Annotated in this window: 479 protein-coding genes, 9 tRNA genes, 1 other RNA gene, 7 pseudogenes, 2 riboswitches and 1 other annotated feature (2 of these 499 only partly in view); of the genes and pseudogenes, 185 read left to right on the top strand and 311 right to left on the bottom strand. The window is 29.3% G+C overall.

The window, feature by feature from the left end; genetic code table 11:
• The 4 genes and pseudogenes from ACTQYZ_RS03295 to ACTQYZ_RS03280 form a co-directional block, all read left to right on the top strand.
• Positions 1–168, top strand: the final stretch of a protein-coding gene (locus tag ACTQYZ_RS03295) for a hypothetical protein (RefSeq protein ID WP_441416012.1). Its footprint begins 321 nt before the window's first position; 168 of the gene's 489 nt are visible here — the last part of the coding sequence; its start codon lies beyond the left edge, outside the window; its stop codon occupies positions 166–168.
• Positions 141–710: pseudogene (locus ACTQYZ_RS03290) on the top strand (NAD(P)-dependent oxidoreductase). The gene ACTQYZ_RS03295 and the pseudogene ACTQYZ_RS03290 overlap by 28 nt, the downstream one beginning before the upstream one ends.
• A 9-nt stretch (positions 711–719) precedes the next feature.
• Positions 720–1,382, top strand: a complete 663-nt coding sequence (locus ACTQYZ_RS03285) for a class II fructose-bisphosphate aldolase (protein WP_441416011.1) — start codon at positions 720–722, stop codon at positions 1,380–1,382.
• Positions 1,383–1,613 (top strand): hypothetical protein, encoded by a 231-nt coding sequence (locus ACTQYZ_RS03280; RefSeq protein ID WP_441020604.1) that lies wholly within the window; start codon positions 1,383–1,385, stop codon positions 1,611–1,613.
• 60 nt (positions 1,614–1,673) lie between these two features.
• Here the strand turns inward: ACTQYZ_RS03280 and rpoN are convergent, their stop codons facing one another.
• The 9 genes from rpoN to ACTQYZ_RS03235 all read right to left on the bottom strand — a co-directional run bounded on the left by rpoN (position 1,674) and on the right by ACTQYZ_RS03235 (position 11,982).
• Positions 1,674–3,038 carry an RNA polymerase factor sigma-54 gene (gene rpoN, locus ACTQYZ_RS03275; protein WP_441416010.1) on the bottom strand — a complete coding sequence of 455 codons (1,365 nt, stop codon included), beginning with the start codon at positions 3,036–3,038 and terminating at the stop codon, positions 1,674–1,676.
• 182 nt (positions 3,039–3,220) lie between these two features.
• Positions 3,221–4,273 (bottom strand): zinc-dependent alcohol dehydrogenase, encoded by a 1,053-nt coding sequence (locus ACTQYZ_RS03270; protein ID WP_329383214.1) that lies wholly within the window; start codon positions 4,271–4,273, stop codon positions 3,221–3,223.
• A gap of 28 nt (positions 4,274–4,301) precedes the next feature.
• Positions 4,302–5,465 carry an iron-containing alcohol dehydrogenase gene (locus ACTQYZ_RS03265; RefSeq protein ID WP_441020606.1) on the bottom strand — a complete coding sequence of 388 codons (1,164 nt, stop codon included), beginning with the start codon at positions 5,463–5,465 and terminating at the stop codon, positions 4,302–4,304.
• Positions 5,466–5,507: 42 nt separating this feature from the next.
• Positions 5,508–6,386 carry a class II fructose-bisphosphate aldolase gene (locus ACTQYZ_RS03260; protein WP_441020607.1) on the bottom strand — a complete coding sequence of 293 codons (879 nt, stop codon included), beginning with the start codon at positions 6,384–6,386 and terminating at the stop codon, positions 5,508–5,510.
• Positions 6,387–6,446: 60 nt separating this feature from the next.
• Positions 6,447–7,328, bottom strand: coding sequence for a PTS system mannose/fructose/sorbose family transporter subunit IID (locus ACTQYZ_RS03255; RefSeq protein ID WP_441020608.1), 882 nt, complete (start codon positions 7,326–7,328; stop codon positions 6,447–6,449).
• 12 nt (positions 7,329–7,340) lie between these two features.
• Entirely contained in the window at positions 7,341–8,090 is a 750-nt protein-coding gene (locus tag ACTQYZ_RS03250) for a PTS mannose/fructose/sorbose/N-acetylgalactosamine transporter subunit IIC (protein WP_441416009.1), read from the bottom strand.
• 23 nt (positions 8,091–8,113) lie between these two features.
• A complete protein-coding gene (locus ACTQYZ_RS03245; protein ID WP_441020610.1) occupies positions 8,114–8,611 on the bottom strand; it encodes a PTS system mannose/fructose/N-acetylgalactosamine-transporter subunit IIB in 498 nt (165 codons plus the stop codon).
• Positions 8,612–8,658: 47 nt separating this feature from the next.
• On the bottom strand, positions 8,659–9,060 hold the full coding sequence (locus tag ACTQYZ_RS03240) for a PTS sugar transporter subunit IIA (protein WP_441020611.1): 402 nt from the start codon (positions 9,058–9,060) through the stop codon (positions 8,659–8,661).
• A gap of 189 nt (positions 9,061–9,249) precedes the next feature.
• Entirely contained in the window at positions 9,250–11,982 is a 2,733-nt protein-coding gene (locus tag ACTQYZ_RS03235; protein ID WP_441416008.1) for a sigma 54-interacting transcriptional regulator, read from the bottom strand.
• A gap of 202 nt (positions 11,983–12,184) precedes the next feature.
• On the opposite strand from ACTQYZ_RS03235, the gene ACTQYZ_RS03230 reads away from it, so the two are divergent.
• The 9 genes from ACTQYZ_RS03230 (at position 12,185) to ACTQYZ_RS03190 (ending at position 19,124) form a co-directional block, all read left to right on the top strand.
• Positions 12,185–12,718 (top strand): DJ-1/PfpI family protein, encoded by a 534-nt coding sequence (locus tag ACTQYZ_RS03230; RefSeq protein WP_441020613.1) that lies wholly within the window; start codon positions 12,185–12,187, stop codon positions 12,716–12,718.
• A gap of 45 nt (positions 12,719–12,763) precedes the next feature.
• Complete coding sequence (locus ACTQYZ_RS03225; RefSeq protein WP_441020614.1) at positions 12,764–13,633, top strand: B12-binding domain-containing radical SAM protein; 870 nt, start codon at positions 12,764–12,766, stop codon at positions 13,631–13,633.
• Between the two features lie 64 nt (positions 13,634–13,697).
• Entirely contained in the window at positions 13,698–15,599 is a 1,902-nt protein-coding gene (locus tag ACTQYZ_RS03220; RefSeq protein WP_441416007.1) for a GH25 family lysozyme, read from the top strand.
• An 80-nt stretch (positions 15,600–15,679) separates the two neighbouring features.
• Positions 15,680–16,411: an amidohydrolase family protein gene (locus ACTQYZ_RS03215; protein ID WP_441416006.1), complete on the top strand. Its 732-nt coding sequence runs from the start codon at positions 15,680–15,682 to the stop codon at positions 16,409–16,411.
• The gene (locus ACTQYZ_RS03210; protein ID WP_441416005.1) at positions 16,404–17,252 is read left to right on the top strand and encodes an amidohydrolase; all 849 of its coding nucleotides are present in this window, start codon (positions 16,404–16,406) and stop codon (positions 17,250–17,252) included. The genes ACTQYZ_RS03215 and ACTQYZ_RS03210 overlap by 8 nt, the downstream gene beginning before the upstream one ends.
• Before the next feature lie 246 nt (positions 17,253–17,498).
• Positions 17,499–17,855 carry a DUF308 domain-containing protein gene (locus tag ACTQYZ_RS03205; RefSeq protein WP_441416033.1) on the top strand — a complete coding sequence of 119 codons (357 nt, stop codon included), beginning with the start codon at positions 17,499–17,501 and terminating at the stop codon, positions 17,853–17,855.
• Positions 17,856–18,045: 190 nt separating this feature from the next.
• Positions 18,046–18,264 (top strand): hypothetical protein, encoded by a 219-nt coding sequence (locus ACTQYZ_RS03200; protein ID WP_441020617.1) that lies wholly within the window; start codon positions 18,046–18,048, stop codon positions 18,262–18,264.
• Positions 18,245–18,598, top strand: a complete 354-nt coding sequence (locus ACTQYZ_RS03195) for a hypothetical protein (RefSeq protein WP_441020618.1) — start codon at positions 18,245–18,247, stop codon at positions 18,596–18,598. The genes ACTQYZ_RS03200 and ACTQYZ_RS03195 overlap by 20 nt, the downstream gene beginning before the upstream one ends.
• Before the next feature lie 61 nt (positions 18,599–18,659).
• Entirely contained in the window at positions 18,660–19,124 is a 465-nt protein-coding gene (locus ACTQYZ_RS03190) for a hypothetical protein (RefSeq protein WP_441416004.1), read from the top strand.
• A gap of 35 nt (positions 19,125–19,159) precedes the next feature.
• On the opposite strand, the gene ACTQYZ_RS03185 is transcribed toward ACTQYZ_RS03190, so the two are convergent.
• From ACTQYZ_RS03185 to ACTQYZ_RS03175, 3 genes and pseudogenes are all read right to left on the bottom strand, one after another.
• A complete protein-coding gene (locus ACTQYZ_RS03185; protein ID WP_441020620.1) occupies positions 19,160–20,530 on the bottom strand; it encodes a TrpB-like pyridoxal phosphate-dependent enzyme in 1,371 nt (456 codons plus the stop codon).
• A gap of 46 nt (positions 20,531–20,576) precedes the next feature.
• Positions 20,577–20,829 (bottom strand) — a binding site (T-box leader).
• A gap of 242 nt (positions 20,830–21,071) precedes the next feature.
• Positions 21,072–21,895: pseudogene (locus tag ACTQYZ_RS03180) on the bottom strand (aldo/keto reductase).
• 72 nt (positions 21,896–21,967) lie between these two features.
• Positions 21,968–22,108, bottom strand: a complete 141-nt coding sequence (locus tag ACTQYZ_RS03175) for a hypothetical protein (protein ID WP_441020621.1) — start codon at positions 22,106–22,108, stop codon at positions 21,968–21,970.
• Between the two features lie 407 nt (positions 22,109–22,515).
• Here ACTQYZ_RS03175 and ACTQYZ_RS03170 point away from each other — a divergent pair, with 407 nt between their 5' ends.
• Genes ACTQYZ_RS03170 through ACTQYZ_RS03160 form a run of 3 tightly spaced genes read left to right on the top strand, consistent with a single transcriptional unit; the run spans position 22,516 to position 24,969 of the window.
• Positions 22,516–22,875: an ArsR/SmtB family transcription factor gene (locus ACTQYZ_RS03170; protein ID WP_329383168.1), complete on the top strand. Its 360-nt coding sequence runs from the start codon at positions 22,516–22,518 to the stop codon at positions 22,873–22,875.
• Positions 22,876–22,893: 18 nt separating this feature from the next.
• The gene (locus ACTQYZ_RS03165) at positions 22,894–23,109 is read left to right on the top strand and encodes a cation transporter (RefSeq protein ID WP_441020622.1); all 216 of its coding nucleotides are present in this window, start codon (positions 22,894–22,896) and stop codon (positions 23,107–23,109) included.
• Between the two features lie 21 nt (positions 23,110–23,130).
• Positions 23,131–24,969 (top strand): heavy metal translocating P-type ATPase, encoded by a 1,839-nt coding sequence (locus tag ACTQYZ_RS03160; protein ID WP_441416003.1) that lies wholly within the window; start codon positions 23,131–23,133, stop codon positions 24,967–24,969.
• Between the two features lie 26 nt (positions 24,970–24,995).
• On the opposite strand, the gene secF is transcribed toward ACTQYZ_RS03160, so the two are convergent.
• From secF to rpsU, 24 genes are all read right to left on the bottom strand, one after another.
• Positions 24,996–26,105, bottom strand: a complete 1,110-nt coding sequence (gene secF, locus ACTQYZ_RS03155; RefSeq protein ID WP_441416002.1) for a protein translocase subunit SecF — start codon at positions 26,103–26,105, stop codon at positions 24,996–24,998.
• Entirely contained in the window at positions 26,095–27,387 is a 1,293-nt protein-coding gene (gene secD / locus ACTQYZ_RS03150; RefSeq protein WP_441416001.1) for a protein translocase subunit SecD, read from the bottom strand. The genes secF and secD overlap by 11 nt, the downstream gene beginning before the upstream one ends.
• Before the next feature lie 54 nt (positions 27,388–27,441).
• The gene (gene scfB, locus ACTQYZ_RS03145) at positions 27,442–28,806 is read right to left on the bottom strand and encodes a thioether cross-link-forming SCIFF peptide maturase (RefSeq protein ID WP_441020626.1); all 1,365 of its coding nucleotides are present in this window, start codon (positions 28,804–28,806) and stop codon (positions 27,442–27,444) included.
• A 61-nt stretch (positions 28,807–28,867) separates the two neighbouring features.
• Positions 28,868–29,002 (bottom strand): six-cysteine ranthipeptide SCIFF, encoded by a 135-nt coding sequence (scfA, locus tag ACTQYZ_RS03140; protein WP_138268137.1) that lies wholly within the window; start codon positions 29,000–29,002, stop codon positions 28,868–28,870.
• Between the two features lie 69 nt (positions 29,003–29,071).
• Positions 29,072–29,449 carry an iron-sulfur cluster assembly scaffold protein gene (locus ACTQYZ_RS03135; RefSeq protein WP_138268136.1) on the bottom strand — a complete coding sequence of 126 codons (378 nt, stop codon included), beginning with the start codon at positions 29,447–29,449 and terminating at the stop codon, positions 29,072–29,074.
• Between the two features lie 12 nt (positions 29,450–29,461).
• A complete protein-coding gene (locus tag ACTQYZ_RS03130) occupies positions 29,462–30,616 on the bottom strand; it encodes a cysteine desulfurase family protein (protein ID WP_441020627.1) in 1,155 nt (384 codons plus the stop codon).
• A gap of 166 nt (positions 30,617–30,782) precedes the next feature.
• Positions 30,783–31,022 (bottom strand): glutaredoxin domain-containing protein, encoded by a 240-nt coding sequence (locus ACTQYZ_RS03125; protein ID WP_138268134.1) that lies wholly within the window; start codon positions 31,020–31,022, stop codon positions 30,783–30,785.
• A 14-nt stretch (positions 31,023–31,036) separates the two neighbouring features.
• Positions 31,037–32,218, bottom strand: coding sequence for an iron-containing alcohol dehydrogenase (locus ACTQYZ_RS03120; RefSeq protein ID WP_441416000.1), 1,182 nt, complete (start codon positions 32,216–32,218; stop codon positions 31,037–31,039).
• A 213-nt stretch (positions 32,219–32,431) separates the two neighbouring features.
• Entirely contained in the window at positions 32,432–33,193 is a 762-nt protein-coding gene (gene srtB, locus ACTQYZ_RS03115; RefSeq protein WP_441415999.1) for a class B sortase, read from the bottom strand.
• Positions 33,194–33,266: 73 nt separating this feature from the next.
• Complete coding sequence (gene fabZ / locus ACTQYZ_RS03110) at positions 33,267–33,695, bottom strand: 3-hydroxyacyl-ACP dehydratase FabZ (protein WP_256476280.1); 429 nt, start codon at positions 33,693–33,695, stop codon at positions 33,267–33,269.
• A complete protein-coding gene (fabF, locus tag ACTQYZ_RS03105; RefSeq protein WP_441020630.1) occupies positions 33,695–34,936 on the bottom strand; it encodes a beta-ketoacyl-ACP synthase II in 1,242 nt (413 codons plus the stop codon). Before fabF ends, fabZ begins: the two co-directional genes overlap by 1 nt.
• An 11-nt stretch (positions 34,937–34,947) precedes the next feature.
• Complete coding sequence (gene fabG / locus ACTQYZ_RS03100; RefSeq protein ID WP_441416032.1) at positions 34,948–35,688, bottom strand: 3-oxoacyl-[acyl-carrier-protein] reductase; 741 nt, start codon at positions 35,686–35,688, stop codon at positions 34,948–34,950.
• A complete protein-coding gene (gene fabD / locus ACTQYZ_RS03095) occupies positions 35,685–36,602 on the bottom strand; it encodes an ACP S-malonyltransferase (protein ID WP_441020631.1) in 918 nt (305 codons plus the stop codon). The genes fabG and fabD overlap by 4 nt, the downstream gene beginning before the upstream one ends.
• Entirely contained in the window at positions 36,602–37,690 is a 1,089-nt protein-coding gene (locus ACTQYZ_RS03090) for an NAD(P)H-dependent flavin oxidoreductase (protein ID WP_441020632.1), read from the bottom strand. Before ACTQYZ_RS03090 ends, fabD begins: the two co-directional genes overlap by 1 nt.
• Positions 37,690–38,634 carry a DUF561 domain-containing protein gene (locus tag ACTQYZ_RS03085; protein ID WP_441415998.1) on the bottom strand — a complete coding sequence of 315 codons (945 nt, stop codon included), beginning with the start codon at positions 38,632–38,634 and terminating at the stop codon, positions 37,690–37,692. The genes ACTQYZ_RS03090 and ACTQYZ_RS03085 overlap by 1 nt, the downstream gene beginning before the upstream one ends.
• 9 nt (positions 38,635–38,643) lie before the next feature.
• The gene (locus tag ACTQYZ_RS03080) at positions 38,644–39,612 is read right to left on the bottom strand and encodes a beta-ketoacyl-ACP synthase III (protein WP_441415997.1); all 969 of its coding nucleotides are present in this window, start codon (positions 39,610–39,612) and stop codon (positions 38,644–38,646) included.
• 1 nt (position 39,613) lies between these two features.
• Positions 39,614–40,537: an acetyl-CoA carboxylase carboxyltransferase subunit alpha gene (locus ACTQYZ_RS03075; RefSeq protein ID WP_441415996.1), complete on the bottom strand. Its 924-nt coding sequence runs from the start codon at positions 40,535–40,537 to the stop codon at positions 39,614–39,616.
• Positions 40,534–41,409 (bottom strand): acetyl-CoA carboxylase, carboxyltransferase subunit beta, encoded by an 876-nt coding sequence (gene accD / locus ACTQYZ_RS03070; RefSeq protein ID WP_441415995.1) that lies wholly within the window; start codon positions 41,407–41,409, stop codon positions 40,534–40,536. The genes ACTQYZ_RS03075 and accD overlap by 4 nt, the downstream gene beginning before the upstream one ends.
• Positions 41,393–42,763 carry an acetyl-CoA carboxylase biotin carboxylase subunit gene (gene accC / locus ACTQYZ_RS03065; protein ID WP_441415994.1) on the bottom strand — a complete coding sequence of 457 codons (1,371 nt, stop codon included), beginning with the start codon at positions 42,761–42,763 and terminating at the stop codon, positions 41,393–41,395. Before accC ends, accD begins: the two co-directional genes overlap by 17 nt.
• Positions 42,764–43,210 (bottom strand): acetyl-CoA carboxylase biotin carboxyl carrier protein, encoded by a 447-nt coding sequence (gene accB / locus ACTQYZ_RS03060; protein WP_441020638.1) that lies wholly within the window; start codon positions 43,208–43,210, stop codon positions 42,764–42,766.
• A gap of 164 nt (positions 43,211–43,374) precedes the next feature.
• Complete coding sequence (locus ACTQYZ_RS03055; protein ID WP_441020639.1) at positions 43,375–43,599, bottom strand: acyl carrier protein; 225 nt, start codon at positions 43,597–43,599, stop codon at positions 43,375–43,377.
• Positions 43,600–43,768: 169 nt separating this feature from the next.
• Positions 43,769–44,212 carry a DUF523 domain-containing protein gene (locus ACTQYZ_RS03050; protein ID WP_441415993.1) on the bottom strand — a complete coding sequence of 148 codons (444 nt, stop codon included), beginning with the start codon at positions 44,210–44,212 and terminating at the stop codon, positions 43,769–43,771.
• A 46-nt stretch (positions 44,213–44,258) separates the two neighbouring features.
• A complete protein-coding gene (locus ACTQYZ_RS03045) occupies positions 44,259–44,702 on the bottom strand; it encodes a GatB/YqeY domain-containing protein (RefSeq protein ID WP_138268118.1) in 444 nt (147 codons plus the stop codon).
• A 16-nt stretch (positions 44,703–44,718) separates the two neighbouring features.
• Positions 44,719–44,898 (bottom strand): 30S ribosomal protein S21, encoded by a 180-nt coding sequence (gene rpsU / locus ACTQYZ_RS03040; RefSeq protein ID WP_138268117.1) that lies wholly within the window; start codon positions 44,896–44,898, stop codon positions 44,719–44,721.
• A gap of 258 nt (positions 44,899–45,156) precedes the next feature.
• Between rpsU and rbr the strand changes: the two genes are divergently transcribed.
• Positions 45,157–45,696 (top strand): rubrerythrin, encoded by a 540-nt coding sequence (rbr, locus tag ACTQYZ_RS03035; RefSeq protein ID WP_441020641.1) that lies wholly within the window; start codon positions 45,157–45,159, stop codon positions 45,694–45,696.
• Between the two features lie 33 nt (positions 45,697–45,729).
• Here rbr and ACTQYZ_RS03030 read toward each other — a convergent pair whose 3' ends face one another.
• From ACTQYZ_RS03030 to ACTQYZ_RS02995, 8 genes are all read right to left on the bottom strand, one after another.
• The gene (locus ACTQYZ_RS03030; protein ID WP_441415992.1) at positions 45,730–46,929 is read right to left on the bottom strand and encodes a MalY/PatB family protein; all 1,200 of its coding nucleotides are present in this window, start codon (positions 46,927–46,929) and stop codon (positions 45,730–45,732) included.
• A 101-nt stretch (positions 46,930–47,030) separates the two neighbouring features.
• A complete protein-coding gene (locus ACTQYZ_RS03025; RefSeq protein WP_441415991.1) occupies positions 47,031–47,546 on the bottom strand; it encodes an SLOG family protein in 516 nt (171 codons plus the stop codon).
• A gap of 75 nt (positions 47,547–47,621) precedes the next feature.
• On the bottom strand, positions 47,622–47,879 hold the full coding sequence (locus ACTQYZ_RS03020; protein ID WP_253229863.1) for a DUF6809 family protein: 258 nt from the start codon (positions 47,877–47,879) through the stop codon (positions 47,622–47,624).
• A gap of 4 nt (positions 47,880–47,883) precedes the next feature.
• Complete coding sequence (locus ACTQYZ_RS03015) at positions 47,884–48,210, bottom strand: helix-turn-helix domain-containing protein (protein WP_441416031.1); 327 nt, start codon at positions 48,208–48,210, stop codon at positions 47,884–47,886.
• A 324-nt stretch (positions 48,211–48,534) separates the two neighbouring features.
• Positions 48,535–51,633 carry an isoleucine--tRNA ligase gene (ileS, locus tag ACTQYZ_RS03010; RefSeq protein WP_441415990.1) on the bottom strand — a complete coding sequence of 1,033 codons (3,099 nt, stop codon included), beginning with the start codon at positions 51,631–51,633 and terminating at the stop codon, positions 48,535–48,537.
• 116 nt (positions 51,634–51,749) lie between these two features.
• Positions 51,750–52,394: an HAD hydrolase-like protein gene (locus ACTQYZ_RS03005; protein WP_441020647.1), complete on the bottom strand. Its 645-nt coding sequence runs from the start codon at positions 52,392–52,394 to the stop codon at positions 51,750–51,752.
• A 98-nt stretch (positions 52,395–52,492) separates the two neighbouring features.
• A complete protein-coding gene (locus ACTQYZ_RS03000; RefSeq protein WP_138268109.1) occupies positions 52,493–53,047 on the bottom strand; it encodes a Fe-S-containing hydro-lyase in 555 nt (184 codons plus the stop codon).
• A 1-nt stretch (position 53,048) separates the two neighbouring features.
• Complete coding sequence (locus ACTQYZ_RS02995) at positions 53,049–53,891, bottom strand: fumarate hydratase (protein ID WP_441020648.1); 843 nt, start codon at positions 53,889–53,891, stop codon at positions 53,049–53,051.
• A gap of 173 nt (positions 53,892–54,064) precedes the next feature.
• Between ACTQYZ_RS02995 and ACTQYZ_RS02990 the strand changes: the two genes are divergently transcribed.
• Positions 54,065–54,769, top strand: coding sequence for an ABC transporter ATP-binding protein (locus tag ACTQYZ_RS02990; RefSeq protein WP_329383263.1), 705 nt, complete (start codon positions 54,065–54,067; stop codon positions 54,767–54,769).
• A gap of 33 nt (positions 54,770–54,802) precedes the next feature.
• The gene (locus ACTQYZ_RS02985) at positions 54,803–57,913 is read left to right on the top strand and encodes an FtsX-like permease family protein (RefSeq protein ID WP_441415989.1); all 3,111 of its coding nucleotides are present in this window, start codon (positions 54,803–54,805) and stop codon (positions 57,911–57,913) included.
• A gap of 104 nt (positions 57,914–58,017) precedes the next feature.
• Here the strand turns inward: ACTQYZ_RS02985 and ACTQYZ_RS02980 are convergent, their stop codons facing one another.
• The 9 genes from ACTQYZ_RS02980 to ACTQYZ_RS02940 form a co-directional block, all read right to left on the bottom strand.
• Positions 58,018–58,470, bottom strand: a complete 453-nt coding sequence (locus ACTQYZ_RS02980; RefSeq protein WP_441020650.1) for a GNAT family N-acetyltransferase — start codon at positions 58,468–58,470, stop codon at positions 58,018–58,020.
• 58 nt (positions 58,471–58,528) lie between these two features.
• On the bottom strand, positions 58,529–58,942 hold the full coding sequence (locus ACTQYZ_RS02975; RefSeq protein WP_441020651.1) for a DUF3788 domain-containing protein: 414 nt from the start codon (positions 58,940–58,942) through the stop codon (positions 58,529–58,531).
• Positions 58,943–59,006: 64 nt separating this feature from the next.
• A complete protein-coding gene (gene dnaJ, locus ACTQYZ_RS02970; protein ID WP_441020652.1) occupies positions 59,007–60,146 on the bottom strand; it encodes a molecular chaperone DnaJ in 1,140 nt (379 codons plus the stop codon).
• Positions 60,147–60,218: 72 nt separating this feature from the next.
• Positions 60,219–62,066 (bottom strand): molecular chaperone DnaK, encoded by a 1,848-nt coding sequence (dnaK, locus tag ACTQYZ_RS02965; protein WP_441020653.1) that lies wholly within the window; start codon positions 62,064–62,066, stop codon positions 60,219–60,221.
• A gap of 25 nt (positions 62,067–62,091) precedes the next feature.
• Positions 62,092–62,703: a nucleotide exchange factor GrpE gene (gene grpE, locus ACTQYZ_RS02960; protein WP_441020654.1), complete on the bottom strand. Its 612-nt coding sequence runs from the start codon at positions 62,701–62,703 to the stop codon at positions 62,092–62,094.
• Positions 62,704–62,712: 9 nt separating this feature from the next.
• Positions 62,713–63,753: a heat-inducible transcriptional repressor HrcA gene (gene hrcA / locus ACTQYZ_RS02955; protein ID WP_441020656.1), complete on the bottom strand. Its 1,041-nt coding sequence runs from the start codon at positions 63,751–63,753 to the stop codon at positions 62,713–62,715.
• A gap of 196 nt (positions 63,754–63,949) precedes the next feature.
• The gene (locus tag ACTQYZ_RS02950) at positions 63,950–64,711 is read right to left on the bottom strand and encodes an SDR family NAD(P)-dependent oxidoreductase (RefSeq protein ID WP_441020657.1); all 762 of its coding nucleotides are present in this window, start codon (positions 64,709–64,711) and stop codon (positions 63,950–63,952) included.
• A 31-nt stretch (positions 64,712–64,742) separates the two neighbouring features.
• The gene (locus ACTQYZ_RS02945; protein WP_441415988.1) at positions 64,743–65,420 is read right to left on the bottom strand and encodes a Crp/Fnr family transcriptional regulator; all 678 of its coding nucleotides are present in this window, start codon (positions 65,418–65,420) and stop codon (positions 64,743–64,745) included.
• 228 nt (positions 65,421–65,648) lie between these two features.
• A complete protein-coding gene (locus ACTQYZ_RS02940) occupies positions 65,649–65,774 on the bottom strand; it encodes a hypothetical protein (RefSeq protein ID WP_441020659.1) in 126 nt (41 codons plus the stop codon).
• Positions 65,775–65,901: 127 nt separating this feature from the next.
• On the opposite strand from ACTQYZ_RS02940, the gene trxA reads away from it, so the two are divergent.
• A complete protein-coding gene (gene trxA, locus ACTQYZ_RS02935; RefSeq protein WP_441416030.1) occupies positions 65,902–66,237 on the top strand; it encodes a thioredoxin in 336 nt (111 codons plus the stop codon).
• Between the two features lie 68 nt (positions 66,238–66,305).
• Here the strand turns inward: trxA and ACTQYZ_RS02930 are convergent, their stop codons facing one another.
• The 3 genes from ACTQYZ_RS02930 to ACTQYZ_RS02920 form a co-directional block, all read right to left on the bottom strand.
• A complete protein-coding gene (locus ACTQYZ_RS02930; protein ID WP_441020660.1) occupies positions 66,306–66,794 on the bottom strand; it encodes a M23 family metallopeptidase in 489 nt (162 codons plus the stop codon).
• A gap of 179 nt (positions 66,795–66,973) precedes the next feature.
• Entirely contained in the window at positions 66,974–67,402 is a 429-nt protein-coding gene (locus ACTQYZ_RS02925; RefSeq protein WP_441415987.1) for a hypothetical protein, read from the bottom strand.
• 44 nt (positions 67,403–67,446) lie between these two features.
• Positions 67,447–68,049 carry an N-acetylmuramoyl-L-alanine amidase family protein gene (locus tag ACTQYZ_RS02920; RefSeq protein ID WP_441020662.1) on the bottom strand — a complete coding sequence of 201 codons (603 nt, stop codon included), beginning with the start codon at positions 68,047–68,049 and terminating at the stop codon, positions 67,447–67,449.
• A gap of 116 nt (positions 68,050–68,165) precedes the next feature.
• Here ACTQYZ_RS02920 and ACTQYZ_RS02915 point away from each other — a divergent pair, with 116 nt between their 5' ends.
• The 4 genes from ACTQYZ_RS02915 to ACTQYZ_RS02900 all read left to right on the top strand — a co-directional run bounded on the left by ACTQYZ_RS02915 (position 68,166) and on the right by ACTQYZ_RS02900 (position 70,352).
• Positions 68,166–68,678 carry a putative ABC transporter permease gene (locus tag ACTQYZ_RS02915; protein ID WP_441415986.1) on the top strand — a complete coding sequence of 171 codons (513 nt, stop codon included), beginning with the start codon at positions 68,166–68,168 and terminating at the stop codon, positions 68,676–68,678.
• A 74-nt stretch (positions 68,679–68,752) separates the two neighbouring features.
• Positions 68,753–69,361, top strand: coding sequence for a GNAT family N-acetyltransferase (locus ACTQYZ_RS02910; protein ID WP_441415985.1), 609 nt, complete (start codon positions 68,753–68,755; stop codon positions 69,359–69,361).
• 90 nt (positions 69,362–69,451) lie between these two features.
• Entirely contained in the window at positions 69,452–69,736 is a 285-nt protein-coding gene (locus ACTQYZ_RS02905; protein WP_138268092.1) for an autorepressor SdpR family transcription factor, read from the top strand.
• Positions 69,717–70,352: an SdpI family protein gene (locus ACTQYZ_RS02900; protein WP_441415984.1), complete on the top strand. Its 636-nt coding sequence runs from the start codon at positions 69,717–69,719 to the stop codon at positions 70,350–70,352. The genes ACTQYZ_RS02905 and ACTQYZ_RS02900 overlap by 20 nt, the downstream gene beginning before the upstream one ends.
• 25 nt (positions 70,353–70,377) lie before the next feature.
• On the opposite strand, the gene ACTQYZ_RS02895 is transcribed toward ACTQYZ_RS02900, so the two are convergent.
• The 5 genes from ACTQYZ_RS02895 to ACTQYZ_RS02875 form a co-directional block, all read right to left on the bottom strand.
• The gene (locus tag ACTQYZ_RS02895; protein WP_441020666.1) at positions 70,378–71,190 is read right to left on the bottom strand and encodes an HAD-IIB family hydrolase; all 813 of its coding nucleotides are present in this window, start codon (positions 71,188–71,190) and stop codon (positions 70,378–70,380) included.
• A gap of 74 nt (positions 71,191–71,264) precedes the next feature.
• Positions 71,265–72,068, bottom strand: a complete 804-nt coding sequence (locus tag ACTQYZ_RS02890) for an HAD family hydrolase (RefSeq protein ID WP_441020667.1) — start codon at positions 72,066–72,068, stop codon at positions 71,265–71,267.
• Between the two features lie 2 nt (positions 72,069–72,070).
• Positions 72,071–72,862 (bottom strand): HAD-IIB family hydrolase, encoded by a 792-nt coding sequence (locus ACTQYZ_RS02885; protein WP_441415983.1) that lies wholly within the window; start codon positions 72,860–72,862, stop codon positions 72,071–72,073.
• 3 nt (positions 72,863–72,865) lie between these two features.
• Entirely contained in the window at positions 72,866–73,663 is a 798-nt protein-coding gene (locus ACTQYZ_RS02880; RefSeq protein ID WP_441020669.1) for a Cof-type HAD-IIB family hydrolase, read from the bottom strand.
• A gap of 51 nt (positions 73,664–73,714) precedes the next feature.
• Complete coding sequence (locus tag ACTQYZ_RS02875) at positions 73,715–74,515, bottom strand: HAD-IIB family hydrolase (RefSeq protein WP_441020670.1); 801 nt, start codon at positions 74,513–74,515, stop codon at positions 73,715–73,717.
• 202 nt (positions 74,516–74,717) lie between these two features.
• Here ACTQYZ_RS02875 and ACTQYZ_RS02870 point away from each other — a divergent pair, with 202 nt between their 5' ends.
• The gene (locus ACTQYZ_RS02870) at positions 74,718–75,710 is read left to right on the top strand and encodes an isocitrate/isopropylmalate dehydrogenase family protein (protein WP_441415982.1); all 993 of its coding nucleotides are present in this window, start codon (positions 74,718–74,720) and stop codon (positions 75,708–75,710) included.
• Between the two features lie 24 nt (positions 75,711–75,734).
• On the opposite strand, the gene ACTQYZ_RS02865 is transcribed toward ACTQYZ_RS02870, so the two are convergent.
• The 3 genes from ACTQYZ_RS02865 to ACTQYZ_RS02855 all read right to left on the bottom strand — a co-directional run bounded on the left by ACTQYZ_RS02865 (position 75,735) and on the right by ACTQYZ_RS02855 (position 79,403).
• Positions 75,735–76,325, bottom strand: a complete 591-nt coding sequence (locus ACTQYZ_RS02865) for a hypothetical protein (protein WP_441020672.1) — start codon at positions 76,323–76,325, stop codon at positions 75,735–75,737.
• A gap of 62 nt (positions 76,326–76,387) precedes the next feature.
• Positions 76,388–78,298: a ribosomal protection-like ABC-F family protein gene (gene abc-f, locus ACTQYZ_RS02860; RefSeq protein WP_441415981.1), complete on the bottom strand. Its 1,911-nt coding sequence runs from the start codon at positions 78,296–78,298 to the stop codon at positions 76,388–76,390.
• Between the two features lie 4 nt (positions 78,299–78,302).
• Positions 78,303–79,403 (bottom strand): LCP family protein, encoded by a 1,101-nt coding sequence (locus ACTQYZ_RS02855; protein WP_441020675.1) that lies wholly within the window; start codon positions 79,401–79,403, stop codon positions 78,303–78,305.
• A gap of 161 nt (positions 79,404–79,564) precedes the next feature.
• Between ACTQYZ_RS02855 and ACTQYZ_RS02850 the strand changes: the two genes are divergently transcribed.
• The 6 genes from ACTQYZ_RS02850 to ACTQYZ_RS02825 are packed head-to-tail and all read left to right on the top strand — an operon-like array spanning position 79,565 to position 84,402.
• A complete protein-coding gene (locus ACTQYZ_RS02850) occupies positions 79,565–80,188 on the top strand; it encodes a sugar transferase (RefSeq protein ID WP_441020676.1) in 624 nt (207 codons plus the stop codon).
• Positions 80,189–80,200: 12 nt separating this feature from the next.
• A complete protein-coding gene (locus ACTQYZ_RS02845; protein ID WP_441415980.1) occupies positions 80,201–81,565 on the top strand; it encodes an HlyD family efflux transporter periplasmic adaptor subunit in 1,365 nt (454 codons plus the stop codon).
• A 10-nt stretch (positions 81,566–81,575) separates the two neighbouring features.
• Positions 81,576–82,277 (top strand): YggS family pyridoxal phosphate-dependent enzyme, encoded by a 702-nt coding sequence (locus ACTQYZ_RS02840; protein WP_441020678.1) that lies wholly within the window; start codon positions 81,576–81,578, stop codon positions 82,275–82,277.
• On the top strand, positions 82,267–82,734 hold the full coding sequence (locus ACTQYZ_RS02835; protein WP_441020679.1) for a cell division protein SepF: 468 nt from the start codon (positions 82,267–82,269) through the stop codon (positions 82,732–82,734). Before ACTQYZ_RS02840 ends, ACTQYZ_RS02835 begins: the two co-directional genes overlap by 11 nt.
• Positions 82,735–82,740: 6 nt before the next feature.
• Entirely contained in the window at positions 82,741–83,484 is a 744-nt protein-coding gene (locus ACTQYZ_RS02830; RefSeq protein ID WP_441020680.1) for an RNA-binding protein, read from the top strand.
• A gap of 6 nt (positions 83,485–83,490) precedes the next feature.
• On the top strand, positions 83,491–84,402 hold the full coding sequence (locus ACTQYZ_RS02825; RefSeq protein WP_441021397.1) for an RluA family pseudouridine synthase: 912 nt from the start codon (positions 83,491–83,493) through the stop codon (positions 84,400–84,402).
• 16 nt (positions 84,403–84,418) lie between these two features.
• Here the strand turns inward: ACTQYZ_RS02825 and ACTQYZ_RS02820 are convergent, their stop codons facing one another.
• From ACTQYZ_RS02820 to ACTQYZ_RS02775, 10 genes are all read right to left on the bottom strand, one after another.
• Complete coding sequence (locus ACTQYZ_RS02820) at positions 84,419–84,592, bottom strand: toxin-antitoxin system protein (RefSeq protein ID WP_441020681.1); 174 nt, start codon at positions 84,590–84,592, stop codon at positions 84,419–84,421.
• A 121-nt stretch (positions 84,593–84,713) separates the two neighbouring features.
• A complete protein-coding gene (locus ACTQYZ_RS02815) occupies positions 84,714–85,337 on the bottom strand; it encodes a SpoIIIAH-like family protein (RefSeq protein WP_441020682.1) in 624 nt (207 codons plus the stop codon).
• Positions 85,338–85,350: 13 nt separating this feature from the next.
• Positions 85,351–85,914 (bottom strand): hypothetical protein, encoded by a 564-nt coding sequence (locus ACTQYZ_RS02810; RefSeq protein WP_441415979.1) that lies wholly within the window; start codon positions 85,912–85,914, stop codon positions 85,351–85,353.
• A complete protein-coding gene (locus ACTQYZ_RS02805) occupies positions 85,907–86,419 on the bottom strand; it encodes a stage III sporulation protein AF (RefSeq protein ID WP_441415978.1) in 513 nt (170 codons plus the stop codon). The genes ACTQYZ_RS02810 and ACTQYZ_RS02805 overlap by 8 nt, the downstream gene beginning before the upstream one ends.
• A gap of 1 nt (position 86,420) precedes the next feature.
• Positions 86,421–87,578 (bottom strand): stage III sporulation protein AE, encoded by a 1,158-nt coding sequence (locus ACTQYZ_RS02800; protein ID WP_441415977.1) that lies wholly within the window; start codon positions 87,576–87,578, stop codon positions 86,421–86,423.
• Complete coding sequence (locus ACTQYZ_RS02795) at positions 87,575–87,973, bottom strand: SpoIIIAC/SpoIIIAD family protein (protein ID WP_441415976.1); 399 nt, start codon at positions 87,971–87,973, stop codon at positions 87,575–87,577. Before ACTQYZ_RS02795 ends, ACTQYZ_RS02800 begins: the two co-directional genes overlap by 4 nt.
• Positions 87,960–88,157: a stage III sporulation protein AC gene (spoIIIAC, locus tag ACTQYZ_RS02790; RefSeq protein ID WP_138268069.1), complete on the bottom strand. Its 198-nt coding sequence runs from the start codon at positions 88,155–88,157 to the stop codon at positions 87,960–87,962. The genes ACTQYZ_RS02795 and spoIIIAC overlap by 14 nt, the downstream gene beginning before the upstream one ends.
• Before the next feature lie 11 nt (positions 88,158–88,168).
• Positions 88,169–88,687: a stage III sporulation protein AB gene (locus ACTQYZ_RS02785; RefSeq protein ID WP_441415975.1), complete on the bottom strand. Its 519-nt coding sequence runs from the start codon at positions 88,685–88,687 to the stop codon at positions 88,169–88,171.
• Positions 88,684–89,598, bottom strand: a complete 915-nt coding sequence (gene spoIIIAA / locus ACTQYZ_RS02780) for a stage III sporulation protein AA (protein ID WP_441415974.1) — start codon at positions 89,596–89,598, stop codon at positions 88,684–88,686. The genes ACTQYZ_RS02785 and spoIIIAA overlap by 4 nt, the downstream gene beginning before the upstream one ends.
• Positions 89,599–89,876: 278 nt before the next feature.
• Positions 89,877–90,698 carry an MBL fold metallo-hydrolase gene (locus ACTQYZ_RS02775; protein ID WP_441415973.1) on the bottom strand — a complete coding sequence of 274 codons (822 nt, stop codon included), beginning with the start codon at positions 90,696–90,698 and terminating at the stop codon, positions 89,877–89,879.
• 194 nt (positions 90,699–90,892) lie between these two features.
• Here ACTQYZ_RS02775 and ACTQYZ_RS02770 point away from each other — a divergent pair, with 194 nt between their 5' ends.
• The 5 genes from ACTQYZ_RS02770 to ACTQYZ_RS02750 all read left to right on the top strand — a co-directional run bounded on the left by ACTQYZ_RS02770 (position 90,893) and on the right by ACTQYZ_RS02750 (position 95,710).
• The gene (locus ACTQYZ_RS02770) at positions 90,893–92,173 is read left to right on the top strand and encodes an adenylosuccinate synthase (RefSeq protein ID WP_441020691.1); all 1,281 of its coding nucleotides are present in this window, start codon (positions 90,893–90,895) and stop codon (positions 92,171–92,173) included.
• A 2-nt stretch (positions 92,174–92,175) separates the two neighbouring features.
• The gene (rsmI, locus tag ACTQYZ_RS02765) at positions 92,176–93,003 is read left to right on the top strand and encodes a 16S rRNA (cytidine(1402)-2'-O)-methyltransferase (protein WP_441020692.1); all 828 of its coding nucleotides are present in this window, start codon (positions 92,176–92,178) and stop codon (positions 93,001–93,003) included.
• A gap of 36 nt (positions 93,004–93,039) precedes the next feature.
• Positions 93,040–93,969: a DMT family transporter gene (locus ACTQYZ_RS02760; protein WP_441415972.1), complete on the top strand. Its 930-nt coding sequence runs from the start codon at positions 93,040–93,042 to the stop codon at positions 93,967–93,969.
• A 99-nt stretch (positions 93,970–94,068) separates the two neighbouring features.
• Positions 94,069–94,800 (top strand): ABC transporter ATP-binding protein, encoded by a 732-nt coding sequence (locus tag ACTQYZ_RS02755; protein WP_441020693.1) that lies wholly within the window; start codon positions 94,069–94,071, stop codon positions 94,798–94,800.
• Positions 94,793–95,710, top strand: a complete 918-nt coding sequence (locus ACTQYZ_RS02750; RefSeq protein WP_441415971.1) for a SufB/SufD family protein — start codon at positions 94,793–94,795, stop codon at positions 95,708–95,710. Before ACTQYZ_RS02755 ends, ACTQYZ_RS02750 begins: the two co-directional genes overlap by 8 nt.
• A 24-nt stretch (positions 95,711–95,734) precedes the next feature.
• On the opposite strand, the gene ACTQYZ_RS02745 is transcribed toward ACTQYZ_RS02750, so the two are convergent.
• The 3 genes from ACTQYZ_RS02745 to uvrC form a co-directional block, all read right to left on the bottom strand.
• Complete coding sequence (locus ACTQYZ_RS02745) at positions 95,735–96,637, bottom strand: helix-turn-helix domain-containing protein (protein WP_441020695.1); 903 nt, start codon at positions 96,635–96,637, stop codon at positions 95,735–95,737.
• Between the two features lie 110 nt (positions 96,638–96,747).
• Positions 96,748–97,257, bottom strand: coding sequence for a phosphatase PAP2 family protein (locus ACTQYZ_RS02740; RefSeq protein WP_441415970.1), 510 nt, complete (start codon positions 97,255–97,257; stop codon positions 96,748–96,750).
• A gap of 9 nt (positions 97,258–97,266) precedes the next feature.
• Positions 97,267–99,135, bottom strand: a complete 1,869-nt coding sequence (gene uvrC / locus ACTQYZ_RS02735) for an excinuclease ABC subunit UvrC (RefSeq protein ID WP_441415969.1) — start codon at positions 99,133–99,135, stop codon at positions 97,267–97,269.
• A 75-nt stretch (positions 99,136–99,210) separates the two neighbouring features.
• On the opposite strand from uvrC, the gene ACTQYZ_RS02730 reads away from it, so the two are divergent.
• Positions 99,211–99,405 (top strand): hypothetical protein, encoded by a 195-nt coding sequence (locus ACTQYZ_RS02730; protein ID WP_441020698.1) that lies wholly within the window; start codon positions 99,211–99,213, stop codon positions 99,403–99,405.
• 57 nt (positions 99,406–99,462) lie between these two features.
• Positions 99,463–100,365: a DMT family transporter gene (locus ACTQYZ_RS02725; protein ID WP_441415968.1), complete on the top strand. Its 903-nt coding sequence runs from the start codon at positions 99,463–99,465 to the stop codon at positions 100,363–100,365.
• An 8-nt stretch (positions 100,366–100,373) separates the two neighbouring features.
• On the opposite strand, the gene ACTQYZ_RS02720 is transcribed toward ACTQYZ_RS02725, so the two are convergent.
• The 13 genes from ACTQYZ_RS02720 to ACTQYZ_RS02660 all read right to left on the bottom strand — a co-directional run bounded on the left by ACTQYZ_RS02720 (position 100,374) and on the right by ACTQYZ_RS02660 (position 111,663).
• Positions 100,374–101,750: a citrate/2-methylcitrate synthase gene (locus tag ACTQYZ_RS02720; RefSeq protein WP_441415967.1), complete on the bottom strand. Its 1,377-nt coding sequence runs from the start codon at positions 101,748–101,750 to the stop codon at positions 100,374–100,376.
• A 30-nt stretch (positions 101,751–101,780) separates the two neighbouring features.
• A complete protein-coding gene (gene hisIE / locus ACTQYZ_RS02715) occupies positions 101,781–102,422 on the bottom strand; it encodes a bifunctional phosphoribosyl-AMP cyclohydrolase/phosphoribosyl-ATP diphosphatase HisIE (protein ID WP_441020702.1) in 642 nt (213 codons plus the stop codon).
• A gap of 1 nt (position 102,423) precedes the next feature.
• Positions 102,424–103,179, bottom strand: coding sequence for an imidazole glycerol phosphate synthase subunit HisF (hisF, locus tag ACTQYZ_RS02710; protein WP_441020703.1), 756 nt, complete (start codon positions 103,177–103,179; stop codon positions 102,424–102,426).
• Entirely contained in the window at positions 103,173–103,877 is a 705-nt protein-coding gene (gene hisA / locus ACTQYZ_RS02705; protein ID WP_441020704.1) for a 1-(5-phosphoribosyl)-5-[(5-phosphoribosylamino)methylideneamino]imidazole-4-carboxamide isomerase, read from the bottom strand. The genes hisF and hisA overlap by 7 nt, the downstream gene beginning before the upstream one ends.
• A 2-nt stretch (positions 103,878–103,879) precedes the next feature.
• A complete protein-coding gene (gene hisH / locus ACTQYZ_RS02700) occupies positions 103,880–104,485 on the bottom strand; it encodes an imidazole glycerol phosphate synthase subunit HisH (RefSeq protein WP_441020705.1) in 606 nt (201 codons plus the stop codon).
• Entirely contained in the window at positions 104,482–105,060 is a 579-nt protein-coding gene (hisB, locus tag ACTQYZ_RS02695) for an imidazoleglycerol-phosphate dehydratase HisB (protein WP_441020706.1), read from the bottom strand. Before hisB ends, hisH begins: the two co-directional genes overlap by 4 nt.
• A complete protein-coding gene (gene hisC, locus ACTQYZ_RS02690) occupies positions 105,061–106,119 on the bottom strand; it encodes a histidinol-phosphate transaminase (protein WP_441020707.1) in 1,059 nt (352 codons plus the stop codon).
• Positions 106,119–107,402 (bottom strand): histidinol dehydrogenase, encoded by a 1,284-nt coding sequence (gene hisD / locus ACTQYZ_RS02685; protein ID WP_138268045.1) that lies wholly within the window; start codon positions 107,400–107,402, stop codon positions 106,119–106,121. Before hisD ends, hisC begins: the two co-directional genes overlap by 1 nt.
• 4 nt (positions 107,403–107,406) lie before the next feature.
• Positions 107,407–108,033, bottom strand: a complete 627-nt coding sequence (gene hisG / locus ACTQYZ_RS02680; protein ID WP_138268044.1) for an ATP phosphoribosyltransferase — start codon at positions 108,031–108,033, stop codon at positions 107,407–107,409.
• Position 108,034: 1 nt separating this feature from the next.
• Positions 108,035–109,171, bottom strand: coding sequence for an ATP phosphoribosyltransferase regulatory subunit (locus ACTQYZ_RS02675; protein ID WP_138268043.1), 1,137 nt, complete (start codon positions 109,169–109,171; stop codon positions 108,035–108,037).
• A gap of 297 nt (positions 109,172–109,468) precedes the next feature.
• Positions 109,469–110,569 carry a hypothetical protein gene (locus tag ACTQYZ_RS02670; protein ID WP_441020708.1) on the bottom strand — a complete coding sequence of 367 codons (1,101 nt, stop codon included), beginning with the start codon at positions 110,567–110,569 and terminating at the stop codon, positions 109,469–109,471.
• A 169-nt stretch (positions 110,570–110,738) separates the two neighbouring features.
• Positions 110,739–111,572 (bottom strand): PIG-L family deacetylase, encoded by an 834-nt coding sequence (locus ACTQYZ_RS02665; protein WP_441020709.1) that lies wholly within the window; start codon positions 111,570–111,572, stop codon positions 110,739–110,741.
• Positions 111,573–111,588: 16 nt separating this feature from the next.
• A tRNA-Arg gene (locus ACTQYZ_RS02660) sits at positions 111,589–111,663 on the bottom strand.
• A 316-nt stretch (positions 111,664–111,979) separates the two neighbouring features.
• On the opposite strand from ACTQYZ_RS02660, the gene ACTQYZ_RS02655 reads away from it, so the two are divergent.
• From ACTQYZ_RS02655 to ACTQYZ_RS02635, 5 genes are all read left to right on the top strand, one after another.
• On the top strand, positions 111,980–112,285 hold the full coding sequence (locus tag ACTQYZ_RS02655; RefSeq protein WP_138268896.1) for a PTS sugar transporter subunit IIB: 306 nt from the start codon (positions 111,980–111,982) through the stop codon (positions 112,283–112,285).
• Between the two features lie 119 nt (positions 112,286–112,404).
• Positions 112,405–112,689 carry a PTS sugar transporter subunit IIB gene (locus tag ACTQYZ_RS02650; RefSeq protein WP_329382915.1) on the top strand — a complete coding sequence of 95 codons (285 nt, stop codon included), beginning with the start codon at positions 112,405–112,407 and terminating at the stop codon, positions 112,687–112,689.
• A 281-nt stretch (positions 112,690–112,970) separates the two neighbouring features.
• On the top strand, positions 112,971–113,723 hold the full coding sequence (locus ACTQYZ_RS02645; RefSeq protein WP_441415966.1) for an SDR family NAD(P)-dependent oxidoreductase: 753 nt from the start codon (positions 112,971–112,973) through the stop codon (positions 113,721–113,723).
• A gap of 12 nt (positions 113,724–113,735) precedes the next feature.
• The gene (locus ACTQYZ_RS02640) at positions 113,736–114,569 is read left to right on the top strand and encodes an SDR family NAD(P)-dependent oxidoreductase (protein WP_441020711.1); all 834 of its coding nucleotides are present in this window, start codon (positions 113,736–113,738) and stop codon (positions 114,567–114,569) included.
• Positions 114,570–114,643: 74 nt separating this feature from the next.
• Positions 114,644–114,919: a hypothetical protein gene (locus tag ACTQYZ_RS02635; RefSeq protein ID WP_441020712.1), complete on the top strand. Its 276-nt coding sequence runs from the start codon at positions 114,644–114,646 to the stop codon at positions 114,917–114,919.
• A gap of 93 nt (positions 114,920–115,012) precedes the next feature.
• On the opposite strand, the gene ACTQYZ_RS02630 is transcribed toward ACTQYZ_RS02635, so the two are convergent.
• The 12 genes from ACTQYZ_RS02630 to rpe (ACTQYZ_RS02575) all read right to left on the bottom strand — a co-directional run bounded on the left by ACTQYZ_RS02630 (position 115,013) and on the right by rpe (ACTQYZ_RS02575) (position 124,697).
• Positions 115,013–116,200, bottom strand: coding sequence for a CHAP domain-containing protein (locus ACTQYZ_RS02630; RefSeq protein WP_441415965.1), 1,188 nt, complete (start codon positions 116,198–116,200; stop codon positions 115,013–115,015).
• A gap of 174 nt (positions 116,201–116,374) precedes the next feature.
• Positions 116,375–116,451, bottom strand: a tRNA-Arg gene (locus ACTQYZ_RS02625).
• Positions 116,452–116,619: 168 nt separating this feature from the next.
• Complete coding sequence (locus tag ACTQYZ_RS02620; protein WP_441020714.1) at positions 116,620–117,924, bottom strand: PTS galactitol transporter subunit IIC; 1,305 nt, start codon at positions 117,922–117,924, stop codon at positions 116,620–116,622.
• An 86-nt stretch (positions 117,925–118,010) separates the two neighbouring features.
• The gene (locus ACTQYZ_RS02615; RefSeq protein ID WP_441415964.1) at positions 118,011–118,295 is read right to left on the bottom strand and encodes a PTS sugar transporter subunit IIB; all 285 of its coding nucleotides are present in this window, start codon (positions 118,293–118,295) and stop codon (positions 118,011–118,013) included.
• A 276-nt stretch (positions 118,296–118,571) separates the two neighbouring features.
• Positions 118,572–118,952 carry a hypothetical protein gene (locus tag ACTQYZ_RS02610; RefSeq protein ID WP_441415963.1) on the bottom strand — a complete coding sequence of 127 codons (381 nt, stop codon included), beginning with the start codon at positions 118,950–118,952 and terminating at the stop codon, positions 118,572–118,574.
• 1 nt (position 118,953) lies between these two features.
• A complete protein-coding gene (locus ACTQYZ_RS02605; protein WP_441020717.1) occupies positions 118,954–119,715 on the bottom strand; it encodes an SDR family NAD(P)-dependent oxidoreductase in 762 nt (253 codons plus the stop codon).
• 177 nt (positions 119,716–119,892) lie between these two features.
• On the bottom strand, positions 119,893–120,945 hold the full coding sequence (locus ACTQYZ_RS02600) for a zinc-dependent alcohol dehydrogenase (protein WP_441020718.1): 1,053 nt from the start codon (positions 120,943–120,945) through the stop codon (positions 119,893–119,895).
• Between the two features lie 20 nt (positions 120,946–120,965).
• Entirely contained in the window at positions 120,966–121,640 is a 675-nt protein-coding gene (gene rpe / locus ACTQYZ_RS02595) for a ribulose-phosphate 3-epimerase (protein ID WP_441020719.1), read from the bottom strand.
• A 1-nt stretch (position 121,641) separates the two neighbouring features.
• Positions 121,642–122,325, bottom strand: a complete 684-nt coding sequence (gene rpe / locus ACTQYZ_RS02590; RefSeq protein WP_441020720.1) for a ribulose-phosphate 3-epimerase — start codon at positions 122,323–122,325, stop codon at positions 121,642–121,644.
• A 140-nt stretch (positions 122,326–122,465) separates the two neighbouring features.
• Positions 122,466–122,945 (bottom strand): RpiB/LacA/LacB family sugar-phosphate isomerase, encoded by a 480-nt coding sequence (locus tag ACTQYZ_RS02585; RefSeq protein WP_138268910.1) that lies wholly within the window; start codon positions 122,943–122,945, stop codon positions 122,466–122,468.
• A complete protein-coding gene (locus tag ACTQYZ_RS02580; protein ID WP_441020721.1) occupies positions 122,945–124,018 on the bottom strand; it encodes a galactitol-1-phosphate 5-dehydrogenase in 1,074 nt (357 codons plus the stop codon). Before ACTQYZ_RS02580 ends, ACTQYZ_RS02585 begins: the two co-directional genes overlap by 1 nt.
• A 31-nt stretch (positions 124,019–124,049) precedes the next feature.
• Positions 124,050–124,697, bottom strand: coding sequence for a ribulose-phosphate 3-epimerase (rpe, locus tag ACTQYZ_RS02575; protein ID WP_441020722.1), 648 nt, complete (start codon positions 124,695–124,697; stop codon positions 124,050–124,052).
• Between the two features lie 246 nt (positions 124,698–124,943).
• Here rpe (ACTQYZ_RS02575) and ACTQYZ_RS02570 point away from each other — a divergent pair, with 246 nt between their 5' ends.
• A complete protein-coding gene (locus ACTQYZ_RS02570; protein ID WP_441415962.1) occupies positions 124,944–125,888 on the top strand; it encodes a TIGR01212 family radical SAM protein in 945 nt (314 codons plus the stop codon).
• A gap of 120 nt (positions 125,889–126,008) precedes the next feature.
• Here ACTQYZ_RS02570 and ACTQYZ_RS02565 read toward each other — a convergent pair whose 3' ends face one another.
• Positions 126,009–126,620, bottom strand: a complete 612-nt coding sequence (locus ACTQYZ_RS02565; protein WP_138268914.1) for a KpsF/GutQ family sugar-phosphate isomerase — start codon at positions 126,618–126,620, stop codon at positions 126,009–126,011.
• A 559-nt stretch (positions 126,621–127,179) separates the two neighbouring features.
• On the opposite strand from ACTQYZ_RS02565, the gene ACTQYZ_RS02560 reads away from it, so the two are divergent.
• The 10 genes and pseudogenes from ACTQYZ_RS02560 to ACTQYZ_RS02515 all read left to right on the top strand — a co-directional run bounded on the left by ACTQYZ_RS02560 (position 127,180) and on the right by ACTQYZ_RS02515 (position 133,192).
• A complete protein-coding gene (locus ACTQYZ_RS02560; RefSeq protein WP_441416029.1) occupies positions 127,180–127,353 on the top strand; it encodes a hypothetical protein in 174 nt (57 codons plus the stop codon).
• A gap of 41 nt (positions 127,354–127,394) precedes the next feature.
• A complete protein-coding gene (locus ACTQYZ_RS02555; RefSeq protein WP_441415961.1) occupies positions 127,395–128,084 on the top strand; it encodes a PRD domain-containing protein in 690 nt (229 codons plus the stop codon).
• Positions 127,990–129,039, top strand: a complete 1,050-nt coding sequence (locus ACTQYZ_RS02550) for a PTS sugar transporter subunit IIA (RefSeq protein ID WP_441415960.1) — start codon at positions 127,990–127,992, stop codon at positions 129,037–129,039. Before ACTQYZ_RS02555 ends, ACTQYZ_RS02550 begins: the two co-directional genes overlap by 95 nt.
• An 18-nt stretch (positions 129,040–129,057) precedes the next feature.
• A complete protein-coding gene (locus tag ACTQYZ_RS02545) occupies positions 129,058–129,210 on the top strand; it encodes a hypothetical protein (RefSeq protein WP_441415959.1) in 153 nt (50 codons plus the stop codon).
• The gene (locus tag ACTQYZ_RS02540) at positions 129,206–130,105 is read left to right on the top strand and encodes a zinc-dependent alcohol dehydrogenase (RefSeq protein WP_441416028.1); all 900 of its coding nucleotides are present in this window, start codon (positions 129,206–129,208) and stop codon (positions 130,103–130,105) included. The genes ACTQYZ_RS02545 and ACTQYZ_RS02540 overlap by 5 nt, the downstream gene beginning before the upstream one ends.
• 16 nt (positions 130,106–130,121) lie before the next feature.
• Entirely contained in the window at positions 130,122–130,436 is a 315-nt protein-coding gene (locus ACTQYZ_RS02535; protein WP_441020727.1) for a PTS sugar transporter subunit IIB, read from the top strand.
• Between the two features lie 23 nt (positions 130,437–130,459).
• Positions 130,460–131,752: pseudogene (locus ACTQYZ_RS02530) on the top strand (PTS transporter subunit IIC).
• Between the two features lie 45 nt (positions 131,753–131,797).
• On the top strand, positions 131,798–132,412 hold the full coding sequence (locus tag ACTQYZ_RS02525; RefSeq protein ID WP_441416027.1) for a class II aldolase/adducin family protein: 615 nt from the start codon (positions 131,798–131,800) through the stop codon (positions 132,410–132,412).
• Positions 132,413–132,436: 24 nt separating this feature from the next.
• Entirely contained in the window at positions 132,437–132,889 is a 453-nt protein-coding gene (locus tag ACTQYZ_RS02520; protein WP_441020731.1) for a PTS sugar transporter subunit IIA, read from the top strand.
• Positions 132,890–132,910: 21 nt separating this feature from the next.
• On the top strand, positions 132,911–133,192 hold the full coding sequence (locus ACTQYZ_RS02515; RefSeq protein ID WP_441415958.1) for a cupin domain-containing protein: 282 nt from the start codon (positions 132,911–132,913) through the stop codon (positions 133,190–133,192).
• Between the two features lie 79 nt (positions 133,193–133,271).
• On the opposite strand, the gene ACTQYZ_RS02510 is transcribed toward ACTQYZ_RS02515, so the two are convergent.
• The 3 genes from ACTQYZ_RS02510 to ACTQYZ_RS02500 all read right to left on the bottom strand — a co-directional run bounded on the left by ACTQYZ_RS02510 (position 133,272) and on the right by ACTQYZ_RS02500 (position 142,929).
• Complete coding sequence (locus tag ACTQYZ_RS02510; RefSeq protein WP_441415957.1) at positions 133,272–141,260, bottom strand: Cna B-type domain-containing protein; 7,989 nt, start codon at positions 141,258–141,260, stop codon at positions 133,272–133,274.
• Positions 141,261–141,963: 703 nt separating this feature from the next.
• Positions 141,964–142,404: a hypothetical protein gene (locus ACTQYZ_RS02505; RefSeq protein ID WP_441020735.1), complete on the bottom strand. Its 441-nt coding sequence runs from the start codon at positions 142,402–142,404 to the stop codon at positions 141,964–141,966.
• 45 nt (positions 142,405–142,449) lie between these two features.
• Entirely contained in the window at positions 142,450–142,929 is a 480-nt protein-coding gene (locus ACTQYZ_RS02500; RefSeq protein WP_138268917.1) for a PTS sugar transporter subunit IIA, read from the bottom strand.
• A 312-nt stretch (positions 142,930–143,241) separates the two neighbouring features.
• Between ACTQYZ_RS02500 and ACTQYZ_RS02495 the strand changes: the two genes are divergently transcribed.
• The 3 genes from ACTQYZ_RS02495 (at position 143,242) to ACTQYZ_RS02485 (ending at position 146,823) form a co-directional block, all read left to right on the top strand.
• Positions 143,242–143,940 (top strand): class II aldolase/adducin family protein, encoded by a 699-nt coding sequence (locus ACTQYZ_RS02495; protein WP_329382862.1) that lies wholly within the window; start codon positions 143,242–143,244, stop codon positions 143,938–143,940.
• Positions 143,941–144,035: 95 nt separating this feature from the next.
• Positions 144,036–144,917: an MBL fold metallo-hydrolase gene (locus ACTQYZ_RS02490; RefSeq protein ID WP_441020736.1), complete on the top strand. Its 882-nt coding sequence runs from the start codon at positions 144,036–144,038 to the stop codon at positions 144,915–144,917.
• A 1-nt stretch (position 144,918) separates the two neighbouring features.
• A complete protein-coding gene (locus ACTQYZ_RS02485; RefSeq protein ID WP_441020737.1) occupies positions 144,919–146,823 on the top strand; it encodes a YgiQ family radical SAM protein in 1,905 nt (634 codons plus the stop codon).
• Between the two features lie 29 nt (positions 146,824–146,852).
• Here the strand turns inward: ACTQYZ_RS02485 and rsmA are convergent, their stop codons facing one another.
• From rsmA to ACTQYZ_RS02460, 5 genes are all read right to left on the bottom strand, one after another.
• Positions 146,853–147,719, bottom strand: coding sequence for a 16S rRNA (adenine(1518)-N(6)/adenine(1519)-N(6))-dimethyltransferase RsmA (gene rsmA, locus ACTQYZ_RS02480; protein ID WP_329382854.1), 867 nt, complete (start codon positions 147,717–147,719; stop codon positions 146,853–146,855).
• Between the two features lie 3 nt (positions 147,720–147,722).
• Positions 147,723–149,288, bottom strand: coding sequence for a putative polysaccharide biosynthesis protein (locus ACTQYZ_RS02475; protein WP_441020738.1), 1,566 nt, complete (start codon positions 149,286–149,288; stop codon positions 147,723–147,725).
• 65 nt (positions 149,289–149,353) lie between these two features.
• Complete coding sequence (locus tag ACTQYZ_RS02470; protein ID WP_441416026.1) at positions 149,354–150,268, bottom strand: RluA family pseudouridine synthase; 915 nt, start codon at positions 150,266–150,268, stop codon at positions 149,354–149,356.
• Entirely contained in the window at positions 150,255–151,694 is a 1,440-nt protein-coding gene (locus ACTQYZ_RS02465) for a M15 family metallopeptidase (RefSeq protein ID WP_441415956.1), read from the bottom strand. Before ACTQYZ_RS02465 ends, ACTQYZ_RS02470 begins: the two co-directional genes overlap by 14 nt.
• On the bottom strand, positions 151,687–152,934 hold the full coding sequence (locus ACTQYZ_RS02460; RefSeq protein WP_441020740.1) for a pyridoxal phosphate-dependent aminotransferase: 1,248 nt from the start codon (positions 152,932–152,934) through the stop codon (positions 151,687–151,689). Before ACTQYZ_RS02460 ends, ACTQYZ_RS02465 begins: the two co-directional genes overlap by 8 nt.
• A gap of 108 nt (positions 152,935–153,042) precedes the next feature.
• On the opposite strand from ACTQYZ_RS02460, the gene ACTQYZ_RS02455 reads away from it, so the two are divergent.
• The 5 genes from ACTQYZ_RS02455 (at position 153,043) to ACTQYZ_RS02435 (ending at position 156,312) form a co-directional block, all read left to right on the top strand.
• Positions 153,043–153,378, top strand: coding sequence for a hypothetical protein (locus ACTQYZ_RS02455; RefSeq protein ID WP_329382841.1), 336 nt, complete (start codon positions 153,043–153,045; stop codon positions 153,376–153,378).
• Between the two features lie 86 nt (positions 153,379–153,464).
• Positions 153,465–154,355 carry an SPL family radical SAM protein gene (locus tag ACTQYZ_RS02450; protein ID WP_441415955.1) on the top strand — a complete coding sequence of 297 codons (891 nt, stop codon included), beginning with the start codon at positions 153,465–153,467 and terminating at the stop codon, positions 154,353–154,355.
• Positions 154,356–154,372: 17 nt separating this feature from the next.
• Entirely contained in the window at positions 154,373–155,020 is a 648-nt protein-coding gene (locus tag ACTQYZ_RS02445) for a pentapeptide repeat-containing protein (protein ID WP_441415954.1), read from the top strand.
• Positions 155,021–155,033: 13 nt separating this feature from the next.
• Positions 155,034–155,480 carry a GNAT family N-acetyltransferase gene (locus ACTQYZ_RS02440; protein ID WP_441415953.1) on the top strand — a complete coding sequence of 149 codons (447 nt, stop codon included), beginning with the start codon at positions 155,034–155,036 and terminating at the stop codon, positions 155,478–155,480.
• Positions 155,481–155,490: 10 nt separating this feature from the next.
• Complete coding sequence (locus ACTQYZ_RS02435; RefSeq protein ID WP_441020744.1) at positions 155,491–156,312, top strand: EFR1 family ferrodoxin; 822 nt, start codon at positions 155,491–155,493, stop codon at positions 156,310–156,312.
• A gap of 24 nt (positions 156,313–156,336) precedes the next feature.
• Here ACTQYZ_RS02435 and trmD read toward each other — a convergent pair whose 3' ends face one another.
• Together trmD and rimM are read right to left on the bottom strand one after the other, a co-directional pair.
• Entirely contained in the window at positions 156,337–157,005 is a 669-nt protein-coding gene (trmD, locus tag ACTQYZ_RS02430) for a tRNA (guanosine(37)-N1)-methyltransferase TrmD (RefSeq protein ID WP_441020745.1), read from the bottom strand.
• Between the two features lie 9 nt (positions 157,006–157,014).
• On the bottom strand, positions 157,015–157,503 hold the full coding sequence (gene rimM, locus ACTQYZ_RS02425; protein ID WP_441020746.1) for a ribosome maturation factor RimM: 489 nt from the start codon (positions 157,501–157,503) through the stop codon (positions 157,015–157,017).
• A 132-nt stretch (positions 157,504–157,635) separates the two neighbouring features.
• Between rimM and ACTQYZ_RS02420 the strand changes: the two genes are divergently transcribed.
• Positions 157,636–158,751, top strand: a complete 1,116-nt coding sequence (locus ACTQYZ_RS02420; RefSeq protein WP_441021399.1) for an aminopeptidase — start codon at positions 157,636–157,638, stop codon at positions 158,749–158,751.
• Between the two features lie 24 nt (positions 158,752–158,775).
• On the top strand, positions 158,776–159,219 hold the full coding sequence (locus tag ACTQYZ_RS02415; protein ID WP_441020747.1) for a hypothetical protein: 444 nt from the start codon (positions 158,776–158,778) through the stop codon (positions 159,217–159,219).
• A gap of 43 nt (positions 159,220–159,262) precedes the next feature.
• On the opposite strand, the gene ACTQYZ_RS02410 is transcribed toward ACTQYZ_RS02415, so the two are convergent.
• Complete coding sequence (locus ACTQYZ_RS02410; RefSeq protein WP_441020748.1) at positions 159,263–159,937, bottom strand: hypothetical protein; 675 nt, start codon at positions 159,935–159,937, stop codon at positions 159,263–159,265.
• 98 nt (positions 159,938–160,035) lie between these two features.
• Between ACTQYZ_RS02410 and ACTQYZ_RS02405 the strand changes: the two genes are divergently transcribed.
• The 3 genes from ACTQYZ_RS02405 (at position 160,036) to rplS (ending at position 163,161) form a co-directional block, all read left to right on the top strand.
• A complete protein-coding gene (locus tag ACTQYZ_RS02405) occupies positions 160,036–162,039 on the top strand; it encodes a UvrD-helicase domain-containing protein (RefSeq protein WP_441020749.1) in 2,004 nt (667 codons plus the stop codon).
• Positions 162,040–162,074: 35 nt separating this feature from the next.
• Positions 162,075–162,575, top strand: a complete 501-nt coding sequence (locus ACTQYZ_RS02400; RefSeq protein ID WP_441020750.1) for a flavin reductase family protein — start codon at positions 162,075–162,077, stop codon at positions 162,573–162,575.
• Between the two features lie 241 nt (positions 162,576–162,816).
• Positions 162,817–163,161 (top strand): 50S ribosomal protein L19, encoded by a 345-nt coding sequence (gene rplS, locus ACTQYZ_RS02395; RefSeq protein ID WP_441020751.1) that lies wholly within the window; start codon positions 162,817–162,819, stop codon positions 163,159–163,161.
• Positions 163,162–163,197: 36 nt separating this feature from the next.
• Here rplS and ACTQYZ_RS02390 read toward each other — a convergent pair whose 3' ends face one another.
• From ACTQYZ_RS02390 to ACTQYZ_RS02355, 8 genes are all read right to left on the bottom strand, one after another.
• Positions 163,198–164,064 (bottom strand): DegV family protein, encoded by an 867-nt coding sequence (locus tag ACTQYZ_RS02390; protein ID WP_441020752.1) that lies wholly within the window; start codon positions 164,062–164,064, stop codon positions 163,198–163,200.
• A gap of 122 nt (positions 164,065–164,186) precedes the next feature.
• Positions 164,187–164,915, bottom strand: coding sequence for an elongation factor P 5-aminopentanone reductase (ymfI, locus tag ACTQYZ_RS02385; RefSeq protein ID WP_441020753.1), 729 nt, complete (start codon positions 164,913–164,915; stop codon positions 164,187–164,189).
• Positions 164,915–166,264: a phosphoglucosamine mutase gene (glmM, locus tag ACTQYZ_RS02380; RefSeq protein ID WP_441020754.1), complete on the bottom strand. Its 1,350-nt coding sequence runs from the start codon at positions 166,262–166,264 to the stop codon at positions 164,915–164,917. Before glmM ends, ymfI begins: the two co-directional genes overlap by 1 nt.
• 10 nt (positions 166,265–166,274) lie before the next feature.
• Positions 166,275–167,846 carry an NAD(P)/FAD-dependent oxidoreductase gene (locus ACTQYZ_RS02375; protein ID WP_441415952.1) on the bottom strand — a complete coding sequence of 524 codons (1,572 nt, stop codon included), beginning with the start codon at positions 167,844–167,846 and terminating at the stop codon, positions 166,275–166,277.
• Positions 167,847–167,853: 7 nt separating this feature from the next.
• Positions 167,854–169,068, bottom strand: a complete 1,215-nt coding sequence (locus ACTQYZ_RS02370) for a CdaR family protein (protein ID WP_441415951.1) — start codon at positions 169,066–169,068, stop codon at positions 167,854–167,856.
• Positions 169,055–169,915 (bottom strand): diadenylate cyclase CdaA, encoded by an 861-nt coding sequence (gene cdaA / locus ACTQYZ_RS02365; RefSeq protein ID WP_441415950.1) that lies wholly within the window; start codon positions 169,913–169,915, stop codon positions 169,055–169,057. Before cdaA ends, ACTQYZ_RS02370 begins: the two co-directional genes overlap by 14 nt.
• Before the next feature lie 251 nt (positions 169,916–170,166).
• Positions 170,167–170,790 carry a hypothetical protein gene (locus tag ACTQYZ_RS02360; RefSeq protein WP_441415949.1) on the bottom strand — a complete coding sequence of 208 codons (624 nt, stop codon included), beginning with the start codon at positions 170,788–170,790 and terminating at the stop codon, positions 170,167–170,169.
• 83 nt (positions 170,791–170,873) lie between these two features.
• On the bottom strand, positions 170,874–171,938 hold the full coding sequence (locus ACTQYZ_RS02355) for a hypothetical protein (protein ID WP_441415948.1): 1,065 nt from the start codon (positions 171,936–171,938) through the stop codon (positions 170,874–170,876).
• A gap of 113 nt (positions 171,939–172,051) precedes the next feature.
• Between ACTQYZ_RS02355 and ACTQYZ_RS02350 the strand changes: the two genes are divergently transcribed.
• Both ACTQYZ_RS02350 and ACTQYZ_RS02345 read left to right on the top strand, forming a co-directional pair.
• Complete coding sequence (locus ACTQYZ_RS02350; RefSeq protein WP_441415947.1) at positions 172,052–172,753, top strand: glycerophosphodiester phosphodiesterase family protein; 702 nt, start codon at positions 172,052–172,054, stop codon at positions 172,751–172,753.
• The gene (locus ACTQYZ_RS02345; protein WP_441020762.1) at positions 172,750–173,256 is read left to right on the top strand and encodes a DUF4358 domain-containing protein; all 507 of its coding nucleotides are present in this window, start codon (positions 172,750–172,752) and stop codon (positions 173,254–173,256) included. The genes ACTQYZ_RS02350 and ACTQYZ_RS02345 overlap by 4 nt, the downstream gene beginning before the upstream one ends.
• 26 nt (positions 173,257–173,282) lie before the next feature.
• Here ACTQYZ_RS02345 and ACTQYZ_RS02340 read toward each other — a convergent pair whose 3' ends face one another.
• From ACTQYZ_RS02340 to ACTQYZ_RS02330, 3 genes are all read right to left on the bottom strand, one after another.
• Positions 173,283–175,028, bottom strand: a complete 1,746-nt coding sequence (locus tag ACTQYZ_RS02340) for an NADH-dependent [FeFe] hydrogenase, group A6 (protein WP_138269290.1) — start codon at positions 175,026–175,028, stop codon at positions 173,283–173,285.
• Between the two features lie 19 nt (positions 175,029–175,047).
• On the bottom strand, positions 175,048–176,115 hold the full coding sequence (locus tag ACTQYZ_RS02335; RefSeq protein WP_441020763.1) for an NADH-ubiquinone oxidoreductase-F iron-sulfur binding region domain-containing protein: 1,068 nt from the start codon (positions 176,113–176,115) through the stop codon (positions 175,048–175,050).
• Positions 176,116–176,269: 154 nt separating this feature from the next.
• Entirely contained in the window at positions 176,270–176,437 is a 168-nt protein-coding gene (locus tag ACTQYZ_RS02330; protein WP_441415946.1) for a hypothetical protein, read from the bottom strand.
• Positions 176,438–176,527: 90 nt separating this feature from the next.
• Between ACTQYZ_RS02330 and ACTQYZ_RS02325 the strand changes: the two genes are divergently transcribed.
• On the top strand, positions 176,528–177,499 hold the full coding sequence (locus ACTQYZ_RS02325) for an AIR synthase family protein (RefSeq protein WP_441020764.1): 972 nt from the start codon (positions 176,528–176,530) through the stop codon (positions 177,497–177,499).
• Between the two features lie 23 nt (positions 177,500–177,522).
• On the opposite strand, the gene ACTQYZ_RS02320 is transcribed toward ACTQYZ_RS02325, so the two are convergent.
• The 9 genes from ACTQYZ_RS02320 to ACTQYZ_RS02280 all read right to left on the bottom strand — a co-directional run bounded on the left by ACTQYZ_RS02320 (position 177,523) and on the right by ACTQYZ_RS02280 (position 185,688).
• Positions 177,523–177,711, bottom strand: coding sequence for a ferredoxin (locus ACTQYZ_RS02320; protein WP_441415945.1), 189 nt, complete (start codon positions 177,709–177,711; stop codon positions 177,523–177,525).
• 148 nt (positions 177,712–177,859) lie between these two features.
• Entirely contained in the window at positions 177,860–179,740 is a 1,881-nt protein-coding gene (locus ACTQYZ_RS02315) for an ABC transporter ATP-binding protein (protein ID WP_441415944.1), read from the bottom strand.
• A complete protein-coding gene (locus ACTQYZ_RS02310; RefSeq protein WP_441020767.1) occupies positions 179,740–181,476 on the bottom strand; it encodes an ABC transporter ATP-binding protein in 1,737 nt (578 codons plus the stop codon). The genes ACTQYZ_RS02315 and ACTQYZ_RS02310 overlap by 1 nt, the downstream gene beginning before the upstream one ends.
• Positions 181,477–181,522: 46 nt before the next feature.
• On the bottom strand, positions 181,523–181,945 hold the full coding sequence (locus ACTQYZ_RS02305) for a MarR family winged helix-turn-helix transcriptional regulator (protein ID WP_441415943.1): 423 nt from the start codon (positions 181,943–181,945) through the stop codon (positions 181,523–181,525).
• 141 nt (positions 181,946–182,086) lie between these two features.
• Positions 182,087–182,893, bottom strand: coding sequence for a CPBP family intramembrane glutamic endopeptidase (locus ACTQYZ_RS02300; RefSeq protein ID WP_441415942.1), 807 nt, complete (start codon positions 182,891–182,893; stop codon positions 182,087–182,089).
• Between the two features lie 8 nt (positions 182,894–182,901).
• The gene (locus ACTQYZ_RS02295; RefSeq protein ID WP_441415941.1) at positions 182,902–183,378 is read right to left on the bottom strand and encodes a YfcE family phosphodiesterase; all 477 of its coding nucleotides are present in this window, start codon (positions 183,376–183,378) and stop codon (positions 182,902–182,904) included.
• A gap of 13 nt (positions 183,379–183,391) precedes the next feature.
• The gene (locus tag ACTQYZ_RS02290) at positions 183,392–183,982 is read right to left on the bottom strand and encodes an XTP/dITP diphosphatase (RefSeq protein WP_138269280.1); all 591 of its coding nucleotides are present in this window, start codon (positions 183,980–183,982) and stop codon (positions 183,392–183,394) included.
• An 8-nt stretch (positions 183,983–183,990) separates the two neighbouring features.
• Positions 183,991–184,716: a ribonuclease PH gene (gene rph, locus ACTQYZ_RS02285; protein WP_138269279.1), complete on the bottom strand. Its 726-nt coding sequence runs from the start codon at positions 184,714–184,716 to the stop codon at positions 183,991–183,993.
• Positions 184,717–184,728: 12 nt separating this feature from the next.
• Positions 184,729–185,688: a GerMN domain-containing protein gene (locus ACTQYZ_RS02280; protein ID WP_441415940.1), complete on the bottom strand. Its 960-nt coding sequence runs from the start codon at positions 185,686–185,688 to the stop codon at positions 184,729–184,731.
• A 207-nt stretch (positions 185,689–185,895) separates the two neighbouring features.
• Here ACTQYZ_RS02280 and ACTQYZ_RS02275 point away from each other — a divergent pair, with 207 nt between their 5' ends.
• Complete coding sequence (locus ACTQYZ_RS02275; RefSeq protein ID WP_441415939.1) at positions 185,896–186,726, top strand: GH25 family lysozyme; 831 nt, start codon at positions 185,896–185,898, stop codon at positions 186,724–186,726.
• Positions 186,727–186,824: 98 nt separating this feature from the next.
• On the opposite strand, the gene ACTQYZ_RS02270 is transcribed toward ACTQYZ_RS02275, so the two are convergent.
• Positions 186,825–186,907 (bottom strand) — tRNA-Leu (locus ACTQYZ_RS02270).
• A 170-nt stretch (positions 186,908–187,077) separates the two neighbouring features.
• On the opposite strand from ACTQYZ_RS02270, the gene ACTQYZ_RS02265 reads away from it, so the two are divergent.
• From ACTQYZ_RS02265 to ACTQYZ_RS02255, 3 genes are read left to right on the top strand one after another with little or no spacing between them, the layout of a single operon-like run.
• Positions 187,078–187,581: an HD domain-containing protein gene (locus ACTQYZ_RS02265; protein WP_441020780.1), complete on the top strand. Its 504-nt coding sequence runs from the start codon at positions 187,078–187,080 to the stop codon at positions 187,579–187,581.
• A 59-nt stretch (positions 187,582–187,640) separates the two neighbouring features.
• Positions 187,641–188,702 carry an endonuclease gene (locus ACTQYZ_RS02260; protein ID WP_441415938.1) on the top strand — a complete coding sequence of 354 codons (1,062 nt, stop codon included), beginning with the start codon at positions 187,641–187,643 and terminating at the stop codon, positions 188,700–188,702.
• A 3-nt stretch (positions 188,703–188,705) separates the two neighbouring features.
• On the top strand, positions 188,706–189,227 hold the full coding sequence (locus ACTQYZ_RS02255) for a hypothetical protein (protein ID WP_441415937.1): 522 nt from the start codon (positions 188,706–188,708) through the stop codon (positions 189,225–189,227).
• Between the two features lie 11 nt (positions 189,228–189,238).
• On the opposite strand, the gene ACTQYZ_RS02250 is transcribed toward ACTQYZ_RS02255, so the two are convergent.
• The gene (locus tag ACTQYZ_RS02250; RefSeq protein ID WP_441020784.1) at positions 189,239–189,589 is read right to left on the bottom strand and encodes a cupin domain-containing protein; all 351 of its coding nucleotides are present in this window, start codon (positions 189,587–189,589) and stop codon (positions 189,239–189,241) included.
• A gap of 220 nt (positions 189,590–189,809) precedes the next feature.
• Between ACTQYZ_RS02250 and ACTQYZ_RS02245 the strand changes: the two genes are divergently transcribed.
• Genes ACTQYZ_RS02245 through ACTQYZ_RS02235 form a run of 3 tightly spaced genes read left to right on the top strand, consistent with a single transcriptional unit; the run spans position 189,810 to position 191,078 of the window.
• The gene (locus ACTQYZ_RS02245) at positions 189,810–190,550 is read left to right on the top strand and encodes a tyrosine-protein phosphatase (RefSeq protein ID WP_441020786.1); all 741 of its coding nucleotides are present in this window, start codon (positions 189,810–189,812) and stop codon (positions 190,548–190,550) included.
• 8 nt (positions 190,551–190,558) lie between these two features.
• Positions 190,559–190,786, top strand: a complete 228-nt coding sequence (locus ACTQYZ_RS02240) for a hypothetical protein (protein WP_441020788.1) — start codon at positions 190,559–190,561, stop codon at positions 190,784–190,786.
• Positions 190,767–191,078: a YbjQ family protein gene (locus ACTQYZ_RS02235; RefSeq protein ID WP_441020790.1), complete on the top strand. Its 312-nt coding sequence runs from the start codon at positions 190,767–190,769 to the stop codon at positions 191,076–191,078. The genes ACTQYZ_RS02240 and ACTQYZ_RS02235 overlap by 20 nt, the downstream gene beginning before the upstream one ends.
• A 23-nt stretch (positions 191,079–191,101) precedes the next feature.
• On the opposite strand, the gene ACTQYZ_RS02230 is transcribed toward ACTQYZ_RS02235, so the two are convergent.
• Genes ACTQYZ_RS02230 through ACTQYZ_RS02220 form a run of 3 tightly spaced genes read right to left on the bottom strand, consistent with a single transcriptional unit; the run spans position 191,102 to position 193,406 of the window.
• Positions 191,102–191,575: a hypothetical protein gene (locus tag ACTQYZ_RS02230; protein WP_441020792.1), complete on the bottom strand. Its 474-nt coding sequence runs from the start codon at positions 191,573–191,575 to the stop codon at positions 191,102–191,104.
• 10 nt (positions 191,576–191,585) lie between these two features.
• Positions 191,586–192,494 carry a UDP-N-acetylmuramate dehydrogenase gene (gene murB, locus ACTQYZ_RS02225; RefSeq protein WP_441020794.1) on the bottom strand — a complete coding sequence of 303 codons (909 nt, stop codon included), beginning with the start codon at positions 192,492–192,494 and terminating at the stop codon, positions 191,586–191,588.
• A 15-nt stretch (positions 192,495–192,509) separates the two neighbouring features.
• Positions 192,510–193,406 (bottom strand): DMT family transporter, encoded by an 897-nt coding sequence (locus ACTQYZ_RS02220; protein ID WP_441020796.1) that lies wholly within the window; start codon positions 193,404–193,406, stop codon positions 192,510–192,512.
• Between the two features lie 252 nt (positions 193,407–193,658).
• Here ACTQYZ_RS02220 and ACTQYZ_RS02215 point away from each other — a divergent pair, with 252 nt between their 5' ends.
• The 6 genes from ACTQYZ_RS02215 to ACTQYZ_RS02190 all read left to right on the top strand — a co-directional run bounded on the left by ACTQYZ_RS02215 (position 193,659) and on the right by ACTQYZ_RS02190 (position 199,686).
• Positions 193,659–195,326 carry a CoA-disulfide reductase gene (locus tag ACTQYZ_RS02215; RefSeq protein WP_441020798.1) on the top strand — a complete coding sequence of 556 codons (1,668 nt, stop codon included), beginning with the start codon at positions 193,659–193,661 and terminating at the stop codon, positions 195,324–195,326.
• Between the two features lie 200 nt (positions 195,327–195,526).
• Positions 195,527–196,897 (top strand): MATE family efflux transporter, encoded by a 1,371-nt coding sequence (locus ACTQYZ_RS02210; protein ID WP_441415936.1) that lies wholly within the window; start codon positions 195,527–195,529, stop codon positions 196,895–196,897.
• A 167-nt stretch (positions 196,898–197,064) separates the two neighbouring features.
• An RNA gene (gene ffs / locus ACTQYZ_RS02205) (signal recognition particle sRNA large type) lies at positions 197,065–197,330 on the top strand.
• A gap of 26 nt (positions 197,331–197,356) precedes the next feature.
• Positions 197,357–198,262, top strand: coding sequence for a DMT family transporter (locus ACTQYZ_RS02200; protein ID WP_441020802.1), 906 nt, complete (start codon positions 197,357–197,359; stop codon positions 198,260–198,262).
• 174 nt (positions 198,263–198,436) lie between these two features.
• Complete coding sequence (locus ACTQYZ_RS02195; RefSeq protein WP_441415935.1) at positions 198,437–199,087, top strand: YczE/YyaS/YitT family protein; 651 nt, start codon at positions 198,437–198,439, stop codon at positions 199,085–199,087.
• An 86-nt stretch (positions 199,088–199,173) separates the two neighbouring features.
• Positions 199,174–199,686 carry a VanZ family protein gene (locus tag ACTQYZ_RS02190; protein WP_441415934.1) on the top strand — a complete coding sequence of 171 codons (513 nt, stop codon included), beginning with the start codon at positions 199,174–199,176 and terminating at the stop codon, positions 199,684–199,686.
• 28 nt (positions 199,687–199,714) lie between these two features.
• On the opposite strand, the gene ACTQYZ_RS02185 is transcribed toward ACTQYZ_RS02190, so the two are convergent.
• Together ACTQYZ_RS02185 and ACTQYZ_RS02180 are read right to left on the bottom strand one after the other, a co-directional pair.
• On the bottom strand, positions 199,715–199,891 hold the full coding sequence (locus tag ACTQYZ_RS02185; protein WP_329385614.1) for a DUF4250 domain-containing protein: 177 nt from the start codon (positions 199,889–199,891) through the stop codon (positions 199,715–199,717).
• A gap of 1 nt (position 199,892) precedes the next feature.
• A complete protein-coding gene (locus ACTQYZ_RS02180; protein WP_441020807.1) occupies positions 199,893–200,801 on the bottom strand; it encodes a DMT family transporter in 909 nt (302 codons plus the stop codon).
• Positions 200,802–200,903: 102 nt separating this feature from the next.
• Here ACTQYZ_RS02180 and ACTQYZ_RS02175 point away from each other — a divergent pair, with 102 nt between their 5' ends.
• Positions 200,904–201,587 (top strand): metallophosphoesterase family protein, encoded by a 684-nt coding sequence (locus tag ACTQYZ_RS02175; protein ID WP_441020809.1) that lies wholly within the window; start codon positions 200,904–200,906, stop codon positions 201,585–201,587.
• A 58-nt stretch (positions 201,588–201,645) separates the two neighbouring features.
• On the opposite strand, the gene ACTQYZ_RS02170 is transcribed toward ACTQYZ_RS02175, so the two are convergent.
• The 3 genes from ACTQYZ_RS02170 to ACTQYZ_RS02160 are packed head-to-tail and all read right to left on the bottom strand — an operon-like array spanning position 201,646 to position 205,185.
• The gene (locus tag ACTQYZ_RS02170; protein WP_441020811.1) at positions 201,646–203,526 is read right to left on the bottom strand and encodes a PTS fructose transporter subunit IIABC; all 1,881 of its coding nucleotides are present in this window, start codon (positions 203,524–203,526) and stop codon (positions 201,646–201,648) included.
• A gap of 7 nt (positions 203,527–203,533) precedes the next feature.
• The gene (gene pfkB, locus ACTQYZ_RS02165) at positions 203,534–204,436 is read right to left on the bottom strand and encodes a 1-phosphofructokinase (protein ID WP_441020813.1); all 903 of its coding nucleotides are present in this window, start codon (positions 204,434–204,436) and stop codon (positions 203,534–203,536) included.
• Entirely contained in the window at positions 204,436–205,185 is a 750-nt protein-coding gene (locus tag ACTQYZ_RS02160; RefSeq protein ID WP_441415933.1) for a DeoR/GlpR family DNA-binding transcription regulator, read from the bottom strand. Before ACTQYZ_RS02160 ends, pfkB begins: the two co-directional genes overlap by 1 nt.
• A gap of 348 nt (positions 205,186–205,533) precedes the next feature.
• Between ACTQYZ_RS02160 and ACTQYZ_RS02155 the strand changes: the two genes are divergently transcribed.
• Complete coding sequence (locus ACTQYZ_RS02155) at positions 205,534–207,285, top strand: 3D domain-containing protein (RefSeq protein ID WP_441415932.1); 1,752 nt, start codon at positions 205,534–205,536, stop codon at positions 207,283–207,285.
• 27 nt (positions 207,286–207,312) lie between these two features.
• On the opposite strand, the gene ACTQYZ_RS02150 is transcribed toward ACTQYZ_RS02155, so the two are convergent.
• From ACTQYZ_RS02150 to rpoB, 4 genes are all read right to left on the bottom strand, one after another.
• Positions 207,313–207,792, bottom strand: coding sequence for an ACT domain-containing protein (locus ACTQYZ_RS02150; protein ID WP_138269356.1), 480 nt, complete (start codon positions 207,790–207,792; stop codon positions 207,313–207,315).
• 13 nt (positions 207,793–207,805) lie between these two features.
• Entirely contained in the window at positions 207,806–209,047 is a 1,242-nt protein-coding gene (locus ACTQYZ_RS02145; protein ID WP_441415931.1) for a homoserine dehydrogenase, read from the bottom strand.
• Between the two features lie 121 nt (positions 209,048–209,168).
• Positions 209,169–212,795, bottom strand: coding sequence for a DNA-directed RNA polymerase subunit beta' (gene rpoC / locus ACTQYZ_RS02140; RefSeq protein ID WP_441416025.1), 3,627 nt, complete (start codon positions 212,793–212,795; stop codon positions 209,169–209,171).
• A 91-nt stretch (positions 212,796–212,886) separates the two neighbouring features.
• Positions 212,887–216,639, bottom strand: a complete 3,753-nt coding sequence (gene rpoB, locus ACTQYZ_RS02135; RefSeq protein WP_441020821.1) for a DNA-directed RNA polymerase subunit beta — start codon at positions 216,637–216,639, stop codon at positions 212,887–212,889.
• 404 nt (positions 216,640–217,043) lie between these two features.
• Here rpoB and radA point away from each other — a divergent pair, with 404 nt between their 5' ends.
• The 6 genes from radA (at position 217,044) to ACTQYZ_RS02105 (ending at position 222,246) form a co-directional block, all read left to right on the top strand.
• A complete protein-coding gene (gene radA / locus ACTQYZ_RS02130) occupies positions 217,044–218,411 on the top strand; it encodes a DNA repair protein RadA (protein WP_441415930.1) in 1,368 nt (455 codons plus the stop codon).
• 118 nt (positions 218,412–218,529) lie between these two features.
• Positions 218,530–219,063, top strand: a complete 534-nt coding sequence (locus ACTQYZ_RS02125; RefSeq protein ID WP_441020826.1) for a biotin transporter BioY — start codon at positions 218,530–218,532, stop codon at positions 219,061–219,063.
• Positions 219,056–219,445: a DUF1284 domain-containing protein gene (locus ACTQYZ_RS02120; RefSeq protein WP_441020828.1), complete on the top strand. Its 390-nt coding sequence runs from the start codon at positions 219,056–219,058 to the stop codon at positions 219,443–219,445. Before ACTQYZ_RS02125 ends, ACTQYZ_RS02120 begins: the two co-directional genes overlap by 8 nt.
• Before the next feature lie 184 nt (positions 219,446–219,629).
• Positions 219,630–220,742 (top strand): PIN/TRAM domain-containing protein, encoded by a 1,113-nt coding sequence (locus ACTQYZ_RS02115; protein ID WP_441020830.1) that lies wholly within the window; start codon positions 219,630–219,632, stop codon positions 220,740–220,742.
• A 9-nt stretch (positions 220,743–220,751) separates the two neighbouring features.
• Complete coding sequence (rnhC, locus tag ACTQYZ_RS02110) at positions 220,752–221,666, top strand: ribonuclease HIII (RefSeq protein ID WP_441020832.1); 915 nt, start codon at positions 220,752–220,754, stop codon at positions 221,664–221,666.
• Between the two features lie 13 nt (positions 221,667–221,679).
• Complete coding sequence (locus tag ACTQYZ_RS02105) at positions 221,680–222,246, top strand: sugar O-acetyltransferase (protein ID WP_441020833.1); 567 nt, start codon at positions 221,680–221,682, stop codon at positions 222,244–222,246.
• A 22-nt stretch (positions 222,247–222,268) separates the two neighbouring features.
• Here ACTQYZ_RS02105 and ACTQYZ_RS02100 read toward each other — a convergent pair whose 3' ends face one another.
• The 3 genes from ACTQYZ_RS02100 to ACTQYZ_RS02090 all read right to left on the bottom strand — a co-directional run bounded on the left by ACTQYZ_RS02100 (position 222,269) and on the right by ACTQYZ_RS02090 (position 224,724).
• Complete coding sequence (locus ACTQYZ_RS02100) at positions 222,269–222,718, bottom strand: hypothetical protein (RefSeq protein WP_441415929.1); 450 nt, start codon at positions 222,716–222,718, stop codon at positions 222,269–222,271.
• 28 nt (positions 222,719–222,746) lie between these two features.
• Positions 222,747–223,337, bottom strand: a complete 591-nt coding sequence (locus ACTQYZ_RS02095; protein ID WP_441415928.1) for a zinc-ribbon domain-containing protein — start codon at positions 223,335–223,337, stop codon at positions 222,747–222,749.
• A 244-nt stretch (positions 223,338–223,581) separates the two neighbouring features.
• On the bottom strand, positions 223,582–224,724 hold the full coding sequence (locus tag ACTQYZ_RS02090; RefSeq protein ID WP_329385563.1) for an immunoglobulin-like domain-containing protein: 1,143 nt from the start codon (positions 224,722–224,724) through the stop codon (positions 223,582–223,584).
• A gap of 131 nt (positions 224,725–224,855) precedes the next feature.
• Here ACTQYZ_RS02090 and ACTQYZ_RS02085 point away from each other — a divergent pair, with 131 nt between their 5' ends.
• A complete protein-coding gene (locus tag ACTQYZ_RS02085) occupies positions 224,856–225,188 on the top strand; it encodes a helix-turn-helix domain-containing protein (protein ID WP_253229782.1) in 333 nt (110 codons plus the stop codon).
• Between the two features lie 40 nt (positions 225,189–225,228).
• Here ACTQYZ_RS02085 and ACTQYZ_RS02080 read toward each other — a convergent pair whose 3' ends face one another.
• The 4 genes from ACTQYZ_RS02080 to ACTQYZ_RS02065 all read right to left on the bottom strand — a co-directional run bounded on the left by ACTQYZ_RS02080 (position 225,229) and on the right by ACTQYZ_RS02065 (position 229,071).
• Positions 225,229–225,612: a DUF5301 domain-containing protein gene (locus tag ACTQYZ_RS02080; protein WP_441020835.1), complete on the bottom strand. Its 384-nt coding sequence runs from the start codon at positions 225,610–225,612 to the stop codon at positions 225,229–225,231.
• 15 nt (positions 225,613–225,627) lie between these two features.
• Positions 225,628–227,109, bottom strand: coding sequence for a Mur ligase family protein (locus ACTQYZ_RS02075; protein ID WP_441415927.1), 1,482 nt, complete (start codon positions 227,107–227,109; stop codon positions 225,628–225,630).
• A gap of 167 nt (positions 227,110–227,276) precedes the next feature.
• On the bottom strand, positions 227,277–228,152 hold the full coding sequence (locus tag ACTQYZ_RS02070) for a PHP domain-containing protein (RefSeq protein ID WP_441020839.1): 876 nt from the start codon (positions 228,150–228,152) through the stop codon (positions 227,277–227,279).
• A 13-nt stretch (positions 228,153–228,165) separates the two neighbouring features.
• Complete coding sequence (locus ACTQYZ_RS02065) at positions 228,166–229,071, bottom strand: PHP domain-containing protein (protein WP_441020841.1); 906 nt, start codon at positions 229,069–229,071, stop codon at positions 228,166–228,168.
• Between the two features lie 184 nt (positions 229,072–229,255).
• Between ACTQYZ_RS02065 and ACTQYZ_RS02060 the strand changes: the two genes are divergently transcribed.
• The gene (locus ACTQYZ_RS02060; protein WP_441020843.1) at positions 229,256–229,813 is read left to right on the top strand and encodes a GNAT family N-acetyltransferase; all 558 of its coding nucleotides are present in this window, start codon (positions 229,256–229,258) and stop codon (positions 229,811–229,813) included.
• An 8-nt stretch (positions 229,814–229,821) separates the two neighbouring features.
• On the opposite strand, the gene nrdG is transcribed toward ACTQYZ_RS02060, so the two are convergent.
• The 6 genes from nrdG to ACTQYZ_RS02030 form a co-directional block, all read right to left on the bottom strand.
• Positions 229,822–230,343, bottom strand: a complete 522-nt coding sequence (nrdG, locus tag ACTQYZ_RS02055; RefSeq protein WP_441020845.1) for an anaerobic ribonucleoside-triphosphate reductase activating protein — start codon at positions 230,341–230,343, stop codon at positions 229,822–229,824.
• On the bottom strand, positions 230,343–230,678 hold the full coding sequence (nrdD, locus tag ACTQYZ_RS02050) for an anaerobic ribonucleoside-triphosphate reductase (protein WP_441020847.1): 336 nt from the start codon (positions 230,676–230,678) through the stop codon (positions 230,343–230,345). The genes nrdG and nrdD overlap by 1 nt, the downstream gene beginning before the upstream one ends.
• A 10-nt stretch (positions 230,679–230,688) precedes the next feature.
• Positions 230,689–233,022: an anaerobic ribonucleoside triphosphate reductase gene (locus ACTQYZ_RS02045; protein WP_441020849.1), complete on the bottom strand. Its 2,334-nt coding sequence runs from the start codon at positions 233,020–233,022 to the stop codon at positions 230,689–230,691.
• A gap of 263 nt (positions 233,023–233,285) precedes the next feature.
• Complete coding sequence (locus ACTQYZ_RS02040; protein ID WP_441020851.1) at positions 233,286–234,038, bottom strand: YwaF family protein; 753 nt, start codon at positions 234,036–234,038, stop codon at positions 233,286–233,288.
• A 111-nt stretch (positions 234,039–234,149) separates the two neighbouring features.
• On the bottom strand, positions 234,150–236,126 hold the full coding sequence (gene ligA / locus ACTQYZ_RS02035) for an NAD-dependent DNA ligase LigA (protein WP_441021402.1): 1,977 nt from the start codon (positions 236,124–236,126) through the stop codon (positions 234,150–234,152).
• 13 nt (positions 236,127–236,139) lie between these two features.
• Complete coding sequence (locus ACTQYZ_RS02030) at positions 236,140–238,332, bottom strand: transglycosylase domain-containing protein (protein ID WP_441020852.1); 2,193 nt, start codon at positions 238,330–238,332, stop codon at positions 236,140–236,142.
• A gap of 211 nt (positions 238,333–238,543) precedes the next feature.
• Here ACTQYZ_RS02030 and ACTQYZ_RS02025 point away from each other — a divergent pair, with 211 nt between their 5' ends.
• The 3 genes from ACTQYZ_RS02025 to ACTQYZ_RS02015 all read left to right on the top strand — a co-directional run bounded on the left by ACTQYZ_RS02025 (position 238,544) and on the right by ACTQYZ_RS02015 (position 240,870).
• Positions 238,544–239,275, top strand: a complete 732-nt coding sequence (locus ACTQYZ_RS02025; RefSeq protein WP_441020854.1) for a glucosaminidase domain-containing protein — start codon at positions 238,544–238,546, stop codon at positions 239,273–239,275.
• 157 nt (positions 239,276–239,432) lie between these two features.
• On the top strand, positions 239,433–240,083 hold the full coding sequence (locus ACTQYZ_RS02020) for an HAD family hydrolase (RefSeq protein ID WP_441415926.1): 651 nt from the start codon (positions 239,433–239,435) through the stop codon (positions 240,081–240,083).
• A 1-nt stretch (position 240,084) separates the two neighbouring features.
• Positions 240,085–240,870, top strand: coding sequence for an HAD-IIB family hydrolase (locus tag ACTQYZ_RS02015; protein ID WP_441415925.1), 786 nt, complete (start codon positions 240,085–240,087; stop codon positions 240,868–240,870).
• A gap of 10 nt (positions 240,871–240,880) precedes the next feature.
• Here ACTQYZ_RS02015 and ACTQYZ_RS02010 read toward each other — a convergent pair whose 3' ends face one another.
• From ACTQYZ_RS02010 to rplI, 4 genes are all read right to left on the bottom strand, one after another.
• Positions 240,881–241,366 (bottom strand): hypothetical protein, encoded by a 486-nt coding sequence (locus ACTQYZ_RS02010; protein ID WP_441020860.1) that lies wholly within the window; start codon positions 241,364–241,366, stop codon positions 240,881–240,883.
• 115 nt (positions 241,367–241,481) lie between these two features.
• Entirely contained in the window at positions 241,482–242,084 is a 603-nt protein-coding gene (locus ACTQYZ_RS02005; protein ID WP_441020862.1) for a hypothetical protein, read from the bottom strand.
• Positions 242,085–242,099: 15 nt separating this feature from the next.
• On the bottom strand, positions 242,100–243,473 hold the full coding sequence (gene dnaB, locus ACTQYZ_RS02000) for a replicative DNA helicase (protein ID WP_441020864.1): 1,374 nt from the start codon (positions 243,471–243,473) through the stop codon (positions 242,100–242,102).
• A 34-nt stretch (positions 243,474–243,507) separates the two neighbouring features.
• Positions 243,508–243,951 carry a 50S ribosomal protein L9 gene (gene rplI / locus ACTQYZ_RS01995; RefSeq protein ID WP_441415924.1) on the bottom strand — a complete coding sequence of 148 codons (444 nt, stop codon included), beginning with the start codon at positions 243,949–243,951 and terminating at the stop codon, positions 243,508–243,510.
• Positions 243,952–244,128: 177 nt separating this feature from the next.
• Between rplI and gatC the strand changes: the two genes are divergently transcribed.
• Entirely contained in the window at positions 244,129–244,413 is a 285-nt protein-coding gene (gatC, locus tag ACTQYZ_RS01990; RefSeq protein WP_138269163.1) for an Asp-tRNA(Asn)/Glu-tRNA(Gln) amidotransferase subunit GatC, read from the top strand.
• A gap of 14 nt (positions 244,414–244,427) precedes the next feature.
• Positions 244,428–245,312, top strand: a complete 885-nt coding sequence (ispE, locus tag ACTQYZ_RS01985) for a 4-(cytidine 5'-diphospho)-2-C-methyl-D-erythritol kinase (RefSeq protein ID WP_441415923.1) — start codon at positions 244,428–244,430, stop codon at positions 245,310–245,312.
• Between the two features lie 239 nt (positions 245,313–245,551).
• Here ispE and ACTQYZ_RS01980 read toward each other — a convergent pair whose 3' ends face one another.
• From ACTQYZ_RS01980 to ACTQYZ_RS01970, 3 genes are all read right to left on the bottom strand, one after another.
• A complete protein-coding gene (locus ACTQYZ_RS01980; RefSeq protein WP_441415922.1) occupies positions 245,552–246,397 on the bottom strand; it encodes a DegV family protein in 846 nt (281 codons plus the stop codon).
• The gene (locus ACTQYZ_RS01975; protein WP_441415921.1) at positions 246,388–246,843 is read right to left on the bottom strand and encodes a MarR family winged helix-turn-helix transcriptional regulator; all 456 of its coding nucleotides are present in this window, start codon (positions 246,841–246,843) and stop codon (positions 246,388–246,390) included. The genes ACTQYZ_RS01980 and ACTQYZ_RS01975 overlap by 10 nt, the downstream gene beginning before the upstream one ends.
• Before the next feature lie 98 nt (positions 246,844–246,941).
• Positions 246,942–247,421 carry a sigma factor-like helix-turn-helix DNA-binding protein gene (locus ACTQYZ_RS01970; protein WP_441020874.1) on the bottom strand — a complete coding sequence of 160 codons (480 nt, stop codon included), beginning with the start codon at positions 247,419–247,421 and terminating at the stop codon, positions 246,942–246,944.
• A 204-nt stretch (positions 247,422–247,625) separates the two neighbouring features.
• Between ACTQYZ_RS01970 and ACTQYZ_RS01965 the strand changes: the two genes are divergently transcribed.
• Positions 247,626–248,006: a helix-turn-helix domain-containing protein gene (locus tag ACTQYZ_RS01965; RefSeq protein ID WP_441020876.1), complete on the top strand. Its 381-nt coding sequence runs from the start codon at positions 247,626–247,628 to the stop codon at positions 248,004–248,006.
• A 35-nt stretch (positions 248,007–248,041) separates the two neighbouring features.
• Here the strand turns inward: ACTQYZ_RS01965 and recR are convergent, their stop codons facing one another.
• From recR to ACTQYZ_RS01910, 11 genes are all read right to left on the bottom strand, one after another.
• Positions 248,042–248,647, bottom strand: coding sequence for a recombination mediator RecR (gene recR, locus ACTQYZ_RS01960; RefSeq protein ID WP_138269157.1), 606 nt, complete (start codon positions 248,645–248,647; stop codon positions 248,042–248,044).
• Between the two features lies 1 nt (position 248,648).
• Positions 248,649–248,999 (bottom strand): YbaB/EbfC family nucleoid-associated protein, encoded by a 351-nt coding sequence (locus ACTQYZ_RS01955; RefSeq protein WP_441020878.1) that lies wholly within the window; start codon positions 248,997–248,999, stop codon positions 248,649–248,651.
• A 15-nt stretch (positions 249,000–249,014) separates the two neighbouring features.
• Complete coding sequence (dnaX, locus tag ACTQYZ_RS01950) at positions 249,015–251,033, bottom strand: DNA polymerase III subunit gamma/tau (RefSeq protein ID WP_441415920.1); 2,019 nt, start codon at positions 251,031–251,033, stop codon at positions 249,015–249,017.
• Positions 251,033–251,443 (bottom strand): Mini-ribonuclease 3, encoded by a 411-nt coding sequence (locus tag ACTQYZ_RS01945; RefSeq protein ID WP_441020882.1) that lies wholly within the window; start codon positions 251,441–251,443, stop codon positions 251,033–251,035. The genes dnaX and ACTQYZ_RS01945 overlap by 1 nt, the downstream gene beginning before the upstream one ends.
• Positions 251,425–252,831 carry a cysteine--tRNA ligase gene (cysS, locus tag ACTQYZ_RS01940; RefSeq protein WP_329381632.1) on the bottom strand — a complete coding sequence of 469 codons (1,407 nt, stop codon included), beginning with the start codon at positions 252,829–252,831 and terminating at the stop codon, positions 251,425–251,427. The genes ACTQYZ_RS01945 and cysS overlap by 19 nt, the downstream gene beginning before the upstream one ends.
• Positions 252,832–253,308 (bottom strand): 2-C-methyl-D-erythritol 2,4-cyclodiphosphate synthase, encoded by a 477-nt coding sequence (gene ispF, locus ACTQYZ_RS01935; protein ID WP_441020884.1) that lies wholly within the window; start codon positions 253,306–253,308, stop codon positions 252,832–252,834.
• A gap of 25 nt (positions 253,309–253,333) precedes the next feature.
• Positions 253,334–253,546, bottom strand: coding sequence for a hypothetical protein (locus ACTQYZ_RS01930; protein WP_138269151.1), 213 nt, complete (start codon positions 253,544–253,546; stop codon positions 253,334–253,336).
• Between the two features lie 63 nt (positions 253,547–253,609).
• Positions 253,610–254,683 (bottom strand): hypothetical protein, encoded by a 1,074-nt coding sequence (locus ACTQYZ_RS01925; RefSeq protein WP_441020887.1) that lies wholly within the window; start codon positions 254,681–254,683, stop codon positions 253,610–253,612.
• A 91-nt stretch (positions 254,684–254,774) separates the two neighbouring features.
• Complete coding sequence (locus ACTQYZ_RS01920; protein WP_441415919.1) at positions 254,775–255,668, bottom strand: DUF5655 domain-containing protein; 894 nt, start codon at positions 255,666–255,668, stop codon at positions 254,775–254,777.
• Positions 255,669–255,755: 87 nt separating this feature from the next.
• Positions 255,756–256,565: a putative ABC transporter permease gene (locus tag ACTQYZ_RS01915; protein ID WP_441021403.1), complete on the bottom strand. Its 810-nt coding sequence runs from the start codon at positions 256,563–256,565 to the stop codon at positions 255,756–255,758.
• 73 nt (positions 256,566–256,638) lie between these two features.
• On the bottom strand, positions 256,639–258,153 hold the full coding sequence (locus ACTQYZ_RS01910; RefSeq protein ID WP_441020889.1) for a DUF3794 domain-containing protein: 1,515 nt from the start codon (positions 258,151–258,153) through the stop codon (positions 256,639–256,641).
• 200 nt (positions 258,154–258,353) lie between these two features.
• Between ACTQYZ_RS01910 and ACTQYZ_RS01905 the strand changes: the two genes are divergently transcribed.
• The gene (locus tag ACTQYZ_RS01905; protein ID WP_441020890.1) at positions 258,354–258,701 is read left to right on the top strand and encodes a type II toxin-antitoxin system PemK/MazF family toxin; all 348 of its coding nucleotides are present in this window, start codon (positions 258,354–258,356) and stop codon (positions 258,699–258,701) included.
• 121 nt (positions 258,702–258,822) lie between these two features.
• Here ACTQYZ_RS01905 and ACTQYZ_RS01900 read toward each other — a convergent pair whose 3' ends face one another.
• The 9 genes from ACTQYZ_RS01900 to ACTQYZ_RS01860 form a co-directional block, all read right to left on the bottom strand.
• Positions 258,823–259,782 (bottom strand): DUF6560 family protein, encoded by a 960-nt coding sequence (locus ACTQYZ_RS01900; RefSeq protein ID WP_441415918.1) that lies wholly within the window; start codon positions 259,780–259,782, stop codon positions 258,823–258,825.
• A gap of 45 nt (positions 259,783–259,827) precedes the next feature.
• Entirely contained in the window at positions 259,828–260,346 is a 519-nt protein-coding gene (locus ACTQYZ_RS01895; RefSeq protein ID WP_441415917.1) for a hypothetical protein, read from the bottom strand.
• A gap of 291 nt (positions 260,347–260,637) precedes the next feature.
• The gene (locus ACTQYZ_RS01890) at positions 260,638–261,006 is read right to left on the bottom strand and encodes a DUF5412 family protein (RefSeq protein ID WP_441416024.1); all 369 of its coding nucleotides are present in this window, start codon (positions 261,004–261,006) and stop codon (positions 260,638–260,640) included.
• Between the two features lie 66 nt (positions 261,007–261,072).
• Positions 261,073–261,702 (bottom strand): hypothetical protein, encoded by a 630-nt coding sequence (locus ACTQYZ_RS01885; RefSeq protein WP_441415916.1) that lies wholly within the window; start codon positions 261,700–261,702, stop codon positions 261,073–261,075.
• 187 nt (positions 261,703–261,889) lie between these two features.
• On the bottom strand, positions 261,890–263,086 hold the full coding sequence (locus ACTQYZ_RS01880; protein ID WP_441415915.1) for a hypothetical protein: 1,197 nt from the start codon (positions 263,084–263,086) through the stop codon (positions 261,890–261,892).
• Positions 263,087–263,151: 65 nt separating this feature from the next.
• Positions 263,152–263,568 (bottom strand): hypothetical protein, encoded by a 417-nt coding sequence (locus ACTQYZ_RS01875; protein WP_441415914.1) that lies wholly within the window; start codon positions 263,566–263,568, stop codon positions 263,152–263,154.
• A 100-nt stretch (positions 263,569–263,668) separates the two neighbouring features.
• The gene (locus ACTQYZ_RS01870) at positions 263,669–264,337 is read right to left on the bottom strand and encodes a hypothetical protein (RefSeq protein ID WP_441415913.1); all 669 of its coding nucleotides are present in this window, start codon (positions 264,335–264,337) and stop codon (positions 263,669–263,671) included.
• 98 nt (positions 264,338–264,435) lie between these two features.
• On the bottom strand, positions 264,436–264,927 hold the full coding sequence (locus ACTQYZ_RS01865) for a hypothetical protein (RefSeq protein WP_441415912.1): 492 nt from the start codon (positions 264,925–264,927) through the stop codon (positions 264,436–264,438).
• 15 nt (positions 264,928–264,942) lie between these two features.
• Positions 264,943–274,308, bottom strand: a complete 9,366-nt coding sequence (locus tag ACTQYZ_RS01860) for a DNRLRE domain-containing protein (RefSeq protein ID WP_441415911.1) — start codon at positions 274,306–274,308, stop codon at positions 264,943–264,945.
• Between the two features lie 232 nt (positions 274,309–274,540).
• On the opposite strand from ACTQYZ_RS01860, the gene ACTQYZ_RS01855 reads away from it, so the two are divergent.
• Positions 274,541–275,260, top strand: a complete 720-nt coding sequence (locus ACTQYZ_RS01855; protein WP_441020938.1) for a MerR family transcriptional regulator — start codon at positions 274,541–274,543, stop codon at positions 275,258–275,260.
• A 29-nt stretch (positions 275,261–275,289) separates the two neighbouring features.
• Here ACTQYZ_RS01855 and ACTQYZ_RS01850 read toward each other — a convergent pair whose 3' ends face one another.
• Positions 275,290–275,712 (bottom strand): PPC domain-containing DNA-binding protein, encoded by a 423-nt coding sequence (locus tag ACTQYZ_RS01850; protein ID WP_138268445.1) that lies wholly within the window; start codon positions 275,710–275,712, stop codon positions 275,290–275,292.
• A 286-nt stretch (positions 275,713–275,998) separates the two neighbouring features.
• Between ACTQYZ_RS01850 and ACTQYZ_RS01845 the strand changes: the two genes are divergently transcribed.
• The gene (locus ACTQYZ_RS01845) at positions 275,999–277,363 is read left to right on the top strand and encodes a PTS galactitol transporter subunit IIC (protein ID WP_441415910.1); all 1,365 of its coding nucleotides are present in this window, start codon (positions 275,999–276,001) and stop codon (positions 277,361–277,363) included.
• A gap of 278 nt (positions 277,364–277,641) precedes the next feature.
• On the opposite strand, the gene ACTQYZ_RS01840 is transcribed toward ACTQYZ_RS01845, so the two are convergent.
• The 5 genes from ACTQYZ_RS01840 to ACTQYZ_RS01820 form a co-directional block, all read right to left on the bottom strand.
• Positions 277,642–277,716, bottom strand: a tRNA-Glu gene (locus ACTQYZ_RS01840).
• 7 nt (positions 277,717–277,723) lie between these two features.
• A tRNA-Met gene (locus ACTQYZ_RS01835) sits at positions 277,724–277,800 on the bottom strand.
• A gap of 12 nt (positions 277,801–277,812) precedes the next feature.
• Positions 277,813–277,888 (bottom strand) — tRNA-Met (locus tag ACTQYZ_RS01830).
• An 82-nt stretch (positions 277,889–277,970) separates the two neighbouring features.
• Complete coding sequence (locus ACTQYZ_RS01825) at positions 277,971–278,546, bottom strand: hypothetical protein (protein WP_329381693.1); 576 nt, start codon at positions 278,544–278,546, stop codon at positions 277,971–277,973.
• 126 nt (positions 278,547–278,672) lie between these two features.
• Positions 278,673–279,779, bottom strand: coding sequence for an SLC13 family permease (locus ACTQYZ_RS01820; protein ID WP_441415909.1), 1,107 nt, complete (start codon positions 279,777–279,779; stop codon positions 278,673–278,675).
• Between the two features lie 201 nt (positions 279,780–279,980).
• Here ACTQYZ_RS01820 and ACTQYZ_RS01815 point away from each other — a divergent pair, with 201 nt between their 5' ends.
• On the top strand, positions 279,981–280,442 hold the full coding sequence (locus ACTQYZ_RS01815; RefSeq protein WP_441415908.1) for a MarR family winged helix-turn-helix transcriptional regulator: 462 nt from the start codon (positions 279,981–279,983) through the stop codon (positions 280,440–280,442).
• Entirely contained in the window at positions 280,429–281,808 is a 1,380-nt protein-coding gene (locus tag ACTQYZ_RS01810) for an MATE family efflux transporter (protein WP_441021405.1), read from the top strand. Before ACTQYZ_RS01815 ends, ACTQYZ_RS01810 begins: the two co-directional genes overlap by 14 nt.
• A gap of 68 nt (positions 281,809–281,876) precedes the next feature.
• Here the strand turns inward: ACTQYZ_RS01810 and ACTQYZ_RS01805 are convergent, their stop codons facing one another.
• On the bottom strand, positions 281,877–283,469 hold the full coding sequence (locus ACTQYZ_RS01805; RefSeq protein WP_441020947.1) for a Na/Pi cotransporter family protein: 1,593 nt from the start codon (positions 283,467–283,469) through the stop codon (positions 281,877–281,879).
• Between the two features lie 333 nt (positions 283,470–283,802).
• On the opposite strand from ACTQYZ_RS01805, the gene ACTQYZ_RS01800 reads away from it, so the two are divergent.
• The 3 genes and pseudogenes from ACTQYZ_RS01800 to ACTQYZ_RS01790 all read left to right on the top strand — a co-directional run bounded on the left by ACTQYZ_RS01800 (position 283,803) and on the right by ACTQYZ_RS01790 (position 285,751).
• Positions 283,803–284,996 (top strand): hypothetical protein, encoded by a 1,194-nt coding sequence (locus tag ACTQYZ_RS01800; RefSeq protein WP_441020949.1) that lies wholly within the window; start codon positions 283,803–283,805, stop codon positions 284,994–284,996.
• A 131-nt stretch (positions 284,997–285,127) separates the two neighbouring features.
• Positions 285,128–285,442: pseudogene (locus ACTQYZ_RS01795) on the top strand (DUF6442 family protein).
• Positions 285,443–285,541: 99 nt separating this feature from the next.
• Positions 285,542–285,751 carry a helix-turn-helix transcriptional regulator gene (locus tag ACTQYZ_RS01790; protein WP_138268457.1) on the top strand — a complete coding sequence of 70 codons (210 nt, stop codon included), beginning with the start codon at positions 285,542–285,544 and terminating at the stop codon, positions 285,749–285,751.
• 43 nt (positions 285,752–285,794) lie between these two features.
• Here the strand turns inward: ACTQYZ_RS01790 and ACTQYZ_RS01785 are convergent, their stop codons facing one another.
• The 8 genes from ACTQYZ_RS01785 to ACTQYZ_RS01750 form a co-directional block, all read right to left on the bottom strand.
• Positions 285,795–288,398, bottom strand: a complete 2,604-nt coding sequence (locus tag ACTQYZ_RS01785) for a calcium-translocating P-type ATPase, PMCA-type (protein ID WP_441021406.1) — start codon at positions 288,396–288,398, stop codon at positions 285,795–285,797.
• Between the two features lie 296 nt (positions 288,399–288,694).
• Positions 288,695–289,711 carry an ATP-binding protein gene (locus ACTQYZ_RS01780; RefSeq protein ID WP_441415907.1) on the bottom strand — a complete coding sequence of 339 codons (1,017 nt, stop codon included), beginning with the start codon at positions 289,709–289,711 and terminating at the stop codon, positions 288,695–288,697.
• A complete protein-coding gene (locus ACTQYZ_RS01775; protein WP_138268435.1) occupies positions 289,708–290,373 on the bottom strand; it encodes a response regulator transcription factor in 666 nt (221 codons plus the stop codon). The genes ACTQYZ_RS01780 and ACTQYZ_RS01775 overlap by 4 nt, the downstream gene beginning before the upstream one ends.
• A 106-nt stretch (positions 290,374–290,479) precedes the next feature.
• Entirely contained in the window at positions 290,480–291,616 is a 1,137-nt protein-coding gene (locus ACTQYZ_RS01770) for an amidohydrolase family protein (protein WP_441020955.1), read from the bottom strand.
• Positions 291,613–291,933, bottom strand: coding sequence for a hypothetical protein (locus ACTQYZ_RS01765; protein ID WP_441020957.1), 321 nt, complete (start codon positions 291,931–291,933; stop codon positions 291,613–291,615). The genes ACTQYZ_RS01770 and ACTQYZ_RS01765 overlap by 4 nt, the downstream gene beginning before the upstream one ends.
• Before the next feature lie 11 nt (positions 291,934–291,944).
• A complete protein-coding gene (locus ACTQYZ_RS01760; protein ID WP_441020959.1) occupies positions 291,945–293,213 on the bottom strand; it encodes a PTS galactitol transporter subunit IIC in 1,269 nt (422 codons plus the stop codon).
• A 31-nt stretch (positions 293,214–293,244) separates the two neighbouring features.
• A complete protein-coding gene (locus ACTQYZ_RS01755; protein ID WP_138268431.1) occupies positions 293,245–293,532 on the bottom strand; it encodes a PTS galactitol transporter subunit IIB in 288 nt (95 codons plus the stop codon).
• Between the two features lie 22 nt (positions 293,533–293,554).
• Complete coding sequence (locus ACTQYZ_RS01750; RefSeq protein ID WP_441415906.1) at positions 293,555–294,295, bottom strand: DeoR/GlpR family DNA-binding transcription regulator; 741 nt, start codon at positions 294,293–294,295, stop codon at positions 293,555–293,557.
• A gap of 300 nt (positions 294,296–294,595) precedes the next feature.
• Here ACTQYZ_RS01750 and ACTQYZ_RS01745 point away from each other — a divergent pair, with 300 nt between their 5' ends.
• The 3 genes from ACTQYZ_RS01745 (at position 294,596) to ACTQYZ_RS01735 (ending at position 296,524) form a co-directional block, all read left to right on the top strand.
• Positions 294,596–295,051: a hypothetical protein gene (locus tag ACTQYZ_RS01745; RefSeq protein ID WP_441020963.1), complete on the top strand. Its 456-nt coding sequence runs from the start codon at positions 294,596–294,598 to the stop codon at positions 295,049–295,051.
• 132 nt (positions 295,052–295,183) lie between these two features.
• Positions 295,184–296,017 (top strand): pyridoxamine kinase, encoded by an 834-nt coding sequence (locus ACTQYZ_RS01740; RefSeq protein ID WP_441020964.1) that lies wholly within the window; start codon positions 295,184–295,186, stop codon positions 296,015–296,017.
• Between the two features lie 12 nt (positions 296,018–296,029).
• Positions 296,030–296,524: a pyridoxamine 5'-phosphate oxidase family protein gene (locus ACTQYZ_RS01735; RefSeq protein WP_441415905.1), complete on the top strand. Its 495-nt coding sequence runs from the start codon at positions 296,030–296,032 to the stop codon at positions 296,522–296,524.
• A 23-nt stretch (positions 296,525–296,547) separates the two neighbouring features.
• Here the strand turns inward: ACTQYZ_RS01735 and upp are convergent, their stop codons facing one another.
• The 5 genes from upp to ptsP form a co-directional block, all read right to left on the bottom strand.
• Positions 296,548–297,177 (bottom strand): uracil phosphoribosyltransferase, encoded by a 630-nt coding sequence (gene upp, locus ACTQYZ_RS01730; protein WP_138268426.1) that lies wholly within the window; start codon positions 297,175–297,177, stop codon positions 296,548–296,550.
• A gap of 183 nt (positions 297,178–297,360) precedes the next feature.
• Positions 297,361–297,897, bottom strand: coding sequence for a hypothetical protein (locus tag ACTQYZ_RS01725; protein ID WP_441415904.1), 537 nt, complete (start codon positions 297,895–297,897; stop codon positions 297,361–297,363).
• A gap of 170 nt (positions 297,898–298,067) precedes the next feature.
• Positions 298,068–298,229, bottom strand: a complete 162-nt coding sequence (locus ACTQYZ_RS01720; protein ID WP_441020970.1) for a hypothetical protein — start codon at positions 298,227–298,229, stop codon at positions 298,068–298,070.
• A gap of 78 nt (positions 298,230–298,307) precedes the next feature.
• Complete coding sequence (locus ACTQYZ_RS01715) at positions 298,308–299,897, bottom strand: chloride channel protein (RefSeq protein WP_441020972.1); 1,590 nt, start codon at positions 299,895–299,897, stop codon at positions 298,308–298,310.
• 292 nt (positions 299,898–300,189) lie between these two features.
• Positions 300,190–301,905, bottom strand: coding sequence for a phosphoenolpyruvate--protein phosphotransferase (gene ptsP / locus ACTQYZ_RS01710; protein ID WP_441021408.1), 1,716 nt, complete (start codon positions 301,903–301,905; stop codon positions 300,190–300,192).
• 188 nt (positions 301,906–302,093) lie between these two features.
• Between ptsP and ACTQYZ_RS01705 the strand changes: the two genes are divergently transcribed.
• Positions 302,094–302,168 (top strand) — tRNA-Arg (locus ACTQYZ_RS01705).
• A 68-nt stretch (positions 302,169–302,236) separates the two neighbouring features.
• On the opposite strand, the gene ACTQYZ_RS01700 is transcribed toward ACTQYZ_RS01705, so the two are convergent.
• The 4 genes from ACTQYZ_RS01700 to ACTQYZ_RS01685 all read right to left on the bottom strand — a co-directional run bounded on the left by ACTQYZ_RS01700 (position 302,237) and on the right by ACTQYZ_RS01685 (position 304,887).
• Entirely contained in the window at positions 302,237–302,512 is a 276-nt protein-coding gene (locus ACTQYZ_RS01700) for a hypothetical protein (protein ID WP_441415903.1), read from the bottom strand.
• Between the two features lie 199 nt (positions 302,513–302,711).
• Complete coding sequence (hcp, locus tag ACTQYZ_RS01695) at positions 302,712–304,343, bottom strand: hydroxylamine reductase (protein WP_441415902.1); 1,632 nt, start codon at positions 304,341–304,343, stop codon at positions 302,712–302,714.
• A gap of 5 nt (positions 304,344–304,348) precedes the next feature.
• Positions 304,349–304,537 carry a ferredoxin gene (locus tag ACTQYZ_RS01690; protein WP_441020976.1) on the bottom strand — a complete coding sequence of 63 codons (189 nt, stop codon included), beginning with the start codon at positions 304,535–304,537 and terminating at the stop codon, positions 304,349–304,351.
• A 17-nt stretch (positions 304,538–304,554) separates the two neighbouring features.
• Positions 304,555–304,887 (bottom strand): cupin domain-containing protein, encoded by a 333-nt coding sequence (locus ACTQYZ_RS01685; protein WP_441020978.1) that lies wholly within the window; start codon positions 304,885–304,887, stop codon positions 304,555–304,557.
• 137 nt (positions 304,888–305,024) lie between these two features.
• On the opposite strand from ACTQYZ_RS01685, the gene ACTQYZ_RS01680 reads away from it, so the two are divergent.
• A complete protein-coding gene (locus tag ACTQYZ_RS01680; protein WP_441020980.1) occupies positions 305,025–305,702 on the top strand; it encodes a Crp/Fnr family transcriptional regulator in 678 nt (225 codons plus the stop codon).
• 128 nt (positions 305,703–305,830) lie between these two features.
• On the opposite strand, the gene ACTQYZ_RS01675 is transcribed toward ACTQYZ_RS01680, so the two are convergent.
• Positions 305,831–306,253, bottom strand: coding sequence for a hypothetical protein (locus ACTQYZ_RS01675; RefSeq protein WP_441020983.1), 423 nt, complete (start codon positions 306,251–306,253; stop codon positions 305,831–305,833).
• Positions 306,254–306,368: 115 nt separating this feature from the next.
• The gene (locus ACTQYZ_RS01670) at positions 306,369–306,917 is read right to left on the bottom strand and encodes a sugar O-acetyltransferase (protein ID WP_441415901.1); all 549 of its coding nucleotides are present in this window, start codon (positions 306,915–306,917) and stop codon (positions 306,369–306,371) included.
• Between the two features lie 182 nt (positions 306,918–307,099).
• On the opposite strand from ACTQYZ_RS01670, the gene ACTQYZ_RS01665 reads away from it, so the two are divergent.
• From ACTQYZ_RS01665 to ACTQYZ_RS01655, 3 genes are read left to right on the top strand one after another with little or no spacing between them, the layout of a single operon-like run.
• The gene (locus ACTQYZ_RS01665; RefSeq protein WP_441415900.1) at positions 307,100–308,662 is read left to right on the top strand and encodes a type I restriction-modification system subunit M; all 1,563 of its coding nucleotides are present in this window, start codon (positions 307,100–307,102) and stop codon (positions 308,660–308,662) included.
• Between the two features lies 1 nt (position 308,663).
• Positions 308,664–309,899, top strand: a complete 1,236-nt coding sequence (locus ACTQYZ_RS01660) for a restriction endonuclease subunit S (protein WP_441415899.1) — start codon at positions 308,664–308,666, stop codon at positions 309,897–309,899.
• 15 nt (positions 309,900–309,914) lie between these two features.
• On the top strand, positions 309,915–313,028 hold the full coding sequence (locus ACTQYZ_RS01655) for a type I restriction endonuclease subunit R (protein WP_441415898.1): 3,114 nt from the start codon (positions 309,915–309,917) through the stop codon (positions 313,026–313,028).
• A 35-nt stretch (positions 313,029–313,063) separates the two neighbouring features.
• Here ACTQYZ_RS01655 and ACTQYZ_RS01650 read toward each other — a convergent pair whose 3' ends face one another.
• From ACTQYZ_RS01650 to ACTQYZ_RS01620, 7 genes are all read right to left on the bottom strand, one after another.
• Positions 313,064–313,255, bottom strand: a complete 192-nt coding sequence (locus tag ACTQYZ_RS01650) for a hypothetical protein (protein WP_441020993.1) — start codon at positions 313,253–313,255, stop codon at positions 313,064–313,066.
• Positions 313,256–313,300: 45 nt separating this feature from the next.
• The gene (locus tag ACTQYZ_RS01645; protein WP_441416023.1) at positions 313,301–313,552 is read right to left on the bottom strand and encodes a helix-turn-helix domain-containing protein; all 252 of its coding nucleotides are present in this window, start codon (positions 313,550–313,552) and stop codon (positions 313,301–313,303) included.
• Between the two features lie 113 nt (positions 313,553–313,665).
• Positions 313,666–314,460 (bottom strand): hypothetical protein, encoded by a 795-nt coding sequence (locus tag ACTQYZ_RS01640; protein ID WP_441415897.1) that lies wholly within the window; start codon positions 314,458–314,460, stop codon positions 313,666–313,668.
• 117 nt (positions 314,461–314,577) lie between these two features.
• Positions 314,578–317,166, bottom strand: a complete 2,589-nt coding sequence (gene clpB / locus ACTQYZ_RS01635; protein ID WP_441021001.1) for an ATP-dependent chaperone ClpB — start codon at positions 317,164–317,166, stop codon at positions 314,578–314,580.
• A 30-nt stretch (positions 317,167–317,196) separates the two neighbouring features.
• Positions 317,197–317,859 (bottom strand): CopG family transcriptional regulator, encoded by a 663-nt coding sequence (locus ACTQYZ_RS01630; protein ID WP_329381925.1) that lies wholly within the window; start codon positions 317,857–317,859, stop codon positions 317,197–317,199.
• 310 nt (positions 317,860–318,169) lie between these two features.
• Entirely contained in the window at positions 318,170–319,132 is a 963-nt protein-coding gene (locus tag ACTQYZ_RS01625; RefSeq protein ID WP_441415896.1) for an acetylxylan esterase, read from the bottom strand.
• 11 nt (positions 319,133–319,143) lie between these two features.
• On the bottom strand, positions 319,144–320,682 hold the full coding sequence (locus ACTQYZ_RS01620; protein WP_441415895.1) for an FGGY-family carbohydrate kinase: 1,539 nt from the start codon (positions 320,680–320,682) through the stop codon (positions 319,144–319,146).
• Between the two features lie 331 nt (positions 320,683–321,013).
• Here ACTQYZ_RS01620 and ACTQYZ_RS01615 point away from each other — a divergent pair, with 331 nt between their 5' ends.
• The 3 genes from ACTQYZ_RS01615 to ACTQYZ_RS01605 are packed head-to-tail and all read left to right on the top strand — an operon-like array spanning position 321,014 to position 324,324.
• Positions 321,014–321,490: a hypothetical protein gene (locus ACTQYZ_RS01615; protein ID WP_441021010.1), complete on the top strand. Its 477-nt coding sequence runs from the start codon at positions 321,014–321,016 to the stop codon at positions 321,488–321,490.
• A 10-nt stretch (positions 321,491–321,500) separates the two neighbouring features.
• Positions 321,501–322,268, top strand: a complete 768-nt coding sequence (locus ACTQYZ_RS01610) for an ABC transporter ATP-binding protein (RefSeq protein ID WP_441415894.1) — start codon at positions 321,501–321,503, stop codon at positions 322,266–322,268.
• Complete coding sequence (locus tag ACTQYZ_RS01605; protein WP_441415893.1) at positions 322,258–324,324, top strand: ABC transporter permease; 2,067 nt, start codon at positions 322,258–322,260, stop codon at positions 324,322–324,324. The genes ACTQYZ_RS01610 and ACTQYZ_RS01605 overlap by 11 nt, the downstream gene beginning before the upstream one ends.
• Before the next feature lie 26 nt (positions 324,325–324,350).
• Here ACTQYZ_RS01605 and ACTQYZ_RS01600 read toward each other — a convergent pair whose 3' ends face one another.
• Both ACTQYZ_RS01600 and ACTQYZ_RS01595 read right to left on the bottom strand, forming a co-directional pair.
• On the bottom strand, positions 324,351–324,938 hold the full coding sequence (locus ACTQYZ_RS01600) for a hypothetical protein (protein WP_441415892.1): 588 nt from the start codon (positions 324,936–324,938) through the stop codon (positions 324,351–324,353).
• A gap of 172 nt (positions 324,939–325,110) precedes the next feature.
• Positions 325,111–325,680 carry a DUF5105 domain-containing protein gene (locus tag ACTQYZ_RS01595; RefSeq protein WP_441415891.1) on the bottom strand — a complete coding sequence of 190 codons (570 nt, stop codon included), beginning with the start codon at positions 325,678–325,680 and terminating at the stop codon, positions 325,111–325,113.
• Positions 325,681–325,810: 130 nt separating this feature from the next.
• Here ACTQYZ_RS01595 and ACTQYZ_RS01590 point away from each other — a divergent pair, with 130 nt between their 5' ends.
• Positions 325,811–326,332, top strand: a complete 522-nt coding sequence (locus ACTQYZ_RS01590) for a methylated-DNA--[protein]-cysteine S-methyltransferase (RefSeq protein ID WP_441415890.1) — start codon at positions 325,811–325,813, stop codon at positions 326,330–326,332.
• Between the two features lie 24 nt (positions 326,333–326,356).
• On the opposite strand, the gene ACTQYZ_RS01585 is transcribed toward ACTQYZ_RS01590, so the two are convergent.
• Positions 326,357–326,491, bottom strand: a complete 135-nt coding sequence (locus ACTQYZ_RS01585) for a hypothetical protein (protein ID WP_441021026.1) — start codon at positions 326,489–326,491, stop codon at positions 326,357–326,359.
• A 273-nt stretch (positions 326,492–326,764) separates the two neighbouring features.
• Between ACTQYZ_RS01585 and ACTQYZ_RS01580 the strand changes: the two genes are divergently transcribed.
• Together ACTQYZ_RS01580 and metA are read left to right on the top strand one after the other, a co-directional pair.
• The gene (locus ACTQYZ_RS01580; RefSeq protein ID WP_441021028.1) at positions 326,765–328,051 is read left to right on the top strand and encodes an O-acetylhomoserine aminocarboxypropyltransferase/cysteine synthase family protein; all 1,287 of its coding nucleotides are present in this window, start codon (positions 326,765–326,767) and stop codon (positions 328,049–328,051) included.
• A 66-nt stretch (positions 328,052–328,117) separates the two neighbouring features.
• The gene (gene metA / locus ACTQYZ_RS01575; protein ID WP_441021030.1) at positions 328,118–329,062 is read left to right on the top strand and encodes a homoserine O-acetyltransferase MetA; all 945 of its coding nucleotides are present in this window, start codon (positions 328,118–328,120) and stop codon (positions 329,060–329,062) included.
• Positions 329,063–329,165: 103 nt separating this feature from the next.
• On the opposite strand, the gene ACTQYZ_RS01570 is transcribed toward metA, so the two are convergent.
• Complete coding sequence (locus ACTQYZ_RS01570; RefSeq protein WP_171020566.1) at positions 329,166–329,336, bottom strand: hypothetical protein; 171 nt, start codon at positions 329,334–329,336, stop codon at positions 329,166–329,168.
• Between the two features lie 142 nt (positions 329,337–329,478).
• On the opposite strand from ACTQYZ_RS01570, the gene ACTQYZ_RS01565 reads away from it, so the two are divergent.
• The 6 genes from ACTQYZ_RS01565 to ilvC all read left to right on the top strand — a co-directional run bounded on the left by ACTQYZ_RS01565 (position 329,479) and on the right by ilvC (position 336,727).
• On the top strand, positions 329,479–330,162 hold the full coding sequence (locus ACTQYZ_RS01565; protein ID WP_441021032.1) for a response regulator transcription factor: 684 nt from the start codon (positions 329,479–329,481) through the stop codon (positions 330,160–330,162).
• Entirely contained in the window at positions 330,152–331,504 is a 1,353-nt protein-coding gene (locus tag ACTQYZ_RS01560; protein WP_441415889.1) for a sensor histidine kinase, read from the top strand. The genes ACTQYZ_RS01565 and ACTQYZ_RS01560 overlap by 11 nt, the downstream gene beginning before the upstream one ends.
• Positions 331,491–333,710: a DNA helicase PcrA gene (gene pcrA / locus ACTQYZ_RS01555; RefSeq protein ID WP_441415888.1), complete on the top strand. Its 2,220-nt coding sequence runs from the start codon at positions 331,491–331,493 to the stop codon at positions 333,708–333,710. The genes ACTQYZ_RS01560 and pcrA overlap by 14 nt, the downstream gene beginning before the upstream one ends.
• 101 nt (positions 333,711–333,811) lie before the next feature.
• A complete protein-coding gene (locus tag ACTQYZ_RS01550; protein ID WP_441021038.1) occupies positions 333,812–334,744 on the top strand; it encodes an AEC family transporter in 933 nt (310 codons plus the stop codon).
• Between the two features lie 80 nt (positions 334,745–334,824).
• Positions 334,825–335,517, top strand: a complete 693-nt coding sequence (locus ACTQYZ_RS01545) for a FadR/GntR family transcriptional regulator (RefSeq protein ID WP_138268393.1) — start codon at positions 334,825–334,827, stop codon at positions 335,515–335,517.
• Between the two features lie 184 nt (positions 335,518–335,701).
• Complete coding sequence (ilvC, locus tag ACTQYZ_RS01540; RefSeq protein WP_441415887.1) at positions 335,702–336,727, top strand: ketol-acid reductoisomerase; 1,026 nt, start codon at positions 335,702–335,704, stop codon at positions 336,725–336,727.
• Positions 336,728–336,758: 31 nt separating this feature from the next.
• On the opposite strand, the gene ACTQYZ_RS01535 is transcribed toward ilvC, so the two are convergent.
• Both ACTQYZ_RS01535 and ACTQYZ_RS01530 read right to left on the bottom strand, forming a co-directional pair.
• Positions 336,759–337,241, bottom strand: coding sequence for an HD domain-containing protein (locus tag ACTQYZ_RS01535; protein ID WP_441415886.1), 483 nt, complete (start codon positions 337,239–337,241; stop codon positions 336,759–336,761).
• A gap of 9 nt (positions 337,242–337,250) precedes the next feature.
• Positions 337,251–338,732, bottom strand: a complete 1,482-nt coding sequence (locus ACTQYZ_RS01530; RefSeq protein WP_441415885.1) for a replication initiation protein — start codon at positions 338,730–338,732, stop codon at positions 337,251–337,253.
• A gap of 1,149 nt (positions 338,733–339,881) precedes the next feature.
• Here ACTQYZ_RS01530 and plsX point away from each other — a divergent pair.
• The 5 genes from plsX (at position 339,882) to ftsY (ending at position 346,405) form a co-directional block, all read left to right on the top strand.
• On the top strand, positions 339,882–340,868 hold the full coding sequence (plsX, locus tag ACTQYZ_RS01525; RefSeq protein WP_441021046.1) for a phosphate acyltransferase PlsX: 987 nt from the start codon (positions 339,882–339,884) through the stop codon (positions 340,866–340,868).
• A 59-nt stretch (positions 340,869–340,927) separates the two neighbouring features.
• The gene (acpP, locus tag ACTQYZ_RS01520; protein ID WP_138269261.1) at positions 340,928–341,152 is read left to right on the top strand and encodes an acyl carrier protein; all 225 of its coding nucleotides are present in this window, start codon (positions 340,928–340,930) and stop codon (positions 341,150–341,152) included.
• Between the two features lie 91 nt (positions 341,153–341,243).
• Positions 341,244–341,933: a ribonuclease III gene (gene rnc, locus ACTQYZ_RS01515; RefSeq protein ID WP_441415884.1), complete on the top strand. Its 690-nt coding sequence runs from the start codon at positions 341,244–341,246 to the stop codon at positions 341,931–341,933.
• Positions 341,934–341,943: 10 nt separating this feature from the next.
• On the top strand, positions 341,944–345,522 hold the full coding sequence (gene smc / locus ACTQYZ_RS01510) for a chromosome segregation protein SMC (protein WP_441415883.1): 3,579 nt from the start codon (positions 341,944–341,946) through the stop codon (positions 345,520–345,522).
• Positions 345,509–346,405, top strand: coding sequence for a signal recognition particle-docking protein FtsY (gene ftsY, locus ACTQYZ_RS01505; protein WP_441415882.1), 897 nt, complete (start codon positions 345,509–345,511; stop codon positions 346,403–346,405). The genes smc and ftsY overlap by 14 nt, the downstream gene beginning before the upstream one ends.
• Positions 346,406–346,435: 30 nt before the next feature.
• On the opposite strand, the gene ACTQYZ_RS01500 is transcribed toward ftsY, so the two are convergent.
• The 7 genes and pseudogenes from ACTQYZ_RS01500 to ACTQYZ_RS01470 form a co-directional block, all read right to left on the bottom strand.
• Positions 346,436–346,600, bottom strand: a complete 165-nt coding sequence (locus ACTQYZ_RS01500) for a response regulator transcription factor (protein WP_441415881.1) — start codon at positions 346,598–346,600, stop codon at positions 346,436–346,438.
• Between the two features lie 86 nt (positions 346,601–346,686).
• On the bottom strand, positions 346,687–347,040 hold the full coding sequence (locus ACTQYZ_RS01495; protein WP_441415880.1) for a hypothetical protein: 354 nt from the start codon (positions 347,038–347,040) through the stop codon (positions 346,687–346,689).
• Between the two features lie 9 nt (positions 347,041–347,049).
• Positions 347,050–347,604 (bottom strand): helix-turn-helix domain-containing protein, encoded by a 555-nt coding sequence (locus tag ACTQYZ_RS01490; protein ID WP_441415879.1) that lies wholly within the window; start codon positions 347,602–347,604, stop codon positions 347,050–347,052.
• A 182-nt stretch (positions 347,605–347,786) separates the two neighbouring features.
• Complete coding sequence (locus tag ACTQYZ_RS01485) at positions 347,787–348,545, bottom strand: hypothetical protein (protein WP_441021060.1); 759 nt, start codon at positions 348,543–348,545, stop codon at positions 347,787–347,789.
• Positions 348,546–348,626: 81 nt separating this feature from the next.
• A complete protein-coding gene (locus ACTQYZ_RS01480; RefSeq protein WP_441021062.1) occupies positions 348,627–349,958 on the bottom strand; it encodes a sensor histidine kinase in 1,332 nt (443 codons plus the stop codon).
• A complete protein-coding gene (locus tag ACTQYZ_RS01475) occupies positions 349,958–350,629 on the bottom strand; it encodes a response regulator transcription factor (RefSeq protein WP_441021064.1) in 672 nt (223 codons plus the stop codon). Before ACTQYZ_RS01475 ends, ACTQYZ_RS01480 begins: the two co-directional genes overlap by 1 nt.
• 61 nt (positions 350,630–350,690) lie before the next feature.
• Positions 350,691–351,271 (bottom strand): annotated as a pseudogene (locus tag ACTQYZ_RS01470) (DNA alkylation repair protein).
• Between the two features lie 203 nt (positions 351,272–351,474).
• On the opposite strand from ACTQYZ_RS01470, the gene ACTQYZ_RS01465 reads away from it, so the two are divergent.
• From ACTQYZ_RS01465 to ACTQYZ_RS01445, 5 genes are all read left to right on the top strand, one after another.
• Positions 351,475–352,347, top strand: a complete 873-nt coding sequence (locus ACTQYZ_RS01465; protein WP_441021066.1) for a DMT family transporter — start codon at positions 351,475–351,477, stop codon at positions 352,345–352,347.
• 226 nt (positions 352,348–352,573) lie between these two features.
• Positions 352,574–352,759: a hypothetical protein gene (locus ACTQYZ_RS01460; protein WP_441415878.1), complete on the top strand. Its 186-nt coding sequence runs from the start codon at positions 352,574–352,576 to the stop codon at positions 352,757–352,759.
• Entirely contained in the window at positions 352,722–353,117 is a 396-nt protein-coding gene (locus tag ACTQYZ_RS01455; RefSeq protein ID WP_441415877.1) for a hypothetical protein, read from the top strand. The genes ACTQYZ_RS01460 and ACTQYZ_RS01455 overlap by 38 nt, the downstream gene beginning before the upstream one ends.
• 228 nt (positions 353,118–353,345) lie before the next feature.
• Positions 353,346–354,221 carry a hypothetical protein gene (locus ACTQYZ_RS01450; RefSeq protein ID WP_441415876.1) on the top strand — a complete coding sequence of 292 codons (876 nt, stop codon included), beginning with the start codon at positions 353,346–353,348 and terminating at the stop codon, positions 354,219–354,221.
• A 444-nt stretch (positions 354,222–354,665) separates the two neighbouring features.
• A complete protein-coding gene (locus ACTQYZ_RS01445; protein WP_441415875.1) occupies positions 354,666–355,157 on the top strand; it encodes a hypothetical protein in 492 nt (163 codons plus the stop codon).
• Between the two features lie 24 nt (positions 355,158–355,181).
• On the opposite strand, the gene ACTQYZ_RS01440 is transcribed toward ACTQYZ_RS01445, so the two are convergent.
• Positions 355,182–355,718, bottom strand: coding sequence for a stage V sporulation T C-terminal domain-containing protein (locus ACTQYZ_RS01440; protein ID WP_441021073.1), 537 nt, complete (start codon positions 355,716–355,718; stop codon positions 355,182–355,184).
• A 182-nt stretch (positions 355,719–355,900) separates the two neighbouring features.
• Here ACTQYZ_RS01440 and ACTQYZ_RS01435 point away from each other — a divergent pair, with 182 nt between their 5' ends.
• The 3 genes from ACTQYZ_RS01435 (at position 355,901) to ACTQYZ_RS01425 (ending at position 357,622) form a co-directional block, all read left to right on the top strand.
• Positions 355,901–356,203, top strand: a complete 303-nt coding sequence (locus ACTQYZ_RS01435) for an ArsR/SmtB family transcription factor (protein WP_441021075.1) — start codon at positions 355,901–355,903, stop codon at positions 356,201–356,203.
• A gap of 75 nt (positions 356,204–356,278) precedes the next feature.
• Complete coding sequence (locus ACTQYZ_RS01430; RefSeq protein ID WP_441021076.1) at positions 356,279–357,286, top strand: permease; 1,008 nt, start codon at positions 356,279–356,281, stop codon at positions 357,284–357,286.
• An 18-nt stretch (positions 357,287–357,304) separates the two neighbouring features.
• Positions 357,305–357,622 (top strand): thioredoxin family protein, encoded by a 318-nt coding sequence (locus tag ACTQYZ_RS01425; RefSeq protein ID WP_441415874.1) that lies wholly within the window; start codon positions 357,305–357,307, stop codon positions 357,620–357,622.
• 95 nt (positions 357,623–357,717) lie between these two features.
• Here the strand turns inward: ACTQYZ_RS01425 and ACTQYZ_RS01420 are convergent, their stop codons facing one another.
• Positions 357,718–359,103 (bottom strand): MATE family efflux transporter, encoded by a 1,386-nt coding sequence (locus ACTQYZ_RS01420; protein WP_441021078.1) that lies wholly within the window; start codon positions 359,101–359,103, stop codon positions 357,718–357,720.
• A 356-nt stretch (positions 359,104–359,459) separates the two neighbouring features.
• Between ACTQYZ_RS01420 and ACTQYZ_RS01415 the strand changes: the two genes are divergently transcribed.
• Complete coding sequence (locus ACTQYZ_RS01415; protein WP_441021080.1) at positions 359,460–360,101, top strand: GNAT family N-acetyltransferase; 642 nt, start codon at positions 359,460–359,462, stop codon at positions 360,099–360,101.
• 15 nt (positions 360,102–360,116) lie between these two features.
• A complete protein-coding gene (locus ACTQYZ_RS01410; protein ID WP_441021082.1) occupies positions 360,117–361,037 on the top strand; it encodes an AEC family transporter in 921 nt (306 codons plus the stop codon).
• Between the two features lie 25 nt (positions 361,038–361,062).
• On the opposite strand, the gene murC is transcribed toward ACTQYZ_RS01410, so the two are convergent.
• Positions 361,063–362,463 carry a UDP-N-acetylmuramate--L-alanine ligase gene (gene murC / locus ACTQYZ_RS01405; RefSeq protein WP_138269244.1) on the bottom strand — a complete coding sequence of 467 codons (1,401 nt, stop codon included), beginning with the start codon at positions 362,461–362,463 and terminating at the stop codon, positions 361,063–361,065.
• 272 nt (positions 362,464–362,735) lie between these two features.
• Between murC and spoVG the strand changes: the two genes are divergently transcribed.
• The gene (gene spoVG / locus ACTQYZ_RS01400; RefSeq protein WP_138269243.1) at positions 362,736–363,014 is read left to right on the top strand and encodes a septation regulator SpoVG; all 279 of its coding nucleotides are present in this window, start codon (positions 362,736–362,738) and stop codon (positions 363,012–363,014) included.
• Positions 363,015–363,123: 109 nt separating this feature from the next.
• Here the strand turns inward: spoVG and ACTQYZ_RS01395 are convergent, their stop codons facing one another.
• The gene (locus tag ACTQYZ_RS01395; protein ID WP_441021084.1) at positions 363,124–363,690 is read right to left on the bottom strand and encodes an ECF transporter S component; all 567 of its coding nucleotides are present in this window, start codon (positions 363,688–363,690) and stop codon (positions 363,124–363,126) included.
• 81 nt (positions 363,691–363,771) lie between these two features.
• Positions 363,772–363,884: riboswitch (FMN riboswitch) on the bottom strand.
• Between the two features lie 152 nt (positions 363,885–364,036).
• Between ACTQYZ_RS01395 and ACTQYZ_RS01390 the strand changes: the two genes are divergently transcribed.
• The gene (locus ACTQYZ_RS01390) at positions 364,037–364,279 is read left to right on the top strand and encodes a helix-turn-helix domain-containing protein (protein ID WP_441021086.1); all 243 of its coding nucleotides are present in this window, start codon (positions 364,037–364,039) and stop codon (positions 364,277–364,279) included.
• A 79-nt stretch (positions 364,280–364,358) separates the two neighbouring features.
• Here the strand turns inward: ACTQYZ_RS01390 and deoC are convergent, their stop codons facing one another.
• Together deoC and ACTQYZ_RS01380 are read right to left on the bottom strand one after the other, a co-directional pair.
• Positions 364,359–365,030: a deoxyribose-phosphate aldolase gene (deoC, locus tag ACTQYZ_RS01385; protein ID WP_329382028.1), complete on the bottom strand. Its 672-nt coding sequence runs from the start codon at positions 365,028–365,030 to the stop codon at positions 364,359–364,361.
• 47 nt (positions 365,031–365,077) lie between these two features.
• On the bottom strand, positions 365,078–366,175 hold the full coding sequence (locus ACTQYZ_RS01380; protein ID WP_441021089.1) for a galactitol-1-phosphate 5-dehydrogenase: 1,098 nt from the start codon (positions 366,173–366,175) through the stop codon (positions 365,078–365,080).
• Between the two features lie 176 nt (positions 366,176–366,351).
• Here ACTQYZ_RS01380 and ACTQYZ_RS01375 point away from each other — a divergent pair, with 176 nt between their 5' ends.
• Positions 366,352–367,284, top strand: coding sequence for a sugar-binding transcriptional regulator (locus tag ACTQYZ_RS01375; RefSeq protein ID WP_441021091.1), 933 nt, complete (start codon positions 366,352–366,354; stop codon positions 367,282–367,284).
• Positions 367,285–367,292: 8 nt separating this feature from the next.
• Here the strand turns inward: ACTQYZ_RS01375 and ACTQYZ_RS01370 are convergent, their stop codons facing one another.
• Entirely contained in the window at positions 367,293–368,078 is a 786-nt protein-coding gene (locus ACTQYZ_RS01370; RefSeq protein ID WP_441415873.1) for a MerR family transcriptional regulator, read from the bottom strand.
• A 100-nt stretch (positions 368,079–368,178) separates the two neighbouring features.
• Positions 368,179–368,304, bottom strand: coding sequence for a hypothetical protein (locus ACTQYZ_RS01365; RefSeq protein WP_441415872.1), 126 nt, complete (start codon positions 368,302–368,304; stop codon positions 368,179–368,181).
• Between ACTQYZ_RS01365 and ACTQYZ_RS01360 the strand changes: the two are divergent.
• Both ACTQYZ_RS01360 and ACTQYZ_RS01355 read left to right on the top strand, forming a co-directional pair.
• Positions 368,255–368,628 (top strand): annotated as a pseudogene (locus ACTQYZ_RS01360) (MATE family efflux transporter); the annotation flags it as partial. The gene ACTQYZ_RS01365 and the pseudogene ACTQYZ_RS01360 sit on opposite strands and share 50 nt — an antisense overlap.
• 72 nt (positions 368,629–368,700) lie before the next feature.
• Positions 368,701–369,474, top strand: a complete 774-nt coding sequence (locus ACTQYZ_RS01355; RefSeq protein ID WP_441416022.1) for an MATE family efflux transporter — start codon at positions 368,701–368,703, stop codon at positions 369,472–369,474.
• A 26-nt stretch (positions 369,475–369,500) separates the two neighbouring features.
• Here ACTQYZ_RS01355 and ACTQYZ_RS01350 read toward each other — a convergent pair whose 3' ends face one another.
• From ACTQYZ_RS01350 to ACTQYZ_RS01340, 3 genes are all read right to left on the bottom strand, one after another.
• The gene (locus ACTQYZ_RS01350) at positions 369,501–369,947 is read right to left on the bottom strand and encodes a threonine/serine exporter family protein (protein ID WP_329382046.1); all 447 of its coding nucleotides are present in this window, start codon (positions 369,945–369,947) and stop codon (positions 369,501–369,503) included.
• A 1-nt stretch (position 369,948) separates the two neighbouring features.
• Positions 369,949–370,701, bottom strand: coding sequence for a threonine/serine ThrE exporter family protein (locus tag ACTQYZ_RS01345; RefSeq protein ID WP_441415871.1), 753 nt, complete (start codon positions 370,699–370,701; stop codon positions 369,949–369,951).
• 190 nt (positions 370,702–370,891) lie between these two features.
• On the bottom strand, positions 370,892–372,076 hold the full coding sequence (locus ACTQYZ_RS01340; protein WP_441415870.1) for a cation:proton antiporter: 1,185 nt from the start codon (positions 372,074–372,076) through the stop codon (positions 370,892–370,894).
• Positions 372,077–372,138: 62 nt separating this feature from the next.
• Positions 372,139–372,213: riboswitch (Fluoride riboswitch) on the bottom strand.
• 168 nt (positions 372,214–372,381) lie between these two features.
• Here ACTQYZ_RS01340 and ACTQYZ_RS01335 point away from each other — a divergent pair.
• Complete coding sequence (locus ACTQYZ_RS01335; RefSeq protein WP_441021103.1) at positions 372,382–372,549, top strand: hypothetical protein; 168 nt, start codon at positions 372,382–372,384, stop codon at positions 372,547–372,549.
• A gap of 407 nt (positions 372,550–372,956) precedes the next feature.
• The gene (locus ACTQYZ_RS01330; RefSeq protein WP_441021105.1) at positions 372,957–374,426 is read left to right on the top strand and encodes an FAD-dependent oxidoreductase; all 1,470 of its coding nucleotides are present in this window, start codon (positions 372,957–372,959) and stop codon (positions 374,424–374,426) included.
• Between the two features lie 5 nt (positions 374,427–374,431).
• On the opposite strand, the gene ACTQYZ_RS01325 is transcribed toward ACTQYZ_RS01330, so the two are convergent.
• From ACTQYZ_RS01325 to ACTQYZ_RS01305, 5 genes are all read right to left on the bottom strand, one after another.
• On the bottom strand, positions 374,432–374,989 hold the full coding sequence (locus ACTQYZ_RS01325) for a DNA-3-methyladenine glycosylase I (RefSeq protein ID WP_441021107.1): 558 nt from the start codon (positions 374,987–374,989) through the stop codon (positions 374,432–374,434).
• 2 nt (positions 374,990–374,991) lie between these two features.
• The gene (locus ACTQYZ_RS01320; RefSeq protein WP_441021109.1) at positions 374,992–375,414 is read right to left on the bottom strand and encodes a DUF362 domain-containing protein; all 423 of its coding nucleotides are present in this window, start codon (positions 375,412–375,414) and stop codon (positions 374,992–374,994) included.
• Between the two features lie 312 nt (positions 375,415–375,726).
• The gene (locus tag ACTQYZ_RS01315) at positions 375,727–376,101 is read right to left on the bottom strand and encodes a tyrosine-type recombinase/integrase (RefSeq protein WP_441415869.1); all 375 of its coding nucleotides are present in this window, start codon (positions 376,099–376,101) and stop codon (positions 375,727–375,729) included.
• Positions 376,102–376,144: 43 nt separating this feature from the next.
• Positions 376,145–376,933, bottom strand: coding sequence for a tyrosine-type recombinase/integrase (locus ACTQYZ_RS01310; protein WP_441415868.1), 789 nt, complete (start codon positions 376,931–376,933; stop codon positions 376,145–376,147).
• 179 nt (positions 376,934–377,112) lie between these two features.
• Positions 377,113–377,808, bottom strand: coding sequence for a helix-turn-helix domain-containing protein (locus ACTQYZ_RS01305; protein WP_441415867.1), 696 nt, complete (start codon positions 377,806–377,808; stop codon positions 377,113–377,115).
• A gap of 171 nt (positions 377,809–377,979) precedes the next feature.
• On the opposite strand from ACTQYZ_RS01305, the gene ACTQYZ_RS01300 reads away from it, so the two are divergent.
• The 4 genes from ACTQYZ_RS01300 (at position 377,980) to ACTQYZ_RS01285 (ending at position 379,877) form a co-directional block, all read left to right on the top strand.
• Positions 377,980–378,183 carry a helix-turn-helix domain-containing protein gene (locus ACTQYZ_RS01300; protein ID WP_441415866.1) on the top strand — a complete coding sequence of 68 codons (204 nt, stop codon included), beginning with the start codon at positions 377,980–377,982 and terminating at the stop codon, positions 378,181–378,183.
• A 258-nt stretch (positions 378,184–378,441) separates the two neighbouring features.
• Positions 378,442–379,239, top strand: a complete 798-nt coding sequence (locus ACTQYZ_RS01295) for a MobA/MobL family protein (RefSeq protein WP_441415865.1) — start codon at positions 378,442–378,444, stop codon at positions 379,237–379,239.
• Complete coding sequence (locus ACTQYZ_RS01290) at positions 379,182–379,541, top strand: hypothetical protein (protein WP_441415864.1); 360 nt, start codon at positions 379,182–379,184, stop codon at positions 379,539–379,541. Before ACTQYZ_RS01295 ends, ACTQYZ_RS01290 begins: the two co-directional genes overlap by 58 nt.
• Before the next feature lie 9 nt (positions 379,542–379,550).
• On the top strand, positions 379,551–379,877 hold the full coding sequence (locus tag ACTQYZ_RS01285) for a hypothetical protein (RefSeq protein WP_441021122.1): 327 nt from the start codon (positions 379,551–379,553) through the stop codon (positions 379,875–379,877).
• 68 nt (positions 379,878–379,945) lie between these two features.
• Here the strand turns inward: ACTQYZ_RS01285 and ACTQYZ_RS01280 are convergent, their stop codons facing one another.
• The 9 genes from ACTQYZ_RS01280 to ACTQYZ_RS01240 form a co-directional block, all read right to left on the bottom strand.
• Positions 379,946–380,842: an ABC transporter permease gene (locus ACTQYZ_RS01280; protein WP_441415863.1), complete on the bottom strand. Its 897-nt coding sequence runs from the start codon at positions 380,840–380,842 to the stop codon at positions 379,946–379,948.
• Positions 380,839–381,753 (bottom strand): ABC transporter ATP-binding protein, encoded by a 915-nt coding sequence (locus ACTQYZ_RS01275; RefSeq protein WP_441415862.1) that lies wholly within the window; start codon positions 381,751–381,753, stop codon positions 380,839–380,841. Before ACTQYZ_RS01275 ends, ACTQYZ_RS01280 begins: the two co-directional genes overlap by 4 nt.
• Before the next feature lie 237 nt (positions 381,754–381,990).
• Positions 381,991–382,371 (bottom strand): TnpV protein, encoded by a 381-nt coding sequence (locus tag ACTQYZ_RS01270; RefSeq protein WP_441415861.1) that lies wholly within the window; start codon positions 382,369–382,371, stop codon positions 381,991–381,993.
• 254 nt (positions 382,372–382,625) lie between these two features.
• Positions 382,626–382,784: a hypothetical protein gene (locus ACTQYZ_RS01265; RefSeq protein WP_441021129.1), complete on the bottom strand. Its 159-nt coding sequence runs from the start codon at positions 382,782–382,784 to the stop codon at positions 382,626–382,628.
• An 11-nt stretch (positions 382,785–382,795) separates the two neighbouring features.
• Positions 382,796–383,095: an ArsR/SmtB family transcription factor gene (locus tag ACTQYZ_RS01260; RefSeq protein ID WP_441416021.1), complete on the bottom strand. Its 300-nt coding sequence runs from the start codon at positions 383,093–383,095 to the stop codon at positions 382,796–382,798.
• Positions 383,096–383,220: 125 nt separating this feature from the next.
• Positions 383,221–383,769 carry a ferredoxin domain-containing protein gene (locus tag ACTQYZ_RS01255; protein ID WP_441021131.1) on the bottom strand — a complete coding sequence of 183 codons (549 nt, stop codon included), beginning with the start codon at positions 383,767–383,769 and terminating at the stop codon, positions 383,221–383,223.
• 25 nt (positions 383,770–383,794) lie between these two features.
• Positions 383,795–384,205 carry a MarR family winged helix-turn-helix transcriptional regulator gene (locus tag ACTQYZ_RS01250; RefSeq protein WP_441021133.1) on the bottom strand — a complete coding sequence of 137 codons (411 nt, stop codon included), beginning with the start codon at positions 384,203–384,205 and terminating at the stop codon, positions 383,795–383,797.
• Between the two features lie 230 nt (positions 384,206–384,435).
• Entirely contained in the window at positions 384,436–384,984 is a 549-nt protein-coding gene (locus ACTQYZ_RS01245) for a hypothetical protein (RefSeq protein ID WP_441415860.1), read from the bottom strand.
• Between the two features lie 39 nt (positions 384,985–385,023).
• A complete protein-coding gene (locus tag ACTQYZ_RS01240) occupies positions 385,024–385,443 on the bottom strand; it encodes a hypothetical protein (protein WP_441415859.1) in 420 nt (139 codons plus the stop codon).
• A 586-nt stretch (positions 385,444–386,029) separates the two neighbouring features.
• Between ACTQYZ_RS01240 and ybaK the strand changes: the two genes are divergently transcribed.
• Positions 386,030–386,497 (top strand): Cys-tRNA(Pro) deacylase, encoded by a 468-nt coding sequence (ybaK, locus tag ACTQYZ_RS01235; protein ID WP_441021137.1) that lies wholly within the window; start codon positions 386,030–386,032, stop codon positions 386,495–386,497.
• A 27-nt stretch (positions 386,498–386,524) separates the two neighbouring features.
• On the opposite strand, the gene ACTQYZ_RS01230 is transcribed toward ybaK, so the two are convergent.
• The 3 genes from ACTQYZ_RS01230 to ACTQYZ_RS01220 form a co-directional block, all read right to left on the bottom strand.
• A complete protein-coding gene (locus ACTQYZ_RS01230; RefSeq protein WP_441415858.1) occupies positions 386,525–387,241 on the bottom strand; it encodes an ABC transporter permease in 717 nt (238 codons plus the stop codon).
• Positions 387,241–388,101, bottom strand: coding sequence for an ABC transporter ATP-binding protein (locus ACTQYZ_RS01225; protein WP_441415857.1), 861 nt, complete (start codon positions 388,099–388,101; stop codon positions 387,241–387,243). Before ACTQYZ_RS01225 ends, ACTQYZ_RS01230 begins: the two co-directional genes overlap by 1 nt.
• 113 nt (positions 388,102–388,214) lie before the next feature.
• Complete coding sequence (locus ACTQYZ_RS01220; RefSeq protein ID WP_441021142.1) at positions 388,215–388,820, bottom strand: TetR/AcrR family transcriptional regulator; 606 nt, start codon at positions 388,818–388,820, stop codon at positions 388,215–388,217.
• Positions 388,821–389,005: 185 nt separating this feature from the next.
• On the opposite strand from ACTQYZ_RS01220, the gene ACTQYZ_RS01215 reads away from it, so the two are divergent.
• The gene (locus ACTQYZ_RS01215; protein ID WP_441415856.1) at positions 389,006–391,078 is read left to right on the top strand and encodes an efflux RND transporter permease subunit; all 2,073 of its coding nucleotides are present in this window, start codon (positions 389,006–389,008) and stop codon (positions 391,076–391,078) included.
• A 3-nt stretch (positions 391,079–391,081) separates the two neighbouring features.
• Positions 391,082–392,740: a hypothetical protein gene (locus ACTQYZ_RS01210; RefSeq protein ID WP_441021146.1), complete on the top strand. Its 1,659-nt coding sequence runs from the start codon at positions 391,082–391,084 to the stop codon at positions 392,738–392,740.
• Between the two features lie 35 nt (positions 392,741–392,775).
• Here the strand turns inward: ACTQYZ_RS01210 and bilS are convergent, their stop codons facing one another.
• From bilS to dnaA, 3 genes are all read right to left on the bottom strand, one after another.
• Entirely contained in the window at positions 392,776–393,279 is a 504-nt protein-coding gene (bilS, locus tag ACTQYZ_RS01205) for a flavodoxin family protein BilS (protein WP_441021148.1), read from the bottom strand.
• Between the two features lie 89 nt (positions 393,280–393,368).
• Complete coding sequence (gene dnaN / locus ACTQYZ_RS01200) at positions 393,369–394,472, bottom strand: DNA polymerase III subunit beta (protein WP_138269669.1); 1,104 nt, start codon at positions 394,470–394,472, stop codon at positions 393,369–393,371.
• 184 nt (positions 394,473–394,656) lie between these two features.
• Positions 394,657–396,030 (bottom strand): chromosomal replication initiator protein DnaA, encoded by a 1,374-nt coding sequence (gene dnaA, locus ACTQYZ_RS01195; RefSeq protein WP_441021150.1) that lies wholly within the window; start codon positions 396,028–396,030, stop codon positions 394,657–394,659.
• A gap of 1,373 nt (positions 396,031–397,403) precedes the next feature.
• Between dnaA and ACTQYZ_RS01190 the strand changes: the two genes are divergently transcribed.
• On the top strand, positions 397,404–397,640 hold the full coding sequence (locus ACTQYZ_RS01190; protein ID WP_441415855.1) for a hypothetical protein: 237 nt from the start codon (positions 397,404–397,406) through the stop codon (positions 397,638–397,640).
• Positions 397,641–398,413: 773 nt separating this feature from the next.
• Positions 398,414–398,701 carry a GtrA family protein gene (locus ACTQYZ_RS01185; protein ID WP_441415854.1) on the top strand — a complete coding sequence of 96 codons (288 nt, stop codon included), beginning with the start codon at positions 398,414–398,416 and terminating at the stop codon, positions 398,699–398,701.
• A 575-nt stretch (positions 398,702–399,276) separates the two neighbouring features.
• Here the strand turns inward: ACTQYZ_RS01185 and dcd are convergent.
• Complete coding sequence (gene dcd, locus ACTQYZ_RS01180) at positions 399,277–399,798, bottom strand: dCTP deaminase (protein ID WP_441021156.1); 522 nt, start codon at positions 399,796–399,798, stop codon at positions 399,277–399,279.
• A gap of 220 nt (positions 399,799–400,018) precedes the next feature.
• On the opposite strand from dcd, the gene secA reads away from it, so the two are divergent.
• Positions 400,019–402,514 carry a preprotein translocase subunit SecA gene (gene secA, locus ACTQYZ_RS01175; protein WP_441021157.1) on the top strand — a complete coding sequence of 832 codons (2,496 nt, stop codon included), beginning with the start codon at positions 400,019–400,021 and terminating at the stop codon, positions 402,512–402,514.
• A 23-nt stretch (positions 402,515–402,537) separates the two neighbouring features.
• Here the strand turns inward: secA and ACTQYZ_RS01170 are convergent, their stop codons facing one another.
• The 3 genes and pseudogenes from ACTQYZ_RS01170 to ACTQYZ_RS01160 all read right to left on the bottom strand — a co-directional run bounded on the left by ACTQYZ_RS01170 (position 402,538) and on the right by ACTQYZ_RS01160 (position 404,759).
• Positions 402,538–402,996, bottom strand: coding sequence for an S-ribosylhomocysteine lyase (locus ACTQYZ_RS01170; protein ID WP_441415853.1), 459 nt, complete (start codon positions 402,994–402,996; stop codon positions 402,538–402,540).
• 60 nt (positions 402,997–403,056) lie between these two features.
• A pseudogene (locus tag ACTQYZ_RS01165) lies at positions 403,057–403,466 on the bottom strand (arsenate reductase ArsC).
• Positions 403,467–403,478: 12 nt separating this feature from the next.
• Positions 403,479–404,759: an L-cysteine desulfidase family protein gene (locus ACTQYZ_RS01160; RefSeq protein ID WP_441415852.1), complete on the bottom strand. Its 1,281-nt coding sequence runs from the start codon at positions 404,757–404,759 to the stop codon at positions 403,479–403,481.
• A 168-nt stretch (positions 404,760–404,927) separates the two neighbouring features.
• On the opposite strand from ACTQYZ_RS01160, the gene ACTQYZ_RS01155 reads away from it, so the two are divergent.
• Positions 404,928–405,464 (top strand): TIGR00730 family Rossman fold protein, encoded by a 537-nt coding sequence (locus ACTQYZ_RS01155; protein WP_441415851.1) that lies wholly within the window; start codon positions 404,928–404,930, stop codon positions 405,462–405,464.
• 20 nt (positions 405,465–405,484) lie between these two features.
• Positions 405,485–406,258, top strand: coding sequence for a uridine phosphorylase (gene udp / locus ACTQYZ_RS01150; RefSeq protein ID WP_441021414.1), 774 nt, complete (start codon positions 405,485–405,487; stop codon positions 406,256–406,258).
• 21 nt (positions 406,259–406,279) lie between these two features.
• Here udp and ACTQYZ_RS01145 read toward each other — a convergent pair whose 3' ends face one another.
• The 8 genes from ACTQYZ_RS01145 to ACTQYZ_RS01110 form a co-directional block, all read right to left on the bottom strand.
• Positions 406,280–407,473: a hypothetical protein gene (locus tag ACTQYZ_RS01145; RefSeq protein ID WP_441415850.1), complete on the bottom strand. Its 1,194-nt coding sequence runs from the start codon at positions 407,471–407,473 to the stop codon at positions 406,280–406,282.
• Between the two features lie 101 nt (positions 407,474–407,574).
• Positions 407,575–408,768 carry a deoxyguanosinetriphosphate triphosphohydrolase family protein gene (locus tag ACTQYZ_RS01140; protein WP_441415849.1) on the bottom strand — a complete coding sequence of 398 codons (1,194 nt, stop codon included), beginning with the start codon at positions 408,766–408,768 and terminating at the stop codon, positions 407,575–407,577.
• Positions 408,769–408,822: 54 nt separating this feature from the next.
• Positions 408,823–409,992 (bottom strand): cation diffusion facilitator family transporter, encoded by a 1,170-nt coding sequence (locus ACTQYZ_RS01135; RefSeq protein WP_441415848.1) that lies wholly within the window; start codon positions 409,990–409,992, stop codon positions 408,823–408,825.
• A 662-nt stretch (positions 409,993–410,654) separates the two neighbouring features.
• Entirely contained in the window at positions 410,655–411,200 is a 546-nt protein-coding gene (locus ACTQYZ_RS01130) for a PDDEXK nuclease domain-containing protein (RefSeq protein ID WP_441415847.1), read from the bottom strand.
• Positions 411,201–411,284: 84 nt separating this feature from the next.
• Complete coding sequence (locus tag ACTQYZ_RS01125; RefSeq protein ID WP_441415846.1) at positions 411,285–411,641, bottom strand: DUF1016 N-terminal domain-containing protein; 357 nt, start codon at positions 411,639–411,641, stop codon at positions 411,285–411,287.
• Positions 411,642–411,751: 110 nt separating this feature from the next.
• Positions 411,752–412,540, bottom strand: a complete 789-nt coding sequence (locus tag ACTQYZ_RS01120) for a hypothetical protein (RefSeq protein WP_441415845.1) — start codon at positions 412,538–412,540, stop codon at positions 411,752–411,754.
• Positions 412,527–412,988: a TFIIB-type zinc ribbon-containing protein gene (locus ACTQYZ_RS01115; RefSeq protein WP_441415844.1), complete on the bottom strand. Its 462-nt coding sequence runs from the start codon at positions 412,986–412,988 to the stop codon at positions 412,527–412,529. The genes ACTQYZ_RS01120 and ACTQYZ_RS01115 overlap by 14 nt, the downstream gene beginning before the upstream one ends.
• Before the next feature lie 189 nt (positions 412,989–413,177).
• Positions 413,178–414,509, bottom strand: a complete 1,332-nt coding sequence (locus ACTQYZ_RS01110) for a M48 family metallopeptidase (protein ID WP_441415843.1) — start codon at positions 414,507–414,509, stop codon at positions 413,178–413,180.
• Positions 414,510–414,728: 219 nt separating this feature from the next.
• Between ACTQYZ_RS01110 and ACTQYZ_RS01105 the strand changes: the two genes are divergently transcribed.
• Both ACTQYZ_RS01105 and ACTQYZ_RS01100 read left to right on the top strand, forming a co-directional pair.
• A complete protein-coding gene (locus ACTQYZ_RS01105; protein ID WP_441415842.1) occupies positions 414,729–415,127 on the top strand; it encodes a hypothetical protein in 399 nt (132 codons plus the stop codon).
• A 47-nt stretch (positions 415,128–415,174) separates the two neighbouring features.
• The gene (locus ACTQYZ_RS01100; protein ID WP_441415841.1) at positions 415,175–415,321 is read left to right on the top strand and encodes a hypothetical protein; all 147 of its coding nucleotides are present in this window, start codon (positions 415,175–415,177) and stop codon (positions 415,319–415,321) included.
• A gap of 80 nt (positions 415,322–415,401) precedes the next feature.
• Here the strand turns inward: ACTQYZ_RS01100 and guaA are convergent, their stop codons facing one another.
• A complete protein-coding gene (guaA, locus tag ACTQYZ_RS01095; protein WP_441415840.1) occupies positions 415,402–416,949 on the bottom strand; it encodes a glutamine-hydrolyzing GMP synthase in 1,548 nt (515 codons plus the stop codon).
• A gap of 12 nt (positions 416,950–416,961) precedes the next feature.
• Entirely contained in the window at positions 416,962–418,425 is a 1,464-nt protein-coding gene (gene guaB, locus ACTQYZ_RS01090) for an IMP dehydrogenase (protein WP_441021176.1), read from the bottom strand.
• 646 nt (positions 418,426–419,071) lie between these two features.
• On the opposite strand from guaB, the gene ACTQYZ_RS01085 reads away from it, so the two are divergent.
• Genes ACTQYZ_RS01085 through ACTQYZ_RS01065 form a run of 5 tightly spaced genes read left to right on the top strand, consistent with a single transcriptional unit; the run spans position 419,072 to position 422,506 of the window.
• A complete protein-coding gene (locus ACTQYZ_RS01085) occupies positions 419,072–419,836 on the top strand; it encodes a ParA family protein (RefSeq protein ID WP_441021178.1) in 765 nt (254 codons plus the stop codon).
• 5 nt (positions 419,837–419,841) lie between these two features.
• Entirely contained in the window at positions 419,842–420,726 is an 885-nt protein-coding gene (locus ACTQYZ_RS01080) for a ParB/RepB/Spo0J family partition protein (RefSeq protein ID WP_441021180.1), read from the top strand.
• A gap of 3 nt (positions 420,727–420,729) precedes the next feature.
• Positions 420,730–421,611, top strand: coding sequence for a hypothetical protein (locus ACTQYZ_RS01075; RefSeq protein WP_441021182.1), 882 nt, complete (start codon positions 420,730–420,732; stop codon positions 421,609–421,611).
• Between the two features lie 25 nt (positions 421,612–421,636).
• Positions 421,637–422,317 (top strand): CvpA family protein, encoded by a 681-nt coding sequence (locus ACTQYZ_RS01070; protein WP_441415839.1) that lies wholly within the window; start codon positions 421,637–421,639, stop codon positions 422,315–422,317.
• 9 nt (positions 422,318–422,326) lie between these two features.
• Positions 422,327–422,506 (top strand): DUF951 domain-containing protein, encoded by a 180-nt coding sequence (locus ACTQYZ_RS01065; protein ID WP_441021186.1) that lies wholly within the window; start codon positions 422,327–422,329, stop codon positions 422,504–422,506.
• 28 nt (positions 422,507–422,534) lie between these two features.
• Here the strand turns inward: ACTQYZ_RS01065 and ACTQYZ_RS01060 are convergent, their stop codons facing one another.
• Positions 422,535–423,203: a hypothetical protein gene (locus ACTQYZ_RS01060; protein ID WP_441415838.1), complete on the bottom strand. Its 669-nt coding sequence runs from the start codon at positions 423,201–423,203 to the stop codon at positions 422,535–422,537.
• 82 nt (positions 423,204–423,285) lie between these two features.
• Between ACTQYZ_RS01060 and ACTQYZ_RS01055 the strand changes: the two genes are divergently transcribed.
• The gene (locus tag ACTQYZ_RS01055) at positions 423,286–423,435 is read left to right on the top strand and encodes a hypothetical protein (RefSeq protein WP_441021190.1); all 150 of its coding nucleotides are present in this window, start codon (positions 423,286–423,288) and stop codon (positions 423,433–423,435) included.
• Between the two features lie 125 nt (positions 423,436–423,560).
• On the opposite strand, the gene ACTQYZ_RS01050 is transcribed toward ACTQYZ_RS01055, so the two are convergent.
• The 6 genes from ACTQYZ_RS01050 to ACTQYZ_RS01025 all read right to left on the bottom strand — a co-directional run bounded on the left by ACTQYZ_RS01050 (position 423,561) and on the right by ACTQYZ_RS01025 (position 427,712).
• On the bottom strand, positions 423,561–423,830 hold the full coding sequence (locus tag ACTQYZ_RS01050; protein ID WP_441415837.1) for a hypothetical protein: 270 nt from the start codon (positions 423,828–423,830) through the stop codon (positions 423,561–423,563).
• A 134-nt stretch (positions 423,831–423,964) separates the two neighbouring features.
• Complete coding sequence (locus tag ACTQYZ_RS01045) at positions 423,965–424,909, bottom strand: AEC family transporter (RefSeq protein ID WP_441021194.1); 945 nt, start codon at positions 424,907–424,909, stop codon at positions 423,965–423,967.
• 267 nt (positions 424,910–425,176) lie between these two features.
• Positions 425,177–425,701, bottom strand: a complete 525-nt coding sequence (locus ACTQYZ_RS01040; protein ID WP_441021196.1) for a nitroreductase family protein — start codon at positions 425,699–425,701, stop codon at positions 425,177–425,179.
• 96 nt (positions 425,702–425,797) lie between these two features.
• Entirely contained in the window at positions 425,798–426,472 is a 675-nt protein-coding gene (locus ACTQYZ_RS01035; protein ID WP_138267895.1) for a YoaK family protein, read from the bottom strand.
• 18 nt (positions 426,473–426,490) lie between these two features.
• Entirely contained in the window at positions 426,491–426,964 is a 474-nt protein-coding gene (gene rlmH / locus ACTQYZ_RS01030) for a 23S rRNA (pseudouridine(1915)-N(3))-methyltransferase RlmH (protein ID WP_441021198.1), read from the bottom strand.
• Positions 426,954–427,712: an acyl-[acyl-carrier-protein] thioesterase gene (locus ACTQYZ_RS01025; protein WP_138267897.1), complete on the bottom strand. Its 759-nt coding sequence runs from the start codon at positions 427,710–427,712 to the stop codon at positions 426,954–426,956. The genes rlmH and ACTQYZ_RS01025 overlap by 11 nt, the downstream gene beginning before the upstream one ends.
• Before the next feature lie 186 nt (positions 427,713–427,898).
• Between ACTQYZ_RS01025 and ACTQYZ_RS01020 the strand changes: the two genes are divergently transcribed.
• The 7 genes from ACTQYZ_RS01020 to ACTQYZ_RS00990 are packed head-to-tail and all read left to right on the top strand — an operon-like array spanning position 427,899 to position 433,052.
• Positions 427,899–428,501, top strand: a complete 603-nt coding sequence (locus ACTQYZ_RS01020) for an ECF transporter S component (RefSeq protein ID WP_441021201.1) — start codon at positions 427,899–427,901, stop codon at positions 428,499–428,501.
• A 42-nt stretch (positions 428,502–428,543) separates the two neighbouring features.
• Positions 428,544–429,134, top strand: a complete 591-nt coding sequence (locus tag ACTQYZ_RS01015; protein WP_441021203.1) for an ECF transporter S component — start codon at positions 428,544–428,546, stop codon at positions 429,132–429,134.
• A gap of 9 nt (positions 429,135–429,143) precedes the next feature.
• On the top strand, positions 429,144–429,914 hold the full coding sequence (locus ACTQYZ_RS01010; protein ID WP_138267900.1) for a type III pantothenate kinase: 771 nt from the start codon (positions 429,144–429,146) through the stop codon (positions 429,912–429,914).
• Positions 429,895–430,890, top strand: a complete 996-nt coding sequence (locus ACTQYZ_RS01005) for a tRNA dihydrouridine synthase (RefSeq protein ID WP_441415836.1) — start codon at positions 429,895–429,897, stop codon at positions 430,888–430,890. Before ACTQYZ_RS01010 ends, ACTQYZ_RS01005 begins: the two co-directional genes overlap by 20 nt.
• A gap of 4 nt (positions 430,891–430,894) precedes the next feature.
• Positions 430,895–431,770 (top strand): YicC/YloC family endoribonuclease, encoded by an 876-nt coding sequence (locus ACTQYZ_RS01000; RefSeq protein ID WP_441021207.1) that lies wholly within the window; start codon positions 430,895–430,897, stop codon positions 431,768–431,770.
• Between the two features lie 12 nt (positions 431,771–431,782).
• Complete coding sequence (gmk, locus tag ACTQYZ_RS00995) at positions 431,783–432,328, top strand: guanylate kinase (protein ID WP_138267903.1); 546 nt, start codon at positions 431,783–431,785, stop codon at positions 432,326–432,328.
• A gap of 55 nt (positions 432,329–432,383) precedes the next feature.
• Positions 432,384–433,052 carry an allulose-6-phosphate 3-epimerase gene (locus ACTQYZ_RS00990; protein ID WP_441021209.1) on the top strand — a complete coding sequence of 223 codons (669 nt, stop codon included), beginning with the start codon at positions 432,384–432,386 and terminating at the stop codon, positions 433,050–433,052.
• 23 nt (positions 433,053–433,075) lie between these two features.
• On the opposite strand, the gene ACTQYZ_RS00985 is transcribed toward ACTQYZ_RS00990, so the two are convergent.
• The 8 genes from ACTQYZ_RS00985 to ACTQYZ_RS00950 form a co-directional block, all read right to left on the bottom strand.
• Entirely contained in the window at positions 433,076–433,795 is a 720-nt protein-coding gene (locus tag ACTQYZ_RS00985) for a YoaK family protein (RefSeq protein ID WP_441415835.1), read from the bottom strand.
• Between the two features lie 174 nt (positions 433,796–433,969).
• On the bottom strand, positions 433,970–434,539 hold the full coding sequence (locus ACTQYZ_RS00980; protein WP_441415834.1) for an ANTAR domain-containing response regulator: 570 nt from the start codon (positions 434,537–434,539) through the stop codon (positions 433,970–433,972).
• A 30-nt stretch (positions 434,540–434,569) separates the two neighbouring features.
• The gene (locus ACTQYZ_RS00975; RefSeq protein ID WP_441021214.1) at positions 434,570–435,865 is read right to left on the bottom strand and encodes a glutamine synthetase family protein; all 1,296 of its coding nucleotides are present in this window, start codon (positions 435,863–435,865) and stop codon (positions 434,570–434,572) included.
• 8 nt (positions 435,866–435,873) lie between these two features.
• Positions 435,874–436,605, bottom strand: a complete 732-nt coding sequence (locus ACTQYZ_RS00970) for a glutamate synthase (protein ID WP_441021216.1) — start codon at positions 436,603–436,605, stop codon at positions 435,874–435,876.
• Positions 436,602–437,837: an NAD(P)/FAD-dependent oxidoreductase gene (locus ACTQYZ_RS00965; protein ID WP_441415833.1), complete on the bottom strand. Its 1,236-nt coding sequence runs from the start codon at positions 437,835–437,837 to the stop codon at positions 436,602–436,604. Before ACTQYZ_RS00965 ends, ACTQYZ_RS00970 begins: the two co-directional genes overlap by 4 nt.
• A 2-nt stretch (positions 437,838–437,839) precedes the next feature.
• A complete protein-coding gene (locus ACTQYZ_RS00960; protein WP_441021220.1) occupies positions 437,840–438,274 on the bottom strand; it encodes a 4Fe-4S dicluster domain-containing protein in 435 nt (144 codons plus the stop codon).
• A 3-nt stretch (positions 438,275–438,277) separates the two neighbouring features.
• A complete protein-coding gene (locus ACTQYZ_RS00955) occupies positions 438,278–439,783 on the bottom strand; it encodes a glutamate synthase-related protein (RefSeq protein WP_329382423.1) in 1,506 nt (501 codons plus the stop codon).
• Between the two features lies 1 nt (position 439,784).
• Positions 439,785–440,891: a class II glutamine amidotransferase gene (locus tag ACTQYZ_RS00950; RefSeq protein ID WP_441021224.1), complete on the bottom strand. Its 1,107-nt coding sequence runs from the start codon at positions 440,889–440,891 to the stop codon at positions 439,785–439,787.
• 399 nt (positions 440,892–441,290) lie between these two features.
• Here ACTQYZ_RS00950 and ACTQYZ_RS00945 point away from each other — a divergent pair, with 399 nt between their 5' ends.
• The 4 genes from ACTQYZ_RS00945 to ACTQYZ_RS00930 all read left to right on the top strand — a co-directional run bounded on the left by ACTQYZ_RS00945 (position 441,291) and on the right by ACTQYZ_RS00930 (position 446,633).
• Positions 441,291–443,375: a glutamine synthetase III family protein gene (locus ACTQYZ_RS00945; protein WP_441021226.1), complete on the top strand. Its 2,085-nt coding sequence runs from the start codon at positions 441,291–441,293 to the stop codon at positions 443,373–443,375.
• 92 nt (positions 443,376–443,467) lie between these two features.
• On the top strand, positions 443,468–445,198 hold the full coding sequence (locus tag ACTQYZ_RS00940) for an ammonium transporter (protein ID WP_441415832.1): 1,731 nt from the start codon (positions 443,468–443,470) through the stop codon (positions 445,196–445,198).
• A 166-nt stretch (positions 445,199–445,364) separates the two neighbouring features.
• Entirely contained in the window at positions 445,365–446,414 is a 1,050-nt protein-coding gene (locus tag ACTQYZ_RS00935; RefSeq protein WP_441415831.1) for an alcohol dehydrogenase catalytic domain-containing protein, read from the top strand.
• 134 nt (positions 446,415–446,548) lie between these two features.
• Positions 446,549–446,633: transfer RNA gene (locus ACTQYZ_RS00930), tRNA-Tyr, on the top strand.
• A gap of 32 nt (positions 446,634–446,665) precedes the next feature.
• On the opposite strand, the gene ACTQYZ_RS00925 is transcribed toward ACTQYZ_RS00930, so the two are convergent.
• The 4 genes from ACTQYZ_RS00925 to ACTQYZ_RS00910 all read right to left on the bottom strand — a co-directional run bounded on the left by ACTQYZ_RS00925 (position 446,666) and on the right by ACTQYZ_RS00910 (position 448,387).
• Positions 446,666–447,211 (bottom strand): flavodoxin family protein, encoded by a 546-nt coding sequence (locus tag ACTQYZ_RS00925; RefSeq protein ID WP_441415830.1) that lies wholly within the window; start codon positions 447,209–447,211, stop codon positions 446,666–446,668.
• Between the two features lie 4 nt (positions 447,212–447,215).
• Positions 447,216–447,707, bottom strand: a complete 492-nt coding sequence (locus ACTQYZ_RS00920) for a cyclophilin-like fold protein (RefSeq protein ID WP_441415829.1) — start codon at positions 447,705–447,707, stop codon at positions 447,216–447,218.
• Positions 447,708–447,797: 90 nt separating this feature from the next.
• The gene (locus ACTQYZ_RS00915) at positions 447,798–447,971 is read right to left on the bottom strand and encodes a hypothetical protein (protein ID WP_441021236.1); all 174 of its coding nucleotides are present in this window, start codon (positions 447,969–447,971) and stop codon (positions 447,798–447,800) included.
• A 20-nt stretch (positions 447,972–447,991) separates the two neighbouring features.
• Positions 447,992–448,387, bottom strand: coding sequence for a rhodanese-like domain-containing protein (locus ACTQYZ_RS00910; RefSeq protein WP_441021238.1), 396 nt, complete (start codon positions 448,385–448,387; stop codon positions 447,992–447,994).
• A 165-nt stretch (positions 448,388–448,552) separates the two neighbouring features.
• Between ACTQYZ_RS00910 and ACTQYZ_RS00905 the strand changes: the two genes are divergently transcribed.
• Both ACTQYZ_RS00905 and ACTQYZ_RS00900 read left to right on the top strand, forming a co-directional pair.
• On the top strand, positions 448,553–449,827 hold the full coding sequence (locus tag ACTQYZ_RS00905; protein ID WP_441415828.1) for a Y-family DNA polymerase: 1,275 nt from the start codon (positions 448,553–448,555) through the stop codon (positions 449,825–449,827).
• Positions 449,811–450,167 (top strand): YolD-like family protein, encoded by a 357-nt coding sequence (locus ACTQYZ_RS00900; RefSeq protein WP_441415827.1) that lies wholly within the window; start codon positions 449,811–449,813, stop codon positions 450,165–450,167. The genes ACTQYZ_RS00905 and ACTQYZ_RS00900 overlap by 17 nt, the downstream gene beginning before the upstream one ends.
• A gap of 19 nt (positions 450,168–450,186) precedes the next feature.
• On the opposite strand, the gene ACTQYZ_RS00895 is transcribed toward ACTQYZ_RS00900, so the two are convergent.
• The 4 genes from ACTQYZ_RS00895 to ACTQYZ_RS00880 form a co-directional block, all read right to left on the bottom strand.
• Positions 450,187–450,262: transfer RNA gene (locus ACTQYZ_RS00895), tRNA-Thr, on the bottom strand.
• Between the two features lie 43 nt (positions 450,263–450,305).
• Positions 450,306–451,229, bottom strand: coding sequence for an alpha/beta fold hydrolase (locus ACTQYZ_RS00890; RefSeq protein WP_441415826.1), 924 nt, complete (start codon positions 451,227–451,229; stop codon positions 450,306–450,308).
• A 151-nt stretch (positions 451,230–451,380) separates the two neighbouring features.
• Entirely contained in the window at positions 451,381–451,941 is a 561-nt protein-coding gene (gene pth, locus ACTQYZ_RS00885) for an aminoacyl-tRNA hydrolase (protein ID WP_138267927.1), read from the bottom strand.
• 66 nt (positions 451,942–452,007) lie between these two features.
• Complete coding sequence (locus ACTQYZ_RS00880) at positions 452,008–452,205, bottom strand: hypothetical protein (protein ID WP_441021247.1); 198 nt, start codon at positions 452,203–452,205, stop codon at positions 452,008–452,010.
• Between the two features lie 79 nt (positions 452,206–452,284).
• Here ACTQYZ_RS00880 and ACTQYZ_RS00875 point away from each other — a divergent pair, with 79 nt between their 5' ends.
• Entirely contained in the window at positions 452,285–453,217 is a 933-nt protein-coding gene (locus tag ACTQYZ_RS00875; protein WP_441415825.1) for a M28 family peptidase, read from the top strand.
• Between the two features lie 14 nt (positions 453,218–453,231).
• Here the strand turns inward: ACTQYZ_RS00875 and ACTQYZ_RS00870 are convergent, their stop codons facing one another.
• The 8 genes from ACTQYZ_RS00870 to rplU form a co-directional block, all read right to left on the bottom strand.
• Positions 453,232–453,726, bottom strand: coding sequence for a YcxB family protein (locus ACTQYZ_RS00870; RefSeq protein WP_441415824.1), 495 nt, complete (start codon positions 453,724–453,726; stop codon positions 453,232–453,234).
• A gap of 83 nt (positions 453,727–453,809) precedes the next feature.
• Complete coding sequence (gene yqeK / locus ACTQYZ_RS00865; RefSeq protein WP_138267931.1) at positions 453,810–454,391, bottom strand: bis(5'-nucleosyl)-tetraphosphatase (symmetrical) YqeK; 582 nt, start codon at positions 454,389–454,391, stop codon at positions 453,810–453,812.
• Between the two features lie 12 nt (positions 454,392–454,403).
• Positions 454,404–455,000, bottom strand: a complete 597-nt coding sequence (nadD, locus tag ACTQYZ_RS00860; RefSeq protein WP_441021253.1) for a nicotinate (nicotinamide) nucleotide adenylyltransferase — start codon at positions 454,998–455,000, stop codon at positions 454,404–454,406.
• 3 nt (positions 455,001–455,003) lie between these two features.
• Positions 455,004–455,291, bottom strand: a complete 288-nt coding sequence (yhbY, locus tag ACTQYZ_RS00855; protein WP_138267933.1) for a ribosome assembly RNA-binding protein YhbY — start codon at positions 455,289–455,291, stop codon at positions 455,004–455,006.
• Between the two features lie 10 nt (positions 455,292–455,301).
• Entirely contained in the window at positions 455,302–456,585 is a 1,284-nt protein-coding gene (gene obgE / locus ACTQYZ_RS00850; protein WP_138267934.1) for a GTPase ObgE, read from the bottom strand.
• 66 nt (positions 456,586–456,651) lie between these two features.
• A complete protein-coding gene (rpmA, locus tag ACTQYZ_RS00845) occupies positions 456,652–456,945 on the bottom strand; it encodes a 50S ribosomal protein L27 (protein WP_138267935.1) in 294 nt (97 codons plus the stop codon).
• Between the two features lies 1 nt (position 456,946).
• Entirely contained in the window at positions 456,947–457,273 is a 327-nt protein-coding gene (locus tag ACTQYZ_RS00840; RefSeq protein ID WP_441021256.1) for a ribosomal-processing cysteine protease Prp, read from the bottom strand.
• Positions 457,273–457,608, bottom strand: a complete 336-nt coding sequence (rplU, locus tag ACTQYZ_RS00835; protein WP_329382475.1) for a 50S ribosomal protein L21 — start codon at positions 457,606–457,608, stop codon at positions 457,273–457,275. Before rplU ends, ACTQYZ_RS00840 begins: the two co-directional genes overlap by 1 nt.
• Before the next feature lie 251 nt (positions 457,609–457,859).
• On the opposite strand from rplU, the gene ACTQYZ_RS00830 reads away from it, so the two are divergent.
• The gene (locus tag ACTQYZ_RS00830) at positions 457,860–458,573 is read left to right on the top strand and encodes an N-acetylmuramoyl-L-alanine amidase family protein (RefSeq protein ID WP_441021258.1); all 714 of its coding nucleotides are present in this window, start codon (positions 457,860–457,862) and stop codon (positions 458,571–458,573) included.
• A 22-nt stretch (positions 458,574–458,595) separates the two neighbouring features.
• Here the strand turns inward: ACTQYZ_RS00830 and ACTQYZ_RS00825 are convergent, their stop codons facing one another.
• The gene (locus tag ACTQYZ_RS00825; protein WP_441415823.1) at positions 458,596–460,560 is read right to left on the bottom strand and encodes a fructose-1,6-bisphosphatase; all 1,965 of its coding nucleotides are present in this window, start codon (positions 460,558–460,560) and stop codon (positions 458,596–458,598) included.
• Positions 460,561–460,799: 239 nt separating this feature from the next.
• On the opposite strand from ACTQYZ_RS00825, the gene mfd reads away from it, so the two are divergent.
• Positions 460,800–461,373, top strand: partial view of a transcription-repair coupling factor gene (gene mfd / locus ACTQYZ_RS00820; RefSeq protein WP_441021262.1) — the 5' end (the start) only. Its footprint extends 2,873 nt past the window's final position; the window shows 574 of its 3,447 coding nt (coding positions 1–574); the start codon lies at positions 460,800–460,802; its stop codon lies beyond the right edge, outside the window.

Below are 461,373 nucleotides of genomic sequence, written 5' to 3'. Positions count from 1 at the left end.
GAACTTTTAAAGGAAAAAGGAATACCAACAATACATTCTCCATGGAGAAGCTCTTATGCAGTAGCAGACTTTACGGTAGGAATGATGATTAGCGAAGTTAAAAATATAGCTAAAAGCCATCATCTTTTAATGGAAGGGAAATGGCAAAAGATTATCCAAATGATATAAATTATATAGATATTAGAAACATAACAATAGGCCTAATCGGCTTTGGATACATAGGACAAGGAGTAGCACAAAACTTAAGTGGCTTTGGGTGTAAAATTCTTGTTCATGATCCATTTTTAAGCGATGAAAAAGTAAAAGATTTAGGAGGAAATCCTGTCAATCTTGATGAACTATTAGAAAAATGCGATATCATATCTCTTCACTTAAGATACTCAGAAAAAACAAAAAATTTTATAGGCAAAGACGAATTTAACAAAATGAATAAAATGACAACATTAATTAATACGGCAAGAGCCGGTCTTGTTGACCAAGAAGCAATGATTGATGCATAAAAAAATAAAAAAATTCTAGGAGCTGCAGTAGATGTGTTCGATGAAGAACCTCTAAGCGAAGATAATCCATATATTAAGCTTGATAATATAACCCTTACTCCTCATTTAGCTGGAACTTCAAAAAATACTTTATCTAACGCAGTAGAAATTGTTGCTGAAGATTTAAAAAGATATTTTAACAATGAAGATATGAAATGCATAGTAAGGTAGGTAGACATTATGTTAGTAACAATGAAAGAAATCCTTGATAATGCAAATAAAGAAAATTATGCTGTTGCCGCACCAAACGTAATAACAGAACTAGATACAAGAGCATTTATAGAAGCTGCAGAAGAACTAAAAGCCCCATTAATTTTAGATTACGCATACGGAATGCACCCTGACACATATTTTATAGGCAAAATATGCACAATACTTGCAAAAGAATCTAATGTTCCCATAGCGGTTAATTTTGACCATGGAGGAGATAAAAAATATATTCTCGAAGCTATAAGAGCAGGATTTACTTCAGTGATGGTAGACAGATCAGCTCTTCCTTTTGAAGACAACATAAGAGAAGTAAAGGAAATAGTTGATTTAACCCATAGTCTTGGAGTAAGCGTAGAAGCAGAACTTGGACACGTTGGACAAGCGTCAAATTATGGAATTGACAGGAATTCAGCTCTTACAAGTGTTGAGGAAGCTGTTGAATACGTAAAAAGAACAAACGTAGACTGTTTGGCAGTTGCAATCGGAACTGCTCACGGGGCTTATCCAAAAGGATTTAAACCTGAAATTGATTTTAAAAGACTAGAAGAAATAAAAAAAACATTACCTGATTTACCTTTAGTACTTCATGGCTCATCAGGAACGGATTTAGAATCTTTAAGAAAAGTATGCTAAATGGGTATAAATAAAGTAAATATAGCAAATGATGTATGTAGAGGTGCTGTTGATGCCTTAAAAGATGCAGACCTTGAAGGTTCGGGAGCATACGATGTATATAGAGTTGCCAGAGAAGGAGTTAAGAAAGTTCTTATGGATATGATGGATATATACGGATGTATAGGTAAAGCTTTTAAAGTAAAAAACCCTGGACTTAATACAGGAATGACATCTATGGAAGAAAAATAGTAAAAATTTATGATATAATACTCCTTTAAAATTAAAAAAGCAGAAGTAAAACTTCTGCTTTTAATCTTTTCTTCTTATTGTTGTTGAAGGAATACCCATTTGTCCCCTATATTTATTAACGGTTCTTCTTGAAATTGCATACCCTTTTTCCTTTAACATTTTAGATATTTTTTCATCACTAAAAGGCTTCTTCTTATCTTCGTTTTCGATAATGATTTTTATTTGATTTTTTATTTCATCATCAGTGCATTCATTTGAATTTAATTCACTGTTACCACCAACTGTCTGTTTGAAAAAGGACTTAAGAGGAAATACACCTCTTTTTGTTTCTACATATTTTTCATTTACTATCCTGCTTACGGTAGAAACATTTATATCACACTCATTTGCTATATCAGACATTTTTAGAGGTTTTAAATTACCACTTTTTAGAAATTCACTTTGAACCTTAAATATCTCTTCGGTAACCTTAAGCATATTTTCTTTTCGTTTTTTTACTGCACTTATTATAAACAAGGCCTTATCATAATGCTCTTTATAAAAACTCGATAAATCCTTGTCATTTGCAAAACGACTCATTTCTATTAAAGAACTTTTATCCATTTGTATTGAAGGAGTGTTATCTTCAATTAAAGATACTATAATTTTCCCATTCTTTTCAACGACCCTAAGCTCAGGATATATGTATAAATTATTCTCATCTTCAATAAACTCACTAGCTATATTCAAGTTACAAGACTTTATATCTTCTATCAAATCATTAATATAATCTATGTCAAAACCTGTTTTTAAATGTATTGAATTTATTTTACTATAAGCAATATTTTCCATATAGCTGTTTAATAATATAGAATGTTCTTCTTTATAAATTCCTTTTTCTTTAAGTTGTATTTCGATTCTCTCAATTGGGCTTTTAGCACAGACACCACAAGGAGAAAAAGACTGTAAAATATTTATATATCTAATAATACTTTCTTCTTTTAAAGATAAAACAGAACTTACTGTTTTAGTATCTATATTCAAGTATCCTTTTGAGTCAACATCATTTATTAAATATTCCAAATAAAACTTATCGTCTTTATTTATATCTAAAAGCCCTACTTGAAATAATAAATTTTCTTTTAAAGTCTGTCCTGATAAATCCTTTGCAATACTTTCGTTAAATCCGCTGTTAGAAGTGAAAACATAAGAGTTCCCATCATCTTCCTCGCTTTCAGTTATTATAGATTCTTCCCTTTCCATAGATCCTGTAATATCTTTTTTTATGGGATTTTCATATTCAATAAAAATATTCAAATCAGCCTCATTTTCTATAAAAGAACTGAGTTCAAAGACATTAAAATGTAAAAGTTGTATAGCCTGTTTCATTTCATGTGTCATTACTAGCTGCTGCTTTTGTTTTTGAGATTGCTCTAACTTTATCATAAACCTTTCCTCCTGATACCATATATAACATATATTAAAATTTATTGCTACAAAATTAATTATAAAAACACACCAATTATTTACATAAGTTTATAACAGCACCAAAAGGAACTATATTACATAGTTCCTTTGACAATTTTAATTTTAAAGTATTTATTATTTTTATTCGAACATTTTTATAATTAATCTTGAAGTAGTACGCTTACTCTATACATACCAGGTTTTGAAGCCATTTCAAATGCTTTTTGTACATCATCAAGTTTAAATTTAGTTGGCTCAATAATTTTTGAAACATCTACGCTTCTATCACTTAACATTCTTCCAGCTGTGAAGAAGTCAATTGAATCTGCTGCAAATGTACCGATTAGTTCAAGTCTCTTATAATGAACTAAGTTTGAATCAAACTCAAGCTGTGGAGCAGGATATCCGGCAGCAAAGAATAATACTCTTCCGTCTGTTGGTTTTAACATTTCAATAGCTTGATTATTTGCAAGTGTTAAACCTACAGCAACAATAACTGCATCGGCGCCTACACCGCCTGTAAGTTTTTTAACTTCTTCAACTGGGTCACAGTTACCTGCATCGATAACTTCAAAGCCCATAGCTTTAGCAGTTTCAAGTTTCTTTTCCATTACTTCTGAAACAATAACTCTACATCCGTTTGCTTTTGCAGCTTGTGCATTAACAAGCCCCATTGTACCTGCACCTATGATTACTACATTTTCCATAGGTTTTACTCTTAATTTTTTAAGTCCTTTTACAACAGTTGCCAATGGTTCAAGGAAAGCAGCTTCGCTAGGAGATAAATCTTTACTTACTTTGATAACGCTTCTTGCATTTCTAACAGCATAATTTGCAAAACCAAAAGCACCTAAATAACCATCTTCTGTTCTTCCTGTTATAGAAGTATCGGTACAATGTAAAACATCACCTTTTCTACAAGATTCACATTCTCCGCATCCATCATAAGCCATTGCAACTCTGTCTCCGATTTCAAAATCCATTACTTTTTTGCCTTTTGCTACGATTGTACCAGAGCCTTCATGACCGCCTGCCATAGGATAGCCTTGATGTTCTCTAAGTCCTAACCATTGACCATAGTCTGTTGTACATATATTACAAGCTTCTTGTTTAATTAAAACTTGTCTGTCTCCAAGTTCAGGTAAAGGTCTTGTTCTAACTTCTGCATGTCCTTTTTCTGTTAAAACTGAAAATTTCATTTCTTTTATGTCCATTTTTATTTCTCCTTTTTACCATATAATTTTATTCTAAAGCACTTTTATAAATATTGATTACATCTTCTTTGCTTAGTGAAACGAATCCTCCTACATTACCGTTCTTTGTGCATTTTTCTGCCATTTCAACGATTTTTTCATCCCCTACGTTTACGTCTTTTAGAGATGTAGGTTGACCAACTGATTCAAAGAATTCTTTTGTTTTTGCAATACCTGCAAGAGCTGTTTCTTCAGGATCATCATAATTTTGTCTGATTCCCCAAACCTCTACTGCATATCTTACAAAACGCATTACATCATGTTTATATACATATTTCATCCAATGAGGAAGAATAAGCGCAAGTGTTGTTCCATGAGTAATTTTATATTCACCGCTAAGTTCATGACCTATCATATGAGCGCCCCAGCATTCGTCTCTGCCTACTCCTAAAATTCCGTTATGAGCAATTGTTCCAGCCCACATTATTTCTGCTCTTGCTTCATAATCTTTTGGATCTTTTAAAACTTTATATACATTGTCAATAATTGTTTTAATTGTGCTTTCACATAATCTGTCAGTAAATTCAACATGTTTTGTGTTTGTAAAATATCTTTCAAATACATGAGATATAATATCTACACAACCTGCTGTTGTTTGGAATGGAGGAAGAGAATATGTAAGTTCAGGATTCATAACTGCAAATACAGGTCTGATTCTTACATCGTCAATAGCTCTTTTTGAGTTGCCGTTTGTTAAAATTGCAGATATACTCGCTTCACTTCCTGTTGCAGGAATTGTAAGAACAACACCTACTGGCAAAGTATCGTTTATTGTTCCAACTCCTTCATAAATATCCCATACATCACCGTCGTAATAAACACCTACACCGATTGATTTTGCAGTGTCAATAACGCTTCCGCCGCCTACTGCTAAAATAAAATCAATGTTTTCTTTTTTACAAATTTCAATACCTTCTCTTACAAGTTCAACTTCGGGATTTGCTTTAACACCGCTTAATTCTATAAATTCTAAATTTTCTTCATTTAAAGAATTTACAACAGAATCATATAAACCAGTTGTTTTTAAATAATCCCCGCCGTCATTTACAAATAATACTTTTTTACCATATTGTTTTATTTCACTGCCTACAGTTTTTTCGGTTTCTTTACCGAAAATAAACTTAGTATCACATAAAAAATTAAAGTTGTTCATAATATCTCCTTATACAGTTTATTTTAATTAATTTTTTATAAATTAAGCTTTTCCGTTTGAACCAAAAAGTTTAATGTAATGTTCTAAAGATTCAACAAAACCGTCTTTTGCGGCAATTGAAATATCGCATAAATTAGCTTTTAAGTTACCAAATTCACCTTTTGAACCGTCTTGTTTCATACCGTCCCAGTCAAAGTCAAGATATTTAACCATTGCATTTAATGCTGCTGTACTTAAGTCTGTAAATAAGTTAACTTTTTGAATACCTGTTTGTACTGCTTTTTGTAAGTTATCATCTCCTGTACCTGAACCACCATGTAATACAAGAGGAATATCAATTGATTTACTTAAATCATCTAATAATTCAAACTCTAAATGTGGAGTTCCCTTATATGTACCATGTGATGTTCCAACTGCAACAGCAAGACAATCAACACCTGTTAAATCAATATATCTTAAAGCATCTTCTTTTTTTGTAAGACCAGCATCTCTTGTTTGTTCATATTCAAAGCCTTGTCCTACATGTCCAAGTTCAGCTTCAACAGAAACATCAGCGCCATGGGCAATTTTTACAACTTCTTTTACTTCTCTTACATTTTCATCAAATTCAAGAGTTGATCTATCTATCATTACAGATGTAAAACCATATTTAATCGCATGAACAATCTCTTCAAAAGGACCGCCATGGTCTAAGTTTAATGCTGCCACAACATGTGGGTATTTTCTTTCATAAAATCTTACGATATCCGCAGTTTCTTCAAGGAAAGGAAGTCCGGCACAATCTAAAATAATTGGAGAGTTTAATTTATCAGCAGCCTCGTAACAAGCTTTTACACTAATATCGTTATAAACATTTGGCGCCGCAACCCCATACTTTCCTTCTTTAGCTTTCTTTAAAATGTCATCCATTCTGACTAACATATCCGTCTAAATCCTCCTAAAAATTCATCTAATTTATCTATTATTTATATATGTATCCTATTAGAATAATCCTATCATTGCACCTAAAATTGATATTGCAACTATACCGATTGAAATAAGTCCATATTTTTGTGTTTTATTTTTAAGAATGTAATAAATACCAAATACAACACCAAGAGGTAATAATCCAGGAGCAATACTATCCAAGATACCTTGAATTGTCATTTCTGCACCACCAACTGTAAAGGCTATTGGAATAGTTAATTTAACATAACTTGATGCTAAAGCACCCATCATGAATAACCCTAAAATAGCTGTACCTGAAATAAGTTCATTAATCCAACCAGATTGAAGAATATTCTTAACTGATTCTTTTCCAAGTTTGTATCCCATATTCCATAAATATTTACCAATTAAGAATGTAATGATTGTGAATACAAATGGAATAATCGCACCTAATACACTACCTGTTATACCAAAAGTAACCGCAATACCTGCAATAATTGTTTTTAAAGTACCCCAGTCAATGGTGTCTCCAATACCTGCAAGAGGTCCCATTAAACCTGTCTTAATACCTGTAATTGCATTTTCTCTCATTTCTCTATCGCCGTCATGAAGTTCTTCTTCCATGGCAATAACCATACCGTGAATAGGTGTTCCCCATGTACCTTGAGTATTAAAGAAGTTTAAGTGATTTTTCAAAGCGTAACTTAAATCTTCTTTTTTCTTATATAACTTTTTAAGAATTGGTATCATTGAATAACAAAATGGAATACCTTGCATTCTTTCATATGAGCTTGCAACTTCTACATCAACCCACCATCTGAAAAATGCTTTATTAATATCTTTTTGTGTTATTTTTTCTGATTGTTCTTCTTTATTTTCAACAACTTCATTAACTTCTTCGTTAACTAAATTTTTTTCCATATTTTCTTGTTTCATTTTAATCTCCTTTTAGGTTGTAGTATTTTGATTTTCTCTTCTTAAGAAGATGATAAGTAATGCCATACATGTTCCGAATATTGCAGCTGCCATTACACTAATTTGTAAGTATTGAACCATAAAGAATCCTAAAATAAAGAATGGTAAATATGTTTTCTTTCCAATAATAAATACTGTAATAGCAAAACCAAGTGCAGGTAATACTCCGCCTGTAACTTCTAAACCATGAGTTAACCAAACAGGTATAGCCGCTAAAATATTTTCAACAACACCTGCTCCAAAGTAATTAGCTAAAAATACAGGTGGGAATCTTAAGAAAAATCCTAAAATTAAAGGAAATAATATCGCACATTTTTCTATTCCTTTAATATTACATTCTTCTGCATATTTATCTGCTTTGTGAGCAAAACTTGCTTGAATTGTTCTTCTAATTTGATCTTGTAATACACCAAGTAAACCAAAAGGAATTGCAAGTGTAACTGCTGTTGCAGCAGGAATATTTGAAACTAAAGCTATTGGAATAGCAATAACGCCTGCTAAACTTTCATCTGCTGGAATATTTGCTCCGGCAACAACCATACCAAGATATACCATTTCTAGAGATGCACCTATAATCATTGCTTTTGCAACATCTCCATATACTAAACCAAAAGGCAGTGCCATAACGATTGGTTGGCAAATCGCCCAGTGGAATGTATAACCTAATTTACTTTGACTAATCCAGTACCAAAGACCGGCCATAAGCGATAATGTTAATAACATAATTTTTTCTCCTTAATTGCTTCTTATTTTTTTTCTTCAAATTTTTTAATCATATTTTCATAGTTCATTTTTGGTTCTTCAGGAATAATATGTATATTTATTTCAACTCCTGCATCATGAAGTTCTTTTAATTTTGAAACGTCATCTTCATCAAATGATACTGCTCTTAAAATAACAGTTCTACCCGGAGCACTTGGAAGTCCTCCAATTTGAATATTTTCAATATTAACTCCCTCATTTTTAAGTCTGTAACATGTTTTAATATCTTTAAATAAAATTAATAAACTTCCGTTTCCAAGTTCATTTTCCATCCAGCCCTTTTTAGCATCTTCAACGCTAAGTATTTCTACGCTAACGTCTTTTGGAGCTGCCGTTGTATAGATAATAGACATAAAGTCATCTTTTGCAAGTTCATCATCAACGATGATTATTCTGTTCGCACCTGACATTTTTAACCATTTTGTTATTACCTGCCCGTGAATAAGTCTGCTGTCGATTCTAACAAGATTAATTTTTGCCATTTTTACCTCCTCCTTTTATTTTTTACGAATAATGACAATATAAAAAATTAATTAAACATAAGATTTCTTAAATCTTTAATTCCTTGAAGAGATGAATCTTTTGCAATATTTACCAAATCTTTTAAGGAATTATTTTCTCTTGAAGCAATTGCTTCGATTAGCATAGGTAAGTTTACACCGGTCAAGCATTCGATATTGTCAGAACCTTTTATATTCTTACCTGTTACGTTGCAAGGACTTCCGCCAAGCAAATCAACCATTACAAGAACTCCGCTTCCATCATCAAGCTCGGCTGATTTTTTTGCCACCTTTTGTTCAAGTTCATTAATATCATCCCCATGATTTAAAGATAACGCATCTATTTTTTCTTGATGCCCGATAATTAACTCGCTGCTTTTTACTAATTCTATTCCGGCATTTCCATGTGTTACTACTAATATCCCAATCATGAATTTACCCCCTTTCATTTTTCTTTTATTATTTGCCATATATAATGCAAAAAGCGTGCCAACTTTTGTGTGTAATTAGAATTTATAAAAAAATAAGCCAAATAACAGGTATTTGACTTAAAAAAAATTTTAAAAAATTTTTTATAATTATACTGTGTAAGTTTTACTGTAAAATAATTTTACTGTGTATTAATGTAAAAGCTCTATTATATAAGAAATTTCATCCTTTGGTATAAAAATATTAAAATCTTCTTCGCATTTAAAGAACGCTTCTTTTATTATTTTATACTCTTCCTTATGTTCTTCTATAAATTCGACTGCATTAAGATGTGGAATAGATTCGTTTTTTATAACTCTTTCAAGCATACATCCGGTATGCATAATAAATCTTAAAAATACATCTTTCCCTACAGGAAGTGCCAATTTTGAAAATATATCATTAAAAGCATCAACTAGAAGTACACTTGCTTTTTCATAATTTAAAAATGTAAGTATATTTTTTAAGGTTTCTTTAACAACCGTTTTATTAATAATTGTATCCTCTTGTTTTTGAATATACTTCTGTCCATTTAACAACTGATGTAGAATACTTATTCCGTTTCCTACAATAAGCTCATTTATAGGAATAAATGGAACATTATTAATTTTTAAATCCACTGTTCCAACAACAGCTATAACATCGCTTATTCCTTTTTCTTCTAAAGCCTTGTCAATATTGTCTGCACTTAATATATCCAAATGTTTTATTACTACATTATATTTATTTACATCAATGGATTCTTTTATTATATTTTCAATTTTTACTGCAACACCTTTTCCTGAAATACAGGTTGTTATAATTGTTTTTTGTTTTTCATAAGGTGCAGGTAAAACACTTATTTTACTGTGTAAATTTTGATAAATATTTTCTAAATCATTTTTTAAGGAAATTAGATCCGTATCTCTTAGGCTTGCCTTTCTGACTGCCTCTATAACAAGTAAAGTAGACACCATTTCTACAGTACAAATATTCTTTCCTGTTTTTTTCATGGCCATTTCTCCCATCATATTAAGAGAACCCATATCTACAAGAAGAAGTACCCCTCTGCCCTCATCGGTATCATTTATCATATCGCAAAGGTTATTTAATGCAGTGCTTGTACTCATATCCATAGGCATATCCAAAGCTCTGCAATGGTGCGTATTTAATAAATTATTTACAAAATCAGCCATACTGCTTGCTGTAGAGTTTCCGTGAGCCATTACAATAACGCCTATATTACTTTTGTTTTCTATTTCTTCCGGCGCACATAAAAACATAGTTAAAAATCCAATTTCATGTTTTGGAATTTTTATACTCAAATCCTCTTCCAATAAAGCAAAAATAAATTTGGCAATCTTTAGTTCCTTTGGATTATTTAGTACAATTTCATTTATCTTATCATTTTTTATGTATGTTCCGTTTGAAACTCTTGTAACCATTGAATTAATATGCATTATCATTCCTATTTTTATTCTGTCAGAAAGCTTTCTCCCAAGCTTCATTTCCGCAAATTGAATTGCATCTTCACAAGTTTCCAATACCTTAATATCAACGATTTTTAATAAACTTTCTTTGTGAATATCTCTTTCATCTATTTTGTATTTTTCAAAAATTTGATTGAAATATTCGTCTAAATCAGAATTTATTATATTGCTTATCTCCATGCTACTTCTTCCCATTTTGATAAAATCGTTATATTTATCATTGATATGAGCAACAAGGTTGGAATCACTATTTTGTTCTACTGCAAATTCTTTATTATTAAAATAATGATATTCTTCCGAATTTTTGATAAAGTCAATCAAATCATTTTTATTTTTTGAATATAAAAGACCTTCTTGTATATGTTCAGGAAGTATTGATGTACAAATTTCCACGTATTTTTTATTGTGCACTTTATAATCCAAAAAGCCTCTTGCACACAAAAGTTGAATATCAGCTTTAAGCTGTCCGACATTACCCTTACACTCATATAATAAAAGAGCAATCAAAGCATCTTTATTAACTCTTATGGAAACATCCATATTTGTCTGCTCACTTGACAATATGCTTTCTATAAGCTGCAATCTTTCAGATAAATGCCTTTCTTTTAACGAAGGAAGATTAATTGTAACAGGCATTCTTCTTAAAAAAGTTTGAAGCAAAGAAGCATTTATATCTTCGGTGGTTGCACCAATAATAAGAACATCTGCTTTTCTTTGTCCTCCTGTTTCTCCAAGTCTTCTAAATACATGCTTATCCATTAACATAAACAGTAATTCTTGACACTCGGGAGAAAGTCTATGAATTTCATCTAGGAAAAGAACTCCGCCGTTCGCTTCATCAATAAGTCCGATTTTCTCTTTATCTGCACCCGTAAAAGCTCCTTTAATATGACCAAAAAGCTGAGACATTACAAGTTGAGGATTTTCTGCATATTCAGCGCAGTTAAAAACAACAAATTTTGCATCGCTATCTATTGTTTTCATTTCCATGGCATATTCATATATTTTTTCCGCAAAAGTACTTTTTCCTGTACCTGTGGGACCTGTAATTAAAGTATGAAGCCCTCTTGGCGGATATAATACTGCTGACTTTGCCTGCTCAATATGAGATTTTAAAGATGAGTTAAAACCAATTAGATTTTTAAAAGGATCCATATCTTCTATATCATTATTTTTTTCGTTTATAAAATTATTGTATATTTCTTTTTCAACAAACTTTACGGGTCTTCCATCTAATTTTATAATTTTTTCTTCTTTCACAAGTTCGTTAAGATACCTACTTGTATTACTTCTATCAGCATTAATTAGCTCAGATATTTCACTGGCATCAAGACCAATATCTTCTACATTTTTTACATTTTCTCGTTTATATTGATATTTTCTTAAAATATCATATACTAACTCCTTTCTGTTCATAAGTTCACCTCTCCATTTTACACACTCGATATTCTATATATAATATAATACACACTATCTATATATAAATCAACAAATATATTTTATTCGTTTACACATATTAAATAAATATTATATACATAAAACCTATCCCCTATTATCAAGAATAAGTGATATAATATAATTATTAATATGATAATAATGATAAAGGAGATATATAAATATGAAAGTATGTATGGTAATAACAGACGGATTTGAAGAAGTTGAAGCAATCGGAACATATGCAATTTTAAGAAGAGGCGGAGTTGAAGTTGATATTTATTCACTACTTGATAAAGATGCAACAGGAAGATTCGGGCTTACATGCACAAATTTAAAACCTTTCTCAAAACTAAACGGTGATGATTACAGTGCTTTAATATTACCTGGCGGTCCGGAATATGTTGCAATAGAAGCAAGTAAAGAAGTACAAGCCTTAATAAAAGAATTTAATGATAAAAATAAATTAATATGTGCAATTTGTGCTGGTCCTACTATTTTAGGTAGAGGTGGATACTTAAAAAACAAAAATTACACATGTTTTACATCAATGAATGAAGATTTTGGTGGAACATATGTAGATAAATATGTTGTAAAAGATAAAAACTTTATAACAGGAAGATCTGCAGCAGCCAGTATTGATTTTGGATTTAAAATTCTAAAAGCATTAGAAGGCGAAGAAAAAGAAAAGGAAATAAAAGAAGAAATATACTATTAAGAAGCTTCATAATGAAGCTTCTTATTTTAACAAGAAGGAGATAATATGAGATACGAAGGAATTGTATACAGACCACCAAGCGAAGCATATAGCCTTATTGTTCAAGTAACAATAGGATGTTCACAAAACAGCTGTACTTTTTGCAGTATGTATAAAGATAAAAAATTCAGAATAAGAAATTTAAATTATATACTTGCAGATTTAAGCGAAGCAAGAAGGACATATGATAATGTAGAAAAAATATTTTTAGCTGACGGTGATGCATTATTTAGCGACATGGAAACTTTAAACGAAGTTCTAGATTATATAAAAGAAACTTTTCCGGAATGCAAGCAAGTATCATGTTATGCAACAGCAAAAAGTATTTTATTTAAAAAGCCAAGAGATTTAAGAGTATTAAAAGAAAAAGGATTAAAACTTTTATATATAGGACTTGAATCAGGAAGTGACACAATACTAAAGAAAGTTAAAAAAAGAACGTCTGCAAAAGAAATGATAAAAGCAGCAAAACAAGCTAAAGATGCAGGACTAAAAATATCTGTGACTGTTATATCTGGTCTTGGAGGATGTGAATTATGGGAAGAACATGCCATTAAAACTGCAGAAGTTTTATCTGAAATGGATCCTGAATATATAGGACTATTAACCCTTATGGTTGAAGATGATACAGTATTAAAACAACAAATTGAAAATGGCGAATTTAATTTATTGGAACCTAAGGATATTTTAAAAGAGACAAAATTGTTAATTGAAAATCTACACTGCTCAAATGCAGTATTTCGTTCAAATCATGCCTCAAACTATTTAAACTTAAGAGGTACTTTAAATAAAGATAAAGAAGAATTATTAAAAACAGTTGATCAAGCAATAAATGGAGAAATGACTTTAAAACCAGAATATTTAAGAGGGTTATAAAAAGCTTTACTTTAAGATTATTTATGTTATACTAAATCAAAATGTTTAAAAGGAATGGGAAATAATGAAGAAAATTTTAACTTTAATTTTAACAATATTTTTTACTCTGAATATTTTTATTGTGCCTATTTCAGCACAAACACAAAATACTTCAACTACAACAAATCAAGAATTTGATCAAGAAATTGATAATGAAGTCGAAAACAATATAACAAATAAAGAAAATCAAACTTCAGTAAAGGAAGATGAAAAAAAAGAAGATTCAGATACAACCAAAGAAACTGAAAAACAATCTAATCAAGAAACACAAGGTGTCGAAAAAACACAACCTCAAAATGACACTACATCTTCTCAAAACAGCTTATCAGAAGAAAAAAATATTACTAATGATGACCCTCAACAATTTAGGGCAAACGGAGATATTTCTGATGAATTTTATTTAACAGGTCCAATGGCAAGAAGTGCTAATAACGGTTTTAGTTTAAAAAATCCATATGACAATAAAACATATATTCATAACAATAAATTTAAAGATTATAATGTAACTTATGGTATTGATGTTTCTTATTGGAACGGAACAATTAACTGGCAGAAAGTAAAAAATGACGGAATTAAATATGCGTTTATAAGAGTTGGTTATAGAGGATATGGAAAATCAGGAACAATTGATAATGATTCAACATTCAAAAGAAATATCACAGAAGCCCAAAAATATGGTATAAAAGTAGGCGTGTATTTCTTTTCTCAAGCAATAACAACAGCGGAAGCAAGAGAAGAAGCTAATTATACATTGAACAAAATAAAAGGTTATAAAATAGATATGCCGGTTGTAATTGACTATGAATACGCAGGCGGAAATGATGGAAGACTAACAAATGCAAACTTATCAAAAACCGCAGCAACGAATATTGTAATGGAATTCTGTAAAACAGTTAAAAATGCAGGATATACACCAATGGTATACGCAAATTATAGTATGCTTAATTATGATTTAAATAAATCAACAATAGATTCAACATATAAAGTTTGGCTTGCTCATTACACAACATCAACATCATACAGCGGTAAATATGAGTTCTGGCAAAATACAAGCAGCGGCAGTGTCGATGGAATTTCTGGAAAAGTAGATATAGATGTTTGGTATACACAAAAATCAGTTACTCCTTCAATATCTACACCAAAGCTAACTTTCTATTCAAGCAGTGATAATGCAATAAAAGTAACTTGGAATAAAGTAAGCAATGCAACCGGTTATAGAGTTTACAGATATAATTCTAAAACTAAAAAATATGATATATTAAAAGATATAACTTCAGGAAGCACGACAAGTTACACAGATTCAAAACTAAGCAGCGGCACAACATACATTTATAAGATAAGAAGTTTTTATACTGATAAGTCCGGTTCTAGAGTATACAGTAACGCATCTTCCGCAACATATGCAACAACAGATCCAAAAAAAGTTACAGGACTAAAAGTAACTACAACATATACAAATAAAATAAATCTTAAATGGTCAAAAGCATCCGGGGCAAGCGGATACAAAATATACAAATATAATTCTAAATCAAAAAGTTATGTATATCTTGCAACAGTGAAAGGAAATACTTACCAAGATAAAAAAGTATCAAAAAATAAGACTTATTATTACAAGGTAAGAGCCTATAGAACATTAAATAGTAAAAATTACTATGGTTCATATTCATCTTCACTTAAAGCAAAGGCAGTATTAAAAACATACTTATCAATGACCAAAAAAACTGCAAAAGTAAAAGCTTTAGTTTTAAATGTACGAAGTAATGCCGGAACAAACTCCAAAAGAATAACAACTATAACATATAATAAAAAAGTTACGGCTTATGGATATAAAAATGACAGCAAAGGTAAAAGATGGTATAAAGTTACCTTTAAAAAAGGCAAAAAAACATATTATGGATATGTACACAGCAAATATATTAAATTTTAAGAGAGAACAAAATGTTCTCTCTTTTTTTATAAAAAAAAAATAAGATATAATAACATTACAGAGAGAAAAGATTTAAAGAAATGAAAACAATATTTTTATCAAATAATATTATTACAATGGAAGATAATATACATTGTAATGCAATTCTCACAGAAAACGGAATAATAAAAAAAGTAGGAACAAAAGAAGATATTTTAAAATTAAAGGATGAAAATACACAAATAAAAGACTATGAAGATAAATGCATAATGCCTTCTTTCATAGATGCTCACAGTCATATTACGGCACTTGCCAAATCACTTCTTATAGCAAACTTATCAAATGCAAAAAATTTTGATGATATTATTAATTTTTTAAATGAATATAAAGAGAATAATAAAATCAAAGAAGGAGAATTCTTAATAGGGTTTGGATATGATCATAACTTCTTAAAAGAAAAAAAACATCCTACAAGAGATATTCTTGACAAAGTAAGTAAAGAAATTCCTATTTTAATTACTCATTCTTCCGGTCATATGGGTATTGTTAACACTAAAGCACTCGAAATACTAAATATAAATAAAGATACAAAAGATCCTATTGGAGGAAAAATAGGAAGAGAAAATGGTATTCCAAACGGATATCTTGAAGAAAGTGCTTTTATAGATAACACAAAAAAATGCATGAATATTTCAATAAAAAAATTAATGGAAGCAATAAAAAAAGCAGAAAGAATCTATTTACAATATGGTATAACAACAGCTCAAGACGGACTTACAAAATATGAAGAATTTAATATTTTAAAAGAAATGTCTAAAAAAAAATATGCTTGATATTGATGTTGTAAGTTATGTAGACATAAAAAATTGTAAAGAAATAATAGATGAAAATAAAGAATATTTAAAATATCATAACCGCTATAAAATAGGAGGATATAAATTATTTTTAGACGGTTCGCCACAAGGTAAAACTGCGTGGATGTCAAAACCATATGAAAACGAGAAAGAATACAGAGGATATCCTATTTATAAAGACAGTGAAGTAGAACATTTTGTAGACACAGCCATAAAGGAAAATATACAAATTATTACCCATTGCAATGGTGACAGCGCTGCAGATCAATTAATAAGTGCATTTAAAAATAAAAAAACAAATATCAGACCTATAATGATTCATGCACAAACAGTAAGAAAAGACCAGCTGAAAGAAATGTCTAAAATCGGAATTATAGCATCTTTCTTTGCAGATCATATATATTTTTTCGGAGATATTCATTTGAAAAATTTAGGAAAACGTGCATTTAATATCTCCCCTATTAAATCTGCTATAAAAAATAATGTAATATACACGATTCACGAAGATACACCTGTTGTTGAACCTAATATATTAAGAAGTATATGGATAACTTTAAAAAGAGAGACAAAAAATGGAGTTATTTTAGGAGAAGAAGAAAAAATATCAATAGAAGAAGCATTAAAAGCTGCAACAATAAATGCCGCATATTCTTATTTTGAAGAAAATGAAAAAGTAAGCATTAAAGAAGAAAAAAATGCCGACTTTATAATTTTGGATAAAAATCCTTTAAAAGTAAAAAATATTGACGAAATACAAAATATAAATGTTCTTGAAACAATAAAGAACAGTAAAAGCATATATAAAAAAATTAATAATTAATATAAAATCCCGGTAAATAAAATGATATAATACAAAAAAGAGGGAGAAAATTATGAATTACAAGAAAAATATTTCAGCATTTAACCTGCTTATTTCATCTATATCATTAATATTACTGGGATTATTTATTTTATTTTATACAAGGAATTTTTTAAATTGGTTTCCTTACATCACCGGAATAATCCTTATCTATACAGCTCTATCAAAATTTTATTCTTTTTATATAAAAAAATTAAATGAAAAAATATATTAATATTAATTACTGATACTGCTATTTTAATTCAAGGTATCATTGCTTTTATAAGTCCCAAAATTATTTTATTTATTTTCCCGGGCTTTGTGTTATTTTATTCAACAGTTCTTGGAATAATATATTTAATATCTTATTTCCAAAATAAAAAAACACATACACCACATTCAACAATATTATTAATAAAATCAATATTCTTTTTTGTAATATCTATACTCGTCATTACAATGAATTTTTATTATAAGACGTTTATAATAACAAAATTAGTAGGCTTATATTTGATATTTTACGGCATAACCATATTTACGGATTTTATCGATGAGGAAATACCAAATCATATGCAAATAAAATGATTAGGAAAATATCAATAAGACTTCCTGTTTTATTTACAATGGGTATTCTAAAAAAACACTTACAAAAATCACAAATTATTTAAACAGTGAAGAAAACAAAAACAATTCAATTTATAAAAAAACAGATTTAAAACCTAACTTAGAAGTCTTAATTCATGTAAAAGAAACTGGGGCAGGTATATTCGGCCACATGGATATATACTATAAGGGATTTGTCATATCATATGGCAACTACGATTATGCTACATACAGACTATTTGATTCAATGGGAGAAGGTGTAATATTTTTTATAAAAGGAAAAGAAGACTATATAAAATTTTGTAATAAATATCATGAAAAAACTATATTTGATTTTGGACTTAACTTAACAGATGAACAAATGAAAAAAGTTGAAGAAAAAAATCAATGAGCATATCAGGAATTCATATCCATGGCTATCTCCAAAAGATTTTTACAAAAATTCAAATAAAAAATTTGATGATTATGCAAGCCAACTAGCAAGGGAAACAAACATTAAATTTAGAAAAATTAAAAGAGGTAGATTTAAAAATTATTTTACTTTTTATACTAATTGTGTAAAATTCGCAGATACTATTTTAGGACAAACAGGAATTGATATTTTGAATTTAAACGGAATTTTATCTCCGGGATCATATTATAACTATTTTGAAAGAGAATATAAAAGAAATAATAGTATTGTAATAACCAAAACAGCATATTACCCAAAAGGAATTGTAAAATAAACCAAACATATTTTAATCCTTTTTACAAAAAATAAAAATATAGAAATTGTAAGGAGGACAAATGAAAAAATATATAAGTTTTTTTATAATGATTTTGATTGTTCCTATATTTTTCAGCTGCTCAAATCCTGTAAAACAATATGAAACAAACGAAAAAAGTAACTATTTAACAAATGAAACTTTTAAAGGTGGAAAAAACACAAAAAATACATCAATACAAAAAATATGGATTAATGATTTAATCGGCGATACTAAAGTTATTATTGATTTTGAACAAACTAATACAATACCTACACATATAATTAATTATTCAAAAGATAAAAAAGAAATTATAATAACATTTGATAATGTCGATGCAGAAACAGCAAAAATATCAGACTATAAATATAATAAAATAATAAAAGAAATAACGACAGAAAATAAAGAAGGAAATAAAAGCCAAATAAAAATTTCTTTAAATAAGATAATAAAATACAGAACAGACGAAACAATAGACTCTAGCCAACTTGTTCTTAATTTAAGATAAAAGAAACGTAAAACGTTTCTTTTATCTTTTTTTAATTATTTAATTTTTGGAAGAGTATCAAAACCCTTTTGTAAAATATCATCTGTAATTTCAGGATCTATTATTGTTCCTTCGTTGTATTGCATATATGCACTCATATCAAAGTATCCTGTACCTGTTAAACCAAATACAATATTTTTTGCTTCCCCTGTTTCCTTACATTTTATAGCTTCATCCATTGCAACCTTAATAGCATGTGAAGATTCAGGTGCTGGAAGAATTCCTTCAACTCTGGCAAATTCAGTTGCTGCTTTAAATACTTCACTTTGAGCAACAGTTCTCGCTTCATCAAGTATTCCATCATTATAAAGTTTTGAAACAATAGGACTCATTCCGTGATATCTTAGTCCTCCCGCATGGTTTGGAGATGGAATAAAACCGCTGCCTAATGTATACATTTTTGCAAGAGGTGTTGTTTTACCTGTATCGCAGAAATCATAAGCATATTTTCCTCTTGTCATTGATGGACATGACTGTGGCTCAACAGCGATAAAGTGAATATTATTTTTACCTTGAATTTTTTCTCCGGCAAAAATACCAATAAGCCCGCCAAGATTTGAACCGCCTCCGGCACAACCTATAACAATATCAGGAGTTATATCATATTTTTCTAAAGCTTTTTTGGTTTCAAGTCCTATAATACTTTGATGTAAAACAACATGGTCAAGAACAGAACCTAAAACATACTTATAATCATTTTTAACAGCTTCTTCAATAGCTTCAGAAATAGCACATCCAAGACTTCCACCTGTTCCAGGATTTTCTTCTAAGATTTTTCTTCCTATTTCAGTTGTGTCTGATGGAGAAGGAATAACTTCTCCTCCGTAAGTTTGAATAACAGCCTTTCTATATGGTTTTTGCTCAGCAGAAACTTTTACCATAAACACTTTTAATGGAAGATTAAAATATGCACAAGCCATTGACATTGCAGTCCCCCATTGTCCTGCTCCCGTTTCGGTTGTAAGACCTTTTACACCTTGTTTTTTTGCATAATATGTTTGAGCAATAGCTGTATTTAATTTATGTGAACCTGATGTATTTGTTCCTTCATATTTATAATAAATATGAGCAGGAGTATCTAAGTATTTTTCTAAGAAATACGCTCTTACCAATGGGGAAGGTCTATACATTTTATAAAAATCTTGTATTTCTTTAGGTATATCAAAAAATCTTGTGGTTGTATCAAGTTCTTGATCTATTAATTCATCACAGAAGATTGGTCTTAAATCATCTTTTGTTATAGCTTCACCTGTTGCAGGGTTTAAGAAAGGTTCATGTTGTTCTTTCATATCTGCTTTTACGTTATACCACTTCTTAGGCATCTCTTCTTCACTTAAATATATTTTATAAGGTATTTGTTCTTTCATAGTTTTTCTCCTTTTCTTTATTTATAAAAAAACTCTTATCCCAAACATAAGGGACAAGAGTCAAATAACTAAATTCCTGCGGTACCACCCAAATTGCTAAAAAGCCGCTTTATCATATACTATCATATATGCTTCCTTTATAACGGGTGAAGATCCCGTCAGCGAATACTCTCATAAATGATTTGTTCACTGCCCAAGACAAGTCCATTCATTAAATACATATTTATCGGTTTACACCAACCACCGACTCTCTGTAAAATAAAATTATTTAACTACTTACTCTTATCTATATGGTTTATAATTAATTTAATTTTATTTATAGTAAAACATATAATTTTAAAAGTCAAGAATATTTTGAAAATTTATCAATATTTATTATTATTCATAAATTTATCACATTAAATATTTTTATAAAAATTAATTTATCTATCAATAAGAGCCTCTTGATCTTTTGGATACCTTGCTCCGATAATTTCTATTTTATTTAAGTTGTTTTCTATTTCTTTCATTTCTTCATCTGAAAAAATCATATCAACTCCTTTTATATTTTCTTCAATTCTTGATATTTTTTTGTTCCTGGTATTGGAACAATAAAGTCCTCTTTTGATAATAACCAGCCCAAAGCAATTTGTGCAGGAGTAGCTCCTTTTTTTCTGCAACTTCTTTTACATAATCAACTAAAACAATATTCTTTGGTAAGTTATCTTTATTAAATCTTGGTATTTGACTTCTATAATCATTTTTTTCAAAGCGTGTATTTTTATTAAATCTTCCGGTTAATACAGCTTTACCGAGAGGAGAAAAAGGAACAAATCCTATACCTAATTCTTTTAAAGTTGGAATTAATTCTTTCTCTGGTTCTCTATACCACATAGAATATTCACTTTGTACTGCTGTTAACGAACATACTTTATTTGCCCTTTTTATATTGTTAACGCTTGCTTCTGAAAGTCCCCAGTTTAAAATTTTTCCTTCTTTAATAAGCTCTTTAATAGTATACGCAACTTCCTCAATTTCAACATTAGGATCTACCCTATGTTGATAATATAAATCTATATAATCGGTATTAAGTCTTTTTAGAGAACCTTCAACTGCTTTTTTAATTGAATTTGGACTACTTGACAACAAAACAGGTCTTCCAGTTTCATCAACTCGATTATTTTCTATATCAAATCCAAATTTTGTTGCAATTTTAATCTTATCTCTATATGGTTTTAATGCTTTACCAAGTAAACGTTCATTTTCATAAGGGCCGTAAACTTCTGCTGTATCAAAAAACGTAACACCAAGTCCAATGGCTTTTCTTATCACTTCAATGGCTTCTTCATCTGAAATATATGGAGGGTAACTTTGAGTAAATCCCATACAACCAAGACCAATTGAAGAAACTTCAAGTTTATTTTTTCCTAAATATCTTTTTTTCATTTCTTTTCTCCCTTAATTATCCTTAATTTCATTCATTATTTTTTCTGTTTCAGGGTTACAAAGATCATCGTAATTTTTTATTTTATACTTTACGATATTTAAACAATCCTGTAAATATTCTATTTGTATTTCAAGTTCATTTTCTACATTCAAAAGAATACTCCTTCTTTTCTCTTTTGTGTCCTCATTTAAATATGCAAGATGCATATATTCTTTTATATACTCAAGTTTTGCCCCTGTTTTTTTTAATTATAATATAAATTTTATCCATCTTATATCTTCTTCACTATAATCTCTTACACCTGATACGTCCTTTTGTATTTTAGGAATAAGCCCTATTTTTTTCGTAATATCTTAAATTATTCTCAGAAATACCTGTTATTATTGCTGCTTTTTTTATTTTCAAAGATTAACTCCTCCTTTCTACATTCTAATATACGACTTAAAGTCAAACTCTAAGTCAAGCATAAATTTAAAATTTTTATTGACTTTTTTTAATTCATATATATAATTAAATATATGAACAAGTATTCATATATTCATATGTAAGGGAGGATACTATGGCCGCAGCAAAAATAGAAATGTGTGAATTAAAACACATTCATAAAGATATTGTTGATAAAGTGCATGAAAAGATGCCAAACGAAGAAGAACTTTATAACCTTGCAGAACTTTTTAAAGTTTTTGGAGACAGTACAAGAATTAAGATATTAAATGCTCTTCTTGTTAGTGAAATGTGTGTTTGTGATATTGCAAATATTTTAAACATGACCCAATCAGCAGTATCACATCAATTAAAAAATTTAAAACAAGCAAAACTTATAAAAAACAGAAAAGAAGGAAAAACTGTTTTTTATTCCTTGGCAGATGAACATGTTATGACTATATTAAACCAAGGAATTGATCACATAGAAGAATAAATATAAGGAGAAAGAAAAATGAAAAAGAAATTTAAAATGGATAATATTGACTGTGCAAATTGTGCAATAAAAATGGAAGAAGCTATAAGAAAAATAGATGGAGTACAAAGTGCCAATATAAACTTTATGCTTCAAAAATTAACATTAGAAGCAAATGAGGAAGATTTTGAAGAAATAATAAAAAAAGCAAGAGTTGCTATTAAAGATATAGATGATGAAGCTATTATTTTATAGCTAAAATTAAGGAGAAAGAAAATGAAAAAACAACAAAAGCAGCTATACAAAATTATCCTTGCTTTATTGCTTTTTGTTTTAGGTTTTATATTTAAAAATACAAGTTTTTCACCTATTCTGTTTTTACTAGCATATATTTTATCCGGGTATGATATTATTTTAAAAGCAATAAAAAACATATTAAAAGGGAAAGTGTTTGATGAAAACTTTTTGATGGCAATTGCGTCAATAGGCTCTATAATTTTAAGTGACTATGCAGAAGGCGCTGCCGTTATGATTTTCTATCAAGTCGGGGAATGGTTCCAAAGTTATGCAGTAAATAAATCTAGAAAATCCATAGGAGAACTTATGGATATATGCCCTGATTATGCTAACATAGAAAAAGACGGTGAATTAATAAAAGTTGATCCTGATGATTTAGATATTGGAGCTGAAATCATTGTAAAACCAGGAGAAAAAATACCCCTTGACGGTATTATAATCAGCGGTAAATCAACCCTTGATACTTCAGCGCTTACGGGTGAATCTTTACCAAGAGATGTAAAGGAAAACGATGAAGTTTTAAGTGGATGTATTAACTTAAACGGGATACTTAAAATAAAAGTTACAAAAGAATTTGAAGAATCTACAGCCACAAAGATTCTCGAACTCATAGAAAATGCAAGCAGCGAGAAATCTCACACGGAAAATTTCATCTCTGTTTTTGCTAAATACTATACTCCAATAGTCGTTTCATGTGCGTTAGTACTTGCTTTATTACCCCCAATAATAACATCTACACCATTTGCAGATTGGATATACAGAGCTCTTATATTTCTTGTAATATCCTGTCCTTGTGCTCTTGTTATTTCAATTCCTCTTGGATTTTTTGGAGGAATTGGTGCTGCAAGCAGTAATGGTGTTTTGGTAAAAGGAAGTAACTATTTAGAAGCATTGTCAAAAGCTGAAATTATGGTTTTTGATAAAACAGGAACCCTTACAAAAGGACATTTTAAAGTAGAAGAAATTTATACAAAAGATATTAAAAAAGAAGAATTGCTTGAACTTACAGCTTATGCAGAAGCATATTCAAACCACCCTTTGGCAGTATCCGTTAAACAAACATATAATAAACATATTGACTCAAGTAGGATAGAAAACATAGAAGAACTGTCAGGATTTGGAATAAAAGCTATTATTGATGGAAGTGAAGTTTTAGTTGGTAACTTCGATTTAATGAAACAAAATGGTATTGAGATAGAAGAAACCCAAAATATAGGAACTGTACTATATGTAAGTAAAGAAAAACAATATTTAGGTTATATTCTACTTTTAGATAAAATAAAAGAAGACTCAAAAGAAACCATAAAATCTCTAAAAAAATTAGGTATTAAAAAGACAGTAATGCTTACTGGAGATAAAAAAGAAATTGGAGAATATGTTGCAAATCAAATAGGCATTGATAATGTTTATACAAACTTACTTCCAATTGATAAAGTAAATAAAGTTAAAGAACTAATGAAAACAAAATCCGAAAAAGGGAAACTTGTATTTGTAGGAGATGGCTTAAATGATGCTCCGGTTCTTACAATGGCAGATATAGGAATTGCAATGGGTGGACTTGGAAGTGATGCAGCAATTGAAGCCAGCGATATTGTTATAATGACCGATGAACCAAGTAAAATTATTACAGGTTACAGAATATCAAAAAACACACTTTCAATTGTAAAACAAAATATTATTATAGCTTTAACAATAAAAATAGGAGTAATGATTTTAGGAGCATTGGGAATGGCAAATATGTGGGAAGCAATTTTTGCAGATGTCGGAGTTGCGATAATCGCTATTTTAAATTCCATTAGAGCATTAAAATATAAATAAAGATAAAAGACCACATATGTGGTCTTTTATCTTTGTCCTTTTTTTCTTTTCTTCTTTTTTTCTTTTCTAGCTTTTCTTTTGGCTTTTCTTTCTTCTTTTTCCTTTAAAAGTTCTTCTTCGCTTTTTTCCATTACAAAATCTTTTTCATAATCAGCATTGTAACTATATTCACTTGAACCTTTAAAATTAGGATCTAATAAATCTTGATTTATTGGTTTACTTGCTTTTTTAGAAGACATATTTACACTCTTTGGATTTTTCTTCTTTTGATATTCTTTTATCAAATACCACATAGGAACAGCAACACAAATTGAAGAAAATACCCCCGAAATAAAACCAATCATCATAGGGAATACAAATTCTCTTATTGATGTCGTACCAAATATTAAAAGAGGAGTAACTGCAAGAAGTGTTGTAAGTGTAGTATTGATCGAACGCCTCATTGTCTGATTAATACTGATATTTGTTAAATTATAAAAATCACCTTTTGCAACTTTTATTACATTTTCTCTAACTCTATCAAAGGTTATGATTGTATCATTTATTGAATAACCTAAAATTGTAAGTGTTGCAGCAATAAATGTTGAATTTACTTGTATATCAAATATTGAGAAAACACCAACAACCATACATAAGTCAAATATTAACGCAAATACTGCACATAAACCTTGTAAAAACTCAAATCTAAAAGTAATGTAAATAAGCATACATATAACAGCAATAATACAAGCTTTTACTGCCATTGATTTTAGCTCATTACCGATTGTACCTGAAACATTATCAATAGATAATAAGTCTTTATTATCTAATTTATACTCAGCTTTAAAATCATTAAACAAAGCTTTTCTTTCAGAATCACTTAAATCTTTACTTGTACTTATTACAACTTGAGTTGCATTATCTCCTGAAGATGTAATCTCCGCTTTAGGATCATATTTATCAGTTATATTTTTTATTTCATCAGTGGTAAATTTTTTATTAAGTTCAATTGTTACAATTGTACCACCCTTAAAGTCAATACCAAAATCCAAGCCTTTAAATATTAAAGAAGATATTGATACTAACATTAAAACAATTGCAATAATAAGGAATCTCTTTGCGTGTTTGGCAAAATTAATTTTATAATTATAGTTCATTTTCGCTACCTCCCACACTCTTTATTCCAAAAAATTTAAAATCATCAAATTTACCTGATTCGGTAATTAATATCATTAATCTCTTTGTTACAAATACAGCCGTAAACATACTTACAACAACCCCAACCATTAAAGTAAGAGCAAAACCTTTAATTGTTCCGGCACCAAGGAAAAATAGAACCAATCCGGCTATTACAGTTGTAATGTTTGCATCTATAATAGAAGTAAGAGCTCTTGAAAAACCTACATCAATAGCACCTCTTACACTTCTTCCTGCTCTTAATTCTTCTTTCATTCTTTCAAATATAATAACGTTACTGTCAACAGCCATACCTATTGAAAGAATAATACCTGCAATACCAGGAAGCGTTAAAGTAACTCCAAGCCCTGCCATTAAAATCAAATATACAATAATATAAATTGCAAGAGATATATCTGCAACAACACCAGGAATTAAATACATTAATATCATAAATAAGAATACCAATGCTACACCAATAACTCCAGCAGTTAAACTTTTTGTCAAAGAATCTTGACCAAGTGTAGGTCCTACTGTTCTTATTTCAACAGCTTCCAAATCAACAGGAAGAGAACCGGCTGTTATTAAAGTTGCAAGCTCTGTAGCTTCCTCAGAATCTTTCATACCTGTTATTACACACTTACCATCTGTAATTGCATTTTGAACTGTTGGCGCAGAAATAACTTCATCATCTAATTTGATTGAAATTACATTACCAATATTTTTTTCTGTAGCCTCTGCAAAAGCCTTTGCACCTTCATTATCCAATTCTAAAGCAACAACAGGTTGTTCTACATAACCATCACTTTTCTGAATTTCATATTTAGCACTTTTTACATTTGAACCATCAAGAATAACATTTCCGTCAGGATCAACAAATTCCAATTTAGCTGTTTTACCAATTAATGCTAAGGCTTCTTCTTGATCTTCAACATCAGGAATTGATACTCTGATCTTATCAGTTCCTTGTTTTGAAATAGTAGGTTCTTTTACACCTAATGAATCTATACGTGTTCTGATTGTTTCAATCGCCTTATCTAAAGTTTCGTCTGTTACTTCATTGCCATTACTTTCTTTGGCTTGTAAAACAACGTTAACTCCCCCTGTTAAGTCAAGTCCATAATTTATGGTATCTTTTAAAGGTTCTATGTCATAAATACCTATTACTTTACTTAAAGGAAGCCCGAACATAAAGAGACAATAGCAAAAAGCAACTATGACTAAAATAATAAACATCTTTAGCCCGTTTTTCTTTTTTTTCATATATGATCTTCTCCTATATATTAATATTTGTATATTCTACAACGTTATTACAACCTAGTCAATAAGTTCTTTCTCTTTACACTTAATATAAATGGCACATTCTATTCTTTTTCTTAAAATATCACACCCAACTTCATAAATACCATTTATTCTGCCATTAAAGTTATAGCTGTTTGCGTGACAACCTCCGCCACAGAAATATTTACAGAAACAGTTTTCACACTCTTTTTTGTCAAGAACACTGTTTGAATCATAAAATTCAGTTCTTAATTTATCGTTTGTAATTCCTTCATCTAAATTACCCATTATAAAATCAGTGTTACCTACAAATTGATGACAAGGATAAATATCTCCAAAAGGAGTAACAGCAACATATTCACATCCTGCACCACAACCTGAAACTCTCTTATATTCACATTTTCCACCATCTAAATCTACATTAAAGTGGAAAAATCTAAATTCTTTATCAGTTCCAAGTCTTTCAAGATAGATATCTGTTAGTTTATCATAGCTTTCCATAATTTCAGGTAAATCTTCTTTTGTTATTGCATAATCTTCTTTTTCATCGGCAACAACACTTTCAACAGAAAGTTGTTTTAAACCAAGATCAGAAAAATGTTCAACATCTTTATAGAAGTCTAAATTATGTTTTGTATAAGTACCTCTTATGTAATAATCAAGACCAAGTTCATCTCTTGATTTAGCAACCTTTTTAATATTTTCTATTATTAAATCATAACTTCCTTTACCATTCGCAGTAGGTCTTGTAAAGTCATTGATTTCTTTTCTTCCGTCAATTGATAAAACAACATTATACATTTCTTTATTTAAATAATCTATAATTTCATCATTTAAAAGAACGCAGTTTGTTGTTAATGTAAATCTAAATATCTTACCGTATTTTTTAGCTTCTTCTTTTGCATATTCAACTGTCTTTTTAACAACATCAAAGTTTAAAAGAGGTTCTCCACCAAAAAAGTCAACTTCAAGATGAACTTTATTTCCTGAATTGTTAATAATAAAATCAATTGCTTTTTTTGCAGTTTCAAAGCTCATTACTTCCTTTTTCATATTGAAATTTCCACCGGAAGCAAAACAGTAACGACAAGCTAAATTACAATCGTGAGAAACATGAAGACACATTGCTTTTACAATGCCTTTTTCAAATAATTTTCTGTTAACTTTCTTTTCTGGTGTATAAAGTCTGTTTTCTTCTTCAAGTTCTTTTAATTCACCTATTACTTCTTTTATTTCATTTTCATCGTATTTATCTTTTAAGATAGCAACAATTTCTTCTTCATTTTTATCTTTATAATAATCTAAAACATCATAAGTCATTTCATCTACATCATAAACAAGAGATGAATTAACATCTAAAACAATATATTTATCTTTAAATTTATATTTATATATACCCATATCTTCCTCTAACTTAAAAAAAGGCAACCTTTAGGTTGCTTTTTTTATTCTATTTATTTTTTTATTTATTTTCACAAGGTTGGTTACCAACAGTACAAGAAGTCTTGCATGCTGATTGACAAGATGTAGCACATTCTCCGCAGCCTTTATTTTTGCTTGCTTCTCTAACTTCGTTCACTTTTTTAATATGTTTCATATCTATCCTCCGAAAAATATTTTTTCTTCTTAAAATTATATCATAAATAAATTATATTTACAATAAAGTTTATTTGTTCTTTTTCATTTCTTCATATTCATCCAAAGCTTTATTTATAACACCTTCTGCTAAAACAGAACAATGAACTTTTGCAGGAGGAAGTCCCCCAAGTTCTTCAACAACTTTCTTATTTGTTATTTCTCTTGCTTCTTTTACTGTTTTGCCTTTTAAAAGCTCTGTTGACATACTTGCACTTGCTATTGCTGCAGCACATCCGAAAGTTCTAAATTTGATATCTGTTATAACATCATTTTCATCTATTTTTAAATAAAATTCTGTTGTATCCCCACAAGATGGGCTTGCTTCTTTTGCTACTACAGTAGCGTCTTCTATTACTCCTACATTTCTTGGATTTTGGAAATGATCTAATACCTTATCATTATACATTTTCTTTACCTCCTAATAAAATGGACTTAATTTTCTTAATTTTTTTATTGTATCTTTTAAAACTGCAATTGTGTAATTTACTTCTTCTTTTGTATTAAATTCACTTAAAGAAAATCTTACACTTGCACCTATTTCAAACTTATTATTATCACCTAAAGCATCTATAACATGAGATTCACTTCCAGAATCAGCCGTACAAGCAGATCCTGTTGAACAAGCTATACCCTTTAAATCAAGGGCATATAACAATGCCTCCCCTTCAATTCCTTTGAAAGTAAAATTAATATTGTTACATAATCTTTTTTCTCTGCTTCCGTTTAATATTGTATCAGGTACATCTTTTAATATTTCATCTATAAAATAATCTCTAAGTTCTTTCATATATGGAATATTTTTTTCCATGTTTGCTTTTGTTATTTCAACTGCTTTACCCATTCCTGCAATGCAAGGTGCATTATAAGTTCCTGCTCTTAAAGCTCTTTCTTGACCTCCTCCTTGCATAAAAACATCTATTCTTACTTTTTTATTTATATACAAGAATCCTATTCCTTTAGGACCATGTATTTTATGGGCAGACATTGAAAGCATATCAATATTCATCTTTTCAACATCTATATCCATCTTCCCTATAGCTTGAACTGCATCTGTATGGAAAAGTATACCTTTTTTTCTTGCAATTTCTCCTATTTCCTTAATAGGTTCAATTGTGCCTATTTCATTATTTGCAGCCATAATGCTTATTAGTATTGTATCTTCTCTTATTGCATCTTTTAAATCTCTTAAATTGATGTTTCCTTCACTGTCGACAGGAAGATAAGTTACTTCAAAACCTTCTTTTTCAAGTTGTTTACAAGTATGAAGAACAGCATGGTGCTCAATTGCAGAAGTTATTATATGTTTTCCTTTTTCTATATTGTGATAAGCCGCTCCTCTTATAGCCCAGTTATCACTTTCAGTAGCACCGCTTGTAAATAAAATTTCTCTTGCTGATGCATTAATCAAATTTGCAATTTCTTCTCTTGCCCATTCAATTCCTTTTCTTGCTTCTCTTCCAAATGAATGAAGAGAAGAAGCATTGCCATAATGCTCAGTATTATATTCGTTAATTATATCTATAACCTCATTATAAGGTCTTGTTGTCGCCGCATTATCTAAATATACCCTCATATATTTTCTCCTTTCAAACACGTCTGTTTATAGCATGACTATAATAAGGAAAAAATATAATATTTGCAAGAATAAAAACATATTTTCTTTTTATTTATTTAATTTTGAAAAAGAAAACGATTGCAATTTTCTGTCAATTACAAAGAAGGCATCAGCCTTCTTTGTTTTAAATAAATTCTTTTGTAGTTAAGTATTTTTGTAAATCATCATAACCGCCTATAAATTCTTCTCCAAAGAAAATTTGAGGCACAGTTCTATGATGTGTTTTATTTACAAGTTCTATAAGTTCATCACTTCCGAACTCTAACATTCTTTCTTCAAAATCAATACCTTTTTGTTTTAAAAGTTCCTTAGCCATTTTGCAGTAAGGACATGTTTTGGTTGTATAAATAGTTACTCTTGCCATAATAATCTTCCTTTCTAATAACTAATATCCAAAATTTGTTCCATTTCACTATCAGATAATTTAACCGGATTATATCTTTGTTTCGCTTCATCTAAAATCTTCCAGAAATCATCTTTATCAATTCCAAAATCAGAAAGTCTAGGAATATTCATTTTTTCATTCCATTCCTTTAATGTATCAACAACAGCTCTGAAAAATACTTCGTGTCTGTCTGGAGAATATGTTGCATGCATTAAGTAAGCTCCAAGTTTAGCATATTTATATGCAGAAGGATTGTTAGGCTCAAAATCTTTTATCTTTTGAATATTAACAACAGTAGCTCCATGAAGTAAGCTTGCACATATTGCACCGTGAGGAATGCCGTCATACAAACCACCAATTACAGATGCAAAACCATGTATTGTAGTAAGTCCTGCATTTGCCATACATATACCTGATAATAAAGCTGCATAAGATACATCATTTCTTGCATCAAGATCTTCACCGTTATTATATGCACTTAACAAACTTTCACTCATTCTTCTAAGACCTTTTTCAGCAAGCATATCCGTAAAAGCATTAGAGTTCGTACAAATATATGCTTCTAGAAGCTGACAAAAAGCATCTAGACCGCTTTGCATTGTTACCTTTTTAGAACAATTTAAAGTTAAAACAGGATCAACCAAAGCTACGTTTGGAACAAGATTATCGTGTCTGATTGATTTTTTAAATTTCACATCCCCGATTTGTCCTTTTATAACAGCATTTTTAGTAGCTTCACTACCTGTACCACTTGTTGTAGGCACAGCAATAAAAGGAACTTTTTTCCCGCTTGGGACTTTATCTCCAACACCTTCAAGATAATCTATTATACTTCCTTCTTCTTTTAACATTGCACTCAAAGCTTTACCTGTATCAATAACGCTTCCACCACCTATACTTACGATTAGATCAACAGGTTTATTTCTGTATTCATTTGCAAGATTATCTATTGTTTCAACATCCGGTTCATCGGTTATTGTATGTATTTCATAACTTATATTGTCTGTTTCAAAATGACCAATTATTTTATCAAACATCCCTGAGTTTTTTAATGAAGCTTTTCCGCATAACAATAAAACCTTATCACCATATTCCAATATGTATTTATCTAATGTATGAATCTTCCCTTCACCAAAAATTATTTTACTCGGAACAACTAAATTAAAACCACTCATGACAAACCTCCTAATTTTGAATATATTTTACCACATAAATATACTTTTTCCAATATTATAAATTGCTACACAAAATGTTTTATCATAAAACAGACAAAGTTTATGTAGAATGATGTAAAATATCATATTTAACTATAATATAAATATAATACCTTTTTATTAATTTAATCTTTATTTTTTATTAAAATAAAAAAAGGTAAGAAATCTTACCTTTTATTTTTCAACTAATTTTCCTATTAATACATATCTTCCTTCTTCTATTTCATATGAACAAGTAGAAAGTGTTATTATCTTATCATCAGAAGATATGGTCTTACCACTATCAAATGTTGTATTTGATTTTGCATGAAGAAGCAAATCTTCAACATTATCATCCGAAGCAAATCCATTATCATCCCATTTGTATGCATCAATAACAAATCCATAAACTACTTCTATTTCATAATTTTTATCCGGTGTATATAAATCTATAGTTTGATGAGAATCATAATATTCTTGATCTTTATATTCCATTAAACTTGCAAACATACTTCCGTTTTTCATGTTATGAGCATATAAAATAGAGTTTTTCGATGTAAAATCTTTATTCTTTGTATAATCAAGGAATACAGTACCGCTTGAATTTGATGTACCGTCAAATAAATGATGTAAATAATAATCATTATCACTACCTTGAACAACAGGATAATCAATAACAGTACCTTCAGAATATATCCAACCTATAACATCAGGATTTATAGATTTTAAAGCATCAAAATCAATTTCCTTACCTGTTTTAACTTCACTTGTTAAATTATTATAGGTTGAAGTTCCTTTATTATACTCAGACATAATTGAATATATTTTATATGCCGAAAATAAAAGAGTAATACTAAATACCGCTATTAACAAATACAAAACAATACTTTTTTTATCTTTTTTTATAGGTTCAGTTGATTTTCTTTTTTTAATTACTTTTACTTTTCTCTTTTTCATGTTTTATATTATATATCCTAAATAAGTTTAATTCAACAAGATAATCAATAAAAAAAGAGAGTAAACTCTCTTTTTATTTATCAATAGCAAACATTATCTCACCTTTTGCTGCAACTTCATCCCCAACTAAAGCTATTGCACTTGCAAACCCTATACCTGCTTTCATTCTTGTTAGCTCAACCTTTAAAGTAAGCGTATCCCCAGGTATAACCTGTCTTTTAAAACGCATCTTGTTTACACCGGCTAAAACCGCAATTTTACCTTTATTTTCTTCTTTTGAAAGAAGTAAAACAGCACCTGTCTGTGCTAAAGCTTCAACAATTAAAACACCGGGCATAACGTGTTTTTGAGGAAAATGTCCCATAAAATGCATTTCATTTGCAGTTACGTTTTTCTTGCCTATTATACAAGTTTCGTCTATTATTTCTTCTATTGTATCAACAAGCAAAAATGGATATCTATGTGGTATTATATTTTGTATATCATTAGAATTATATATCATTATTTTTCTTCCGCCTTTTTAAATATTAAAGAAACATTGTGACCGCCAAAACCTAAAGAGTTGCTCATGGCATAATTAATATCTTCATTTATTCCTTCATTTGGAACAATGTTTAAGTCACAATCTTCATCTTTATTTTTATAATTTATTGTTGCAGGAATATATCCATCTTCTAAAGCCTTTACTGAAATAATTGCCTCTATTGCACCTGATGCACCAAGAAGATGTCCCGTATTTGATTTTGTAGAAGATATTTTAAGTTCCTTTGCATGATCTTTAAAAGCTGTTTTTACAGCCATAGTTTCTGTTTTATCATTTAGAGGTGTGCTTGTTCCATGGGCATTAATATAATCAATATCTTTATAGCTTATACCTGCATCGTTAATAGCATTTACCATAGCACCTGCTCCACCGCTTCCGTCTGAAATAGGAGCTGTTACATGGAATGCATCACAAGTTGCACCATAACCTACGATTTCAGCATATATTTTTGCTCCTCTTTTCTTTGCATGCTCATATTCTTCAAGAAGTAATATACCTGAACCTTCACCCATAACAAAACCGCTTCTGTCTTTATCAAAAGGAATACTTGCTCTTTCCTTATCGTCTCCTTCATGTAAAGCTCTCATTGACATAAAACCTGCCATTGCAAGAGGTGTAATAGAAGCTTCACTTCCTCCCGCAAGCATTAAATCTTCATATCCGTCTCTTATTTTATGGAATGCTTCGCCTATTGCATTACTTGCTGCTGCACAAGCTGTAACAGTAGAAGAACAATGACCTTTCAAACCAAAATCAATTGCAACATTGCCCGCAGCTAAGTTAATTAAGCACATCGGAATAAAATATGGAGAAACCTTTGAAGGTCCTCTCTTTTCCATATTTTTTTGAGCATTTTCAATAGTTTCAATTCCACCAATACCGCTGGCAATTATAACGCCAAAACGATTTTTATCAACATTTTCCAAATCAATATTGCTATCTTCCATAGCTTGCATTGAAGCAATTCTTGCAAAAGAAGTAAATCTATCATTAAATTTAATTTCTCTTCTTTTTAGATATTTTTCCATATCCAAATCTTTTACTTCTGCAGCCAATTTTACTTTATAATCACTTGTATCAAAATGAGTTATTTTATCAATACCGCATTTACCTTCCTTGATTGAGTTCCACATTGTTTCAACATCATTTCCGATAGGTGAAACCGCACCAAGCCCGCTTATTACTACTCTTCTATTCATTTTGCCTCCTACTACATTAACATTCCACCATCTACGTGGATTACTTGACCTGTTATATATCTGCTTTTTTCAGATGCTAAAAAAGCAACTAAATTTGCAACATCTTCACTTTTTCCCGTATCATTTAAAGGAATTGTCTTTAAAATTTCCTCTTTTGCCTTATCATTTAACTCATCTGTCATATCTGTTTCAATAAATCCAGGAGCAACAGCATTTGCTCTTATTCCTCTTGAAGCAAGTTCTCTTGCTACGGATTTTGTAAGACCTATTACACCTGCTTTGCTTGCTGCGTAATTAATCTGTCCTGCATTTCCTGATATCCCTACAACACTTGACATATTTATAATGCTGCCACTTCTTTGTTTCATCATTTGTCTTGCTGCGTGTTTTATAGTATTAAATGTTCCTTTTAAGTTAACATCAATTACACTGTCAAAATCTTCTTCTTTCATTCTTATAAGTAATGTATCTTTTGTTATACCTGAATTATTTACTAAAACATCAATACTTCCAAATGTAGAAACTGCTTCTTTTATTAAATTTTCGCTTTCAGTAAAATTAGCAACATTTGCTTTAACTGTTATTGCATTAACTCCAAAATCTTCACATTTTTTTTTTACTTGTTCTGCCTTTTCTTTGTTTCCGTTATAATTAATAACTACATTAAAACCGTCTTTTGCAAGAGCCAAAGCAATGGCTTTACCAATTCCTCTGCTTGCACCTGTTACAACTGCTGTTTTTCTTTTCATTATTTCAATGCTCCTAACATTTCTTCAAGTGATTTATTATCTTCCACGCTATATACCGGAATATTTTTATTGATTTTTCTTACAAATCCTTTTAATACTTTTCCCGGTCCTATTTCAACAAAAGCCTCTACTCCGTTATTTATCATGTATTCAACCATTTGCATAAAATATACGCTTGATTTGATTTGTTTTGTTAAAATTTCTCTTATATCACCATCGTATTCTTTTCCTGTAACGTTATAAACAACAGGAATTTCAGGAGTTTTTATTTCATATTCACCTAAAACTTTATTTAATTTTACCGAAGCATCTTCAAGCAAAGATGAATGAAAAGCTCCGCTTACATTAAGAGGAATAAGTCTTCTTGCGCCTTTTTCCTTTAATATTTCACAAGCCTTGTCAACTGCTTTTACTTCCCCCGTTATAACTATTTGAGCAGGAGAGTTATAATTTGCAATTTCACATACTCCATCACATTTAACTTCTTCACAAGTTTCTTTTATTATGTCTTTATCAAAGTTCATTACTGCAACCATTTTTGATGTTCCCTTAGGAAGAGCATTTACCATTATTTCTCCTCTTTTTCTAACTATGTTTGCAGCATCGTTAACACTAAAAGCACCGCTAAAACAAAGAGCAGAATATTCTCCAAGAGAAAGTCCGCATACATAATCAGGGTTTATTCCTTTTGATTTTACAACATTTGCTATTGCCATAGAAGTTGTAAGAATAGCACTTTGAGAATATGCAGTATCATCAAGCTGTTCTTTTGGTCCGTTAAAACATAAATCTTTTACATCATAATCAAGGCTAACACTATTATAAACTTCTCTTGCTTCTTCATATGTATCATATAATTCTTTTCCCATTCCCACACTTTGACTGCCTTGTCCGGCAAACAAAAATCCTATTTTCATTAATCATTCTCCTTTAACTTTTCATTTGCTTCACTTACAAGCTCATTTATCAAATCATGCACCGTAGTCATTTTATTTACTCTATACGCATTACTGCCTACAAACATAAGCCCGTTATCTACATTACCTTTTACAGCTTCAATAAGAGCACCTGATATACAGTACGGGGTATCAGAAGGATTACATAGTGACAAACAGTTGAAACAAGAAGACATAGATATATTTCCTCTTTCTTCTGTTTTTTTCATAAAAGAGTTCATTATTCCCCTTCCAGGAAAACCTGTAGGACTTTTTACAATTGCAATGTCTTCTTTTTTACAATTTATTATCATATCCTTAAACTCTTTAGCCGCATCACATTCTTCTGTTGCAATAAACCTTGTTCCCATTTGTACACCGTCAGCTCCTTTTTTTACAAAATGAGCAATATCGCTTCCGGTAAATATTCCTCCTGCAACAAAAACAGGTATTTTCTTATTATAAGCTTCTTCAAAAGGTTTAAGCTCTTTTTTTACATCATCAAAGATTTTATCTAAGCTTTCACATGTGCCATTTAAAAGTTCTTCCTTCTTAAATCCAAGATGTCCACCAGCTTCACTTCCTTCAATAACAACAAAATCAGGAACCGTATTATGTCTTTTATCCCATCTTTTAAGTATAAGTCTTATAGCTCTTCCACTTGAAACGATAGGAGCTAACAAAATACTCTTATCATCTACAAGTTTGGGAAGTTCAAGAGGTAAACCCGCTCCCGATATTATCGCATCAACCTTTGCTTTTACAGCCGCTTTAACATATTCTGCATAATCTTTGCTTGCAACCATGATGTTTACCCCGAGAAGTCCTTTTCCCTTGCTTATTTCTCTTGCTTTTTTTACTTCTTCAAGGATTGCTTCCACATTGCATTTTAAAGAATTTTTATTAAATCCTTCTTTTTTATATCCGGGATGAGCAGCACTTATTACCCCCATAGCCCCCTCTTTCATTACACTACCTGCCAAAGAAGACAGAGAAACACCTACCCCCATTCCACCTTGAATGATTGGTACTTGTAAAATTTTATCTTTGATTTTTACTTCTTTTAACATTATAACTCCTTGTGTTTTTCAATAAGTTTTTCTAGCTCTTCTTTTGATTCGTCAATAATATTTTGTAATATTTTTTCTAAAGGTAAAATCTCTTTTACCATTCCTGCAATTTGTCCCATCATTACCGAACCTGTTACCATATCACCTTCAAAAACAGCTCTTCTAAGCCCGCCTAAAGTAAGTTTTTCAAGTTCTTCCCTGCTTCCTGCATGGGCTTCAAGCTTAACATACTCTCTGCTAATTTTATTCTTCATAACTCTTACAGGAGCATTGAGGCTTTTTCCCGTAACGATTGTTTCTGTATCTTTTGCCTTTAAAACTGCATTTTTATAGTTTTCATGAATAGGACACTCTTCGCTTACAAGAAGACAAGTTCCTATTTGAACACCTATTGCACCTAATGATAATGCAGCGTTAAAACCTCTTCCATCAGCAATACCACCTGCTGCAATAACAGGAATATTAACTGCATCTACAACTTGAGGAACAAGGCTCATAGTCGTTTGTTCTCCAACATGACCGCCGGATTCTCCCCCTTCTACAATTAGAGCATCAACTCCGCTTCTTTCAAGCCTTTTTGCTAAAGCAACACTCGGTGTAATAGGAAATACTTTAGTTCCGCTTTTCTTTAATTTTTCAACGTATTTCCCTGGGTTTCCTGCTCCCGTTGTAACAACATCAACCTTTTCTTCACATATCATATTCATGATTTCTTCTGTTTGAGGGTTCATCATCATTACATTTACCCCGAAAGGTTTATCTGTTAATTTCTTACATTTTCTTATTTCTTCTCTTGTCTGTTCGCAAGTCATTGCCCCTGTGGCAATTATTCCAAGCCCACCTGCATTACTAACGCTTGCCGCAAATTCTGCGGTTGCTATATTTGCCATGGCTCCTTGGATAATAGGATATTTAATACCTAAAATTTTATTTAACATTGTCATAACTTTTTACTATATTTCAATATACCCTGAAGCGTATGTAAATCCGGCTCCAAAGCCTATCAAAACAATTTTTGCTCCTTCTTTTATTAATCCTTTTTCCTTTGCCTCTGCAAGTGCAATTGCAACACTTGCAGCTGAGGTATTACCATATTTATTTAGGTTAATATATACTTTATCTTCATCTATCTTAAGTTTTTTTATAACGTGTTTTATAATCCTGTAATTAGCCTGATGAGGAATTACTAAATCAATATCATCTATTGTTTTACCTGCTTTATTTAAAGCTTCTGTTAAAGCATCACTCATTGCTCTTACTGCAAACCTAAAAACATCGTTACCAGCCATTTCAATATGACCTACTTTTCTTTCTTCATTTTGAAGTGGTTGTTTTAAACTTAAGCCTTGTATTCTTAATTTCCCTTGATTATCCCCTTCTGCGTTAGAATAAAAGTACATATTATTATCGGTTGGTTCTCTTTTCATTATCGCAGCACCTGCTCCGTCTCCAAAAAGAACACAGGTACTTCTGTCTGTCCAGTCAATTACCTTGCTTAATGTTTCAGCTCCGATAACTAATGCACATTTATATTCACTTAACATAAACGATGCAACCTGCATTGAATATAAAAAACCGCTACAAGCAGCATTCAAATCAAAAGCCATTACATGGGAATTATTTAATTCAAGCTTTTCTTGAACTAAACAAGCAGTAGATGGAGTCATATTGTCCGGAGTACATGTTGCACATATAATTAGGTCTATATCTTCTTTAGCAATTTTTGCATCTTCAATAGCCTTTATTGCAGCATTATAAGCAATATCGCTTGTATTTTCATCACAGCTTATATACCTTGTTTCTATTCCAGATCTGCTTTTAATCCATTCGTCATTTGTATCTACGATTTTCTCAAGGTCTTGATTTGTTATTAAATTTTTGGGTATGTAATAACCGTATCCAATAATTTTTCTATTTTTCATCTTAAATCATTCCTATTTTTCGATATTTTAAATATCTTTCCTTGATTAGTTGTCTGTCTTTTTTATTTGATAATTCCATAAGCTCATTTTGAATATAAACGGATATTTGAGCAACTACATACTCAAGACCGTTTTGAGCCCCTCCCTCAGGTTCTTTAATTATGTGGTCAACAATTCCTTTTTCATACAAATCAAAAGAAGTAAGCTTCATATATTTACTTGCTTCTTCAGCTCTGCTTTCGTCTTTCCACAAAATACTCGCAAATCCTTCAGGAGAAAGTACGGAATATATTGCATTTTCAAGCATTATTATTTTATCGGCAACGCTTAAAGCCAAAGCCCCACCACTTCCTCCTTCGGAAATAACAACGCTTATAACAGGAGTTTTCAAATTTGAAAACTCATAAAGACATTTTGCAATAGCTTCAGCCTGTCCTCTTTCCTCAGCACCTTTTCCGGGATACGCACCTGCTGTATCAACTATTGTAATAATAGGTCTATGGAATTTTTCTGCTTCTTTTGCCAGTCTTAAAGCCTTTCTGTAACCTTCGGGATTCATCATTCCAAAGTTTCTCTTTAAATTTTCTTCTAAAGTTTTTCCTTTTGCCTGTGCCAAAACGGTTACCGAAATATCATTAAACGTTCCAATACCACCAATTAACGCACTATCATCTCCAAAACATCTATCTCCATGAAGCTCATAAAAATTATCAAAAAGAAGTGATATATAATCGCTTGCTTTTGGTCTGTCTTGATGTCTTGCAAGATATACTCTATCCCAAGGTTCTAATTTTGCATATGCATTTTTCTTTAGCTGTCTTATTTCTTTATTTATTTTGTCAAATTCTTCATTGTCCGTTAAAGAAAGAGAAGCTTTTTTTGCTTCTAATTCTCTTATTTTTATTTCACATTCTTTTATGCTCATTGTTTTACTCCTTTATGAAGTACTATAAGATCATAAATGGTTTTCTTCATGTTAGTTCTTTTTACAATCATATCTATAAAACCTTTTTCAAGTAAAAACTCAGCTCTTTGGAATTCTTTTGGAAGAGTTTCATTGATTGTATTTTCAATAACTCTTTTTCCGGCAAAGCCTACAAGAGCATTCGGTTCAGCAATTATTATATCTCCTAGCATCGCAAATGATGCACTTACGCCACCTGTAGTTGGATGAGTAAGTAAAGATATATAAAAGCCTCCCTCATCAGAAAATCTCTTTAGTGCAGCGCTTGTCTTTGCCATTTGCATCAAAGACATAATCCCTTCTTGCATTCTTGCTCCTCCACTGGTACAGCTTATAAGAAGAGGAAGTTTTCTTTTTGTTGCAAGCTCTATTATTCTAGTAATTTTATCTCCAACAACTTGCCCCATACTTCCCATCATAAAATTACTATCCATAACGGCAATGGCAATTTTTTGACCGTTTATTTTTCCAACTCCGGTAACAACTGCTTCATGAAGTCCTGTTGCTCTTTTTAACTTATCAAGTTTATTAGAATAACCTGGGAAATCATCTTCATTTTTACTTTCAATATTTTTATCCATTTCCCTAAAACTTCGTTTATCCATAAGCTGTCTTATTCTTTCTCTGGCACTTATCTTTAAGTGATAACCGCAATTTGGACATACATAAAGATTTTCCATCATTTCATCATATGGAGTATTTTTATGGCATACTTCACAGTTTTTTATTAAATTTTCAGGAACTTCTCTTTTTGTAACCTCTTTTGAAGAAGTTATTCTTCTGGACTTAAAAAGTTCAAGTCTTTCCTTTCTTTTCCTAAATAAGTTCTCCACTTTGTTCTTCCAACTCCTTTATAAACTCTTCAAAAAATCCCGTATCGTATTTTCCTTCAATAAAAGTTTTATTGTGAAGCACCAAATAATGAAATTCTATATTTGTTTTTACTCCGTCTATAATTAACTCTTCCAATGCAACTCTCATTTTCTTTATGCATTCTAACCTTGTAGGTGCAAAAGCAATGAGTTTTAAAATCATAGAATCATAAAACGGAGGTATTTTATATCCTGTATACACAGCACTGTCAACTCTTATTCCTCTTCCTCCGGGAATATGTAAAAAGTTTATCTTTCCTCCGGAAGGTGCAAAATTTCTTTCTACATCTTCCGCATTGATTCTGCATTCTATTGCATAACCGTTTTGTTTTATATCCTCTTGTTTTAAAGTAAGTTTTTGTCCGTCGGCAACTTTAATTTGTTGTTTTACTATATCAACTCCGCTTATCATTTCTGATATTGGATGTTCAACCTGAATTCTCGTATTCATTTCCATAAAATAATATTTGCCGCTTTTATCAAGCAAGAATTCAATTGTTCCTACACTGTCATATCCAACATATTTACATGCTTTTATTGCATCATTTATCATAGGCTGTCTTATTTCATCTTTAAGCATATGACATGGTGCTTCTTCTATAAGCTTTTGGTTTCTTCTTTGAAAAGAACAGTCTCTTTCAAATAAATGTATAACATTACCATGCTTATCAGCTATAAGTTGAATTTCAATGTGTTTTGGCTTTTCTATGTATTTTTCTATATATACATCACTATCCCCAAAACAAGCCTTTGCCTCACTTGTAGCAGCATTAAAAGCATCTTCAAATTCTTCTTCTTTTCTTACAATTCTCATGCCTCTTCCGCCGCCGCCATTACTGGCTTTAATAATTACGGGATATGTTATGTCATTTACAAGCTTTTTACCTTCATCTACATCTTCTATAATTTCTTTAGAACCAGGAACAACAGGCACCCCAGCTTCTATCATTATTTTTCTTGCTTCACTCTTGTTCCCGAGTTTTTCTATTGTTTCAGGGTTTGGACCAATAAAGATTAATCCACATCCAATAACAAGTCTTGCAAATCTTGGATTTTCACTTAAAAAACCAAATCCGGGATGTATGGCATCACATCCCGTCTGACAAGCAGCTTCTATGATATTACTCATATTAAGATAACTATCCATTGCTTTAGGCGAACCTATACAAACAGCTTCATCTGCTATTTGAACATGTAAGGCATCTTTATCCGCAGTTGAATATACACTTACGGTTTTAATTCCCATTTCCTTACAAGTTCTTATTATTCTTACTGCTATTTCTCCTCTGTTTGCAATTAAAATTTTCTTTATCATTTAATCACCTATACATATTAGATTTTCATCAAACTGAACCATTTCACCGTCTTGTTTTGCAACACTTATGATTTTTCCGCTGCAAGGTGCTTTTATTTCGTTCATTACTTTCATTGCTTCAATGATACAAACGATATCTCCCTTGTTTACACTGTCTCCCTCGTTTACATAAGCAAGTGAACTTTCATTTGGTTTTGAATAAAATGTTCCTACAATAGGACTTTTTACCCAATTTCCTTTTGGTTCTTCTTTTATAACTTCTTCAGTATCTTCTTTTATAACTGGTTGTGATTCCACAATATATTCTTGTGGTTTAACATAATTTACAACACTTTTGCTATCTTCTTTTTCAAGTTTAATCTTCATTTCTCCGGCTTCAATTTCCATTTTATGAACATTTGAGCCTTCAAAAATATCTATAACTTGTTTTATTGCTTTAGTATCCAAAATTTTCTCCTTTTGAATTAATTTTAAAGAAATCAATAAATAATACTTTGATATTCAAACTATAATATCCTATAAAACCGAATAAATAAAAAATATAACATAATGAATAAATGTAATATAAAAGGGCCCGTAAGCCCAAATATTATACTGAATAAAAAGTGATATTATTGTTTTTCTTTAATAATGTCGATGATATCTTGTACATTAACAAGTTTTTCTAATTCTTCATCTTCGATTTGAACATCGAATTCTGTTTCAAGTTCAAGTGATAATTCAACAGCAGCTAAAGAATCGATATCTAAATCTTCTTTTAATCTTGCTTCTGGTGTGATAAGACTTTCATCAATATCTAATGCATCTACTAATACCTTTTTAATATCTTCTAACATAATTATATTCCTCCTAAGTTCTTTGATATTCAAAGTATTTTTGTATTATAAACTGTTAAAGTTATAAAGTAAATAGTTTTTTGTTCATTTTATTAACTTTTTATTATATTTATATACTTTTTTTACTCTTAATAATACTCAGTATCATTAAAAACATTTTCATACAAATTTAGAATAACTTTTCAAGTTCTTTCTCACTTATTACTTCAATTCCATTTTCTTCAAAAAGCTTTGCAGTTATTCCCTTACCATCAATCAAAACATATGAAAAACTTCCGTCGTATATTTTTTTATTTCCGCAAGACGGAGAATTGGCTTTCATTAATGCTAATTTTACATTGTTTTCTTTTGCAATATTAAGGCAAATCATTGCTCCTTTTTTATATTCATCAGTAACGTCTTTTCCGCTTTTTGAAAATACTTTTCCTTTTCTTATCTCGCTTGGCTCTCTTGGAGTAGATAGTCCTCCAAGACATTCTGGACAGCATAGTATAACATTATATTTTTTTTCTATTTTCTTTATAATTTCTTTTTCTATTTCATTATTACCACCGCTGTATTTACAGTTCTCTCCAAACAAACATGCCGATACAATTATATTTTCCTTACTCATATATACCTCACAGTAAAAAAATAAGGAGTGTAATACACTCCTTAAATTAGCCTAATAATTCTCTGGCAACTTCATTAACGATTTTACCGTCAGCCTTACCTTTTACTTTAGGCATAACTTCGCCCATGATTTTGCCCATATCTTTTACCGTTTCAGCTCCGGTTTTTTCAATAGCTTCTTTTACTATTTCTTTAACCTCATCTTTTGTTAGCTGTTTTGGTAAATATCTCATTAGAACTTCAAGTTCTGCTTTTGCTTCAGCTATAAGATCTTCTCTTCCTGCTTTCTCAAATTCAGCAAGAGAATCTTTTCTTTGTTTTACTTGTTTAGCAACTACATCTACAATTTCTTCATCGCCAAGTTCAACTTTATTGTCTTTTTCAACTTGTAAGATTGCAGCTCTAACCATAGTAACAGTAGATTTTGTTATATTGTCTTTTTCTTTCATGGCTTTTTTTAAATCGCCAAGTAAAGTTTCTTTAAGTGACATATAAAACACTTCCTAATTATCTTTTATTTTTTTTCTTTCTTGCTGCTTCAGCTTTTTTCTTTCTTCTTACACTAGGTTTTTCATAGTGTTCTCTTTTTCTGATTTCAGACATAACACCAGCCATAGCAGTCTTTTTCTTAAATCTTTTTAAAGCGCTTTCTAGTGATTCGCCTTCTCTTAATCTTACTTCTGACATCTCTCAACCCTCCCCTCTACCGTGGGTTATCACGTTTATAGTCAACATAAATTATTATAAAAAAATATACAAGATATGTCAATAAAAAATATTCGTTTTTTTGATTATTAAAATTCTTTAATTTACAAATAATTATAAAAATTTTTAGCAATAATAAATATATTAAATTTAACTAAACTTTTCTTTATTTTCTACACTAAAAATTTTTTTTGTGATATAATGACCTTAACAAGAAAAGCATATAGGAGGGTAAATTATATGGCTAATAAATTAGACGGAACAAAAACACTTGAAAACTTAAAAACTGCATTTGCAGGAGAAAGCGAAGCAAGAAACAAATACACTTACTACGCAAGCAAAGCAAAAAAAGACGGTTACAATCAAATTGCTGCATTGTTTGAAGATACAGCAAACAATGAAAAAGAACACGCTAAACTTTGGTTTAAATTAATTCATGGAATCGGAACAACAGAAGAAAATCTTCTTGACGCAGCAGCAGGCGAAAATTATGAATGGACAGACATGTATGCTACATTCGCAAAAGAAGCAAGAGAAGAAGGCTTTGATGATATAGCTGAAACTTTTGAAGGTGTTGCAAAAATCGAAAAAGCTCATGAAGAAAGATACAGAGCTTTATGCGAAAACATCCAAAAAGGAAGAGTATTTAAAAGAGAAGAAGAAGTTGTTTGGGAATGCGGAAACTGCGGACACTTAGTAGTTGCAAAAGAAGCTCCTGCAGTTTGCCCTGTTTGTGACCACCCAAGAGCTCATTTCTTTATTAAAGCTAAAAACTACTAAAAATAAAAAAGAACATCTTATGATGTTCTTTTTTTATTTAACAGGTATATCTTTTAATACTTCTTTCATTCCATTCATTGCTTTTTCGATATTTTTTCTGCTTGTTGCAACGTTTATCCTAAAATAGCCAACTCCCTCATCTCCAAACTGTTTACCATGCTGCACTGCAAAACCGCCTTTTGTAACAAATAAATCCGATAATTTACTATAATCTATATCGTACTTATTCATATCAAGCCATCCAAGAAATGTCGCCTGAGGGATTTCAAAACCTACATTTTCTAAATTTTCATCAACGAATCTTTTTATGTATTTAAAATTTTCTTCCACATATTCAAGCATATAATTATACCAATCATCACTTTCTTTATATGCTGCTTTAACAAGCCCCGGAACAAAAACGTTAGGGTCTGCAGTATGTAATCTTTTTTGTGTATATAATTTCCACTTGTTTTTATATTCTTCATTTTTGATAATTATATTACTTACCTTCATACCCGGAATATTAAATGTCTTACTCGGTGCAGTTCCTGTTATAAATATATCGTCATTTTCAAATAAAGATGCAATAGGAATATGTTTTATTCCCTTTCTTACAATATCGCAGTGTATCTCATCACTAAAAACTATAACATTATATTTTTTACATATTTCACCTATTTTTAAAAGCTCATCTTTTGTCCAGACTTTCCCTATTGGATTATGAGGTGAACAGAACAGGAACATTTTTACGTTATTGTCTTTTATCTTTTTTTCAAAGTCTTCAAAATCAAGAGTATAATCTCCATTTTCATCTTTAACAAGAGGAGAATTAACAAGATTTCTGTTATTATCCTTTACTATATTCATAAAAGGAGTATAAACAGGTTGGTTTACAATAATATTGTCCCCTTCATTTGTAAGAGAATTTATTAATACACACATAGCAGGAACAATCCCGCCGGAATAATATATATCTTTCTTATCAATTATAAAATCGTGTTTATCCCTCATCCAATTGTAAACAGCACTTTTATATTCATCATCAGCATACACGAAAGTATATCCAAGAACAGGATTTAAAAGTCTTTCTTTTATGCTTTCGATTATCGCATCACTGCAAGGGAAATCCATATCAGCAACCCATAAAGGTATGGTATTTTCATCTGAAAGAGGGTATGCCCTTTTTAAACTATCATATTTTTCACAGTTAGTATTTCTTCTGTCAATTATTTTATCAAAATCGTATTTCATATTTTACCTCGTAAAAAACAAATTAAGTTGTATTTATTCATTTCTATATTTTTATATATAGTATCACTTTGGTAAAATATTTTCCATATAAAACCTTAAGCCTAATAAAAATTTTTAAATAGCTTAAAAGTTTTTGTGTCTACAAAAATTATCTTCTTTTCTTTTTTTATTGCATAATCAAGAGTATATCTCGTTCCTCCGCTGTCTCTTCCATCATAAACAGCAAATAAAAACTCACTGTTATCTACCATATATCTATTTCTTTCAAGCATACAAGTTCTTGTATATTTTTCATTTAGAATTATTGCATCTAAAGAGTTATTTAATATGTAATTATAGTTTTTAATATCTTCTTGTTTCCATAATTTAGTTTGATTTTTACAAGGAATAACGGGAATAATTTTAATATTTGTATTAAATCTGTCATTATAATCTAAAATAGCTCCGGCACATAACAAATCCGCACCAAGAGCCATTCCACAATAAAATGTATTTATTTCATATTTCACGTGTAGTAATCCTATTATATTTTTTATCTTTTCAAACAATATTGTCTTTTTCTCTTCATCAAAATTTTTCACATCCCTTATTCCCGTTATGGCACACTTTTTATCCATTATCTTATCCCCTTAATATTTTTTTACAAGATAAAAGATACATTTATTAAAGTGCGAAATTTGCCAAAATATGTATTATGTAAAACTAAACATCTCTATAACTATTCTCATACAAATATTAAATCCCATTTTAAAACAATATTCATTTTCTTTTTGATTATATCTAAGCATCTTTTCAAAGATCTCTTCAAAACTTTCACTGTATGTTTTATCAATGTTCTTATTTAGTTTTTCAAACAAATCAATAATTTCATTTAGCATTTTTTGATTATCATCACATTTATTATTTTCAAGATAAAAATATAGAATTTCATTTAAAATACTTTCGCTCATTTTATTAAATATATTCACTCTCTTTTAAATTTTCTTTTTTTAAAAAATTTAGATTCTCAAATAAAAGCTTTTTCTCTTCTTTACTGCAATTTTTTAAAAACTCATTAATATCCTTAATATTTTCGCTTATAAAATTATTACCAAGATCAATACTAAAAAGCTCATCTAAACTTAAATTTAATATACTATCAATATTAACTATTGCATGCAGTGAAACTTTCGCACTTCCATTTTCTATGTGGCTTAAATGACTTACAGACAAATCGATTTTTTCTGATAAACTTTCTTGTGTATACCCTAATTTTTTTTCTTTTTTTCTTTTATCTTTAATCCCAATTTTTTATAATTTATTTCCATACCAAAGCCACACTTTTTTGTTTCATTTTACAAAAATCATAAAATGATTAGAATGTCGTAAAAAACATTATAAAAACTAATAAAAATGCTATATAAAACAATATACTTATTAAAGAACTACTAAACACAACAAATTTTTATATCTATAAAAAACAACCTTTTTTATAAAATTATATATAAATTTTGTTTTTATATGACATTCACAAAATGTCAAAATAAAAAAAGACCTAAAAGTCTTTAATGATAAAATATAATTTTTTTTAAATAGAAAAAAAGACTCCAAAAGGAGTCTTTTTTTCTATTTTCTTTCAAGTTTTATTACGGCTTCTTGATCGTTTAATTTAACATTAGCACCGTCATTTTCTGCATAGATAATTTCATCGCAAAGAGTTTCTTTTGTAAGATAAGCTTTGAATTCTTCAATAGAATTTTTGATTACATCGCTACAATCAATTGTTATGTTAATTCTGTCTGATACTTCATAATCATTATTTTTTCTCATTTGTTGAACTTTTGAAATAACTTCTCTTACATACCCTTCTTTGATTAAATCTTCATCAAGATTTGTATCTAATATTACGAATAAATTATCTTGTTTTTGAACATTGAAGCCTTCTTTTGCTTCTGTTCTTATTTCAACCCATTCTTTCTTAAGCATTAATGGACCTTCAGGTGTATCAAGTGTTACTTCACCATTTTTATCAAGTTCGTCAATTACTGCTTTTGCATCACAGCTATTTAATGCAGCAACAGCTCTCTTAACATCTTTACCTAAAATCTTACCAGCAACTTTAAAGTCAAGTTTTAAAATAAAGTTCATGTATTCTTCAAGGTTTTCAGGGAATGTAACTTCTTTTACGTTAAGTTCTTCTTTAATTAAACCAACAAGTCCTGAGATAACTTCTTTATCAGCACCATAAACAAGAATGTCTTTTACAGGTTGTCTAACTTTGATATTTGCTTCTTCTCTGGCACTTCTTCCAAGAGAAACAAGAGTTCTGACTAAATCCATTTTAAATTCATTCTTTTCGTCGATTAAATCTTCATTTGCGACAGGATATCTTTCAATATGAACTGATTCTTTACCTGTTAATTTTCTGTAAATTTCTTCAGAAATAAATGGAGCAAATGGAGCAATAAGTTTGCTTAAGCCTGTTAATACTTCGTAAGTTGTATTGTATACGGCTTTTTTGTCATTATCAAGTTCGCTTGCCCAGAATCTTCTTCTACATCTTCTGATATACCAGTTAGATAAATCTTCATTTACAAAATCTTGTATTTTCTTAACTGCTTTTGTATGTTCATTAATTTCCATATCAGCAGTTACGGCTTTAACAAGGTTATTGTATTTAGATAATATCCATAAATCTATTTCATCTCTGTCTTTATATTCAACAAAGAATTCTCTTGGGTCTACATTATCTGTATTTGCATACATTACAAAGAATGTATAAACATTTTTTAATGTATTGAAGAATTTAGAAATTACTTCTTTTAATCCTTCTTCATCAAATTTAGTTGGAGTCCATGCAGGTGATACATATAGTAAATACCATCTAAGTGCATCGGCACCGTATCTGTCAAATAAATCAAATGGGTCAACTGTGTTTCCTTTTGATTTACTCATTTTTTGACCGTTAGCATCAAGAATTAAGTCATTTACAAGAACACTCTTATAAGGAGCTTTTTTCATTAGGAATGTTGATATTGCAAGAAGTGAATAGAACCATCCTCTTGTTTGGTCAATACCTTCACAAATGAAGTTTGCAGGGAATTGTTCTTCAAACTCTTCTTTATTTTCAAATGGATAATGTTGTTGAGCAAAAGGCATTGAACCTGAGTCAAACCAACAGTCAATAACGTCTGTTACTCTAGTCATTGTCTTACCGCATTTATCACATTTAATATGAACATCATCAACATATGGTCTATGAAGTTCGATACTTTCATCTATATCTTCAATTGCTTCTTCAACAAGTTGTTTTCTTGAACCTACACTGTGAATATTTCCACATTCACATCTCCAAATATTAAGAGGAGTACCCCAGTATCTGCTTCTTGAAATTGCCCAGTCTTTTACATTTTCAATCCAGTTACCAAATCTCTTTTCACCAACAAATTCAGGATACCATTTTACAGTATTATTTGCTGCAACAAGGTCATCTCTAAGTTTTGTCATTTCAATATACCAACTTGGTTTTCCATAGTATAACAATGGAGTTTTACATCTCCAGCAATGTGGATAGTTATGTTCAATTTTTTGTTTCTTAAATAACATATCATGCTCTTTTAGATATTTAATAATATCTAAATCTGCATCTATAACAAAAGTACCCTTCCATGGAGTTTCAAGGAATTTACCGTCTTCACCAACAGGATTTAATACAGGTAAATTGTATTTTCTTGATACATTGTAGTCGTCTTCCCCAAAAGCAGGAGCGATATGAACGATTCCTGTACCATCTTCAGTAGAAACGAAATCACCAAGGATTACATAATGCGCTTTCTTGCCGTTTGGAACTTTTACGAAATCAAGAAGTTGTTCATATTCGATATATTCAAGGTCTTTACCTTTCATTTCTTCGATTACTTCATACTCGTCACCAAGAACAGTATTAGCAAGTGATTTTGCAAGAATGAAAGTTACTCCTTTAGATTCTACTTTTACATAATCAATATCAGCACCAACACAAAGGGCAACGTTTGAAGGAAGTGTCCAAGGAGTAGTTGTCCAAACTAAGAAATATTCATCTTTATCTTTTATTTTAAATGCAACATAAACAGAATTTGTTTTAATGTTTTTATATCCTTGAGCTACTTCGTGAGAAGCAAGACCAGTACCACATCTTGGACAGTAAGGAACGATTTTATGACCTTCATAAATTAGTCCTGCATCAAAGAATTCTTTTAAAATCCACCAAACTGTTTCAATGTAATTATTGTCAAGTGTAATATATGGGTTATCAAGGTCTACAAAATATCCCATTCTCTTTGTCATTTCTCTCCAAAGAGCTTCATAAGTAAATACACTTTCTTTACATTTTTTATTAAATTCTGCAATACCGTATTTTTCGATATCACCTTTTCCGTTCATATTTAAAGTTTTTTCAACTTCAATTTCAACAGGAAGTCCGTGTGTATCCCATCCTGCTTTTCTTTTAACTCTGTAACCTTGCATGTTTCTGAATTTGCACACGCTGTCTTTTAATGTTCTTGCAATAACATGGTGAATTCCAGGTCTACCGTTAGCTGTAGGAGGACCTTCAAAGAATACAAAGTTTTCACATCCTTCTCTGGTTTCAAGAGACCTTTTAAGAATATCAATATCTTCCCAATAATTTGATATTTCTTTTTCCATGTCTTTAACACTGTTTTTATTCAAATCTTCAAAAACCATATCTTACTCCATTCCTAAATTTATATTAAAAAGCTTGTAATATTGCTATTTTTCGCTTTCCCTTAAAATATAATTTTAATATATTGTAATTATTACTGTCAAGAAAAATAGTAAATCTATTTCAAAATAATATCAGCAATTTCCAAAGGATTTTTTGCAATATGTATAGGTTCACTGTCTTGAATTTCTTCTAGATTTCCATAACCATATAATACACCGATTGTATCTATGCCATTTTCTCGTCCGCCAACAATATCAGGTTTTTTATCCCCTATCATTACGGCTTCGTTTTTATGGGTGACATTCATATTTTCTATACACATTCCAACAAAATCACTTTTACTTCCTCTTGTTTGATATAGATTATTTGCAATAAAATGATCAAAATAATCAAAAATATCAACGTGTTTTGCTTCAATGAATGCAGATTCTTCGGGCTGACTTGTGGCAACTGACATCTTTATGTCCTTTGATTTTAATTTTTCCAAAGTTTCTCTCATTCCATCAAAAAGTTTACATTCATAAACTCCTTTGTCAAACATGTATTCGTTACTTACATCTATGGCTTTTTTTGCTTTTTCTTCGCTTAGCCCGTATTTTGTTACAAGAGTTCTTGCAAACGGAGGTCCTATTAAAGATTTTACTGTTGCATCATCTTCAATGATTCCCGCATATCTTAGCCCCTCTTGAAACATTTTTACCGTCCCTTCAGCAGTATCAATAAGAGTTCCATCTAAATCAAAAACAATATACTTATACATATCCATTCTCCAAAATTTAATTACCTTTCAATTATATAATAAAAACGCCTTAAAATAAAGGGGTAAGAGTATCAGAAGATTAATAAAAAAAGACCTTTTTAGAAAGGTCTTTTATATTTTTCTTTTTCTGTTTTATATAAATTATTTCCTTTTGAATCTATTGCCACAATAACAGGAAAATCCTCTACATATAATTTTCTAACGGCTTCGGATAATAACTCCGGATAAGCTATAAGCTCAGCTTCTTTTATACATTTTTTTATTAATGCTCCACATCCTCCAACTGCCGCAAGATATAAAGCATTATTATCTTTAAGGCTTTTTTCTACTTCATCGTTTCGCTCGCCTTTTCCTATAATAAGCTTTAATCCTCTTTCAAGTAAAAACGGAGTGTATTTATCCATTCTTGCAGATGTTGTAGGTCCGCATGAACCTATTACTTCCCCCGGTTTTTCGGGACATGGACCTGCATAATATATACACTCTCCTTTTATATTAAAAGGAAGCTTATCGCCATTTTCCATTGTTTCCACCATTTTTTTATGAGCAGCATCTCTTGCAGTATAAATATATCCCGTTAAATATAATTTATCCCCTGCATTTATATCCATGATTTCATCATCACTAAGTGGTAATTTTACTTTCTTTTCCATATTAAATCTCCGTTTCCTTATGTCTTGATACATGGCAACCTATATTAACACTTACAGGTAGTCCTGCAATATGAGTAGGATAAGTTAGAATATTTACTCCAAGAGCTGTAGTGCTTCCGCCAAGTCCTCCGGGACCTATTCCAAGTTTATTGATTTTATCAATAAGCTCTTCTTCCATATTTCTATAAAACTCATCTTCATTTTTATGATTAATATCAAGAAGTAAAGCTTCTTTTGCCATTAATGCAGCCTTTTCCATTGTCCCTCCTATTCCAACTCCAACAATCATAGGAGGACAAGGTTTACTTCCGGCCTTTTCAACTGTTTGTAATATAAAATCAACAACGCCTTCATATCCATCTGCTGGTTTTAACATCTTTGTATCACCGCAGTTTTCACTGCCAAAACCTTTTGGCATAACTTTTATTTTAACCTTGTCACCTTTTACTACGTTATAATATATTATCCCAGGTGTATTATCTTTGGTATTTTCTCTTCTTAAAGGACAACCTACAACACTTTTTCTAAAATACCCTTCATCGTAAGCTTCTCTTATAGCATCGTTTATTTCATCATAAATGTAATTACCAGTAAAGAAAACTTCATGACCTACCTCCAAAAACACAAGACACATACCCGTATCTTGACATATAGGGCAGTTTTCTTTCGCTGCAATATGTATATTATCGTTTATAACACTTAAAAGTCCTCTTCCAATCTCTGACTTTTCTTCTTTCTCACTTTCTATCAAAGCATTTTTAATATCATCCCCAAGAAAAACATTTGCTTCAAGGATAAGTTTTTTTACTTCTTCTTTTATAATTTTAGTATCTATTTGTCTCATAATAACCTCTAAAAAATTTATATATTAGAGTATAGCACAGGTATATTTTATTTTCTACTTTTCATCACAAAGTTATTTCAAATATTATTATGTTAAAACATAAAAATATAGTATAATAATATAATTGAAAAGGTTTAATTGAAAACGTAGAATAAATGAAAGCGAGAAAAGATATGGCTGATAATATTATTATTCAAAACGTCAGTAAAATTTACGGCAGCAAAGAAAACGAAGTAAAAGCTTTGGATAATGTTAGCTTTGAAATCGAAAAAGGCAAATTTACGATTATAGTAGGACAAAGCGGTGCAGGAAAAACAACACTTCTTAATCTCCTTGGAGGAATGGATACAATCACAAAAGGAAGTATAATCGTAGACGGCAAAGACTTAAGCAAATTAAGCGAAAAAGAACTTACCTCATACAGAAGATACGATGTAGGCTTTGTTTTTCAGTTTTATAACCTTGTTCAAAACCTTACTGCAAAAGAAAATATAGAACTTGCAACTGAAATATCAAAATCTAGCATATCTGCAATGGATGCTCTAAGAGATGTAGGGCTAGAAAAAAGAGCTGACAATTTCCCGTCTCAATTATCCGGCGGAGAACAACAAAGAGTATCAATAGCAAGAGCTCTTGCAAAAAATCCTAAACTATTATTATGTGATGAACCAACGGGAGCACTTGACTATAAAACAGGAAAATCAATATTAAAACTACTTCAAGACATTTGCTTTATGAACAATATTCCCGTAATAGTGGTAACCCACAACCTTGCATTAACGGAAATGGCAAATAAAATCATAAAGGTAAAAAACGGACAAATTGAAGATATTATAATTAACGAAAATGTTAAAAACGTCGAAGACATAGAATGGTAGAATTTTAAATAACAACATATGAAGGTGCCTTAAATGAAGACATTAATAAAAGACTTATTAAGAGAAATCAGACTTACAAAAAACAGATTTATATCCATTTTATTAATCACTCTTCTTGGAGTGTGCTTTTTTGTCGGGCTAAGAGTAATAGGACCTCAAATGGAGTATACGGCAAATAAATATTTTGAAGACACCAACTTGTACGATATAAGTTTTATGTCCACATATGGTTTTAGTAATAAAGACATAGAAGCGATAAAAAACGATAAAGACACAAAAGATATTTTTGCCACATATTCAACAGATCTTCTTTTAGGTCATAACGACAAAAGTATTGTAGCTAAGGCTTATGGTATACCAAACAAAGAAGATATTGTAATGATGGATTATGAACTTATAAGCGGAAGTTACCCAAAAGAATCAAATGAATGTGTAATATCAGATAATTATTTAAAAGCAAACAATTTAAAACTCGGAGACACTTTAAAAGTAGAAGATTATGACAGCGTAAAAATAAAAGAAAAAGAACTAAAAATAGTAGGAACAGCAAGCTGGTCATATTACATTACTGATGATGATTACGGCTCTTCAAAACTTGGAGACGGAACAATAAACACATTCTTAATATTAAGTATGGATGCTTTTGGCAGCGATTACTACACTGACTTATACGTAAGTTTAAAATCAACAGAAAATGTAAACTGCTTTAGTGAAGAATATGAACAAATAATCACTGATTACAAAGATAGAATAGAAGAAACAACATCATTAAGAGAAACTCAAAGGTTACAAGAAGAAAAAGACAAAGCATATAAAGAAATAGAAGATTCACAAAAAGAGCTGGACGAAAAGAAAAAAGATGCTTACAATGAACTATCCAGTGCCGAAAAGAAACTTAAAGACAGCACTTCTAAACTTTCTGATTCAAAAAATGAACTTGAAAATCAAAAGTCCATCTTAAAAAATGAAATTGCAAATGCAAAAGCTGAACTAAAGAAAAGCGAAAAAGAACTTGAAACTAAAGAAAAACAAATAAATTCCGCAAAAGCAGAATTAAAAACAGCAAAGGAGGAATTAGAAAAACAAGAAGAAGAATTTTATAACTATGTAGATTCATTAACAGAAGAGGAAAAAGAAGCATTAAAAGATATTCTTTCTGAACAAGAACAAGAATTAAAAAATGCAAAAACGGAATTAGAGACAAAAGAAAAAGAACTAAGCATCGCACAAACGCAAATCACAAACGCAAAAAAAGAAATTAAAAGCGGATACAGCGAAATAGAAAAACAAGAAAATACAGCAAACAAAGAATTTGCAAACGCATCTTACCAAATAACATCAGCACAAAAAGAAATTGACAGCGGATACAGCGAATACAACAAAAACAAAGAAAAAGCAGATGAAGAATTTGCAAATGCACAAAAGAAAATAGATGATGCAAAAGCAGAAGTTGAAGATATGGAAGAAGTTAAGTGGTATACACTTGACAGAAACACAAACGAAAGTTATTTTAGCTACGCAGAAAATTCAAAAAAAATAACATCAGTCGCAAAAGTATTTCCTTTAATATTCTTCCTCGTTGCAGCACTTGTATGCTTAACAACCATGACAAGAATGGTTGAAGAAAAAAGAACAGAACTTGGAATATTAAAAGCTTTGGGATTTGGCAAATTTGCCGTAAGCATGAAATTTATTGTTTATGCATTCCTTGCAAGTTTTATCGGCAGCATCATAGGACTTATCATAGGATTTACATTTGTTCCAAACATGATTTATGAAGCATATAGAATTTTATATAAAACACCTGAACTTATCCCTGTAATTTATCCTAACTACATCGTTATTTCTCTTGTAGTAGGTGTGATGTGTACGGTTCTCAGTGCTTATGTAGCTTGCAACTCAGACTTAAGAGAAGTTGCAGCAAGTCTTCTTAGACCAAAAGTAATGAAAAGCGGAAGAAAAGCATTACTTGAAAGAATTCCTTTTATTTGGAACCGATTAAGCTTTAAATGGAAAATAACAATAAGAAATCTTATGAGATATAAGAAAAGACTTATAATGAGCGTTGTAGGGATCGGTGCATGCTGCGGACTTTTAATCGCAGGATTTGGGCTTAGATATTCAGTATCATCAATGATAGATTTACAATATACTCATGTAAGAAATTACAACATGGAAACATCTTTGGACAGCGATGTATCTACAAAAGAAATAAAAGAAATTGAACAGGAATTTAATAATAACAGCGAAATAAAAGAAAGCAAACTGTTCTATCAAGACACCTATGAAGTGGAAGGAGATAAAAAAAGTTATAATTTCTCTTTAATGGTTCCGATAGATACTGATGCAATGAATAACTATATTTACTTAACCGACTACGAAACGGAACAAACCTTAACTCTTCCTGATAATGGCATTATAATAACCAGCAGATTAAGTGAAATAGCAGGAATAAAAAAAGGCGATAAAATTAAAATAAAAGATATGGACGGAAAAGAATATCAAGTTTCTGTAGCAGGAGTAGTAAATAATTATATTTACCACTATGCATTCATCAGTAAAGATTATTATGAACAATTAACAAATGAAGATGTAAATGCAAATCTTATTTTATCAAGACTTACAAATAATGATGAAGAAACTTATGATAATCTAAATAAAGAAATTCTAAAAAATAAAAATATATTAAGCGTTGAATTTAATCAAAGAACGGCAGAAGGATTTTCTCAACAACTCGACAGTTTGGATTTTGTCATTGTTGTAATAATTATCGCAGCAGGGATGTTAGCATTTATAGTAATGTTTAACCTTGATAATATTAATGTAAGTGAGAGATTTAGAGAAATTGCAACCATAAAAGTTTTAGGATTTTATAATAATGAAGTAAACTTATATATTGTAAGAGAAAATATTATACTTAATATAATCGGTATAATAGTAGGATGCTTAATAGGAAAATTCTTCCATCAATACCTTATGAACACAGTTGCTGTTGACTTCGTACAATTTTATAATGATATTTTAATATCAAGTTATATATATGGCGTAGTTCTTACGATTGTATTTGCGGTAATAGTAAATATTTTCTTAAACAGAACACTGAAAAAAATTAACATGGTAGAATCACTAAAAAGCGTAGAATAAAAAAGAGAAGTTTAAAACTTCTCTTTTTTTATTAACAAATTAATTTATAAAATGACTAATAATAAAAAACATTAATAGATTCAATACTTTATTTAAAAATTTATTCAGTCAGTCATTTTCATAAAAAGTAAAGGATAAGGATTGCCCTGTTCATCTAGCTCCATTCTTTTATAAACTTTAAAGCCCATATACTCATAAAACTTTTTTGCAAGGGGATTTTGTTCATTTACTGTAAGTTCATTTATATTATAATTTTTTATTCCATATTGTAACAACATCTTTCCTATTCCCTGCCATCTATATTTATCTGAAATAAATAACATTTCAAGCATCTTATCTTTAGTCCCCATAAATCCAGTTATGTTTTTATCTACATTTTTAGCTATCACTAAAACAGGTACTTCTTTTATAGCAAGTGGAACATACTTCTTAATATTATTTATTTCTTCTTTAGATAAAAATAAATGAGTAGCTTTAACCGAACTTTCCCATACTTCTAATAAATTCTGTATTAAAATAGAATCTCTGTCTTTTATTTCAATTATTTCTAATTCCACTTTATTTTCACCTTGCAAATTTTAATTAAATTCATCTAAAATATATAACTTAAAAATATTATTTTCTATTTGGTTTTCTCTTTATAGTAAGTAACTTAATATAATCATCAAATTGCTCGGTATTTGTTGGATCAAACATTATCCATTTACCATCACGATATGTTTTCGCTTCATCATAAACTTTTTGAACTTCTTTAGAATAACTGTTTCGCCCTTCTTCAAACTTTGCTCTTTCTTCTTTTCCAAGTATAACCATAAATCCTATACAATTTTCTTTAGCATATAATGCACAAAGTGTTTTACCACCTCTTAGATATTTATATTCATAAGTCCATTTCTTACCGCCGGTATTCCATAACCTATCCATTTCATATCTTTCATCAATTAAATTACACAACTTTTCCCAAACATCATATAAAGATTGTCCTACCAAAACAGTCATATCCTCTTTACTTGGGATTCTATCAAGCATAACTTTATTTCCTCCAAAATTTATATTTATAATATAACAAAAAAAGACTTCATAAGAAGTCTTTTTATTTAAAGTTATCTTTTACCTTATCCCAGAAACTTTTATTTTGTTCATTGTTTTTATCACTTGAAAGTTCCCCGAATTCTCTTAACTTAGACTTTTGTTTTTCTGTTAAGTTCTTAGGAACTTCAACTTTTATTTCAACATATTGGTTACCTTTGCCAAAACCGTTGGCATTTTGAATACCTTTATTTTTAAGTTTAAATACTTGACCTGATTGTGTTCCTTCAGGAATTTTAAGTTTAACCTGTCCATCAACCGTAGGCACCATTATATGATCCCCTAAAGCTGCTTGAACAAAAGTTATCGGTATTTTGCAATAAATATCGCTACCGTCTCTTGTAAATATTTGATGAGGTTTTACAGTTATGTAAATATATACATCTCCGTTAGGACCTCCGTTTTTACCAGCTTCACCTTCTCCTCTTAAAGGAAGAACGCTTCCGGTATCAACACCTACAGGAATTCTAATTGAAATAACTCTTTCTTTTCTTACAGTACCACTACCGGAACATGTAGGACAAGGTTTAATAATTTTCTTACCTGTACCATTACATTCACTACAAGTTTTTACTGTTTGAACAGTTCCAAACAAGCTTTGTTGAGTTACTCTTACTTGACCTGTACCATGACAAGTTTCACATGTTTTAATGTCAGCATCATTTACAGCCCCCCTGCCTGCACAGGTTTCACAAGTTTCTGTTCTTTTTAATTTAATTTCTTTTTTACATCCAAAAATTGCGTCATTAAAAGATATTGAAAGATTAACTCTTAAATCTCTACCTTTTTGACGAGCATTTTGTCTATTTGCACCTGAAGAAAATCCGCCGCCAAACATTGAACCGAAGATATCACCAAACATATCTTCAAATCCACCAAATCCGGCACCGCCAAAACCGGCTCCACCACCCATGTTTGGATCAAAAGCAGCATGACCAAATTGATCGTATTTGGCTTTTTTATCAGCATCAGATAAAACTTCATAAGCTTCGTTTATTTCTTTAAACTTTTCTTCTGCTTCTTTATCACCAGGATTTCTGTCAGGATGATATTTCATAGCAAGTTTTCTATATGCTTTCTTTATATCAGCTTCGCTGGCACTTTTATCTACGCCCAAAACCTCGTAATAATCCCTTTTTGCCATTATTATCTACTCCCTTTTAAATTTGAAAAGCACCCTGCAAAGTATTTACTTAGCAGGGTGAAGTTGTTTTATTTATTTATCGTCATCATCTACTACTTCATAATCTGCATCAACAACATTATCATCTTGTTCTCCAGCACCGCTTGTACCTTGAGCATTTGCACCTGCGTTTTGTTGGTTAGCTTGATCAGCATATAATTTTTCTGCTATTGGATATAAAGCTTCACTTAATTTTTCTGTTGCTTTTTTAATTGCTTCTGTATCAGAACCTTCTAATTTTTCTTTTAAGGCTTTAATTGCATCTTCAACAGGAGCTTTTTCTGTATCTGTTACTTTATCGCCAAGATCTTTTAATGTCTTTTCAGCATTGTAAACTGCTGCATCGGCATTATTTTTTGTATTAATTTCTTCTTCTTTTGCTTTATCTTCGTTAGCATATTGTTCAGCTTCTTTTACAGCTTTATCAATTTCTTCTTTAGACATGTTAGAAGAAGATTGGATTACAACGTTTTGTTCTTTTCCTGTACCTAAATCTTTTGCTGTAACATTAACGATACCATTAGCATCAATATCAAATGTTACTTCGATTTGTGGCACTCCTCTTGGAGCTGCAGGAATTCCTGTAAGTTGGAATCTACCTAATGTTTTATTATCGGCAGCCATTCCTCTTTCACCTTGAAGAACATGAATATCTACTGCTGTTTGACCATCTGCAGCTGTTGAGAATACTTGGCTTTTCTTTGTTGGAATAGTTGTGTTTCTGTCGATTAATTTAGTGAATACTCCACCAAGAGTTTCAATACCAAGTGATAATGGAGTTACATCAAGAAGTAATACGTCTTGAACATCCCCTGCAAGTACACCACCTTGAATAGCAGCACCGATTGCTACACATTCATCAGGGTTGATACCTTTATCAGCTTCTTTTCCTGTGATTCTTTTAACAGCTTCTTGAACTGCTGGAATTCTTGTTGAACCACCAACAAGTACTACTTTATGAATATCGCTTGCTGATAAACCAGAGTCAGCGATTGCTTTTCTTACTGGTTCCATTGTTGCTTCAACAAGGTCTGCTGTAAGTTCATCAAACTTAGCTCTTGTTAAAGTTACGTCTAAATGTTTAGGACCAGCTGCGTCCATTGTAATGAATGGAATATTGATTTGGGCTGTTGTTTTACTTGAAAGTTCAATCTTAGCTTTTTCAGCACTTTCTTTAAGTCTTTGCATTGCCATTTTATCGCCGCTTAAATCAATACCGTTAGCTTTTTTGAATTCAGAAATTAGATATTCAATGATTTTATTATCAAAGTCATCCCCACCTAAGTGGTTATTACCGTTTGTTGCTTTAACTTCAAATACGCCATCAGCAAGTTCCAAGATAGATACATCGAATGTACCACCACCAAGGTCGAAAATCATAACTGTTTGATTTTCTTCTTTATCAAGACCATAAGCAAGAGCTGCTGCTGTTGGTTCGTTGATAATTCTTAAAACTTCAAGACCTGCGATTTTACCAGCGTCTTTTGTTGCTTGTCTTTGAGCATCTGTAAAGTAAGCAGGAACTGTAATAACTGCTTTAGAAACAGTTTGTCCTAAATAACTTTCAGCATCTTTTTTCAATTTTTGTAATACAAAAGCTGAAATTTCTTGTGGTGTATATTTTTTACCATCAATATCAACTTTATAATCGCTTCCCATATGTCTTTTAATTGAAGCAACTGTTTTTTCTGGGTTTGTAACTGCTTGGTTTTTAGCTACTTGACCAATTAATCTTTCTCCGTCATTTGTAAATGCTACTACTGATGGAGTAGTTCTTGCGCCTTCTGCATTAGCTATAACAACAGCTTCCCCACCTTCTAATACTGCTACACATGAATTTGTTGTACCTAAATCGATACCTATAATTTTTTCTTTACTCATTTTAAATCTCTCCTTTTTATAAAATCTATTTTAACTTATTAACTTTGACCATAGCTGGTCTTAAGACTTTTTCTTTATAAACATATCCATCTTGAAAAACTTCAAGAACAATATTATCTTCTTTATCTTCAACCTTGTCAACTGCTACCGCATTGTGTTTGTTTGGATCAAATGCGGTATCAATAGCTTCGATTGTTTCAATTCCTTCACTTTTTAACAGTTCACTTAATTGAGAGAATATCATGTTAACACCTGCATAAAAACCGCTTTCTTTATCCTCCTCACTTTCAAGAGCTCTTTTGAAGTTGTCAATTATAGGAAATAAGCCTTCTGCAAATTTAGATGTTGAATAAATAATCATTGCTTCTCTATCTTTTGCTGCTCTTTTCTTATAATTATCAAAATCGGCTAAAATTCTAAGATAGCTTTCATTTAATTTATTATATTTTTCTTCAAAGCTCTCTTCTTTCTTTTCTTCTTTTTCTTCTATTGTTTCATTTACATTTTCTTCTTTTATCTGTTCTTTGTTTTCTTCTTTCTTCACTTCTTTTTCTTCATCTTTCATATTTTTTTGTTTTTCTTTTTCTTCTTTTTCTTTTCTAAGCTCATTTATATCTTTAATATTACCATTATCCATTTAGCTACCTCACTTTTCAAATATTTTTGAAATATGCTTTGTCAGTTCATCACTTAAAACATCAAGTGTTGAAATAGCATAATCGTAATTCATCCTTGTAGGACCAATAACACCAATTGTTCCTATTGTTTTGCCGTTTAATTTATAATCTGCAGTTATAATTGAACAATCACTAAAGTCCTCAACTTTGTTTTCATTACCTATAACTATATGAATATCTTTATCATCATCAACAGCAGATAATATTGCATTTTCCAATTTATCTTTACTGTTTACCGAATCAATAAAGTGTTTAGCTTTTTCCAAATCCTCAAATTCCGGATAGTTTAATATTTTGCTTACTCCTTTAGAATAAATCTTTGAAGAATGCGCCTTTTCAACTAAACTTCTAAATACAGGCATTATTTCCGATAAAATTCTGTTTTCATCTTCACTTAAACTGTCAATTGCTTTACCTAGAAGTTCAATTACTTCATTTGCAGGTCTGTTTCTTATTATTGAAATAAGGAAATTATTTATTTTTTCTAGCTGCTCTAAAGTAACGCTGTCTTTTAACCTTATCTCTGCATTTTTGATAAGACCTTCTTTTGTTACAACGATAATCATGACTCTTTTTTCTTCAATGTAAACAAGTTTTACGTCTTTTACATTTAAAGATGAAAGTCTTGGAGCCATAACAAGAGAAGTATAATTCGTCATTTTAGTAAGAATATTAAGTGTTTGTTCTATTGTTTTATTAAGTTCAAACATATAATTTTCATACTCAGCTTTAACAACATCTCTTATTTTTTCATCTAAAGCATTTTTCTTCATAAAGTTATCGACATATAATCTATATGCCGTAGTAGAAGGAATTCTCCCCGCAGAAGTATGAGGTTTTATTAATAAGCCCATATCTTCCAAATCGGACATTTCATTTCTGATAGTTGCAGAAGATACACCAAGCTTATATTTTTTTTCAAGAGTTCTTGAACCAACAGGTTCTGCTGTTTTAATATAATCATGTATTATTGCATTTAAAATAATAAACTTTCTATCTTCCCAGTTCATTTTCCTTTCTCCTTCTTATTAGCACTCTTTGAACATGAGTGCTAACACTGTCATAAATATACCACCACGACTATACTTTGTCAATAGATTATTTAAATTTATTTTCTATTTTTAATGAAATTTTAATATTACAAAATGATTTATTTAAAACTTATATAATTCATTTATAAAAACAAAAAAACTCCCATAAGGAGTTTTATTTTGCATATGTTCTTGCACCATCCATAAGGATAATTTCGCCGCTTACATAAGTTGCCATATCACTTGATAAGAATGCTACCATATAAGCTACATCTTCAGGAGTACCAAGTCTTCCAACAGGAACAGTAGCGATTTTTTTCTTTGTCATTTCTTCATCAAACTTATTTAACTGTTCTGTTTTTATAAGAGAAATTGCAAGAGTATTACATCTTATATTTTCACTGCCATATTGAACAGCCATATATCTTGTAAGCCCCATAAGTCCTGCCTTAGCAGAAGAATATTGAGGACCTCCACCCATTCCTGAATACATTGCAGAAGAACCTATATTTATTATACTTCCTCCACCGGCTTCTCTTAATAAATCCAAACCGCCTGCCATTATAGAATAAAAAGAACCGTATAAGTTTGATTTTAATACACTGTCAAGATATTCAGGGGTAAGCTCATCAATTTCAAATACCTTAGATCCACCTGCATTATTTATAATAATATCAAGTTTACTAAACTTATTTTTAACATCCGATAGAACTTCTTTCATCTGCTCAAAATTACCAACATCACATTTATAGCATAAAGCTTTTCTTCCCATATCCTCAATTTCTCTTACTACTTCCATTGCTGCTTCATCTCTTGAAAGATAAGTAAAAGCTACATCTGCTCCACAATCTGCTAATGTAAGACAAATAGCTTTTCCAACGCCTCTGCTTCCTCCTGTAATAAAAGCTTTTTTTCCTGTTAAATCAATTTGCAACATATCTTTTCTCCTATGTATTTATATATTATTATTAATTTCCCTCACTAATACCGTAAAGACCTTTTTCATCAACTACCTCAATACCACCTCTATATAACTTTATGTACCCACAAGAAACAAAATGTTTAAGCATTCTGCTTACAACTTCCCTGGCACTTCCTAGGTGATTTGCAATTTGTTCATGAGTCATATTTAGTTTTTTATCATCGTTCATATGATAAAGAACAAACTCAGCAAGCCTTTGGTCAAACTTCTTAAACATAACTTGTTCTAAAAGCCACATCACATCAGAAAATCTTGAAGCCATTATTTCATTTATATAATTTGAGAAAACTAAAGACTCTTTTGAAATCCTATTATATATAATTGTAGGAATTATTATGACTTCGCTTTCTTCCATCGCATCTATAAACACATCAATTGAGATATCTTTCATGGCACAAGATGCAGACATTAAACAAATATCCATATCATTTAGATAATAAAGGCTTATTTCTCTTCCACTCTCAGAAACCATATATGCTCTAAGCTTACCTTTTTTTATAAGTACCAAACCAAGACAGCTTACATCATTGTCATGAACAGCATCATTTTGTTTAAATGTTTTATATTCAATATTATTTAAAATAAGATTTTTATGTTTTTCTTCCATTTTGTCCCATACGGGAATTAAATCAGAAAAAGTTTCTTCTATATTATTTGTTTCCATTTTCTTTCCCTTTTTATTTTTCTTCTTTTAATTTTTTACGACTTCCATATTTTCACTATCTTTTATATTAACACTCTTCTTTACTACACCTTCATAATTTCCTTTAAAAGTTATATAAAAATCTATACTTTTATCTGTTATCTCTTTTTTAATAACATAATCAATATCTTTTGTAAGAGTAAGTTGTTTACATTTATTATGTAGATATAAAAATCTACATTCTCAGCGCTATTCCATTTGAAGTAACAACAGAATCTTTTTCATCTCTATTTTGATTTTCATTTGCAAAATATATACAACACCTACATTTAATATTAAAAATAAAGTTAAAAGTGTTACTAATAATCTTTTCATATCTTTCTTTGCCAATTATTATTATTTTATTTTATAAAACATTATTATGTCAAGAAATTTATAAATTTCATCTCTATGTGACTTAGTCACTGTATTATATTTTTATTTATTTATAATATAATCAAAGATAAGAAAAGAGGTAAATAAAATGAGTGTAATGAATTTAACAAATAAAACATTTAAAAGTGAAATTAATGATGACAAATTGGTAGTAGTAGATTTCTGGGCTCCATGGTGCGGACCTTGCCAAGCTTTTTCACCTATAATTGATGAAGTAAGCGAAGAAATGGATGATGTAAAAATATGCAAGGTAAACGTTGATGAAGAAAGAATGCTTGCAATGAAAAATAGAGTAATGTCAATTCCTACATTATTAATTTACAAAAATGGAAAACAAGTAGAAAGATCTCAAGGCAGACTTTCAAAAAATGAATTTGTAGAACTAATTAACTCATTAAAATAATAAAAAAATAATATATATTCCCCTAAAAAATAAAATTGTTTGTAAAAAAAAGAGCTTATGCTCTTTTTTTATTCATAATCAACAAATATAAGAGGATTAATACAATCTTTAACATCTGAAGATGTCCTTATTTCAAAATGCAGATGATGCCCCGTAGACGAACCAGGGTTTTTATCTTTCTTGGGATCTCCGCCTTCTTTTCCTATCACATCTCCCTGCTTTACTTTCTGCCCTTTTTTTACACTTATTTTTGATAGATGAGCATAAAAAGAATATATGTCATACTCATGTTTTATTTTTATGTAATTCCCATATCCACCTTTATCACACCCTACTTCAACAACTTCTCCGTCTGCCGTTGCTTTTATGTCATCATGCCACTTTGCTCCAATATCAATACCGTTATGTTTTGTTTTTTTACCTGTTATTGGATGAACTCTATAAGAACATTCGCTTGTAATAACTCCCTCCACAGGTTTAATAAAATCAGATTTTTCTGCCTTATATTCTATAAGTTTTGCTTCGTTTTTGCTTATAATATAATTTTTATTAAACAAATAAAATATTGTATCGATATCATTTAATAAAGGATATAAAATAATAAAAGTAAAAAATAAATTTAAAATAAAATATAATACTTTTTTATAAAAGTTTCTTTTAATGCTTAATTTTCTTTTCATCAATTAAATATATGAAATAAAAATTTAATTATACTAAAAAACAGGCATAGCCTGTTTTATAAATACTTTTTAAGTTCATAAAAATTCTGTTCTTCTATTTCAAGAAGTTCTTTTGCTAAATTAACAACTCTTTTATCGCTGTCTTTATAATCTCTTATTTTCTTTGTTATTTGAACTATACCCATTGTACTACCTTGCATCATCATTCCGGCAAGATGTTCAACAGATTTATCCTTTATTGTTTCCATTTTTATCATTAAATAACTTTGAAGTTCTGAAAAATAAGATAAATCTTTTACTTCCTTGCCCTTATCATTAATTACTTTTATTACTTTTTTAACAAAAGCATCATAAGTTTCTTTCTCATGAACAAGTTCGTCTCTAAATCTTAAATCTTCGTTAATATCTATTAAGTCTTCAATAGATGTTGAACCCATTTTTGCATTTTTATAAATAAATTCCAATAATCTAATACTGTTATCCATGCTAACTTCCTTTTTTATTTTATTATTAAAAAAGAAAGCACTTTTTATTCATAATATTTTCCGTTATATTTATTTTTTAAAAAATCAATATTTTCTTTACTGTCTTCAACATAAGGTATATTAAAATAATCAAGTATACCTTTTGCAATTGCAACTCCGTATTCATATATGTTATTTATGATAAAATCGCTGTCTTCTGGATTATCGTGAAAAGCTACTTCCATAAGAACCGCAGGAGATACTGTTTTTCTAAGTTCATACATTCCTTTTCCGTTAAAAGTAGAATATCCCTCTTTCACACCAAAATCGTCCGTTGGTGTTAACATTTCAAGATAAGGATAAATATCCCTTGCAAATTTTTCACCTTCACCGCCAAACCTGTGAGCATAGATTTCAGCACCTCTGGCTTCTCCATTTGAAGCATTAGAATGTATTGCAACATGAATCCTCGGTTTAATGCTGTTTGAATCCTCAACAACTTGTGCAAGAGTCATATTAGGAGAATTCCTCGCCGTTACAAGCCCATGCCTATTAAGTTCGTATTCAACAATATCCGCAATCTCATTCATCCTTTCTTCTTCACTTCCAAACCCGTCATAACCTAAATTAAAATGTTGCACTGACGGAGAAATATATACATCTACCATATTTACCTCCATAATAATATCCTTCAAAATATACTATGAAAAAAATTTCTTTTTGTTTATTCTTTTTCGTATTTTTTATTTAGTTTTACACATTATAAAAAATAAAAGGTATTTTTATGAATTTCTTTACAACCATTCTTTTTATATTTATATATAGTTTTCTTGGATATATTTATGAAACATTAATTAATTTAAAAAACAAAGTTCCAATTAACTCAAGGGGATTTCTTTACGGTCCTTTAAGACCCATTTACGGACTTGGATGTATCCTTCTTATTTTTGTTTTTTATAATTTCCATATAGATACTCTTCCATTATTTTTTCTTGTTGGATTTTTTTCCTGCACCATAGAATATCTTAGCTCTTACATTTTAGAAAAAAAATTTGATAAAAAATACTGGGATTATTCAAATAACCTATTTAACTTAGACGGCAGAGTCTGTGCTCTTGGGTTTATAGTATTTGGAGTTTTTGGGCTTTTTCTGCTTAACTTTCTTCATCCAATTTTACTGGATATTGTAAAAGAGACTTTATCACAAAGAGCCATAACATACTCTGTATTTACTCTCTTATTTTTTACTACAATTGATTTGATATTAAGTCTATATAACATTAAACATTCAAATTAAGTTAATTTAAAATTGACTATATTATTTATTTAATTTAAAATAGATAATTATTATAAACTAAGAAGGTATTATAAATGGATAAATTAAACATAAGACAAGTTACAATAGAAGATACAAAAGTCATTCTTAAAATATACGAACCTTATATATTAAATACTCCCATTACTTTTGAATATGACGTACCAAGTATTAAGGAATTTGAAGAAAGAATAAGAAAAATAACAAGTAAATATCCTTATTTGGTATGTGAAGAAAATAATGAAATTATAGGATATGCTTATGCAAGTGAATACAAAGGAAGAAAAGCGTATGACTACACGGTAGAACTGTCTATATATATAAAAGAGGGATATAATAAAAAAGGCATAGGAAAAAATTTATACATGGCATTAATAGAAATACTAAAAAAACAAAACTTTAAAATAGTATATGCCTGTATAACCGTACATAAAACACTGGGAAGTAATAAATTCCATGAAAAATTAGGATTTAAAGAAATAGGATTTTTTGAAAAAAGTGGTTATAAAGATAATAACTGGTATGACACAGCATGGTATAGCTTAGAAATTGGCAAATTTGAAAAACATCCTAAAGATATTACACCTATAAATGAATTAGACAATAAAGAAAAAGATAAAATAATACAAAAATACAATAATATTTTAAACAAGAGAACTATTTAGAAAATTTTCTAAATAGTTCTTGACTTTTTTATAGGAAAGATATAATATCTATTTAGAAAAATATCTAAATAGAAAAAAGGAGATAACAAAGTGAGTTTTGCAAATACACTAAAGGCACTGTCTGATCCGGTTAGAAGAGATATTCTTGTAATGCTTAAAGACGGCAGAATGTCGGCAGGAGAAATTGCTTCAAAATTCGATATGACTGCAGCAACGGTATCCTATCATTTATCAAAATTAAAACAAGCGGATTTAATATTCGAAACAAAATATAAAAACTTTATTTACTACGATATAAACACATCTGTATTTGAAGAATTAATGTTGTGGTTATCTCAGTTCAGCGGAGGAAAAGATGAAAATAAAAATAAATAAAGAAATAATCCTTTCAACAATATGTTGTTTTATACCTACAATTTTATGTATTTTTGTATACGACCAACTTCCTGGAAGCCTGCCAATACATTTTGACGCATCAGGAAATCCCGACGGATATGTATCAAAAGAAATATTTATCTTTGTAATGCCTTTCGTTTATGCTGCTTTAAACTTACTGGTAAATGTATTTATAAATAATGACCCAAAAAGAAAAAATGCTTCAAAAGTTATATTTACATTAAGTAAATGGATAATACCGATACTAACAATACTATTTTGTTTCATATCTATATTATCTGCTCTTTATGAAAATATAAATACATCAACTTTTGTTCTCGCATTAATGGGTCTAGTGTTTATCATTATCGGAAACTACCTTCCAAAATGTAAACAAAATTACACAATGGGAGTAAAACTACCATGGACATTAAACAGTGAAGAAAACTGGAATAAAACTCATAGGCTATCTGGCTTCATATGGGTTATAGCGGGAATAATTCAAATTGCATCGGCATTCTTCAGATTACCTCAAGCTGTTTTCTTAACTAGTGTTGCCGTAATGGTAATAATACCAATTGCATACTCATTTATTTTATATAAAAAAGGAATATAAAAAAGAACGCATATGCGTTCTTTTTTTAAACTAATTTAAGTTTATCTTCATCTTTTAAAATATACTTATAAACAGCATAAGCAAATGCATTTTCATTATTTGTTCTAGGCAACACTATATTTGCTCTCTGTTTTGTTTTTTCATCACTGTTTTTTACTGCAAATGCATATTTTGATATATCAAACATATATGTATCTACTTCTTGATCTCCAATACTTGCAACTTCTTCACTAGTTATTCCATATTCATCCATTAAGACTTTTAAGCCGTTTGCTTTGTTAAGTCCGTCCGGCATATAACTTACACAAGAACCAAAAGGTCTTGCAGTTGTATAAACTCCTTTAGGTGCAAGGCTTCTTAGATAAGGAACATCCTCTTCATTGTTTCTTACAACCGCTACTCTGCAGCATTTATCAAGAGAAAGAGTATCTCCTTCACTAGCCATTTTCAAAGTATGGAATCTTTTTATGTGATTCATAAGTTTTTCATCTGCATTCTCATACATTATTCCGTCTTTATGGAAACAGAAAAAACCTCTGTTTTCCCTTCTTAAAATCTTTATAAAGTTATCATAATCGTCTTTATTAAAATAAGAAATAAGTTCATTTTCTCCTTTTACATCAAGAATTAAAGCACCATTTACAGCAACGTGTTTAACGTCTTCAAGCCCTAAATCATGAATATGTTCTCTCATTAAAACTTCTGTTCTACCTGAATTTATAACTACCTTAACTCCTGCATCTACAAGGTCTCTTACTGCCTGTATGTTTTCTTTTGACATATTATCATTCTTATCCAAGAAAGTATCGTCCATATCTACTGCGAATAATTTTATCATTTTTTCCTCCATAAAATTAATAGCCATAACATTAAGCCATGGCTATTATACCGAATTTATTTATTTTTTTCTACTTAAATCTTCGATAATTTATCTTTGTCTTTTAATAAATATTTATAAATCGCATATGCAACACCATTTTCGTTATGACTTCTTGGAAGAACTATATCAGCAGCTTCTCTTGCAAAATCATCGCAATTACTTACTGCAAAAGAATATCCACAGTTATTGAACATATCAAGATCACTTTCTTGATCCCCTATACATGCAACATCCTTTTTATCTATTCCATATTCCTTTAATACAAGTTCTAACCCTGAAAATTTATTTAATCCTATTGGCATATAATCCAAAATACCGCTGTTTGCAGTTGAATACAAACCTTCAGGACATATACTTCTTACATATGCAAGCTCTTTTTCATCACCATAATATGTATTTACTCTAGGACACTGAGGTATACTCATAACATCCCCCTTAATAAGAGCCTTTGCAGAATGGAAATACTCAACTTGAGGTCTAAGTTTATCCACATGTTCATACATAAGCCCTCCATCACAGTAACAGAAAAATTCTCTGTTTTCACTTCTTAATCTTTCTATAAGGTTTACATATGTATCCCTGTCAATGTATTTAGAAAATTCATTTTTTCCATTTAAATCGAGAACTAATGCACCATTTACTCCTACATGTTTATTTTTTTCAAGTCCAAGTTCTAATATTACATCTTTAAGAGTAGGTTCACTTCTTCCTGAAGCAATAACAACCTTAACACCACTTTCCTCTAAATCTCTTATAGCCTGTTTGTCTTCTTTTGAAATTATATTACCGTCCCTGAGTAAAGTATCATCTAAATCCACCGCAAATAATTTAATCATGTTTATTCTCCTAAAAAGTATTTTTCTATTACATAACTTATTGCATCTTCTTCATTTGTTTTATCAATAACTACTTTTGCAGCTTCTTTTGCTTCATCTACTGCATTTTTAACTGCTATTCCAAGAGGTGCATCTCTAAGCATTTGAAGGTCATTTCCCCCGTCTCCCACACATACTATTTTTTCTTCATCAATCCCAAACTCTTTTGCAAGTCTTTTTGCCCCTTGAAACTTACCTTCTCCCCTTACAAAGAATATTACAAAACCATTTCCCTCTCCCGTTTCTATAACATCATTCCCCCATGAACGCATCATCTTCCTTTGTTCTTCATTATTAATAAGACCATACATTAAGAATATATTTTCTACATCATAAGGTATATAATCAACATCAATTACAGGATATCCATGTTCATACTTATCCATAACATCAACAAGTTTATAACTGTGATTATGAAATATTCCATCTAAACTAAGTACATTTGATTCTATATTATTTACCTTTAATAAATCTAAAATCCTTTTAACTTCATCTTTGGGAATAAAATTGTACACTTTTCTGTACCCGTCTAAATTAAAAACACTAAGTCCATTATGAGCAAGATGTTTTTGATCACTAAGCCCTACCATTTTTATAACATTTTCCATTGTTGGCTCTGCTCTCCCACTGGCAAGAGCAACTTTACCGCCACTATTTATAAGTTTTCTAAGTGCATCTTTATTCTTTTTAGAAATCGTTCCGTCATCTTTTAATAGTGTATCGTCAAGATCTGTAATAAGCAATTCGTACTTCAATGTCTACTCTCCTAAAATATATTTATCTATTACATAAGCCACAGCATCTTCATCACAGCTTTGTTCTAAAACTACATCTGCAACCTCTTTTAAATCATCTGTTGCATTTGCCACAGCAACTCCAAGACCTGCATATTTTACATTTGTATAATCATTACCCTGGTCTCCCATTACTATAACTTCATCCATAGAAATTCCAAGTTTTTCTGCTATTGCTCTTGTACCTTCAATTTTTGTAACATTATAAGGCATCATATCAAAAAAGTTAGGATCAGGTACTACACCTTGCATTTCACCTTCTTTTTCAAGTCCTTTTACAAATTCATATTCTTCATCATTATGAAAATATGTACTTACTTTATATACACCTTTTATATCTCTGATATTACCTATCCTTGATTTTGTAACAGGGAAGTATATTTTTATTCCTTTTGCGATTATATCATCTCCCTCTTCATAAACAAAATCAAAGTTTTCACTTGAAAAAACTCCACATTCTATATTGTTAGATTTAAGTTTATCTATTAAATCAATATAAAAATCTCTGTTAAATTCCTTTATTATTTTTCTATCATTGCCTCTAAAAATTCCTGCGCCATTATCAGAAACATGATAATTATCTTCTATACCGATTTGTTTTGCGTAATATAAAACATCAAGTGCAGGTCTTCCACTTGCAAGAGAAACCATTACACCTTTATCCATACACTTTTTTATGGCTTCAAGATTCTTTTTTGATACACTTTTATCTGTACATAAAAGTGTATTATCAACATCCATTACAATAAGTTTATATTTCATAAAATCCTCCCTAACATTTTAGCAAATACCAATTATTATTCATTAATTAATTTAAAGCATATATTTTTCTATTAAATAAGCAACTCCGTCTTCATCATTGGTATAAGGAAGAACAACATCTGATACTTTCTTTAAACTGTCCACAGCATTTTTCATTGCAACACCAAGCCCTACATTTGCAACAATCTGCATATCATTTTCCTGATCTCCAACTGCTATTATCTCTTTTGTAGATATTCCCATTTCTTTTGCAAGTCTTATTGCACCTGTCCATTTTGAAATACCTCTTGGAGATAAATCTATAAAATATTCTCCCGATATATCTGCCCTTATTTGACGGTTTAATCTTTCAACTTCTCTATGAAGAAAAATATCATCAACGTTTCTGTAAGAAGAACTTATTTTATATACGTTTTTTAAATCTCTTACATCAGCTTCAATAAAATCAATGAGCGTTCCTTGATTTAACTCTCTACACCTGTGGACAAATTCTTCACTTGTTTCATCATAAAAAGAACCTTCATAGTCACTTGTCATTACAACAAAAGGAATATGATTGTATCTTAAAATATCAACTATTCTTTTATAATATCCTTCTTCAAAATGAGCAACATATTCTTCTTCACCCTCTTTAAATATCGTAAGACCTGCATTTGCAATATTGTAATTATATTGACAACCAAGTTGTCTTGCATATTTTATTGCATCAACATAAAGCCTACCGCTTCCGACACTTATAAATTTCCCCCTTCTTTGAAGCTCGTGAACTGCTTTTAAATTCCTTTCGCTAATTTCACTTTTGGCGTTAAGCATAGTTCCGTCCAAATCGGTGATAAGTAATTTATAGTCCATAACTCCTCCTTAAAATAATATATAAAAATCATTAAATTCAAACTTAATTATCTTTTATAATTTTACTATAAAAAACACGGTTATGTCAAATAATACCAGTTAATACGAGTGCCTAATATTTTGAATATTTAGACATTTTACTATTGTTAAATGTCTTTAAGTAAAGTATAATAACAGTTAAGCTTAAAAAAGGAGAATATTAATGAAAAACGTAACATTAATTTATGGTGATGGTATAGGAAAAGAAGTAATGGCAAGTGCCGTTGAAGTAATCAAAGCAACAGGCGCAGAAATTAATTTTGAAGAAGAAATAGCAGGACTTGAAGCCGTTGAAAAATACGGTGAGCCACTTCCTAAAAAAGTAATTGATAGTATAAAGAAAAACAAAGTAGCTCTAAAAGGACCTGTAACAACTCCTGTAGGTAAAGGATTTAGAAGTGTAAATGTAACTTTAAGAAAAGAACTTAACCTTTATGCTAACGTGAGACCTGTAAAAACATATGAAGGACTAAAAAATAGATATGAAGATATTGACCTTGTAATAATCAGAGAAAACACTGAAGGACTATATGCAGGAATTGAAAAAGAAATTGAAGGCGGAGCAGAAACAACAAGACTTATCACAAAAAAAGCCAGTGAAAGAATTGCAAAATATGCTTTTGAACTTGCAAGAAGAGAAAACAGAAAAATGGTAACAGCTCTTCATAAAGCAAATATTTGTAAACTTACAGACAGAGTATTTTTAGATGCAGTAAATGAAGTTCATAAGGATTATCCTGAAATTGAATTAAATGATTTAATTATAGATGCAGCTTGTATGAACCTTGTTATGCACCCAGAAAAATATGATGTATTACTTGCAACAAACTTATTTGGAGATATTGTAAGCGACCTTTGCGCAGGATTAATAGGCGGTCTTGGTCTTACAACAGGTTCAAATATCGGTGAAGACGGTGCAATTTTTGAAGCGGTACACGGTTCAGCCCCTGATATTGCAGGAAAAAATATAGCAAACCCTACAGCATGTATTCTTGCAGGTGCAAAAATGCTTAATTACATAGGTTACACAAAAGAAGGTGCTAGAATAGAAAAAACAATTGAAGAATTAATTAAAGAAGGGAAATACCTAACAAAAGATTTAGGCGGAGATCTTGGAACAAAAGAATTTACAAAGAAAGTAATTGAAAGATTATAAAAAAGACACTTTTAAGTGTCTTTTTTATTCTTTAATTAATTCATAAAGATATATTCCGCCTTTTAATTTTCTTTTATATAAATATTTCATACCTATATGCACGTATTTATCTTTCTTAAGTTCGCTATCAGTTGACAATATAACAGGAAGAGAATACTCATCTGCAAATTTAAAAATTTCATTCATAATTTTATGCATATATCCTTTATTTTGAAATTCTGTTTCAATAAGAAACATTTCCAATTGTATAAAATCCTTATTTTCCATTCTTAACTTATCTAATAAAGAAGAGTTATCACTTTTCATTGATTCTAAAAATTCAAAAGATCCCCTCAAACCAAAAATTCTTATAAAATTTAAAAACATATATATTTTTGCACTTGACCTTAAAGGATTTAGAGTACTGTTTAATATAACAAACCCCTCTTTATTTTCACTTAAAGAATATAACATATTATTTTTAATACTTGCTTTTATTACCACTTTTAAATATTTTCTAAATGTATTTTCATCTTTAAATAAGGAAATTGTACCCTCTTCATTCAAATTTGACTCAATATAAGTTTTAACGATACCATCTATTTCTTTTTTCGATAAAGATTTTACCTTTTGCATAACAATACCTTCATTTTATTTATTAAAAAAGCTATATATTAAAAAATATATAGCTAAAAATATTAATCATTTTCTAAAATCTCACTGACTTCAAGCCATCTTGATTCTTTTTCTTCAAGTAACAATTCTATCTCATTTAATCTTATGGAAACACTTTGTGCCTTACTTGCATCATTAAAGTATTCTGGATCATTCATCTTATTTGCAAATTCAGTTTTTTCTTCTTCCAAATTTTCCATATCCTGTTCTATAGTTTTAAGCTCTTCTTCATATGCTTTCCTCTTATTGTTACTTAAAGATGAATTTTTCTTTTCTTTCTTTTCGCTCTTTACTTCTTTTTTTGTTTCTTGTATTTTTTCTGTATTTAAAAGAGCCTCTCTTTCCATTGTATAATCATAATTACCGTCATATACTTTTATATCGCTACCGGTCAAATACATTATTCTGTTGCATATTTTATTTAAATAATATCTATCATGGCTTACACTTATGACTGCTCCGTCATATTTTAATAAAGCCTCTTCAAGTACTTCTTTTGTTTCAATATCTAAATGATTGGTAGGTTCATCAAGAATAAGTACGTTGGATTCTTTCATCATAAGTTTTGCAATGGCAACACGGCTCTTCTCTCCTCCGGAAAGCATAGAAATCTTTTTATTTATATCATCGCCACTAAAAAGCATACATCCCAAAATATTTCTTATTTCGCCATCATCAGCATTTGTGGATTTTCTAAGTTCTTCTAAAATAGTAAGAGAATCATCAAGATCGTTATGTTCTTGTTCAAAGTATAAAATCTGACACTTAGGATTTTTCTTTATAAGTCCCTTATCTTCTTTTAAAATACCGGTAATAAGTTTTAAAAAAGTAGATTTTCCGGTTGCGTTCCTTCCGCAAATACCAAGCCTGTCACTGCTTGAAATGGTAATGTTAAAGTCTTTAAATAATCTCTTTTCTTTTGTATATCCAAAGTCAAGACCTTCAACTGTTATTGCTTTTTTACTTATCATTGGAATATATCCAAATTTTATATAAGAATTCTTAGCATAATAAGGACTATCTACTCTTTCTATTTTTTCAAGCATTTTTTCTCTACTTCTTGCTCTTTTAATGCTTTTTTCTCTATTAAATTGTTTTAGAGTCTTTATTACTTCTTCTTGTCTTTTTATTTCTGCTTGTTGTTTATTGTAAGCACTCTTTTCAATATCAACTCTTTGTTTTTTCTTTATTACATAGTCAGAATAATTTCCGCTATATACATAGCATTTCTTATTTTCTATTTCTATTATTTTATTTGTGAATTTATCCAAGAAATATCTATCATGACTTACAACAATAACAGTTGATTTCAAAGAATACAAGAAATTTTCCAACCAGGAAATACTATCCGTATCCAAATAGTTCGTAGGTTCATCAAGTATTAAAACTTCAGGAGAAGAAACAAGTAGCTTTGCTAGAGCAACTCTCATTTTCTGTCCACCTGATAAAGTAGATATTTTTTTAGAAAAATCTGCTTCTTTATAGCCAAGACCTTTTATAATCCCAACCAACAAACTTTTATATTTATATCCATCCATATCCTCGAACTCGCTTACAAGTTCATGATATTTTTCATTTAATTCTATAAGCTTTTGTTTATCCGATTCAAACTCAAGCATCATAGATAGCTCTTCTATTTCTTCTTCTTTTTTTGTGTATTTTTCTGCGCCCAGCAAAACTTCAGAATAAATATCATTATCTAAATTCAAATTAAGATTTTGTCTTAAAAATCCTATTTTATTCCTATCTATTTTTGAAAAGCTACCACTATAATCCTCATCTATTCCCATTATAATATTAAGCAAGGTGGACTTGCCGGCTCCGTTTCTGCCGACAATGCCCACCTTATCTTTATCACTTATAACAAGAGAATCAATAGTAAATAAATGTTCGCTTCCAAAACTTTTACTTAAACTATTTATGTTAATTTGCATATTTTTAATCACTCCTTGGATCCTGAGGTAACTGCTCAGCATCTATGTTAAATAACTCTTTAATAAATGTTACTCTTTCAGCTTGATCTACAATCCAATATGAAACTCCACCTAAATTACCAAAATCTCCAGGTAATGTATAGGTTTGTAAATCATCTATGTTGAAATCTTTAAATGAAAGCCCCAAGCTTGCTATTTGAGCAAATTGTAAATCTGTTTCTACCATATCTTGAACAAGATTGTAAATTTGAGGAATTTGAGAAAAAGTTCCTTTATTTTTAAACTCTGTAAATATAGCTTTCATTATTTTTTGTTGAATTTGAACTCTTCCTATATCTCCGTCAACATATGCTCTATAACGACTGTAATATAAAAGCTGATCTCCGTTTAGAACTTGGGTTCCTTTTTTTATTACAACTTCAGAAGTATCATGTCCGTTTTTTGCATATAAATCTTGATGTACATTTATGGTTACTCCGCCCATAACATCTGCAATTTGAGGAAGCGCATCCATATCTATTCCCAAATAATAATCGATTTTAATACCACCAAGAACATCACTTACTGTGTTTTTTAAATATGTAACCCCTGTATTAAATAATTTATCTTGATCTGCAAAATCTGCTTCTGACATTCCCAAACTTGCATAATAAAAACAAGAATTTACTTTATCTCTTCCTCCTCTATTATATATGTCTACTCTACTATCACGAGGAATGGACACAAGCTTAATTGTCTTTTCTTTTGTATTTATATTTGCAAGCATTATGGTATCAGGTCTAAAGATAGTTGCAGATTCACTTCTTTTTTCATTTTTATCTATACCGAATATAAGAATATTCATTGTATCTTCTAAAGTCGCAGAATTATTAAGAGTTGTCTTATCACTTAATCTGCTATATTTTTCACTTTTAAACGGATCATCATTTAAAACATCATATCCAAGAGCCTTAGCAAATCCAAGTCCACTTGATGAAAATATAATAAATAATGCAACTAATATTACACAAATTTTTTTCCTTTTTTGTGATTTTGTTTCTAATATTTTTTTCCCAGAACGTTTTTTTAAGGATTTTTTCGGTTTAATGACTTTATTTTTCCTCATATATTTCTCCATCGGTTTTATAATTTTTAATTATACCATAAAAATTCTTTATTATATTAGTTTTTTAAATTTTTTATACCAATTAAAGAAATATTTGTAAAAATTACTATAAAATGATATAATATATAATCAGCAAATTATTACTTATATAAGGAAAAATTATGAAAGAAATAAGTAAAGAAAAAATAAGGAAATATAATAGCACTATCATTGTAAAGAGACTGGTTGATATTATATGCGCTCTTTTACTTTGCATAGCTTTTATAATTCCAGGAGTAGTAATAGCAATTATAATAAAACTTTCCGACGGTGGAAAAATATTTTTTGTTCAAGAAAGAATTGGCAGATACGGAAAAAGCTTTAATATAATAAAATTTAGAACAATGAAAGAAGGAAGCGAAAAGGAAGAGAAAAAGCTATTAAAGAAATCAAGAAACGGATTTGTTCAAATAAAACAAGATCCAAGAGTTACTGAATTCGGAAGATTTTTAAGAAAAACAAGCTTTGATGAAATACCACAACTCATCAATGTATTAAAAGGTGATATGAGCCTTATCGGTCCAAGACCTTTTATCCCTATAGAAACAGATTTGCTTAACGAATATGAACTACAAAGAAATATTGCATACCCGGGCCTTACGGGACTTGCACAATTAAAGGGAAGATCGAAATTAAATATTCATGAAGTTGTAAAAATAGATCTTGAATACTTAAATGATTATTCCTTACTTTTAGACCTTAAAATATTTTTCTCTACAATTTTTGTTGTGTTAAAAGGTATATAAGAGGTATATAAAATGAAAAAAAAGAACAAAGACTTAAATAATAATCCAATCATGACATCAAAAAATGCACCAATAAAAAGGAAAAGACATAGAAAAACTTTTTTTCAAAAAAGATATAAAGAAATAATTATTTTGGGTTCTATTTTAGTCTTTTTTTTATTTTCGATATTACATTCAGAAAATACAATAATTCTTAATGCAGAAAAAGATATAACTACCGAAACAGCTGATAGTTATATTTTTACAAATTCAGAATATGTAGATTTAAACGAAACAACACCAATAAAATATACTGTAAAAGAAGGACAAAAAGTAGGAGCAAATACAATTCTCTCAAAAACATATAAAATAAAAACCAATAAATACATAGATGATGCAATTAGTGTAATTGATTGGAGACTTCAAAATAACTCCTACGAAAACCGTGATGTTTTTTTCAAAGACTTAAATGAGCTTGAAGAGGAAATAAAAAATGTAGAAAATGAATATAATCAGGCAAAATCAACAAATAACACAACTAAAATGAATGAATACAGCACGGAACTTACAAAGTTAAAAAGTCAAAAAGAAATGATGCAAAAATCAATGAAATATATTTTTGCAGATGATGAAACATTAAAAAAACTTAAGGAAGAATTAAAAAGTAAAAGGAGTTCTGAAGAAAAAGATCTTACAATATCTAACTTAAACTTTTCTTTTACCGGAAATATATATTTTTCAAGAACAGGTTATGAGGAAGTATTAAACACAAACGTAATGGCAGCCTTAGATGGTGACTATGTCGATTATTTAAAAAATTTCAAACCTGAAAGCACAAGCGAAGATAAATCAATAATTAAAATAGTAAATAATCAATGCGCTTATGTTTGTGCTGTTGTCAATAAAAACACATATGTAGACGGCGAAGAAGATGCAAAAGAATACAATGTATTGGTAAAGAAAAATCATGATTTAAAAACAGACGGAGAATATTACGATTATCTACTTACAAGAGTTGATATATTAATAACTTATCCTACAATCAAATTTGAGGACAACGAAGGAAAAATAGATGAAGGCTATTTAATTAATTCACTAGATTATGGTGAAGATAAAAAAACCCTTGTTATATGCCTAAAAGATGAATTTAGTCATTTAATTAATGTAGATAAAACAAAACTTGATATTCATACAAATGAAGTAACGGTATATAAAATACCTAAAAAAGCTATTATAGAAAAAAATGGTAAAACTTATGTATATGCTGTTACAGACGGAAATCTAAAAGAACTTGTTGAAGTTAAAATATATAGTGAAGAGTTTAGAACCGTACTCCTTAAACCAAGTGAAAATCCTGATTTAACGGAAAATATGGAAATAATATCAAATCCAACATAGGAGGTTTAAAATGAGTATTAAAGATAATTTAACACAAATTCTACAAAACATTGAAAACAGCAAAAAAAAGAGCAAATTTGATGAAGATGTCACTCTACTTGCAGTAACAAAATTTAGATCTGTAGATGAAATAAAAGAAGTTTTAGATTTTGGAATAAATAATCTTGGAGAAAACAAAGTAAAAGAATTTGAGTCAAAATATGAATTCTTTAAAGGAAAAGATATAAACTGGCATTTTATTGGTCATCTTCAAAGAAACAAAGTTAAAAATTTAATAGGAAAAACTGCTTTAATACATTCTGTAGATTCCATAAGACTAATGGAAGAAATAAACAAGCAATCTGAAAAAAAAGAAGTCATAACAAATATCTTAATAGAATTTAATATTGCAAAAGAAGAAAATAAATATGGATTTAACGAAAATGAAGTTGATTTTATATTTGAAAATGCAATTAAATTTAAAAATATAAAAGTAAAAGGTGTAATGTGTATGGCACCATTTACAGACGATAAAGAAATTATCGTGAATGTTTTTAGAAAGTTAAGAAAAATTTATGATAATTGTAGAAAAACATACAATAAATATGATAATATAGACTTAACTATAATATCTATGGGAATGTCAAATGATTATGAAATTGCCATAGAACAAGGAAGTAATATTGTCCGTGTTGGGACAAGTATATTTAAAGGAGAGAAAAATGGGATTTAATGATTTTATAGGTGAATTAGGCGAAAAAATTGTTGGCAAAGATGAATATTACGAAGATGAATACTATGATGATGAATATTATGAAGATGAACCAAAAAGAGGAGGTTTATTTGGTAAAAAAACAAGCTCAAGAAATGAAAATGCACCAGTAGCAACACATGCTGCATCTACTGTAATGCTTATTGAACCAAGAAACTTTAATGATGCGCCTTTAGTTTGTGACAAACTAAAAGGAGGAATTACAGTTGTTGTAAATATGGATAAAGTTGAAAATGATGATGCTAAAAAAATCTTCGATTTCTTAAGCGGTGCTGTTTATGTACTTGCTGCAAGTATGAAAAGAATTGCTCAAAACGTATTTATTTTAGCACCATATGGTGTTGAAGTTGAAACTCAAGAAAGACCTAACGATGCTTACACAACAACAAGCAAAGATACTTGGGAATACGAAGGATAAAACACAATGAATGAATATGATATTTTCATATCCAGAATAGAAGATATGGCACTTTTATCTGATAAAAAAGATGGAAGTGTCTTTTCTGATTTCTTGGATCCTACAAACCAAATGTTGGCAGGAAGAGAAATAGGAAGATATAAAAATAAGGATTGTGCTTTCTTCGGTGGTCATGTATATACAGAAAGAAAAGTAATGAGTATTTTCCCTACTAATAAAGAACCAGAAAATTTAGAATACCCTATTAAGGTATTAAAATCTGAAGAAGCACTTGATGTAAGACATCAAGACGTTTTGGGCTCAATTTTATCTTTAAGCATAGAAAGATCAAAAATCGGAGATATTAATATACTTGAAGACCATATTCAAATATTTGTTTATGATACAATAAGTGAATTCCTAACAAAAGAACTAACTAAAATTGGCGGATATAGTGTAACATTTAAAAAATATGACATTTCACAAGCAACAATTGTAGAGCCAAAATTTAAAGAACAAAACATTATTGTTCCTTCAATGAGACTTGATGCAGTTATAGGAAATATTTTTAAACTTTCAAGGAATGAAGCAAATATGTTTGTAAAAGGTGGTAAAGTAAAAGTAAACCATACCCCTGTTTCTAAACCTGCAATGAATGTCAAAGCAGGAGATATGATATCCGTAAGAACAAAAGGCAGAGCAATTATAGACAGCGAAAACGGACAAACCAAAAAAGGAAACACAAAACTTTTAGTTAAAAAATTTATTTAAGCAGGTATAATTTTGGATAAAAAGAATTTTATTATTTCAAAAGAAGATATAAATAAAAGATGTGACAAATTTTTAGCAGAACAATTAGAAGACTTTTCCAGAGAAAAAATAAAAAAACTCTTTAAAGACGGAAAAGTCTTTATTAATGAGGAAACTGTAAAACCTTCAAAAAAAATAGAAGAAAATGATAGTATTTCTGTTATACTGCCAGAAATAGAAACTCTTAACGTAGAAGCAGAAAATATTCCAATAAACATCGTTTATGAAGATAACGATGTTGTTATTGTGGATAAACCACAAGGAATGGTCGTTCATCCGGCCAATGGGAATTATACTGGTACACTTGTAAATGCATTAATGTACCATATAAAAGACTTATCCACAATTAACGGAGTTATTAGACCTGGGATAGTTCATAGAATCGATAAAGATACTTCTGGTCTTTTAATAATAGCAAAAAATAACCATGCACATAATCATTTAGCTGCACAATTTAAAGAACATTCCATAAACAGAAGATATAAAACCATATGCCATGGAGTAATAAACGAAAATCAAGGAACAATAGATGCCCCTATTGGAAGAGATAAAATAAAAAGAAAAGAAATGTGTGTAACCCAAACAAATTCCAAAAGAGCAGTAACACATTTTGATGTATTAAAAAGATATGAAGACCATACTTTTTTAGATGTACATCTTGAAACAGGAAGAACACACCAAATAAGAGTACATCTAAAATACATCTCTCATCCTGTTGTTGGAGATAAAGTATATGGATATAATAAAAAAATAGACAAGATGTTTACTGGACAACTATTGCATGCATATAAACTTGGATTTATTCATCCAACCACTGAAAAATACATGGAATTTAACAGCGAACTTCCTGATTATTTCTATAAGTTAATTGATAAATAAAAAAGAATAGTGTTAACTATTCTTTTTTATTATCATTTTTCTTTATTTCCATAAGATGCTTATTTAATACAACATTAATATATTGAGAGAATGATCTATCATCTTGTTCTGCTAACTTTTTTACATCTTTTATCAACTCTTCATCCAAGGTAATACTAACTTTTGCTTTTAATGGCCTCAATTTATTCATCCTCCCATATTACTTAATCATATTTTATTATATAGTATACTACCAAAATTTTACATTATTTTAAAATATGATAAAGTAATATATAATCATATTTTGTCATATTTTGTCAAAATATTTAATTTTATGAATTATTTTGACTGTTTTCAGTATTATTTGTATTTTCCCCATCTTCATTTTTTTCTTCTGTGTCTTGTTTTTCACTATTATTGCTTGTAGCGATTGTTACTTTGGAAATTGCAATATTACATTCTTTATTTACAATATTTTGTATTTGAGCAGCATCTGAAGGTGATAGAGACGCCGCATCTACAATAACATTTGCATAACCTGCATGTATTATTACAATTGCATCATCAAAACCCTTTGCTTTTATGAGATTTTCTACAACAAGTTCAGTTTCAGATAATTTAGAAATACTAACGCTTTCTTCAACAGCTTCTTTTATTATTTCTTTATCTAGAGAAGTATCCTTTGTAATATTCTGAAGAGCTTCTAAATTTTGACTTCTAACTTTATCTCTATTTAATCTATATTCGCTGAAAAACTCAGAGGAAAGTTCAGCATTCCCGCTTAATATGTCTTCTTCCGTAACGTTTGAAACCAACGTAGCATTACTTGGTCCATCTTCTACATTTGATACGCTGGTATCATCATTATAAAATACCGTATAATTTGCAATGCTTATGGCAAGCATACAAGCAACAAGCCCCAATAATACTGCATTTTTTTTCTTTACATTTTTCATATAATCATTCTCCTTATTTTTTATTACTTGGTAAAACTACCACTTTATAACTAGGCAAATCCAATAAAGCCTCTACACTTTTTGTAATATAATACTCTACCGTTTTATCATTTGCCCCTTGTGCCACAACAACAACTCCCACAACAGCAGGATATGTATCTTTTGTTGTAAAAGGTGTCTCACTTGAACCTTCCCTCACCATTACCGCATCTTTTGAAAAAGTAGTATTATCTGATGAATTTGTATCATCATTAGATGAAGTTGAAGATGAATTATTCTCGTTATAAGCGATATTTTTTTCAACCTCACCATCAAGTGTAATTGTTACACTTACATCACCTACCCCGCTTACATCTTTTAAGGTATCTTCAATACTTTTCTCTAAACTTTTCTTATATTCATTTGCCGATATGTCTTCACTGTTTTTTTTAGTATCTTCGGTCGAAGAAGATGAAAAGAAAGAAGAAAAAAATATCAAACATAACCCTATTATTAAAAGTAAAACAAGCAATGATTTGTTATTATCTTTATCTTTAAAAAATTTGTTAAACATATCACAAATCTTCTTATTATCCATTTGATACACTTCCTATCTTTATATTTATATTCTTTATATCAAGCATATATGTTTTATTTATGTAACTTTTTATTTTGTCTTTTTTCTTTATATCTTCCTCGTTTAAAGTAACTGTTACGTTTTTTATATCCCCATAATACGCAGAATTTTCATCTTCATTTATTACTACCAAAACATCAGCATTAACATAATATTGTTTTTTTAGTGTACTTTTAATGTTATTTTCAAGTTTCTTTTTATATTCATCTTTTACAAGGGTGTTAATGTCAATACTTCCATTATTGATATTAGCCTTAAACTCATCCATAATTACATAATTTTTATTTAAAAAAGAAGAAAAGTCTCCCTTTTTTACCACAGATATAATAGGCGATAAAATTGATACCACAAATAGTAATGAAACAAAAAATTTTATGTATTTATCGTATTCTTTAGAAGGAGACAACATTCTTAAAATACTTATAACAAGCATTAAATATATAAAACTTTTTAAATACTCATTCATCCTACCCTCCTATCATTGAGATGATACCAATAAGCATAATAAATAATATAGAAACAACCATAAAGCAAGCAAAAATCAAACTTAAAAATCCTGCCGTATCATTAAGAGCCTTACTTATTCTTGCATCTGTTATTGGCTGCGACAAAAAAGCGGATATTTTAAAAGTTACAACCAAACAAAGCATATTAATAAGCGGAATAATAAGCAAAGATATAAAAATAAGTATACCTACAATTCCTACAGAACTTTTTATAACCTTTATAAATCCAATCACCGTGTCCGTACTATCAGAAATTAAAGAACCAAGAACAGGGACGAGATTACTTACCGCAAACTTTGCTGTCTTTAATGAAAGACTGTCAATAGATGAAAACAAACTTCCTTGAAGACCTAAGATACCTAAAAACAAACATGAAAATATCCCCATTAAAAACAACACCATCTGTTTTATAAAAGATACCAAATAAGAAATATTTATATCTATTAAAATGTTATCTATTATGCTTAATATAAAACCAAAACTTAAAACTGGAATAATAAAATATGTCATAGATGATGCAAAGAAATTTATTATAAATACTAAACTTACGCTTATTATATTTCCGGAAAAAACATTCCCGCTTAAATTAAGTAAAACTATTATTATTGGAAGAAGCACATTCATAAAACCTGTTATTGCTTTAACAAGAGAATAAGCTGTGCTTACAATATCAAAAAAACATTTTACAACAACCATAATAAGAACCAGATACACTCCAAAGAAAGCAACATCGCTTATCTCTTTGTTCATAAATGAAGAATTTAATAAATTAATAAGACTTAAACATATAGAAAGTGCAATAAAAGTTAAAAGTATAGAAGAGCTTTCTTTAAAGGTATAAAAAAACATATCTTTTATGGTATTTATAAACCTGTCATAATCAAAAGAATAATTTCCGCTTAAAACATCTTTTATGAAAGTTTGTATATTATTAAAATTAAAAAGTTCATAGAAACTATTATCGTTAGTATACATATCAAGTTTATAAATTTGTCCTTGCTCATATATTCCATCTATTAAAGAGCTGTAATCTTCACTATTTCCCTCTTCCCCAGCAATAACTATTCCAGGGCAGGCAATAATAAAAAAACATATAAACAAAAAACATATTTTTTTCATAATACTTCCTCAATATAAGAAAACAAACTTATTAATAGCGGAAGAGAAAAATACAATATAAGTATTTTTGTAAAAAAGCTTACCTTTGTTCCAAGCATTTTATTACCACTGTCAATACACAATTCCGACGCAAACTGCCCTATATACGATATACCTATTATTTTAAATATTGCTTTTATGTTAAGCATGTCCAAATTTGCTTTAACGGAATAAGTATTTATTACATCTATAACACCATATAAATATTTAACGGCAAAACCTAATATAATTATTCCTGCAATAACAGAAACAAACAACGCATATTCTTTAAAATCTTTTATAAAAAACAAACTTATGATACTGCCAAGAATTCCAACCATAGCAATTTTTACAATATCCATTTTAATATAATCCAAACATAGTCTTTACCGTAGAGAAGAACTCATTTACCATATTTACAATAAGCATTAAAACCACGATTATTCCCGCTAAAGCGACCATTGTTGCCATATCATCCCTATCGCTTTTTTTCAAAATTATGCTTAAAACAGCAACAATAAAACCTACACCTGCTATTTTAAAAATAATATCTATCTGCATTTATTCTCTCCTTATATAAAAATAATCACTAAAAAACCTCCTACCAAAACTCCAATTTTTTCATATAACGAAACTTTTGTATCTTTATCTTTTCTCGCCTTTTGTATCTGATTTTCAATGGAAGCCTGAAGCAAAGTAAGCTGCTTTATCATTCTGTTTTTATCATTAAAGGAAAGACTTGCACCGATATTTTCAAGAAGTATCTTTTCTTCCAATGTAATATCAAAGTGATAATGCTTCAAACAATCAAACCAAATCTTTGAAAAATTATTTGAAGATTTTTTATCAAGATTATCTTTTACTTCACATAAAAAATCATGGTATTTTGTCTTTGTTCTTTTTATAGCTTCTGAAAGTAAAAAACTAACATCGTAAAGTCCAACATTTATACTTACAATAAAATCATTTAAAATATTATCTATTTCTTCAAGTTCATAAACTCTCTTTTTTATTTTTGATGTAATCTGTTTTGAACAAAACACGCTGGATAAAAACAAAAAAAACATTCCGGTAATTTTAAAAACAATCATACTAACCTCACCAAACTCCTGTTATATATTTCTTTTATTTTTCTTATTCCATTTTTATTTTCAAGAAAAATATATCTATCAAAAATACCTTTTTTAATAATGGAGACAAACTCTTTTCTATTTAATATATCTTGCATACTTTCACCATGAGCAGAAGAAATCACATTAACCCCACTTAAAACGCAATTTTCCAAAGAAGAAATATCCTCAATCTTCCCTACTTCATCTGTTATTATCACTTGTGGTGACATTGCTCTTATAAGCATATTCATTCCATAAGCTTTATCGATTCCTTCCAAAACATCACTCTTCTGCCCTACATTTAACCGGCTTATACCGTTATGTAGTGCTGCAATCTCTTTTCTTTCATCGACAATACATACTCTTTTACCTATATATCCTTTTTTATTCGTGGATATTTCCCTGGAAATATCACGAAGCAATGTCGTTTTCCCTACTTTTGGAGGAGAAACAATAAGAGTATTTAGTATTTTGTCTTTATTTAATATATATGGCATTACAATGTTACCTACTCCAACAATCTCTCTTGCAATCCTAATATTCAAGGAATTAATATTTCTTATAGAAATTATTTTGTCATTTTCTTTTATTACACTTCCGCTAAAGCCTATTCTATGTCCGCCTTTTAATGTAATAAACCCTTTTAATAAACTTTCTTCATTTGCGTAAAAGGAATAATCCGTTGCAAGATTTAATATTCCTTCTATATCGCTTTTTGTAACTTTATATAAAATTAAAAAATCCTCATTTGAACATACTATATGTATATTTTTATCAAGCCTGATTCTTATTTCTTCAACTTGATTTTTTGTTTCAACCTTTTCAATTACTTGAAGCATTTTTTCTGGCAATATATCAGTTACTTCCTTTGGTATTTCATTTAAATTCATATAACTTGTCCTTTAACTTTAATTTAGTATTAATATACTTATTTGTAGTGTCGTTTTTGAGAAAAGAGAGGAATGAACTTTAACTTTTTATAAATAAAATTAAAGTTTAAAAATAATATTAGAACTTTAAAAAGTTTAACTATGTTAAAATAATTTTCTAATAGAAAAAACTAAATATTTGATACTTAAAATAATTAAAACATATATATAATTTGAAATTTTACATTTAAACTAATTAATATTAAAGTAAAAAAACACAAAAAAAACAGCTATAAATTTTATAGCTGTATTATTTTGCCACACTGCACTTCAATGAAATTCTTTTCGCATTCATCGGCTATTTTGGAAACAACTCTATATCCGCTGCAGTGACAAGGCATAATATATTGTATATTATTATTTTTTATATATTCTATTGTTTTATTTACTCTTAAACTATCGGCATTTATAAGATGCATACCGGCAAATAAAGAATATATTTTTTCTCCCTTAAACAATTTCTTTATATATTCTATTGCATTTACTACCCCCATATGAGCACACCCCATAAAAACACAAAGCCCGTTTTTTGTACTAATTACAAAAACCTGCTCGTCTCTCATTGTATCCATTATCATTTTGTCATTCTTTTTTAAATAAAATTTACTTGGTTTATTTTCAAAACTATTAACATAAGGTATATTACTTATTAAATAAAAATTATTAAAGATTTCTTCCTTTTCATCTGTAAAATATAATTTATCATTAAATAAATTCAAATCACTTTCATTTATCCCGTTAAAATAATATTTATTTGTCTTTTTATTTATGCTGTATTTAGGAATAAGAGCATTCTTTGTTATATAAATACTAGGAATATTACTTAAATTTTTAAGATATTTTATTCCTCCTCCATGATCATAATGTCCATGAGATATAATAACTGCGTCTAAATCATTCAAATCTATATTTAAAGCCTGTGCATTTTTTAAAAATACATCACTCTGCCCAACATCCATTAATATTTTTTTATTATCATGCTCGATAAGTACAGAAAGTCCATGTTCGGCTATTATGTTTTTTCTGTAAACCATGTTTTCATTTAGTACTGTAATTTTCATATCACACCTCTTTTTTACTTATAACTCGATTATAACATAAGAATAAAAAAATATTTAAAATCAACTTATAAAATAATTCTGAAAATTCATGAAAGTTATGTAAAAAGTCGATAATTTAAGGATTTTGCTATTGATAAAACAATACAAATAAGGTACAATTAAGTGTCGTGAAAAAGTACTAGGAGGTATTAATGATGGGAAATTTAGTAGTAGTCGGTTCACAATGGGGCGACGAAGGGAAAGGAAAAATAACAGATTATTTTACAGATAGATGCGATATCGTAGTAAGAAGTTCAGGAGGAAACAATGCCGGTCATACGGTTATAGCAAACGGAATTACATATAAATTACACGTTATTCCTTCAGGTGTTATTCAAGACAAACCATCAATTATCGGCGCAGGAATGGTAGTAGACCCTACATGGTTAGTACAAGAAATGAACACATTAAAAGAACAAGGTGTTAAATTTGACAAATTAATTATTGATAAAAGAGCGCAAGTAATTATGCCTTATCACAGAGTACTCGATGAACTTATCGAAAAATCCCTTGGCAAAAATGATATCGGTACTACAAAAAGAGGTATCGGACCTGCTTATACAGATAAAATCAAAAGAAGCGGTATAAGAATTTGTGATTTAATAGATACAAAACTATTTGAAGAAAAATTAAAAATTAATCTTGAAAGCGTAAATAAAGAAATCGTAGAAGTATACGGCGGAGAAGCTTTAAAATTTGAAGATATTTTTGAAGAATACAATAAATGTGCAGATATCATAAGAAAATATGTTGATGATGCAACAGTTATTATCTATGATTACATTAAAAAAGGTAAAAAAGTATTATTTGAAGGTGCTCAAGCAACACTTCTTGATATAGACTTTGGTACATATCCTTATGTTACATCTTCACATCCTACAGCTGCAGGAGCTTGTATCGGTTCAGGTATCGGACCTGCTTATATTGATGACGTATGCGGTATAGCAAAAGCATACACAACAAGAGTAGGAAAAGGACCTTTCCCTACAGAGTTGTTCGATGAAGACGGAAATTTCTTAAGAGAAAAAGGTTACGAATATGGAACAACAACAGGCAGACCAAGAAGATGCGGATGGCTTGATGCTGTAATCTTAAAATATGCAGTAAGAATCAATTCTCTTACAAGCATAGTATTCACAAAACTTGATACATTAACAGGAATGGATAAAATCAAACTTTGTGTAGGATATAAATACAAAGATGAAATTATAACTGACTTCCCAGCAGAACTTAGCGTTCTTTCAGAATGTGAACCTGTTTATGAAGAATTTGAAGGCTGGAATGAAGATATTTCAAAAGTAAGAAAATTTGAAGATCTTCCTGAAAATGCTAAAAAATATGTAAACAGAGTTGAAGAACTTTGCGAAATACCTATCGGAATAGTTTCTGTTGGACCTGACAGAGAAGACACAATAGTAAGAAGACAATATTTTTAATTATGAATGATAAAGTATACATAGTTTCCACCCCAATAGGAAACTTAGAAGATATGACTTTCAGAGCGGTTAAAGTTTTAAAAGAAGTGGATGTAATTCTTTGCGAAGATACAAGGCATTCCATAAAACTTCTTAACCATTTTGAAATAAAAAATAAGTTAATAAGTTACCATAAATTTAATGAAAAGGAAAGAATAGATTATATTCTTTCCTTGATTAATGAAGAAAAGAAAATTGCGCTTATTTCTGACGCAGGAACTCCCCTTATATCAGACCCAGGAAGCATACTCGTAAAAGAGCTTATAGAAAATAATATAAAATTTACGGTTGTTCCGGGAGCAAATGCACTCTTACCCGCTTTGATATTATCGGGATTTAACAGTGAAGAGTTTTTGTTTACAGGATTTCTTCAAAAGAAATATAGTAAAAAAGAGGAAAAACTTAAAACATTAAAAGATTTGGATAAAACGCTTATCTTCTATTCTTCCCCTTATGAATTAAAAGATTTGTTAAAAGCAATAAATAATGTTTTAGGAAACAGAAAGGTTGCCATTTCAAAAGAAATAACAAAAATTCATGAAACAACTTACAGAGACGAAGTTATAAATCTAATTGATATTTTTGAAAATGAAGAAAATATCAAAGGAGAATTTGTTGTTGTTGTTGAAGGCAACAAAGAAGAAAAGAAAAATCTTTCTATGGAAGAAACAAAAGAAATTTTTCAAAAAAGAGTTGAAAGCGGAGAAAATCCCAAAGACATAATAAAAAATCTTGCAAAAGAAAATAATTTAAACAAAAGAGAATTATATAATTTTCTTATGAAAAAATAAAGCCCCAAAGGGCTTTTTTACTTGAAAGGACATAGAATGAAAAAAAACGACCAAACAGTATTAACTAAACCTATAATAATTTGCCTTTTGGCATCAATATGCTGCATCCTTTGGGGAAGCGCATTCCCGGCAATAAAAATCGGATATGCATTATTTAATATAGCAGGAAATGATACTGCAAGCCAAATGCTTTTTGCAGGGCTTAGGTTTACAATGGCTGGAATACTTGCAATAGTTATCGGAAGCATTCTTTCTAAAAAAGTTCTTATACCTAAAAAAAAAGCCTACCCTTCTATTTTAAAATTATCAATGGTACAAACTGCACTGCAATATGTATGTTTTTATGTTGGACTTGCAAACACAACGGGAACAAAAGCATCAATAATAGAAGCATCAAATGTATTTCTTGCAATCCTTATCCCCGCACTTATTTTAAAACATGAAAAACTTACCCCATCAAAAATATTTGGGTGTTTAATAGGCTTTATTGGAGTTGTAATTATAAACTTAAACGGAAGCAGTTTTGACTTTAACATGAAATTAAGTGGAGAAGGTTTAATTTTTCTTTCTGCCGTATTTTATGCATTCTCATCAATCATGATAAAAGAATATTCAAAACATGAAAAACCGGTTATATTAAGCGGTTACCAATTTGTAATTGGCGGTATAATAATGATATTAATCGGTATATTTACAGGCGGAAAAATAAATAATATAACAATAAACGGTATTATTCTATTAATTTATATGGCTTTTATTTCAGCAGTTGCCTATTCATTATGGGCTACACTTCTTAAATATAATCCTGTTGGGAAAGTTGCTGTTTATGGATTTTTAAACCCTGTATGCGGAGTAATTCTTTCTGCGATACTTCTAAAAGAAGGAAGCGTATTTAATATTCTTGGAATTATATCACTGATTTTGGTTTGCATAGGCATATATTTAGTAAACAAAGAAAAAGAATAGTAAATTAGTAGGAAATACTTTCCTTAAATAAAAACTTATGATATACTATCAACGAAATAGAAATAAAATATCTTTTCATATAAAAACGGAGGCAATAAAATGTTAAAACTTGAACATATAAAATGGGATACAGAAGATGGTCAATCTATAATAAAAGATATTAATCTTGATATAGAAGACGGTAAACTTATCGTTGTTACAGGCCCAAACGGAGGCGGTAAAACAAGTCTTGCAAAATTAATTGCAGGAATAAAAAATGTAACAGACGGTAAAATATTCTTAGATAATGAGGATATAACAAACTTAGACATAACAACAAGAGCAAAAAAAGGAATAGCCTATGCTTTCCAACAACCTGTAAAATTTAAAGGATTAACTGTAAGAGATATTCTTAAATTATCTGCAGGAAAAGACCTTGACGAAGGAGAAGCCTGTGCATTACTAAGCAAAGTAGGTTTATGTGCAGAGGAATATATCGACAGAGAACTAAACGATTCTTTATCAGGAGGAGAAAGCAAAAGAATAGAAATTGCAGGAGTTCTTGCAAGAGATGCAAAACTATATATTTTTGACGAACCTGAAGCAGGAATAGACCTTTGGAGTTTTGCAAAACTTGTTGAAACCTTTGAAATTTTAAGAAAACATACAAAAGGAACTCTTCTTATTATTTCTCATCAAGAAAGAATACTTTCAATAGCAGACGAAATAGTAGTAATATCAGACGGAAAAGTAAGAGCTAAAGGAAACAAAAAAGAGATTTTACCAACATTATTTAAGGAAGAAAGAGCAAATATGTGCCCTAAAGAAAAGGAGGCAGCAGTAAATGAATAAAACAACAGAACAACTTTTAAAAGTAGTTTCAGGATTCAGCGGAAAATTTGAAGGTGCTTTTAATATAAGAGAAGACGGCAAATGCGCAGGTAGACAATCAAGCGAAAATATTAAAATAGAATCTAAAAAAGATTCTCCTGGGCTTGAAATTCATATAAAACCAAATACAAAAGGAGAAAATGTATATATTCCAGCCTGTGTAACTCACGGAGACGTAGACGACCTTGTATATAACGACTTTTTTGTTGGTGAAAACGCAGACGTAAAAATCATTGCAGGATGCGGAGTTCATACAGACGACGGACATGACGCAAGACACAACGGAATACATAGATTTTTCCTTGAAGAAAACGCTCATGTAGTATATGAGGAAAAACACGTTGCGACAGGAAAAGGACAAGGAACAAAGAGAATTGATCCTGTTACCGATGTTTACCTTAAGAAAAATTCAGTACTTGAAATGGATACAATACAACTTGAAGGTGTAGACAGCTCAATAAGAAAGACAAGCGGTGTTGTTGAAGAAGGAGCAAAACTTCTTGTAAGAGAAAGAATAATGACAGACGGAGATGAAATTGCCAAAACTGATTTTGATGTAACATTAAAAGGCGAAAACTCATCTGCAGATTTAGTATCACGTTCTGTTGCAAAGGGCAATTCTTATCAAGAATTTACTTCTAAAATGAACGGAGAAGCAAAATGTAATGGGCATTCAGAATGTGATGCAATACTTGTTGGAAACGGAAAAGTTGCCGCAGCTCCAGCCCTTGTAGCTTCTAACTTAGACGCAGAACTTATACACGAAGCAGCTATTGGAAAAATCGCCGGAGACCAAATCTTAAAACTTCAAAGTCTTGGACTTACAAAAGAAGAAGCTGAAGAAAAAATCATATCAGGATTTTTAAAATAAAAAACGAGGTCAAACCTCGTTTTTTTATTTTTCATCAAATATAATTGAAACTATTCCACATAATATTCCACCAATTGGGAAAACGACCCAGCCCGGATGCCATAATCCGAAAATAAAACCAATAAGCAGAAATATTATTGTAGCAATAAGCATTATTATAGCTTGTATTTTATCTGAAAAAATTTCTTTTTTACTTAATTTATAACTTTCATTTTCTTTATTATATTCTTTGTTGTATTCACTTATATTGTACTTTGCTTTTTGCATTCCAAAATAAACAAATATTCCAACGGCAATTGTAACCAAAAGTAAAAATACTGTAATTATAGGAGGATAATCCTCACCTAACTGTAAGACCTCTTCTCCAATTACAACAACAATGATTCCAAGAAGTATTAGAAATACACCAAAGGATATCATGCCTGCAAAAAGTTTATTAAATCTTCTTTTCTCATCTTTTGTATAGAAATCTTCAAAATAAGGATGCTCTTCAGTAAAGTTTCCCCAGCTTATTCCATAATACACAAATAAGAAAACCGAAACTGCAAGAAGAGATAAAAAAACAACAACCGGCAAAGAAGATAAATTGCTAAAAGTAATGCCACCATCAAAGGAAGCCATAAATGTAACCCCAAGAAGAATAAGAACTACTCCAAGAGTAATCATCTTAGTAAACTTATTATACATTTTCTCATATAACTCTCTGCCTTCTTCATTATTTTCAGTATCAAGATTTCCTTTAATAAGCATATCAATATCAATATTAAATAACTCGCTTAACATTATAAGTTTATCCATTTCAGGATAAGAAGAACCATTTTCCCATTTTGAAACAGCCTGCCTTGAAACTTCCAATTTTTCTGCTAATTGCTCTTGGGATAAATTGTGTTTTTTTCTTAAGTTTTGTAAATTCAAACCAAAATTCATTTTGCTTACCTCCTGTTTGCAATAATATTAATAGAGCATTACCGTTTTTTCTACCAACTTTTATTTGCAACTTAAAGTTTTTATGTAAACTTACGGTTGCAACTTTAATATTAATGTAAAAAAGGTATATTTATTGTCATTCCTATTACTCCACATAAGATTCCAAGCCCCATACCGAAAAGAACATCTCTTAAAAAATGGACTCCTCCAACAACTCTTATATACATAAGAAGAACTCCAAGAATTAAAACAAAAATACCATAATAATAGTTAATAAATAAACAAGAGCTGGCTATAAGAAAAGCAGAAAAAACATGCCTGCTTGGAAAAGATTTACCTTTAGTATCCTTATCCAAAACAGGAGTAATATTAAAAACTTCATATGGTCTTTTAAAATTAAATAGTTTTCTAAAAAAACTTAAAAAAACAAAAGGAATAAAAGTAGTAAGAACAAGTCTTAATACAAAATCTTTCCCCATAAGAAATCCTATTATCAAAAAAACAGGAAAAGAAATAAATACAGAATATGTTACTATCTTATCAAGAATATTAAGCCTTCTTTTTTTAGCTAAATCTTTTTTATATGGTTCATAAAGTTTTAAATAAAAATTCTTATCCATTCGCTCTCCCTAATCATTTTTTAGATAATCTTTAACTTTTTTTGCCAAAGCTTCATTCATCCCGTCAACTTTCATAATCTCTGCTAATGAAGCATTCTTTATTTCCTCTAAGTTTTTAAAATGAGTAAGTAAATTTCTACATTTTACTTTTCCTATCCCCTCAATTTCTTCCAATGTAGTTTTTAAGAAACTTTTACTTCTTAAGTTTTTATGATAATCAATAGCATATCTATGAACCTCTTCACTTATATCATTAAGAAGTTTTTTTGCATATTCAAAATCTTTTATGTTTCTTACTTCTTCGTTATCTTTAACAACCTCCTTTAATTTATGTTTGTTGTTTTTTCCAAGCCCTAAAACTTTAATATTAAATCCAAACGTATCTACAACATTTTTTATTGCATTCACATGACCTATTCCACCATCTACAAATATAATATCAGGAAGAGGTAAAAACCTTGCATTTTCATCTTGTTCTTCCATTTCTTTTCTTGCTCTGTTAAGTCTTCTGAATACTACTTCAACCATGCTTCCGTAATCATTTGGACCTTCTACTGATTTTATTCTAAACTTTCTGTAAGCTTTATTATTCCTTTTTGCTCCGTCAAACACTACCATAACACCGACGCTATCAACTCCAGAAGTGTTTGAAATATCATATGCTTCATATCTAAAGTTACCTTCTTTTATTATTCCAGCATAATCATTTATTTCTTCAACAGCTTTCTTTTCCATAAGTATTCTTTGTTTTTCTTTGCCTACAATATTTTCAAGATTTAATTTTGCATTATCAGTAGCAAGTTTTAATAATTTTTTCTTTTCTCCTCTTATAGGAACTTTAATTTGGACTTTTGTAGTTTTTAATTCACTAAGAAGATTTTGTATATTTTCAACATCATCAAACTCCCTTTCTACCAATATAAGAGGAGGAATAAAAGGAGTATTTGTATAAAATTGTTTTACAAAAGCAGACAAAACTTCTCCTGCATCTTTTTCGTTTTGCCCTTTTAAAATATAATTCTCTCTTCCTACAATTTTTTTATCCCTTAAGGCATAAACCTGTACACAAGCCATATCTTCCCCCATTGCAAGACCAAGTATATCCATGTTGTCTGCTGTGGCATTAGAGACATTCTGCTCGCTTTTAAGCCCTTTTATTGCAAAAATCTTATCTCTTACCTTACCGGCATTTTCAAAGTCTAAATTTTCGCTGTAAGCATTCATTTTACTTTCAAGACTTGATATTATTTTACCTGTTTTACCATTTAGAATATCTGTTATTTCTTTTATATATGAATTATATAAGTCTTTATTAACATTTCCCTGACAAACTCCAAGGCATTGTCCGATATGATAATTTAGACATACATTACCCTTTTTAACGCCATACTTTAATTCTTTCTTACACATTGCAATTGGGTACAGTTCATTTATTGTACTTACTGTTTTCTTTGCATATGTTGCATTTGCGTATGGTCCAAAATATTTATTTCCATCATTTACATATTTTCTTGTTATAAATAATTTTGGATATTCATCTTTTGTTGTAAGCTTAATATATGGATATGTTTTATCATCTCGCATTAAAATATTATAATAAGGCCTGTATTTTTTTATTAAGTTACACTCTAAAATCAATGCTTCCATTTCGTTGGAAGTAATAATATATTCAAAATCAGCAATATTCTCAACCATTTTAAGAACTTTAGGTGTATGATTTGAATTTTTTCTAAAATATTGGGTTACCCTATTTTTAAGCACCTTTGCTTTTCCAACGTAAATAATAGTGCCATTCTCATCTTTCATAAGATATACGCCACTATTTTGAGGAAGAAGTTTTATTTTTTTATTTAAATTTTCACTGAAGTTTTCTCTCATAAAAATACCTTTAAATTATTGATTTTTCTACTTGGTTATTATATCATATAATTTAATAAAACATAGGAGTATGACATGAAAAGTAATTTTAATGAATTAAGAGCAAGTAATGACAAGTATGACATATATGTAACAAAAAAAGTTTTTTTAGGATATACTTTAAAAAAATTTTTAAAAGGAACCTTTTATGATTTGGTTCAAAAAATTGATATAAACGAAAATTTAACAAGCGAAGAACTTGATAAAATTGCATACAACATGCTTGACTAAAACAGAGTTATTCTCTGTTTTTTTTATATTTGAAATTTTTTTACATATACTACTATTATGAGTAGCGATAAAAAAGGATATATTGCAACGATAATAATGAGTTTAATAATGGGAATGCAGTATATCTTTATAAAAGATTTAATAAAATTATCCCATAATAATGTTTTTTTAGTTTTAAGCATAAGATTTTTTATTGCATTTATATTTATGCTTTTAATTTTTTATATAAGAAAAATAAAAATTCATCTGTCTTTTAAAAATAAAGATTTATTTAGACTGTCTTTTTATAATCCGGTAATAAATTTTTCTTTTCAAACAATAGGTGTAATGTTATGTCCCGTAACAACCGTAAGTGTTCTTATAGCCCTTATTCCAATTGCAAATGTTATAGTAAGTTATTTTTTATTAAAAGAAAAACCAACCTTAAAAGAAAGTATGTTTATGGGAATATGTGTTTTAGGTACGCTCATTGCAAGTGTTTCATCTTCAAATAGCAATAAAACCGAATTTGCTTTTTTAGGAACCATGCTTATTATTTTATCTATTTTTTCAAGAGCCTACTATCAAGGAAAACTAAAGAAGCTTAAAATTAAAGACATAAATACAGTATCAATTTACCAAATTTTTTATGGATTTATTGCCTTTACAATAATGTTTTTTGTTTTCTTATTTCTAAACCCTACAATAGATATTTTAGAAATAATTTTTCTTAAAGATTTTATCTTTGGAATACTATATCTATCCCTGCTTGCAACAATACTTGTATTTTACTTAAATAATTATGCAGTAAAAAGTATAAGCGTAATAAGTGTTGGGCTTATGAATAATATAACCGTTTTAATATCAACTCTTGCAGGAATAATATTCTTAGGTGAAAAATTCACCATAATTCAAGTTATAGGTTTATTTATGATACTTCTTGGAAGTTTGTTATATTATAAAAACAAAAAAGATGCATAAAGCATCTTTTATCTTTCATCAATAGGAATATACTCTCTTTTTTCTTGAACATTCATATATGCAGGTCTTATAATCTTGCTTGCATTTATAAGTTCTTCAAGTCTATGAGCAGACCAACCGGAAATTCTTGCAATTGCAAATAAAGGAGTAAATAATTCCTTTGGTATACCTAACATTTTATAAACAAATCCACTGTAAAAGTCTATATTAATACAAATGTCTTTATATGTTTTAAATCTTGAAGCTATAATTTCAGGAGCTAATCTTTCTACCAATTCATATAATTCAAATTCTTCTTTAAGCCCCTTTTCTTCTGATAATTTTCCAACAAAATACTTAAATATCAATGCTCTTGGGTCAGAAGAAGAATATATACCATGACCTACACCATAAATTAAACCTTGTTTATCAAAAGCATCTTTATCCAAAATCTTATTTAGATAACGTGAAACCTCTTCTTCGTCTTTCCAGTCTTTAACTGCTCTTTTAAGTTCTTCAAACATATTTACAACTTTCACGTTTGCACCACCGTGTTTTGGACCTTTTAAAGATGCAAGAGAAGCCGCAACGGCAGAATATGTATCCGTACCTGAAGAAGATACTACATGCATTGTAAATGAAGAGTTATTTCCTCCCCCATGTTCTGCATGTAAAACAAGAGCCAGATCAAGAATTCTTGCTTCAAGTTTTGTATATTTGCTGTCCGGACGAAGCATGTGTAAAACATTTTCCGCTGTTGAAAGGTCTGGTTTTGGAGAATGAATGAATAAACTTTCTCCGTTATTATAATGCATACTTGCTTGATATCCGTATACTGCAATCATAGGGAAAATTGATATTAAATGAATACATTGTCTAAGAACATTATCGATTGAAATATCATCAGGATGTTCATCATAAGCATATAGCGTTAATACACTTCTCGCCATAGTGTTCATAACATCAACACTTGGAGATTTCATTATAATATCCCTAACAAAAGAAGGCGGTAAACTTCTATATTTTGCAATTTGAGCCTCAAATGATTTAAGTTCATCTTTTTTAGGCAGCTTTCCAGTAAGAAGCAAATATGTTACTTCTTCAAAACCAAATCTGTTATCTTCAATAAATCCGTCAACCAACGATTCAACAGGAATGCCTCTGTATCTTAAATATCCGTCTATTGATGTTTTTTTACCGTCTACTATTTTACTTCCGCAAACATCAGATATTTCTGTAAGCCCAGTTAAAACACCAACACCGTTTTTATCCCTAAGCCCTCTGTTTACATTATGTATCTTATAAAGTTCTTGATCAATAAAACAGTTATCTTCACATGTCTTACTTAATTTTTTTATTTCAGGCGTAATATCAGAGAAATTTATTTCTGTTCCTTTATGTTTCATTTTAGCCCTCCTTTGTTTGATAAAATTATATTATTTATGTCTTGAATTTAACTTAGCAAATATGTCCTCTATATTTACATCTCTGTCATTTAAAAGTACCAACAAATGATATATAAGGTCGCTTGCTTCCCCTATAATTTCTTCTTTATTATTGTTTTTAGCGGCAACAATAGTTTCCGCACTTTCTTCACCAATTTTTTTACAAATCTTATCTATACCTTCAATTAAAAGATATTGTGTATAAGAACCTTCATATTTTGTAGGCATCTTTTCAAGATTTTTTATTCCTTCTTTTCTTTCATTTATTGTATCTTGAATTGTAAATAAGATTTCTGCACTTTCATCTTTATCAGCTTTTACTATATCATTGAAAAAGCAGCTTTCACTTCCTGTATGACAAGTTGGCCCGTCAGGATTTGCATTTATAAGCAAAGTATCATTATCACAATCACTAGCAATACTTACAACATTTAAATAATTCTTACTGCTTTCTCCTTTTAACCATTGTGTTTTTCTGCTTCTTGAATAAAAATTAACTTTTCCTGTTTTTAATGTATCATTATAAGCCTGTTCGTTCATATAACCAAGCATAAGAACTTTTTTAGTCTTATAATTTTGAACAATAACGGGTAAAAGTCCGCTTTCATCCAATTTAAAATCTTTAAATTCCATTTTATATCCTCATTTCTATATCATTATCTTTTAAATATCTTTTTAAATCCATTATATCTATTTCACCAAAATGGAATACACTGGCAGCAAGAGCCGCATCTGCTCCGCATCTTAAAACTTCCAAGAAATGTTCCATTTTTCCTGCTCCTCCAGATGCAATAATAGGAATAGATAAAACATCATTTAACTTTTCTATTAACTCAAGATCAAACCCGTCTTTTACACCGTCAGTATCAATGGAATTAATACAAATTTCACCGGCTCCAAGGTCTTCACCTTTTTTTGCCCATTCAATTGCATCAATATGAGTATTTTCTCTACCACCTTTTACATAAACATCCCAACTGTTTTTTTCATTTCTCTTTGCGTCAATAGATAAAACAACGCACTGGGAACCAAATTTTTTTGCTCCGTCACTTATTATGCTTGGATTCACAACAGCGCTTGAGTTTACGCTTATCTTATCGGCTCCGGCTAAAAGAACTTTTCTAAAGTCCTCTACCGTTCTTATTCCTCCTCCGATTGTAAAAGGAATAGAAACCTCTTTTGCTATATTTTCAACTGTATGAATAAAGATATCTCTTTCATCGCTTGATGCAGTTATATCATAAAACACAAGCTCATCGGCACCAAGCTTAGAGTAATTTTTCCCAAGTTTAACAGGATCATCAACATCCTTTATATTTGCAAAATTTTTACCCTTAACAACTCTGCCATGATCAACATCAAGACAAGGTATAATTCTTTTTGCTAACATACCAAATCCTCTACTTTAAATTTATTTTCATATAATGCCTTACCTACAATAACAGCATAAGTATCGTTTTCTCTTAATTTATTAATATCCTCAAGAGAAGATATTCCTCCTGAAACGACAATATTATGTTTTGTAGCTTCACTTAATCTTTTGTAAAGCTCAAAGCTTGGACCTGAAAGCATTCCGTCTTTTTTTATGTCCGTAACTACAATGCTTACAAGAGGTAAATCTTTTATTTTTTCAAGGTAATCCCATATTAAAATACCGCTGTTTTCACTCCAGCCTTTTATATATACATATTCATCTTTAACATCTAATGAAAGACTGATTTTATATGGGTATTTATCTGCCATTTCCTTCAAAAAATCAAAATCCTTAACAGCCTTTGTTCCTATGGACACCCTATCAACACCGATATCCACATATTTTTTTATTTGTTCTTCTCCTCTGATTCCTCCGCCTACTTCAACTTTCATGTTTGTATTTTCTATAATGCTTTTTATAACATCATAGTTTTGCATCTGACCAAGTAAAGCAGCATCCAAATCGACTACATGAAGATATTTAACACCTTTTTTTTCAAAATCTTTTGCAACCGACAAAGGGCTGTCAAAGTAAACTGTCTCTTTGTCATAATCTCCTTGTGAAAGTCTTACACATTTACTGTTTCTTATATCTATTGCTGGATAAATTATCATATTTATTCTCCCAAAAAGTTTAAAAGTAATTTTTCTCCTGTCTTATCGCTTTTTTCAGGATGAAATTGCATACCTATAACATTACCATTTCTAACGACTGCAGGAACTTTATAATGATATTCACTGTAAGCAATTAAGTTTTCATCATTCATCTTATCTGCGTGATAAGAATGAACAAAGTAAACATATTCTCCGTTATTTATGCCTTTAACAATGTTATCTTCTCTATTAATAACAAGTTCATTCCATCCCATATGAGGAACTTTATATTCTTTAGGTATATCAAAAGGAACAATTTCTCCTTTTATATAACAAAGACCTTTATGCTCTCCCATTTCATAACTTTTTTCAAATAATAACTGCATTCCAAGACAAATCCCAAGAAGATACTTACCTTCCTCTACCCAGTTATCAATAAAGTCTATCAAGTCATTTTCTACTAAACCTTCCATCCCATCCCCAAAAGCTCCAACGCCTGGAATAATAAGTTTATCGCATTTCGAAAGAACGTCTTTGTCATTTGTAATAACACTGTCAAATCCAAGCCTTAAAAGAGCATTGTATACATTCTTTAAATTTCCTGCACCGTAATCTATAATACCTATCATAATACACCTTTACTTGAAGGAATTTCATCACTTGTAATTGTAACAGCTTCTTTTAAAGCTCTGGCTAAAGCTTTAAAGATAGCTTCACACATATGATGATTATTACCTTTGTCTAATATTTTTATATTAAGATTAAGCCCTCCGTTTATGCAAAATGCATATAAGAAGTCTTCTAATATTTCAGTTTCAAAGTCACCTATTCTTTCAACATTAAAAGGATTTTCATATACAAGATATCCTCTGCCGCTAACATCAACACTTACTCTTGCAAGAACTTCATCCATAGGAACGAAAAAAGTTGAATATCTGTTAATGCCTCTTTTATCTCCTACCGCTTCTTTAAAGCATTTACCTAAAACAATCCCTATATCCTCTACGGTATGATGATTATCAACTTCAAAATCACCTTTTGCCTTAATGTCTATATCAAATTTTGAATGAGATGCAAAAAGAGTAATCATGTGATTAAAAAAACCTACCCCCGTATCAGCATAAACATTACCACTTCCGTCTAAATTCAAATTAATTTCAATGTCGGTTTCTTTTGTTATTCTATGTTCATAACTTGATCTCATTTAGAAAACCTCCTTTATTACTTCAATAAGTTCATCGTTTTCTGCTTTGCTTCCAACTGTTATTCTTACTATATTTTCAAGGCTTTTACCATATGCCCTTATAGATATGCTTTTCTTTTCGCATTCTTCATAAAGTTTATATGCCTTATCACTTCTTATTGTTATAAAGTTTGCGTTTAGTGGAAATATAAATACTCCTTCACACTCTTTTAGTACATCGACTATCCTGTCTCTTTGTTCCTTTATAACTTCTATTTCATCTTCTATGTATTTATGGTTTTCAACCAAAACCTCTCCTGCTGTTTGAGAAGTAACTGATAAATTATATGGAGCTTTTGCGGCATATAAGAAATCAATAACTTCTTTATTTGCAATTATAAACCCAACTCTTAGTCCCGCACCGCTAAATGCTTTGGATAAGGTTCTTAAAATTATTACTCTATTACTGTAATCAAGCAAATCAAGGTTTTCACCTTCTGCAAAATGAATATATGCTTCATCTATTACAACCATAGCACTTGTATTGTCAATAACTTTTTTTATGTCATCCTTTGAATACAAATATCCTGTTGGATTGTTTGGTGTGCATATATAAATTATTTTTGCATTCTCTTCATTTGCTCTTTTTATTAATGTATCAATATCAGGAGTAAAATCTTCTTTATCACTTTCTATTCCAATATATTTACCCTTTGCTAAAATAGCCGCTTGACCATACATTGAAAAAGTAGGATCACAGCTCATTACAACATCATCTTTATCCACAAAGGTAGCACTGATTATAGTAATACCTTCATCTGAGCCTGAAGTTGCAATCAATTTATCCATATCAACATTTATTAAATCTGCATATGCTTTTCTTAATTTTTTTGCATCAGGATCCGGATAACGATTTATATTGATATTTTTCATTTTTTCAATAAAATCATTTTGAAGTTTTGTTCCAAGAAAATTTTCATAATGCTCATTTGCATTTAATATTATTCTGTAATCCTGTCCCGCAGCCTTGTAACATTCATAATCTTTTAAGGCTGGAACAACAAGCTCTCTTATATCCATTATTCAAATCTCCTTTCAACAGCTTTTGCATGGGCCGTAAGCCCCTCTTTGTTTGCAAATGCAATGATTTTATCTTTATGCTTCATAAGTTCTTCTCTTGAATAATAAACTATACTTGTTCTTTTCATAAAATCATAAGTTGATAATGGGGAATAAAACTTTGCTTTACCTGATGTAGGAATTGTATGATTTGAGCCTGCAAAATAATCTCCCACAGGTTCAGGAGTATATTCACCCATGAATACACTTCCTGCATTTTGGACTTTATCTATATAGTCAAAAGGATTTTCAAGAGATATTTCCAAATGTTCCGGTGCTATTTCATTCGCAACATCAAAGGCTTTGTCTATATCTTCAACAAGGAATATCATTCCGTAATTTTCAACAGCTTTTGAAGCTATATCTTCTTTTGTAAGTTCTTTTAATTGTCTGTATACTTCTTTTTCAACTTCTTTTGCCAATTTTTCGCTTGTAGTAACCAAAATACAAGCCGCATTCTCGTCATGTTCTGCTTGAGATAATAAGTCAGCAGCAACATAAACAGGATTTGCATTTTCATCGGCAATCACTAAAACTTCGCTTGGTCCGGCAAGCATATCTATATCTACATCACCATAAACTTTTCTTTTTGCTTCTGCAACAAATAAGTTTCCAGGACCACAAATTTTATATACGGGTTTTATGCTCTCAGTTCCATAAGCAAGAGCCGCTATTGCTCCGGCACCACCTGATAAGTAAATTTCATCAACTCCGCAAACATAAGCCGCAGCAAGAATATTTTGATTTACTTTTCCTTCTTTATCAGGAGGAGTAATAAGGGCAATTTCCTTTACTCCAGCAACTTTTGCAGGTATCGAATTCATAAGAACGGTTGAAGGATAAGGACTTTTCCCTCCTGGAATATATAATCCCACTCTTTCGATAGGAGTAACTTTTTGAGTTAGTCTTTTTGTTCCTTCATCCATATCAAAATGAGAATATTTTTGGTTCTTATGATATTTTTCTATATTTTCTTTACTCTCTTTTAATACTTCAATAAAATATTCATCTGCATTTTCATATGCTTTTTTTATTTCTTCTTTATCAACTCTTAAACTTTTAACTTCAACATGGTCAAAGTCTTTCATCATTCTTTTTAAAGCTTCATCTTTATTTTCTTTTACGTCATTAATTATATTTTCAACAATTTTTTCTACTTCGTTTAACTTATTACCATGTCTTTGTAAAATTTCTTTTAATATATCTAAATAATTTTCTTTATTTTTTAAATCTATTATTTTCATATTTTTACTCCATTCTTTCATTTGCTGCTTTTAAGTTTTCTATAAATGGTTTTAATGAAGAATGTTTCATTTTTAAACTTGCTTTATTTACGATAAAAACAGAATATATATCAAAAATTTCTTCCAATACACAAAGTCCGTTTTCTTTTAAAGTAACCCCGCTTTCAACAATATCAACTATTACATCTGACATTTTAAGAAGGGGTGCAAGCTCAACGGAACCGTTTATTTTTATAATTTTTGCTTTTATTCCAAGTTTGTCAAAATATTCTTTTGCAATATTTACAAATTTTGAAGCAGCAACAATTTGCTTCATATTCTTTACATCTGTGCCTTTAAATCCTGCAACACACATTTTACATTTTCCAATATTTAAAGGGAACAATCTATATACGTCAGGATTATCTTCAAGAAGTATATCCTTACCTACAATACCACAATCACATACTCCGCTTTCTACATATATAGGAGTATCACTTGGTTTTACAAGAACCATTTGTACACTGTTATCATCGCTGTTTAAAATAAGTTTTCTATTCAAATCAAATTCGGAAAAAGTAATACCGAATTCATTAAACAACTTTATGGCTTGTTTTGCTACTCTTCCTTTTGCAACTGCTATTTTTATCATATTACTCTCCTAAAATATCTAATAATTCATTTTCTTTTAAGGTTTTATTATTTTCTTTTGCTACAACCTTAAAGCTCTTATCTGCTACCATTGAAACATTATAGCCTTTTTGTCTTAATTTATTTGAAACTTCAATACCTTTTTTACTATCGCTTTCCAAACAATGAACTATATAATCAACACCAAAGAATTTTGTATCTTCTTTAAGTATTTGAGAAGTTAAATCTAAGTTTTGACTAAACCCACATGCACCTTGTCTACCTGCGAATTTCTTTGCAAGTCTGTCATACCTTCCCCCTGTAATGATTTCTCCTCCGGCATCAATAGAATAAACCTTAAACATTATTCCACTATAATAATGCATTGCGTTTGTAAAACCTAAATCTAAGTAAACAAACTTATCAAGACCATGAATTTTTAAAAGTTCATAAACGCCTTCAATTTTATCAAGAGCATTATTCATTTTATCATTAACGGCTATGTCTCTTGCTTTATTCATTACATCTTCAAAGTCACCAAAAAGCATACATATATCAATAAGTTTATCTAGATATTTTTTATCTATATTTCTTCCGTCCAAAAAGCTTATTAAGTCTGCACTGTTTTTTTGTTCTATGTATTTATGAACAGTTTCTACCTCTTCTTTTTTTATTTCATGTATTTCTTCTATAAGTCCGTAAACAAAATCTGCATGAGATAAATCAAGTCTTATATCTTCAATTCCAAGAGCAAAAACACTATTAAGAGCAAGTGCAATAATGTCACTGTCTACTAAGTCACTTTCTTTTAAGAAACATTCAACTCCTGTTTGGTTAATTTCATCTAAAGTATAATCTTTAAATTTATTTCTAAATACTTTTGATTCGTAAAAATATTTTTCGCTTTCTTTATTTTTCATATTAGCAACAGTTTTTAAAACATGAAAGGTTGCATCAGGTCTTATTACAAGAATATTACCTTCCCCATCAATTAATTTTAATTGTTCATTGCTATGACTGATATCATATTTTTTATATAAATCATAAGGCATAAACATTGGTATTGTTATTTGTTCATAACCATATTTTTTATATAGCATACTTAAAGTATCTTTCATAAACGCATATTTTTTTTGAGTATTGTCTTCTTTTTGTAACATATAAACCTCCCCCAGCTTACAAGTTAAGTATAATTAATTCATTATATCATATTTTATCTATATGGGAAACATGAATAAGTAAAAATTCAGAAAATTTAATCTATTTATATTTATAAAATCAATTTAAATAGTTATATCCTTATAAATCCAAAAAAAAGCTAACAAAACAAATAATTTTTATAAAATTTTATTTATATTTATACATTTATTATTTTACTTTATTAATCTTAAATTATCCTTAAATTTATATGATTATATTTAGATTTTTCATAAAAAAAGAACGATTTCTCGTTCTTTTTACATCTCTTTATTTTCTTGTTGTCTTTTTAGAGCTTCAATATCAAATTCACCTTTTTCAAGACTTGTATCAATATCAATATTATTATTTTTATCTACATCCACTATATTATCTTCAGTTGTTTTGTTTTCAGCAACATTGGTTTCATAGTATACACTATCTTGATTATTTTCATTATAAACATTTGTATCGTTTGTATAATTATTATATTGATTACCATAATTAAAATTGTTATTAGAGTAACTGCCATATTGTTCGTATTTTAAGTATATTTCTTTTTCAATAAATTTCTTACATAATAAAGCAAAAGACATTTCACTCCATACAAAAAATACAAATGCACCAAAGAATAAAGCTAAAATCAGAATAATACCTACAGGCCATAACATATAAGCAATAAAACCTACTATCATATAAAATATGAAGTACAAGATAACAAGCCCAAGTCCCAAAACAAAATAAAACAATAACATTAATATATAATCTTTTATATTACTTAAACCTATTTTAAAAGCATTTGAGAATAAGTTATTTAAAAGTCGTTTATCATCTTTTGCAGCAATTGCATATCCACTTAAAGGAACAACATTTAAAAAAGAAAAGATTATTCCTAATACAATTATAAAAAGGAACATTGTAGGCATCATTGATGCAAGAACATTGTATAACATGTTATCAGATACATATGGATAAGCATACATTAATGAATAAATATCCCCTGCTAGAAATATCATAGCAAAAATAACATATAATATAACACAAAACAATACAAAAATAAGCTCAATTAATGCAGGAATCAAGCATTCTTTAAATCTTGTAAAATATGAGAAAAGATTAGTAATATTAAATTCTTTTCCATCATCTAATTCAAAAATAAGCTTAAACAAACCTATTGTAAATGCTGCAGAAACATATAAATTTATAATAGAAATTACAATACTTAAAAAAAAAGACTCGTCTGCAATGAACCCACCTATGACAGAAAATGCTAATTGAACCAAATAAACAAGGAAAAAAGAACCTACAATATACCAAAATTTTCCTTTAAGTAATTCCTTGGCTCTATCTCTTATTGTTGCACGATTTATAAAATTATTCATAAGATCTCCCCTTTAATAAATAAAATTATTTAAAAAATAAAACCCAAACTGCTAGAGCTGCAACAATCAAACCTTCAACTATAACCATTGCTTTTTTCGCGTTCATATATATCCTCCCAAACAAAAAATAATTTGATATAATTATAACACAAAACTATCTAATTACAAGTTATATACTGCTTTCAAAATCCTTAGCATTTACTATCTTTTCATACTTAATCATCTGTCCATATTTCACAAAAGCTCCGGGTTGAGACTTATATAAATCTAAAAGATCCATCTTTTCCTCAACCTGTTCTTGAGTTAAAGGAGAAAGATAATTATCTACTTTAAAAAGCTCTCCTTTATCATAATATTTTGTAAAGTAAAATAATGTATCTTTATTTATATATTTATTGTATAGTTCAGTAGTAATATTATTAACGTATATATGATGAATATGACCATATTCACCTTCAGGATTATGCGTTACAATCTTATTCCAATTTTTGTATAACATAACAGATTCAATATCCTTTGTTATATAATCCATCATACCGGCTTCTTTCCAATCAACTCTTCTAAATTTATATGCGTCAGGATAAGAAAGTACTATACATTTATCATTTGTTTTTTTCATTACATCATTTAGTTCATTATATCTGATATTCCCTGTTTCTTTACCATTTGTAATGCATAATACCAAATAATCTTCATTAATAAGTTCCATTGCTGACCACAAAGCTTCATCGTCAGGATGAGCTATTATCATTAAATTTTCTACATTTGATAAATCCATTTTATCCAAATCATCTTTTTTTAAAAAAGGTGATTTTATATGTGCATCATAATTATTATGTAAAACCAATTTTTCATAATCAAGTCCGGCAAACAAAGATTTAACGGAGTATCGTATTGTCGGATTATATTTTATATTACCGCCAAGCAAAAGAACAAAAACAAACATCATGAAAATATAAAATAGAATTAAAAATAATATTCTTCTCTTTTTTTCCCTCTCCATATTAACAATCTCCAAATGGTACGCCTGAGAGGAGTCGAACCCCCACTAAGCGGGCCGAAGCCGCTTGCTCTATCCATTAAGCTACAGGCGCACGATAATATAATTTATAATTCTATCATTTATGACTTTCTTCATCAATATTATACACAATTATTAATAAAAATTTAACATTTAAAAAAATATATATTTTTTATAAATTTATTGTATAAATATATTGAAAAAATACAAATAAAACATTAAAATGCTATTTAGAAATATAAAGTTTTATAAAAAAAATTTGTTATTAATTCTAATGCATGACAAATGTAACAGTATCGAACTTTTTTAAAAAAACATAATTTTATTGTTTAAATTATTTATATTTATGTTATAATAGTGTTGTGCAAAAGTAACGTGAAAGGATAATTATGATTACTATACTTGTTATATGTGGAAGTGGTGTCGCAACATCAACTTTAGCAGCAGAAAAGCTTAAATCAATTTGCAAAGAAGAAAATATTGATATTGAAACTTATCAATGTAAAGTCAGCGATGCCAAAGCAAGAGCAAAAATGATTGATCCAGATATAATCGTTACAACCGCTGAATTAAACCAAGAATTTAATATACCTGTCATAAACGGAAAATCATTAATTACAGAAAATGGGATCTCAGAATTTAAAAAAGAATTGTTTTCCGTTATTGTCAAGCTGTTAAGTTCAAATTCAAATTAAGTACAAAACGGAATAACCGTTTGTAATAAAAGTTGCTTTAAATAAATCTTTTTAAAAGTACATATTTTGGTAAATAATAGGATTTTATTATTTATTTAATTAATGGAGGATTTTATTATATGAAAACTATTTTAGTTGCATGTGGAACAGGTATTGCTACATCTACAGTAGCTGCAAAAAAATGTGAAGGAATTTGTAAAGAAGCTGGTATTCAAGTAAAAACAGTTCAATGTAAAGCTGCTGAAGCTGCTTCAAAAGTAAAAGTTATTAAACCAGACGTAATCGTTGGTACAACAGATATTCCTGGAGATATCGGTGATACAGTTCTTTTAAACGGTAGATGCCTACTTACAGGTGTTGGTTTAAATCAATTCAAAGAAGATTTAATTAACGCTGTTAAATAATTAATTTAATTACAATTTATTTTTAAGTATTTATTGTTAAAAGATTTATCTTAAAGAACGAAACACAATTCTATTAGACCGAATGAAATAGTACTTTACATAAAGAACAGATTTTTATCTGTTCTTTTTTGTTTAAAGAGAATTACCATTTAGGATTTTTTACAAAAGATAATTATGTTTATTGACACTTTCATTTATAATGTGATATCATATAATAAAGATTATATTGTTTTAATAGAATTTAAAACAAAAATAAATGCAAATAAAAAAGGAGAATTAAAATGTTAACAAACAAAGTTGCAATAGTGACAGGCGCTGGAACAGGCATTGGAAAAGAAGTTGCAAAATTATTTGGCAAAAACCATGCATCTGTTGTAATAAATTACAGATCAAGCGAAAAAGAAGCCAATGAAGTAAAAAAAGAAATTGAACAAATGGGTTCAAAAGCAATAACTGTAAAAGCAGATATTTCTAATTACGATGATTGCAAAAAAATCATAAAAGAATCTCTTGATGCTTTTGGACATATTGACGTTTTAGTTAATAACTCAGGAATGGGACTTTCAAAAGGTAATATCCTTGATATAACTGATGAAGAATATCATAAAGTAATGAAAACCAATATAGATGGTACATATTATATGACAACACTTACTTTAAAACAAATGGAAGAACAAGGAACAGGAGGAAGTATTGTTAGCATATCATCCTCTGCGGTTGCTCAGCCAAGCAGCGGAAACGGTCCATATGCAATGAGTAAAGCTGCGGTAGAACTGTTAATGCGTTCAATTGCACAAAATCATGGAGTAAACGGCATAAGATGTAATATAGTTGCTCCAGGACCTACAGAAACAAACATGGTAAAAGAATTCTTTGATGAAGAAAAAAGAAATAGAGTAACAAAAGAAATACCACTAAGACGTTTTGGGGATCCTAAAGAAACAGCTCAAGCTGTACTATTTTTCGCAAGTGATATGTCAAGTTATGTAACAGGTCAAAAAATCCACGTAGATGGTGGAAGAACAATAAGATAAAATTATAAAATTATGGAGAAGAATAAAATGGAAGAAAAACTTTTAGGAAAAGTCGCTTTAATTACAGGAGCAGCAAGAGGCATAGGAAGAGAATATGCTCTTAGACTTGCCAGACTTGGTGCAGATGTTGTTATTACAGATTTAGATGTAAAGGCTACAAAATTTAAAGAAAAAGATGTACTTGCACCAACAGTGAAAGAAGAAATTGAAGTTCTCGGAAGAAAATCAATGGCTTTTGAAGGTGATGCAACCGATGATAAATTTGGTAAAATGGTTGTAGACGAAGTAATAAAAAAATTTGGACATATTGATATTTTAATTAATAATGTTGGTGGAACAGGAGGAGCTGGTCCTGCCCTTGCTACTGAAATGGACACTGATAAATTTGTTCATGCTCTACATATAAATTTACTTTCAACATTTATTTTCTGCAAATATGTTGGAAAACAAATGAAAAAACAAAAAAGTGGTAAAATAATTAATATTTCTTCCGTTGGAGGCTCTGTACCTCTATTCATTACGCAAGCACATTACTCTGCAGGTAAAGCAGGCGTTGACGCATTAACAAGAACATTTGCATTAGAACTTGCTCCATATGGAGTAAATGTAAATGCAGTTGCTCCAGGATATATCCACACAGTAAAATGGGATGCTCATTTTGAAGAACAATTTAGTGAACTTACAGAAAAAGTTCCTATGGGAAGACTTGGAAATACAGAAGACTGTGCAAAAGTTATTGAATTTTTAGCAACTGATTTGTCAGATTATCTTACAGGACAAACAATTTATATTGACGGTGGATTAAAGACACTAAATCCTTCTTCTTCAAAACTTAACTTATACTAATTTACATAAGAATACTTGCATTCATTTGTAATATAAATTATAATATTGTAAGTAACAAGAAAAGGAGAATGAGCATGAAAATTATTATTGCAGCAAGTATGAAAGATGCTAAATTTGCTAAATTTGAAGATTTAATTCACACTAACTGTGGAAAAGACGTTGAAGTTGTAAAATGTAATGTTATTACAGATAAGATTGAAGACTTAATGGCTTCAGAAGCTCCTGATGCTATCGTTAAAGTTGGTGTAAAAGTTCCTGATACAGATATTCCTGTAATCGATGGTTTAGCACTAAACTATCCTCAAATGGGTGCAAAAAAACTTTATGATGCAATTAACAAATTAAAATAATTAAAAAAAGAGAAGTTTTACTTCTCTTTTTTTATTACCCTAAAATATATAAAATATGTTCAAAAAAAGCGGTATTTTATACCGCTTTTTATTTTAATAATTTGGAACTCCATAACCCATAATGCTCCAAGAACCTATAGAATAGCCTCTTCTTGCACACATATTAGACGTATTACCTTCAATTGTATGTACAGTTCCTCCACTTACATATTCAACTATACCTACATGATTTCCTACTCCATTACCATCCCAATCAAAGAATATAATATCACCTGGAGATGGTTTATAACTTCTGCCTTTCCATCTTCCTCTTGCCTTAAACCAATTAGCTCCATTATCAACATATGAGAATTTTGGAATTACGCCGGCTTTAATATAACCTGCCTCATTTGCACACCATGAAACAAAGCATGCACACCATGAAACTCTATAATTAAATCCATACCAACTCCAGAATTTTTCTCCATTGTAATTTCCTATTTGAGCTTTTGCAGCATTTACAACAGCTGTACGGCCTCTACCGTAATATGCATTACCATTTGAGTAATTACCATTTTTTATATTTTCTTCATAAAGTTTATCATTTAACTCAATAGCTTCTTTTTCTAGTATATCAAGTTGTTCTTCAATAGCTTCGATACTTTCATTTGCGTCAGTTAACTGATACTTTTTAGCTTCAGTCAAAACATTAAGATCTTCTTTATCTGCTTCTAATCCTGCAATTATAGTATCAAGTTCTTTTTTATCATCTTCTATTTTTTTTGTCTGCGTTGCAATCTCTGCTTCAGCTTGTTGTAAATTATTTATTATACTTTGATCATATGTAACTAACTCTTTATAATTAGATATATTGCTTATTAAATCTGATAATCCAGAAGAAGAAAAGATTACATCTAAATATCCGCTACTTCCATACATATACATAACTTCCATTCTTTCAGCAAATATTTCTTCATATTTTTCTTTCTTCTCTTTTGCTTCATCTAATTTCTTTTGAGCTTCTTCAAGTTGCTTTTCAACTTTATCTCTCTTAGACTCCTGAGTTTTTATTTTTTTGTTTAATTCAGAAATCTTACTTTCATAATCATCTATTTCGCTTTGAAGTTGATCAGCTTCACTTGATGCATCTTTTAAATCAGATTCTTTATTTTCTATTTGTTGTTTTTTCTCTTCTAACTGCTGCTCAGTAGATTTTTTTGCACTAACAGTGGCAAATGGAAAATCCAAAAAAGCAGTAACACAAAAAAGCAGTAAAATAATCGCAATAATTTTTTTCTTCATAGTTTCTCCAAAGTTTACTTATAGTTTTAGTCATTATAATGTTATAATATTTTTCATATTTTGTCAAATATTTACTATATTTTTCATATTTCTTTAAATTATTTTATAATTTATTTACTTCTATAAATAACAACTTTTAATAAAAAAAACACCTCAAGGGTGTTTAATGTCGAATGGCGCGCCCTGGAAGATTCGAACCCCCGGCCTTTTGATCCGTAGTCAAACGCTCTATCCAGCTGAGCTAAGGGCGCATATATTATATAAAAATGAAAAAACAATACATATGTATTACTTACCTATTATACCATAAGTTTTATTTTTTGCAATAATATTTTAATAATAAAAAAGGGTTCTCAATTGAGAACCCTTTGGGTGTGACCAGATTAAATTATTTTACTAAAATTTAATTAATATTTAAATTAAACTAATAATGCTTTAGCAATCATGAATGGGAACCAAGTAATCCATTGAGCACCTAAAGCGATGTTTGAAAGTTGTGTTGCACCTTCAGGAATTGTTAAGTTTGCAGCACCTGCTAAAGATGTCATAACGTCTGCAGCATATGTAGAGAACCATAAGTAAATAGCACACATAATGATTACTTCGATTAAACCTCTGAATAAGTTACCTTTGTTTGGTAATACAGCACAGATTACGTAGAATGGTAAAGCAGCTAAGTCAGCTAATGGTAGTAAAGAGTTGTATGGAAGAACAACAGCTTCTACTAAGATAATAGGAATAGCTAATAGACCTAAAGAAATTACGAATGGATGTCCTGTTGCTACAGCAGCATCAAGACCAATGTAAAGTTCTCTACCAGGGAATTTCTTTTCAAGGAAAGTTTGAGTCATTTCAGAGATTGGCATTAAACCTTCCATAAGTAATGCAACCATTCTAGGGATAAGTACTAATACAGCAGCGATGTTCATACCAACGATAAGAATTTGTTGGATAGCTGCACCTACATTAACTTGTGGAGCTGTAAATTGAGCTAAAGCTGATAAGAATCCACCGATAATGAATCCCATCATCATAGGTTCACCTAATAAACCAAGTTTTTCAGCGATACCTTCACTTGTCCAGCTAATGTCTTTGATTCCAGGGATCATACCTAATAATTTATCTAATGGGTATGTAATAATACAGTTACACATAGATTGGATATGAGGTAATGAAATACCTTCAAGACCAAAGATTTCAGCACAGTCAGCTTGTGTCCAGTCAGCAACGATAAAGATAATACCCATCATTAATACTGCTTGACCGATAGCGAAAGCCCAAGAAAGAGCAGAGTTACCACAGATTAATAGGATAGCTGAAGCTGTAAATAATACATGCCAGTAGTTCCAGATATCAACGTCCATTGTTTTTGTCCAGCCTAACATAATCATAACGATGTTTGTTAAGATTACAGCTAAGAATACGAATGGAACAGCTTCTGTTGACCAAGCGATAGCTGAACCAGCAGCCCAACCAACGTCAACAGCTGTTAATTTGAAGTTTAAGTTTTCAACTAATGCGTTAGCAACTGGTGTAACTGTGCTAGACATAATACCGATAACAGCATTAAGTCCGATGAAACCAACACCGAAAGTCATACCAGCTCTTAAAGCTTCACCAAATTTAGCGCCCATTACAAGACCTAAAATTGTAAAGATAATAGGCATCATTACTGATGCACCCATGTCAATTATATAACTAAATATATTTGTTACGACTTGCATTGTTTTTCTCCTTTAAAATTAAAATTGTTTGTTTTCTATGTTAAATATTCCCGCCTACGTAAATGTTCTTATAATACCTAATGAATTTAACTTTTTAATGTTTCCAATAATTCATCAATACAATCTTGTAACTTAATACCTGTTAAAAAAGCCCTTCCGTTAATTTTTTTGCAAGGGAATGTTCCAGGTAAATCACAAGTTCCTATTACCAAATCAGGTAATATTTCATTTGCTTTAGAAGCAGCATCGGCAGCTTTACACTGAACCGTTTTTACTTCAATATTATTTTGTTCGCAAAGTCTTTTTACTTTTTTTGCAACGACTGTAGAAGTAGCAATTGCTGTTCCACAAGCCACCAAAATTGTTTTCATATCTAATCACCCCCGATTAAATCTGTAAGCGAAAAATATTCTAACCTAATTAATCATTTAATATTAAATTGTCAAGCATCTCGATAATCTATCGAAAGGTTTTCATCATTGTTACAATAAAACAACAATGAAACTTTGTTACAATAATAGTATAATACTTTAACTTTAATTTGTCAATAAAATATAAAAGTAAAACAACAAATTAAATTACATTAATATATATTACTTTAAATTAATAATATTACTATTTACATAAAAATAGGGAGAAAAATCTCCCTATTTTATATAAAGCAATAAAAACATCAATAAAATAGCAACTACACTTACATAAAATGAAAATCGTGCCATAGATAGAGCCTGATCAACCTTTTTTTCTAACATGGCTATTCTTCTTTCCATTAAATCATAAATATCCAATGTTTGATTTTTAGCTTTTTCAGCTTCTTCTTCTTTTAAAAGGTCTATGGGATTAATACCAACGTTACCACCTATTAAAGGAGCAAAAGCTCTTTTTCTTAAACTTTTCTTATAGCTGGCAAGTATTTTTCTTCTATCTTCCCCACTCGTCGCATCTAAATGAAACTCTTTATCTTCGTCTTTATTCTCTTCGTTCAAATGATCTTTTTCTTTAATATCTATATCTTTATTTGTATCCATATTATACACTTAAGCTTCTTCCGCCGTCAGCAATAATAACTTCACCATGGATGAATGAAGGTGTATTTAAGAAGTAAACTATATCAGCAACTTCTGTAACATCCATAAATCTTCCTAGAGGAACTGAATCTTTTCTCTTTTGTAAAGCTTCTGGATCATCTTTGAATCTTTCAGCCATAAGTGGTGTCATAATTAATGTTGGAGCAACTGCATTGATTCTTAAACCTGTATCACCAAAGAATCTTGCAAAACTTCTTGTCATAGAAACTACAGCACCTTTACTTGCAGCGTATACAACGCTTCCGCCACCACCAGTAAATGCAGCTGTTGAAGCAACGTTAACTACTGAAGGAACTTGATCTTGTTCTTTAGCTTTAAGTAATAAGTCAAGTAAAGAAACAATCATATGGAAAGGACCATTTACGTTAATTCCCATTGTTCTTTGGAATAAAACTGGGTCTAAGCTGATTTCTTTTGGATCTCCACTAGGACCGATTGCAGCATTGTTAACTAATGTTGTTAAATAACCGTATTCTTTTTCAACTAATTCAGCAACTTTTTTGCAATCATCTAAATTAGAGATATCGCATTTTATAGCATAAACTGTAGCGCCTTTTTCTTGTAATTCTTTTTGAGTTTCAAGCATACCAGCTTCATCATAGTCTACGATAATAACTTCGTAACCTTCTTTAATAAATTTTTCACAAATAGCTTTACCAATACCTTTGGCTCCGCCTGTAATAACTACATTTTTCTTAGCCATTATTATTTCACTCTCCTAAACATTGTATTTTGTTGTCATTATTATATAACATATGAACATTAATGTCAATTACTATTGTAATTTTTATATTTATCTAATGACAATTGTAACAATTTAAACTTTTTTCATTATTTTGACCACATATAAAAAAAAGGTGCTTAAAGCACCTTTTTTTAACTATTTCATTTCTGGGTCAAATAAAACTTTGAAACCTGTTACGTTAGCAGCTTTGTTGAAAGCTTCTTCCCAATCTTCAAGTTTCATAACGTCAGATACTAAAGGTTTAATATTGATTTTGCCTGCAGCAACTAAATCAATAGCTCTTCTCCAAGCTGTTGGTTTTTGAGAAAGTGTACCTTGGATTCTGATTTCTTTTTCTTGAATTCTACCTAAGTCTAAGTAGTCTGGAGATGGACCATGGAATACGCCCATTTGAGAAATTGTACCAGTTTTCTTAACGATGTCAAGACATGTATTTAATGATGGATAAGCACCTGAAGCTTCAACAACAACATCAGCACCATAGCCATCTGTTAAATCCATAACAAGAGCTTTTAAGTCTTCTTCTTGTTGGTTTACACAGTAATCAATACCTAATGTTTTAGCGATTTCTAATCTGTGTTTATCTTGGTTGATACCTGTTAATACAACTGTTGAGTTGTTTGCTTTAGCAGCTAAAGCAGCAAGTGTACCGATTGGTCCAGGACCACAAACTACAACAACTTCGTCAGCATGTGTAGTAGTTGTTTCTCTAACAGCATGGATACCACAAGCTAATACTTCGATTAAAGCACCTTCTTCAAAGCTCATGTTATCTGGCATTGGGATACAGCTTGTTGAAGGAACTTCTACGTATTCAGCAAAACATCCATTCTTTTTAGAACCGATACCTAATCTTTCGATACATACGTTTGTGTTACCTACTGCACAGTTTTTACATTTACCACATACTTTATATGTAGTCATAACAACAACTCTGTCACCAACTTTAACATCAGTAACATCTTCACCTAATTTATCAACAACACCACAACCTTCATGTCCGATAATTACAGGAAGTTCACCTAATCTATCAGAACCGAATTTCCAGTAAGCTAAGTCTGTAGCACAGATACCGCCTCTTTTTACTTTAACTCTTACATATCCTCTTTTAGGTTCTGGAACAGGGAACTCTCTGAGTTCAAGTTGTCTGTCTTCATTTAGGCATAAGCCTCTCATTGTTTCACTCATTTGAATTGTACCTCTTTCTTTTATTTTACTGAGTCTTTCATTTTTTGAATAAACTCTTTATAATCAGCATCATCACCTTTAAAGATAGATGATGTTCCTGCCACTAAAACATCTGCGCCTGCTTTTACGCAGTTTGGAATTGTATTTTCATTAATATTTCCATCAACGGCTATCATTAAATCCGGATTTCTGTCATTTGCCATTTTTCTTATATTTTCAATTTTACCAAGAGTTTGTTTGATAAATTTTTGACCGGCAAATCCAGGAGAAACCGTCATTGCAAGAACAATGTCGATATCGTCGATTAAATATTCAAGTGCATCTTCATTTGTTGCAGGATTTAATGCAACACCTGCTTTTACACCCATTCTTTTAATATCTCTTAATACTCTGTGTATATGTATAGTACTTTCAGGATGAACGTGAATAAAGTCATTTTCATCTAAAATACTACATAATTTTTCAATATGTTTTTCAGGATGGAACATTGCAAGATGAACATCAAAAGGAATTTTTGTTTTCTTTTTCATATGTTCAAGCATATATATACCCATAGCTATATTTTCAACATAATGTCCGTCCATCATGTCAAAATGAATCATGTCTGCACCGGCTTTTTCAAGCTTTTCAAGTTCCCATCCAAACTTCATAGGGTTACCACACATAATTGACGCTGATACTTTTAAATCATTCATCTTATTTGTCCTCCCCTACTGCTTTATGTATTATATCTTTCATTTCTTTTGTTAAAGGTTTATATAAGTTTCTATCCCCTTTAAAAATAGCACTTGTTCCACAAACATAAACATCAGCACCTGCTTTTGCACATCCAGGGATTGTTTCAGGTCCAATATTACCGTCTACTTCAATCAACAAGTCAGGATTATATTTTTCTTTCATTGCTTTTAGATCAGCAATTTTTTTGTATTGGTTTGGAATGAATTTTTCTCCTGATCCACCAGGATTAACAGTCATAAGACAAACCAAATCAATATCTTTTATAACTTCTTTTAAAACATTTAAGTTAGTAGATGGATTTAAAACAACACCTGCTTTAGAGCCAGCTGCTTTAATAGCCATGATACTTCTGTGTAAATGTTTTACCGCTTCAGCATGAATACAAATATATTCCGCTCCTGTTTTTGCGATTCTTTCATAATATACATCAGGCTCAACAACCATTAAATGAACATCAAATACCATATCAGTATATTCTTTCATTGCTTCAAGCATATAAAGCCCCATGCCTAAGTTATTTACGAACTCGCCATCCATTACATCAAAGTGGATCATATCCACGCCTGCTTCTTTAAGTGCATCTAATTCTTCACCATATTCTAAAGCATTTCCGCACATAATTGAAGCTGCAATTTTATCCATAAATGTTATATCCTTTCATAAAATTTATGCCCTAATTTTCTTACATTATTATATTTTTTTAATATTAGGGTCAATGATAAAAACAAAATCCTAAAGAAAAGGCAATATGTCTTCCTTAGGATTATTGTCTTAAACTAAATTTATTTTGTACGATATTTTGCTTCCATTTCAGCCATTACACCAAGTCTTTCAGTAAATCTTGGTTCTTTTGAATATTCTGTTTCAATCCAAACTTTAGCTATTTCAGCCATCATTCTTGGAGCAATAACTCTAGCGCCCATAGTTAAAATATTTAGTTTTGTATCACTTTTAGCAAATTTAGCTGTAAATAATTCGTTACATACAGCAGCTCTTGCACCTGGAACTTTATTTGCAGCAACAGACATTCCAACTCCGTTACCACACATTAAAATACCACCTGTTTCGCCTGTTTTGTCGTTTACAACTTCAAGAGCAACTTTTTCTGCTATTAAAGAGAATTGAACAGGAGGTTTTGGAGCATCAGGCCCCATATCGATAACCTTGATCCCCCAAGATTCTAATTCTTTTATAAGTAATTTTCTTTCTTCGATTGCTGCATGATCAGAACCAATTGCAATAGTTTTAAATTGACCTTCCATTATTTTTCTACTCCTTCTGGGAAGAACATAATCTTACCAAATAATGTTTTTCTTTCAAAATTAGCTTTAAATACTTCTTCAATATCATCAAGTGGATATCTATGTGTAATGATAGGACTATAATCAATTAATCCTTTTTCAAGTGCCGCTACAGTAGAAGTCCAAGGTTTTCCTGGGAATCCTTGTTGAATAGCATTCCAAGAACCATATACAGTAAGTTCGCTTCTGCCGATTTTTTCAAAGTATTCTCTTGGGATATTAACATCTCCGTAAGGAATACCTAAGTATAATACTTTAGCACCTTTACATCCAAGACCAAGTACTTGAGCAGATGTGATTGGAGTTCCGCCTGATTCAATAACAACATCAGCACCTCTTCCGTTTGTCACTTCAAGTACACCGTTTCTTGCTGAATTATAATCATCTATTTTAGATAATACTACATCTGTAGCACCACATTGTTTAGCCCATTCAAGTTTTTCTTCCATAATATCAATTGCAATAATTCTTTTAGCACCGAATACTTTTGCAACTAAGATTGAAAGTAATCCGATAGGACCACAACCCATAACAGCTACATCATCTCCAGGTTGCATTTGAGTTTTATATAAACCATGATATACAACAGCTGTAGGTTCGATAACAGCAGCTTGTTCATATGTTACATTGTCAGGAATTGGAACAACGTTAACTTCTGGCATTGTAATATATTCAGCATAAGCACCATCTCTTACAGCACCTATAACTTCAAGAGTCATACATCTTGCATATTCGCCTTTTTTACAATATTCACATTCAAAGCAAGGAAGAGCAGGACAAGCAGTTACTCTATCTCCAGCTTTAAATTTAGTAACGCCTTCACCAACAGCTTCGATTTGTCCACTGAATTCATGACCAAAAGTAAAGATTCCTTTTTCTGGGAATTTTGGTCCGTGGCTACGATATCTTGATAAGTCTGAACCGCAAATACCAACAGCTTTAACTTTAATTAAAACTTCACCAGGTTTTGTTTCAGGTTTTGGAACATCTTCTAATCTTAAGTCTTGAACTCCATATAGTCTTGCAGCTTTCATTTTATTTCATCTCCTTATTAATTAAATAACATTATTTGTCAGCAGCTTCTCTTAAAGCTTGTAAATTCTTTTCAACGTCTCCTGTAAATGCAAAAGAACCAGCAACAATTACGTTCGCACCAGCATCTACAAACTCTTTAACATTTTCAGTATTTATACCACCATCGATTTCGATGTCAATATCTCTATCTCCAATCATTTCTTTAAGTTCTCTAACTTTTTCAACCATACCCATGATGCATTTTCCACCGCCGCCACCTGGGTTAACAGTCATTAATAGAACCATATCAATATCATCTAAAACATATTTAAGTACATCAAGTGGAGTTGCAGGATTTAAAACAACACCACATTTAACACCAAAAGATTTAATAAGCATTAAACTTCTGTGTAAATGAGTTGTAGCTTCTGCATGAACAGTAATCATTTGAGCTCCTGCTTTAACAATTCTTTCAATATATCTATCTGGTTCTCTAACCATCATATGTACATCAAAGAATAAGTCTGTATTTGGTCTTAACATAGCGATTTGATCTGGACCAAATGCGATATTTGGAACATAGTTCCCATCCATTACATCAATATGTAACATTTCTACTTTACAGTCTTCAACAGCTTTAATTTGTTCGTTTAATCTACCGAAATCAGCTCCGAAAATTGAAGGTGATAATTTTACCATTTTTCTTTTCTCCTTTATTATTTCTATTTGTTTCTTATCTACAATATATTATAAGCATTAATGTAAAATTTTCAAGCACTTTTCATTATTTTCCAAAAGAAACAAAAAAAAATATTTTTACATTTTCTCTTTATTGAAAAATAGTATTTTACCCTTAGAAAATGACAATTTATATAAAAAATTTAAAGTTTTATTTACATAATCTTTCATATTGTAAATAAAATTTTTTAATGATATTATATTTTTATGAAAGAAAAAAATAATAAAAAATGGGGAGAAAAGCCTTATTTCTCCCTTGATTACATGTTAAAAGAAAAATTTAATAAAAAAGTTTATAAGGTATCAATTAATGCTGGAATGACATGTCCAAACAGAGATGGAAAAATAGATACAAGAGGATGTATATTTTGCAGCAGAGGAGGAAGCGGAGATTTTGCAGGGAAAAGTAAAGAAGATATACAAACTCAAATTAATAATCAAATAGAAATAATGAAAAACAAATCAACTGTATCTGACTTCATAGCATACTTTCAAGCCTACACAAATACTTATGCTCCAATAGATTACCTGGAAAAAGTGTACACAGAAGCAATATTCCACCCCAATATTATTGCACTTTCTATAGCAACAAGACCGGACTGTTTAGATGACGAGATTATCGAGCTTATAAGCAAATTAAACAAAATAAAACCTGTTTGGATAGAACTTGGTCTTCAAACAATACATGAAAAAACTGCAAAATATATAAGAAGAGGATATGATCTCAATTGTTTTGAAAATGCGGTAAACAAATTAAGAAAAGAAAATATAGATGTTATTGTTCATGCTATTTTAGGACTTCCCGGAGAAGATAGGAAAGATATAATAGAAACAATAGAATACTTAAACAAAAGGGATATACAAGGAATAAAACTCCAACTTCTTCATGTTCTAAAAGACACGGATCTTGCAAAAGATTATATAGAAAATAAATTTAAAGTTTATACAATGGAAGAATACATTGATACTGTAATTGACTGTATTGAACATTTAAGAGAAGATATCGTAATTCATAGAATAACAGGAGACGGCCCCAAGAAAATACTTATTGCTCCCATATGGAGCGGAAACAAAAAGAAAGTATTAAATACCCTGCACCATGAATTCAAAATCAGAGAAGCATATCAAGGTAAAAAGTACAATAAAAATTAATTAAGTATTAGGAAAATTTAAAATACTTATTATGTTTTATATAAATATATAGTGAATAATATATACATAATAAATAAAAAAACACACTACTTTTTGTAGTGTGTTTTTTCATTATATTAATTATTTTTCAAATTCTTCTTTTAATTTTTCACCCCAAGCGCCACCTTGATGATAGAAAAGAACTTGCTCTCTTGTAACGCCTCTGATTTCTTCACTTACCATAGCAAGAGCATCACCCATTGCTAAAGTATTTGTTGTTGAAGTTGTCGCATTTACACCGGTTGGACAAGCTTCTTTTTCTACTCCTATATATAATGCAACGTCACATTGTTTTGCAAGTGTAGATTCGGTATTCCCTGTTAAACAAATCGCTTTTGCACCAATTGTTTTTGCTGAAGGAATAACTAATTCTTTTAAAATATTTGTTTCCCCACTATTTGAAATCGCAATAATAAGGTCATTTGGCTGAATAGCACCAATATCTCCGTTTTCACAGTTGTAAGCACTTAAGAAAAATGCAGGTTTACCTGTACAACAAAGAGTTGCAGCAATTTTTCTACTAATTAAACCTGATTTTCCTGTTCCTGTTAAAATTATTTTACCTTTACAATCAGTTATCATTTCTACGGCTTTAACAAAGTTATCATCAAGAGAATCCATCAATCTTCCAAGTTCATATCTCTCCATTTCAATAACTTTTTTACCTTTTGATATTATTTCGTTTTTTTCCATGATAAACCATTCCTTTTCTGTATTTATATAAATACATTATATCAATTTAAATGTTTTTTTCAATATCTTTCGATTAGTTTCAAAACGAAACTAGAAAATATTACCACTTTATAAAAGTTTTATTAAAATCTTATACTTTTTATATTACGAAAGATAAAAGTAATAATTTTAACAATAATATATTTTCGTTAATTTCATTTAACAGAAACTAAAGGAGAGATTCATTGAATAGAAATAATTATTTTGATAATTTTAACTCAAGAGGTGCAGGATGGAATTAAATAATAAATGTTTTGAAATTTTAAAATTACTTTATGAAAAAGATAACTTCATTTCCATTAAAGATTTAAGTAATTAACTTGGATACATTGAAAGAACAATAAGATACAACATAGAAAAAATAGAAGACATTTGTTTACGAAAAAAATATTTTTTTCTAAAAAAAGACTATAAAAAAGGTATTTGCCTAATAAAAAACGAACAATCGAAAAATTTTTTTAATGAATATGTTAAAAACACACCTGCTTACACATATAAATACACAAAATAAGAAAGATTAATTTTTATAGGCGCTTTTTTGTTAAAAAGCAACGTCTATGTTTCAATGGAACATTTATCAAACAAACTATCAACATCTATAAGTACTATAACAAAAGATTTATTAGAAATAGAAAAATGGTTTAAAAACAGAAATGTATCTCTAATAAAAAAAGCAGGAAAAGGAATAAAATAAATATAGATGAAATAACAAGAAGAGCACTATACAAAGAACTCATGGAAAGCACAATCACTCCGTCAAATCTTGTAAATTACATAAGCAATATTTCCACTCCAAATAAAATAACATCAAAATTGCTTGATGACCTTTTCTTAGATATTGATAAAGAATGCATAATTGAACAAATTCAATATATAGAAAATCAACTTGGAGAAATTTTTTCAGATGAAACATTCTCCTCTCTACTTATTTATCTAACTATGATTGTTCATAGAGTTAAAAACAAGTGCTCATTAAATGCAAATAATGGAGAAACAACATTAAACAATACAATTGAATATACTCTCACTTTGCAAATAATCGAAAACATAAATGAACACTTTAAAATTAATATTCCAAAAGAAGAAATATATTATTTTACAGTCCATCTTTTAGGTGCAAAAGTTATAACAAAAGACACAAAATACGCATTTGAAGAAAATGAAACAAAAGAAATAAAAGAAATAGCCATAAAAATGATTGATGAAATAAGCGAGCTTTATTCAGTAAATTTTGCAATAAAAAAAGATGAAGTGATTGATGGATTAGTAACTCATCTTATACCAACAATATACAGAATTAAATATCAAAAAAAAATTATCAATCCTATTTATGAACAAATGGGAAAAAAAATATTCAAATTTATTAAAAAATACTCAAATCGTATGCAGGCACTTAAACGAATATTTGAAAGAAGAAATAAATGAACAGGAAATATCATATATTGCAATGCATTTTCTTGCTGCTATAAATATAAAAGACAAAAAAGAAACAAACGTTCCTCAAATAATAATTGTATGTGGTTCAGGATATGGAACAGCCCAAGTAATAGCAATGCAAATATCATCTTTATTCAATGTAGAAATAAAAGCCGTTTTATCACAAAGAGAAATCCTTAAAAATTTAAAAATAAAAAATGAATGTGATTACATCATAAGTACTGTGACAATAGCAAATCTAAATAATGTTGAATATATAAAAATAAGTCCCATGTTTAACCACAAAGACTTTTTAAAGATAAATAAATACTTATCGGCAAAATTTATTAAAAGCAAAATAAACTATAGCCAAATGCAAACAGCCGAAAATATTTCAAATGTTGTTATGAAATACAAACCCAAAACAAATAAAAGACAACTCCAATATGAAATATTAATGGAACTTATAAAAGAAAATAACAATATTACAAATTATCCAATATCAGAAGATCTAAATTTAAGCGACATAATACCCCCATCATTTATAAGAATGAATGAGTACTGCAAAACATGGCAAGAAGCAATAGAAAAAGGAACCATGATTCTTGAAGATAAAAAATATATAACTGCCGATTATAAAAAAGCAATAATAAAAATTATTGAGGAAATGGGACCACAGATGCTAATTGTTCCAGGAATAGTATTAGCTCACTTAGCTCCTGGAGAATATTGTAAAAAGCTTGGATTTTCAATAACTACATTAAAAAGAGGTGTAATATTCGGCTATCCAAAACATGATCCTGTAAAAATAATAATAACCTTATCTCTAATTGATGAAAATAAATATAAAAAGCCATTATTACAACTATTTAATTTACTTCAAAACCAACAAAGCAGAAATGTTCTAATAAATGCAAAAACAAAAAATGAAATTTTGGACATAATAAAACATTATTCAAAATAAAAAATAAAGGAGGAGAAAATGAAAGCAGCAATATTTTATGGACGTGGCGATATAAGAATAGAAGAAAGGCCCATGCCTAAATGTCCAAAAGGTGGACTAATAATGAAAGTTTGTTATGTCACTACTTGCGGAACAGACGTAAAAAAAATACAAACGTCCCTATGCAATTGATAGAGGAGAAGGTGAAAACCCTATATTTGGTCATGAAGCAAGTGGTATTGTTTACGAAATCGATGATGAATGCAACGATTTTAAGATAGGAGACAGAATAGTTGCTCATGACGCAACAGCATGTAAAACATGTTACTGGTGTAAAAAGGGCATGAGTAATATTTGCCCAAATATGACAAGGCTTGGAGGAACATGGACAGAATACATAGCAATAGAAAAAGAAATCCTATCAACAAACACATTTAAAGTACCTGAAAATGTACCTTTAAAACTTGCTCCGGCAGTTGAGCCTATGGCATGCGCAATGCACTGTGCAGAAGCAGCTAATGTAAGACTTGGAGATTACGTTGTAGTAAATGGCGCAGGACCATTGGGACTTGGAATAATAAGATATGTTTCAGCAATGGGAGCACAAGTTATCGCTTGCGATATGAGTGAATACAGACTTGAAATGGCTAAAAAAATGGGAGCAAAATGGACTGTTCATGTAACAGAAGATATTGACCAAATTGCAGAAGTTAGAAAACTTACTCCTGACGAAAGAGGTTGTGACGTTGCTATAGAAGCAGTAGGTCTTCCTAAAACATGGGAACTTACAATACCTATGGCAAGAAAAGGCGGATTAGTGTTAGAATTTGCAAGATGTGCTCCAGGAACATCGATCACTGTTGATACAGCATTACTTCACTATTCAGAACTAACAATAAAAGGACTGTTCCATACAACCATCCAACAAATACAAATGGCATTTGATTCAATTGTAAATGGATTAATTCCGGAAGATGTAATGATAACAGGAAACTATACTTTAGATAATTGTGTACAAGCATTAAAAGATCATTCAAATCAAATTGGTATTAAAAATTTAATTAAAATTTCTGATGAAACATTATAAAGAAAGGAGAAAAAAAATGAAAACATTAAAAGTATTAGTAGCATGTGGGAGCGGAATTGCAACATCATCTTATGCTGAAGCAGCAGTAAAAGATATTGCAAAAAATGCAGGCGTAAAAATTGATGTATCAAAAAGTACTATCCAAGAATCAGAAACAAAATCTTACGCTTTTGACGTTGTATTATTTACATCAATTAACTGGTCAAATTTTATTTCTCAGGATAATTTAAACTGTCCTGCTATGTCAGTTGCTCCACTTATCACAGGTTTTGGCGATGAAGAAGTAAAAGAAGAACTAACAAAATTATTTCAAAAATTAAGTAGTGAATAAAAAATTTTAATAGGAGGTAAACAATGAATATTATTTTAAACGTAGTCCAATTTTTATTAGATATGGGTGGAAGTATAATTTTACCTTTCTTTGTAACAATTCTAGGATTAATTTTCGGATTAAAGTTCGTAGATTCTTTTAAAAATGGATTAATGATAGGAGTCGGCTTCGCAGGAATTAATCTAATGCTTAGTTTACTTGTATCAACCGTAGAACCTGCAACAGAATATTATACAAAGCTTGGAACAGGTTTCACAACAGTAAACTTAGGCTGGGATAGTATTGCATCAATGGCTTGGTCTACTAGCTTTGCTTTATGGCTTATCCCTCTTGGATTTATTTTAAACTTTATCTTGGTAAGAACAAAATTTGTAAGAACATTAAACGTAGATATATGGAACTATTACAATGCAATATTAACCTCTGCAGTTACATATTATGTTGCTATTTCTCTTAGCGCATCTGTTCTTCTTGCAAACATACTTGGAATTATCATAGGTTTATTCTTAACTGTTGTTGCTTGTAAAATCGGGGATAAGTTGGCAACTTCTTGGCAGGGATATTTCAATATGCCAAAAGGAGTTACATGTTCAACCCTTGACACTCAGTTAACCCATTATCCTGTTTCATGGATTGGTGCAAAAATATATGACTTAATACCAGGATTAAACAAACTATATTTCGATATCAACAATGTAAACGATAAATATACAGCATAGACAGCTCCTTCAATTGTAGGATTCTTCGTTGGGGCATTGCTTGGAATAATTACAAAACAAGACTTCGGAACAATATTATCAATGGCAATAGGCGTAGCAAGTGTTATAGTTCTTATGCCTAAAATGGTTTCATTATTAATGGACGGATTAGTTCCTTTATCAAATGCAGCAAGAACATTTATGAAGAAAAAACTTGGTAATGATGAAGAAATCCTTATTGGTATGGACGTTTCAATAGGTCTTGGAGACAAAACAGGTATGATCGTAACAATGTTTTTAATGCCAATAACAATCCTACTTGCATTTATTCTACCTAACATTACATTCTTCCCTATAGGATTATTTGGTGGAATGATATGGTCAGGACATGCAGCGGCTTTCGTAGCAAAAGGCAATTTACCTAAAGCAATTTTTGCAGGAACATTCTTACTTGCTTGGACAATATTGTGCTTAAACTTTATGGCTCCTATAGCAACGCAGTTAGCATATGACGTTGGAGTTATCGATTCAATGACACCTCTTATAACTGGTGGTGGATTCCAACAAACACAAGTGGTTATTATTGGTCTTTTAGGAAAATTATTTAGTGGATTTTAATAATTTAATTTAAACGAGGTAATAAAATGAACAAAACAAGAACTTATAAGAATTTCAAAATTATTAGAACAAAAAGGTTTTACAAATGCTTTTCAAGGAAATATATCAATCATAGACAGAGATTTAGGGAAACTATACATAACACCTTCAGGAACAAGAAAACTTACTTTAACAGAAGAAGAATTAGCAGTTTTAGATTTAGATGGAAAACAACTTGAAGGATGCGTAAAGAAATCATCAGAACATAAAATGCATCTTGTAGCTTTAAGATATAGACCTGCTTGCAGTGCAGTAATCCATTGTCACAGTGTTTATTTAACTGCATTTTCAATGTTTGGTAAAACAGTTGATCCAAAATGTCACGAAGAATTTTTACTAACAAGAGGAATCCCTTGCCTTCCTTGGGGTAAAGGAGGAACAGAAGATATTTATAAAGACATGGAAAATGAAATCAAAGAACACGACCTTGTGCTTCTTGGAAATCATGGTGCATTATGCGTAGGCTCTGATTTAGAAAAATGTTTTAAAGTATTGGAAGCTGTTGATAATACTCTAAAAGCATGGGTCCTTGCAATGCAAATTGGAAATGGAAAAGTAGTAGACATACCAATATGGGATGAACTTGTAAAACAAAAAGAAAAAGCAATTCATAACCTTTAAAACTTTATTATATAGGATGTCACCATGCTTAACGACGTAATTGTAATAGATGGAAGCGCTAAAGATTGGAAAGAAGCGATTAAACTAACCTCTAAACAGCTTTATGAACAAGGCTACGTTAAAGAATCTTTTTTTGACGCATGCATCGAAAGAGAAGAAAAATTTCCTACTGGGCTTAATAGTTTTATCCCGGTTGCAATCCCACATACGGATGCTATTCATGTTAATAAACAAGCAATATGCGTTTTAAGATTGAAAGAACCAGTATCTTTTTACAGTTTGGAAGATGCAACCAAAACAGTTGAAGCTGAGTTTATATTTAATATTGCTTTAAAAAGAAATGAAGATCAGTTAAAACTATTAACTGCAATAATAAAAATAGTACAAGACAAAGAATTTCTTTTAAAAGCTAAAAAATTAAAACTTGATGAAATAAAAAAAATGTTTCATCAAAAATGGATAACAGAAGTAAAATAAAAAAACAAAAGGAGAAAACTAATGAAGGCAACGATAAGAAAACCAAACAAAGAGGAATTAGAGTTCATGAGAACATGTGAAACATGGGAACATGAAGCAGGTGTTTTTGATTGGGATTACAAAGAAAAACAAGAAGCATGCCTTATCATCAAAGGTGAAGGACTTGTAAGGGATAAAGAAACAAACGAAATATCTTCTTTTAAAGAAGGTGATCTTGTAATATTTCCTACAAATTGGAACTGTGAATGGGAAATAAAAAAAGATATAAAAAAATACCTTGTCTTTGACCACGACTTCAAGTAATTGTTTTTAATAATATATCCTTTAAAATTAAAAGAAAAAAGAGAGGTTAACCTCTCTTTTTTCTTTTGTATTTATACTACTAACTTATTTTTCTTTTTTTGATAAAAAGAGTAATTATAATAATACCAACTATTGAAATTACTCCTAAACCAATATACCTTCCCATATTATTTCTATCAGAAGTATCTACTCCGCTGTCATTAGTATCATCAGTTATAACAACATTTCTATAATTTGTTATAGTATAACCTTCATAACTTACTTCATATCCATTAGGAACGTAAACTTCTTTTAATGTATAAACAATTCTCTTGTTTAATGAATTATATTCAGGTAAATTTTCAAATACATATTCCCATGTATTTCCTTTTCCTTTTAATGTTGTTTCATCAACATTTACATTATCAGCATAAAGTTCAACCTTAATATTCTTAGGACGAACTTTATCATAATTATCCTTATCATCCCAAACCTTTTTAATAGGAATATTTATTGTATCATTTAATGTATTTGTAATATTATATCCGTCATAAGTTACGGCATATTCATCAGGAACAACCTCTTCAACTTCATAAGTGTACTCTCTTCCACTGTCATCAGTCACAAGAAGCCCTTCAAATTTATATTCCCACTCATCGCCATCTTTACTTATCCATACAGGCTTAATGTCAAGTTTAACTTTATCTTTTCCGTCTATACTTCTAAAGATATTAATTTGTATATCTTCAGGTCTTGTATCATAAACATTTGAACTGTCAAGCCATGTTTTGTTGCCGGATATTTCTTTTTTACCTATATTGGTTATTGTTGTTTTACCATTCTCATCATTATTTAATATGCGATAATCATAATTTTCTATACTTATTCCATCTATTGATAACTCTCTTGCATAGTAAATATATTCATTACCATTTTCATCATATTTAGGAAGAGAATTAAAGGTTGCTTTTATGTTAGTCTTTGTAAGAAGTACCGTCATTTGATTTAAAGTACCACTTTGCATTACAGGTTCACTGTTAGCGTCTCCTATTTCTCCTATCGTCCTATAAAGCCCTACTCTTACAATACCTTGTTTTGCTACATCAACCCCATACCAAATTTTTTCAACACTGTAAGAAGTTGATTCAACATTTGCAAATTCAAACTGAGTATAATTACCTATAGAACTTTCTCTTGTACTTTCTTGAACATATCCACTTGGAACTGTTTCAAAAACTTTATACTGCGTATGTCCGTCAGCATCAAGCTTACTTCCACTTACAACAAGAGGTAAATCATTCCATACTGCTTTCCATTCTTCATATTCGTAATAAGGTTTTGTAGGATTACTTACAGGATTACCTGTTAAAGTTACCTTTGCTTGAGTATTGAAAGATCTCCAAGTTCCATTTGAAGCAAGGTATTTTACTTCCAATGTTACATTAGTTTTTCTTGAAGATGGATTCCACTTCTTCAAAGCATAAACTTTTGTGGAATCAAGAGTATTTGTTACTTGAGTATTACTATCATAAGTTGTTGTATAAGTAATGTTATAAGTATTGTTTCCTCCATTTCCAACAATATCTTCATCTTTTACATGACCATCTATTAAAGTATAATCGCTGCCAAGTTCTCTTACCCTATATTCATATTCATTTCCGTTTACATCAGATTTTAAAAGTCCGCTTACAGTTGTTGTAACACGATTATCTTCTTCTTTATCAGTACCATATATTGTAATAACCATATCTTTACTTGTTTGATTATTTGCATGTATTTCAACATTTTCCCAGTCAGATGAAGCTGTTCTTCTTTGAACTATGAAGTTTGCTTGCCATGTATATCCACTTTGAGAGCTTTTAGGTCTTTGAGAATAAATATTATTATTATCGCCTTCCCAAATCTTCGTAAAATCAAAACTTGTTGTTTCTAATCTGTTATACATAGCCCTTGTAGTATTGTTGTTATATGTTGTTGAAGTGTCATTATAAGTCTGATCTCCCGTAGGAGTTCCTCTTCCATTTGCCCAATATGCAGGAGTAAACATTCCTCCGTTTACAAACTCATATGTATATGAGCTATCATTTCTTTCAATAACATTTATTGTTGTTGGACTTGATATACTGTCACTACCGTAGTGAATTGCTGTTTCTACAATTCGGTATTGAAGTCTCGTAACTTCATTATTTTGAGCATCTTTCTTAACAATAATTCTTGGAAGATTTGCATAACTTTTACTTACTCCCCATATTGTAATATCATTTATTCTTCCGGTTAAACTTCTGTTAAATTTATAACCGTTAAATATAATATTATAATCCACTTCAGTTAAATTATCTTTAAAATATTCTTCCGCAGATTTATAAGTTTTATCTGTACTGTCTATTTCACTTACTTGAAGTTCAAAATCCACTGTAAGATCAAATCCCAAATAATCATTTTCTATTATATTTCCGTCATTATCTACCCAGTTTTTACTATATGGAATACTTGTTGTTATATTATTTGACAAATTGTTCATTATTATATCATTATTGTCCTTTTCTCTTCTATCTTCCGTTACTTTTCCTAAGTAACTATTACCACCTGAAGGAGAAACGATATAATTTAAATCAGCAGAAAGAGTTTCTTTCACAACATATTTCCAAACCATACCATTTGGAGCATATTTTTCAAGCTCACCCATAGCATCACCTGTAATTTCATATGTCCAATTATTTTCACCTTTTTGAGTCCAAGTTATTTTATATAGACTCTCATCAACTTTTTCTTCCGGAATTGAATTTCCTTGTCCTGGTTGTTCATTTGCATATTTATAAAGGGTAAGCTCAATATCATCAGGTCTAAATCCAAATATATCTTTATAGTCATTCCAAACTTTCGTACCTGTAATATTTACCGTATCCCTATTTGTATCAGGGGCATTTATAAATGTTGTCATAGGTGTCGGATCAAATATTGAGTTCACAGGATATAAATTTTGTGCCACATTTCCTAAGTATGTGTCGTTTTTTATACTTGAAATATTTTCAACTTCAAGATCACTGTTAACTACCCATGTATTAAATCCACCAAGATAATCTTTTCTTTCTTCAACAGAGTAAACGTACTTTGATCCATTTGGAGCATATATATCCAAATCTTCAAACACAATTTCTTTTTCAAGAGGGTCAGTTTCCGTACCCGCATCAGAATTTAGTCCAAGCATATGTTTTAAATTATATGCATTTTCAACTTCACTTGATGTCCATACTTTATAAGAAACTTCTTCTTTTTCTGATGTAGTACCATCATTTTTTGTATAAGTTCTATATAAAGTAAATCTTACTCCTGGGAAAGCTTCAGGATCACCATTTTCATCCATTGAAAGTTCTAAAAATTTCTTTATTGAAATTTTCCCTTTTTCGCTATTATATATATTATCAATCAAATACGTATTTTCTATCGGATCATCAAATACATCTCTTTTATCCGGATTTGCACCATTAGACCAATGAATTTCAGTTTCTTTTAATTCGTAAGAGTAAAGCTGCCCTTTATCATTATATTTAGGTATTTTTTTTGCTTCACCATTTCCACCATAAGACACAGAACCATCTTCATCAATAATGTTCTCACCTAAATATAATACCTGGAACAAATAAGAACCTTTAGAATAAATATCAACCCAGTCTTTAACGGTTATAGTAGATACAGGAGTTCCTTCACCACTGTCTCCTGATACTTTTTGATACAAGGTAAACGTTATGCTAGGTAAATCTTCATTTGGATAAGAAGAAGGTACTGCAGACCATATTTTCTGACCTTGAATTGTTAAATTAGAATATATTGTATTTTCAAAGATACCACCTTCAATTAAAGCATAGTTTGCATAATCAGATATGTTTGGCTTATCTTGAACATTTGATAAATCAAGTACATAATCTTCATAAGCACTATCTACTTCATCTCTTGTTCCTAAGTATATAGGTTGATTTCCTGTATCTTCATCAACAACATAATAATTTCCTACTTGATAATCAAATTTTCTAAAATCAATATTTGTTCTTTCAACGGCATAGTACATAATTTCATATCCCAACTCATCATATTTTGGAACATTATTAAAAAGTACTTTCCATTGATTAACAGGATCACTTCCTTCAATATCACTATAAATCCATCTATAGTTTGAAACATATAATGAAGTTTTTTCGGTTATATTTCCATTATCATCTTTTTCATGAGTTACTTGGTAAATATCAAGATATAAATCCATTCTATTTCCGTTTTCATATGCATATTCATCTTTCCATAATTTTTCCCATGTTAATGTTTTAGTACCTGTTAAAGAATTTGTAACATTTATATCTTGATTATCACTCGCAAAATGATCCCCTACAACATAATCGCCATATACAATAGAAGTAGAGTATTGACTATATAAATCATATAATTCTGGATATTTATTTTTTATAGTTGACGAAGCTACTTCATTTCCGTTTTTATCAACCCATACTTCACTTATTTTATAATTTGCTACAGAACCTGATCTATCATATTTTGGAAGGTTAAAGAAATAGCATTTATCCTTTTCACCATCTGCCCATAGAATTTTTTGTGTAGAAGAAACGTTATTTCCTTTATCATCTTCTATAGCAACCTTATTATCAGAATTACCAATAGTTACGGTATCAGTTTCATCAACACCATTCCTTGAAATATCATAATATGATGGAATATCTCCTTCTTCAAAATCCAACTTTAATACTAAAGATAATGATACATTATATTCAGTCTCTATATTTTTTAATTCCTTTTGAATTTCATCTCGAAAAGAACCATCTCCATCAGTCCATGTTTTTTCTACAGTTAAATTAACATTTCCAAGTCTTCTGTTAACAGCTTTATATATCTTTTCTCCGCCTATTTCTTCACTTGTATATTTAACATCATATTTATGATACTTTGTTTGATATTGAATTGATGTATAATTACTATCACCTTCACCTTCATATTCATTAGGAGGTATTGGATTATCATAGTTAGGATTATCTCCTTGATCCATAAAATATGTATCTAAAGGAATATCTGTATCCCCTACTTTTGTTTCTAAAATATACACATCATCTTCATCTAAATTACCTATACCAACATATTTAAACCAAACCCCATCCCCTAAAGTAACTTCATTTATTTTTTCATTAGTTTTTCTGTTGTATACTGAAATTGTAACATTTTCTCTATGAGCAATATCACTATCATCTATCCAGCCTTTTGTAACTAAAATATGATTTCCAGGACCAGGTGCATTAATAATCGTAGACTCATATCCTTCAAGAGTTCTTATTGTTTCCATATTAGGTAGATATGTATTTTTTGCTTCCATAAGTACATATTCATACTGCATCCCCTGTTCATTAAATTCTCTTAAAGGAGTAACTCTAACCATCCAAGGAGAAATTTCTTGTGCATAAATGCCAAGCTCTTTATTTACCAATGTTTTTTCATCATCTACAACACCGTCCATATCAAACGTTGCAATTGGATCTTTATATGTATATTCATTATTTAACATTTGATATATTTTAAAAGAAACTGTTGTACCTTCAGGAGGCTCTGCCTTTTCTCCCTCTGCATTAACCCATTGTTTTATTACATCATATTTAATTGTATTTGCAATTGTATTTGTAATAATTGTATTTTGAGAATTATCTTCATCAATAGAAGGTGTAGAAATAAAGTCAATATCTCTTCCATCCAAATTTAATGTAAAAGAACCCGTTCCATCAGTGTTAGGTTTATAAATGTTTTCTCGATTATCTACAAATACACCACTCTCAACCCATCTATACTCAAGTTCTCTACCTAAATTATCATACTTAGACATTTTCTTTGTTTTAGTATCGGTTAAGTTTTCTGCATAAAAGTCACTCATTACCAGAGTTTGTGATGTATTAGTCCATGTTTCTTGACCTTTTACACGTTTTTGTAATGTAAATTCAACGCTCACATTATCAAAGCCTGACTGGAATGAAGAAGCTTCCCAAATTTTTGTAACCTGAGTTGTAATACTGCCTTTTATTCTATTTGTAATTACACCACCATTATATATAAAATCATTATTACCTACTCTATCTGAAGTATTAGTAGTATCTTTTATTTCTCCATTTATATCGACTCTGTCTGTAATATTTCCACTTTGATCAACACGTCCAAATACTTGCTCATAATTTCCGGCATTATCTCCTTCAAGATACTCTCTTAAAACATAAAAATATTCATATCCTTCAGAATCATATTTTGGAAGTTCACGGCTTCCATTCAATTCAAATATTAAAGTTTGTTCATCAGTATTATTATTTAACTCAATTTCAACCATTGATCCATCATTATTTCTTACAACAGAAGCTGTTGAAAAAGATGTACCTTCACGATATCTCCATAATTGGAAAATACCACTTGGTCGATTTTTCTTCGTTTCAGCAGAACCGTCATCAAGCCAAATTTTTGTTGCTTCATATGTTTTTTTACCAGTTAAAGTTAATATTACGGTTCCTTCACTATAAAGTTTATCTATTTTTAATCCATAATTTGGAGAAGAAGAATTATCATAACTTACATCTAAATAATCTCCTTCCTCAAAAACCTCTTCAACATATACTTTATTATCTACATTACCTGAACTGTCAGGAATTTCTTCTATATAGTAAGTAATCAACGAGCCATCAATATTATATTTCCATGCATCGTCAATAGCTAAAGTCATACTATCAGAATCCGGATGTTCCGTAAAATATGTGTTTTTAAATTCAGAAAGAACATATTCTTGAGTGAATCTACCATTTCCAATATCTATCACAAGTTGAAAATCATTTAAAAGAGTATTACTAACTTCTTCCCAACGTTTATTCTCACCCATCCTTACAACGCATGTAAAACGAATATCTCTTTGCAAAATATAATACCATCCAATATTATTTACAGAAGGATATTGGTCATTATTTTCATCTGTTAAATTAACAACAGAATATCCGTCTATATCTTTTGGTGTTATTTCCCAGCTTACATTATAAGAAGTCTTATTCCCATAAATATTTTCATATGTAACTTTTGATGGTAAAGTCTTATTTCCAGTATAAATAGTATATACACCAACACCAGTGCTATCAACAGATAACTTTGGATAGGTTTGTAAACCTATTTCATTCATATTTTCCGCTGTTAATTCTTTATAATTAACACCATCCAAAGAAAATTTTAATGTTGGTTGCAAATATGAAGATGTACTTGGTCTTATTGAAGACTCATTATTGTTATCCACCCAAAAAATTTCTTTAGAAAAATTTGTTAAATAGCTATTTATTGTAACACTGTCTTCTATAGCTTTGTTTTCTAAACTTTCTGTTTCTTTTAAAGCTTTATTTTCTTTAATATCATTATTTAAATCTTCTTTTTGTTCTTCTTTGGTTATTGTAATTTTATTCGTATTTTTTTCTACATTAACACCATCAATTGCCTCACTGCTTTGTCCCATTGCATTTACTACAATATCATTTTCATCAACGTCAATTGTAAAAGGAAGCGTTAAACTACTTGGCACATTAAATTTATATTGATAAGATAAAGAAGAATTTTCCTTATCAAGTCCAATCACCAAATGAACACTTTTATCTTCTTCCATTTTAGGAAGTATATTATTTCCTAAAGAGTCAAGTCCATTTTCGCTATTTTCTACTTCACTTTTAAAAGCATCTTCATTTAATTTCAATCCATCTTCTGATAATATACCTAAAGCAATTGCTTCATCATTTGTCAAAACAATATCAACACTTACAGAATTAATATCTTTGACATTATCAGTATTAAGCTTAGCTTCAATGTTAAGTATCCCTTCTTGCGAAGAAGTAATTTCACTGTTTTCAAATTCCCAATCTACATATACGTCATTAGTGTCAACTTCTTCAATTATGTTAGAATCTTTTTGTCCATTTGTATCAAAAACATCATCTTGAACTTTTGCAAAAATACTCGAGGGCAATGATGTAAAAATAATTAATAAAGACAAAAAAACACAAAACAACCTATCTTTTAATGTTCTTTTTCGCATAACACTCCTCCATTCCCTATTTTTTCACTGATAAAACAAACTAAAATATATAATTATTAAATAAGTTTAAAATAAATAATTTTGGAACAATAATCATGTATAAATCATATGCACTTTAAACTCAAAAAATACAATAAATATTGTTACAAAGTGTATAAATTAAATTTGTCAAAAAACGTATACAAATTGTAACAGATAGATAATAATACATTTATAATTAACAAAGTATTATTATTTATTTTTTTGTCTTTTTTATTTAAAGTAAATTCTTTTATGTAATATATTTTATTTGCTACATTTTATATATATATTTTATCATAAGTTTAAACGTTTAACTATAATACTTTTATGTAAAAAAATGTACTAGCAGCTAATAATATATATAATTTAAAAAATTATTATGTCTTAATCTATAAAGAAAATTTGAAATAAAAAATTTAAACAAAAAACATATGAATACTGTATGATGATAAAATATTAAAGAAATAAAATTAAAAGTAAACATTATTATGGTGATAACACCATTAAAATTATTTTTTGTTTTTAATATACATTAAAAATATAATATTTGATAATTAAAATGATTTTTAAAAATAATAAAGGGGAAATATTTTTATATTTCCCCTTATTTACTTAATTTAAACAAAGCAGCTTAGACACATTTATATAATAGTGTATATCAGAAGTATCTGCTTTTATATATTTAATTTTTCTCAGATGCCATCTCTTCTTTTTTATTATTCTTAAACATAGTTACTATGGATTGTCTGTTTATTTTTAAGTCTTCTTCTAAAGCTTGAACTGTTGGTTTAACAATCCACCAGCCTTTTTTAGAAGGAATTCTGTATTTACTTGGTAAATTAGGAACATGTTCAACCCATTTATCATAAATTTGCTTTGATAAATCATCAATACTTATAGATGAATTAGTTTTAAGTATTTTTGAACTTTCAATAAATACAAAATCATTAAAATCTTTTGGTATCCATTTTTTCGCACAAACAGCACCATAAAACAGAACACAACCATATAAAAAGCCTATACATCCAATAATATATGTATGCTCAACTATCCATTCATAAATAAAATATAGATGTTCGCCAAAAGACATTCGCATCAGAAAATCTACTATTATTAAATACATTATACGTCTAACTCCTTCTTAGAGAAAATATTCTCTTATAACTTATTATGCTTCTTCTACTTGTTTAGCTAATTCGTCTTGAACGATTTTCATTATTAACTCTTTATCTTTAGATTCATAAATTGATTTTAATTTATCTTCTTGTTGAATTAGAGAAATAACTGTTTGTAACATAGCTAATTGTTGATGTGGTTCTTTTAATGCAAGCATGAATAAAATTGAAACTTCACATTTTTCACCAGCACCAGCCATTACTTCAAAAGTAACAGGTTTTTTAAGTGTAGCAACACAAATACTTTGTTTGTTTACATGTTCAACATCTGTATGAGGAACTGCTACTGCAAAATCTTCTACAGGTAGACCTGTTGCGAATACTTTTTCTCTTTCTTTTACAGCTTCGATATAGCTTTCTTTTACATAACCAAGATCAAATAATTTATGTGCAACTTGATCTAATGCATCTAAATTGCTATCAGCCTCCACATCGAAAAATATTAGATCTTTGTTAAATTCTAAATCTGCCATTGGTATCTCCTCCTTAAACTATCTAAATATAAATAGCTCTTTATATAATTATTTTAATTAATTATAAAAAAAAAAATTTTAAATGTCAATAAGTAAACAGTATACCCTTTTGAACATCATCTTTTAAAGTGCATATATAAACGGTTTTAAAGGTTTAAAAATACAAAAAAATAACATTTTTATATTAAAGTCGATATATTTAGTGTAACAAATGTAATGGTAAAAAAAATTTTGAACAAAAGTACTTTACAATTAAAAACAAATGTTATATAATAACGTTAAATTAATAAGAAACATATCCAGGAGGAAAAAATGAGTCAAGATATTCAAAAATTAAGAGAAGCGATTTGTGATGTAGGACGTAAAATGTACGATAGACAACTTTGTTCTACAAATGATGGAAACATCTCAATTAGATTAGAAGATGGTAACTTCCTAATCACACCAACAGGTGTATCAAAAGGTTTCATGACACCTGACATGATGTGTATCGTTGACAAAGACGGTAACTTAGTAGAAGAAAATGGTCCATGGAAAGGAACAAGCGAATTTAAACTTCACTACAAAATTTACCAATTAAGACCAGACGTAAACGCAGTAGTTCATGCTCATCCATTATATGGTACAGTATTTGCAGCTGCAAACATGCCTTTAGATAAACCAATTTGTACAGAAGCTGCACTTAACTTAGGTGAAATTCCTGTAATCAAATATGGTTTACCAGGAACATTCGATATCTGTGGAGACATCGAAGACTACATCGAATACCATGATGCAGTACTTATGAGATACCATGGTGCTGTTACATACGGTCCTGATGTACTTACTGCTTACTACAGAATGGAAAGCTTAGAATTCATTGCTCAACAAGAATTTGCAGCAAGAGCTATGGGAATCGTTGAAAAAGCTACAATTCCTCAAGATGTTATTGATGAATTATATCAATTAAGAAGAGAAAAATATTCAGCTCCAGATTCAATGGGTCCTCACCACATTGCAAATAAAAAATAATTAATTTTGAATTAAAAGAAAGGCTTTTGCCTTTCTTTTTTTATTATTTAAAATTTTATGTTAAAATATCTATAATAAAAGTATAGAGGTTAATTATGTACAAATTAATACAGGTTGGAAAAAACACTTACTATATAAAAAGTGAAAACAACGTAGGAATTTATAAAATAAGTGATAATGAAATATTTTTAATAGACTGTGCAATGAATGGTATACAAGCAAATAAAATCCTTGAAATTATTAATAAAAATAACTGGGTATTAAAGGGGATAATAAATACTCATGCTCATGCAGACCATATAGGGAACAATAAAATTTTACAAGATAAAACAGGTTGTAAAATATATTCAAGTGAATTTGAAAGCCATTTTATAAAATATACAGTACTTGAACCAGCTTTTATTTATGGAGCATATCCACCAAAGAGAATACAAAAAAAATTTTTAATGGCTACCCCTACTGAAAATTTATCATATAACCTAAAGGAAATCCCAAAGGGAATGGAAATAATTAATCTTCCCGGACATAGTTATGACATGATAGGAATAAAAACCGATGATGATATTTATTTTATTGCAGACAGTCTCTTCCCTATAGAAGCTTTAAATACTTACCATATCCCAACAATATATAACATAGAAGAATTTCTATATACTCTTGAATATTTAAAAACACTAAAAGGAAAACTTTTCATTCCAACCCATGAACAAGCATTAACAGACATAACTGAGCTTATACAAATTAATGAAAATAAAATAAAAGAAGAACTTGACTTAATATGTAAGTTTTTAAAAGTTCCTTTAAGCCTTAATATGATAACCAAAAAGATGTTTGATTATTATAATATTGAAATCAACTTTGTTGAATATAATCTTGTTGAGGGAACAATAAAAGCAATGTTATCTTATTTGATAGATAAAAAGAAAATAGATATAACGTTTAAGGATAATTTTTTATTATATAAATTGAGGAAATAAAATGAAAATAAACAATGAATTTTTAATAACAACAAAAAAAGAAATGGAAGAAAGAGGAATATCCGAGCTTGATTTTATTATAGTCACAGGAGATGCCTATATAGATCACCCATCTTTTGGAACTGCAATAATAGGCAGACATCTTGAAAGCATTGGATTTTCCATAGGTGTTATACCTCAACCAAACTGGAAAGAAAAAGAATCCTTTATGGTGCTTGGCAGACCTAAATATGCTTTCCTTGTAAACAGCGGGAATATAGACAGTATGGTAAATCATTATACGGCATCAAAGAAAAAAAGAAACGATGATGTATATACAGAAGGCGGAGTCGCAGGAAAACGTCCTGACAGAGCCGTAATAGTATATTGCAATATGATAAGAATGGCATACAAAAAAGTTAATATAATAATCGGAGGAATAGAAGCAAGCCTTAGAAGATTTGCACATTATGATTATTGGGACAACAAAGTAAGACACTCCATACTTACAGACTCCACAGCCGATATGCTAACATACGGAAGCGGTGAAAAAATACTGGGAGAAATTGCAACAAGACTAAAAAACGGTGAAAACTTAAAAGATATTACTGATGTTAAAGGCTCTTGTTATATGACCAGTGATATAAGTAACATTAAAGATGCAATTATTATCCCTTCTTATAAAGAAGTATGCGAAGATAAAGAAAAATATAATAAAGCTTTTAAAGTACAATATCAAAACCAAGACCCGATAACAGGCAAAACAATAATACAATTTATGGATAAAACTTATCTTGTCCAAAACTCTCCAATGATGCCCCTAAACAGAGAAGAACTGGATAAAGTATACGGACTGTCTTATGCAAGAAAACCTCACCCTATGTACAAAAAAGAAATTCCAGCAATAAAAGAAATAGAATTTTCTGTAACATCAAATAGAGGTTGCTTTGGTAACTGCTCTTTTTGCGCTCTAACATTTCATCAAGGAAGAATGGTACAGTCAAGAAGTAAAAAAAGCATAATCGACGAAGTAAAATTGCTTACAAAAATAGACGGTTTTAAAGGATATATTCATGATATAGGAGGACCAACAGCAAACTTTAAAAATCCTTCATGTCAAAAACAAATGAAATACGGAACATGTGTTGGGATAAACAAAACTTGCCTATCTCCTTCTCCTTGCAAAAATTTAGAAGTTGATCACAGCGAATTTTTAGATGTGTTAAGAGCGGCAAGAAATGTAAAAAATGTAAAAAAGGTTTTTGTTAGAAGCGGCATAAGATATGATTATCTTCTTTTAGAAAAAGACCCTACGGTTTTAAAGGAACTTGTAAAACATCATATAAGCGGACAACTTAAAATAGCTCCAGAGCATATAAACAATAAAACATTAAAACAAATGGGGAAACCGGGAAGAGAAGTTTACGAAAAATTTGTAGATAAATACAACAAAGTAAACAAAGAACTTGGCATGAAACAATACTTAGTTCCATATTTTATTTCATCACATCCGGGATGTACCATACAAGGAGCATTGGAGCTTGCACTGTATATGAAAAAACATAATATACGACCAAGACAGGTACAGGATTTTTATCCAACACCGGGAACTTTATCAACTTGCATGTTTTATACAGGAAAAAATCCTCTGACAAATGAAAAAGTATTCGTTCCAAAAACATATGAAGAAAAACAAACGCAGAGAGCTTTTATGCAATATTACAAACCTGAAAACAAAGAAAGAATAAGAAAAGCTCTTATAAAAATAGGCAGAACAGATTTAATAGGTCCTTATGAAAACTGTTTGATATTTGAAAAGAGAGAATTTAAAAATAATAAAAACAATAAAAGAAAAACATCTTCTAAAAAATTAACAAACAAAAGCGGCAAAGGAAAACCAAACAGCAGAAAAAGAAGATATAAATAAAAAACATTTTGTGTTTTCACAAAATGTTTTTATTTATTCATAAAAGAATTTATTTCATTTGAAAGTTTCGCAAATTGCTCTATTGTTATGTTTTCAGCTCTTACTTTTTCATCTAATCCAGAATTTATCAAAGCTTGTTTTAACAAATCTTTATTTAAAGATAATCCGTTAGCAAGAGAGTTAAAAACCATTTTTCTTCTGTTTAAAAAGGCAGCTTTAACGACTTTAAAAAATACTTTTTCATCATCAAGTTCAATACCTTCTTTTTTTCTCGGTGTAATTCTAAGCACCGTAGAATCAACCTTTGGCATTGGAACAAATACAGTTTTAGGAACATTAAACAATCTTTCAACATCTGCATAATAATCAACAGCAACCGTAAAAGATGAATAATCCTTTGAATTTACTTTTGCGTTAAGCCTTGTTGCAACTTCTTTTTGAAGCATTACAACAATATTATTAAACTCAACTTCATCTTCCAATACTTTCATAAGAATTGGAGATGTGATGTAATAAGGAAGATTTGAAATAAATTTTATTTTTCTTCCTTCTTTTATTTCTTCAGCTAAAATATCTTTTAAATTAGTTTTTAATATATCTTTATTAATAATTTGTATATTTTCATATTCACTTAAAGTTTCTTCAAGCATCTCAACAGCTCTTGAATCTATTTCAACAGCATACACTTTATATGCTCTATCTGCTAACTTTTGAGTAAGACTGCCCATACCGGGACCAACTTCAAGAACAACTTCGTCATTCTTTAATTCTAAGGCATCTACGATTTTTAGCACTATATTTTCATCTGTTAAAAAGTTTTGCCCTAAATCCTTTTTAAATCTAAAATCATATTTTGATGTTATTTCGTTAATTGTATTTTTATTTGTTGCTTTCATATTTTATTTCCCTATAACACTTCTTACTTCTTTTATGTTAAGCACTTTAGTAAAATATATTAATGCAAAGTAAACAATAATTGCAACAATTATAACAATAACCGTTAAAATACTGTTACTCAAAAATCCTGCAAGGAATGTTTTTAATGCGAAACATATAATCCCCATTACAGCAGCACAGAAAAGATTTTTTATAAAAGCCATACCAAGCCCCTTATATGTTGAGCCCAGGAATTTTTTTATAGCCCTATAATCAAGACTTGCTACAACAAAGTCGGCGCCTAACGTTCCAAGAATTGCACCATATATATTTAATGCTGGAATTTGTATTAATATTACATTTAAAATAAGTTTTATAACACAACCCACAGCCAAGTTTTTAACAGGAACTTTCAATAGTCCAACCCCTTGTAATATCCCCTGCATTGTAGTTGATATCATGGTAAACACTATACCTATAGATAACAATCTAAGCATATTTGCTCCGTTCGCATCACCAAATAATAATGTTGTAACTTCACTTGCCATAACAATAAGACCGGCAATACATGGAAGAGCAAGCATTAAAACTACTTTAAAAGTTAAAAATGTTTTTTGTCTTATCTGCTCTGTATCTTTTCTTACAAAAGATTCAGAAATTGTCGGAACCAAGCTGGCAGCAAGAGATGAAGATAATATAAGAGGTATACTTATAATTGTCTGAGCTCTTTGTGATAATTGTCCCCATAAAATTGTTGCTTCTTCAACACTAAAGCCTGCTTTTTGTAAAAATGCAGAAACAGTAAAAGAGTTAATTAAATTCATTGAAGAAGTAACAAGGGAAGCAATCGTAATAGGAATTGCAATTGCAGCTAAAATCTTAAGTATAGTTTTTACATCTTCAGTAGACTTTGTTTTTTGATTTTTTATTTGTCTTTTTATTCTCGGTCTTATCTTTAAAAAACATAAGAATAAGAATAAACTGGCAACCAAAGCACCGGCAGTAGCACCAAAAGTCGCACCGGCAGCCCCAAATGCAACACCAAATTTTTTATATAAAAATACAGCAAGACCAAGTCCAACAACAACCCTTGTTATTGATTCAACTATTTGTGAAATACTTGGAGGTGTCATATTTTGCATACCTTGGAAGAAACCTTTAAATGATGACAAAATACAAACACAAAGAGGTGCAAATGCCAAACCAAGTATTGAATAATACGTATCTGGATGCCACTTAAATACGGATATGAAAAAATGTGCTCCAAATATCATTATTGCAGTACAAACTGCACCTATTAATGCAAGTGTCGTAATTGCAACTTTAAATACTCTATACGCGCCATCGTATTTTCCTAAACTTATTCTTTCAGAAACCATTTTTGAAATAGCAACCGGAAGTCCTATAACAGAAATAGCAAGTAAAAATGTATATACAGGGTATGCGTTTCCGTATAGCCCCATACCAAAATCGCCAAGAATTCTTACCAAAGGAAGTTTTAAAAACATCCCAAGGAATTTAGCAACTATTCCACCAAAAGCAAGAATAGCAGCTCCTTTTAAATAATTTTTCTTTTTACTAGCACTCAAATTACTTTCCTCCTGAAAATAGTACTTCTTCTATTATAAACCCGAATTACTAAAATTCAACCATTTTAACTCTTTTTTAATTTTCCCATCACAAAAACAACATCTTCGGGAAGTTCAGCTTTGAATTCTACCATCTTTTTACTTCTTGGATGAACAAAAGATATTGATTTTGCATGAAGAGCTTGATGAGAAATTAATTCGCTTTTATTTTCGTTATATAGTGTATCTCCCAAAATAGGATGACCTATATGAGCGAAATGAACTCTTAATTGATGAGTTCTTCCGGTTATAAGTTTCGCTTCAACTAAAGAGTGTCCATTAAATTCCTCAATTACTTTATACTTGGTTATGGATTCTTTTCCATCTTCACTAACTATTCTTTTTAAAGCATGCCCCTCTTCTCTTTTTATTGGAGCTGATATGTATCCTTCTTTTTTATCAAGTATTCCTTCAGCTATAAGAAGATATCTTTTATCTATTTCATTTCTTATACTTTGATTTTGTATAAAATGATGAACATACTTATTTTTGGCAATAACAACAAGCCCAGAAGTATCCATATCAAGTCTGTTAACAAACCTTGTTTTAAAATGTTTGCCTTCTTTATCCCACTTATAATAAATGGCATTTTGAAGAGTATCGAGAGGATGTGAACGGGTAACATGAACAACCATACCGCTTTCTTTGTTTATAACCACTATATCATCATCTTCATATATAATATTAATATCGATATTACTTGATGGAGCATCTGCTTTTTCAATAGGAAAAAATATTTTTATATTATCATTTTCTTTTAAAACATCAACAAACAAAGCTTCTTTGTCATTAACAAGAAGCTTTCCCTCTCTTATTATATATCTAAAGGTTCTGGAAGAATAATCATATTCATTTTCCAAAAATGAATATATATTCTCCCCCTCGTATTTTTTCCCTACCGTATATTCGTATACTGTGCTGAATTTATTAGTATTTATCACTTTCAAAATATTCCTCTAAAGTTAAATTATTATCATGCATTATTTTTGCTAAGTCTTTTCCGACGTATCTTATATGCCAAGGTTCATAGCTATAACCTGTTATTTTTTCCTTATTTTCAGGGAATCTTATTATAAAACCATATTTATAACAATTTTCTTCAAGCCATTTCCCCGCAGGAGTATCTCCCAAACTTTCCACAAGCTGGTAATTTACTTCTTTTGTACTTAAATCCATAGAAAGCCCCAATTGATGTTCGCTCTCTCCCGGTTTGGCAGAGTAAAAATTGGCATCTTCTTCATTACCATACTGGGCAATATTATCTTTATAAACATCAACTTGTAAACTATATGACCTAAATCCACTTACACCATAAAACTTATAACCAGAGCTTTGAGCATCTTTACAAAGTTCTTCAAGTGCTTTTGCAGCATCTTTTCTAAGATACATTACAGATTCATTGGACTGCATAAAATCAATATTGGGCTTTACTAAATCCGAAGGCTTGTAACTTGATGACAAGTGCCTTTGTTTATTAACAACAGCATCATATTCGTTAGGGTTAGTTATAATCATATTATTATCAATTTCCTCACTTAAGTTATCTTTTACAATATAACTATATGATTTACTTAATTTTTTATAACTAACAACCATATGTAAGACACTGCCACTTGTAACACTATCATCAATATTAATTACATTTTTATTTACACTAACTTTATTTTTTAAATTTTCACTTGTCACATTAATTGTAATTAAGTTTTTATCTACATTATCAATTACTTTATTATTAAAATGGTCTTCTATGACATTTTGAACATTAAATGCATAATTGGTACCGGTTTTTATAGTATTAGTATCTACACCTATAATTTGAGTCTTATATGTTAAATCACCTCTTAATGTAACATCTCCTACTGCCATAGTTTTAAAAGGCTTGTAATATACAATAAAACTAAAAAGAAAAACAGCTATAAAAACAAAAGCTATAAAAAATATACGTTTTAATTTTACAATAGTACGTCTTCGTCGTCTTGCAATCCTTCTTCTTGTATCAACTGTCGAAGTACGATAACTACCATAAGAAGATCTTCTTTCGTAAGGCTCAACTCTTTTAACCGGTCTTCTTACAGCATTAGAATTTTTACTAATATGTCTTGTATCTTTGTTAGAAGATATATTTTCTCTTCCGGCTATCCTTTGTAAAAAAGTACCTATATTATATTTAACTTGTTTTTTTATTCTTTTTAACTGTCTGCTAAGCCCATCGTTTCTTTTACGAACGCAAACTTTTCTCCTTTTATTAGAATTAATTTGCTCATATCGAAAAGAAGCAGAGCTTAAAGATCTACTTTTATTTTCTAAAGTATCTCTCTTTTTCCCATTAAAAATATCTTTTAATGCTTTTCTTTTCTTTTTATTCATCCCATTTGTTTAAAACTTCTTTTATTATTTTTGGTGCTAAAGCACACTTTTCTTCTCCAACAGCACAAAGAGCAAATCTAAGTCCCGTTTGAAGAGGAATTACAAAAACATTTTCCTCCATTAATAAATCTGCCGCTTTTACCGGATCTTTACAAGGAATACAAACAAAGAAACCATCTTTGTAAGGATACAATTTAAGACCTACTTCCTCACTTTTTTGTAAAAATACATCTGCTCTTCTTCTAAGCATTTTTACATAGTGGTCTCTTTCCTTAATAAAATTATTGCCAAGATTTTCATCATTTATAATATCAGTAAGAACTCTCATGGCTCCTTTTGTTCCGTTTGACCAAGTTCCTCTGTTTGAATGTAAATTTGTATAGAAAAATTCTTTTGCAATTTCTTCTTTTGATGTTACACATAATAAAGCTCCATTTCTAAGTCCATACATTGTATAACCTTTTGAAGCAGAGAACGCAAATAAAATAAGAATATTTTCATCAAGACCCGCAAATTTTTCCATAAATTTACGTCTATTAAATTTTTCATCGCAAAAATCAATATATGCAATATCAACAAGAACAATTATCTTATTGTCTTTATCCTTTGCAGCTTCTTTTAATACTACTAAAATTTCATCCCACTCTTCATCTGAAACAGAATATCCTGTTGGATTATGCGCAGGTGTATTAAATATTGTTAAAAGTCTTTTTTGTTTAGTTAAATAATAATTAAACTTTTCTCTAAAGGCATCAATATCAAGCCCGCCATTTTCTTTAAACATATTATATGTATCAAGTTTTCTTCCGCTTTCAAGACAAATTGTATTATATGGATCCCAATATAAACTTGATGTTATAACTGTATCTCCAATATTTGTATAATTAAATACGCTGTGATGTATTGCTCCTGAACCTCCCGGTGTCGCAACAGCTTCTATATAAGCATTTGGCATATGATCTTTAAAACATGCTTTTTTTACGGCCTTTAAAAAATCTTTATCTCCTTCTATGCTTGCATAAGCAGCAATTTTAGGTGCATCCAAGCTTTCCAAATAATCATAAACACTTTTAAATGCCACAAAATCTCCATTATCTTCCAAAAGCACGCCCATTGAAGAATTTATTACCTTGTCAGGACCGTATTTTTTTACGGCTTCGCTTGCCTTTGCTGAAATTGTAAAAATAGTATCATTTTCTACGGGTCTTATAGCATGATCCGCAACCATATTTTTCGACATATCTTATCCTCCCACTCCATTTAATACCATGATTATATCAAATTTTTTTTTTAAATAGTAGTAATTTAAAAAATTTAAAGTATAATATAATAAAAGGAGTGATTTAATATGAGAATTAACGCAAACAACAGCTATAAACTAGTTAAAGAAGAAGTTAACAACACATACGAAGTATTAAAAGACGGACTTTCTATGGAAGAAATTACAGACATATTACTTCATGATCCCAAAAAACCCGTTATGGGAATGTATAAATTATTCATGACAATTGCAATAGCAAACCTAGAAGCCAGAAATGATATAATGGAAGACAGGGTTTTAACTAAAGCAGCTATTTATATGGATTATTTTGCCAATGGCGGAAAACAAGACGAATTTTTTATGACAAAACAAGATTTATTATATGACGATCTTGAATTCATAAGAAACAAATATTTAAAATAATCTTATAATTTAATATATAAATAATACCCTGCAAGTATACAAAACTATATTTGTGGGTTTTTTATTAATAAAAACAGGTAAATAAAATGATAAAATCAATTTCAGCTAAAACAATTCTTTCTGGATATAATCAATCAGGTTGGTTTTGTTCAAATTATAATATGAATTTATATAGAGGATGTGTGCATGGCTGTATATACTGTGACAGTAGAAGCAACTGCTACAATATCGAAAATTTTGATGAAGTATCATATAAAGAAAATGCTATAAATATACTGCAAAATGAGCTACGAAGTAAAAAGAAAAAAGGCGTTATAATGACAGGAGCAATGAGCGACCCCTATAACCCTTTTGAAAAGGAATTAAATTTAACAAGAAAATCATTAGAGCTTATTAACAGATATGGTTTTGGTGTAAGTATAATAACAAAATCAGATTTAATCACAAGAGATATCCAAATACTAAAAGATATAGCGAAACACTCAATAGTCTGTGTAAATATTACCATAACAACTGCATCAGATAACTTAGCAAAAAAAATAGAACCAAATGCACCATCAAGCACAAAACGCTTTGAAGCAGTAAAAAAGCTTAGGGGCAATAATATTACAACCGGAGTGTTAATGACTCCAATATTACCATTTATAAATGACACAAAAGAAAATATAATCAATATGGTAAAACTTGCAAAAATATATAATGCAAGCTATATTTACGCATATAAAGATTTTTGTGTTTCATTAAGAAATAATCAAAGAATGTATTATTATTCGAAACTTGATGAACTTTTTCCAAAAGTAAAAGACAAATATATTAACACCTTTCAAGATAAATACTGGTGCTGTTCCACAAACAGAGAAAAGCTTTGGGATATATTTGTAAATGAATGCATAAAAAACAATATTGAATATGACCATAAAAAAATAGATGAAATAATTAAAAAAGGCTATAATAAAATACAAATGAGTCTATTCTAAAAATAAAGGAAACATAAATGAGCAATATAGATTTAAATTTACATGACTTTACTCAAATAAACGATATACAAAATATAGTAAATGAAGCAAGAGAAAATGATACTGATATTGAAGAAAAAATCATAAAAAATCAAAACCTTGATAATTATGATTTTTCTAACATAAATTTTAGTGATACTATATTTGAACATTGCAGATTTTTAAATTGTGATTTTGAAAAAGGTGGCTTTGTAAACGTGATTTTCAAAAACTGCGATTTTTCAAACAGCAATTTTAGTGAAGGTTATTTTTCAAAAATACATTTTGAAAGTTCAAAATTTCTGGGCGGAGATTTTAACAAAGCAATTATAAAAGATACAGAAATTATAAACTCAAATTTGCAATATACAGTATTCATGCAGACTTCTTTTAATCATGTAAATTTTAATTTTTCTGATTTTACAAACGCAACTATAAGCGATAGTACTATGAAAAAAATTAAAATAAAAGAATGTAAATTCATTTTAACAAACTTTTTTAATACAAAACTTGCAGGAATTGATTTTTCAACAAGCAATATTGAAGGTATAATTTTATCTAATAATTTTAAAGAATTAAAAGGTATCAAAGTAAATGAAATACAAGCTATAGAGCTTGCAAAACTCCTTGGAATAAAAATAGTTTAAAAAGAGGGAAAATATGAAAATACAAAAAGTAAATTTAAAGAAAGAACAATATCTAGATCTTTTATATTTAGGAGATGAGAATTACGATTTAATTAAAAAATATATTAGTAAAAGTGATATGTATATTGTAAAAGAAAATGAAGATATAATAGGTCAAATATGTATAAAAAGGATATCCGGCAAAATATTTGAAATAAAAAATATTTCCATTTTATCTAAATACCAGCATAAAGGATATGGAGCAAAGCTGATTAAATTTATTTTTGAAATGTATAAGAAAAAAACAAGTATAATGATTGTAGGAACAGGAGAAACGAAAAAGTCACTTGATTTTTATCAAAGCCTTGGATTTAAACCTGTTAAAAGAGTAAAAAATTATTTTTTTAATAATTATGACCATGAAATATACGAAGATAACAAAAAACTTAAAGATATGATTTATCTAAAAAAAATCTTATAAGGAGAAAACCATGAAAATAAATAAAATAACAGCTATGTACTTTAGTGCAACTGATACAACAAAGAAAATATGTGAATATATTGTAGATAAATTAAGTAAAAATTTAGAGGTAGAAACCAATATAATAAACTTTGCAAACAAAAACGAAAGAGAAAAAAATTTTGAATTTGATGGTGATGAACTTGTTATTTTTGGAATACCTACTTATGCAGGAAGAATTCCAAACATACTGCTTCCATTTATAACAAATAATATTAAAGGGAACAATGCTTTATGCGTTCCGATAGTTTTATTTGGAAATAGAAATTATGATGATTCATTAATTGAACTTAGAAACATTTTGGAATTTAACAACTTTCATTCTATTGCAGCTGGAGCATTTGTAGGAGAGCATTCTTTTTCATATACGCTTGCAAAAGGAAGACCCGATAGTGAAGATTTTAAAGAAGTAGATAAATTATGTGATTTAATTTTAAAAAGAATAGAAAAAGAAAAAATAACCGATATTTCACCTGTAAATGTAAAAGGAGAAAACCCTATACGTACATACTACAAACCAAGAGACAGAAAAGGGAATTTTATAGATATAAGAAAAGTACTTCCAAAAGTAAATCATAAATGTGATAATTGTAAGTTATGCGTAGAAGTCTGCCCTATGGGTTCAATAGATAAAGACAACGTAGCAAAGTATAATAATATATGCATAAAATGCGGTGCATGTATAAAAAAATGCCCTATGGATGCAAGGTATTATGATGATGAAGGATATTTATATCATAAATGCGAACTTGAAGAGATGTATCAAAGAAGAGCAGAAAACGAAATATTTTAAAAGCTGTGGAAATCCACAGCTTTTTTAAAGCAAGTCTTCTCTTCTTTTTTTCGTTTCTTTAAATGCTTCTTCATTCATATATTCTTCTATTTTTTTATGATGTCCGCTAAGTAAAACAGGTGGAACTTTAAGCCCCATAAACTCTTCTGGTCTTGTATACTGACTTGCCTCAAGCATTCCATTTTCAAAACTCTCGTTTTTATAACTTTCACTGTTTCCAAGAACTCCGTCAACATATCGGCTTACTGTATCCATAAATACCATTGCCGCAATATGCCCTCCTGTTAAAATATAATCCCCTATACATATTTCTTCGTCTACACAAAGGTCTATGGCTCTCTGGTCAATTCCTTCATAATGTCCGCATAAAAGTATAACTTCATCAAGTTTTGCATATTCTTTCGCAAGAGCACTGTTAAAAACTTTTCCTCTTGGAGAAAAATATATGACGGGAACATTTCTTTGTTTTTTTATGTCAGTTACACAGTCATAAACAGGTTCTGCTTTCATAAGCATTCCTGCTCCTCCCCCGTAAATTTCATCATCTACTCTTCTGTGTTTATCCTTTGAATAATCTCTTATATTTATCGCATTTATTTCAAGTTTGTTGTTTTTTACCCCTCTTCCTATAATGCCCACATCTTTATATGCTTCTATCATTTCAGGATAAAGCGTAAGTACGTTATAAATCATGTTTTCTCCCTAATAAACCAAATTTTTTCTATTTATTTTAATGTATTCATCTTCAACTATTTCAAGTATATTTTCTTCTAAGGCAGGTAACATTTGTTCCTTTCCGTCTATTTTAAATACATATATATCAACTGCGGCAGGAGTTAAAACATCAACCATTACTCCTATTTCTTCCCCGTTTTCATCAAGAACTTTAAGCCCTTTTAAATCTTCAATAAAATATTCACCTTCATCTAAATCTACACTGTCTTCTCTTAATACTTCTATAAAATTATTTTTTAACTTTTCAGCAATATTTCTATCGTCAATTTCTTTAAGCTTTAAAATAATATGATTTTTGTTTATTCTTGCAGATACCGCATTATATTCTTTTCCTTTTATAAAACATCTTTCAAGCTTTTTAAATCTATTCATATCATCAGTTAAAGGAAGAACTTTTAACTCTCCTTTTATACCATGCACATTAAAAATCTTTCCAATTACTATATTTTCTTTCATAATTATCCATTCCTTGTATTTTTTGTATTATTATATTTTATCAAAAATAAAATTTCTTTTCCATATCTATAATAAATATTAATAAAATATGGTAAAATATTATATAACAATATTGCATATGGAGGCATAACAATTATGGACAAAAGAATAGAACAATTAGCACATAATTTAGTCACTTTTTCAACTAACATTCAAAAAGGTGAAAAAGTTTTAATAAATGCAGGCGGAATAGAAGATACAAGAGATCTTGTAAAAGCACTTGTAAGGGAAGTTTACAAAGCAGGAGGTTTCCCTTATCTTAAACTTACTGACTCAAGTGTAAACAGAGAAATATTAATGGGAGTAAGCAAAGAACAATTAGAATTCCAAAATGATTATGAATTATATCAAATGAAAGGAATGGATGCTTATATAGGCGTAGGCTGCAGCGCAAACGCAAGTGAATTAAGCGATGTCCCAAGTGAAAATATTTCTCTTCAATCATCTGTATTAAGACCTGTTTTAAGAGAAAGAGTAGACAACTCAAAATGGGTTATTTTAAGATATCCAAACAATTCAATGGCTCAAAGTGCAAAAATGAGCAAAGAAGCTTTTGAAGATTATTTCTTTGATGTTTGCTGTCTTGATTATTCTAAAATGGCAAAAGCAGTAGAACCATTAAAAGAACTTATGGAAAAAACAGATAAAGTAAGAATAGTAGGACCAGGAACAGATCTTACATTCTCAATAAAAGGAATGCCTGCTGTTCCATGCTGTGGAAATATGAATATTCCTGACGGAGAAATTTATACAGCACCTATAAAAGACAGCGTAAACGGTACTATTTCTTATAACACAAAAAGCGACCATTTAGGTTTTATATATGATAATATTAAACTAACATTTAAAGACGGAAAAATTATTGAAGCAACTTCAAACAATAACGAAAGAATCAATCAAGTTCTTGATATTGACGAAGGGGCAAGATATGTAGGTGAATTTGCTATTGGAATTAACCCATATATAAGCGAACCAATGCTTGATACATTATTCGATGAAAAAATATCAGGAAGTATTCACTTTACACCTGGTTGTTGTTATGAAGATGCCGATAACGGAAATAAATCGTCACTTCACTGGGACCTTGTTTTAATCCAAACAGAAGAAAAAGGTGGCGGAGAAATTTATTTTGACGATGTACTAATCAGAAAAAACGGTTTATTTATACCGGAAGAATTACAAGGACTAAACCCTGAAAATCTAAAATAACCTTTTATATAGGGGGAAATTATTATGAAAAAAATCTTATCAACAATTTTATCAATTTTACTTTTAATAAGTATATATGGATGCAGTTTTACACAAGGCGAAGAAGTAGACATGACTAAATACAGCTCAAACATCGAAAAATCCGATAGAATTGATGTAATGAAAAATGAGGAAAGGTTAGATTTAATTTCGGGACACAATAATATTGAAGATTTTATAACAAGTCTAAAAATAGAAGAATGGAGAATGAAAGATTTACCTAAAGACTCAAAGGTAGATTTAGAATTTATTTTATATTCAACAAAGAATCAAGACGAAGAAGAAAGTGCGGATTATGAATTTGAAGAAAAAGGCCGTATCTTAACTTATGAAGATTCAAGATATTTAACATTCGAAATTAATAAAACGAAGTTCAATTTTAAAGTTCCAAAAGAAGTTATTGAATACTTAAATACATTTAAAAACTAAAAAAGACGAGATAAAATCTTGTCTTTTTTATGTTGGATAAAAATTAGTCGTCACATCCGCAACTATTGCATGAGCCACTTGTTGGGAAAAAGTCCCCAAATGCTGAAATATCTTCATTAAGAAAAGTTTCACAGAAGTTTGGAGCACATTCTTCTTCTCTGCATTCGTCAGGAAGTTCACAGTAACCAAATGTTGGAACTTTAAGACTTACTTTAGATATTGCATTAACTACAATAACAAAACCAAGAGTCATTGAAATTTGATTACCACAAGTTTTATTTACACAATTTGCTTCAACAAAACATTCACTTACTAGAGAGAATCTTCCTTGTCTTACGAATTTTCTGTTTAAATCAAATATTGTGCTTACAGGTATTCTAATTTTATTATCTGATTGAACGGTATTTCCGCACATTGGTTTTGCAGGTACCGTAATAGTACAACAATCACGTTTTCTTCTAAGTACCGCATAAATAGGGATAGCAACAACACATTTTAATCTTGCATGACATTCATCCATTTCTGTAAAGAACGGTTCGCATTCATAATGTTCTATTTCAGAAGCACCAAACTGAGCATAAAGGAACGTATAATCAGATAAATCACCATTTAATTCAAGTTCAAAAGGCATATTTTGCATACATTCTTTTTTTGAACATCCGTCATACACCTTATCAACAATTAGACATTCCACGCCTCTTGTATTTCTTTCTTCCACTTTTTATTCCTCCTAAATTTATGTTCTTATTTGTTTTACACTTTATAATATGAAGATTATCATTTTGTGTTACTTGTAAACGTGATATAATAAATTTTATGATGGGAAATATTAATTTAGTAACACAAATTGAAGATAAAAAACTTGATGAAGCACAAATAGAGTGCGTAAATTCCAAAGAAAGAAATATACTTGCAATTGCGGGAGCAGGATGCGGAAAAACTACAACAATTCTTGCAAGAATAAAATATTTGATTCAGGAAGAAAAAATTCCGCCTGAGCAAATACTCGTACTGAGTTTTACAAATTCTTCAACTGATGAACTTATTGATAGAATTTCAAAAATAACAAAAGAAAAAATAAATGTATGCACTTTCCATAAACTTGGTAAAGATATTATAGATAATGTACACAGTGGCGATATAAGTATATATAAAGATACAATTGCAAAATTCGTAAACGAATATATAGATACAAAATTAAAAACAAACGAATATTTTGAAATGTACGATTTTATAATCAACTATTATCAGGAATATATAGACTTTATACAGTTTGAAAATAAAAAAGACGAACAAGATTACCTTTTTAACAAAGGAATTATAAGCCTTGATAATGAATATAAAACGACATTTGAAGAAAATGTCATTGCAAATTATCTATACTTAAACAAAATTGAATATGAATATTTTAATACAAATATATATGGAAATGAATTTAAAAAACTATGCTCTGGATTTTATCTTACAAAATATGATAAATTCATATTTAATATAAATATAAATTCAAAAGGTGAAAAACCTTTATGGGGATATCCTAAAATACCTAAAATAGCATATAAAAATTACGATGCATACATCGAGTTTTTACATAATTACCCTATATTTAAAAATAAGGCAATATTTACATATTCTTATGATTTTGAAAAAGGAATTTTTAAAGAAGAACTAGAGAAAAAACTTAAAGAAAATAATATAGATATTAAGCTGTCATACTCAAATGTAGGTAAAGAAGTACATAAATTATTTAGATATAACATAAATTTTATAAAAAAATTAACTGCCAATTTTATTACCCTTATGAAAACTACCGCAAGGGATGAAAATGACATTCTTAATATAAATAATTACAGTTCAAAGCAGGAAGAACAAAGAGCAAAGGCATTTTTTAAAGTAGTTCTCCCAATATATAAGGCATATCAGAAAATGCTTAAAGACACAAAACAAATGGATTTTAACGATATGATTTTAACTGCTACGGAATATGTAAAAACATCTTTATATAAAAAAGGATATAAGCATATTTTAATAGATGAATTTCAAGATATATCTTATTCCAGAATGTCACTTATAAACGAAATTTATAAAAAACACAACTCACATATATTTGCAGTAGGAGATGATTATCAAAGTATATTCCGCTTTACGGGAAGTGATATTAATATTTTTTATGACTTTGAAAAAGAATATAATGCAAAAAAATATTTTATAGAAAAAAATTACAGGTTTGATAGAACCATTGCAAATGTAACAAACAAATTTATATTAAAGAATCCATATCAAATTAAAAAAACTCTTAAAAGCAGCAAAATAAACATTCTTCCAATTAATTTTGTTACAGCAAGGAAAAAAAGTGAATTATACAGAGTATTTTTAAAAGAAATATATAAACTGCCTAAAAACAGCGAAGTTATGCTTCTTGGCAGATACAAAAAAGATATAATTCCTTATGCTCAAACAAACGAAGTAAATATAATACTTCATGAAAATAACGAAATATCGGTAATACTTGAAAAAAGAAAAGATTTAAAAATTAAATTTCTAACTGTACATAAAGCGAAAGGTCTGGAATGTGATTATGTATTTATCCTTAATACATTTAACAGCTTAATGGGTTTCCCATGTAATATAACCGATGATAAATTAATAAAAATGCTACTTAAAAATAAGGAAGATTTTCCATATAGCGAAGAAAGAAGATTATTTTACGTAGCACTTACAAGAGCAAAAAAGAAAATATTTTTAATGGTAAATCAAAGCAGTATGTCTGGTTTTGTTAAAGAAATTATGGAATACAAAAAAGATTCAAACATATTCCTATAAAATAGTGATATAATAAATAAAAAAGGAGGAAGAACATGATTTCAAAAGAAGCATTTGAATTATTAGATAATCAGCTACCAAAAGGAGCTTTTCTTACAGTAAGAAATAATGATGAAGTTAATACAATGGTAATAGGCTGGGCAACAGTCGGCAAAGTATGGGGCAAAGACGTAATGACAGTAATGGTAAGATATTCAAGATGTACATATGATTTAATTAAAAATGCAAAAGACTTTACGGTAAGCGTTCCAGCTCTTGATACAATGAAAGAAGAAATTGCTTTTATGGGAACAAAATCAGGTAGAAATTTTGATAAATACAAAGAAACAAATTTACATTTAAAAGACGCAAAGAAAGTTGCATCTCCAATTATTGAAGAAGCAAAATTACATTTTGAATGTAAGATAATTTACAAACAAGCTATGGATCCTATGGGCATTATTGACAAAGAAGGAATAGAAGACAGATTCTATGAAGGAAATAATGATTACCATGTTATTTTCTATGCAAATATAGAAGACTGCTATGAAAACTAAAAGAGCTTACTTTTGTAAGTTCTTTTTATTATTCTACTTATAGTCAAATAATGCTTTATTAAAGCTTTTTATTTAATATATTTTTACAATTTTTATTATAAAAAACAAAAATTTAGTTGAATAAATTTTTCTTATATGATATACTTTTTAGGCTATGAGCTTAAATAGCTTTTTTATTATGGGTGTTCCTCTGCTTAAAGATGTAAGTAAGAATGCTTGAAGATGAAGGGAGGCACAAACAATGGATTTAATTAAATTAGTAGAAAACGAAAACCTTAAATCTGATATCCCTGAATTTAACATTGGTGATACTGTAAAAGTTCACGTTAAAGTAGTAGAAGGAAAAAGAGAAAGAATCCAGGTTTTTGAAGGTATTGTGCTTAAAGAACAACACGGTGGAGTTCAAAAAACATTTACTGTAAGAAAAATTTCTTATGGCGTTGGTGTAGAAAGAACTTTCCCAATACACTCACCTAGAATTGACAAAATTGAAGTTACAAGAAGAGGTAGTGTAAGAAGAGCTAAACTTAACTATCTTAGAGATAGAGTTGGTAAAGCTGCTAAAGTTAAAGAAAAAAGAAACTAAAAAAAGTCCTATAAGGACTTTTTTTGTTGCTCTTTTTTATTTTTCTTTTTTAAAAAATGCTATACCCACACAGTGAGGACCTGCATGAGTTCCCACTACAGCACCAATATTGCTGGCAGGCAAAATATCAATATCTTTAAGTTCATCAAAATTATCCAACATATATTTTTCAAAATGAGAATAAGCTTCATCATCATCTATATGTCCCATAAAAAATGCTTTATCTTTATCTATTCCGTATTCTCTTGCTTTATCTATAATAAATTGATATCCTTTTTTTCTTCCTCTTACTTTCTTTATTGGAACAACTTCTCCACCTGTTATTTCTATTACAGGCATTATATTTAAAGTATTACCAATAAATGCTGCACTCTTTGAAAGCCTTCCGCCAAGAACAAGATACTTATAGTCTTCAATTAATGCAAGTAAAGTACTGTTTCCTTTAATCCTGTTTATTTCATCTTTTATTTCTTGTCCGTTAAGCCCCTTATCTCTTAACTTAGCCGCTTCTAAAACTAAATTACAAAGACTTAAAGTAACACATGTTGAATCAATAACATGAACTCTATTTTTTCTGTCATTATCAAGAGAATCTCTTACAACGACTGCAGAATTATAAGAACCACTTAATTTAGAAGATAAAGTTATTACTACAACTTCTTCTCCGTTTTCAGTAAATTGCAAGAATAAATCTCTTAATTTCCCTACAGGAATTTGACTTGTTGTAGGAAGTTCTTTACATGTTGCAAGTTTATCAAAAAACTCTCGATGATTAATTGTTACGCCATCAATATATTCCTCTTCGCCAAAATAAATATTAAGAGGATACACGTTAATATCGTGCTCTTTCATTTGTTCCTTTGTTAAATCGGCAGTAGAATCCGTTAAAATATTTACTTTCATTACATATTCTCCATATAAGGTATTAATATAAAATATACTATTTTAAACTTTTATTGTCAATAATTATAATTATGTTTTAAAAATATTGTTAATAACGAATTTCAATTCCCATTATTTAAAAATTATAATATAAAACCGCCATCTACACTTATAACTTCTCCGGTAATAAAAGAAGCCTTTTTATCACAAAGAAACAAAACTGCATTTGCAACATCTTCAGGGGTTCCAATTCTGTTTATAGGAGTTTCTTCAATTAAAGACTCCATATCTTCTTTCGACAAATGATTATTCATTTTCGTATCTATAACTCCGGGAGCAACAACATTAACATTTATTCCGCTAGGTCCAACCTCTTTTGCAAGAGCCTTACTCATTCCTATAAGAGCAGCTTTTGAAGCAGAATAACATACTTCCATGCTTGCTCCGCTTATTCCCCACATGGAAGATATGTTTATTATATTTCCGCTTTTTTTATTAATCATATCAGGTAAAAAGGCTTTTGTAAGCATAAAAGCACTTTTTACATTAACATCAAAAACGTTATCCCATTCCTCACAGGTAGTCTCATCAAAAAACTTAACAAGACTTATTCCTGCATTGTTTACTATTATATCAACACTGTTAAAAGAAGAATACACCTCTTCTTTTATCTTTAATACATCGCTTTCTTTCGATAAATCTCCCTTAAGCATCAATACTCTTTTATCGTTTAAAGAAAATTCATCTTCTAAAACCTTTTTATTTCTGTTATATAGCAAAACTATATTATAACCTTCATTATAAAAAACTTTTGAAATTGCAATCCCAATTCCTCCGCTTGCTCCGCTTATAACTACTGTTTTGTTATTCATTACGATAATCTTTCTTCAATAAGCTTTGCAAGAGATGTTGCATCTTCTTTAATTTCATTTTGGTTTTCACCTTCAATCATAACTCTTACCAAAGGTTCTGTACCACTTGTTCTTATTAATACTCTTCCGTTTCCTGCATATTTATCTTCAATTGCTTTTATAGCTTCTAAAATCACACTGTCTTTTTGATAATCATGTTTTTTATCATTATCAACAGTTGCATTTATTAATACTTGAGGATAAATAGAAACATCTTTTGCAAGTTCATCAATATTTTTACCACATTCTTTTACAACTTTACATACAAATAAAGCAGTAGCGATTCCGTCTCCTGTAGAATTAATATCTGAAAGAATAACGTGTCCTGATTGTTCTCCACCTATGTTATATCCTTCATTAAGCATTCTTTCTACAACATATCTGTCCCCTACACCTGTTTCGCTTATTTTAATACCTTTCTTTTCAAGTGCCTTTTTAACTCCAAGGTTACTCATAACAGTTAAAACAAGAGTATCTTTGTTTAGTTTTCCTTTTTCTTTCATATAACAACTTAAAAGATACATTATCTTATCTCCGTCAAAAGCTTGTCCCTTGCTGTCAACCATTATAACTCTATCTCCATCACCATCAAAAGCAATACCAAAATCAGCATTCTTTTCTAAAACAGTTCTTGATAAATTAGCAATATGAGTTGAACCGCATTTATCGTTTATATTAATTCCATTTGGATCATTTGCGATAACTTTAATATTTGCTCCAAGTTTTTCAAATACTTCTTCACCGACTTTATATGTAGCACCATTTGCTAAATCTAGAACAATATTAAGTCCGCTTAAAGATTTTACTCCTATTTTTGATAAAAGATATTTAATGTAAATTTCTCCAGGATAAGCAATTTTTGTTTCCCTACCTATTCTTTCTCCTGAAATGCTTCTATCTCTTACCTTTTCAAAGATATATCTTTCTATTTCATCTTCAACTTCATCAGGAAGTTTATGTCCTGTTTTACTAAAGAATTTTATTCCATTATATTCATATGGATTGTGTGATGCAGAAATAACAATACCACTATCAGCATTAAATTCTTTAACCAATACAGCAACAGCAGGTGTTGGAATAACTTCCGCATTAAGTACGTTTCCTCCTGCAGACATAATCCCACTTACAAGACCTGCATAAATCATATCTCCAGATATTCTTGTATCCATACCTACCACAAATGTAGGAGGATTTCCATTATCCTTTGTAAGTTTCATTGTTGCCGCATATCCTATTTTATGAGCAAGTTTTGATGTAAGCTGAGTATTAGCAACTCCTCTTACTCCGTCTGTTCCAAATAATCTTCCCATATTAACCCCCTTAGTTTTCGTTTATTGCTTGAGCCGCTTTTATGCCGTCGACAGCACTGGAAAGTATACCGCCTGCGTATCCCGCTCCTTCTCCTACAGGATAAAGCCCTTTTATATTTTCACTTTCTAAAGTTATTTTATCTCTTAAAATTCTTATAGGAGATGAAGTTCTTGTTTCAACTCCGGTTATTATACCATTATAGAAGGTGTTAAAAAATCCATGGAAATAACCAAAAGAATCTTTTATTGATGATATTAAATTATCAGGTAGCAGTTCATTTAAGTCACATTCCTTTACTCCTGGTAAATAACTTGGTTTAACATCAACACTGCCTTTTATATTTAAAAAATCAGTTATCTTCATATAAGGCGCTTTATAATCTTTTCCACCCATTTCAAAAGCTTTTCTTTCAAGTTTTTCTTGAAATTCAACTCCGGCAAAAAGTCCTCTTCCATAGTCATTTTCATTTACGTTTACTACTATTGCGGAGTTTGTATTTATCATATTTCTGCTTCGAAAACTCATTCCGTTTGTAACAACTTGCCCCTTTGAACTTGCACCTGCAATTACTACACCGCCAGGACAGTTACAAAATGAATATATTCCTTTTTTTGTATTTTCATCATGGAAGGTAAGATTGTAACTTCCTGCTCCAAGTTCACTATGACCGGCATAAGAAGAATAACAACACTTATCTATATCTTCTCTTAAATGCTCTACTCTAAAACCTACGGCAAAAGGTTTATTTTCAATATTTACTTTATGTTTTTCAAGCATTTTAAAAGTATCTCTTGCCCCATTTCCTATACCAAGAACAACCGTATTTGACAAGTACTCATCTTTATCGTTTATTATAACGCCTTTTACTTCATTTTGCTCTATAATTAAATCCGTAACAGTTGAATTAAAATAAAATTTCCCACCATAGTACTCTATCAAAGCCTTTAAATCATCTACTATTATTCTTAATTTATCTGTACCAAGATGAGGCTTATTAAGATATCTTATGTCTTTAGGCGCACCACATTTTATAAAAGTATCCAAAACTTCATATTTTAAGTTGCCTTTTATTCTAGAGTTAATTTTGCCATCTGAAAAAGTTCCAGCCCCTCCAAGCCCAAATTGAACATTGGAATTTTCATTTAATACTCCATTATCAAAGAAATTTTTTACAGTTTTAACTCTGTTTTTTATATCCTCTCCCCTTTCAAAAACAAGAGGTTCATATCCCATTTTTGCAAGGTATAAAGCGGCAAAAAGACCACTGGGACCACTACCTACAACTATAGGATTAATATTTTTTTTCTTTGTTAAATCTAGTTTAGGAATACTTTTTTCTTTATAAATACTTACTTTATACCCTACATTATGAGGTTTTATTGGATAATCTAATGTAACGCTGTAAACATAATATATTCCATCACTATTTCTTTTTCTTGCATCTAAAGACTTTCTTAAAATTTTAAAGTTTTTTACCTTTTGTTCTGTTAATCTAAGTCTATTTATGATCGCTTCTCTTTCGCCAACTCCCGATAAATTTTCTATGTTTATTTTTATATTTTCAATTAAATATTTTCTCACTTTAATACTATCCCTTTGTTATTTTTACCAAAACACTATTTTGACTTACACTTTTTATACTTACACCTTCAGGTAAACCTTGTGTACTAATCTTTATACCAACATTATATTCGCCTTCTTTTAATCCTGACAAATCAACTACCCCGGTAAGATTTTTTTCCGTTATAGAACCTAAATATTTTTCTTCTCCTGATAATAAAACACTAATGTCGTCATCTAAAACTTCAGCAGAAAGACCACTTCCTAAATTTTCAAATGTAAATGAATTTATATATACTGTTTTTTGATTTTGCTTGTCTATAAATACACTTACATCAATATTATCTCTTGCGTTTACAATATTAACTCCCTGAGGAACAGCTAATTTAACATTTTTATTAAAGGATTCACTGGAATCGTCTAAATAAACACTTTCAGTATTTATTGCATTAATAGTATTCAAAATATCATCTGTTGCAGAAATAGTTACTGTTGATATACTTGGCTTAATAGAAGTAACTTTATACCCATCCATAACACTACCTGATGTTTTTACCTTTATGGGAACATTCTTTACCTTACCTATTGCAACATCTACTTTTGTTGTTGCAGGTGATAAAGTTACATCTGGTATTTTTTTATTGTTTGCATCAACAGCATAAAGTGTAGCTGACGATGAAAAATCAACGCTTTTATTTGTTACATCAACATTTCCCATTATAGCTTCAACCTTTTCAACGCTATCAGACGGACCACTTATATTAACATCTTCTACTTCTGAAGAAAGTGATAACACGCTATACCCTTCCTTTACTTGTCCGGTTGGTTTTATAACAGGTACACTTAAACTTTTATTTCCTATTTTATCAACTGTAACCTTTATTGTATTTGGATTTTGATCAACTATAGTAACATCATTGGGAACACCTTTTATGCTAATATTCAGAGTATAAGTTCCTTCACTGGAAATATCTTTTAAATCCACACTTGCTTGTATATTCTTATTATCAAGGCTTTTTACCAAAGAACCTTTTCCATAAACTTTCATACTGTCTATCTTATCAGTTGAAACTGAAATAATAAAATCATTTTGCTCCAATACAGAAGTATTTGTAAGAACAATAGGTATATCTTCTATCTTGCTGTATACCATGTTGTCGCTATCATTATTTGCATATACCCATAAAAGAAGAGCCAGCAAAAAAGATATCAATAACGTTACCATTTTATTATTCTTTCCCATTGCTACATTTTCTCCTTAAAATTTTTGATTTAGAATTTTTATGAGCAGGTTCTTCCACTAGAATTTCAGTAAGAATTCTTCTAATACCTCTCTCACCCACGAACCTTGATAGTTTCCCATTAATAGCATAAGAAATAACACCTGTTTCTTCGGATACCATTAATGAAACACAGTCTGAATGTTCACTTATTCCAATTCCTGCACGATGTCTTGTTCCTATACTTGTTGAAAGTTGTTTATTTTGAGAAAGAGGAAGCAGACATGCTGCAGCCCTTATTCTTAAAGTTTCTCTATTTATTATTACAGCACCATCATGAAGAGGTGTAGCATATTGAAAAATATTATTGATAAGCTCTGTACTTAATAAACTATCAAGTTTTACCCCAGTTTCTACAACATCATCAAGAGGAACCTGTCTTTCTATAACAACAAGAAGTCCTGTTTTTGTCTTTGATAAATCACTTATGCTTTGAACAATTTGATCCACCGCAACAGAAGGAGAATCTAAATCTTTGTCAACAAAAATATCTTTTATGTTTTTTACATTTGTTTTACCGATTGTTTCAAGCATTTTTCTAAGCTCTGGCTGAAACATAATAAGCAAAGCTAAAAATCCTACGGTTATTATATTTTTAAAAACAAAGTTTACGGTTACAAGCCCTAACCAATCACTGACCTGAGTAATAACCAAAATTATAATTATCCCCTTTGCAACCTGTTCTGCCTGAGTTCCTTTTATAAGTCTTATAATTGCATATATAATAAATGTCATTATAAGAATATCAACGGCAGATAATATGCTAAAGGACACAAAAATTTGAGTAAACAACGATGTTATCTGAGACATTATCATTACCTTCCCTAAGTAAATTTATTTTTTATATTATTGACTTTTATTATTTTTTTAATATTTTCAATAGTGAAAACACAATAATATTATACATTATTTTATTAAAATTGTTTAAATTTAATGAAATATTAATATATAAATTAATTCATATAAAATTTTTTTAAGTACGTTAAACTAAATTTTAAATTAATATTATAATTATGTACTTATAAAAATCAATATAAAAAAGGCACATTAAGTGCCTTTTATTATTTTAATGCAAATAAATTTAATATATTGTCTGTTATATTATCAAGCCCTTGTTTTATTGCATTACTTAAAGAGTTATAGTGTTCCACTTTATCAGAAAAATAAACATTTTTTACTTGAGGATATTTTTCTTTAATTAAAGTGCTAATTTTACCCTTTTTTTCATTTGATAAACTTGAAGAACCTGTTTTTGTCTTTACTGCACAGTATGCTTTTTCACCTATTAATGCAATTTTCACATCTTCAATTCCGGAAATTTTCTTTACTGATGTATAAACGCCGTCCCCTTCTTGTTTATATTTATATGACTCTGAGGATTCATAATATCCGGAATCATTGTTTGTATATTCTCTATACATGCCGTTATAATCAAATTGATAAGGGTTTATGCCATTATTATTTTTCACACTTTCAGAAGAATTATTTCCTGTTAAATCTTCCGTTAAATTTTCAGCACCGTTTTTTACATCATTTCCAATATTTTCTGCGCTATCCTTAACATCATTTGCAGCATTATTCATTTGATTTTTTACAGCATTATCTGTATTTGAATTTCCACATCCTACAAAAGAAGTTAACATAAAAGCAGAAATAATCATAACCATTAAAGTTTTTTTATTCATTAAAATCCTCCTTTCTGTATTAGTATTTAGAAAGAAGAATTTTATATGCTGGTAATAAATTGCTTAAAAAGTATTATTTTCTATCAAAGCAGACAAATTTTTCCCGTACTTACACTTATGTACATAAGCCAGTATCCAAAGCCGTCATAAACCGTTGGTTCATAATAAATAAATCCCGTTGAGCCCATAAAAGGCTGTGTATTATCTTTTTTTGAACCAAGTACACCGTAAATATAATATTTAACTTCTTCATCTTTAAAAAACTTTCCAAAAATCCAGCTTGGAAGAATTGCATTTTCTAAATTTTTATTTTTAAATCCCATATAAGGATAAAGTATTGGCATAACAAAACCATTATAAATAATATTAATATCATTTATATTTTCTTCATATTCATCCATTATGTAGAATTTGTAATTATTATTCAAATCAGAAAAATTTTCTAAAGAAAAATCTTTTAAAACATCATCTATTAATATATTATTTGCATTTATTATTTTTTTTATTTTATTTTTATCTTCTTTGTCCTCTTGTTCTTTAAATTCAAATTCTTGATTTATTTCTTCTTCATCATTCATCTCTTTATTATTTACTTCATCATTTTTATTTGAAAATATATTAAATAAATCTTCTAGAATTTCAAGCTGATCTTTTTTTTCTAAAATAGAATTTTTATCTTCCTTATAATCTTTCTCTTCCTTTTCATCTTCCAATTTTATTTGATTATTTAAATTCAAATCCATTAATTCATTTTCTTCTTTTATAATATTTATATCTTCTTTTAAAATATTCTTTTCCGATTCTTTTCTTTTTTCATCAAAAAAAGGTATATCAAGTTCTTTTTCATTTTCATAATCAAATAAGATTTCACCTGAATATATATCAACTATTTCAATCTTATTAAAACTCTCTACTTTATTTTTTTCTATATTTATTATTTTTTGTAAATTTTTCTCTTTTTCTGTTTTAAATATAGCCGCAGTATATTCTCTATTTCCCATAATAAAAACAATAGCATATTCACTTATTGGAAGATAAGTTATTTTCAAAGTAATAGAAAGAAAATCTTCATTTTCTTTTATATCAAAATGCATTTTTGCATTATCGTTTTTTAAATTAACAAATTCTTCATTATTAATATTTAGCATATTTTCCCTCCTAACTTATTATATTTATATTCCGAGAATTTTAATTTATGATAACTTAACATATTGTATTTATTTTTAAAGTATTATATATTAGACAAAAGAAGGTGAATAAAATGTCAAAAATATGTGCACATAGAGGAATGCTTAATATAAAACCAGAAAATACAATTAGTTCTTTTAAAGAAGCATTAAAATATGATATTGATGGAATTGAACTTGATGTTCATCTTACAAAAGATGAAAAGATAGTTGTATTTCACGATTTCGATTTAAAAAGAATGTGTAATAATGACGCTTATATAAAAAATTTAACTTATGAAGAACTAAAAGAAATAAAAGTAAATGGTATTGAACCTATTCCTCAGCTGTTTGAAGTATTAGAACTTATAAAAAACAAAAATATTATTTTAAATATAGAATTAAAAGCATCAAGTGAAATTTATAGTGGAATAGAAGAAAAGGTTTTAAATTTAATAAACGATTATAACATAAAAGACAAAATCATAATTTCTTCCTTTGACCATAGAGCGTTAAAAATAGTAAAAGATATAGACAAAGAAATAAAAGTCGGAGCATTATATCAAGGATTTTTTGATAATATAGTTAAATATGCAGTAGATAATAAATTTGATGCAATACATCCTCATTTTTTAAATATAGATAAAAAAATAGTCAAGGAAGCAAAAGAAAATAACATAAAAATAAATTGTTATACTATTAACAATATGCTTGCATATAATTATATAAAACATTTGGATGTGGATATGATAATAACAAATATCGCAGACAAAATTTTAAAAAGAGGAAATAAATGAAAAAAAAATGTTTTATAATTTTATTATTTATCTGCCTAATTATTTTTACAGGATGCGGGAATAAAAAAGACTATGTTACAACTTTAAATCTCAATAAAACGGCAATAAAACTTGAAAATTTAACCTATGAAAAAAACGGGAAAAATCTTCCCATATTTTATAATATGACAGTGCCAAGTGATAAAGAAATAAAAAACATATATAAGTTAAATAAAGAAGATTTCAATGAAATTATAATAAAACAATCCGCACTATCTTCTAAGAGCTCTTTATTTATAATTGCAAACGTAAAAGAAGAAAATAAAGAAAAAGTAAAAGAAGCATTAGATAAATACATGATAAATTATGAAAAAATATGGAAAGAACAAGATAAGACAGAATACAATCTTGTCTTAAACAGAACATTCTACGAAAACGGAAATTATTTTATATATGTAATTTCTTATGATAACAATGAGGTAATGGATACAATTTTATCTCTTTTTGAAGAGAAAGAGAAATAATAAAAAAAGACCCTTAAGGGTCTTTTTTATTTTAATATATCTTTACTTCTGTCAACATATGTTGTATGTAAAATTTCATGAGCTTTATGAGAATTTGGCTCACCTAAATATTCTTCATAAACTTTTTTAACCGCTGGATTATCATGAGATTTTCTTGTTGGTCTAACGTTCTTATCTTGGTTATATAATACTTTTGCTCTTTCTTTTGCAAGAGATAAACCTGCATTAATAAGTTGGCTGTTTACGATTGGTTGTCCACCACCGTTTACACATCCACCAGGACATGCCATACATTCGATAAAGTCATAATCAGTTTCACCTTTTTTAACTTTATCCATAAGTTTTCTTATGTTTGCACCACCGTGAACAACAGCAACTTTTATTTCTTTATCACCAGCTTTGATTACAGCTTCTTTAAGTCCTTCAAGACCTCTTACTTCTTCATAATCAATTTTTTCAGATACTTCACCAGTAATAGCTTCAACTGCAGTTCTTGCAGCAGCTTCCATAACCCCACCTGTTGCACCGAATATTACACCGGCACCTGAACTTTCACCATAAATTGGATCAAATTCTTCATCTTCAAGATTTTTAAAGTCAATACCTGCTTCTTTAATCATTCTTGCAAGTTCTCTTGTTGTGATACATACATCGCTGTCATAGTTGTCGCCTTCCATTAATTGTTCTCTTCCAACTTCAAATTTCTTAGCAACACAAGGCATAACACTTACAACATAAATATCATCAGGATTAATATTATTAGTTTCAGCATAATGTGTTTTTATTAAAGCACCTGCCATAGCTTGAGGTGATTTACAAGAAGAAAGGTTTGGAATAAGTTCTGGGAATTCTTGTTCACAGAATTTAACCCATGAAGGACAACAGCTTGTAAGCATTGGAAGAGTTCCTCCGTTTGTAACTCTGTCTACAAGTTCATGAGCTTCTTCCATAATTGTCATATCAGCACCAAAGTCTGTATCAAAAACTTTATCAAAGCCAAGTCTTCTTAGAGCAGCAACCATTTTACCTGTTACATCTGTGCCGATTTCATATCCGAATTCTTCTCCAAGAGCAGCTCTTATTGCAGGAGCAGGTTGAACAACAACATGTTTGTTTTCATCACATAATGCTTCCCATACTTCATCTACATTTACTTTTTCAGTTAAGGCACCTACAGGACAGTTAATAACACATTGTCCACAGTTGATGCAGTTTGTATCAGCTAAATAATCACCTTTAACAGGTCTTGCTTTTGAATCAAATCCGTTATCTTTACCGATTAAAGCACCGATACCTTGAATTTTACTACATGTGTTTATACATCTTTTACAGAAAATACATTTAGATTCATCTCTTACGATTGAAACAGATTTATCATCATATGCATCTGATGAAAAATCTCCGCTGAAAGGAACTGTGCTTACTCCTAAATCATTTGCAAGAGTTTGAAGTTCACAGTTTCCGCTTCTTATACAAGTTGTACAATCTCTGTTATGGTCAGAAAGTGTAAGTTCCATTGTATTTTTTCTTGATTCTCTTACTTTAGGAGAGTTTGTAAATACTTCCATTCCTTCTTTTACAGGGAAGTTACAAGCACTTCTTAAAACATCAGAACCTTTAATTTCAACTACACACATTCTACAAGCACCAATTTTGTTATGTTCTAAAAAACATAATGTAGGAATATTAATTCCGATTTGTCTTGCAGCTTCAAGAACCGTTGTTTTATCTTCAACGCAAACATCAACATTATTTATCTTTAAATTTACCATCTTTTCATTTACTCCTTGACTACTCTTTTATAAAATCAGAACTGAAATTTTCAAGTGCACTTAAAATAGGAGCTGCACCCTTTTGTCCTATAGGGCAAAGAGTTCCAATACTCATATTTTTTGCAATTGCTTTTACTTTGCTGTAATCATCTTTTTCTGAAATATCAGAAACGATTTTCTTAACCATTTCATCCATTCTTTTTACCCCAACCTTACAAGGGAAACATTTACCGCAAGATTGAATTAATAAGAATTGTAAGTAATCTGATATTTCTTTTGCCATATCCGTTATTTCATCGATAACAACAACAAGAGCAGTACCTCTTATTATTCCATTCATCATTAAAGCCATAAAGTTTACAGGTTTAGAAACCTCAGAAGCTGGTAAATATTCACCATAAGGAGCTCCTACTTTGATAGATTTAACATTTCCTGTTGCACCGCCTGCAAGTTCAATAAGTTGTTCATATGTAACGCCGTTTTCAACATTGTAAATTCCAGGATTTTTTACTTTACCACCGATTGCAACACCTTTAAATCCTTTTTCAGGAAGTGTTTTATAGCTATCTTGAACAATCACAAGTAAGTTAGCTAAAATTTCTGCATTTACGTTTAAGCCTTCTTTGCTTTCTTTTACAACACTTATTTCTTTATCTAATAAACCGTAAGCTTTTGCATCGTTAACAGCTTTTGATACTCTTCTAAATGCAAGGTCATCTTTTGCTACGATATAACCTTCTTTTGCACCACTTACTTCCATAACAATAAGCATTGATTCAACAATTACGTGAGGAGCTTCGATTAAAACTTTATTGTCTGCAGCAGCTAAAGCATCTAGTGTTTCACAAACAACAACCTCAGCACCTTTCCAATTATCACAGCAAAGTTCGTCTTGTTTTCTTCTATCAACAAGTAAAGCGTCACTTGCAAGTTTAATTACATCAACTTCGCCTTTTAAAACTTTTTCTTTTGCTTTGTAACCATCAAATGCTATATAATCATCGATACATTCAGGATTTGTTGCACCACAATATTTAATAGCATTTTTCTTTTGATTAACCAAAACTTTTGGATCAACTTTTTCCATAACTTCTTTTATTTACCTCCAAATAGTTTATATATAAGACTTTAAACGAAAAATCTTATTATTCCTTTTTATTACACATTCACAGTTATAATATCAAAATATGTCTAATTTTTCAACTTAATTTAAAATAGAAAAATAAAAAAACTCACTTGTTTTAAGTGAGATTTTCATTATCTTTTATATCTTCATCATTTTTTTCATCTTTAGGAAGATAATACATACATTTTTCGTTTAGTGATGAAATATAAAAAGGTACCGTATTTAATGTACACACTCCTTTTTCTTGAAATTTACAATCTAGGGTACAAATAATATTAATCATGAATCCTCTCCAAATATAAGTAATTACTATGAGTATTGACGTTTTTGTGCTAAAATATAAAAAAATATCTTTTTATTATGAAGGAAAAACATGGAAGAAGGAAAATTAACCAATCATACATTACAAAAAATTTTATTCGATAAAATTAATATAAAAAACAAAGAAGTTTTAATAGGTGCAGGAATAGGAAAAGACACAGCTCTTTTAAATTTTGAAGAAGATTTATTTTCAATATCCACAGACCCTATAACAGGAAGTAAAAACGGTATAGGCCGACTATGCGTAAATATTTCATGCAACGATATTGCAACATCAATGGCAACACCTGTTGCAATGATGGTAACAATACTTATTCCAACCTATGCCAATATAGAAGATGTAGAAGAAATAATAGATGAAATACTTCTAACCTGCGAAGAAAATAATGTTGATTTAATCGGAGGGCATACAGAAGTTACTTCAAGTGTAAATAAATTTATCTTAAGCGGAGTATGTATCGGAAGAAAAGAAAATATTTCTCATCCTACTCCAAAAGCTAATGATAAAATAGTAATGAGTAAATATGCAGGGCTTGAAGGAAGTGCTATTATAAGCCTTGATTTAAAAGAAGAGGTAGAAAAGTTTTTGACAAAAGAAGAAATATCAAAAACATCAAAGCTAATAAAAGATACGTCCGTAATAAAAGAAGGACTAATAGCAAAAAATCTTAATGTGAGTCTTCTTCATGATGCAACAGAAGGCGGAATTTTAGGCGGAGTTTGGGAAATGGCAGAAAATTCAGGACTTGGAGCCATTATAGATATTAATAAAATATTAATTATGGATGAAACAAAAAAAATTGCAAAACATTTTAACATAAACCCATATAAGCTTATATCCAGCGGAGTAATGCTATTCATTACTGATGATGATGAAAAATTAAAAAAAGAGTTAGATAAACAAAACATTCCTTCATCTACAATAGGATATTTAACAAAGGAAAAAGAAATTTATACTTTAAAAAACGGAGTAAAAGAAATATTATCTCCACCATCACAAGATGAATTATATAAAGTAATATAAAAACAAGCATTTAGCTTGTTTTTTTAATACTCACTTATTGCATTTACAGGACAGCTTTCTATTGCTTCCCTTGCAAGTGTTATTTCAGAATCACTCCCAGGATGTCTTATTACTCCTGATTTACCGTCTGATTCTATTTCAAATATATCTTCACAAAGAGAAACACATAATCCACAGGAAATACAACTATCTTTATTTATTCTAAGTTTCATTTTAATCCTCCTTAAATTTAACAATTAATATTATTTACCAGTAATGTTTTTTTATTCTTTATTTTCTTATAAAATAAAAAATTAATAAAAATACAATATAAAGAGAATTACTACCTATAAAAAAAAGAGGCATAAGCCTCTTTTTGTATTATGATAATTCCAAAGCACCGGTATATAGTCTGTAATATGTACCGTGTTTTTTGATAAGTTCTTCATGGTTACCTCTTTCGATTATTGTACCATGTTCCAAAACTATAATTGCGTCTGAATTTCTTATTGTAGAAAGTCTATGAGCAATAACAAATACGGTTCTTCCTTCCATTAATTTATCCATACCGTCTTGAACTATTTTTTCTGTTCTGGTATCAATACTTGATGTTGCTTCATCAAGGATAAGTACAGGAGGGTTATTAAGGGCTGCTCTTGCTATACTAAGTAGCTGTCTTTGTCCTTGAGATAATTCTTCACCTGTACCTGAAATAACTGTATCATATCCTTCAGGTAACATCTTAATAAAGTGGTCGGCATTTACTAGTTTTGCAGCAGCATATACTTCTTCATCTGTTGCATCCAGTTTACCGTATCTAATATTTTCTTTTATTGTTCCTGTAAACAAGTTCGTATCTTGTAAAACTATTCCAAGAGATCTTCTTAAATCTTCTTTCTTTATTTTGTTTACGTTAATTCCATCATATCTGATTTTGCCTTCAGTAACGTCATAGAATCTGTTTATTAAGTTCGTTATTGTTGTTTTACCGGCCCCCGTTGAACCTACAAAAGCTATTTTTTGACCAGGTTTTGCATAAATATTTAATTTATGTAGAACTATTTTTTCAGGATTATACCCAAACGTCATGTCAATAAATCTAACATCACCATTTAACTGAGTATAAGTTACGTTTCCGTCTCCATGAGGATGTTTCCAAGCCCATCTTCCTGTTCTCTTTTCACTTTCGGTAATATTACCATCTTCATCAATATTTGCATTAACTAAAGTAACATATCCGTCATCTTGTTCACCTTCTTCATCCATCATATCAAATATTCTCTCAGCTCCTGCAAGAGCCATGATTATAGGGTTTAACTGACCTGAAATTTGACTGAATGGAAAGTTAAAGTTTCTTGTAAGTTGAAGGAATGAAGCAATACCACCAAGAGTAAGTCCTCCAACGCCTGAAATGGCAAGTGCACCACCTAAAATAGCTGTTAAAACGTATTGTATATATCCAATATTCGCTATTACGGGAATAATAATGTTAGCATATTTATTTGCCTTTGCAGAACTTTCATAAAGCTGATCATTTATTTTATCAAAGTCCACCTTACTTTGTTCTTCGTGACAGAATACTTTTACTACTTTTTGTCCACTTATCATTTCTTCCACATAACCATCTAGGATACCTATGTTTCTTTGTTGCTTTGCAAAGTATTCACCACTTTTTCCACCAATTATTTTGGTTGCAAGTGTCATAATTGCAATCATGCAAATTGCAAGAAGAGATAAAGGAATGCTAATATAAATCATTGCACAGAATACCGCAACAACTGTTACTATTGCAGAAAATACTTGAGGTAAACTTTGACAAATCATCTGTCTTAAAGTATCGGTATCATTTGTGTAAAGACTCATAAGTTCTCCGTGAGGATGAGTATCAAAGTATCTTATTGATAAAGTCTGCATATGTTCAAACATATCATCTCTTACTTTTTTAAGAACACCTTGACCGATATTTACCATTAATCTCATATAAATGAATGTACAAGCTACACCAACATAGTATATACAAGCAAATGTTAAAATCGCTCGTACAACAATTGTAAAATCAGGAGCAACACTATTTATTAAAGGTGTAATACAATCATCTATCAAGTACATCAAAAATACAGAACTTGCCATACTTGCAATAGAACTTATAATAATAGAAACAAATACGAATATAAATTGTATTTTATAACTTTTTAGTGCATATTTTAAAAGTCTAGCAGCTGTTTTCAAATAATGAGGCTTTTTATTTGTTCTTTTATCCATTATTCTTGGCCTCCCTTCATTTGAGAATTATATACATCTTGATATATTGCATTTGTCTTTAGAAGTTCTTCATGAGTACCGATTTGATCTATTCTACCATTATCAAGAACAATTATCTTGTCGGCATCTTCAACTGAAGAAATTCTTTGGGCAATAATAATTTTTGTAGTTCCCGGTATTTTTTCTCTAAAAGCTTGTCTGATTAGAGCATCTGTTTTTGTATCTACAGCACTTGTAGAGTCGTCTAAGATAAGTATCTTAGGTTTTTTAAGAAGTGCTCTTGCAATACATAAACGTTGTTTTTGTCCACCTGAAACATTTGTACCGCCTTGCTCTATTTTTGTATTGTATTTATCTGGGAATTCACTGACAAAACTGTCTGCTTGCGCAAGCATTGATGCTTGAATAATTTCTGCATCTGTTGCATCAGGATCTCCCCATCTTAAGTTTTCTTTTATTGTTCCAGAGAATAGTGTATTTTTTTGAAGAACCATTGCAACTTGGTTTCTTAAAGTTTCCAAATCATAATCCCTTACATCTATACCTCCGACTTTAACCTGACCTTTAGTAACATCGTAAAGTCTTGGAATAAGCTGAACAAGAGAAGATTTTGAACTACCTGTACTACCTATAACTCCGACAGTCTCACCTGAATCAATATGTAAATTTATATCTTTTAGAGGAAAATTGTTTCCGTTTCCTTCATCTTTTCCATATGTAAAATCTACATTTATAAAGTCAATAGAACCGTCTTTAACATCCATAACAGGATTTTCTTTATTTTTCAAAGTACTTTCTTCAACTAATACTTCCACAATTCTTTCTGCTGAAGTTTGTGCCATTAAAACCATAACAAATACCATTGATAAAACCATTAAACTTGATAATATCTGGCTTGCGTATACAACAAGACTTGTTAACTCTCCTGTTGTCATTGTTCCCACAACAATAAACCTTGCAGAAAAATATGAAATAAGAAGAATACATGTATATATTGTAAATTGCATTACCGGAGCATTAAGAGAAACTATTTTTTCGGCTTTTGTAAAGAATTTATAAATAAGTTTAGAAATACCATCAAATTTTTCAATTTCATGATCTTCTCTTACATATGCCTTAACAACTCTTATACCCGTTACGTTTTCTTGAACCACACTGTTTAATCTGTCATATGTATTAAATACTCTTTCAAAATATGGATGAGCTTTAATAGCTATTAAGAAAAGCAATAATGCAAGCACTGGAATTGCTATAAAAAATATAAAAGAAATTTGTAAATTTATTTTTATAGTGAAAAACAATGCAAATATCAACATGATTGGTGCTCTTATAAGAAGTCTTACTATCATTTGATAAACCATTTGAACATTTGTAACATCAGTTGTAAGCCTTGTAACCAAACTTGCAGTAGAAAATTTATCTATGTTTGCAAATGAAAAATCTTGAATTTTATAAAACATATCTTTTCTTAAATTTCTGGCAAATCCCGCAGAAGCTTTTGCGGCATATTTCCCTGCCAAAGTACCTGTTATTAGAGAAATAATTGCTAAAAAGAATAAAAACAACCCTAATTTTATTATGTAATTAAGATTTCCGTTTGCAATACCGATATCAATAATATCAGCCATATAAAAAGGTATTAATACTTCCATTAATACTTCAATAATTACATAAAAAGGTGCAAGAAAAGAATCTTTTTTAAATTCTCTAATGGAACCCATTAATGTTTTTAACATACATATACATCCCAACAAAATTAATTTCATAATAAGAAAATAGTAACTATTTGAAATTATTTAAAATTTTTTCTGTTATCGCAAAAAAAGCATCAATTTCATCTTTAGAAAGCCCGTTTTTTAATGTTCTTTCCATATTTTTTATATCTTGTTCTATTTGTGATTTTATACACAAACCTTTCTTTGTAACAACAATTTTTTTAAGCCTTGCATCATAATCAACGCTTACTCTTTCAATAAGTCCGTTTTCTTCCATGGTATTCAATATTCCTGTAACGGTAGAACGTCTATAAAACAAACATGCTTCAATGTCTTTTTGAAAGACATCTCCTTCTTTTTGCGTAACAAAACGTATTATTCTTCCTTGAACACCTGTGATGCCATAAGCTGCAGATTTTTTATTCATTTCTTTGCTGATTTCATTTGATAATCGTTTTATTATCATTCCAACTTCTTTTTTTGCTTTCATAATTTACCCTCTTATTATGTTAGTTACCTAACTATCATGTTAGCTACCTAACTATTATATAAATATTTTTTTAATTGTCAATAAGAAAATTTTATTTTTCATTTTGTTTTCACAAATTGTTTTCATAAAAAAAAAGATAACCTAAGTTATCTTTTTATTTGCATTTAAAAAATATTTAAATGATATATAAAAAATTAAAACACCTATAATGGTCATAAGTAAACTATAACTCATAATATCCGATAAAATCGGAAGTGAAAAAAGATGATTGCAAATATTAAAGCTTATATGAAAAACACATGACATAACAAGACTTTGTGATTTTTCATAAATATATCCAATTATTATTCCCGCAATAACCGCATATGTACTTTGAATTATATTCATATGCATAAAACCGAAAATCAAAGCCTGTAAAATTATTGCAGTTTTAAAATTAACATATCTTTTTAAATTATTATATACTATTCCCCTTAACATAAATTCTTCGCTTATGGGGGTAATAATGCCAACAGAAATAATATTAATTAATACCCCTCCTGAGGAAAGCAAAGCCATTGTTTCCGTATAACTGGATGAATATTTTGTAAGATCAAAAATATTAATTATCCCCATTGAAAACATAAAAAACGATATTCCAAGCAAAATAATGCTTAGAAAATATTTAATATTTTTTTGATTTTCATATAAATTAAAATGCAATGTCTTATTTCTTAATAAAATAAATCCGAAAAATATAATATTAATCAAAGAAGATATTAATAAAATAAGAACCGTATTTTCATTTATAAATGTTGTTAAATCCACTATGTCATAATTGCCGCTTTTCAGCATTGTTAGAGCATAATAAAACTGAAAAGCAATACTTACACCTATTTGAGAAATTATCCAAAAAATAACAGGATATATACATAATAATATTTTTTTTATTATATTATCTTTCTTCATTAAATCTCCTATATGTATTTATGTGCTAGTTTATAATTTCCCTTTTCATCTATTTCCATTATTCCGTAACTTCTCTTCCCAAAACCCCTCATACTTAATGTTCCGGGATTAAATAAATGCACACCACTCATATTTATATTTAACTTTTCATGAGTATGCCCAAATAAGACAATGTCAGCACCTATTTCACAAGCTTTATAAAATATTGAGCTATATGAATTTTTTACTCCATATAAATGCCCATGAGTCATGAAAATCTTTTTACAGTTAAGTTCAAAAAAGATTTCTTCTGTTTCTTTCATAAAGTCGCAGTTGCCTCTGACTTTTTTTATTTCTACATTTGATAAATCTGCTTTAACATCGTCAATATCGCTGTGATGATCACCAATATGAAAAAGATATGAAATATTTTTTTCTTTTTGTATTACTTTTTCAAGTGTTTCTATATCTCCGTGAGTGTCGCTTACTATAAGTATCTTATCCATATTCTACCTCGATTTATTTCAATTTTTTATCAAGTATTTCCTTAGCTTTTGTAAAAGCTCTTCTTCTATGGCTAACTGAATTTTTTTCATCAAAAGTAAGTTCAGCATAAGTTTTATCAAGACTTTCTATATAAAACAAAGGGTCATATCCAAATCCTCCGTCTCCTACTTCCTTAAAACCTATCTCACCTTCAACTTCACCTCTTACTGTTTCAACACTTCCGTCTTCATAACATATTCCTACACAACATACGAATTTAGCTTTTCTGTCTTCTTTTTTTACACCTTCCAAAGCTTTTAATAATTTTTTATTATTCTTATCATCATCTTTTTCTTCTCCTGCATATCTTGCAGAATATATTCCGGGCTCTCCGTTTAAATAATCTACCATAAGTCCCGAATCATCACCTAAAACAAGCTTACCAGTTTTTTTATTGATGGCTTTAGCTTTTATAAGTGCATTTTCTTCAAAGCTTTTTCCATCTTCAACAATATCATCAACAAAGCCTGCTTCTTCCATACTTATTACTTTATAATCTGTTAATATACTTTTTATCTCTTCTAATTTATGTTTATTTGCAGATGCTATTATTACTTCTTTCATTTTAACCTCTATTTACTAAGACCTAAAACTTCTCTTTGAATGTCTATTAATTCTTTTATTCCTTTTTTTGCAAGAGAAATAAGTTTTGTAAGTTCTTCTTCTTTTACAGGTCTTTCTTCTCCTGTAACACCAAGTTCAATGAATTCACCATATTCGTTCATTACAACATTCATATCCGCAATTGCACTTGAATCTTCTACATAGCATAAATCAAGAAGAGGTTCATTATCTACAATACCAACGCTTATTGCTGCAACAAAAGATGTAAGAGGAAGTCTTTCAATATCTCCCTTTTCAACCATTTTATTTAAAGCATCATATAAAGCAACAAATGCTCCAGTAATACTTGCAACTCTTGTACCTCCGTCAGCTTGGATAACATCGCAGTCTATCATTATTGTCTTTTCTCCAAGAATTGATAAATCAACAACACTTCTTAAACTTCTGCCTATAAGTCTTTGTATTTCTGCACTTCTTCCATCTAATTTAAGTCTGTTTATATCTCTTTTCTTTCTTGTTTGTGTTGAAGAAGGTAACATTGAATATTCACATGTTATCCATCCTGTTCCCTCTCCTCTTAAAAACGGAGGAACTTTATTTTCTATAAAAGCAGAACATATAACTTTTGTGTTCCCAACCTCTATTAAAACGCATCCATCAGGATACATTGTATAATTTCTTGTGATTTTTACTGGTCTTTTTTCATCATAATTTCTTTTATCAATTCTTTCCATCAACTCACTCCTTTATTGTCTTTCTTCGTTTGAATAGTCATTTACAAGTTCAGTTTCAATTATACCATCTTTATTATCATTTTGGTCTATCACAAATCGAACTTTTTTTATATCATCAGAATTTTCTTTTACAGTAAGCGCAACGCTGTTTTTATATAAATTCAGCATTGCCTTGTCCATTAAAGAAAATTCTTTGCTTAAATGTATATATACACTCTCTCCTTTTACTATTACATCTTCTATATTTGCAGTTGTCGCAAATACCATTGAAGAATATTTCTTCATGTTACACATAGTAAAATGGATTATAAGTATATCTTTTAAGCTTAAATCTGATTTATCTGTATACACACTATACGGTATATAATTATATACGTTTTCACATTTTTTAGCAATATACATGGTATGTTTTGATTTTGAATTTTTACTTTTCTCAATTTCATTTATATTTTCACGATAATATAATTTATTCATTTCACTGCCATATGTAAGAGTTTCTTTATCTCCCATTTCGAAACTTACACTATCAACATTTTCAAATTCCGTAAGGACATACACAATGGAAATAATAAATGCTTTTTCATCTTGCTCATCGGCAAATTGAGCCTTTTCACTTAACTCTACCTTTGCTGTATTATCTTCTAATTTTACACTTTTAATACTTCCGGCAATTACAGTTGGAAAAAGTCCATTTTTACTTGCAACTTTTCCATTTTCTTCATTGTCAGTCATAAGGTTTATTACGTTATCAAATTTCGCTTCTTCACTCGAAACTATTCTTGTAAGAGGCACAACATATGAATCTGCCGTTTTATAATAAACGGTTATTTTACTTTTATTAGATTCCACTTCATTTTTTATTGAACCCGCTATTTTATCCTGCATTCTTGAAATCATTGTAGGATTTTTTATTGTTATGTAAGAAAGCCCTATAATAGATAAAAGCAATAAGAATTTAATTAATTTTCTCATAATAAAACCTCTGTTTATAAATTTTTATACTAAAAATACATTTATTTTAATTTCTTAAATTTCCTTTTAAAAACATGTCCATATAAGTTCATTATAACTTTATGAAATAAATAATATGGGGAAATTTCAAAAACGAAATATTTTATATATTCTCTTTTATGTAGCACATTTTTTATAAGCTCATATTATACGTTGAGGAGGAATCTTATGAAAAAAAATAAAAAAGCAGTAATAATACTATGTATTTGTTTTTTAATTTGTATCTGCTCTGTGGGAATAATTAGTGCAAATAGTGAATTTAAGGGTATTGACGTAAGCGTTTGGCAAGGAGATATTAATTTTAAAGAAGTAAAAAAAGATGGCATAGAAGCTGTTTATATAAGGGCAGGACAAGGAAACAATTATACAGACACTAAATTTGAAAGAAACTATAAAGAAGCTAAAAAAGAAGATTTAAAAATTGGATTTTATCATTACGTAACCGCAAGAAATACAAGACAGGCTAGAGAACAGGCTCATTTCTTTTATTCTCTTATAAAAAATAAAGACCAACAACTAAGACCTGCCATGGATTTTGAACAACTTGACGGATTAAGCAAAAAAGAATGTAATGACATTGCTAAAGTATATATGGAAACTTTGGAAAAACTTTTAGGATACAAACCCGCCTTTTACTCAAATGCTTATGACGTAGAAACCGTATGGAAAAAAGATCTTAACAAATACCTTTTATGGATTGCCGATTACGGTGTAAAAAGCCCATATACAACAGGGCATTGGTCAAAATGGTCAGGCTTTCAATATTCCAGCAGAGGTAGTGTAAAAGGAATAAGCGGACATGTTGATATGGATAGATTCAAAGAAGAAATTTTAATAAATAAAGAAGAAAAAAACAAAGAATATATAACTTATACCGTAAAAGATGGTGACACTTTAAAAGAAATTGCAGAAAAATATAATACAACAGAAGAAGTCTTAATTAAATTAAATCACCTTGAATTAATTCATCCGGGAGAAAAGCTTTTAATAAAAAAATAAAAAGGAGCTTATGCTCCTTTTTTGTAAAATTAAAATATATATGATATTTAATATAAAACAAAAAAACCGATTGTAAAACAATCGGTTTAATTTCAAACTGGTGCGGATGAAGGGAGTCGAACCCCCACACCGAAGTACTAGATCCTAAGTCTAGCGCGTCTGCCAATTCCGCCACATCCGCAGATTCATAAAGCTTTATTATTATATATAAAAAAATAAAATCTGTCAATATCTTTTTGAAATTTTTTTATTTATAATTTAAAAAATTTATAATTTTTTCTTAAGAAGTTCATAATATATATGTATTAATATAAAAAATATAATATAATACTTTTAAGGTGGTTTAAAGAAATGACAAGAGAAGAAAAAAGAATTTTCTTTAATGAAATAAAAGAAATAATTTCCCATAAAGAAGTACAAAAAATGCAAGGATATAGACAGCATGGAGGAACAACAACATATGCGCACTCTCTAAATGTTGCTTTATACAGTTATATTTTATCAAAAAAATTCAATTTAAAAATACAGGAAAAACAACTTTTAAGAGGTGCAATGCTACATGATTTCTATCTTTATGACTGGCATGATAAAACAGTAGAAAGAAAAGGAATGCATGGATTTAATCATCCTAAAGCAGCACTTGAAAATGCAAAAAAACATTTTGATTTAACAAAAAAGGAAGAAAATATTATACATTCTCACATGTGGCCCCTAACCTTTAGAGCTATTCCTAAAAGTAAAGAAGCCGTTATAATATGTTTGGTTGATAAGTGGTGTGCAATAATTGAATCAAAAGAACACTACATGGAAAAAATTAAAAGCAAAAAATTAAAAAATATCAATTCATACAAATAAAAGAAGATATATTCTTCTTTTATTTTTTTGTGATATAATTATAAAATGGGAGAGTTAAAATGATATTCATAATAATAACAGCTTTAATTGGATTACTTATAATACTTATTTTGGCATTGCTTTTATATTTAACAATAAATGAATATAAACCTGAAGAAATAGAAGATGCACTTCTTATAAGAAAAGGCGAAGAAAAAGAACTTCATATTAACGATTCTTTAAGTGTTCTTACATATAATATAGGATACTGTAACGACAGTGCCGACAGTGATTTTTTCATGGACGGAGGGAAAAGAACCAGAATCGAATCAAAAAAAATGGTAATAAGAAACCTTAAAGGGATTGAAGAAAATATAAGGGAAACAGGTTCTGACATAATTTTTATACAAGAAATAGACACAAAGTCAAAAAGAGGATATAATACAAACCAAGTAAGATACTTATCAAAAGTATTTAAAAAGACATCTTATTTTGCTAAAAATTTTTCATGTAAATATATCCCATACCCAATAAAAGACACCATTGGAAAAGTTGAAAGCGGAATATTAACTCTAAACCCTTATGAAACAATTTCGGCAAAAAGATATTCTCTTCCTGTTTCTTTTAAATATCCATTAAGATTATGTCAATTAAAACGATGTCTTCTTGTTGAAAGAGTTAAGATAAAAAACTCTAAAAAAGAACTTATTCTGGTAAATCTACATTTAGAAGCATATGATAATGGAGAAGGAAAAGTAAAACAAACAAAGATACTTACGGATATTTTAAAAACAGAGTACGAAAAAGGAAATTACTGTATAGCAGGCGGAGATTTTAATCAAATTTTTCCAAACACTAACATAAATAAATATCCTCTTATAAAAGATGAACACTTTAAACCGGGGAAACTTGATATAGAGGAATTTTTAAAAGGATGGAACATAGTTACCGATGACAAGACTCCTACATCAAGATTATTAAATGAAGAATTTGATGAAAAAAGCCCAAACACGCAGTATCATGTAATTGACGGTTTTATACTTTCTCCAAACATAAAACTTAACAACATAGAAACAATAGATACAAAGTTTAATTTTGCAGACCATAACCCAGTTAAAATAGATATAACACTTAAGGAGTAAAAAATGAGTATTATCGCAACAATAATAGGAATATTTTTAGGAATGTTTTGTTTTTCTTTATGGACAAAATATATGAATAAAACAGTAAATAAAAAGACAGAAACAATAAATAATAAAGACTATTTCATAATGAAAAAACCAAAATCAAAAGTAGTATTTCACACAGTAATATTAATTTTGGTTGTAGCCGGATTTGCATTATACAAACAAGGTCTTATATTTCATGATTCTATAATATGGGATGTACTGTTTATATTTGTAATAATAATGAATCTTTTTTCAGTTCAAAAAGCCATAAACAGAAAAGTAATAGTAGAAGACGAAAGAATAACGGATTCAAAGGGAAACACTTTTTATTTTTATCAATTCACTTCATGCAGAATTATCAACATGGCAACAATTTTATTTATTGATAATAATCCTGTATTAAAAATAGAAAATGATGATATAGGCTACAATATATTTTTAGAAAAATTAAAAAACTACAATATTCAAATAATAGATATGAGAAAAAAGAACATTTAAAATGCTCTTTTTTATAAGTAATTTATATTGAATTCTTTATTTGTTATAAACAAAACTTCAACATCTTCATCTTTACTTCCGTGAAAAGCCTTGCTTCCCTCTTTAAACCAAACAAAACTTCCCGCTTCAAAATCTCCTAAGTTTGTGTATAATGTTCCTTTTATTACATACATGCCATGAGCGCAGTCATGCGTATGCCAAGGTGTAAAAACTCCTTTTGGGTATATCATTATTTTTACCATCATTTTTGTATCTTCATCATCTACAAGATGCATTTCATAAGTGACATTACCCGTATTCTTGCTTACTCTTCTGTGTTCCATCAAATTAATGTCTTCATTTTTAAATACAATATCGCTCATTTTTTCTACCTTCCTTTTATTAGAAAATATAATACTTATATTAATTATACATCCATAAATAAATATTTTAAAACTTTTTTTTAAAGTAGGCTTATACCAGTAAATTAATAATCATTAGGTAAAATACATATTAAATTTTTCTAAATAATAATTAAGAATTAACAAAAGACATATTAAAAAAAAATTTTATGGTACAATAAAACAAAAAGGGAAAATTAAAATGAATATTAAAGAACTACATATTTCCGGAACACTTCCACTAAAAGGAACACAAAACACAAGAGACCTTGGTGGTTATATTACAAAAGATAAAAAAATAACAAAATATAAAGAATTTATACGTTCTTCATCGTTAAGCATTATAACAAATGAAGATATTGATTTTCTGATTAAATACGGTATAAAAACAGTACTAGATTTAAGAAGTGAAGAAGAAGTTAAAGAAAAACCAAGTAAACTAAAAAATATAGACGGCATAAAATATTATAATGTGCCACTAAGTGTAAAAGATATGCAGGCAGACATAACAAAAGAAGATGGCTATTTTGATATGATACAAGGATATATAAAAAGACTGTCTAATAAAAAAGCAATCAAAGAAATATTTGATATAATATCAGAGAACTTAGATGGAGGCCTTATCTTTAACTGTACCGCAGGAAAAGACAGAACTGGAATTGTTTCAATGCTCCTTCTTGGCATTGCAAACGTAAGCTTAAAAGACATAGTTGCAAACTATCAAGTTTCACATACATATATGGGAGAAGATCCTGATTTTGTAAGAGAATATAACATAACAAAATCAAGAGTATTTCTATCAAAACCCGAATTTATAGATGCAACAATAGAATATATAATGGATGAATATTCTTCTTTTGAGAATTATTTATTATCATGTGACGTTACAAATAAACAAATAAACGATATAAGAAACAGATTTCTTGAAGATATAATTTTTTAGGTGAAAAAGTGAAAGATAAAAACAAAGAAAAAATAGCACCTATTATAATTGGAATACTTATTTGTGTTCTTCTTATAATATATATATTATCAATAATATTTTTAAATATTTCTTTAATTTTTAAAGTAATTATAACTTTAATATTGATATTTTTAATAAAAACAATGATTAATGTTGTAATTGAAAGATTAAAGGAAATAGAGGAGGGAGAAGAAGATGATCTTAGTAACTACTGAAAAAATCGAAGGCAGAGAATTTGAAACACTTGGACTTGTAAAAGGTTCATGTATTCAAACAAAAAACTTAGGTAAAGACATTTCTCAAACATTTAAAAATCTTGTTGGAGGAGAACTTAAGTCTTATACCCAAATGATGGACGAATCAAGAGCTATGGCAACAAAAAGAATGATTATGGAAGCAACAAATATGGGAGCAGATGCAATAGTTGCCGTAAGATATGCTTCATCTGCGATAATGCAAGGAGCTGCAGAAGTATTCGCTTATGGAACAGCTGTAAAATTCAAATAAAAAAGAGCATTAATGCTCTTTTTTTATTCGCCATAACCCCAAACTTCTTTTGGTATGCTGTCAAGATGAGTAAGTGTTCTTCTGCCATATACCAAGAAACATAAAAATACAAAATGTATTCCTATTTGAATATAATCGATTGAAAGTATTGCAATAAGAAAATCTATTAGATAGAAGAATATAAGTACCGAATAAGATACTCTCACATTCTTATAACAAAAATATGCACAAGCACCAATTATCAATACACAAATTGCAACTGCACCATAAAACATAACCGATAAAACAATATTATCAACCCCAGCAAAAATGCGGGCATTTGAAAATAATTGATCTACCAAAACAAAGTTAAACCATGTTGCAGCAGTATTTACTTGAACAATCAAAAGTACAATTTGAAATATCATAGCCAAAAATATAAATATAGGAAAAACTGATAATATTTTGGCTCTTCTTTCCAGTTTATCTTTTATAACTTTAAAATCAGCATAATTCATAATATACCTCCTAAGAATCTTTACCTATGATTCTTACTTCTTCTTCAAGCATTACGTTATATTTATTGTATACTTCCTTTTTCACATAATCAATAACTTCAAGAATATCTCTGCTTTTAGCTTTATTTTTGTTAACAATAAAACCTGCGTGTTTTTCGCTTACGTAAGCATCACCTACATGAAAACCCTTAAGTCCTGCATCATCAATAAGTTTTGCTGCAATATATCCTTCAGGGCGTTTAAAGGTACTCCCCGCTGAGGGTTCCATTGGCTGAGCATTTACTCTATACTCTTTATTTTCTGCCATTTTATTTTTAATCTTTTCTGTATCGCCTTTTCCAAGTTTTATTCTTGCAGAAAGAACAACATATCCTTTTTCTTCAACATTACTGTGTCTATAACTCAAATCAAGCTCATCAGGTAAAAGCACTTTTATATCTTTTCCATCAAAAACAGTAACATCAACCAATACATCTTTTAATTCTCCTCCATGAGCACCGGCATTCATAAAAACGCCTCCCCCAAGACTTCCGGGGATACAGCTTGCAAACTCAAAACCTTCAAGTTCGTTTTTTAAAGCCTCGTTTGCAATTAAAGCAAGAGAAACTCCAGCATCTGCTTCTATTATATTATCTTTAACAGATAAATTTTTCATCATAGAAGTACTTATAACAACTGAATCTATTCCTCCATCTTTAACAAGAACATTACTTCCTCTTCCAAGAACAATATATTCTATATTATGTTCTTTAAGATATTTAATAAGTTCAACTAAATTTTCACTGCTTAAAACATTTATGTATAATTCAGCTTCTCCACCACTTCTAAATGTTGTGTGCTTTTTCATCGGCTCGTTTAATAAAACATTTTTTTCACCGACTATTTTTTTTATGTCTTCAATAAAAATTGTATTTATCATAATTCTCCTTTAACATTACTCTTTTAAAGTTTTTTTCTTTAAAAATTCAAATTTTGTTTCCGCTAAAATTAAAGCTGTAAATATTATAACAGCACCTACAAGCATTTGCATAGAAAAAACTTCATTAAGGAAAATAATACCTAATATAGTTCCAAATACACTTTCCATACTCATAAGTATTCCTGCATGTGTAGGAGAAGTATATTTTTGAGCAACATTTTGAATAAGGAAAGTAACAGCCGAAGCAATTACACCTAAATAAAGTAAAGTAGGAATAGTATTTCCTGTTATGTTAAATGTTGATATTTCACCGTTAAAAAGTAAAAGTACAAATGCAAATACTCCCGCAAAAAACATCTGCATCATACAAAGTATAATAGGATCCTCTCCTTTTGAAAAATGCCCAACAAAGAACACATGGAAAGCCCAAAATATAGAACCTATAAGAGTAATGCCGTCATAATAATTTATACTAAATCCTTCTTTTGGATTCATAGTAAGGAAGAATATTCCTATTATCATAAGAAAAGCCGCTAAGAAATTATGTTTTTCAGGTTTATTATCACCTATAAACATAGCTATAAACGGAACTATTGCAACATATACAGCAGTTAAAAATGCACTTTTTCCCGCTGATGTTTCCACAAGTCCATAAGTTTGGAATGCAAATCCAAGAAAAAGAACAAATCCTATAATTATACTTTTATATATTGTAGATTTTTTTATCAAATTAAGTTTTTTAATGTTAAAAATAAAAAGCGTTACAAATGCTATTAAAAATCTAATAAATATTAGTTGAATTCCTGTTAATGAATCCAATGTATTTTTAGTAAATATAAATCCACTTCCCCATATTAATGCCATAATTAAAAGTGAAAAATCGGCAAGCATTGATTTATTTTTTATTTCCATATTTTTACCCCTTTAATAAATAATATCCGCTTAATTATAGCATAAAACTTTAGTTCTAAAAAGTTTATATTTAATTATTTGCTTGTATATTTTAAAGTTTCATTTTTCTTTCATAATTCTATTAAATATATAAATCATTTTATATAAATTTCTTTTATATTTATAAATAACAACTTTTTTATGTGATTAAGTCACCGAAATAATTTTTTTTTCGTATATAATAAATTTATAAAATCAAAGGAGAATATAATCATGAAAAATATTGTTATTATAGGAGGAGTTGCGGGAGGAGCAACTTTAGCTGCAAGATTAAGAAGAAAAGAAGAAAATGCAAATATCATCATATTTGAAAGAGGAGATTATATATCTTTTGCAAACTGTGGACTTCCTTATTATATAGGGGATGTAATAAATCAAAGAGCAAATTTACTTTTGGAAACACCAGAAGCAATGAAAAACAAATTTAACATAGACGTAAAAATTAAAAACGAAGTAATTAAAATAGATAAAGATAACAAACAAGTCAAAGTAAAAGACTTAGTAACAAATGAAGAGTATTATCAAAAATACGATAAACTAATTATTTCAACTGGTTCAAGTCCGCTAAGACCTCCTATTGAGGGAATAGATAATGAAAAAATATTTACTTTATGGAACATAAACGATACTGACAAAATAAAATCTTTTATTACTAACAATAAACCTAAAAAAGCAAGTGTTATAGGCGGAGGTTTTATTGGACTTGAAATGGCAGAGAATCTTGCAAAACAAGGAATTGAAGTTTCAATAATAGAAATGCAAGATCAGGTTATGGCACCTCTTGACATTGAAATGGCAAATCTTCTCCATGAAGAAATAATATCAAAAGGCATAAATTTAATTTTAAAAGATGGAGTAAAAGCTTTTAAGGAAGAAAAAGAGCAATTAAATATTTTACTTCAAAGCGGTAAAACAGTACAAAGTGACATGGTAATACTTTCAATAGGAGTAAAACCTAACAACATTCTTGCAAAAGATGCAGGATTAGAACTTAATCAAAGAGGCGGTATTGTTGTTAATGAACATATGAAAACATCAAAAGAAGATATTTATGCTCTTGGAGATGTTATTGAAGTTACTAATTTTATAACAAAAGATAAAACAATGATTCCTCTTGCAGGACCTGCAAACAAACAAGCAAGAATCCTTGCGGATTATCTAACAGGTGAAGATAAAGAATATAGCGGCAGCATGGGAACTTCCATTGCTCAAATATTCGGTTTAAATGCAGCCGCAACAGGTCTTAACGAAAAACAACTCAAATTAATGGGAAAAGAAAAAAATAAAGATTATCATACAATAATAATCAACCAAAAATCTCATGCAGGATATTATCCAAATGCAACCTTTATTACTTTAAAAATGATTTTTGATAAAAAAGGTAAAATATTCGGAGTACAAATAGTTGGAAAAGAAGGTGTAGACAAGAGAATTGATGTTATGGCTACGGCAATGAAATTAAATGCAACAATTTATGATTTACAAAATCTTGAACTTGCATATGCTCCTCCATTCTCATCAGCAAAAGATCCTGTAAATATGCTTGGATATGTAGCAGAAAATGTTCTAAACAATATGGTAGATTTTATAGAATACGATGAACTTGATGAAATGATTAAAGAAAATAAAGATGATTTTATCATTTTAGATGTTACAGAGGATTTCGAAAAAGAAATGTATAGAATCGAACCTTCTTATCATATACCTCTTGGACAACTAAGAAAAAGATTTTCAGAACTTGATAAAAATAAAACTATAATAACTTATTGTAAAATAGGTGTACGTTCATATAATGCAATGAGAATACTTAAAGCAAAGGGTTTTAAAAACGTAAAAGTATTATCGGCAGGTACTGATTTTTATAAATCAATGCATTATTAATACCACCTACAATTCATGTAAAATATAAATTTGTTTTATAAATTAAAATATCAGAACAATAAAAAACGAAAGTAAAATTTACTTTCGTTTTTTTATATTTAAACTAATAAAAGGAAGAAAATAAATTTTCATTACTCATTTTGTAAAAATTTTGTAAAGGTATATAATAGAATTATAAATAATAAACCAAAGGAGGAACAATGAATAATACAGCAAACTTTGGCGAAGGAAGTGTGTCAAAACATATACTAAAACTTGCAATACCAATGACAATGGCACAATTTATAAACCTTCTTTACAACATGATAGACAGAATTTACATAGGAAGAATACCACAAACAGGAACACTTGCCCTTACTGGACTTGGGCTTTGTTTTCCGATAATCATGATTGTAACGGCATTTACAAACTTATTCAGCATCGGTGGAACTCCTTTGTTTTCTATGGAAAGAGGCAGAGGGAACGATGAAGAAGCAGGTAATATAATGGGAAATGCTTTTGTAATGATGATTATCGTTGCTTTATTTCTTACAGTAATAGGAATCACTTTTCATAAACCTATATTATATTTATTTGGCGCAAGTGACGAAACATATCCCTTTGCAAGTGCATATATAATTATATATCTGCTTGGAAATATTTTCGTAATGACTAGCCTTGGAATGAACAGTTTTATTAATGCACAAGGTTTCGCAAAAATAGGAATGTTAACATCTCTTTTTGGTGCAGGAGTAAATATAATACTTGATCCTTTCTTTATTTTTTATCTAAACATGGGTGTAAAAGGTGCCGCAACTGCAACTATTATATCTCAGTTTTTTTCTAGCATATGGGTACTCCATTTTTTAACAAGCAAAAAAGCTCTCATAAAACTTACAAAAGAAACAATGAAATTAAAATTAAACAGAATAAAAAAAATTATAGGTCTTGGAATGTCGGGATTTATTATGGCCATTACTAACAGCACCGTACAAGTAGTATGCAATGCTACCATACAAGTATACGGAGGAGATTTATATGTTGGAGTAATGACCATACTAAATTCCATCAGAGAAATATTTTCTATGCCCGTTACAGGACTTACCGACGGAGCAGGACCTATATTAAGCTATAACTACGGAGCAAAAAAATACGACCGTTTAAAAAAAGCAATAAAATTCATGTGTATAACATGTATTTTATATACTTTCATAGCATGGTTTGTGGTAATAGAATTTCCGGATATATTTATAAAAATATTCAATCATGACCCAAATTTAATTTCAAAAAGCATACCTGCTATTGAAATTTACTTCTTTGGATTTTTCATGATGGCTCTTCAATTTGCAGGACAAAAAGTCTTTGTATCCCTAGGAAAATCAAAACATGCGGTATTCTTTTCGATATTTAGAAAAGTTATCATTGTTGTACCTTTAACTATTATTTTACCAAAATTCTTTTCTTACCATGTAAACGGAGTATTTTGGGCTGAACCAATATCGAATTTTATCGGAGGAGCGGCCTGTTTCATAACAATGCTTCTAACGATACTGCCTGAAATCAAGAAAAATGAAATAAAAGATATAAATTAAAAAGCAGAGTCAACCTCTGCTTTTTTTATTCAAATAAAACAAATAACAACATAAAATTATAAATATATAAATTTTCAATATTTTATTTATATACCATATTTAATATATAAATATTATTCTTCCCTTTCCCCTTGACTTAACCTTTTAAAAAATTTATAATTAATTAGCCACACTAAGTGGGGAGTTAGCGGTGCCCTGTACTTGCAATCCGCTATAGCAAGACTGAATTCCCGCTTTGAGGCTGATACAATTAAGGTTAGCACTCCTTTATGGATGTTGAGAATTGGGCTTCGTGCAATTATACCTTACAAACTCCATCAGGTGCGAGAGCAAGCAGTGGTAAGTAAGTGCTATGATGTGCCCCGAAATCACCTGATTTGAGTCCATACTCGAGTAAGCACTTGATTCTATCATGTCGATGGTGGGTGTGTGGCTTAAAATTTAATAAGAGTTTAGGCAATGAATAATAGTAAAAAATTTTATATCATATTAATTCTTTCTGTTCTTTTTGCAAATACGGCAGTAATCTTTACAAGAAATGCATTAAGTTATGGAGGTATGCCTATAATAATCGGGTTCTATAGATTGAGCTTTTCTGCTCTTATTATGGTTCCTTTTGTTTTTTATAGACAAAGAAATCATTCTTTAAACCTAAAATGGCATACCCTAAAATACTGCTTGCTTGGCGGTATTTTTATGGCTCTTCATTTTTTTTGTTATTTTTCTTCACTTATGTATACAAATGGTTTTATATCAACTATCACAGGTGCACTACAACCTATAACAATAGCCGTTGCATCATATTTTCTTTTTAAGGAAAAAATAAATAAAAAAGGCATAAATGCAATGATTATTGCTATTTTAGGTCTTGTTTTCATAGGAATATTTACATTACTTAGTTCAAAAGAAGGCGGTTCTTTTATTGGATTTGTCATCTCTTTATTTACTGCATTGTTTTTTTGTGCATATCTTTTATGTTCCAAGAAAGCACTTAAAGATATAGAGGAATATACTTTCCTTTTTATTTTGTTTAGTGTTTGCAGCATAGTATTAGGTTTAATTGCCATAATTACCAAAACTCCTTTTACAGGTTATCCAAAAGAAATGTATTTAAACTGTTTTGGTTTATGTATTTTCTGCACAATGCTTGGACATGCAATATTCAATATTGCTGTTAAATATGTTTCAGCAACAACCGTAAGCGTAATAAATCTTTTAGGACCTATCTTTGCAGCCTTTTATGATTATATTATATTTTCACAAAAAATATTTTATTATCAAATTATCGGAGGAATAATAATTTTCATAGGTGTTTATATATTTTTAAAAAGCAAAGCAGTAAACAGCCAAACACAATCAGAATAAATTAATATTCAATTACAATTAAACGTTTTACATAATTTATCTATACGAGCAAAATTATTGTAAACGATGAAAATATATTAAACTATATTATATTTTATTACTTTTTATTCCATAAACTCATAAATTTTGATATAATTGATTTATAATATATTAAAAAAAGGAGTTGATAATTACATGACAAAAGAAAGTTTATTTAAAAGATATCTTGTTTTCATTATCGGAGTTATTATAAATTCCTTTGGTATTGCTTTTATTACAAAAGCAGCACTTGGAACATCACCTATTTCCAGTCTTCCTTGTGTATTAAGCCTTAAATTTACTCCTACTCTTGGAGAATTTACATTTATAATGAATATGTTATTTATTATCATACAAATTATTCTTCTTCGTAAAAATTTTCAAATCATACAACTTTTACAAATAGTGGTTAATATAGTATTTAGTTTATTTATTGATATAAGTATGAATATGCTTTATTTTTTAAATCCACAAACTTTTATAACAAAAGGAATATTTTTAATTTTAGGATGTGCAATTCTTGCTTTCGGAATTACTCTTGAAGTTTTACCTAAAGTTATTATGGTTCCGGGAGAAGGAATAGTAAGCGCAATATCAACCGTAACTAAAAAAGAATTTGGAACAATTAAAGTAATATTTGATGTAACATTAATGTCAAGTGCTACAATTTTATCTTTTCTATTCTTTAGAGGAATGAACGGTATAGGAATTGGAACTATAATATCAGCTGTATTAGTAGGACTAATCGTTAAATTTTATCATAGATACTTACCTTTCCTAAATAACATCTTCCCTTCTTTAAATTAACTTTACAATTCATACAATTTTAATTTTTTCTAAATATTATCCTAAAAACTTTTTGTTATATTACTAGCAAAAGGAAGGATAATATTATGAAGAAATTATCATTATGGAATATTCTATTATTTTTATTAATAATTTTTTATGTTTATTTTTTATTTTCTCAAATTTTATTTAAGTATGTAACCCCTGTTGAGCTTTTTTCTTATAATAGATATTTTTCAAGAAGCATTAATTTAATACCCTTTAATGACTTGTTTAATGGAATGGTAAACAGACTAGACTTAACGGGAAACATTATTTTATTTTTTCCATTTGGTATTTTATACAATATAAAAAGAAAAAAATCTTATTTTAATAACATTGTTGTATTTTTAATATCGAGCTTTAGTTTTGAGATACTACAATACACCTTAGGAATTGGGGCAAGTGATATTACTGATATTATACTAAATATACTAGGAGGATTACTTGGTGTAGTATTTTATAATATATTTACAAAAATATTAAAAAAAGAAACAGCAGATAAAATAATAATAGTCCTTGCTACCATTTTAATGGTTTTTGTAAGTTCCATTTTATTATTACTTAAATTATATAATTAAAAGCCAAACTAAATAGTTTGGCTTTTAATTATTCAAAACAATTTCTTTCTTTATTATATTCAAATCCTACACTTGAAAGTTTGTTTATTATTTCAGTTTCTTCTACTGATAAATCCATACAAAGCTCATGCAAATTTGGATAAAAATCTCTTAATTTTGTATTTATAAAACTTAAAAGTATTATTGGGTCTTTTGGTAAATCCATTTTATTTCTCCTTTAACATTATTTTATTATTGTTATATAAAAACATTATTATTGATGCAATACATATTATTACATATCCAACTACACTTAACATATCCGGAATTTGTCCTAAAAAAACAAAGGACAAGAACGTAGCAAAAATAATTTGTGAGTAGTCATATATTGAGATTTCTCCCGCAGGTGCATAAGTATATGCTGCCGTTATAAAAAACTGCCCTCCTGAGGCTGCAAGCCCTGTCAATAGTAAAATAAATATTTGATACATACTCATTGGAGTAAATTCAAATATTAAATAAGGAAGAGATACAATGCATGAAAAAGCAGAGAAGAAGAACACTATAAAAGGTCCTTTAACACCTTGAGTTCCAAGCTTTCTTACATATGTATAAGCAATACCTGCACACATTCCTCCCATTGTACCTATTAAAGCAGGGAAAATAGGCATTCCCGTAAATCCGGGTTTAATTACAAAAAGAGCCCCCGCAAATGCAATTAATACACATAAAGCTTGAAATGGCTTTATTCTTTCGTTTAAAATAAAATAAGAAAATATTATTACAAAGAAAGGTGAAAGTTTATTAAGCATTGAAGCATCACTTACAAGCATATGGTCTATTGCATAATAATTGCAAAAAATTCCTATGGTTCCAAATGTTGCTCTTAAGACTAAATCTAACCTAGACCCTTTAGGCATTTCAAATTTTATTCCGTTTTTGCGAAGTAAAAATAATGCTATAAAAAACGCTATAAAATTTCTAAAAAAACTTTTTTGAATGAAAGGAAGATCTCCTGCCATTCTTACAAAAACGTTCATTGCCGCAAAGCAAAAGGAAGATAAAATAATAAACATAACTCCTTTGTTTTTATTAGATAATTTTGATAATATATTCATTAAATATGTCCTTTCCATTAAATACATTTATATCCAATTTGTTATTATAGCATTTATAACAAAAGATAACCATAAATAATTGAAAGGATTTATATATTTACGATTAAATGAGGTAAAAATATGATATACGTTACAGGAGACACCCATATTCCCCTTGATATAAAAAAACTGGAAGAAAAGTATTTCCCAGAACAAAGAAATATGACAAAAAATGATTATTTAATAATATGCGGAGACTTTGGGGGAATTTGGGGAAACGGAAGAGGAGATAATTTTTATCTTAACAAACTTGAAAATAAAAATTTTACTACACTATGGGTAGACGGAAATCATGAAAATTTTGATTTACTGAAAAGATATAAAGTTACAAAATGGATGGGAGGCAATGTTCAATTTATAAAGCCAAGTATAATCCATTTAATGAGAGGACAAGTTTATACAATAGAAGAAAAAAAATTCTTTACTTTTGGAGGAGGAAACTCCATAGATAAATCAATGAGAGAAAGCGGAAGAACCTGGTGGGCTGAAGAAATGCCAAATAAAAAAGAATATGAAGAAGGTTTTAAGAATTTAAAGTTACATGATTATAAAATAGACTACATAATAAGCCATACCGCACCTTACTCTATAAATAAAAATATCTTTAAGAAAGGGTTAAAAGGAGAATATAAATTAAATAAATACCTTGAAAAAATTGAAAAAAACTGTGAATATAAAAAACATTATTTTGGTCATTTTCATGAAGATATGGATATTGATGATAAACGCATTGCTTTATATAAAAGAATTTTACCGATTTTATAATTAACTTTATTATAATAAAAAAGCTCGGCATATGCCGAGCTTTTTACATTTTTAGGTTTTATTTATCATGAACAGGTTTTTTTAGTATAGCAAGTAAAGCCATTCCTACAAAAGACCCTATTGCTAACGCAAGTATATAATATAAAGGATTCCCAATTATAGCAATTACCCAGAATCCACCGTGAGGAGCACGAAGTGTACAGTTAAATAACATTGATAAACCGCCTGCAACACCAGCACCAATAGCACATGATGGAATTACTCTAAGTGGGTCCGCAGCTGCAAATGGTATAGCACCTTCAGTAATAAATGAAAGTCCCATTACATAGTTTGTAAGAGCAGAACTTCTCTGTTCTTTAGGGAATCTATTTTTAAAGAAAGTTGCACAAAGAGCTATTGCAAGAGGAGGTACCATACCACCAATCATAACTGCTGCCATAATATCATAACTTCCTGTTGTAAGAGATGCTGTACCGAATACATATGCAGCCTTATTGAAAGGACCACCCATATCGATTGACATCATTGCACCAAGAATTACACCTAAAATTACTTTTGAAGATTCACCCATTGCATTTAATCCGTTTGTCATTGCTGTATTTAGTAAAGATACAGGAGGATTTACTACAAAAGTAATGATAGCACCGATTAATAATACTCCAAGTAGTGGATAAATAAGTACAGGTTTCATTCCTTCTAAACTATGAGGAAGTTTTGAGAATACTTTTTTAAGGAATATCATTAAATATCCTGCAATAAATCCGGCAAGTAAAGCTCCAAGGAAGCCTGAACCACCAGCATTTGCAAGAGCACCACCAACAAAACCTGTAACAAGTCCAGGTCTATCTGCAATACTCATAGCGATGAAACCTGCTAATATAGGAAGCATGAATCCAAATGCTGTATCACCTATTGTTTTTAAAAATGCTGCAAATGGAGTGTTTGTTCCGAATGTATCAGCACCAAGACTTGCATCATCAAATAAGAATGCAAGAGCAATTAGAATACCACCACCAATAACGAAAGGAAGCATATGAGATACACCATTCATAAGGTGTTTATAAATTTGTCTACCGATACTTTCTTTTTCTTCACTTTCAACTTTTACTTCTCCGCTATGTTCATAAACAGAAGCATTTCCGTTCATAGCATTTGTTAAAAGTTCTTCTGCCTTATTAATTCCGTTTGCAACTTTTGTTTGAATAACTTTTTTACCGTTAAATCTTGCCATTTCAACTTGTTTGTCGGCAGCAACGATAATACATTTTGCATGTTTTATTTCTTCACTTGTAAGTTTATGTTTAACTCCGCCTGAGCCGTTAGTTTCAACTTTTACTTTAATACCCATTTTTTCAGCTTGTTTTTCAAGTGCTTCAGCAGCCATGTAAGTATGAGCAATACCTGTTGGACAAGCTGTTACTGCTAATACATCATAGTAACCATCGTTACTTTGAGCTTCTTCTTCAGCTTCTTCTTTGAATTTTTCTTTTTCAGCTTTATCAATCATTGCTAAGAATTCATCTTTATCTTTTGCATTAATTAAACTTTGTCTGAAATTTTCATCCATTAATAACGTAGAAAGTCTGCTTAATACTTCCAAATGAACGTTAGCATCTGTATCAGGTGCTGCAATCATAAAGAATAAATAAGCATCTTGTCCGTCTAAAGACTCAAAGTTTAAGCCGTCTTTTATTACCATTGCACTTAAGCCTGCTTGTTTTACGGCTCTATTTTTTGAGTGAGGAATTGCTACCCCTTCCCCGATTCCTGTTGTTCCTTGCGCTTCTCTTGCAAGAACACCTTTTTTGTATTCTTCTTTGTCTGATATATTGCCTGTTTTATCCATTAAATCAACAAGAAAATCTATTGCTTCTTGTTTATCTTTAACTTCAGGGTTAAGGGCAATACCTTCTTTTTTTAATAAATCAATAATCTTCATTTTCCCTCTAAAGCTCCTTTAATAATTCTTCTACTTTTTCTTTTGTAGCTATTGATTCTGAAAATGCACTTGCACTTCCTGCTGCACTTCCAAATCTTAAAGCTTCCTTATAATCTTTATTTTTTAAATACCCATAAATAAATCCTGCAACCATGGAATCTCCAGCCCCTACGGAATTTACTACCTTTCCTTTTGGAGTATTTGTTTTGATAACTTCATTTTCCTTGGTAACAAGGATTGCGCCGTCTGCTGCCATTGATACAAGCACATTTTCGGCACCCATTTCTTGAAGTTTCTTTGCATATTCCACAATTTCTTCATCAGAATTTATATTAACATCAAAGAATTCTGCCAATTCATGATGATTAGGTTTAATTAGAAACGGTTTATATTTTAGTACATTTTTAAGTAAATCCTTTGTTGCATCTACAACTACATGAACATTCTTTTCACTTAGTCTTTTCATAATTTGTTCATATATATCATCATCTATAGATGAAGGAATACTTCCAGCCAAAACCAAGATATCGTCATCTTTTAACGTATCTATTTGATTTAAAAGTTTTTGTAAATCCTCTTTATCAATATTAGGACCTTTTGCGTTTATTTCACTTTCAATATTGCCTTTTATTTTTACGTTTATTCTTGTTAACCCTTCTTTTAACTCTATGAAGTTTGTTTTAATATTTCTTTCATTTAATTTATTTACAAGTTCCCTGCCTGTAAATCCTGCAATAAAACCAAGGGCAACATTTTCTTCACCAAGTTCACTTAACATGGTAGAAACATTTATACCTTTTCCCCCAGGATTTAAAAATTCATTTTCACATCTGTTTACATTACCGCTTTTGAATTCGTCTATAATCATTACATAATCAAGCGCAGGATTAAATGTAACTGTATATATCATTATTTTGCCTCCATTATTTTTGTTTTTTCCATAAATAATTCATCAACGGAATTAGAAGTAATAATTGTTGCTTTATCTAAACTTGAAAAAGTAATTGGAGCAATTTTATTAAATTTTGAACTGTCTGTTAAAATAAATGCATCCTTACATTTTTTTATTGCAGCTTCTTTTATAAGCCCTTCACTTTCTTTATATGTTGTATATCCCGCATTTAAGTCAATACCGTTTGTTCCAAAAAAGCCTTTTGTAAAGTTGTATTTTTGTATGCTTTTTACAGCTTCACTCCCAACTACAGAACCTGTCATTTCTCTTGTTTCGCCTGCCAAGATAAAAACTTTGTAACCAAGCTTTGATAAATTTAAAGCATGATAAAGACCGTTTGTAACAAACGTAACGTTTTTTGCACTTATATGCTTAATCATTTCTCCTGTTGAAGTTCCGGCATCAATATATACAAAATCATTTTCTTCAATTAAAGATGCGGCAAATTTACCAACAGTGTCTTTTTCTTCCTTGTTTATGTTTTCCTTTTGACTTATAGGTTCTTCTTCAATAACAAATCTGCTACTTGTTATTTTTGTTGCACCACCATGAACTTTTTTAAGTTTCCCCATTTTATCTAAAGCATTAAAATCTCTTCTTGTTGTTGCATCAGAAGAATTTAATCTTTCAGTAATTTCTTTTACTGTAACAATGCCTTTTTCTTCTAAAATTTCTAAAATTTTTTCATATCTTTTTTCTGTCAGCATATTATCACTTCCTTTTTATAAGCGTATAATATCACCACTTTGGTTTATTGTCAATCATTTTTAATCATTTTTAATCATTTTTAATCAAACATAATCAGCAAAATTTTACTTATATTGATAAATATGGTTTTATATTTTATTTTTTGTTTAGCTACAATATTTATTCATTCAAATATAATTAAATTTTTATAAATAAAAAAATATTTATTTATAAAACCATAAATATATACACCACATAATATAGTGGTGGCATATTTTACATACCTCTAAAGTTCTTTAAAATTTGACAAAAAGCTACAATTAATGTATATTTGATATACAAAAAATCTTTAGAAGGATTGATTACATATGAGTAAATTTAAAAATAATTTTTTGGAAAAGTTTGATAAAATTAAACAACCAAAAAACAAAGTTAAATTGAAAAAAAATAAAATTAAAAATGAGTCTTCCTTAGATAACAAATTGACATTAACGTTAGATGATTTAAACTCTGAAAATAACTACAAAGAAAATATAGACCTTGAAAAAGATGTAAATTTAGCTTTAGAAGATTTTAACGAAGAAGAATTTATTAATGAAGTTTCAAACACATCTTCAAACTTGAAAAATACAAAAGAATATACTTTTAATGAAGAAATCTCTATTTTAGAAGATAATCTTCAAACAAAAGAAGAAAACTTTGAAACGGAAGAATTTAATCTTCAAGATTTAAAAAGTACAATTACATCAAATGATAATATTGTTAGTAAAGTTACAAAGGAAGATAAAACTGAAGAAGTATTAAATGAAGATAAAGAAGAACTTAATTTAATACAAGAAAGTAACAAAGACGATAAAAAACAAATTAACTTAATACAAGAAAATAGTAATGAAGCCGATAAAAATGATTCTACAATAAATTCTGAAGAAACTAAATTAACACAATATGCTCTTCAAGAAATAGACGATGACACACTAAAAGCAAAGAAATTAATTGAAGAAGAAAATATGGATGTCATCGAAGCTTTAGATCATTTAGACAAACTTGATGAACAAAGAGATTTTGTTAAAGAAAGTAAGCACAAAAGAAAAATCAAGGCTTACCTAAACAAGAAACTTATCCCTTTATGTATATGTTTCTTTATTACAGCAATGATGGCTGTAAGTGCAATTCTTATTAGTATGTCTACAATGACTGTTAGTATAATAGTCGATGATGACGATCCCGTTACTGTTAAACAAATTGGATCTCTTACAACTGCAGATGCTTTAAGCATTGCAAAAATAACACCATCAAGTACTGATACAATTTCTAAATCTCTTGATGCTAATTTGAAAGACAATGATGTAATTAAAATTACAACAGCATCAAAAGTTCTCGTAACAGACGGAAGTGAAATTGTTAAAGTCGATACAGGACTTACAAATAAAAATGAAATTGTTGAACAAGCTGGATTTGAAGTTACAGAGGGAAAAAGCATTTCAAGTATTGAACATGATAACACTTCTGTATACGCAGTTTTAGATGAAAATCAAAAACTTGTTAATAAAACAGAAAAAGTTAAATATAAAACAATATATAAAGAAGTAGATACTTTGGATGGCGAAGATGAAAAAGTTGTTCAAAAAGGTCAAAATGGTAAAATCAATTACATAAGTGTTGTTACAACAAATGCTAAAGGAGAAGTTGTAAAAACAAAAAATTTAACTAAAACAGTTGAAACAAAAGTTCAAAATAAAATTGTAGAAGTTGCAAAAGATTCCGATGACATGATACTTATATCAGAAAACGGTGGAAGTGCTCCGGTAAAATACAATCAGAAATTGACAGTTGAAGTTACAGCTTACTGTTCATGTGCAAAATGCTGTGGTGTTTCTACAGGAATTACAGCAAGTGGTACACGTGCAACTGCAGGAAGAACAATTGCTGCTTGGAGTGGATTACCATTTGGAACAAAAGTATATTTCCCTGCACTTTCAGGCAACTCTAACGGAGGAGTATACGTAGTTGAAGACAGAGGTGGAGCAATTAATTCAGGAAGAATTGATATTTATTTCGACTCCCATTCAGCTGCTTTAGCTTTTGGAAGAAGAACAATGGAAGCATACATACTTAAATAAATAAAAAAAGACCTTAAAGGTCTTTTTTTATTCTACTTCAAATTCTTTATAAATTTGTTTTAAAGCTTCTTTTGCTTTATCTTTTTCTATTACACAAGAAATTTTTACTTCACTTGTAGAAATCATTTGAATATTTACGCCTTTTTCATATAAAGCTTTAAAAACTCTGCTGGCTACTTGAGTACTTGCAACCATACCAGAACCTATTACTGATAATTTTGCAACCCCTTTATCATAAAGTACTTTTGTAGCACCAACTTCAATTGCGAAATCACTTGTTATTTTAAATGCTTTTTCAAATTCATCTGTTGGTACAGTAAAAGTAATATCATTTACTTGGCTTCTGTTTACATTTTGAGTAATACTTTCAATTTTAATTCCTTCATTTGCAATATTACTAAATAAATTAAATGCAATACCCGGTTTATCAGGAACTTCCATTACAGAAATTTTTGCAATATCTTCATCAACTGTAATTGCTTTTATAATGCTATCATCTTTTCTCATATTTAATCTCCTCCTATAATATATCATCAATTATTCTAGCATAGAATACATCTTCAGTAACATGAGATAATCTATCACATAACGTACTCATAAATTCTCCTGTTATTTCTTCTGTAACTAAGAATATTTTTCCGTCTTCATAAGATAGATTAATGTTGTTTATATTTCTATAAACTATATCAATAGCTCTTGAAAATTCTGTTTCATTTTCTACTGAAACTCTTAAATAGAATTTATTTTTATATCTTTCTATACCACAGCTATTATATTTATTTTCAAATTTTAGATGTGTATAATCATGAACAGATTTTGTAAGAACTTTTATTACATCAGCAACAACGGCATTAGCAGTTGCTTCTTTACCGGCACCTCTTCCAAGGAAAGAAAGTTGTCCGATTATATTACCGTTTATATTTATAACGTTATATTCATCATTAACATTGCTCGTAACAGAATTCTTACCAATTAATACAGGAGTTACGGTTGCTCCGAATGTATTATCATCATATAATTCACTTTCAGCCATGTATTTAAAAACATATCCTAGTTCATCTGCAGTTTTTATATCTGATAAACTTATATTTCTTACACTTCTTGTACATACATCCTCATTATCTATATATGTACCGTAACATAAAGATGAAAGAATAGTAAGTTTTCTTGAAATATCAAAACCGTCAACATCAGCTGTTGGATCAGCTTCTGCAAATCCCATATCTTGAGCAATTTTTAATACTTCATCAAAGTCCATTTCATCTTTTGTCATTTTAGATAAAATAAAGTTTGTTGTTCCGTTTAATATACCTTGAACTTTATTTATTTTGTTTATTTTAATTGTATCTATTATAGATTCAATAATCGGAATTCCTCCGCCTACACTGGCTTCAAAAAGCAATGTAACACCATTTTCTTTTGCAAGATTTAGAAGCTCTTCCATGTGTTTTGATATAATTTCTTTATTTGCGGTAACAACATCTTTTTTCTTCATTAAAGCTTTTTTAATGGCAGGGTATTCTTGTTCGTAACTACCCATAACCGCTATAATTAATGATATTTCATCATCTTCTAAAATATCATCCGGATTACTTGTCAAAAGCTCACTTGGAATACCTTCTCTTTCTTTAGATGTATCTCTGACTAAAATCTTTTTTATTGTATAGTCGTCTTGTTCGAAGAAGTTCCCTTTTTTTTCATTGATTATTTCATATACACCGGTTCCAACGGTTCCGCATCCTAACAATCCTATTTTAGACATTACTTTTCTCCTCTTCTTAACTGCTTTTATATATGTACTAAAATCTACGACTTAAAAAGCCGTAGATTTTAATTATTTTTTATATTGTATCATTGTTATCTAAATCAAAATCTGAAGTACTCTAAGCATCTAGATTGTCATCTTCATCAATGCTATGAATTGTTAATTCTTCACCGTCAATTGTAGTCAAGTCATTATCAGAATCTTCATTTAATTCATTTAAGATATCTTTTAACAAATCATCATCGTCGTCTTTATTTTTAACAAGTTCAAGATCATATTTTTTAATACCTGTACCGGCAGGGATCAATTTACCAAGGATAATGTTTTCTTTAAGTCCAAGTAATGGATCCACTTTTCCTTGAATAGCTGCATCTGTAAGAACTTTTGTTGTTTCTTGGAATGATGCTGCAGATAAGAATGATGAAGTAGAAAGTGACGCTTTTGTAATACCAAGAAGTTTTCTTCTTCCTGTTGCTTCTTGTTTTCCTTCTTCTCTTGCTTTTTCATTTGCAGAGTCAAATTCAAATAAGTCAACACTTGTTCCAGGAAGCAAGTCTGTTTCTCCAGCATCTTCAACTTCATATTTTCTAAGCATTTGTCTTATTATGATTTCAACGTGCTTATCTGAAATATGAACCCCTTGATATCTATATACTTTTTGTACTTCTGTTAAAATGTATTTTTGTACTCCGTCAATGCCTTTAATTCTTAATAAGTCTTCAGGATAAATACTACCTTCAGTAATTTCATCACCGGCTTCAATTTTATCCCCTTGTCTTACTTTAACTCTTGCACCGTATGGAATATCATATTCGAAAACTTCTCCGTTATCGTTATTCATAACGATAACTTTGCTGTGTCCGTCTTCTTCGGTAATTTCGATAACACCGTCAATATCAGAAATGATAGCTTGACCTTTTGGTCTTCTTGCTTCAAATAATTCTTCAATTCTTGGAAGACCTTGAGTAATATCTTCAGCTGAAGCAACCCCACCTGTATGGAATGTACGCATTGTAAGCTGTGTACCAGGTTCACCGATAGATTGAGCTGCGATTGTACCAACAGCTTCACCTATACTTACAGGTTTCATGCTTGTTAGGTCAACCCCATAACATTTAGCACAAATACCGATTTTACTTCTACAGTTAAATACCGCTCTGATATTTACTTTTTCAATACCACAATCAACGATTTCTTTTGCTTTTGCTGCTGTAATAAGTTCATTCTTAGCAACAATAACTTCTCCTGTTTTTGGATTTACAACATCGTCGAAAGCGTATCTTCCTGTAATTCTTTCTTCTAATTCTTCAATTATATCATTACCTACTTTAATAGCAGTAACTTCATAACCATGTTTTGTTCCACAGTCTTCTTCTTTAATTATTTGATCTTGACTTACATCAACAAGTCTTCTTGTCAAATAACCAGAGTCGGCTGTTCTAAGAGCCGTATCCGCAAGACCTTTTCTCGCACCATGAGAAGAGATAAAGAATTCAAGTACATCAAGACCTTCACGGAAGTTTGAACGTATAGGAAGTTCAATGATATCACCGTTAGGAGATGCCATAAGACCTCTCATTCCGGCAAGCTGTCTAATTTGGTTTCTACTACCTCTGGCACCTGAATCAGCCATCATGTTTATTGGGTTGAATGGGTCAAGGTTATCAAGTAACGCATTTGTTACAAGGTTTGTAGTTTCATTCCAAATATCAATAACTTCTCTTTTTCTTTCGGCTTCGGTAATCATACCTCTCTTATATTGTTTAAGAACTTTTTCTACTTTTTCATCAGCTTGTTCAAGAAGTTCATGTTTAACTTCAGGAACTTCCATATCAGAAATACTTACTGTTACGGCAGCTTTTGTAGAATAAGTGAAACCTATTTTCTTAATGTCATCAAGAACCATTGATGTTTTTGCGGCACCATGTCTTGTAAAACATTTATATACTATTTCAGATAAAACTTTTTTATCTACTACTTTATCAATTTCAAGTTTAAACATATCTGCTGGAGTTTGTCTTGTAACAAATCCCAAATCTTGAGGAATGATTTGGTTAAACAAGAATCTACCAACAGTTGATTCAACTAATTTAACATGTTCTTTCCCGTCAATTACTTTTTTCATTCTTACTTTAACAGGAGCATGAATTTCAACTTCCTTGTTATAGTAAGCCATTTCAAGTTCTGCAATTGAAGCAAAAGCTTTTCCTTCACCTTTTTGGTTATCTTGAGGAATTGTTAAATAATATGAACCAAGAATCATATCCTGTGTAGGAGAAACAACAGGAGAACCATCTTGAGGTTTTAAGATGTTGTAAGCAGCAAGCATTAAGAATCTTGCTTCAGCTTGAGCTTCAACACTTAAAGGAACGTGAACAGCCATTTGGTCACCATCGAAGTCAGCATTGAAAGCTGTACATACAAGAGGATGAAGCTTTATGGCTCTTCCTTCAACTAAAATTGGTTCAAATGCTTGAATACCAAGTCTATGAAGTGTAGGGGCACGGTTTAGTAAAACCGGATGGTCCTTAATTACATCATCAAGAACATCCCAAACTTCAGGGCTTTGTCTTTCAACCATTCTCTTAGCTGATTTAATATTTAAAGAATGTTTTCTCTTTACAAGTTCCCTCATTATAAATGGTTTGAATAATTCAATTGCCATTTCTTTAGGAAGACCACATTGATACATCTTAAGTTCAGGTCCTACTACGATAACAGAACGTCCTGAGTAGTCAACCCTCTTACCAAGTAAGTTTTGTCTAAATCTACCTTGTTTACCCTTAAGCATATCAGAAAGAGAACGAAGTGGTCTGTTTCCAGGACCAGTTACAGGTCTACCTCTTCTGCCGTTATCGATTAATGCATCAACAGCTTCTTGAAGCATTCTCTTTTCATTTTGAACGATAATATCAGGAGCATTAAGTTCAAGAAGTCTTTTAAGTCTGTTATTTCTGTTTATAACTCTTCTGTATAAGTCATTTAAGTCACTTGTAGCATATCTTCCGCCGTCAAGCATAACCATAGGTCTAAGTTCAGGAGGAATAACAGGAATAACTTCAAGTACCATATCTCTAGGATCGTTGTCTGAATTTTTGAAGTCTTCAACGATTTTTAATTTCTTAATCGCTTTGCTTCTTTTTTGTCTTGTTGTTTCTGTTGCGATTATTTGTTTTAATTCTTTACTTTCTTTTTCAAGATCCACTTGTCCTAGCAAATCTTGAATTGCTTCTGCACCAATTTTTGCAGTAAATTCATTTCCGTATATTTCTCTGTATTCTTTATATTCAGTTTCAGTTAAAACTGTTTTTTCATCTAAAGGAGTATTACCCGGATCTGTTACTACATAAGCAGCAAAATAAATAATTCTTTCAAGTTCTTTTGGTGACATTTCAAGAAGTAAACCAATTCTACTTGGAATACCTTTGAAATACCAAATGTGAGTTACAGGGGCAGCTAATGCTATATGCCCCATTCTTTCTCTTCTTACTTTTGATTTTGTAAGTTCAACACCACATCTGTCACAAATAACGCCTTTATATCTTATTTGTTTATATTTACCACAATAACATTCATAATCTTTTGTAGGTCCGAAAATCTTTTCGCAGAAAAGTCCGTCTTTTTCAGGTTTTGATGTTCTGTAGTTGATAGTTTCAGGTTTTTTTACTTCACCATATGACCATTCAAGAATTTTTTCTTTTGATGCTAAACCAATTTGAATTGATTTAAAATCAATTTCACCCATATTTGTATTTTCTTTTTTATCTATATTTACATCATTAAATTCTTTCAAGGAATGTACCTCCATTTATATTTTCCTAAAGTAACCTTAAATTTTATAGAAATTCTTCATCTTCGGCATCATCACCGTCAGAACTTAAAATATTACTTTCAAGGAAATCCAAATCTTCACTTCTTATATCAGAACTATCTGAAAGAAGATCATCACCTTCGTCATCATCAAATACAATTTCATCATCTAAAACTTCCATATCATCAAGTTCGCTTACAGGTTTATCTGCATTTTCTTCTACTTGATCTAAATCTTCAACAACATCACTGTTTGCATCATCTCTGATGTCAATGATTTCGTTTCTTTCTCCAAGAACATTTACATCTAAGCACAAGCTTTGGAACTCTTTGATAAGAACTTTAAATGATTCAGGAACACCTGCTCTTGGGATGTTTTCACCCTTGATAATAGCTTCATAAGTTTTAACTCTACCTGAAACGTCATCACTCTTAACAGTTAAGATTTCTTGTAATGTATGAGCAGCACCGTAAGCTTCAAGTGCCCAAACTTCCATTTCACCAAATCTTTGTCCACCCATTTGAGCTTTACCGCCAAGTGGTTGTTGTGTTACAAGTGAGTAAGGACCTGTTGCTCTGGCGTGCATCTTTTCATCAACGATATGATGTAGTCTTAACATATACATGTAACCAACGGTTACTTTGTTGTCAAAAGGTTCCCCTGTTCTTCCGTCATAAAGTTGAACTTTTCCGTCAGGAGAACATCCAACTTGTTCAAGAAGTTCCATAATGTCTTCTTCTTTTGCACCGTCAAATACAGGAGTTGCAATATCCCATCCAAGCTCTTTACAAGCTCTTCCAAGATGAACTTCAAGTACCTGTCCAATGTTCATACGAGAAGGTACCCCCATTGGAGATAGAAGTATTTCAAGTGGTGTACCGTCTGGTAAGAATGGCATATCTTCTTCAGGAACAACCCTACTGATTACCCCTTTATTACCATGACGTCCGGCCATTTTATCCCCTACTTGGATTTTTCTCTTAATTGCAATATAAACTCTTACAAGTTTATTTACGTTAGGTTTAAGTTCATCACCGTTTTCTTTTGTATAAACTTTAACGTCGATTACTACACCTTTTTCCCCGTGAGGAACTTTTAGTGAAGTATCTCTTACTTCTCTGGCTTTTTCACCAAAGATTGCACGAAGAAGTTTTTCTTCTGCTGTTGGGTCGCTTTCTCCTTTTGGAGTAACTTTACCAACTAAAATATCATCTGATTTAACTTCGGCACCGATTCTTATAACCCCTCTTTCATCAAGGTTTTTAAGAGCTTCTTCGCCTACATTTGGAATATCTCTTGTTATTTCTTCACTTCCAAGTTTTGTTTCTTTTGCTTCACAGTCAAATTCTTCAATATGGATTGAAGTAAGAGCATCTTCCTTAACAAGTTTTTCATTTATTATGATAGCATCTTCATAGTTATAACCTTCCCATGTCATGAATCCAATAAGAATGTTTCTACCAAGAGCTAAATCCCCATTTTCAGTTGCAGGTCCATCAGCAATGATTTCTCCTTTTTCAACTCTGTCCCCAAGTTTTACAATTGGGATTTGATTTATACAGCTGTTTTGGTTTGTTCTTTTATATTTAAGTAATCTATATTTTACGTTTTGTTTTGTTTCATCATCTGTAATGATGATTTCTGTAGCAGTAACTCTTTTTACAACACCGCTAACTTCACTTACTACACATACCCCGCTGTCTTTTGCGGCTCTGTGTTCCATACCTGTTCCAACCATTGGAGCTTGAGGTTTTAATAGAGGCACAGCCTGACGTTGCATGTTGGCACCCATTAAGGCTCTGTTGGCATCGTCATTTTCAAGGAAAGGAATCATACTTGTAGCAACAGAAACGATTTGTTTTGGAGAAATATCCATATAATCAACTTTTTCTTTTTCTACTGTTACGAAATCCCTTTCAACGCCTGCTCTACCTGTTACTTTCTTATGTTCAAAAGTACCATCTTCAAGTAAAGGTTCGTTGGCTTGAGCTATTGTGTATTTACCTTCTTCATCAGCTGGAATATATTCAATATCACCAACAACTCTACCATTTATAACTTTTCTGTATGGAGTTTCGATAAATCCATATTTATTAACTCTTGAATATGTTGCAAGAGAACCGATAAGACCGATGTTTGGACCTTCAGGAGTTTCAATAGGACAAACTCTTCCGTAGTGAGAATGATGAACGTCCCTAACTTCGAATCCGGCTCTATCTCTTGATAAACCGCCAGGACCAAGCGCAGAATATCTTCTCTTATGAGTAAGTTCTCCAAGAGGGTTTGTTTGGTCCATAAATTGTGAAAGCTGAGAAGAACCAAAGAATTCTTTTAACGCAGCATTTACTGGTTTTACGTTAACAAGACTTGATGGTGTTACTTCTTCAGGGTCAAAAGAAATCATTCTTTCTTTAACTGTTCTTTCAAGTCTTGATAAACCAATTCTAAATTGGTTTTGTAATAATTCACCTACTGAACGAATTCTTCTGTTACCTAAGTGGTCAATATCGTCTAATGTCCCAATTCCATGGTCAAGACCTAAGTTATAACTGATTGAAGCATAAATATCTTCAACAGTGATATGTTTTGGTAAAAGTTCATTCTTTCTAAGTTTAATTTGTTCTTTCTTTTCTTCGTTTGAAATATCTTGTTCAAGTATTTCATTTAAGACTTTTAAGTTTACTCTTTCGTCAATACCTAAATCGCTTACGTCAAAAGGTAAACCATATTTATTTATGTCAACAGTACCGTTACCGATAATTTTGAATCCTTTATCATCGCTAACTTTTACTTCAACTGTGTTAATACCGCAGTTTTGGATATCCCATGCAGTTTGTTCGTCTATAATTTCATCTTTGTTTACAAGTATTTCACCTGTCATAGGATTAACTATGTCTTTGAATGCGTATTGTCCAGTAATTCTTGTGGCAAGTGCTAATTTTTTATTTAGCTTAAATCTACCAACCATCATTAAGTCGTATCTTCTTTGATCAAAGAACATCGGAATGAACAGACCTTTTGCTGAGTCTACACTTTCAGGTTCTCCAGGTCTTAATTTTTTGTATATTTCAATAAGACCTTCTTCCACATTTGTAGAAGTATCCTTTTCAAATGTAGTCATAAGTCTTTTTTCTTCACCGAAATAATTTATTATTTCTTCATTGCTTCCAAGTCCAAGAGCTCTAATAAGAACAGTGATAGGAACTTTCTTTGTTCTGTCTACTCTTGCATATAAGCAATCACTTGCATCTGTTTCATACTCTAACCAAGCACCTCTGTTAGGTATAATTTGACCATTATATAATTCTTTACCATACTTATCTCTTTCAATTGAGAAATATGCTCCAGGGGAACGAATAAGTTGGCTTACGATAACTCTTTCGGCACCATTTATAATAAATGTACCTGTTTTTGTCATAAGAGGGAAATCTGCCATGAATACATGCTGTTCTCTTACGTCTTTAATTTCACCGTCTTCTTTAACAACTAATCTTACTTTAACTTTCAAAGAAGCAGAGTAATTTGTTTTTCTTTCTTTACATTCTTCAACATCATATTTTGGATCGTCATCTAAAATATAATCTACAAACTCAAGTATTAAGTTTTCACTTGGATCTGTAATTGGAAAGACATCTAAAAATGCTTCTCTTAAACCTTCTTCTATAAACCATTTATAAGAATCGGTTTGAATAGAAATAAGGTTTGGCATTTCCATTACATCTTTGATTTTAGAAAAACTCATTCTTTCTCTTCTACCAATTTTCTCTGGATGAATCACTGTACCACTCTCCTTATTTTTAAACATGAAAAACACAGCAAAATTATCTTATTTTCAAATAAAAGATTTAATCAATTTGCTGTTATTTCCTCCGTCCTAAACTGCATAAAATCAACACAAATTTTAGGCTTGTTTTGTATTTTCAGTAATTTAATATTTTAGCAAAAGAGTATATATAAGTCAAGGGCAAGTACAAAAAATTATTAAATATTTGCCAATTTTTGCCCTTTTTTATAGCTCTTTTTTGCCAAATTATCTTTTTTTCATTTTATCACAAATAACACTCTTTTTTTACTATAAATTTTATTTTTTAAATATAATATTTTAGTAAACAAATATTTATGAAAACTTAAAGCCATTATGGTATAATTTTATACAAATATTTAAGCAAAGAGGATAGAAATTTGGCTAAAGATAAAAAAATTTTTGTATGTAGCGAATGTGGATACGAAAGTGCTAAATATTGGGGGAAATGCCCTGACTGCGGATCATGGAACACATTCAGCGAATTTTCAAAAAAAGAACTTGAAATAGTAAACCATAAACAAAATATATTTACACCGAAAATCAAAAACTTAAATGATATTGACACAAATGAAGAAATACGTTTTTCTACAAAAATATCAGAACTGGATAGAGTACTTGGAGGAGGAATAGTTCCTTCAAGCATAGTTCTTGTAGGAGGGCAACCCGGAATAGGAAAGTCTACTCTTCTTATGCAGACCGCATATAATGTATCCCTTGAAGACAAAAAAGTTCTTTATGCTTCAAGCGAAGAAAGCTTAACCCAGTTAAAATTAAGACTTGACAGACTCGGACTAAAAGGAGGGAAAATTCTTGTTCTTTCCAATACGAATATAGAGCAGATAATTGAAAGCGCAAAAGAAAACAAAATAGACTTGCTTATAATAGATTCCATACAGACAGTAAAAAGCGAAAACATACCAAGTGCACCGGGAACAATAACACAAGTTAGAGAATGTACAAACACATTAATGAATTTTGCAAAAGCTACAAACACAAGCATATTTCTTGTAGGACATATTACAAAACAAGGAACAATAGCAGGGCCTAAGACAATAGAACATATGGTAGATACTGTAATGTATTTTGAAAATGAAGCAAATAGTGACCTTAGAATATTAAGACTTAGTAAAAACAGATTTGGCTCAAGCGAGGAAATAGGCGTATTTGAGATGACAAATAAAGGTCTTGAATGTATAAATAACCCTTCAAAATTATTATTAAGTCAGATGGAAAGCAGAAGTTACGGAAGTGTGATTTGTGCATTAATGGAAGGAAACAGAAGTATGTTAGTAGAAATACAAGCACTTGCAATGCAGTCTTCTTTTCAAGTTCCAAGAAGAGTTTCAACCGGTTTTGATTACAGTAGGTTTGTACTTATTTTAGCAGTAATAGAAAAAATGACAAACGTAAAACTTTTTCAAACAGATGTTTACTTAAATGTCGTAGGAGGCATAAAAGTAAAGGAAACCGCAAGTGACTTAGCTGTTGCATGCGCAGTAATATCATCAATATTAAAAAAAGAAATTCCAAAAGATACAATAATAATCGGAGAAGTTGGACTTTGTGGAGAAATAAGAAACGTAAATAATATTTATAAAAGAATAAAGGATGCAAAATCCATGGGCTTTACAAAGGCAATTATTCCTAAATACACTTCAGAAAATGAACAAATAGATACTTTAGGAATGAAAATAATAAAAGTAAGCAGTTTAAAACAAACTATTTTCCATTTATTCAATAAATAGAAGAAAGTGTCAACCTATATACAAATATTAGTTGACACTTTCTTTTTTTGTATATTATTATAATTTTGCCTTCATAAATAAGGCATAAATAATATTAGCAAAAGGAGAATATACTATTATGAAGACAAAAGATTTGGTTTTGGCAGCATTATGCTCTGTATTTATTGCAATTTCAGCTTGGATATCAATACCAACGTCCATACCTTTTACCATGCAGACATTTGCCATATATTTTATACTTTTTATTCTTGGAGCAAAAATGTGCATAGTCGCAGTAGGAGTATACATAATGCTTGGAATTATAGGAATTCCTGTTTTTTCAGGGTTTACTGCGGGTATAGGAATATTAATGGGAAACACAGGAGGATATATAATTGGATTTCTTCTTATTCCTATTTTTATGATGTTAACCGAAAAATTACATAATAAAAATACAATGCTATTAATATTATTTTCATTTATCTCTTTAATAATATGTTATGCTCTTGGAACATTATGGTTTTATTTCTTGTACACATCCAGTACAGGAGCAATAACCATACCTGCTATACTTGCAATGTGCGTTGTCCCCTTTGTTATTCCAGATATTATTAAGATTTTTCTTGCTTATGTTGTCAGTAAAATTATTAAACCGAGGATAAAAAATGATTAATTTACGTCCCCACCATTTACTTTGTATCCTTTTCTTTGAAGGAAAAGGATACAATAAAGAGTTTACTCTAAACATGCAAAATATAATTAATAATTTATCTAATAATACTAAAATCAAACTAACACTCTGCACTGATGAAATTTGCAAAAAATGTCCAAACAACAAAAATAATATTTGCTTAGATAACAAAAAAGTTTCAATTTTCGACAAAAAAGTAATATCCTTATGTGAGATAAATAATATAGAATATGAATTTGATTATAAAGATTTAACAAATAAAGTACTTGATAAAATAATATTTCCCGGGAAAAGAAAAGATATATGTGGTTTATGCGTATGGAATGAAATCTGTGAAAACAAATATTACATAAAAAATACATAAATATTACTCTTTTATTTGTTTTTTTTTATATAAACTTTCTTTTACTTACAAAATCACATTTTTTTTATATTTTTAAGATAACTTTAAGAAAATTCATATTTACTTTTACATATATTTCTTATACAATTATATTAAGGTATTGTACCTTGTGATATTTTAAAATTTAATAAGGAGGTGACAACAAATGAAAAAAGCATTATACGCCATTATTTTTATCCTTGGTGCCATTGTAGGTTCACAACTTGCTAACTGGATTATCAACGGCGGACATTTGTATCAAAAGCTTGGAATTAACATAACCTCTGCATTTGGGAAAGGTATGATTTATGTTTTTGCAGCTATTTTATTCGGTTTTATATTTATTATTTTTATTCCTTTTTTCGCAAAACTATTTAAACGTATCTTTGACCAAGTAAGCATAGAACTTAACAATACTACACTTACACAAATAGGTATGTTAATCGGTTCTTTAATTTTGGCCCTTATTCTTGCCGCACTTTTATCTCTTCCATTTCAAAACATGGATCTTCCGGGATGGATTGCAAGCCTTATAACTATAATTATATATGCGATATGTATATATGTATTTATTTCAATAGCTACATACAAAGCTCCGGATGTAGAGAAATTCTTTAAAGGACTTAATCCTTTCTTGAATGAAAATTTGCGTACAAAACAAAGTAAAAAACATCCTAAAATTCCAATAGGAGTAGCCAAAATTTTAGATACAAGCGTAATAATTGACGGAAGAATTTTAGATATTCTAAAAACAGGCTTTATAGACGGTCCTATAATACTTCCAAACTTTGTATTGTATGAACTACAGCAAATTGCCGATTCAGCAGACAGCGTAAAAAGAAGCAGAGGAAGAAGAGGGCTTGATATTCTTAATCAGATACAAAAAGAACTTCCAATAGAAGTCGTAAATCTTGATAAAGATTACCCAGATATAAGCGAAGTTGATACAAAGTTATTAAAACTTGCAATCGACATAGATGCAAAAGTAGTAACAAATGATTACAACTTAAATAAAATCGCAGAATTCCAAGGTGTTGAAGTTTTAAACACCAATGAACTTTCAAATGCAGTAAAAACTGTCGTTTTACCTGGAGAAGAACTTTATGTAAGAGTAATTAAAGAAGGAAAAGAAAATTCTCAAGGCATTGCTTATTTGGAAGACGGAACAATGATAGTGGTAGAAGAAGGAAGAAACAGAATAGGTGAAGAAATTCATACTGTTGTAACAAGTGTACTTCAAACAGCCGCAGGAAGAATGATTTTCGTAAAACCCATATAGGGAGGCATAATGAACAAGACACCTAAAGATTTATACCTTTTAATAAAAGAAATATTAAAAGAGTATAATGTATCTGAAGAAAAAAAGATTGCTTATGGAATACAATTTAGAATAAACGAAAATATTATAAGAATATATTCCAGTAAAAAAAAGGGAATCACTTTAGATACATCTCAAAGCAAAAATGAACAATTAAATATTACACTTAACAATATATACGAGCAATTTAAGGGGAACAATATCAGTTCCCCTAATTTTAATGTGGGAAATATAAAAACTCCATATCCAATACTTGCTCCACCTTTAACAGGAAGCGACGAAGTTGGGAAAGGAGATTTCTATGCACCAATTATTGTAGGAAGCATTTACTTAAATAAAAATCAATACAATATTTTAAAAGAATGTGGAGTAAAAGACTCAAAAGATTTAAGTGATATTCAAATAACAAAACTGGCGAAAGAAATAAAACAAGTTACAAGCAATTATTCCATTTTAAGAATTAAACAAAATAAATATAACGAGTTATATTCAAAAATAGGAAATATAAATGCCATACTTGCATGGGCACATGTAACAAACATAAAAAATGTATATAAAAAACATCCTTTTGAAAAACTTTTAGTTGATAAATTCGGAAGAGAAGAGCAAATAAAAGCAGGACTAAAAGAACTTAATTTGAAAGAAATGATTTTCAAACCAAAAGCAGAGCAGAATATTGCCGTTGCGGCTGCCAGTATCTTAGCAAGAGACGCATTAATAAAAAGCACTGAAAATATGAATAAGCACTATAATTTTGAATTCCCTCTTGGTGCTAATAAAATAGTCATACAAAAAGGAAAAGATTTTGTAAATAAATATGGCAGTGATGAATTAAAGAATGTATGCAAACTTCATTTCAAAACAACAAATGATATTTTATCTTAATATGGGGAAAATAATGAAAAATAATTCTAGCGAATACGAAAAAATGATTAGAGGAGAAGAATATATAGAAGATTCATCTCTTTTTGAAATGTTACTTGAAAATAAAAAACTTATGGATGAATATAATAGATGCGACATAGCTAAAATTGATAAAAGAAAAGAAATATTAAAAAAACTTTTTGGAGAAATAGACAAAAGCGTTGATATACTTCCTCCTTTCACTTGTGATTATGGCAACCATATAAAAATCGGAAAACATTCCTTTATAAACCATAACTGCACAATTCTGGCACAGGCAAAAGTAAATATAGGAAATTATGTAAGAATTGCTCCAAATGTTTCCATATATACCGTAGGTCATAACGAGCATCCTGAAAAAAGAAAAGCTGGATATTGCTATGCAAAGGAAGTGAACATAAAAGATAATGTATGGATAGGAGGAAATGCTATAATTCTTCCTGGTGTAACAATTGGAGAAAATTCTATAATTGGAGCAGGAAGCGTTGTCAATAAAGATATCCCAAGTGATGTTATTGCCGGTGGCAATCCTTGTAAAATAATTAGAGAAATAAAAAAATAAAAGCGGTTATATACCGCTTTTTTTATACTTGTAATATAGTCTGCTGAGCTTTAAAACTTCTTAATATATTTTCTGGAATATTTCTTTCATCAATTTTATTCCAGTTACAGCATACAAAATTTTTTATATCCATATCTTCATAGTAAATATCAGGGTTAGTTTCAAACCATGTTTTTGTAACGATGCATAAATAATACACATTATTTTCTTTGTCTTTAGTCCAAATCATATCTCCAGCATTGATTTTACTTAATATTTTTAATGAATTAAATGGTTTATTTGTATATTTAGAATTGTCACATACTTCTTTCAAAATTGTTTCATCTTTATAATTTTTATGTACCTTTATATCTTCCCAACCGACTCCTATTATACCTTTCTCTTTACAAAATTTTATAACATCATCTTGTCTAAGCTTACAATTAAAGTCTGGATTTAAATGCATTCTATACACTTTGGTTTTATTATTCATATTTTTCCTCCCATTTTTTAACTACGCTTTATTTGATTAACTTAAATGTATATTGTTCTCCATTCATTTCAAGATGCAAGTAAGTTTCTCCATTTTCATTATATATTCTATAATCATATACTACCCCATTTTCTACGTTTTGAACCACATAGTCTCCAAGATAAAGAGCAAACGGCTCAATAACTAAATTACCTTGATTTTCGGATGCTCCGTTGCAATTATATGATGATTCAAAATTATACCTTTTATCTATCAATCCATATTGATAATCAATTTCCGTCAAGCTCATTTCCCACTTTACCTTTTTATCATCAAATTCAAATGTTTCTACCACATCACCTATAACAGTCATTTCCGAATTTTCATATTGTCTCTGCCATACACCTTCCAATTCCCTATATTTATTTGACTGATTTATATACATAAATGACAAAATGAATAAAGAAATTAATGCTGCTGCAATTATAATTCTTTTATTTATTTTAAATTTGTCCTTTTCATTATTATTTTGTACCTGTTGATCTTCTTGTATATTTTCAAATACTTCTACTTTTTCTCCACATTCACTGCATACCAAGCTATCATCATCTATTCTACTTCCACAATGAGTACAATACATATCTAATTCCCCCTTCATTCCTTAATTTAAAAATCCGTATTTAATCTTATATCCAAATATAACTTTTATATTAAATTCCTTGCATGATTCAATAACTAATGGTATATCTACTTGGGAACAATTAAAAATAATTTAATTTCTATATATTGTTAAGATATGTTTACCTTTAAGTTATGCTTATATTATCGACAATTGCACTTCCACATTTATTGCAATATTTCATTTTAAAATTTTCCCTTCAATTTTAATATCCACTACCAACCCATGTATAACTTACACCGTTAATATTAATCATATTATCCCCTGTAAGCCCCATATCAATCGTTACATGAGATGAATAACTATTTATACCTTCAAAACCTGCAAGGTCATATTCTATAATCCTTCCGCCTTCCTGTATACTTTTTATTGTTATTTCAGCAGAACTTTCATAACCTTTTTGATAATACTTTGAACCCTCTTTTACATACAGTATCATTGCATCACCTGTAACACCTGTTTCACTATACATACTCGCATATTCTGTTGGAAGCCATAATCCGAGTAAAGTCTGCATTACATCATCAACACTTATTTCTTCTTTAACAATAAAAGTTACTTCTTTTTTATTTTTATTTCCATTACTATCTGTTACCGATAAAGTTAATGTATATTCACCTTCTTCTTTTGTATTTACATTTCCATTTTCTATATTCAAATTCTTTATATCAATATCCCCATCAAGATTATCCTTTATAGAAACAAATTTTGATATATCAAAATCTGATCCCTTTTTTATTGTTAAATCTTTGCTTGTATTAATTTCGGGAGCAGTTGTATCAACTACATTAAACGTACAATCAACTTCTTTTTCTTCTCCATTATTATCTGTAACTATATATGGAATTGAAATTTCTCCAAGTGTTTTAAAATTATACTTATCTTGTTTTGGCTTTATAGAATAATTATCTTTATATTTATCTTTTATTTCTACAAAATCATTTACCGATATATTTTCTCCTGCCTCAATATTTTCCTTGGTAACCTCAATAAAATTTGAAGGAGATTGTAATTTAAACATTATAAAAAATAAAATTCCCGAAATAATTAAAAGAGCTCCTATTAACACCCCAATCAGCTTCTTTTTCCTTAAAATAAATTCTTTAAAATTCTTTTTAGGAAATTTGTTTTTTTCAATATCATCTTTAAAACTTTTATTATTATTTTTTTCAGAAGTTTTTTTATCACATAAACATTTACAGCCACAATTCATACAAAAAATATCATTCTCACTTATTTCCTGCCCACAGTTTCGACAAAACTTTATTTTTTTGTTTACTTCTTTATTTATATCTTTGTCTTCTTCTTTTTTTAACTCATCATATATTTCTTTTTGATTTTCTGACATATTTACAATTCCCCTATCTTATATTGATATATATATTATTTATATAAATTATAGATATTATATCTATAATAGTCAAGAAATATTGATATCATCTATAAAAAATATATATTATATATTATTTGGGAGAAAAGATGTTAAAAATTAAAGAAATTAGGCAAAAAAGAAATATGAGCCAAATAGAACTTTCTACAAAAATAGAAATAAGTCAGGAAACAATCTCAGCATACGAAAATGGAAAAGCATTTCCAAGTATAAAAACACTTATAAAGATTGCAAAGGCTTTAAATACATCTACAGACTATTTACTAGGCTTATCTAAATTTGACATACCCTCATATTATGCATATACAAATAACGAAATTGAAGAATCAATATTTTTAAATATATATTCTAAACTAACTTACGAAGAAAAAATAAAAGTTCGTGGATATATGGAAGGACTATTATATGAACATAAAAAATAAAAGCGGTTATATACCGCTTTTTTACTTTTATATAATACAATTATTTTTGTTGAAATTTATGATATAGATTATCATCGATTTCATAAATTCCTTGATAAGGCTGCTCAATATAATATTTCTTTTTATTCTCATATGCAAATAATGTGCTTGTGTTACCACTATATTTAATATCAATTTTTATATACTCATCAACTTTAGGCTCATCTTGAACACTCTCCTTACGAGTTGCTTTTGCATGTTTAATTCCTGAAACAACATCATTTATCCATGATTTATCAGTATGATGTATTTTATTTCCTTCAAAGGATATATCAATAGAACTTATTTTTTTTAAATTTGGCAACCTTATTGGTGAAGCGGTTTGTACACATCCTGCTAAAATAAAAATACAAATTAAACATAATATAGTATATTTTCTTTTCATGATTCAAGCTCCTTTTTATGATATTCCTTCATTATATTTATCTACATAATTTCTTGCATTTGTACTGTCGGAAATATAAAATACCTCCTCTCCTTTTATCTTTTGTCTATTTTCAGCTCCCTTACCAAGAATTGATATAACGACATTATCGTCAAGACTATCTTTAATAGCCTCTTCAATAGCCATTGTTCTGTCTTCTATTATCTTAACCTTTGATTTATCTTCTACATATTTTAGAATATCCAAACAGATATCATTAAAGTCTTCATTAGAAGAATCATCAGTAGTCAAAATAAGTTCATCACAATTCATTTCACAAATTTGCCCAATATCTTTTCTCCTGTTTATTGCTTTATCCCCCGTAGAACCTATTACGCAAATATGTTTTCTTCCCGAATATTCTTCGTGTATAAACTCAAAATATTTACTAAGGCTAAGTCCGTTATGAGCATAATCTACAACTATAATTTTTTTACCATCTTTTGTTTTATATATTTCCCCTCTCCCTTTTACTTTTACATTCAATATTCCTTTATATATATACTTATATTCCATTCCCAAAGTATCACATACGGCAATACATGCTACTGCATTTTCTATGTTATATCCGCCTTTTAATTTAATACTGTAATCATATATCTTTCCACCATATTTCACTTTAAAGGCATTACCCATATTATTTGAATTTGAAGATATTATCTGATAATCAGCATTACTGCTTTTTCCATAAGTTATAATCTTATTTTTATCCTTATGTTTTAATGCATTTTGAACCTTATCAAAAGACATCAATTCTTCATTTATAACTATATATTCACTATTTTCTATTAATTTTAATTTTGATGAAAAATAGTCATCGAAGTTTTTATGCTCAACATCTGAAATATGATCATAACCTATATTCAAAAATACTCCTACATCAAAATTAATACCATACACTCTATTATATTTATAAGCAATGGAAGAAACTTCACAAACAAAATATTCCATACCTAAACTGGAAGCATTACTTAAAGTCTTATATACTTCCAAAGATTCGGGAGTTGTTAAAACGGCATCTCTTGTAATGCTGCCATCAAAAGTTTTAATAGATGATATAATGCCGCAAGGAATATCACTTTTACCCAGCAAATACGTATCCAAAACATTTTTTATAAAAAAGGAAGTAGTACTTTTCCCTTTTATTCCGGTAACACCAATCTTTTTTAATTTTTCAACTTCTTTACCATAAAATATTTTAGATAAAACAGCAAGAGCCTTTCTTGCATCAGAAACTATTATGTAAGGAAAATCTTCAAAATGCACTTTTTCACTCACATATATAACAGCGCCTTTTTTTATCGCATCCTTTAGATACAACCTATTAAAATTAAATCCCTTGCATACAAAAATCTTATTTTCGCAGTCCATTGTAGAATTATAACTTATACCATGGATTGCCTCCTTTATATTCAAATTTTTATAACTTACAAGAATTCCTTCCCGCGACAACTCCATTAAAATATCTTTGATGAATTTTTGCATGATTATTTTTCCATAAAAATACGTAATACTTTGTAATCTTTTATATAATATATCATTAAATAATTACAAATTCCTTTTATAAAACCTTAACAATTTATAAACATTATTTTGTATAAAAAAAAAAACGGCAAAATGCCGTTTTAAATTATCTTACTTACCCAATCTTCAATTAAATCATAACTCACATTCAAATCTCCCCTGCCTGTAAGAATCTTTATGTCAGGTTTAGGTGAGCCATGATAGTCACTTCCTCCACTTTTATAAATATTATGTTTATTTGCATAATCGATTAAAAATTCTCTGTCTTTTATAGAATGTTTTGCATGTAAAACTTCTACTCCGTCTAACCCAAAACTTCTTGCATAGTCAAGCATTTTTTCCACGCTATCATGTTCCATATGATGAATACAAGGATGAGCAAAAAATGCCATTCCGTCTGCTTCGTGAATAATATCTATTGTCTGCTTTATTGTTTTAAAAAATCTTGATTCATCAACATAAAAACTACTTTTTTTATTTGCACAATTATCCCAAAAAAACGCTGACGGATTCATAAGAGATGGATATTTTTTTATATTTTCTTCATGTCCTAATGCACTTATAATAGTTCTTTTATATCCCTCATTTTTTTCTCCGTCCTCTATTTTTAAACCATCATCAACTATAATTCCATTTTTCCTAAATACATCAATATACTCTGTTAATAATTCTTTTTCTCTTTTAATATCCTCTTCTTTGGATTCAAGACTTTTTAAAATTTTTCTCATTTTCTCTATATCTATATTATATCCGAGTATATCCCTCATTTCACTTTCATAAGCACAGGAAAGCTCAACTGCAGGAATAATTTTTATTCCCATAGTATCAATGTCTTTTAAATCATCATATGCATTAACGGTATCGTGATCTGTAATAGAGATTAAACTTATATCTAAATCTTTTGCTTTTTGTATAATCTCTTTTGTACTGTCATCACCGTCAGAATTATTAGTATGTAAATGCAAATCTATATTCATAAAAACACCTTCTTTATTTTAATATTATTTTATCTACTTTATCTACCCAATCTTTAATCATATTATATGAAACTATTAAATCGCCTTTTCCTTTAACCATACTTATATCAGGTTTTGTTCCTCCGTGAAAATCACTTCCACCACTTTTATAAAGTTTATACTTTCTTGCAACTTCAGCAAGGAATAACTTATCATCAAAAGTATGCTGAGAATGCAATACTTCTATACCATCAACTCCACATTCCATTGCATGGTTTATAAGTAAAAGAGTTTTTAATTTTCCTATTCTATACATACATGGGTGAGCTAAAAAGGCAAGCCCTCCTGCTTTATGTATAAGGTCTATACCTTCCCTAATCGTAGGATATTCCTTTGATTCATCAACAAAAAACTTACTATCGCTATTTGAACAATAATTCCAAAAAAACATAGTAATTTTAGATATGAAAGGATATTTTTCTACATTTTCAGGATATTTTATAAGACTGTTATACATAACCATAAAAGCTTCACTTTTATTTCCTCTATTTACTTCAAGCCCATCATCAAATACTATACCGTTTTCTCTAAATACTCTTTTATATTCATTTAAAAGTCTTTTTTGTTTTTCAAGTTTTGCTTCTGGAGAATATCTTTCACTTACAAATTCATCTATAACCTTAGTATCAATCCCATATCCAAGGACATCTCTTATAACACCATCAAAAGAGCATCCTAGTTCAGTTGCGGGAATTATAGTTATAGGTTTATTTAAGTCAAATTTAGCATTTCTGATATCTTCATAAGCCTTTATATTATCATGATCCGTTATTGAAGCATAATCCACACCAAGATCGTTCATCATTTTTATCATATCAACAGGAGTAACTGTTCCGTCAGAATAGCTGCTGTGCATATGTAAATCTACTATTTTTTCCATAACAAACCTCATTTAAAATTTCTAAAATTATTATATATCAATATATTTCACTTTTCAATTAAGCAAAATAAATTAATATGCTATAATTATTTTATCACAATATACAATGTTTGGTATTTACAATGTAAAAAAGGAACAAATGTGAGAACACACAAAATTTATCCCAAAAAACAGGAGAAAGAAGATGAAAGAATATATTTGCGAGAGCGAAGACATAAAAATCAGAAAATTACAAGATACCGATGAAGAACTTACAATGCTTGGGAAGTGGAGAGATGACGAAAGAGTAAGCAGATTTTACGGAGGTAGAGACAAAGATAACTCACTTGAAGGACTAAAGAAAAAATATCTTCCACGAATTCATGGTGAGGAAAATATGCAGTGCTGTATAATAGAATATAAAGGACAAGACAGCGGATATATACAGTTCTTCCCTTTAAAAAAGGAAGCATACAAAGAACATAAACTTGAAAATTATAAAAATGCCTATGGAATAGATATATTTATAGCAGGTCACATGGGCCATAGCAAAGGGCTTGGTTCAAAATCTTTAAAAACATTATATACATACCTTTTTAACGAAAAAAATGCCGACATTGTAGAAATATGCCCAAGAACCGTAAATGAAAGAGCCGTTGCCGCATACAAAAAAGCAGGTTTTACTCCTCATTCAAAACTTGAAAAAGGAGAATTCTTTGAAGGTAAATGGTACGAAGAAACAGTAATGATAATCACAAAATAAAAAAGACTTCATAAGAAGTCTTTTTCTATTACATTATAATTATTTTCTATTGTCTTTTTAACATCTATTCTTCTTTGATTTGAACTGCCAACAAAGGTTTTATTATATGTCTTGTTTTCAATTTCAAATTTTCCATCCATAATATAATCATTAAGTTCAATAAGTTTAAGTATATATGGATTTTTTTTATTCATTTCAAGCAGCTCTTCAAATCTAAATCCTGTATATGTTATTAAAGATAAACCTTTTTCCTTAATTTTCTTTCCTAAAAAATATAAACTTTCTGCCTGCATAAAAGGCTCTCCTCCGGAGAATGTAACTCCGCTTAAAAGAGGATTTTGCCCAATTGCATTTAGCACTTTTTCATGAGAAACAATTTGCCCGCCATTAAAATCATGAGTTTGAGGATTATGACATTCAGGACAGTTATGAGGACAGCCTTGAACAAAAAGCGTAAATCTTATTCCGGGACCATCCACAATTGATTCTCTTACTATTCCCGCAATTCTTATTTCTTTTTCTTGATCCATTATAAAGTTTCCATTTCAGAGTTAAGTGAATGTTTTACCCTGTCTGATTCTTCTGCTCTTTTTGCATTGTTAAATCTATCAAGAGTTCCAACAAGGTAACCTGTTATTCTTCTTATTCTATCGAAAGGAATAGGTTTTACTTTTGCACTTCTTCCAATAAAACCATCTTCATCTGCATATAAATTAAGTTCAACAACTTCGCTGTTTTTTTGTTTTTCAACATCTTTAATATATGCTTTAATTTCTTCTTTTGTTAAATCTTTTATTTCTCCGTATACATATACGTTTGTTTCACCTATTTTTGTTTCATATGTTAGTTCTTTTTCTGTATTCATTGTTTGCCTCCTATAAACTTTCCATTTCAGAATTTAATGAATGTTTTACTCTATCTGCTTCTTCTGCTCTTTTACCATTATTAAATCTGTCTAAAGTTCCTACTAAATAACCTGTTATTCTTCTTATTCTTTCAAAAGGAACATCAGTATCATTTTCTTTTCTATGACAACATGGACATTCATCATATATTACACCGTTATATCCACAAACAGGGTCTCTATCAACAGGATGGTTAATAGCACCGTAACCAAGTCCCATTTCTTTCATGCATCTTACTATTTTTTCAAATGCTTCAAGGTTCTTTGTTGTATCCCCGTCAAGCTCAACATATGTAATATGTCCACCATTTGTAAGTGCATGGAAAGGAGCTTCTTTCTTAATTTTTTCAAATGCACTTATTTCATATCCTACAGGAACATGGAATGAGTTTGTGTAATAATCTTTATCTGTTACACCAGGAATAATTCCATATCTCTTCTTATCCATTTTAACAAATCTTCCTGACAAACCTTCCGCAGGAGTTGCTATTAAAGAGAAATTTAAGTGAGTTTTATTTGTAACATCATCAAGTCTTTCTCTCATATGTTTAACAATTTCAAGACCAAGTTTTTCACTTTCTTCGCTTTCTCCGTGATGTTTACCAACTAAAGCTGTAAGTGTTTCTGCAAGTCCGATAAAACCAACTGTTAATGTACCATGTTTTAATACTTCACCTACAGTATCATCCGGTTTAAGGTTTTCTGAATCAAGCCATACACCTTCGCCCATTAAGAAAGGAGAATTTCTTACTGTCTTTGAACATTGTATTTTAAATCTATGTAAAAGTTGATCTACACATAAATCAATTTTTTCATCTAATGTTTGATAGAATTTATCAATGTCTCCCTTTGCATCAATAGCAAGTCTTGGTAAGTTAATTGATGTAAAACTCAAGTTACCTCTTCCTGTAACGATTTCTTTTGTCTTATCAACATTGGCCATAACCCTTGTTCTACATCCCATATATGCAATCTCAGTATCAGGATCTCCTTCTTTATAATATTGAAGATTGAATGGAGAATCTATAAATGAGAAGTTAGGGAATAATCTTTCGCTAGATACTTCCATTGCAAGTTTAAATAAATCATAGTTAGGATCTCCAGGATTATAATTTATTCCTTCTTTTACTTTAAAGATTTGAACAGGGAATATAGGAGTTTCTCCGTTCCCAAGTCCCGCTTTTGTTGCAAGAAGAATATTTTTTATAATCATTCTACCTTCACTTGAAGTATCTGTTCCATAATTAATAGAACTGAAAGGAACTTGCGCACCGGCTCTTGAATGCATTGTATTTAAGTTATGTACCAATGCTTCCATTGCTTGATATGTTGCTTTATCTGTTTCTTTTAGAGAGCTTTTCTTTGTAAATGAAATCAATGTATCAATATCTTTATGATCCAATTTATCTAAAGCTTCTCTTTCAAGCTTCATGAACTCTTCATTATCATCTAATTTTGGATAAAGTCCGCTTTTTTCTTCTATTTCTTTATATAATTCTTTTGCAACTTCTTCGCCGTTTTCCATGCCTGCAAGAAGTTCCAATGCTTTACCCATATTAGTTACATATATTTTCTTATAAGTTTTTTCAACCCCTGCTGCTAAATCATAATCAAATTTTGGAATACTTTGTCCACCATGTTGGTCATTTTGATTTGATTGAATAGCTATACAAGCAAGAGCAGAATAAGTTCTTATATCTTTTGGCTCTCTTATATATCCGTTACCTGTTGAAAATCCGCCTTTAAATAATTTTGTTAAATCGATTTGACAACAAGTTGTAGTTAAAGTATAAAAGTCTAAATCGTGAATATGAATATCACCTTTTGAATGAGCTGCAGCATGTTTTTCATCTAAAATAAACATACCATAGAAGTTTTTTGCACCTTCAGAACCATATTTAAGCATAGTTCCCATTGCAGTATCACCGTTAATATTGGCATTTTCTCTTTTAACATCATTTTCTATTGAGCTTTTGAAAGTTAAATCTTCATAAATTTTCATAAGAGTTGTATTCATTTCTCTTACTTTATTTCTTTCGGCTCTATATAAAATATAATTTTTTGCAGTTTTAGCATGTCCACTTTCAATTAGTGTCTTTTCTACTATATCTTGTATTTGTTCAACAGTTGGAATAATGTCAACATATCTTTCATTTAATATTTTATCAACTTGATCAGAAAGTTCTCTGGCTATTTGATAATCTTGTCCGCCAACAGCTTCCGCAGCCTTATAAATGGCATCTGTTATTTTCCTTTTTTCGTATTTGCTTGTTCTTCCGTCTCTTTTTAAAATCTCCGTTACCATATTTTTTTCTCCAATTATATATTAATAAAATTATATTTCGCTTTGATCGTATTCAATTATATATTGTGTATATAACTTTGTCAAGAAGAAAAAAAACACAAGATATAGTGTTTAGCATAATTCCTAACACAATTCGACATTTTCATGTAATAAAATATTTTTACTGTTATGTTTACTCTTATTTTATACTCAAATTTAATGTTATTTTTATTTTTTAATATCTTTTATCCAATAAAAAAAGACTAATGATTGTACATTAGTCTTTATACAATTTCTTCCATTTTATTTTGTCTTGAATAAGCTATCTGCCATGGGGCATACATAAGTACCCAAACAAATAATACAAGTGACAAAGCTGCAGGAATATAAAAATTTCCAAACACATTATATAGTATCTCAAGAGGAGAGCCTGGTGCAGGAGCACTTAAAAACATAAAATTTGTTCCCCATGCTTTATTCATAAAATATACGGGAACGGCAATTATACCAACTAACAATGCTGTCTTTGGCAAAACTTTATAATTAGGTTTTAGTCTTCCACTATATAAAAGCATAAATACAAATACAACAAGCCATGTATGAATGGTAAAAGAATTTATGCATGAAAAATGAAGCATTGGGTATTCTGTCCAATCAGGGAATAATAATGCTGCCATTGCTCCTGGAAGAGAAAGTGCATATAAATATTCACCGCAAATTTTCCCAGGCTTAAAAGCATACCAAAAAGTAAAAAATATTGATATACCGCACAAATGAAATGGTAAATGCCCAAGATTAAAAGTTCCTGCATAAATATGAATAATATCTTTAATGATTTCTTGCATAACTATAACTATTGCAAAAATTTTTAATATTTTATTTTGTTTTTCATAATCTGCTTTTTTAAACATACGACACATACAAACGATAAATAAAGTTATAGCTAAAAGCCAAGTTAAATGCTCAACTCCATATGTATTCCATGTTAAATTTAAAGGTATGTCTTCTGGTCTTGAAAAAAAATATTTTAATGTCATTTATTCTTGTCCTTATTTTTTATTGTTACAAATACATTATAATACATTTTATTTTAATATTACAAAATTTATCTAATTTTTACATAAAAAAAGAACTTCAAAAGAAGTTCTTTATATCATTTTTTCGAAATCATCTTCAGAAATTATTTTTATTCCAAGAGTCTTTGCTTTTTCTTCTTTACTTCCTGCATTTTCACCAGCAAGAACATAAGTAGTTTTTTTACTTACAGAAGAAGAAACTTTACCTCCGTAGCTTTCAATTATCTTCTTCACATCATTTCTCTTGTATTTGGATAATGTTCCCGTTAAAACGAAAGTCATACCTTCAAACTTCAAATCTTCATTTTCTTCGTTAATATATTCCATATTAACCCCTAAAGATTTCAACTTACTAATCAAAGATATTTTCTTTTCATTACTAAAAAACATTATAATTTCATTTGCCATCTTATCTCCTATTTCATTAATAGATATAAGATCATCATATGTGGCGTTCATTAAATTATCCATACTTTTAAATTCTTTTGCAAGAAGTTTTGCTCCCTGCTTTCCAACTAAATTTATGGACAGCGCAAAAATCAAATCTTCAAGAGAATTTTCTTTTGATTTTTCTATTGCTTCAATCATGTTTAAAACGGATTTTTCACCCATTTTTTCCATTTGTTCTATTTGTTCTTTTTTATCTTTTAATCTGTAAATATCGCTTACATCTTGAATTAAGTCCGCTTCAATTAAGTTTTCCAAAACTCTCTCTCCCAAAGTATCAATATTCATCGCATCCCTTGAAGCAAAATGAATTATTTCTCTGGAAATTTTAGCCGGACAGTCTATATTTACGCATTTTATTGCGCTTATGCCTTCTTCCCTTACAACTTCATGACCACATACAGGACAAGTCTTTGGCATTTCAAAGATTATTTCTTCACCATTTCTTTCTTCTTTTACGGAACTTACAACCTGAGGAATTATTTCTCCTGCTTTTTTTACTATAACTTTATCCCCTATTCTTATGTCATTGTCTTTTATATAATCTTCGTTGTGAAGAGTGGCACGACTTACAAAAGAACCGTCTATATTTACGCCTTCTAAAATTGCAACAGGGGTCAATGTTCCAGTTCTTCCTACATTTACAATAATATCCTTTAGTAAGGTTTTTACTTTTGTTTCACTAAATTTATAAGCAATTGCCCACCTTGGATTTTTATTTGTAGAACCTAAAACTTCTCTATCTCTTAAATTATCAAGTTTTATTACAGCTCCATCTGTTTCATATGGAAGTTTTTTTCTCTCCTCTTCTTTTTCATTTAAAGCCTTAAATATTTCATTTATATTACTAAACTTTTTATATTCACTTACTTTAAATCCAAGAGTTTTTAAATAATCAAGACTTTCACTATGAGAAGAAAGTTCCACCTCGTCTATATGCTCTAAATTAAATATAAAACAATCCAAATCCCTCTTTGCCGCAACTTTTGAATCAAGTTGTCTTATTGAACCTGCTGCCATATTTCTAGGATTTGCAAAAAGACTTTCTCCATCTTTTTCTCTTTGCTTATTAATCTTTTCAAAGTTATCTTTATATATTAAAACTTCGCCCCTTACGGTCAAATTAACATCTTTGTTTAATTTAAGAGGAATTGTTTTTATGGTTTTAACATTTAAAGTAACATCTTCACCAACTTCACCATCGCCTCTTGTTGCTCCTGTTTTTAATATACCATTTTCATAAGTAAGAACTATAGTTAGTCCGTCAAATTTATTTTCCAATGTATATACAGGATTTTCTATTTCTTTTTTAACTCTATTATCAAATTCCAAAAGTTCGTCAAAAGAAAAAGCATTAGCCAAGCTAAGCTGCTTATACTCATGCTTTACTTTTTCAAACCCATCAAGAGCCTTTCCCCCTACCCTGTCGGTAGGGGAATATTCTTTTTTGTACTCAGGATATTCTTCTTCAAGCTTCATAAGCTTTCTAAGAAGCATATCATATTCATAATCAGAAATACTTGGATTATCTTCCTCATAATATTTTCTGTTATGTTCCAATAATTCTTCTGTTAATTGTTCTATTTCTTTTTTTGCATCTATCATATTTTACCTTCTAAAATATATGAAGTTTATTACATTTCTTTCTTGGCTCATTTCCTTTTATATAATACCTAATTTCTTTATTTGCACTGTCACATTTCTCATCATTAAATAAAAGTCCGCTGTCACTATCTACAGTAACCTGAGTAACAATTCTGTTTTTATATTTGTCTACTTCATCTTGTGGAATAGAGATAGTTTCAACTTCGAGTCTTGTAAAGTACTCTCTATCTGTCACATCAATATTATCTTTTACAACTAATAAGCTAGTGTAATTTACTTCTTCGGTATCTGACGAAGAATTTTCACTTACATTTGCAATCTTACCAAAATCATCTATTTCATCTGTGTTATTTACATATCTTGAATAGAAAGATGCAACCCCAGATGAAGAAATACCGTATATAACATCATTTTCAGGTGTTCCAACCCAAATACTTGTTGCTAAATTACCTGTTACGCCACAGAACCAGAAATCTTTATCATCATTTGTAGTACCTGTCTTACCAAATGTTTCATATTGAGTCTGAGACAATGTACCTGTACCCGATGTTACAACACCTTTCATACATTCCACTATTGATTCGTTTGCTTCACTTGTTCTTATACGTTCTGCTTTTGCTTCTTCTCTTTCATAAAGAACGTCACCGTCTTTTGTTGTTATCTTTTCAACAAAATAATAAGGATATTTTTCTCCGTCATTTGCAAATGTTGAATAAGCACTTGCAAGTTCTAAAGGTTTTAAACCATAAGTAAGACCTCCAAGAGCAAATGCATAGTTATTATCATTATAAACAGCATTATCCTCAACATCTACAAGAGTAGTAAATCCAAAATCTTTTACGGCTTCATATCCTACCAAATTACCGTTTTCGTCAGTACCCAGTTCCTCAAAAAGTCTTAAACAAGCAGTATTTAATGAGTTTGTAATAGCCTGTTTAATTGTTACCCTTCCATAATATCTATTTCCAGCATTCTTAGGAGAATATCCATAAAGGTTTATTGGCCCGTCTTGAACTGTTGTATATATAGATTTATCAGGAAGTTCTAAATATTTAGATACATATAAAGGTTTTATTGTACTTCCCGGTTGACGAGGAGTATTGGCCATATCAATGGATGATTCTCCTCCATAATAAGCGAGAACCTTTCCGTTGGAACCATCTACCGTAACAAAAGCCATATCGGCTGTATCAGTAAGACCATATGCAGACATAAATTCTTTTACACTTTTTATACCTGAAGTTTGTAAACTCATATTCATACTGCAATAAATCTTAAGCCCGTCCTGATTAATCATTTGTTCAACTTTGGCTTTAGCAGTTTCTTCACTCATTTGGTCTTTTTCAGTAAAACTTTTTACCAATACATCTTGAGCTTCATCCAAAACTTGTTGAGAATAAGCGCCGCAGCCTTCTCTTGTTCTTCCATTAAATCCTTTTTCAGAATCTCCTTCTTTTATAGAAATCTTTACTGCTTTTGCTTCTTCACATTCTTCTTCAGTTATATATCTGCTTTCTACCATTGCATCCAAAACTTCTTCTTTTCTTATTTTGGATTGTTCATAACCTGAATCAGTAGTTGGGTTGTAAACGGTAGGAGCCTGTGGAATACCTGCAAGCAAAGCACATTCTTCTAAAGTTAAATCCTGTACATGCTTACCAAAAAATCTCTTTGAAGCTTCTTCAACACCATATGTTCCTTGTCCCATAAATACATCGTTAAGATAAATTTCCAAAATTTCTTCTTTTGTAAATTCCTGTTCAAATTTTACTGCAAGTAAAATTTCTTTTATCTTTCTTGTATATGTTCTTTCGTCTGATAAGAATAATCTTCTTACAACCTGCTGCGTTAGTGTTGAAGCACCTTCATGAATACCGTCTCCTTTTAGGTTAACCACTATAGCTCTCAATATTCCCTTTATATCAAATCCATGATGTTGGTAAAATCTTCTATCTTCAACGGCAACGACCGCATTAACAAGATCATCAGGCATATCGTCAATGGAAACAAGGGTTCTGTTTTCATCATAAACTTCACCAACCAATTGATTATCCTCTGTTAAAATTTGAGTTTTAAGTTTAGGAGAATAAGTATATCCCGAAATATCAGGTAAGCTAAGGGAAACAGAAACAAATAAAGTTGCTCCTGCCAAAATAATACCAATTATAAAAATACCAATGATTTTTGTTAATGTTTTTCTCAATTTAGTACCCTTTCATTAAACAAATTATATTTATAATTTAATTATTTATCATTATTAAAAATTACAAAAAAATTATTTTTTTTAATTTATAATAATAATAATATAAAAAATGTAAAAAAAGAGGCTTTTAATGAATTATTCACAAAATTTTAATAAATTTCACATAATTATTTTATTCACCTTGATAACTTTATTAATATTACCACTTTTTATGCCTTTAGTAAATGGAAAGAATGAAAAAAAACTCACTAAAATAATGGGTGAAAACTGCGAGTGTAGCGCAAATCAAATGTATACATATCTAATAAAAAACAACGATAAAAAAGGCAATAATCCCATTACTAAAAAGTATGCTCAAAATTTCGTCAAAACAACCATTAAAGAAGCAAAAAAAGAAGGTGTAAGAGCAGATATAGCATTTGCATTAATGATGCATGAAACAGGATATTTAAATTTTAATGGAGATGTAAAAAAAGAACAAAATAATTTTGCAGGACTTGGAACTACAGGAGGAGGAGTAAAAGGTGCAAGTTTTAAAACAATGGAAATAGGAATAAGAGCCGTTATTCAGCATTTAAAGTGTTATGCATCAAAAGAACCTTTAAATGGCAAATGCGTAGATCCAAGATGGGATGAGTCTCTTAGAGGAAAAGCCATATATGTGGAATATCTTGGATACTCGGATAATCCTTACAAAAAAGGCTGGGCTTATCCGGGCAAAGGATACGGAAATAAAGTCTTATCTCATTTAAACAAAATAAAAAACATAAATAAAACAGAAGAAATGACAGAGGAAAATATTGTTTTACAAAGAAAAGAAGCAATAAACAAAACACTAAGCATATTATTAAACCTATTACTCATATACTTTCTATTCTTATTATTCCGTAAAATTAACAAAAAGGAAAAAACAAACACCAAAAGAAAATATTATCGATACTAAAAATATAAAAATTATATTTCAATTTTAATTTAAATCCTTAAAAAATTATAAATAATATATCTAATTATCCAATTATAAACATTAATAACAATCTAAATACAATTGAAAAAACTACTTTGCTATTATAAAATAATATATAAAGAAAAGAGGAATAATTATGAAATATAACACTGTAATATTTGATTTTGACGGAGTAATAGTAGACTCATGGCTTGGAATAGCAAAAGGATTTGTAAAGGCACTTGGAGCATATGGAATAACGGAAACAATAGAAAACGTAAAAAAAATGATTGGACCTCCTTTTGCAAAACTAATAATTGAAAAGTACGGATTTGACCAAGAAGAAGGCAAAAAAGCCATTATGATACATAGAAAATACGTACAAGAACATGGATGTTTTGAAGCAACGTTGTATGATGGAGTTTATGAAATGCTACAAACTCTTGATAACATGGGAGTACAAATAGCAATAGCCTCAAATAAACCAATAGAAAATGTAAAACTTCAAATAGAATATTTTAAAATAGAACATTTCTTTAAAGAAGTAATTGCACAAGACACTATGCAAACAAGAGGAGAAAAATCAGATTTGGTTAAAGAAGCCATGGATAAATTAAACATTAAAGAGCCTAAAAAGGTTCTAATGATAGGAGATAAACCTACCGATATAATAGGAGGCAAAAAAAATGGCACTGATGCAGTTATGGCAGATTATGGCTATGGCAGTGAAGAAGAAAAAGAAACTTGCAATGCCAATTACCATATAAAGACACCTCTTGAGCTTATAAACATCGTAAAGGGTGAATAAAATGGTAAAGTTGCTTATTTTAGATCTGGATAAAACCTTACTAAGAGATGATGGCACAATTTCAAAAGAAGATAAAAATGCAATACAATTATGTAAAGAAAAAGGAATTAAAATAAGTATTATATCCGGCAGGAACGAAGAATCTATGACAGATATAGTAAGGGAACTTGATTTATTTGAAAATGTGCATATTGGAGTAAATGGTGCAATACTTATAGATTATAAAAAAGGAATAAAAGAACTTGCTACAATAGACAATGATATATATGCATTTTTGGTAAACCAATTTAATAAAGAAAACAGGGCTTTTATGCCACTTAATAAAGATGGATACTTTTATGATAAAAAGGGACCTTTATATGATGATGTAACAACTTGGATAAAAGAAGAAAGTTTAAAAAAAGGAAATTTATACAACCTAAAAAATTGTTATAGGATTTCCGTACGTTTTGAAGACAAAAAAGACCTTGAACATTTAAAAAGTTATTTACCTGACTTAATGTATGGAACGGTTGACAGAAACGTATACGATATAAGGCCTACAAAAGTAAATAAGTTTATGGGTCTTATGGAACTGATGAAATATTATGATGTTACAAAAGACGAAATTGCTACAATAGGAGATCAAGGGAGCGATATAGAACTACTAAAAAATACAAAATATTCTTTTGCGGTAAAGAACGCATCTAAAGATGCAAAAGAAGCTGCTAAATTTATTCTTAATAGGACAAATAACGAAAATGCAGTAAGCGAAATGATAAATATGTTAATAAAACCCCCGACTTAATAAGTCGGGGTTATATTTCTTCTATATTTTCTAAATTCACATTATTAATATTAATGAGTTTCTTATATAAAAAATTACATACTGGAGAAGCAATAAGCATATTTAAGAAAAATGCCATACAGAAGTTCCTAGGCCATATATTAAAGTAATTATTTAATATATCAATAAAGTTTTCTCTTCCTATTATTCCTCCTATTATTGTCATTATCATAGACATAAATATAACTATAAATATAGAATTAAATAACATAAAAGCAAGACTGCTTTTTTCTGTATTTAAAAATGTTTTTATAACATAGTCTTTAGCTTTTCCCACCACTAAATTTTGAATAATATATGCTGCTATAAATACAAAAATAAATGTATTAAAACTCTCAATAAAAACATTAATATTTAATGCGCCTAAATGCAGAGCTGTTTCAAATAAATTCATGCCAAATACCATTATAAAACACATTATAATTCCTCTTACAAATTCTATTTTACGTCTTTCCATATTTACCTCCAAAAAAAATAACGCGCAGTCATAAACTGGATTTACGCCATTTTATGACCACGCGTTTTAATATATTTTATCATATTTTTTTATTTTAAGTAAGAATAAATTTTAATTATTCATCATAAGAACCATATTCAAATTCAAAATCATCATCGTAATTAATTTCTTTTTTTATTGGAACTTCTTTTCTGTTTTTCACACTTTTAATTGATTTTGAAATAACATTACCTGCTTTTTTCTTTGGAGCAGAAACTGCTGTACTTTTTCTTACAGGTTTTTTAAGAGTTGGTTCCGGATAATCCTCATCAACACTTGCTTTAATTTGCTGTGTTAAAGACATATCTGCTTTTTCAAAATGAAGGGCTTCGCCTTCTTCATCTTCTATATCAAGAAAAGATAGATTATCTTCATTAATCATATTATCTTTTAAATAATCGTAACTATTTGCTTTTGAATCATTTGTATAATCTTTTGAAAGATTTAATTCTTCTCTTAATTCTCTTATTGGAGAAGTATCTTCTTCTTCATAATATATCTCTTCTTCAACCAAATCTTTATTATATTTTGTAAAGAAGAAAAGTCCTGCAAAAACAATAACAGCAACCAAAAGAATAAATGCATTTCCTAAAATAAATAAAACTCCCGCAACAAGCATTGTTACCGCTAAAGGTATCAATACCCTAACAATAAAATCTTTTTCAAAAATATCTCTCATTTTAAAATTCATCTCCTATCCTAAATTCTCATCACTATAAGCCTCTGAGCTTGTAGGGTCATCTTCTATTGTAATAAATTTAGTATATTCACCTCTAAATTTAAGTTTTACAGTACCAACACTACCATTTCTATGTTTTGCAATAATTACTTCTGTGGAATCATCTTCGCTTTCAGGATTATAATATTTATCTCTGTAAAGAAGCATTACAAGATCGGCATCCTGTTCTATGGCTCCAGATTCTCTTAAATCCGAAAGCATTGGCCTTTTATTTGTCCTTGCTTCAGGACCACGAGAAAGCTGACTTAATGCAATGATAGGACAATCAAGTTCTTTTGCAATTGATTTTAATGTTCTTGAAATGGTTGAAATTTCTTGTTGTCTGCTTTCGCTTCTTTCATTTATTGTCATAAGCTGCAAATAGTCGATAATTATTAAATCAAGACCTTCTGTTGCTTTTAATTTTCTACATTTTCTTCTAAGTTCCCCTACGGAAATACCCGAAGTATCATTTATAAATAATTTTACTTTTTTCTCTCTTATTTCCCTTACAGTATCATATAAACTTGACCATTCACTTGGGAAAATATTGGCTATTCTAAGTCTTGAAGAATCTACTTCAGCTTCTCCCGACATAATTCTGTTTGCAAGTTGTCTTGTTGGCATTTCAAGAGAAAAAATGGCAACTGATTTTTTATATCTTATAGCGGCATTTTGAGCAATATTTACAGCAAGAGCAGTTTTACCCATACTTGGCCTTGCAGCTATTAAAACCATATCTCCTTTTTGGAAGCCTGATGTTATATCATCAATGGCAGCAAAACCTGAAGGAACGCCGATTACTTTTTCATCCAGCTTTTGTATTCTGTTTAGTTCGTTAACAGCATCACTTACAGCTGATGAAAGAGACGTAAAGTCCGTTGTACTATTATCCATAGATATGTTATAAACGGCTCTTTGAGCAGCTTCTATTATATCAAAAGATTCTATAGAATCTCCATAGCACTGATCAATAACACTTCCAAGCTCTCTTATAAGCCTTCTTCTTATTGACTTTTCTTTAATAATTGTACAATAATCATCAACATGATTTGTGGATAAAACACTGTCTCCTATTTTTATTAAAAACTCATATCCGCCTATTTTGTCAAATACATTATTTTCTTTCAATTCGTTTGAAAGAGTCAATGTGTCTACCGCTTTTCCTCTATCAGCAAGAGAAACAATGGCTTTATATACCCACTTATGTTCTTCGTCGTAAAAGTCGTCTTCACTCAAGACTTCTTTTACAATGTTTATAGTTTCACTGTCTATAAGCATACAACCAAGAACACATCTTTCTGTTTCACTGCTATGCGGCATGACCTTTAAACTTAATTTATCTGCCAATTTTCGCTCCTTGTATTAATTACTTATATTAATATTATTCACTTACAACATTAATTTTTACACTTGCAACAACATTTTCAAATAATTTAACTTTAACTTCGTATTCACCTTGTTTTTTTATGTTATCCATAACAACTTTTCTTTTGTCGATTTTTAATCCGCTTGCTTTTTCTATTGCATCACTTACATCCATTGAAGTAACAGAACCGTAAAGTTTACCGTCAGGACCTGATTTAGCTTTTAAATCAACTTTAATTTTTTCAAGTTGTTCTTTCTTTTCTTTTGCTTCAGCAACATTTTTTGCATGATTTTCTTTTTCAAGTCTTATTTCTTCTTCCATTTTTTCTATATTGGCTTTTGTCGCTTCAACAGCTTTGCCTTGTTTAAATAAAAAGTTATTTGCATAACCTGTTTTTACGTTTTTAATTTCTCTTCTTTTTCCGATACCTTTTATATCTTCAAGTAATATTACCTTCACGCGCTATCCTCCTATTATATTTAATTATTCCTATTATAGCACAAGTTATTAAAATAATAATAAAAAATTATTAGAAGATCATTAATATATTACATTAATGAGTATTGTTTCTTGACTATTGTTTACAAAAAAAGTAAAATAAATTAATAGTTAAATTATGTTTACGAGGAGATTATTATGAAAGTAACAAAAGATGATGTATTATATACTGCTTCACTTGCAAAATTAAAAATAAGCGAAGAAGAAGCAGAAAAATATACAGATACACTTGAAAAACAGCTTGATTATGCAAAAGCACTTGATAATATAGATACAGATGGAATAAAACCTTTAGCCCATGTTTTAAATCTTGAAAATGTAGTAAGAGAAGATGAAGTAAAAGAGGGATTAACAATAGAAGAAGCATTACAAAATGCTCCAAGTAAAGACGAAAGATGTATAAACGTTCCTAAAATGTTATAAACCGAAGGTATAAGATGAATAAAATACAAATAAAAATACCGGCTAAGGTAAATTTAGGACTTGATATTGTAGGAAAGAGAGAAGACAATTATCACAATATCAAAACCGTAATGCATTCCATAAATATTTATGATTATTTAACATTTGAAAAATCCGATAAAATTGTTATTACATGCAATAATACCGAAGTACCAAAGGATGAAAGTAATATAGTTTATAAATGCATAAAAGAAATAAGTAAACTAAATAAAGAAAATAAATTACTGTCTGTTCATATAGAAAAGAAAATTCCAGTTTGTGCGGGACTTGGTGGAGGAAGTGCAAACGGAGCAGCTGCACTAATTGCATATAACAAAATCTATGAACTTAATCTTTCAAGAGATGAGCTTTGTTCAATAGGTGAAAAAATAGGTGCAGATATTCCTTTCTTAATTCATAGCGGCGCAGGCATGTGTGAAGGAATCGGAGAAAAAATCAGACCAATTTATCCATATATTCCTTGCTATGTAGTTTTATGTAAACCTGATTTTGGAGTAAGTACAAAATTTGCATATGACCTTATAGACAATGCAACGGACCTTATAAGACCTGATTTTACAGCTTTAATGACAGGACTTTTAGAAGCAGATAAGAAAAAACTTGAAAAGGGATTAATTAATGTATTTGAACCTTTTGTTTTAGAAAAATATCCTGAAATAAAGTATATAAAAGATAAATTCAAAAAACTTGATGCAATAGGGGTTCAAATGAGCGGATCAGGACCAAGTGTATTTGCCCTTTATGATAGCTTATCAAAGGCACAAAGAGCATATGAAGAATTTATAAAAGAATATGATACAGTATTTTTAACAAATTTTACGGAAAGCGAAAATGCACTTCTTACATATGAATTAAGATAAAGCGACCGAAAAGGTCGTTTTTTTATACAAATTTCACTTATCAAAATATTTAATAATTATTTTATTATAGTATATTCTACCCGCTGATTTATCAAAATTTATTTATAAGATATTAAAATTTACATAGATAAAACAAACGTAAAATTCTTTTCTGTATAGTAATTAAAATTATTTTAAAATTTAGTATTTATCATTATTATTTTAATAAGAAAAAAACGAATTCCAAAAGGAATTCGTTTTTATTTTGAAACCATTGTAAAACCAAAAGTTCCTCTTCCAAGATGAGCGCCTACAGTTGGTCCAATATTATACATATATTTTTCATCCACATCAATATCCATTGCTTTTAATTTCTTTACAAGTTCTTCACAGTTTGATTTCTCGTTTGAATATGTGAAATATACAGGATAGTTCGTATCAATATCAAAACTTTTAAATAATTTAATAATTTTTTTGTACGCTCTTGTTTTGCCCAGTGATTTATCTTTCATATATAATTTACCAAGCTCATCTATACTTATAATAGGTTTCATATTTACAGCTTCTCCTAAAGTCGCTTGAGCTTTTGTGAGTCTTCCGCCTTTATGAAGATATTCAAGTGTATCTACCATAACAACAGAACGAAGTTTTGTTGTTAACACCAATATTTCATTATATATTTCTTTTCCGCTTTTACCTTCATCTCTAAGTTTTATTGCACTATCAACGAGCATTCTTACTCCCGTAACTGCATGCACACTGTCAATGATAAAAATATTATCATATTCACACATATCTTTTGCAATATTTGCACTTTGAACTGTTCCGCTAAGTCCGCTTGAAAGAAGTATTACAACAAGTTCATCGTTATTTTCTTTTGCCTTGTTAAAATACTCTAAAAATTCATTAGGGGTTGGCTGTGCTGTTTTAGGAAATTCAGAAGAGCTTTCTAGTTTTTTATAGAAAGTATCTTTATCCAAATCAACTCCGTCAAGATAATGTTCTTCTCCAAATGATACTGCAATTGGAACAACCTCTATATTTTTTTCTTTAATTTCATAAACTTCATAATCAGAAGATGAATCCGTTAATATTTTTACTGACATGTTTCCCTCCCGTTAAATATTTCTACATTATTTGCTATTAATTCAAAAATATCTGTGGCTGCTTTTGCTTTTTCTTCTCCGATTTTCTTTACAAGTTCATTTACAAGCTTAATGATTCTAGCATACTCATTTTTATATACTTTTTCTCCGTATTCACTTAAACTTACTAAAACCAATCTTTTATCTTTTAGACTTTTATTTCTTCTTATTATGTTTTTACCTTCAAGCTGTTTTATAAGTTTATTTATCTGAGATTTTAAAATATGAGTTTTTGAGCAGATATCTTTAAGCGCGACACCTTTTTCACTGCCTGTTAATGATTCTTTGTAAAGAAGATGACATATTATACCTTCATTAAATGATAAATTAATCATATATCTTTTATTTCTAAGTATAACTGATAGCTTTAGCCATGCATCTAAGAACTCTTCACTGATTTTTCCCATATTAACTCCTAAATTAGTTCACAAAGTAAACAATTTTTTCTATTGTATTAAACAAGAAAGAATTTGTCAATAAAAAACAAGAATATTTCTATTCTTGTTTAAATTGGAAAATTTTTTATTTCTTTTCTCTTTTTTTCCATTTCCTCACTTGTAACACCCCAAAGAACCATACCGATTTTATTTACAGCTCTTTTTCTTACCCTACTGCTATACTCTCTGGAGTATCCAAGTTCATCACTTATTTCCGACATTCTTAACATTTTAAAATATCTCATTATAACAATTTGACGCTCAAGCTCTGTTAAACACTCCAAAGCTTTTTCAATTTCAAAAACTATGTTTTCTTTTTCTTTTAATTCCTGTTGAAGTAATATTCTAAAATCGGAAATATTTGATGCTTCCGCTGCTATAAAATCTTCAAAGCGACTTTGATCAGTGGATAATAAGTAAGTATGACATCCTTTTAAAGATTTCATTTCAAGTTCTTCAAGACGCTTTTTAATCATCTCAATTCTTTTTACCAAAAAAGGATAATCATATAATCTTCTTTCTGTTTGTTTGTATAATTCGCTTTTCATATCCTACCTCCTAAAACGCACAATACCTAAATCGAACATTTTTTCTACAAGAATAGATTATCACACAATACGTGTGATTGTCAAGAAAAAGTAAACAAAATGTGTGTTTTTATTGATATTTCCACTGATAAACGTGAATTTTTATTGAAAAAACCAACATAATGTGATATTCTTTAAATAAGAAATAGTCTTGGAGAAATAAAAATGGAAACAATTGGAGATAGATTAAAAAATTTAAGGAAAGAAAATAAACTTACTCAAAAAGATATGGCTGAAAAACTTGGAATTCATCCAAATACAATAAGTATGTACGAAAAAGGAAACAGAAATATTCCATCAACAATGATAAAAAAAATAAGCGATACTTTTAATGTAAGTACTGATTATCTTTTAAGAGGAGAAGAAAAGAAGGAAAAACAAGAATTTTCTTCTTTGGACGAAACTCTTTTAAACGATGAAAACTATCTAAATTTAACATTAAAAAATATGCTTAAAGATTCTCAAATGGTAGCTTTTCAAGACTATAAAAGCTGGAGCGTTGAAGATAAAAAAGAACTTTTGCTTATTTTATTAAATAAAAAATAAACAAAATAAAAAAAGTACAACCTAGTTGTACTTTTTTAAATTTCATTTCTTCCAATAATTGCGTTTGCCAAAGTTGCACCATCGGTATATTCAAGATCTGCACCTTGAGGAAGTCCTTTTGCAATTCTTGTTACTTTTATATCATCAAAAGGTTTTAACAATTTCTTTATAACCATTGCAGTTGTCTCTCCTTCAACATTAAAACCAGTTGCCAAAATAACTTCCTTAACTTCATCACTTGTTCCGATTCTGCTTATAAGTTCTTTAATTCTTATATCTTCAACCATTATTCCTTCCATTGGAGAAATAACTCCACCAAGAACATGATAAAGACCTTTGTATTCTTTTGTTTTTTCTATGGCAATTAAATCTTTCGATTCACTTACCACAAGTATTGTAGATCTGTCTCTTTTTGAACTTGTGCATATATCACAAGGATCCTTATCTGTTATATTGTAACAAACAGAACAAAATTTAAGTTCTTTTTTTGCGGCTTTTATTGCATCGGATAAACTATCAACATCAGCTTTATCCATATTAACTATATAATAAGCAAGTCTGCTTGCCGTTTTTCTTCCTACTCCCGGAAGTTTTGAAAGTTCATTTATTAAATTTAATATAGGTTTTGAATAAACGCTCATTTTATAGTCCCGGAATATTTAATCCGCCAAGTCCTCCCGCAATAGAACCCATTTTATTATTTGCATCTTCACTTGCTTTATTAATTGCTTCGTTTACTGCAGCAACAACCATATCACATATGATATCAGCATCTTCTTCTTTTAACATATCTGGATCAATTTCAATAGATTCAACAAGTTTTTCCCCTGTTACAACTGCTTTAACAGCGCCGCCGCCACTTGTTGCCTCATAAGTTGATTCTTCAAGTTCCTTTTGCATTTTTTGCATATCAGCTTGCATTTTTTGCATTTGTTTCATCATTCCTGACATTCCTGCGCCACCGCCGAAACCGTTCATTCTTCCTTTTGCCATAATTTTATACCTCCGTTATTCTTCTTTCGCACCGAATATTTCCATGATTGATGCGTCATAATCTTCTCCTAAATCCATAATATCGTCATCATCCAATACTATTTCATTATCTATCGCAGCTAGTTCTTCATCGGAAACAAATTCCTCATCAGCTCCTGAAATAATTTCATTAATGTCATAATCAGGCATTGTACTTTCTAAAGACGCATTGTTGTCATTATTCAAAGAAGTGTCTATAATTTCTTCTTTTTGTTCTTTATAAATTTCATCTGTATTAATTTTTGCTTCTTCTTTGATGTCTTCTTTTGCATCTTCTTTTATTTCCGCTTTAAAATCAGTCTTAAAATCTTTTTTCATATTCAAATCTTTTTTAAGACTTTTTAAACTGTTTTTACTGCTATCATTTTTATATCTTAATTTTATCTTTTTGTCAATATAAGTTACATCTAATTTTTTGCCGGCTTTAAGACTTAGAGCCTCTTTGAATATTTTATCTCCATCGTTATCAAAGAAGAAATCCAGCATATTTAAAGCTTTATCGGGATATATTGTAATAGAATTAAATCCTACTTCAACTACCTTAAATTTATTTACACTCATACCTACAAGAGGATCTTTATTGCTGTTTATAATATAACGCTGAGTAAGAGACAAAACTTTCTCTGCCCAAGCAATCTCTTTTTTATCAACAATATATTCATCTTTTTCAGGTGAAACTTTCTTTGGTTTTTCTTTTAAATGTATAACTTCTTTTTTAGGAGCACTTACACCGTAAAAATCCATATTTTTTATATTTTCAACATCTTCTTTAAGAGCATATAATTTTTTTATTTCTCTTTCCAAAGATTCTATTCTATCGTTTAAAAGCTCAATTTCTTCGCTGTCAGGCATACTATTAATATTTTGAGCATTATCTTTTTCTATAGAAACAAAACTTTCACCATCACCTTCACATAGATTAATTATCTTTGCCGTAAATAAAAATTCCGGCTCAGAGAAAAATCTCATATCATTTTTTAGTTTTGAAAGAGAATATAAAATATCGCTTATTCTCTTACTATCTTCCTTTGAGTTAAACTTTTCTAATAAAGAATCTATATAAGGCTTACTTTTATTTATTATGTTTTCAGGATTTTTTACGTTTATGGCTATTATTTTATTTGAATAATATTCCATAAGCTGAGTTATTATACTTCCTACTTCTCTGCCTTTTTCTAAATATTCATGTACGGAAGAGATACTCTTTTCCACGTCCCCTTCTAAAATGCCGTTTGCAAGATTATATACTTCTTCATCGCTTATAAGCCCCAATATGTCATCAACAATTTCTTTTGTGACCTTATTGTCCGTTAAAACCGAAATAGCTTTATCAAGTAAACTTAAAGCATCTCTCATAGCACCTTCAGTGTTTAAGGCTATTAAAGAAAGCGCTTCTTTTTCATACTCAATTCCTTTTTTATCAAGAATATCAGCCAAGTGTCCTACAACGACATCGCTGTCTATTCTAGAAAAATCAAAGCGTTGACATCTTGAAAGAATTGTAGGTAAAATTTTATTTGGTTCTGTTGTTGCAAATATAAATACTATATGACTTGGTGGTTCTTCTAATGTTTTAAGTAAAGCATTAAAAGCTTCCTGAGTAAGCATATGAACTTCATCTATAATATAAACTTTATATCTTCCGAAGTTTGGCATATAGCTTACCTTTTCCTTAAGGTCTCTTATTTCGTCTATACCTCTGTTTGAAGCTGCATCAATTTCTATAATATCGGCACTGTCCCCCATATTTATATCTTTACATGATGCACATTCATTGCAGGCTTCTCCGTCTTTATTGTTAAGACAACATATGCTTTTTGCAAAAACTTTTGCGGTAGATGTTTTACCTGTTCCTCTTATTCCACTAAAAAGATAGGCATGAGAAATAGAATCATTTTTTATCTGATTCTTAAGAATGTTTATTATATTATCCTGACCGATTATTTCTTCAAAATTTTTAGGTCTGAATTCTCTGTATAAAACGGTATAACTCATTATTCTACCTCTTTAAGTTTGTATTCAAACACCTTGTCCATAAGGAAATCTATTCTTTCTATATCAGAAAGCATATATAAATACCCAAACACACATTCAAGAGCTGTCGCCAAACGATATGTTGCAATACTTACGCTTTTTGATGCGTGTTTTATCTTAGTATTTCTCCCTCTTTTTGCAACTTTTAACTCTTCTTCTGTTAAAAATTCTTTTAAGTAAGAAAAAATATCGGCTTGATACAAAGCCGAAACGTAATTCATACTCATTTTATTAAGATCCTTTACGCCTCTTATACCAAGCCTTATTAGTCTTTTTCTTATATTTACTTCGTAAACACTGTCCCCAAGATACGCAAGCTCTTTGCTTCCTATGGCAAGAATGTCTTTTTTATCTATTTTACTTTCTCCCACTTTACACCTTCTCTTGTATCTTTAAGAACAATTCCTCTTTTTAAAAGATCATCTCTTATTTTATCTGCTAAAGCAAAATCTTTATCTTTTCTTGCTTGTTGTCTTTGTTCGATTAATGCTAAAATTTCATCTTCTAGAATTTCTTCTTCTTTTTCTTTTTGAAGAAGACCTAAAACTGTGTTTAATTCCATATACATATCATATGCAGCTTTAATCATTTCTTTAGATGAATTTTCGTTTACGTTTGAATTGATATCTTTGCTTAGTTCATATATTGTACTTACCGCATTTGCAGTATTGATATCATCTTCCATTGCATCTTTAAATTCTTGTCTATATTTTGGAAGAGAAGAAACAAATTCTTTTTCATCTTCCTTTAACTCTTCTGATTTAGCATTTTTAAGCATATATTCTAAATTTTCTTTAGTATTATATAGTCTTTTTAATCCGCTTTCTGTTTGTTTTAATATATCAAACGAGAAGTTTACAGGTGTTTTATAATGAGCAGATAACATGAAAAGTCTTACAACTTCAAGATCAAAATCCTTTGCGATATCTCTTACCATAAAGAAGTTACCCTTTGATTTTGACATCTTTTCATTATTTATATTAATATATCCGTTATGAACGAAATAGTGAACGAACTCTTTACCGTTTGCTCCTTCTGATTGAGCAATTTCATTTTCATGATGAGGGAATATTAAATCCTCCCCGCCCCCATGTATATCAATAGTATCTCCAAGATATTTTCTGCTCATTGCAGAACATTCTATATGCCATCCCGGTCTACCTTTACCCCATGGAGAATCAAAAGCAATTTCACTTTCTTCTTTTTGTTTTTTCCATAATGCGAAATCAAGAGGTGATTCTTTTTCATCACTTATATCAACTCTTGCTCCCGACATGAGTTCATCTATAGGTTTTTTTGATAATTTTCCGTAATCTTTAAATTTACTTACTCTGTAATAAACATTGCCATCTACGTTATAAGCAAAACCATTTTTTTCAAGATCTTTGATTAAACCTATAATATCATCTATACATTCACTTACTCTTGGATGAACAGTTGCTTTTTTTATTCCAAGTCCTTTTGCATCCTTAAAGTATTCTTCAATGTATTTATCAGATACGGCTTTTGCCGTAGAATGTTCTTCTTTTGCCTTGTTTATTATTTTATCGTCTATATCCGTAAAGTTTTGTACGTAATTAACCTTATATCCAATATATTCAAGGTATCTTCTTAAAGTATCAAATATAATAAAAGGTCTTGCGTTTCCTATATGAAAGAAATTATAAACAGTAGGACCGCAAACGTACATATTTACTTCATTTTCATGTATAGGTACAAATTCTTCTTTCTTACCTGATAAAGTATTAAATAATTTCATCTATTCTTTCTCCTCAAGCAAGCATACACAGTAAGCTTTGATTCCCTCTTTTCTTCCGCTGAAACCAAGCTTTTCTTCCGTGGTTGCTTTTATACTTATATTTTCTATAGGAGTATTCATAATAAAAGAAATATTTTCTCGCATTTTAGGTATATACGGAGCGATTTTTGGTGCTTGCATAACAAGAGTCATATCAGCATTGACAAGCTTATATCCATTTTTATCTATCATCCTGCATACGTCTTTAAGTAAAAGCATACTGCTTATGCCTTTGTATTTATCATCCGTATCCGGGAAATGATTTCCTATATCACCAAGAGCCAAAGCTCCAAGAAGTGCATCCATTAAAGCATGAACTAAAACATCCGCATCAGAGTGCCCTATAAGCCCTTCAGAACAGTCTATTTTTTCGCCCGCTAAAATAAGATCCTTGTTTTTACCAAGTTTATGGACATCATATCCAAATCCTATACGCATTTTTCTACCTCTTCTAATTTAATTTTTATGATTTGAACACAAGAAATTTTGTAAAAAATTTTGAAAAGCCACGTTCTTTCTTTATTCTTGGGGCAGGTCTGTTTAACATGATTTCATTATCGCATTGAAGACATGTTAGTTTAACTATTTCCCCATCTTTATAAAGAGCTCTATGCATCGTATCTTCCAAACAATTTTCACAAAATAAATATGTTTCAACAACAAATTCTTTTGACATACGAATTACCCCATTTCTTATAGTTTATCATATTATGAATTAAAAATAAATTTATTTTTCCCATTAAAGCAATAATTCATCATTTACTATAACAAGCTTTGAAGAAAAGGTTTTGCTTAATTTGTTTTTTGTATCAAAAATGTTATATACGTTCTCTTTTTCATATACATTTTCTTTTTTAAATATAATGTACCTATCTTCAAGAAAGCCCATAAACATAAAGGAACTTAATAAATCATTCTTTTGCCATGAAAAAATTTTATTTATCTTCTCATCATAAATTATTTCATTATCGTAGTTGTTTGTAGCCTTGAAATATATTTTATTTCCACAAAAAATATTATTTAAAAATATATCTTCGCTCTTATATTTTTTTGTTATTTCCATCTTAATTACATCATAAAATAATATTTCATTTTTTAAAAAAGGCTTTGATAAAAACAAAACAACAACATTATTTAATCTATTTAATATAGTTATATAATTCAAACCTTTATTTGACCTTAAAATATCATATAAAAATATTTTTTTATGTATTATAGAGTAAATAAATTCATCAAATGAAATTACATAAATGTTATTCCTGAAATTATTCTCATCTGCAATATCAAAAGATGTAAAAAAGTTTTTTATATAAAATTCTTCAATAACAACCATATGTTTATTTTCAAAGGAAAAAAGAAGAGGAGCGTTTAAAAGATTTTTCAAAACCAAATCTTCAACCAAAATGAACCTACCGTTACAATCATACATATATAAAACCAGTTCATTAAAATCCACTGACCTTAAATAAAAAAACACATACCCTTTTAAGACAAAAAAATCTATTACTTTATCATAAGTTTTTAATTTAAAATTAAAAATATTTACAATTACATTTTTTCTTATTTTATAGCAGGCAAGTTTACTGCCTACTACCCCTAAAACATAAATACTGTTATCATAATCATCCATCTTATAATCAAAATAATTTTCAAAAAGAAGAATATCCCTTGCAGTACTTTTTTCTTTATCATATTTAACAAGAGAATATATACAAGATAGGGGATCTTCACAAAATAAATAATACTCATTTTCAAAATGAGTAATGTATCTATAAGTTTTTCTGTTATTAAAATGCAGACACTGTAACTTCACATCATTCTCCTTAAAAAAGTCTTTACTTAAATGTATTCAAAATGATGTTCTTTTATTAATAAAAAAATAACCTTTATTCAAGGCTATTTTTCTACATTTCATTATATGCTCTTTCAATTAAAGGTTTTGCTTTCTCAAAATCATTATTGTTTTTTATGGTAATTTGTAAATCTCCAGTTCCATAATGACCAACATTTCTCATATCTCTTGTAAATCCATTTTCTAATATAACTGTATCGGGATTAAGTTTTAAATATATTATAATTTGCTTATTATAAACCTCAATACATGCCATGTTTTGAACTTTTTTATATGCTAAATAAAGTTTTAATTGATTAGAAACAATATCGTCCCCTAAAGATTCAATATAATCACAAATTGAATCATATAAAATATGTAAATCTTTTGATAAATTATTTAATTTTTCTAAATGAGTTTTTTGTGATGCATTTTTCTTTTCTTCATTTACTGTACTATCTACACTATTTTTTATAATAGGTGCATTTAAGTGTTCAAATAAAATAAGTTCATCATTATATTTTTTATATTTTACTAACTTTATGTTTCTTTGCATTTGATTAACTGCATGTACATCATATTTTGTAAAATCATTTGCAACACAAATTACACAAGGAGCGGACCAGTCTATTAATTCTGCAGCATCACTTCCTAATTTCTCCATAACAAGAAGTTTAAAGTTCGCTTTATGATCAAGCAACCAATCTAAATAAAACAATCCTTGATTAATAACATTTTCATTACTGCTTCGTTTATATTCAAAAATTACCGGACAGTTATTTTCATCAATCCCAATACTATCCATTCTCCCACTTGGTATACTATATTCGCTATATAAAAAACGAACACCAAAAAACTGTTCCATATTATTTTCAATTAAATTCTGAAGTTCTTTTTCAAGTAAAACTTGTGTAGGAACCAATCGTTCACCTTCATTGTTTATTTTAAATAATTTTATTTCGGACATTTTTTTCTCCTAATTTCCATTTAGCAAATTATATTAATATAATTATATAAAATAAATTTTTTATGTTCAATATAAAAAAAGAAAGCATTAATGCTTTCTCTTTTTTCTTCTTTCAAGGAATTCTTCAAAAACATCATTGTATTTTTGAAATTTAACTTTTGGATGGAATTTAAAATATTCATAATATCTGAATTTCATCAAATGATTTTCGATAATATCCTTTTTCTCATCTTTAAGCTCTTTTATAGCAAGCTTCTCAAGATACATATCTTCTTTTAATTTTTCACCTTTATCCATAAATTCAAGGGTTTCATCTGAAAGTTTCTTACCAATATTATCAGATAACTCCGTAAGCTTTTCTCCAATTTGACTTAGTCTTTCTAATTTTGCCTTGAATTTTAATATTGTATTAACAGTTAAAATACAATCAACGAGCATTATCAATAAAATAAAAGTAATTAAAATAATTCCTGCATTATATGGAATAACATCAACGAACAAGTTTATAAGAGGGTGGATAATATTCACAACGAACACACAAGCAAAAGCCCAAATTAACGAAAAAGATAAACATATATATCCGTTTAAATTAAACTTGTTATTTGAATAGTCCCACCATCTTATTGCAAATAATTTTTCGAGCACGAAACCTGTACATAGTTCAAGTAGTGTAGTAAAAACCAAAGAACCAAAAAACAAAATAACAAAATTTGATTTTAAAGGCTCTAAAAAATATATTACCAATAAAACACCAAAACCGTAAATCGGACAAACAGGTCCATGCAAAAATCCTCTGTTTATAAAACGACCTTCTTTAAAGGTTTGATATATAACCTCAACGCACCAACCTAAAAAAGAATATATTATAAAAAAACTTAAATAATCGTATATTGTCATGTATTCCAAATGTCTTCTCCCTTATATGTAATAAAACATATTATAACAACATAATAAGAGAATGTAAATAAAACTACCTTATAATAAGAGGATAACCGTCTTCTATATCGCTTTCATTTTCAATATCATTCATATCTAAAATATCATCTGCTTTTATAAAGTTTTTCTTTCCTATATCCCATAAACTCTCGTTTCTTTCTTTGTAATATATCTTTACTTTTATATCTTTTTGTTTTTCTTCTACATTTTCTATCTGTTCAACTCCATATAAATTCATAACATTCATACTTCCAAGTACATAAACACATATATTTATATCACCATCAATGCTTATTGTTTGGTTTAAGCTGTTTATGACTAAATTATTTATATCAATATTTATAAATAAGTCATCTCCGCCTGAAAAATCTACTTCTTCTTTCATTTCAAAAGGAAGATTTATGGTATCAACGTAATATTTACTGTCGTTATCTATATATGTAACCATATTTACTTCTATTTCGCCTTTTATGTTTAATATGTTTTCATCTATGGAATACTCGTACCTAATATTTTCACTGTCCCCTATAACAGAACCTATCATATCCATATCCATTAAGGTTTTTGAATTACTTACTTTTATATTTTTTTCCGTTTCACTTTTTAGGGATATTATATTTTGTTCTTTTAAAACCGCCTTTATGGATTTATCCGTACTATAGGCGTCAAGAACAACGTCTATTTCTTTATTTTCACTAAACAAAGTATTTGAAATCATATCCATACTAATTTCTATGAAAGAATCTTCATCTTCCATTACATACCTTGCATTCACGTTTTCAATGCTAGGGATTATATTATAATAATCGCATTTCAATTTAGGGTCTTTTTCAATGAAATGATTTATAGGATAAACCAGTTTTTCTATCGTTACCTCACTGTCTTCTTCAAAACCGTATTTATATATAAGAAGTATTTCAACTTTTGCACTGTATAATACGCCCACCCCCGACGCATTAGTGTTAATATCTCTTAAAGCTGCACTGACAAAAATAATATTTATACTGTCACTTAAAGGTATATCCTTTTTAAAAGTAAATGTTTCTTTTGTAGAGTTGGTATCAAAAATACTTAACGTATCATGACAAGTTTTAACTTCAAGTGCTTTCATTCCCTCTTCGCTTATTGTGTTTATATATTCTCCTGCCATACAAATACCAAATACTCTTACATTAGCGCTAACTTCAATTCTTCTTTTCTTCACCACTCTAAATTCAATATTTTGAATCTGAGTTTTTAGATTATAAAGCTTATCCCATTTTTCTCCTTCTGCAAGGGTAACAAAGAATTCTATGTTTTTATCTATACCGCACAGACTCTCATTTTCCCCAAGATACAAAATATTAACTCTTAAAATTCCCTTTAAAACGAACTTACCGTTCTTTAAGGATATGTTTTTTATCATTGCATCGCTGTTTGTAAGCAAAATTCTTTCTATATTTGACATATTATCAAGAATTTTTACGCTTTCAAAAACTTCTGTAACTATATCAATATTATCTTCCTTACCGGTTAAATTAATTTTTTTTACCATTTGTTCAAATTCCATTTTGTTCCTCCTAAATATACTCCTTTTAAAATATATTTTTTTATATAAAAAATATGACTTTAAATTTTATTTTTAGGTATAAAAAATCTCATTAACGGCAAAGATTTTATTAGTAACATAGTTTGATTCTTTTAAATATTATAAATATGAGGATAAAGAATTAAAATAAAAGAATATATAAATAAACTGGAGTAAAACAAATGAACATAAAAAGAGGAGATATATATTACGCAGATTTAAGCCCTATAGTGGGAAGCGAACAAGGAGGTTTAAGACCTGTTCTTATTATACAAAATGATATGGGAAACAAACACAGCCCTACCGTTATTGTTTCTGCAATTACATCGTCAATGAGCAAAGCAAAACTTCCCACTCATATCTCTCTTTCGGCTAAAAATGATTTACTTAATAAAGACAGCGTAATATTACTTGAGCAAATAAGAACTATAGACAAACAAAGATTAAGAGAAAAAATAGGTCATGTGGATATGGACACAATGAACAAAGTAAACGAAGGTCTTTCCATAAGTTTTGGAATGTTTAATTAAAACACCTCTCCATAAGTAGAGGTGTTTTACATTTATACAAATAAAATTTAATGTAATAAAGAACTAAAAATAATTTTTACCATAAAATTATCTAAATACTTTAAATATTTTAAAATAATACCTATTTAAGCATATTATAAGTATCAAAATCAGAACTTTTTATTAAAACACCGTTTTCTTCCGCCTGTTTTAAAAATATATCAATATTTTCATCTTGCTCTTTGGAAAAAGCAGCAAATTGAGAAGAAGTATCATCTTTCATGTATATTTCTATAATATCAGGATGATTATGTATTTTTTCAATATCACTCATTTTACAATATCTCTTAGTAAACGGAAATTTTATCAATACTATTGTATTTCCTTTAATAATCATTTTGGTCGATACGTATCTTATCCCCCATAATGTCATTATAAGTAAAAAAATAGCAGTTATATTGCACATTGTATTTACTTCATTTTCACTTGCTGTTCCTTTCCACATATACTTAGCGATAAATAAAGGTATATAAATGAATAATATTGCAGCAATAGAATTTGCAATATATTTTTTCTTCTTTTTTATAGCATATTCTTTTACACCTTCTTTATATTTTAACTTTACTTGATTTTTATTCCCCACATCATTTTTTAAATCATCGAACAACCTATTAAAATTATTATCACTTGAATCTATGGAGAATATCTTTTTATCTTCAATAAATACATTTACGTTACTGTTCCATCTTCCGTTCGTAAACTTATAATCTGTTATATCATTAAAATAATATTCTTTTTCCCTAAAGAATATATTTCTTACCTTTAACATATCTCTTTCTACGATTATTTTAAAACTTATCCTGTTCCATAATGTTCCAAAGAATAATATAAATAAGCCTATCCAAATAGCTACATATAATATTTTTTCACCTACTATTCCATTACTTACAACACTATAAATATAATTTCCACCACCGTATAACATAATAAGACTTACCACTAAAAGTATTATTATTAGCACTTTTGATGAAGAGACAATGTATGTATCATCTTTCATTCTTCTTTCAATGTTTGTATTATTCATTTTAATTCCCTCTTTCATAATGGATATTACTTTCATAAAACATTACTTAAATATTTATTATATTTATGGTATATAATAATCGTCATCTGATGTTATAAACATATCTCCTTTTATTCCTTTGCCATGTAAATAATGAAGCAACCTTTCTGTATTCTTTGTTTTTAAATAATATGTAAATAATTTCTTTTTCCTTTTTGTTTTTGGATCTACTTTATAAAATTTTATTTTCTTACTAAAAAATTGACAACATTTAAAATCCGTTATATCACTTTTATAATAAAAAACTTTATCTTTAAGCAGAAATCTTTTATAAATTAGTTTATCTTTATACACATATATTCTATTTACATGGTAATATATTAAATTACAAAAAAGTTTTATAAAGTATATTTCAAGAAGTACAGTTGCTCCCGGACCTTCTTTAAAATCTATAAACGGTAGTAAAACTATCAAAATAAAAAGTCCTATTATTCCTAATAATACAGATATATCTGTTCTTACTACAAAACGTAAATTTTTATTATAGTAACTTTTATTTTCTTCCGCACTAATTTGTTGTATGTTTTTATTGTTATTTTGCAATTATAATCCCTTCTTTTATTTCTATACTAAAACAAGTTTTCTCATAACCTTGATATTATATTTTTTATTGTTTTATTTCTTACAATAAATTTTAAATTTCATTAAACCTAAAAAAGTCTTGAGTGTTCAGATTCACATAAAGTATTTTTCACATAAACTTCATATATAACTTAGCACTTCTTATAAACCTTTACAATAGATTTACATGTTTGTTAAGAAATATTTAATTATTTAAAAAATACTATTAAAACTATAAAACCCAAGACTTATAACATCTTAAAATTTTAATAACTACTTCATAAAATGCTCAATGTTATAATCTTTATCATACCTTTTATCATTTCTAAAATCGTATTTATCCCTATTTATATCATCAATTTTTTTATCATTAACAATAATTGTTTTTTCTCCTATCCACTTAACGTTAACTGTATTTACGTGATAGTCCCAGTAAACATTTCTTTTTTCTTTTGTTTTGTTGTTTACTATCTCTCCTTTTACTGCATAATCTACCGTCGCACCGCTATTTACCAAATATCCGTTAAAGGTATACTCTTTACTATTTGAAGTGCTTGTATAAATAAGCTCCCCTTCAGGTAAATTTGACATGGATATTGTATATTTGTAAATCATTCCCATTACAAAAGCCAATATAATAATGATAAATACAAGAGGTTTAACATATTTTTTTTTTATTCATTTCATATCCCTTTAAAATCTTCATTTTTACACGTTAAATCCAAGCTTTTTTGCTGTATTTAAAATCTCTTTTTCCATGGTCGTTGGTGCTTGTCCGGTTAAAACCAAATTATCTTTTAATAAAACAATGTTAATAATCGGATAATCAACATATAATGAACTTTCATCATCATTTATTTCTCTATCTATATTTTCCTCTTTATCAATATAAACAATAAATTTATTTTGCTCATTAATGCACTTGACCATATTATATAAATCATCATACATACTTTTTTCTGCCTCAAAAAATTTACAAGCTTTTTTTGAGGATTTAAGTATAGTTAGATTAAAATGTATCTCTTTATTAACACTTTCAGCATCAATCTCATCTTGTATATAGTTGTTTTCCTTACAGCGTGACATTATATTATCTAATTTATAAAATATATTCTTGTAATTTATTTCCTTATTTCTATCAAAAACAACATAATCAAGTTTAGTCATGATATTTTTAAAACTGTTTTTTATTTCAAAATTTTTATCATTTTCATCTATTTCTTTTGTATTTTCTATGTAACCAAAATTAGAATAATACTTATCCATATCAAGCCCTCTTTCTTTTCTGTATTGTATTCTATATATTAGCTTAAAATACAAAGTTTTTATTTTTGACATGTATGTTCTCCTTTTTTTATTTATGATATTGTTAATAGCTTACAGGTCTAACATATAATATTTTTCTTTTTTAAACATAAAAGCAGAAGCGTAAACTTTTTATGCTTATGCTTTCGTCATTTATTTAGTACCAATATATTTATTATGATTGTAATATATAAGTAATTGTAACCTTGTTATAATATTTTTACTTAAATATATCTCTATCCTTAACAACATTATCAATCTCATGCTTATTTGTATCTATAAATATAAAACTTTTATTACTTTCCATAAACAAGCATTTATATAAATATTGGTCTATATCAGGGAAATGTAATTCCGTAATAGTATCATCCAGTTTTAGATTTCTTTCATATATAATATCTTCTCTCAAGGTTGCAAAATTAATATATTTGTAATTTAACTCAAAATTACCATTTTTAAATTCTCCATAAGTTATGACAGCTCCCTTTTGCCCTATCGTAACATCTTCTATATCATTATTTAATTTTATACTTTTTATTATTTTAAATTGACTATCAAATTTAATAATTTCTGTATCATTTGATTTTGCAGCCATGCCAATATATTCATCATTTTTTACTAATGGAATATTTTCTTTAATTAAAATAAAATTTTGGTTATTTTTTATTAAATAAACATCTTCGCAGTTTCTTAGATCTAAATCAATCATCTTCTTATCTGTGTCATTGTCAAGATTATATGCATAGATACCATCTAAAGCCGGATAATAATAAATATTATCAACTAAACAGCCTTTAATATTTAAAGAAGATAGTCCGACGATTGGGTGATCAAGTTTTTTATTGTTAATATAGCCTGTGGTTTTACTCCATCTTTCAATTATGTTGTAAAATGGTGTTTTATTTTTCTCAAAAATATTGATGTATTTATTCTTATATATAACTCCATCCAATAAAATTATATCATGTTTATTTTTTATATTTACATCATATATCTTGTTATCAGAAACATTATAATCACATATAATCGGTTTATTTTTATATAAAAACATTCTCATACAATATTTTTTATCTTCATCATAATATATATTTTCATCATCGTTTTTATAATTAAGACCGCTATACATAATATATACATTATCTTTATTTTGTATGATACGTGGACGGGGTCCATAATAAAGATATCTAGGAGCAATGCTTGCTATATTTTTATTTATTTTTAAATCATCACTAACTCCTGCAAGAACAATCTCGCTATAATCATCATTAAAATAGTAGTAATATTTTTCTATATTTGTATTTTTGTTATTTATTTCTACATTGTATCTTAAAAAATTCTCATCAATAAAATTTACAATTAACATAAATACAAATATTAATACACCTAATGACAAAAATACTTTAAATGTTTTTTTCATTTTTTCCCTCTAATAAAAATATGCTAATTATTTAATTATTTTCTTCTTTTAAACTAGGTAATAAATTAATCTTCAAAATCTTCCTCTTCTTGTTTTTGCAATCTTGCTTTATTACTAAAAAATATCAGTAATAAATACAAGAAATTAAGCATATATAGTAATGATAAATCCTGTTCTACACTGCTTGGCAGTAAAAACAACGGATAAAATGTTTCAGATATTAATATCATCATTAATACAATAAAGCAAAGCGCAAAACATACTGTACTAACTATATTAGATGCACATCTATGCCAGCGTGTAATAAGATAACATAAAAACACTGCACAAAATAAATGTAAAACTGCTAAAATAATGTTTGTATCTATATCTCCCAAAACATTTGATGTAGTAAAATATTCCATTATGTTTGGTATTCCAATTATTAAATAAAAAGGAAAAATAATTATACATAACCAATATAAAATATTTCTTTTAATCATATTGCTACCCCCATTTTTTCATATATTGTAATTATTAAATAAATGATACGTTAATGAATTAATATTTTATATAGATATATTTTACTACATTTTACAAACATCAAATATTTTCTTCATCAATTTCTTTTATGACAGCTGATAAATCTTTTAAAATCTTATCCATTTGTTTAAATTCAGGCTTTGAACTATGAGCCTCAATTATAATATTAAGCTTGTTGCTTACTATTAAAATAGCCTGACAATAGTTATCTCCATTATAAATCTCTGTTCCTCTAAAATTAATTAAAGGATATTTATGCATATACATATCGTAAGTTACTATAATAACATCCTTCCCTTTTGTAATATTTATATTTTGAAGGTTTAATTTATAGTCATAATAACTCTCATATATGTTATATATATTTTTGTCTACGTAGTTTTTACATAAATTTTTATAAATATTATTCATATTATATTCTTCATGCAGAATAACACTTATATCACATTCTTCAAAATCATCACCTTTATATATACCTTTTTCGAAATTTATTCTATTATTTTTTATATCATGCTCTGGAGGTTCAAAATAATATGTATCAGTATCACTTTTATATGATTTTGATAATTTTATCAACTTCTCTTTATTATAACTTTGTGTATTCATATCCATCAAACAGCTGTAATCATAAACTGCCCTGTATGATTTATAAGGTTCGTATATAAATAGGAAATATGATAAAAGTACAAGTGAAAAGACTAAGATTATGACTGCTAATTTTTTTTTCATTGTTTTATACTCCTTTTTTCTCCTATAAGTATGAAATCAACAAATCTTTATGTTTAATTATGTAAATTACCGTTAAATAAAATAATATAGCTATAATATTAATATCCTGTATCTTCATAATATATAAAATTAAAAGGAATAAAAGTACCAATAGCAACACCTGTTACATCGCCATTTCCATATATTATATCTTCTTTATTCTTATCTCCTTTTGCATATCCTGTTACATGAAAGTCATAAAAAGATACATATAAAAATATACAATGTATTGTTATAGGAAACGAATGGTCATGTTCAAATCTAACATCAGAAAGACTTTCAACTTTTCCAATTTCATTTACCAAAAATTCATCTGCATTTATTTCTTTTAACATTTCGTCTTCATTATATGGGTCTAGTCCAAAAAACAAACTACCATATGTATAATCCATACTTTGGTAATCTGAATCACTTATCAAAATATATGGGTTATCAGCTCCTTTTGTTTGTAAAGCTGAATTTAAAACAGTGTTAACTTGAATACTGTAAAAAATACTAATACATACATATATTAATACAAATATCAATATTAATTTTTTCTTTTTTTTCATATATATACCTTCCTTTTACTTGGTTATATGTAAAACATATATTGCCCCAAGTTTATTTTCATTTAGATATTTACTTACTGGTTTATCCCATGCTTTTTCTGTATGTCCCGTATAATAAATTTTATCATTTGTTACTTTATTAATCATTGCTGCATGATTTATTTGAGCATATGGGCTTACTTTGAAATTTAATATATCACCAACTTTAGGTTTATTTCTTTTTATAAAAGTTTTAAGGTTTGTTTTTAGTTTTATTCCTCCTTTATATACTGCCATATTTGATTTTCTTAAATAATCACTTTGAGAATTTACTAACCTCCAATTTTGAGAAATTTTCCAATTATATTTTTTTCTCCAGTCAAATATTGCCATATAAGGAAGCTTTCCTCTTTTTTTGCTTCTCGTTGAGCACCAAGTTTTTGATTGTTTTATACCTCCTTTTTCCAAACATTGAGAAACAAAGTTTGCACAATCTGCACTTCTATAAAAGTAATATCCTGTTTTTTCATATTGTTTCCAGTTTAGATAGTAATGATTCTTAGCCCAATTTAAAGCTTTTTGTCTGTCATATTTATGCCCACTAGGATCAGTATAATTAATAGGGTCATTTGCACAATATGCATAAAGATGAAGACTTAAAGGTTCTTCAAACTCTCCTCTATATGTATCCATGGTTATAAATCTACCATTTTGAGGATTATAATATCTGGCATTGTAATAATAATTTCCTGTTTCTTTGTCATAAATTTGTCCGGTATAACATACTTCGTTGTTGAAATTTGTATCTCCTATCATTTCCGTATTGCCAAATTCATCATATTTATATCCACAAATTCCATTATTTTGTTCATTTATTATGGTTGTAACAGAACCTTTATAGTCTGAATTTAGTTTATATGCACTTATACCTCCGTTATTAAATCTTATTGTCATTTCGCTGTCTGAAATATTTTCACTGATTTTATTATTGTTAATATCTGTTGTGTATAAAACACTTCCTCTGTCATAATGATAATTTACCGTACTTTCTTCTTCATTTACCCTAACTTCTTTTCTTATTCTCTGAGAGTTTGCATCATAATCGTTATGTTGTGTCAATACTACATTTCCATTATCTTTTTCTTCATAATCAATAATTTGATTATTGATATCATAAGAATATGTGACGGTTTTATCACCTTGTTTTTCTGTTTTGGTATTTCCGTTTTCGTCATATGTATATTCTCTTAGTGTATTTCCCTGTGCTTTTACATCTAAAAGTTGGTTCAAATTATTATAAGAGTAAGTACTTGTAATACCTTGCTTTGTTTCACTTATTCTATTCCCCACTTTATCATATTCGTATGAAGTGGTTTCTTTATTGTTTTCATTTAATTTATCAATTACTTGAACTTCAATAAGTCTGCCAAGTTCATCATAAGAATATGATTTTAAATTATGTATTTTATTGTCTATAATATAATCATTGTAAATTTCTTCAGTTAAAATATTTCCGTTTTTATCATAAGTAAATTTATATTCTTCTCTGGTTTTTTCTAAATTATCAGAATTAACATATTTTATATTTGTGATTCTATCAAATTTATCATATTCATATGTTGTAAGGATATAATTATCGTTTATAACATCAAAGCCTGTATAATCTTTAACGTTTTTAATTGTTCCTTTTGGATAATAAGTATACTCGCTTACAAGTTTTTCTTTATTATCAGAAGTTGTAACAGCCTTAATTTTTACAACTTGTCCGTATCTGTTATATTCATATATAACTTCTTTTATACCTTTTTCTGCGTTTGGATAAATTATTTTTACTATCTCATCTTTATCGTTATAAGTATATAAAATCTTTTCATTATCCAAAGGATTTTCCTTTTCACCTTCATAACATGATACAAGTCTGTTTCTTTCATCATAACCATTTATAATATATCTTGAAGAAATATTGTTATTATTTAAATCATATTTATTTTGAACTGATTTTATACTATTGCCTGCAAGATCATATTCATAACTTATATCTTCAACTTTATAATTATCTTTTGTGAAATGTTCTTCTTTGATTAGTTTCCCTTCAAAATCATAAATAAAAGTTTTATAATCTCCTTTTTGATATATTTCCTTTACTTTGTTATCGTTTTTATCATATTCGTACTTGGTTACTATTCTTTTTTCATTCAAGCTGCCTTTACCTATATCTCTTATTTCAACGGTATTGCCAAAACTGTCAATAACTTCTTCACTTTTATTTCCAAGTGCGTTTATGGTTACATTCTTTGTATTGTCTCCTTCTTTTATATTTGCTTGTAATTTTGTTTCATTTCCTTCTTGTAATATTACAGAAGATTTTTTATTATCCAAAGAATATGTATATTTTATTGTATTTCCCATAGGGTCGGTTTGACTTATTTTGTTTCCCATATTATCATAAGCCATTTTTGTAACAAGTGAATTTTCACTATCAACTCTATAAGTTCCTTCTTGTTGATTATACAAAGGATTTTCTACAGTACAAATATTATTTCCTTTTTCATCATATAGATTAAACGTAACAATACCATCATTAACTTCTGCATCATCTTGAATTGTAAATGTTTTTATTATTTGACCTTGATCGTTATATTCACTATATGTATTTACTCCTCTTGAATATTCTTTTACAGTTTGTCTGTTTGAATCAAGATAACTTATACTTTCTATTCCATTTTCAGTATTTGTTTCCTTATATAGAAAATCATAAGTCTTACTTTCTTGTCCTATTATAAATTCATTTTCTTTTCCACTTGCATAATCATAAGATGTAGTACTTACATTTTCGACTCCGTTTTTTACGGTGGAAGTTTTTATTAATCTATTCATATTATCATATTCATAAGAAATTTCACTTCCGTCTTCTTTCTTTTCATATATTAAACTTCCATTTTCGTCATATCTATTTTCAGTAATAATCTGTTTATTACCTTCTGGCTCGTTATCTGGCTTTGTATTTTTAATGGTTTTTATAATTCGGTCATATCCATCATATACATACATAGTTGAATAACCTTTTGCATCTGTTTCTTTTATTACTCTTGAAAATTCATCATATACATTTTGGGTATTCCTTGTTTCATTTCCTCCTACTGTTTGCTCGGTTAATATATTACCTTTTTCATCATATGTATAGTGCGTTGAATTAGTATTGTTACCTGATACAATATTGCTTTCATTTATAATTTGACCTGTTTCATCATATTCTCTTATGATTCCATCTTTTGTAACATCATCATATTCTTTTAGTAAATTACCGTTTTTATCATATTCATATTCATTATCGGAAGTAACGATTCCATCAACATATGTGATGTCACTGCTGGCATCAAATTCTTCACTTTCATATTTATAAATCGTAACTGAACCATCGCTGTTTTCTTCTTTTATAATATTTCCTTTTGATGAAGCAATATTCCCAAGTTCGCTGTCATTTGATATATTATCGTATTTTGTTATATTGACCATTTCTTTTTCATTTTTGTTTATTGTTCCATTTTCATCAATATTATAAGTATCTGCATAACTAACTGTTTTTACAGTATTATTTCCTTGATAATATGTGTATGTTTCTTTTCCTAAAGAATCTTTATTATAAATTGTCTTTCCATCTTTATCATATTTAACAACTGTATCTGAAATAATACTGTTATCTTCACTTGTAAAGAAATTATTTATATCCTGCAACATATTATTATTTTTATGTGTATATTCAATAGTTGAATCAAAGTCTTGAACTTCTATATTGTTTTCTTTTGCTTTCATATATTCAAAACTTTTTGCTTCCTTATTTGGATAAGTCACTTTCTTTATCATATCCATATTATCTTCATTGTTATAATATTCTACAAGATATTCATTACCTTTGGCATCAGTAAATTTTGTAAGATTACTTCCATTTGAATAGTCATAATTATAGACAATATTATTATTATCATATGTATAGTTTGTAACTTTACTTAAAACTTTTCTTTTTTTGCCTAATCCAAAGGATACATCTTTATATTCATATAAAGAATACTTACCATGAGGCATATTTATTCTTTCAATTAAATTGTGTTCATTATATTCAAAAGTAATTATTGATCTTTTATTTTTAAACTCTTTTTGTTCTTCTTCTGTTTTATTTTGTAAAGCTTCATACTCTTCGTTAAATTCTTTTTCACTTTTAGAATTTAATATTTCTACTTCGCTTAAGAAACCTTTTTTCCCTTTTTTTCTATAATCAAGATTTGTTTCTTTTGCTTCCTTTACATCTTCATTAAAATATCTATATATAACACTGTTTCCATTTCTATCTGTCATAGAAGTTATTTGGCAATTTCTATCAAAAACACAAGTTAATCCATCTCTGGTTTTAATTATATATGTTTCATCAATTATTTCACTTGTATCATTATCATTGTCTACATCATGTGCATCAATGGTTTCAATTTTTTTGAGTATTATATATTCTCCATAAGGACTCTTGTATGTTGTTTCTTTTTCTATTATATTTCCTGTTTGTTCATCAATCTTTTCTTTAGGCTTAATATTATCTGAACTTAAGAATGTAAATATTGTACCACTACCGTCTTTATATACCATTCCTGTTGCATCATCATACTCGTTATATGTTTCAAGTAAAATGTGATTAAATCCAAAATCCCAGCCTATACCTAAAGTAGAAGATGATGTGCTAAGGCTGTTATAGACTCTTTCCATATTTATATCATTACTTTGACCTGTTACATTTCCATCAGATTGACTGTAAACAAAATTCCCCATACTTTGTTCAACATGTCCGTTACTTATTGGAGTTTCAATATCAAAATATCCCCAATAATCTTTTATTCCTAATCTTTTTGTATACTCATCAAAAGACATAACATGAGAAGCTACATTTCCAATTGTTCCATTACTTCGTTTATATGTGTCTTTAAATGATTTCACTGCAACAACTTTGTATGTAAAATCTTTATCATAATTATTAACAACCGATGATCTTGTAACTACGCCCTCTTCATTATTAGCATTGCTATATTGGTCTATAATAGTGTAATTGTCATACCAAAAATTATCTGTTACGCCTGATTGTATAATATATGCTTGTTTATCGTCATAAACATCTCCCTCACAACGATAAATATCATAAGTGATATCTTTATCTTCAGTTTTTATATCCCAGCTGATTTTTGTACGGTAATTGATACCACTTTGAACAGTAACATAAGTAGGATTAAACTTATTCATCATATCCACTTTTAATATATCGCCACTTGAAGCTTTTACGTTGATACTAATAGAAGATATTTTTACATTGTTTGGTATATTAGATTTTAATACAGCTTTTAATTGGATTTTATTTAACTTTAAGTCATTATTTGATAAATCTTTATCTAAAAGATATTCTTTATCACTTTCAATTTTTATAAAGTCGTTATTATTTATTTTAATATAATATTCTATATTACCCTCATCTATAATCTCTTCATCCGTTAACAATTTCAAAGATAAAATATTTTCATTCAAATTTTCATTTGAATAATTTAATATATAATTTCCTTCATTTTTTCCATTTGCTAATTTGATTTCTCCGTTTTCTTTTATTGTATTTTCGAATACCTCATCCTCAGCTTTTATATTTTTAAATATAGAATATTCATAACTTGAAGAAGAATATTGTACTTTATCTTGTGTATTATCCCTAATCAATAAAGAATGAATACTATCATCAAAATATTTTTCTTCATCAGAAAAATCAATTTTTCCATCTTCATTAGGTTGAATTTTTTTACCATTAATAAAATAATCCAAAGACGTTGGAATATAATCATTATTTGATAAATCTTTCAACTTAAATTCTTCTTTTTCATTCTCAAAAATTACTGCATCATTTTTGCTATTATAATTTCCATTTTTTTCAACTGTAAAATCTGCAGCATGTTCTATAACTTCTCTCTTTTGTACTACAATTTCTTTTTCAGTTATATTTCCACAATCATCTACAGCAGAAATTTTTATTGAATATTTACTTCCTGAAGGATATTTTTCATTATCACTTAAATTGATAACAGCTAAATTACCTTGTATATTATCTTTATTTTTTGAATTTAAAACTTTTTTAACAAGTATATAATCTTCTTTTGTTGGATTTTCTTTATTTGCAACATATATATTATAACTTGTAAGATTATTGTCTGCTATTTCACCTTTAATATATAGCATATTAATAAATTCAAAGTTATTTGATGGAGAAGAAATATTTATTTCAGGGTTTTTCTTATCTAAAACATATTTAAGTTCTCTTATATTTCCTTTTTCTCCATTTTCATCTACAGACACAAAATAGAATGTATGTGTACCTTGTGATAAGTCACTTTCATTTAATAATACACTTTTAATATCATATCTTGTATTTATATCAACATTAGGATTTGAATTTTCTATCTTTTTCCATTGTAAATTTATATCATCTATAACATATTCAATGTGGTCAACGTTAGATATGCTTTCATCACCTTTTATCCAATTATAATTTAATTTTATGTTTGAACCATCATTTGAAAAAGCTTTTTCAAATGATACAATTGGAGTAGGTGGAGGATTTTTGATAAATACAGTTTTTGTATCTTCACTCGTGTTTCCTGCCATATCTTCAACTATAACTTTTATTTTATACTCACCTGCATCATATTCTGTAGTATTTAAATTGAAAATATCAAGTGTTTCAGTTAAAAGGTTTTCTTTTGATGAACTATCAATAAGCAATATTTTCTTTTTATATATTTCTCCACTTCCACTTTTATCATCCTGAGCATCAAAAGAAATCTGAGCCATTTGTTTTAAAATCTCATTTTGAGTAGGTTTTGTAATAGTTACACTTGGAGGTGTTAAATCTTTATTATAAGAAATTACTGCCTCATCATATCCTTTATTATCATTTGCATAAAATTTGAAACTTAATTGATATTTTCCTTCCTTTAATTTATCAAAATCTTTAATAATTTTATTTACATTATAATTTTTAAATTGTTTAGGATATATATTATCTTCAAAAGTTAAATTTGTTTCATCATATCCTTCTATTTTTTGCCCTTTATCATTTAAAAGTTGTACAATAATTTTACCAAGATTAAGTTGCGTATTCCCATCTTTATAGTCAACATCCCAAGAAACGATAACATCTTTCTTATTTGTATTATTGCACCATGGATTATTATCATAATTAGAAATAAAACCGCTATCGTCTTTTATTTGTGGAAGTATCATATCACTAATAATATGTTGTGCACTATTAACACTAACCAAATTACCACTTTTATCAACTGTTGTTATTTTTGCATATACCGTTTGACCTGATGGTACATTAGTTACTGTTGCAATATTAGTTGAAGCCCCTACTGTTATAGGAGAGCCAATAACACCTTCACTATTATATAATTGAATTTGATGTTCTCTAATACCGGAAGGATTAACAGCCGGTTTATCAGTATTTACTTTATATGTTACTTTAACATTTGATGTATCAGAATCCGATGAGCTTCTAGATGAACTAAGTTTAATATCACTTACCGGATTAGGTGGTGTTTTATCTATAAACACAAAGCAGTATGAACCACTTCCTTTATTACCACCCTTATCAATTCCTCTTACACCAATTGCATATCTACCTTCTCCCCATTTGGAGGTAACGCTTTCACCAACAGTAAATGTCCCACTTGACGCAGCAGAACCTACAGAAGAATATGCTTTTAGTTCTGTTGCATTTTCAAATACATTATCTGCACCATATTTTATATATCTTGACTGTACAGCATCAAGACAGTTACTGGTTATTCCACTCCATTTTACAGTTAAATTTGTGCCTTTTTGCAAATATATCGTACTTGCAGAATTAACTGTTACACTTGCTTTTGCAGGAGGTTTAGGAGAAGGAACAGTATATGTTACAGAAAGAGTAGGTCTTTTAGAAGATGTAGAAGACCTTGTTCCATGAAACGAATTATAGTTTTTTGTAGAAGAACTTTCTACACTGGCTTTTAAAAGAATACCATAATTTGCTTGAGTACCTTTTGCCCACTCTTGTACAAGTTTTGTAATATTTAATGAATGTGCGGAACTTGCATTACTTAATTTTTTTGAAGCATAAACAGTAGTCGCATACTTAGGTCTTGTATTCCATGTTACTTCTCCAAGAGCCCAAGATGAAGTATTTTTATGAACTTCTAATGTTGAAAACGGAGATCCATTTGATAGTTCATATAGGTTAAGATTTGCGTTTGTTACATAATTCCCTTTTATTTTTGCTTGTAATTCAGGAAATTTTATAAGAGTTCTACATATTTTATCAGTTGATCCATAACCTATCGGCATTTTTCTTATGGTACTTACATAAAAATTAGATGTAGGATATCCGCTTTCAATATATACATCTTTAACACCGTTTGTAGCTTTTGCTGTATATGTAGGATCAATCATTACAGGATAAACTCTATCCTTACTTTCCAAATAATCTTTTGAAACCGTTAGTGTTAAAATATATGTATCAGTTTCTTCCTCGCTTTTTTCAATAGAATACTTTAGATCCTCACTATATCCACCATTTTCACTGCTGTCTGTCATATAAGGAGTAAGAATTGCACCTACCTCTTCTTTAGGATTATCTTTATCATAGAAAATAACACCACCAACTTCAGGAATTCGAGGAATCATTCCGCTACATTCTATTTTATATGTAAATATATTCTTATCAGTGGGTTTATTTATAATTATATTTTCTTTAATTCCGTTATCTATTGGAATATATTCCATATCAATATTTTCATCATCACTGCCATATACAATTTTTGTATTCTTTTCTTCTTTTTCGTAATATATTCCTTCTACAGTTTCTTTTTTAAGCTCGCCCTTTGTTTCTTCTTTAGAAACTTCTTTTTCAAAAATAGGATAAAATTTTACTTCATTATTGTCCTTATCCTGAATACTTATTGGAACATCAGATGCTAAATCTTCAGGAAGCTTGATATCTACCATACCTTCTTTGTTAGTATATTTATAATTATCCATAACACTTCGTTTTCTTCTTGTAGGCATGGTTACAATAGAATTATCATAATCGATATATTCTCCTTGTTCATTTTTATATCGTACATCAGATGTATACATATCGATCGTCCTTGTTCCATCTTCATTTTCATAAACAGTATAATCTTCGCTTTTTTCAATTACATCACTTTGCCTTGAAGTTTCTTTAGGAGGTTCTGTATTTTCTTTTGCACTGACAACTGGTGCATAACCTAAAAGTACAACTTCAAGAAACATCATAAACGCTAAAGTTGTTGAAATAAGTTTGTTAGATAATTTTGTATTCATCCCTCTTCTCCTTATCATATAATTTTATTATTTTTATCATTTTATTTTTATATTTTTTTCATATAAATTTCATATAATTAAAATATCACTATATTTAAACCTTTACAATAGATTTAAGACTTTCTTAATATTTATTTAATTACTTGAATAAGAAAATAATATAAAATAATATAAAAAACACTTGCTCGTTACTCAAGGTAATATTGTAGTCTTTCACTAAGGAGGTGATACTATGTCATTATATACAACCGGAGAAATAGCAAATTTAGCAAATGTATCAGTAAGAACAATTCAATATTATGATAAAAAAGGCATTTTAAAACCTGTTAAGTTAAGCGAAGGAGGAAGAAGATTATACGATGAAGAAAGTCTTAAAGATTTAAATTTAATATGCCTTTTAAAATCAATCGGACTTTCTCTTACGCAAATCAAAGAAATAATAGAAACAGATATTAAAGACGAACTAATATTAGACATATTGGATGAACAAACAAAAATATTAAAGAAAGAAGAAAAAGATATATTACAAAAACTAAATTCTATAAAATTAATAAAAAACTCTGTTCTAGATAAAAAGAATCTTCCGGTAAATTCACTTAAAGACATAGCAACTATAATGAAAAGAAATAATCAATTAAAAAAGATCCATATTAATATGGTTATAATCGGAATCCTAATGGACATTATAACTATTGGAACGCTTTTATTTTGGATAATAAAAGGGATATGGCTTCCTTTCATTTTTGGAATAATTATTGTAATTATTCTTGGTTTAATATCCTTTAGACTATATTATAATAATATTTTATATATATGCCCTAAGTGTAAAGATTTATTTAAACCAACGATTTTTAAATTTTTATTTTCTTATCATACACCAAAAACAAGAAAACTAACCTGTCCTAAATGTCAATATAAGGGATATATGGTAGAAACATATGACGAAAAATAAAATAAAAAAGGAGTGCATGCACTCCTTTTTTAAAGAAACTTATATAAGTTAAGTCCTGTATCTTCATCATATTCTCTTTCAACTTTTCCTTCAATTATATTTAAAGTAATTTCACTGGTTGCAGAAATATAACATTCATTTAAGTGTCCGCCAAACACCTGCATATCTTTGTTGCAAAGTGTTATATGAACATGAAGATATACTTCATCATCAAAAGTTGAAATATTCCCTATAAGTGAAGTAATTTCCATAGCTTCTTCATATGAAGTCCTATGATAAACTTTTTGTTCCGTATCATAAAGGCCTATACTTACTTTATTTGCCGCCCCAAGACCAACAAAGTTACCAAGTTTGATATTTTCTTTTCTGCATAAATCGGTAATTGAAGATATTACTTCATCTCCTTTGTTAAGTCTTATAATATACTTATCTTTAAATTTTCTAAATTCCATATAATTGCCCCCTCAGACAAAATATTTATTTAAATTCATTATAATCTTTTGACAGATAAATCACAAGCAAAGAGCCTTTTTTTAATATATATTTAATATTTTACAAAGAAATTTTATCCATTTAATGCAACATACAAAAGATTATTTATTCATATAAAAATCATTACTAAAAAAGTAATGACAATTATCAAATAATTATAAATAAAAATCATTATGTTTTCTTTGACTGTATATAAAAAAAGTTATATAATTTATTTAAGTTATTACGTTTTAGGGAGGATACATCATGGATTATATTGTAGGCTTTTTTGATATCTTATCAAGCTTGGGCGCAAGCGTTATGATGCCTATTATCATTTTCGTTATTGCCCTTTGTATCGGCACAGGCTTTGGCAAAGCCTTAAAATCAGGACTTACCATAGGGGTTGCATTTATAGGAATAAACCTTGTAATCAATCTACTTGGTAACACTATAGGTCCGGCAGCACAACAAATGGTTGAAAATCTAAATTTAAATCTAAATATACTTGATGTTGGCTGGCCGACTGCAGCTCAAATTGCATTTTCAACACAGGTAGGAGCGATAATAATACCTGTATGCTTGCTTGTAAATGTTATTATGCTTGTACTTAACTTAACACAAACAGCAGACATTGATATTTGGAATTTCTGGCAGCTTGCTTTTACAGGTTCGTTGGTTGCAATTATTACATCATCAGTTCCTCTAGGACTTCTTGCCGCAGTATGTGAATTTGTAATTGCTTTGGTTCTTGCAGATTTAACGGCAGAGAGAATAGCAAGAGTTACCAAAATGGAAGGAATCAGTTTCCCTCATACAATGACGGTAGTCCTTGCGAGTATTTCTTTTGTAGTTGATAAAATTATTGATAAAATTCCTGGACTTAACAAAATAGACATCAATGCAAAGAAGATGGAAGAAAAACTTGGGGTACTTGGAGATCCTTTAATTGTAGGATTTGTAATCGGACTTATCATAGGTATCCTTGCTTATGGAATAAAAGCATACGATAAATATTTATTAATTGCCATAACTCTTGGAGCTACACTTGTTTTAATTCCTGCAATGGCAAAATACTTTGGTGAAGCATTAACACCAATTTCAGAAAGAGCACAAGTTATAATAAACAAAAAATTCAAAAATAGAAGTAAAATATATATCGGTATGGATGCCGCAGTAGCCCTTGGTAATCCTACAACCATAGCAACAGCACTAATCTTAACTCCTGTAATTATTTTACTTGCATTAATCGTACCTGGGAATCAATTCTTACCATTTACAGACTTAAGTTCTGCACCATACATAATGGCATTAATTGTTCCAATGTGTAACGAAAATGCATTTAGAAGTTTACTTATTGCAATATCAATGATGGCAATTGGTGTACTTCTTTCAACCGCAATTGCACCGGTATTTACACAAGCTGCAATAAGTGCATCTTATCAACTTCCGGAAGGCTTCAGCTTGGTTAGTTGTATTTCAAATGCTTCAACACCTCTTAACTTTATACTTGTTAAAATTTCAGAATGGTTCAGAGGCTTTGGCGCAATAGCAATTTTCTCAGTTGTAAGCTTAGCATGTGCAATCGCAAACGGTATTAGAATTAGAAAACAAGTTAAAAACGAAAAATAATAAAAATTAAAAGCATCCTTAAAGGATGCTTTTTTAATACCAAAGCATTTTATTTAAAACTTTCATATATCTTTACTATTCTTATTTTTTTCTCAAATTTATGATTAAAGTCTATACTATACTTTTTTATTTTAATAGTCATACTTATATAGAATGGAGATTAGAAGAATAAAATTTCTTAATTATAAAATAAAAACTTTTAAACTTTCTATTTACATACACCCTATTATTAAACTATATAAATAAAAAACTACCGTTACGGTAGTTATATCTCAAATTGGTGACCCCTAGGAGAATCGAACTCCTGTTTTCGCCGTGAAAGGGCGACGTCTTAACCGCTTGACCAAGGGGCCATATATATGGTAGCGGGAATAGGATTTGAACCTACGACACCACGGGTATGAACCGTGTGCTCTAGCCAACTGAGCTATCCCGCCATATTTACATTTTGGTTGCGGGGACAGGACTTGAACCTGCGACCTCCGGGTTATGAGCCCGACGAGCTGCCAACTGCTCCACCCCGCGTCAGCACGATATATTATAGTATAACCATATATATCTTGTCAATACTATTTTTATATTTTTTTTAATTTTTATTTTACATAATTTAAAAGTGAAATTTATCACTTAAATCTTCAATTTCTTCATACTCTTTTTTCTTTTTCATTAAGAATAAAACAAGGAATGCTCCTATAATTATTCCAAGCCCAAGACCTATAAAGAAATCAACTGGATAAGTTGTGATTATATAAAGTCTTAAAAATGCAACCAAGCCAGTAATACAAAGTGCATATAAACCAAACTGTTTATTAGTATAATAAATTAAAACGGTACTGCTTGCGCACATCATTATATATCCAGAAGGAAAAGTATATCTTCCAATTTCAGGCAGATATATTCCAACACCGTTTGTGCTTAAGAATTCTCTAAAATGAAATAAAACAGGTTTCATAACTTCATTGCCCACTATAGAGCAAAGGAAAAGCCCGATAATGATTAAAATAGAAACTCTTTTATCTCTTGTATAAAAATATAAGAATATACTTGCTACAATCCATATAAATCCCATAACCAAAACATTACTTATAATAGGTATAATATGATTTGATAATATCGTATTTAAGGATATTGGAAGCGCCAAATTATCTACAAACATTATTATTGAATCAATTATATTATCCATACATGACTCCTATGTAAATTTTTAAATTATTATAAACCAATTTACTAAAAAGTTCCACTTTTTAATAAATAAAAAGAATAAATATAACATTATTTATTCTTTTTTTATATAAGATTAATAATTATATCATAAAACAAGTGCAATTATTGTAAATAAAACAAGTAAAATAACATTAAGAATAGTAAATGTTATAATATATTTCTTTGCTTCTACCTTTTCGGATTTTAAATATATCTTAAAGGAAATCAAACTTGCAAGAGAAGCAATTAATGTTCCAAGTCCTCCAATGTTACAACCTAAAATCAAAGCCTGATAATTGTTTGTAAACACAGAAAGCAAAAGTGCTGAGGGAACATTACTTATTATTTGACTTGTAATTATAGAAGTAACAAGAGCATTTTTTTCCATAAGTAAAGATATAAAATCATTAATTTGAGGAATTCTGCTTATGTTTCCGGCAAATACAAAAAAACATACAAATGTTAAAATCAGTGAATAGTCTGCATATCTTAAAAGTTTTTTATCAAATATCAGTATGGCTAAAACAATAATAACCAAAAGTATCTTATAATCCAATATATTAAAAACTGATAAAAGACATATTAAAAACAACACTATAAAAATAGCAGTCTGCTTTATGTCAAAAGTAAAGTATTTATCAAATTTTACACTTATTACTTCATCTTTTATATATAGACAGCTTAGTAAAAGATATATTAAACTAAGTAACACATAAGGATAAATAATAGAAACAAGCCCTCCAAAACTCAAGGAAAATTTACCGTATAAATATAGATTTTGAGGATTTCCTATAGGAGTTGCCATACTTCCGAGATTAGCTGCAATAGTTTGATTTACTATGGTCCATATTAAATACTCTTGTTTATTTATCATTTTAAGTATTAAAACACAAAAAGGAACAAACGTTATAAGAGCTACATCGTTTGTTATAAACATAGAGCTTATAAATGGAAGCAAAACAAGAATTAAATATAATAATCTAAGACGTTTTTTTCCATATAAAAGTCTTTGAGCAAAGGAAGTAAAAAAACCATGCTTTTGAAGCCCCTCTATTACAATCATTAATGAAAATAAAACCGCAAGCACCTTAAAATCAATATAAGAAACATAATCTTTTGAAATTGGAACAAAAAAAACCGATATTAAAGCAACTATAAAAGATACAAAAAGTATAAATTCACTTTTAATTTTCAATAAAATTTTATTTAACATATAAAACCCTCTCCCCGATTACTATCAAACTATTATAAAATATAAATTCTACTATTTTTCATGAATATTTTACAACAATTAAAAACCTTTTTACAAGCATATATTTACATAATAAAAATGTCTTTTATATTGACAAAAAAAACAATAGTGATAAAATAATAATCAATTAGTTTACAAGTAAACTAATAAGGGGGAATATTTATGTATTTAACGAATATAGAAAAAGTATTAAAGCATTTTGCAAATATAAGAAAAGTTTACGCAAAATCATTCACTAACATGTTAGAGGATGACTCTTTTTCTCCAAATGAAATAAACGTCTTGATTTTTTTAAACAATAATCCTAAAAAAAATACATCAAAAAAATTATGTAAATATCTTGATGTATCAAAAGGTCTTGTTTGCAGAAGCATAAATGCACTTTTAAAAAAGGATTTAATAAAAATTAAACCAGACGATGAGGATAAAAGAATTCAGCGAATAATTCTTTCAAAAAAATCAGATAAAATAATAAAACAAATTTTAGATACAAAAAAAGAAATGGACAAAATTATTTTAAAAGAACTTTCCATTGACGAAATAAATCAAATGGAAAAAACAATAAAAAAAATATTAAATATCTTTGAAGAAAGGGCAAAAAACTATGAAGATAAAAATGTCTAAAGAAGTTGATCTTGGGAAAGAACCCGTTGGCAGATTGCTTATGATTTTGGCTTTACCTGCTATTATATCTCAAATAGTAAATGCTTTGTATAACATGGTAGACAGAATGTACATAGGGCATATCCCAGAGGTTGGAGCAACGGCTCTGACGGGAGTTGGAGTATGTTTTCCTCTTATAATGATAGTTTCCGCTTTTGCTTATTTATTTGGAGTTGGAGGTTCTCCAAGAGCAAGCATATTTATGGGAAGAAAAGACAATGAAACAGCTGAAAAAATATTAGGTAACTGTTTTAGTTCACTAGTAATAGTATCAGTTATTTTATCCCTAATTATGCTTATATTCAAAACCCCACTTCTTTACCTTTTTGGGGCAAGCGAAAATACCATAACATACGCATCAAACTATATAACAATATATGCCATAGGAACAATATTTGTTCAACTTACTCTTGGGCTTAACGCTTTTATATCAGCACAGGGTTTCTCAAAAATAAGCATGCTTACGGTTTTAATCGGCGCAGTAACAAATATTATTCTTGACCCTATTTTTATTTTTGGTTTGAATATGGGTGTAGAAGGTGCTGCAACCGCAACTGTAATATCTCAAGCCTTAAGTGCATTATTTGCATTTAAGTTTATAACGGGAAATAATACAATATTAAAATTAAAAAAGAAAAACTTTAAATTAGATAAAAACATTATACTACCATCTGTTGCACTTGGAGTAGCTCCTTTCATAATGCAAAGCACAGAAAGCGTACTTGTTCTTTGTTTTAATTCTTCACTTCTTAAATACGGAGGGGACTTGGCTGTAGGTGCAATGACAATTTTATCAAGCATAATGCAATTTGCAATGTTACCTCTTCAAGGTATTACCCAGGGAGGACAACCTATAATAAGCTATAACTACGGAGCAAGAAACAAAGAAAGAATAAAGAAAGGATTTAAGTTAATTCTTTTAAGTTGTCTTTGTTATTCGACTTTACTTTGGGCAGTTTCACAATTTTGCCCTAAAATACTTATAAATATTTTTACTTCAGACCCAAATCTTGAACAACTCTCATTATGGGCTATTAAAATATATATGGCGGCTCTTTTATTTATGGGTGCTCAAGTTGCATGTCAGCAGACTTTTATCGCCTTTGGAAAAGCAAAAATATCAACATTCCTTGCAATATTCAGAAAAATTATATTGCTTATCCCGTTAATTTATATATTACCGGCTTTAATGGATAATAAACTTAAAGCAGTATTTTTAGCAGAACCAATAGCAGACATAATTGCAATAGCAACAACTTGCACAATGTTTATGATAAGTCTTAAAAAAATAATAAAAGAAATGGATACTGATAATGTAGCTAATTAGTAAATAAAACTTTTTAGATGCATTTTACAAAATAAAAGACCTGTGAATAACACAGGTCTTTTTATTATTTACGCTTCATGAACTGTTATCATATCATAATCTCTTGCAATTGCAAACATATGTTCATTTATTCTTTCCACATCATTTACAAGTTGAGAGAAAAATAAAGTAAGTTCAAAAGAAATGCTTTTTTCTTTCATTCTCATTATTTGACGTTTCTTTGTTTCTTTACAGAAAGCCTTAATTCTTGCATATTGCGCTTCTTCTTTTTTAAGATCTTTTAAATCTTTTGATGCCATAAAGATAAGGTTTTGAAGTTGCCCGATTCTATCTTTTTCCTCACTGTTTAAATCAACTTTTTCTTTATATTTTTGTATTCTTACAGCATAATTTGAAATTCTTTCAATATCAATTAACAAATGATAATAAACACTCATTTTAAAACTGTTTTCACTATTTTGTTCAATTCCAAGAGCTTCTGTAATATATTCAGATAGTTTTAAATTAAACTCATCTACTTTTTCTTCTCTTTTTAAAAGTTTCTTTTCTCGCTGCTTATCAAATTCAACAAGCTGTGAAAGACTTTCGTTTATATTTTTAAATGCCATTCTTTGAATGTTATTTATTTCGTGTTCTATTTGTTCAACTAAAATTGCAGATGTACCAATTTGATATGAAAGAGTAGGAAGAGGACTTTCCAATAAATCTTCCGGCTCTTCTTCTTCCTTGATAGGAAGTATTTTTTCCGCAAATGTTGCAAGATATGAACCAAAAGGTAACAATAAAAGTGTTGTTATAATGTTAAATAATGTATGCATATTTGCAATTTGTGCCGCAGCATTGTTTGGTGTAAATGAACCAACAAAGCTTGTAAGAGGAGTTAGCATACAAATTACTGTAAATATAACTGTACCTATAATATTAAAAGATAAGTGGATAACAGTTGTTTGTTTTGCTTCTCTGTTTGTTCCTATTGAAGCAAGAACAGCTGTGATACAAGTACCTATATTTTGTCCAAATAATACATAAACTGCTCCATCTAAACCTATAAGCCCGTTTAAAGCAAGTGCTTGAAGAATACCAACTGATGCACTTGATGACTGAATAACTGCAGTAAATACAGCACCTGCCATTATACCAAATATAGGATTAGAGAATTTTGTCATTAAGCTAATGAAAGTTTCAGATTCTCTTAAAGGCATCATTGCACTACTCATCATTTCCATACCGATGAATAAAACACCAAGTCCGGCAATTATTTCACCAATACAGTGTGATTTTGGATTTTTAATGAAAACTATCATTACAACCCCAAGGAAAGCAATAACAGGAGCTATAGCACCTATATCAAGAGCAATTAATTGTCCGGTTATTGTTGTACCGATATTTGCCCCCATAATAATCCATACAGCTTGTCTAAGAGACATCATTCCTGCATTTACAAATCCTACAACCATAACCGTAGTTGCACTTGAAGATTGAATAACTGCAGTAATAAGAGCACCTACTATTACACCGATAATTCTATTTGATGTAAGTTTTTCCAGTATGCTTTTCATTTTATCTCCGGCAGCAGTCTCTAAACCACCACTCATCATTTGCATACCGTAAAGAAACAGAGCAAGTCCTCCAAGTAAACTTATAACATTCGATATTGTCATATACATTCTCCCTTTAATTTTTTTCATGTAAAGTTTTCGTATAAATTACGCATATTTATTGTAAATTTATGTAAATTAAATGTATATAGAGTATTCTCATTTTTTACATTCACTTTACATAAATTTTACGTTTGAGAGCTTATTTATATTTTTGTCAAAAATATGACATATATAACTACACTTAAAACTTACAAAAATAAAATTATATGAACATTTTTTATGTAATCATTACATTATAAACGTACAAAATACGACTTTTTACTCTTTAAAATTACAAAAAAAATGACTTTTTGCTTTTTATGTGGTATAAATATATATATTGGAGGGATAGAATTGAAAAAAGGTATAATTAGAATATTTGTTTTGCTAACTTGTATTTTACTTTGCCTTAATATAACAGGGTGCAAAAATAAAAACTATCAATCATTCAGCAAAACTATAAACTATACAGAACTTGACAATACTGATAAAAAAATGTTAAGTGAATTAAATAAGGTATTATATAAATCAAAAGCTGTTATATGGCAGGACCTTGATTTAAAACAAAGACCTTTACTTCTTGTAAGAAAAGACGAAAGTGATGATAAAGGGAATAAAACAAATAAAGATATTTCCTACTTTGCTATTAATATAGCAGGAATTGAAAATGAAAATGTAAAAAAAGTAAATATGCCAAAAGGATTTTATTTTGACAGTGTTTACAGATTTAATAATGTAGAAGATTATTTATCAGCTCTAAACAATAATTATTCATCAAAAAATGATGAGCTTACTATTGCCAAAAGTCAAAATGTATTTTATTTTAAATATAATTCAAAAAGCTTTAATAACAAAGAATATCCAAACGAAGCTTTTTCAGCAATGTTTACTAAACAGGCATTTAACTACTACATTCAAAAAGACTGGCCTAAATATGATAATCCGGCAAGTGTAGCTCTTACGGCAAAAGAACTTTCTTATATAGGTATTGAATACAAAATAATGGACAATATAAGAAAAGAATGCAACAAAGACGATGTAAATGTAAAAAAACTCAATACTTTAATAAGTGAATATGTTACGGTAGAAAAAGAAAGAGAGAAACTAAACGAAACATACATTAAAGACGAGAGAGAAAAAATAACTTACGAAGGAAGTGCTTTTTACGTTGCCATAAGGGCGGCAAGATTAACCGAAACTCCTTACAACCTTATCTTCTTTGGAGAAGACAACGAAGAAAAAGAAACTGCATTCTATAATACGTTCATAAAAATGAGCAAAGATGAAATACCGGCTACTTACGTAAGTGAACAATCTTTATACTCTATAGGTGCACAACTTTGCATAATGCTAAATAACCTTGATATAAATGGTTGGCAAAAAGAAATAAATGCTTCTTATGAAGATAATGTAGTAACTATTTATGATGTTATACATAAATACTATGAAGATAATAAATTAAAAGAAAAATCTATTGATGATGTAAAAGAAAAATATGATTATGATGAAATATTAAAAGAAGCAAAAAAAATACAAAGATTATTATAAACAGAGGTCAAGCCTCTGTTTTTTATTAAAAGCTTATGACAAGTTTTATAGATATTTTGACAAGTATACTTGATATTATATACATAAAGTGATATATTAAATCCATAATAAATATATTTGAGGGAAATAAAATGGATAAAAATGAAATACTAGAAAAAAGCAGAAAAGAAAATAATGTTAGAGATGAAAGAGAAAAACAAATAAGCTCATATGCATAAAATGCAAATTTATTAATGTTAATGATTGTAGGTGTTATTATAATTATATTTGATACTATTCATGATATAGATATAAGCGGTATCATGTCTATGTTTTGGGCAGGTTGCCTTGGAGAATATATTTATAAATATATAAAAACTAAAGAAAAATCTTCTATTATAATTATGATAATATGTGTTATCTTTCTTATAAAAAATCTTGTTGAGCATTTTACAATGATTATATAAACAAATTAAATATATTATTCATTATAAAAAATAAAAAGCAAATTATTATGAATGATAAAATATGTTATAATTAAGAAAAACTTTATTGGTAAAATTAATATGAACGAAGAATTAGTATTAAAAAACAGATTAAAAATCGCAAGAGCAGAAAAAGGATTATCTCAAAGCGACCTTGCAAAAATGGTAGGAGTATCAAGACAGACAATAAGTTCAATCGAAACCGGACAATTTAATCCTACGGCAAAACTCGCTTTGATTTTAGCAATTGCCCTTGATAAAAAATTTGAAGAATTATTTTATTTTGAATAAAAAAATCCTATGGATAACCATAGGATTTTTTATTATTTATTATTTATTTACAATTTCTTATTCTCTTTAATAACTGAATTATAGGTAAGTTTAATAATGCAAGACCATATACTGTAAATAATTGACTCATATTAAGAGTTTGAACTGAGAATAACCCTTGCATAGCAGGTATTAATAATACTGCATTTAAAAGAACAAAACCTATAAGAAAAGCTCCTTGCATATATTTATTGTTAAAAAATCTCTTGGTAAAAAGTACTGGCTTCATTGCTTTACAGTTATATCCATGAACAAGTCTAGATAAACAAAGTGTTGCAAACGCCATTGTACTTGCAAGAAGTGCATTGCCGTCTTGATATCCGATATAGAATGCTATAACAGTCATAACTCCTATAACAAAACCTTCTGTTCCCACACTTGTTAAGAATTTCTTATTCATAATAGATTCATCTTTTGGTCTTGGAGGCATATTCATAACATCAGGATTATGAGGTTCAAGACCAAGTGCAATTGCAGGTAGAGAATCTGTTAATAGATTTATGAATAGTAGGTGTACCGGAGCAAATGGAACAGGAAGAGCTGCCAAAGAAGCAAAAAGAACAACAAGGATTGCTGCAAAGTTTCCTGAAATAAGGAATTGTATTGCTCTTTTTATATTATTATAAACGTTTCTTCCGTTTTCAACTGCTTTTACGATTGTTGCAAAGTTATCATCTGTTAAAACCATAGATGATGCATCTTTTGATACTTCTGTACCTGTTATACCCATTGCAACCCCTACATCAGCTTGTTTTAATGCTGGTGCGTCATTTACGCCGTCCCCAGTCATAGAAACTATATTGCCTTTTTCCTGCCAAGCTCTAACGATTCTTATTTTATGTTCAGGAGAAACTCTGGCATACACGCTTATGTTTTCTACGAAGTATTTAAGTTCTTCATCGCTCATGTTTTCTATTACACTGCCTTCACAAGCTTCACTTTCATCTTTTAAAATACCAATTCTCTTAGCGATTGCAGAAGCTGTTACTTTATGGTCTCCTGTAATCATAATAGGTTTGATACCTGCTTTGATACATTCTTCAACTGCTGCTTTACTTTCTTCTCTTGGTGGGTCCATCATTGAAATAAGACCAAGGAAAGTAAGCCCGTTTTCATCTTCAAGTTCTAATGTTTTTTCTTCATCAAAGTTTTTATAGCATACACCAAGAACTCTTAAACCGTTTCTTGAGTATTCCATATTTTGTTTTTCTATTTTTTCTTTATCTTCATCAGTAATTTCTACGGTATTACCATCTTTTACTATGTGTGTAGCTCTGTCTAAAATAACATCAATGGCACCTTTTGTTATCATAACGTAAGTATCTTTAATATTATTTAAAGTAGACATAAGTTTACGATCACTATCAAAAGGAATTTCACTTAATCTTTGATATTTATTTCTTAAATTAAGAGCACTATAACCATACTTTTCGCCTAAGTTAATAAGAGCTGTTTCTGTTGGGTCTCCGATTTCATTTCCATCAATATTTGTAGAGTCATTACAAAGAATGCTGTATAAAAGAAGACTTGACTGTGAATTATCATGTATATCTATCTTATCTGAAGTTATATCTTTTTCATTTACATAATAGTTTTCAACAGTCATTTTATTTTGTGTTAAAGTACCTGTTTTATCAGAACAAATTATAGATACACTACCTAAACCTTCAACAGCTTGAAGTTTACGAATAATAGCACCTTCTTTTGCCATTTTTTGTGTACCAAAAGCAAGAACGATAGTTACAATAGAGCTTAATGCTTCAGGAATTGCAGCAACGGCAAGAGCTACCGCAAATAAGAATGCATCTGTAACATTTCCTCCTTGTACTACTTGAAGCCCAAATAAAAGAGCACATAATACAAGAATTGCGATTGAAAGTTTTTGTCCAAATTTATCAAGGTTTACTTGAAGAGGTGTTTTCTTTTCCTGAGTATTTTTAAGCATACTTGCAATTTTACCTACTTCGGTATCCATTGCAATACCCGTTACAACAAAGCTCGCTCTTCCGTAAGTTACAAAACTGCCGGAATAAACCATATTTCTTCTATCTCCCAAAGGAAGTTCACCTTCTAAAGTTTCCTCTGTTTTTTCAACTGCCAAGCTTTCACCTGTTAGAGCACTTTCATCAACTTTCAAACTTGAACATTCGATTATTCTACCGTCAGCCGGTATAAAATCCCCTGCTTCAAGATGAACTTCATCTCCTATGGTAACTTCTCTGCTTGGTATTTCAATTACAATACCATCTCTCATTACCTTTGCATTTGGCGATGAAAGCTGCTTCAAACTGTTTAAAGACTGCTCTGCCTTTATTGTTTGAACAGTTCCTAAAATTGCATTGATTGTAATAACAACCAAAATTACTGCCGCACTTTCAACTTCTCCTAGAAACATCGATATTATTGCAGAAGCAATAAGAATAATAACAAGGAAATCCTTGTATTGTTCAAGGAAAATTTGTAAAACAGTTTTCTTTTTACCTTCGCTTAATTCGTTATAGCCGTATTTTTCTTGATTTTTTTTAGCTTGTTCACTGCTTAAGCCTTCGGTTGTACCATTAATTTCTTTTCTTACATCATTAAAATCCTGATTGTAATAATTACCCATACTTTTCTTTCCTTTCATAATCATACCGTACAATAAAAAAGAGACTTTTATTGTACTTTAATATACAATAAAAGTCTCGCTGTTTCATTATGATACGGATAGATTTAGTATCTATCGAGATTGGCGATATCATACACACTATACGTGCCAGCTACTCCCTTTTATTAGTAAATAATATACATTAAAATACGGAAAAAATCAACAAAAAAATAATTAATTTACAATTATTGTTTGTAAAATTTTTATGTAATATTCCATATGATTAATACATATAAAAAAGGAGTAATTTATTCCTTTTAATCATTCATATTTACATAAGAACTTAGAGGAAAAGTAATAATAACGGCAGTCTTTGCATTTTCCTGTGAAAGAATTTCTATTTTATGATATAAGCTGTCGCATAAGGTTTTGCATATATAAAGCCCCATGCCGGTTGATTTATATACCTTTCTGCCGTTTTCACCTGTAAAACCTTTATCGAATACTTTTGGAAGATCACTTCTCTTTATTCCTATTCCGTTATCCTCTATGTATAATTGTATACAGTCTTTTTTCTTTATGGTGTATATCCATATTTTTGCCTTTTCTTTTTTTGAATATTTTATGCTGTTTAATATAATTTGATTTATTATAAATTCAAGCCATTTACTATCGGAATTTACATATACATTAAGCCCGTTTATTTCAAGACTTATTTTACGTTGTATAAAATCTTTTTTATTTCTTAAAACAGCTGTTTTTACAACATCTTCAAGATTCACTTTCTTTATCACATAATCATTTTCTACGTGTTTACATCTTGCATAATACAAAACCTGTTCCACAAGGTTATCTATCTTACCGATTTCCTCTTCTATACTTTCCGTTACATCATTTCTGTTATTTTCAATTATCATAGAAGATGTTGCGATTGGAGTTTTTATTTCATGACACCAAAGCTCTATATAATCTTCTAAATCTTCGTTTTTTCTTTTAAACTCATTAACATTTTCTGACATGGATTTATCTACAGTATACAAAACATCATTTAATATCTCTCCTTCAAGAAAATCCGCACTGCCAATAAGTTCGTTTATAAGATACTTCTTATCAAGCTTCTTTAAGTTTCTATATAACCTATTATAAAATATTTTCTTTTTTTGATAATCTATCATAAAAGAAATAGAAGGTATAATTATCAAAAATATTAATATATTAATTTTTAGTATTACACTTACTTTAAATATAAAAAGAAAGAAAGCCGTTAAGAAAAATAAAAACACAAATAAACCTATGCTAAATGATCTATCTTTTAAATAATCTCTTAACTTCATGATATTATATAACCCTGCCCCCTTTTAGTTTCTATAAAATGTCCAAGCCCTGCGCTTTCAAGTTTTCTTCTGAGTCTGTTTATATTTACTGTCAATGTATTATCATCGACAAATGCATTATTATCCCAAAGATAATCCATAAGAGAATCTCTGGATACTATTTTAGACTTGTTTTTTATCAAAAAATGTAGAATTTTAAGTTCATTTTTACTTAAATCAAACTCTTTGTCATTATAAGTAAATGTACTTTTTGATAAATTTACCCTAACTCCCATATAAGAAATAGTATCACTTACATTCTTATTTGCTCTTTTTAATAGTGCTTCTATTCTCGCAATTAGTATTCTTGGATTATAGGGTTTTGTAATATAATCATCTGCCCCATAATTTATACATATAAGCTCGTCCATTTCCGATGTTCTGCTCGTAAGCATTATTATTGGAATATCCGATGTTTTCCTTACTTCCTTACAGATATACTCTCCGTCAATCATAGGTAAATTTATATCCAGTAAAACCAAATCAGAGTCACTGTTAATTATTACATCTACACTGTTTTTATAATCAGTTATCTCATCAACGTCATAGCCGTTATTACTTAAATATAAACCAAGTTCATTCCTTAATTTATTATCATCTTCAACTATTAATATTTTAGGCATATCTTTTCTCCTTGTCTTTTTATATTTTAGCACAAGAAATTTTAATCCATGCTTAAAATTTTATTAATGATTGATTAATTTAAAAAAAACGGCAGATACTGCCGTTTTAAAATTCAATATTTCTATAAACAACCTTACCACCTTTTAAAGTAAGCAAAGGAATAATTAATCTGTCTGCGTTAAGCGTACCGCCATATTTATCATTAAACGTAAAGTCTTTTTCTTTTATTTTTATAATGCATATATCTGCTGCAGTATTTTCTTTTAACGTAGATATATCCTCTAAATGCATCATTTTAGCAGGTCTTTCTATACACATCTTAGCAAGCTCCATAAGAGAAAAACCGAGATTTAAATACATTGACATTGTATAAGGAAGAGAGAATATAGGACGTTCATATACGTTATACGTCACAAGATCGGTACCTAATAAGTCCGGTTTAAACCCTTGTTTCAAGCTTTTGTTAATCATATCAAATGAAAAACTTCCTCTTCCGCTTGCAACATCAAATAAAACTCCTCTTTCTTTTGCCTTAAGAATTTCTTTATAAATTTCACCTTTTTCATTAAAAAGAGTCTGACCTTTTTGCTGATATATGTGAATCCATATATCAGCTTTTCTTAAGATATTTGCAATTTCAGTTATGTTAGGTAAATTTTTAACATGCACAGACAAAGGTAATTTTAATTTATCTGCAATTTCAACTGCTTTTTCTAATGGGTTAAGCCCAAGTCCTCTCACCGAATTATGATCCATTCTTATTTTAAGACCGATTATAGTATCTTTATATTTATCTGTATAATATTTTATCATTTCTTCATTAAAATACTTTGGATCTATATTTTCAAAATAATCCTCGGTTATAAGTCCGGTATTTGAAACGTTAAGATAACACTTTATATTCATCATGGAAGTTAATATAACATTTCTATAAAAGGATTCAAACGTAGACCAACCGGAAGATCCTTGATCTATCGCTGAAGTTACCCCGCTTGGAAGCATTATTACATCGGGATTTAAGTTTACATCTCCTCCGCCGTAAAAAATATGAGTATGGTTTTCTACAAGCCCTGGCATAACATAACATCCACTTGCATCTATCTTCTGCTTATATGAGATATTTTCATCTTTACTTGGCTTATTTACGATCTTATCCTTTATTATATAAATATCTTCCTTTTTCTCTATATTTCTCAAAGGATCAATTATCATACCATTTTCTATGATAATATCATATTTCATATTTCATTCCCGCTTTCTCTTAACCTTTTATGAGTTGCTTTTGCTTTTAAAAGTTGGTTTTGTATATCCTTTTTCGTTTTTTCCGCTGATGTATCAAGAATAATTGAAGTAGCATCAATTGTCTTTTTACTTAAATGAATTTTATCATTTAAGGTTACTGCAAAATCATAATCAAAATTGATATTATCAGCATTTTCACTTTCAACCACTGTTACGTTGCTTTCAATAAAAAACTCATTTCCTAAATTATAGATAATATCAATTATTTTATCAACATCATCTTTATTCTTATTAGAAACAAGAAGTACCTCTACCATAATATACCTCCTTAATTAGCAAGTCCAAATAGAGAAAGAACAGGTTTAATGATTAATAATAATGCATGTTCTGGATTTCCACCTGCAACAAGAGAAGCTCCTTCAGGAAGTGCAACACCTGCCCAGTGTACAAGTTCGGTAATTAGCGGACTTATTGCATTTATAACATATATATGCAAAGTATAGAATATTAGCATTGTAATTATTGTTCTGAATAAATTCCCTTTAGAATAAGCCGCAGCAGGAACACAAAAATATGTAAGACCTGTTAAAGAAACTATAGGTAAAAATCCGTTTCCAGGAAGAAGAACTGCAAGTAAAATTGCAAAAGGAATCATAATTGTTGATGCTGCAATAACTGTAGGATCTCCTATACCAAGAGCACAATCCATACCAATTAATAGAGATCTTCCTTTAAATCTTTTCTTTGTAAATGCTGATGCTGCAGAAGATATTGGAGCTAGTCCTTCCATAAGAAGAGATACCATTCTTGGAAGAAGAACCATTGCAGCTGCAATTCCAACACCTGTATTAAGAATTTGAGCAACAGGAAGTCCTCCTATTAAACTTATTACGATACCAATTACAAAACCTAAAAACATAGGATCGCTTATTCCCTTTAATTTATTTATTTTTGCGGGATTAATATCAAAATCTCTTACTTTTGGTATTAAGTCTATAACTTTATTCACAATAAAAGAACAAATTGCACTTGTCATTATTGCAAGAGTAGTACAACTGGTTCCTTCAAGTCCAAAATACTCCTGCCATGTTTTGGAATCCCAATCTGCAAGCAAAAGAGTTATTATAGAGAATATCGCAGAAACTATAAGACCAACAACAACACTGCCTGAAACTAAATATGCGATTCCTCCTGCAAGAATAAAGTGGAACATATTCCATATATCGATATTTAGAGTTTTTGTAAATTTTAAACTAAGCATAATGACATTAATTAAAATTGCAATTGGAATAACAAGAGCAGCTATCGGAGTTGCCCATGCCGCTGTACCAATTGTTGGGAAACCTACGTCAATAATATTAAAATTAAGTCCTACCTTTTCTGCCAAAGCCGTTGCAGCGGGAGATACGGCATTTGAAAGAAGAGTTATTATAAGATTAATACCTTGAAATCCGATACCAACAAGTAAACCTGAACGTAAAGCCTTAGATAATTTCATTCTAAAGGCAAGCCCTAAAAGTATAAGGAATAAAGGCATAACAACCATTGTTCCAAGAGAATCAGTTACATATTTTACTACTACCAATAATGTATCCATTTTTTTCCTCCTTTAATTAATAAAAACGTTACTATAAATTTTTTACTTTATTAACAAATTTTTCCACAAATTCATCTTCGCCTATTCCTGTAAGAAGCGATGTTGCAGAAAGCACTTCAGTTTTTGAATTTTCTATATTAAATTTACTGGTTACTACTGCAAGGTCAAAATCATCTATAATTCCTTCTAAAGAACTTATTGATGTTTTTGTAAAATTAACATCTAGATTATTATCGCTTACAATATCTTTAAGTTTTTGTTCAACAACAGTTGAAGTAGCAATACCGCTTCCACAGGCAACAACTATTTTTACGCTCATGTTTCTTTCCCCTCCTTTCCTTTTATTTTGCTATTAAAACTCTTACACCTTTTTCTTCAAAGCGTCTTTTAAGTTTTATATCCATACTGTCGGTAATTAAAACGTCTATTTTATCTACATCACAAAGTTTTGAAAAAGACTGCTTTCCAATTTTAGAACTGTCACAAAGAACAATTACTTTATTTGAATTTCTAATCATTTGTTTTTTTATTGCGATTGAATCCAAAAAGTTATACGAAAGTCCTGTATTTATATCTAAACTATCAACGGATAAGAAACATATATCTGCCAAAGTATGTTTAAACAAATCTTCTGCCATAGCTCCAAAAACAGCATATCCCGGCGTTTTTATATAACCTCCGCATATTACAATATTCATACTCGGATATCCGCATAATTTATTGGCAATTCTTATATCATTGGTAACAACAACTATTTCTTTATCATTTAAGAAAGATGCAATTTCATTTGTCGTTGAGCCATTGTCTATAATCACAATTTGCTTGTCTTGAATTAATTTTGACGCAAGTTGCCCGATTTTTCTCTTTTCGTTTATTGCCGTCATATTCTTTTTGTAGTAAGGCATTTCATTTAGCATTATATTTTCCGCCGGTATTGCTCCACCATGATTTTTCTTTATCTTTCCTTTTGACTCAAGTTCTATTAAATCTTTTCTTATAGTCACCTTGGAAACATTAAACTTTTTTGAAAGTTCATTAACCGTAGCTTCTTTTTTTTTCGTATATATATTCCAAAATCGCATATTGCCTTTTATTCTTATACATAACTTTTTTAACCTTCTTTATGTTATCTTTAAATAAATTAAAACCAAAACAAAATAAAAAGTAAATTAAAAGCGTTTATTTAGCTTGTTTTTTATGCTATTTACTTTCGTTTTATTTCGTTCGTAAGTTTTTTAGGGATATTTATTTCGCATAGGAAAGTATTATGATACCCAAAAATCTATTAAAATATTTAATATTACAACAATCATAAATCTAATAATTCTCTTTAAGAATTTAAAAATTTATGATATGATAATTACCTAACAGAGGTGAGAAAAATGAATACTTTTAAAATGGAAAAGAAAAACAAAAAAGTTTATGTAACTTTTGGACTTATAATATACGTTCTTGGAATTTTATCTATATTTAATACTTTCAGCATAGCAAAAAAAGCAGGACGAACAGTTGAAGGTCTTGAAATATTCTTTATTGCGTTAGTGTTTGTAATAGGAACAATAAATATTTTAAAAGCCTTTTTAGCAAAAGTATCTATAAGTGAAGACACAATAACATTTTCAAGCGGTGTACTTCCAACAAAAATAGTAAAAAAAGATGAAATTGCAGCTATTTACAGGCCTTATAACAACAAGTTTGTAATATATAAAAAGAACGGAAAGAAAATAACAATAAACTATATTTTTGATAACTTAAGAGAATTTCACAACAAGTTAAAAAAATTAAATGTATATATAACTCCAAACAAACAAAAAGCATTAAATAAAGTAAACAAATAAAAGAGCATATGCTCTTTTTTTATTAAAAAATAAAATACATAATGAATATAATTTATCCTTTAAATTTCTAGTTTTGAGTATTATAATGTTAGTAATATTACTAACATTATTTATATTATCAGGAGAAAGAAAATGGACAAAAACAAAGATATATTACTTATAAACGACCTTCCCGGAGTAGGAAAAGTTGCATTATCCGCAATGATGCCGATAGTTTCTTCCCTTGGCTTTAGAGTGCATAACTTACCAACAGCAATAGTATCAAACACTCTTGATTATGGTTTGTTTGAAATAATGGATATGACAGACTACATGGAAAAGACAATTGATATATGGAATAAATTAAATTTTAAATTCGATTGTATTTGTACAGGATTTATTAACTCAGATCCTCAGGTTGAATTAATAGAAAAAATAATAAAAGACAACAAAGAAAAATCTCCAATAGTAATGGTTGACCCTATTATGGGTGATGACGGCAAGTTATATTTGGGACTTAGCGAAAATGTCGTAAAAAACATGAGAAAAATGTGCTCTATGGCAGATATAGTAACACCAAATTTAACGGAAGCATCTTTTATATTATATGATGAAATGAAAAATACAGCTTTAACCAAAGAAGAAATAAAAGAGTATATAGATGAATTTAGAAAAATAGGTTCAAAATCTGTTGTTATCACAAGTGTACAACATAAAGATGACAATAATTATTATATAGAAGGATACTCACACTTTGAAAACGAGTATTTTTCTATTCCTTATGATTATATAAACGTACGTTTCCCAGGAACTGGAGATGTATTCTCAGCGGTTTTAATCACAAAATTCCTAAAAGGTCTTACACTAAAAGAATCATGCAAAGCTGCTTCGGATTTTGTAAGAAAGGCTATGGAAAAAGACGAAAAAATCGTTGTAGACAAAAGAATGGGAATGAATATAGAAGATAATCTTCAATTTTTAAAATAAAAGAGGTTTAATATGAGAAGAAAAGACAGAGAAATGGATAAAAATTTTGCCCTTGACGTTTTGAAAAAGTCACCATATGTAGTTTTATCATTAACCGATGAAAACAACAATCCATACTGTATACCAATAAGCATTGTACTTGAAGAAAATCATTTATACTTTCACTGTGCAATGGAAGGAAAAAAGATAGACTTACTTAAAAACAACAATCAAATCTGCATATGCGCTGTATCAAGGTGTAAACCAAGACCTGAGGATTTCACAATGGAATTTGAAAGTGTGGTTTTATATGGAAAAGCAGAGGAAGTAAAAGAAAAAGAAGAAAAGATACATGCATTAAAATTAATATGCCTTAGATATGCAAAAAGTAATATGAAAATATTTGATGATGCAATAAACAGAAGTTTGGAAAGAACAAATGTAATAAAAATAAATATAGATGAAATAACAGGAAAAAGAAAAAAATATTCTAAAGAAGGAAAAGAACTTAAATTTGGTGAAAATTAAAAAACGCACAAAAGTGCGTTTTTTTATATCGTACCAAAAATTCTATCTCCTGCATCTCCAAGTCCAGGAAGAATATAACCATGTTCATTTAAACATTCGTCTATTACAGCAGTATATATATCCACATCAGGATGTTCTTTTTGAAGTTTTTCTATTCCCTCCGGAGAAGATATTATACATAAAAATTTAATATGTTTAATTCCTCTTTCTTTTAATTTATCAATGGCATCAACTGCAGAACCGCCAGTTGCAAGCATTGGGTCAACAACATAAGCGTCCATAGTTTCATAATTGTTTGGCATTTTAAAATAATATTCTTCTGCTTTTAGAGTTCTCTCGTTTCTTTCAAGTCCTATATGACCTACTTTAGCATTTGGAAGAAGTTCAAGCATTCCATCCATCATTCCAAGTCCTGCTCTAAGTATTGGTATAACCGTTATATTATCATTTATAATCTTTTCACCTGTTGTTTCACAAAGGGGAGTTTTTATTTTTTCTTTCTTTGTTTCAACGTTTCTTACTGCTTCATAACCAATAAATAAAGATAATTTTTTTACTGTTTCCCTAAAATCTTTTATGTTTGTTTTTTCGTCTCTTAAAGTCGATACATAATCTTTAATAATAGGGTGATCAAGGATAATTACTTGTGACATATCACTACCTCATTTCGATTTATATTACTAAAGTTATTTTATTACAAACAGATTATAAAGGCAATTATTTAATTATTAAAATTTTCTTACAAAACTATGGTAAAATATTATATATATTAAGCATTATATTTATAAATCAAGAATAATTTATTATTAAAAAAAGACAAGGTCTTACCTTATCTTTTATTTTTTTACTATTTTACCGTTCTTAAATTCTCCTTCGTAAACTTTACCGCTTGGATAAATAAGTTTACCATGCCCATTGCATTCATTATCCCTAAACTCACCTTCATATATTGAGCCATCTGTGTAATATACTTTTCCCATTCCTTCACGCATGGTATTTTTAAAATTCCCCTCATATATCATACCGTTTGAATATCTAACTCTTCTAAATTCATCTGTCCATTGTTCTTTTAAAAAAGAGTCTATATATTCTCCCGTTAATTCCTTTGTTTTTTCCATAAAACTCTTTGCAAGAGCTGAAGGTTCATCATGAATACCGGTAACGTATTTTGTAAAATCGTCTATTAAATTATAAGCTGAATTGAACATTATGCTCTCTGGAAACATTTCTTTTGCAATATCAGAAACTTCTTTTGGATAATATAAATCTGCAGCACCGAATAAGTGTAGTATTTCATGAATTAAAGAATTATAATGCTTATAATATATTACAGCATACTCGCAAAAATCATAAAAAGGAATTCGTGCATTCATTGCATAACAATTTGAAGGTCTTTTTGTAAAAAATAAAAACGCAACTTGATCAACATCATATGTAAAACTAATCTTGTCATGTAGCTGTTTTAAACTTGAACAATCAAATCCATTTACAAATTCTTTTAACCACTCATTACTGCTTGCTTTTTCAAAAGGATAGGTTATGTTTAAATAATAGACTTAACATAATATTCAAAAAATACATTTTCTTCTCTCACGCATTGTTTTATATAATCAAAGGATTTTAATATATTATCATTTTCATTTTGAATTTCTAAGTTTGTCCATTTATATTCGTTATCACTTACATAAACATTAACAAAAAGCAATTTTCCTCTTAACTTTTTAACGTTCCTATATTCATTCCTCTTAAAAGACAATGACTATCCATATAATGCTCCTTATATTTATATGTATTTTTTCTCCTTTTCACAACACATTTGTGTTAGAATCTCATTCATATAATTCATTTCGTTTTCATTTATAAGTACTGTTATAAAATCCCCTGCCTTAATAGTATTATACCCTCTTGGAATAAACTCTTTATTTCCTCGTTCTATTGCAACAAGAAGACAATTTTTAGGCCACTCAATTTCATCTAGTCTTCTCCCATCCACTTCACTTTCAAAAGCTATATTATACGTTATTAGCATTGTTTCATTGCTTGGCTCTTTAATTTCTATTTTTTGTTTTTTTAATATATTGTCAAGTAAACTTTCATATATAGGTTCACTTTTAAATATGTAAGCAACCACATAAGATATTATACAAACAAGACTTATTGATATCATATGCGAAAGAGAGCCTGTCATTTCCGTTATTAATATTATACCTGTAAAAGGTGCTCTTACGGTTGCACAGAAAAATCCCGCCATTGCAAGAATTATAAACTTTTGCGTAAAATCCGCAGAAATACCAATTAGATTTGTGCAAATTACAGCAAAAATAGCACCTATAAAAGAGCCTAAAACAAGCAAAGGAAAGAAGATCCCTCCAGGAGCTCCAGAGCCAAAACAAATGGCAGAAAAAATAAATTTTACAATAAGCAAAGTAATAAGTGTAGATAAAATATACTGATTATTTTCAAGTATTTTTACCATTTGATTCCCCCCTGCAAGTACATCTGGAAGAGTAAATGTAAGAATAAATGCAAACACAGTAGGAATTAGTATTTTATATTCGGTTTTTATTTTATTTAGCTTAGCATATATATGCTGAGAATAGACCATAACCTTATTATATATACTACCGCACACACCAAGTATAACCCCTAGAATAATTATAAGACCAAAATATTTTAATGGGATTGTTTGAAGATTTGTGTAGTGAAATACAGGAGAAAGCCCAAAGATACTTTTTGCAAGAAAATCTGCCGTAATAGATGCTGTCATTACGCTTACAATAATTCTTCCGTCAAAATTTTTATGTATTTCTTCCATTGTAAACATAGCCCCTGCCAAAGGAGCATTAAATGCAGCAGCAAGTCCTGCACCTGCACCACATGAAAGATAAACTTTTTCTTTAGTTTTTCCTTTTTTTTGAATTCTTGCAAGAAGTTTTGCAGACATAGCTCCAAGCTGTATGGAAGGACCTTCTCTTCCAAGAGAAAATCCCGATACAATACAAAGAGTTCCGCCTATTATTTTTGCAATTAATACCTTAATTGGATTTTGGGATAAATATCCTTTCATTTCTCCGCTTACTTGAGGAATACCGCTGCCGCTCGCCATTGGTTCAAACTTAATTAACTTACCAATAATTAAAGAAAGTAGTATTATAAATACTCCCCAAAAGAACATATACAAAAAATTACCATTTATTGTTTTTATGGTACCAAACAAAAAAGCTTCGGCTTTTGTTAAAAGAAATCTATAAATTATAGCGCTTATCCCTGCAACTAACCCAATAAGAAGCCCTTCTAATACAAATTTTATTTGTTCGCTCCCTTTTTTGTTTGAAAGTCTGGTTTTTATATTTTTCGCCATTGTATCGTTCAATGTTTTATCCTCTTATTTTCTACTTTATTTGATTATATTTTAACACATAAAAATAACAGATATAAATTTTTATATGGTTAAATACATATAATAAATTATAAAATTACTATAAATATTGCAATCTACAATACATTAAATTCAATACGAAACTTTTTACTAATGATATCATTTATATATAATAAAATTTTTAATATTAATATTTTTTATATTTAGTATGATTTTTATATATTTTAAACATATATTAGACAATAAAAAAACGGTATGGTTTTCCATACCGTTTTAATTTTTTTCATTAGTCTAAGTATTTAGCTAAGATAGCTTTTACTTCGTCTTGAGTTTCAGCATTTTCTAAAACTTCGTTAGCAATTTCTTTAGCTTGTTCATATGTAAAGCTTCTTACAACTTTTTTAGCTCTTAAGATAGAAGGAGCTGACATAGAGAATTCATCAAGTCCAAGACCTAATAGTAATAATGCAGCTGTTGGATCCCCTGCCATTTCACCACACATACCTGTGAAGATACCTTCTTTATGAGAAGCATCAATAACGTTTTTAACAAGTCTGATGATTGCTGGTGAAAGTGGTTGGTTAAGTTCTGATAAGTTTTGATTTTGACGGTCAACAGCTAGTGAGTATTGACATAAGTCATTTGTACCAATTGAGAAGAAGTCAACTTCTTTAGCAATAATATCAGCTGTAACAGCAGCAGAAGGGATTTCGATCATGATACCAACTTTAATGTTTTCATCATATTCGATTCCTTTTTCTTTAAGTTCAGCTTTACATTCTTCTAAGATACCTTTAGCTTTTCTAACTTCTTGTACGTTAGAAATCATAGGGAACATGATATGAGCATTTCCGTATACGCTTGCTCTAAGTAAAGCTCTAAGTTGAGTTTTAAACATATCAACGTTTTGGAAGCAAAGTCTTACAGCTCTAACACCTAAGAATGGGTTCATTTCTTCTTCCATTGGAAGATATGGAAGTTGTTTGTCACCACCGATATCAAGTGTTCTGATGATTACTGGTTTGCCGTTCATTCCTTCTAAAACTTGTTTATAAGCTTCAAATTGAACGTCTTCTGATGGCATTTCTTTTGAATCCATGTATAAGAATTCTGATCTGAATAAACCTACACCGTCAGCACCATATTTGTTTGCACCTTCAAGGTCATTAGGACTACCGATGTTTGCGCAAAGTTCAACTTTGTGTCCGTCACTTGTTTCACTTGGCATATCTTTAAGTTTAGCAAGTTCAGCTTGTTCTTGTTTGTAAGCTTCTTGTTTAGCTTCATATTCTTTAATTTGTTCATCTGTTGGGTTAATGATGATGTTACCGTCTGTACCGTCAACGATAATTTTTTCTCCACCTTTAACTTCACTTGTAATATTACCAAGACCTACAACAGCAGGAACTTCAAGTGATCTTGCCATGATAGCTGAGTGAGAAGTTCTACTTCCTTCATCAATAGCAAAACCGATAACTTTATCTTTATTCATTTGAGCTGTATCTGATGGAGTTAAGTCAACGGCTACGATAATTCCGTTATCTCCAACTTGAGATAAATCAGCACTTTCAAGACCTAATAAGTGTCTTAAAATTCTGTCTGCAACGTCTTGACAGTCTGTTGCTCTTGCTTTCATATATTCATCGTCCATAGCACCAAAGATAGCAACGAAACCTTCTGTTACTTCGTTTAATGCTTGTTCAGCAACGATTAATTCATTTTTAATTTTATTTTGAGCTTCACCAATGTATCCAGGATCATCTAAGAACATCATATGAGCAGTAAATACTTCAGCTTCTTCTTCCCCGATTTCTTTAACTGTTTTTTCTTTTAAAGCTTGTAATTCGTCTCTTGATTTTTCAATAGCGTCATCTAATTTTTTAAGTTCTGCATCAACTGCTGATGCTTCGATTTTGCCCGGTGTTACAACTAAATCTTCCTTTACATATAAGAATACATTACCAATCGCAACTCCAGGCGATGCATTAATTCCTTTCATGATAAAAACCTCTTTTCTTTGTTATAGATAAATATATTATATTATAAAATAAAATAAAATCATAGTGTTTTTTATAAAACTGTTTACATTTAATTTATTTGTATTTTAAAAAGCCTTTAAAAATAAGGATTGTTTTATTTGATAAGTAACTTATAATATGCTATTATATATAATGGTTTTTTACCTAAAGCGCCCCCTTAGTTAAATGGATATAACAAACCCCTCCTAAGGGTTAGTTGTGAGTTCGATTCTCGCAGGGGGTGCCATAATAAAAAAAATTAACCTCTTAGTATTAAATACTAAGAGGTTTTTTATAAATATCTTTAATGATAGATTAAAAATTATCTTTTTTTTCACAGATTCTTCTTATGCTCATTATTCCGCTAAACAATAAAATCGTAGATAATCCAAAAAACATCACCGACTTTACTATATCATTTTTCAAACTAACTATACCTGCCCAAATAAGCACGCCAATAGTAAAAGTATATAATACGGTAATTATACAAGTAAGAGGATATCTAATCCATTTACTTATTTTTCTATCATCAATAACGGATAAAATTACACTTAAAAACAATTCACATATAATTTCAATTATATAGTCCATAAGTACTTTCTCCGTTTTTAAGTACAATCACTAATAATATTTAAGGTATTATAACAAAATAATAATTCATTTTTAGCAATATCATAAATTGTTAATATATTGTTAAGTTTTGATAATTGATAATTAAAAAAAGAGAAAATAATCATTGTATTAATAAATATTTATCAAAATAAAAAACAGCCTTATTAGGCTGTTTTATTTAATTAAAGAATATTTTAATATCATCTTCTACACTGCCAATTCCTGCTATTTTAAATTCATCGACTAAAACTTTAGTAACATTAGGACTAAGGAATGCAGGAAGTGTAGGTCCAAGATGAATATTTTTAACACCTAAAGATAATAAAGCAAGTAAAACGATAACTGCTTTTTGTTCATACCATGCAATATTATAAACAATAGGAAGGTCATTAATATCATCTAAACCAAATATTTCTTTAAGTTTCATTGCAATTACGGCAAGAGAATATGAATCGTTACACTGACCTGCGTCTAACACTCTAGGGATACCGTTAATATCACCTAAATTTAATTTATTATATCTATACTTTGCACATCCGGCAGTAAGAATAACTGTATCTTTAGGAAGAGCTTTCGCAAATTCCGTGTAATATTCACGGCTTTTCATTCTACCGTCACATCCTGCTATTACAACGAATTTTTTAATTGCACCACTTTTTACAGCCTCAACTATCTTATCGGCTAACTTAAATACCTGTTCATGAGCAAAACCTCCTACAATTTCTCCTGTTTCTATTTGTGTCGGAGCACTGCATTTTTTTGCATGTTCAATAATCTGTGAAAAGTCTTTTATCTGTCCTATTTCACCTTTAATATATTTACACCCTGGGTAACCTGCTGCACCTGTAGTATAGACTCTGTCTTTATAACTATCCTTTGGAGGAACAATACAGTTTGTTGTCATTAAAATAGGTCCGTTGAATGATTCAAATTCTTCTTTTTGTTTCCACCATGCATTACCATAGTTTCCTACAAAGTTAGGATATTTTTTTAATTTGGGATAATAGTTTGCAGGTAACATTTCAGAATGGGTATATACATCAACTCCGCTTCCTTGAGTTTGTTGTAGTAACATTTCCATATCTCTTAAATCGTGACCTGAAACTAAAATTCCAGGATTTTTTCTTACCCCTATATTTACCTTTGTAATTTCCGGATTTCCATAAGCAGTGGTATTTGCTTCATCTAAAAGAGCCATACCCTTTACTCCGTATTCCCCAGTTTTTAAAGTTAATTTTACTAAATCCTCAACACTTAAACTATCATCTAAAGTTAGCGATAAAGCTTCTTGAATAAAGCTATCTACCTCTTCATCTGTCTTTAATAGTGCATTTGCATGTTTAGAATATGCACAAAGACCTTTTAATCCATAAGTTATAAGCTCTCTTAAAGAACGAATATCTTCATCTTTTGTAGATAATACACCTACCGTCTTTGCAAGTTCTTCCCAGTCTCCTTCTCCATTCCACAGTGCAGCTTTTGGTAGATTTTCTTTATTATCTAACTTATTTATTAAATCTTCTTTTGTCTTTAATGTTAAAGTAATTCTGTCTTTAATACTATCTATATCAAAATTTGCGTTTGTAATTGTAGTAAATAAATTTATAGATACAAGATAATTTATATCATCTGATACTTTTTTACCTTCTTGTCTAAGACGTGTTGTAACAAAAGATAATCCTTTGGTTACATATATTAATAAGTCTTGCATAATAGCTACATCAGGGTTTTTCCCACACACTCCAACAGCAGTACAGCCTTTGCATCCTGCAGTTTCCTGACATTGATAACAAAACATTTTATTTTCCATATTTTTTATTCCTCCATGCTAATTGCAGATACAGGACAATTATCAATTGCCTCTTGAACCTTACTTAAATTATTTTCGCTTACATCCTTATAAGCTTCTGACTTCCCATCCTCATTTAAACGAAAAACTTCATCACAGTATGTGCAACATAGTCCACATCCAATACAAAGTTCCTTATCTACAAATGCTTTCATATTAAATATTCCTTTCTTTAAAATACAACAACAAGCAACATTTTAAATGCTTCTTCACCATATACCGCATGAGGGTGATTAGCAGGCATTACAATAGATTCACCTTCTTTTAGAATATATTCTTTATCATCAATAGTGATCTTACCTACTCCGTCAAGACAAGTAACAAAAGCATCTCCGCCAGATTTATGTGTACTTATTTCTTCCCCTTTATCGAATGAAAATAATGTAACGCTTAATGCGCTATTTTGGGCAAGAGTTTTACTTACAACCTGACCTTTTTGATAAGATATCTCATCTTTTAATAAAACTACTTGAGCTTGATTTATATTTTTTATTTTTGTATTCATAACTTTCCTCCATATTAGCTTTTCTTAAATATTTTTACTTATTCATGTAGAATATTTATTTTTTATTTGATTTTGTAAATGTATAATACTATAATCAAGCCTAAGAAAATGTTGTATTTCCAACAAAAGGAGTTTTTATGGAAAAATATTTTGATACATTGTTAAAATGCCCTTTATTTAAAGGTGTTCAAGAAAATGAATTAAAATCAATGATAAAATGTCTTAATGGAAAAATTATAAATGTAAAAAAGAATGAAACGATATTCCTTGAAGGAGACCTGGCTCAAAATTTTGGAATCGTACTTATGGGAAAAGTTAAAATTATAAGAGATGACTTTTACGGAAACCGCAGCGTTTTAACAGTATTAAAAGAATCTGAAATGTTTGCGGAAGTATTTTCTTTTGCGGGACTTAATTCTTTTCCCGTAAGCGTGGTAGCCGATAAAGACAGTAAGATAATGTTACTTAATTCATATAAAGTAATGACAATGTGTTCAGCTTCTTGTAATTACCATAATTTAATAATTAAAAATCTACTAAAAGAATTGGCTCAAAAGAATCTATCTTTAAACAAAAAAATAAGATATATGTCCGAAAAAACAACAAAAGACAAATTAATGTCATATCTTTCAGATCAAGCAAAACAAAATAATAATGCTGAATTTGTTATTCCTTTTAACAGACAGACTCTCGCAGATTATTTGGGAGTAGAAAGAAGTGCCATGTCGGCAGAAATTGGTAAATTAAAAAAATTGGGAATAATTGATACAAAAGGCTCTTGGTTTAATGTAAAGAAAATTGATGAAGATATTTAAATAATAAAAAAATTGTATTTTCATATTAAAAAAAATTCAATTATATTATTAAATAATATAAAATTATAATTGCATTAATCATAATATTTAAAATATAAAAATACCCTTTAAATATATTAAAGGGTATTTTATTCTTCTGTTTCATAAATAATATCACCGGTAAAATAAACATATAAATCCATGGCATAAATCTCATCTTTATGTTTACGCCTTAGATAACCTGAATAGAATAATTTATTATATCCATAAAGTTCATCTACAATTTCAAAACTAAAATCATCATATTTTTTGAGAAACTCTGCAATTTCTAATTTTTCACCTTCAAACATTCCATACTCCCCAAGGCTGTTTTGAATAACAACACTTGAAAAATCAAAATCTACATTTTCAATAATAATACTGCCGGATATAATATCATAGGGTTCAATAAGCGATACATAACCATTTTCAAATTCAAGTTTTATGTTACTGTCTGTAATGTTAATATTATTAACATACATATCATGTAAGCCGTATGGTATAGTAGGGTTATATTTATATTTTGTTTTCATATATTTTCCTTAATTTATTGTAATATTTATTTTTAAATATATTTTTTATTATATATTACAATTAAATTTTTCTTAAGAATCTAATAACATATAATAAATTCCCCTAAATAAATCCTTATCTTTTAATCTCTCCTTTACTGCCGTAAACAATGCTGTCTTTTGGGATGTCCTTAGTTACAATGCTTCCCGCTCCAATTATCGCTCCGTCTTCTATGGTAATTCCCGGAAGAATAACGACGTTTGAGCCTATCCAAACATCATTTCCGATTTTTATAGGCTTTGCGAACTCAAGCCCTCTTCTTCTTTCTTCCTTATTTTTAGGATGAGAAGCCGTTGTTATAACACAGTTTGGGCCTATAAACACATTATCTCCTATTGTAACTTTTGCGGCATCAAGAATAGTTAAGTTATGATTTGAATAGAAATTTTCTCCAATAGATATATTAAAACCGTAATCACAATAAAAAGGCTGTGTTACTGTTACTGTCCCTTTTATCTGACCTAAAATATCTTTTAAAAGTTTATTTTGATTTTCTTTATCTGATGGTTTTAGATTGTTAAATTCAAAACATAAATCGGCACACTTATCCCTAAGTTTTAAAATATTCTTATCATAATTTGCATCGTAAAGCATTCCTTTTTGAGCCTTTTCCCATTCGTTCATTTTTATCTCCTGGTTTTTTATTTATTATAATATAAATTAAAAGATTTGATTTATTTATTATAAGTTTTATAAGGAAAAATTTCCCTAATAAAATGCTTATTTATACAAAATATCCAATAAAATTGAAATGGATTTAAAAATTTTGTAAAATAAAATTAAATATATAACAAAGGATGAAAATGATGGCAGACAATAAGAAAGAAATGGAAAGAGATGAACTTCATAGAGCTATATGGGCTATAGCCGATGAATTAAGAGGAGCAGTTGACGGCTGGGATTTTAAAAATTATGTCCTTGGCACAATGTTTTATAGATACATATCAGAAAATATATCAGAATATATAAACAAAGGAGAAAGAGACGCCGGTGACCTTGAATTTGACTATGCTAAATTAGAAGATGAACAAGCAGAAACAATAAGAGAAGATATAGTAAATTCAAAAGGCTTTTTTATTCTTCCAAGCGAACTTTTCTGCAATGTGCAAAATAAGGCAAAAAGCGATGAAAATTTAAACGAAACATTAGAAAAAGTGTTTAGAAATATTGAAAATTCGGCAAAAGGAACCGATTCAGAAAATTCTTTCGCGGGACTATTTGATGATTTTGACGTAAACAGCAACAAGCTTGGTTCAACGGTTAAAAAGAGAAACGAAAGACTTGTTAAACTTTTAGACGGCATAAACAACATGAAACTTGATAATGTTCAAAATCACGATATAGATACCTTTGGTGATGCTTATGAATATCTTATGACAATGTATGCATCAAATGCAGGAAAATCGGGAGGCGAGTTCTTCACACCGGCGGATGTTTCGACTCTTCTTACGCTTCTTGGAACAGTAGGGAAAAAAGAAGTAAACAAAGTATACGACCCTGCCTGCGGTTCAGGTTCTCTTCTTTTAAAATCCGTTAAAGTACTTGGAAAAGAAAATGTAAGAAACGGTTTTTACGGTCAGGAAATAAATATAACAACCTATAACTTATGTCGTATAAATATGTTTCTTCACGATATAGACTATGACAAATTCGATATAGCCTGTGAAGATACTTTAACAAAACCAAAACACTGGGATGATGAACCTTTTGAGCTTATCGTATCAAATCCTCCTTATTCAATAAAATGGGAAGGAGACAGCAACGCAACCTTAATAAACGACCCAAGGTTTTCCCCTGCCGGAGTTTTGGCACCTAAAAGCAAAGCAGACCTTGCTTTTATAATGCATTCATTAAGCTGGCTTGCCACAAACGGAACGGCTGCCATAGTATGCTTCCCGGGGGTAATGTACAGAGGGGGAGCAGAGAAAAAAATAAGAAAATATCTTATTGATAATAACTTTATAGATACTATTATCCAGCTTCCGGAAAACCTATTCTTTGGAACATCAATAGCAACGTGCATTATGGTAATGAAAAAGAACAAAACCGATAACAAGACTTTATTTATTGATGCGAGCAAAGAATGCATAAAGGTAACAAACAACAATAAACTTACAAAAGAAAACATGGATAAAATACTATCAATATTTAAAGAAAGAAAAGAAGAAGAACATTTTTCTTCTCTTGTGGAATATGAAAAGATAAAAGAAGAAGATTACAACTTATCAGTAAATACATATGTTGAACCACAAGATACAAGAGAAGTAATAGATATCGATGTGTTAAACAAAGAAATAAAAGAGATAGTAGAAAAAGAAGAAATTTTAAGAGCCGAAATCGACAAAATAATCAAGGAGATTGAGGGATAACATGAGCAAATTAGAACAACTGATAAATGAACTCTGTCCCGATGGGGTTGAGTATAAATATTTAGATAAAATATTTAATATTAAAAACGGATATACACCGTCAAAAAAGAAGAAAGAATATTGGGAAAACGGAAATATTCCTTGGTTTAGAATGGAAGATATAAGAGAACATGGAAGAATTCTTAATGATTCAATTCAACATGTTACTACTTGTGCTATAAAAGGAGAACTTTTCCCTAAAAATAGTATTATTGTTTCAACTACAGCAACTATAGGTGAACATGCATTAATATTATCTCCATATTTAACAAATCAACAATTAACTAATTTTAATATAAAAAAAGAATATAAGCATTTATTAAATATAAAGTTTGTTTATTATTACTTTTTTGAATTAAAAGAAGAAATGGAAAATCTAGCTAATAGAGGAGGAGGAATATCAATAATTAGTTTAACTAAATTAAAAAAACTCAAAATCCCTCTCCCCCCTCTTCCCGTACAAGAAGAGATCGTGCGTATTTTGGATACCTTTACAGAGCTTACAGCAGAGCTTACAGCAGAGCTTACAGCAGAGCTTACAGCAAGAAAAAAACAGTATGAGTATTATAGGGATGAGTTGTTGAAATTTGGAGATGAAGTTGAAAGAGTTAAACTTGGGGATATTGCTAAAATTGAAAGAGGTGGATCTTTACAAAAAAAAGATTTTATTGAACAAGGATTTCCTTGTATACATTATGGTCAAATATATACTAAATACAGTAAATTCCCGAATAAAACATTTACTTATATATCTAAAGAAAAAGCTTTTAAACAAAAAAAAGCAAACAAAAATGATATTATTATGGCTGTAACAAGTGAAAATATTGAAGATGTATGTAAATGTATTGCATGGTGTGGAGAAAATGAAGTTGCAGTAGGAGGACATACTGCCATTATTTCTCATAATCAAAATCCTAAATATTTAACTTATTATTTTAATACACAAATGTTTTTTAAACAAAAAATAAAACTCGCACATGGAACAAAAGTTATAGAGGTTTCACCAAAAAAACTAAATAATATAATTATTCCCCTCCCTCCGCTATCAGAACAACAAAAAATAGTAGACATACTTGACCGTTTCGATACCCTTTGTAATGATATAACCAATGGTCTTCCTGCTGAAATAGAAAAAAGACAGAAACAATATGAATATTATAGAGATAAACTGCTTGATTTTAAGGAACTTTCAAAATAAAAAAGAGGTGAAAACATGAGCTACTTTAACATAGTTGCATCAACAACCGAAAACACCGTAATAACAGAATATAAACCGGGAATACAAACTGCAAAAGCATATCAAAGCGAAGCAGAACTTGAAAAAGAATTTATAAATCTGCTAATGTCTCAAGGATATGAATATGTAGATATACATACACAAGATGAACTTAAACTTAATTTAAGGAAACAGCTTGAAAAATTAAATAACTATGAATTCAGCGATATGGAATGGGAAAGATTTTATAAAGATTCCATAGCAAATAAAAATGAACATATAGTTGAAAAGACAAGGAAGATACAAGAAGACTATATCCAAGTATTAAAAAGAGACGACAACACATCAAAAAACATCTCTCTTTTAGATAAAAACAATATTCATAACAATCATTTGCAGGTTTTAAATCAATACGAAGTGACAAAAGAAGAAGGGGCAATCTACGATAACAGATACGATGTTACAATTCTCGTAAACGGACTTCCTCTTATTCATATTGAACTAAAAAGAAGGGGAATAAACATAAAAGAAGCCTTTAATCAAATTAACCGCTATCAAAGAGATTCTTTCTTTGCGGGAGACGGTCTTTTTGAATATGTTCAAATATTTGTTATTTCAAACGGAGTAAATACAAAATATTATTCCAACTCCACCAGATATAATGCCATAAAAGAAGCCACAACAAAAAATACAAACAAAAACAAAACCAGCAATAGTTTTGAATTTACCAGCTTTTGGGCTGATGCAAACAATAAAATAATTCCCGATTTAATAGACTTTGCAAAAACATTTTTTGCAAAACATACAATTCTTAATATAATTGCAAAATACTGCATATTTACATCGGAAAATATGCTTATGGTAATGAGACCTTATCAAATAACGGCAACGGAAAGAATAATAAACAGAATACAAATTGCAAACAACTATAAAAAATACGGAAGTATTGCATCAGGCGGATATATTTGGCATACGACAGGAAGCGGGAAAACCCTTACTTCCTTTAAAACTGCGAGAATAGCCTCTAATTTAGATTTTATAGATAAAGTTATATTTGTCGTAGACCGTAAAGATTTAGATTATCAGACAATGAAAGAATACGACAGGTTTGAAAAAGGATGTGCAAACAGCAACACTTCAACTGCCGTATTGACAAAACAGCTTGAAGATGATAATGCAAGAATTATAATAACGACAATACAAAAGCTTTCAACTTTCGTAAAGAAAAATGAAAAACATGATATATATGATAAACAAATTGTATTAATTTTTGATGAGTGCCATAGAAGTCAGTTCGGCGAAATGCACAAAGCAATAGTAAAAAACTTTAAGAAATATTATTTATTCGGTTTTACGGGAACTCCTATTTTTGCCGTAAATGCGAAAGGAATAAATAGTGGTAGCAATTTAACAACAGCTCAAACATTTGGGGATTTACTTCATACATACACAATAGTAGATGCCATAAACGACAGAAATGTTCTACCTTTTAGAGTAGAATACAATAAGACAATGGGCTATGAAGATAATATCAAAGATAAGCAGGTATACGACATAGACAGAGAAAATGTATATATGGCAAAAGAAAGAATCTCACTTATTACAAAATATATCTTAGACCACTTTGACCAAAAAACATATAGGGGAAACAAAACATATGTTTTTAATTCCCTAAAAAATATTGAACAAGTTGCCACAAATAAAGATAAGAAAATTGAAGAAATAAAACAAAAACAAAGATTAAGCGGTTTTAATTCCATTTTTGCAGTAGCAAGCGTTGAAATGGCAAAGGCTTATTACAGCGAGTTTAAAAAACAGATGAACGAAAATAGGAATAAACAATTAAAAATCGCTCTTATTTACAGTTATAGCCAAAATGAAGAAGAAGCAGAAGGAATTTTAGGAGAAGAAAACAGCGAAGATACTTCCGCTTTAGATACAAACAGCAGAGAATTTTTGGAAGACGCAATAAAAGACTATAACAAAATGTTTAACACTTCCTATGACACAACAAGCGATAAATTCCAAAATTATTATAAAGATGTATCCCTTAGAATGAAAAATAAGGAAATTGATTTGCTTATTGTAGTAAATATGTTTTTAACAGGTTTTGACGCAACTACTCTTAATACATTATGGGTAGATAAAAATTTAAAAATGCATGGCTTGATTCAAGCATTCAGCAGAACCAACAGAATTTTAAATTCAATTAAGACATTCGGGAATATAGTTTGTTTTAGAAATCTTCAAAAAGAAGTAGATGATGCTCTTGCATTATTCGGCGATAAAAAAGCAGGAGGAATTGTATTAATAAGAAAATTCAAAGACTATTTTTATGGCTATACAAATGAAAAGGGAGAAAACAAACCCGGTTATATCGACCTTATAAATAAATTAAAAGAGAAATTCCCGTTAAGTGAAGAAAGAATAACAGGGGAGGGAAGACAAAAAGAATTTATAATGCTTTTCGGCTCTATACTTAGAATGAGAAATCTTTTAAACTCCTTTGATGAATTTGAAGAAAATGACATAATATCCATAAGAGACATACAAAACTACACAGGAAGATATCAAGATATTAGAGATGAATGGATAAACAAAAAAGATATGGAAAAAGAAGATATAACCAATGATGTTATATTTGAAATAGAACTTATAAAGCAAGTAGATATAAATATTGATTATATATTAATGCTTGTAAAAAAATATCATGAAAGTCACTGCAAAGACAAAGAAGTATTAATTAATATACAAAACGCAGTTGATGCAAGTTATGAATTAAGAAGTAAAAAAGTTCTAATTGAAAACTTTATTGAAAGAGTAAATGAAACAGACAATATAGACGAAGAGTGGAAAAATTTTATAAAGAAAGAAAAAGAAAAAGAACTTGATAAAATCATTAAAGAAGAAAACTTAAAAGAAGAAGACACTAAAAAGTTTATTCAAAATGCGTTTAGAGACGGATATATAAAAACAACAGGAACGGACATTGACAAAATAATGCCTCCTGTTTCAAGATTTTCTAAAGAAGGAAACAAACGAAAAGAGAAAAAACAAAAGGTTATTGAAAATCTAAAAGAATTTTTTGATAAGTTCTTTGGTATAGGTTAAAACATTGTTTTTATAATACAAAAAGAAGATAAGTCTTACTTATCTTTTTTTAATTCTTTTTTTCTTTCTTTTAAAGATATTCTATTTGAACTGTTATATAAACCCACAAGTTCAAAAGAAATTCCAAGCCCATAAAACACTCCGATTACAAATTGGGCTATGTTTTCCCTAAAAATAAAATCTAAATAAGGAATATAATTATTTAAAATTGCAAGAATAGTAAACAAAATTCCTAAAATTAAAAATCTGTTTACTTTTTTTGCTTTAAATGACTATTCTTCCATAGAATAATTAATAAGCCTTTCCACAGTATCCTTTAACTGCTTTAACTCATCAATATTCATTCTTCTTCCATTTAAAAGCTCACTTATTGTTATATCGAATTCTTCACAAATCATAACAAGTAAAGATAAATCCGGCATTGTTTTTCCGTTTTCCCACCTTGAAACAGATTTGTTGCTTACATTTAACTTCTCGGCAAGCTGCTCTTGAGTTAAATTCTTTTCTTCTCTTAAACTTTTTATAAATTTACCAATCTGAGATTGATTTATATAAGTTCTCCTTTTCCACCCTGTATTCTAACTTAATTATGATATTTTTTATACTTTTTATAAAGGACAGATGGTGAGAATTCATGTTAATTTACAGTTTTTACCCCATCTTTATATTCTGTTTTGTGGTTTTCGTCTATATATATCTCAAATGAAGCATTGTTTCCATACTTTTCAAGCAAATTTTTCTCTATCTTTTCCATGCTGTCAAAAATGTGTCGTTTTTCTTCATCGGTTAATTTATCTAACTTATAATCATAGGAACGTATATAAATAAAAAATTCATGCTTATCATAGTTTAGATAATTTTTAGCACTTACATCTTTTACGTTAAACCATTCCTGTTTTATTAAATCATCATAAAATTCAGCTTCAGGATTACCACCGTTATAAGATATCTCTACGGTTAAAGCTTCCATTTCTTTTTCACTTAAATAAGGTGCTATGCTCTCTTTCATAACTTTATCCTCGCAGATAGAAAAAGAAACACTCATAAATTCTAATGTAAGAGCTTGTTTTTTTGAATATCGTTTTTTACTGAGAAAAGAATATTTATCGTTATTTATTCTAAAGGTATGGTCTGAAATTATTGCCATTTCTCTTTTATTGTCAGCACCCATATAGGTTATACTCCATTCGTTAAATTTTCCCGGTACATTCCCGGATAAATTGGGGGCAGAACGAACAATAATATATTCATCGTATATTATGCTTTCTTTTGTTTCTTTTGATATACTTTCCCAGTTTCCATTTCCAAAAAAAGTGTCAAATTCATCATTAAATTTTACCGGCCAATTCGAATTGACGCTTTTTATAATAAAGTATCCCGCAACAATTAAAATCGGAACAATAATAACAATAAATCTTTTCAATATTTTCATACTTCCCCTCCTTTTTCTTTATATAAAATTTTTCCTTAACTAAAAATATAAATTATTAATTATATTTTACTTTACAATACAAAAAAACAAAAGGACCTGTTAAGGTCCTTTTACAAATTAATATCTTACAACCAATTTATCATTTTCTACATCTACCTTTAATGTAGTTCCGCTTTCAAAGTTATTTGCAAGTATAGCTTTAGCTATTAATGTTTCAACATGACTTTGAATAAATCTCTTAAGAGGTCTTGCACCAAATATTGGGTCATAACCATTGTCGATTATAAATTCTTTGGCTTTATCACTTATAACAAAATGTAAGAATTTATCTTCAAGTCTATTTTTAAGTTCTTCCAACATAAGGTCGACAATCTTGGATATTTCTTCTTTCTTAAGCGGCTTGTAGATAACTATTTCATCTAGTCTGTTTAAAAATTCAGGTCTAAAGTGTGATTTAAGAAGTTTATCTATATTATCTTTTGTTTCTTCTGTAATATCGCCGTATTTTTCTGTACTTTCAAGCAAATATTCACTTCCAAGGTTAGATGTTAAGATAATGATTGTGTTTTTAAAGTCAATAGTTCTTCCTTGTGAGTCTGTAACTCTTCCGTCATCAAGAATTTGAAGCAAGATGTTAAATACATCAGGATGAGCTTTTTCGATTTCATCGAAAAGTACTACACTGTAAGGACTTCTTCTTACTGCTTCCGTAAGTTGTCCCCCTTCATCATATCCTACATATCCCGGAGGTGCACCTATAAGTCTAGACACGCTGAATTTTTCCATGTATTCACTCATATCAATACGTATGATATTTTGTTCATTATCAAATAGTGTATAAGCAAGAGTTTTTGCAAGCTCTGTTTTACCAACCCCTGTCGGACCCAAGAACAAGAATGAACCTATTGGTTTTGATGGGTCTTGAATACCTGCTCTTGACCTGATTATCGCATCGCTTACAAGTCTTACTGCTTCATCTTGTCCGATTACTCTCTTGTGAAGTGTATCTTCTAAGTGAAGAAGTTTTTCTTTTTCGCTTTCAACAAGTTTAGATACCGGAATATGAGTCCATTTTGAAACAATCTTTGCGATTTCTTCTTCCGTAACTTTATCTCTTAAAAGAGTAGAATGTTTTTCTTTTGATTTTTCTTCTTCGGCTTTTAATTCCTTTTGAAGTTCTGGCAATTTACCATATTTAAGTTCGGCTGCTTTATTAAGATTGTTTACTCTTTGAGCTTGTTCTATTTCGCCGTTTACTCTATCTATTTCTTCTCTTAATCTTTGAGCTTTTCCGATTGTGTCTTTTTCTTTCATCCATTTTGCTTTCATGGCATTAAACTTATCAGAAAGTTCAGCGATTTCCTTGTTGATTTCTTCAAGACGTTTCTTTGCAAGTTCGTCTTTTTCTTTTTTAAGAGCTGTTGCTTCAATTTGATATTGCATAATCTTTCTGTTTACTTCATCAAGCTCTGTTGGCATTGAATCCATTTCAGTCTTGATTAAAGCACAGGCTTCATCGATTAAGTCAATTGCTTTATCAGGTAAGAATCTGTCTGTAATATATCTGTTTGATAAAATTGCTGCAGAAACAAGAGCTTGGTCTGTGATTTTTACGCCGTGATATATTTCATATCTTTCCTTAAGACCTCTAAGGATTGCAACTGTATCTTCAACACTTGGTTCTCCTACCATAACAGGTTGAAATCTTCTTTCTAGTGCAGCATCTTTTTCGATGTATTCTCTATATTCATTTAAAGTAGTTGCACCTATACAGTGTAATTCCCCTCTTGCAAGAAGTGGTTTTAATAGGTTGCCGGCATCCATTGCACCGTCAGTCTTACCTGCGCCTACTATTGTGTGAAGTTCATCAATGAATAGAATAATTTTACCTTCGCTTTTCTTGATTTCATCAAGTACGGCTTTGATTCTTTCTTCGAACTCACCTCTGAATTTTGCACCTGCAACAAGAGCACCCATATCAAGAGAGAATATGCTTCTGTCTTTTAGATTGTTTGGAACATCTCCTCTTACAATTCTAAGAGCAAGACCTTCTGCGATTGCTGTTTTACCAACACCAGGTTCACCTATTAAAACAGGGTTATTCTTTGTTTTTCTTGATAGTATTCTTATTACATTTCTTATTTCATCGTCCCTGCCGATTACAGGGTCAAGTTTATTTTGTTTTGCAAGTTCCACCAAGTCGGAACCATATTTTTCAAGTACATTATATGTGTTTTCAGGATTTTGATTGTTCACTGTTCTCCCTCCTCTCACCAAAGACAAGTTCTTTGTGAAGTTATCTTTTGTAACATTATATTTTCTAAATTCATCTTTTATAAAGCTTCCGCCTTCATTAAACATTGCAAGGAATAAATGTTCAACGGAAACATATTCGTCTTTCATATTCTTTGCTATATTTTCTGCAAGACGAATAACTCTATTTAAGTTGTTGCTTGCGTATAAGTTATCTACGCTGCTTGATGAAACTTTAGGAAAAGATTTTATTTTATTTTCTACTTCCGATTTTAATCCAGATACATTAACCTGCATTTTTTCAAGAAGTTCAGGAATAAGCCCTCCTCTGTCATCAAGTAATGCGTATAATAAATGTTCGGCTTCCATAACCGAGTTATTGTTATCTATAGCTAAATTCTGTGCATTTTGAAGTGCAAGAAGTGATTTTTCAGTATAGTCATTTGCATTCATTTTAAAACCCTCCTTTATGTTAAATAATCATTATATAATTGCATGAACCTTTTGCATTAAAGTAACATACTCTTTTTCAGCATCGGAGCATGCGTCATCAATATATGGAAGATCATTTAAAAATACTTTTAACACGCTGTCAAATACCTTTATATATTCTCCGATTAAAACTCCAAGGTCAACTTTGTCAACACCTTGTTCCTTTGGTAAAACAAATTGTCTTGTATATTTCTTTTCTTCTATCTTGTAACATAAATTATCCTCCAGTATTCCTCTAATATATTTTTCTTCAAGCTTTGAATAAAAATTCAAAAATCTGTTCATATCTCTTATTAAAGTCTGATTTGTCGTTCTTAAAGTAACTTTAAGCTCTCCAAATGAATACTTTGAATTGTCATATAACTCTACTCCGTATTTTATGGTTGGTCTGTATTTATATCTAAGAGAGCTGGTTATATTCATAAAATAAGGAGATGGATTAGCTAAAACTTGAAAAGTATTCATTTCCTTAAACATATTTTCAAGGGATGTAAATATTCCTTCAACCTGTTTTTGAGGTGTTGTATATGATACATAATCAGCCAAAATTTGATTTATTAAATTAGACCTGCTTGTACCCATTTTATAAGCCGCTTCATCAACTTTTTCTACGACTTCATCCATTAATACTAAACTATATACACTTTTTCCCATTTTACCTGCACCTTTCCTTTATTTTGGCTAAATTATATACCTGATTATATAATTTGTCAATAGAATTATATAATTTTAATTACAAATTAATAATTGTATAATATTTATTTATATAAAACCTTTCAAACAACCAAAACCCTTTTAAATAAAGGGTTTTAGCCTAATCAAATGTATTTTTTTACCTTTAATTTTAATATTTTATACCTTAAATTTGACAAAAAATATAAAAACTTGTTTGGGAATTTAATAATTTTTTTTAAATTTTAACAAAAATAAAACACCCTGAATCTATAATCAGGGTGCTTATTAATTAAAGTTTTTCTTTAAAGAATTCATATATTATATCGTCTGAATAAGGAAGTCTTTCATGAGTATATTCGCAGTATACTTTTAATTCCTTATTACATTTTAATTTATTGTATATTGAAAATTGTGTTATAGGCGGACAAGTTGTATCAAGAAGCGCCGTAAAGAATAACACATCACATTTTACTTTATCCGCAAAATTTTGAACATCTATGTAAGAAAGTCTTTCAAAAAATTCATCTTCTTTTTCGTGTAATGTATCGTATTTTCTAAACCAATTTTTAAATTCAACATACACATCTTCACACATATTCATTTCAAAAACCTTTTTAAAGTCTGCAAGGAAAGGATAAATAACAGCACTAGCCTTAACATTTTTATTAAATGCCGCAACAACAAGACTTAATGCGCCCCCTTGGCTTTTTCCTGTTGTACCAATTCTGTTTTCGTCTATGAAATCCATATTTTCAAATAGAACAAAAGCTTTTACGGCGTCAAGATAAATATTTCTGAAAAATAATTTTTTCTTGTCTTCATCCATTACGCCTCTTATTATTTGACCATAAAGAGTAGGTCCGTCAGCAGTGTAGTTATCTTCGCTTTTTCCACCTTGTCCAGGAACTTCAAAAGCTAAAAAGGCCATATCATTATATGCATATGGAACTTTTGAATAAATACTGTCTGCATTTGATGTGTAACCATGGAATGACATTACTCCCGGAATTTTTCCTTCAATGTGTTTAGGTTTAACAAGTTCACAGTGAACTCTTTCCCCATTCATTCCTTTAAAATACATATCGTATACTTCGATATCTTTCATTGGGAAATCCCTCTTCTCAAGAGTATAAGAAAAATCAGTTCCCTTCAAATCTTTTACTCCTTCTGCCCAGTATTTATCAAAATCCTCTGCTTTTGGAGATATCCCCATATAATCTTTATAGTTTTCAACTGTACTTTTTAGTGGCATAATTTTCCCCCCTATAAATTAATATTATTCATTTTTGTATATATTTTTTTTACGTTTTTATATATTTTTAAATATACATTATTATAAATATCATTATATTTTTTTGCATTTTCTTCATTTGGAGAAAATGTTTTTGTATGTCTTACCATATTTTCTTTTGCTTCATCAAAATCTTTAAAAACATTAAGTCCTATAAAACCTGCCATAGCAGCTCCTACACCGCTTGCCTCATAGGTTTGAATTTTATAAACCTCTTTATTTAAAATATCACTTATTATCTGGCATATTATGTCGCTTCTTGACCCTCCTCCTGATAATGCTATTTTATCTATATTAACTTTAGATACTTTTTCAATTCTCTCTATTCCTTCTTTTAAGGAATATCCTATTCCCTCAATTATTGCCCTGTAAATATGCATTCTAGTATGTTTATCATTAAAACCAAGTATACTTCCTTTTGCTTCGGGACGAAGAATATCCTGTCCCCAGTAAGGCTGAAGAATAAGACCATCACAACCTATGGGTATTTCTTTTAATTTTTCATCCATTACATCATATATATCTTTACCGGTTTCTTTACATATTTGTTCTTCCTTATAAGCAAATTCTTTTATAAACCATGTAACAAGCCAAAAACCTCTATATAAAATAATTTCAGGGTTATATGTATTTGGAATCACACTGCAAAAAGGTGGAACAAATCTCGTAAGCTCATAGTATCTATTTGTAGAAACTTGAATTGTAACTTGACTTCCAAGAGATATACTTCCTATACCTTCTTCAGTACATCCTACCCCTATGGTTTCACATGCTTTGTCACTTCCGCTTGCAATAAGAACAGTTCCTTTTTTTAGTCCGGCTCTTTCACATACTTCATCTAAAATACTTCCTATTACGTTAGTTGATGGTATTACATTTGCAAGTTTTCTTTGCTCTACATTAAAAAGCTGTCTTTTTATTCCGTAAGATTTATCATACTCCCTTTTTTTATAATCAAAAGGAATATGCCCAACAGTTCCCGCATCACTTTCAATATATTTGCCTGTAAATTTATAATTTAGGAATTGAGGTAAAAGCAAATATTTATATGTTGTATCCCATACATCAGGTTCATTTTCTATAATCCAATTAAACCTTGCTTCACTCATTAAATTTTTAGTCATAGCTCCCATACTAACCAAAGAAAAAAGCATTCTATATAATATATTTGGTTTCTTATAATTTTTAGCTTTTCTTCTATCTAGCCATGAAATAGCATTTCTTAAAGGATTTCCGTTTCTGTCTACCAAAACAAAAGTATCCCTTTGAGTTGTTATGCTTACTCCTTTTATCTTAGAATATAATTTTTCATCTTTACTTTTTAACTTAAGTAAAAGAGAAATTATTTCCTCAAAAAAGTTATTTGCATCAAACTCAATAATACTTCCTTTTTCTTTTGTTATGTATTCGTATTTTTTCTTTTCCTTTATTAAAATTTCACCCTTATCGCTTACAAGCATTGCTCGTATACTTTGGGTTCCGCAGTCTATAATTAAAATGACATTATTCATTATTACACCTATTTTTAATTTTTATGTAAAATTTATCATTATTATATCATATTTAAGAATAATTAAATATATTTAGTAAATATCTCGTTGTTTAAAATAAACTTAAATTTAATATAAAGTAAAAATTTTACTTTATTAATTTTCATATTTATGTAATCAAAATAGCTTAATTATAAAAATACTATTTTATAAAATAAAAAAACGACCCCGATTCGTTTTTTATATTTTTAATATACTTTTCTAACCTTACAAAACTGTAAGGTTATGTAATTTTAATCGATGGATAAAAAATTTAATCCTTTCTATAATCAACTTAAAGAAAGGAGGCAACATGAAGAAGAAAACAGCAATCATACTTTTGTGTTCAATATCGTTAATAATTACAGGATGCGGTATAAACAAAAATCAACTAATAAATAAGTATAATGATATACTAAAATTTGTAGGAAACAAATTATTAACTTCTACTGAAGACTTAATGGGAGAAAGAGTATTTTATTTGGATACCAACACAGGCAAATACGAATGCGAATATAAAAATGCAAATATAAAAGAAGTTATATTTGGTTCAGTGGAAGTAAACAGAAAACATAAAAACATTAATATAAGTTATAATGCAAATATTATAAAAGGAAAAGCAAAAATAATTATAAAAAACGATTCAAAAACTAGAATTATAGCATGCTTTGATATAGAGGGACCGGAAAGCGGCGGAAGAGATTTAAAAATAGCTGATGGAGAATATTACTTAAGCATAATATGTGAAAAGTTCAGCGGTGAATTTGAAATTACCGCAAAGTATATATAAGGAGAAAAAAATGGAAAAAGTATTAAGAGTTGAAAATATAGAAAAATATTATGGCAATAAATCAAATCTTACAAAAGCCATAAAAGATATAAGTTTTGATGTAAATGATGGTGAATTCGTTGCAATAATGGGTTCAAGCGGAAGCGGGAAAACAACATTATTAAATGTTATATCAACAATAGACAAAGTAACAAGCGGCGATATTTTTGTTGGAGATATAAATATAACAAACCTAAAAGGCAAACACCTAAACGAATTTAGAAGAAACAGACTCGGTTTTATATTCCAGGATTTTAATTTACTGGATACTCTTACGGCATATGAAAACATTGCCCTTGCACTGACCATTCAAAAAATGAGAGTAAGCGAAATAGAAAAAAGAGTAAAAAACATATCGAGAGCCCTTGGAATAGAAGATGTGCTTGATAAATATCCTTATGAAATGTCAGGAGGACAAAAACAAAGAGTAGCATGTGCAAGAGCAATTATAACAAATCCTAAACTTATTCTTGCCGATGAACCAACAGGAGCATTAGATTCAAAAAGTGCTAAAATGCTTCTTCAAAGTCTTGAACTTTTAAACAAAAAACTATCTGCCACAATTTTAATGGTTACACATGATGCTTTTACCGCATCAAAAGCACAGAGAGTTTTATTTATAAAAGACGGAAAAATATTTAATGAAATTCTAAAAGGAGACAGCAGCAGAAAAGAATTTTTTAACAGAATAATTGAAGTTGTGACACTTCTTGGAGGTGAACTTAACGATGTTATTTAAGTTATCCATGAAAAACATTAAAAAAAGCATAAAGAATTATGCCATTTATTTCATGACACTTATTTTAGGTATTGCGGTGTTTTATGTATTTAATTCCATGGATGCACAAGAACCAATACAAAACTTTGCAAAATCGACCTATGACGTTGTTGGATTAATGGTAAAAATGCTTTCAGGATTATCTGTTTTTATTTCAATCGTACTCGGATTTTTGATAATGTATGCAAATAATTTTTTGATAAAAAGAAGAAAAAAGGAATTTGGAATATACCTTATTTTAGGAATGGGGAAAGGACAGCTTTCTAAAATATTATTTTTTGAAACTCTTTTTATAGGTATAATATCTCTTTTTGTGGGCTTAATACTTGGCATTTTTGCTTCCCAGTTTATGTCTATAATAGTTGCCAGCATGTTTGAAGCAGATATGAACGAATTTAAGTTTGTTTTTTCCTCTGCGGCACTTTTTAAAACGATACTATACTTTTCTTTAATGTATATATTTGTAATGATATTTAATACTTTTGTGATAAACAAATATAAGTTAATAGACTTAATAACAGGAAGTAAAAAAGTTGAAAAAATAAAAATGAGAAGTCCTTTTCTTTCTGTATTACTATTTATCATTTCAATTATTATGCTTGGATTTGCATATTACAAAGTAACGATTGACACTTTAGATTTATCTCAGGGAGATATAGTAAAATATATAATAATAGGCGCAGCCTCAACATTTTTATTTTTCTTCTCTCTTTCTGGATTTGTTTTAAAGTTAGTAAAATCATGTAAAAGGCTTTACTATAAAAACCTTAATATGTTTGTATTAAAACAAATTAACTCAAAAATAAATACTACTGTTGTTTCAATGAGCATAATATGTTTAATGCTGTTTACAACAATATGTATGCTCTCAGCAGGGCTTGCTATGAATAAGTCTCTTACAAGTGAACTTACAAAATATAACCCTGTGGACATAACCATATCAAAGACAATGATGTTACCGGATAATGGAGAATATTCCTCTTCTGCCGTTGACTTTTCAGAAAAAAGTATAAATGAAGTACTTGAAAATATGGGTTATGATGTAAAAAGCGACTTTAAGGACTACACCGAAGTAAGCACTTATACCGTAGATACAGTTACATTAAAAGATACTTTAAAAAATATTATAGACGAAATAAAAAAAGAAACTCCTACGGCACAATTTGATGCAGCAGAAAGCATAATGAAAGTTTCCGATTATAATAAAATCGCAAGACTATTTGGGAATGAAGAGATAAGTCTTAAAGAAGGAGAGTATACGGTAGTTTGCAACTATGACATGATGACAGGCTATAGAAACAAAGCCTTACAAGCAGGAACAGAAATTACAATAAATGGGAAAACATATAAACCTTCAAATAATGAATGTTATGACGGATTTATAGAAGATTCCATTCAAGCAATAAATATGGGAATAATAATCGTTCCCGACAGTACTAAATTTACAAATGAACAAAAGGAAATAAACTACTTTAATGCAAATTACAATTTAGGTGATGAAGAGCAAAAAGCTGAGTTTGAAAACAAACTTACCGAGAGAATAGATAAAAACAGTGGGTTTAAAGATGTTAAAGACTATAATATAAAAATAGATTCTTCAACAAGAATTTATAACTATGATTCATCAAAAGGGCTTGGAGCTACGGTTACCTTTATCGGCATATATCTTGGAATAATATTCCTTATTACTTCAGCTGCAATACTGGCATTAAAAGAGCTTTCGGAAAGTGCTGACAATATTGAAAGATATAAGATTTTAAGAAAAATCGGAACAAGCGAAAAAATGATAAATAGAGCTTTATTTATGCAAATAGGAATATTCTTTATTCTTCCATTACTACTGGCTATAGTACATTCTGTATTTGGTCTTAAATTTGCAAACTACATCCTATCAACAATAGGCAATATGAATATTCTTCCTTCAATTATAATAACGGCAATAGCAATAATTTTAATATATGGAGGATATTTCCTTATCACGTATTTTTCAAGCAAGAAAATAATAAAAGAAAAATAAAAAAGAGGCTTAGGCCTCTTTTTATTTTAATAGAATGAAGATGATAAATTATTCATACCATCTATCATATTTCCAAAAAGTGCATTCATTAATTCATCGCTTGGCTCATCTAAAACCCAACCATCATCACCTTTTGTAAGAGTAATATCTGCTTCATTTGTTACTGTAGCTTCACCTTTGGCAGATTCATTTATTGCATTTACTAAAAGCTCAACTACTTTCTTATTAACTTCATCTTCTGAAGCATCTAAATTAGACATCGCATATGCCATAACATCTGAAAAATAATTTTCTACTGCTTTTGAATAGTCCTTATTTGTTATTTTTACTTTTACCGTTGCTTTATTTCCATCTTCATTTGTAGAAATCACTTCATAATCCATTGTGCTTACAACTGTTTTTAATGCTTTATCAAGATCTTCTGCTGATGAAGCATCAAATGATTCTTCAAAAGTTTCTATTGAACCTTCAAAAAACGATTCATCGCCAGATTTTAAAGCATCAAGAGCACTGGTTGCAAGTTCTTCAGGAGTAGGACCACCACATGCCGTAAAAGAAACTAACATTACTAAAGAAAATACTAAACTAAGAACTTTTTTTAAATTTTTTTTCATTTTCTTTCCCCTATCATTTTATATTTTATAAGATAATTATAATCGTTTTCATGGTTTTTGTAAATATAAATTTTTTGTCAAAATAAAATTATATTTTATTTTAAATAAATAATTATCATAATAAAAAGGAGACCTAAGCCTCCTTTTAAATATAGTATATTATCGAAATATTTTAGAGTTCTTCCATACCTTTGAATAAATTGCCTGTCATGGCATTTATAACTTCATCACTTAATTCATCTGTATCCCAAAAACCATCTTCATCTTTTATTAAAATAAATTCTACTTGATTTGTAACTGTTTTATCTGACTTTGATGCTTTATTTATTTCTTCCAATATTAATTCTTCTGACTTCTTTTCTAAATTCTCTTTAGAAACCTCAGGATTTTTCATAGCATAGGATTCTAAATTTTTATAAACCTTTTTAGCGACATTTTCATAATCTTTATTTGTTATTTTAATAATAACACTTGCTTTATCTGCATTTTCATTTACAGATACTATCTCATAATCCATATTTGCAAAAATAGTTTTAAAAGCCTCATTATATTCGTTTTCTACATCACTTATGAAATCACTTTTATCAAATATTTGTCCAACAACTTCTTCATCTCCTGATTTGAAGCTATCAAACACATAACTTACAGTTTCTTCTGGTGAATCTTCAAAACAAGAACAAAGCGATACCAACATAACTAAACACAAAATAAAACTTAAAAATTTTTTCAAGTTCTTTTTCATTTTTATTCCCCCTATTTAAAATAATAAATATGTAATGTATAATTATTATAATCGTTTTCATTACATTTTGTAAATAAATTCTTGATTTTGTAATAAAATATTAAGAAATAGAATAACAAGGAGAAAATCAATGCTTTACTATGATACATATTATTCACCTGTGGGAAAGATTACCCTTATAAGCGATAATAAATATTTAATAGGTCTATATATAGAAGGTCAAAAATATTTCATGAATAAAATAAAAGAAACTCCTTTAAAAAATGAAGATATAGAAATTCTAAATAAAACAAAATTGTGGCTTGATGATTATTTCAGTGGAAGAAAACCAAGTATTGTAGATTTAAACATAAAACTAAATGCAAGCGATTTTCAAATGGAAGTATTAAATATACTATGTGAAATACCTTACGGAAAAACTACTACATACAAAGAAATATCTGAAAAGTTAAAAATAAAAATGAACAAAAAAAACATGTCACCTCAGGCTGTTGGAGGAGCCGTTTCTCATAATCCCATAAGCATAATAATTCCTTGTCATAGAGTAGTAGGATCAGACGGCAACTTAACGGGATATGCTGGCGGTATAGATAAAAAAATAAAGCTTTTAGAATTTGAAGGTGTGGATACAAATAAATTTTATATAAAATAAAAAAGAGGTTACCCCTCTTTTTTATTAGTAATTAAAACTATCCATATTGATAAAATCAAGCATTTGTCCGTTAATTATACTATATAATTCAAGGTCGCTTTCAACCATCCATGTTCCGTTTTCTTTTATCATATTAACATCATAGGTAACGGTTATCATTTTGCCTTTTTCATAAATTTTATTTATCTCTTCCTCGTATAATTTTTCTTTTTATACTTTTAAATTTTCTTTTTCATTTTAATTTCCCCTTTTATTATTATATATAAATTATATAGTATCTTAAGCGTACATACAATATATTTTATGACATTTCAGGCTTATAACTGGTTATAGATAAAATCTATTTCTAAATAACAATTTATATATTTACTTATAACAAAATATTTGATAAGATTATTTTTACATTAACTTTTACACAGGAGATGACTAAATATGGACATTACAAATAAAAAACAAGGCACAAAGTGCGTTCAAGGCGGATATCAGCCTAAAACGGGAGAACCAAGAATTCTTCCTATAATACAATCAACAACATTTAAGTATTCAACAAGTGAAGAAATGGGAAAACTTTTCGATCTTGAAGCAGAAGGATATTTTTATACAAGACTTCAAAACCCTACAAATGATATGGTTGCAAAGAAAATATGCGAACTTGAAGGAGGGGTTGCAGCAATGCTTACTTCTTCAGGACAAGCTGCCAACTTTTATGCAATAATGAATATTGCTCAGGCAGGAGATCATATTATTTGTTCAACTGCAGTATACGGAGGTACATATAACCTTTACGCTCATACAATAAAGAAAATGGGAGTTGAATGTACTTTTGTAGATCCAGACATATCAAAAGAAGAACTTGATAAAGTATTCAAAGAAAACACAAAAGCTGTTGTAGGAGAAACAATCGCAAACCCAGCTCTTGTAGTATTAGACATTGAGAAATTTGCTAATGCGGCACATGAACACGGTGTACCTTTAATTATTGATAATACTTTCGCAACACCTATTAACTGCCGTCCTTTTGAATGGGGTGCAGATATTGTTACTCATTCTACAACAAAATACATGGACGGACACGCAACATGTGTAGGAGGTGCAATAGTAGACAGTGGAAACTTCGACTGGGATAAACATAAAGACAAATTCTCTGGACTTACAACTCCTGATCCAACATATCACGGTCTTGTTTATACTGAAAGATTTGGCAAACTTGCTTATATAACAAAAGCAACAGCTCAATTAATGCGTGATTTAGGCTCAATTCAGTCCCCTGAAAATGCTTTCCTTTTAAATTTGGGACTTGAAACACTTCATCTTAGAATGCAAAGACACTGCGAAAATGCTTTGGCAGTTGCAAAATTCTTAGATAATCACGAAAAAGTTGCATGGGTTAATTATCCAGGACTTGAAGGAAACAAATATTATGACCTTGCACAAAAATATATGCCAAATGGTACATGCGGTGTAATTTCATTCGGATTAAAAGGCGGAAGAGAAGCATCAGTAAAAATGATGGATAATTTGGAAATGACAGCAATTGTTACTCATGTTGCAGATGCAAGAACATCAGTACTTCACCCTGCAAGTCATACTCACCGTCAAATGAATGATCAAGAATTAATTGAAGCGGGAGTTCAACCTGATTTAATAAGATTATCAGTTGGTATTGAAGATATTGATGATATTATCGAAGATTTAAATAAAGCTCTTGAACTAGTATAAAAAATTATTATTGCAATCTATCAAAAAATAATAAAGTAATTTTTATAATAGAAAAGAGGTTTAAATATGGCTGTTATAATACCAAAAGATTTACCTGCGGCAAAACAGCTTGACAGGGAAAATATATTCGTCATGCATCAAGAAAGAGCAGAAACACAAGACATTAGACCACTTGAAATTGCTATTGTAAATTTGATGCCTACAAAAATAGTAACAGAAACACAGCTTCTAAGGCTTATAAGTAATACACCTATACAGGTAAAAGTTGACTTAATTAATATGAAAAGCCATGTAAGTAAAAATACGTCTTACAAGCATTTAAAAACATTCTATAAAAATTTTGATGATATAAAACATAAAAAATACGATGGAATGATTATAACGGGAGCCCCTGTGGAAAAACTTGAATTTGATGATGTAAACTACTGGGAAGAACTTCAACAAATTTTTGATTTCGCAGATAAAAATGTTTTCTCGACCATGTTTATATGCTGGGGAGCACAGGCAGCCCTAAATCATTACTACGGAATAGACAAAAAAGATCTTCCGGAAAAAATGTTTGGAGTATTCGAACATAGAGTTTTAAGAAGAAGACCAATAGTAAGAGGATTTGATGATGTTTTCTATGCGCCTCATTCAAGATATACCCAGTGTCTTATTAAGGATATTAAGAAAGAAAAAGACCTTGAAATTGTTGCAAGCAGTAAAGAAGCAGGTGCTTATCTACTTGTAAGCAAAGACCAAAGAAAAATATTTGTATTTGGACATAGCGAATATGATCCAAATACATTAAAAGAAGAATACGAAAGAGACAAGAAAAAAGGTTTAAATCCTAAAGTTCCAAAACATTATTTCCCAGATGATGACGATACTAAAAAACCAATAGTCAGATGGAGAGCACACGGAAATATGCTTTTTTCAAACTGGTTAAATTATCATGTATATCAAACTACACCTTTCGACCTTGAAAAACTTAACCAAATAGATAAAGAGTTTGGTTTTATAGAATAAAAAAATAAAAAGCAGCTTTTAAAAGCTGCTTTTTACTATATAATCTGTAATAGATTTTTAGAAGTATTGAGGGGATTAAGGGGTACTTCTAAATTTATCTATACTAATCAGCTATTGAACAAGTTTTAATAACTTTCGCAATACCTTTTTCATTTAATGAAATTACTTTCATTTTATCAGAATTAACTACTATTTCTGAAAAACAGTTACTGCAAAAATATTTCTTTCTTCCAATTTTACCAATTTCTTTACTAGAACAATAAGGACACTTCATATAAACACTCCCTTTTCTCCTTATATGCCATTATTATATGATTAAAACCTTTAAACTACCTTAAAAAATTAAAAATTGTAAAAAAAATTGTTAAATTTAATTTTATGAATTATAATATTAAAAGCAGAAAGGAAAGATTAATATGAGAGTACTTATTGTAGAAGACGAAGTTACGTTGGCTAAACCTTTGGTTGCTCTTTTAGGGAAAAACCAAATTCTTGCGGATACCGTTGAAGACGGCGAATCTGGTTTAATGCTTGCAAGAAAAATGATATATGACGTTATAGTTTTAGATATAATGCTACCTCAAATGGATGGACTTAGTGTTTTAAAAACTTTAAGAGAAGAAAACAACTATACTCCGATTCTTCTTTTGACGGCTCTTGACAATATAGACGACAGAGTAAAAGGTTTGGACCTTGGGGCTGATGATTACCTTACAAAACCTTTTGACACAAAAGAACTTATAGCAAGAATTAAAGCTTTGTCAAGAAGAGGAAAGGGAAGTATCTCTGACAATATAATAAGCATAGGAAACGTAAGCCTAAACACAAATGATGCATCTCTTACGGTAGGAGAAAGAAAGGAAAACTTAACTAAAAAAGAAGCAAATCTTCTTGAAACCCTAATGAGAAACAAAGACCATGTTTTATCAAAAGATTATATACTTGATAAAGTATGGGGAATTGACAGTTATGCAATAGATAACAGCGTTGAAATATATATACATTACTTAAGGAAAAAATTATCAAGCGACGCAGATGTAAAAATAGTAACAAACAGAGGTCTTGGTTATTCCTTAAAGGAAAAAAACAATGATAAATAAAATAAAAAATAAATTAATTTTTATAAATACTTTTGTTTTACTGGTCATTTTACTTTCAATGACTGCTTTTATTTACCTGCTTTCATCTTATTCCTTTTCTGAGTCTTCCGATAATGAACTTATTAATATGGTATATCAAGCAAAAAGGTATACAAAAAGCAATTTTAAAAATACAAGTGATTTATCTTATAATGAAGAATTAAAATATTTTAAACAACAAATTGATGCAGGTAAATGTAAAATCGTTATTTTTGACGAAAACTTAAATCAAACATATAGCTATGGCAAAATGAACGTTGACGAAAATATTTTTGCGGATATTGCTTACTGCTATTTCTATGATCCAGACGATAAAAACATAGAAATAAAAGAACAAGACGGGAAGTATGTTTTTACAAACTATTCTTATGGCAATGTCTCATTTAGAAGCTGCACAACTCTTGTAATTAACGATAGCGGAAATATGCAGCTTATTTTAATGGCAAAAGATAATACAGAGCAAAACTCAAATCTTAACATAATTCTTTCAGCTTTGATTATTGCAATAATAGTGGGCGTAATTATATCTCTTCTTGGAGGATTTTACACTGCCGACAGAGCTTTGGTTCCAATTAAAGATACAATAGATAATCAAAAACAATTTATCGCTGATGCATCCCATGAGTTAAGAACACCTATTGCGGTAATTAAAACAAATCTTGAACTTATACAAACAAACGAAGACGAAACGGTAAAATCACAGGAAATGTGGTTTGAATATGCAAAAAGTGAAATAAACAGAATGGATAAAATGGTTGGAGATTTGCTTACTCTTTCAAAAGCAGATTTAGGTCAAATCCCATTTAACAATAAAGAATGTGATATAGTACACCTTGTAAAAGACGCAATAGAAAAAATAGAACCTATTGCAATAAAAAAACAAATAAGAGCTTATATGTACTGCTCATATGATAAAGTTATCGCAAATGTTGATGAAGATAAGTTTACACAGCTTATGATGATACTTTTAGACAATGCGGTAAATTATTCATATGAAAATACAAACATTATAGTGGCTTTAAAAGTAGATAAAGCAAAAAATAATATTACAATTAAAGTTAAAGACCAAGGCATTGGAATGAAAAGAGAAGAAATCAAAAAAGTCTTTACAAGATTTTACAGAGTAGACAAAGCCAGAAGCAAAAGAAAAAATGGCAGCGGACTTGGTCTTCCAATAGCTAAATGGATAGTTACAAACTTAAATGGAAATATAAACATTGAAAGCATTGAAAATAAAGGAACTGATGTTATAATAACACTTCCTTTAATATCTTACGAGGAGAATGAAAATGGACTTACTTAGTATGTTAAATGATAAACAACAACAAGCCGTTACCTGTGTTAACGGACCTCTTCTTATTCTTGCGGGAGCAGGAAGCGGAAAAACAAGAACAATAATTCATAGAATTGCTTATATAATAGAAAATGGATATGCAAAACCTTGGGAAATTCTTGCTCTTACATTTACAAATAAAGCAGCAGGAGAAATGAGGGAAAGAATTGACTCAATGGGGATTCCTTTCACTTCTGATATATGGATGGGAACATTCCACTCAATTTGTGCAAGAATTTTAAGAATGGAAGGGGATAATCTAGGGTTTACAAGTAATTTTTCAATATATGACGATGATGATACAAAAAGACTTTTAAAAACAATACTTAAAGAGCTTGATATTTCAGATAAAGAATTTCCGGTAGAAAGCGTTAAAGCTCAAATTTCTTTACTAAAGAACGATCTTGAAACAAGCGACGACTACATGGACGAGCATGGAGATTTTGACGAAGGATATACAGAAGCAAGAATTGCACAAATATACAGTGAATATCAAAAAAGACTTTTAAGTGCAAATGCTATGGACTTTGATGATTTGCTTTTAAATACAAATATTCTTTTTGCGAAATGTCCTGAAGTATTAAATAAATATAGAAATAGATTCAAATATATTCTTGTAGACGAATATCAAGATACAAATATTTCTCAGTATGCAATAATAAGTAAAATGGCTGAAGGTCACAGAAATATATGTGTATGCGGTGATGATGACCAAAGTATTTACGGTTGGAGAGGTGCATCAATAAGAAATATTTTAGAGTTTGAAGATGACTTTGAAGATGCCAAAATAATAAGACTTGAACAAAATTACAGATGTACAAAGAATATTTTAAATGCCGCAAACGGTGTAATCGAGCATAATAAAAAGAGAATGGGTAAAACTTTGTTTACCGATAATGAAGAAGGAGAAATCATAAAATATCTTCATGCAAATTCAGACCTGGAAGAATCTTCAATTATTGCCAGGGAAATATTCTGCTTAAATGAATATCATGACATTCCATATAGTGACATAGCAATTTTATACAGAACAAACGCACAATCCCGTGTACTTGAAGAAGGTCTTATGAGAAGAAATATCCCTTATCAAATTGTTGCGGGAACAAAATTCTATGACCGTATGGAAATTAAAGATATTCTTGCATATCTAAAACTCTTAGTAAATCCAAAAGATGATATTGCATTTATTAGAGTAATCAATACTCCAAAAAGAGGAATAGGTCCTGCAAGCATAGAAAAAATAAGAGATTATGCTTTCATGAAAGGCATATCCATGTATGAAGTTATAAAAGATATAGACACCTGCCCTTTATTTAAAGGAAGCGTAAAAGAAAAACTTACTTTATTTAAAGATACAATGGAAGAACTTGGAAGAATAGCAAAAGAAAATTCTTTAATGGATACTGTAATAAACACAATTCACTTAAGCGGATACGAACAAATGCTTAAAGAAGGAAAAGTTGAAAACGCACAAAACAGACTTGAAAACTTAGACGAACTTGTAAATGCTGCGGGAGATTTTGAAAATAACGAAGAAGATGGTTCTCTTGAAGCTTTCCTTGAAAATGCAGCACTTGTTGCGGGAGTTGATTCTTATGATGAAAACAGCTCTAAGGTACTGCTTATGACTCTTCATAATGCAAAAGGACTTGAATTTAACATTGTGTTTATGCCGGGAATGGAAGAAAATTTATTCCCTACATACAGAGCCGTAAACGAAGAAAGCGAAATGGAAGAAGAAAGAAGACTTTGCTATGTTGGAATAACAAGAGCAAGAAAAAAACTTTATATGTCTTCAGCCGAAACAAGAAGAGTTTACGGAAGAAACGAAATGAGAAATCCTTCAAGATTTTTACTTGAAGTTCCCGATGAACTTATTGAAGGAATCAGTGCAATAAAAGAATCAAATAAGGAAAAAGAAATTATTAATAACAATGTTAAAAAGATGTATGACCCTTATGCAAATACAATAAGACAAACACAAAATCTTTTTAAACAAAACAATACATTTGACGAAAAACTTAGCCCGGGAGACAAAATAGACCATAATGCATGGGGAGAAGGTACTGTTGTAAGCATTGAAGGAAGCGGAGATGACATGAAAATCACAGCAGCATTCCCTGAAACAGGAATAAAAAAATTCATGGCATCAGTTGCAAAATTCAAAAAAATATAAATTAAAGTCTTTACTTAAAGTAAAGACTTTTTATTTTTATCTTTTAAAGATTATTTATTTATACTATACTTTAACTATATTTAATTAAAAAAGGACAGAACATGGATATTAGTTTAATTTTAGCAAAAGAAATTTTAGAACTTTTTATAATAATGTTTTTAGGATATATTATCGTAAAAGCAGGAGTATTAAAATCAGACGATAGCAAGAGTATATCCGCAATACTTGTGTATCTTCTAACTCCCTGTATGATAATAAACTCATTTATGATTGAATATGATGAAAAAATAAAAACAGGTTTAATATTTGCATTTATAATTTCTATATTGGTTCATATTCTTTTTATCATTCTTACATCACTGTTAAATAAAATATTTAATTTTAATGTAGCGGAAAAAGTAAATATAATTTATACAAATGCGGGGATATTGGTTATTCCTCTTATAAGTTCCATTTTAGGAAAAGAATATGTAATATATTCCTGTGCTTTTATTGTTGTTCAACTAATACTTCTTTGGACACATTGTAACAGCCTTCTTAAAGGAATAAAGAAAATTGAAATAAAGAAAATAATTTTAAATGTAAATATTATTTCTATATTTATAGGAATGTTGATATTTATATTTAGAATAAATCTTCCAAGTATTATAACTGATACCGTAGATACGCTAGGCTCTATGATGGGACCTGTTGGAATGTTAATAGCCGGAATGGTAATGGGAGAAGTTTCCATAATAAATCTATTTAAGAAAACAAGATATTATTTTATATGTTTCTTAAGACTTATAATATATCCTTTAATTACATTATTTTTATTATATATAACAAATGCATCGAGTTATATTATAGACGGAAAAAATATCTTAATGATAGTTTATCTTGCATGTGTTACTCCTTCCTGTGCAACGGTTACTTCAATGATACAGCTATACAACTTAGATGCAAAATATTCAAGCAGTCTTTATGTTTTAACGACACTTTTATCTATTATTACAATTCCTATTATGATAGGTATTTATAATGTATTAATATAAATATTTGTATGATAACTCTTGACAAACATCAGACAAGTTACTTATAATCAATATACACTTAATGTTTTCGGAGAAATATCATGCAAGAAGAAAAGAAGAACTTAACACAAATAACTGCTGATAAATTAAGAGATTTAATTACAAAAGAAAAAATATATAAAACAGGAGAAAAACTGCCAAACGAAAATTCCCTTTCAAAAAAACTGGGAGTTAGCCGTTCTACCCTTCGAGAAGCTGTTAAAACTCTTGTTTCAGAAGGTATTTTAGATGTTCAAAGAGGCAGAGGAACATTCGTAAATGATACTTTAAACAGATACGCAAAAAACGATATGGGGATAAATTCGTTTACGGATATGAAGATTACCCTTAGAGACTTATATGAAACAAGAATGATATTCGAACCAAGTGCAGCTGCCCTTGCATGTAAAAGAGCAAGCGACAAAGAAATAGAAGAAATATTAAAACTTGGAGAAAAATGTCAAAATTTAATTTTGCAAAATCCAACGGCAAAAGAAAGAATAAAATCGGAAAATGACTTTCACTGTGCAATAATAAAAGCATCTCACAACGAATTTATAAGTTCATTTATGCCAGTACTTACACAAACAATAGAAAAAACATTTGCCCTAAACTATAATCTTGACATTATTGCAAAAGATGCATACAAAGACCATGCTATGATAATGAATTTCCTAAAAAAAAGAGATTCAGAAGCATTAAAAAGTGCGGTTACCATACATTTGCATCATGCTTTTTGGACAGAAGAACTTTAAAGACTTCAAATATATGAAGTCTTTTTTTATTAAAATAAATTATAATAAAATATACAGTAATAAAGCTTGGAATAAAAATTTTTTAAAATTTTCAGAAAAGTCTTGACAATATTAGGAATACCATTTAAAATAAACATCATACAAGTGATAATACGTTGTCATACAAATATGGAGGTTTTTTAAAATGAGTGATTTTAAAATATTTTATCAAGAAGATTGTAATTTAGGACTATTGGACGGTAAAACAATCGCTATTATCGGTTACGGTAGCCAAGGTCATGCACATGCATTAAACTTAAAAGATTCAGGTTGTGACGTAATTGTTGGTCTTTACAATGGCTCAAAATCTTGGGCAAAAGCAGAACAACAAGGACTTAAAGTATATACAGCTGCAGAAGCTGCAAAAAAAGCTGATATTATCATGATTCTAATCAACGATGAAAAACAAGCTGATATGTATAAAAAAGATATCGAACCAAACTTGGAAGAAGGCAACATGTTAATGTTCGCACATGGTTTCAATATCCACTTCGGATGTATCGTCCCACCTAAAAATGTCGATGTAACAATGATTGCACCAAAAGCTCCAGGTCATACAGTACGTTCTGAATATTTGGAAGGAAAAGGTACTCCTTGCTTAATCGCTGTTGAACAAGATGCAACAGGTAAAGCTCAAGATCTTGCACTTGCATATGCAGCAGGTATCGGTGGAGCAAGAGCAGGTGTTCTTGAAACAACATTCCGTATTGAAACAGAAACTGACTTATTCGGTGAACAAGCAGTACTTTGCGGTGGTTTATGTGAATTAATGCAAGCAGGTTTTGAAACATTGGTTGAAGCTGGATACGACCCAAGAAATGCTTACTTTGAATGTATCCATGAAATGAAATTGATCGTTGACTTAATTTATCAATCAGGTTTCGAAGGAATGAGATATTCTATTTCTAACACTGCTGAATACGGTGATTACATAACAGGAAAGAAAATTATTACAAAAGAAAGCAGAGAAGCTATGAAACAAGTTCTTGCTGATATTCAAGATGGTTCATTCGCAAAAGAATTCTTACTTGATATGTCACCAGCAGGAAGACAAGTTCACTTCAAAGCTATGAGAAAATTAGCTGCTGAACATCCATCAGAATCAGTAGGTAAAGAAATTCGTAAACTATACAGCTGGAATGATGAAGGCGACAAATTAATCAATAACTAATAAATAAAAAAAGCACCATATGGTGCTTTTTTTAATACATATTTTCAATAAAATGTATTCCTGTTTTTGTTTTAAAGATTTTTTTCTTTATATTTTCTATACTTTCTTTGTTTAGATTATCTTCATATATATTAACTAAAAAATCTGCTTCTACTAAAATTTGATAATCAATTCCGTCAATATTATCATAAGTATGATGATTTCCTATTAAATAACATACCCTATCAATTACTTCTCTGTCATATCCAAACTTTTCAAGCATTTTTTCTGCTTCTTTTGGACCTTCTTTTTCTTGCAATTTTCCACTGCATTTTCCATACTTTTCTTCACTTATTTTTATTCCTATATCATGTAAAATTGCAGCAGTTTCAAGAATAAATAAATCTTTTTTATCTATATTTTCTAAAACTCCTATTGTTTTTGAAAGAGAGTGGACTTTTATTAGATGTTGTATTCTTTTAGGGTCATGCTTATTATATTCTATCATTGCTTTTATTAAAATTTCTTCTTTCATTTCTTTCTCCTAAGCTTTTGATATTTTTTTCTTTTTTAGCTTTTTTTCTTTTTCATTTAAAGATACTATTTTAAAATATACATCTTCAAGTGTAGGGTCTAGTATTTCCATACTGATACCATTTAAAAATTCCATTCCCTCTTTTATGTTCATTCCGCTCTTACTAATATAATCTTTTATATAATTAACCTTTGAAGTTATATCAGTATAAACTTCAAAAAATTCATTTGACATAATATCGTTTTGTTTTATTCTGTCTCTTACGTTTAAGATAATATTTTCGTCTTCTTCATCTATGCTAACCATTATGTCATTGCAGAATTTAAGAGCATTATCAAAGGATTTTCTTACATTTTTTCTCCAATTATTATAAATATCTTGTGCGGTATTTTCATTATCTGCAATATATTTATCGAATTTTGAAAGATAATCTATATACATATTATCTCCAAATGACTCTGTTTCGGAATTTGTCATTATATAAGTTTGTTCTTCATGTTTTCCAAATAAACTTTCATATACGTTATATCCTTTTAAGTATGTATTTTTAAGGCTTACGTCTATATAACTGAAAATATTTTTATTTGCAAGTTTCTTTGCTTTTTCGGAAACATAGAAAATCAAATATATATCATAATTTTCCTGCCAGTTTTTAAACATTTCTACTTTATTGTTTATATTTTTATCTTCATCTTTATCATAATTAATAAAATCAAGGAAATTATTGAATGTACTGTCAGTAACAGTATACTTCGCATTTTCAAGTAGTTTTTTACTTACTATGTTAAAAATGATTTTATCAATATTTCTTCCGCTGGTTCTTACCGGTATATACTCAACGTTCAAATCTGTTTTTTCGTTTATCTCTTCAAAAGCAGGTTTTAATACTCTCTCATTAAAATTTCTATAAGAAGAATATTTCCCTCCTTTTATATCATAAAAACTCTTCAGAGTATCAAGAGAAAAACTAACTTCCTGATTTCTTTGACATTTATATAAATTTGACTGACAAAGAAGATAAAGTTTCATTGTATATTTACATTTGAATCTTGAAATATATTCTTTTATAAATTTAAAGTAATAACCGCCCTTAGAATATATATCTAAAAAATACGGCTTCATTTTTTCAGAGAATTCAAAAATAAACTGTCCGTCTTTATAACTGCACTGAGAGAATAAATTCTTTTGGGTGTAGCTGTCAGTATCTAAATCCTTTATCATTATTTGAGCAGTAAGGGTTTTAGATGTAATATTCTCCTTTTCTCTGTAAAGATAATCCTTGTTTACGTTGTTTCTTTTTGCAAATTCACTAAGCCCTATTCTTATAACTGAAAAATCATCACTGTCAATATCGACTCTGGAAAGTGCTTCTATAAATAATTTCTGAGAAACCAAAGGCATATCATATCTTGCCTCGGCAACAACGTTAAGCATTGTAACCTGCGTTACAAAACTGTTTTCCAAATTGATTAAATCATTTTTTTCGCTCATTCTAAATCCTCAATTATATCTTTACTACTTACTTTTTGTATACACTTTTAATACTTTACATTACTTGTCAAAAAATGTCAACAAAAACAACTTACTTTTTGTATACTTTTAACTTACTTTTTGTACCTTTTTTCAAAACGGAAAAAACCCATACTTACTTTTTGTATACACTTATTAAATTATTATCAAAAACAACTTACTTTTTGTACTCTTTTTAAATTTATTATAAAAATAACCTACTTTTTGTATACTTTTAACTTACTTTTTGTATACACTTTAATACTCATGTATAACACAACTTACTTTTTGTACTCTTTAACAAAAATTTTATAAATTATACTTACTTTTTGTATACTTTCTGCTTACTTTTTGTACTTTTTTTAAATTTATTATAAAAAACACTTACTTTTTGTACATTTTTAACTTACTTTTTGTAGTTTTTAATGTTAATTTAAATAAAAATTGCTTACTTTTTGTATACACTTTAAAGATATTTTAAATCCTAAAAATGTAATGTAAATAAAAATACTCTTTTTGCATGTTTATAATTAGGTAAATTATTAAAATTTATTGCTATTAAAATCTATTTTATACGTTTTATCGTTATTTTTCTAATTTGAAAGAGCATATTTCTATGTTTTTCAACTTAACATGGCTTTTTTAAAGGGTTTTTTACGAAAAATGCCTACTTACTTTTTGTATTTAAAAGCCTTACTTTTTGTATCTTTATAGCTTACTTAAAGATTTTTTAAAAAGAATATTTTTATAATAAAAACTTACTTTTTGTAGTTATATAACTGATTTTTTGTAGTCCGATAGCTTACTTTTTGTATTCATTAAATTGTCGAAATACCTATTATAAAAGGATTTTTTGTTCCTTTAAATAATAAATACAGAGGAAGAATATAAATAACTAAGAAGATATTTAATATACCTCATATATATAAAAACCGGTGGTTATATGCTACTTTTTTACAATCTGTTGATAAGTTGTGGAAAACTTGATAACCTTAATAACACCTATAAAACACACTTTATTTTCATTATGCATAAATATACATTATTAATGCATGCTCACAATATAGAAAAGAAAAAAAATTTATGATATAATTTATAGAATATAATTATAAAAAAAAGAGGTATAAAAATATGATATACGTAGATGCTTTTGGTGGGGACTATGCACCGGATGCAATGGTAAAAGGTGCCGTACTTGCCGTAAAAGAATTTGATAGAGAAATAACTTTGGTAGGACACGAAGAAAAAATAAAAAAAGTATTTGAAGACAACAACTTAAGTATGGATAAAATAAGTATTATCCATGCTCCTGAAGAAATTACATGTCATGATGAAAGCGCACTTGCCATAAGAAGGAAAAAGCAATCTTCACTTGTTGTTGCAGCAAACAAGATCAAAGAAGACCGTAACAGTGTTTTGGTTACAGCAGGAAGCACAGGCGCTGTTTTATCTGCGGGAGTTTTAGTAACAGGAAGAATAAAAGGAATAAAAAGACCTGCCCTTGGAGCAGTGTTACCTGCAAGAAAGAAACCTGTACTTTTAATGGACTGCGGTGCAAATGCAGATTGTAACAGCGACTATATAGAACAATTCGCAACAATGTCAAGCATTTATATGGAAAACGTAATGGGAGTTAAAAACCCTAAAGTTGCTCTTGCAAACATAGGCTCAGAAGAAGAAAAAGGCGATAAACTATATAAGGAAATACATCAAATATTAAAAAACAACAAAAAAATTAACTTCGTAGGTAACGTTGAAGGAACTGAAATAATGAACAGCGACAACGACGTTATAGTATGTGATGGTTTTACGGGAAATATTATATTAAAAACAATTGAAGGTATGGGAAATTTAATGAAGGACATACTAAAAGATGTATTTTTAACAAATACAAAAACAAAATTAAGTTATGTTCTTGCAAAAAGCGTTTTAAACGAAGAATTAAGCAAACTTTCATCTAAAAAATACGGTGGTGCTCCCCTTCTTGGAGTAAACGGAGGAATAATAAAAGCTCATGGAAACTCAGATGAAATAGCTTTTAAAAACGCAATTAAACAAGCCATAAAATTTGAAGAAAACGAAGTTTTAGAAAAAATAAAAAATATCTATGCTAAATAGAAAATATATGATATAAGTATATATATAATATTAAGTAAATGTATGGAGGTTTATTGTAAATGATTTTTGAAAAAGTCAGAGACATTATTGTAAAGCAGTTAGAAGTAAGTGAAGAAGCCGTTACAATGGATACTTCTTTTACTGATGATTTGGACGTTGACTCTTTAACATTGATCGAATTAATAGCTGACTTCGAGGATGAATTCGGTATCGAAATAGAAGAAGATAAACTTGAAGATATGAAAACAGTTAAAGATGTTGTTGATTATTTAGAATCACTATAAAAATAAAAAAGGGCTCCGTAAAGGAGCCTTAAACTATTTAAAAAATTAAAGGAAACTTCTGTAATTTTTTACATGGTTTACGAGGGAGAAAATGGAAAATAAAATTTATAAATTGGAACAAAAACTTGGTTATACTTTTAACAATAAAGATTTAATTAAAGTTGCTCTTACACATTCATCAAAAAGCAATGAAAACAAAAATCTCGAAAACAACGAACGACTTGAGTTTTTGGGAGACGCTGTGCTTGATTTATGCGTGGGAGCATATCTTTATAATACACTAAAAAAAGATAAAGAAGGCGTTCTTACAAAACTTAGAGCATTAATCGTTTGTGCGGATTCTTTATATATAGCAAGCGAAAAATTAGACCTTGGAGAATTTATTCTTCTTGGAAAAGGAGAAATGATAAGCGGAGGCAAATATAAGAAAAATATCATTGCAGATTGCTTTGAAGCAGTGCTTGGAGCAATATATTTAGACAGCGACTACGAAACAGTAAGCAAAATTGCTCTTAAACTCCTTTCTGACATAACAAAAAAGGCAATTGACGGAAAACTTACTTATGATTATAAAACATTGCTTCAAGAATATATTCACTCAAAAAACATAAAAGACTTTTCTTATGAATTAGTTCAAATAAAAGGTCCGGAACACGATCAAGTGTTTACTTCAAAAGTTGTAATAAATAACAAAGACATGGGTGAAGGGGACGGAAAAAACAAAAAAGAAAGCGAACAACACGCTGCTTTTGCTACACTAAAAAAATTAAAATTAATTTAGGCGGTAACAAATGTATTTAAAAAAAGTTGAAATATACGGCTTTAAATCCTTTGGACAGAAAGTCGAGATTTTATTTGACAATCCCGTAACGGGAATAGTAGGTCCAAACGGAAGCGGGAAAAGCAATATTGTAGATGCAATAAGATGGGTTTTAGGAGAGCAAAGAGTTAAATCCCTAAGAGGAGGAAAGATGGAAGATGTCATCTTTTCCGGAACTGAAGAAAAAAGAGCTCTTGGTTACGCTTTTGTAAGCATAACAATAGACAACTCTTCGGGGATTTTACCAAGTGAATACAGCGAAGTAAATGTATCAAGAAGACTTTATCGTTCGGGAGAAAGTGAGTATTACATAAATAAAAACTCCGTAAGACTTAAAGACATCCAAGAACTTTTCATGGATACGGGGCTATCTAGAGAAGGATACTCAATAATTTCTCAAGGTAAAATAGAAAGCATTGTAAACAACTCTGCGGTAGAAAGAAAATTAATGATTGAAGAAGCCGTAGGGATAGTTAAATATAAAAGCAGAAAAAACGAAGCAATTAAAAAGCTTGATAAAACACAAAATAATCTATACAGAATTTTAGACATAATTTCAGAACTTGAAAAAAGAATTCCTACTTTAAAAAGAAATTCCAAAAAAGCAAGAGAATATATAAAATTAAGCGATGAACTTAAGGGAATAGAGCTTAATTTATTCGTTCATAAAGCAGACAAATATAAAGAAGAACTTTCAAAAATAGAAGAAGACGAAAAAATAATGAGAGATACTTTAACAAAACAAGAAGAGAGTATCTCTGTTTTGGATGAAAAATACTCTAAATTAAAACTTGAAGTAAATTCTTTTGATGAAGAAATAAACAACGCAAATAAAGAAATACACAACTTCATTTCAAATTACGAAAATTCTAAAGTTGAAGTTGAAGTAAACAAAAATAAAATATTAACTCACACAGAAAATATAAAATCCTTAAAAGACGGAATATTAAAACTAGAAGAAGAAAAAGAACAAGCAGTCTTATCTTTAAATGAAAATAAGGAAAATAAAGAAAAACAAGAAGAATTATTTACAAAATTACAAGAAGAATTTTCTAAGTTAAAACAAGAAGTAGAAAGATTAAAAGGACTTTCAGACGAAACAGAAAGTGCAATTGAAAAAGAAAACATAAATCTTAAAACAAAAGAAAGATTACTAAGAGATAAAGAAAGCCTTCTTGCAGACAGTTTTAACAGAATCGAAAACAATAAATTCATCATCACAAAACTTGAAGAAGAAAACAAAGAATTAAAGGTAGAAATAGAAGAACTTGAAAAACAGAACTTTACTTCAAATAACCTTAAAAACGAAGAAAAACTTGAAAAACTCGACGATGAAAACAACAAGCTTTTAGAAGAAAGATATTTAATAGAAGAAGCAAAAGCTGATTATAAAGAAAATCTTCTTGAAAAATACAACAAAGTAAAACTTCTAAAAGGACAAAGAGACATTTTAACGGGATATGAAGAAAACAAGGAAGGTTATAAATTCGCAATCAAAAAACTTTTTGAATTTGCAAAAAACACAAGCCTTTCTGACGAAGTGTACGGCACTTTAGGGGATCTTATTTCCGTACCCGATAAATATATGGATGCAATACAAAAATCCCTTACATCTACCGTTGAACACGTTGTAGTTAAAGATGAAAGCACAGCTGCAAGAGCAATTAAAGCTTTAAAAGAAAACAAGTGGGGAAGAATAACATTCCTACCTCATAACATAATAAAACCAAGAGAAATATATAACTTAAACTCAGTAATAATAAATGCAAAAGGGTTTGAGGGAGTTGCAAGCGATATTGTAAAATACGATAAGAAGTTTGAAAATATCGTTAAAAATGCTCTTGGAACACTTCTTATATTTGATAATCTAAAAAATGCAAATGTCTTTGCAAAAAAAAGCGCACATAAATATAAAATAGCAACTCTTGACGGAGAAGTTTTATTCCCGGGAGGAGCTTTGGTAGGTGGACAAAATAAAAACAATGACCGTTCACTTTTATCAAGAAAAAACGAAATTGAAAAACTAAACAAACAAATAAAAGAAGCGGTAAAAGATTATAACGAATACTTAAAACAAAGCGGTTCCTTTGATATTAAACTTAAAGAAAAAGACGAACAGTTAAAGTTAAAGGCCGATGAAATAAACGAACTTACTCTTATCATAAGCAAGGAAGAAGACAAGAACAGAGAAGCTGAAGAACATCTTGAAAAGAAAATAAAAACATTTAAAGAAAACAAGAAAAAAATAGAAAACTTAAAGACTTCAGATGAAAAAATCCTTCTTATGAACGAACAATCAAAAGAAGAAATAGAGCAATTAAATAAAGAAATTGAAGAAAAGAAAGACGAAATATCAAAGATAGGTCTTGGTTTATATAAAGATAAATATCTTGATATGGCAACAAAACTAAATAAAGAAGAAATCAATCTTTATAAACAAGAAGAACAGTTAAACAGAATAAGCACAGCTATTTTCGAACTTAACAAAAACATTAAAAATATTGAACTTAGCACATCAGAAAGTTTAAAAGAAATTGAAGAAAACGAAGAAAATATTTCTTTATTAAATGAAGAAATTAAAAAGGCTAAAGAGCTTGATAAAGACTATGATGAGCTAAAGAAAAACTTAGATGACAAATATGCTTCTTTAATAGAAAAGAAAAAACAATCAAACGAAGAGTTTGAAGAAGTTAATCATAACTTAAAAAATCTTCAAGAAGAAAGATATCGTTTAAGCGAGCAAATACAAAAGCTAGAAAATAAAAAAGATAAAACAAATCTTGAAATGGATTATCTTCAAAAGGGAATAATCGAAGATTATAACCTAACATACGCACAAGCACTTGAATATAAAAAACCTATTGAAAATATGCTTGAAACGGAAACAACAGTAAAGGACTTAAAAGCAAGCATAAAAAAACTGGGAAATATCAATGTTGAATCCATAGAAGAATATAAAGAAGTAAAAGAAAGATTTGAATTTTTAAGTGAACAAAAAGATGACCTTGAAGATTCAAAAGGAGAACTTCTACACATAATAAAAGACATGAACTCTAAAATCGAAGAAAGATTTTTAAGAGAATTCAATAATATAAACAAAGAGTTTGAAGAAGTATTCAAGCAGTTATTCAATGGAGGAAACGCAAAGCTTATTTTAACCAATCCCGATGATATAATGGAAAGCGGAATAGATATTGTCGCTTCTCCTCCAAAAACAAAACTTAAAAATATTTCTTCTCTATCCGGAGGAGAAAAATCCATGACTGCAATAGCTTTGATATTTGCAATACTTAAATTAAAACCTGCACCATTCTGTGTTCTTGACGAAATCGACGCAGCACTTGACGATGCAAATGTTGCAAGGTTCTGCAAATATTTAAAATCAATAATTAAAGACAACCAATTTATTGTTGTAACTCACAGAAAAATAACCATGAGCATAGCCGATGTACTTTACGGAGCAACCATGGGAAGTGAAGGTATAACAAAAATCGTAAGCGTAAAATTAAAAGATATACACGAAGGCGGTGAAATAAATGTCAAAAGATAAATATAATAAAGGACTTGATAAAACAAAAAAAAGTTTACTATCAAAGTTAAAAGATGTATTTTCATCAAACAAAATAGATGATGATTTATATGAAGAATTAATTGAAGTTCTTATTTTAAGCGATATTCCTTTTAATGTAAGCGAAGAAATAATCGAAAACGTAAAGGAAAACGCAACAAAAAAAGATGTAAAAGACATAAACAAACTACATGATTTAATTAAAGAAGAAATTAAAAACAGACTAAAATTAAATCTTTGGGATAAAGAAATTAAAAAACCCGCTTTAATACTTTTCATAGGAGTAAACGGAGCTGGGAAAACAACAACAATAGCAAAACTTGCAAATAAATTCTTAGAAGAAGATAAAAAAGTAATTTTAGCGGCAGCAGATACTTTTAGAGCCGCAGCAAGCGAACAGCTTGCAACTTGGGCAGAAAGACTAGATGTTCCAATCGTAAAAAGCAAACAAGGTCAAGATCCGGCAAGTGTAATTTATGATTGTCTTGATTCTGCAAAAGCAAAAAATATGGATATTATTCTTGCAGACAGCGCAGGAAGACTTCAAAACAAAAAGAATTTAATGGACGAACTTAACAAAATTTACAGAGTCTGTGATAAATTCAAAGGAGATTATAATTTATATACAGTTCTTGTTTTAGATGCAGGAGCAGGACAAAACAGTGTAATGCAAGCACAAAGCTTTAATGAAAGCGCCAAGGTTGACGGCATAATAATGACAAAACTTGACGGAAGCGCAAAAGGCGGGGTAATAGTTTCCTTAGCAGGAGAAGACAAACCTCCTATGTGGTATGTAGGCCTTGGAGAAGGACTTGAAGATTTAGAAGAATTTGATGTTGATGATTTTGTAGATGCAATAATATAAAATAAAAACTCTGCTAAATGCAGAGTTTTTTTAATCCAACATATATTTTTTTAAATCTTGACGTTGATTTATTCCAAGCTTTTGAAAAGCGGAAGACATATACTGTTTTACGGTATTGGCAGATATATTCATATGTTCTCCCATCTCTTTATTTGTCCACCCTCTTGCAGCAAGCATTGCAGCCGCAAATTCCATAGTGGTTAAATTATCTGCAACATCTCTTCCTGTTATCGGATTATATACTTTTCTCCAACCTCCTGAAAAACGATAAGTAATATCTATTATTCTTTTAAAATCATCATGCCAGTCTTTTTTATTACAGACTCAAGCATTCCTCCAAGAAGTCCGTGGTGTTCCCCAAATGCTTCGATTAAATCATCGGGACGTGCCAAATCCCAAGCAAAAAGAAGATGTTTTTGTGCTTTTTTTACATTTTTTATGCTCATATAATCCATAACCGCAACTAAATGTAGATATATAGAAGAAATAGGATACGTTTCTTTTTGCAATGCAATAGCAGTTTCGACTATACCTATGCTTCTTTCATATTCTCCCTGTAAATATCTATAATGAGCATGAACATATAGCGCAAACATTCTAAGCCCTTCAGGAAGAAAATTAATATATTCTTTCATTGGCGGTATTTAATTTGGAAGAGGAAGATGTAATAAAATCGCTGCTGCCGTGGCAATAAATGCACTTGCATCTTTTAATAGTGGAATATCTTTTTTACTTGAAGCTATTTTTTTAAGCATGGAAAGAGCATATTTCGCTTGTGTTATATTACCTAAGGAAAGATTTGCATATGAATAAATAAGATAAGCAGAAAGACTTAAAGATAAATCGGAACTTGTTAGATATAATTCTGCCATTTTTGCGGCTTTTTCAGCTTGTCCGCTAAAATAATAATATTCGCATAAAGCAATATCCCTTGAATCTCCTTTTTTAATATTATTAATATATTTCAAACATTCACCTGGCTTAAAAGGAGTTTTCAATAAAGGCATAAGATTTGATGTATCTATTACTTCCTGTTTTGTTCTTCCATTATTAATGGGCTTGGAAGCATTTTGTGGAATTTGCCATACATTGGAAACCTTTTTTGCTCCTTCGATTTTTCCTTCTAAACAATATCTTTGCACTACCCTTGTTGAAACATTCCAATTTTCTGCAACTTCTTTTACAGTTAAATATTTCATTTCATACACCTCCCAGTATTATGAAATAATATTTATTTGTATTCATAATTATGTTTAATTATATTATATATCTTTTTTTAACTTTTTTAATATTGCCAATTAGAATTTTAATAAATAAAACCCCATGTAGTAAACTACATGAGGTTTTTATTATTTGTTTATCTTTAATTTACAATGTTAAATTAATCATCATAAGCAGTAAAACTACCGTTTATTGTTTCATAAGAATTACCTACGTTTTCTTTTATACCATTTATTTCATATGTGTATTTTTGACCTTGTTTTAAATTTTTATCAAGGAATAATTCAATATCATCTTCATCACATATAATTCTTGAATTTTTACTTGAATAAGTATTTCCGTTTGAATCTTTGATTATGATATAAGCATCTGATTTTAATTCGATAAATTTATCAAAGTCAAATGATACTTCTTTATCTTCTCTGTCAAAGTCAACATCTCTTATTTTTAAATTTGATTTTGTGTTATTTGATGTTTGTTTTTCTGTTTCAAAAGTTACTTTTAAATTTGTATAAGAATTATCATTATATGCCTTTATTCCTTGAATTTCAGCTGTATAATTTGTTCCGTCTTTAATTCCTTCAATATAAATTTCTAAATCATCGTCGTCTTTATCAATAATCTTTGCATTATAACTGTTACCGCCGGCATCTGTAAGCGAAGTTATGCTTGCATTATCATCCCACATAACTTTTGTTTTAAAATTAACGTCTACTATATTTTTATTGTCATCATCTTGTTTAACAGAATTAACTTCTATTAATGATGTATTTTCATCTGCTAAATTTGTAGCATCTGCACTTGTCTTATCAAGTGAATTATCCATATAGTTCATACTTAAATCTTTTGCAAATACACTTGCACCTATCAAAGCAATACCTACTATTGTTACCATAACTAAAACTGTTCTTTTTTTCATTTTTCTTTCCTCCATTTTTTTCGATCTCTTCTTTTTCTATCTTGATAATAGGAAAGAAAAATTAAAGTAAAATTAAAGAATTTATTTTTTTAAAATTATTTTAAAAGTAGTTCCAATATTTTCTTTGCTTGTAACAGTTATTTTACCACCCATTTTTTCTATTATAGTTTTTACCATTGATAAACCAAGTCCAAGACTATTTTCATTATCTCTTGAAGGATTAACCTGATAAAATCTGTTCCAAATTTTATCTATATTTTCACTGCTTATTCCTATTCCGTTATCTTCAACTGTACATATTACTTCTTTATTTGTTTGTGACGCTTTTATATTAACATAACCATTTTCTTTTCCATATTTTATGGCATTAGATACAAGGTTTATAAATATCCTCATTATTAAGACAGTATCTGAATATATATTTATATCATCTTTTATATCCATATTTAACTTTATGTTTTTATCTTCTGCCTTTATTTCCATTTCTTCCAAAACACTCTCAATAAGCTCATTTAAATTGATTTTTTCTCTTTGTATTTTTATTCTGTTAAAATCAAATCTTGTAAACATAAGAAGCTGAGATATTAAAAAAGAAAGTTTTTCACCTTGTTTTTTTATAATTTCAAGAGCTTCTCTTTGTTCTTCTTCGCTTCCTTCATACAATGCATAGTCACAAGATGCAAGTATTACGGAAACAGGAGTTCTAAGCTCATGAGAAGCATCTGAAGTGAATTTTTTTTCATTTTCAAATGATGTTTCAAGTCTTTCAAACATTTCGTCAAAAGTGCTTGCCATTATGCTTATTTCATTTTTGGATTTTGTTTTTAAATTTATCCTTTTTGACAAGTCATCTCCGTTTGAAATATTAACGGCAGTATCGACTATTTTGTCAATAGGTGATAAAGTTCTCTTGGTTATAAAATATCCAACCACAAATGAAACAATAAGAATTATCGGTATTAATACTATAAATATTGTCATCATGAAAGTACTTAATGTTTGAAGTGTAGAAATTGACATATATCCTCTCACAAACACCCCGTCAATATTGGTCATTTTATCATATACGTACCAGTTATTGGATTCTCCATCATATTCATTTACGCCGTCATTATATGAAGCGTTATTTATATCTGATGGAACATTACCTCTAAGAAGCTTATCATTTTTATATATGGCTATTTCTACTCCTTCTTTGTAAAATTCAAAATCATCATCAAAAATTTCTTCATAGCCTTCTTCATTTATTTCCTGAACACATTCATTAATTTCATTTTGCAGAGTCTGCTTTAATGTAACATTTGTAAATCCGTCCATACTTACTGATAAAAATGCCAATGTAAAAATAAGTATAAGGGCTATTACGAATATATACCAAAAATTAAGTTTAGTCTTTAGTGATAAATTTCTCATTATTCTTCCTTTAAAACATATCCTATATTTCTTTTTGTATGAATAAGTTTCTTTTCATACCCGGTATCCATTTTTTTTCTTAAATATCTTATATATACATCAACCATATTTGAAGCACCTTCATACTCATAATTCCAAACGTTTTGCTCAATTTGTTCTCTTGATAAAATCATTCCTTTGTTTTTTATAAGAAATACGAGTATTCCATATTCTCTTGAAGAAAGTTCAATCTCTTTTCCTGCTCTTTTTACTGTTTTACTGTTGCAATCCACTTCTAAATCTGCCACTTTATATACATTGGTTTTGTTTTTTGTATTTCTTCTGGTTACAGCATAAATCCTTGCAATAAGTTCAGAAAAAGAAAAAGGTTTTACCATATAATCATCGGCTCCAAGATTAAGTCCCGTTACTATATCTTCGGTAGAATCCATTGCAGTTAGTGCTATTATATAAGTTTCAATTCCCTTATCCCTTATTCTTCTTATAACATCAAAACCATTTATTTTCGGTATCATAATATCCAAAATGACAACATCATAATCGGTATTTTCAATGTAATAAACAGAGTCTTCACCGTCAAAACAACTATCAACACTGTATTTTTCCGCTTTTAACCTTTTAACTATTAAATTATTAAGGTTTTTTTCATCTTCAACAACAAGAATTCTCATATGATTTTCCTTTCTTTTTTATTATTTATGCTACTTTTTTAAAATTAAAGTCAGATTAAAATTATAAATATTTGCTTGCTTCTTTAATGTTTAGATTTGCCATTTTATCTTTGTATTTATTGATAAAGTTACTTACCCATTCCTTATTAGTCTTTGAATAATCTCTTAAAGCCCAGCCTATTGCTTTATTTATAAAAAATTCATCACTTCCAAAATTATTTACGATTATCTTTTCTAAAAGTTCTATATTCGTTTTTTCTTTTCTATGTAACTGATGCATTATGCTTACTCTTCTAATCCATATATTATTATCCTTGCTCCAGCTTATAAGAATTTCATTTATATCCTCATATTTTAATGCCATATCCGCAATAAGTTTATATATCATATCGCTTGTGTCCCACCATGACTTTGTAACTATAAGATTTTTTATGAAAGGAACATCTTTATTTGTTAAATATCTCTTTTTGTTTATTAAATAATCAAGAGCAACATATTGAAATTCTCTGTTATTGTCATCATAACATTTGTTTACAAAATCATAATCGATGTAGTTCCTGTTTTTAATTTCTTTAAAATATTCTTTTTCGATTTTTTAAGTTCAGGTTTGTTTATACCTAAAAAATCAAATTGATTTTTCATATATTTAGCCATATTAACGGCATTTTCTTCATCTCTTTTTTCATATAAAACTTTAAAAATATCCATGATTTTCTCCTTAAATATTTATATAACAATATTAACACATAAATAAAAACATGAAACATTATATTAAATTATTAAATTGAAATAAGAAATAAATTAATGTAGAATATTAAGCGCATAAATAAAGAAAGGCTTTAAAAATGGAAAATAATAAAAAATTAGGACATCTTCTTGCAATATTTACAATAATGATATGGTCGACAACATTTGTATCAACCAAAATACTTTTAAGAACTTTTACCCCTATGGAAATTTTATTCTATAGATTTACTTTAGGTTTATTGTTTTTATTTCTTATGTATCCCAAAAGACTTAAACTTAAGGATAGAAAAGAAGAAATATATTTTATCTTTGCAGGTCTTACGGGAGTAAGCTTATATTATCTTTTGGAAAACATGGCCCTTACTTATTCCAATGCTTCAAACATAGGTGTTCTTGTTTCCATAGCTCCGTTTTTTACGGGAATGCTTTCTTGGATTATATCAAAAGAAAAACTAAATAAAAACTTTTTTTACGGTTTTATTATAGCAATAACTGGAATTATTTTAATAAGCATTAAAGATATGAGTGGAGTAAAAGTATATCCTATAGGAGATATACTTGCTATTATTGCAGCTTTGATATGGGCTTTTTACTCTCTTTTAAGCAGAAAAATATCAACTTTTGGATACAATATGATTGCTTCAACCAGAAGAATGTTTTTTTACGGGCTGATATTTATGATATTAATGCTTCCATTTTTTAATTTTACCTTTGATTTAACGTTATTTAATTCTAAAGTATTAATATTTAATATTTTATTTTTAGGACTTTGTGCCTGTGCACTTTGCTTTGTAACTTGGAATATATCAATAAAAATCTTAGGTACGGTAAAAACCAGTGCTTACATTTATATAACACCAGTAATAACAATTATTGCCTCGTTTATAATATTAAAAGAACCTATAACCCCTGTTATGATTATAGGAACAATACTGGTTTTATCGGGACTGTTTTTAAGCGAGAAAAAATAAATCTACAATTAACATAATTAACATAATTATTAATATTATTTTACTAATATATATGATATACTAAAAAATATTAGAGATACAATTTACAAAATCACTTCGTTTTTATTTGACATAATAATTTTAGATTCTAATATAAAGTCAATTTTCACCTCAACTTATTCATCAACAAAAATATCTAATTAACATAAAACGATATATTATAATAAATAAAGGAAGGATAAGTACTATGAAAAGAGTTATAGTGAAGAAAATATTTGTTTTTATTGCAGTATTTTTCTCAATGTTTAAGTTTATGCCAAATGAAATATTTGCACAGAATAATACTATAGAAATAAATACAAGTAGCGATTTAATATCTATACTAAAATCTACAAATGAAGAAGAAACAAAAGGAAATACATATATTAAATAATAATATAACAATAAATACCAATACCTTAAGAGATGATTTAACGCAAGATGATGTAAGGATATTTGCAGGTTCACTTAATGTTAACAATCATACAATTACAATACAAAGCGATACTACTTCATCTTCTTTACCATTATTTGAAAATCTAAAGGGTAATGTACAAGATTTAAATATTGTTTTTAATAATGATGTCATAGGTACACCTTTTGCATATGATATTTCTTATTTAGACGAAAATGATAACGTTTCTTTATATAATATATCATTAACCGTTAATGGAGATATATTATATGGCAAACACAATTATTTAAATTATTATGCTTCAATAATGTCATCTTCATCAAATTACGGAAACTAGTATATTCATTTTGGGGGACAGCCGGAAAATCTAGCAACAGGATTTGCTTGGTATTTATGGGGAGTAAATGTTTCTAATGTTAACATCAATATTAATGGTAATATTGGACAAACAGAAGAAATAAACAATGATACCACATCTGCTGGATTTGCTTATTTTGCAGTAAAAGGAACAAATAAAAATAAAATCCAATATGATAACATAAATATAAATGTTTCAAAAGATATATTGGCAAAAACAGATGATGGACATGCTTCAGCGTATGGATTTGCTAACGGAAATGCAGATGGATCAACTGCCGGATTTGGAGGAAAAAATCTGGATGAGATATATAATGTCATCGTTAATGCTGAAAATATAATTACATCTTCAAAAAAAGGTGCTTCTTCTTCAATAGGATTTGCTCGATTTATGCAAGGATATACACATGATTGTACAGTAAATATTCTAAATAAAATTGAAGCAATTAATGAAGAGGGAGACGAAGAAGAAAATAAATATGCATATATGAATGGTTCTTCTTATGCATATGGTTTTATGCTAAATACAGGAGGAAGTTCTATACCATCAAGACGTAGTTTTATAAATAATACAGTAAATGTAGGAAGTATTATTGCAAAAACAAATTTACAAACATATGCAGGAAGTGCTTTTTCCAGTGGATTTGCACATCAAATGATGAATACATCAAGCGATGTTCCTGATTTATCATATAATAACAATAAAGTAAATGTTAAAAATGGCAATATTGAGGCTTATTCAAATAAAAAAGGTGCTGTTGCAAGTGGATTTGTTTCAAATTCCGGTCGTGATTATTATAACAGACCAGATCATATTTACGAAAATTCTGTTTATGTAAATGGCTCAATAATTGCAAACAGCAAACAAGCAGATGCTACTGCATCAGGATACAGCTACATAAATAAAACCCATAAAAGAAACTGTAATGTTATAGTAAAAAAAGACATTATAGCCCAATCCCCTGTACAAGCTGTAGCTTCAGGTTTTAACGGATTGCAATACATTGATAATTATTATTTTATAAACAATTCTACGATTACTGTTTATGGAGATATTAAAGCTGAACAAACAGAAAATCAATAAGGTATTACTGTTGCAAGCGGATTAAATGGAGTCATAATATCTACAACAAGCGGATCGGCTTCAAATAAAGTTACAATAAATGGAAATGAAGTTAATGTATATGGAAATATTATTTCAAAAAATAATGCAAAAAGTATTGGTTACAGTGGACTTATTATAGGTCTAAACGAACATACAGATTCATCAAAAGGACAAATTGAGTTAAATAACAATACATTTACAGGAAAAGAAAATTTAATTGAAATAAAACAAGAAGATAAAAATGAATACCCTGAAGAATATACAAACTTTACCGGTGTAAGTAATAAACAGGTATACTCTTCTTATACAGGAAATAAAGTTGTCTTTTCAGAAGATGATGGTTCATCCTACTCTGCAAATGTAGATTTATATAAAGATAATCATCCTTTATATTATGATATGTGGACCCTTTCAAAAAAAGAAATGAATCATTCAATAAATAAAGTAGACAGAAAAGAAGCTACATGTACGAAAAATGGAAATATTGAATATTGGTATTGCACAAAATGTAATAAGTATTTTTCTGATGAATCTTTAACAACAGAAATTACAAAAAACGATACTATAATAAAAGCAAAAGGACATAAATTTAATGAAAAATGGTATTTTGATGACGAATATCATTGGAAAAAATGTAATCAATGTGGTATAGAAGAACAAAAAAATATTCATAATTTTAAATGGATAATAGATAAAAAAGCTACACCTGAAACAAATGGACTTAAACATGAAGAATGTGTTGATTGTGGATATAAAAAATCACCAGTAGAAATTATTTATAATAAAGATACACAAGATAATGATAATCATATTAATACATTAGATAATAATAATATTACCCTTTGGATTATTATGTTATTTGTTTCATTATTTAGTATAGTAGCTATTATTACACAAAAGAAAATATCTAAATAAAAAAGAACACAGTAGTGTTCTTTTTTATTGCTCCATTTGCTTTCCTAAAAATATTGAACCTGTTTTTGCAAGCAGACTTGCCTGTTCAACGGGAATAGTTTTGTCTTTACTTAAAAGTACTATGGCTCCTATTGGATCTCCGTTTGCAACAATAGGGGAGATAACTTCATATTTATGTTCGTTTTTTTTGTCCTTTACTATATCCACTTCTCCGTTTAAGGAAGTAACAAGCTGTCTTTTTGAAATTATCTTATCTAAATCTTTGCTTATTTTTTTATCCATAAGCTCTTTTTTATCTCCGGTTGAAGCTGCAACTATATTTTCTCTGTCACAAATTACGCTTGTTATTTTTGCACTTAAAAATAGACTGTCTACATATTCCTGAGCAAATGTTGAGAGTTCTCCTACCATAGAATATTTTTTTAGTATTACTTCTCCGCTGTTATCTGTATATATTTCCAAAGGATCTCCTTCTCTTATTCTTAAAGTTCTTCTTATTTCTTTCGGTATTACAACTCTACCCAAATCGTCAATTCTTCTTACAATACCTGTCGCTTTCATTACTATCTCCTTTATAATATTTTCATATATATTTTTTCTAATTTTAGAAATTTTATACTTTTTATCCTTAATTAAACATAAAATAATATATACATATCAAAAAAAATTGATATATCTATTGACAGTATATAAAAAAAATGATATTATACTCATATCAAAATATTTTGATATGAGGTAATAATATGGAAGACTATTTAAAAGACGTAAAAATTTTTAAAGCATTATGCGATGAAAAAAGATTAAAAATAATAGATTTATTAAAAAGCGGAGAGAAATGTGCTTGTGTTTTAATAGATAAAATGGATATAGGACAGTCTTCTCTTTCATATCATATGAAAATATTATGTGAATCCGGCATTGTTCAAGGCAGACAAGATGGTAAATGGACACATTATAAATTAAGCAAATCCGGAAGCGAACATGCAATAAAAAGACTTAGAGAAATAACAATGGAAAATGAAAACACTACGAATTGCTGTAAATAGTCATCTAAAAGATGACTTTTATTTTAAGCAACATATCAAAATTTTTTGATATGAAAAATTATAAGGAGAATTAATATGATTCAGTCAGTATTATTATTTATTCAAAATCAAATTCTTTCAATGAAATGGCTAAATTCATTAATTGGAAACTTTCTTACTCTTTTGGAAATTGATTTAAATGGAAGAATGGGTGGAAGCCTTCAGTTTTTTATTTATGATGTTATAAAAATAACTATACTACTTTGTACTTTAATTTTTATTATTTCATACATTCAAAGCTATTTCCCACCTGAAAGAAGTAAAAAAATACTCGGAAAATTTAAGGGAATAAGAGCAAATATAATTTCTGCCTTACTTGGAACCGTTACTCCTTTCTGCTCATGCTCTTCAATACCTTTATTTATGGGCTTTACATCAGCAGGACTTCCTCTTGGAGTTACATTTTCTTTTTTAATATCATCTCCAATGGTAGACATTGGAAGTTTGGTTTTGCTTATGAGCATTTTCGGTTATAAAGTTGCCATTTTTTATGTAATTATAGGACTTATTCTTGCAGTTATTGGAGGAAGCATAATTGAAAAAATGCACATGGAAGAATACGTTGAAGATTTTATTAAAAATGCAAAAAGCATAAACGTAAAAATTCCAGATCGCTCGAAAAAACAAAGAATGATATTTGCAAAAAATCAAATGACATCTACATTTAAGAAAGTATTTCCTTATATATTAATAGGTGTTGGAATAGGGGCAATAATTCATAACTGGATACCTGAAGATATAATAACCGGCATACTTGGAAGCGACAATCCTTTTGGTGTAATTCTTGCAACTTTGGTAGGAGTACCTATGTATGCAGATATATTCGGAACAATTCCAATAGCAGAAGCACTTTTATCAAAAGGAGCACTTCTTGGAACAATTCTTTCTTTTATGATGGCAGTTACAACACTAAGCCTACCTTCAATAATAATGCTTAAAAAAGCCGTTAAGCCAAAACTTCTTATATTGTTTATATCAATTTGTACTTTTGGAATTATTTTAATAGGCTATATATTTAACTATATGCAAGGATTTTTAATATAAAAAATAAAGGAGAGAAAAATGAAAATATTAAAAAAATCATGTGGATGCAGTACTTGTAAATGTAAAAATAATGACAATAATGGAGAAAAAACAAATGGACAAATTAAAATATTAGGATCTGGATGTAAGAACTGTATTAATCTTGAAAATAATGTTTTAAAAGCTTTAGAAGAACTTAACATAAATATGAATGTTGTACATGTTAAAGACTTTGTTGAAATTTCAAATTACGGCGTAATGTCTACACCTGCCCTTGTTATAAATGAACAAGTTGTATCACAAGGAAAAGTATTATCAAAAAAAGAAGTAGAAGATATTTTAAAAGAAATAATATAAAAAGAAATAATTTTAAACAGTAAAATATTATTGTATATTAAAAAAAATATAATAATCAATCATATAAAAAAAGAAAGACTTTTATGTCTTTCTTTTTAATTTGTACTAAGTTTAATTTCCTTATTCTTTATTATTTTTAATTCTTTTGATACAACTGCCGTTGTTGTTATAAAAGCAATAAAATCCGCAACGGGAGCAGCAAAAAGTATACCGTTAAGTCCAAAGAATAATGGAAGAATTATTATTAAAGGAATAAGGAATATTACCTGTCTTGTCATTGATAATATAAGCCCTTTTATAGGTTTTCCTATAGCAGCAAAGAAATTTGATGAGATAAGCTGAACACCATTTAATACAACCATAAATAAAAATGTTCTCATAAACTTAACCGCAAATTCATAGTAAAGGGCATCTCCTGAACCGAATATTGAAATAATTTGATTTGGGAAAAATTGAAAGGCTATAAAACCTATAAAAGATACTACAAGATTACAAAGTATTGCAAGTTTATAAACGCTTATTACTCTGTCGTATTTTTCTGCCCCATAATTAAAACCTACTATAGGTTGAGTCCCTTGAGAAATTCCTATGATTACTGCAAGTAAAATTGCATTTGTTTTCATTACTATACCGCAGGCAGCAAGAGGAATTTCCATTCCATATATTGACCTCGCACCGTAAAATGTAAGGGAATTATTTAAAACTATTTGTACAAAAGTAATCGCAACTTGGTTTAAACTGTTACTCATACCAAGAGAAGCAATTTTAACGCATTCTTTAAAATGAAGCCCAAAACAATCTCTTGTTAAATGTACGTGCTTGAAATTTTTTATATATAATATTGCCATAACAAAAGAAAATACTTGGCCTATTACTGTAGCAATTGCCGCACCTGCAACTCCCATATTAAATACAAAAATGAATATAGGGTCTAAAATTGTATTTACAATAGCACCTACAAGCATACACATCATTGAATATTTAGGACTTCCGTCTGCTCTTGCAAGATTGCTCATACCATTTATTACAACAAGAAGCGGCATACCAAGAGCAGTTATTCTTGTATAAGATATGGCATAAGGCATTACTTGTGTTGTAGCACCAAAAGCTTTAAGCAAAATAACTAAAAATATTTCAATTAAAAATGCATAAAGTATACCGAAAACAAACATCATTGAAATTGCACTACCAACAACTTTTGCGGCCTTTTCTTTTTCTCCTGCACCAAGACGAAGAGAAAATCTTGAAGCTCCTCCGACTCCTATTAAAAGAGCTATTGCAAGACAAATAGTTGTTAAAGGATATGCAACGTTCGTTGCGGCATTACCCAGATAACCAACACCTTGACCTATGAACATTTGATCAACAATGTTATAAAGAGAACTAACAATCATCGCTATTATACTTGGCATTGCAAAACCTTTTAAGAGTTTTGGAATTTTTTCATACCCAAGAGGATTAGCGGTATTGATACTTTCCATATCACACCTCCAAATGAAAATAACAATAAAACAAATAGCTTTCTTATTTGCCAAAATATATAGAAAAATAAGTAAAAAATAAAAATTTATTGTAATATCACAAGATTATACCAAAATTAGTTTTTTAATACAATATAATAATAATAAAATATTTATTTTTTAAATTTTATTATTCTAAAATTATACCTGTAAATATGTTATTATATAGGTGTTAAATTTATAAAAATAAAGGTGGTGTCTTTTTGTTACTGGTAATGTAATATATTTGTATATTTAATAAAGATAACTTTGTTATCTTTATTTTAGTGTCCTTTATTAGTATCAATTTTTAAATTAAATATAAAAGGAGAACAAATATGAATAAAGATTATATTATTAGAAAAGAAACCAAAGAAGATTATAAAAATACTGAATTTTTAACAAGGGAAGCATTTTTTAATGTTTATATAAAAGGATGTGCAGAACATTATGTATTACATAAACTTCATAAAAACGATGATTATATTAAAGATCTTTCTTTTGTAGTGCAAAAAGATGAACAATTAATAGGGCATATAGGATATTCAAACGCTAAATTAATAAAAGAAAACAAATATAAAGATGTACTTACTTTTGGTCCTGTTAGCATAATACCTGAATATAAACACAAAGGAATAGGCAGTGATTTAATAAATTATTCAATAAAAAAAGCAAAAGAAATGGGATATAAAGCAATTATAATATATGGAAATCCTCTTTTATACCATAGGTTCGGTTTTACACTTGCTTTAAAATTTGATATAAAAACCGAAGATGGTAAAAACGCCGTTCCTCTTTTGGCTTTAGAACTTGAAAAAGATTATCTTAGTGATGTAAAAGATTTTAGGTTTGTTGAAAGTGAAGATTTTAATATAAACGAAAATAACTTTATAGAATTTGAAAAAAATTTCCCTTACAAAGAGAAAAAAGAAACTTATTCTCAAAAAGAATTTGAAATATTAAGCAGTTTAATGTGGTAAAAAGAAAGGAGCATAATGGATTTAAGCAATATAATAACACAAATGATTGTTTTGTTTTTGGTAATGACTTTAGGATATATCTTAGAAAAAATAGGGTATATGGATAAACATGTATCAAGTAAGTTAAATATACTGATTTTAAACGTAACAACCCCATGTTTGATTCTATCATCCGTAACAACTGGCGAAATATCATATAATAAAAGCACTGTTTTTCTTATTTTACTTATTGCTTTTTTAATGTATTTAATACTTCCTTTTATAGCAATATTATTAAATAAAATATTAAAAATAGAAAAAGAAAATTTTGGACTTTATATGTTTATGACAATATTTTCTAATATTGGCTTTATGGGATATCCTGTAACAAAAACAATATTCGGAGAAAGTGCCGTATTTCTATGCAGCCTTTTTAATATGGTATTCGGCATATTTGTTTACAGCCTCGGAATTTATCTATTTAATATGGATAGTAAAGAAAAAACAAAATTTGATTTCAAAAAAGTCATAAACCCGGGAATGATATCAAGCGTTCTTGCAATAATTATTTTTATATTTTCTATAAACATTCCCTCTTTCTTAAGCTCAACTTTTGAAATGGTAGGAAGTATAACAAGTCCTCTTGCAATGATTTTAATAGGCTGTTCATTAGCAAGAATTCCTATAAAAGAAATATTTAACGAATATAAATTATATCCTTATACAATAATAAAACAAATATTAATTCCATTAGCTTCAATGTTTATTTTAAAACATGTTATTACAAATCCATTAATTTTAGGACTTACCATAATAGTAATGGCAATGCCTGTTGGAAACATAACCGTAATGTTTGCAGGGAAATATGAAGGAAACTCTGCTCTTGCATCAAAAGGAGTATTTATAACAACTATATGCTCCTTTATTACAATTCCGATTCTTTGCTATATATTATAAAAGACCGGGAAATCTCGGTCTTTTTTTATTCATATATTTCTTTTAATTTATCAACTATATCGTAAGCAACTTGATTTATTGATTGGCTTCCGGCAACAAGAACAAAATCCCCCGGCTTAGCATTTTCTACAATATAATCTCTTATATCTGAAAATTCACTTATTACCCTTGAAGGTATGCCGTATTTTTCAACTACTTTTTCGGCTATATCTTCAGAATATATATTCCATTCGTTATCTTCTCTGTCTGAGTAAATATCGTTTAATATAAGCTCGTCTGCACCTTTCATTGCATCTACAAACTCATCAAATAAAAGGAATGTTCTTGAATAAGTATGAGGTTGGAATATTACGAATAATTTTTTATGTTCATAATTTTTACAAGCATCAATAGTAACTTTAAGTTCTGTTGGATGATGAGCATAATCTTCTATTACAGTAATATTGTTTACAACTCCTCTTTTTTCAAATCTTCTTTTTGCACCCATGAATTCTTTAAAACTGTCATTTACAATTTTTTTGTCAATCATAAAGAAATCTGAAACTGCAACAACGCTTAAAGCATTAAGTACGTTGTGTTCTCCCGGTATATTAAGTTCAAAGTGATAATAAAATTCACCGTTTTTATATACATCAAATCTTGGTTTTCCAAGCTCGTTATATGTTATATTTTTAGCAACAAAGTCATTATTTTCTGAAAGACCAACTTTAACTATTTTACATTCAAGTCCGTCTAAAATATCAAGAACGTTTTTATCATCTCCGTTTACAACAAGTAAACCGTCTTTTGGAGTAATTTTTGCAAATTTTTTAAATGATTCTTTTATTTGTTCTATACCACCTGTAAAGTAATCAAGATGATCTCTTTCAATATTTTGTATTGTTCCTACAAAATGTCTTGAATGAAGGAAACTGTCTACGAATTCACATGCTTCTATTACAAAATAGTCGCTGTCCCCAACTCTTGAGTTTCCGTTTATTTTTCTTAAAGTTCCTCCTATTGAAATTGAAGGATCAAGATTTGCATTTAAAAATACCAAAGACATAAGGGAAGATGTTGTTGTTTTTCCATGAGTTCCGCTTACAGCTACGGTTTTTTTATAATATTTACTTATAAGTCCAAGGAAAATTGAACGTTCTATTTCAAGAATACCTTTATTTTTTCCCTCAACTCTTTCAGGATTATTTTCTCTGATTGCAGCAGAATAAACTATTAAATCTATATCGTCGGTTATATTTTCTTTATTATGTCCTATAATAACTTTAATTCCATTCTTTTCTAATTTTTCGGTATAAACACAAGGTCTCATATCTGAACCCAAAACTTCTTTACCGTTTATTTTTGACATTAAAGCAAGACCAGACATACTGGTTCCGCCTATTCCAATAAAATATATCTTTTTTATATTTTCTAAATCTATATTCATTTTTTCACCGCCGTATTGTTTTTATATAAACTTTAACACTTATTTATTTCATTATATGCTTATTATATACTTAATATATTTTACTATCTTTCAATGATTTTTACAATATTTATTTATATTATAATTATATTAAAAAAATCGGCAAATATTTAAAGTAAAAACATCATGTTGAAAAATTATGAAATCCTTTATTTATAGGTATGTAATCGTTATTGCAATTCTTAAATTTATAATGTATAATATATTTAACAGAATAAAGGGAGGAAAGACAAATGCAAATCACAGACATTAGGGTAAGAAAGACATATGACGAAGGAAAGATGAAAGCGATCGTATCTGTTACTTTTGATGATCAATTCGTAATTCATGACATCAAAATAATTGAAGGAGACAATGGGGTATTTATTGCTATGCCTAGTAGAAAAATGCCTAATGGTGAATTCAAAGATATTGCACATCCGATAAACCTTGAAACAAGAGTGGAAATGCAAAACAAAGTTTTGGAAGCTTATGAGGATAAACTAAAAGAGCTGGCCGAAGAAGCAGAATAATTATTAAGAACGAATGCCCCTGTTAAGGGGTTTTTTTATATAAAAAAATTAAAGCCTCTCGTTTTGAGAGGCTAAATGGATTCATTAAGTAAAGATTTTATTATTATTTCTATTTTGTTGTATTTACTCTTGCACTATCATGTCTTGTCTTTATAAAGTTACTGATAGGTTTATATACAATAAAAGTTATTATGCAGTTAATACCGGCTTTTAAAATATTAAAAGGTATTACTGCAACAGGAAGTGATGCTTTTACAGCTTCTAATGGCATACCGTAAAAATTAGTTGTAATTACCAAGTTTGCCGGAATCATAACAAGAACCATTGCTATAGCTCCAAGAACAAGCCCTAATACAGCACCTTTTCTTGTTTTGTTTTTGCTGTATACAAATCCTGCAACTCCTACAAGTGCGCTACTTGAGATTATGTGCATCAAAGCACCTACCCAGCCGTTCATAGCACTTACGGTTAGTGCTTGTATACAGCTTGAAATTATAACGGATATTATTCCTGTTACAGGTCCGAACATTAAACCTATAATAAGAAGTGGAACATCCATTGGTTCATATTCAAGCCATGCAGCCGATGGCATAATTGGGAATCGTACAATAAGCATTAATACGATTGACAATGCAATAAGCATTGAAACTGTTACAAGTCTTCTAGTGTCTTTCATTTTTTTTATACCTCCTTAAAATTTAAGGTATACATAAAAAATAGTAATCACCCTTCAGGAAATTACTAAAAAAAATACTTTATGTATCCTCTCTCATCCGGACTTTACCGTCGGTAAAGGAATTTCACCTTTTCAGCTTTCGCTCGCAGACTATAACTGCCGGTAGGGAATTTCACCCAACCCTGAAGATTGTTCACCTTATATTATAATATTTTTTTAAAAAAGTCAACATTAAGTCGCCATAGGTTACTTTTTAAATAAAAAAAAATAATGTAAAATATAAAAAAAGAAATTTAATTTTGACTAAATTTAATTTATGTAATATTAATAAACGGAGGTGAATAAAATGCAACTTAGGGAAGCTATAAACAAAAAAATAATGATGCTATGTGAAGAAAGCGGATATTCCATAAATTCACTTGCAAACATGGCAGGTATTCCTCCTACTACTCTTTACAGTATGTTTGATGGAAAATGTAAAAACCCGGGAATAAAAACAATTAAAATTTTATGTGATTTTTTTGAAATAAACATAAGGGATTTCTTTAATGATGAATTATTTAATGATATAGACAAAGGTTTTGAATAATCATTTATATTTTAATTATCAAAAAAAAAGAAGAGAATATATTCTCTTCTTTTTTATGTATTAAGAAAAATGTAAGTTACTATTTGCTTGCTGCGTCAATTTCATCAAACATAGCTTGTGTTCTTGAAATACCAAGTCTTGAACAACCAGCTTTTAAGAATGCTTCAGCATCAGCAACTGTTGAAATACCGCCGGCAGCTTTAATTTGAACTCTTGTTGTATCGATATTTGCTTTCATGATTGCGATATCTTCAAGTGTAGCACCACCTGATGAGAAACCTGTAGATGTTTTAACAAATCCAGCACCAGCATCAGAACAAATTCTTGAAGCTTTTGCGATTTCATCTTTTGTTAATAAGCAGTTTTCTAAGATAACTTTGATATTAGCAGGAGAAGCATTTACTACTGCATGAACATCGTTAAATACTGTATCATAATCACCTGATTTTAAAGCTGAAACGTTAAGTACGATATCAACTTCTGTTGCACCCATGTTGTATACTCTTTGAGTATCAGCAACTTTTGATTCTGTAAGTTCTGCACCATTTGGGAAACCAACACATGCACATACTGCTGTTTCAGAACCTTTTAGAATATCATAAGCCATTTTTACTCTTGATGGAGTAACACATACAGTTCTACATTTCCATTCTTTTGCGAATTGGATTCCTTTTCTTACTTCATCATAAGTTAATTGTGGTTTTAATAAAGAGTGGTCATTTACTCTTGCTAATTCGTATTTTGTTAACATATTAATTTTCTCCTTAAATTTTATTTATATTTTATTTTAATTAAAAACTATTTTCCAGGTTCGTAACCATCTTGTGTAATTACGATTTTATTAAAGAATTCTTTTCTTTCAATTAAGGCAAAAGCGTCTTTTACATCATCAACTTTAAATCTGTGAGAAATAATTGATGTTAAGTCAAGTAAACCTTTCTTAGCAGCATCTATTGTTGCACAGAATTCTTCATATTCAGGTGTAAAGTTATAGCACCAAGAACCTTTTATTGTAAGTTCTTTTCTTAAAATACATTTATCATAAGATTTATCAAGAACATTTACATCTCCATGTGGAGTACCTATACATGTAAATGTACCGTGTTTCTTTAAGCATTGTAATGCTTGGTTAAATGTTATTGGAGAACCTGCTGCTTCTATACATACTTCAGGACCATCTTCACCAGTATATTCTTTAATTTTTGCAACAACTTCTTCATTTGTCATATTTAATGAGTTAATTGTATAAGTAGCGCCTACTTTCTTGATTAAGTCAAGTTTTTCATCTTTAATATCAACTGCGATTACCATTCTTGCTCCGCAGATGTTTGCCCATTGAACCATATAGTATCCAACAGGACCTGTACCAAATACTACAACTGCATCGTTAACTTTGATACCAGCTCTTAAAGCACCGTGTAGTGAAATAACAGCAGGGTCGATTTGACAAATCATATCCCAGCTAAAATCATCAGGACATACATAACATTGTGTAGCTTTTACTGCAACGTATTGACCAAATCCTCCGTCGCTTCTTGAACCTGTGTAGCCATATGTATCACATAAATTTATATTACCATTTAAGCAATCTTTACATTTTCCGCATCCTGTCATAGGGTTTACGTCAACTCTTTGACCTACTTTTAATTCTTCTCTTAAGTCAAGGTCTTTTACACCTTTACCGATTTCAACTATTTCACCACCGAATTCATGACCTAGAGTTGTAGGGAAGTGATATGTACCTGTTGAGAAAACTCTACCTAAGTCAGAACCGCATATACCTGCACAATATACTCTTACAAGTACTTCGTCATCTTTAATTTGTGGAATATCCACTTCGTCACATCTTATGTCGTTGATAGCATGAAGTCTGCCAGCTTTCATTTTGCCTTGCATTTTTTTTCCTCCTAAGAAACTTAAAAATATTTATATTTTATTGACATCATTTAATTGATATGTTAATATTTATTTGTTCATATGAACAGTTTAAATGCTCATATGTTCAATTTCAACCGTATTATATAATAAAAGATTTTATATGTCAACCACTTTTATAATTTTAGGAGAAAAAAATGTTAGATAATAATACCCTTTCAAAAATAGCAAAAATGTACTATCTTGACGGCATGACCCAAAAGCAAATAGGGGACAGCATGGGTATTTCAAGAATAGGAATATCAAGAGCACTTAAAAGATGTATAGATGAAGGAATAGTTGAAATAAAAATAAAAGAGTTTACTCCTTTAAACGATTTGGAGGAAGCATTAAAAAATAAATATCCTAATGTAGACTTTAAAGTTGTTCCATATTTTAAAGACAGTAAAAAATTAACTCGTTCTCTTGCAGACGGTGCCGGTGAAGAATTAAAAGATATGGTAAAAAAATATAATAATATAGGTATAGGCTGGGGAAACACTTTAAGTCATATTAATATTGAAAGTGACATAAAATACCCTGAAAAAACTTTTGTTTCTCTTCTTGGAGGATACGGAAATGTATCAATAGACCGTCATTCAAATCAAATTACCGCAAAAATAGGTGAAGTATTCGGCAGTAAAGCAATGGTGCTTCTTGCGCCTTCCATAGTAGACAATAAAAAATTTAAAGAAATAATAATAAATGAAGGTTCAATAAAAGAAGTATTCGATATGTATAAAAAATTAGACTGCGTTATTACATCTCTTGGTAATCCTGCAGATGACAATGCAACAATACATAAATCAGGATACTTTAAAGATGAAGATTTAAAAGAATTAAAACAAAGAGATATATGCTGCGATATTGTTTCTTCAATATTCCTAGATAGACACGGTAACGAAGGAGCTTTAGATATACTTGACAGAATTATAGGAATAAGCAGTGACGTTTATAAAAAAGCACCTTACAAAGTAGCTGTTGCAGGTGGAGAAAGCAAAATGTTCGCAATTTATCTTGCAGTTAAAAGCGGATATGTTAATAAATTAATAACAGATGAAAATACGGCAAACTATCTTCTAAATAAATAAAAAAGAGATTAATTAATCTCTTTTTTTATTTCAATATAAGTTTTATAAAAATCATATATTTTATTTTCTTCCCTTGCAGAAGTTAAAAATCTGCTTATAATATACCCTGTTTCGTATTTTTTCTGTACTTTTGATAAAAGACTATTAAGGTTATTTGGATAATCTTTTACTACTTCTTCTTTCATCAAACAAACGGCATATTTATCGTTATTTTTCTGCCATATAATATCATTATTATTTTTCGGCTTTATTACGGTTATTCCCCTTTGTTCTTTATCAGTAGCATTTGAATGTTGAACTCTGGAATATAAATATGGATTTTTTATATACATTTTTATTTTTTCTTTTTGTGTAAGTTCAAAGGATACAATACACTCAGTATCTATATCAGCAATTATATAATCCTTATCCTTAAGTTCATTTATTATATTTAAAGCTTTTTGATGTTGTTTTAATCTTTGTATTTGTCTATTAATTAATGCTTTTTGACTTTCAAGTTCTTTTAAATGTTCACTACAAAAAAACTCTTGTTCTATAATATTTTTATTTTTTAAATTTAAAATATCTTTTAAAGGAATTCCCAAATTTTTATAAAAAACAATATCGGATATTTTCATTAAGTCAGGAAGGGAATATTCCCTGTAATTATTATCTTCTTTTCTTGGAGACAATAACCCCTTCTTTTCCCAAAATCTAAGTGTTGAAGTTGGAATATTAAAAAATTTAGATATATCTCCTATTGAAAAAACATCTTTAATTTTTATTCTCCTAAAAGTTTTAATATATTTTATCATAAAAACCATTGACCTTAAACTATGTTTAAACTTTATAATTTACTTCGAGGTGAAAAAATGAAAAATATTTTAATGTTTAAGGATGAAAAAATATAAATTTCTATAAGGTTTTAAAATTTATAATACCAACATATCTTACTGCTTTATTTACTACTTTATATACAATAGTAGATGGTATATACGTTTCACAATATGTAGGAACAAATGCACTTGCTGCAATAAACATAGTATATCCAATAGTTAATTTATTAACCGGAATTGCAATGATGTTTGCAGTAGGAGGAAGTTCTCTTTCTTCTATATATCTTGGAAAAAATGATAAAACAAAAGCAAATCAAATGTTTCAATTTTTATTGTTTCAAGCTTAATAATAGGAATTATTATTTCCTGGGTAATACTTCTTTATTTATCGGATATATTAGTTTTTCTCGGTGCAACAAGTATAACGTTAGATTACTGTGAAATATATATAAAAATTTGGTTGTTTGGAACAATAGCCATTATGCTTAAAGAAATTTTTGTTTATTTTATAAGAATTAACGGAAACCCAAAAATAAGTTTTATAGTTTCGGCATCGGGAGGTATTTTAAATATTATTCTCGATTATATATTTGTAGGTAAAATGTCACTTGGAATTTTTGGGGCAGGAATAGCAACAATACTTGGACTTATCCTTTCAATGATTTTGGGAATAATTTATTTTATAAAATATAGTAATAATATAAAATTTAAAATAGAAAAAATAAAATTAAACTTTCTATCTCCTTGCATTATAAATGGTTCTTCTGAATTTATAAATCAGCTTGCAATAGCAATTACAACTGTTGTTTTTAATAAAACAGCTCTTACATATGCGGGAGATGACGGTGTTGCTGCTGTTTCTATAATAATGTACGTACAATTTATTTTCCTTGGTATTTATACCGGATATTCAATGGGTATATCTCCGCTTCTTGGTTATAACTATGGAAATAAAAATAAAGACGTACTTATTAAACTGGGAAAATATTCATATAGATTTTTTAGCATTATACCAAGTGTTTTATATATAATATCTTTTATATTTGCTCCTTTGGCAGTATCATTTTTTGCAACAAAAGGAACAAATGTATACAACTTAGGTGTAATGGGAATGAGAATATATTCCATAGGATACTTTTTCTCGGGACTTAGTATTTTTACGGCAGTAAGATTTACTTCCTATGCAAAAGGTCAATACTCAGCGGTTATAACATTTCTTAGATCCTTTATACTTTTAATACTGTTTTTAAAAATTTTTCCTTTATTCTTTGATTTAAACGGAATGTGGATGGCTGTTCCTTTTGCTGAAATAACAACTTTTATTATAACGTTGTTTTTAATATTTAAAACTAAAAAAATACCAAGACAAAAATAAAAAAATCATGCATAAGCATGATTTTTTTATTTTAATTTATATCGTTGAAATTTTGTAAATATCTGCATTATTGACGTAATAATGATTATTCCAAAAGATATAGCCGCAGCTTCTTTCATTACAAGAGAAAAATAATATATAAATTTATCCATATTGCCCGTTACCAGATTATACATTGTATAGTATAAATCTCCTCCGGGAATTAAAGGTATCAGTATTGGAACCAAAAGAACAATAACGGGAGTTTTTATTTTTCTTGCTAAAATTTCCGAAAATAAAGAGAGTATGGTTGTTGTTATAAAAAGAGTTGTAACTTTACTTCCGTTAAAACTAAAGAAAAACAAATAACAAATCCAGCCTATGGCAGAACCAATACCTATAATAGAAAGTTTATCTCTTTTTATATTAAATAAAATCGCAAAACCAAGAGAACCTATAACCGCCATAATTATCTGTATAATACCTTGTAACATTTTAACCTCCTATAGGAATTAATATAAAAGCAAAACCCATTGCAATAGCTATTGCCTTTAAAATTGATTCCAAAACTCCAAGAAGACCGGAAATAATATCCCCGTTTATCATATCTCTTAATGAAGATGTAAGAGTAAGTCCGGGAATAAGAAGCATAATATTTCCTATAATAATCTTGTCTATATTTTCACCTATACCTATACTGTTTAAAACAACAGCACAAAGAGCGGTTATTAGTGAAGAAAGAAGGCTGGTTACAAAATTGTTTATTTTTAATTTGTTTAATGAATTAACCGTAAAATACATTACTCCTCCAGTTATCATAGAAGCAATACTATCCATTAAACTGCCACCGAAAAATACTGAAAAAGCACCTGAGACAAAAACATAAGAAAGAAATATAAGTTTTTTATTGTATTTATTAGTATTCCTTATTTTATCTATTTCTTTTTTTAACTCATTCATGCTTAATGTTTTTACACATATGTCTCTGGATAGCTGGTTTACGTATTCAACTTGTTCGAGGTTTGTTTCATATTTTTTTATTCTTCTTGTTTGAGTAATTATATTACTATCTGAAAATTTAACAGTCAGAATAATAGTAGAAGTTATTGTAAAAACCTCTACTTTTTGTAATAAATAAGCTTTTCCTATTCTGTTTAAAGTATCTTCAACCCTGCTTACTTCAGCTCCAGAAGTAAGCAGTATCTCACCCAAATCCAACATATATGAAACAAGTTTTTCTTCTTGCATTTTAAATCCTTTCGATATTTATTGGGTTATTATATTATATTAATTTTTAATAAATTTTTGTATATATATTTAAAAAATTTACATATAAATTATTATAAATAAAAAAGAAGATATATAAATCTTCTTTTTATTTTTTATTAAATTTAATATAGAATTACAGTTTTTTTTTAATAATTATATAAAGCTATGATTATATAGTTTCTTTATTCAATAATTTTTTATAAGAAAAATCAATTAAAAATGCACCTAAAGGAGCCGTTATTAAAATAGCAACAACTGCAACAGTTAAAACTATATTTCCACAAGATAATCCCATTGCTAAAGGAATACCGCCTATTGCAGCTTGGACTGTAGCTTTTGGAGAATATGCAATCATACAAAAAAGTCTTTCTTTCATTGTAAGTTTTGTTTTTAACAAACATAAAAATACTCCAAACATTCTAAATATAAGTACACCTAAAATTAAAATAACAGATAAAATTCCTGCCGATACGGCATATTTAATATCTACAGTTGCTCCAACTAAAACAAATAGTATAATTTCAGCAAAAACCCATAGTTTATTAAATTTTAAAGATAATCTGTTTGCAACAACCTCTCTTTTCTTTTGAAGAGCTATTCCTATTGACATAACTGCTATTAAAGAAGCAAAAGGAATTACTGAAGAAAAAGAATCTTCAAGTGTTACCAAAATAAAAGATATACATAAAATAATAATTACTTTTGAAGTATCTCTTATATGAACTTTTTCAAAGTATTTTGCAAGAATAATACCGATAAAAATACCTGCAATAATACCAGTAATTATAGAAATAGGAATATTAACAAAACTTGATACTGAGATACTGTTTCCTTGTGCAAGTCCTGTAAAAGCCGTAAACATAACTATTACAAAAACATCATCTACTGAAGCACCTGCAAGAATTAATTGAGGAATACTGTTTTTTACTCCATATCCTTCATCTATAAGTTTTATCATTTTAGGAACAATAACGGCAGGTGACACAGCCCCTACAACAGCACCCATAATAGCAGCATCTAATATAGAAATACCAAGTAATTTTGGTGCTAATATTACCATACCTAAAATTTCAAAACAAGCAGGAACAAAACACATTAAAACTGCAGGACGTCCGACTTTCTTTAAATCATTCAAATCAAGGGATAAACCGGCCCTTGTTAAAATAATTATAAGTGCAATTCTTCTTAAATCTGATGATATGGTTAAAATGGAATCGTCAATTAAATTTAACACATAAGGTCCTAAAATAATACCGGTTAAAATCATACCTGTAAGGCTTGGTAAGTGTATCTTTTTACATAACCACCCCATAAACATACCTATTAACAAAATCATCGCAACACTAAGCAGCATAATAAAATACCTCCAATTTATAATTTTAATCGGACACAAAAAAAGCTGATAATCCCTGTGTCCAAAACACAGAAGTCATCAGCTATAAAAGCGGTTTTAGTTTAATACTAAGGGAGAACTTCATTCCCTGTCGTTAGATAATATCATAAATAAATTAATATTGTCAATAAATTTTAAGTTCTTTATTATTTTACCTAAATATAAAATATACAAAATACTAAGCTAATATTTTTGAAATAATCATTAAAACCCATAAGTGTATAGGATAGACTAAATAAAATAGCCATTTAGCCATTTTCGAATTATTGCCTCTTTTACCGGAATATAAATATATAGGTAAAATAGTAAATAGCATTACCCATTCACTATCAAAACATAAAGTTGAAAATAATGATGTAGCGGTTGAGCCTGTAAAATACGATATTACAGATTTTAATAATAATAACAATGACCATAATATTATACCAATATAAGATATTTTTTATTTCCATATCCAAAATTAAAAATAAATAACAATGGTAAAAGATACATTGAACCTTCACAAAATGGCAGTGATAAAACACATAATATAACTATTAAAAAAATTAAAGAGTATTTTTTTATACCATTATTTGATTTAACTAATTGTAAAAGATTTAATATTAATAAATAAACAGATAATGTAAATTCATTACAATATAATTGTTTTTTTCATAAAATTCCCCTCTTTTTAAATTATAAAAAAATATTATTATAACAATATTTATCTATTCAATTAATAATTTATTAATAAAAATTAAAAATTTTTAAACTTTTAATTTTTCTAATTTTTTATTTTTCGACCTTATATATTTCCTATAATTGTCAATAATATATAAAAAATAGATTTAGAGGTATTATTATGAATTCATTATGGGAAAACACCGTTAACTTACCGATGTATGAAGAATTAAATAAAAACATAAATGTAGATGTTGCAATAATTGGGGGAGGAATATCGGGAATTCTTACTGCTTATAAGTTAAAAAAACAAGGAATAAAAGCAGTTATTTTTGAAAAAGACAGAATATGTCAAAAAACTACGGCTTATACAACGGGAAAAATTACTCTTGCACACTCACTTATATATGAAGAACTTATAAGTAATTTTGGTACTTATAAAGCAAGGGAGTATGCATATTTAAATAAAAAAGCAATAGAAGAATATGAGAATATAATAAAAGAAGAAAATATAGAATGCGATTTTGAAAAATGCAATGCTTATTTATATACAAAAGAAGATGAAAACAAATTAATAAAAGAATATAATGCTCTTTTAAAATGCGATATTGACTGCGAATATATAGAAGAAAGCTCTCTTCCTTTAAAATTCAAAGGAGCAATAAAATATAAAAATCAAGGAAAATTTAATCCCTTTAAATTTATAAAACACATATTAAAAGACCTTGCAATATACGAAAATACTTTTATAGAAGAGGTAAAAGCAAAAAGAAAAACTCTTATTACAGACAGAGGATATAAAATAAAAGCGGATAAAATAATATTTGCCTGCTCTTTTCCTTTCTTAAATGTTCCGGGATATTATTTTTTAAGAATGCATCAAGAACTTTCATACTTCTTAATTTTAAAAAATACAAAAAAATTAAAAGATATATATTTAAGTGTAGATGAAAAAGGATACTCTTTCAGAGGTTACGACGATATATTATTGTTTGGAGGAGAAAAACACAGAAGCGGGGAAAACAAAAAAGGAGAAAAATATCAAAATCTAAGAGAAGAAATAAAAAAACTATATCCGGGATTTGAAGAAATAGGGCATTATGCAAGTGAAGATTGCATGACAATTGACAAAGTACCTTATATAGGTTTATTTTCAAAAGCATTTAAAGATGTTTATGTAATTACCGGATTTAATAAATGGGGTATGACATCTTCAATGGTTGCTGCAAATATAATAAGTGATATGATACTTAAAGGATTTGATTATAAAGACAGTATATTTTCTCCCGAAAGATTTGATACAAAAGGAATAAAAAAATCAATACTTAAAGAAGGTCCTTATTCAATAAAAGGACTTTCAAAAGAAATTTTAAATATTCCAGATACTACACTTAAGTCTCTTCCGTTAGGGCATGGAGGAATAGTAGAATATAAAGGAGAAAAAGTAGGAGTATATAAAGACGAAGAAGGAAACTGTTATATTGTTCCAAGCAAATGTCCTCATTTAAACTGCGAACTTTCGTGGAATCCTGATGAAAAAACATGGGACTGTCCATGTCACGGTTCAAGATTTGATTATATGGGAAATATTATTTATTCTCCAAGTATTTATGATTTAGAATGTATAGAAAAAAAGGTTAAGAAAGAATAACTTTCTTAACCTTTATATTTAAAACAATCTATTTCATGGTCATTTATTATTCCAATAGCTTGAAGATATGAATATATAATAGTACTTCCGACATACTTCATTCCTCTTTTCTTTAAATCCATTGAAACTTTATCTGAAAGAGGACTTGTTGTATTAAAATTATCATCTTTATTTTTTATTATTTCTCCATTTGTAAAAGACCATATATAATTAGAAAAACTTCCGTATTCTTCCTGTATTTTTACAAATATTGTTGCATTTGATATTGATGATTTTATTTTGTTTTTATTTCTTATTATATCTTTATTTTCTAAAAGTTCATTTATTTTATCTTCATCATAATTTATAACTTTATTATAATCAAAATTATCATATGCTTTTTTGAATGCTTCTCTTTTTTTAAGTATTGTTATCCATGAAAGACCGGCTTGAAAAGACTCTAAAATAAGCATTTCAAAAAGTTTTCTATCATCATAAACAGGAACACCCCATTCATTATCATGATAAGCTATATAAATTTCGCTTTTTAAATCTACCCACTTACATCTTTTTTTATTATCCATTATTATATGAAAAGTTCGTTTTCCTTTCTGCCTTCACATGCTTTTTTTAGTTTTTTTCTTGCAGCCATTAACATAACTTTATTTAAACTTCTTGCATTATAGTCGCATACTTTTATACATCTCATACAAGAAATACATTTATCTTTATCTGTTTTATCAGGTTCATTAAAATCAATTGCACCAACAGAACACTCAGCTGCACATTTACCGCATTTTATACAGTTCTTATCTGCTTTTGGAACCATTGAAATAGCACCATATTTTTTATAAGGGGTATTACCAGGTACTTCAATTTCTTCAAAATTGTTACTTTCAATTTTTTCTTTTATTTTTATAGCATAATCTTTTATTTTATTTATATCATTTTCATCAGGTCTGCCTTTTGCAAATTCATTCATAATAGAATGTTCACAAACTACCCCCATTGCAGCAACAACCCTAAACCCATTATTATTTAAAATATCCTTAAGCTCTATTAAGGTATCTTCATAAGCTCTGTTACCATAAGTTACAATTATTACACAAGGAGTATTATTTGCCTTTAATTTACTTATTCTCTCACTTGCAGTTGAAGGAACTCTTCCTCCAAAAGATGGAACTCCAACTACACAAATTTCATTTTATCTATTCAATCCTCTATAAACCCTGTATTTTCAAGGCATATCGCCTATTAAATGTTCAAACCTTATGTATTTTCCCTTGTTTTTGCCCTTATGAGCCGAAACAAGGAAAATTTTTTATTCTCCGCCGATTACCTTATCCAGCAGTCTTGCGGAAGTACGCTTCGCTTCCCTTGTAGCGTGAGCGTAAATGTTCATTGTGGTACTGACATCAGCGTGTCCGAGAAGTTCCTGCACATCTTTCGGGGCAGCTCCATTTGAAAGCAGATTGCTTGTATAGGTGTGTCTGAACATATGGAAGTGGAAATCCTCCAATCCCTCCACCTTTTTTCTCGCTGTCCTGCACATAATCCCCACCGTACTCGGTGCTTCAAATGCTCCGTCAGGTCTAAGGCAGACAAAGGATAGTTCCTTGTACCCTGCTGGGACTTCCTCCGACCTCGGCAGACTGTAAACCTCATAATAGGTGCGGTCTTTTTCTTTAACCTCCAAATAGTAATTAAGGCTATACAGTTCCCCGTATCGGAAACGGTTTTTATGCTGTTCTGCTTTCGCAGCTTTCAGGATTGCGGCAAGCGTATCGCAAAAGTCCACGGTACGGATTTTTTTTACGCTTTGTTGCCCCTATTTCTGTTCTGTGCCTTGCCCTGTTGTAACGCATACTGCGGCGTACTGTCAGGTATTGTTCCTCAAGGTTGATGTCCTGCCAAGTAAGACCACATACCTCTCCAATACGCAAGCCTGTATAATAGGCTATCTGTATAGGCAGAAGTGCAGGATTGTTTTTCTTTTTCAGAAAGTCCTCTAACCTCTGATACTGTTCGTAGCTGAGCGTTGGTGTGGAAGTTGTTTCTCCATCCTCGTCCGAGAACAGTTCGTATTCTTCTTTCTTTCCTCGCCATACCACATACTGCATCGGGTTAAAGGTTATCAGCCTTTTCGGGAATACTGCAAAACGGAACGCCCCTTGTAAAACAGCCGAAAACAATCGGAGATACCCTTTGCTGAGTGCCTTTGCGGTTGTGCCGTCAGGATTTGTACCTCCAAAGCTGAGAAAGTCTATATACGCCTGTAAATGGTCGGCGGTTACAGTTTTCAGCTTTCGGTTTCCTATCGGGTGCTGTTTGATACGGTTGACCGTTCCTTGATAAGACATTACCGTTCCATTGCTGAGATTGCCGGGTTTCAGTTCTTCCTCCACCCACAGATCGAGCAGCATACCAACCGTGATATTTTCAGACTTCGCAACGAATTTCTTTTCCTCATAGTCAGCGATTGCCTTTCTGAGCAGGGCTTCTGTTTCAGACTTGCTTTCTGTTCCCACAAACTCTTTTGTACTTTTCTGCCGCTTTCATCTTCGATGTAGAAGCGTGCGTACCACTTTTTACCTTTTTTTCTTACAGAACCTTTTGCCATAGATAAATTTCCCCTTCATATCCGTGGTAATCGGGACTGTGACATATGGTGTGCGTAAAGTAAAAATGTTACTTATGCCGATGAGTGTCAATCATCGTTTTCACTTGTCAAAGAGCCACGGAATTTTTCTTTTTCAGCAACCCTTTCTTCGGCTGCTGTCGCTATCCCGAACAGGTCGCCCATCTTTACAGCGGTGCGTTCCTCATCGTAGATATGTAAAATCCCATCTAAAAACTGTTTCATATCCTCGATAGGAATTTCCATTTCTTTACGGTAAACTCTCTCCATAATCGCCCCTGACTCAATCGCATAGCGGCGTAAGGACTGCTTTAAGCCCTCATCCTCCGCTACACGGTCAACCTCAGCCATAGCGTCTGCAAAGTGATAAGTCATAACCGTATAGAGGTCAATCATCTTTCCGAGGAATGTAGTAAGCAGTTGTTGGTGCGGTTCGCCCTTTACCACAGAAGAAACCGTATCAAGATATTTTTTGATATGTTCCTCCATATCCCTTGCACATAAAGTGCGGCTGTCATATTCCTTATCTTCGGAAAGTCCTGTCAGCCATTCGGGAGTGGTCAGGAGTGCTTCTGCCAGCCCGTTGATAATCATTGTGCGTTTCGGGTCTACTCCGTCCGCTTCATATCTCTGAATGGTGGATTTGTTTACCTCGATACGCTTACCAAGTTCTGGCATTGTTAAGTTTAATTCTGTTCGGCGTTCTTTAACTCGTTCACCGACCTGTTTTGCGGTGAATGTGATTTCTTTTTTCAAGGTTTTCACCTCCTATTGCTGATAGTATAGAATGGTAAAACCTACTTTGCAACCATAATTTTAATAAAACACAAAAATATTTCTTAATAAGTTGCAAAACAAGTTAACAATAGATAGCGAAATAAGTATAATAGCACACTCATAGTTGCAAAATGCGTATTTTGAAAGGAGGCTGATAAAATGAGCAACATCAAAATGGGTTTAACCATAGAAGAAGCAGCAGAATGTACGGGTATCGGAAGAAATACAATGCGTAAGTTGGTAGACTGGGGCAAGCTTTCCGTCCTTAAAGTCGGCAGAAAAGCGATTATCCGCAGGGATACTTTAGAGCGATTTATGAGCGTCAATCAGGGAAGAAACCTGCTCAATAAAAACGATATCTGAAAAGTAGAATAACCATTCTCTAAGCCCTCGGCGTTTGAGAGCGAAATACACCTCTCGCACAAATCTTCGATTTGTACTCTGGGTATTTCGCCCTTGCAGGGGGCTTGTGATAACGCTGATACTTTCGTTTTCAGCATTATCACAGAGAAAACCGCAGCAGCGTTTTTCTCCGCTGTCCGTCTGCTTACGCCGCCGAAACAGCGGCAACTGATTTATCGGTTGCAAAAAGAGTATGCCCGTCACGGGAGGAAGGAGTATATGGCAAGACACTCATTTATACAGATGTCGAAGCTGCCAAATGTCAAGGGAAGAATATCCTATATCACAAGCCACGCAAGGCAGGAAAATCTCTATGCCACCTACCGCACCGCCGACAATGAATTTTGGAAGAACCTTGCAAGGGAAAGCCAACAGGAATTTAAGCGAAGTGGCACAGAGGGCAAATGTATTGAAGCAAGGGAATTTATTATTGCCCTGCTCGAAATTTATACAAGATACAAGCCGCAGGAAGTGCTGGAGGACTTTACGGAGGAGTTCCACAAACGGTATGGTGTGGAGTGTGTGTCAGCCCTCCACCACAATAAACGCAAAACAAACTATCATATCCATCTTATCTTCAGCGAAAGAAAACTGCTCCCTGAGCCTGACATTAAGATAGCCACACGCAGTGTGTTCTATGATGAAACAGGCAAAAGGGTACGCGCCAAGAAAGAAATCACAGGGGAGAACGGGCAGATACGAAAAGGCTGCACCGTCATAAAAAAAGGCGAGATTTACGAAAGCCACCTCTTTACCGTGAAAGATGATAAATTCAAAAGCGAGCATTTTCTTCGGGAAGTGAAAGAGGTTTATACCGACCTTATCAATCGCCATATTGCTGATCCTGAACAGCAGTTAAAGGTATTTGATAAGAACAGCGTTTATCTTACCACCAAAAAAATCGGAAAGAACAATTCCAAAGCCGCAGAGATTGAAGCGGACAACACCGCAAGGCAGGAATGGAACAGGACAGCGGATATGGCGTTGTTATCGGTATTTCCGAAGCAAAGATTTTAGAAGTCAAGAAAACCGATATACACGAAAAAGCAAGTCAGTCTATCAAAAGCAAAGGCTGGCTGCCCAATCTGTTCCGTGGAATTGTGGAAAAGGCAAAAGACTTTCTGCAAAACCTTATCCGAGAAAAGGATATGCCGCCCAAGCCTACGCTTGATATTGATATCCATGAGTTCCGTCATATGCGAAATCTGATGATAAAAGTACAAGGCAAAGCGGTAAAAATTAAAAATTTGCAGGACAAAGTTCTGCCGCAGTTGAAACAGCAGCTTGCCGATACAAAGGGGATTTTCAAAGTCAAATAGCGAAAAGCGTTGGAAATAAAAATCAAAGAAACCGAAGCAGAGATTGCCGACAGGCTGGATAAAATCCCCGACACGCTCAAAGAGGACGGTTATCCCGATGTTCAGATATTTATACGTACTTTCCGAGAAATGGAAAGCGTTGTGGAACAGTACAACCGTGACCTTGCCGAGTGGGAACGCCAAGTCAGCAGGAAACCGACAGCCACCGCTAAAGAACAGCTTAGACCGCCCGAAAAGCAGAGCGTGCTAAAACATTTGCGTGAGATACAGGAACGCAACAAGCAGAACCCACCGCAAAGACAGCGTAAAAAATCCATTGACAGAGATAGCCGATAGGCATTGAAAAACCGCCGTTATGGTTTTACCCATAGCGGCGGATTACATAATCATTTGCAGCTACTAAATTAACAGTTATATTTTTTTGATTTGTTTAACAAAATATAAATTCCAATCAATACCAAAATAGTGATACCAAGTATCATATACATCGTTCCAATATTTACTTGACTTCCGAAAAAATAAAGATTGCAATCAAGGGAATCTTTTAGTTTTTCAATAACCTCTGTTGGAATACCTTGATTTTGCATTTCGGCAAGCGCCCCTTGCATTGTATGATTTCGGATAAGTGATGTACCATAAGTGCCTGGCAAAAATGAGATTATTTTTTGCAGCCCTTCTCCAAATGAAGAAATAGGCATATATGCACCACAAATGAAACCATATCCCGCACTGATGATTGTGCCTACCGCTGAAATTTGTCCTTGTGTTGATAAGAAAAAATTAATAATCGAAGATAATGCTGTTCCAAACAAAACAAGAAGTAAAATATCAAGAAACAAAAAGAATATATCTGCGAGTGACATATACCAACCGACAATAGCCACATAAGTAAGACAGATACCCGTTGCAGCAAAGCAAATAATAAGTGTTGAAAGCAAGGTTGCAACATAATAACTCAGCGAAAGTGTAGCTGACTTCACAGGAGATATTCTTAAATCTCTTATCGTACCATTTGCTTTATCTTGCACCATTAAAAAATTAGAACAAAAAGCAACCGTTACACACGAAACAGCAAGAATAGATGAGATAAGTTGACCGCCTACCAGTCCCTTTATTATACTTTCTGATAGTTTTAATGAATTAGGTAAATTAGATGTAAAACTATCCCGATACACATTCCCAAGAAAAGTTACATAGAGTACAAGCAATATAGCAGGCGTTATCAAAGAGGTAAAGAACATTCCCTTATCTTTGAAAAACAATTTGATATTTCTTTTGATAAGAATGAAAGCCATACTCATTTTTCAGCACCTCCCACTAATGTTTTTCCTGTAACAGCAAGAAAAACATCGTCCATTTTTCCTTTTGTTATTTCGTAATCATTAAACAACTGTGGATTACGAATAATCAATTCAGTTGCAGCCTTTGTATTCGGTACAGAAAGGCGATAACCGTTTCGGATTTGCTCATATTCCACATCAAGTGCCTTAATATCCTTTTCATCTACATCATAAATTGTGATGTAATCCCCAGTATAAATATTTTTTAATTCAAGCGGAGTACCCTCTGCGGATATTTTTCCATCATCAATGATTACAACATAATCAGCTTCCGCAGCTTCTTCCATATAGTGCGTAGTTAAAAATACAGTCATATTTTCATCTTTGCGAAAACTTGATATAACATTCCAAATAAGTCGGCGTGTCTGCGGATCAAGCCCTGTTGTCGGCTCATCAAGAATAAGAATTTTAGGCTTATGAAACAAAGCCCTTGCAATATCAATTCTTCGGCGTTGTCCTCCTGATAATTTACCAACGGTGCGTTTCAATAAATTTTCAAAATCTAATATTTTTGCCAGTTCCTCAAGTCGTTTCTTAAACTCCATTCCAGTAATGCCATATAAAGCGGCACGACTTTCCAAATTATCATAAACAGAAAGGGTAGAATCCAAGACAGATGATTGAAAAACTACGCCCAGTTCACGCTTAATATAGTCCATATCCTTATCTACATCGTGTTTATCAATAAAAACGCTTCCACTGTCTTTCGACAGTTGTCCGCACATAATATTGATTGTAGTTGATTTTCCTGCCCCATTGATACCAAGAAAGGCAAACAACTCTCCTTTTTTCACACGAAAACTCAAATTCTGAACAGCGTTTACACTTCCAAAACTTTTATTAAGATTATTGATTTGAATAATATTGCTCATTCAATTTCCTCCTGTATAATCGGTTTTAATCTCGCATAGAGAGCAATCAATATAATCTTTTCCTGTTCTAATCGAACTCCAAATTAGTAGATACAGTGCGATACCGTAAATTAAATTCATTATAGCATAATGAATTACCAAAGTCATTATGAAAGAGAACACATCGAATCATAATTGTGGCAGGCAAAGTTTTAATTTTTGACTGCCACAATTTTAATATTCTATATATTACATTTTTTACTTATAGATAATATCGGCATATACAATTTCTCGTGCTCTTGCCTGTATCTCATTCATTCGACCAACCCACAACATCGGGTTTTCTACTTTAAGTTGTTCGGTCATACCCTCCTTGTCAGCCATTTGCTCAACCAATCGAAACATCATTTCCGTTGCTTGTTCGTCAATGTCGGCAAAGTAATTATTCAATTTGCCGCTTGTGAGCAGCGAAATATAAACCGTCCGTTTATGTTCCTGTAAGTAGTGTTTGTGTCGCTGCCCCCACAAACTGATAGGTTTGTTTTCTTTTTCGGCTGGTAAAGTAAGGCAAGGAATATAATAATCCCCCTGCAACTCATACCATAAACCATTGCTTGCATCATAAATATACTTGTCCATTAAAAAATCCTCCGTTATAATATATTCGCACATATGTCACAGTTCTCCGATTGCCACACTCTGTTATATCTTGTTATCAGATTTTCTTGCCCTTGAATTTGCCCTTATGAGCAATCAGGAAAAGAGTAAACTTGTGTAAAATCATATAAAGAGATAAGGCGAACATATTGCGATAAATCCTTTATTTTCAAGGCTTTTGGAGGATTTTATTGATAACCTACGGAGAGCAATAATCACTCATAATTTTATGGTTTTCAAATTTCATTTTCATTAAATTCATACTTTGAATAATCTTCGTCTTTATTTGATAAATCTAAATTACAAGTATTATCACTTATTGTGTTTCCAACTGTTTCTACAACCTTTTTTGTAGAAAATGTAGGGCTGAAATATACATTGTTTACTTTTTTCATATTTATATCCTTTATTTTATATATTCTTCCAAATCTTTAAAAAATCTAATAAGAGTTTTTAAACTGCTGCTTTCTTTATTTATATAATAATAATTTTTTGTTCCTTCTTTTCTTATATCAACTACATTATTCTCTTTTAATACTTTTAAATGATGGGATATTGCAGTTCTTGAAGCTGAAACTTTATCAGATAATTCACCAATTCTAAAGCCTTTACCATCACAATTTATCATTATATAAACGATTATAGCCTGCCTTGTTTCATCTCCTAAAGCAGAAAGAACATTTTTATAATCCTTAAACTCCTTTATTACATTTTTTAATCATAAATAAACCTTCCACAAATATAATTATTATAATAAAATAAAAGATTTTTCATATCAATATTGGTTAAGTAAATCGAAACAATAAAAAAAGACAATATAAAATTGTCTTTTTATTTTTTCTTTACTCTATCAAAGTAAGGACTCTTACCGCTTATACTAATTGGAATACCTTGCCATAATATATCTTTTTCTTTTATAAAGTCCATTTCTTCAAATACTTTACCTATAGAAAACATTACTCTGCTGTCAACTCTGTTATCAGCTGCAACAGAAACTGCAGAACCAATCGCAATACCAAGGTCTATTGTATTAAATGCACATCTTCCTCCGTTTTTCTTGTTTTCTCCACAGTTTTTAAATCCACAGAAAGAACAATGAGGAAGTCCTTTGTAAGATTTTTTTACACCTATTAAAACAACGGCACCGGAAGCTCTTAAATTTTTAGCATCTCTTACATAATGTCCTTCAGTTTCACCAAATTCTCTAAGATAAACTTCATCCATTTTATCTGCAAGTTTAACTTTTTCACTGCCTGTCAAAACAAGGGTAATAATATCATCTACACCTTTTGTCTTTGGAGCCGTTCTTGCCGCAGCACACATTTTTGCCGCTGTTTCCATTAAAGCTTTTTCTTCCATTTGTCTTTCTTCGTAAAACATTTTTTTATCTCCTTTATATAAAAATTTATAAATTATCTATTATTTCAAAAATTTCAAGAGATTTATTATAATTATCCATTCCCAAAATTTTTTCAATATTATCTTGAGCTTCCTGCCATAAAGGTATGGCAATATCTAAAATTTCTTTTCCTTTTTTTGTAACTATAACTTGTTTATTTCTCTCATTCTCTTTTGAAATATCTTCTATTAACCCTTCTTTAAACAAAGTTTTTAAATTTCTTACAACAGTTGTTCTTTCAAGTCTTACCTTAGATGCTATATCACTTATTGAAGCAGGCTGTATTTTTAAAATATTTTTTATTAAAGAAAACTGATTTAAAGTAAGAGAGCTTTCCTTTAAATAATCATCATAATATTTTGTTATGTTTTTTGCAGCCCTTCTAAAATTAATACAATAACATCCTTTACTTTTCATAAAAATTTCCTTTCGTGTATATACACTATAACATAAAATATATATAAATTAAAGACTTTTTTTATTTTATTTAAATTTAATATATTAAAATAAGAATAAATATTTAATTATATTATTTTGAAAGAATAAAAGTAAATAAATAAAATTTTTTAAAATATAATATTCATATTAATATAATGTATTTAAGCATAAAAAAAGCTATACTTATATTAAATAAGTATAACTTTTTTTTAAGCTCTTTTTCTTTTTAAAATTACAGCAACTAAACTACAAATACTAACAATAATAAAACAAATCCAAAATCCAATATTATTATTATCACCTGTTCCAGGTGAGTTCAATTTATTATTTGTATTATTATTATCGTTACTTATTGTTCTCTTAAAACCACAAATATTACAATCTATATCAGAATCATTATCATATTCGTGTTTTCCATAACCATCTTTTTCACCATTTTCTGTAATAGGACAATTATCATTTGTACATTCATGCCAATGATAATTAGAATCACTTGTCCAAGCTGAATTCCAAGAATGTATATGTATTGGAGATACTTCATTACCATTAATAGGATTACCTTCAACTTCTCCATTATATGAAATTGTTCCATTATTAATAATACTACCACCATTTTTTAATGTATCTCTGACAATTAGTTCATTATTATTATTAATAGTACAAGAAGCATTACCACGAGAAACTAATTCAATATTTTTAAAATCAACAACACCTGTATCAGAAATATTAAAATCTGCACTATATGGACCAGATTCCATATATATGCTTTCAGCAATAAGTTTTCCGCCAATATCAGTTTAAGAGCGAATGGTTTGAGGAAGAGAATCCCACATCGTTAACTTAAGTTCACCTATATTTGAAGTTGAACCTTCCGGAATAGATAACATACTAGCAGATGGTGTAGTAACATAGCTATCACCTGTACAATTTATTTCAAGATCTTCAAAATATGTTGTTCCCTCAAGAACCATATGTAAGTTTCTTGTATATGCTGTTTGAATATTAACATCTTTAAATGTAATATTTAAATCTTCATAATCCAAAAAACCTTCTACATTAATTTTATTGAATGTACCATTTTTGATTACAAGATTACCTTTTAGAAAAATATCTAAATTGTTATCTATTAAAAAAGAATAACCATTTAAATCAAAAGTAATATTTTTACCATTTGGAACAGATAAAGAATACATTTGCATATCATTTTCTACATTCAATGTATCAAATAACTTAATATCAATTTTTGTAGCAGATGTATCAAAAATTACGTAATTCTCTTAAAAACTCATTAGTATCTGTATAATCTGTTGTAACACCATCTAAAGTAATAGATGCAACAGTAGAGTCTTGTGCTAATACCATAATCGGAAAGACACTGAATATTATAGTTATTATTAATAGTAAACTTAAAAGCTTTTTCCTCATAATTTCACCTTTCTTCTATATATTTAAATTTTTTATTTTTAATGAAAAAATATTTATTTAATACTTATATAAAAAACATATAAAATACTTAAAATTATTTTTTTATAAAATACCGAAATTTTATTATATATATGTAAATCTAAAAAATATAATAATATCTTATTTATTATATATATATTGATATTTAAAAAATCAAGAAATTGATTCATAACAGCCATATTTTTAGTAAAAAACTGTATATATAGTTAATTATAAATATTTTACTATATTAAAATATTTATAATCACATAAAATAAAAATATAAATTGTTTTGATATTTTGAATTTTATATATATTTCATTATAATATACTTATTAATTTATATAAAAGAGGTAAATTATGAGTGAAAAAACAAATGTAATGAGAATTTTATCTCAAAAAAAAATAAACTATAAAAGTTATTCATATGATTCTAACCAAGGTTTAAGCGGAAACGATGTTGCAAAATCTTTAAACAAAAATGAAAATCAAGTCTTTAAAACACTTGTTACAGTAGGGAAGAGTAAAGAGCATTATGTTTTTGTAATACCTGTAAATAAAGAATTAAATCTTAAAAAAGCCGCAAAAAGCATTAGTGAAAAATCAATATCAATGATTAAAGAAAAAGAACTTATGCCTTTAACAGGGTATATACACGGTGGATGTTCTCCTATTGGTATGAAAAAGTTTTTTACAACTGTTATAAACGAAACGGCAAAAGATTTTGAAACAATAATATTTTCTGCAGGAAAAGTTGGGTATCAAGTAGAAGTAAATATTGAAGATTTAAAAAAAGTTATTAAATTTAAACTTGACGATATAGTATAAAAAAACAGCACTTAAAAGTGCTGTTTTTTAGTCTGATAATTTCTTTTGATTATATACAAATGTAAATATTGTAAGTAAAACAACTACGTTAACCAACATTATAGATACACCTGAAAAAGTAAAGTTATTTGCTATATCAAATAATATAATCATAAGTTCTCCACTGTATAAAAATGAAGCTATAGCAGTTATAATAGGATTTGATGAACCTGCTGCCAATAAAGGAATAAATGCAAATATTAATGAAACAGGAAGAGTTGCTCCTGCAATATTTGCCCCACTCTTAACTAAAACACCAACAATAGCTCCAAGTATTGTCGAACATAAAATACCAATAGCAATTACAAGTAAAAACTTAGGTATAAAAACAGGATCTAAGTGAAGTAGTGGTAAAAATAAACAAGATGTTATCATATTAATTATAAAAACAAAACTTCCAACACCTAATAAATATTGCATAGGTCTTATGTTTGATAAAATTAAAACTCTTAAAGTATTTTTATCTTTTTCTTCGGCAATTAAAGCTGCTGTAACCATTAAAGGTATCATAGAAACATGCATCATTAAAAATACCAAAGGATTTGTTCCTGTATTCCCTTTCATAGCCATTGATATAACATATGCAAATACAGGGAAAAGTAAGAAAAGAAATACTATTCTATTACTTTTAAAAGCATCTTTTATTTCTTTCTTAAATATAGCTTTTATTTTTCTAAATGAATTATTACTTTTTGCTTTTTTCATTATATTAACTTCCTTCCCGTAAGTGAAATAAATACAGTTTCTAAAGTTGGTTCTGATGAATGAATTGAAACAACTTCATTATTTCTAAAGTGATTAGCTATTTTATCTGCAAATTCACTATTATTTTGATAAATAACTTCTTCGCCTGATTTTAATAACATTTTAACTTCGTTTTTATCATTATATTTTCTGCAAAGTTCATCGGGAACTCCGTATTCAACAATAACCCCTTCATTAAGAAGTGCAACATGGTCGCAAAGTTTAGTTGCTTCTTCCATATTATGTGTAGTTAAAAATATTGTTGTTCCTTTTTCTTTAAGTTCAAATAATAAATTATGTATTTTTTGAGAAGTTAAAGGGTCAAGACCGCTTGTTGGTTCATCTAAGAATAAAAGTTCTGGTTGATGAAGAATAGCTCTTGCAATTACAAGTCTTTGTCTCATACCTTTTGATAGATTTCCTGCTTTTTCCCATTTATCATCAGCAAGATCTACTTTATCAAAAATATCATGAACATCTTGTCTTGACATACCATAAATATCAGCAAAAAGAAGTATATTATCAAAACAAGTAAGTCTTTCGTATACACCGCTGTCATCAAGAACCATACCTATTTTTTCATAATCTTCATTTTGAAGCTTTATACATTCTTTTCCAAATACTTCAGCTATACCAAGATCTGATGTTATTTGTCCTGTAAGAATTTTTATTAAAGTTGTTTTACCTGCACCTGATGGTCCAAGAAAACCGAGAATTTCTCCTTTTTTTACATTAAAAGTAACGTCTTTTAATGCTTCTTTTTCTCCAAATTTCTTATTAATGTGTTCGAGTTTAATAACTACATCTTTATTTTTATTCATATATTACCTCGTTTGATCTTTACTTTTATTTGATATTCCAAATAAAAAAACTTATTTTAAATTATATATGTTTTTAAATAAGTAGTCAACAACTTATCTATATAAAAAAGACCCTAAAGGTCTTTTTTAATTATATGATTATCTATTATAGAACGTATATCTTTATATAAATATTTTTTTAATACATCAAGGTGTACAGGTTCACCATATAAAATTACATTATGACATGTTGAATTAACGAGTTCTAATATTGTATAAAACATAAATTCATAATTATCAAATTCATAACCTGAATTTTTTATCATCTCATCAAAATATGTTTTAAACTTACTATCTTCACTATTTTCTATTATTACTTTTTTAAAAACGCCCCAGCTTAAATTTTTCGATATAAAACTTAATATTACAGGATTATTATTTAATGTATCAACTATATAATCTACAAAAAACAAAACTTTTTCATGAAATGATTTTATATTTTCTTTATCGAGGGCTCTTTTAGCCATATTAAAAATTTCATTTGATTTATTATATATAAGTATATCTTTAATCTCATATTTATTTTTAAAGTATAAATAAAAAGTCCCTTTTGCAACCTTTGCCTTTTTTGTTATATCGGATACAGATGTATTTTCTATTCCTTTTGTAGTAAATAAAATAAAAGCACAATCAAGAAGATTATCCAATTTTTTTCTTTTCTTATCTTCAATAATACTCATAATAATCTCTCCTTTAATAAAAAAGTAGCACATTAAAAATATTTTGTCAATTGATTAAATTATAAAAAAATGACTAATAGTCATTTTTTTATATAAATAATATTGACTATTGGTCATTTTTGTATTATAATCCCATATAATAAAAATGACTAATAGTCATTTTTATTATAAAAGGAGGAGAGCTAATGAATAAAATATCACAAAAAATAGTAAAACATAGAATTCTTATTTTATTAATTGCTGTTTTACTTTTAATACCTTCTGTTATAGGGTTTATAAACACAAAAATAAATTATGATATCCTTTCTTATCTTCCAAAAGATTTGGAAACGATGAAAGGTCAAGATGTACTTATGGATGAATTCGGTAAAGGTGGATTTTCCATGTATATAGTAAAAGGAATGGATAATAAACAAGTTGAAAATTTAAAAGAAAAAATAGAAAAAGTAAACCATGTTGACTCAGTAATATGGTATGACGATATCTTGGATTTATCCGTACCAAAAGAAATACTGCCGGATAATATTTATAGCACTTTTAACAATAAAGATGAAACTTTAATGGCTATATTTTATGATACATCAATGGGTTCAGACGAAACTATGCAGGCGGTTGAAGATATAAGAGATATTTCAAACGAAGAATGTTTTGTAAGCGGAATGTCTTCTGTAGTAACAGATATAAAAAATCTTATTAATCATGAAACGGTTGTATATGTAATAATTGCCGCTATACTTACTGGATTAATTTTAGGTTTTTCAATGGATTCTTTTATGATACCTATATTTTTCTTACTTAGTATAGGTATTTCAATAATATACAACCTTGGAAGTAACTTCTTCTTTGATGATATATCTTTTATAACCAAAGCTCTTACTGCTGTTTTACAGCTAGCTGTTACAATGGACTACTCTATATTTTTATATCACAGATACCAAGAAGAACTTACTCACTACCAAGATAAAAACGAAGCTATGGCTCATGCAATAACAAATACTTTTACATCTATAGTAGGAAGTTCAATAACTACAATAGCAGGATTTTTATCACTCTGTTTTATGACATTTACTTTAGGACTTAATCTTGGAATAGTAATGGCAAAAGGAGTTGTAATAGGAATAATATCTTGTGTAACTATTCTTCCATCACTAATACTTACTTTTGAAAAATCTATTAATAAATTTAAACATAGAAACTTTATGCCAAGTTTTGATAAGCTTAGTAATTTTGTCATAAAAAATTATAAAGTATTTGCAATTCTATTCTTAGTAATATTGATACCTTCAATATACGGATACAACAATACAAAAGTTTACTATAACTTATACGATACATTACCTCAAACATGTGAAAGTATAAAAGCAAATAACGAAATAGAAAAAACATTTAATATAGGTTCAACTCATATGGTTCTTCTTGATAAAGATATTTCAAGAAAAGAAAGTTATGAGCTAACAAAAAAAATAGAAAATATTGATGGAGTAAAAGATGTTTTATCAATGGATACAATCATTGATCCATCAATGCCTGATGAAATAATACCAAATGAATTAAAAGATCAAATTGAAAGCGATAACTATAAACTAATGATTATTAATTCTAACTATAAAACAGCATCAGATGAAGTAAATAATCAAATAACAAAAATACAAAATTTAACAAAATCATATGATAAAAATTCAATGGTTATAGGTGAAGCTCCTTGTACAAAAGATCTTATTGATGTTACAGACCATGATTTTAAAGTTGTAAATTATATATCAATAACCGCAGTATTCTTAATAATACTTATAGTATTCAAATCAATTTCAATACCGGTAATTTTGGTAACAATAATCGAATTTGCAATATTTATAAATATGGGACTATCCTTCTACACCAACACTACAATTCCTTTTGTTGCATCAATAGTAATAGGAACCATACAACTTGGAGCAACTGTTGATTATGCAATATTAATGACTACAAGATATAAAGAAGAAAGAGAAAAAGGAATGGCAAAAAAAGATGCGGTATTATTAGCTTTAAAAACTTCAACAAGCTCAATTATCGTAAGTGCTTTAGGATTTTTCTTATCAACTCTGGGAGTTTCTTTATATTCAAAAATAGATATGATAAGTTCAATTTGTACTCTTTTATCAAGAGGCGCAATAATAAGTATGTTTGTAGTAATACTAATGCTTCCTAGTGCACTTATGATATTCGATAAATTAATAATAAAAATAACTTATAAATTTAACGTAAAAGAAGGAGAATAAAAAATGAAAAATAAAAAGAAAGTATTATCTTTAATATTATCATCTTTATTTGCTTTATCAATTTGTACTCCAAGCGTATTTGCAAAAGATTCAAACGTAAGTAAAGAAGAAAGCGTTTATGTTATATCAGATGCCAACGGAAACGTTAATAAAGAAATCGTAAGCGTAACATTAAAAGGCGGTAAAAAAGGAGAAAAAATAGAAGATAAAACAAACTTAAATGATATTGAAAATTTAAAAGGAAATGAAACTTTTGATAAAAAATTTTCAGAAGTAGTATGGAATTCACAAGGAAAAGATATAACATATCAAGGAACTTCAAATAAAAAACTTCCCGTAAATATTAAAATGACTTATTATTTAAACGGTGAAAAAATATCTGCAAAAGATATTGCACATAAAAGCGGTAAAATAAAAATAAGAATAGATTATGATAACGTAACATTTGAGAATAATGCTTTTATGGCAGTATCAGGAATGATTTTAGATTCAAGTAAAATAAGTAATATAAAAGTTACAAACGGAAAAAGTGTAGATGAAGGAGAAAATACAGTTGTAATGTGTTATGCTTTTCCGGGACTTGATGAATCTATTTCAGTAAGAGGTTTTGATATTCCTTCATATGCAGAAATAACTTTTGATGCAAAAGATTTTACAATGGACGGAACAATGAGTTATGTAACAAATGAAGTTTATAAAGACATTAACTTAGACGATGTTGACAGTATTATGGATTTAACAAATTCATTAAATAAATTAAGCAGTTCTTCAAAAGAACTTGTTAACGGTTCAAAATCATTAAACGAAGGTATTAATCTTTTAATAGATAAATCAGGAACTCTTACAACAGGGATAGATAAACTAAACAGCGGTGCAAAACAACTTGCAAAAGGAAGCGAACAACTAAAAGTCAGTGCTAATGATTTAAAAGACGGAGCAAGCCTTTTATCTGATAATATAGGAAAACTATCATCAGGTATAGAAGCTACAAAAAACGGAAGCACTAAACTTAAAAATGGAATAAATAAAGCAGGTAACAGCCTTAGTGAAACAATAAGTTACAATGAACAAGTATTAAGCGGATTAAATACTACAATTGAACAACTTGAAAAATTTCAGCCTGACAGTCCTTTACTTGAAAATTTAAAAACAATGCAGTCTACTTTATCGCAAACTATAAATGCACAAAAACAAATTCAGTACAGCTTAACTAGTAATAAAGAAGGTACTATTTTAAATGGTGCTTCAAGTGTTGAAAGCGGTCTTGATACATTATATTCATCAAGTAATAGATTAAAAACTGAGGGAAGCGACCAGATAGTTTTAGGAGTAGATCAATTTATAAATCAAGGTATTAATCCTTTAATTCAAGGAAGTAAAGATTTAGACAGCGGACTTACAACATTAAAACAAGGAAGCGATAAACTAATTGAAGGAATATCATCCCTTGAAAAAGGTTCTAAAGAATTAGAAGAAGGAATGGATACTTTTGATAAAGAAGGAATAGAAAAATTAGTAAGTACACTTGGAAGTCTTGATAGTTTAAAAGGAAGAATTCACAGTGTAGTAGAAAATGCAAACAGTTATGATAATTTTTCAGGACTTAGTGGCGGTATGAATGGAAGCGTTAAATTTATATATAAAACAGAAGCTATAAAATAACAAATAAAAAAAGAATAACTAATGTTATTCTTTTTTTATTTATACTCACTTAAAAATTGTTCCAAATTTTTAACATCTTCATCATTTGGATGATTTAGAGCTATATCAAAATTTTTTATCATATCTTTTATTCCTTCATTATCAGGATTTTCTTTAAGTATATTCTCATATCTTTTTCTTATTCCCATTCCCATTTTACCCTGACATATAAAGTAATCAAGATATTCGCAGCTTTCATTTATTAATTTTTTTACGTTATCTATTATCTTATCGTAATATTCTTTATTGCTCATAAATCCGGCAGTACCAAATAAAACTATCTTTTTATCTTTTATCTTACTTAAAAGTTCTTTTATTTCATCGGTTGCATTTCCTTTATCTGTCCAAAATCCCACAAAAACAATATCTTCATTATTGTCTTCATAAACACCATTATATTTTTCAAATTTAACAATTTTATCTTTTAATATTTCATTTATTTTATTTGCAATAAATTCTGTGTTACCAGTTAAAGAATTATAATATATACTGTATTTCATAACTTTCTCCTTATGTATTTCTATTTATCATATATATTTTTATATTTTTTCAAATACTTTTAACAAAAAAAGAACCAAAAAGGTTCTTTTTAAGAAAGTCTTACAGGCATTATTAGATAAGTATATTTCTTTGAATTTACCGGTTTTATCAAACAAGGACTGTTTGAAGAATTAAATTCAAGTATAACTTTTTCATCTTCAATAACTTTAAGAGCATCTATTATATATCTGCTGTTGAAAGATATATCAAGATCTTCTCCGCTTAAATTAATAGAAATATTTTCTTCTACATTACCAAAAGCAGATTTACTTGTAAGAAGTAAATTATTTTCGCTAAAATGCATTGTTATAAGATGAGCTCTTCCTTCATCTGAAATGATTGAAGCTCTTTCACAAGCTGACAATAATTCCATTCTGTTCATTTTAACAATTGTTTTGCTTTCTTTTGGAAGAAGATTTACATAATCAATAAATTGACCTTGTAATAAACTTGAAACAATTTGTGTTCTTCCAACGCTTGCTATGAATTTTTTATCATTAATATTTAAGAATACATCATCTTCATAATTTGTAAGTATTTTATTAAGCTCATTTAAAGTACTTGCAGGAACGACACATTTTATATTATTCATATATCTTTCCTTTGACTGTTCGCTTCTTATAGCCATTCTGAAGCCGTCTATTGCAACAAATTTAATATCTTCATCATTATTTTCTATAAGTATACCTGTTAAAATAGGTGAAACAGAATCAGAACTTGCACAAGCAAATGATGTTTCTTTAATCATATTTCTTATTGTAGCGTTATCCATTTTTATAAAGTCATTTATATTGTAAACTTCTTTATTTGGGAAAGTTCTATAATCCATGGCAGAAATATTAAATTTAGAATTTAAACAAGTAAGTTTAATATTGTTATTTTCATCTGCATCTATTTCTACTTCTCCGTTATCGAAGCTTCTTACTATATCACTTAGTATTCTTGAATTAATAAGCAGTTTACCTTCTCTTATCACTTTTGCATCTATTATTGTAGATATTTGTATTTCTTTATTTGTAGCATATAGAGAAAGTACATCATCATAACTTTCAAGAAGTATTCCTTCTAAAGATCCTACATTTCTAAGTGTTGTTGCTTTACTTACAGTTACAAGTGCTTTTAGGAATTCATTTCTGTCTACTTTTATATTCATGTTTTCATCCTTTCATGTTTAGTGGGACCTATCTATATAATATTTATTTTTTATTAAAAAGTAATAGTATTAGTAGTGTTGATAATGTTGATAACTTCATTTATCCTTTTTAATAAGCATTTTTTGACTGTTTTTTAATGTTAATAAATCAAAATATTTATAGGATAAGTCTATTAATAAGTTGTTATTTACTGTTTTTTATGTTTGATGTTATCTTATCTATTTCTTCTTGAAGTCCTCCGTTTGTTTTTAAATCTTCTTTTATTTTGTCATATCCGTGTATTACTGTTGAATGATCTCTTCCTCCGTAATATTCTCCTATTGTAGGTAGAGAATTATCAGTAAGTTCTCTTGATAAGTACATACATATTTGTCTTGGATATGCTATATTTTTTGTTCTTCTTTTTGATAAAATATCATCTTTTGTTATATTGTAATATTCACAAACAACTTTTGTTATTAAATCAAGAGATATTTTTTTATCACTTATATCAATTATATCTTTTAATCCTTTTTTTACAAGGTCTAATGTTAAAGGTTTATTATAAAATTCGCTTAATGCCATTACCTTTAAAAGTACGCCTTCAAGTTCTCTTATGTTAGATTCAATATTTTCTGCTATATAATTAAGTATTTCGTTACTTACCTGATAGTTTTCTTCTTTAGCTTTCTTTCTTAAAATTGCAAGTCTTGTTTCAAAATCAGGCATTGATATGTCGCATATAAGTCCAAGAGAGAATCTTGAACGAAGTCTGTCTTCAAGATTATGTATTTCTTTAGGTGGTTTATCAGATGTAAGTACTATTTGTTTATTTGAACCTTGAAGTGCATTAAATGTATGGAAAAATTCATTTTGTGTTTCGTTTTTTCCGGCAATAAATTGTATATCGTCTATTAAAAGTACATCTGCGTTTCTGTATTTATTTCTAAATTGTACGTTTGTTTTATTTTGTATTGCATCTAAAAACTCATTTAAGAATTGTTCGCTTGATAGTAGTACTACCTTTTTTGTAGGGTCTTTTCTTAAAATATGTTGTGCTATTGCGTGCATTAAGTGAGTTTTACCAAGTCCAACTCCTCCATATATAAAAAGAGGATTATATTTCTTTGCAGGAGCATCTGCAACCGCAACTGATGCTGCATGAGCAAATCTGTTATTTGCACCTACAACAAAGGAATCAAATGTATATTTAGGATTAAGCTGAATATATGAAGTATTATATATATTATATTCAACGTTTTTTTCATTTTCTTTTGTTGCCGCTATTTCTTTTAGTGCTTCTTCTTTTGTATATACCATATCGTTTGAAGAAGCGACCACAAACTTAACTTTTATGTATCTTTGAGTATAGTATTTTAATGCGTTTTCAACCAGTACCGCATATTGACCCTCAAGTAAAATTTTATTTCCCTCATCCGGTACTTGAAGATAGAATGTATCATCTTCAAAGGCTAGGGGTGTAATGGATGATTCAAAGTATTCTTTGAATACAAAATCCGAAAGTTCATCTTCCAGATATTCTAGTGCGTTATTCCATAGTTCTTGTTCAAAAGACATTACAACCTCCAAAATAATATTGATATATAAATCAATCTAATTTTTTTTATTCTTTTTGACAAATTATACACATATGAGTTATCAACATATAAACGAACGAAAAAAGTGTATTTTTAGGAAAAAAGCAGAAAAAAATAAGGCTTATCCATAAAACACCAACAAATTGTTAATAACTTTACAAAATATATGTAGATAAGTGGTCTTTTTACTTATTATAGCAAAAAAAAACAATTTATCAACAATTAAATTTTGAGTTATAAACAGGTTGAAAATACATAAAAAACACAATATATATTAAAAATTTTTATATATTTTTATGTATTTTGTGTTTTTTTATAAAAAAGGATAAAAAAATTTATAAAAAAATTTTTATAAACTATTAAAATGTTAACAATAATATGTATTTGAAATTAAAATGTATACCTATAATAATTTTAAGTATTAACATTTTTGGTTTATTTTTAAATTTAAAAATAAATCATAATAAAATAATAAATAAAATGGCATCAACTACCATTAGAATATACATTCTTCACGATGATATTTTTGATTATTATTTATGGGATAATATTTTTAAAAATTCTCCATATTTAATTTTAAGAATATTATTTACTGTTTTTGTTATTTTTAATTTTAGTGTAGTAATACATTTAATAAGGCAATTTATTGAAAAGTATACTATAAGAAAATTATTATACTTTAAATATTTTAATAAATTGAATTAAAGAAAGGATTTTATAATGAATATATATAAATTTTTTAGTATTGAAAAAAAATTTGTTTTTTATTTAATATTATTTTTATATTTTCACTTCCGTTTTTAGCTTTATTAATATGTTGTAATTATGAATTGTTTTTAATAAAGATAACTGTAATTCTATCTTTTTTATCGGGAATATTTATAAAATATAAAATATTAGGTAACAATATTTATAAAAATATAAATATAAGATATTTGATAATTTCAATTTTATTATCTTTGTATAGTAATAATTTATTAACTAAATATACTGATAGTGGAATAATATTTTAAAAAAAATTAATGTTAAAATATTTAGGATTTAATTTAAGTTCTCAAAACACATTATATATAATAAGTTTTTTATCAATTTTTAGTATGATTATTTTAACATACTATTTAAGTTTAAAAATTTCTCCATTTATAATAAATGAATATAATAAATTAACTAGAGTAGAAAAAAAATTTATTTTTATTTTAGTTATATTAGGCTTTTTTTTTTACATTAATTATATATTATTGTACAAATGTTTTTTATTTACCTAAATATCAAGATTTATTTAAATATGTAGATGTAATTTACACTTTAGATTCCGGAGTTTTAGTAAAAAATAATGCTTTTTTATATATAGATATGGCAGAAAATGATTTAAGGCAACCTTTATTTGGTTTATTTGCTTTACCTTTTTCTGTACTAGCAAAATTTATATCTTTATTTTTTAAATTTATACCACATTCTTATAATGTAATATTTAATACAATACAAATATTATTATTAGGAATATCTTTTGTTTTTTTAGGTAAAATGATAAATATAAAAGAAAATCAAAAAAATATTTTTTTATGTTTTCTTTTTGCTGTTATCCTTTAATTTTATTTAGTTTTGTGGCAGAGCAATATATTATAGGATTATTTTATTTAATTTTAACTATATATGTATGGTATTATAAATTAATAGAAATAAATTACTTATATATTGGAGCTGTTGGAACACTTTTAACATCAGATATATTATTTTCTTTTATAAGTAGGTTTAAAAATATAAAAAATTGGTTTTATAATATTTTTAAATGTTTTATTGCATTTTTAATTATAATGATTATTACTGGACAAATTTTAGAATTTTATAGTGCAATTATACAATTTGAAAAATTTATATCATGGTCTGGTGAAAAAATTTTATTTATATATAAATTATACCAGTTTATATATTTTGTACGCTCTATATTTATTGCTCCTGAAGGAAATATTCTTATAATAAATAAATTTCCTGTATATAGATTAATAGAAGTAAATTATATTGATATCTTTGATTTAATTATATTATTATTATGTATTGTTAGTTATATATTAAATAGAAAAGAAAAATTTGTTAATATTTCCTTCTTATGGTTAATATTTTCATTTTTTATACTTTGTCTTTTGGGATGGGGAACAGCAGAAAATGGATTAATTTTATACTCTTTATATTTCTCATGGGCATATATAGTACTTATTTTTAAATTAATAGATAAAGTTATAAAAAATAAAAAATATATTATTAATAGTATTTTTTGTATGTATGATTATATTTAATATGAATGAATTTATAAATATCGTTAAGTTTGGAATAATGTATTATAATTAAAATTGTAGGAAGATAATATGAAAAATTTAATCAAAAAAATTTATTATAATGATATTGTAAGATATATATTTTTTGGATGCTTAACAGTAGCAGTAAACTTAATAAGTTTTTATATACTTTTAAATACATTTAAAATAAATCTTGATACGAGTAATATTTTATCAATAATAATAGCTCTTATTTTTGCTTATATTACAAATACTATATTTGTATTTCATTCAAAAGGACTTAGTTTTACTGAAAGATTATTAGAATTTATTAAGTTTATAATGGCAAGACTTTTTACTATGTTTTTTGAAGTATGATTTGTTCATTATACTGTAAGTATTATAAATTTTAATGAAATATATTCAAAATTTATAACTCAAATTATTGTGGTAATTTTAAATTATGTTTTTAGCAAATTAATAGTTTATAAAAAAAAAAGAGAATATATTATATTCTCTTTTTTATTTACATACTATTTACTAAATATTTATTAATTAAAGATATTACATATATATATTATTATTTATAATCTAACTAAGATTAAAATATTAGTTATAGAGAGTTAAAAAATGAATGTATATGATTTTGAAGATAATTTAATATTAGATTTTTATTTTTTCTGTTTAAAATTTTATCCTGAGCTTATTTTATATTTATTTAAAATATGTTATACAAAATTTTTATATATTATAAAAAAAATAAATAAAGAAACTATGAAAAATAATATAATATCTTTTCTTTCAAGTATAGATAATATTAATTTTTTAATTGAGTTATTTTTTAATGAAAAACAATATAAATTAAAAAATATTATATAATAGAAAGATAATTTACATAAAATTAAATAAAAAAGAATCTATCATTAAAAAAGGAATACTTTTGTATTCCTTTTTTAATTTTCAAAATCTTTAAACATAAGGCTTGGTTGAATACCTGTGTTATTTTGATATTTACCGCTTTTATATAATTCGTAGTCTCCTTTTATATCATGGTAGTATATTTGGCATATCTCAACGTTTGGATATATTTTAATAGGTTGAATACAAAATATTTCAAGAGTCCAATAACCAGAAAAACCAACATCACCAAATCCTGCCGTAACATGAATAAATAGTCCTAGTCTTCCTGTTGAAGAACGACCTTCAAGCATTGGAACAAATCTGTCTGTTTTTGTAAATTCGTTTGTTCTTCCAAGGTAAAGTTTATTTGGTTCAAGAATTAATCCATCTTCCGGTATTATAATTTTATGTGCTTTATTTTCTTTTTTCATATCTAATACATAATTATCGTATACCAAAAGCTCATTAGAAAGAGATAAATTATAACTGTTTGGATTTAACTTATTTTTATCAAAAGGTTCTATTATTATATCTTTACCTATATTTTTTTCTATTTCTTTTCCTGATAATATCATTTTTATCCTCCGATAATAATATATTATAAGTTTTTTTTACATTTTAAAGTCAGTATATCACATAAAAGTTTTTTATCAATATCTATAATTAATAATTAATTTTTTCATTAAAATAAAGTACATAATTTATTAAAAATTACTTAAATTTTACATATTTCATGATATATTATGATACAATATAATTTACGAAAATCTTTTTAATAGAGAGGAATTAAAGATTATGGGATTACTAGGGGCGGTTGCAAAATCGTTAGATAATAAAGAAATAAAAAAGCTTGAAAAAATTGCAGATAAAATAGAAGCTTTATCAGATGAGTATAAAGCATTAAGTGACGAAGAACTTCAAAATAAAACAAATGAATTTAAAGAAAGATTACAAAAGGGAGAAACTCTTGATGATTTACTTGTAGAAGCATTTGCTACAGTAAGAGAAGCATCTGACAGGGTTTTAGGACTTAGACATTTTAAAGTACAGTTAATTGGTGGTATTATTCTTCATCAAGGAAATATCGCTGAAATGAAAACAGGTGAAGGTAAAACTTTAATGGCTACACTTCCTGCTTACTTGAATGCTCTTGAAGGAAAGGGAGTACATATTGTCACAGTTAATGACTACCTTGCAAAAAGGGATAGTGAGTGGAATGGTAAGATGTTTAATTTCCTTGGGTTAAGCGTTGGGCTTATTGTTCATGGGCTTGATTTTAATGAGAAAAAAGCAGCTTATAATGCTGATATAACTTATGGAACAAACAACGAATTTGGATTTGATTACCTAAGAGATAACATGGTTAAACAAATAGATGATACTGTTCAAAGAGAACTTAACTATGCAATAGTCGATGAAGTTGATAGTATCCTTATTGATGAAGCCAGAACTCCTCTTATTATTTCAGGAAGTGGAAACGAAAGTACAAGAAGATATTATGATGCTAATTCATTTATCAAAACATTAAAACCTGAAGATTATGCAGTTGATGAAAAAGATAAAACTTGTAACTTAACTGAATCCGGTATAGCAAAAGCAGAAAGAGCTTTTAATATAGAAAACCTTTCTGATATAAATAATATGGAATTACAACATCACCTTAACCAAGCATTAAGAGCAAACACTTTAATGTTTAAAGATAGAGATTATGTTGTAAGAGACGGTGAAGTTTTAATTGTAGATGAATTTACCGGAAGAATAATGGAAGGAAGAAGATATTCTGAAGGTTTACATCAAGCAATTGAAGCAAAAGAAGGAGTTAAAGTTGAAAGGGAAAGCGTAACTTTAGCTACAATAACATTCCAAAACTACTTTAGAATGTTTAATAAACTTGCAGGTATGACAGGTACTGCTAAGACAGAAGAAGAAGAATTTAAAGAAATATACAATATGAATGTTTATCCTGTTCCTACAAATAAACCTCTTATAAGGGATGATATGAAAGATGCAATCTTTACAACAAAAAAAGGTAAAGATAAAGCAATTATAAGAGAAATTAAAACTAGACACGAAAAAGGACAACCTGTATTGGTTGGTACAATTGCAATAGAAGACAGTGAAAGATTAAGTAAACTTCTTAAAAAAGAAGGAATTAAACATAACGTACTTAATGCCAAATATCATGAAAAAGAAGCAGAAATTGTTGCAAATGCAGGACAAATGGGTGCTGTAACAATATCTACAAACATGGCAGGTAGAGGTACCGATATTGTTTTAGGAGAAGGTGTAAAAGAACTTGGCGGTCTTCATATCTTAGGTACTGAAAGACATGAAAGTAGACGAATTGACAATCAGCTTCGTGGTAGAGCAGGTAGACAAGGAGATCCTGGTTCTTCTCAATTCTTTATTTCTCTTGAAGATGATTTAATGAGATTATTCGGCGGAGAAAGAATACAAAACTTTGCAAGCAGAACAAGTCTTGAAGAAGATGAAGCTTTGGAAAGCAAAATGCTTACAAAGACAATTGAAAATGCTCAAAAACAAATCGAAGGTAAGAACTTCGGTATAAGAAAATACGTTCTTCAATATGATGACGTAATGAACAAACAAAGAGAAGTTATTTATACTCAAAGAAAGAAAGTATTAAAAGGCGAAGATGTTTCAAGTGCAATTCATGAAATGATAGATTATGTTATTGAAAATATCGTTGATGCTTATACAACAAACGAAAGTTACAATGATAACTGGGATTTTGATAAGATAAAAGAAAATGTATTTAATACTTTCGATTTAAATATTGATATTGATGAAAGCATAACGGATACTGATGAACTTAAAAATATTATAAGTGATGCAGTTTATGCATTATATAAATATAAAGAAGAAAACGAATTTTCAAGTGAAGAATTAAGAGAGCTTGAAAGACTTGTATTATTAAAAGTAGTTGATTCAAATTGGATGGAACATATCGATAATATGGATCAATTAAAACAAGGTATTAACTTAAGAGCTTACGGACAAATCGATCCTGTTCAAGCATATACAAAAGAAGGTTTTGCAATGTTTGAAGAAATGAATGAGGTAATTAAGGAGGATACAGTAAAATATCTATTCCATATGAAAAAAGTTGAAGAAATAGTAAACGAAGCTCCTAAAGAAATGTTTACAAACAGTCCTGACGAACCGGCAAAGAAAAAACCTGTTGTAAATAAAAATAAGGTTGGAAGAAATGATCCTTGTCCATGTGGTTCAGGAAAGAAATATAAAAAATGCTGTGGAAGAAATAAATAAAAAAGACACCATTTGGTGTCTTTTTAGTTTTTATAGTAAATATCATCTTCAGTTAAATTTTTTATAACTTCTCTATATTTCTTTAATTCCATTTTTGCTTCATTAAGATCAAGTTCTTTGTAATTTCCGCATTCAACAGCGCTTTTACCAGGTACTTCTCCCTCATACTCACATAAATTATTTACTGTTTCTTTTACTATTTCCACTACTTGTTTATGTGTTAAACCTAAAGTTAAAAGATAAAATCCTGTTCTGCATCCCATAGGTCCAAAATAAATAATATTATCACTGTAAGAAGAGTTCCTTAAGTATGTTGCACAAAGATGTTCTATTGTGTGAAGTGCTACATTTGAAAGAAAAGGAGGTGTGTTTGGTTTTATAAATCTTAAGTCGTATGTAATAACTCCTCTGTCTTCTCTTGATAAATATATCCCTGGTTCAAGTACGTTATGGTCTACCATAAAACTTGCTATTGTTTCCATTTTATTTCCTCCAAAAAATTAATATATAAATATAATATCATAAAATATATAAATAAAATCCTATAAAAGATTTTTATTTATTTCTTCTTTTAATGTAAGTATATTTTGATGAATTTTATTTATTATATATAGAAATTCTTCATCGCTTTTACCGCTTGGATCATCAAGTCCCCAGTCAAATCTATGTTTGTATGGTAGAGTAGGGCAGTTTACATTACATCCCATTGTTATAACTATATCAACTTGTGGAATATCAAATATAAGTTTTGAATACTGAGTTTCTTCCATATCTATACCGTATTTTTTTTTATAAGTCTTACCGCATCTTGATTTATTTGTGGTTTTGTTTCAGTACCGGCAGAATAACTTTCAAATGTATCTGATGCCATATGTTTTCCAAGACACTCTGCTATTTGACTTCTACATGAATTATGTACGCATACAAATGCTACTTTAGGTTTATGTTTCATATTTTACTCCTTTTAATCAAAACAAGTCATAATTGATAATATTTCTTTGTCTGTTTCTTTCATTCCTACTTTACCAAGATGACCTATATTTTCTATTGTATGTTCTACTCCTTTTGATACAACTCCGTCTCCACCATAGAATTGTTCACCCATTTTGTACATTTCATAACCTAAAATTCCCGCTTCTACAGAAAAAGCTATTTTTGCGGCACATGAAGATTTTGCTCCGTCACATATTATACCTGAAGTTATAGCAAGGGCATTAACTATTGTATGAGCTATGTCTTTATAATCTCCGCCTTTTAGAAATGCTATTCCTGCTCCTGCCGCTGCTCCTGCACTTACCGCGCCGCAGAAAGCAGATAAATAACCTATTTTTGATTTTTGATGAATTGCACATAAATTTGAAACAACCAAAGCTCTATATAATGTATCATCATCTATATCAAATTTTTTTGCATATTCTATAACGGGAATTGATACTGTTAAACCTTGGTTTCCGCTTCCTGAATTAACTACAACAGGATATTCGCTTCCATTCATTCTTGCGTCACTTCCTGCCGCTGCTTTTGCTTTAGCAACGTTTCTTATATCATCTCCGTATAATTTTAAAAGAGTTGAACCTATATTTGCTCCATAGCTGTTTTCAAGCCCATCCTTTGAAATTACAGTGTTTAAATCTATTTGTCTTTTTATTATTTCTTCTATATCTTTTATATTGACGCTTTTTGCGAAGTCATAAATATCTTCTATTGTTAGAAGGTCATATCTTAAAGCGTTTGTTTCACCTTTTTCTTCTTCATTTTTATCAAGTATTATTTCATCATTTTTTTGTATATAAACTATATTTGTATGCTTGTGGCAAATTCTTACAACAGCTTTATCTTCGCCTTTATAAGCTTCTATTTTAATATCTAAAAGATTATTGCTATCTGATTTTTTTATTTCTATTTTATTTTCTTTTAGATAATTCTTAAAGTCAGTTATTTGTTTTTCGCTTATATCTTTTAATACTTCAAGCTCAAGCTTTTCATTACCGGCTATTATTCCTATTGCAACAGCTGTCTCTATTCCTTTTAATCCTCCCGTATTTGGTACAACAACGCTTTTACAGTTTTTTATTATGTTTCCGCTTACTTCTACCAAAACTTTATCTGGAATTTGTCCAAGAACACTTCTTGCTTTTGCAGCGCAGTAAGCAAGTGCTATGGGTTCTGTGCATCCTTTTGCTAAAACCAGCTCTTTTTTTAATATATCAATATATGCTTTGTATTTTATATTATTTTTTTCCATGTTAAATCTCTCACTCTATATTCACGATTTAATATTATAATATAAAAGTATACATAATAAATATATTTTTAAAAATTTTAGATTTTATTAATATATTTTCTTACAAAAATTTAATATAAATGAAAATAAATTAAATAAATAATATATAATTAAAAAGAGGTGATAATCATGAATATATGTATTTACGGTTCTTATTCAAAAAAATTAGATAAAGAAATGATAGAAGTTTCAAAACAAATAGGAAAAACTCTTGCAAAAAGAGGACATGATTTAATTTTCGGCGGTGGGAAAAACGGTCTTTTAGGTGGACTTGCAAAGGAAGTAAATGATAATAATGGCAAGACAATAGGAATAATTTTAGACGATTCTGACATGGAAACATTTGTATATAAAGATTGCACTACATTAATTTCAAAGGAAAATATGAGTGTTAGAAAACTTTATATGGAAAATAATTGTGACGGATTTATTATTCTTTCCGGAGGAATAGGAACTCTTGATGAATTTTTTGAAGTTCTTGTACTTAAAAATAAAGGAATTATAAATAAACCAATCGCTGTTTTTAACTATAATAATTTTTTTGACGATATGTTTTCATTTATGAAAAAAATGTCAGGTGAAAATATGATGAATGATAAAGTTTTTGATTTATTTTTTGTAACTGATAATATAGATGATATGTTTAATTATTTGGAAAATTATTAATAAGAGAGGATATGGATATGATTGATTATGCTGAAGGTAGCGGAAAACAATACCATATAGGTGTAAAAAAGGGAGAAGTAGGAAAATATGTTCTTCTTCCAGGAGATCCTAAAAGATGTAAGGAAATAGCAAAGTATTTTGATAATCCAAAGCTTATTGCCGATTCAAGAGAATTTGTTACTTATACAGGAGAGATTGATGGAGTAAAAGTTTCCGTTACTTCAACAGGTATAGGTGGTCCTTCTGCGGCAATAGCAATGGAAGAATTAAAGGTATGCGGAGCGGATACTTTTATAAGAGTGGGGACCTGCGGAGGAATGGATCTTGATGTAAAAGGTGGAGATATGGTTATTGCAAGCGGTGCAATAAGATTTGAAGGAACATCAAAGGAATATGCTCCAATTGAGTATCCTGCTGTTGCTGATTTTGAAATAATTATGGCTCTTAAAAATGCAGCAGACAAGCTTAAAATAAGAAATCATATCGGTGTTGTTCAAAGCAAAGATTCTTTTTATGGACAACATAGACCCGAAACTCTTCCAAATAAAGATGAGCTTTTATCAAAGTGGGATGCTTGGTGTAAGCTTGGTTGCAAGGCAAGTGAAATGGAAAGTGCCGCTTTATTTATAGTTGCCAGTTATTTAAAAGTAAGATGTGGTGCTTGTTTCCTTGCAATAGCAAATCAAGAAAGAGAAAAAGCAGGACTTAGCAATATTCAAGTTCATGATACCAATGAAGTTATAAAAGTTGCTATTGAAGCAATAAGAGAACTTATAAAAAATGATAATAAATAAGCAGTACATTATGTACTGCTTTTATTTTTGTACCGTAAAATATTTATATCCAAAAATACTTTCTTTGTTACATATATTTATTTTATCGTTTATTTTTGTATTTTCATAAATTTCTTCATTTACTGATACATCTTGTGTTTTTCCATTTAATATTACTGTAAAATAATAACTATCATCATCAGATGATGAACTCATGTATTTTTCTAATACTGTTACTTGTTCATAAGTAGGTTCGCTAAATGTAAGTATATAATTTAGTGGTGATACTGTACAAAAAGAAATTACAACTATAAACAGAAAAACAGTTATTTTTTTCCATATTATTGTTTTAATCTTTTTTAATATTGTTGTTATTAAAAAAGGTATAAGAATAATAATGGAGTAAATTAATGTATGTATAAACAATATATTACTATTGTCATTTATAGTTTCGCTTTGCCACATAACCATAAAAATACATATTAGAACTCCTATAAAAGGAAAAGGAATTGTATACGATTCTGCTTTTTTAGGTATTTCACTAACCATTTTAGGATAATAGTATAAATAAAGTATATAGTATATAATTAAGCTTAAAATTGATATTATTATATTTATTTTTGATGTAAGAAAAAAAGATATAATTAGGCATATTATTATAACTATATTAAATACTTTAACAAAATGTTGTTCTTTTTTTATTTGGTTTATTTTAAAATTTTTTTTAATATATTCTATTTCAAATTTATTATTGTCTTCATAACTGTTTTTTATTTTTTGAAAAATATTACCGTCTTTTTTTGAATCAAATTTACTTATTTTTATTTTCTTTTCTTTAAAAAACTTTATTACATCTTTATATCCTACCATATTATTTTCTATGGATACGATTTTTTTATCATTTTTATATATTATTAGTTTTTTATCTCCCATTTTATTAAGAATTTGAACAGATGATATTTCACTATATTCATATTTTTTTGTTTTTCCTAATGTTTTTGTATAGGTAAAATAATTATCATATAAGATAAGTTTTCTTCTTAAATATGATATTACTAAGTAAATTGAAAGAAATAAAAAACTTCCCAAAGTAATTAAACAAAATATAAATGTCATAATGTCATTATCTAATATTGATGAAATTAAAGAAATAATAGAAATAATAAAAAAAAATATTCCTGATATAATACCTAATATTAATACAAATTTGGATTCTTTTACTATTGCTCTTTTCATATCTTTTCCTCTTTATAATATTATATCAAATATATATATTTATAAATCTTACAATTATATTAAATATTATATAAAAAGCAAGAGTTTTTATCCTCTTGCTTTTATTCAAAATAATCTATATATTTAACTTTATATTTGCTTTTCGGGAAAAGATATTCATGTAAATCTATGAAATAATCGTCTGTCATACTTGCTATAAAATCTACTACTATATCGTTTGGGTCTGTATCGTTATATTTAAACTTACTAAAATTTTCTACGTATTTAATATGATGTCTATATATAAGTGAATTTGTGTTTTTATTTTTAAGGTCTTTTAAAAATTTATTATAAATACCAAATAACATTGGTTTTATGTTTTTTTCGTAATCTTTTGTTACTTTACTGTCTTCATATATTAATTCGTAGTTTTCTTTTTTACCCCATTTTAGTGCTTCATAAACTTCTTTATCCATTTGAAGATAGTTTTTACCGTAACTATTTTGTATTATGTTTACGGATAAATTATTTATAATTTCAGAATTTGTATTTCCCATTTTATTTTTCTTAAAAATTCTTTCATCTTCTAGAATATGAAGTCTTTGAGCATCTTGCCTGTCTTTTCCAAGATAAGCAATAATATCGCTTACTCTTACAACGCAGCCTTCCAAAGTTGATGGTAGAAGAGATGATATATATTTTTCATCAATGTAGCATTTATTTGTTTTTTCATCGAATTCTTTAAATCCATTAAGTGTGCAGGGTTTGTATTTTTTCTGTTCAAGTTCTCCGTTATGGCAAAGAACACCGTCAAGAACCTGTAAAGATATGTTTTGGTTTGATAGTTTATCAAGTACTCTTACACTATGTACGTTATGATTAAAATATCTTCCGGTATTTTCGTAATATATTTCACTTAATATTCTTTCTCCTCCATGTCCGAAAGGCGTATGTCCTATATCATGTGCAAGTGCTATTGCTTCTATAAGATCTATATTTAGGTTTAGTACTTTTCCTATATTTCTTGCAATCCTTGAAACAAGCTGAACATGAAAAGCTCTTCTTGATATATCGTCATTTTTATATAAAGAAAACACCTGGGTTTTGTCTGAATAACGGTTGTAGTAAGGTATATGCATTGTCTTTTCTATATCTCTTACAAATGCAGGTCTCCAAATAGTTGCTTTATCTTTATTCATATCCCTTCTTAATATATTTTCATCCTTAAAAGCATAGGGATTGATTTTGTTTTCTTTTCGGTCGTTTATTATTTGTTTTTGTAATTCATCAGAAAGTTTTAAATAATTAGTATTCATATAAACCTCCTTTTATTAAATAAAACCCTCTATAAAAATTATAGAGGGATATTTTTAAACATATGTAATTTCTACTTTGACAACGGCAAAGTAATTTTCAAAATTATTTTTTACTAAATCTTTTATTTTTGTTTCAACTTCTTTATCTGTCATTTTGTATTTTGGCGGTATAACAGCATCAAAAATAACATTAGTATGAGTATTTCCTTTTACCATTCTAAAATCGTGTATTGTAATTATTTCATCTATTTCTTTTTTGATAAGCTCAGTAATTTTGCTTTTCATTTCCATTACTTCTTCATTGTCTGTATCGATAGGGTCTAAATGGATTACAGCTTCACAGTTTAATTTTTCGTTGAGCTCTATTTCTGCTCTGTCTATTGCATCATGAAGAACAAAGATATCCCCATTTCCCGGTACTTCTGCGTGAAGAGAAATCATAAGTCTTCCAGGACCATAGTCATGAACAACAAGGTCATGTATTCCTACAATTTCATCGTAGCTCATAACAATTTTTTCTATTGAATTAACAAGAGATTTTTCTGGAATTTGACCAAGAAGAGGGCTTAATGTTTCTTTTGCCGCATCATATCCTGCATAAAGAATAAATCCTGCAACGAGCAAACCTGCATATGCGTCTATGTTTACTCCCGTAAATTTTGCTATTAACATTGATATTAAAACAACCGATGTTGCTATACAGTCGCTTTTACTGTCTGTTGCTGTGGCTTTCATTCCAGCTGATTCTATTTTATCTCCGATTTTACTGTTGTATAAAGACATATATAATTTTACAAGTATTGAAACTATTAAAATTATAAATGAAACAACAGTTGTATCTATACTTTCAGGATGAAAAATTTTATCAATTGATGATTTTAAAAGCTCGGCTCCCATCAGTATAATCATTACAGAAACAGCAAATCCGGAAATATACTCTACTCTTCCGTGTCCAAATGGGTGTTCAAGATCTGGTTTCATTCCCGCAAATTTAAAACCTATAAGAGTGATTACCGAAGAACCTGCATCAGAAAGGTTGTTAAAAGCATCTGCCGTTATTGCTATTGAGCCGCTTATTATGCCCGCAAAATATTTTATTGCAAACAAAAAAATGTTTAGTAATATTCCTACTATACTACATAACATTCCATAAGCTCTTCTTACATTTTCATTTTTTACATTTTTATAATCTTTAATAAATTTCTTTGATAAATAACTAACCATGATATTCCTCTATCTTTTTATTTATGCATATGTTACAATATTTGTAGACCTTTTATATTATATAATAAATTTAAAAATTTATCAATTCGAGAGAAAAATATTAGCGATAACTAACATTTTATAGTATAATAATCTAAATAAGACATTTGTTTGATTAACAATACTTATAAGGAGCTTCCTGTCTACATTTAAATTATACAGGAAGCTCCTTTTCATGTGTTTGTAAAGTTCATATCTCTTTTGCAATTGAAATATCTATGAAGTACCGTCTTTATATTCATAAGTTGCCACAACATAAATAATATGTCAAGTGTAAAATTGAAATAAGTTTTACGTTCTGCTATTTTAATAATAAAAAAGCCTTGAAAATGAATTTCTATTCATCTCCAAGACCTGTTTTTTAGAAACATATTACATATTCTACTATTATATTAAGTCAAAAAAACTGCAAGCATTTTGCAAACACAGAAAACGGGAAGCCGCATAAATACTGGCTTCCCGTTATTTTTACATTATTCAAACTCGTCTCACGGTAGATTAATTTCAATGTTTCTGATAGCGTTTGCGCTACTTTTTGTCACTGTATTCGCCATATTCGCAGGCATCATTTTGACTGGCATAAAAATTGTACTCAAAATGAACTCACAACAACACAATGAAAATTATTCTTCGATCAGCGGCATATTGATCAATTCCTGCAACTTTTTCTGCAATACTGCTTTATCCGGCAACTGTAGTTTATATTCTGCTACCATCATCGGAGACAGGGTTCTGCTCATCGCATATTCCACTACTTCATCATCTTTAGAAGCACAAAGAATCATCCCAACACTTGGATTTTCATTTTCTTTCTTCTTCTGACGATCTAATGCCTCCAGATAGAAATCCATTTTAGAGATATATTCCGGTTTGAATTTACCAATTTTCAATTCAAAGGCAACCAGACACTGCAAACCTCTATGGAAGAATAATAAATCAATCCGAAAATCTTCGCCACCGACCTGCACTCGATATTCCTCATCTATGAAAGTAAAATCTTTGCCTACTTCAAGAATAAAATCTTTCATATTCTGGATCAGACCTTTTCGCAGATCAGACTCCTTAAAATTCTTTGGTAAATCAAGAAATTCAATAACATACGAATCCAAAAACGGATTCTCTTTCAGGCCCTTTATTGGTTCTGGCAGGAGTTTTTCTTTGGAAAGCATATATCTTTCGTAATAACCACTGTCAATTTGGCGTTCTAATTCTCTTTTGGAATAGGACTCTTTGATGCACAATTTGATATAAAATTATCGTTCCTCATCCGATTTACATCCAGACATAATGAGCAAGTGGTTCGTCCAGCTTATTTGTGTCACCAGTGGTGACACAGTTGGATTGTCTTTATACAGTTCATAAAACTGTTTCATTCTATATAAACCTCGCCGGTTAAATCCTTTTATGCCAGGAAACATAACTTGTATTTCTTTAGCTATAGTGTCTATATATTTATCTCCAAAAACTACATTTTTAGATTCTGCGCTTAAATACTCACCAACTGACCAATACATACGAATAAGTTCCTCATTCACTTTTCGCAGAGCATTATTTCTGGATGCTTCAATAATCTCAATTAATTTCCCAGCCAAAACAATTTCATTTTTCATTGCAACACTCCTTTTTGAAGAATTTGTGTCACCACTGGTGACACAAATTACATATATTCATATGCAACTATTCTTTTCCAATGCACACTATTATCCCTATTTATTCTATTTTAGTGCACATACGGTGCAACAAGGTCAATAAATTTCTGAATATTTATAGCCAATGTCGGAATTCCATTTGCAATCGAGATCATAGGGGCTAACAGTTTAATACCATTACTTATAATTTTGCCTTTAGGTTCTGGTTTCATCATTTCGTCTCTTATCATTTCTATAGAATCCATTATCGTTTCCGCATCATCCTTTCCAACTTCTGAAAGGTTACTTACGATATCATCAATAATTCTTCCCAATTCATCGGTAGACACCCCGATATTTTGTTCAGCATTAATTGTCGCATTATCTCTTGCATAATTAACTTGACCACCACTTACATTCCAAACAACATTTTCATCTAATCCCATATCTATGCCAACCCCCGTCAAATAATCATTAATATTATTAATCAAAACCAGCAGCACCCTATCATTAAATTCTTTAACATTATCTTGCCACTTACTTTTCCTATAAATATTATGAAAAGCATATGCAGGACCTTTGATATTTTTTTCTATATGTTTCAATATTGAATATATCTGAAAACTTTCCTCCTCAACTGAAGGTCCAAAATCAAATACATATCCGCCTTTGTTTACTACTAACTCCCAATCAGCTGCCGCATCATACTCATTGACATTACCTTGTTTGATGTATTCTATAATAATTGGATTATTATCTATATAATCTATAAACTTTTTTAATACAATAATATATTCATCGAAATTCACTCTCATCATTCTACTTGAAATAGAATTAAAACTATGCATAATTTTTTTCAGCTCTTTTTTATTCAAATCCATAATCCATCACTCCACAATACGGACAATAACTGCCACTCATTTTGAGAATTGGTTTTATCTTCGCTTCTTTCTTACAACAAAAATACATTTTTTTCTCTAATGCCTCTATTGTAAGCATAACCGGTTGCTCCTCTTTCCGTTTTGGTTTTTTAGCTATTTTGATATTAACCATATTTCCTTTTGTTTTCTTTTCTAATTTTTTTAGTTCCTTCATGCATAAATCATTAACATAATTTTCTGCCATAATCATGCCTAACTCAATTATGTCATCTGTAACATAATTATCACTTACCAGACCACAGGCTGGACAATATATTTTAAACACACCATCATCTCGATAATCATCTGGATGTAATTTAAACAGTTCCCCACACAAAGGACACTTTAACAATACATAACCTTCCTCATCCGTTGGTATACTGATTTGAAAGACAATTTCTTCGCTCATTCAGAAAGCGCCTCCTTTCCAAAGCCACTCTGCTGTTCGAACCTTTTTAATCAAAGTTCCTTCAAATACATATTAGTGGAACAAATCAAAACGTCTTGCACCTATAACCTCTATTTTTCACTATATCAAATCAAAAAACTCTTTCTATTTACTTTCGCATACATTCCACATTTCGGTGAATTTTATTTGTTACTTAACACGAACATAATAGTAAATGATTACTTCCGATTCCTTGATGAACCAAGAATCTTTATCAAACTGCGACTGATCATTAATGATAATCTTTGCTACACAGTTTTCTTTTTCTCCCCAGCCGATTTTAGACATTGCCATTTCCTTAATCGTAAAATTTGTAAATCCCAAGTATTTAAGTTCTACTTTTACTTCTTCATAATTCTTTCCTAAGAAATACTTCTGATTTTCTCCAATCTTAATTTCGCCAGGATGTTCCAATGCTATTTCCTCATCAGTCTTTGCTTCAAAGTATTCGATTCTTACTTCGTCACTGCGTTTGTACCATCCATCCTCTGACAATTCATTGATTGTAATGGCAATAATGCTTCCCTCTTTAGTTTTAGTTGCTTCAGTATTTCTTACTGTCTTGATATTATCAAACCCCATAGTTAAAAGCTTTGCCTGGACATCAACAACATTTTTACCAATCATCTTTTTAATGGATACCTCAACTGGAAGTTTACTCTCATCATCTGATGTCTCTGAATTCACATATTCCAGAATGTTTTTATAAAGTTCTGTTTTCTCCCATTCCCTTCCTTCATATGCTCGGATAGCATTCAATGGATGATCATAATTCTGAAAAAGAATAAATTCCAAAGTTTTATTCCACGCATTGTTATCAACAAGATTTTTATATTCAAGCGCTTGTTCCATAAACGCTTCGACATTTGCATCTGCCATAATATCTTTATCATATCCGGCAAATCGCATCATAACTTCTGTAGATTTTTCTGCTGAACCATCACAAATAATAGTCGCCCTGTCAGCGGAAAATTCACTGCATCTCATCCAATATGCAAAAGCAAGCTGAATAGGATATAGTGCAATATTTCCTAACCCAGACACAAAAGCTGATGCTCCATTTAATATAGCACGTCCCATTGTCGTATATAAAGTATGATGGCAGGCAATATGTCCACATTCATGAGCTAGCACTGTTGGGATTAATTCATCCGGCAGCGTTTCAAATAATCCTGACGTAATTACGATAAACGGTTTCGTGTCACCATATGTATAGGCATTTGGATGCACATCTAATTCTACAAACAGTTCTGGAACATCAATCCCTAACTTCGTGCAAATTGGTGGAAGCATATTATAATACTTAGCCATTTGTTTTTCGTTAAGTCGAAGATTTGTTGACATGTTAATAAGCCTTAATTGTTGCTCGCTCCAAATTTTCATAAATGCTTTCATCACCTGAGAAAACCCTGGTATTGCTTTAAGTGCTGCCATTGCAGCTTTATCTGAATCATGTAAATACAATTTATAATCTAATGCCATTTCGTATTCTCCTTATTCCTTTCACGTATAACAACCTAAATCCTATCCCTCTCTTTATTATCCATGACACATTGCAAAAATATGATTTATACCTTTTATGATTATACCATTATCCTGAATTATTCACGGAACAGTATCTGAACTGATAACTGTACCATGAATAATTCAGGTTTATATTTAATTTACAACAAATTCTTAAGAAAGTTGATATCGTAAAGAATGAACAAAATGCTTACTATTTTAAACAATATATCACAACAATTAAACAATATTTCTCAATCATTAGTACATCCATCTTACAGTCCCGAGATTATAGCTGCAATAATTGCTGCAGCTGCAGCGATTATCACTTTATTAATTACTAAATACAAAGAACGTTCAATACAACAGCGAAATTTAAAAGAAGAGAAATATATTTCTTTTTTGTCAGCACTTATTGCCTTACGTGCCGGTTATGGCACCAATCGCCAACTAATTGAAACAATACAAGTAATGAACTTAATCGGGAATAGTTCAGTAGTTAAAGCCACTTCTGATTTTATAGAATTAATACTTGAAAAAAAGCTGAATCAGGTAATAAATCAGAAAACACTTCAAATAATCCTAATAAAGATTTAAACAAAGAAGAAATACAAAACGAAAGATATATTGCTTTAATCAAAGCCATGAGAGAAGATTTATATGGAAAAAATGCAAATAAAAATTTCCCAAATACTCTCCCTTTTGTTATCACTTCAAAGAGCACTAAAGAACAAGTTGAAGAAATGCTAGAAATACAACAATTGGTAAAAACCCAACAATTACAAAAATAAAATGTACTCAATCTGTACTCAAACCACATATCAAGAGCCCGGGAACCCGCATAAACACTGGATTTCCGAGCTCCGTTTTTTTATTCAAACTCAATCGTTCCAGGTGGTTTACTTGTGCAGTCATACAGTACTCTGTTGACATGGTCCACTTCGTTTACGATTCTTGTTGTTACTTTTTGTAGAACTTCCCATGGAAGTTGTGCGGCACTGGCTGTCATGAAGTCAGATGTCATAACTGCTCTTAGTGCTATTGCGTAGTCGTATGTTCTGAAGTCTCCCATAACACCAACTGAACGCATATTTGTTAGTGCTGCAAAATATTGTCCAAGGTCTTTGTCTACTCCTGCTTTTGCAACTTCTTCACGATATATTGCATCGGCATCTTGAACTATTTTTACTTTTTCTTCGGTAACTTCACCGATTATTCTAATTGCAAGTCCAGGACCAGGGAATGGTTGACGCATTACTAAATACTCAGGTATTCCAAGTTCTTTTCCTGCTTTTCTTACTTCATCTTTAAATAAATCTCTAAGTGGTTCGATAATTTCTTTGAAGTCTACATGATCAGGCAATCCTCCAACGTTGTGGTGAGATTTTATAACCGCACTTTTATCAAGTCCGCTTTCTACAACGTCAGGATAAATTGTTCCTTGAACAAGGAAATCAACCGCACCGATTTTTTTAGCTTCTTCTTCAAATACTCTTATGAATTCTTCACCGATGATTTTTCTTTTTGTTTCAGGATCTGTTACTCCTGCAAGTTTGTCGTAGAATCTTTGTTGTACATTTGCTCTTACAAAGTTTAAGTCATAAGGACCGTCTGGGCCAAATACTGCTTCTACTTCATCTCCTTCGTTTTTACGAAGTAAACCGTGATCTACGAAAACGCAAGTAAGTTGTTTTCCTACTGCTTTTGCAAGAAGTACTGCTGCAACAGAAGAGTCAACTCCGCCTGATAGGGCACAAAGTACTTTTCCGTTTCCTACTTTTTTTCTAATTGCTTCAATAGTTTCTTCAACGAAAGAATCCATTTTCCAATCACCCTTGCATTTACATACATTGTATAGGAAGTTATGAATCATCTTTGTTCCGTTTTTTGTATGCATTACTTCTGGGTGGAATTGTACAGCATAAAGATTTCTTTCTTTGTTTTCCATTGCCGCAACGGGACATACAGGTGTATGACCTGTTATTTTAAAACCTTCAGGTTGTTTTTTAATATAATCTGTGTGGCTCATCCAGCAAACATTTTCTTCATCTATTCCTTCAAATAATAGGGAAGAAGTATCAAGATTAACGTTTGTGTGACCATATTCGCTTACAGGAGCTGTGGCAACTTCGCCGTCAAGTTTATGAGCCATTAATTGTGAACCATAACATATTCCAAGGATTGGAATATTTAAATCGAAGATTTCTTTTGTGTATGATGCAGAATCTTCTTTGTATACACTGTTAGGTCCGCCTGTGAAAATGATACCTTTAGGATTTAAGGCTTTTAAATCATCAAGGGAAATTGTATAAGGTTTTATTTCACAGTACACATTACACTCTCTAACTCTTCTTGCGATTAGTTGGTTATATTGCCCTCCAAAGTCCAATACTACTACTAATTCATTTTTGTTACTCATATTTTATTTTCCTTAAAATTCTCTTGTATAGTTTGGTGCTTCTTTTGTTATTGAAATATCATGTGGATGTGATTCTTGAAGTGATGCTGCTGTTATTTTAACGAAGTTTGCATCATGTCTTAATTCATCAATTGTTGCACATCCGCAGTATCCCATACCGGCACGTAGACCACCGATAAGTTGGAATACATTATCTGCTATGCTACCTTTATAAGCAACTCTTCCTTCAACTCCTTCAGGAACAAGTTTTTTAGCTCCGCTTTGGAAGTATCTGTCTGAAGAGTTATTTGCTTGTGACATTGCTGCAACAGAACCCATTCCTCTGTATGCTTTAAATTGTCTTCCTTGATATATGATAAGTTCTCCAGGTGCTTCTTCTGTTCCTGCGAACATACTTCCAAGCATTACTGCGCTTGCGCCTGCTGCGATTGCTTTTGAAATATCACCTGAGAATTTAATACCACCGTCTGCGATTACAGGAACGCCGTATTTATCTCCAACTTCTGCACAGTCCATAACAGCTGTGATTTGAGGTACACCGATACCTGCAACGATTCTTGTTGTACAAATTGAACCAGGACCCATACCTACTTTTACTGCATCTGCCCCTGCTTTAATTAAAGCTTCTGTTGCTTCGCCTGTTGCAACGTTACCTGCGATAACTTGTAAATCAGGATAAGCAGCTTTAATTTTCTTTAACCAGTTTGATACGTTTGTAGAATGTCCATGAGCTGTATCAAGAACGATTACGTCAACTTTTGCATTAACTAAAGCTTTAACTCTTTCCATTGTATCAGCAGCAGTACCTACAGCTGCACCTGCAAGAAGTCTTCCTTGTTCGTCTTTTGCTGCATTTGGATATTGGATTTTCTTTTCAATATCTTTAATTGTGATTAAACCTTTAAGTTTATAATTTTCATCTACTATAGGAAGTTTTTCTATTCTGTTTTTCTTTAAGATTTTTTCTGCTTCTTCAAGAGTTGTTCCTTCTGGTGCAGTGATTAAATTATCTTTAGTCATTGCATCTTTAATTTTCTTTTTAGGATCTCTTTCAAATCTTAAATCTCTATTTGTGATTATACCAACTAATGTTCCGTCTTTATCTGTAATAGGAACACCTGATATTTTATATCTTGCCATTATTTCATTTGCATCTTCGATTACGTGTTCAGGTGATAGGAAGAAAGGATCTATTATAACACCATGTTCACTTCTTTTTACTTTATCAACTTCGGCTGCTTGTTGTTCTATTGTCATGTTTTTATGAATTATACCGATACCGCCTTGTCTTGCCATAGCAATAGCAAGTTTTGATTCTGTAACTGTATCCATTCCGGCACTTATTAGTGGAACGTTAAGTTTAATTTTCTTTGTTAAATATGTTGATGTGTCTACTTGTGAAGGGATAACATCGCTTTTTCTTGGTATTAATAATACATCATCAAATGTTAAGCCTTCTTTTAAAATTTTTCCCATGATAGCCTCCTTTAAAATATAAAAAATCGAAGATATTTTTTGCCTATCTTCTAAAATATAAACTATATTTAATTTATATATATATTAATGCAAAAATTGATTTTTGTAAACAGTAATTTTAACAAAAAATAAGAAAAAATTTTCAGTTTTCCCAAATGTTTCACGTGAAACATTTACTGCTTTTATTTGTCTTATTATTATATATTATATATTTTTTATTTTTGTTATTCATATATAATAAATCATGGTTATAATGTACTTATAAATTAAGTTAGATTTTAATATTACTTTGTGTTTTATATAGATTTATCGTGTGATATGTAGCTAATTATTAACTAAATTTTTTTTAATTTTAATTATACATTTATATATTTAATTCGTAATATATATACTTTCTTATTAATTATTTTATATTAGAAAAAATTATAATCTTTTTTTCATGTTAATTTCATATAATATTTATGTTTATTTCTTATAATATATAAAACATTAATGTGGTATTTAATATGAATAACTTAAATATACGCCTTTAATATTTGATAATATTATGTTTCACGTGAAACAATTTTTAATATTAAATTTATTGAAGGGGTAGTTTTTCTATGTTACAATGTTTTAGTAAAAAAATATAGGAAGAAGAATGTTTATGACTAAAATTATATCATTATTTAATCAAAAAGGCGGGGTAGGAAAAACTACTACTGCTGTAAATTTATCTGCTTGTCTTACAAAAATGGGTAAGAAGGTTTTGGGAATAGACCTTGATCCTCAAAGTAATTTTACAAGCGGACTTGATATCGATAGAACAAAACTGGAAAACAGTACATATGATATTATAGTAAATGAAGTTGATGCAGCTGATGTTGTAATAAAAACAGAAGTTGAAAATTTGGATTTAATTCCTTCAAGTATAGATCTTGCAAGTGCAGAAATAGAAATTGCGGGAAGACCAAAAAGAGAAACAATATTAAAAAGAGGAATAAAAAGCATAGTAGACAATTATGATTATGTAATAATTGATTGTGCGCCTTCTCTTGGACTTTTACCTGTAAATGCACTTTGTGCTTCGAATAGTGTTCTTATTCCAATTCAATGTGAATATTATGCACTTGAAGGGGTTAGCCAACTTATGAATACAATCAATCTTGTAAAAAAAGGTATCAATCCTAAATTAAAGGTTGAAGGCGTATTGCTTACTATGTTTGATAACAGAACTAATCTTTCAATGCAGGTTGTGGAAGAAGTTAAAAGATTTTTTGGAAAGAAAGTTTATGAAACTATTATTCCAAGAAATATAAGACTTGCAGAAGCACCAAGTTATGGACAAACTATTGTTGATTATGATCCTTCTTCAAAAGGATATAAAGCTTATATGCAGCTTGCAAAAGAGCTTATTAAGAAAGGGGAATAAGTAATATGGCAAAGGGAAAGAAAAAGGCAGGAGGACTTGGAAGAGGACTTTCGGCGTTGATACCACAAGAAGATGTGGATGGAGTTTTTTCTGAAAATGAAGAACGTGATATAAAACATATTGATATAAATTTAATAAGAGCAAATACAAACCAACCTAGAAAAAAATTTGATAAAGAAAAAATAAAGGAGCTTGCAAGTTCCATTAAAGAACATGGAATTATTCAGCCCTTATTAGTTGTAAAAAAAGATGATGATTATATAATCGTTGCAGGGGAAAGAAGATACAGAGCTGCCATTGTTGCAGGTCTTAAAGAAATTCCTGTTATAGTTAAAGAATATAGTGAAAAAGAAATAAGCGAAGTTGCTTTGATTGAAAATCTTCAAAGAGAGGATTTAAATGAAATCGAAAAAGCTACGGCTTATAACGAGCTTAAAGAAAGTTTTAATATGACTCAAGAAGATATTGCAAAAAGACTTGGAACAAGCAGGGCTTCTATTGCAAATACTTTAAGACTTTTATCTTTAAGCGATGTTGTAAAAGATGCTTTGAGAGAAAATAAAATTTCAGCAGGGCACGCAAGAGCAATTCTTTCTGTGGAAGAAGAATATAGGGAAGAATTTTTAGAGCTTATTATAAGTAAAAATCTTTCTGTTAGAGAGAGTGAAAAATTAGCTAAAGAATTTAAAGGGAAAGAAGAAAAACCTTTAAAAAAAGAAAAAAAAGAAAACCCTTATATTAAGGACTTGGAAAACAGATTGTCTTTTACATTTGGAACAAAAGTAAGATTAAAAGATAATGGAAATAATAAAGGCAGTATTGTGATAGATTATTATTCAAATGATGATTTATCAAGACTTTTAGAACTTTTTAAAATAGAGGAAAAATAAACTATGAATAATAAAGAAACAAAATATTTTGCAACAGCTATGTTAGTAAACGGACTTCAGTTATTATTATGTTTTATAATTTATCTTGTAAGTCTAATAATCGGAGTAAATAATGTAATCATTGCGGGAGTAATGCTTATAGCGGAAATGATTATATGGCTTGTATGTGGATTTAAACTTGCGGTAAGCGGTAAAATGGATAGATTCTGGAAGTTGTTTGTAGGTGCTTTTATTGCAATAGTTCCTATCTTGGTTTATACTTCCATTGCTTATGGAGTAAGTAAACTTGTGCCTACACAGTCCCAAGGATGGACAGAGTTTTTCTTCCTTGGCGGTCCATTAATATTCTATAATAAACCAGTTACTCTTTTAATGAGTATTTTTAGAGGTCATGGTTATTTATTATTTGCGGCAAATTATGTCATTATTACTGTTTGTTACTTTATCGGTGAATTTTTCGGTTTTGTAATTAATGGCGGTAAAAGAATGATGAATAATAAAAAAAGTGCTAAGGCAAGTAAAAAAGAAAAAACACCAAAAGTTAAAGAAAAAAAGTTAAGCAGAAAAGAAAAGAAACAATTAAAGAAAGAACAAAAGAAAAATAAAGAATTATCTATTGAAGAAGATGATAATGAAGAAGAAGCTAAAGACTCTTTAGATACAGAAAAAGAATATGTCAATACAGAAAACGAAAATAAAAGCGTTGAAGAATTAAAAGAAAAAAACGAAGTTGTTGAAGAAGAAACAAACGTAAATGTATTAACAGAAAAAATTACTCCTGAAATTGAAGAAAAAGAAGACAGATTGGCAGAGGAAATTGTAAATAATATTTTAAAGGAGAATTTAAAAGAGCAAAGAGAAAAACAAAATAAAGAAAATGAATAATCTTTGCTATTTAACAAAATAGATTATGCTTACATGGATAGATATTTTAATTATCGGTATTATATTGGTATGTATGATATGGGGGACATTTAGAGGGCTTGTTAAAAGTATATTTTCCATAATAACAATTATATGCAGTTTTATTGTAGCAAAAGTTTTTGCAGGGACATTAAGCATTTGGCTTATTAATAATACAAGAATAGAAGATACAATTCATACTTTTTTAAGAGTAAATAATGTTATTCCAGAAAGTGTGTCAAATAGCGTAGAGCAGGGAAGTGCTAATGTAACAGATTGGTTTGCGGGTTTGAACTTAGGAGATATTCCATCATCGATAATTCATTTTTTTGAAAATCTATGGAATAGTGGTTCAAACACTGTAAGCTCGGGAGGTAATATGGCAGTAGATGCGCTTACCGCATCAATTGTTTCATTTATATCTTTTGTAGGTATTTTAATTTTGGCTTACGTAGTGTTATCTTTGATAGTTGAAATTTTAAACCTTGCAACAAAAATTCCTGTTATAAGAACATTTAATAAACTCGGTGGAGCATTGTTTGGAATTGTTAAAGGACTTATAATAAACTTAATACTAATAAGCATTATATTGGTTGTTGCAATATTCTTAAAAGATTCATCTCTTAATGTTGCACTGAGAGATTCAATGTTTGCAAGTTATTTTTATATAGGATATATATTGTTTTAAGAGGTTATTATGGAAGAAAAATATTATGCGGATGATGTTGTTGTTATGAAAAAAGGACATCCATGCGGAACAAATGAATGGAAAATAATAAGGATAGGGCTTGATGTCAAGCTTGAATGCATGGGATGTGGAAGAATAATTACAATTCAAAGAAATAAATTTAATAAAAGTGTAAAGAACAAAAAATAAAAGGATATCGATTGATATCCTTTTTGTTTTAGTGTTGTTGTTTTTTCTTTAATGTAATTGCAGTTGTAATTCCAATAATTGAAATCATAAATATAATTACAAATAATGTCCTATTTGAATTGTCACTTGTTTGTGGTGAAAGAGTTCCTGCATTATCATTTGTATTATTATCTGTTGATGTAGAACCTGAGCTGCTTGAAGAATCATCTTTATCTGTTGAAGGTGTTGTGATATTACAACCTGTATTTAGATTTTCATCATTTATAATAACGTTATTTCCTGAATTATTAATTACTTTAACATTTTCTGGTATAGAAAGCTTTGTGTTTTCAGGAACAGCTATAAGTTCAATTTCATCACCTGATTTTAAATTATTAATTGCTTCATTAAAATCTTCTTCTCCAATTGCTGTTTTATTGCCAATTTTTGCACTATATTCACTGTTTACATTAACATTGTTACCAAGTTCTTGAAGGAAAGTTCCGCCTGTTATTTCAATTTTATTTGTTCCTGTTGAATTGACTGTTCCATCTACAGTTTCTTTTTGAATAACAAGTTTTCCTTCTCCTTTGCTAGATACGTTGCCATTAATATCTGTTCCGTTAATTGTAATTATAGGAGATTGAGAATCATATCCTGCACTTGTATAATTTGATGCTAAAACTTCTCCGTTAATTGTTCCTCCGTTTAGAGTCATTTTACCGCCGTTTGTAGCATTAATATTACCATTTATTATTCCGCTTTCAAGAATTACGTTTCCACCATCATAACCGTCCCATTTGTCAGCATCGAAAGCTATTCCGCCTTCTGTTGCAGTTATTTCACTGCCACCGGTTATTGTTGTTGAACCATTATTATTTGAAATAATGTATTGTGTTAAATTATCTGTACCTGATAATTTAACATTATCAATAGTTAAGTCGCAATAATTTTGAATTAATAGTTTTGCTGTTTTTGATGTTATAGCACCATTTTGAATTTTAACTGTTGATCCTTTTAATAATTGAAGACCATTTGTTTCAGTACCTGTTGATCCTACAGTATCTGTAACATCTCATGTAAAACTATTTAAATCAAATGTTATGTTTTGATTTGCATTTACTTTTACACCAGAACCTGTAAAATTGTCGTTAAATGTAATAACTGCATTAGTATTGTCTTTTGGTACAGCTGCAACAGCTTCTGCTACAGTACTATAATTTGTTTTATTATCTCCAATTTGGAGTGTTACTGCATCTGTTGCTGCGAATACATTTGAAAATAAAGAACATATGATAGCAATAATCGCAAAAATAGATATAATTTTTTTGCTTTGTTTTTTCATTAGTTTCTCCTTTTTTATTTTATAATTATTTTTACAACAACTTATATATAAAAAATATATATTATTAACTATGTATTTTCAAGGAAAACCTTTATTTATAATATTATTAAAAAAATGTTTCACGTGAAACATTTTTATATTAAGTTTAGTGTTTTTAATATAAAAAGCCACATAGTCAAAGTGAACGAGCTTAATAGTGTTGTTATCATAACAGTTGAAGATGATAAAATGCCTTCATGTCCCATATTCTTTGCCATGATAAATGAGCTGACTGTTGTAGCACTTCCAAGCATAACAAGTATTGTAACAAGATAATCATTTCTGTATCCCATATAAACACCTAGGGGTAAAAATAAAGCACAAAATACTATTAACTTAAGCACTGCACATATTATTGTAGGTTTTATTTCTCCAACTGCCTTTTTAAAATCAAAACTTGCACCTATGGATATAAGTCCAAGAGGAGTTGCAAGGTTTGCCAAGTTTTCTAATGTAGTATCCATTATTACGGGTTTTGAAAGTCCTGATAAAGACCATAAGATTCCAAATAAAATACCTAAGATTATAGGGTTTTTTAGTATATCTATAAAGGTAGACTTTATAACTTTTCTATCAAGTTTTTCTTTATTTGGTTTGAATATTGAAAGTATTATAACAGCGGCAATGTTATAGAGAGGAACTGCGCCTATAATCATTAAAGGGGAGGCTCCTATGTTTCCGTAAATGTTTTGTACAAATGCTATTCCAATAATTGATGCAGAGCTTCTGTATGAACCTTGAATAAATTCTCCCTGTATATTTTTGTTTTTTAAGAATAAAGATATAACATAGGATATCAAAATTGAAATAAAAGTAGCTATAAAACAGAATAAAACAAATTTTGTATCCCAAAGTTCAATAAAATCAACACTGCTTACATCTTCAAATAAAAGTATTGGAAGAGCAACAGAAAATACTATTTTATTTAAGCCCTTATTAAATTCTTCATTTATTATATTTATCTTTTTTAAAAACATACCCACAATCATAATAAGGAAAATAGGTATTGTTGCGTTTAAACTGAAAATCAAACTGTTCATAATAACACCTCAAAGAAAATTTTAACACATTATTTTTTTCTTCAAGAACATTTTTATTATGTATTTGTTTTCAAATTAAACAATGATACATATTTAGTGATTAAATAATATTTAAAGTAATTAATATAATATTTTTAAGGGGAAAAGTTATTACTTTAAATGTTATAAGTATTTTGAAATAGTAATAAAGTACTGTTATGTAATATTACAAAATATATTAAGGTATAATAATCAAATAAAAAAGAGATACAATATTGTATCTCTTTTTTATTTGATTATTATACTGTAATTTTCTTTTCTTGGTTTTGCTTCTTTTATTTCGCCCTTTGAGTAACCAAGAGATAAAGCTCCTATTCCAACTAAATCATCACTTAAATTCCATTCTTTTAAAAGAGCTTTTCCTTCAGCTGTATTAAACATTTCGTATTCTCTGTTTATCCAGCAAGTTGAAAGTCCCAAAGAATGAGCAGCAAGCATCATGTTTTCAAGTGCACAAGTACCGTCTTGAACATGAGTTCTTGCATTTTTGTCAGCCAAAACTATTATTACTGTTGGAGCATCATAATAAGGATTTGAATCACTTCCCATAATCTCTGCATTCATTTTTACAAGTTTTGTTAAAGTATCTTTGTTTTGTACGGCCACGATAACAGGAGATTGTTTGCCCATTCCAGAAGGTGCATATTCACCTGATTTTAAAATAAGCTCAAGTGCTTTGTCACTTATTTGTTTATCCTTATAACTTCTTACGCTTCTTCTTGAAAGAATATTTTCAATAACCTGGTTTGACATATAAATCCCTCCTAAACGTCTATTATATATATATTTTAATACAAATAATTAATATATACAATATTTAAGAATAAATAAGGATATATGTAATTTGTATTAATAACGTTTTTCAACTTCTTCAATAAACATTAGAGTAAATACAATAATAAGTCCTATTACTGAAAATAATACGGCTTTTGTGAAAAATATCTTTGTTAAGAGACTTCCAATAATAGCACCTAAAATAAAGAAACATATTATTCCATAATATTGAATGCTATTTCTTAATAACTGTTTGTTTTTGGTTTGTTTGTATTTGTATAAATTTTCTGTTGCACTTCTTAAATTTCCTGTGCACATTGTTGTCGCATATGCATTGCCGTTTACTTTTCTAAACCCCTCTACCTGCAAAGAGCATACAAAGGATATTAATATATTACATAATGTATCTAAATTACCGGAAGGAATAAATCCTACAATTAAAAGAGTTATAATTTCAATTAAAATAATTATTTGTCTCCAATGTATGTTGTCATTGTATTTATGTCTTTTCTTTATCATTTCTGCTGCAAGTATTCCGATAAAAAACGCGAATATAGGAAGAAAATAGAATCCAACCATTTGTAGATTTCCTTTTGATACATTTATTCCAAGCAAAACTATATTTCCTGTTTGGGCGTTTGCAAAAACTCCTCCTCTTGAAATATAAGTATATGCATCAAGGAAACCTCCAACAATTGCCAAAATCATTCCCAGCCTATAGGTTTCGGACATTTGTTTCTTTTCTGTCATTTTATTGTCTTCCTTAGTTTATTTGTGATAAGTTTCATTATTTATTATTTTAAAACTTCTATATATTTGTTCAAGTAACATTATTCTAAATAGCTGATGGGGGAAAGTCATTTTGGAAAAGGAGATTTTTTTATCTGCCTTTTTAAGTACGTTGTCGCTTATTCCAAGGCTTCCGCCGATAATAAAGGTTATGTTGCTTTTGCCTGTTATTGATAAATTTTCTATTTGCTTTGAAAATTCTTCTGATGATAATTGTTTTCCTTTAATATCCATTGCAATAACAAAAGAGTTTTTAGGAATTTTTGAAATAATTTTTTCGCCTTCTTTTTCTTTTGCAATATTATCGAGAGAGTCATTACCGGTTAGTTTCTCATCCGGAAGTTGAATTAAATTTAACTTTACAAATCTTGAAAGTCTTTTTGAATATTCATTCTCAGCCATAACCCAATATTTTTCTTTTAATTTACCTACACATATTATATTAATATTCATCTTTTTTCTTCCAAAGTATTTTTATTAATGTATAAATTTCATTTTCTTTACTGCATATTTTAATGTTTGTATATTTTTGCCCGTCTTCTATCGTATCTTTTGAATATACAATAGGTTTATCATTTATAGTAATTTGTTTTTTATATGTAACTTGGATTTTATAAGGTAGATAATTACTTAAAACATCTTCATCTACATAGTCTAAAAAATATGAAAAATATAAAGCATTGTTTACGTGATTGTTAGTATCTAAATCGCAGTGTCTTATTTGAAGAGGTTTATATTCTACATTATTAAATAGTTCATCATCAATTTTATCAACATCAAAACCTCTTCCTTTTTCTATATCTTCAATGTCATAAACATTTGCTATTTCTTTTGTTACTTTTCTTATTTTAAAAGTATCTTTTTCAACGAATAGCCATCTTGTTTTTGCTTCTATTAGAATTTTTCCATTTTCATCTTTTAACAAAAATATTCTGTTACCATAGAATTTGTTAAATGAATAAGGATATGTTTCAACTGTTATATTATCGCCTATTTTACCAAAGTGGTATATGTTCATATCATAATTTAAAAGTATCCAAGTAAGGTCACTTGTTCTGTCTATGCCAAGTGTTTCATCTTGTTTTAAAAATATATCTTGAAACCACCTTGCAGCTTCCATAGGTTTTAGTCTGTTAAAATTATCAACGTTTGAAAACTTTATTCTATGCTTTTCCGTTATATATGATTTTAAATTCTGCACTTTATCACCTGCTTATAATATTTTTTTATATTATACTACCAAAAATATAATTTTCAAATAATCCTTCAAATGTATCATATATATTTTTTTTCTTGACAAAGGTATATGCGGTGATATAATGATTTTGTTAAAACGTCTTGCATCCTTGGTAATAACCTAAAAGAAGGAGTGAGAACGGAGGTAAATATGAATAATAAATTATTTAAAGACACAAAATCTTTTACATTTTTAAGCATAATGCTTGCTTTAACTATTTTTTTCACTTATACGGTCGGAATGATTCCTACGGGGATGGCTTCGATGGCAGTTCTTGCATTTTTCCCAACAGTTTTAACTTCACTTATATATGGCCCTAAGACGGGTGCATTTATGGGTATTTTAGCTGGAATTGTTGCTATGTCAAAAAATATCATAATGCCATCAGGATTACTTTCTCCTTATTTTATAAATCCTCTTGTATCAGTTTTCCCAAGAATGTTTATAGGAATTATACCTTATTATGTATATAGACTTTTGGATAAAATAATAAAACAAAAAGATATAGTAGCCTTTATATCAGGAATGATGGGTGCTGTTACAAATACAGCTTTTGCAATGACTATGCTTTATCTTGTTTATGCAAAAGATATAATAGCGGTTACGGGAAAAGCTTTTAAAGCTGTTTTACTTGGCATTATTACTTCTTCTTCTGTAATAGAAGCCATTATAATGGGTATTGCAACTTTTGCTGTTTTAAAAATTTATCTTATGAAGAAAAATACTATTGCAGCAAATATAAAAAGAATATAATAACATTTATATGTAATTATAAAAAGGAAGGAGGGTAATATAATGGGTAGCTTATTTAAAGATACGAAGCAGTTTACATTTATGAGCATAATGTTTGGAATAACAATATTTTTTACTTATACTGCAGGAATGATTCCTGCAGGTATGGCATCTGTTGCAATACTTTGTTTTATTCCTACTGTTCTTACATCTCTTATTTATGGAATGAAAGCTGGTGCATTTATGGGGGCTCTTGCTGGTCTTGTTACTCTTTCAAGAGCAATTATCGCTCCTGCAGGAATACTTGACCCATATTTTATAAATCCTCTTGTATCAGTTCTTCCTAGAATTTTTATAGGTATTGTTCCGTATTTTATATATAAGATTGTAAAAATGTTAACAAAGTCAAAAGCTTTAAGCTTTTTCTTTTCTGGTGCCTTTGGGGCAATAATAAATACAGCACTTGTTATGCCAATGTTATATTTAATTTATGGTACAGAAATTGCCAAAGCAGTAGGAACTAGTTTCAAAGTTCTTTTGATTGGTATTATTACATCTTCCATGTTGTTGGAAGCATTTGTAATGGGAATATTTACTGTTGCAATAATGATGGTATATATAAAGAAAAATCCAAATATAAAAGTAGAAAAATAGGAGAGAAAAATGATTTTAGTTATTGATGTAGGCAATACCACTACACAACTTGGTATTTTTAAAAATGATAAGTTAATACATGAGTTTAGATATATTACAAAGCAAGATAGAACAAGTGATGAAATAGGAACTCTTATAATAACATTCTTTTCTCATTTTGGTATTAATATAAAAGATTTTCAAGGAGCAATTATTTCAAGTGTTGTTCCTGATGTAAATTATCATTTAGTTAATGCAATAAAAAAATATTTATGTGTTACTCCTATGATTGTTGGTAGCGGAATTAAAACAGGTATTAACGTAAGAACAGATAACCCAAAAGAAGTAGGTGCAGATAGAATTGTAGATGCAGCGGCAGCTTATAATATATATAAATGTCCTGTTATAGTGGTAAACTTTGGAACTGCAACAAGATATGATTATGTAAATAAAGATGGAGTATTTTCTTATGCGGTAACATCTCCCGGTATTCAAATATCAGCCGATGCACTTTGGAAACAAGCTGCAAAACTTCCTAAGATAGAAATAAAAAAACCAGATAGTATACTTGCAAGTAATACTATAACAAGTATGCAGGCAGGTCTTGTATACGGATATATCGGACAAGTTGAATATGTTATAAGAAAAATGAAAGAAGAATTAAACGAAGAGGGAATAAAAGTCGTAGCATGTGGAGGATATGGAAAAATAATTTATCCTGAAACAAATGTTATAGACGATTTTGACCCATTACTTACATTAAAAGGATTAAAGATTATATATGACAAAAACAAAAAATAATTATTTTAGCGAACTTTTTAAACAAAACAAAGGAATATTAGCTCCAATGGCAGGTGTAACAAACCTGCCTTATCGTATTTTTATGAAGGAAATGGGCTGTAGAATATTTGTAAGCGAAATGGTAAGCGCAAAAGGAATATTTTATGGAAGCAAAAACACATTTCCTTTAATGGAAACAAATGAAATCGAGCATACGGATTGTGCCTGTGGGATTCAAATATTCGGAAGTGACCCTGCAATTATGGGTAAGATAACAAACGAACATTTGAATTATACAGAGTTTGACTTTATAGATATAAATATGGGCTGTCCTATGAAGAAAATAGTAAATAACGGGGACGGTTCTGCGCTTTTAAAAGATCTTGTAAAAGCAAGAGAGGTTACTGAGGCTGTTAAGAAAAACTCAACTAAACCCTTAAGCGTAAAAGTAAGACTTGGCTTTAATGAAAAATATATACTCGATATTATAAAAGCTGTAGAAGACGGCGGAGCAGATATGATTATCGTACACGGAAGAACAAGGGAGCAGGTATTCACCGGAGAAGTTGATTATGATGAAATTAAAAAAACAAAAGAGAATGCAGATGTTCCTATAGTAGTAAACGGTGATTTGGATAACTACCTTAAAGCAAAGGAAAAAATGGATTATACAAAAACAGATGCCGTAATGATAGGAAGAGGGGCAAATTATGATCCGTTTATTTTTTCTCAGTTTAACGAACTTATTGAAGGTAAGGAAGTTAGCGTGTATAATAATCAAGATAAAATAAATGCTGCAAGAAAACATTTTGAAATTCACATGAAATATTCAACTGCAAAGAAAAGCGTTGTGGAATTTAGAAAATATTTATATTGGTATATAAAAGGAATAAAAAACAGTGCCAAAATACGAAACAGCATAAATAACATTTTTGAACAAGAACAAGTATATGAAGTATTTGACAGAATAGACGATATATTAAAAGAAGGAGAATAAAAATATGAAAAGCATGACGGGCTTTGGAAGAGGTGAATATAGAAGTGAAAACCTTGTAATTGATGTTGAAATAAAAACAATCAATCATCGTTACAGAGATTTTAATATAAGACTTCCAAGAAGATATTTAGCCTTTGAAGAAAAAATCAGAAACCTTATAAGTGAAAAAGTAAACAGAGGAAGAATAGATGTATTTATAAAGACTGAAAAATTTGGAAGCGAAGATGTATCGCTTCATTATGATAAAGAGCTTGCAGGGGAATACTATAAAATATTAAATCAAATAAAAAATGATTTCCCTGGGGTAAATGATGATATATCAATCATAAACATTGCAAGATATCCTGATGTAATAAAAGCAGAAGAAGCAGAAATTGACCTTGAGGAACAATGGAAATACTTTGAAAGTGCCATAAAAGAAGCAGTAGATACACTTGTTGAAAGCAGAAGTGCAGAAGGCGAAGCACTAAAGAAAGATTTCGTAAAAAGAATTAATATTATCGATGAACAAAAAGAAACAATATCAAAACTTGCTCACGAAATCCCAGAAAATTATGCAAAAGAATTAAATGACCATATAGAAAAATATAAAATAGGCGTTATTGATCCTGATAGAATAGCAACTGAAATTGCACTTTATGCAGAAAGAGTAAATATAACAGAAGAACTTGTAAGACTTTCAAATCATTTAAAATCTTTCCTTTCAATAATAGAAAAAAAAGAACCTATTGGAAGAAAGCTAGATTTTCTTTTACAGGAAATTAACAGAGAAGCAAACACAATTGCATCAAAATCAAACAGCTTTGAAATAAGTACTGCAGTTGTTGAAATAAAAAGCGAGCTTGAAAAAATAAGAGAACAAGTTCAAAATATAGAATAGTAGGAGAAGAAAATGAGAGGAAACTTATTTGTAATATCAGGTCCTTCAGGAAGTGGCAAAAGTACAATATGTTCACTTCTTGAAAAAGAAGATAAAATAAAGATATCAATTTCAGCAACAACAAGAGATAAAAGAACAGGTGAAGTTGATGGAGTAAATTATTTCTTTCTTACAAAAGAAGAATTTGAAAAGAAGATAAAGGAAAATGCTTTTTACGAATATGCCAATGTATTTAATAATTACTACGGTACTTTAAAAGCAAAAGTTGATGAAATGCTCGATGAAGGATATCATGTAATACTTGAAATTGATGTTCAAGGAGCAATGCAGATAAAAGAACAAAATAGTGAAGCAAAGTTAATCTTTATAATGCCTCCAAGCGAAGAAGAGCTTATAAACAGACTTACAGGAAGAAACACTGAAAGTGAAGAACAGCTTAAACTTAGAATAGGCACGGCAAAAAAAGAGATATCATATAAAGATAAATATGATTATGTTGTAGTAAATGATAATCTTGAAAAAGCCGTAGAAGAAATAAAAGAAATAATTTTAAAATAAAACTGACAAAATAGTCGGTTTTTTTGTATAATAAAATAAAAAAGGAAGAAAGCAAATGGAATATAAAATCAGCCCATCTCTTATGTGTATGGATTTACTTAATATCGAAAAGCAAATAAAAATACTAAATAAATATGTATATTCATATCATGTTGACATAATAGACGGAGTATACTTCAAGAATTTTTCTTTTACACCTCCGTTTATGAAAGCAATAAGAACTATTACAGATAAAAAGTTAGATGCACATGTAATGTTAATAGATCCATTTTATTATTTAGAAGAAATGGTTGAAAGCGGGGCAGACTGTGTAAGTATTCACAGCGAGAAACTTATAAACGAAGCATTTAGAACAGCAAAATTTCTTCATGACAGAAATAAAGATTTTGGGGTAGTGCTAAGTCCCGAAGCAAAAGCAAGCGATTTGGAAAAATATATTGAAAAGGTAGATAAGGTTACTGTAATGAGTGAAGAACCTGGTTTTGCAGGGGGAGAGTTTATTCCTGAAAGTCTTAATACAATAAAAGAGCTTGTTAAAATTAGAGAAAAAAAGAAACTAAATTTTATGATTGAAGTTGACGGAGTCGTAAATAAAGAGCATTTTAGAGAATATAAAGATGCAGGAGTTGATATTTATATAGTAGGAAACAGAGGGCTTTTTTCTCTTGATGATGATTTGGAAAAAGCGGTAAATATAACTCTTGAACAAATAGCAAAAGCATAAAAGAACGGTATTACCGTTCTTTTTTAATGTCCAGCAGGTTTTCTATCTAATAAATCGTGTTCTTTGTAAATATCTCCATACATTAATATGCATAATGTAACAAGAAGAGGAATAATCGCAAGCCATATAGCTTTTTCTATAAAAAATCTACATGCAAAAGTAAGGACTATTCCACCTACTACGAAGAAAAATAACATACATAAATGAGTTAAACACTTATTTACTAATTTATAATCTTTCTTTCTTATAATTCTTGATATAGATATACCTATTTGTCTTAAATGATTTGTGCAGAAAGTTGTTGACATAGGAATGCCTTCCGCTTGTCTAAATGTATTATACTGCATGGATGCAATGAAATTTATAGATACTTGTACAATTTGATTTGGAAGTGTAAGAGGAATAAGTCCCATGATAAAAAGAACAATCATTTCAAAAGCGATAAGATACGTATCCCATCGTAAAAATCCCAGTTTTTTTATTGGAGAGGGGAGAGATTCTGATATGAAAGCTCCGAGAAAGTAAGCAGTTATTGGAATTAAAAAATAAAAACCGTGTGATATGTTTCCTTTTCCAAATGCGATTGCCATCATTACAAAGTTTGCTGTTTGTGCATTACAAAACACACCGCCTCTTAGATTAAAAGTATATGCTCCCATCATTCCTGCACTACACATCAAAAGTAAATATACCAGTTTTGATTCACAAAAAAGATATTTTGAATTATTCTTTTTTATATTCATATTTTTACCTCTAATCATGTTATGTTTAATAGTATAGAACAGTAGTAATAAAACTTCAAGGGGTAGAGAAAGAGGATTATTTCCTGGGTAATAATATAAACATTAAAGAAGAGTCATATATATATGACTCTTCTTTTTGGTAAAATTATATATTAAAGTAAAAATGATAGATAACTACATTATATTATATTTTATTAAAATATCTTTAGCTATCAAGTATCTGCTTACTCTTTGATTCATTGCCTGTTTTTCTATATATTTATGTGCCTGTTCTTCATTAAGGTTTTTATTTTCCATTAAAATAAGTTTTGCTCTGTCTACAATTTTAATTTCTTCTATTTTATTCCTTAGCTTTTCATTCTCTTTTTTTAGATTTAAGAGTCTGTTTTTAAGTGCCATCTGCATTTTAAAAGCTTGATAAAACATAGGTTTAATAATTGGTTTTTGAAGTACAAAAACTCCGGCAAATTCAACATCTGCACTTATTTGTTCAACAATTTCGCTTTTTACCATTAAAATTGTTCCTATATTGAGTCTTGCAAAATCCAGGCTTAGCTGAGTTCCCGTTTCTTCTTTTAAAGGAGTATTTATAATTGCAACAGCTACTTCGTTGTTTGTTACATATCGTCTTGCTTTTGAGGCGGATGATGTCGTGATTATTTGAACATTATGATATTCTTTTAATAATTGACATAAAGTATCTTTTGCTTTTTCGCTATATGAAACTATCAATACTTTATCCAAATAATCACCTCCCATATGATATATACTTTTTTATTCCGTTAAAAAATATTTAAGTTCCTGAATGTCTTCATCTATTTGTAAATCTTTTTTTCTTTTATTGACAAAGTTATATACAAGATTTTCTCCAAGACATTCTTTTACGAATGTACTGTTTTCAAAAACGCCAAGTGCCGAACTAAAATTATCTGCAAGAGTATCGATATCTTCTATTTTTGCATCTTGTGTAAAATATTTTAAATTGGCATTTTCGTTTAATTCTTCTTTTCTTTTAATTCCCTCTAATCCCGCATTAATTACGAGAGCAAAAGCTAAGTAAGGATTTGCCGTAGGGTCAAGACTTCTTAATGTAACCTTGCTTCTGTTTTCAATATAGTCTGTTATTTTTATAAGCGTATTTGGGTTCTTTTTTGACCAAGTAATTGATTTTGGCGCATAGAATTCTCCAAATCTTTTATATGAATTTCTTGTCGGATTTAAAATAGCAGTTATTTCTTTTATCCTATTCATTATTCCCGCTATAAAATATTTTGCTTCTTTAGAATCTTCAAGCCCTTTGGATAAAATATTTTCGTTATCTTTAAATACAAGAAGATTAAGATGAAGCCCGCTGCCGGATAATTCTTTTAGAGGTTTTGGCATGAAAGTAGCATATCCGCCGTTTTTATTTGCAATTGCTTTTACAATCCATTTGAATGTGACAAAATCATCTGCAGCAAGCAAGGCCTCGGAGTTTCTAAATATTATTCTGTTTTGTCCGGGGCCTCTTTCATGATGAGAACTTATAGGAGTTATTCCCATTTCTTCAAGGGTAAGGCATATTTCTCTTCTTATATTTTCTCCCTTATCAACAGGAGAGACATCAAAATATCCCGCTTCATCGTAAGGCATTAAAGTTGGTTGTCCCTCGTCGTCTGTTTTAAAAATATAAAATTCACATTCTGTTCCTACTTTAATTGTATATCCCATTTCCTTCGCTTTATTAACTGCTTTTGTGAGAATCATTCTAGAGTCGCTTTCAAAATTTTCTCCATTTGGATATTTGACATCGCAGAAAAATCTTGCGACTCTTCCTTCCGATGGCCTCCAAGGAAGAATTGATAAAGTTGTTGGATCCGGAAATAAAAGTAAAGTATTATTTTTTTCGTTTGCAAATCCGTCTATTGCAAATCCGTCAAAGGCTATTCCGTTTTCAAAAGCATTTTGTAGTTCATCTGACATTATAGCTATATTTTTTTGAATGCCGAACACATCACAAAATGCAAGTCTAATGAATTTAATGTCGTTTTCTTTAACGAAATTGATGACTTCCTTTGTAATATTATTCATATACCCTCCTAATGATTAGTATATAATTGTTTATATGGACTTTTTGTGTTTGGAATTATAATATAAAATTTACTTTCTATAATATTATCATAATCTTTATTAAAATAATTACAATATTTTTTTATATTATCTTTTATTTCCTCTAAATCTTCTTTGCTCGCTTCCTTAACGATAAGTTTGTCGCCATCAAATACAGGAGGGTTGTTTGTTCTAAGATAAATTTTTCCTCCGTGCATGCCTGTTGCACAGAAATTACCCATTGGAATTTCTTTATCTTCGTAACCTAACCCTAATACAACGATATTTCCTCCTGCTTGATATTCTCCAAGGAATGAGCCGGTTTTGCCTCCAACGATTATTGTAGGTTTTTTATCTTTATAGGCTTTCATATGGATACCTGCTCTGTATCCTACATCAACCTCAACGTATATTGTGCCACCACGCATTGCATATCCCGTTGCATCTCCGCTTGAACCGTGGATTACAATTTCACCGTCATTCATTGTATCTCCTGTTGCGTCTTGTGCATTTTCATTTATAGTGATGTGTGCTCCGTCAAGATATGCTCCCACTGCATTGCCCGGAACTCCGTTTATAGTAAGATTAACTTTAGACATACCTGCTCCTATAAATCTTTGTCCCATTACATCATCAACGGTTATATCCAGGTCTTTTAAAGCACAAGCTTTAATTTGTTCATTTATTTGTTTATGTTCAAGTCCTTTTGCACCAAATCTCATAACTTTTTACCTCCAAGTTTAGAGTCTCTGTAATCTCTTGAAAATGCCATAAGCCCAGGATTATCTTTAATTAAATCGAAATCTATGTCACTAAGATTAGCTTTTTCTCTTATTAAATAAGTGTATATTCCGGCTTTATCTACATTTCCTATAATAATGAAGCCTTTAAGAAGGTTGTCTTTATATACAAGCTTCTTATATTCATCTTCATTTTCTACTATATATTCTTCGCCATCGTAGTTTCCGGCTGTTACCATATGAAGACCAAATAATCCAAGAGAGTTCATTGGCATTGCATTTTTATAGGATTTTTCTTCTCCCGCCATATTTACTCCTGCAGTTTCACCTTTAAAATAAGCATTTGGAAGAAGAGCAAGAATAATATTTTGATCTCTTGTAATATCATAACTTTCAGTGCAGTCTCCTGCGGCATAAATATCTTTTAATGTTGTCATTCCATGTTCGTCAGTTATGATACCTCTGTTAACTTCACAACCTATTTCTTCTGCTAAGTTTACATTTGGTCTTACACCTACTGCAACCACGAATATATCATAATCAAGCTTTGAACCATCTTTTAGGGTAGCTTGTTTTTCATCAATTTTATCAATACTGTTACCGAGTATAAATTTAACACCTTGTTTTTCAATGTGTTTTTGAACCAATTTACATCCTTTTTCATCAAGGATACTTGGTAAAATTCTATCAGCAAGGTCAACAACCGTAACATTTTTAACTTTATTGTTAATTGCTTCGGCGCATTTAAGTCCAATAAGTCCTGCGCCTAAAATTAATACTTTGCTGTCTTTGGTAATTGCTTTTTCTAGGTTTAGAGCATCATCTAAAGACATGAAAGTAAATTTGTTTTTTACCTTTTCTTCTCCTTCAATGTGAGGTGTAAAAGGGGAAGAGCCGGTTGCAATCATTAGTTTTTCGAAAGGGATGTTTCTTTTATTATTAAGGACGATACATTTATTTTCATAATCGATTTTTTCCGCCTTAGTCCCCTTTATCACTTCTACATTGTTTTTTATATAAAAATCATCTTCTCTATATCTCATTTTCTCCAAAGTTGTCTTTCCTTCCACAAGATAGGATATTAAAGGTCTTGAGTAGATAAAATGATTTTCATCCGTTACTAAAGTTATATCACCGTTTTTATCAACACTTCTTATTCCTTCTATTGTTCCAACGGCGGCAATAGAACCGCCGATAATTACATATTTGCTCATAATTAACCCCTTTCTTCGAAAACAATGGCATTATTTGGACATCCTTTTACACAGTTAGGTTCTCCAATAGAATTGTTTGTACAAAATTCACATTTGTTTACAACACTATTTTCTTCGTCGGGATGAATTGCACCGTAAGGACAAACTAAAACGCATGTCAAACATCCGATACATTTTTCTTTATCTACACTAATAAGCCCGTCTTTTATTGATAAAGCTCCACTGATACAGCTTTTTACGCATATTGGTTCTTCGCAGTGCCTGCAAGATACTGCAAAGTGAACTTGATTTTTATCTTCAACCCTTATATTAGGATAGATTTTCTTCCCTTTAAGTGCTTTTATCATGCTGTCTTCTTTACTGTTTGCAAAGGCACAGTTATATTCACATAGGTGGCACCCTAAACACCATTGTTCATTGACGTAAATTCTTTTCATTTTTTATTCTCCTGCGTGCTTTATTCCTAGTATTTCAAGTTCTTTTTCGTTAAGACCTACACCTCTTAACATTAGTCTGTTTCCTTTTAATGCTTCTATTGAGTTTATTCCCATACCGCCCATCATTTCTTTTATTTCATGTTCCCATGCGGTTACTAGGTTTACTACTCTTTTATATCCAATATCAGGATTTAATCTTTTTACAAGGTCTGGTCTTTGAGTTGCAATACCCCAGTTACATTTTCCGCTGTGGCAATTTCTACATAAGTGGCAGCCAAGGGCCATTAATGCTGAAGTTGCTATATAAACACAGTCGGCACCAAGGGCAATTGCTTTTACTACATCTGCACTGCTTCTTATACTTCCGCCAACTACAAGAGAAACATTATCTCTTATGCCTTCACTTCTAAGTCTTGAATCTACGCTTGCAAGAGCAAGTTCGATTGGAATACCTACGTTATCCCTGATTCTTGTTGGAGCTGCTCCTGTTCCTCCTCTAAAACCGTCTATTGCAATTATATCTGCACCGCTTCTTGCGATACCGCTTGCTATTGCGGCAACGTTATGTACTGCTGCAATTTTTACGATAACGGGTTTTTTATATCCTGTTGCTTCTTTTAGAGAAAGAACAAGCTGTCTTAAATCTTCAATTGAATAAATATCATGATGAGGAGCAGGACTTATTGCGTCACTTCCTTCTGGAATCATTCTTGTTTTTGAAATATCAGGACCGATTTTTTCTCCCGGTAAATGTCCTCCGATACCGGGTTTCGCACCTTGACCCATTTTTATTTCAATAGCTGCTGATGTATCAAGATAATCTTTATGTACGCCAAATCTACCTGACGCAACTTGAACTATTGTATTTTTTCCGTATTTATAAAAGTCTTCGTGAAGACCACCTTCACCTGTGTTATACATTATTCCAAGTTCGCTTGCAGCTCTTGCCAAGCTTTCATGAGCGTTGTAACTTATTGAGCCGTAAGACATTGCAGAAAACATTATTGGAACGTTTAATTTGATTTGAGGAGGAGTGTTTGGAACAATATTTCCTTTATCATCTCTTTCAATTTTTACATTTTTCTTTCCTAAGCTTACTTTTGTTTCCATTGGCTCTCTTAGGGGGTCAATAGATGGGTTTGTTACTTGAGATGCGTTTATAAGCATTTTATCAAAGTAAATAGGGTACTCTTTAGGATTTCCCATTGATGCAAGAAGCACTCCACCGCTGTCAGCTTGACGGTAAATATTTTCAATGTTTTCTTTATTCCAATTTGCATGAGGTTTAAAAGTATGGTCGCTTTCAACGATTTTTAGTGCTTTAGTAGGGCAGAGAGATACACATCTATGACAAGCAACGCAGTTTGTTTCGTCGCTTAACATAAGTTTGCTGTCTTCATCATAAAAGTGTACTTCATTTGCACATTGTCTTTCACATACTCTGCACTGTATACATCTGTCTTGATTTCTTACCACTTCAAACTGTGGATGTATAAAATTAATTCCCATCTTATTCTACCCCCTTGTTTAATGTAACTATTACAGGTTCACCACCGGAAGGTGAGTAAATTTTGTCTACTTGTTTTTGTATGATTTTTATTGCGCTTTCTTCACTTGCCATATATACGCTTTCTCCTTTTTCGGCAACAACCATTGAACGAAGTTTTAATCTGTCGTTAAGAGCCATAAGTCCTCCGTTAAAGCCTAAGATAATAGAGAAAGGACCTGTGATAAGTAGACTTGAAAACATAGTTCTTAAATATGAAAGTCTTTCTTTTTCTTTTTCGTCTTTTGTTTTTATTGTTTCCCAGAAAGGCGCAGCAACAACTTCAGCTGCTTCTTTTAATGTAAGTTTATTTTTTCTAAGCAAATAATCCATCATATATGTAATTACTTCTGTATCTGTTAGAAGATTACATTTATATCCAAACATTTCAATATATCTTCTGTTTGCATCATAAGAAGATATTTCACCGTTATGAACTATTGAGTAGTCAAGAAGACTAAAAGGATGGGCACCACCCCACCAACCAGGAGTGTTGGTAGGGTATCTGCCGTGTGCTGTCCATGAATACGCTTTGTATTCATCTAATTTATAAAATTCGCCTACATCTTCCGGATAACCTACTGCTTTAAAAGAACCCATGTTTTTTCCGCATGAGAATACATAGCAGCCTTGCATATTTGTATTTATATTCATAACGCATTCAACTACAAATTCTTTTTCATCTAATTGAGAAGATTTTAGTTTAGATTCTTTTGGTAATACAAAATATCTATATATTAAAGGTTCGTTTGTAATTTTATCAATTTTTCTAGTAGGAATGATTCCTTGTTCGATAATATCAAAATGAGTATCTAAAAAAGCCTCACATTCTTTTCTTACAATATTATCATCATAAAAAACGTGAAAAGCATAATAGTCTTTATATTCTGGATATATTCCGTAAGCGGCAAATCCTCCACCAAGCCCATTGCTTCTTTCATGCATTACTTCAATTGATGTTATAATGTCTCTTCCGTCGGTTCTTCTTCCATCTTTATGAAAAATACCGCTTATGGCACATCCTGAAGGTATTCTTACATTTCCTTCTTTGTATCTTTCGTCAAATATCATTTTTACACCCCCAAAAAATAAAGCGCCCAATAAGCACATAAAAACAAAGTACTTATTGGACGCCGTTGTCCTTAATATTTAGTTAGTGTTATAAGTATAAACGCAAAACTAATAAAATGCAAGAGAAATTTGTATTTTTTTTGAATTTTCTAAAAATTTAAAAAATTTAAAAAAAGACTTGACAAAAATAAATCATCGTAGTAAAATCCACTCATACACACAGCAAAGGCGCTGTAAGCTAAGTGCTTACGGTGCCTTTTTGTTTTTAATAAGGTTTTTGATAGATAAAATAATTATTTAATTTTTAGTAGAAACCTAAAAGAAAAAATTGTATAATTATTTTATATGCAAAACTTATTAAGGCAGATACAAAATTAAACATGAAAGGATGTAAAAATTATGAGCGGAATACCCGAATTATTTGGCAGCAAAGTTTTTAATGACAAAACTATGCAAGAAAAATTACCAAAGGATACATATAAAAAATTAAAAGAAACAATTGAACAGGGTAAAAGACTTGATATAAGCATTGCAAACGAAGTTGCACACGCAATGAAAGAATGGGCACTTGAAAATGGCTGTACACATTATACTCATTGGTTCCAACCAATGACAAGTTTAACAGCAGAAAAACATGATGCTTTTATCGAACCAGATGGAGATAATGTTGTTTTACGTTTATCAGGTAAAGATTTACTTCAAGCAGAACCTGATGCATCTTCTTTCCCATCAGGCGGACTTAGAGCAACAAATGAAGCGAGAGGATATACTGTTTGGGATCCTACAAGTTATGCTTTTATTAAAGATAATACTTTATGCATTCCTGCAATTTTCTGTTCTTACAATGGTGAAGTACTTGACAAAAAAGCTCCACTTCTTAAATCTATTGAAGCAATAAGCAATCAAACAAAGAGACTTTTAAAAGTTTTAGGTAAAGAATGTAGTGGTGCAAGCACTTCTGTAGGTGCTGAACAAGAATACTTCATTATTTCAGAAGAAATGTATAAGAAAAGACCTGACCTTATTTATACAGGAAGAACATTATTCGGTTCTCCATCTCCAAAAGGTCAAGAACTTGATGATCATTACTTTGGTTCAATAAAAGCAAAAATCTTAGAATATATGGAAGACTTAGATAAAAGTCTTTGGGAATTTGGTATTACCGCAAAGACAAGACATAATGAAGTAGCTCCTGCACAACATGAACTTGCACCTGTATATTCATCAACAAATACAGCAACAGACCAAAACCAAATTATGATGGAAATGATGAAAAAAATCGCAAGAAAACATGGGCTTGTATGCTTACTTCATGAAAAACCATTTGAAGGTATCAACGGAAGTGGTAAACATAATAACTGGTCTATTACAACAAAAGAAGGAGAAAACTTATTATCTCCAGGAAACGATCCTAAACAAAATATGCAGTTCTTATTAGTTCTTGCAGCAGTTGTAAAAGCAGTTGACGAACATCAAGATCTACTTAGAATTTCTGTAGCAACAGCAGGTAATGACCATAGACTTGGTGCAAACGAAGCTCCACCTGCAATTATCTCTATATTCCTTGGGGATGACTTAAAAGGTGTAGTTGATGCAATTATCTCAGATAATGATTATAAGAGCGAAGGAAAAACAAAATTCTCATTAGGTGCCACTGTAATTCCTGATTTAACAAAAGACACAACAGATAGAAACAGAACATCACCTTTCGCTTTTACAGGTAATAAATTTGAATTTAGAATGGTTGGTTCAAAAGACTCAGTTGCTTGTCCTAATATGATTTTAAATACAATTGTTGCAGATGCATTTAGTGAATTTGCAGATAAATTAGAAAAAGATAATTCAGAAGAAGCAATTAAAGCATTAATTAAAGAAACATTTACTGCTCATCAAAGAATTATTTTCAACGGTGATGGATATTCTGATGAATGGGTTGATGAAGCGGCTAAGAGAAAACTTCTAAACTTAAGAACAAGTGCTGAAGCAATTCCTTTATATAAAAGTGCAGATAATGTAAAATTATTTGAAAAACATAAAGTTCTTTCTAAAGATGAACTTGAAAGTAGAACAGAAGTTTTACTTGAAGAATATGCAAATGTACTTTCAATTGAAGCAAAAGCTACACTAGAAATGGCAAAAGGTTCAATCCTTCCTGCTTGTATAGCTTATGTAAAAGAAGTTGCAGAAACATTACAAGTTAAAAAGGCAGTTTGTCCTTTAGCAAACAGTGATGTTGAAGAAACAACAGTTGTACAAGTAAGTGACTTAAATGCTAAACTATATAATGCAATTAATGTATTAGAAGAAGGTTTAAGCGAAGCTGATAAAGTTGAAGATGCAGAACAAAGAGCAATGGCATTTAAGAAAAAAGTATTTGATAACATGGAAGAAGTTAGAAAATATGCAGACGAACTTGAAACTATTGTTGATAAAAAATACTGGCCATATCCAGCATATGGTGACATCTTATTTAGTGTTCAATAAGAATATAAATAAAATAAATTAAGGCACAAAGGCGTGTATGTAATATTTACATACGCGCTTTTTTATATATAAATTTTAGGAGGAAAAGAAAAATGGGAACAACATTTAGTGCTCTTGATACCATTTGGGTATTACTTGGAGCAATATTAGTATTTTGGATGCAAGCAGGATTTGCAATGGTAGAGGGAGGTTTTACCAGGGCAAAAAATGCAGGTAACATTATTATGAAAAACTTAATGGACTTTGTTCTTGGTACCATTATTTTCTGGGTACTTGGTTTTGGCATAATGATGGGTGATGACATTGGTGGAATTATAGGTAAAGTAGATTTCTTTATCAGAGGAAATTATGATAGTGCTTTCCCTACAATGGCTTTTGTTATTTTCCAAACAGTGTTCTGTGCTACAGCTGCTACAATTGTATCAGGTGCAATGGCAGAAAGAACAAAGTTTATTGCTTATTTAATTTATTCAGCTGTAATCAGTGCAATTATCTATCCAATTTCAGGTCACTGGATTTGGGGTGGTGGTTGGTTAAGCCAACTAGGATTCCATGATTTTGCCGGTTCAACAGCAGTACATATGGTAGGTGGTATTGCTGCATTAGTAGGTGCAAAAATTCTTGGCGCAAGACTTGGTAAATATGACAAGAATGGAAAGAGTAAAGCTATTCCGGGACATAATATTGCATTAGGTGCTCTTGGTGTATTCATCCTATGGATGGGTTGGTTTGGATTTAACGGTTGTTCAACAGTTGCAATGTCAACTGATGCAGATATGCTATCAGCATCAAGTGTTTTTGTAACAACTAACATGGCAGCAGCAGCTGCAGCATTAATGAGTTTAATTGTTACATGGGTTAGATATGGTAAACCTGATGTTTCTATGACTTTAAACGGTGCTTTAGCAGGACTTGTTGCTATTACAGCAGGTTGTGATATGGTTTCTACTACAGGTGCTTTCTTTATTGGAGCAATCGCAGGTGTACTTGTTGTATTTGCAGTTGAATTTATTGATCATGTATTAAAAATTGATGACCCTGTTGGTGCAATTGCAGTTCATGGATGCTGTGGTGCGACGGGAACACTTTTAACAGGTTTATTTGCTGTTGATGGTGGTTTATTCTATGGTGGTGGAATTCATATGTTCCTAACTCAACTTTTAGGTGTTGTGAGTGTAGCAGTTTATGTATTTATCGCAATGTTTATTGTATTTAAGATAATTGATAAGACAATAGGTTTAAGAGCTAGTGAAGAAGAAGAAATTTTAGGTCTTGACATTACAGAACACGGACTTGTAAGCGCATATGCAGACTTTGCTCCTGCAGGAGATTTCTATTATTCATTAGATGATGAAAGTGAATTGCTTGGTGTTGAAACACCTGCTCCTTTAGCTAAAGAAGTTAAACCTGCTATTCAAACAACAACTGAAGGAGATAATATCAAAGTTACAAAACTTGACAGTGGTATAAGTAAAGTTACTATAGTAATTAATAAAGATAAATTTGGAGCTTTAAAAGCTGCAATGCAAAAAATCGGTGTTACAGGTATGACAGTAACAAATGTTCTTGGATGTGGTGTTCAAAAAGGTAGAAAACATTTCTATCGTGGTAGTGAAGTAGAATCTATCTTACTTCCTAAATTAAAAGTTGAAATCGTAGTTGCGGCAGTTCCTGTAAGAACAGTAATTGAAGAAGCGAAAAAAGCTTTATATACAGGTAATATCGGGGATGGTAAAATCTTCGTTTACGGACTTGATAATGTTGTTAAAATCAGAACAGGTGAAGAAGGCTTTGATGCCCTACAAGAACCTGAAGAAGAATAATAATAATGAAAAGGCTTGTACATAACGTACAAGCCTTTTTTATTTGTTTAATAAGCATCTATACATTTTAATTAAGTAAAATTTCCTTTTGCAAATTTTTTCAGTATTGTAAAATATTTTACTCTACTTTAAACTGTAATTAAGAAAAGACTAAGGAGAATAGAATATGAAAGCAGTAATTTTTAATGGACCAAATGATTTTTATTATGGGGATATTGAAACACCTGAATGCCCTAAAAACGGGGTGCTTATAAAAGTTATATCAGTAGGTCTTTGCGGTTCTGATATAAGAACTTTTACTTCAGGACACAAAAAGGTAAAACCTCCTTTTGTTATTGGACATGAAGTTGCAGGAATTATTGAAAAAAGTGACAGTGAATATTATAAAGCAGGTCAAAAGGTTATGTTAAATCCTGGTATTACATGCGGAAAATGCAGTTATTGTACATCGGATAAACATATTAAAAACCTTTGTAAAAATATTACTGTACCGGGAATGAATTTTTATGGAGGATATGCTCAGTATATGGCTGTTCCTGCAGTTGGTTCAACTCCTGAATTTTTACATATTTTACCTGATGATTTTAATTTGGATCTTGCTCCTTTATCAGAAACATTGGCAAGCGTATATTCAACACATGATTTTATCAATGTAACAAAAGGGGACATTGTTCTTGTAATAGGTGCAGGTCCGCTTGGAAATTTGCATAGTGCAATGGCGAAATTAAGAAGAGCTAAAAAAGTTATATTATCAGAAGTAAATCAACCAAGACTTGATAAAGCAAAAAGATTTGATTATATAGATGTGTTCGTAAATCCAACAAAAGAAAGTTTGGAAGAAGTTGTTATGAGAGAAACCAATGGGGATGGGGTAGATGTTGCAATTACAGCCTGTCCTGTAGGTTCTGCGCAGGAAGAGGCCACTCATTATCTTCGTCCAAGAGGAAAACTTTTATTATTCGGTGGACTTCCTCATGATAACTGCCGTGTAAATTTTGACAGCAATTTAATTCATTATAAAGAACTTCAACTTTGTGGAGGTTATAGCTTTGATCCTGCTTCTTTTAAATCTGCACTTGATTTAATAATAGAAGGGAAAATTGATGCAAGCAAATTTGTTACTCATACAATTCCTTTAAGAGAAATAAAACACGGCATTGAAATGACAAAAACAGGGGAAGCTATAAAAGTAATTTTAAAGCCATGGGAAGAATAAAAAAAGAGCAGGTTATCCTGCTCTTTTTTTGGTAAACATGAAAATTATTGATAATAGTTTTGTTATTTTATTAATATAATTATAATCTATTGACAAATGGGGCATAATATATTAAAATATTATAGCATATTCACGGGGGAGTGCCCGAGTGGCTAAAGGGGGCGGACTGTAAATCCGTTGGCTCAGCCTACAATGGTTCGAATCCATTCTCCCCCACCATTTTTATAAGTACCGAATAGTCGGTATTTTTTTTATGCATTTTTTCCCATTGTAATTGCTTTATTTATTATATTTTCATTACTTAAAATATCTTTTACGTTTGTTACGTTTGTTGCACATAAATGTCCCATAAGTTTTACATCTTCAAAACATGATATCCAGCCTTCAATTTCTTTTAATATTATATTTATTGCACTTTCTTCTTCATCGGCACATGAGGCAAGTAGATATATTTCTTTGAAATTATATTTCATTGCAAATACTGGGTTCATTCTATCTAGGAAATTTTTTAACTGTCCACACATTGTGTAATAATAAACAGGTGTTGCAAACACAATTGCATCGGCATTTTTAAATTTATCTAAAAGTAATTTAGCATCGTCATTTATAACGCATTTATGTTCCTTTTGACAATATAGACATCCTCTGCAAAAGTTTATATTGTAATTTCTTAAATATACAATTTCGACAATATGTCCTTTTTCTTCTGCTCCTTTTTTAAAATTTTCAGCCAATATTTCTGAATTTCCCCCTTTTCTCATTGTGGAAGAAATAATTAAAATATTCTTTTTTTTCATACTTTTACTCCTTTACTTTAATATGTACTTGAACTTCATTTTTATTTGTAAAATTATCTTTATCTAAATTTTCTATTACTCCAATTTTAGTATATTGATATGAAGTGTCAAAATCCTTATAAAAAATAACCAGAGTATTTGCTCCGTAAAGCATAACATCACCTTTATTTATTTTTCCTACGTCATATTCATCTGTAGGAAGAGATTGAGGTAAATTATAAAACTTTTCATTTTGGTTAAAATCCTGCATTGTAATATTTAATGGAAGAAGTTTTATAAGTTCTTTTGTAGTTTGATTGTTTTCTAAATTTAAAACATAATCTTTACCGTCTATATTTATATCTAATGCCAGAATATTTTCGGTATTTGATGTTACATTTTCTGTTTCGTTCATTTCTTTGTTCTCAGTACTTTCATAAGATTTATTCTTTTGATAGTTTATAAAAATTAAGCATAATATAAGTAAAATAATGAATATAAAGATAAATTTTTTCATGATTACCTCCTTTTTATTTTACTTTACTACATGGACTTAACTACAAGTCAAGAGAAAATAAAAAAAACACTTCATTTAAGAAGTGTTTTTTTAATGCACTATTATAAAATAAATTACATATACCCATCCAAAAAGCCCGTGTATTATCGCCCAGAATATAGAATGCCAAGTTGTATAGCTTATAACCATTGCAAGGGCACTTCCGAATGAAATACCTGATTTTACGGTTTTTTTAACAATAGTAGTTGTGTTTCCTGTTTCCATGATTATTCCTCTTTTTTTATTTATTCTGTTACGGTTTCATATGGCCAGCTCATAATTCCACCCATATCATATACATTTTTATATCCTATATTTATAAGCTTCATTGCGGCTTTTTTACTTCTTGCACCACTTCTACAGTATATGATTATTTTTTGATTTAAGTTACTAACTTCTTTTAATTTTTCATTTCCTATGGTTTCGTTTGGAATTAATATAGCATTTTTAATATGAGATGTATTATATTCATCTTCTGTTCTTACGTCAATTATAATTACATCTTCTTTTTCCATCATTTCTTTTGCTTTATCTACAGTAATTTTATTATAACTTGATGTAGGTTCTTCTTTTGTAGTAAGAAATTTAAAACTTATAAATAATAAAATGGCAATTAATAATATAACAATAATAGTTTTCATTCTTTTCTCCTTATATGTTTTGTATAGCAAATATTATCACAAATCAAATTCTTTTTAAATAAAAAAATATGATTAATGGAAAAATTTTCGTATTGAATAAAATATAAAAAAGTAATATAATTTATTAGAACATATGTTTCAAATAAATGTTTGATAGGTGATGTTATGAAAAGTAACAGAATATATATGTGCATAGATTTAAAATCCTTTTATGCATCGGTGGAATGCAGACAGCGGGGACTTGATCCAATGACTACAAATTTAGTGGTTGCAGACCCTAAGAGAAGTCAAAAAACAATTTGTCTTGCGGTATCTCCGGCAATGAAAAAGTTGGGCGTTCCCGGAAGATGCAGATTGTTTGAAATACCAAAACACATAAATTATATAATAGCTCCTCCGCAAATGAAATTGTATATAGATGTTTCTGCGGATATTTACGGAATATATTTAAAGTATATTTCAAAAGATGATATACATGTTTATAGTATTGATGAAGTTTTTATGGATGTAAGTGACTATTTATATATGTATAAAATGAATGCAAAAGAGCTTGCAAAAGAAATTATGAAAGATATTTATGATACTACCGGTATAAGTTCTGCTTGTGGGATTGGAAGTAATTTATATTTAGCTAAAGTTGCTCTTGATATTATGGCTAAAAGAACAGATGATAACATAGGTGTTTTAAATGAAAAAATGTATAGAAGAATGTTATGGGAGTATAGGCCAATAACAGATTTTTGGAGAGTAGGAAAGGGAATTGCAAACAGGCTTGAAAAAATAGGGGTTAAAACCATGAAAGATTTGGCTAAGACAGATGAAAATATGCTTTATAAAATATTTGGCATAGATGCGGAGCTTTTGATTGATCATGCATGGGGAAGAGAAAGCGTTACAATGCAAGATATAAAGAAATACAAACCTAAAGCTACCTCAGTAGGAAACGGACAAGTCCTTGGAAAAGACTGCGATGTTAAAACAGGAAAAATTATAGTTATGGAAATGGTGGATTCTTTATGTCTTGACCTTACAAGAAAAAATCTTGTTTGTAGCTGCATTACACTTAATGTAAGATATAACAAAAAATACTTTAAAAAATATTCACATGGAACAATAACCATACCTACTTTAACCAACTCTTCAAAAACAATAAGCTCTTATGTATCAAAGTTATATGATGAAATTGTCTTAAAAGATGCATTAATTCATAGGTTTTATATAACATTTAACAATGTTACCAATAATGATATTTATCAGTACAATTTGTTTAGTAACATAGAAGAAAATAAAAAGGAAGAAGTTCTTCAAAAAACAATTATAAATATAAAAGATAAATATGGAAAAAATTCTCTTTTAAAAGGAATGAGCTTAAAAGAAGGTGCAACGGCAAGGGAAAGAAATATGCAAATTGGAGGGCATAGAAGTGGAGAGTCAAAATAGAATAAAGATGAAAAGAGAAGATAGAGCAAAGCAGTTTATGCCTTTTAAAGCATTAAAAGGATATGATGAGGCACTTAGAATAAAAGAAAAAGTTAAAGTTGAAAAAAAGGAATTTTCAAGAGAATATGAAGAGGTGCTTGATTACAAATTAAGACAGTTAAAAAGAAATGATATTGCTACGATTATATATTATTTTAAGGGAGAATATATCGAAAAAACGGGAAAGGTAAGTAAAATAGATACTGTTTCAAGATGTTTATATATAACAAGTGATAAAATTTTATTTGATAATATATATGATATAGACATAAAAAAGATAAATAAAAAAAGTGCATTTTAATGCACTTAAATTTTAAAGGTGGAGCTACTAACGGGACTTGAACCCGTGACCTCTTCCTTACCAAGGAAGTGCTCTACCTCCTGAGCCATAGTAGCACTAACAGTTCATATGATATCATGATTTAATATATTTGTAAATTTATTTTACTATATTTTTTTCAATAAATTCTAAAATGTCTTTGTACACTTCGTGTTTGTTTTTTTCGTTTAAAATTTCATGGCGCATGCCAAAATATAAAATATGTTTTATATCTTTATAGCCTGCTTCTTTTAAAAAGTTTATGCTATTATGGAAATCACGATCTTCACCTATAACAGGGTCGTCTTCTCCTGCAATAAATAAAATTGGTAAATTCTCGTTTTTTACTTCATATTTTTCTTTTTTAAAGGCATTTTCTATTAATTTAAACAAATTTCTAAATCCGTTTAATGTAAAAACGTATCCGCAAAGAGAGTCTTTATTGTATTTTTGAACTTCTTTAACATCGCTGTTTAACCATTTGTTTTTTAGGCTTTCTTCAAACTTATCGTTGAAAGAACCAAAAACAATCATATTTAATAAGTTGCTTCTATGATGTTTTCCTTTTAATTTTTCAAGATAATCAACTATCTTTATTCCAAGCGCTGCAGCTTTATTTTCAAAAGGTGCTCCGCATAAAATAAGACCGTCGATTTCATCGTCGTATTTTTGTATATAATTTCTTGCAGCCAAAGTACCCATACTATGTGCAAATATAAAATATGGGACGTTTGGATATTCTTCTTTCATTTTTTTTGTTACGGCATACATATCTTCGACTATCATTTCACCTGTTTCATCATAAAAATACCCCAGATCCTCTTTTGTTTCAACACTTTCACCGTGTCCTCTGTGGTCATTTATTATGCATGCAATACCGTTATTTGCAAGATATTCCATAAAAGGATAATATCTTTCTTTATGTTCTGCCATACCATGAGCAATTTGAATAACTGATTTTGCATTTTCTTTTGGTGCTTTTATATAACATGAAAGTTGAAGTTTTTCATCAGATGAATTTATTGAAAATAATTGTTCTTTCATTTTAAATTACCTCTGTGTAAATTTTAAAATTGAATTAAGCTGATTTATATAAATATTATATCACAAAAGATAGGATTAAATATAATCATGTCATTTTATTTATATAAATTTAATAATTTATAAAAAAAGTAAAAGAAGATATATTCCTCTTTTACTTTTTGTTATACATATTCATTGCTTTGTCAAGATCTTTGTCAAGGGCAGTATAGATTGCTTTTGACGTAGTTTTTACAAGTTCTCTTATTATAGGAAGTTCTTCCTCGCTAAATCTTCCAAGAACATAATTTACAAGATCACCATGTTCAGGGCTTCCAACTCCAAGGCGAAATCTTGGGAAGTTTTTTGTAGCGATTTCTTTTATTATTGATTTCATTCCGTTATGGGTTCCTGCTCCGCCGTTTTTTCTTATTCTAAGTTTTCCTTTTGGAAGTTCTATATCATCATAAATTATAAAAATATTTTCTTCAGGAATTTTAAAATAATCTTTAAAAAGTTTTACGCTTTCACCGCTTAAATTCATGTAAGTTCTCGGTTTTACCAAAAATACATCTTCTCCGGCAATTTTACCTTTGCCAAAATCTGCCTTGAATTTTGTTTTGTTTATTTTTATATCGTATTCTTCACTTAAATAATCTATTGTTTCAAATCCTATATTGTGTCTTGTAAGATTATATTCGTTTCCTATATTGCCAAGTCCCACTATTAAGTACATTTCTTTCTCCTTAAGTATAAAATAGCTTATTTATTATATCATTTATTTTTAAATTGCAATAAGATTTTATTCATTTATTTTATCAATAATCGCTTTTGATACCATTTGCACAATATTTGTCATTGATGTTATAGCCATTATTGCAACCATGCTCACATCTTCAATAGTTTTTTCATTAGGCTTAAGGGATACATTTTCTTTCTCTTTCTCATTTTTGTTAAGTATATCTTTACTGTAAGGTACATATTCGTTAAAAAATTCCATTTATCCTCCTTAATTAATTTATATATTTTATTTGAAAATTATGGTATATTAAAATAAATATTAAATTAAAGAGGCAATTATGAACAGTTTAATAAAAACTATACTGGATAAATATCAAGTAAGGAAATCATATAAAGATAAAAGCAGATTTATAGAATTATTAACTGAATATTTTAATAATAATAATATTAAATATGATATTGAAGAATATAATGATTTCTTTAAGACAAGAAATATTGTAGTGGGTGATATAAATGAAGCGGACACAGTATTTACCGCTCATTATGATACGTGTGCAAGAATGATTTTCCCTAATTTTATTACCCCAAAGAATTTATTTATATATGCTGTTTATTCAATTATTTTAGCCTTTTTTCTTATATTGACGGCTTTAGTAGTAAAATTTGCTTTATTGATATTTACTAAAAGTGACATTATAGGAAATATAGGTTATTTTTTAACAATTTTATTAGATTTATATTTGATGATGTTTGGTTTTAAAAACAAACATACTGTAAATGACAATACTTCAGGAGTTGTAACTTTACTTAATATAATGGATAAACTTAGCAGTGAAGAAATAAATAAATCTGCTTTTGTATTTTTTGACAATGAAGAAATAGGACTCGTAGGTGCATTCAAATTTAAAAATAAACATAAAGATATTATAGATAATAAAGTTATTATAAATTTTGATTGTGTAAGTGACGGAGATAATATGCTTTTTGTTACAAAGGAATTGACTATGCATAGTGATATTTATAAAAAAATGCAAAATATCATAGAAAGAGTAAAACATAAATACAATAAAGGGGTACTTTTAGAAAACAGCAAAAATACATTTTATCCTTCAGACCAAATGGTTTTTAAAAATGCTATTGGTGTTGCAGGGCTTAAGAAGAATAAAATACTTGGATATTATCTTGATAAAATACATACAAATAAAGATATAGTATTTAAAAAAGAAAACATAGATTTATTGACTGACATTATGGTTGAGTTAAAAAAATAAAGCCTTTTACGGCTTTATTTTTTTATTATATTTGAATTTAGAATTTCAATGCATTCATCTGCACTTCCATTTATAAAGCTATCCTTTTTTAAAGGTATTGTCATTTTACCTTGTAAAAATACAACAATAAAGTTATCTGTTTCATCAAAGCCTTTAACGCTTTCAAATGGAACAGATCTTTCTGTTTTGTCAGATTTCATAGTTATTTTATCGTTTATGGTTATGTTAAATATAGGGTACTCTTCTTTATTTAAAAGTAAAGCCCTTTCTTTTTCTGCTTTAATATTTTTTCTCATGGCAAATTTACTTGAAAGAAAACTTACTATAGATAGTAGTACTGCAACAACGCCAAGTGAATTTTTAAAAGCAATAAAATATGCTGTGCCTATAATAAGTAAAATAAAAGATGAAATATAAAGTTTCTTAAATTCCTTTTTACACCAAAACGCCATTACTTCGTTTATTGCATTTTCATCATACACAAATTCATTGATTACTTCTTTGTTCATTTTTTACCCTCTGTTTTTATTTATATATATTATACACTATACTTTATGTAGAAATAAAAAAATTACCTTTAAAAAAGGTAATTTTATTTATTTTTTATTTCTTTTTCCATTACAAGATAATTTCTTGCATTTACTGTATTTGGATGAAGTAATTTCCCGCTTTTTAGAATTGAAAGAATTGTTCTGTTAAGGCTCATTACAATGGCTTTGTCAATATTTTGATATGCCATTTCTCTTACTTCTTCAACGCCTTCATATGTTCTTGTTTCTTCTATAACATCGGCAAGAAAAACTATTTTTTGAAGCATAGTCATGTTTTCTTTTCCCGTTGTATGATATTCTATGGCACTTAATACATCTTCATCCGTTATGTTAAACTTGAATTTTGCAACTATTCTTCCTGCTTTTCCATGTAACAATGCGGTATTTACTCTTTCGATTTCATCTATTTTAAAATATTGTTTTTTTAAGATATCAATCATTGCATCAGGATCCATATTTTTCGCACAGTCATGAAGAAGAGCCGCAAGGGAAGCCTTTTCTGTATCATATCCATAGTTTTTAGCAAGTTTTACTGCTTCTCTTTGTGTTGCAAGGGTGTGTATATATCTGTCTTCTTTTAGCATTTTCTTTAATTCATGTTTGATGTTTGTGTATTCTTTCATGTTACTCTTCCTCTAATCGTTATAATATAAATTATTCACTATTATATATTGTGCCACTTTTTCAGGAATTTTTAAAGAGTTATTTTTTAAAATATTCTTTCTTATTTCACTGGAAGATAAATCTATAAGGTTAAAGTTTTCTAAAAGGGTTATTTTTGCATTGTATTCTTTATTTAAAAGATCTGTTTTTTCTTTAAGCTCTTCTTTTTTATAAGGTGGTCTGTTGGCTATTATGAAATTTACTTCTTTTAAAAGAGTTTCATAATCTTTCCATTTGTGTATTTCAAACACTAAATCAGCTCCTCCTATAAAAAATAAGTCATTGTATTTATCTTTTAAATAAGATACCGTATCAATTGTGTAACTTACCCCTTTTTTGTCTATTTCATAAGTATCTATTTCAAAAAAAGGGTATTCTTCTATTGCAAGTTCAACCATTTTAAGTCTTTGCATTGTTGAAACTTTGCTTTTATTTTCTTTTATTGGATTGATGTTTGTTGGTATAAATAATACTTTATCAAGAGAAAATTCTTTCTTTGCCGATAGAGCGAGCTTTATATGCCCGTTATGTATCGGGTTAAAGCTTCCTCCTAAAAACCCGACTTTCATTAATTATAATACCTCATATTTGTTTTTGTCTGGATTTCTTTTATAAAGTATAAAAGTATTTCCTATTGTTGTAACAACTTGACTGTTTGTTTTATCTGCTAAATAATTAGCTACTTCTCTTACATCTTCAAGTGAATTTTGTTGGATTTTTCCCTTTATAAGTTCTCTGGCTTTTAATGCGTCTTTTACTTGAGTTACTATATTGTCGCTCATTCCGTCTTTGCCTATGTGAATTATAGGCTGCATTTTACTGGCTTCTTTTCTTAAATAACTTCTTTCTTTACTGTTCATTTTTTACTTCCTATTTATAATATTCAAATTCAAAACCTTCTATATTTACTATATCGCCGTCTTTAATACCCATTTTTTCCATTTCTTCAAAGATTCCTTTGTTTTTAAGAACTCTTTGGAAATACATACTTGATTCATAATCTTCAAGGTTTACGGATTTTATAAGACGTCTCATCATTTTTCCTTCAACATAATATACGTTATCTTCAACTTCAATTTCGTATTCTTTTTCTGCTTTTGGTGCATAGATTACTTTTTCTTCGGTTGTAAAGAATAAAGGTGTTTTTGGTGTTTCAGGCAGTAATTCAACTATACAGTCCATTATTTTATCAAGACCGTCATTCATTGCCGCACTGGAATTAAATACCTTATATCCTTTATCTTCAAAGTATTTTGTAAGTTCATTTATTTTTTCTTCTTTTTCGTCAGGATTAATTAAATCTGTTTTGTTAAGAACTACAATTTGAGGTCTTTCCTTTAATTTCTCAGAGTATAGGGAAAGTTCGTTGTTAATTATATCAAAATCTTTTTTAGGGTCTCTTCCTTCTATTGATGATGCGTCAAGAACATGAACAAGAAGTCTTGTTCTTTCAACGTGTCTTAAGAATTGGTGACCAAGTCCTTGTCCATCACTTGCTCCTTCGATAAGTCCCGGAATATCAGCAAGAACGAATTCTTCGCTGTTTTTATATTTTACTATTCCAAGATTTGGTGAAAGAGTTGTAAAGTGATAATTTGCAATTTTTGGAGTTGCATTTGTTACCATTGAAAGTATTGTAGATTTTCCTACATTAGGGAAACCTATTAAACCAACATCGGCAATTGTTTTAAGCTCTAATATAAGCTCTTTTTCTTCTGCTTCGTCTCCCGGTTTTGCAAATTTAGGAGATTGTCTGGTTGAAGTTGCAAAATGCTGATTACCTCTTCCTCCTCTGCCTCCTTTTAAAACCGTAACTTCTTGGTGGTTTTCTACCATATCACAAATAAGCTGACCGGTTTCGCTGTCAAAAATAACTGTACCTACGGGAACTTCAATTCTAATGTCGCTACCGTCTTTACCGCTCATATTGCTTCTGCTTCCATTTTCACCTGCTTGAGCTGCGAACTTTCTTTTGTATCTAAATGCTTCAAGTGTATTTAAGGCATTATTAGCAACAAAAATAACATCTCCGCCTTTTCCTCCGTCTCCGCCTGAAGGTCCGCCGTTTGGGACGTATTTTTCTCTTCTGAAAGCTACAGCACCGTCTCCGCCTTTTCCGCTTTTAACATTAATTTTTACTTTATCTACAAACATAATTTATTCCTCTATAAAAAATTAAACTCCACACCTTTTAGTATGGAGTTTATTAATTAAATTATTCTATTGAGCTTTTGGATAAACACTAACTTGTTTTCTTGTTTTGCCTTTTCTTTCGAATTTAACAACTCCGTCAGCTTTAGCAAATAATGTATCGTCTCCGCCGATTCCAACGTTTACTCCAGGATAAATTCTAGTTCCTCTTTGTCTTACTAAAATGTTACCTGCTAATACATATTGGCCGTCGCCTTTTTTTGTTCCAAGTCTTTTTGATTCACTATCTCTACCATTCTTTGTACTACCCATCCCTTTTTTGTGAGCGAATAGTTGTAAGTTATCTAAATTAAATTTAATCATTTTATTCCTCCATGATATTTACTTTTACAAACTCAGGGTTTTCTTCGCTAAGACTTTCTACAGATAGTAAAAATGTCTTTGTTAAAACATCAGTTTTTATTTTCTTTTCTTGATTTGCTTCATTTATTTTAACAAGAGAATAACCTTCTTCTACTTTAACATCAATATCAGATTTTATATATTCACTTAATCCGTTTATTAAAGCTATTAATAAGGTTGATACACTGCAACAAATCAAGTCATAACCTTTTTCGCCGCTTCCGGCATGTCCCTTAAGTTCAATTTGTTTTATAAAATTCGATTTAATATTAATGTCGATATTAATCATTATTCAGCTTTATCTTCAGCTTTTACTAAACCTGTAATTTCAACTTTTGTGTATGGTTGACGATGTCCTTGTTTTCTTCTGTAGTCTTTTTTAGCTTTGTATTTATATACAATAACTTTTTCGCTTTTTCCTTGTTCAAGGATTTTTCCTTCTACTTTGTAGCCTTCTACTACGGGAGTTCCAACAAGAATATTTGAATCTTCATTTACCATTAATACTTCATCAAAAGTTACTTTCTTTTGATTTTTTCTTTTTGGAACAATTTTTTCAACGTTTATAACGTCACCTTTTTGAACACGGTATTGTTTACCGCCAGTTTTAATAATTGCATACATATCTTTCTACCTCCACTATCCTGTCTCGCCGTCTAAGGTGTGAAAATCAACTTCTTTTTACCTTTGTCAGTGCGGATACATGCTTATTTAGTATATCATAGGGTTATTTTGCTGTCAACAAAATAAAATATTTTTATGACAAAATTAAAATAAAATTTTTTTATTTAACATAAAAATTATTTTAAACAAAAATTATTTATATGTTCATATTAAAACATAAGCAAAAGTATATATAACTAAGGAGGAAGTTTATGAAAAAATATGTATATATTGCTCTTTTTGCTGTTATATTGATTGCTTTTATGTTTGGAATATGCTGCTACCTTCTTGTTACAGCTTCTTATGTTGATAATTCACTTTATATATTGGAAGGTAAAACCATTTGTATAGATGCAGGGCATGGGGGAAAAGACCCTGGGAAAGTGGGAAATATAAAAAATGAAGATGATCTCAATCTTGAAGTAACTTTAAAATTAAAAGATATTCTTATGAGTATGGGAGCAAATGTTGTTTTAACCAGAGACAGTGAAAACGGGCTTTATGAAGACGGAAGTCTTGTTTGGAGAAAAAAAGATGATATGAAAATAAGAAGAGAAATAATAAAAGAATCAAACTGCGATATATTAATAAGCATACATATGAACTCTCATACTGATGACAGCAGAGGTGCGGAAGTTTTATACTTAAAAGACCATGAAAAAAGTGAACTTCTTGCAAAAAGAATAAAAGAACAATTGGATAATACATCAAAATATTCAAAAGAAAGAAATATAGAGCCTCATGATGATTTATATATATTAAAAAACGATAATATACCAAGTGTACTTATAGAATGTGGATTTATGAGTGAAGCAAACGAAGAAAAGCTTCTTAATGATGAAGAATATCAAAAGCAGCTTTCTAATTATATAGCTCTTGGAGTAGTAAAATATTTTTATAACAATGATTTTGCTCATAATAAATAAAACAGTTGTAAAAACAACTGTTTTATTGTGATTTTATTATACCTTTTAAATATGCATTAAGAAGCATTTCAAGATAATATATTTCTTTGTTTATTTCTTTTGCTTTATCCGTATCTTTTACAAGAATTCTTTTATTGTTATCATATAAAAATCTTTGTTCACTTTTTATATCTATTTCATTTTTTATTGCATAATCAATGTTGTCAAAAGGGTGGTGGGTTATTAAATTCATTCCGTATGAATTATAAGTTAGTGTAAAACCTGCAATTCCCGTTACGTTTCTATATGCTTTTGAGTATCCTCCGTCAATTAAAAGAAGTTTTCCATCTGCTTTTATAGGGCTTTGTCCATCTTTTAATTTAATAGGAACATGACCGTTTATTATTTTTGCATTTTCATCATTAAGAGAAAACTCTGCAAGTATTTCTCTTGCAACTTCTTTATTTGCTGCTTTTGTAAAATATGCAAGATATTTTTCTTTGTGAGTTTCCTTGTCATCTATAAAATACCTTTCAAAGGTTGCCATTTTGCTTTTTCCAAAAAGAGGAGAGTTTGGAGAGCACCATAAATACCAGAAGTATGATTTGTCGCTTTGCTCGCTATTTGCAATACTCCTTAAATGAAGTTCCATTTTATCTAACAGTTCTTTTCCTTTATAATATTCTCCACAAACTTTTACTTCTTTAAATGTTCCGTCTTCGTTTAGGGGTATACATCCGTGGAAAAGAAGATTTCCGTTGTAAACTATGTACATGCTTCCTTTTGTAAATAACGTATCTACGTGTTCACTTAGTTTTTCACTTGATATAAAACTTTGTTTTAAAGATTTTATTATTTTTTCTTCTTCTTCTGTAAGTTTTGTAGGGTTATTTTTATCTATTGTAGGAAAATCTTTTGTGTTAAGTTCATATTCCTTTTCATCTATTAGGATTGTTCCTTTTTCAAAATCACATTTTGAAAGTAAATCTCTGTTATCCATATTATATTCAGGGTGATTTTTTATTACTTGGCTTTCGAGTTTAAATTGAATAACGGCTATTGCTTTTTGCATTTTAGCAAGAATTATTTCATCTATATCGGGATTTTCATCGCTTAGCCTTGGAAGAAAGTTTTTTAAATCTTCTTTTGTTGAGTTTTTATATGTTTTTTGAGCGAATAAGGATAACATTAAAATGCCTATTCCATAACCATCCCTTAAGGTTTCGATGTTTCCGTATCTTAAACATATTCTTATTACGTTTGCTATGCAGGCTTCATCTCCATAATTAGCACCCATCCATACTATATCATGGTTGCCCCACTGAATATCAACGCTGTGGTGATTTGCTATAATATCCATCGCCTTATGTGCACCTTTACCCCTGTCATATATATCTCCTATAATATGAAGATGGTCAAGGTTTATTTTTCTTATTGCTCTGCATATTTTTATTATGAAGTCATCGCTTGCTTTTGTATCTATTATTGTGTCTAAAATATTTTCAAAGTATAATGTTCTCTTTTCGTCTTTATTGTTTACATACAAAAGTTCTTCTATGATATTTACATAATTTTTATCTAAAACATTTCTTATTTGTTCTTTTGTTGCTTTTGCCGATACGGTAGAAAGAATTTCAATAAGATATTTGAAAGTTTGTTTATACCAGCTTTTATGGGTTTTGTTCTCTTCGTGAAGAAGTTTTAATTTTTTATGAGGGTAATAAATAAGCGTTGTAATTGTTCTTATTTCATCTTCGCTGGCTATACTTCCTATGGTTTCTTTAACTTTTCTTTTTATACTTCCTGAACAGTTCCTAAGTACATGTTCAAATGCTTCGTTTTCTCCGTGTATATCGGTAATGAAGTGTTCCGTTCCCTTTGGAAGATTAAGAGAAGAGTTTAGCTCTATTATTCTTGCTCTTACATGAGAAGGGTTTTGATACTGTTTAGAAAACAAATTTAGGTAGTCAATATTATCATATATTTCTTTTGTGTTAAATTTTCTCATTTTTTTACCATCCTTTGTATTATAATACTATAATGCTTTGGTTTTATAAATAATAATGATATAAAGTTTTTTTAAATATGTATGAGAAGTAAGTTAAAAAAGAATAAAAATATTTAAAAAATACAATTAATTTGATATGTTTATTATTTGGAAATATGATATATTTTAAAATGCAATTTTTTAATTATGTTATAATAATATATAATTTATGCGTTTAGTAAAACATTAAGAGGGTATTTATGTTTGGTACGATATTTAACGAAACAAAATTAGGTGAAAGAATAAAATTTGGTGATAAAAAAGGAAGCATATTTGTTCATGGCGTAAGTGCGAATTTAAAAAATATGCTTAGTTTGTATACTTATGAAAAAGAAAACAATCCTATAATATATATTTTAAAAGATGACTTGGCGGCAAAGGAAGTATATAAAGAACTTATAGATATTAAAGGTGAAGACGATATTTTATATTATCCACAAAAACCCATAACTCATGAATTTATAGATGCACATTCAATGGAACTTACAAATAAAAGAGTAAGTGTAATAAAAAATGCATTAATGGATGAGAAAAAGATTATTGTAACATCTATAAATGCAATATGTGAAAAAGGTGTATTTTTTACTAAAGAAGATATTATTACAAAAAAGGTAGAAGATATATGGGATATAGATGATTTTATAAAAACTCTTGAGTACTTCGGCTATGAAAGAGAATACGAAGTAAGCGGGCAAGGTGTATACAGCGTAAAAGGCGGAATCGTTGATGTTTTCGTTATGGGGGAAGAAAAACCTGTAAGAATAGAGTTTTTTG

The sequence above is a fragment of the Anaerofustis sp. LCP19S3_F7 genome (genome assembly GCF_052119445.1).
In the GTDB taxonomy this organism is placed as follows: domain Bacteria; phylum Bacillota; class Clostridia; order Eubacteriales; family Anaerofustaceae; genus Anaerofustis; species Anaerofustis butyriciformans.
The sequence above is the reverse complement of the archived record's forward strand: the minus strand, read 5'-3'. Positions and strand labels throughout refer to the sequence as shown.

What these genes read in the sequence shown, in the direction of transcription:
- upp (WP_138268426.1), bottom strand. Translation starts at nt 297,177, where the DNA reads ATGTCACAAGTAATTATCCTTGATCACCCTATTATTAAAGATTATGTA.
- ACTQYZ_RS01930 (WP_138269151.1), bottom strand. Translation starts at nt 253,546, where the DNA reads ATGTCAAAAGAATTTGTTGTTGAAACATATTTATTTTGTGAAAATTGT.
- ACTQYZ_RS02360 (WP_441415949.1), bottom strand. Translation starts at nt 170,790, where the DNA reads ATGAATAAAAAAACTTTAATGGTTATGATTATTTCTGCTTTTATGTTA.
- ACTQYZ_RS02310 (WP_441020767.1), bottom strand. Translation starts at nt 181,476, where the DNA reads ATGTTAAAAACATTAATGGGTTCCATTAGAGAATTTAAAAAAGATTCT.
- ACTQYZ_RS02665 (WP_441020709.1), bottom strand. Translation starts at nt 111,572, where the DNA reads ATGGAGAGGGAAAAAAAGAGAAGAATATTATTTTTAATTCTATTTTAT.
- ACTQYZ_RS02760 (WP_441415972.1), top strand. Translation starts at nt 93,040, where the DNA reads ATGAAAAAAAACGACCAAACAGTATTAACTAAACCTATAATAATTTGC.
- ACTQYZ_RS00935 (WP_441415831.1), top strand. Translation starts at nt 445,365, where the DNA reads ATGAAAGCAGTAATTTTTAATGGACCAAATGATTTTTATTATGGGGAT.
- ACTQYZ_RS02415 (WP_441020747.1), top strand. Translation starts at nt 158,776, where the DNA reads ATGAAAAAAATCTTATCAACAATTTTATCAATTTTACTTTTAATAAGT.
- ACTQYZ_RS01190 (WP_441415855.1), top strand. Translation starts at nt 397,404, where the DNA reads ATGGCAGAAAATGATTTAAGGCAACCTTTATTTGGTTTATTTGCTTTA.
- ACTQYZ_RS03250 (WP_441416009.1), bottom strand. Translation starts at nt 8,090, where the DNA reads ATGTTATTAACATTATCGCTTATGGCCGGTCTTTGGTACTGGATTAGT.
- ACTQYZ_RS01975 (WP_441415921.1), bottom strand. Translation starts at nt 246,843, where the DNA reads ATGGGAAAAATCAGTGAAGAGTTCTTAGATGCATGGCTAAAGCTATCA.
- ACTQYZ_RS01765 (WP_441020957.1), bottom strand. Translation starts at nt 291,933, where the DNA reads ATGGTAGAGGTACTTCTTGTTTCTAATAAGAATAAAGATGATGTTGAT.
- ACTQYZ_RS02195 (WP_441415935.1), top strand. Translation starts at nt 198,437, where the DNA reads ATGACAAAAGAAAGTTTATTTAAAAGATATCTTGTTTTCATTATCGGA.
- ACTQYZ_RS02115 (WP_441020830.1), top strand. Translation starts at nt 219,630, where the DNA reads ATGAAAAAAGCATTATACGCCATTATTTTTATCCTTGGTGCCATTGTA.
- ACTQYZ_RS01535 (WP_441415886.1), bottom strand. Translation starts at nt 337,241, where the DNA reads ATGAAAGAAGAAATTTTAATAAAAGCAATGATAGAATATAATAAGCAT.
- ACTQYZ_RS02535 (WP_441020727.1), top strand. Translation starts at nt 130,122, where the DNA reads ATGAAAACATTAAAAGTATTAGTAGCATGTGGGAGCGGAATTGCAACA.
- ACTQYZ_RS01845 (WP_441415910.1), top strand. Translation starts at nt 275,999, where the DNA reads ATGGATTATATTGTAGGCTTTTTTGATATCTTATCAAGCTTGGGCGCA.
- ACTQYZ_RS00950 (WP_441021224.1), bottom strand. Translation starts at nt 440,891, where the DNA reads ATGATATTTGACGAAAGATACAAAGAAGGAAATGTAAGAATACCTTCA.
- ACTQYZ_RS01805 (WP_441020947.1), bottom strand. Translation starts at nt 283,469, where the DNA reads ATGACAATATCGAATGTTATAAGTTTACTTGGAGGACTTGCTCTGTTT.
- ACTQYZ_RS03020 (WP_253229863.1), bottom strand. Translation starts at nt 47,879, where the DNA reads ATGAGCGAAAGTATTTTAAATGAAATTCTATATTTTTATCTTGAAAAT.
- ACTQYZ_RS02555 (WP_441415961.1), top strand. Translation starts at nt 127,395, where the DNA reads ATGGAAAGCACAATCACTCCGTCAAATCTTGTAAATTACATAAGCAAT.
- ACTQYZ_RS01060 (WP_441415838.1), bottom strand. Translation starts at nt 423,203, where the DNA reads ATGACTCTAAACGGAGGAACAATTAACGGAGAAGTTTTAGCATCAAAT.
- ACTQYZ_RS01215 (WP_441415856.1), top strand. Translation starts at nt 389,006, where the DNA reads ATGAATAAAATATCACAAAAAATAGTAAAACATAGAATTCTTATTTTA.
- ACTQYZ_RS01750 (WP_441415906.1), bottom strand. Translation starts at nt 294,295, where the DNA reads ATGCGATTTTGGAATATATATACGAAAAAAAAAGAAGCTACGGTTAAT.
- ACTQYZ_RS02655 (WP_138268896.1), top strand. Translation starts at nt 111,980, where the DNA reads ATGATTACTATACTTGTTATATGTGGAAGTGGTGTCGCAACATCAACT.
- ACTQYZ_RS02440 (WP_441415953.1), top strand. Translation starts at nt 155,034, where the DNA reads ATGAAAATACAAAAAGTAAATTTAAAGAAAGAACAATATCTAGATCTT.
- ACTQYZ_RS02505 (WP_441020735.1), bottom strand. Translation starts at nt 142,404, where the DNA reads ATGTATTTAATAATAGTAGATTTTCTGATGCGAATGTCTTTTGGCGAA.
- ACTQYZ_RS01815 (WP_441415908.1), top strand. Translation starts at nt 279,981, where the DNA reads ATGTATTTAACGAATATAGAAAAAGTATTAAAGCATTTTGCAAATATA.
- ACTQYZ_RS01495 (WP_441415880.1), bottom strand. Translation starts at nt 347,040, where the DNA reads ATGAAAGAATATATTAATTTTCTTCCTGAAGGGCTTAGAATGTTTGCG.
- ACTQYZ_RS02280 (WP_441415940.1), bottom strand. Translation starts at nt 185,688, where the DNA reads ATGAGAAAATTAATTAAATTCTTATTGCTTTTATCTATTATAGGGCTT.
- ybaK (WP_441021137.1), top strand. Translation starts at nt 386,030, where the DNA reads ATGAGTGAAAAAACAAATGTAATGAGAATTTTATCTCAAAAAAAAATA.
- ACTQYZ_RS02990 (WP_329383263.1), top strand. Translation starts at nt 54,065, where the DNA reads ATGGCTGATAATATTATTATTCAAAACGTCAGTAAAATTTACGGCAGC.
- ACTQYZ_RS02900 (WP_441415984.1), top strand. Translation starts at nt 69,717, where the DNA reads ATGAAAATAAAAATAAATAAAGAAATAATCCTTTCAACAATATGTTGT.
- ACTQYZ_RS02290 (WP_138269280.1), bottom strand. Translation starts at nt 183,982, where the DNA reads ATGAAAGAAGTAATAATAGCATCTGCAAATAAACATAAATTAGAAGAG.
- ACTQYZ_RS02390 (WP_441020752.1), bottom strand. Translation starts at nt 164,064, where the DNA reads ATGAAAGTAAATATTTTAACGGATTCTACTGCCGATTTAACAAAGGAA.
- plsX (WP_441021046.1), top strand. Translation starts at nt 339,882, where the DNA reads ATGATATACGTAGATGCTTTTGGTGGGGACTATGCACCGGATGCAATG.
- fabZ (WP_256476280.1), bottom strand. Translation starts at nt 33,695, where the DNA reads ATGATATATAATTCTAATGATATACAAAATATAATACCACATAGATAT.
- murC (WP_138269244.1), bottom strand. Translation starts at nt 362,463, where the DNA reads ATGAATATAGATTTAGAAAATATAAAAAAGATATATTTTATTGGAATA.
- ACTQYZ_RS02585 (WP_138268910.1), bottom strand. Translation starts at nt 122,945, where the DNA reads ATGGAAGGTCAATTTAAAACTATTGCAATTGGTTCTGATCATGCAGCA.
- ACTQYZ_RS02260 (WP_441415938.1), top strand. Translation starts at nt 187,641, where the DNA reads ATGATATTCATAATAATAACAGCTTTAATTGGATTACTTATAATACTT.
- glmM (WP_441020754.1), bottom strand. Translation starts at nt 166,264, where the DNA reads ATGGGAAGATTATTTGGAACAGACGGAGTAAGAGGAGTTGCTAATACT.
- ACTQYZ_RS01050 (WP_441415837.1), bottom strand. Translation starts at nt 423,830, where the DNA reads ATGAAAAAACAAAGCAAAAAAATTATATCTATTTTTGCGATTATTGCT.
- ACTQYZ_RS01460 (WP_441415878.1), top strand. Translation starts at nt 352,574, where the DNA reads ATGAAAAGAGTTATAGTGAAGAAAATATTTGTTTTTATTGCAGTATTT.
- cysS (WP_329381632.1), bottom strand. Translation starts at nt 252,831, where the DNA reads ATGAAATTATTTAATACTTTATCAGGTAAGAAAGAAGAATTTGTACCT.
- ACTQYZ_RS02350 (WP_441415947.1), top strand. Translation starts at nt 172,052, where the DNA reads ATGTCAAAAATATGTGCACATAGAGGAATGCTTAATATAAAACCAGAA.
- ACTQYZ_RS01860 (WP_441415911.1), bottom strand. Translation starts at nt 274,308, where the DNA reads ATGAATACAAAATTATCTAACAAACTTATTTCAACAACTTTAGCGTTT.
- ACTQYZ_RS01270 (WP_441415861.1), bottom strand. Translation starts at nt 382,371, where the DNA reads ATGGACAAGTATATTTATGATGCAAGCAATGGTTTATGGTATGAGTTG.
- obgE (WP_138267934.1), bottom strand. Translation starts at nt 456,585, where the DNA reads ATGTTTGTAGATAAAGTAAAAATTAATGTTAAAAGCGGAAAAGGCGGA.
- ACTQYZ_RS02770 (WP_441020691.1), top strand. Translation starts at nt 90,893, where the DNA reads ATGGGAAATTTAGTAGTAGTCGGTTCACAATGGGGCGACGAAGGGAAA.
- ACTQYZ_RS00975 (WP_441021214.1), bottom strand. Translation starts at nt 435,865, where the DNA reads ATGAATAATATTACAAAGGAAGTCATCAATTTCGTTAAAGAAAACGAC.
- ACTQYZ_RS02670 (WP_441020708.1), bottom strand. Translation starts at nt 110,569, where the DNA reads ATGAATAATTTTATAAATCGTGCAACAATAAGAGATAGAGCCAAGGAA.
- ACTQYZ_RS01375 (WP_441021091.1), top strand. Translation starts at nt 366,352, where the DNA reads ATGTTAGATAATAATACCCTTTCAAAAATAGCAAAAATGTACTATCTT.
- nadD (WP_441021253.1), bottom strand. Translation starts at nt 455,000, where the DNA reads ATGAAAGTCGGGTTTTTAGGAGGAAGCTTTAACCCGATACATAACGGG.
- hisH (WP_441020705.1), bottom strand. Translation starts at nt 104,485, where the DNA reads ATGATAGGTATTATAGATTACGGTGCAGGAAATTTAAAGAATGTATAC.
- ACTQYZ_RS01250 (WP_441021133.1), bottom strand. Translation starts at nt 384,205, where the DNA reads ATGAAAAGTAAAGGATGTTATTGTATTAATTTTAGAAGGGCTGCAAAA.
- ACTQYZ_RS00830 (WP_441021258.1), top strand. Translation starts at nt 457,860, where the DNA reads ATGAAAAAATATGTATATATTGCTCTTTTTGCTGTTATATTGATTGCT.
- ACTQYZ_RS02160 (WP_441415933.1), bottom strand. Translation starts at nt 205,185, where the DNA reads ATGCTGACAGAAAAAAGATATGAAAAAATTTTAGAAATTTTAGAAGAA.
- ACTQYZ_RS00945 (WP_441021226.1), top strand. Translation starts at nt 441,291, where the DNA reads ATGAGCGGAATACCCGAATTATTTGGCAGCAAAGTTTTTAATGACAAA.
- ACTQYZ_RS01970 (WP_441020874.1), bottom strand. Translation starts at nt 247,421, where the DNA reads ATGAAAAGCGAATTATACAAACAAACAGAAAGAAGATTATATGATTAT.
- rph (WP_138269279.1), bottom strand. Translation starts at nt 184,716, where the DNA reads ATGGAAAGAATTGATAAAAGAAATTATGATGAAAAAAGACCAGTAAAA.
- ACTQYZ_RS01170 (WP_441415853.1), bottom strand. Translation starts at nt 402,996, where the DNA reads ATGGAAACAATAGCAAGTTTTATGGTAGACCATAACGTACTTGAACCA.
- ACTQYZ_RS01965 (WP_441020876.1), top strand. Translation starts at nt 247,626, where the DNA reads ATGGAAACAATTGGAGATAGATTAAAAAATTTAAGGAAAGAAAATAAA.
- ACTQYZ_RS02610 (WP_441415963.1), bottom strand. Translation starts at nt 118,952, where the DNA reads ATGGATACAAATAAAGATATAGATATTAAAGAAAAAGATCATTTGAAC.
- rpsU (WP_138268117.1), bottom strand. Translation starts at nt 44,898, where the DNA reads ATGTCAGAAGTAAGATTAAGAGAAGGCGAATCACTAGAAAGCGCTTTA.
- ACTQYZ_RS03260 (WP_441020607.1), bottom strand. Translation starts at nt 6,386, where the DNA reads ATGTTAGTCAGAATGGATGACATTTTAAAGAAAGCTAAAGAAGGAAAG.
- ACTQYZ_RS01755 (WP_138268431.1), bottom strand. Translation starts at nt 293,532, where the DNA reads ATGAGCGTAAAAATAGTTGTTGCCTGTGGAAGCGGTATTGCTACTTCA.
- ACTQYZ_RS02265 (WP_441020780.1), top strand. Translation starts at nt 187,078, where the DNA reads ATGACAAGAGAAGAAAAAAGAATTTTCTTTAATGAAATAAAAGAAATA.
- ACTQYZ_RS02300 (WP_441415942.1), bottom strand. Translation starts at nt 182,893, where the DNA reads ATGAAGAAAGATAATATAATAAAAAAAATATTATTATGTATATATCCT.
- ACTQYZ_RS02650 (WP_329382915.1), top strand. Translation starts at nt 112,405, where the DNA reads ATGAAAACTATTTTAGTTGCATGTGGAACAGGTATTGCTACATCTACA.
- ACTQYZ_RS01500 (WP_441415881.1), bottom strand. Translation starts at nt 346,600, where the DNA reads ATGGAATTTGCGGCTGCAATGCTTGCTGCAAGAGGGTGGACAAATAAA.
- ACTQYZ_RS01480 (WP_441021062.1), bottom strand. Translation starts at nt 349,958, where the DNA reads ATGAGAAATTTATCACTAAAGACTAAACTTAATTTTTGGTATATATTC.
- ACTQYZ_RS01125 (WP_441415846.1), bottom strand. Translation starts at nt 411,641, where the DNA reads ATGAAAAATGAAATTGTTTTGGCTGGGAAATTAATTGAGATTATTGAA.
- ACTQYZ_RS02445 (WP_441415954.1), top strand. Translation starts at nt 154,373, where the DNA reads ATGAGCAATATAGATTTAAATTTACATGACTTTACTCAAATAAACGAT.
- ACTQYZ_RS03240 (WP_441020611.1), bottom strand. Translation starts at nt 9,060, where the DNA reads ATGATTGGGATATTAGTAGTAACACATGGAAATGCCGGAATAGAATTA.
- ACTQYZ_RS01625 (WP_441415896.1), bottom strand. Translation starts at nt 319,132, where the DNA reads ATGCCACTAAAAAGTACAGTTGAAAACTATAAAGATTATATGGGGATA.
- ACTQYZ_RS01295 (WP_441415865.1), top strand. Translation starts at nt 378,442, where the DNA reads ATGGCAAGACACTCATTTATACAGATGTCGAAGCTGCCAAATGTCAAG.
- ACTQYZ_RS01130 (WP_441415847.1), bottom strand. Translation starts at nt 411,200, where the DNA reads ATGCTTTCCAAAGAAAAACTCCTGCCAGAACCAATAAAGGGCCTGAAA.
- ACTQYZ_RS02570 (WP_441415962.1), top strand. Translation starts at nt 124,944, where the DNA reads ATGAAAGAAAAAAATAATAAAAAATGGGGAGAAAAGCCTTATTTCTCC.
- scfA (WP_138268137.1), bottom strand. Translation starts at nt 29,002, where the DNA reads ATGAAACATATTAAAAAAGTGAACGAAGTTAGAGAAGCAAGCAAAAAT.
- ACTQYZ_RS01670 (WP_441415901.1), bottom strand. Translation starts at nt 306,917, where the DNA reads ATGAACGAATGGGAAAAGGCTCAAAAAGGAATGCTTTACGATGCAAAT.
- ACTQYZ_RS01185 (WP_441415854.1), top strand. Translation starts at nt 398,414, where the DNA reads ATGAAAAATTTAATCAAAAAAATTTATTATAATGATATTGTAAGATAT.
- ACTQYZ_RS02405 (WP_441020749.1), top strand. Translation starts at nt 160,036, where the DNA reads ATGATGGGAAATATTAATTTAGTAACACAAATTGAAGATAAAAAACTT.
- ACTQYZ_RS02750 (WP_441415971.1), top strand. Translation starts at nt 94,793, where the DNA reads ATGAATAAAACAACAGAACAACTTTTAAAAGTAGTTTCAGGATTCAGC.
- ACTQYZ_RS01410 (WP_441021082.1), top strand. Translation starts at nt 360,117, where the DNA reads ATGGATTTAAGCAATATAATAACACAAATGATTGTTTTGTTTTTGGTA.
- ACTQYZ_RS01660 (WP_441415899.1), top strand. Translation starts at nt 308,664, where the DNA reads ATGAGCAAATTAGAACAACTGATAAATGAACTCTGTCCCGATGGGGTT.
- ACTQYZ_RS01075 (WP_441021182.1), top strand. Translation starts at nt 420,730, where the DNA reads ATGAATAATAAAGAAACAAAATATTTTGCAACAGCTATGTTAGTAAAC.
- ACTQYZ_RS01745 (WP_441020963.1), top strand. Translation starts at nt 294,596, where the DNA reads ATGAATACTTTTAAAATGGAAAAGAAAAACAAAAAAGTTTATGTAACT.
- ACTQYZ_RS01220 (WP_441021142.1), bottom strand. Translation starts at nt 388,820, where the DNA reads ATGAGTATTATTGAAGATAAGAAAAGAAAAAAATTGGATAATCTTCTT.
- ACTQYZ_RS01885 (WP_441415916.1), bottom strand. Translation starts at nt 261,702, where the DNA reads ATGTCAAAAATAAAAACTTTGTATTTTAAGCTAATATATAGAATACAA.
- ACTQYZ_RS02465 (WP_441415956.1), bottom strand. Translation starts at nt 151,694, where the DNA reads ATGAATAAAAAGAAAAGAAAAGCATTAAAAGATATTTTTAATGGGAAA.
- ACTQYZ_RS02520 (WP_441020731.1), top strand. Translation starts at nt 132,437, where the DNA reads ATGCTTAACGACGTAATTGTAATAGATGGAAGCGCTAAAGATTGGAAA.
- ACTQYZ_RS02155 (WP_441415932.1), top strand. Translation starts at nt 205,534, where the DNA reads ATGAGTAAATTTAAAAATAATTTTTTGGAAAAGTTTGATAAAATTAAA.
- ACTQYZ_RS02800 (WP_441415977.1), bottom strand. Translation starts at nt 87,578, where the DNA reads ATGAAAAAAATATGTTTTTTGTTTATATGTTTTTTTATTATTGCCTGC.
- ACTQYZ_RS02235 (WP_441020790.1), top strand. Translation starts at nt 190,767, where the DNA reads ATGATCTTAGTAACTACTGAAAAAATCGAAGGCAGAGAATTTGAAACA.
- ACTQYZ_RS03085 (WP_441415998.1), bottom strand. Translation starts at nt 38,634, where the DNA reads ATGACAATGTTAAATAAAATTTTAGGTATTAAATATCCTATTATCCAA.
- ACTQYZ_RS03130 (WP_441020627.1), bottom strand. Translation starts at nt 30,616, where the DNA reads ATGAGGGTATATTTAGATAATGCGGCGACAACAAGACCTTATAATGAG.
- ACTQYZ_RS00920 (WP_441415829.1), bottom strand. Translation starts at nt 447,707, where the DNA reads ATGAAAAAATTTATCTTTATATTCATTATTTTACTTATATTATGCTTA.
- ACTQYZ_RS01955 (WP_441020878.1), bottom strand. Translation starts at nt 248,999, where the DNA reads ATGGCAAAAGGAAGAATGAACGGTTTCGGCGGTGGCGCAGGAATGTCA.
- ACTQYZ_RS01145 (WP_441415850.1), bottom strand. Translation starts at nt 407,473, where the DNA reads ATGAAAAGAGCAATAGTAAAAGAATCCAAATTTGTATTAATATTAGGT.
- ACTQYZ_RS00925 (WP_441415830.1), bottom strand. Translation starts at nt 447,211, where the DNA reads ATGAAAAAAAAGAATATTTTAATTATTTCTTCCACAATGAGAAAAGGG.
- ACTQYZ_RS01790 (WP_138268457.1), top strand. Translation starts at nt 285,542, where the DNA reads ATGAACGAAGAATTAGTATTAAAAAACAGATTAAAAATCGCAAGAGCA.
- ACTQYZ_RS01820 (WP_441415909.1), bottom strand. Translation starts at nt 279,779, where the DNA reads ATGTTAAATAAAATTTTATTGAAAATTAAAAGTGAATTTATACTTTTT.
- ACTQYZ_RS01135 (WP_441415848.1), bottom strand. Translation starts at nt 409,992, where the DNA reads ATGGTTAGTTATTTATCAAAGAAATTTATTAAAGATTATAAAAATGTA.
- ACTQYZ_RS00955 (WP_329382423.1), bottom strand. Translation starts at nt 439,783, where the DNA reads ATGGGAATTAATTTTATACATCCACAGTTTGAAGTGGTAAGAAATCAA.
- ACTQYZ_RS03190 (WP_441416004.1), top strand. Translation starts at nt 18,660, where the DNA reads ATGAAAAAATATATAAGTTTTTTTATAATGATTTTGATTGTTCCTATA.
- ACTQYZ_RS00970 (WP_441021216.1), bottom strand. Translation starts at nt 436,605, where the DNA reads ATGAGATTTGGTGCAAAAGGACTTGAACATAAACAAATAAATGAACAA.
- ACTQYZ_RS01380 (WP_441021089.1), bottom strand. Translation starts at nt 366,175, where the DNA reads ATGCAAGGCAAAATGAAAGCTGGCAGACTTCATGCTATCAACGACATA.
- ACTQYZ_RS00965 (WP_441415833.1), bottom strand. Translation starts at nt 437,837, where the DNA reads ATGAGCAAATATGTAATTATCGGCGGTTCTATTGCCGCCGTTGGAACA.
- spoIIIAC (WP_138268069.1), bottom strand. Translation starts at nt 88,157, where the DNA reads ATGCAGATAGATATTATTTTTAAAATAGCAGGTGTAGGTTTTATTGTT.
- ACTQYZ_RS02185 (WP_329385614.1), bottom strand. Translation starts at nt 199,891, where the DNA reads ATGGATTTACCAAAAGACCCAATAATACTTTTAAGTTTTATAAATACA.
- ACTQYZ_RS03200 (WP_441020617.1), top strand. Translation starts at nt 18,046, where the DNA reads ATGGATATATACTATAAGGGATTTGTCATATCATATGGCAACTACGAT.
- ACTQYZ_RS00875 (WP_441415825.1), top strand. Translation starts at nt 452,285, where the DNA reads ATGAACAGTTTAATAAAAACTATACTGGATAAATATCAAGTAAGGAAA.
- ACTQYZ_RS02880 (WP_441020669.1), bottom strand. Translation starts at nt 73,663, where the DNA reads ATGAAATATAAACTTATTGTAATGGATGTTGATAATACACTTTTATGT.
- ACTQYZ_RS01390 (WP_441021086.1), top strand. Translation starts at nt 364,037, where the DNA reads ATGCAACTTAGGGAAGCTATAAACAAAAAAATAATGATGCTATGTGAA.
- fabD (WP_441020631.1), bottom strand. Translation starts at nt 36,602, where the DNA reads ATGAAAATAGGATTTTTGTTTGCCGGACAAGGCAGTCAAAGTGTGGGA.
- ACTQYZ_RS01865 (WP_441415912.1), bottom strand. Translation starts at nt 264,927, where the DNA reads ATGAAAAAAAAGAAAAAATTAATATTGATATTTGTATTAATATATGTA.
- ACTQYZ_RS03030 (WP_441415992.1), bottom strand. Translation starts at nt 46,929, where the DNA reads ATGAAATACGATTTTGATAAAATAATTGACAGAAGAAATACTAACTGT.
- ACTQYZ_RS01760 (WP_441020959.1), bottom strand. Translation starts at nt 293,213, where the DNA reads ATGGATACATTATTGGTAGTAGTAAAATATGTAACTGATTCTCTTGGA.
- ACTQYZ_RS01020 (WP_441021201.1), top strand. Translation starts at nt 427,899, where the DNA reads ATGAATAATAAATTATTTAAAGACACAAAATCTTTTACATTTTTAAGC.
- rsmI (WP_441020692.1), top strand. Translation starts at nt 92,176, where the DNA reads ATGAATGATAAAGTATACATAGTTTCCACCCCAATAGGAAACTTAGAA.
- ACTQYZ_RS02865 (WP_441020672.1), bottom strand. Translation starts at nt 76,325, where the DNA reads ATGCAAAAGGTAAAATCTTTATCGAAAAAAGAAATAGATGGTATCGTT.
- ACTQYZ_RS01080 (WP_441021180.1), top strand. Translation starts at nt 419,842, where the DNA reads ATGGCAAAGGGAAAGAAAAAGGCAGGAGGACTTGGAAGAGGACTTTCG.
- ACTQYZ_RS02435 (WP_441020744.1), top strand. Translation starts at nt 155,491, where the DNA reads ATGAAAATAAATAAAATAACAGCTATGTACTTTAGTGCAACTGATACA.
- ACTQYZ_RS02230 (WP_441020792.1), bottom strand. Translation starts at nt 191,575, where the DNA reads ATGAATTATGCTGATTTTAAAGTTATAAAAGATAAACTGGAAAGAAGA.
- ACTQYZ_RS01230 (WP_441415858.1), bottom strand. Translation starts at nt 387,241, where the DNA reads ATGAAAAAAGCAAAAAGTAATAATTCATTTAGAAAAATAAAAGCTATA.
- ACTQYZ_RS02400 (WP_441020750.1), top strand. Translation starts at nt 162,075, where the DNA reads ATGATTTCAAAAGAAGCATTTGAATTATTAGATAATCAGCTACCAAAA.
- ACTQYZ_RS02340 (WP_138269290.1), bottom strand. Translation starts at nt 175,028, where the DNA reads ATGGTAAATTTAAAGATAAATAATGTTGATGTTTGCGTTGAAGATAAA.
- hisF (WP_441020703.1), bottom strand. Translation starts at nt 103,179, where the DNA reads ATGTTAGCAAAAAGAATTATACCTTGTCTTGATGTTGATCATGGCAGA.
- ACTQYZ_RS01485 (WP_441021060.1), bottom strand. Translation starts at nt 348,545, where the DNA reads ATGAAAAAAAGAACAGTTTTAGTTATGGTAACAATAGTAGGTATTGCT.
- hisIE (WP_441020702.1), bottom strand. Translation starts at nt 102,422, where the DNA reads ATGGAATTTAAAGATTTTAAATTGGATGAAAGCGGACTTTTACCCGTT.
- spoVG (WP_138269243.1), top strand. Translation starts at nt 362,736, where the DNA reads ATGCAAATCACAGACATTAGGGTAAGAAAGACATATGACGAAGGAAAG.
- srtB (WP_441415999.1), bottom strand. Translation starts at nt 33,193, where the DNA reads ATGAAAAAGAGAAAAGTAAAAGTAATTAAAAAAAGAAAATCAACTGAA.
- ACTQYZ_RS02605 (WP_441020717.1), bottom strand. Translation starts at nt 119,715, where the DNA reads ATGGCTAAGAAAAATGTAGTTATTACAGGCGGAGCCAAAGGTATTGGT.
- ACTQYZ_RS02190 (WP_441415934.1), top strand. Translation starts at nt 199,174, where the DNA reads ATGAAGAAATTATCATTATGGAATATTCTATTATTTTTATTAATAATT.
- ACTQYZ_RS02040 (WP_441020851.1), bottom strand. Translation starts at nt 234,038, where the DNA reads ATGACATTAAAATATTTTTTTTCAAGACCAGAAGACATACCTTTAAAT.
- ACTQYZ_RS02840 (WP_441020678.1), top strand. Translation starts at nt 81,576, where the DNA reads ATGAGTATTAAAGATAATTTAACACAAATTCTACAAAACATTGAAAAC.
- ACTQYZ_RS02855 (WP_441020675.1), bottom strand. Translation starts at nt 79,403, where the DNA reads ATGAGGAAAAATAAAGTCATTAAACCGAAAAAATCCTTAAAAAAACGT.
- grpE (WP_441020654.1), bottom strand. Translation starts at nt 62,703, where the DNA reads ATGGATAATGGTAATATTAAAGATATAAATGAGCTTAGAAAAGAAAAA.
- ACTQYZ_RS01675 (WP_441020983.1), bottom strand. Translation starts at nt 306,253, where the DNA reads ATGAAAACAAAATATAAATATAACCCTACTATACCATACGGCTTACAT.
- rnc (WP_441415884.1), top strand. Translation starts at nt 341,244, where the DNA reads ATGGAAAATAAAATTTATAAATTGGAACAAAAACTTGGTTATACTTTT.
- ACTQYZ_RS02345 (WP_441020762.1), top strand. Translation starts at nt 172,750, where the DNA reads ATGAAAAAAAAATGTTTTATAATTTTATTATTTATCTGCCTAATTATT.
- ACTQYZ_RS02890 (WP_441020667.1), bottom strand. Translation starts at nt 72,068, where the DNA reads ATGATTAAATTATTTGCGGTGGATTTAGATGATACTTTACTCAGGGAC.
- dnaK (WP_441020653.1), bottom strand. Translation starts at nt 62,066, where the DNA reads ATGAGTAAAGAAAAAATTATAGGTATCGATTTAGGTACAACAAATTCA.
- ACTQYZ_RS01585 (WP_441021026.1), bottom strand. Translation starts at nt 326,491, where the DNA reads ATGATAACCGTTACCTATGATGTTAATATGATAAAAGAAAACGGAACA.
- acpP (WP_138269261.1), top strand. Translation starts at nt 340,928, where the DNA reads ATGATTTTTGAAAAAGTCAGAGACATTATTGTAAAGCAGTTAGAAGTA.
- ACTQYZ_RS01275 (WP_441415862.1), bottom strand. Translation starts at nt 381,753, where the DNA reads ATGAGCAATATTATTCAAATCAATAATCTTAATAAAAGTTTTGGAAGT.
- dnaJ (WP_441020652.1), bottom strand. Translation starts at nt 60,146, where the DNA reads ATGGCAAAAAGGGATTATTACGAGGTTTTGGGCGTAGATAAAAGTGCC.
- accC (WP_441415994.1), bottom strand. Translation starts at nt 42,763, where the DNA reads ATGATAAAGAAAATTTTAATTGCAAACAGAGGAGAAATAGCAGTAAGA.
- secD (WP_441416001.1), bottom strand. Translation starts at nt 27,387, where the DNA reads ATGAAAAAAAAGAAAAACGGGCTAAAGATGTTTATTATTTTAGTCATA.
- ACTQYZ_RS01700 (WP_441415903.1), bottom strand. Translation starts at nt 302,512, where the DNA reads ATGGACTATATAATTGAAATTATATGTGAATTGTTTTTAAGTGTAATT.
- ACTQYZ_RS03220 (WP_441416007.1), top strand. Translation starts at nt 13,698, where the DNA reads ATGAAGAAAATTTTAACTTTAATTTTAACAATATTTTTTACTCTGAAT.
- ACTQYZ_RS02940 (WP_441020659.1), bottom strand. Translation starts at nt 65,774, where the DNA reads ATGAAAAGATTATTAGTAACACTTTTAACTTTATTTTTAATATTAAAT.
- ACTQYZ_RS00870 (WP_441415824.1), bottom strand. Translation starts at nt 453,726, where the DNA reads ATGAACAAAGAAGTAATCAATGAATTTGTGTATGATGAAAATGCAATA.
- ACTQYZ_RS01280 (WP_441415863.1), bottom strand. Translation starts at nt 380,842, where the DNA reads ATGAGTATGGCTTTCATTCTTATCAAAAGAAATATCAAATTGTTTTTC.
- ACTQYZ_RS02295 (WP_441415941.1), bottom strand. Translation starts at nt 183,378, where the DNA reads ATGGATAAGATACTTATAGTAAGCGACACTCACGGAGATATAGAAACA.
- ACTQYZ_RS02325 (WP_441020764.1), top strand. Translation starts at nt 176,528, where the DNA reads ATGGAAGAAGGAAAATTAACCAATCATACATTACAAAAAATTTTATTC.
- ACTQYZ_RS02215 (WP_441020798.1), top strand. Translation starts at nt 193,659, where the DNA reads ATGAAAAATATTGTTATTATAGGAGGAGTTGCGGGAGGAGCAACTTTA.
- ACTQYZ_RS01735 (WP_441415905.1), top strand. Translation starts at nt 296,030, where the DNA reads ATGAGAAGAAAAGACAGAGAAATGGATAAAAATTTTGCCCTTGACGTT.
- ACTQYZ_RS02725 (WP_441415968.1), top strand. Translation starts at nt 99,463, where the DNA reads ATGAGTAGCGATAAAAAAGGATATATTGCAACGATAATAATGAGTTTA.
- ACTQYZ_RS01365 (WP_441415872.1), bottom strand. Translation starts at nt 368,304, where the DNA reads ATGTTTATTGCAGCAAGTGCATTTGTTCCTACATATTGTGAAACGTAT.
- ACTQYZ_RS02835 (WP_441020679.1), top strand. Translation starts at nt 82,267, where the DNA reads ATGGGATTTAATGATTTTATAGGTGAATTAGGCGAAAAAATTGTTGGC.
- ACTQYZ_RS03000 (WP_138268109.1), bottom strand. Translation starts at nt 53,047, where the DNA reads ATGGAAAAGAAAGTAAAATTACCACTTAGTGATGATGAAATCATGGAT.
- ACTQYZ_RS02635 (WP_441020712.1), top strand. Translation starts at nt 114,644, where the DNA reads ATGAAAATTATTATTGCAGCAAGTATGAAAGATGCTAAATTTGCTAAA.
- scfB (WP_441020626.1), bottom strand. Translation starts at nt 28,806, where the DNA reads ATGGGTATATATAAATATAAATTTAAAGATAAATATATTGTTTTAGAT.
- ACTQYZ_RS03255 (WP_441020608.1), bottom strand. Translation starts at nt 7,328, where the DNA reads ATGAAACAAGAAAATATGGAAAAAAATTTAGTTAACGAAGAAGTTAAT.
- ACTQYZ_RS03215 (WP_441416006.1), top strand. Translation starts at nt 15,680, where the DNA reads ATGAAAACAATATTTTTATCAAATAATATTATTACAATGGAAGATAAT.
- ispF (WP_441020884.1), bottom strand. Translation starts at nt 253,308, where the DNA reads ATGCGTATAGGATTTGGATATGATGTCCATAAACTTGGTAAAAACAAG.
- ACTQYZ_RS02070 (WP_441020839.1), bottom strand. Translation starts at nt 228,152, where the DNA reads ATGAATATAGATTTGCATTTACATACTAATAATTCTGACGGTGATGAC.
- rnhC (WP_441020832.1), top strand. Translation starts at nt 220,752, where the DNA reads ATGAACAAGACACCTAAAGATTTATACCTTTTAATAAAAGAAATATTA.
- ACTQYZ_RS00905 (WP_441415828.1), top strand. Translation starts at nt 448,553, where the DNA reads ATGAAAAGTAACAGAATATATATGTGCATAGATTTAAAATCCTTTTAT.
- ACTQYZ_RS01725 (WP_441415904.1), bottom strand. Translation starts at nt 297,897, where the DNA reads ATGAATGCACGAATTCCTTTTTATGATTTTTGCGAGTATGCTGTAATA.
- ACTQYZ_RS01245 (WP_441415860.1), bottom strand. Translation starts at nt 384,984, where the DNA reads ATGGAATCTGGTCCATATAGTGCAGATTTTAATATTTCTGATACAGGT.
- ACTQYZ_RS03265 (WP_441020606.1), bottom strand. Translation starts at nt 5,465, where the DNA reads ATGAACAACTTTAATTTTTTATGTGATACTAAGTTTATTTTCGGTAAA.
- ACTQYZ_RS02645 (WP_441415966.1), top strand. Translation starts at nt 112,971, where the DNA reads ATGTTAACAAACAAAGTTGCAATAGTGACAGGCGCTGGAACAGGCATT.
- ACTQYZ_RS02065 (WP_441020841.1), bottom strand. Translation starts at nt 229,071, where the DNA reads ATGGAAAAAATAGTAGATTTACATATGCACAGCAGCTATTCTGACGGA.
- bilS (WP_441021148.1), bottom strand. Translation starts at nt 393,279, where the DNA reads ATGAAATACAGTATATATTATAATTCTTTAACTGGTAACACAGAATTT.
- metA (WP_441021030.1), top strand. Translation starts at nt 328,118, where the DNA reads ATGGCTGTTATAATACCAAAAGATTTACCTGCGGCAAAACAGCTTGAC.
- rplU (WP_329382475.1), bottom strand. Translation starts at nt 457,608, where the DNA reads ATGTATGCAATTATTAAAACTGGCGGTAAACAATACCGTGTTCAAAAA.
- ACTQYZ_RS01070 (WP_441415839.1), top strand. Translation starts at nt 421,637, where the DNA reads ATGCTTACATGGATAGATATTTTAATTATCGGTATTATATTGGTATGT.
- ACTQYZ_RS01370 (WP_441415873.1), bottom strand. Translation starts at nt 368,078, where the DNA reads ATGATAAAATATATTAAAACTTTTAGGAGAATAAAAATTAAAGATGTT.
- ACTQYZ_RS02335 (WP_441020763.1), bottom strand. Translation starts at nt 176,115, where the DNA reads ATGGAAAAAGTTGATCCAAAAGTTTTGGTTAATCAAAAGAAAAATGCT.
- ACTQYZ_RS02870 (WP_441415982.1), top strand. Translation starts at nt 74,718, where the DNA reads ATGAAAAACGTAACATTAATTTATGGTGATGGTATAGGAAAAGAAGTA.
- ACTQYZ_RS02545 (WP_441415959.1), top strand. Translation starts at nt 129,058, where the DNA reads ATGAAAGCAGCAATATTTTATGGACGTGGCGATATAAGAATAGAAGAA.
- ACTQYZ_RS01600 (WP_441415892.1), bottom strand. Translation starts at nt 324,938, where the DNA reads ATGAAAAAAAATTTAAAAAAAGTTCTTAGTTTAGTATTTTCTTTAGTA.
- rpe (WP_441020720.1), bottom strand. Translation starts at nt 122,325, where the DNA reads ATGGATAAAATTGCAGCTTCAATTATGTGCGGAAATGCTTTAGAATAT.
- ACTQYZ_RS02020 (WP_441415926.1), top strand. Translation starts at nt 239,433, where the DNA reads ATGAAATATAACACTGTAATATTTGATTTTGACGGAGTAATAGTAGAC.
- rpoN (WP_441416010.1), bottom strand. Translation starts at nt 3,038, where the DNA reads ATGATAAAGTTAGAGCAATCTCAAAAACAAAAGCAGCAGCTAGTAATG.
- ACTQYZ_RS02600 (WP_441020718.1), bottom strand. Translation starts at nt 120,945, where the DNA reads ATGAGTGAAACAATGAGAGGCTTATGCCTAAATGAAGACAGACAACTT.
- ACTQYZ_RS01265 (WP_441021129.1), bottom strand. Translation starts at nt 382,784, where the DNA reads ATGAAAAAAGTAAACAATGTATATTTCAGCCCTACATTTTCTACAAAA.
- ACTQYZ_RS01680 (WP_441020980.1), top strand. Translation starts at nt 305,025, where the DNA reads ATGGAAAAATATTTTGATACATTGTTAAAATGCCCTTTATTTAAAGGT.
- ACTQYZ_RS00915 (WP_441021236.1), bottom strand. Translation starts at nt 447,971, where the DNA reads ATGGAAACAGGAAACACAACTACTATTGTTAAAAAAACCGTAAAATCA.
- ACTQYZ_RS01655 (WP_441415898.1), top strand. Translation starts at nt 309,915, where the DNA reads ATGAGCTACTTTAACATAGTTGCATCAACAACCGAAAACACCGTAATA.
- ACTQYZ_RS01570 (WP_171020566.1), bottom strand. Translation starts at nt 329,336, where the DNA reads ATGAAGTGTCCTTATTGTTCTAGTAAAGAAATTGGTAAAATTGGAAGA.
- ACTQYZ_RS03185 (WP_441020620.1), bottom strand. Translation starts at nt 20,530, where the DNA reads ATGAAAGAACAAATACCTTATAAAATATATTTAAGTGAAGAAGAGATG.
- ACTQYZ_RS01325 (WP_441021107.1), bottom strand. Translation starts at nt 374,989, where the DNA reads ATGGATAATAAAAAAAGATGTAAGTGGGTAGATTTAAAAAGCGAAATT.
- ACTQYZ_RS02845 (WP_441415980.1), top strand. Translation starts at nt 80,201, where the DNA reads ATGAAAAAAAAGAACAAAGACTTAAATAATAATCCAATCATGACATCA.
- ACTQYZ_RS02315 (WP_441415944.1), bottom strand. Translation starts at nt 179,740, where the DNA reads ATGGATAAAAGAACAAATAAAAAGCCTCATTATTTGAAAACAGCTGCT.
- hisD (WP_138268045.1), bottom strand. Translation starts at nt 107,402, where the DNA reads ATGAAAATAATAGATTTAAAAAATAAAGAAAATTATTTAGATATATTA.
- smc (WP_441415883.1), top strand. Translation starts at nt 341,944, where the DNA reads ATGTATTTAAAAAAAGTTGAAATATACGGCTTTAAATCCTTTGGACAG.
- nrdG (WP_441020845.1), bottom strand. Translation starts at nt 230,343, where the DNA reads ATGGATCAAGAAAAAGAAATAAGAATTGCGGGAATAGTAAGAGAATCA.
- ACTQYZ_RS02090 (WP_329385563.1), bottom strand. Translation starts at nt 224,724, where the DNA reads ATGTCAGAAAATCAAAAAGAAATATATGATGAGTTAAAAAAAGAAGAA.
- ACTQYZ_RS01910 (WP_441020889.1), bottom strand. Translation starts at nt 258,153, where the DNA reads ATGGAATTTGAACAAATGGTAAAAAAAATTAATTTAACCGGTAAGGAA.
- ACTQYZ_RS01455 (WP_441415877.1), top strand. Translation starts at nt 352,722, where the DNA reads ATGAAGAAGAAACAAAAGGAAATACATATATTAAATAATAATATAACA.
- ACTQYZ_RS01350 (WP_329382046.1), bottom strand. Translation starts at nt 369,947, where the DNA reads ATGTTACAAGGTATTATACAGATAATTATGGCGGTTATAGGTTCTCTT.
- ACTQYZ_RS01035 (WP_138267895.1), bottom strand. Translation starts at nt 426,472, where the DNA reads ATGACAGAAAAGAAACAAATGTCCGAAACCTATAGGCTGGGAATGATT.
- ACTQYZ_RS02370 (WP_441415951.1), bottom strand. Translation starts at nt 169,068, where the DNA reads ATGGGAAAGAATAATAAAATGGTAACGTTATTGATATCTTTTTTGCTG.
- ACTQYZ_RS02255 (WP_441415937.1), top strand. Translation starts at nt 188,706, where the DNA reads ATGAGTATTATCGCAACAATAATAGGAATATTTTTAGGAATGTTTTGT.
- ACTQYZ_RS02875 (WP_441020670.1), bottom strand. Translation starts at nt 74,515, where the DNA reads ATGGACTATAAATTACTTATCACCGATTTGGACGGAACTATGCTTAAC.
- ACTQYZ_RS02045 (WP_441020849.1), bottom strand. Translation starts at nt 233,022, where the DNA reads ATGGTAACGGAGATTTTAAAAAGAGACGGAAGAACAAGCAAATACGAA.
- ACTQYZ_RS01300 (WP_441415866.1), top strand. Translation starts at nt 377,980, where the DNA reads ATGAGCAACATCAAAATGGGTTTAACCATAGAAGAAGCAGCAGAATGT.
- ACTQYZ_RS01355 (WP_441416022.1), top strand. Translation starts at nt 368,701, where the DNA reads ATGTCACTTGGAATTTTTGGGGCAGGAATAGCAACAATACTTGGACTT.
- ACTQYZ_RS02830 (WP_441020680.1), top strand. Translation starts at nt 82,741, where the DNA reads ATGAATGAATATGATATTTTCATATCCAGAATAGAAGATATGGCACTT.
- rplS (WP_441020751.1), top strand. Translation starts at nt 162,817, where the DNA reads ATGGATTTAATTAAATTAGTAGAAAACGAAAACCTTAAATCTGATATC.
- ACTQYZ_RS03280 (WP_441020604.1), top strand. Translation starts at nt 1,383, where the DNA reads ATGGGTATAAATAAAGTAAATATAGCAAATGATGTATGTAGAGGTGCT.
- hisG (WP_138268044.1), bottom strand. Translation starts at nt 108,033, where the DNA reads ATGATAAAAATAGCAGTTGCAAAAGGAAGAGTAGCAAAACAAGCCATA.
- ACTQYZ_RS03235 (WP_441416008.1), bottom strand. Translation starts at nt 11,982, where the DNA reads ATGAACAGAAAGGAGTTAGTATATGATATTTTAAGAAAATATCAATAT.
- dnaN (WP_138269669.1), bottom strand. Translation starts at nt 394,472, where the DNA reads ATGAATATAAAAGTAGACAGAAATGAATTCCTAAAAGCACTTGTAACT.
- ACTQYZ_RS02500 (WP_138268917.1), bottom strand. Translation starts at nt 142,929, where the DNA reads ATGGCAGATTTAGAATTTAACAAAGATCTAATATTTTTCGATGTGGAG.
- ACTQYZ_RS01330 (WP_441021105.1), top strand. Translation starts at nt 372,957, where the DNA reads ATGAATTCATTATGGGAAAACACCGTTAACTTACCGATGTATGAAGAA.
- guaA (WP_441415840.1), bottom strand. Translation starts at nt 416,949, where the DNA reads ATGAGTAACAAAAATGAATTAGTAGTAGTATTGGACTTTGGAGGGCAA.
- pfkB (WP_441020813.1), bottom strand. Translation starts at nt 204,436, where the DNA reads ATGATATATACAGTTACATTTAATCCTGCGCTTGATTATGTAATGATT.
- ACTQYZ_RS02245 (WP_441020786.1), top strand. Translation starts at nt 189,810, where the DNA reads ATGAATATTAAAGAACTACATATTTCCGGAACACTTCCACTAAAAGGA.
- dnaX (WP_441415920.1), bottom strand. Translation starts at nt 251,033, where the DNA reads ATGAGTTATACCGTTTTATACAGAGAATTCAGACCTAAAAATTTTGAA.
- ACTQYZ_RS01920 (WP_441415919.1), bottom strand. Translation starts at nt 255,668, where the DNA reads ATGTCCGAAATAAAATTATTTAAAATAAACAATGAAGGTGAACGATTG.
- ACTQYZ_RS02060 (WP_441020843.1), top strand. Translation starts at nt 229,256, where the DNA reads ATGAAAGAATATATTTGCGAGAGCGAAGACATAAAAATCAGAAAATTA.
- ACTQYZ_RS01770 (WP_441020955.1), bottom strand. Translation starts at nt 291,616, where the DNA reads ATGAAATATGATATTATCATAGAAAATGGTATGATAATTGATCCTTTG.
- ACTQYZ_RS00825 (WP_441415823.1), bottom strand. Translation starts at nt 460,560, where the DNA reads ATGAGAAAATTTAACACAAAAGAAATATATGATAATATTGACTACCTA.
- ACTQYZ_RS02950 (WP_441020657.1), bottom strand. Translation starts at nt 64,711, where the DNA reads ATGTTGCAAATTGATTTAACAGGAAAAAAAGCTTTTATTACAGGAGGA.
- ACTQYZ_RS02105 (WP_441020833.1), top strand. Translation starts at nt 221,680, where the DNA reads ATGAAAAATAATTCTAGCGAATACGAAAAAATGATTAGAGGAGAAGAA.
- spoIIIAA (WP_441415974.1), bottom strand. Translation starts at nt 89,598, where the DNA reads ATGAATTTAAATGAAATACCAAAGGAAGTAACTGATATATTGCCAGAA.
- ACTQYZ_RS01565 (WP_441021032.1), top strand. Translation starts at nt 329,479, where the DNA reads ATGAGAGTACTTATTGTAGAAGACGAAGTTACGTTGGCTAAACCTTTG.
- dnaA (WP_441021150.1), bottom strand. Translation starts at nt 396,030, where the DNA reads ATGTCTTTTGAACAAGAACTATGGAATAACGCACTAGAATATCTGGAA.
- ACTQYZ_RS01870 (WP_441415913.1), bottom strand. Translation starts at nt 264,337, where the DNA reads ATGAAAAAAAAATTAGCAGTCATAATCTTAGTCTTTTCACTTGTACTT.
- ACTQYZ_RS00940 (WP_441415832.1), top strand. Translation starts at nt 443,468, where the DNA reads ATGGGAACAACATTTAGTGCTCTTGATACCATTTGGGTATTACTTGGA.
- ACTQYZ_RS02915 (WP_441415986.1), top strand. Translation starts at nt 68,166, where the DNA reads ATGAATTTCTTTACAACCATTCTTTTTATATTTATATATAGTTTTCTT.
- ACTQYZ_RS02355 (WP_441415948.1), bottom strand. Translation starts at nt 171,938, where the DNA reads ATGCTAAATATTAATAATGAAGAATTTGTTAATTTAAAAAACGATAAT.
- ACTQYZ_RS03125 (WP_138268134.1), bottom strand. Translation starts at nt 31,022, where the DNA reads ATGGCAAGAGTAACTATTTATACAACCAAAACATGTCCTTACTGCAAA.
- ACTQYZ_RS01155 (WP_441415851.1), top strand. Translation starts at nt 404,928, where the DNA reads ATGAATATATGTATTTACGGTTCTTATTCAAAAAAATTAGATAAAGAA.
- ACTQYZ_RS02785 (WP_441415975.1), bottom strand. Translation starts at nt 88,687, where the DNA reads ATGATTGTTTTTAAAATTACCGGAATGTTTTTTTTGTTTTTATCCAGC.
- ACTQYZ_RS02010 (WP_441020860.1), bottom strand. Translation starts at nt 241,366, where the DNA reads ATGGAAAGACGTAAAATAGAATTTGTAAGAGGAATTATAATGTGTTTT.
- ACTQYZ_RS01900 (WP_441415918.1), bottom strand. Translation starts at nt 259,782, where the DNA reads ATGAAAGAGGGAATTAAAATGAATAATACAAACATTGAAAGAAGAATG.
- ACTQYZ_RS01010 (WP_138267900.1), top strand. Translation starts at nt 429,144, where the DNA reads ATGATTTTAGTTATTGATGTAGGCAATACCACTACACAACTTGGTATT.
- ACTQYZ_RS03225 (WP_441020614.1), top strand. Translation starts at nt 12,764, where the DNA reads ATGAGATACGAAGGAATTGTATACAGACCACCAAGCGAAGCATATAGC.
- ACTQYZ_RS01430 (WP_441021076.1), top strand. Translation starts at nt 356,279, where the DNA reads ATGATTCAGTCAGTATTATTATTTATTCAAAATCAAATTCTTTCAATG.
- ACTQYZ_RS02720 (WP_441415967.1), bottom strand. Translation starts at nt 101,750, where the DNA reads ATGAAACATAAAGGAACAGAAATAAATTTCTCTGATATTACGCCTGAA.
- ACTQYZ_RS03025 (WP_441415991.1), bottom strand. Translation starts at nt 47,546, where the DNA reads ATGGATAAAAAGTGTGCCATAACGGGAATAAGGGATGTGAAAAATTTT.
- ACTQYZ_RS02815 (WP_441020682.1), bottom strand. Translation starts at nt 85,337, where the DNA reads ATGAAAAATGTAAAGAAAAAAAATGCAGTATTATTGGGGCTTGTTGCT.
- uvrC (WP_441415969.1), bottom strand. Translation starts at nt 99,135, where the DNA reads ATGAGAGAAAACTTCAGTGAAAATTTAAATAAAAAAATAAAACTTCTT.
- ACTQYZ_RS01445 (WP_441415875.1), top strand. Translation starts at nt 354,666, where the DNA reads ATGAATCATTCAATAAATAAAGTAGACAGAAAAGAAGCTACATGTACG.
- ACTQYZ_RS02565 (WP_138268914.1), bottom strand. Translation starts at nt 126,620, where the DNA reads ATGGAAAAAAACGAAATAATATCAAAAGGTAAAAAAGTTATTGAAATG.
- ACTQYZ_RS01395 (WP_441021084.1), bottom strand. Translation starts at nt 363,690, where the DNA reads ATGAAAGACACTAGAAGACTTGTAACAGTTTCAATGCTTATTGCATTG.
- rpe (WP_441020719.1), bottom strand. Translation starts at nt 121,640, where the DNA reads ATGAATGATTTAAAAGTATCAGCGTCAATTATGTGTGGTAACCCTATG.
- ACTQYZ_RS01665 (WP_441415900.1), top strand. Translation starts at nt 307,100, where the DNA reads ATGGCAGACAATAAGAAAGAAATGGAAAGAGATGAACTTCATAGAGCT.
- ACTQYZ_RS03080 (WP_441415997.1), bottom strand. Translation starts at nt 39,612, where the DNA reads ATGAAAAATAGAAAAATTATTGGATACGGTTATTACATACCCAAAAAT.
- rpoC (WP_441416025.1), bottom strand. Translation starts at nt 212,795, where the DNA reads ATGGGTGAAATTGATTTTAAATCAATTCAAATTGGTTTAGCATCAAAA.
- ilvC (WP_441415887.1), top strand. Translation starts at nt 335,702, where the DNA reads ATGAGTGATTTTAAAATATTTTATCAAGAAGATTGTAATTTAGGACTA.
- ACTQYZ_RS01320 (WP_441021109.1), bottom strand. Translation starts at nt 375,414, where the DNA reads ATGGGGGTAGTTTGTGAACATTCTATTATGAATGAATTTGCAAAAGGC.
- pth (WP_138267927.1), bottom strand. Translation starts at nt 451,941, where the DNA reads ATGTACTTAATAGTGGGACTTGGCAATATAGGAAACGAATATAATCTT.
- hisC (WP_441020707.1), bottom strand. Translation starts at nt 106,119, where the DNA reads ATGGATATAAGAGAGCTTGTTGTTCCAGCCTTAAAAGATTATGAATGT.
- ACTQYZ_RS03230 (WP_441020613.1), top strand. Translation starts at nt 12,185, where the DNA reads ATGAAAGTATGTATGGTAATAACAGACGGATTTGAAGAAGTTGAAGCA.
- rlmH (WP_441021198.1), bottom strand. Translation starts at nt 426,964, where the DNA reads ATGAATATTAATATAATATGTGTAGGTAAATTAAAAGAAAAATATTGG.
- ACTQYZ_RS02995 (WP_441020648.1), bottom strand. Translation starts at nt 53,891, where the DNA reads ATGAGACAAATAGATACTAAAATTATAAAAGAAGAAGTAAAAAAACTT.
- ACTQYZ_RS03210 (WP_441416005.1), top strand. Translation starts at nt 16,404, where the DNA reads ATGCTTGATATTGATGTTGTAAGTTATGTAGACATAAAAAATTGTAAA.
- ACTQYZ_RS02455 (WP_329382841.1), top strand. Translation starts at nt 153,043, where the DNA reads ATGAGAATTAACGCAAACAACAGCTATAAACTAGTTAAAGAAGAAGTT.
- ACTQYZ_RS00840 (WP_441021256.1), bottom strand. Translation starts at nt 457,273, where the DNA reads ATGATTAATATCGACATTAATATTAAATCGAATTTTATAAAACAAATT.
- ACTQYZ_RS02740 (WP_441415970.1), bottom strand. Translation starts at nt 97,257, where the DNA reads ATGGATAAGAATTTTTATTTAAAACTTTATGAACCATATAAAAAAGAT.
- ACTQYZ_RS01015 (WP_441021203.1), top strand. Translation starts at nt 428,544, where the DNA reads ATGGGTAGCTTATTTAAAGATACGAAGCAGTTTACATTTATGAGCATA.
- ACTQYZ_RS01630 (WP_329381925.1), bottom strand. Translation starts at nt 317,859, where the DNA reads ATGGGAAAAAGTGTATATAGTTTAGTATTAATGGATGAAGTCGTAGAA.
- ACTQYZ_RS01210 (WP_441021146.1), top strand. Translation starts at nt 391,082, where the DNA reads ATGAAAAATAAAAAGAAAGTATTATCTTTAATATTATCATCTTTATTT.
- ACTQYZ_RS02805 (WP_441415978.1), bottom strand. Translation starts at nt 86,419, where the DNA reads ATGAATGAGTATTTAAAAAGTTTTATATATTTAATGCTTGTTATAAGT.
- ileS (WP_441415990.1), bottom strand. Translation starts at nt 51,633, where the DNA reads ATGGTTTTTGAAGATTTGAATAAAAACAGTGTTAAAGACATGGAAAAA.
- ACTQYZ_RS01590 (WP_441415890.1), top strand. Translation starts at nt 325,811, where the DNA reads ATGCTTTACTATGATACATATTATTCACCTGTGGGAAAGATTACCCTT.
- murB (WP_441020794.1), bottom strand. Translation starts at nt 192,494, where the DNA reads ATGATAAATACAATTTTTATTGAAGACATAAAAAAAATAGTCGGTGAA.
- recR (WP_138269157.1), bottom strand. Translation starts at nt 248,647, where the DNA reads ATGAGCGTTTATTCAAAACCTATATTAAATTTAATAAATGAACTTTCA.
- ACTQYZ_RS01880 (WP_441415915.1), bottom strand. Translation starts at nt 263,086, where the DNA reads ATGAAAAAAACATTTAAAGTATTTTTGTCATTAGGTGTATTAATATTT.
- hcp (WP_441415902.1), bottom strand. Translation starts at nt 304,343, where the DNA reads ATGGAAAATAAAATGTTTTGTTATCAATGTCAGGAAACTGCAGGATGC.
- ACTQYZ_RS02120 (WP_441020828.1), top strand. Translation starts at nt 219,056, where the DNA reads ATGATTAATTTACGTCCCCACCATTTACTTTGTATCCTTTTCTTTGAA.
- ACTQYZ_RS03285 (WP_441416011.1), top strand. Translation starts at nt 720, where the DNA reads ATGTTAGTAACAATGAAAGAAATCCTTGATAATGCAAATAAAGAAAAT.
- ACTQYZ_RS02095 (WP_441415928.1), bottom strand. Translation starts at nt 223,337, where the DNA reads ATGTATTGTACTCATTGTGGAAGTAGAATAGATGATGATAGCTTGGTA.
- ACTQYZ_RS01610 (WP_441415894.1), top strand. Translation starts at nt 321,501, where the DNA reads ATGGAAAAAGTATTAAGAGTTGAAAATATAGAAAAATATTATGGCAAT.
- ACTQYZ_RS03120 (WP_441416000.1), bottom strand. Translation starts at nt 32,218, where the DNA reads ATGAGTGGTTTTAATTTAGTTGTTCCGAGTAAAATAATTTTTGGTGAA.
- ACTQYZ_RS01615 (WP_441021010.1), top strand. Translation starts at nt 321,014, where the DNA reads ATGAAGAAGAAAACAGCAATCATACTTTTGTGTTCAATATCGTTAATA.
- ACTQYZ_RS01110 (WP_441415843.1), bottom strand. Translation starts at nt 414,509, where the DNA reads ATGGCATTAGATTATAAATTGTATTTACATGATTCAGATAAAGCTGCA.
- ACTQYZ_RS02515 (WP_441415958.1), top strand. Translation starts at nt 132,911, where the DNA reads ATGAAGGCAACGATAAGAAAACCAAACAAAGAGGAATTAGAGTTCATG.
- ACTQYZ_RS01550 (WP_441021038.1), top strand. Translation starts at nt 333,812, where the DNA reads ATGGATATTAGTTTAATTTTAGCAAAAGAAATTTTAGAACTTTTTATA.
- ACTQYZ_RS01595 (WP_441415891.1), bottom strand. Translation starts at nt 325,680, where the DNA reads ATGAAAAAGAACTTGAAAAAATTTTTAAGTTTTATTTTGTGTTTAGTT.
- ACTQYZ_RS03160 (WP_441416003.1), top strand. Translation starts at nt 23,131, where the DNA reads ATGAAAAAACAACAAAAGCAGCTATACAAAATTATCCTTGCTTTATTG.
- ACTQYZ_RS00985 (WP_441415835.1), bottom strand. Translation starts at nt 433,795, where the DNA reads ATGAATATAAAAAAGAATAATTCAAAATATCTTTTTTGTGAATCAAAA.
- ACTQYZ_RS01290 (WP_441415864.1), top strand. Translation starts at nt 379,182, where the DNA reads ATGGAACAGGACAGCGGATATGGCGTTGTTATCGGTATTTCCGAAGCA.
- secF (WP_441416002.1), bottom strand. Translation starts at nt 26,105, where the DNA reads ATGAACTATAATTATAAAATTAATTTTGCCAAACACGCAAAGAGATTC.
- ACTQYZ_RS01915 (WP_441021403.1), bottom strand. Translation starts at nt 256,565, where the DNA reads ATGACAATATACGATTATTTAAGTTTTTTTATAATATATTCTTTTTTA.
- ACTQYZ_RS02025 (WP_441020854.1), top strand. Translation starts at nt 238,544, where the DNA reads ATGCCTTTAGTAAATGGAAAGAATGAAAAAAAACTCACTAAAATAATG.
- ACTQYZ_RS01465 (WP_441021066.1), top strand. Translation starts at nt 351,475, where the DNA reads ATGGAAAATAATAAAAAATTAGGACATCTTCTTGCAATATTTACAATA.
- ACTQYZ_RS02005 (WP_441020862.1), bottom strand. Translation starts at nt 242,084, where the DNA reads ATGAGAGATATTTTTGAAAAAGATTTTATTGTTAGGGTATTGATACCT.
- ACTQYZ_RS02975 (WP_441020651.1), bottom strand. Translation starts at nt 58,942, where the DNA reads ATGCTTGATAGAATCCCAAGTAAAGAGGATATGACTGTTTTGGTAGGA.
- ACTQYZ_RS02180 (WP_441020807.1), bottom strand. Translation starts at nt 200,801, where the DNA reads ATGGAAAGGACATATTTAATGAATATATTATCAAAATTATCTAATAAA.
- ACTQYZ_RS01780 (WP_441415907.1), bottom strand. Translation starts at nt 289,711, where the DNA reads ATGAAGTTAAGAGATTATTTAAAAGATAGATCATTTAGCATAGGTTTA.
- hisA (WP_441020704.1), bottom strand. Translation starts at nt 103,877, where the DNA reads ATGATAATTTATCCAGCAATAGATATAAGAAACAGTAAATGTGTAAGA.
- ACTQYZ_RS00990 (WP_441021209.1), top strand. Translation starts at nt 432,384, where the DNA reads ATGGAATATAAAATCAGCCCATCTCTTATGTGTATGGATTTACTTAAT.
- ACTQYZ_RS02080 (WP_441020835.1), bottom strand. Translation starts at nt 225,612, where the DNA reads ATGAAAAGAAAATATACTATATTATGTTTAATTTGTATTTTTATTTTA.
- abc-f (WP_441415981.1), bottom strand. Translation starts at nt 78,298, where the DNA reads ATGCAAATTAACATAAATAGTTTAAGTAAAAGTTTTGGAAGCGAACAT.
- ACTQYZ_RS01160 (WP_441415852.1), bottom strand. Translation starts at nt 404,759, where the DNA reads ATGGAAAAAAATAATATAAAATACAAAGCATATATTGATATATTAAAA.
- ACTQYZ_RS01440 (WP_441021073.1), bottom strand. Translation starts at nt 355,718, where the DNA reads ATGAAAGCGACAGGTATTGTAAGAAGAATTGACGATTTGGGTAGAGTT.
- ACTQYZ_RS02730 (WP_441020698.1), top strand. Translation starts at nt 99,211, where the DNA reads ATGAAAAGTAATTTTAATGAATTAAGAGCAAGTAATGACAAGTATGAC.
- ACTQYZ_RS00960 (WP_441021220.1), bottom strand. Translation starts at nt 438,274, where the DNA reads ATGAAAAGAATTTACGTCAATGAACAATGGTGTTTAGGGTGCCACCTA.
- pcrA (WP_441415888.1), top strand. Translation starts at nt 331,491, where the DNA reads ATGGACTTACTTAGTATGTTAAATGATAAACAACAACAAGCCGTTACC.
- ACTQYZ_RS03075 (WP_441415996.1), bottom strand. Translation starts at nt 40,537, where the DNA reads ATGAGCATAAAAGAATGTGAAATAAAAATAAGAGAATTAGAAGCAAAA.
- ACTQYZ_RS03005 (WP_441020647.1), bottom strand. Translation starts at nt 52,394, where the DNA reads ATGTATAAGTATATTGTTTTTGATTTAGATGGAACTCTTATTGATACT.
- hisB (WP_441020706.1), bottom strand. Translation starts at nt 105,060, where the DNA reads ATGAGATCAAGTTATGAACATAGAATAACAAAAGAAACCGACATTGAA.
- ACTQYZ_RS02210 (WP_441415936.1), top strand. Translation starts at nt 195,527, where the DNA reads ATGAATAATACAGCAAACTTTGGCGAAGGAAGTGTGTCAAAACATATA.
- rpmA (WP_138267935.1), bottom strand. Translation starts at nt 456,945, where the DNA reads ATGATTAAATTTAATTTAGATAACTTACAACTATTCGCTCACAAAAAA.
- ACTQYZ_RS03245 (WP_441020610.1), bottom strand. Translation starts at nt 8,611, where the DNA reads ATGGCAAAAATTAATCTTGTTAGAATCGACAGCAGACTTATTCACGGG.
- ACTQYZ_RS02775 (WP_441415973.1), bottom strand. Translation starts at nt 90,698, where the DNA reads ATGAAAATTACAGTACTAAATGAAAACATGGTTTACAGAAAAAACATA.
- rbr (WP_441020641.1), top strand. Translation starts at nt 45,157, where the DNA reads ATGGCTAATAAATTAGACGGAACAAAAACACTTGAAAACTTAAAAACT.
- ACTQYZ_RS02630 (WP_441415965.1), bottom strand. Translation starts at nt 116,200, where the DNA reads ATGAAGAAAAAAATTATTGCGATTATTTTACTGCTTTTTTGTGTTACT.
- ACTQYZ_RS02175 (WP_441020809.1), top strand. Translation starts at nt 200,904, where the DNA reads ATGATATACGTTACAGGAGACACCCATATTCCCCTTGATATAAAAAAA.
- ACTQYZ_RS01530 (WP_441415885.1), bottom strand. Translation starts at nt 338,732, where the DNA reads ATGAGCGAAAAAAATGATTTAATCAATTTGGAAAACAGTTTTGTAACG.
- ACTQYZ_RS01105 (WP_441415842.1), top strand. Translation starts at nt 414,729, where the DNA reads ATGAACAAAATGCTTACTATTTTAAACAATATATCACAACAATTAAAC.
- ACTQYZ_RS00910 (WP_441021238.1), bottom strand. Translation starts at nt 448,387, where the DNA reads ATGAAAACTATTATTGTTATATTATTAATTGCCATTTTATTATTTATA.
- ACTQYZ_RS01980 (WP_441415922.1), bottom strand. Translation starts at nt 246,397, where the DNA reads ATGTCAGTAAAAATATTAACGGATTCATCTTCTGATTATGAAGTTTAT.
- ACTQYZ_RS02075 (WP_441415927.1), bottom strand. Translation starts at nt 227,109, where the DNA reads ATGGAGTTGTCGCGGGAAGGAATTCTTGTAAGTTATAAAAATTTGAAT.
- ACTQYZ_RS01785 (WP_441021406.1), bottom strand. Translation starts at nt 288,398, where the DNA reads ATGGGTAATTATTACAATCAGGATTTTAATGATGTAAGAAAAGAAATT.
- ACTQYZ_RS02200 (WP_441020802.1), top strand. Translation starts at nt 197,357, where the DNA reads ATGAATAATAGTAAAAAATTTTATATCATATTAATTCTTTCTGTTCTT.
- deoC (WP_329382028.1), bottom strand. Translation starts at nt 365,030, where the DNA reads ATGTTAACAAAATACGAATTAGCAAGAGTAAATGACCACTCTTTATTA.
- gatC (WP_138269163.1), top strand. Translation starts at nt 244,129, where the DNA reads ATGAAAGTAACAAAAGATGATGTATTATATACTGCTTCACTTGCAAAA.
- trmD (WP_441020745.1), bottom strand. Translation starts at nt 157,005, where the DNA reads ATGATTTATAACGTACTTACGCTTTATCCTGAAATGATAGAAGCATAT.
- ACTQYZ_RS01490 (WP_441415879.1), bottom strand. Translation starts at nt 347,604, where the DNA reads ATGAAATATTTAACTGTAAAAGAAGTTGCAGAAAATTGGAATGTTTCA.
- ACTQYZ_RS02615 (WP_441415964.1), bottom strand. Translation starts at nt 118,295, where the DNA reads ATGAAAACAATTTTGGTGGCTTGTGGAACAGCAATTGCTACTTCTACA.
- ACTQYZ_RS03270 (WP_329383214.1), bottom strand. Translation starts at nt 4,273, where the DNA reads ATGGACATAAAAGAAATGAAATTTTCAGTTTTAACAGAAAAAGGACAT.
- ACTQYZ_RS01085 (WP_441021178.1), top strand. Translation starts at nt 419,072, where the DNA reads ATGACTAAAATTATATCATTATTTAATCAAAAAGGCGGGGTAGGAAAA.
- ACTQYZ_RS02170 (WP_441020811.1), bottom strand. Translation starts at nt 203,526, where the DNA reads ATGAAGATTATTGATTTATTAAAAAAAGAAGGTATTGCCCTTAACCCT.
- ACTQYZ_RS02275 (WP_441415939.1), top strand. Translation starts at nt 185,896, where the DNA reads ATGAAAAAAAATAAAAAAGCAGTAATAATACTATGTATTTGTTTTTTA.
- ACTQYZ_RS02945 (WP_441415988.1), bottom strand. Translation starts at nt 65,420, where the DNA reads ATGGAAACAAATAATATAGAAGAAACTTTTTCTGATTTAATTCCCGTA.
- ACTQYZ_RS01415 (WP_441021080.1), top strand. Translation starts at nt 359,460, where the DNA reads ATGAATAAAGATTATATTATTAGAAAAGAAACCAAAGAAGATTATAAA.
- ACTQYZ_RS01560 (WP_441415889.1), top strand. Translation starts at nt 330,152, where the DNA reads ATGATAAATAAAATAAAAAATAAATTAATTTTTATAAATACTTTTGTT.
- ACTQYZ_RS01115 (WP_441415844.1), bottom strand. Translation starts at nt 412,988, where the DNA reads ATGAGCGAAGAAATTGTCTTTCAAATCAGTATACCAACGGATGAGGAA.
- ACTQYZ_RS02755 (WP_441020693.1), top strand. Translation starts at nt 94,069, where the DNA reads ATGTTAAAACTTGAACATATAAAATGGGATACAGAAGATGGTCAATCT.
- ACTQYZ_RS02810 (WP_441415979.1), bottom strand. Translation starts at nt 85,914, where the DNA reads ATGGATAATAAGAAGATTTGTGATATGTTTAACAAATTTTTTAAAGAT.
- ACTQYZ_RS02250 (WP_441020784.1), bottom strand. Translation starts at nt 189,589, where the DNA reads ATGAGCGATATTGTATTTAAAAATGAAGACATTAATTTGATGGAACAC.
- ACTQYZ_RS02850 (WP_441020676.1), top strand. Translation starts at nt 79,565, where the DNA reads ATGAAAGAAATAAGTAAAGAAAAAATAAGGAAATATAATAGCACTATC.
- ACTQYZ_RS02220 (WP_441020796.1), bottom strand. Translation starts at nt 193,406, where the DNA reads ATGGAAATAAAAAATAAATCAATGCTTGCCGATTTTTCACTTTTAATT.
- ACTQYZ_RS02985 (WP_441415989.1), top strand. Translation starts at nt 54,803, where the DNA reads ATGAAGACATTAATAAAAGACTTATTAAGAGAAATCAGACTTACAAAA.
- ACTQYZ_RS02910 (WP_441415985.1), top strand. Translation starts at nt 68,753, where the DNA reads ATGGATAAATTAAACATAAGACAAGTTACAATAGAAGATACAAAAGTC.
- ACTQYZ_RS01000 (WP_441021207.1), top strand. Translation starts at nt 430,895, where the DNA reads ATGAAAAGCATGACGGGCTTTGGAAGAGGTGAATATAGAAGTGAAAAC.
- ACTQYZ_RS01255 (WP_441021131.1), bottom strand. Translation starts at nt 383,769, where the DNA reads ATGTTTTACGAAGAAAGACAAATGGAAGAAAAAGCTTTAATGGAAACA.
- ACTQYZ_RS01825 (WP_329381693.1), bottom strand. Translation starts at nt 278,546, where the DNA reads ATGGATAATATAATTGATTCAATAATAATGTTTGTAGATAATTTGGCG.
- ACTQYZ_RS01620 (WP_441415895.1), bottom strand. Translation starts at nt 320,682, where the DNA reads ATGAATAATGTCATTTTAATTATAGACTGCGGAACCCAAAGTATACGA.
- ACTQYZ_RS01690 (WP_441020976.1), bottom strand. Translation starts at nt 304,537, where the DNA reads ATGAAAGCATTTGTAGATAAGGAACTTTGTATTGGATGTGGACTATGT.
- ACTQYZ_RS02640 (WP_441020711.1), top strand. Translation starts at nt 113,736, where the DNA reads ATGGAGAAGAATAAAATGGAAGAAAAACTTTTAGGAAAAGTCGCTTTA.
- ACTQYZ_RS01140 (WP_441415849.1), bottom strand. Translation starts at nt 408,768, where the DNA reads ATGAATACTAATTATTTAAAACTTTCTGATGAATTACAAAAACAAATA.
- ACTQYZ_RS02485 (WP_441020737.1), top strand. Translation starts at nt 144,919, where the DNA reads ATGAAAATAAACAATGAATTTTTAATAACAACAAAAAAAGAAATGGAA.
- nrdD (WP_441020847.1), bottom strand. Translation starts at nt 230,678, where the DNA reads ATGAATACAGAAAAAGAACTAACATATGAAACAAAAATAGGTGAAACA.
- ACTQYZ_RS02320 (WP_441415945.1), bottom strand. Translation starts at nt 177,711, where the DNA reads ATGAAACTTAGAATAAATAAAGATAGTTGTATTTCCTGTGGATTATGT.
- secA (WP_441021157.1), top strand. Translation starts at nt 400,019, where the DNA reads ATGGGATTACTAGGGGCGGTTGCAAAATCGTTAGATAATAAAGAAATA.
- ACTQYZ_RS02125 (WP_441020826.1), top strand. Translation starts at nt 218,530, where the DNA reads ATGAAGACAAAAGATTTGGTTTTGGCAGCATTATGCTCTGTATTTATT.
- ACTQYZ_RS02510 (WP_441415957.1), bottom strand. Translation starts at nt 141,260, where the DNA reads ATGCGAAAAAGAACATTAAAAGATAGGTTGTTTTGTGTTTTTTTGTCT.
- ACTQYZ_RS02460 (WP_441020740.1), bottom strand. Translation starts at nt 152,934, where the DNA reads ATGTCGAAAAATATGGTTGCGGATCATGCTATAAGACCCGTAGAAAAT.
- ACTQYZ_RS01120 (WP_441415845.1), bottom strand. Translation starts at nt 412,540, where the DNA reads ATGGATTTGAATAAAAAAGAGCTGAAAAAAATTATGCATAGTTTTAAT.
- yqeK (WP_138267931.1), bottom strand. Translation starts at nt 454,391, where the DNA reads ATGAAAGAATACACAAACATCAAACATGAATTAAAGAAAATGCTAAAA.
- ACTQYZ_RS01435 (WP_441021075.1), top strand. Translation starts at nt 355,901, where the DNA reads ATGGAAGACTATTTAAAAGACGTAAAAATTTTTAAAGCATTATGCGAT.
- ACTQYZ_RS00880 (WP_441021247.1), bottom strand. Translation starts at nt 452,205, where the DNA reads ATGGAATTTTTTAACGAATATGTACCTTACAGTAAAGATATACTTAAC.
- ACTQYZ_RS01040 (WP_441021196.1), bottom strand. Translation starts at nt 425,701, where the DNA reads ATGTCAAACCAGGTTATTGAAAATATTCTTTCAAGAAGAAGCGTAAGA.
- ACTQYZ_RS01100 (WP_441415841.1), top strand. Translation starts at nt 415,175, where the DNA reads ATGAGAGAAGATTTATATGGAAAAAATGCAAATAAAAATTTCCCAAAT.
- ACTQYZ_RS01685 (WP_441020978.1), bottom strand. Translation starts at nt 304,887, where the DNA reads ATGAATACAAAAATAAAAAATATAAATCAAGCTCAAGTAGTTTTATTA.
- ACTQYZ_RS02495 (WP_329382862.1), top strand. Translation starts at nt 143,242, where the DNA reads ATGAGTCAAGATATTCAAAAATTAAGAGAAGCGATTTGTGATGTAGGA.
- ACTQYZ_RS01640 (WP_441415897.1), bottom strand. Translation starts at nt 314,460, where the DNA reads ATGAAAATATTGAAAAGATTTATTGTTATTATTGTTCCGATTTTAATT.
- ACTQYZ_RS03045 (WP_138268118.1), bottom strand. Translation starts at nt 44,702, where the DNA reads ATGTCACTTAAAGAAACTTTACTTGGCGATTTAAAAAAAGCCATGAAA.
- ymfI (WP_441020753.1), bottom strand. Translation starts at nt 164,915, where the DNA reads ATGAATAACAAAACAGTAGTTATAAGCGGAGCAAGCGGAGGAATTGGG.
- ACTQYZ_RS02920 (WP_441020662.1), bottom strand. Translation starts at nt 68,049, where the DNA reads ATGGTAGATGTATATATTTCTCCGTCAGTGCAACATTTTAATTTAGGT.
- ACTQYZ_RS01580 (WP_441021028.1), top strand. Translation starts at nt 326,765, where the DNA reads ATGGACATTACAAATAAAAAACAAGGCACAAAGTGCGTTCAAGGCGGA.
- ACTQYZ_RS02745 (WP_441020695.1), bottom strand. Translation starts at nt 96,637, where the DNA reads ATGAATTTTGGTTTGAATTTACAAAACTTAAGAAAAAAACACAATTTA.
- hrcA (WP_441020656.1), bottom strand. Translation starts at nt 63,753, where the DNA reads ATGAACTGGGAAGATAGAAAGTTTATTATTTTAAATGCAATAATACAT.
- ACTQYZ_RS02330 (WP_441415946.1), bottom strand. Translation starts at nt 176,437, where the DNA reads ATGATTAATATTATTTGTACCCTAGATTGTAAATTTCAAGAAAAAGGA.
- ACTQYZ_RS01340 (WP_441415870.1), bottom strand. Translation starts at nt 372,076, where the DNA reads ATGCTGCTTAGTGTTGCGATGATTTTGTTAATAGGTATGTTTATGGGG.
- ACTQYZ_RS01225 (WP_441415857.1), bottom strand. Translation starts at nt 388,101, where the DNA reads ATGAATAAAAATAAAGATGTAGTTATTAAACTCGAACACATTAATAAG.
- ACTQYZ_RS01875 (WP_441415914.1), bottom strand. Translation starts at nt 263,568, where the DNA reads ATGATTAAAAGAAATATTTTATATTGGTTATGTATAATTATTTTTCCT.
- ACTQYZ_RS02015 (WP_441415925.1), top strand. Translation starts at nt 240,085, where the DNA reads ATGGTAAAGTTGCTTATTTTAGATCTGGATAAAACCTTACTAAGAGAT.
- ACTQYZ_RS02580 (WP_441020721.1), bottom strand. Translation starts at nt 124,018, where the DNA reads ATGAAAGCTGCAAGACTATATGGAGTTCAAGACTTAAGATTAGAAGAT.
- ACTQYZ_RS03055 (WP_441020639.1), bottom strand. Translation starts at nt 43,599, where the DNA reads ATGTTAGAAGATATTAAAAAGGTATTAGTAGATGCATTAGATATTGAT.
- ACTQYZ_RS03090 (WP_441020632.1), bottom strand. Translation starts at nt 37,690, where the DNA reads ATGTTAAAAGAAGTAAAAATCAAAGATAAAATTTTACAAGTACCAATC.
- cdaA (WP_441415950.1), bottom strand. Translation starts at nt 169,915, where the DNA reads ATGTCTCAGATAACATCGTTGTTTACTCAAATTTTTGTGTCCTTTAGC.
- ACTQYZ_RS02620 (WP_441020714.1), bottom strand. Translation starts at nt 117,924, where the DNA reads ATGCAAGTCGTAACAAATATATTTAGTTATATAATTGACATGGGTGCA.
- ACTQYZ_RS01605 (WP_441415893.1), top strand. Translation starts at nt 322,258, where the DNA reads ATGTTATTTAAGTTATCCATGAAAAACATTAAAAAAAGCATAAAGAAT.
- ACTQYZ_RS01850 (WP_138268445.1), bottom strand. Translation starts at nt 275,712, where the DNA reads ATGGAATTTAGAAAATTTAAAGATAAGTATATTATAAGACTTAACAAA.
- ACTQYZ_RS03165 (WP_441020622.1), top strand. Translation starts at nt 22,894, where the DNA reads ATGAAAAAGAAATTTAAAATGGATAATATTGACTGTGCAAATTGTGCA.
- ACTQYZ_RS02675 (WP_138268043.1), bottom strand. Translation starts at nt 109,171, where the DNA reads ATGTTACAAAAAGAAGACAATACTCAAAAAAAATATGCGTTTATGAAA.
- ACTQYZ_RS03135 (WP_138268136.1), bottom strand. Translation starts at nt 29,449, where the DNA reads ATGTATAATGATAAGGTATTAGATCATTTCCAAAATCCAAGAAATGTA.
- ACTQYZ_RS03170 (WP_329383168.1), top strand. Translation starts at nt 22,516, where the DNA reads ATGGCCGCAGCAAAAATAGAAATGTGTGAATTAAAACACATTCATAAA.
- ACTQYZ_RS01775 (WP_138268435.1), bottom strand. Translation starts at nt 290,373, where the DNA reads ATGCCTAAAATATTAATAGTTGAAGATGATAATAAATTAAGGAATGAA.
- rpe (WP_441020722.1), bottom strand. Translation starts at nt 124,697, where the DNA reads ATGGTAAAATTATCACCTTCAATTTTCGGAGCTGATTTCGGTAGATTA.
- gmk (WP_138267903.1), top strand. Translation starts at nt 431,783, where the DNA reads ATGAGAGGAAACTTATTTGTAATATCAGGTCCTTCAGGAAGTGGCAAA.
- ACTQYZ_RS02550 (WP_441415960.1), top strand. Translation starts at nt 127,990, where the DNA reads ATGAACAAATGGGAAAAAAAATATTCAAATTTATTAAAAAATACTCAA.
- fabF (WP_441020630.1), bottom strand. Translation starts at nt 34,936, where the DNA reads ATGAATAGAAGAGTAGTAATAAGCGGGCTTGGTGCGGTTTCACCTATC.
- ACTQYZ_RS00890 (WP_441415826.1), bottom strand. Translation starts at nt 451,229, where the DNA reads ATGAAAGAACAATTATTTTCAATAAATTCATCTGATGAAAAACTTCAA.
- ACTQYZ_RS03050 (WP_441415993.1), bottom strand. Translation starts at nt 44,212, where the DNA reads ATGAGTAAGGAAAATATAATTGTATCGGCATGTTTGTTTGGAGAGAAC.
- ACTQYZ_RS01345 (WP_441415871.1), bottom strand. Translation starts at nt 370,701, where the DNA reads ATGCAAGAAGAAAAACTTGTTTCATATATGTTGGATTTGGGTGAGATA.
- clpB (WP_441021001.1), bottom strand. Translation starts at nt 317,166, where the DNA reads ATGAATGCAAATGACTATACTGAAAAATCACTTCTTGCACTTCAAAAT.
- guaB (WP_441021176.1), bottom strand. Translation starts at nt 418,425, where the DNA reads ATGGGAAAAATTTTAAAAGAAGGCTTAACATTTGATGATGTATTATTA.
- ACTQYZ_RS02145 (WP_441415931.1), bottom strand. Translation starts at nt 209,047, where the DNA reads ATGTCTAAAATAGGATTGTTAGGATGCGGAACCGTTGGAACCGGTGTA.
- ACTQYZ_RS01425 (WP_441415874.1), top strand. Translation starts at nt 357,305, where the DNA reads ATGAAAATATTAAAAAAATCATGTGGATGCAGTACTTGTAAATGTAAA.
- dcd (WP_441021156.1), bottom strand. Translation starts at nt 399,798, where the DNA reads ATGATATTATCAGGAAAAGAAATAGAAAAAAATATAGGTAAAGATATA.
- ACTQYZ_RS01420 (WP_441021078.1), bottom strand. Translation starts at nt 359,103, where the DNA reads ATGGAAAGTATCAATACCGCTAATCCTCTTGGGTATGAAAAAATTCCA.
- ACTQYZ_RS01855 (WP_441020938.1), top strand. Translation starts at nt 274,541, where the DNA reads ATGTCATTATATACAACCGGAGAAATAGCAAATTTAGCAAATGTATCA.
- rsmA (WP_329382854.1), bottom strand. Translation starts at nt 147,719, where the DNA reads ATGAAAGCAACAAATAAAAATACAATTAACGAAATAACATCAAAATAT.
- rimM (WP_441020746.1), bottom strand. Translation starts at nt 157,503, where the DNA reads ATGAAAGAAAATATAGTAATTGGAAAGATTTTTAATGTGCATGGTATA.
- ACTQYZ_RS02925 (WP_441415987.1), bottom strand. Translation starts at nt 67,402, where the DNA reads ATGGATAACAGTATTAGATTATTGGAATTTATTTATAAAAATGCAAAA.
- ACTQYZ_RS02450 (WP_441415955.1), top strand. Translation starts at nt 153,465, where the DNA reads ATGATAAAATCAATTTCAGCTAAAACAATTCTTTCTGGATATAATCAA.
- ACTQYZ_RS01740 (WP_441020964.1), top strand. Translation starts at nt 295,184, where the DNA reads ATGGACAAAAACAAAGATATATTACTTATAAACGACCTTCCCGGAGTA.
- ACTQYZ_RS01045 (WP_441021194.1), bottom strand. Translation starts at nt 424,909, where the DNA reads ATGAACAGTTTGATTTTCAGTTTAAACGCAACAATACCTATTTTCCTT.
- ACTQYZ_RS01005 (WP_441415836.1), top strand. Translation starts at nt 429,895, where the DNA reads ATGACAAAAACAAAAAATAATTATTTTAGCGAACTTTTTAAACAAAAC.
- ACTQYZ_RS01905 (WP_441020890.1), top strand. Translation starts at nt 258,354, where the DNA reads ATGAACATAAAAAGAGGAGATATATATTACGCAGATTTAAGCCCTATA.
- ACTQYZ_RS02100 (WP_441415929.1), bottom strand. Translation starts at nt 222,718, where the DNA reads ATGAATAATAAAACCAAAGTGTATAGAATGCATTTAAATCCAGACTTT.
- ACTQYZ_RS01475 (WP_441021064.1), bottom strand. Translation starts at nt 350,629, where the DNA reads ATGAGAATTCTTGTTGTTGAAGATGAAAAAAACCTTAATAATTTAATA.
- ACTQYZ_RS02150 (WP_138269356.1), bottom strand. Translation starts at nt 207,792, where the DNA reads ATGAGAAAAGATGATAGCATTATAAAAGCAATTACAGTTGATGAAGAT.
- ACTQYZ_RS02085 (WP_253229782.1), top strand. Translation starts at nt 224,856, where the DNA reads ATGTTAAAAATTAAAGAAATTAGGCAAAAAAGAAATATGAGCCAAATA.
- ACTQYZ_RS01065 (WP_441021186.1), top strand. Translation starts at nt 422,327, where the DNA reads ATGGAAGAAAAATATTATGCGGATGATGTTGTTGTTATGAAAAAAGGA.
- ACTQYZ_RS01545 (WP_138268393.1), top strand. Translation starts at nt 334,825, where the DNA reads ATGCAAGAAGAAAAGAAGAACTTAACACAAATAACTGCTGATAAATTA.
- ACTQYZ_RS02490 (WP_441020736.1), top strand. Translation starts at nt 144,036, where the DNA reads ATGTACAAATTAATACAGGTTGGAAAAAACACTTACTATATAAAAAGT.
- ftsY (WP_441415882.1), top strand. Translation starts at nt 345,509, where the DNA reads ATGTCAAAAGATAAATATAATAAAGGACTTGATAAAACAAAAAAAAGT.
- ispE (WP_441415923.1), top strand. Translation starts at nt 244,428, where the DNA reads ATGAATAAAATACAAATAAAAATACCGGCTAAGGTAAATTTAGGACTT.
- ACTQYZ_RS02895 (WP_441020666.1), bottom strand. Translation starts at nt 71,190, where the DNA reads ATGATAAAATTATTCGCAGTAGATATGGACGATACTTTCTTGGATAAG.
- yhbY (WP_138267933.1), bottom strand. Translation starts at nt 455,291, where the DNA reads ATGAACAGTAAAGAAAGAAGTTATTTAAGAAAAGAAGCCAGTAAAATG.
- ACTQYZ_RS02305 (WP_441415943.1), bottom strand. Translation starts at nt 181,945, where the DNA reads ATGAAAGCAAAAAAAGAAGTTGGAATGATAATAAAACGATTATCAAAT.
- ACTQYZ_RS02820 (WP_441020681.1), bottom strand. Translation starts at nt 84,592, where the DNA reads ATGAATAAATTGAGGCCATTAAAAGCAAAAGTTAGTATTACCTTGGAT.